We start from the raw sequence: 444,611 nt of genomic DNA on the forward strand, positions 1-444,611 counted from the left end.
CCGCGGCGGCGTAGTGGGCCAGGCCGAGGATACGCGCGTCGGCGACGGGGGCGGTCATGGTCATTGCTGGGGTCCCTTTCGGTTCTGTTCGTTTGGTACGGGTGGAACGAGATGTGTGTCGCGGGGGCAGCTCGTCAGAACTGACCTTGTGCACGGGCGCCGGGGCCACCGGGGGCAGTGCAGGGTGTCATCCGGCCCAGTTCGGTGCAGGCGGACTGCCTGCTGCCGATTCCTCTGCAACGTCAACACGTGCCGGCAGGAGTGCTGCGCATCAGCGACGGCCGGGTGGTCGGGTTCTGGTGTGGTTGATCCGTCGCCTGTCAGGCGGCGGTGGCAGGGGTGTAGTCAGGGAGGGGGACCGGTTCGGTGTGGGTGTTCTCGGGGGCGCTGGCCGCGAGCATGTCGAGGATCTCCTGGGTGGGGGCCGGCATGAAGAACCGTTCGGCGCCCTCGCGGCCCAGCGCCTGGTGTTCAGCGACGTAGGGGCGCATCTGCTGCTCGTAGGCGGCGAAGGCGGCCGTGTGGTCGCCTTCGCGGGCGGCCAGCTCCCCGGCGAGGAGGTAGGCGCCGATCAGTGCCTGCGAGGTGCCACGGCCGGAGGTGGGGCCGGCGCAGTAGCCCGCGTCGCCGAGGAGGACGACGCGGCCGGAGGACCAGGAGTCCATCTCGACCTGGGCGTTGGAGTCGAAGAAGAACTCCTGCGCGGCGTCCATCTCCTTCAGCAGACGCGGCACCTCCCAGCCCTCGCCCGCGAACCGCTCGGCGACGATCCGCTTGTGCGCGGCGGTGTCGCGCCGGTCGTATTCCAGGTGCTCGGCGGCGAAGTGGAAGGCCGCCCGGGCCTCGGTGTTGGCGCGGGCCGTGAAGATGTTCGCGGCCTTGCCGGGGGCGGCGTAGAGGTGGCCGGTGTTCTTCAGGCCGAGGTAGTTGTCCAGGTTGAAGATCGCGGTGTAGATGCCGAGGTGGCGGACGTACTGCTCTTCGGGGCCGAAGGCCAGGGCGCGGGTGCGGGAGTGCAGGCCGTCGGCTCCGACGACCAGGTCGAAGCGGCGGGGCGCGCCGCGTTCGAAAGTGACGTGGACGCCATTCTCGTCCTGGTCCAGGCTGGCGATGGAGTCGCCGAAGACGTACTCGACGTCCTTGCGGGTGGCCTCGTAGAGCATGCGGGTCAGGTCGCCCTTGAGGACCTCCAGGTCCCCGGCGAATATCGCGGCGGGGAGGGTGGCGTACTGGCGGCCCGCGGCGTTCACCATGGCGGCGTCGCCCATCTGCGTGTCCAGCGCCTCGATCTGCTGGAGGAGGCCCATGCGGTCCAGGACGTCGAGGGCCTCGCCGCGGAAGTCGACCGCGTAGCCGCCGTCGCGCAGGTAGGGGGCCCGCTCGACGATCGTGGGGATGAAGCCGTGGCGGTGCAGCCAGTACGCCAGAGCGGGGCCCGCGACGCTGCCGCCGGAGATCAGCACGGTCTGGTTCTGGGTCTTGTTCATTTCCCTGTCCTCTCTCGGGCTTGTGTGTACAACGTACAGACGGAAAAGAATCGGTAGAACAGGTGAGTTGAGGAAAGTAATCTAGTGCACTACGGTTCATCCGTACTAGTGCACTGGGAGGGTGGGATGACAGCGGTGCAGGCGCCGTACGCGCGGATCGCGGCCGAGCTGCGCGGGCGCATCGAACGCGGGGAACTGCTACCCGGGGACCGGGTGCCCTCCACGCGGGCCATCACCCAGCGGTGGGGGGTCGCCATGGCCACCGCGAGCAAGGTCCTGGCCCTGCTCGGACAGGAAGGCCTGGTGCGAGCGGTGCCAGGGGTCGGGACCGTGGTCGCGGCCCGGCCCAGCGCCGGCGGACCGGGCCGGCGCCCCGCCACCGAGGACGACACCGCGCAGCGCGCCCGCATCATCCGCGCGGCGGTCGCCCTCGCGGACGCCGAGGGGCTCACGGCCCTGACCATGCGCCGGCTCGGCGCCGAGCTCGGGGTCTCGGCGATGTCGCTGTACCGGCACGTCAGCAACAAGGAACAGCTGGTGGTGCTGATGGCCGACGCCGCCTTCGGGGAGGAGGCCTTGCCGGAGCGGCCGCCGCCGGGCTGGCGGGAGCGGCTGGAACTCTCGGCGGCCCTGCAATGGCGGCTCTACCGGGCCCACCCCTGGCTGGCCGGGGCCATGAACCTCAGCCGGCCCCTGCTGATCCCCAACGGCATCCGCCACATCGACTGGGCCCTCGCCGCCCTCGACGGACTCGGCCTGGACGCGGATACGCGGATGCATGCCGCCGTCACCCTCTTCGGGTACGTCCGCGGCCACGCCGTCGACCTCGAACCCGAGACCGACGCGACGCGCACCAGCGGCGTCACCGGGCAGGAATGGATGCACGCCCAGGAGACACGGCTCGCGGCACTCGTGGACAGCGGAGCCTTCCCCGCGTTCGCCGCCGCCAGAGCGGGCTCCGCCCTCTCCCCCGAATCCCTCCTCCACCACGGCCTCACCACCCTCCTCGACGGACTCGCCACCCGCATCACCACACCCCCGCACTGACCACCACGACGATCCGACCCCGCCAGCCCCGACAGCACACCCGTCAAAACGCCCTCCCGCCCAACAGGGCGCCGGTAACAGCACGGCTCGCCGCCCCGGTCACGGGCACACGCCGACCTGGGCAGCCTCTACCGCATCTCGGCGCCATGAGGCAGGAGGACCGGCATTCCGTCCGCCTGGCGCCTCGATACATGAGAGACCCGTCATGACGGCTGCCCGGCGGACGGAGGGTCAACAGTGATCGGGACGGAGCTCGAAAGGCTGCTGTACACGCGGCCGGTACCGGAAACCACCGAGCAGCAGCTGAGCGCGCTGCTCAGGTGGGCAAAGGGCTCCAAGCAGGCCGTGGCGCGGGAGTTGGGCGTGTCTCTGCGGACAATGCAGCGGTGGACGGCTCGCAGGGCAGCGGCACGGGCCAAGCCCTCAGCCCGGCACGCGGCAATGATCGACACACGGCTACGGGCCCGGTGGCAGCCACTGGTGCGTGCGCGGCGCAGGGCCGCCGCGGAGCGGCAGGGGCTGGTGGTGCACACCCGGGCGCGGTTCGGGTTCTCGGCAGGGGCCGGCGGTTCGGACGACCCGCGGCACCGGCTTCTGACGGCGCTGGTGCCCGGCGAGGTAGCCCGAGAACTGTTCTCCGCCTGGGAGGCAGGTGCCCCCGACCGGCAGTACCTGATGATCCTGGGCCGGGCGCTGGGACACGTCTGCTTCCGGGCAGCGGGCAGGCGGGCAGATACCCTCCAGGTGAGCCTCAGGGAGGTCGACTTCATCGAGTTCGGACTCGCGTAGTGGCTGTGCCGCAGCCGAGCGGCGAAGCAGAAGAGCGCAAAGGGTTCTAGCCCAGTGCCTCGCGCTGCTCCCGCCAGTCCCAGACGACCGGCCCCCGTCGCTCTTTCCTCCAGGCAGGAGGGGGCTGGGGCGGACGGACCTTGATGCTCTCGGTCAGGCCCAGCAGGGCAGGGCGGTCGGCCGGAGCAGCCAGGAGGCAGGCGGCATCGGTCAGATGGGCGAACTGGGCTGCGGCGTGGAGGAAGCCGCAGGCCCAGGCAGGCACGGGGTAGATCGCGCAGCCGTCGGTGTAGCGGGCGTGATCGTGCAGGATGAGGGTGTCGGCGGAGGGGTCGAAGCCATCCGGGCGGGCGTAGCCAGCTGCTGGAACGAGGCACCGGCAGCGACGGCTGCCGCGAGGGCGGCGGCCCGGGCTGGGTGCGACGTCGCCTTGTGCAAGCGGTCGGTGAGCTGGACGGCCTGGGCCTGGGTCGGGGGGATGGGTGCCGGGCGCTGCTGATAGACGACCGGCCGCGGAGTGCAGGCGGTCGTACAGGGCCGGGGACTGTCGTAGGAGACGAGGCGGTCCAGAGCATCAAGGGTGATCCAGCGCCAGGGCGCAGGCGCCGCGGAAGCCTGCGTGCCCGGTCGCGGGGCGTTGCTGCCGTAGAAGAGGGCTCGGGCTTCGGCCAGCGTGTCGACGGCCGTGTGGTCGGTAGCGGCGAGGGTACGGCCGGCAGCAGCGGTCAGGCGGGGCCGGTGAACGACGAGCGTGAGGTGGATGCCGGTCTGCCGCCACAGGCCGAGGAGGCGCTGCAGGCGGCGGTCGTCGAGAAGGTGCGCACGCAGGACGGTCAGGCGGGTGACGGCCCGCGCCGTCACCCATGCCGCAGCCGCTTCCCACAACGGCGGCCTGCCGTGCCGGAAGCGGCCCGGGACGTGAGGCTCCTTACCCAGCGCAAGGAGCAGGTCCGCGGCCAGCGCGGTCTCGCTGGTCGTTCCCGGAGTGGGGTGCAGGGTGACGCGGCCGTCCTGCGGAGCATGGGCAGCCAAGGCTGCATGGGTGAAGGCGGCGTCGTCCCCACAGTCCAGGACGACGGCCAGGCGGGGCGTGGCGGGTGGGGTCATGCGAGGCGGCTGAACGCCCAGCGCAGCAGGTCGCGGTCCGGGCGCAGGCGGCCGGTGCGCTCCAGGGCGGTACGCATGTGGGCGGTGAGCTGGGCCCAGGCGCGGAAGTTGCCGTGGGCGGCCTGTTCGTCGGCGAACGTGATGTCGGCCGGGTCGGCGTCCTCCCAGACGCGGTGGAAGAGCGGGACCACGTCGAGGACCTCTTCGGGGGTGAGACGGGTGAACTGCTGCCAGATGAAGATCCGGGAGGACAGCATCGGCTCGCGGCGCAGCACTGTATGGGCGCCGGCGCCGCCGACGAAGACGATCGTGATCTGAGTAGCCGGCTCGTCCCACAGGTAGCGGAAGTACTCGAACGCCTCCCCGTTGAGCCACTGCGCCTCATCCACGAGAAACGTGCGAGGCCGCTCGGACAGGGCGGTCTTCAACAGGCGGTCGAACTCACTGGGGTGGCGCGGAGGCTCACCGGGCAGGCAGAGCGTCTCGAACAACTCGTAACGGACCGCACGGGCGGTCGGACGGACACGGAAGGTGACCCTGCAGACCTCCTCGCCACTGGTCCGCTCCAGCTCACGCAGGCCCAGGGTCTTCCCGAAGCCGGCGTTGCCGTGGATACACATCATCACCCGCGCGCCAACCGTGTCGGCGGTGTTCAGTACGGTGATCAAGGAGCGGCCAGACGGCAGCCAGCCCGTTACCAAGCCGCGTGGACCACACACGTGGGGAACGTCAGGTCAGGCTCCACGACCACGTCCCGTCAGCGGTGACGAGACAGGCGAGGACCACCAGGTCCGCCACGCCCAGCGCGACGCCCAGGCAGGCCCGGCCCGGCCGGGCCGTGTGCCGCCGAAGGGCCAGTACCCCGAGGACGACGGCGGCCGGACCGAGGAGCAGGTTCATCACCAGCAGGCCCACGAGGCCCAGGACGAAGGCCGCGACGGCCATCGCGTCGCTGTCCCGGGCGCGGACCCGGGTCGCGGTGCGGGCCGGGGAGCCGGTTCGAGGGGTCATCGCCGGCCCCCTCGTGCGGAGTGCGGCCGTCCTGGCAGGCGGCGGTCCCAGAAGCGCTCGCGCGCGAGAAAAACGGCGAGCCAGAGGGCGATGGCCAGGCCGCCCACCACACTGACGGGAACGGGAACGTGAGCCACGGTGCCAAGGACGACCCCGAACACCAGCAACGCACCTACGAGGAAGAGCATGAGACGTCCTCCTATTGAGGTAACAGTTGTACACTGACTACCCAGTTCAGTTTGCCTCATGCTGGCGCCGCCCCGTGGGGCGCGGTTGACTTCGCGTCATGAGTGCGCACACCGGTGTACGCGAGACCCAGCGCCGCCGCACCCGGCGCGCCCTCCTCGACGCGGCCTTGTCGGAGCTGGAGGAACGCAGCCTCGGCAGCCTCGGCCTCAGGGAGATCGCGCGGGCAGCCGGGGTCACTCCCACCGCCTTCTACCGCCACTTCCGGGGCGTGGACGATCTGGGAGCCGCGCTGGTCGAGGAGGCGCTGGCGAGTCTGCACGAGACGGTGCGCGGCATCCTCGCCGCGACCGGGGACGCCGAGCAGCGCGGTGACGCCGCGGTGGGGCTCGTCGCCGAACTGGTGCGCAGCCGGCCCGCGCACGTCCGTTTCCTGCTGGGCGAGCGCCACGGCGGGGTACCGGCGGTACGCGAGGCCATCGCCGGGCAACTCGACGCCTTCGCCGCGGAGATCGGGGCCGCGCTCGGGGCCGATCCCCTGAGCGCGGACTGGGACGCCGACGACGTGACGATGCTCGCGCGGCTCCTGGTGGACCACATGTTCATGACGGCGTCGGCGTTCCTCGCCGCCTCGTTGCGGGGCGAGGACTGGGCGGCCGCCGTCGGCACGGCCCGCCGCCAGCTCCGCCTGATCCATCTGGGGCGGGTGCACTGGGCCGGCTGACGTGGCGTAAGGGGCCTGGAGACGCCCCTTACGCGGCCGGGTTCCGCGCCGTGTCCGGGGCCGGGAGCGGGGCCACGACCAGGAAGGCGTCCCGCTCCAGGTCCATCACCACGGTCGCCCGCTCGCCCCGCTCGCGGCACCGGGCCGCGTACTCCTCGGCGAACCAGCAGCCGTGCGGATGACCGGCGGGAAAGGAGTCCAGCACCTTCGCAGCGCGCACCGCCACCACCTCCAGAGCTCCAGAGCGACGAACCGTCCTGACGGGCCTGTGCCCCGAGCCCCGGCGCCCATGCACGTCGCCCGCCGCGCCGGCCGCGTTCCACAACGGGGGGGTTTACCGTCGCCGGCCGCGAGCAGGAGAGCGTTCACGACCGAGCCGGTACAACGACGAGGAGGTCCCCATGTCGGGTGAACAGAAGGCCAAGGCACACGCCGAGCAGGCCAAGGGCAAGGCCGAGGAAGCCGTCGGCCGGGCCGTCGGCAACGACCGTATGGTCTCCGAGGGCCGCGCCGACCAGGCCAAGGGCGACGCACGCCACGCCAAGGAGAAGACCAAGGACGTCTTCCGCCACTGATCCGGCGCGGTCCTTTCCACGACCGGCCCCCGCCCCCTCCCCCGGGACGGGGGCCTCGCCGCGCCCAAGGCCCCCGCGCGGCTGGTGCTGAGGGTGGCACGAAAACGTGACTCGCGAAGAGCTCACCGGCACGCTTCGCCGAACCAAGCCCGGAATGCGGACCTGCCCGCGAAGCCTTGGTTGCCGGGGGTACCTTCGCTGTCTTCGACAGTCTGGTCCCTGCCAACCGGCACGCGGGTGTCTTCGGGCTTCGAGTCCGCATGGCCACGCGGCGCGGGCACACCATCGAGGGCCTCGCCGCATCTGTCGACATCCTCCGTAAGTGCGGGGGAAAACCCTCCGCACCGGGTGCATGGACTCAGCGGACATGTCGTCCGCGTTCACGACCTCCCTGAACTCCTCCGCGACCGAAGTCCTGGCCGGCGCGCGCCCCCGGCCCACCCCCCTGCCGACTCCGGCCCACGCCTTCGAGTGACAACCTGCCTGCCGCGCCGACAAGCCATACAGACTTCACAAGCCAAGCACTGGCAGCCATGGGTGCCCCGACGGCCACGGCGAGAACGAGACTCGCGCCTGCGGGACCCGGCCGGCCAGGAACACGCAGCCGCCCGGGGAAACGGCGGTGGGGCCGGGCCCGGGCACAGGCCGCAGCAACGGCCCCACCTGCTCCCACACGCCGTCCGGAACAAAATCAGCGCGCGGACACCCCGCCCCTCGTGAGCGAGTAGCGGTGGCGCTCTCGAACCGAGTCGGCTGACGATCCCGGCCGGCACGCCGCCGCGCAGGCTGCTACCTTGCCCCGCATGAGAGCGCTGGTGTATGACAACGCCTTCCGCGAGCGCGCCCGGCGCAAGCAGGCCTGGGGTTTCTTTCTGTTGGTCGCCTCCGCCGGCATCTGGCTCTGGATCGCCGTCCAGCTGCTGCTCCCCTACCCCGTGACGGGACGCGACGACGAGTGCCAGTCCCGGGTGTTCTACACGAAGCAGACCGACCGGGGCCGCCCGTACGAGGGCTACGCCGAAGCCGAAGGCACCCGTTGCGCCGCCGAACGTGACTGGGCAGAGCTCCTCGCCCTGCTGCTGCTCTCACTCCCCACGGCCGTGGTGGGCACGGTCCTCTACACCTCGGGCAGTACCGGGCACCAACTCAGCGAACACACGGCAGAAGTCAACCGGCTGAAGGAGTTCTCTGGATAAGGCCGCAGGCATCACCAGCGCTGGCTCCAACAGCAGAAACAGCCGGGACACGACTGCTGCCCGAACAGCAGGCACGGCCGACCGCACTGGCCGTGAAACCCGAACAAGCACCCACTCCCGCCCCCGCCGACAGTCGCGGATCATCGAAACCGGCACCGACTCCTACCGCCTCGCCGGCACCAGAACCCGGGCCGAACAGCAGAGCCTCAGTTGACGAGGTCGTCGGCGCCGCCTTCGTCGGTGCGGTGGACGGTCGGTGGGGCAGCGCCAAGGGGCCTGGGGTCAGGCGGGACGGCAGACCTCGCACGCATGGTTGTCGATCGCGGCCATCAAGTCCTGAGCCGCTGCCTGCACGTCGGGATCTCCGTCACCGGCCAGCCTGTCTGCCAGGCCTCTGCCGTCGCACACGGCCTGGTGGGCCGCGTATTGAACGTCGAGCCGAGGAGGATTGGCCTGTTCGAGGATCGTCATGAGCAGCTGGATCACACCGGAGCGGCTGGCGACCGAGTCAGTCACCGCGAGATCCCACAGGAACGGAACCGCCTCGGCAGTTGCGTCGAAGACGGACAGCTCACCGAGCCAGAGCCCAAGATCACTCAACGCTGAAGCGCTGGTGAGCGCATCGCCCCACGCCACCCGTGACAGCCGGCCCGGGACCTCTTCCGCTGATCCATACGCGTGCGTCAGCTCATGCCACCGAACCCGGCTCATGCCCTTGAGCATCGTGCCGTTGCAATCTACGGGGCGCTGTCGCGCCGCCATTCCTCCGCCGCCTGGACCATGGCACGGCCGACGTGTTCGAAGAAGTCGCCGATGTCCTGCATGCGGGCGCCGGAGGGGGTGGACGTTCCGAGGGTGCGGGCGCTGTGGCGGGCGAAGTCGGCCAGCATGGTGTTCTGTCGGGCGCTGGCCATCCAGCCGCGGAACCAGGCGTCGGCGTCGATGACGTAGCGGTCGCGGCGTCGGCCCGGGTCGCGTTCGCGCCGGATGAGCTCCTGCTGTTCGAGTTCGCCGACGGCCTTGGAGACGGACGCCGGGCTGACCTGGAGGTGCCGGACGAGTTCGGTGGCGGTCAGGCTCCCGCCGTCGGTGAGGTAGAGGCAGGTGAGGACCCGGGCCGTCATCCGCGGCAGCCCGGTGCCGACCATCATCGCGGTGAACTGCTCTTCCACTTGGCGCACGGCCTCGGGGTCGCGCCCGTGCGCGTCCTGCGCGCCCTGGGCCGCCGGGGTCTGGTCGGGGGCCTGCGCGCGGCGCCTGGCGCGCCCGGTGGTCGCCCGGTGCGCCGCGTCGGCCCGGTAGGCGGCCGCGCCGCCGTTGCGGGCCACCTCCCGGGTGACGGTGGAGACGGGCCGGTCCAGCCGGGAGGCGATCTCGGAGTAGGTGCGGCCCGCCGCCAACCCCTGGGCGATCTCCTGCCGTTCCTCGTGCGTCAGCCGGCCGCCGGGCACGGGCCACCTCCGTCGTCGTGTCGGGTCGTGTCGGGTTCCAGTATTGCTTTCGGAGACAGCCCATTGCAAATCATCGGCCTTGTGTTTGCATTAGGTCTCAGGGTCATTGCAAAATTGTAGCTGCTTTGAGCTGTGAGAATGGGAGTTGGGTTGGATTTTTGATTGACGGATTAGTGAAAGCTAATTAGCTTTTAGTCATCCGCGAAACAAGGAGCCCGTGATGACGTCCTTCCTCACCCCATTGCGCACATGGCACCGCCCCCTGGTGGTCTGCGCCGCGCTCATGCTCGCTCTGGTCCTCGTCTCCGGCGTGGGGCTCGCGGTCGACGGGCGGACGCTGCTGGACGAGCCGGTGTGGGTCAAGCCGCTCAAGTTCGGCTTCGCCTTCGCCCTCTACGCCGGCACGCTGGCGTGGCTGTTGACGAAGCTCCACAGGGGCCGGCGGGTCGGGAAGTGGTTCGGCACCGTCTTCGCGGTGGCCGCGGCGGCGGAGGTCGGCGCCATCACCGTTCAGGCGGCGCGCGGCACCTTCAGCCACTTCAACGCCGACCAGAGCGACCCGGTCACCCGCGCCCTGGTCCCCGTGCTCACCTTCGGCGTGATGGTGATCGTCATCGCGCAACTGGTGCTGGGGGTCGTCGTACTCCTCCAGCGCGGCGGCGGTGCCGCGCTGAACCGGGCCGTGCGTGCCGGGCTGGCGCTGGCCACCTTCGGGATGCTCGTGCCGGTCTTCTGGATGACCACCGAGATCCACGCCCGTACGGTGACGGACGCGGGCGGGCGCTCCGTACCGATGTACCAGGGCCACGGCATCGGCGACCCCGACGGCCACGGGATGCCGCTGACCGGCTGGAGCACGACCGGCGGCGACTTCCGGGTCCCGCACTTCTTCGCCCTGCACGGCATCCAGGTGCTCCTGGTGGTCGCCGCCGTGCTGGCCGCGCTGACCGCGAAGCACGTCTGGCTCCGGGACGAGAAGGTGCGCGCCCGCCTGGTCGGCGCTGCCGCCCTCGGCTACGGCGGGCTGGTCGCGGTGGTGACCTGGCAGGCCTGGCGCGGCCAGTCCCCGGCCCACCCGGACGCGGCCACCCTCCTCGCCCTCGCCGCGGTACTGCTGCTCTCGGCCGCGGCCGGCACGGCGGTGGCCGTCAACGCCAGGCGCCGTACGCAGCCCGCCGTCCCGGCCGCCGCCCTCGCCGCCTGACGCTCCGTTCGCAGTCCCTCGCCCGTCTCCCCGGAAGGAAACCCGACATGACCTCCGTGCCCTCCCCCGCGACGACCACCCCGCAGGACGCCCTCGACCAGGCCGTGGCCCGCTTCGGTGCGCCCGGTATCGCCGCCGAGGTCCGTGACGGCCGCGGTACCTGGTTCGGCTCGGCCGGCTTCTCCGACACCGCGGCCGGACTGCGGCGGCAGCCGTCCGAACGGTTCCGGATCGGCAGCACCACCAAGGCGTTCACCGCAGCCGTGGTCCTCCTGCTGGCGGCCGAGGGCGGCTGGGCCTCGACGACACGGTCGAGCGGTGGCTCCCCGGCCTGGTGGCGGGCAACGGCCACGACGGCCGTACGGTCACCCTCCGACAGCTGCTCAACCACACCAGCGGCATCTTCAACTACGGCAACGACCCCGCGTTCTTCGCGAAGGGCGTCGGCGAGGCCTGGTTCCGGCACCGCCTCGATTCCCACGCCCCCGAAGAACTGGTCCGGATCGGGCTGGCCACCCCGCCGCTCTTCGCCCCGGGCGAGGCCTTCCTCTACTCCAACACCAACTACGTCCTGGCCGCGCTGATCGCCGAGAGGGCCACGGGCAGGACGTTCGCCCAGGAACTCGACCGGCTCGTCGTCCGCCCCCTGGGGCTGGCCGGCACCTGCCTGCCCGGTGCGCGGACGCACATCGAGGGGCCGCATCCGCTGCACTACTCCACCCTCTTCTCCGGCGACCCCGCGGCCGCGGTGCACGACGCGACCGTGATGGACCAGTCGTTCGCCTGGGCGGCCGGCGGGATCGTCTCCACCCTCGGCGACCTCCAGTGCTTCTTCCGGACCCTGCTCGGGGCGGACCTGCTGCCCGCCGCCGAACAGCGCGAAATGTTCACCACCGTCGAAACCGCCGGCCCCGTCCCGTGGATCCCGGCCACCCGCTACGGCCTGGGGTGCTCTCGCAGGACCTGCCCTGCGGGACCACGGTCTGGGGCAACGCGGGTGCGACGTACGGCTCCTGGACGTACGCCGTGGGTTCGCGCGACGGCGCCCGGCTGCTCACCGCGCAGGTCAACGGCGACTGGAGCGGGCTGGGCGTCTTCGACGGGATACTCGACGCGGTGTTCCGCCGGGCCGACTGACCCGGCCTAGTCGGCCGCTGTCGGGCCGGCAGCGGGGTGGAGTCCGTGGCAGAGCCGGCCGAAGCCCTGGACCACGGCCTGCACCACGGCGTCGCGGGCCGCCTCAGGGCGTTCGCCGGCCAAGATGCGCCGCCGGAGGTCGCGCAGGGCCGCGCGGTGGGTGCCCGCGACGGCACCGGCGAGGAGCGCGGCGTGGCCGGGGGTGTCCGCGGGGTGCGGCGGAGGTCCCGTGAGGGCGGCCGCCAGGGCGGCCTCGGCGCGTTCGCCGATCTCGCGCTCGCGGGCGAGCAGGGCCGGGCTGTCCAGGACCACCTGCCAGAACGCCGTCGCTCCGGGCTGCAGCCCGAGCATCGGATGGTTCTCGCGGAGGCCGGACAGCAGGTCGTCGCGGACGGCCTCGACCGGGCAGGTGCCGGGCGCCCGGTCGCGCACCACGGCGGCCAGGTGTTCCTCGGCCTGCGCCCCCCGGTCGAAGAACAGGTCCTCCTTGGCCGGGAAGTAGTTGAAGACGGTGTTCGTGGACACGCCCGCGTGCCGTGCCACCTCGGCGACCGTCACCCGGTCGAAGCCGTACTCCAGGAACAGGGGCAGAGCGGCGTCGGCGATGGCCGTACGGGTCTGCTGCTTCTTGATCTCTCTGAGTCCCACCCCACCAATGATAGAGTCACCACAAATTTGGAGTGACTATAAGTATTGGTCCGCCGACCTGGAGGCGCACATGGCCATGACCCGGCGGCGGATACGCACCGTCTGCCAGCCCGGCGACACCGTAGAAGACGATCCGCTCGAACTCCGACCACTCCCCCGGCGGCCCGGACCCGCTCCCGCCGGCCCCACCGATCGCCTTCAGCAGCCGCACCGACCGCTCGCGGTCCGCCCGCTCCCGCGCCTAACGCCCACGCCCACCACCGCGCGCGCCCGCGGGCCCCGGCCGAGGCGGCTGCGGCCGGGGCAAAGCGCCCGCGCGCCACGCCCCGGCCCACACCACGGCCCCGGCCCACACCCCGAGCACCACGCCCGCGGCCTCGTACCCGGACCGGCCGACCCACCAGCCGCACCCCGCGAACACCGCCCCCGCCAGCACGCCGCGGCCGACCCGACGCTGCCTGCCCGTCATCACCACCGCCCTGCCCCCCTCTTCCTCCGGTCAGGCCCCGGGCCCCGCGCCCGCCTCGCGGGCGGCATGGCGCTGGACCTCTTCCGAGGGCGCGACCAGCGGTCCGGCCGACGGCACAGCGGGCTGCGGCCGGTACACCGCGCCCCGGTACAGGGTGACCACGGCCGCCATCCCGCCCAGGAACGTCAAGACGAAGTCCGCCCGCCCCAGGCCAAGGTGGCCCGCCCGCCAGCCCGCCGCGAGCAGCGCGCCGGCGAGCATCAGGCCCCGGGCGGCGATCCGGTCCCGGCCGGACAGCCGCCCACAGGCCGCCCGCCCCCACACCGCCCACGCACCCAAACCCCGCCGCCCCGGAGCTGTGGCCGTCACCGGCCCCGTCCCGAGGTTGGGGCGGGGGCCGCCTGCTGCCGGTGCGCGGGCACCGCAGGCTCTGCCGGTGCCGACTGGCCGGGGGCTGCGCCGGTGGGGGTGGTGGTCGAGCGGGAGCGGGCAGCGGCAGCGGAGACGCGGGGACCGTCAGGAACCGGGGCGCCGGGCGAGGCGGTCAGGGCGCGCGCAGGGTCGCGCCGACCATGCGGCCCGCGAGCTCGCCGGGCGGGCCCTGCTCCCAGGCGCCGTTGTCCATCAACCCCGCCTTCAACCGGCCGCACAGCCCATGCTCCCCTTCCGGGCCACGGGCGACGCCGGCCATGCGCGCCGCGAGCAGGGGCCAGGCCCGGGAACCGGACAGGGTGGCGGTACGCCGCCGTGGGCGCTCGGCGCTGCTCCGCCACCTTCTCCGGGCGCTCCACCCGGGCATTGGCTTGCGTGCCGTTTGGCGGCTGGTTCTCGGACGGCGCGCATGGCGGTCGGTGACTCGCCCTCACATCCCTCGACCGAGACAGCCCGCCCGCTGCGGCGTGCCTGCCTGCCTGCCTGCCTGCCTGCCGGGAGCGGGTCATGCACGGGATAGGGGTCGCCTTGCGCAGCCAAGTGGACTGTGCGAACGCTGTCAGGATCCGGTCTTGTCGACCCTGCTGACGATGCAGTGCCCGGCGAGTGTCCGCATGTCGTTGTCCCGTGTGGCGGCCAATTCGGTGATTGTGCCGGTCTCGGTCTTTCCAGGCGCCAGGTGGGGGATGGAAACCGACGTGATGCTGAGCACCTGCTTGTCGGAGGTCCGCAGGAACGCAAGCCGGATGGCATACGCTGCTGACGCTTCCGTGTTGCCGTTAGTCACGCGATACGCGAAGCGGACCCTGCCCAGCACGTCGGATTCGGCGGTGAGCTGGCACTCGCCGACCTCGACGTCGTTCTCCCCATACGTGATGGTGCTGCGCGGTGACGGGGAAGGCGAACTCGGACCACTACCGGGGTCCGCGCCACCGCTGTCCGTCGTCGCATGTCCACCGCCCGCCGTGTCCGACCCGGACCCCGAGCTGCGGTGACCATCGCAGCCGCCGCCCCCAGAGCGGCGCCCGCCAGTCAGTGCGACAAGGACGACCAAGAACACGGCTATGGAACGAACGCGATGACGTTTCATCAGAAATCCCCGCCAAGCGTAGATGGCGCCAAACAGGCCGAGTTGAAAACCGCTTCACCGTAACAGCGGCGCCATATCCCCGTCCCGCCCGTATCACGCCGCCGCCGGCGCAGCGCGGGCCCGACCGTCTCTATGCGGCGGGCCGCACCCACTTCACCCAGGCCCACCCGGGGGCGCCCCTGGACGCCATCGAGATGGAGCCCGGCTGGCCCAGGGGAGGGTGGGACGGCAGTGCGGCCCCGCACGAGTGGATGAACCGGGTGTTCCTCTCCTGGTGGTGACCCCGAAGCTCAGCCGCGAACGGGCTCCTTTCCTCCCCGGGCAGCATGGATCGCCCACGAAGGTCCGCTGCCGATCATCGGGGGCACCGTGATCCCGTTGACGGTCGCGAAACTCCCAAGCGGCGGGGTGAACAAGCCCGTCTGGCTCTGGGGGTCGCGCGCCGACGCCCGCCCCGGGGATATCGACAGGTGCTGGCAGGCGTTCCTGCGCGGGTTCGACGTCGAACACACCTTCCGCCTGCTCAAGCAGACGCTGGGCTGGACCCGGCCCAAGCTCCAGGACTCAGGAGCAGCAGACCGGTGGACCTGCCTCGTCCTGGCCGCACACGCTCAGCTTCTCCTCGCCTTCCGCCAGTTCGGCCTCCTCGCTCTGGCGCAGCTTCTGGGCGGCGCGGCGGACGGCGTCGGAGGTGGTCAGCACCAGCCGGAAGGCCGCCGCGGCGGTCTGCACCGCTTCGACCATGGCTTCGGCGAACGGGCCGACGCTGGCGGGGTCGGGTACGGGAGTGGACACAAACGGCTCCTCGGGGCGGTCCGCGGGACTTCCCCGTGCCCGGCTTCGGCGGGCCCGGTAGGCGGGGCGGCGCACCGGTAACAGCGCCGGGCGCGGCCGGCCACGGCCCGCCGCTGGTGACGTCCTCGCAGCACGGGCCGGACCCGGGGACAGAGCCGTGACACCGTCGCGCTCCGGCCACTAAGTCGCGCCGGTGTGCCACGGGTTCTGGATGGGGCGGGTGCCGCGTACGGTCGGGTGGCGGGCTGTGGCTTGCCGTCCGGGACGGGTGGCCCGCCCCGTTGGAGACCGGTCTTGTCCTTCGATGCCACCGGAACAGGAGAGCCCTGATGCGCCTTTACGCCCAGACCAGAGCCCGTCGCTTTCGGCAGATCCTCGCCGATCTCATCGCTGTGGTCCTGTTGGCGGCCGCGGTGCGGCTCGCGATGGCCGTCCACGATGGGATCACGCGGCTGGCCGAGCCGGGGCGGCAGGTGGAGGACGCGGGCGGCAGGCTGGCTTCCGGCCTCGGCAACGCAGGGGATGCGGCCTCGAACGTTCCACTGGTCGGGGGCCTCCTCAGAAAGCCGCTCCAGTCCGCAGCCGAGGCCAGCAACGGGCTCTCCGATGCCGGGCAGTCCATTCAGGACGCCGTAGGATGGATCGCCAACCTCACCGCACTCGCCCTGATCGTCACCTCGGTCCTGTTCGTGCTGGTGACCTGGCTGCCACCACGGGTGCGGTGGATCCGGCGCTGCGCCCACCTCCAGGACCTGCTCGACACTCCCGGCGGTGCCGACCTGCTCGCCCTCCGTGCTCTGACCGGGCCGGTGAAGGCCCTCACCGCGGTCCCCCTCCCGCCGGGGGGTCTCGCCGATGCCTGGCGCCGGGGGGACGAGCAGGTCATCGACGACCTGTCCCAGGTGGCGCTCAAACAGGCCGGACTGCGCCCCTGAGCACCGGCTCCCCACCACGCCGCGTCCGTACCCACCACCGCTGTCGAAGTCCTCCATCGACGCCGAGTTCTACGAGCTGGAGGCCGGCCGCAACGTCCTGCCGGACCGGGTCTGGTCGGCATGGCTGTGCGGCGACCACCTCGTCACCGAGCGCCGCGAGGTCCTGCGGCAGTTCGCCAACGGCATCGACGCACACAAACGGCGCGTACACCGGGCCTTCCTCGCCTCCGTACGCGTCCTCGGCGAAGGCGTCGACATCACCGGCGAGCGCGGGGTGGAAGGCATCTGCTTCGCCGACACCCGCCGCTCCCAGGTCGGGATCGTCCAGAACGTCGGCCGCGCGCTCCGCCTCAACAAGGACGGCTCCACGAAGATCGCCAGGATCATCGTGCCGGTCTTCCTGGAGCCCGGCCAGGACCCGACCGACATGGTCGCCTCCGCCAGCTACAGGCCGCTCGTAGTTGTCCTTCAGGGCTTGCGCTCGCACGATGAGCGCCTGGTCGAGCAGCTCGCCTCCCGCGCCCTCACCAGCGGCAAGCGCAAGACCCACGTCCGGCGTGAGGAGGACGGGCGGATCGTCGGCACCGGTGGCGAGGGCGAGGACCAGGAGGACGGCACCGACGCCGCGGCCGCGTCGTCCTGTCCCTGCTGGGCGCACCCTTGGCCGGCACCGGGCGAGTCCAGCTCCCGGACGCCTCCCCGAGACTTGCGCCCCGATCCTCCTCGACCCGTCGCAGGCCGCCGGACCGGACCGTCCGCCCGAACGCCGGGCTCTTCACGAGGAAGCAGCAGCACCATGTACGACCAGCCTCGACCGGACCAGGCCCGTCCCGCCCTGACGTTCGAGCAGTTGCTGGAACGCGTCCGCTACGAAGGCGCCATCCGCGAACGCGCCGAGGAAGCCGTACGCACCGTCCTCGCCGCCCTCGGACGGCAGCTCGTCGGAGACGAACGCGTCGATCCCACCAACGGCCTCCCCGTCGAGGCCGCCCTCGTCTTCACCGCTCAGGCCGTCAGCAGCGGCGCCGGGGATGGCGTGTCGGCCGCCCGGCGGACGTCAGGCGGTCGTGACGGTGCAGGTGTAGCCGGCGGGGCCTGAGCCCGCGTAGGCGACGACTTCGAGGTAGTAGGTGCCGGTGGTCGTGGCGGCATGGGTGAGGGCCTCGTCGGTGCCTGCGCCGTCGTTGACGGACCGTACGAGGCTGCCGCCGGCCGCGGCGAGCAGGTAGACGTCGGCGTCGTAGTCGTCGGGTACGTCGCACTGGACGTCTGCGCGCCGGCCCGTTGTGAGGTGGATCGCGAAGTAGTCGCGGTCGCCGCTGGTGGCCAGGCTGCCGGTGAGCGCGGCGGGTGTGGTCAGGGTGGTTGCGTCGTCGGCTCCGTCGCGGGTGTCGTTGGGTTCGGTCTCGGCGAGGGCGTGGGAGGCCGTGCAGTTGGTCTGCGGGGTTCCGTCGTAGAGGTTGGGGTCGGGGGCTCCGGCGATGACGCTGCGCAGGTAGTAGCCGCAGGTCGGGCGGTGGGCGAAGTCGAAGGTGGTGCCGGGGGCGAGCTTCCAGATCTTGTAGTCGGTGTAGGTCAGGGGCTTGCGGGCTGCTACCTGTTCGCCCTGGTGGTCGCCGAGGACGACGTAGCTGTTCTTGCCGTAGGCGGTGGCGAGCCCGTTCTTGTCGATGTGGAGTGAACCCCCGCCCTCCTCGACGCCGACACCCCAGGCGGAGCCCGCTGAGGTCAGGCCGTCCTTGATGGAGCGGGCGACGAAGGCCATGAGGCGGCCCATCCTGCCGCGGGCGACGAAGTGGGAGTCGTTGACGACGTTGTCGTAGTGGTTCCAGGTGAACAGGCCGGTGGTGAAGCCGATGGAACGGTCATACGGGTCGGCGAGGGCTTCGGTGCTGGTGACGCTGCCGTTGCAGGCGTCGTAGACGATCGGACTGTTGACGTGGTGGCCGGCGCTGCCGCCGCCCGATCCTCCTCCTTTGGCCACGACCGATTCGACCGACGCTTCGAGGGGGGTTCCCTTCCAGGCGGTGTAGCGGCATTGGTCGCCCCCGGCGAAGTACACGAACTCGGCGTTGCGTACGTCTGCGTTGACCTGGGCGTTGCTCGCGTCCGAGGTGGCGGTCAGCGTCCAGGTGGTGCAGGAGTTGACGCCGGGCAGGGTCATGACGGTGTCGCATTCGGGCGTCTTGCTGCCGCTGGTGGGGGCCGATCCGGCCAGGACGACCACGTCCAGGGTGCCGGTGGCCCCGCGGATGTCGTCGATCGCGCGGCTCATGGATCCGGGCACGATCGCGCCGGCGCCGTTCATGGTGTAGGCGGGGCCTTGCCAGGAAGGGCGGGAGACGTCTGTCGCGCTGCCCAGGCGGACGCGGGACGCGGCGGCGTGTGCGGGTGCGGCGGCGATGAGGAGGCCGGGCAGCACCAGCAGGGCTGCCGCGGCCGCGGCGAGTCGGGGTCGGGGTCGGCGGGTGGTTCGTTGCATGGCGGTGCCCTCGATCGGTGGATGGGATGGAGACGCGCGTTGCAACGCGTCTGAGGTAGTAGCGGAAGATACAAGTCAGCCTGGGCCGTGAACAGATGTAACGCCAAGATCGGTTACTGACAAGCGCATGAGGCCATAAATCGTGCTGTCTCGGGATCGAGTGGTCGATCCCGCGCCTGAAGTCAGACCTTTGCCCAGGCGTAATGGGCGATACATCTAGCCATTTCTCGGGTTCATCTGTAACTTCCGGTGTGGCTTGCCGACGGCAGCCGCCCCCGGTGTCCTCCCTCCCCTTGTGAACGAGGTCTGAGAGTCATGCACGCACGTACACCCGTCGTCCGCTCCCTGACTGCGGCGCTCACCGCGCTCGCCGCGACCGCTGCCCTGTCGGCGTGCGGCAACAGCGAACCCGAAACCGCAGCGCCCGCCCCCTCCGGCGCCGACGTGGCCGGGGTGCGGGTCCAGCCCGACCAGGACCTGCACGACGCGCTGCCCGAGGCGATCAAGAAGTCCGGCACCGTACGGGTGGCGACCGACGTCCCCTACGCGCCGTTCGAGATGTTCGTCAAAGAGGGGCAGAGCGAGCTGACCGGCCTGGACTACGACCTCGGCCAGGCGCTGGGCGCCAAGCTCGGGGTGAAGTTCGCCTTCACGCCCCAGAAGTTCGACGGCATCATCCCGGCGCTCCAGGCCGGCAAGTACGACGTGGCGATCTCCGCCATCACCGACACCAAGGAACGCCAGCAGGTCGTCGACTTCGTCGACTACTCCCAGTCCGGCTCGGGCCTGCTGGTCGCCGACGGCAATCCGGCCGGGATCACCACCCTGGACGACCTGTGCGGGCACCCCGCCGGTGTCCAGGCCGCCACCAACCAGGCCGACCTCCTCAAGGCCCACCAGTCCCGCTGCGCCGAGCTGGGCAGGCAGCCGATCGACATCCAGACCTTCCCCAAGGACTCCGACGCCCAGCTCGCCCTGCGCGCGGGCAAGGTCGTCGCCGATGTCCTGACCAAGCCGGCCGCCGGGTGGACCGCCAAGACCGCCGAGAACGGCGGCGCCTTCGACTCCGTGGAGGACCCCGCCGCCCAGGGCGGGTACAAGGCCTCTCCCAACGGCGTCGCGGTGTCCAAGAAGCAGCCGCAGCTGACCGAGGCGATCCACAAGGCACTGCGGCAACTCGTCGCCGACGGCACCCTGACAAAGATCTGCGACAAGTACGGCGTCGCGTCGATCGCGGTCAAGGAAGCCACGAAGAACGCGGGCGCCCAGTGACCGACACCACCACGGCAACCGGCACATCCCACACGATGACCGCCGCATTCCAGGACGAGGCGCTCGACGTGGTGCCGGTCCGCCACTACGGGCGCTGGGTCGCGGCGGTCGCGGCCGTGGCCGCGCTGGTCGGCCTCGCCGGGTCGCTCGCCAAGAACGACAACCTCCACTGGGACGTCGTCGGCGACTACCTCTGGGCCGGTCTGATCTTCGACGGGATGGCCACCACCTTGTGGCTGACCGCCGCCGCCATGGCCCTGGGCCTGAGCCTGGGCACGGTCGTCGCGGTCATGCGCCTGTCCTCCAGCCCCGTGCTGTACGGCCTGTCGTCCCTGTTCGTATGGGCCTTCCGCGGCACACCGCTGCTCGTGCAGATCATCTTCTGGGGGTACGCCGCAGCCCTGTACTCCCAGATCAAGATCGGCATCCCGTTCACGAGTATCACGTTCGTCTCCTGGGACACCAACACCGTCCTGACTCCCGCGGTCGCCGCCCTCCTGGCGCTCGGCCTGAACGAGGCCGCCTACGCCTCCGAGATCGTCCGCGCGGGCATCCAGTCCGTCGACCCCGGGCAGGCCGAGGCAGCGCACTCGCTGGGCATGCGCCCGGCCCTGACCATGCGGCGGATCGTCCTGCCGCAGGCCATGAGGGTCATCATCCCGCCCATGGGCAACGAGACCATCAACATGCTCAAGATGACCGCTCTGGTCTCGGTGATCGCCGCCCACGACCTGATGTCGAACATCCAGGAGGTGTATGCCCAGAACTACCAGGTCATCCCCCTGCTGGTCGTCGCCAGCTGCTGGTACCTGGCGCTCGTCTCCCTGCTGAGCATCCCGCAGGCCTGGCTGGAGCGCCGCTACGGACGCGGCGCGGCCCGCGGCCACAGCACCCCGACGTTGCGGCGGCTGCTCGGCGGCGCAGACACCCTCGGGGCCCGCCGTACGAGGAAGGAGGCCGGGCGATGAGCGAGCCCATGGTCCGGGCGCGTGGCGTCCACAAGAACTACGGCAGCCTCCAGGTGTTGCGGGGCATCGACCTGACGGTCGGGCGCGGTCAGGTCTGCTGCCTGCTGGGGCCCTCGGGCTCGGGCAAGTCGACCTTCCTGCGGTGCATCAACCACCTCGAGACCGTGGACGGCGGCACGCTGACCGTCGACGGCGACCTCGTGGGCTACCGCCGCCACGGTGGCAAGCTGCACGAACTGCGCGAGCGGGAGGTCGCCGAACGCCGCCGCGACATCGGCATGGTCTTCCAGCGTTTCAACCTCTTCCCCCACATGACCGCTCTGGAGAACATCTGCGAGGCGCCCGTGAAAGTCGCGGGCGTCTCGAAGCCCGACGCCGAGGCCGAGGCGCACCGGCTCCTGGAGCAGGTCGGGCTCGCGGACCGGGCCGGCCACTACCCCGCCCAGCTGTCCGGCGGGCAGCAGCAGCGCGTGGCCATCGCCCGCGCGCTGGCGATGAAGCCGAAGCTGATGCTCTTCGACGAGCCGACCTCGGCCCTCGACCCGGAGCTGGTGGGTGACGTGTTGGACGTGATGCGGCGCCTCGCCGCCGACGGGATGACCATGGTCGTGGTCACCCACGAGATCGGCTTCGCCCGGGAAGTCGCCGACACGGCCGTCTTCATGGACGAAGGCGTCGTCGTCGAAGCGGGGGACCCGCGCGAGGTCCTGACCGACCCGGCGCAGGAGCGGACCCGCGCGTTCCTGTCCAAGGTCCTGTGACCGCCCCGGTCAGCCCGCGGCCGTCCACCCGGACACTGCGGGCCCGCGCCGCCGCCCGGCACGGCGAGTACCTGGCCGACCTCGCCGCCCTGGTGGCCATCGACTCCGGCTCCTACAGCCCCGACGGGATCAACCGCGTCGCCGCCTGGTTCGCGGACCGGCTGGAGCGCTACGGCGCCACCACCCACACCGTGCCCGCCGGACGCCACCGTGGGCGGGCCCTGGGCAGCGCGCTCGTCGCCCGGAAGAAGGGTGCCAGGAGGGCAGCGGACGGAGGGCGGCGCATTCTCCTCGCCGGCCACATGGACACCGTCTTCGACGACGGCACCGCGGCCGACCGCCCCTTCTCCCTGACCGGGTCCCTGGCCCACGGGCCGGGTGTCAGCGACGACAAGGGCGGTCTCCTGGCCGGACTGAGCGCGCTGGAGATCCTCGCCGAGGAGGGATTCGACGACTACGACGAGATCGTCTTCCTCGCCACGCCCGACGAGGAGATCGGCTCCCCCGGCAGCGCCCCCCTCACACGGACCCTCGCCGCCGAGGCCGACTTCGCGCTGGCCCTGGAATGCGCCCGCGAGAACGGCGATGTGGTCATCGCCCGAAAGGGAGTGGCCGAGTACCTCGTCACCGTCACGGGCAAGGCGGCGCACGCGGGCATAGAGCCCGAGCGCGGCGCCCACGCCGCCCTCGCGGCGGCCCACCTGACCATCGCCCTGCAGTCCCTCAACGAGCAGGAGGACGACGCGACGATCAACGTCGGGGTCGTCCGCTCCGGCAGCCGGCCCAACATCGTCCCCGAGCGGGCCGAACTCCACGTCGAGGTGCGGGCGACCACCACCGCCTGCCTGGACCGCATCGACCGCGCCATCGAGGCGGCCGCGGCGCGCCTGCCCGTACTCGGCACGACCGCCGCGGTGCGGCAGCTGGACCTGTGCCCGCCGATGGAGGCGACAGCCGGCAACCGCCGCATGCTGGCCGTCGCCCACAGCGCCGGCCGCGAACTGGGACTCGTGTTCGGGGCGGCGAGCACCGGAGGCGTCGGCGACGCCAACACCATCGCCGCCACCGGCACACCGGTCCTGGACGGCCTCGGCCCGGTCGGCGGCGCCGACCACACCCCCCAGGAATGGCTCGACACCACCACCATCACCGACCGCATCACCCTCCTGACCCTGCTGATCGCCCGCCTGTGCCACACCACCGCCACCTGAACGGAGCCCACATGCCCGGCACCCGCTCACGACGCAGCCTCCTGGCCGCCACCGCAACCATGCTGCTGGCCGCCCTCACCGTCCCCGCCGCCCACGCCTCCCCCGCGCACAGCCCGACCCGCGGCGGCTCGCTGGTCCTGGTCGGCGGCGGCCTCAAGGAGGACAACAAGGCCGTCTACCGCGAGATCATCAACCGCGCCGGCGGCCCCACCGCCCGCATGGGCGTCCTGACCGCCGCCTCCATCCCCGCCAGCCAGGACCCGAACGCCGACGACCCCGCGCGGTGCGGCAACTCGGCCTGCAACGGCGCCTACTACGCCTCCCTGTTCAAGCAGCACGGAGCCGCCGACGCACAGTGGATACCCGTCGACCTCGACCACATCGCCAACGCGGACTCCGACGCGGTCGTCGCCCAGGTCAACTCCATGACCGGCTTCTTCTTCGGCGGCGGCGACCAGTACCGCTACATCACCACCCTCCTCCACGGCGACGCGCACACCGACAGCAAGGTCCTGGCCGCGATCCGCGCCAAGCTCGCCGCCGGCGCCGTCGTCGCCGGCTCCTCCGCAGGCGCGCAGATCATGGCCGGGGCCGACATGGTCACCGGAGGCGACTCCTACCAGGCGCTGCGCGACGGCGGCAGCCCCGGCTACTTCGACGACCCGACCCGCCTGGGCTACCTGCCGGCAGGCGGTTTCGGGTTCCTCCGCTCCGGCCTCCTCGACACCCACACCGGCGCCGCCGGCCGCGAAGGACGCGCGCTGCGCCTGGCCGCCGACACCGGCCGCACACGCGTCTACGGCCTCGACGAGAACACCGCCCTCGTCATCGACAACCCCGGCACACCCGCCGAGACCGCGACCGTCAAGGGCACCCGCGGCGTGACCGTCCTCGACCTGCGCCAGGCCCGCGCCCGCACCACGACCGCCGGCTGGTCGTTGGACGGAGCCCGCTACACCTACCTCACCGACGGTGACCGCTACCTGCCCCGGACCTGGCAGGCCCTTCCCGCACCCGGCAAGCACCCCCTCGCCCCGACGGGCGACACCCCGGTTCCCGCCAACACCGACGCCTTCCACTCCCCGGCCAACACCAGCGGGCGGCCCTACTCCCTCCTGGGCACCGCTCGTTCCCTCGCGGCCAGCCGCACCCAGCGCACCGCGACGGCTTCCACCTTCGAGACCAGTCCGCGCTACACCGTGACGCTCACCCGCACACACCCCGCCACCGCATGGGCCGCCGACTCCTCGGACCCGACGACACTGACCTCGCTCGCCCTCACCATCACCCCGAACTGACCCCGGCACAACGGCAAGCCCGCACATCCGTGTTCGCCGCGCCGGCACTAGGCTCGGCGAACACGGCACGACCTCCCCGGAAGGAAACCACCCGACGATGACCGGCACCATCGCCGACAGCATTCGCGCCAACCTCGGCGCGCTCAGCCCCGCTGAACGCAAGGTCGCCCGAACACTGCTGGCCGGATACCCGTCCGCGGTCTTCGAAACCGTCGCCGTCATCGCCGAACGAGCCTCGGTCTCCACCCCCACCGTCCTGCGCTTCGCCGCGCGGATGGGCTACCACGGCTTCCCCGACCTCCAGGCGGCGGTCCGCAGCGAACTCGACGTCCGCAACGCCTCCCCCGTCGCCCTCTACGAGGCCGCGGGCCTGGGGCACTCCGAGGAGACCACCAGCACTGCGGGGCTCCTCGAACACGGCAACGCCACCTTCGCCCCCGCGCTCGCCCAGACGCTCGCCGAAATCCCCCCGCACGACTTCCAACGGGCGGTCGAACTCCTCGCCGACCGCAAGCGCCACATCATCCTCGCCGGAGGCCGCTTCACCCACCTCCTGGCCCAGTACCTCGGCCTCCACCTGATGCAGCTGCGCGAAGACGTCCGCTTCCTGCCCGACCGGCCCGTCGAACGCACCGCGGCGCTGGCCCAGCTCACCCGCCGGGACGTCGTCGTGCTCTTCGACTACCGGCGCTACGAGGACGACAAGACCGCCATCGCCCAGCTCACCCGCGAGGCCACCGGCAAGACCATCGTGTTCACCGACCCCTGGCTCTCCCCCGCCACCGCCCACGCGGACGTGGTCCTGCCCAGCCAGGTGGGTACCACCGCCCCCTACGACAGCCTCGTTCCCACCCTGGCCGTCATCGAGGTCCTCATCGCCGGCGTCATCAACACCCTCGGCCCCCAAGCACACCAGCAGCTGCGCCACAACGAGGAAGTCGCCCACCGCATAGGGATGGTCTAGATGTATTGATCACGAGCGTTGTTGACACTCGGCAGGTCTTGAACATGGAGAAGACCTCCGGTGTGGTGGGAGCTGTCTAGGAACTCACCGCACGGAGGTCTTCGTGTCCCACCGTAATGCCCGCCTGACCGTCTTCGGTAGGCGGTTGCTGGTCGCACGCGTCGTATCGGGTCGTCCGGTGGCTCACGTGGCTGCCGAGATGGGCGTCTCACGGGCCACGGCCCACAAGTGGGTCCGGCGGTGGCGGCCCGAGGGCGAGGCCGGTCTGGCCGACCCGTCCAGCCGCGCGCACTCGGTGCCGCATCGCACCGCTGCCGAGATCGAGGCCCGGGTGTGTGAACTGCGACGGACACGCAAGCTTGGCCCTGCCCGTATCGGTCCGATCACGGGCCTGCCCGCCTCGACCGTGCACCGCATCCTGCCCCGGCACGGCCTGGGCCGCCTGGCCTGGATGGACCGGCCGACCGGCACCGTGATCCGCCGCTACGAACGCGACCGGCCAGGCGAGCTGATCCACGTCGACGTGAAGAGGTCGGCTCCGGATCCCGGTCGGCGGCCTGGCGGACCCGGTCCCGCAGCCGGTCGTGGAACTCGGCGACCAGGCCGGTGTCGCGCCACCGTCGGAAGAAGGCGTAGACACGATCCCACTCGGGGAAGTCCGCCGGCATCGCCCGCCAGGTGATACCGCCCGCGACCAAGTAGCGCACTGCGTCGACCATCTGACGGTGGCAGTAGCCCTCCGGCCGCCCGCCCCGGCCTTCCAGCCAGGCGGGAACGGGCATCGCGTCGCGCACGACGGCCCACTCCGCATCGCTCATGTCGGACGGATACCTCGGTCGCCTGTGCGGTCGGTCGGCGGCATTCCCGAACTGATGAGCGAGGCAAACACACTCGGTTGAAGCCGAGTTGGCGCCAGCCGGTGCGAGGCCACAGGACAGCGACAACAGGGCCTCCTGATGTGCTCAAGGTCTCGACAGCCCCGAGCTGCATCAGAGGCCCTGTTTTCATGCACGGACAGACCGAAGATCGCCCGACCGAGCCGCCGCACTCGAACCCATGTTCACCGAGATCGTTACGGCAACTGCTTCTAAACGGCCGCACATCCTTGGGCCGGTGGGCCGTTCGCCTATCAATCAGAAGGGAGGTTCGAGATCGCCGCGGCCATCGCTGTGTGGCCCGCAGTCCCAGGGCTCCTCCTGAAAAGGTTCGATTTCAGAGACGTCGTGGCCCCATGCTTCGAGGGCCTTCCAGGCGATTCGCCGGTTAGGGGCGTCGCTGCTGGTGTCCAGGATGCGGCGCGCGTGCACGGCGAGGTGATCGCGGTGCTGGGCCAGCGCGGGGTGCTCGGCGAGGATGAGCGCGGCGAGGCAGGCGGCTTCGAGCACGTCCTCGTGACTGTCTTGCAGGAAGGGCGCGACGGCTCGGTATAGCATCGGGCGCAGGTCCCGGAAGCCGGCCACGAGGGTGCCGGGGGTGAGGAATCCAGGGAAGTACTGCCCAACGCGGTCTACGAAGTCGTCGGAGGCGTCGTAAGCCGTGGAAGCCAACCAGTTCAACAATGTCGCGCGGATGGGGACGCTGCGATACGGCCGGAGGGTCATGGCCGCCGGGTGGGTGAGGATGCCAGCGACATACATGGCAACGGGGGCGGTGGCTTCGTAGATGGTGTTCTGGTGGCCGACCAACTCACTCAGTTCCGACAAAGCGGTGACCTGCACCTTGGGATCAGGCTCCAGCAGCCGTGCCAGGACTCTGGGCAGGCACTCACCGTTCCCAAAAGCTGTCTGGAGCGAACGCCAATCAGTCTCCGCTAGGACTACCTGGTAGGGCGGCAAGTCAGGCTCGCGGGGCGCTCCGACCGTGAGGCTGCTGTGATTCACAGGCCAAAGCTAGACCAGACTTCTGACACGATTCACGTCCGGGCCAGTTGGAAGCCGCTGCCCTTCCGAGAGTGACGGGTGCGTTTGCGCTGGTCAGGCATGGGGACGACGCTTCGGTGGCGAGACGAGGTGTTGTGTCGTCTCGGCAGTGGAGGTGCCGGGATGCCGTCGGTAGGGCCTCCCGGTGTGCTCAAGGTCTCGACAACCCCGAGCTGCATCAGAGGCCCTGTTTTCATGCACGGACAGACCGAAGATCGCCCGACCGAGCCGCCGCACTCGAACCCATGCTCACCAAAATCGGTACGACAACGGCTTCTTACGGTGTGAAGTGGCCCCAGACATTCGGTCTGGGCTGGCCCCACGTCTGTGGTTGAAACGACGCGTGCTCCGGCCGGAAGTGGCTCCGGGTTCCGGTCTGAGCAGGGCCAGCCATGGTAGTCGTGGGGCTTTTGAGGTGGGCGGATGGGTCATGAGCGAGAATGCTGCGCATGACGACTTGAAGAGCACCGGCAAGGCGGTGGCACTGGGTCAAGGTGGCGACCTGGGACACGGTCGGGGACGGCGATCGCCGAATCTGTGCTGCCTGCGGGACAACGGTCCGCTCTTACTGGTTCCGTCTCTACCCGCCTGAGTCCTCCATGTTTGAGCGGTGCGTCGGCTTGGCATGGTGCTCCGGGTGCCGGATTTACTCCAGTGCGCTGGGCCACGTTTCCCGAACACGTGTCCTCGTCGACGCACTGGGGTCCCTGCCTGAGGACGAGTCTGTTCGATTGCGCCGCAGCGAAGCGAAGCTGGTCGACTGTCTCGATCGCCAAGGTCGCCGACAGCCGTGATTCACACCCAGAGAGTGAGCCGTCATCTGTGAGGGCTACTTCTTCGCCTGCTGCTTGGCCTTGGTCTGGGCAAGTGCGGCCCCCGCGTCTTCACCCGTAGGAGCCAACGTGGCAGCGGCGGCGGGGCATCCCGTATCCCGGCCGTGTGGGCGCCCACTGGGTCGGGAGCGAGGCCGTCAGCGCCATGGCCCTGATCGAAAGCCTGCCCGGCGGCGAGCAGCACCGCTGCGGCTTCTCACCGGGCTGGAGTGTCCGGGCGTACGCGGACACTCTCGACCTGGTGCTGTTCGAGGCGGCCTTCTGCTTCAGCTGCCATGAGGTCCGCATGCATGGAACCGCCGTACCCCCCGCACTGGCCACGCAGTTCTTCGACGCGGGCGCCCCGCAGGCGCGCGCCCTCCTGGCGCTCCTACGCGAGGCCGCCCGGTAACCGGCCGATCCGCGGACTGGGCGCTCCAGCCGGCTGGAGTAGCTGACCGGAGCGGTGGGACACTCGCTTCTCCGCAAGACGGTCCTGCTCCAGTAACCGTGCGGTTCCGCGCCTTCGCCCCTGCTCCTGGTCCTGACCGGCGCGGGAGCCCGCGCATCCGGACGACAGCAGGTCGCGGACAGCCCTTGGGCCGCGGGGTCCGGGAGGGGGCCGGACCCCGCGGGGGTGGGGCTACCAGGCGGCCTTGCAGTTGAGGAGCCTGGTGGTGTTGACGGCGCGGTCGCAGGCGTACGCCTTCACGTCGGCCTTCTTGGAGAACGTCCAGGTCCGGGTCCCGTTGACGACCGCGACGACGTTGGTCTTGTGGCTCCAGACGCCGTTCTTGTACTCGTCGTACGCCAGTGCCAGCACCGACTCGACTCCGTCGCCGCCGACTCGGTCCGTGGCCGACGCGTTCGTGAACTTGCCGTCGTAGAGGTTCTTGCCGCCGCCCCGCGGGTTGTCCGTGTCGGCCTGGCCCGCGTACTTGTACTCGTAGTTCCCGCCTATCTCGCTCTTGCCGGACGTGGAGACCGCGTGGAAGCCGACGGCCGCGCTCGCCGTGCCGGCGATCCCGATGACGAGGGCAGAGGACAGGGCAGCAGCGCCGAGGGCGATCCGCTTGCCGGAAACCCGCATGTCAGACTCCTTGAGGTCGTTGGCCTGGCTTGACGGGAGCAGCCTCGCAGGGGCGGGTCCGTACGGATTGATCTGCCGTGCACAGGCCTTGACGGTCAGTGCACGACCGGGTCCGGCAGGGCGTGGCGGCGGTAGTCGCTGGGGGTGACGCCGTAGGCGGAGCGGAAGGCGCGGCTGAAGTGGGCCGGTTCCGGGAATCCCCAGCGGGCGGCTATCGCGCTGACGCAGCGTGCGCCGAGTCGGGGGTCACTCAGATCGCGGCGGATGCGTTCCAGGCGGGTGTGCCGGATCAGGGCGGAGACGGTCATGTGGTCGTCCTGGTAGAGCTTGTGGAGGTAGCGCACGGAGATCCGGTGGGCGGCGGCGATCGACGCGGGCGTGAGGTCGGGCTCGGCAAGCCGCTGCTGGATGAAGTGACCGATGCGCGCCCGCAGGGCCGTGTGCCGCGCTTCGAGGGTGAGGCAGCGCCCGTCGCGGGCCGTCCGGGCCAGCAGGAGCGTGAGCAGGTCGAGGGTGGCCGAACCCAGTCTCGGGGCGTCGGCCTTGCCGTAGGACGGGGCGTGGGCCATGAGGTCGGTCAGGTAGGTGCGTAAGAGCGTTCCGATCGCGGTGTTCCCAGGGATGCGGGTGATGGTCAGGGCGTCCAGGGTGTTGGGATGGAGGGGCAGCAGGGCGCGGGGCACCTGCACGATGACTCCGGCGATGTCCCGGCCGTCGGGGGCCTCGGCGAAGCCGCGGCACGGCCGCGAGGAGTCGTAGAGGACGAAGTCGCCTTCGCCGGCCATGACGTCGCGGCCGGACTGGCTGAGGCCGAGCAGGCCCCGGCGGGTCAGCCAGAGGTGGACGACCTCGGGGTCGGCCTGCCGGATGAGGGCGGGGGGCCGGTTGGCTTCCAGGGGCGGCAGGCTCTGGGCGAACGTCTGGATGTTCCCGAGGTCCAGTGCGCTGGATCTGGCGAGGAAGTCGTGCAGGTGGGGACCGGTGAACCGGGAGCGGAACAGGGACTGGGAGGCCATCGACTCCCAGCTCTCGTATCGCTGTGCCCCCTGGAGATGGGCGGTCGTGAACTGGGTCCACACCACGGGCTGGTTCCCCCTCTTCGCTGGTCGCTGACCCGGGGTTCGCGCCCGTCCCGTCCGTCGCTCCCGTCCCGCCGACAGATACGGAGCGTGAGGTTCAGGGGACCGGGAGCCCCCGGCTACGGGGACCGCACCGCTGTCCCGGCGCCGGAACGCCGTGCGGCCGCGAGGCCGTGCCGAACGCACTCGTACAGGTGGAGCGGTCCGCCGGTGATCCTAGGAGGGCGTTCGGAGCGCCCGCCAGAGGTACAAGCGCGGCCCTTGGGAAGGGGGCGGCCATCTCCACAGAAAACAACGGTGAGTGAGGGAAGCCGTTCCGCATCGAGGACCGCCGTGCGGGGCAGGGCTCCTACTCCCCCGGGACGTCCACGCCGGTACCGTCGGGGTTTCGGCCGAAGGCCGCGTTCAGGACGGCGGGGAGGTCCGCTCCGGGGAGTGCGGCGGAAGTGCACGGTCGGCTCCCGCGCGGGGTCCCCGTCGGGGACGATCGCGGTCGCCAGGTGCTCCTGCCCGGTGGCGCGCTGCGGTTCCAGGTACCAGGCGTCGTCGGCTACGGAGTACATCGCGGAGACCGCGCGCGTAGTCACCGTCGGGGTGCAGGGGGTGGCATGGCCTCATGCTGTCATGTCCGTGACCGCCACCCGTGGTCGGTGCGGGTGGCGGCCGCCCCGTCGGACGCGGCACGTCGGCGGCGCTCGCGTCCAAGCTGATCGTCTGGCGCCCGAGTGGTGCCTTCGACGGCGTCATGGCCGCTCACCCACGGCACCGCGGGCGGCTGCTTCTCCACGCCGGGTCATGATGGTTGACCGCAGGGGCGCGTGGGGCCGTTGCCCTCCCGGAGGAAGGCTGCCGGGTCCGCAGGCAGTAGATGGCCGAGGGCGGTAGCGCAGTGGGCCAGCGACTGTTCCGATGCAGGGGGCTGGATGGGCGCCGTTCCGGGCAGGGCCGCCACGAGGCCGTTTCCTATAGATCACCTCGCGGCCCAGATGTGGATGGCCGCGAGGTGAAGGGCCGCCAGGTAGACCGTTGCCGTCTTGTCGTAGCGGGTGGCCGGGCCGCGCCACTGCTTGAGCTTGTTGATGCAGCGTTCGACGGTGTTCGCTGCTTGTAGACGGTCTTGTCGAAGGCCGGCGGCCGACCGCCTTGCTGCCCAACCGTCCGCGGTTGGCGATCTGATCGGCCGGCTGCGGGATCACGGCCCGGATCCTGTGTCTGCACGGGTGCCCGCGGATCGCCCGGGACGCATACGCCTGGTCGGCCAGCACGACGGCGGGCCGGGTTCGCGGCCTGCCTTCGGCCTCGCGACCCGGATCGCGGTCATGACCTCGGTGAACGCCGGTGCGCCACCGGCCTGACCCGGCGTGAGGACGAACGCCGGGGGTCGGCAGCGGCAGTCGGCAGCAAGGTGGATCTTCGTGGTCAGCTCTCCCCGGGACCGCACGAGGCATGGTCGGCCGGCTCACCGGCCGGAGCCCCTTTTGGCGGGCCCCGGCGGCGTGCTTGTGGGCGCGGACGAGCGTGAAGTCGACGGCGACGACCCGGTCGAGGTCCTTCTCGGCGTCGGCCTGGGCGAGCAGGGCGGCGAAGACGCGTTCCCAGGTGCCGTCGGCTGAAGGCGGCGGCGAAGATGTGGACACCGGGTGGGGGTGGCCGGCGTGGACGAGCTGACCACGTGTGCCCGTCGAGGGCGATGCGCGGGAGCCGGCCGGCGGGGGCGTGGTCCTGGTGGAACCGGCGGGCCTGTTCGGTGAGGGTCTCGTCGGCGCGGCGGCCGCCGCGGGAGGCGTTGCCCAGCGGGGTAGCCATCGGGGCGGCGGCACGGCGTGGCCCACAGCGCCCGCCCGCCCCGGAGTCCGGGGGTCAGCGACTGCACCGTGTGACCGGTGCGGGGTGGACTCGCAAAAGTAGTCCGCTCCGAGTTCTGCGGGTGGAACTGCATGGCCTGCGCGCGCTGCCGCCTGTTGGCTGCCGGTACACGCACAGCACGGCTCCGGCAGCCGCCGGGCGAGAGAGAGTCCCCTCATGAGAATCCGAAGCGGCATCGCGGCGGCCCTGACCGCGATATGCGCGATCCTCGCCCCGGCGCCTTCGGCTCAGGCCACCGAGCCCGACCTCGGCCCGGCGGACTCCGTCGTGAACGAGGCGACCCGGCTCTGCCCCGGCTCGGACACCGACGGCAACGTCCACACGGTGGAATGCCGCTGGAACAGCCCATACCGGCAAGGAGTGTCGGAGGCGGTGACCGCAGGGGGCACGATCGGGCTGGGCAACGTCCCGACGGATGGGTGCCGGCTCAAGGGCCTCGCGACGTCGGTTCGCACCACCCGCTACCCCCCGACGCACCGGCTTCGGCCGGAAAGCCGTGTCCGACACGGGCACGCCCCCTCGACTCCGCCGGCACGGGCAGGGCGTATCCGCGGCTGGCCACGGCACACGACCGACGGACGTCCCGGCACGACACCGCAGGTGCACGGGCTACCGGTCAAAACCACCCTGGGCAGCGAGGTCTTCCTGGCAAGCCTGCCGGGCCTGCCGGTCTGCACCTTCGCGGCTCATCGCGTCGGAGCGGGCGCCTTCGACCGCCCCCGGTGGGGACCCGCGCGACAGTTCTCGTCGTCGGGGCCGTAGGCGACCCCTGGGCGGGTGTGAGAGCGGCCGCCCTCGGGACGCTGTACGCGCGCGGCCGTGCGCGTGGGCACACCGTCAAGGACCTTCCGCGAGCCAACCCTGGAACGCGACATTTCAAAGAGAGAGAACGATGAAGACAACAATCGCCACGGCCGCCGTCGCAGTTGCCGTGCTCGCCGCCGGTTCTGGCGCCGTGATCACCGTCGCCACCGCCTCCGCTTCGGAGACCGGCGACGTCGCCGTCTCCGCCCAGGCCGCGACGGTCGCCGCGAAGCCGGAGGCCACGGTTGCGGCCCAGCCGAACGCCACGGTCGTGGCGGAGCCGGCCGGCTCGACCCTCGCTCCGCCGGCCGGCGGTACGACGGCGCAGCAGCCGAGCAAGACGCCCGCTCCGTCAGGCAGCCCGCAGCCCGACACGACCACCGCACCGCCCCCGAAGCCGAGCAAGACGGCGACGGCCTCTCCGCAGCCGGACCAGCCGGGTGAGACCTACAAGGGCTCCGCGACCCACTACTCCCCCGGCCTGGGCGCGTGCGGGAAGATGATCAAGGAAAGCGACCTCGCCGTCGCGCTCGACCCCACCATGTTCGGGGCCGCGTATCCGTCGAGCACGTGCGGACGCAAGGTCGTCATCACCTACAAGGGGAAGTCCATCACGGCGACGGTCCTCGACAAGGCTCCAGGCGCGGGACGGCACGGTCTCGACCTCACCCCGGGGGCCTTCAAGGCACTCGCCTCGCTCGACAAGCGCAAGCTGGACGTCACCTGGCGCTTCGCGAAGTAGCGGGTCGGGCGGGGAGGGTGGGGCCCAGCACCAGGACTGGCCGGGCCCGACGTGACCTGACCTCGAGCGCTGCGCCGGGAACCGGGACTGCCGCGTGGCCGCTGGACTGGCAACGGCAGTACCGCGTCCCGGCGGACCCGGTCGACGCCGACGGCGTCCTGACCCACACCACGCCGGGCATCGTCTTCGACGGCGACGACGTCAGCAAGTGGTTCCAGCAGTGGAAACAGCCGGCCAGGGCGCGGCTCTGCCCACGTAGCAGGCACGGCTGACCGCCCTGGGGCGTACAGCGGCTGGTGTGGTGGTTCCGGTCGGAGGCCGGGGCCCGCCCGCAGGGGCCCGGCTCCGTCGGTCAGGCGGCGGGTGAACCGGACCAGCGGCACCGGTGGGTACGGCGACGCGCCCACGGGGCGGCCGCGCAAGACGCCGCGGCCGCTCCCACCGGACCCGCGCACCCCGACCGTCGCGCTGCGTCGTCCGGCCGTCTCGAAGTGCCCGGCGTACGGCCAGGGCGCAGGCTGGAGGCATGCCTGACCAGACGGAGATCGTGGTCCATCCCGTGTCGCCGAGGGGCGGGCGGAAGGTGACCGTGCACGCGCTGGGTGTGGACGCCGACCTCGGCCGCGCGTACACGCCCGGCGACGTGTCCGAGCTCCTGCGTCATGCCGGGCTGGAGGACGTGGACCTCTCCGAGGACGGGCCCATCCGCTGGGAAGGCGGCGGCCCGGAAGTGTGGAACGCCGGCATCTGATCCGCGCCGGCCCAAGACCGGGGGCGGGAGCGGGCACGCGCTCGGGGCCGCTCCCGGCTCACGCGGTAGGGGTGGAGGCGGGTGCCGAGGCCCTGGCCGCCCGGGCCGGCGGGCCGCTCGCGAGGTGCGGGGCGGCCCGGGATGTCAGAAGGCGTAGCGGATCCGGAGCCACGGTGCGTGCCGGGCGATCAGGGTGCCCATTCTGTCGACGGCGTCGTACTTCACCGCGCGCTGGTAGCGGACGTTGATGCCGCCGTTCTCCGAGCGTTTGGGCTCCTGGAGGTCCGGCCGCCAGAGGGCGTCCTCCGCGCGCGGGTGCCAGCCCAGGTTGAGGTCGTGCAGTTCCTCGTTGTGCGTCAGCATGATCACTTCGGCAGCCGCCTGGTTCTTGACCCGCGTCGGCAGGACATCGTCCATGTGCCGCAGGAGGTCGGCCCAGGCCGTTTCCCAGCCCGGCCGCAAAACGACGGGCGAGAGATTGAAGTGGATCTCGTATCCCGCTTCCAGGAATTCTCCGGCGGCGGCGATACGGCTCTCGACCGGGCTGGTGCGGATGTCCAGCAGCCTGGAGTCGGCCTGCGGCATCACCGAGAAACGGATTCGGGTGCGTCCCTTCGGTTCGAGCAGGAGGAGGTCGGGATTGACGAACTTGGTCGCGAAGGAGGCCTTGGCGGAGGGCCATCGGGCGAAGGACCGGATGATGTCGCCGACGTTGTCGCTGATCAGGGCGTCCACGGAACAGTCACTGTTCTCGCCGATGTCGTATACCCACGCGGCCGGGTCGCACTGGTTGCCCTCGGGCTTGGGACCGAGACGCGCGATGTGCCGGGAAAGGTGGTCGATGATGCGTTCGATATTGGTGAAGACCGTGATCGGGTTGGCGTACCCCTTCCGGCGGGGCACGTAGCAGTAGGCACAGGCCATCGCACAACCGTTGGCGGAGCTCGGGGCGATCCAATCCGCCGAGCGCCCGTTGGGCCGGGTGGTCAGCGTCTTCTTCTCCCCGAGGACGAGGACCTCCCTCTTGATCCGGACCCAGCGGTCGACGTTGCCGGCGTTGCCGTGAAGATCCGGGATGGCCCAGTGGGACGCCACGGGCAGGATCCTGGCGTCCGGGAAACGGGCGAGGATCTGCCTGCCCCGCCGGGAGGCCGCGGCGGCGGCCTCGGCCCGGATCTCCGTAACCGCCAGCAGCCGGCGGGCGGCCGGGGTATCGCGGAACAGCGGGCCGGTGTCCGCCCGCGGAAGCCGTTCCTGACCCGGGTCGAGGTCCTCGAGAGCGAACAGGGCGTCCGCGTGGCCGTCGTCCGGTCGGCTCCGACGGGGCTGGGCGCCCATGGGTGGCTCCTGGGTGATGTCGACCCGAAAAGGTCAGGTGGGAGGGTGACGTCCGCTGCAGAGTGGACGTCCACTCTAGGCGGTCGGCGGTCGGCGGTCGGCGGTCGGCGGGGTACGGCCGCGCGCCCGGTGCCGGACGGCAGGGCTGACCACGCGGCAACCGCTGCACAGCGCTGCATGATGCCGCACTCAGAGTGGGCCTGACGTGTGGGCCCTCACCGGACGCCTTCGGGAGGACCGCCCGCGATGGGCCTTCGGGACGAATGGCCGGTCGGCCCTGAATGACGTCTGCCGGGCGGCACCGCCTTGCGGGGCGTGATCCTCCCGGCGTGCGGCTGTCTCGGTTCGCCGATCAGCTCTCCTTCTGCAGTACGCAGGGCACGCGGGAAGCCGTGGTGACCAGCGCTTCCCGACCCGGTCTGATGTCTCACGCGGTGGGCCTGGACGCGTCCGGTGCCTCGCAGCGGACACCGGTGGGTGCACCTGCGTGTCGAGGAGGTGTGGCACGGACCTTGGCAGGTCCTCGGGCGCGCGGCTGCGACAGGGGCGGGGCGGCTCCTGCGGCGCTGTCGTCGGCGGCTTCCGGCTGGGAGGATCGACGGGGCCGGTCAGGTCAGGTCCTCCCCTGGCGCCTTGGTGGGCCGCGCACCCCGTGAACGCCCTTCGCGATCAGTTGCACGCCGGGCCACGATTCGGAGCCGACGGGCGGGGTAGGCGACGGCCACTTGATCGTTCGCCGACGGAAGGAACCCACCATGCTGATGGCGCACCCGGCCGTGCTCACCGGTCTCGTCGATCGGTACTGGGCTCTGGCCGTACTCGACGCAGCCGCCGACGACGGTTCACCCGTGCGGAGGGAGCTCGAGGACGCCGAGCGCGCGCTGTGCGTGGTGACCGGCACCGCCGACGTGCACGCGGCGTTGTTCTCGGCGCGCCACCGGCTTCCGGGAGCTCGCGTCCTTGACGATTCCGCCCTTGCCTCCCCCTGAGCAGGCAGGCCTCCTCTCCCGTAGGAAGCCACGTAGGACCCGCGCGCGGAGCCGTCGAGTGAGCCAGGCCCTCCAGCACGAGAGCGGAAGGGACGGGGGATCCGTCGGCTCATGCGAAAGGGTCGGCCGTCAACGACGGCCGGCCCTTCGAGCGAGCCGCCCGTCAACACCGTTTGCGCCTTGCCGGGCTGGGCCGACCCGTGGATTCGGCTCGGGTGGCATCGGGGACGAGGCGTGGGGCGGCGTTCTCAGAAGCGTTGGACGAGCTCGCAGGTGTTGGGCAGGACGAGGGAGCCGTGGGGAGCCCGGCCGTCGGCCAGGACGTCGAAGCCGGGTCCGCAGCGAGACGGCCTTCGCGCTGGCGGCCTCCAGGCGGCGGTCGCCGTACTTCTTCCGCAGGCCCAGCGCCACTGGGCGGCTCGGATCCGGTAGAGCGCGTTGACCTCAAGCAGTTGGTCGATCACCTCCCGGCAGGCGTCACCGACCTCGGATGCCTGGCTGCGGCACCACATCGGCGTCCTCGGCCGGCGGCCGTGCCGTGGTCGGGGCACCACGGCCGGCGGGTGACGCCCCACAGGCGTGCCGTACGCACCCGCACTCCGCGCCGCCGGAGTGCGCCACCGCGTGGTGCCCGGTCCCACGCGGCACCAGCACCCGCGCCGGCAGGCCGGCGGGCACGGTCAGCTTCGCGAGGGTGCGCAGCCACGCCACCACCGCCCCCGGTCCAACCCCGCGCCCGCACCGGAGCCTTGTGCCGGGGACGGGAAACCGGGCAGGGTCCTGCGCCAGCCCGCCAGCGTCGCCCGGCTCGAAGGGCGGGCCCTGCTGCCGGGCGGTGCTGTCCCTCAGGTCGGCCTTCAGCCTCTGGCGCAGGCCCTGCTCTCCTTCCGTGCCGCGGGAGACGGGCCGCAAGGAGGGGCCAGGCCCGGGTACTGGCCAGCAGGGCCGTCTCCCGCTCGGAGCGCACGGGGTTCGTCGCAATGGTCACCAGCCGGCTGTTCGCCGCCGCCGAGACGCCTAGCTGTTCCCAGGTCGTTCGGGACGGTGAGGCCTTCGGTCGGCGGACCCCACATCTCGCGGGCGTCCGCGCTGGCCGCCGCTGTCACCGGCACCCGCTCCGAGGCTGGGGCCGGCATTGTGGCGGGCGCGGCGTACGGGCTCGGTGCTGGCGCTCTGGGCGACCCGGCCGCGCTGGGGCAGGAAGGTGTGCAGGTCGACGCCGGGCCTCTGCCGCAGGACCATCTGCCCCGCCATCGCCAGCCAGTCCTCACCCGACATCAGGTCGGGCGGCACACCGGGGTCGAGCAGCGGGCGCAGCGCGTCGGCGGCCCGGTCCGGGGCGGGCTTCTCCCCCCTTGGCGAGCTCGGCCTCCTCGCTCGGCGCGGCGCAGCGGACGGCGTCGGCCGCGGCGGTCTGCGCGGCTGCGCCCGCCCCGGCTGCGCAGGGCCTGGCGGATCGCCCGGGACAAGTACGCCTCGTCCGCCCTGTCGCTGCTTCGTGAAAACTGACCCCCTGGCAGTCTCCGAATCTTGACCCCCTCCGGACTCTTGGAGGGTGCTGAACGTGGAGGACTGGGCAGAGATACGCCGGCTGCATCGAGCGGAAGGTGTGCCCATCAAGGAGATCTCGCGGCGACTGGGGGTGGCCCGCAACACGGTGCGGGCCGCGTTGTCCTCGGAGCGACCGCCGAAATACGAACGGACACCTCGGGGATCGGTCGTCGACCCGTTCGAGCCGCAGATCCGCGTCCTGCTGAACGAGTGGCCGCGGATGCCGGCACCGGTCATCGCCGAGCGAATCGGCTGGCCGCACTCGATGCCGCCGCTACGGAAGCGGCTGGCGGTGATCCGACCGGAGTACGTCGGCATCGACCCGGTCGACCGCGTGACCTACGAGCCCAGCGAGATCGCCCAGTGCGATCTGTGGTTCCCCGAGACGAAGGTGCAAGTCGCTGCCGGGCAGGAACGGGTTCTGCCGGTGCTGGTGATGTCGCTCGGGTTCTCCCGCTTCATGACCGCGACGATGATCCCGACCCGCCAGGCCGGCGACATCCTATCGGGCATGTGGTCACTGATCAGTGGCATCGGCAGGGTCACCAAGACGCTGGTCTGGGACCGTGAGTCCGCGATTGGCGGGACCGGGCGGGTGACCGCTCCCGCGGCGGCGTTCGCTGGAACGCTTGCCACCAAGATCAAGCTGGCGCCGCCCCGCGACCCGGAATACAAGGGAATCGTTGAACGCAACAACCAGTACTTGGAGACCTCGTTCCTCCCCGGCCGGCAGTTCACTTCCCCGGCCGACTTCAACCACCAGCTCGGCGACTGGCTGATCAGGGCCAACGCGCGGACGGTCCGCTCGATCCAGGGCCGGCCGGTCGACCTGCTGGAGACCGACTACCTGTCGATGCTCCCGCTGCCGCCGATCACCCCGCCCATCGGGCTGAACCACCGCATCCGGCTGAGCCGGGACTACTACGTCCGCGTCGACACCGTCGATTACTCGGTCGACCCGCAGGTCATCGGCCGTTTCGTCGACATCACCGCATCCCCGCAGGAGGTCAGGGTCCTCTGCGAGGGCCAGCTCGTCGCCCGACATGCCAGGTCCTGGGCCAAGCAGGCGGTGGTCACCGACCCGGTCCACGTCGCAACCGCCGCCCGACTGCGTCAGGCCTTGGCGTTCGACCGCGAAAGACGTGCGGCAGCCACCCGCCAACACGCCGACGGCCACAGCGTCGCGCTGCGGGCCCTGCCGGACTACGACGCCCTGTTCGGCGTCGACTTCAACCCGTCGTCCACGAAAGCGAAGTGACCCATGACCACGGCCATCACGCCCGACCAGTCCACCGCGGTGACCGGTCCGAAGGACGGTATGCCGTCCATGCTCGCTTACCTGACCCGGGTGCTGAAGATGCCCACGATCGGTGCGACCTGGGAAGAGCTCGCCGATCAGGCACGCGACCAGAACTGGTCCCACGAGGAGTATCTGGCCGCCCTGCTGCAGCGGCAGGTCGCCGACCGCGAGTCCAAGGGCACCATGATGCGGATCCGCACTGCCCACTTCCCCCAGGTCAAGACGCTGGAGGACTTCAACCTCGACCACCTGCCATCGCTGCGGCGCGACGTCCTTGCCCACCTTGCGACCGGCACTTTCGTCGCGAAGGCCGAAAACGTGATCCTGCTGGGGCCGCCCGGCATCGGGAAAACCCACCTGGCCATCGGCCTCGGGGTCAAGGCCACCCAGGCCGGCTACTCGGTCCTGTTCGACACCGCCAGCAACTGGATCGCCCGCCTCGCGACAGCCCACCAGGCTGGCCGCCTGGAGGCCGAGCTCAAGAAGATCCGCCGCTACAAGTTGATCATTATCGACGAGGTGGGCTACATCCCGTTCGACCAGGACGCGGCGAACCTGTTCTTCCAGCTCATCGCGTCGCGCTACGAGCAGGGCTCTGTGATGGTCACTTCGAATCTCCCCTTCGGGCGGTGGGGAGAGACCTTCTCGGATGACGTCGTGGCAGCCGCGATGATCGACCGCCTGGTCCACCGTGCCGAGGTTCTTACCCTGACCGGCGACTCCTACCGCACCCGCCAGCGACGCGAACTGCTGAACAAGGAGAACGGCGCCGAACGCCGGTAATTCACAGCGCCCACCAGCAATACAACCGCTGACCGGAGGTCCGAGCGCGCTGAGCCAGTCCAGCCAGGCCCTTCAGAACGTCCGCCGCGACTTCGGCGCCGATCCGAATCTGCTGGAGTTCGTCGGTCTTCGACCATGGCTCAGCAAAGCGAACGAGGTCGTCCTGCGGCGCCGTGACGAGGGCATCGAACAGGGTGTCCGACAAGCTGACCACAAAGGGCGGGCCGTCCTCCTCCGACGACAGTAGTTCTCCGGACCGCGGGCGTTCGCTGGCCTCCTCATAGCTGCAGCCCGTCATGATGGCCTCAAGTTGGGCGATCGCGACGACCGGGTCGATGTTCTTGAGGAGGAACACGTCGAGCTCCGCTCGACCCGGTCCTCCCGGAGTCTGGAGGACCGCGACGGCGGCTTGGTCGTCAGCGGCGGAGAAGTAGTCACACAGCGTCATGCCGCCGATTCTGGCATCCACGGCTGACAACCCTGCCGACACGACCAGGGCACTCGGCGGCCAACAACATTGGGGGTCAGTTTTCAGAGACTCGCCGGGGGTCAGATTTCAGAGAGCGTTGACACGCCCTCCCCCTGTGCGCGCCCTCCGTACCCCGCTCCGCAAGACCATCACGTGTCCGCCTCTTGGCCTCGTGGCACCGCGGCGCTCGTGGCGCCGGTATCCGCCTATCGCGGAGCCCGGCCTGGTGGTACTGGACGTCACCGGGGCCACGCTTGACGATCTCTGGGCGATCTGCGGGTAGCAGCTCGGGGCGCAGGATCCCGGCGAGCCCGGGATCCGGGCCCAGGTCTACGCCGGTCTCCTGCGCCCTGGGCGCCGGCGGCCGTGGCAGCGGGGGCAAGCCGTTTTTCTGTGGGCGGCTTGCCCGTGTCCCGCAAGGCTTGTCCGGGGGCCGGCAGTCCTGCCGCTACTTCAGAAGGGTGCGGAACTCTTCGAAGTTGAGGACCCCGTCGTGGTTCGCGTCGGCCTTCATGGCCTTCTTGACCTCTTCAGCGAGGTGCCCCTGGGCACCCTCAGCCTTGAACCCCTCAGCCAGTTCGACAATGCTGATCCGCCCGTCGCCGTCCGTGTCGATCTCGGCGAACAGCGCCCTGAGCTCGGCCTCGTTCATGACATACCTCTCTCGCGTTCACAGGCCCGGGGGCCCACATGGTCCACCACCCTGTCACACCGTCAACTCACGCTGACGGCCAGGTAACGGGCCTGCCGCCACGCGGCCCACGCACGATGAAGGGCCACCACCCAAGGAGGCGCAGCCGCCATTCAACAGATCCGGTCACGAAGCGGGGGTGAACCCCACTCCGTGCCGCCGCAGCCGGCCGCGATGCCCCACGGTCGCTGCCGCTCGGCCTCGTGAAGGCGGTCGGAGTGGGCGAGGTCTTCGCCGCCCACCCCGCACCGTCCGCAGCCGGAAGGGGCGCGAAGCCGGTCGAGTAGCAGGCATCCGCGAGGTCCCACCGCCCCTCACCAGAACCCCGCGCTGGTCGAACCCCACCGGAGGTGGCTCTGCGACCCGCTCGGCCGGAGCCTCGCACCATGGACCCCCGGCCGGCGGCCATGGAGGTGCGGAGCGCGGATAGGGGCATGGAATGAACGACGAAGCGCCTTCGCGGCCGCAGGCCGAAGAGCTGCTGTCCGGGCTCGGCGTGGATGGCCGCCGCCCCGAGCAGCCGGTCCTGCTGGACTCCCCGGAGCCCCCCTGCGGACCTGGCGGGAGAACTACCCCTACGACCGCAAGGTCCGGCGGAAAAGTACGAGCGGACCAAACGGATCAGGCAGGTCGAGTTGCTGAAAACGCAGCACTGGCTGAAGGAAGTCGGCGGACGCCTGGTCGTGATCTGCGAGGGCAGGGACGCGGCCGGCAAAGGCGGCACGATCCAGCGCTTCACCGAACGGCTCAACCCCCGCGGGTCGAGAAGCGTGGCCCTCGACGAACCGAGTGGACGGGAAGCCGGGCAGTGGTACTTCCAGCGCCACACCGCCCGCCTGCTCGCGCGCCCGGGGAGATCGTCTTCTTCGACCGGTCCTGGTACAACCGCGCCGGCGCAGGGCCGATCCGGCGGACCTGCGGGTCCGTCCGGCCACGCCTGCCGGGGCACGCCGGGCCGCGCGCCGAGGATGCTGCCGATGCCCGGCCCGCCCGAGCTCGCACGAGGCACCGGCGCGGGCGACGGTGTTGATCACCGGCCGGGCCCCGAGCTGCCTCCGGCCCGCTCACGGCCCGCAGAACGCCACCAGCGGGTCGGCGGAGTGCCGGTGAGGCGTCCATGCCCTATCGACGAAACGGAAGTGAGACGCGGTGCCGCTCTATCTTTCAAGGTTCAGCTACACGCCGGAGACCTGGGCCAGACTGACCGCCCGCCCCGAGGACCGCGCGCAGGCCGCCCGGTCGTACATCGAGTCCGTAGGCGGACAGCTCCACGGCTTCTGGTACGCCTTCGGCACACACGACGGCTACAACCTCTGGGAAGCTCCGGACAACGTGTCCATGGCCTCCGTCGCGCTGGCGATCAGCGGCGGCGGCGCGCTCAGCTCGTTCGAGACCACCGTTCTCCTCAGCGTCGATGAAACGCTCGACGCCCTGCGCAGGGCCGGGCAGATCCAGTACCGGGCTCCGGGCGCCTAACGGGCCGGCAACCGCCCGCCCGCCCGCACAAGCACCAGGATGGTCGTCGACGGCACCCGCAGCACCTCCGCCGACCTTCCGCCGTGCCGGCCCCCGGGGCACCGCGGACGTGCGGCTGCCCTGGATCGCGGGGCCGCTTGGTCGGCGCGCGGGGCGGGCTGGGGCCGAAGCCGAAGCCGAAGCCGCGCCAGGGTGGCTGGCTGGCTCCCGGACGAGGCGGTCCATCACCAGTAGGTCGGTTGCCGGTGCCAGGCCGCCCTTCTGGGGAGAAGGACGGCCTGGCGTCCGGGTGTGAAGGCAGCCAGGGTGGGCGGCCTGCTCGTTGGCGGGGTGTTACTTGGGGCAGGTCTCCTGAGTCACCTTGCCGCCCGCCGTGGCGGCGGTGGCCGGGTCCATCGACAGGCACTTGCCGGTCCAGTTGTTGATGAACGTGTAGGCCGGCCGGGATCCGGTCGCGGTGGCGAGCTTGGTCGGGATGATGTTCCACATCTGGCTGCCCGAGAACCAGCGGGTCTCGCAGTCCCACCAGAACAGCTGGGTGCCCGAGCCGGGCGGGGTCCCGTCGTTGTAAGGGACGGTCAGGCACTTGCCGTTGGCGGCCTTGATGAAGAAGTGTCCCTTGCCGTCGAAGGTCGACGGCTTCTCGGCTCCCCACTGGTGGCTGCTGGGCGGACTCGCCTGGCACGGGCGCTGCGTGACCAGGCCGCCGGTCTTCGAGCTGTCGAACTCCGGCCCGCGCACCATGCACCGGCCCTGGTACAGGCTGTTGGCGTAGGTCTTGTCGGCGTTGACCAGCCAGGTCATCCGGTTGCCGCCCTTGACCATGTTGTCGTCGTTGTGGTCGATGATCGCGTTGACCAGGCCCCAGCCGGGGAAGTCCGTCATGATGATGCCGACGCGGCCGGCACTGTTGTTGAGGTGCCTCATGAGCTGGTAGTTGACGCCGAGTATCGCGGCACCGTCGTCGAGCTGGTGCCCGCCGGCGAACTGGTACGGATCGATGAGGGGGCTCGTGGAAGCGGACGAGTACGTCAGGTACACATCATCGGCGGAGCCTGTGATCGCCTTGTTGACGTTGGCCTTGACGTAGTTCCACTTTTCCTGGATCTGGGACGGCGCCCAGTGGTCCTCCTTGTGGGCGTCGAAACCCTTGAGCCCGTAGCTGTCGTCCGCGCCGACGCTGTCGAAGCCGCCCAGGACCACCTTGCGGCGGACGTCGTTGAGCGTGGGGACATCGGCACGGCCGGTGCCCCGCACCGAAGGCTCGTAGAAGTAGTCGGCGTACTTCTGCACGTATCCGGCGAAGATCGAACGAGCCTTCTCCTGGGTCACCGACTTCGGGTCGTTCGAGCAGTCGAAGGCGCCGCCGTTCGAGAAGGGGCACTCGGCCCGCAGCCGCATCACGATCGACTCGGTCGGATGCTTGTCCAGGAAGGCTTTCGCCTTGGTCATGACGTCGTCGAAATTGGCTTCCTGGTAGTACTTGGCGTGGTGCACGGTGAAGTACCGGTCCTCGGTGACGCGGACCCGGATGTCGATGGCGCGAATACCCCGGTCCAGCTGCGCCGTCAGCGTGTCGGCGCTGTCGCCGTAGTCCTCCTGCGTCTGCACCATGACCCCGCCGTGGATCGCGAGCGTGTCGTGGGTGCCGGGGATGGACATGTTCGAGAGCCGGGTGTCGCCCGCGATGCCCCACATCCACTCGGCACGGTCCGCCTGGCCCAGGTTCCGGTAGGCGTCCGTGTTGGTCGACCCGGCCGCCACGGCAGGGGCCGGGGCGAACAGTGTGGCGCCCAGGGCGAGACACGCGGCCGCCATCAGTGCGGCCGGGCGACGGAAGCCTCGGGGCGATCCGGCGCCGTCGGCGTGTGGGGTGCGGCGAGACATGGAACTCCTGTACGAGGACGGATGCTGGTGCGGGTCGCAAGCCAACCCGGTCCAGAAACGTCGGAACAGGAACTTCCACCCGCAACATCGTCTGCCGCGCAGTTTTGCGGGGGCGGGGGCGGTTGCGGGCGCCCGCCCGGGGCTGGGGCCGTCCTCCTCACGTGGTGAAGCGGCGAGCCCGCATACGGCTGTCGACTTCCAGCAGGAGGCCCCCAGCGTGGTCCCGATTCCGTTTCCGGCTTCCTTGCCCACGGGGCGCTCATGCAGAGCGAGGACCGACGGGCGGCCCCCGGAAGTGTCTCCAGGCTTACGCTCGGGGGATTCGCGGATGTTCCGGCCACGCCCTTGTCGCGTTGATGCATTCGCGCCTCCACCACGCCGGGTCCTGACAGGGGCGAGAGATGCCCGCGCCCTGTGCACCGAAACGGAAGCCCCGCCGCCTGCATGGCCGACGCCGCGCGCCGTCGAACACGGTCCGGCAAAAGAATGCCGGGCGTGTTCTTGCAGGTGGAACTGCATGGAGCGTCCCCGTCCGCCGTGATCGACTGTGCCTGCCGCAGGGGCGCTGACCTGGGATGGCGGATGACCCCACCGCAGACCCACGGCGCCCTGGCCGGGCCCACGGTGGTCCGGGAACGAACGACGGCGGCGGGCCGGAGAGCCCGTCGTCAGCACCGCGCCTCTGAACTGGAGGCCGGTCGCACGAAGGAGAACGTCATGTTGGTTCGAAAGTTCAACGCCGCCGTGATCGCGGCCGTTGCCGTCGCGAGTGTCGCGGTGGTGGCCACCCCCGCCGAGGCGGGCGGCTGCTCGCGCGGGGGCCGCGCCTACATCTGCGAGTACGAGCCGACCACCCACCCGCTCCCCGACGGCACGAAGCAGGACTTCATCGTCGGCACCGACCGTGCGGTGTGGACCCGCTGGACCGACTCCGACGGGGACTGGTCGAAGTGGATCTCCATGGGCGGCAGGGCGTCGAGCAAGGCGTACGCCTACGACTACGACACCAGCGACCCCTGGAGCTTCAGGGTGTTCTACTACGACGAGAAGGCGGAGTACTGGGGCCGCAACCGTGACCACGACGGCAACTGGTCTTCGTGGACCCGCTACGACCTCCCCCTCAACGGCTGATCCCCGAGCCCGGCCGCGCGCCTCCCCCAAGGCCCCGGTCGGGCCCCCTCCAGCTCATTCGACGGCCCTCGCGAGCGGTAGCGCTCGCGGGGGCCGTCCTCGCGTTTTACCCGCAAAAGTGGGGTCGGGCATACTTTTGCGGGTGGTACGGCGTTCCGGCCGGCCGCACTGACCAGGGGACATCCAGGCATGGACACCGGTACACCGGCCACCGGCGGCTTCGGCGCGCTTCTGTACGGGTTGCGGACGGGGGCCGGGCTGAGCCAGGAGGAGCTGGCGCATGACGCGGGGGTGAGCGTGCGGGCCCTGTCGTACATGGAAGGCGGCCACACCCGGGGGCCCCAGCGCCGGACCGTGCAGGCGTTGGCCGCCGCCCTGGGACTGGACGCTGCCGGTGCTCTGGAGCTGGAGCGCGCGGCGAGCCTGGGCCGTCCCCGTCCGGCCCGGACGGCGGGCGCGGCCGGCGCGGCTGGCGCGGTGGGCGCCGTTGACGCGGTTGGCGCCGTTGGGGGGACGGCGTCCGCCGCTGTGGCGGATGCCGGTGGGCCCGATCTGCTGCCGCGAGCGCCGCGCGGGTTTCACGGGCGGGCGGCGGAGCTCAGCGCCCTGTCCCGGGCCGCCGCGGGCGAGGCTCCCGTCTGTCTGGTCGTCGGGCCCGCCGGGGTCGGGAAGACGGCGCTCGTGCTGCACTGGGCCCACCACGGCCGTGCCGGGTTTCCCGACGGGCGGCTCTACGCCGATCTGCGCGGCTTCGGCGACACGGGTGAGCCCGCCCTGATGGAGGTGCTGCGCGAGTTCCTGCCGGCGCTCGGTGTGCCGCACGGCGGGATCCCGGAGTCGGTGAACGGCGCGGCCGCACTGTTCCGTTCGCTCGCCGCCGATCGCCGTCTCCTCGTGGTACTCGACAACGCGCGTGACTCCGAGCAGGTCAGGCCGCTCCTGCCGGGCGGTCGCCGCTGCGTCACCGTCGTCACCAGCAGGCACCGGCTGCCGGGACTGATCGTCACCGACAGCGCGCGGCCCGTTGCCGTGGACGTACTCGGGCCGGAGGACGGCACGATGCTCCTCGCCGGGGTGCTCGGCACGGAACGGGTGCTCGCGGAGCCGGTGGCCGCGCGGCGGCTGGCCGAGCTGTGCGGCGGCCTGCCCCTCGCGCTGCGCGTGGCAGCCGCCCGACTGGCCCAGCGGCCCGGCTGGTCGCTGGACGCGATGGCCGCCGACCTGTCCGACGAGACCCGCCGGCTGGTTCTGCTGGATGTGGAGGACACCGGCGTACAGGCGGCGCTGCGCCTGACGCTGCATCAGCTCCCGTCGCGGGTCTCCCGCCTGTTCGCCCATCTCGGCCGCCACCCCGGTACACACGTCGACCGGTATGCGGCTGCGGCCCTGGCGGACACGGACCCGGCGGCCGCCGAGGCCTGCCTGGAGCGGCTGGTCGTGGCGCACCTGGTCACGGAGACGGCGCCGGGCCGATGGGCGATGCACGATCTCGTGCGGCTCTACGCCCGGAGTCTGGACGCGGGTCCCGATGCGCTGGGGCGCGTGCTCGACCACTACATCGCCACGGGCCTCGCGGCCGTTGCGGCTGCCGAACCGGGCAACGAGGAGTGCTTCCCGCTGTCGGCGGACCACCTGCCGCCCGCGGCCGTACGGGAGTTCGCCGACCGGTCCGCCGCCGTGGCCTGGTACGCGGCCGAGCGGGACGACCTCACGCTGGCGGTGGCCGCGTCGCAGGCCGCAGGGCTGCACGGCAGGACGTGGCGGATCGTCATGACGCTGTGGCCGCTGATGGTGTGGCGTGTACGGGACGGCTGGGTCCCGCTGCTGGAGACCGCGCTGGAGGCGGCACGGGCCGACGGCGACCGGCACGGCGAGTCACGGGTGCTGAACGTGCTCGGCTGGGTGCTGACCGAGGAAGGTCGCATCCCGGAGGCGCTGACTCATCTGACGGCCGCTTCCGCGCTCGCCGCCCGCGCCCGTGACGCGGTGGCCGAGGCGAACGCCCTGGTCGTCCTGGGCGTGGCGCGGGCGGCGCTCGGCGGCCTGGACGAGGCCGCGGAGGGGTGTGAGCGGGCGGTGGAGCTGGCGCGCGAGGCCGGCGACCGGACCGTCGAGAGACTGGCCATGCAGCACCTCGCCCGGCACTGGGCCGACGCCGGGAAGTGGCGGCAAGCCCTCGACACGGCGACCGAGGCCCTGGCCTTCGACGACCGACCGGGCACGACCGACGTGCCCCGGATCCTGCTGCTCATGGTGAGGGGGGAGGCGCTGCTGGGGCTGGGGGACGAGGACGGGGGCATCGGGCAACTCGAGCTCGCGGCCCGGGAGGCGGAGGCGTCCGGCTACGAGGACGGTGCGGTACGGGCACTCGGCGTGCTGCTGAGGGTATCGGCGGACCCGGGGCTCCGGGCACGTTACGACGCGGCGGTCGCGCGGCTCAGGACGCGGGCGTGAAGGCCGAATGACACCGCCCTGCCCGGTGCGGGGTCCGGGCGTGCGTGCCCTGCCGAGAGGTCGGTGAACTCCTGGGCGCGGCAGGGCGGTTGAAAGCCGGTGTGCCCTGTGGGGTTCTATGGCGAGATGAGGATCCACGCCGTGGTGGGGAGGGAGGCGTGGAAGACCGCCCTCCCGGCCCGGGCGAGCCGACCTTCCACCCCGCTCTTCCTCGTCAGGGACCATGCCCCGAGGACGAGGACGTGGGCCGCCTGTCCCCGCTGAAGAACGCCCGGCTTCGCCGCGCCCCGCCAGGGCACCGGTCGCCAGGGCGGTGATCGCTGTCTTGCCCACGCCGGTCTGGCTGGACGCGATGAGCGCGATCGGCTGCCGTTGCGTCGTACCGACGAGCGTCTGCGGCACGACGCGCGCGCGGACGATCCGCTCGTTCTCCTCCTCGGGCAGAACCTGGCGGGTGCGGTCTACCTCCACCTACCTCCATTACCGCGCACCCCGCAGCCGCTTCAGCACCTGGCTGGACTTCACGGTGACCGCGTCCACCTGGGCGCGACGCGCGGGGCTAAGGCCCTGGCGCCGGGCGGCCCACGTAGCCTGTGCCTCCGTCAGTTCGCGTACGCGGTCGGCGTCGCCCGCCTGCTCTGCCGCAGCAACGAGGGAGGAATACGCCCCCACCACGTGGTTGATCCCCTCCAAAGGCACCTCGTACGCCGTGCCGTCCTGCGCTGACCAGGTAGCCGCCCCCATGGCCCGAAGGACCGGTTCCGACTCCGTCATGCTGCTCTCCCCTTGTGATGCCGGACATGCGGCGGCCGCCGATGTGGGGTCACCGCGACCTCGTCAGAACCGCCCCAGACCGGCAGGGACGCTTCTGGCAATGGTTACAGACTTCGCCCCGGGCGGCGGGTGGTGCCCCGGCCTCCTCCGCCTCCCCCCGGCCACCGAGCCCGAGGTCCTGGCCCGCCTCCTCACCACGGCCGCCCGCACCGTCCCGGACGGCTTCCTCCCTTCGGTCGAAGGCGAGAAGGGCGCGGCCTTCGAACCGATGCTCCGTCTGCCGGCCGAGTAGGACAGCCCCGCCGCGCGCCGCCTTCAGGACCGAACGCATCCCTTCCCCAGCCCGACCCCGCCGTGCCCACGACGGCTGGCGTGGCGCGTGCCGGTTCCAGTTCACGGGCTCGGACGGTTCGGCGTAGCTTGGCACCGTGCCCGCATACGCGGGTACCCGGGTCAGTGTCCCGGTCGCGGACGGTATCCCCGCTCTCGGTCGTCGGGGGCACCGAGCAGCAGAAGGGGGCTCGCGGGGTGCTGGACACACCCGACGAGCCCGTACCGAGCAAGGGCCGGCGGGGCTCAAATGATCTGAGCCCCGCCGGTCACCCCTTGCCGACCACCAGATGAGCCGGGGTGGTCAGGACGACGAGCAGTGGCAGGAGTTGTCCGGTGGCAATGGCTGTGGTGGCCGTGCTCGAGGAGGGCCTGGTGGGTCTGGCGGGCCTGTTCGGTGAGGTCGGCGCCGACGCGGCGTTCTTATGCGACCCAGCAGTACACGTTCTGGTTCTGACGTTGGGCGGTAGTGACAAGGGCAGCCAGATCGCCCACGATCCTGTCGGCGATTTCGGTGTCGATGACCTCGCCGTCCTCCGCACGCAGCTGAACCCACGAGGCAGCGACGTCGCGCAACCTGGTGTGCCCTGCGTCCGCGAGTGCAGTGGTCAGACGAGGCGAGATGGCGAAGACGACGCACCCGTCATTGTCTTGGCCGGCGACGAGGCGAGGCTCACCGGCTTCGACGAGCTCCTCAAAGCTGCCGCCGGCCAGGAGGCACTCCCACTCGACCACAGCTGCCTCGGGGCCGAAGTTACCGAAAGACAGCGACTCGAATGCCCATCCCGGCCCAGTCGCGAGGGCCATGCCCGCTGACATATCATCCGCCGCCACGAAGAACTTCACCATGATGCTCGCCCGGGCATCATGCCCGACCGCCTTCGTGCGGAAGATGCCCTATGCCCGGCGGCCCTTGGGACGGCCGACCCGGGTCTCCAGCAGCACGCCCATCAGCTCCGCCTCGCCCGCCCCGGTGAGCAGCCGCTTGGGCACGATCAGCAGGCCGGACATCCAGCCGAGGCGGCCAGTCACGACGTACACCCGCTCCGTCTCGTAGGAGCGGTACATGCTGCGCCACGGCACGCGCATGAGTTCGTCACCGCCGCGGACGATGACGAAGCCGGCGGCGTCGATGGTGGCCTGCTTCTCGCCCTTGGCCTGGTCGGCACGGAACGCGCGGCCGGCGAGCAGCGGGGGCAGGAACAGGCCGAGCACCCCGTAGACCACGGCGAGGGCCAGCAGGCCGCCGTTGACCGGGCCGCTACCGGAAAAGGGCCCCAGGCTCAAGGCCGCCATCAGCACGGCAGCCACCACGATGAGCCACCGCAGGCGCCGGAACGTCCCGGTGGCCGCGACCGCCTCGTCGAACTCCTCCCGCGTCAGGGTCCCGCTGAAGATGATCGTTGCCTGCCGTATGTCGTCCACGAGCGCGGATCCCACCGCCGCGCATGGAGTGGAAAGCCGGCGGCTACTACCACCCCAGCGGCCAGCCTGACTCGGTTTCTGGCGATGGGGTACGCACGGACCTCGGCTGACACCACCTCACCCACCGATAACGGACCCCAGCCGGGCAGGAAGCCTGGGTTCAGAAAATTGAACTCACTCAGCAGCGTCGACGCAGATGGCGATCGCTGTCACGGTGACAGGCTGCGCGCCTTCGTTGACACCGTAGACGCTCCAGTTGTTCGGCGGCTCCGTCGTCGCCTGAAGGAACTGCTCATTCTCAGGACGGAAACCGCCGGGGAAGCTGTCGTATCCCCCGCCGGTGGCTACCTTCCCCGCCGGACAGAACGCAGTGACTCGTCCGTACTGGCCCGGGGCAATTTCTCCCCCGGTACCGCGAACCTGCTCTGCACCCGTCACGCCCCCTCCAGCGTTCGCTGCAGACGCCTGGTGACACGTGCCGGTCTGAGAAACCTGATTGCTGTCACCGTTGACGTTGTTCTGAAGACCGCACACCAGCGGAGACAACAGATCCCCCAGCAGTCCGTCGGCCTGCGCTCCACCCGCCCCGGCCATGGTCAGTACCGCCGCGCTCGCCATCGCCGCCGCGATACCAGAGATCCACTTCACGCGCGCTCCCTCATCCGAGTCGACCTTTCGAGTCTGAACCCGAACATAGAGAAGCAACCTCGGAGACAGCCGGACCGACACCGTCACTCACTCATATGTCTCTGCCGCGGCCCAGTGAGGTTGTTCCGGTTTGGCGGGCATCCGGAGATCTGGGCGTGTGCCCGGGAACGGATGTCCATGATGGAGAGCATGGCGAACAGGAAGCCGCGGAGGCCCCGGCGGCAGTTCACGCCGGAGTTCAAGGCGGAGATCGTGGAGTTGTGCCGGCGTGGGGACAGGTCGGTGCCCGAGGTCGTAAAGGACTTCGATCTCACCGAGACGGCCGTCCGGTTGTGGGTGGCCCAGGCCCAAGGACAGGGCCAGGATCCACGGGCGGCCGACCGCCCTGACACGTCGTTGCGGACCTTCGACTTCGACGCCGACCCCAGCATCTACGCGGCCGCCATCCACACCCTCGCCGGCTGCGAACCGAACGCGAGGAGAAGAACAGCGTCGCCATCGCCTTTAACGAGTCCTTCTCGAAAGCGCACATGTTCCGGCGAACCTGTGCCAGGCGGCGGCTGAACAGCACGGGTTCAAAACGGCAGGGCAAGCCACCGGTCCGGAACCCCGAGACTGCGCGTCAACTCGTGCTGATGCTGTGGCGATGTCATCCGACGCACCAGGCCATCATGGGCGTCGGGCTTGCAGAGGCCCGTGCCGGACGTGGCCCGACCGTCTTTGACCGGCTGGTCGAGATCATCGAAGAAGAACTCCCGGGCGGGCTGCGTCTTCGCTAGCCCGGCCACTCGGTCACCGAGTCGCCAGGCGCCCTTCGTCGACATGGTCGGCGAGATAGATCAGCGTGGATTGCGGGTCCATGGTGTTCACCAGGTCGACGAGGCGGGTGCTGCGGATCACCCGGGGCGGGAATCCGCAGTCGTCGGTGACGTGGGAGAGATGGCCCGACCGCATTCCTTGACGCTTCTACGTACTCGGCGATGCCGAGTACGGACGCCTGATCGAAAATCATGACGAGAATCCCGATCACATTCCAGGACAGGGCGGCACCCCGGCGGAATCGAACTCTTTACCGGGCGCCGGTGGACGGGGAATGTTTCCAGGCGTGAGAGGGGCGCTGATGGCGACCCTCGCGCACCACGCCCCCTTCGTTCCGAGCCGTAAAGCGCCACGGACCGGAATGGCCTCCATTCCCCCGGAGCCCCTTCAGGGAACAGTGCCGAACGACCGGCGGTATGACACCACCGCGCACGCTATCCACGCACTTCCTTCCTGCGCCGGTTGACACCATCAGGCCTCGGAACGACACCGTGCGCTCGGTCCGGGCAAGTGACCCGGGCCGGCGTCTGGTTGTACGTTTTTTCTTACCGAAGGCATATTCCGACCCGCGGTCCTCGCCGTTGAGAGGGACGGGCATGACGAGCCACGCTACTGAAGTCGACCTCGAAGAACTCCTCCGACAGGCCCTGGACTCCACGGGAGAGCGCGCCCGCTGGGCCACCGACACGGACGAGATGTGGTGCCGCCTCACGCTCCCGGCCGCAACACCGCGCGAGCAGGGCTGGAAGCTCCACGTCTCGGCGACCACCGCCTCCGCACCCGACGTCCTCGTCCGGGCGCTCGGCGTGCTGCTGCGGGACGCCTCGGCCTTCAAGTTCGCCCGGTCCCTCGACCAGGTGAGTGCGCTCAACTCCCGTGGCACGCCCCGGGGGAGCTCCGGGAAGTTCATCACCGTCTACCCGCGCTCCGACGCCGACGCGGCCCGGATCGCGGGGGAACTGCACGCGGCGACGCAGGGGCTGGCCGGCCCCCGGATCCTCTCGGACCAGCCCTACGCCGTGAACAGCCTGGTCCACTACCGCTACGGTGCCTTCGTCGGCCGGCGCAGGCTCTCCGACGACGGCCTGCTCGTCTGGTACATCGAGGACCCCGACGGCAACCCCGTCGAGGACGTACGCACCGGCCAGTACGCGCCCCCGCCCTGGGCGGTCAGCCCCTTCCCCGCATCGGTGCCGGCCCCGCCGAGAGCGCGGGAGGCTCCGAAGGCCCCTGTCCTGCTCGGCGGGCGCTTCTCGGTCCGGGAGGCGATCCGGCACACCAACAAGGGAGGCGTCTACCGGGGCACTGACGTCACCACGGGCGCGCCGGTGGTCATCAAGGAGGCCCGCCCGCACGTGGAGACCGACGCGTCGGGCCGCGACGTCCGCGACTGGCTGCGCGCCGAGGCCCGCGTCCTGGAGGAGCTCCGCGGCACCGGCCTGGCCCCCGAGCCCCTCGCGGTGTTCGATCACGCCGGCCACCTTTTCCTCGCCCAAGAGGAGATACCGGGCCTGCCCCTGCGCAACTGGGTCGCCGAGCACTTCCGCGACGCCGGCGCCGAACGCTACCGCGCCGACGCCCTCACCCAGGCAGGCCGCCTGGTCGACCTCGTCGCCGCGGCGCACGCGCACGGCTGCGTCCTGCGGGACTTCACCCCCGGCAACATCATGGTGCGCCCCGACGGCGAACTGCGCCTCATCGATCTCGAACTCGCCGTCCTGCAGGGCGACACCGCCCTCCCCACGACGGTGGGCACTCCCGGGTTCAGCGCGCCCGAACGCCTGGCGGGCGCCGCCGTCGCCCCGACCGCCGACTACTACAGCCTCGGCGCCACCCTGTGCTTCGTCCTGATGGGAAAGGTGCCCCAGCTGCTGTCCGAGGAGCCTGCCGACCGGTCCGCGGACCAGCGGCTCGCCGCGTGGCTGGCCGCCGCCGGGGCCGCGTTCCCCCTGCCGGACGGCCTGCCCGGGACGATCCTCGCCCTGATGAAGGAGGCCCCGGCCGAACGCTGGGACCCGGCCACCGCCCGCGCGGCCCTGCACGGAACGCGGCGGACGGGCACCCGGAGCCCCGCGGCCCCGCCGCCGCCCGACGCGACGTGGGCCGCGGTGGAGGGCATCGTCAACCACCTCGTCGATTCGATGACGCCGAAGGACGCGCGGCGGCTGTGGCCCGTGTCCACCAAGGCCGGAGAAACGGACCCCTGTACGGTCCAGCAGGGCGCGGCCGGCGTCCTCGCCGTCCTGACCCGGTACTTCCACCTCACCGGCGACCCGCGCCTGCCGGAGGTGATCTCCACCGCCGGCCGCTGGATCGCGGAGCGGACCGACACCCGCTCCGCCCGCCCCGGTCTGCATTTCGGCGGCCGGGGGACCGCCTGGGCACTGTACGCGGCCGCACGCACCGTCGACGACCAAGCCCTCGCGGACCACGCGACGGCCCTCGCCCTGGCCCCGCAGGAACCGACGCCCAGCCACGACATCACCCACGGCCAAGCCGGCAGCGGACTGGCGGCCGTCCACCTGTGGCACCGCACCGGCGACCCCCGCTTCGCCGGACTCGTCACCGACGCGGCCGACCGGCTCGCCGCCGCCGCGCGCCCCGCCCCGTACGGCGTGAGCTGGCCCATCCCGGCGGAATCCGGCGTCGGCGCGGAAGCCGGCAAGCGCTATCTCGGCTTCGCCCACGGAACGTCCGGCATCGGATACTTCCTCCTCGAAGCCGCGGCCGTCACCGGCCGCGGCGACTACCTCGACCTGGCCCTGGAGGCCGGCGAGGAACTGGTGGCCGCCGCCGTGCGGGTCGGCGGGGCGGCCCAGTGGCCGACGCAGGCTGGTGACGTGCCCACGGCCCCGTACTGGTGCCACGGCTCGGCGGGCATCGGCACCTTCCTGCTCCGGCTCTGGCAGACCACCGGGGACGACCGCTTCGGCGAACTCGCCCGCGCCGCCGCACGCGCCGTCGTGGAACGCGCCCCCCGCGCGCCCCTCGCCCAGTGTCACGGCCTGGCGGGCAACGGGGACTTCCTCCTCGACCTGGCCGCGGCCACCGAAGACCCCGCCCACCACGCGGCGGCCGAGTACCTGGCTCGTCTCGTCGTCGCCGAAGGGGCCCACCGTGACGGCCACGTCGTCTTCCCCACCGAGTACGGCGACGTCTCGACGGGCTGGAGCGACGGCAGTGCGGGCATCCTCGCGTTCCTCCTGAGGACCCGCCACAACGACTCCCGGCACTGGACCATCCAGCAGCCGGGCTGAGCGGCAGGGGAACCTGCCGCACCCTCACAGAGAAGGAGAAAGCCATGGAGACCCGCGACCTCGAACTGCTGGCCCACCTGCACGCCCTTCCCGAGACCGACCCGGTCGGCGCCGACGGCGCCCCCTTCGCCGACACCTGCGCCTGCGTCGGCCTCCTGACCCTCCTCAACACCGTGTGTGTGGGCATCAGCTGCGCCTGACCCGACACGAGGCCCCGACGTCGGCCCCCTCGGGCACAACCCCGTAGCACCCGCCCGCGCGGGACTGAGACGCCGAGGTCCTGACGGCCTCCGGCCGGCGGTCGCCCACAGCGGCGCCGTCGGCCGGAGCACCCATCCGCTCCAGGCGGGGAGCCGGGCCCGGGCCCGGCTCCCCGCCACCCCACCCAGGCCGTCCCCTCCGGATCCTGCCCGGCCCGCGCAGCCCGGCAGGATCCGCAGGAGACGACCTGGTCCGCCGCGCACGCACCGCAGACGAGGACCGCCCATGCAGCCACACGTCCGTGACGACGCCCCGCCCCGGGCCGTCCTCCCGGCCGCCGCGCCCGGAGAACCCGACGCGGCGCGTCCCGGGCCCGGGACGGCGTACGCCATCAGCACGCGCGGACTGGTCAAGAGCTACCCGGGCCCGGACGGCACCACCACGCACGCCGTGCGCGGCCTCGACCTCGACGTACGCCAGGGCGAGGCGTTCGCCTTCCTCGGCCCCAACGGCGCGGGGAAGTCCACCACCATCGCCCTGCTCTGCGCCCTGGCCAGACCCACCGCCGGCACCGCCACCGTGGCCGGCGCCGACGTACTCACCCAGCCTGACCGGGTACGGCGGAACGTCGGCATGCTCTTCCAGCACAGCGCCCTGGACATGGACCTGACGGCCGAACAGAACCTCCACATCCACGCCCGGCTCTACGGAATGACCCGCCGCCGCGCCCGCCGCCGCGCCACCGAGACCCTGGAGGCCGTCGGTCTGGCCGACCGGCGCCGTTCCTCCGTCCGCACCCTGTCCGGCGGCATGCGACGACGCCTCGAACTCGCCCGCGGCCTGCTGCACGAGCCGCGGATCCTGTTCCTCGACGAGCCGACCACGGGACTCGACCCGCACGCCCGGGCCCAGGTCTGGGAACACCTGCACGCCCTGTGCGACCGTGAGGGCACCACGCTCTTCGTCACCACCCACTACCTGGGCGAGGCGGAGGACTGCGACCGCCTCGCCGTCATCGACGGCGGCCGGCTCGTGGCCCAGGGGACACCCTCCGCCCTGAAGGCCGCGATCGGCGACGACCGGGTGGTGCTGCGCACCGGTGACGACCCGGCGGCGCGCGCGGTCGTACGCGAGGCCGTGCCGCCCGACACCGCCACGACCCTCGGCCCCGAGGGGATCGCCCTGCGCCTGCCCGACGGCGGCTCCTGGATCCCGCGCCTGTGCGCCGCCCTGGCGGCCCACGGCCTCCCCGTCCACGCCGCCTCCGCGACCCCGCCGACGCTCGACGACGTCTTCTTCCACCACACCGGCCGCAGCATCCACGGCGCACGCCCCGGAACGGACGCCGCCACGGGGGCCGGCTCCACGGCGGCCGGCACCGCGGCGGCCGGCAAGGAGGCCCGATGACCGCGTCCGCCGCACGGGCTCCGCGAGCCCCCGCCGATGCTCCGGAGCCCCTACCACTCGAAAGCCTGCGCCGCGAACTGCGGGCCGTCCACGCCCTCGTCCGCCGCGATCTGCTGCGTCTGGCCTCCCAGCGCGTCCACACCGCGCTGATGCTGATCCAGCCGGTGCTCTACCTCTTCATCCTCGGGGGCGGCATGGCCGCACTGATCCCCGAGGCGGCCCTCGGCGTCGGCTACCAGACCTACCTGTTCCCCGGCATGCTCATGATGACGGTGCAGGGCCCGGCAATGATTGTCGGCGTCCGGCTGATCACCGACCGGCAGAGCGGCTACCTGCGCGAACTGCTGATGGCACCCGTACACCGCTCCACCCTCCTGTTCGGCCTGTGCGCCGGCGGCACGGCCGTCGCCACGGCCCAGGGCGCCGTACTGCTCGCCCTCGCCGGGGCAGTGGGCCTCCCCTACGATCCGCTCCTGCTGGCGCTGCTGCTGGCCGGCATGGTGCTGGCCTCCTTCACCATCACCGCCCTGTCCCTGGCCCTGGCCGTGAGCCTGGCCCGGCCCGAGATGTTCCACATGCTGCTCGGCCTGGTGATGATGCCGCTGCTGTTCCTCTCCGGCGGCTTCTTCCCGCTGCAGAACCTGCCCGGCTGGGCCCAGGCACTGGCCGCGGCCAACCCGCTCGCCTACGGCGTCGACCTGCTGCGCCGCGCCATCGCGATCCGCGAACCGCACCGGGCGGCCGCGACGGGCATCGAATGGTTCGGCCACCATCCCCCGCTCGCCCTCGAATCGGCGGGCCTCCTGGCGATCGGCGTCCTCGCGCTCCTCTGGGCCGCCCACCGCTTCGCCCGCCCCGAATGACCCCCCGACGCCGAGACCGCGAATCCGGCCGGGTGCGGGACCGCGGCCGTGCCGTAGGGGTCCTCGGCATCGGTACCGACCACACCGGTCGGCGCCGGCCCGAGCGGCGCACGCCGCGAACCATGAGGAGAAGGCCCGGCTTGATGCTCAAGCCGGGCCGGCCGTGCGTCGCCGCGCGGGATCAGTCGTCAGGTGAGTTCCAGGAGCGCGATGCGGATCGTCCGGCGTCGCCGCACATGCCCTCGACCCACTTGTCCTCGGCGGCCGGCAGGCGTCGTGGCCCACGCTGGAGTCGCAGAGGTTGACATAGCGGTCGCCGAAGAACTCCGCGCCTGCACCTCGACGTCCTGGTCGACGACATCGACCAGGGCATCGCCCGGGTCGTCGCCCTCGGCAGCCGGTTCACCGGCGAACGCCACGGCTGCGACGAGGGCGTGGTCGTCGTGATGGCCGACAACCGGTCGATCACCCGTACCTCCCCCATCACCGCCAACGGGCCCGTACCGGGCGCGGCCGGCCGGCGTACCGACGCCCCCGAAGGTCCGGCCGTCGGCTCGGACATCGCGTGGTGCTCCTCATCCCGGCCCGGTGACAGCCGGCTCAGCGATCGACTACCCAGTGCGCGTCCTTCGGCCAGGACCGCGTGCCAGCGATCTGCCGTACGAGTCTGAGCCGACATCGCGAACGAGGCCGAGCGATGTGGCCGGTCAAGAGTATTGAAAAGGGCATGTCACATGTGCCATTTTACAGCGCAGCCCGTCGAGTACGGGACTCAACTCCCGTCCCCAGGAGTGAACTGTGCGCGCCATGGCCGTCATCACCGCCCTGTTCACAGCCGCCATCGCGGCCTCCCCCGCCCAGGCCTCCCAGGCCGGCCCCACGCCGGACCACCCGTTCTCGGACCCTGGCCAGCGGCCGGCCCACGGCATCGCGGAAGGTGCCTACGGTGCGACCGGAACGACCGGCGGCAAACTGGAATCGCGCATCCTGCCGATCGTCCACAACTGCAGCCCCTCACTGCGCATACGCGCCCAGGAGATGACCGCCGCCCAGCTGACGGCGACCTGCGCCAGCCTGGCGAACCAGGACGCCTACTTCCACAGCGTGGTGAAGGACTCCGGGCCGGTCGCCGACGACCACAACACCACCCTGGAAGTCGACGTGTTCAACTCGAGCGCCGACTACAAGGCCTACGCGGGGCGGATCTACGGCATCGACACCGACAACGGCGGCATGTACCTCGAGGGGGACCCCTCGCGGACGGGCAACCAGCCGCGGTTCATCTGCTACGAGCGCACGGACGTGACCCCCGGCTGGCAGATCTGGAACCTCAACCACGAGTACACCCACTACCTCGACGGCCGCTTCGACCTGCACGGGGACTTCGACGCCAGCCAGTCCACCCCCACCGTGTGGTGGGGCGAGGGCATCGCGGAGTACGTCTCCTACTCCTACCGGGACGTCACCTACTCCAACGCCCTGGCCGAGGCCGGCAAGCACACGTACTCCCTGCGCACGCTGTTCGACACCACCTACGCCAACAGCGACGTCAACCGCACCTACAACTGGGGCTACCTCGCCGCCCGCTACATGGTCGAGAAGCACCCCGCCGACGTCGCGACCGTACTCGGCCACTACCGCAACGGGAACTGGACCGCCGCCCGTTCCTTCCTCACCTCGCTGGACCACGAAAGCGACTGGAACGCCTGGCTGACGTCCGTGGCGACGGCCGCCTGACCCATCATGCACGGCGAGGGCGCTCCCCAGAGGACGGATGCCGCTTTCGCCAGGCGTACGAGGGGGGCGTGATGATCGACCTGGGCCAACCCGCGGTTCCCTCGGGTGCCTCCCGGCCCCGGAGGTGCCCACTTTCGCACTGCGCAACGGCCTAGTGCAGGTCGGGGACGACGCCCAGCTGTTGGAGGAACCCCAGGACATCCTTGTCCGACCACTTCTCCGCGAGCCTGCCGTTCTCGATGCGGTGGATCACGGTGCCGGTCATGGTCAGCGGCGCGCCGGTGGCGGGGATGCCCGGGAGGTCGCCCCGGTGCACCCCGTGGGCCGTCAGCCGGGTCACGACCTTGTCGCCCTCCGCGATCTGGTCCTCGATGTCGTGCGTTCCGGGGGTGGCCTCCCAGAAGAGCCGGAACGCCTGCTTCAGGCCCTCGCGCCCCTGTGCGAGCCCGGGGAACGGCGGAGGCGAGTGGTCGAGGTAGTCCTCGGCCACCAGGTCGTCCATGGCGTCGAGGTTCCCCGCGTCGATCTCGCGGTAGAACCGGCGGACCAGCTTCTTGTTCTCCTCAGGTGACACGGGGGGCCTCTCTGCGTGTGCCGGGCGCACCGCCCGCGGGGTTGCGCGCATCGTCACCCACCCCTCCCCCGGCCGGGCTCCCGGCGCGCCGGAACGGGGCGGACGTCGCCCGGGCAGAGCACGCGGCGGCGTCCGGTGCCCGGTGCGGCGGGGACGGCTCGCGGATGGCCGAAACACCCTCGCCCAGGACCCACTTGGCGCCTGCGGCGGTTTGGCGGACGCCTCACCGAGTAGGCGTACGCCTGTGCGTCCGCCGTATCCGTCGCGGTCGGGATGCCCCCTGGCCCGTAGGAGGTGACACCGCGTACGGATCGTCCGCCGACGACGCCGTCGCACCACACGGCGTCTTCCTCGACCCGGGAGAACCATGACCCCGATCCTCTTCGTCCATGCCAAGGGCGGCCCTCCCCTGGAGTACGCGGTCCCGCGCATGGCCGCCCACGCCGAGGTGCATGTCCTGGCCCTCGCGCCGTTACCCCGGACCACCGAGTCGGCGTGGCTGCCGGGGTGCGCGTCGGTCACCACCGTCCCGCCGGGCGAGGGGGTGGAACTGGTCGATCTGATCTGTTCCCACGCCCGCCGCGTCGGCGCCGGGGCGGTGCTGACCCTGTCGGAGTACGCGGTGGTGGCCGTCGCCCACGCGAGCCTGCGGCTCGGTCTGCGCGGCGCCGGCGAACGGGTGGCGGGGGCGCGGGACAAGCGCCTGATGCGCCGGATCTGGCGGGATGCCGGAGTCCCCGTGCCGGGGTTCACGGAGGTCCACTCCCCGGATGACATCACGGCCGCCTTCGAGACCCTGCGGCCGCCGCTCCTGCTGAAGGCGGCGTGGAGCGCGGGTTCCACCGGCCACCTCACCGTGTGGAACGAGCAGGAGGCCGAGGCCGCCTGGAAGACCGGGCGTTCCGTCATGGAGGCCTCCTCCGCGCGGGGATACGCCGAACTGCACGCGGCGGACGCGGGCGTCAGCGACTTCCTGCTGGAGGAGATCGTGACGGGCAGGGCCCGCGACTGGTTCGACGGGGACGGGTGGGGCGACTACGTCAGCGTGGAGGGGATCGTCGCCGGCGGCCGCTACCACCCACTGTGCATCACCGGGCGGATGCCGACCGTCGCCCCCTTCACCGAGCGGGCGAGCCTGGCTCCGGCCGCCCTCCCGCAGGCGTTGCAGCGCCGCGTCGAGGAGGTGTCGCGCGCCGCCGTCGACGCGCTCGGGCTCGACACCTGCGCCACCCACACCGAAGTCAAACTGGGCGCGGACGGGGCCATGTGGCTGATCGAGACCGCCGCCCGCTTCGGCGGGGTGATGACCACCCGGCAGGTGGAGGCGGTCTTCGGGCTCGACATGATCGGCATGCTGGTACGCGAGCTGCTCGGCCGGGACGTCGACTACCCGGACCGGATGCTGACCGAGGGCGAGGGCGCCGCCGGGTCCCTCGTCGTCCTCGCCGTCGACGCCGGAGGCCGGCCCTGGACCACCCTGCCGGCCTGGGGCTTCGAGGCGGTCGACTGGCCCGCCCTCATCGCACCGGGCTCCCGCGTGGAGCTGGTGCGCGAGCACAGCCTCGCGCCGGGCAGCCCGGTCCCGCCGTACGAGGAGGCCGGCGGCGCCAACTCCATGGCCGCGCTGTGCTTCATCACCGCCGAGTCCGCGCCGCGGCTGCTGGCCGACTGCGGCCGCATCGTGGCAGCCCTGCCCGACGCCCTCACCACCCGGCCTCCCTCCCCCTCCGCCGGCCGTTCGACGCCCGGGAGCCCCGCATGACCGACGCCGCAGCCGCCACCGACGCGCCGGCCCCGCGGGGCGCCGCCGTGGACGCCCTGCTCACGCTCCCGCTGTTCGAGCAGCTGGCCGGGGTACTGGGCGGGCACCCGTACGTGAAGGTCGTCGTGGACCGCGAGCAGGAGCGCTGGCACGTCCTCGACAGCGCCGTGCACTCCTTCCACGTCAACTACACAGCCACCGAGATCCTGGGGCTGACCCTCGACCAGCTCGACGCCGACCTCGACCGCTTCAACCACGAGGTCTACCAGGACCCCCGGCGGCGCTTCCTGCTCGGCGTCCTGTCGCTGCACTCCCGGGGCGGCCCGGAGCGGGACGAGCCCTTCATGGTCCTGGAGACCACCGAGGCCGACACGATGGGCGCGGAGCTGCTGGTCGAGTTCCACGCCTTCGTACGGGCCCACCTCGATCCCGCGCTGGAGCTGCTGGTGAAGCCGGCCAACCACGGGCAGGAGAACGCCCTGGCGGCGGTGCCGGAGACCGTGGTGCCCCGGGCCCGCGGCCACGCGCTCCTGGCGACCGCGCCCTTCGTGCCCTTGACGCTCGCCTCGGCCACCGGCCGGCTCCGGGCCTTCGCCTCCGGCGAGGAGTACCTGGCGTCCCGCGCGGACCTGACCTGGTACGACATCGTCGCCATGCCGGTGGTCCCCGACGACATCCCCCGGGTCGCCGGCCTGGTCAACGCCCGGCCCACCACTCCGCTGTCGCACACCAACATGCTGGCGGCCGGCTGGGGCATCCCCAACGCCATCGTCCGCGGGGTGCTCGACACGATCGCCGACGAGAAGCTGGACGGTGCCTGGGTCCGCTACGAGGTCACCGCCGACGCCTTCACCATCGAGCGCGTCGACGAGCCCCCGGACCTCGCCGAACCGACCTGGCACACCCAGCGGGTCCGCCTGGACACCCCGCAGGTCACGGACGTACCGCTGGTGCCGCTGTCCGCGCTGCGGGCCGGCGACCGCAACCGCTACGGCACCAAGGCGGCCAACCTCGGGGAACTGCACCACGTGCTGCGCCACGGATCGGCCCGGCTCACCGGCTACTACTCCGTGCCCCGGCCGCCCCGGGCCGACCTCCTCGGCCACCTGGCCGCCCGGCTGGGAAGGCCCGGGGAGGCCGACGGCGATCTCGCCGAGCACGCGGGCGAGTTCCTCACCCGGCACGTCCAGGCCCCCGCGGGCATCGCCGTGCCCTTCTCCGTGCAGCAGCGCTTCCTGGACTCCTCACCGGCCGTGCAGCAGAGCATCGGCAAGCTGAAGATGGCCCTGGAGCTGGACGCCCTGGACGTCGCGGACTCGGTCTGCCTGCAACTGCAGCACCTGGTGCGCACCCTCCCGGTGCCCGAGGACCTGGTGCGCGCCCTGGACACGCAGCTGGTCGAGCACCTGGCGGGTACGGGCCGCTTCGCCGTGCGGTCCTCCTCCAACGCCGAGGACCTGCCGGGCTTCTCCGCGGCCGGGGTCTACGAGTCCCACACCAAGGTCACCGACCTGCCGGGGCTGCTGGACGCCGTCCGCGGGGTGTGGGCCTCGCTGCTCTCGCCGCGCAGCGTGCGGCTGCGCCACCAGGCCGGCCTCTCGCTGGACGACACGTACATGGGGGTGATCGTCCAGCGCTACGAGCCGTCCCCGATCGGAGGCGTCATGGTCACCTGCAACCCGACCAACCGGGCCGACTTCCGCAACGTGTACCTCAACTGCGCGCACGGCTCCACGGCCGATGTCGTCGACGGCCGGACGCTGCCCCTGCAGTACCTGTACAACACGGTCGAGGGCGGCGGCCGCACGGTCTCGCTGGGCACGGCCACCGAGGACCTGCCGCAGGAGACCCGCGAGCACCTGGGCCGGCTGGCGCTGGCCGGCCGGCTGCTCCAGTCCCACTTCGCCACGGACTACACCTTCGCAGGGCCGCTCGACATCGAATGGCTGCTCGCACCGGACGGCTCCCTGCACATCCTCCAGCTGCGCCCGTACAGCGCCTGACCCCGTCCCTACGTATCCGCGTACCGGCCCACCCCAAGGTAAGCCGAAGGTCATCCATGCCCCTCGCCCTGCGCACGCGCGGGATGCGCCGCGTCCGTCCGCCCGCCGCGGTGCTCCGCGTCATCCGGCTGAACAACGGTTTCCAGCTGTTGTTCAACCTGCTGTGGTGGATGCCCGTCTTCTACCAGTACCAGAGGCAGGCAGGCCTCACGGACAGCCAGATCTTCGGCATCCAGAGCGTCTACTACGTGGCGTTCTGCCTGCTGGAGATACCCACCGGCTTCATCGCCGACCGCATCGGACAGCGCCGCTGCATGCAGCTCGGGGCGGCCGTGATGACGGCCGCGAACCTCCTGCCGGTCGCCTCGCCGTCCTTCGCGGGCTTCATGGCGCACTTCCTGGCCATCGCCGCCGCCCGCTCCCTGGTGTCCGGGGCCTCCAGCGCCTACCTGTACGAGTACCTGCACGAGCACGGCGCGGACGAGCACTACGTACAGGCCGAGGGCACGGCCCGGGCCCTCGGCCTCTGGGCGAAGATCGCCTGCTGGCCGCTGGTCGGCGTCCTGATGCACGTCCGGCACGAGGCCCCGTACGTGCTGACCGCCCTGTGCGCGCTCGGTTCGCTGGTGTGCGCCGCGGCCCTCCCGGCGATCGGTGCGCCCGGCCGGGGCGCCCACCCGCCGGCGGAGCGCGCCGGGCTCCTCGGTTCGGCCCGCCAGGCGGCGAGGGTGCTCGCCACGTCGCGGTCCCTCGGGCCGTTGATGGTGCAGGGGGTGGCCGTGTTCACGCTCGCCCGCATCTGCCAGGTCAACCTCTTCCAGCCGCTGCTCCTCGAGAAGGACCTCCCCGTCGCCGACCACGGTGCGGTCCTGTCGGCGATGACGGTCGCGGAGGCCGTCGGATCGGCGCGGACCGGCTGGCTGCGCAACAGGCTCTCCGACACCACGGCTGTAACCGTCCTCAGTGTGGTCATGGCCCTCACGCTCGCGGCCACCACGCTGGCCGGGGGCCCGGGCACGGTCCTGTGGCTGTGCGTGTTCGCCGCCGCGGCGGGCCTCGCGTACCCGGTACAGCGCAACCTGATCAACGGGGCCATCCCGCCGACCCCCTACCGGGCGACGCTGCTGTCGGTGGAGTCCATCGTCGACCGCGGCGTGTGCGCGCTGGTGGCGCTGGCCGTCGGCGCCTACCTGGCGGCGGACCGCCTCGACGCGCTCCTCGTGCACGCGGCGGCGGGCACGTGTCTGCTGCTGCTCGTCGTGGGCGTCGTCCTGCGGCGGCTGCGTCGGGGCCGGGGGGCCGTTCCGGTGACCGGGAGCCGCTGACCGGTTGCCGTGGTGGCCGTCGCCGCGTGGCTGTCGCCGGCTGTGGGGCGGGGCCCGGTGCGTGGTCGTACCGGACGGTGATAACGCGCCCTGTCCCGGGCGGACGGAGGGGCCACCGGCAGGTGAGGGCCTCGCTCCCGGCGGTGGTGGTCAGGGTGAAGTCGTCCTCGGGCGGGGTGCGCCAGGCGCCGGTGGGCGCCGCCCCGCCGGTGCGGGCGGGGCGGGAGATCCGGGAGATGCTTGCCTCCAACGTGAGCGCGTCCAGGGGGACGCCGGGGTCGAGGGGTTCTGGTCAACCGCGCCGTGGGAGCACAGCGGCCCGTCCTGCGGGCGCGGTGGTGCGGGCGGGGCGGAAGGCGGGTGACCGGCCGCGGCCCATGACCGAGGCCGCCCGGCGGCGCCGCTTCGGGAACATCGCGCCGGGACGGTGTCTGAGCTGCGCCTACGCGGGAAGGGGAGGACCACTGACCCTTCCGCCCAGGGAGTGCGAGGGCCCGCGCGGCCCGCGTACCCGTCGCCCGAGGAGATCTCCTGCCATGAGCACCGCCGCGGCCCTGGCCGCCCCTCGCCGGTCCGCGCGTACGGCCGCCCGCAAGTCCGCCGCCGTCCCGCACTCGGCGCTCGACGCGATGCTGGACGCCGTCTACGAGACGCACCGCCGCTTCCGGCAGGGCGCGTTCGGCGAGGCGTGCCCGACCTGCCACGTCGCGGCGGGCGAGCTGTGCCTGGCGCGGCGCAGCGTGCACGCCGCACGTCGTAAGGCGCACCGCGACCGGCTCGCGCAGACCCACCCAGCCCCCCTCACGAGGCCCGTCGGCGCCCGGCGGACCGTGTCAGCGGCGTCACTGCCGACCGGCCCGGGAGGCATGCTGTGACGGTCTGTCGGCCGTCAACTCCTCGCGTACGTAAGCCGACAGAGGGCACACGGGGTACATGACCGTACCCAAGACGACCGTGCTCGTCCTCGACAGCGCCGAGCCCGAGTTGCTCGCACACTTCTACGCCGACCTGCTCGGCGCCACGGTAGGCCCGGCTCCGGGGGACGGGGACCTCATCCTCGTCACCGGCTCCGAGGGCGTCGTCCTCGGCGTGCGCCGCGATCCCCACCACGCGCCGCCCAGCTGGCCGCTCCCGGAAGGCTCGCACCAGGCGCACCTGAGCATCCTGGTCGCCCCGGAGGCCCTCGACGAGGCCGAACGCGAGGCCGTGTCCCTCGGCGCCCGCCCGGTGGCCGCGGAGGACGACGGCGCCGCGTCCGGCAGCCGGACCACCCTGCGCCGCTACGCCGACCCGGCCGGCCACGGGTTCGTCCTCGAAGCGGTGGCTCGCCAGGGATGACGCCGCTTGAGCGACGTGCGGCGTCGGACCGGGTGGAATGCGGTCCCCTTCCGGCGATGAGTCAGCGCCCGTGTTCCCCGTTGTTGGTGCCTAGCGGTCCGGTGGCGCGCATCTTCGGCGAGGCCAAGCTCCGCTTCGAGCGCGACCATCGCCGGGGGTCTGTGCCCCGAGGACCCGACTCCGAAAGGCGTGGCAGCAGGCCTACGCCGAACTCGCCCAAGCCCCGCCGCGGCCGGCACGACCGTACTGCGGCGCCAGCTTCTCGATCAGTCGGCGCGCGCCTGTGCACCCACCGATGAGCTGCCCCATCGACCCCGCAATCCGCAAGGCCCACGCCCGTCTCTACCGGGCCGTTCGTCCGGTGCCGCCGGGCCACCACGCGCTACTGAGCCGGCGCGAGCCCCTGTGCGCGGCATCCCAGCGAGCTCGGGCGGAGTCACTTCCGCGCAGCTGCGCCCCAACCCGGCGTCGCCCTGGACCAGGTGCCCAGCCACCGCAAGCCCACCGGCATGGCGGCGGCCCCGGCAACGCCGTGGGTGTGGGTGCTGGACGGTCGTACCAGCGCCCGGGAAGCCGCCGTGGACGCGCCGAGGGGTGCGTCCCGCCGACGGACGAAGCGCACCCGGGTCTGGATCGGAGCCCAGGCCGGCCGACGGCCCACGCCGCCCCGGAGCGGCTGCTCGGGTACGGGATGGGCACCGGCTGGCCCTCAGGGGGTGGACGGCGGGGTCAGGGCGTACCGGGCGATGACGTCGGGCAGCCAGTCGGGTTGCCCGAACTGGAGCCCGTACTTGGCGGCGAGCGCGGGTATCGCGTTCTCGGTCGGCGGAGGGCCGTCGGCGAGCATCTCGGCCAGCTCGCGGAAGAAGTGCTCGAAGCCGGCCGGACTGATGATCTCGATCATCCGGGCCGGGACAGGACCGGCGTTCCACATCGCGTGCAGTTCCCCGCGCGGCTTGGTGATGTAACCGCCGGCGCCCAGGACGACCTCGCGGTCTCCGGACCGGAAGCCGATCTCGCCCTCGGTGACGATCGAGTACTCGTCCTCCCGGGTGTGCAGGTGCGGCGGCACCAACGCCCCGATGGGGAAGGGGTGCTCGACGACGGAGACCGAGCCGTTGGTGTCGGCTCCCCAGAGCTTGAAAGCGACCCCGATCGGGCCGAGATCGGCCTCGTTTCCCTCGCCGGGGTGGACGATGGTCAGTGGCGGGCCCAGCGGCTCTGTCATGGTGATCACTCCTCCACCCGATGTGGAGATGTGCCGGCATTCTCCTCAAAAGTCTCCTCCTCGGACCGCAGGGCGGCCACCGGGCCCGCCGGCCGGGCTGTACGGGCTGTACGGGCTGTACGGGCTGTAGGAGCTTCCGCGCAGGTCACTGCGGTGCTGACGGCCGCCACGATCATCGCTGTGACCGGTCCGGTGCGGTGGGGGTCACCGGACGAACTCGCAGCGTTACCGCTCAGGCTCCTGATCGTGCGCCGGGCCCAGGAGCGCCGAACCGCGACGGTTTCGGCAGCCGTGCTGCGGGCAGCCGCCTCAGGGGGTGAGATCGTCTCCGGCCGTGAGCCGGCCGCGACATGGTCGTCCGGCACGCCGACGGAGCAGGACATCGACGCCGTGGTGTCACGGCTGGATCGCCGTACCCACCGGCCGCGTCCTGGCAGCAAGGGAAAGGAGCGCTGATGAGTGAGAAGCAGATGGCGGACGACGCCTACCAGCCCACGGGCACCAACGAGGAACAAGAGGACGCGGCGCCCCTGGACCTCCAGAACGCGGTGGACGAGCGCACCTACGACGACATGCTGGACGAGGGTTACTCCCCTCCGGAGAAGCCGTTGGGCGTCGACAAGTACGGCACGACAGCCGAGGAGCAGCAGGCCGGAGAATCCCTGGACCAAAGGCTGTCCCAGGAGGTACCGGACGTGGCCGAGCTCGGTGGCGACGGCCTGGGGGACCTGCCGGGTGGAGAGGGGGAGCTGATCGATGACGAGGTGGGTGGCGAACGCGCCGGGCGTCTCAGCGCGCCGGACGAGGGCGTCCGTAGCGACACCACCAAGGAGCTGATCGCCCGGGACGAGGGCATCGACGGAGGCGCGGCGAGCGCCGAGGAAGCGGCCATGCACGTCATCGAGGGCGAGGGCCCGGCTGCGGCCACCTGACTCCTTACGCCGGATGGTTCCTGCCCGCCGCTGGTCTGGGGGCGGGCAGGAACCGTGGGGCAGGCGTGTCAGGAAGAGACGGCGGTGATCTGCCAGGCGACCATTCCCGTGGCTCCGGCTGCCGCCGTGATGTCGACCGGCAGGACGTCCGGGGGATCCTGGACGGGCAGGCTCGCCCTCACTCCGTCACACGGGACGGAGTGAGGTGGGGCTTTGTCCCCGAGCGTCAGCTCGACCGTTCCGGTTCCAACGCAGGCCACGGAGACCTTGTAGGTCCTGCCCTTGGCGAGTGCGGAGCGGGCGTGCACCCCGTCGGCTACCCTCTCCAGGCCGGATTCCACGAAGTCCGGGGCATCGGGAGCGACCGTCTCCAGCAGGCCCTGGGCTCGGACGCCCTGGGCCTCCTCGCTTGCCGATCCCGACGGGGTCGGGCCGGCACAGCCGCCTGCGAGGAAGGACCAGCAGGCGAGGGCCACGACCGCGGTCAGTGGCCCGCGCCCGGCTCTCAAGAGCTCGTCTCCCAGTAGTTCCAGCCGACCTCGGAGGTGGGCAGCTTCGCGGTGCCGCTCTTGAGGAGCTTCTTGCCGCACCCGTCGGCGCTGGTCTCGTACTTGGCCCACTTCACGGAGTAGCCCCAGGAGCCGTACTGCAGGTGGCCGTACTTGCCGCTGGTCACGTTCCTGCGGAACTCGTGCCCGACGGTGACCCCGGCCTCCGTGCCGATCTTCGCGTTGATCGAGACCTTGGCCTTCGCGACGATGCCGCTGACCTCGACCTCTCCGCCCACGCTGACTTCACGCAGGACCTTCCCCGACCTCTCCACCCTGACCACCATGGTGCCGCCCGGGCCGTCCTTGAAGGACGTCCCGCCGAACTTGGCGGGCATGTGGATCCCGGTCTTCGAAGGGATCTCGAACCAGGTGCGGCGCGGGTTGTCGCACCGCTGCGCGCCCGACTCCGAGTTGGTGGACGTCTCCGGCAACTGCGCCAGCGAATCGTCTTCCGGGGCGGCGGCCTCCACGGCCTCCACCGCCGGCGGCTGCGACGTCGGGTCGTCCTCGGCCGCCTGGGCCGGGGCCGCCAGGCCGCCGAGGAGGGCCAGGGCAAAGACGGGACCGACGGTCCCGCGCACGGTAAATCGCATAACTCCCCCATAGCAAAAGGTTTATGAGCCGCCATCAGGTCAACGAGGCGGCCCGCTGCGAGGTAGAACCTAACCGCGCCGGCGGCCGAACGGGGGAATCGGAACCTTGTTCTGAGCAAGAATTGAGGAACATCAACTGCGGGCGGGCGGGTGGTGACTGCCGGTTCGAGGCAGGTGCGATGTCCGGCTCGGCCGTCGTACGTCGCGCCGTGCCGACGCCGGTGCCAACGCGGTCTACTCGAGCAGGCGCGCCGCCTGGATCTGCTGGAGGTGGATGATGACGTCGTGCGTCTGCGCCAGCCGGATCTGCGGGGCGTCGGCGAGCCCTGGGTAGGTGGCGCCGATGTTCTTGACGGTGCGGGGTTCGGCGAGCCAGGTGCGGGCCGGTGACGGGGTGTTGCGCAGGTCGACCATGAAATCGCGGTAGCGGACCCGGTCGAGGGTGTGCTCGGCGGTGCCGGGTGCGGCCGGACCGGTGGTGTAGCGGTGGACGTCGCCGTCGTGGCCGAGGGCGTTGAACGCGCCCTGGCCGAAGGTGAGGCCGACGCTGAGGTAGGCGGCGCCCAGCTGCCGGCGGAGGAAGCCGCCTTGGACCGTCGGGTACCTGTCGGGGACGTAGGTCGTGAGGGCGACGTGGCCGTTGTGGGCGGCGAGCAGGATCTTGTCGCCGGTCCGCTGCTGCCACCAGGTGACGTTGTCGGCCATGATCCGGTCCCGGTGGAGCATGGCGTTGGCGATGTCCCGGGGGTCGTCCCAGTCGAAGGCGTAGAGCGTGGTCATCTGGTGGATCGCGGTGGCGTGCTGGAGGGCCCAGGCGTGCGCGTCGGCGTCGGCGTCCGTGCTCGGCCGCTGCCCCAGCAGTTCCACGGCCCGGCCGGTCCGCTTCGCGAGTTCCCTGCGTTCTGCGAGCGGCTTGGCCAGGTAGTCGTTGACGTACGTGTCGGCGGCGGTGGCGGGACGCAGGCCCCGGTACAGCTCGGCGAGCTGGGAGGCGAGTTCGGGGCGGGCCGCGGCCGCGTAGGCGTTCACATTGTCGTACAGCTCGGCGCCGGCGAACCCGCCGTCGTCGCCGACGAAGCGGACCGGGTCCTTCGGGTGCTTGAGGTTGTAGGCGCGCATCCACTGGAGCAGGTCGCGGTACTCGGCGTTGTTCCAGAACCGGTAGGTGCCCTGGAACTCCTCGTCCATGATCTGCTTCAGGTCGCCCTCGCCGCGCAGGAGGTAGGCGTCGAGCCGCAGTCCGGTGCTCCACGGGGCTTCGAGCGCGAAGGCCCTGAAGCCCTTCTCCTCCACCAGGTAGCGGAAGACGCGGTGCTTGACGGTGAGGAACTCGTGCGAGCTGTGGGTGGCCTCGCCCACGCCCACCACCCGGGCGTCGCCGACCATCCGGCCGAACGGGCGGAGGTCGGACAGGCCGCTTCGGGGATCGGTGCCGTGCAGTGGGTGGGCCACCCGGCCGAGGGCTGCCTCGGGTGAGCGGAAGGCGGGGGCGGTGGCCTGCTGCGGGCCGGCAGACGAGGCCGTGCCGACGGGAGCCGAAGCGGTGGCCGGGGTGGGCAGGGGCGCGGCGGAGGCAGCCGGGGCGGCGGCCAGGGTGGCAACGAGCGGGACGAGCAGAATGGCGAGCGATGCCTTGTGCGTGTTCATGGGGCCCACTCTCGCCGCGCGGGTCTGCCGCAGACCATCCGTCCCGCCCCCCATCGGCCCGGGGGCTGGCCTCACCGCCGCTCGGAGGAGGTATGGGACTCCAGTCCCGGTCCTGAAGGCGACGGACCGCCGGGGGCAGCGGGCGCAGCAGAGCGGACGCCGACCCGCGGTGGGCCCGGGAAGTCGGGGGACTGCTTCCCGGGCCGGCGTCGCCGTACCGCGGGGGGGGGAGCGGTAAGCCGACCGTCCCGTCCCGCCATGCTCCGGAGCTGACGGCGTCTTCCTCCGGCAGTTCGGGCGCGGATCGTGGCAGCGACGGTTGCGCCCAACGGGTCAGCGGTCGCGGCGCGCTCCCGTGGCCAGCCGCTCGGGAGCCTGGCTGTCGGCCTCCTGGGTGTGGGCGGGGGCGCCGGTGACGGTGAACGCGATGTCCAGACTGCGGCACATCCGCTGCGTACGAGCCATGGCGCTGAGCGTGGCCGGCCCCGGTTCACCGGCGGGCAGTTCGAGGACGACCTGCTCCGGGTGGTGGGTGGTGACGAGCGCTTCGATCTGGAAGGCCACCGCTGCCCGGTTGGTGATGTCCAGGCCGTGGAGGACCTTCACCGTGAGGGTGCCGCGGTCGAGCGCATGGGTGATCAACATCCACAAGCCTCCAAAGAGCCCGGGCGGGACACGTAAGCCCACCACACCTGCCTCCAGCATGCAGGCGCGCGGCCCGCGCCGCACGTACCACGCAGGCGGCACGCCCAAGGCGGTCCGGGGATCGAGCCGGGCCGCCTCGATGTCGGGCCGAACGGCTGCGTCGCTGATCACGGCCGTGCTCAGCAGGTCAGGAGCCGATGGATGGGGGTCCAGTCCATGTGCTCCTCCTCCGTACCCGGGGGGACGAGGGTGTAGGTGGCCTGCAGCCACGCGATCAGCTGTGCGCGGTCGAGACCGAGCAGGGCGTGATCAGGGTGGGGTCCCAGGCGCAACCACAGCCGGCGGTCGTCGACCGGGTCGGGCCAGCCGATGACGTCGCTGCTGCCGATGAGTGAACGGGTGGCGGCCGCGAGCATGTCGCGTCCCAGGATCCAGGTGATGTCCTGCCGGCAGTGGAAGACGGCTTTCACGCACAACGGGTCGTTCGACCGGTAGGTGAAGGTCACCGGCACCGTGAGCGGCTGGGACAGATGGGGGAGGTACTGGCGGACGAACGTGGACCAGCGGGCGTCGCGGCGGGCCGCGCCGGGGCAAGGGGTGATCTCCACGGGATCCAATCCTGGGGAGGAGCATGGTGGGCGATGCTTCCCGCCTGCCCCGTGCACGCGCTCTGACGCGTGGCTGCCGTGAGCCGATCGGGTGGAACCCCGCCGTTGGCAGCCGCCTGCGGAATGATCAGAGTACGAGATCGGCACCTGCTCGCGGATGTGCCGGTCCACCGGGATCGCCCGCAGGGTCCGCCCCGAGGGCCGTGGGACGCGAGGCGCCCGGCCACCGCGGGAAGGCGCGGCGCGGCCGGGCCGGGTCGGGTCGCGACGATCGAGATGCGCGCGGTCGGCCGGCGCCCGAAGGGTGGCACGTCGTCCGCCTTCACGTCCGGGAGCGGATGCGGGCTCCCGGCCTAGGCACTGTCCGGCGGATCAAGCTTCGGGGTCGAGGGTCCGGAGGTCGTAGAGGTAGGAGCGGTCGTCTTTGAAGCTGCGCCAGACGGTGGCCGGGGGTTCGGGTTCGTCAGCGTGGCTATTGAGGGGATGGGCGGTGACGAGGCCGTCAGCGATCTCGCAGTGCCAGCCGTCGGTCGGCGACCAGACACACCACACGTTCCCGTCCGTTCGGCGGTAGGCAGGGCGGCCGTTGTGCTCGCCGTCGCGTCCGAAGTGGTAGCGGAGCCCGTCTATGTGGCGCACGAAGGTGAAGGATGCAAGTGCCGTCATACCTTCGGCACTGTGGGGGACGACGCTGCTGGCGGCTAAGCAGTTCTGGGCGTAACCAGATGCAGGGCGCATCTCACGGGCGGAGCCAGAGCCGGATTGCGGTGACCGTGACGGTGCCGTGGAAGACGTAGGCCCTCTGGTCGTAGCGGGTGACGACGGCCCGGGAGTTCTTGAGCCGGTTGATCGTGCGCTCGACCTCGTTGCGGCGTTTGTAGATCTCGCTGTCGAAGCCGGTGGGCCGGCCGCCCTTGCTGCCGCGTCGTTCGCGGTTGGCCCGCTGGTCCTTCGGTTCCGGGATGGTGTACTTGATCTGGCGTCTTCGCAGGTAGCAGCGGTTGCGGCGCGAACTGTATGCCTTGTCGCCGCCCAGGTGGTCCGGCCGGGTGCGCGGATGGCCGTCCTGCGGCCGGGGCACCCGGATCCGTTGGAGCACCTCGATCATCTGCGGGGCGTCGCCCCACTGGCCGGACGTGAGCAGGAAGGCCATCGGCCTGCATCCACCTTCGCCCGCGAGGTGGATCTTGCAGGTCAGACCGCCCCGGGACCGGCCGAGTCCTTCGTCGGGGCGGTGGTGCCGGGGCGTTGTCCTTTTTTGGGACACATGGCTTCTACTTCCGGGCGCCGGCCGCGTGCTGATGCGCCCGGCAGGACGTCGAGTCGACGCTGACCATGCTCCAGTCGAGCCGACCAGCGAGGTCGGCGTCCGCCTGGACGGCACACAGGATCCGGTCCCACGTGCCATCCGCCGACCAGCGCCGGTGCCGTTCATAGACGGTCTTCCAGCTGCCGAAACGCTCGGGAAGGTCCCGCCACGGTACGCCCGTCCGGACCCTGAACAAGATCCCGTTGATCACCCTGCGGTGATCGTTCCACCGACCGCCACGCCGTCCCGGCACCGGCAGGTGCGGCTCCAGCCGGACCCACTCCGCATTCGTCAGATCACCCCGCCCCATGCCAACAACAACGAGCCGGCAATCCGACAGTCACATGATCCGCCGGACAGTGCCTAATCGTCTCCGGTGGTGCCCCGGTTCAGGTTCCGGCGCCGGTTCTTCTCGGAGCGACGCACCAGGTCGCCCGCAGCAAGCGTCACCCGTGCCACGACGCGGGCCCACCGGGGCCCGCCGCGCTCCGCCCACACCACACACGCGCACCCGCCGACGGCGAGCGCCACGATACCGAGCAGCACCAGACCAACCATATTCCCCACCTCATGTTTCTTCGTTCGATCACGTTGATCGTCTCAGAGGGCGGCTTGTGCGGTGATGGGGTCTGCGGCATTCGCCCGGGATACTCCCCCCCTGTCCGGAAGCCGGGCGCGTCCTGGCGACGGGGCACCCTCGGTACCGGTCTGTTCGCGGGTCCGCGGATGCCTTGGACGGTTTGATCGTCTTCTCGATCACCGGCTGACCCATCGAGCGAGCGGCCGGGCGAACGGCTGCCCCTTCTTGAGCGGATGGGCGGCCCGGCGGAAGGCCGGAGCATGAGGCCCCGTGTCAGTACCGTGGCGCAGGATGGGGGCATGATCCAGACGCTCCCCCTGGCACTGCCGACCACACTGGTCGACCACCACGCCATCGACCTGACCGCGCTGTACTCGAAGGGCTGGGGTCTGACCTTCGTCGATGCCGCCGGCTCGTCGAACGGTGAGGTGTACACCCTGGCCACCCTCTACCGCCACATGTACCGGGCCGCCGACGACGAACCGGGCCCGAAGAGCGCGGACTTCGGCTACCGGATCATCACGCGGTATTCCGCGGAGGGCGAAGTCCTTGCCAGCGCCCTCTTCCGTACGGGCGGAGCAGAGAAGGGAGACTCGGCCGTGGCGGACGGCGGGGACCTGGGCCTGTGCGTCCTGCCGGACGGGGTTCTGGCCATCACCGCGACCCCGGACAGGACCACCCTCGTCGCACCGGATCTGAGCCTGGTCCTGGCTGTCTACGACTCGAAAGACGGGCGGCCCTACCGGGAGTTCGCGCCCGGGGAGGGTGACCCCTTCGCCGGATCGATCAGCGTCACGCCCTCGGGCCGGCTGTTGTGCACGCTCGCCGAGTACGGCGTGTGGAGGTACGGCAACCTCCTCACCAACCTCGTCGGCATCGCCGACGGCCCCCTGACCGCCGACTCCAAGCCGCCGATCCGCGCCCTCGCGTCCCTCGACCCCGAACCGGCCCACCAGAGCCCCGTCGATCTCCGCCCGCATGCCACGTACCAAGGCTCACCGATCGGGATGACCAATCGGCCCCGGCCCGCACTGACCGAGCTCGCAGCCGGTGAGGACCGCCTGTCCAGGTGGGAGCGCTCGTCTCTCGGCCGCCCGGCGGCTCTCTCCGACAGCCTCTTCGTCGTCCCCTTCTTCGCGGAGACGTTCCGGGGCGGCAGCCGTGGCCAGCCCTTCGTCTTCGCCCTCGTCAACGACCAGGGCGAGATGACCGGGCGCCTCCACGGCCTCCACGAGTGGCGCGACTCGCCTTTCACCGGCTTCAACTTCAGCCTCGTCGCAGACCCGCACCGCAGCCGCGCCTTCCACCTCAATCGCTATGGCCTCTACGCCTGGAACAAGGCCGGAGTCCTCCGCGCCAAGCTGGACACCGAGACCAAGCCGTTCAAGCCGCTGACCCACTTCACCCTCGGCGCCTGCGCCCCCAACGGTGACCTGCTGCTCGTCCACACCAAACAGCACCTCGTCCTGCGCGTCCCCGCGCCCGACGACCTCAGCGCCCTTGGCGACACCGTCGAGGAAGCCCTGCGCACCTACGCCCGGCAGCGAACTGCCCTGAAGAAGCAGTGGGGCCCGGTGAACTGGCACTGGACGCACTCCACACCACTCCACCGGATCTGACCGTCCTCGCAGGGCGTACCCACGCCGTCATCTCACAGGGCCGGCGCGGCCGCCCTCCACGAGTGGATGCAGCACGCCTGTGACGCGGATGCTCCGCCGTGACCGTGAGCGAGTACACCAAGCCGCTGGTGGCGTGCGCCAGTGGCATTGCTGCAACAGTCGGGGCCCCGGCTGCCTGCCGCGGGCAGCCAGCGCCAGCTTCCGGCCCCTTTGTTGCTGTCCTGCAGGGCTCCGCAGTCATGCTGACCGCCTTGTTGAACAGCTCGCTTCCCGCGCCCTCACGAGCGGGAAACACCGGCTGCACGTCCGGCGCGACGAGGAGGGGCGGATAGCCGCTCAGCACTCCCACCGCCAGTGAACACCCCTGTCGCCAGGCAGCACACGCGCCTTCCGGAATTCCGCGCGTTCCATCATTTCCATTTCCCCAGATGCGCATTCTTCATCAAAGGAGTCACCAGCCCTGGGCACCGGCCCTCGCCCCGCAACTCCCCCAATACCGCCACGGTCGGCGCCGGCTCGGCACCGGCCCGATCCTGCTCGACGGCACACATGCCTTTTTTGTTTATTGTTTGGCGGCGCTCCGACAGGGCAGCGGAGGTGCAGGAGCCGTTGATCATGACGGCTCGCGCGGGCATTTGGATTGCGCACTTTAGGTATCGACTAAGGAGTACTGAATGAACAACGAAATGTGGAGCTACGTTCCGACTGCCGGTCACGGCCCGGACGATGATCTCACGGGGTACAGGGTCGAAGCCGCCGACGGGCACATCGGCAAGGTCGGCAAGCATTCCGACGAGGTCGCCGACCAGTACATCGTTGTCGACACCGGCGTATGGATCTTCGGCAAGGACGTCCTGCTGCCCGCCAGCACCGTGACGGCCATCGACAACGAGGAGCGCCGGATCCTGGTCTCGCTCACCAAGGAGCAGATCAAGAACGCGCCGGAGTTCGACAAGGAAAAGCACCTGGGCGACCCCGCCTACCGCGACCAGCTCGGCGGGTACTACGGCGGTTCGGGCCACTGAGCCCGCTCAGAGCCGCACCACCTCGGCAGGATGTGGCCAAGGACGGTGTCCAGTCGCACCCGTTGCGTCGCTGACTCGGTGGTGCCACCGCTGCGGGCGATGTCGATGAAGTGCGGGACCTGGGTGCCTGGCCCGGGAGCGGTGACGGTCAGCGCCGCCGGAACCGGGTGCGCAGCCGCCGCCACAGGCCGCGCGGGCCGCGGTGGCGGGCGGCTTCGCGGAGGGCGACCTCGGCTGACTCCAGGGCGAGCGCCGCCCAGTCCTCTTGCCCGGCCTGCCGGAACAGTCCGGCGGCCTCGAAGTGGGCTGCCGCAGAGCGGGCGAAGTCAGCCGTCCCGGTGTACGCCGTGCCGAGCGCGAACAGCGCGTCGGACGACCACGCGGGGTCGCCGGCGTACCGGCTTTGCCGGAGTGCCTCGTTGAGCACGCTCACGGCACCGGCCGCGTCCGAAAGCGCGAGCCCCGGCGAGCCCGGCCTCCACCACGGCCCGCGCCCCGCTGCCGGGCGCCAGCACGGCCAGCAGCTCCCCGAGCTCCCGCTCCCTGCCGACCAGCGCCACTGGGGCGTCGTCCTGCGCTCGGCCCCGCTGCCCCCACGTCATGTCTCCCACGATGGCACCGGCGGGCCGCCGCGACCATGGAGTGCACGCCGCATCCGCCCGCCTGTCCGCCCCGGTCAGTACCTCAACCCGGTGCACCGGGCGCAGAACCGCTTCGGCCGCCTACGGCGCCTCAGAGCGGCCGCGGTCCGAGTGCTGTCGTAGTCTGCGGCGGTGGATGCCGAAGATCTTGACCGTCAGGCGGGCACGTGGGGTGGTATTTCGCCGCGGCTGGTCGACATGCTCCTGGAGCGGGGCCACCTGGATGTCGTGGTCCAGGCCGCGCTGGAGCGCGGGAAGTGGTTCTGTGCTCGTGCCGCGGTGCGTGAGTTGTGCCGACTGGCGGAGTACGAGCGGGCGCGTGCCGTGATCGAGCCCTTCGCCCGGACGGGTTGGGGGCCGGCGCGGGCGGAGGCCGCCGATGTGTTCCTGGCGACGGGGCAGGTGGAACCGGCCCTGGATCTGGTGCGCCCGGACGAGGCAGAGCCCGTGGAGGCCCGGTGGAGGGAATACGCCCGGATCCTGGCGAGCGCCGGGCGGGTGGACGAGGCCGTTGACGTACTTGCGCCGCGTCTGGACAGCGGGTTGCTGCGGCAGGCCCTGGTCGACGTCACGGCGGGCGCGGGCCGTGACGATCGCGTGCTGGGGCTGCTGACCCCGCTGGTCGAAGCGGCGAGACGGGCCAGGAAGTCCGGGGCGAGGGCTCATCCCGCCGACCGGGCCGTCGAGAGCCTGGCCCAGGTGCTGGAGAGGAGCGGCCGGGCCGAGGAGGCGATCGCCGTCCTGTCCGCGGATATCGCAGCGGGGCACTTCTACGTCCTGAACACCGTGGAGTTCCACGCGCGGCTCCTCGCACGTCACGACCGGGTTGAGGCCCTGCGCGAGCTGGCCGTCGGCGGGCACGGGCGGTCCGCGCTGGAGCCGTACGTCATGGCCCTGGAGCGGCTCGGGCGGGCCGAGGAGGCCGGTGCCTTCCTCGAAGCCGGTGGCCACAGGGCAGCGTTGATGTCCCACCTGGGCAGGCAGGGCCGCCTGGACGATGCGGTGGAGGTGGCGCGGCCGGCTTTCGAGTACCTCGGCGACGGCAACCTTCTGGAGTCGGCCGTTCACCTGCTCGTCGACGCGGGTCGGCCGGATGAGGCGCTGAGGCTGATGGACGAGCGCAGCCCCGCCTTCGCCGAGGAGTACGACTGGTGGTTGCTCACGAACCGGGTGTGGGTGCTGGCGGAAGCAGGCCTGTACGACGAGGCCCTCGCGCACGCCGCCGCCCTGCCGCCGGAGGTCGAGAGCGAGCCGCAGACGACGATCGGCTGGGTGCTGGGCGAGGCCGGCCGCGTACAGGAGGCGGTCGACCTGCTCGGTGCTTCCACGGAGCCGGGGGCGGCGCGCGTGCTCGCGGAGATCCTGATCAGGCACGGTCGTCCCGTCGAAGCCGTCGCCGCGCTCGCTTAGGGCGTCAGGGCGCCGGTGTCGGACCGGTGTCCGGGGACGGGCCCACCGCGGACCACCACGCGAGCAGCCGGTCGGCCATCGCGTCGGTCCGGCGGGCGACGGGGTCCAGCCCGAAGTGGTCCTCCAGCTCATACCAGAGGAACTCACCGATCTCCGCCCGTGTGGTGCCGCGGTGGAGGCGCTGGAACAACGGGACGAGCATGCAGTCGTACTCGTCCGGCGAGAGGTCGGCGACCCCGATCGGATCCCACTCGTTGAGCAGGTACCGCAGGTTGTCGAACAGTACGGCCGACGGAGTCCAGGGAGGCATCGGTCCAGCCTGCCATCCGGGGGCGGCCACCGCCGCCGAATATCGCCGGTCGGGGCCGGTCCCGCGGCCTCGCAGCACCGTCCGTAGCCGGCGCGCCGGCCACTGTCCGGCGTGGCCGTCCATGATCACGGCAGCCCGCGCGTCTGGGGGCGGAAACGGCGGGAGTGCCTCAGGTGAGCCGCGACAGGAGGAAGAGGAGGAGCACCACGCACGCCACTGCGACCGCCACACCGCCGGCACCCGTCTTCCCGGTGGAGGGATGCTTGACGTCCTGTATGCAGATGAGGCCGTGCTTGCCGCTTCCGGCGACTCCGGCCAGGTCGATGCCCTGCTGGGCGGCGAACTCCCGGGCGGCGGGGGTGGCGTAGGCGCCGTGTCTGGCCTTGACGGCGGCGATGACGTCCTGCACCAGGACACGGCCGCCGGCGCCCGTGCCCTTGACGGAGTTCACGTCCACGTCGTGCTCGGCCGCGAGCCGGCGGACCGAAGCGTCGTGGGCCCCGTGTCGCCGCTCGTCGGTCGTCGGCGGGGCCGTTGGTGCCCCCGACCGCCTGCCCTCCGTGGGGCGCGCGGCGGTCCTTCTGGCGCGGCCGAGCATGGCCAGCGCCTGGGGGACGGTGGGGCGATCGGCCGGGTCCCTCGCCAGCAGGCCGATGAGCAGGGGCGTCAGCGGACCGGCGCGTTGCGGGGCACGGGGCGTCTGCGTCAGAGCGGCGGTGAGGTTGTCCGAGGGGAACGGGGGCACGCCTTCCACTGCCTCGTACAGCGTCACGCCCAGCGAGAAGAGGTCGGACCTGCCGTCGTTCGGCGCGCCCTGCCAGCGCTCGGGTGCCATGTAGGCGGGCGACCCGATGACCATGGTGGTGCGGGTGAGCCGGGGATCGGTGTGGGCCACGGCGATGCCGAAGTCCGTGAGCAGGACGTCACCGTTCCCGCCGAGCATCACGTTGGCCGGCTTGACGTCCCGGTGCATGATCCCCGCCTCGTGGGCCGCGCCCAGCGCACTCAGGAGTGCCCCGGCGACGTCGAGGGTCCGCCGCAGCGTCAGCGGGCCGTTGGCCCTCAGCTCGTCCGCGAGCGACCCGCCGTCCACCAGCTGCATAACGATCCATGGAGCGTCGTCGACCTCGACCACGTCGTGGACGGTGATGATGTGCGGGTGGTCCCGTAAGCGCGCCGCGTTGCGGGACTCGCGGGCCGCCCGGGCCAGGAGTTCCGCGCGCGCCTCGTCGGGGACCGAGCGGAGGCGCACCATCTTGATCGCCACGTCCACATCCAGCACCGGGTCGTGGGCCTCCCAGACCTCACCGAAACCCCCGGCTCCCAGCGGGCGGATCAGCCGGTAACGCCCGCCGATCACCGTCCCCGGATGTGCCCCCCATGCCATCGCTCCCCCGTTCGGACACGCGTCGCATGCCCCTTGGCGTTCCTGCCCGGAGTTCGGGCAGGAACAGGATAGGAATGCGGACGTCGTAGCGGTAGGTACCCGGCGGTGGCCGCGCCGCACGCCTACAGGTCGCGGCTGCCCGCCCGGGGGCAGGCGGGGGCGGCTTCGGTCGCGGGGCCGTGGGTGGTGGTGCGGGCGAGGACGGTGTCCAGCCGGCGGACGGCGTTCTCCGCGTCGGTGAACTCCTCCAGCGTGGGGACGATGGTGCCCAGCGCGTGCTCCTGGTCGGCCGTCAGGGCGCGCCAGTGCAGGACCGGCGACAGGGCGGCAGCGGCGCGTCCGAGGAACCAGGCGAGCTGTCCGTGGGTGTGGGCGGTGCCGACGGCCAGGACCGCGAGGGCCTCGCGCAGGTACTCGAGGCGTTCGATGCCGGGCAGTGCCTCCTGGACTGCTGCGGCGCCCACGAACGTCCCGAGGCGCGTGGCGGTGGCGCGGGCCAGGGCCGTGTCGTCTTCGGACAGCTCCCACTGGCCGGCGTTGGTCTGCCGCTCGATCTGCGCGGTGAGTGCGGCTACCTGCGCTCCTATGCCCACGTCTGCCGGTACGGCATCGGGCGCGGGAGCTGGTCCGCCCGCCCGCCGCGGGTTCCGTCCTGCGGGCACTGCCCGTCCCGGCGTGCGGGGCTTGGTGGGAGGCATGGGCGGGACCGCGGGCAGAACGTCGAAGACGGCACGGGTACCGGTGAGGTCGAGGAGGCGGGTGGCCTGGGGGCTGAGGGCCGCGAGGGCGAAGGAGACGCCGGCCTCGGCAGCAGCGCGTCGGACCCTCAGAAGCTGGTGGAGGCCGGCGCACCCGCAGAACCACAGGCCGGAGCAGTCGACCGTGAGGGCCTGCGGAACGGGCGGTTCGCGGAGGGCGGCGTTCAAGGCTCGGGCGAGGGCAGGCTCGGTGTCGATGTCGGCCTCGCCCACCACGGCCAGGATCCGTGTCCCCGCAGGACCTGCCAGCCGGTGGGTACTCAGCCCCGGCATCACCGCATCGGGCGCGAGGGTCTCCGCTTCGTGCGCAGGGTTCACGGAAGGGCTGGGTTCCATGGTGCGCGTCCTGTCGGTCGGAGCCCTCCGCCACCCCAGGGGTGGAAGTGCGCAGCCGGGCGGCCGCACGTCGAGGAGGTCCGTACCGGAAGCGCCCTCTCCGAAGAGGACGCGGCAGCGCGGGAGTCGTCAACGGCTCCCTCTCAACCTACCCCCGAAAGGAACACCTGACCCCCAGCGACGGCGTGTGCGATCGTGGGTTGGGGTCTGCTTCATAATCCAGCGGTGGACATATCCGACGAGGGACAGCCGCTCGATCCCGTCTGGCTCGAGATCGACAACAACGTGTGTGGTGGCCTGGCGGGGGCCTCGAGTGCATCGCTGGTCGCCGAGTTGTTCATCGGGGCCGGCTGGCGGTCCACATCAGGCTCCTCGTGGGAGTCGTACGAGCTCGAGACCAGCTGGTGCCGCATCGAGGTCGACCCGGCCGACGGGGACACGCTCCTGAACGGAGTCGTCGACCCTCTGCGGTTCGAGGATCTGGCGGTGCTGCTGAACCGGTTCGGTCTGCGGTTCAGTCTTGAGCTCTATGGCGATGACGGGGAACTGCTGCGCGAGATCGAAGGTGGAACTCCGTCGGCACCTCATGACGCAGCTCCGCGGCCTTTCAGCCGGTTGCTCGGTCCGCTCGCGCTCTGGTCGCGGCGAGGCGGGTGACGCCGTGAAGTCGCGCGTGGGGCGAGGCCCACCGGGGGGGGGACGCTGGCGGAATCCACGCTTCGGGTGCAGGCTGAGTGCCCCGGGGAGGAGGGTGCGTGCTCGTCGTCAACGCCGTCTCGGCGGCCGGGGCGTGGCTGCTGTTGCTGATCGCCGCCGTGCTGCGCCTTCGCCCGGGCCGCGGGCAGCTGGACCGGCGGCTCTCCCCCGTCGAGGTCGGCCTGCTGCGCGGCGGTGCGCGGGGGGCGGCCCAGTGCGGGCTGGTCGAGCTGTACCTGGCCGGTTCCGTCGAGGCCGGATGGCGGCGGACCGTGGAGCCCGGCAAGGCCCGGCTTCCGCACGGCTGCTCCCAGGTGGCCCGCGCCCAGTTCAGCGTGCTGTACAAACCGCTCCACCCGCGCCGCCTCCAGGACACGGAACGGGTGCGGCGGGCCGTCCGCGGGGTGTCGCAAGAGCTGGAGCGGGCGGGGCTGGTGGTGTCCCGCAGGCGGGCGCGGGCCGTACGGAGCCTCCTGCTGCCGGTCTTCGCGGCCGCGCCGCTGGCCGCCGCGGCGGGCGGGCAGGACGCGGCGGTGTGGGTGGGGCTCGGGCTCCTCGCCGACGTGGGGGCGGTGGCGTTGTGGGTACGGCCCCGCCGCACCCTGGCCGGTGCGGCACTGCTCGCCCGGCTGCGCCTCGACCACGCGGGAGTCCGCACGGCGACCCGGAGCCGGCCGGACGAACTCCTGCTGAGCGTCGCCCTGTTCGGCGCCCCGGCCCTCCGCGCCCAGCTCCCCCGGTTCACGCAGGAGAGCGGCCTGCTGACCCGCCCGCCGGGAACGCCGATGGACCGGGGCGGTGGGGGCTCGGGCGAGGCGTTCGCCAGCTGCGGGGGTTAGGAGCGTCGGTCAGTGTTCGTCGTCCGGTCGGTCCAGGCGGTCTCGAAGTACCTGACGCGTTCGTCTTGCCCGGCGGCCCGCATGCCGGCTGCCGTCATGACGTGCTGGGACGCGAGGTTGTCGTGGTCGGCGTCTCCCTTCACGCAGGTGATGCCGCCTGCCCGCGCGAACAGCAGCAGGCCGCGGAGGGCTTCGGAGGCGTATCCCCTGCCTCGCGCCGACGGGATGAGGCCGTAACCTATCGTGAGGCTGCCGTTCTCGTCCGCAGGCCCGTGGAAGCCCAGGCCGCCGATCGCCAGGCCGTCCTCGCGGCGACGGATCTCATAGTTGCCGAACGGCTGGGGATCACCGGTGTTCGCGCAAGTGCCCAGGAAGCGCCTGGCGGCGAACACGTCGCCGTCGGTGGGGTATCCGGGCGCCCATCGGGCACTGCCGTCCGACTCGCCCGCCACCACCCGCTCTGCCTCGCTGACGGTCATCGGGTGGAGCACGAGCCGCGCTGTCACGAGATCGCCCATGGCGGGAAGGAGTATCACGCGGGGCGACCAGACCACCAGACTCGCCCGACACGGCGCACGAGGGCCGCAGTAGTACGCGCGGCTGTGACGGACACCCCCGCCGGGGCGCGGGCGGGGGTCAGCCTTCCGGGTGTCCGTCGTAGACGCGGATCTTGTACTCGGTGGTCTCCAGCGCCAGGCCGAGCTCACGGATCTGCCGCGTGATCCGCTCCCGCTGCTCGAGCATGATGCGGCGGCGTTCCGGAATGGTGCTCGGGCCCTGCTCGACGAGCTGGATGTAGCGCTTGAGGTCGGACATGGTCATACCGGACAGGCGCATCCGCGTGAGGAAGACGAGGCGGCGCAGGTCGAACGCGGAGTACTCGCGGTACCCGGAGGCGTTGCGCGCGGGCCGCACGAGTCCCTCCTGCTCGTAGTACCGCAGGGTGTGCGTCGACAGGCCGACGAGCCGGGCGGCCTCGGCAACGCTTGTGGGCATCGCCGAGGCCTCGGGCGTGGCGTCGTCGAGCAGCTCGTGCAGCGCGTCGATCGCCGACGAGGAGGACGCGTCGCTGGCAGCGAGAATGCGTTCGATCAGGGCTTCAGTGGCCATGGCCCACAGCGTACGGCGATCAGAACGCGCGTACGGCGGGCGGCATGCCCGGGAAGTCCGCCGACTCGCTCACCGCCGCCCACTTCTCGACGTCCTCGAGCGCACCACGGTAGACGCGGGTGAGGTTGCGAACCGCCTCGGCACCGAGCGGGAGCCGGAGCGGCGCGTCAGGGGTGCCCAGCACGTCGCGGATCACCTGGGCGGCGCGTACCGGGTCGCCCTCCTGGATGCCGTGGGCCTCGGCCATGTTCGCGCGCACGGCACCGGTGGCCTCGTCGTAGACTGCGCTCTGCTGGGCCGTGTTGAGGACGTCGGCGGCGTTGAACGCGGTGCGGAAGCGACTGGGCTCGACGATCAGGACGCGGATGCCGAACGGTGCGACCTCGCCCGCGAGCGCCTCCGACCAGCCCTCGAGCGCGAACTTGCCGGCCGAGTAGCTGCCGACGGCGGGGAACGACATCCGCCCGCCCTGGCTGCTCATCTGCACGATCGCGCCCGAGCGACGCTCCCGCAGGTGGGGCAGCACGGCACGCACGTAGGCGGCCGGGCCGAACAGGTGCTGCTCGAGCATGGCGCGCAGCTCGGCGTCCGTGATCTCCTCGGCGGCGCCGACCTGCCCGGTGCCGGCGTTGTTGACGAGCACGTCGACGCGCCCGAACACCTCCAGCCCCCGTTGCACGACCGCGGCCGCTCCCGCCGTGTCGCGCACATCGTGCTCGACGGCGAGGAACCGGGCCCCGTACCGCGCCTTGAGCCCGTCGAACCGGTCGGCCCGTCGTGCGGTCCCGACCACGTGCTCGCCGGCCTCGAGTGCCGCCTCGGCAAGGGCCAGGCCGAGGCCGGAACTCGCGCCCGTGATGATCCATGTCTTGGTGTCGTTCGTCGTGGTCATGCCCCGACGCTAAAGCTTCGAGCGCGCTCGAAGGCAAGCGCATGGCCGTGGCCATCGTGGTCGCGCCGACGCCGCTCCCCGTCGCCGTCGACCATTGCGCACGCAGCGAGGCCGAGCCGGACATTCGGCTGCAGGCGTTCCTTCAGGCCACCGCCGGCCGGGGACCGGATCGGCGGGGCGTCAGCGGCTTGATCGGGCGCTCTAGGGGCGGGCGTCCATGCGGTGGATGAGTCTGCCGTCGGGGCCGAAGACGTCGATGAAGTAGCCCTTCTTGAAGGACAGCCCCTCCTTCGTCGTCAGGTGGGTGGTGACCGAGGTGTTCTGCCGACGGAAGATCGCGTCCGCATCATCCGCGTTGCGGGTCCGGATGACCAGCCGGGGTATGCCTTCCGGTCCGTCCTCGACCTGGATCCCGTACACGTCCGGGTCTCCGCCGGCCGCCCGGTAGCGATCGGCCAGGGCCGCGGCGTCCTGGGGAGCGGCCGCCGCCGTGGACGTCGGTCCGGGCATGACCGGCTTCCGTGGTTCCTCCGTGCAGCCCACCAGCAGCGCGGCTGCCGCCACCGCCGTCAGTGCCGCGCGGGTACCCCGTCGTAGTGTGTGCCCCATTGCCAACTCCCCTGATCGGTAAGGATTCGGCGACCCTACGCGAGTCCCGCCGCGCCGCGGCGGCCGGCCTGTCAGCCCCGGCTACGGGGCGGGGCGGTGATGCGTCCGGACGGCCGGGACGTTGGCGAGGCGGCTGGGCCACCAGCTGCGGGGGCCGATGTCGATCACCAGGGCGGGCACCAGCAGCGACCTCACGACGAGGGTGTCGAGGAGTACGCCGAAGGCGACGATGAAGGCGATCTGCACCAGGAAGGCGAGCGGGATGACCATGAGGGCGGCGAAGGTGGCCGCGAGGACGACGCCGGCCGAGGTGATGACCCCACCGGTGGTGGTCAGGCCGCGCAGGACGCCCTGGCGCACTCCGTGGGTGATCGTCTCCTCCCGGACCCGGGACATGAGGAAGATGTTGTAGTCGACGCCGAGGGCGACGAGGAACACGAACCCGTACAGGGGTACCGAGGCGTCGGTGCCGCTGAACCCCAGCAGGTGCTGGAAGACGAGTGCGGAGACCCCGAGGGTGGCGAGGAAGTTCAGGGCGACGGTGGCCACCAGGAGCACCGGGATGAGCAGGGAGCGCAGGAGCAGGACGAGGATGAGCAAGATGATGGCCAGGACGACGGGGACGATGACGGTGCGGTCGCGGGCCGCGGTCCGTTCGGTGTCGTACTTCTGGGCCGTGTAGCCGCCGACGAGGGCGTCGGCGCCGGGCACGGCGTGCACCCGGGTCCGGAGTTCGCGCACGGCGGTCTTGGCCGCGTCGCTGTCGGCTGCCGCCTCGAGGGTGGCGTCGATGCGGACGCGGCCGTCCACGGCCAGGGGCTCGCCGCCGGGACGGCCCTGAGCGTTCACCGGCTGGGCCGAGGCGATGCCCGGGGTCTGCTCGGCGGCGGCCCGGACCGCGGGTGCGGCGGCGGCGTTCGTGATGATCACGGCGGGCTGGCCGGAGCCGCCGGGGAAGTGGCGGCCGAGCGTCTGCTGGGCGGTTACCGAGGGAGCGTCCTTGACGAAGATCTCGGCGAGCGGTACCCCCTGGGAGGACAGCATCGGGGAGAACGCGGCCAGGACCAGCATCAGCAGGGCCGTTGACACCCACGCGCGTCGGGGGCCGCGGTCGATGACGCCTGCGATCCGGCGCCAGACGCGGTGTCCCTCGGCCGTCGCGTCGGCCGGTCCGGGGGTGGCGGGCCAGTAGGCGGCGCGGCCCAGCAGGAGGAGTGCGGCGGGCAGGAAGGTCAGGGTGCTGAGGACGGCGCAGACGATGCCGACGGCGCCGACCGGCCCCAGGGCCCTGTTGTTGGTGAGGTCGCTCGCCAGGAGGGCGAGGAGCCCGAGGGCGACGGTCGCGGCGCTGGCGGTGATCGCTCCGGCCGAGCGGCGTACGGAGGCGGCCGCCGCGGCCATCCGGTCCCCGCGGGCGGCGAGTTCCTCCCGGAAGCGGGCGGCGAGGAGCAGTGCGTAGTCGGTGGCGGCGCCGATGACCAGGATGGAGAGGATGCCCTGGACCTGGCCGTCGACGCGCACGATGCCGTGGTCGGCCAGGGCGTAGACCACCGCGCAGGCCAGGCCGAGGGCGAAGACCGCACTGATGATGATCACCAGTGGCAGGAGCAGGCTGCGGTAGACGAGGAGCAGGATGATCAGTACGGCTCCCAGGGCGACGCCGAGCAGGAGCCCGTCGATCCCGCCGAAGGCGTCCGCGAGGTCGGCCTGCGTGGCGGCCGGGCCGGCGATCTCCGCGGTCAGCCCCGGCACCGACCCGGCGGCCGCGCGCACCTCGTCCAGGACGGCCGGGAGTTGGTCACCGAGGTCGGGGGCCAGGGGGACGACGGCCTGCAGTGCCTGCCCGTCGGCCGAGCGCAGCGCGGGGGACGGCGGGCCGGGGATGCCGCGCTGCCCGGCCAGGGCCGCCACGGCCGTGGTGGCCGCCTGCTGCTGCGCGTCGCTGGTCCGACTGCCCTCGGGGGCCTGCCAGATGACGATCGCGGGGACCGCTTCGCTCGTCTCGAAGGCCTTGCGGGCCTCGATGACCCGGGTGGACTCGGCGCTCCGCGGGAGGAACGCCGCCTGGTCGTTGGTGGCCACCTCGCCGAGCTTTCCGGCGTAGGGACCCAGGGCCCCGCCGATGCCGAGCCAGACCACGAGCAGGACGACGGGCAGCAGCCACCGGGCCCAGCGCGGGGTGCTCGTCTTGAAGTTCATCACGCCTCCGGTCACTCAATGATGAAGTATCTCAATGAGTGAGAGATCATATGCTGGGGAGATGCGCAGCGCCGACACCCCTCCCCCCGTACTTCCGTGCGACGACCCGATCGGGTTGCAGTCCTTCGCGGTCCTGCTGAGGAGGATGAACGCGGAGTTCAACCGCATCGTCCAGGAGTTCGCGCACGCCCAGGGCCTGCATCCCACCGACGTGCAGGCCCTGATCGCGGTCCTGGACGCCGAGCACGACGAGGAGGGCGGCGGGCCCATGACGCCCGGACGGCTGGGCTCCCAGATGAACCTGACCTCCGGGGCGGTCACGGCCTGCCTGGACCGGCTGGAGAAGGCGGGCCATGTCCGCCGGGTCAGGGCCGCCGACGACCGGCGCGTGGTCCACGTCCACTACGCCCAGGCCGGTCGCGAGGCGGCTCGGGAGTACTTCCGCCCCCTGGCCGGCGCCACCGAAGCCGCGCGGAAGCAGTTCGGCTCCGACGAGCTGCACACGGTGGTGCGCTTCCTGAGCGAGATGAACCGTCAGCTCATCCAGGTCCGCCGCTGACCCCCACCCCGGAGGGGGGCGGGGGCGGCGTCACCCATCGGATGGCCGCCGTCACGGCGCGGCCGCCCTGCCTCGCCACGGGCATCAGCAGCCGTGTCGTGATCGGCAGGCCGAGTTGGGCCCGGGCCCACCGGGGCAGCAGATCCGACGCCGCGGCCGCCAGGAGCGCGTAGGGGATGCGCAGGGGCCACGGCAGCGGCGGACGCGACAGCAGGTAGCGGGCGGTCGCGCGCGACTCGGCGGTCGGCCTGAGTTCCGTACGGAACGCCTCGAGGCGGGCGGCCAACGCCGCGCGGTCCTCCGGGGGGTCCTCGACCCCCAGGCGCCGGCCGACGCGGGCCATGTCCGCCACGTAGGCGTCCTGGCCCGCGCGGTCCAGGGGCCGGCGGCCGTAGCGCTGGTGGGCGCGCAGGAAGCAAGCCGTCTCGGCGATGTGGACCCAGGCCAGCAGGTGCGGATCACTGGCCCGGTACGCCGTGCCGTCGGTGGTGGTTCCGGCGATCCGCTCGTGCACCCCCCGCACCCGGAGCACCGCCCGCGCGGCGTCCTCTTCCGTCCCGAAGGTGGTGACCGCCAGGAAGGTGCTGGTGCGCTGGAGGCGGCCCCAGGGGTCCCCCCTGAACCCGGAGTGGGCCCAGACGGCCGTCATCGCGACGGGGTGCAGCGACTGCAAGAGCAGTGCGGCGAGGCCGCCGACGTACATGGAGGCGTCCGCGTGCACGGTGTGGATCGGGCGGCCGGGGCGGAACCAGCGCGGTCCGGGAGTCGCGTGGATGCGGGTACGGCGCTGGTGCGCTTCCGGGCCGGCGGTCCTGAGCAGCAGCTGCTCCCCGGCCCGGGACCGGAGTCTGCGGATGGCGACCGGTGGCCACGGCATGGGACCGGCGACTCTCCCTTCGGGCTCTCCTGCGGGCGGCGGGGCGAACACCCGCCGCCCGTACGGGAGGGGCCGGGCGGCGGGCGGTGGGCTACCAGCCGGCGAGGCGGACGACGAAGAAGGCGGCGACCATCACGGCGCCGAGGACGATGAGGGCGAGGATGGCCCTGGGGTGCTCCCACGGTCCTCCGTCGGGGCGCTCCTGATGGGCGGACGCCGTCGATCCCTCTGCTTCCGGGGTCTCTTCCGGGGGCACTTGGGGTACGGACATGGTTCCTCCTGTGGTGCGTGTGCTCGGCTCCCGGCGGCGGCGTTCTCAGCGCTCGGCGAGCTGGTCGGGTGCCGCCTCCAGGGCAACACCCCGGAGCGGGGAGGCCGTTGTCTCGCGTGCCGCCTGCTCGGGGTGGCGCCGGCGCCAGTAGGGGTTGTCGTGGGCCAGCCCGCCGCTGACACGGCCGTACATTCCGAACGTCATGACCAGCAGGCCCATGAGGAAGCTGAAGACGACGTTGGACATCCCGAAGTCGAGGATGTTGGCCTCTTTTCCGATGAGGAAGAGGTGGACGAAGCCGCTGACCACGAAGAGCACGCCGACGGCGATGTTGACCGTCGAGGCCAGATTGCCCCCCACCACCGCGGCGCCGACCAGCAGCAGCCCGAAGAGGACCGAGATCAGGCTGAGCAGCCCGTTCGTGGACAGGCCCGCGATGCGCGTTCCGTCGGTGCCGAACGCGGTCAGGCTCCCGGCGAAGCCGAGGCAGCCGAAGAGCAGGAGCAGCAGGCCGCACAGGGCCGCGCCGACGCCGTAGACGCGGCTCAGGCGGTGGTCCAGGGGCAATTCGTCTCGCAGGCGCATGTCTCCTCCTGGGGGATCGGGGCGGTCGGTCCCGAGGGAACCAGCGTGACCCCCAGGCGCCCCTCCCGAAACTCGCAGTGCTTCTGCGTCGAAAATCGCCGCGGCCGGGTCCCTCACCGGCCGGTGCGGACCAGGAAGACCTCGTCGGCGTAGCACCAGGCCCAGTCCTCGTCGGGGGCCAGCGAGAGGACCACCGGGTGTCCGGTCCGGGCGTGGTGGTCGTGGGCGTGACGCCCCCGGGAGCTGTCGCAGCATCCGACGTTCCCGCACGTGGTGCACCACCTCAGCCGGCTCCAGGTCCAGCCGCGGGCCCGGCACGGGGCGCACACGGGGAGGAGGGCTTCCGGGGCCGCGGGCAGGGCCGCCAGGTGCGCGCAGGTACGCCCGTCGGGGCGCCCGCCGTCCGGGGCGACCGTCCAGGGGGCGCCGTCGGGGGTCACCGCAGGCCCGCTCCGCCGCCGTGGGGTGTTGCGGACGTTTCGGCGGGCTCGGGGCCGGCCCCGGGCTCGGGCTCGGGTCGGTCGGCCAGGCGTTCGGCGGCGCGGGTGATGTTCCGGGCCATGCCGCCGAAGACCACGGCGTGGAAGGGGGACACGGTCCACCAGTAGAGGTGCCCCAGGAGCCCGTGCGGGTGGAACAGGGCCCGCTGGCGGTAGCAGGATCCGCCGGAGCGGGGGCGGGGGTCCGCGTACATCTCGAGCCAGGCCAGGCCCGGCAGGCGCATCTCGGCGCGCAGTCGCAGCAGGCGGCCGGGTTCGATCTCCTCGACGCGCCAGAAGTCGAGCGAGTCCCCCACCCGCAGCCGGGCGGCGTCACGGCGGCCGCGACGGATGCCGGCGCCGCCGGCCAGGCGGTCGAGCCAGCCCCGTACGGCCCAGGCGAGCGGGGCGGAGTACCAGCCGTTCTCGCCGCCGATGCCCTCGATGATCCGCCACAGCTCGGACGGGGCGGCGGCGGTGTCCCGCGAGCGGTGGTCGGTGTAGAGGCTGCCGCCCGCCCAGGCGGGGTCGGTGGGCAGCGGGTCGCTGGGCGCTCCGGGCAGGGAGGCGTTGGACCAGCGGGTGGCCACGTTGGCTTCGCGGACCCTCTGGAGGGCCAGTTCGAGGGACTCGTCGAAGCCCAGGGGGTGTCCCGGACCGTCGGGCACGTGGCGGGCGATGTCGTGCTCCTGGCAGACCACCTCGTGGCGCAGGGACTCCGCCAGGGGCCGGGCCAGGGCCCGCGGGACGGGTGTGACCAGGCCGATCCACAGGCTGGACAGCCTCGGGGTGAGCATCGGCACCCGCAGGATCAGCCGGGGCGGCAGCTCGGCGATTTCCGCGTAGCGGCGCATCATCTCCTCGTACGTGAGGATGTCCGGGCCGCCGATGTCGAAGGACCGGTTGGTCTCCGCGGGCATGCGGGCGCTGGCGACGAGGTAGCCCAGCACGTCCCGGACGGAGATCGGCTGGACCCGGGTGCCGACCCAGCTCGGGGTGACCATGACCGGGAGCCGTTCGGTGAGGTAGCGCAGCATCTCGAAGGAGGCGGATCCGGAGCCGATGACGACGGCGGCGCGCAGGACGGTGGAGGGGACGGGTGACCGCAGGAAGATCTCGCCGACCTCCGCGCGGGAACGCAGGTGGGGCGAGAGTTCACCGGTGGGCTTGTCGGCCGGTACGAGTCCGCCGAGGTAGACGATGCGGCCCACGCCGGCGGCTTCGGCCGCTCGCGCGAAGGTGCGGGCCGCCCGCCGGTCGCTCTCCTCGAAGTGCCGGCCGCCGCTGAGGGAGTGGACGAGGTAGTAGGCGACGTCGATGCCCCGCAGGGCGGCCGTGGTGGCGGCCTCGTCCGTGACGTCGCCGCGGACGGTCTCGACGCGGTCGGCCCACGGTTGGTCACGGAGCCGTTCGGGTGAGCGGGCCAGACAGCGGACCTGGTGGCCGGCGGCCAGCAGGTCGGGCACCAGGCGGCCGCCGATGTATCCGGTGGCGCCGGTGACCAGGCAGGCCAGGGGCGCTCGCCCTGCTCCCGGGGTCTTGTCCACGGCAGCCTCCATTCGGGGGTGGTTGCGGCGGGAAACGGGGTGGGGCCTCGCCCCTCCCCCAGGATCACGCACATCGGGGCCGGCTTCCGTTCGGAGGCCGGTACGTGTCGTCCGGGGCCGTCACGGCGGCGTCCGGGTCTGACGGCGGTGGGTGCGCAGGACGTCCTGCACGTCGTCGAGCCGCTCCAGCCCTTGTGCGGCGCGGGCGGTGCGCGGATTGGCGGCCAGCCGGGCGCGGTGGCGGTGGACGAAGGACCAGTAGCCGGTCGTATAGGGGCAGGCGCGGTCTCCGGTGCGGTCCGCGGGCCGGTAGGCGCAGCCTCCGCACAGGTCGCTCATGCGGTGGATGTAGGCCCCGGCGCTGGTGTACGGCTTGGTGGTCATGAGGCCGCCGTCGGCGTACTGGGACATGCCGATGACGTTGGGGAGCATGACCCAGTCGTAGCCGTCGACGAAGCTCCGGTGGAACCAGTCCGTGACGGCGCGCGGGTCCCAGCCCTGCTGGAGGGCGTAGCTGCCCAGGAGCATCAGCCGGGGGATGTGGTGCGTCCATCCCGTGTCGCGGACCTGGCGGAGCACGGTGGACAGGCAGCGGGCGGTGACGGCGTCGGCGTCGAGCTCGAGGAACCAGTCGGGCAGCGGGGTGCGGTGGCCGAGGGTGTTGCGGTGGCGGTAGTCCTCGCCGAAGTACCAGTACAGGTGCCACACGAACTCGCGCCAGCCGGCGACCTGCCGTACGAACCCTTCCGCGCTCTGTACGGGTACCCGTCCGTCGCGCCAGGCGGTCTCGGCGGCGCTCACGACTTCCACGGGGTCGAGCAGGCCCAGGTTCAGGGAGGAGGACAGGAGGCTGTGGCTCATCACCGGGTCATGGGCGAGGACGGAGTCCTCGTGCGGGCCGAAGCCCGCCAGGCGGTGCTCGATGAACCGGTGCAGTGCGGTCAGGGCCTCGCGGCGCGAGGCGGGGAACAGGCGCGGCCCGTCCCGCCCGACGAAGACGATGCCGTCCTCTCGCTCCCAGCGGTCCAGGTCGGCGCGTACTTCCTCGTCGATGTCGTTCTCGCGGGGCCGGTAGGGGGCGGGCGCGCCGAGGGTCCTCGCACCCTTGGGCGGTGGTTCCCGGTTGGCCTGGTCGTGGTTCCACCGGCCGCCGGCGGGCTCGCCGCCGTCCATGAGCAGGTCGAGTTCGCGGCGGGCCCACCGGTAGAAGTCCTCGTGCCGCAGCCTTTCCCGTCCGGCTGCCCAGGAGCGGAAGGCCGCGCCCGGCAGCAGGAAGCCGCGGGCCGGGAGGACCCGCACGGTTTCCATGGTGCTGACGAAGTCGTGTGCGGCGCGTGACGTCGGGTGGTGCACGGTCAGGGGGGCGTCGCCGACGGTTTCCCGCAGGGCGGCCGTGTAGGTCTCCGCCCGCACGTAGCGGACGCGGTCACCGAGTTCGGCCGCGCGGTGGCGCATCGCGGAGAGCAGCAGGTGGGCCTTGGCACGGTGGAACCGGCGCCGGCGGAACACCGAGCGGGATTCGATCATGAGAACGGGCGCGTCCGGGGCGGGTCCGTCGGCGCGCGGCGTCAGGAAGTGCGGGCCGAGCTGGTCCCCGAACAGCCAGTGCCGAGCGGACACGGATACCTCCGGCGGGGGTTCAGCGGGCCGTGACACGGGGCACCGCGGCGGCGACGTCGTCGGCGAGCCGGTCGACTTCTCCGCGCAGGAACGGGGCCGCGAGACGGGCGACGCCCTTGAAGGCGAAGGTCGCGTCGTAGGTCAGCCGTGTGGACTCGGGGGACGCGGGCGTGAAACGGAGGTCGTCCGTGACGTGCACCGTTCCGTTGCGGCCGGTGAACACGAGATGGTCGGCCTGTCGGACATCGAGGCGGTACTCCAGTTCGCTGGTGCGTCCGCGGAAGCGGGAGAGGTTGCGCCAGCGCGCGCCCGGCTCGAGGGGTCCCCGGTCCAGGCGGACGCAGGAGACGGTCGCGGGGTCCCACTCCTGTGTGTGGGCGAAGTCCGCGAAGTAGGCCACCGCGTCCTCCGTAGGGCGGGGCACGAGCATCGTGCGCGTCACGTGGATCATGTCGTCTCCCGGGCAGGAGGGCCGTCTGCTTCACAGACTGTTCCGCCGTCGGCGGGCTTTCGGATGCGGCAGCGGTGATCCGACTCGCATCGATCGTGCGTCGTAGCATGGAGGCATGTCCGAAACAGGTCTCGGTGTCACGACGGGCGCGGTGGCACGGCGTCTGGGGGTCTCGCCCACGACGGTGCGTTCCTGGGAGCAGCGGTACGGCATCGGACCGGAGGTCCGGGAGGGCGGCAGGCACCGGCGCTGGACGCCCGGCGACATCGCGATGCTGGAGGAGATGTGCCGGCTCACCTCTTCCGGTATCCCGCCGGCCGAGGCCGCCCGGGCGGCGCTGGCCGTGCGCGGCCGGCTCGCTGCGGATGGCCGCGCGGGTTCCTCGCCGCCGCCCGTGCCGGAGGAGGGCGTCGGGCCGCCGCCGGACGGACCCGGGCGGAGCCGTCAGGGCGGTCCCGGTGGTCCCGGCGGTGGGCTGCCGCTGGGTGAGGTGCGTCAGGAGTGCCGCGGGCTGGCGCGTGCCGCGGTCCGGCTCGACGGTCCGGCCATGGAGGCCCTGCTGCGGCAGACGATGGAGGCCCACGGTCTGGTGGTCGCGTGGGAGGAGGTGATGGTGCCGACCCTGCACGCGGTGGGCCGCAAGTGGGAGTCCACGGATGACCGGTACGTCGAGGTGGAGCACCTGCTGTCGTGGTACGTGTCGACCGTGCTGCGGCGGGCGGCCGTCGGTGATTTCGGGATGGCGGCCCACGCGGCGCCGGTGGTGCTGGCCTGTCTTCCCGGTGAGCAGCACACGCTGCCCCTGGAGGCGCTGGCCGCGGGTCTGGCCGAGCGGGGGGTGCCGACGCGGATGTTCGGTGCGGCCGTGCCGGCGGAGGCCCTGCGGGCGGCCGTCGCCCGGTCGGGGCCGAGGGCCGTGGTGCTGTGGTCGCAGTCCCGTTCCACGGCGGACGGCGTGCTGGCCCGGCAGGTGGCGTCGACGGCGTTCGGCCTCAAAGGGGCGAGGACCACTCCCCTGGTCCTCCTGGCCGGTCCGGGCTGGTCCGTACGGGCCGCCGTCGGCGGTATGCGGCGTCCGCGCGGGCTGCGGGAGGCCCTGGACGCGATCGCCGCCCTCTACCCGGACGCGCGCGCCGAGGTGGTCGCCTCAGCGCGCTGAGAGCAGGTGCTTCACGATCTCGGTGGTGTGCCGGTGCCAGGAGCGGCTGCCGCGCAGCATGGTGTGGCCGCCCGCCTCCATGCGGACGGCCACGGCTGAGGCGCCGGCGGCTCGTGCCCGGCGTACGAAGTCCCAGGACTGCCGGGCGGAGGTGACCCGGTCCGCCTCGTCGTGCAGCACGTACACCTCGCGGCCCGCGAGATGGCCGACGGGGTCCTCCGGCGGGCACCAGGGGGCCAGGGCGATCACTCCGCGTACGCAGGGGTGGCCGGCGGCCCGCAGGGCCGCGCGGCCGCCCATGGAGTGCCCGATGAGGACGACGGGGATGTCGCCGTGGCGTTCGTGGAGCCGGTCGAGTGCGGCGACGGCGTCCCGGGCGGCGTCCGCGCGGGGGCCGTTCCATCCCCGGCGGCGGTAGCGGACGGTGGTGATGAGGACCGTACGCCCGCTCAGAGCCCGCGCGAGAGCGGCGGAGAGGAGGCGCATGCGCCAGGCGGGCAGGTTCAGCAGCGGTGGGGGCCGCAGGTCCTCGGCGCGTCCGCCGTGCAGGAGGACGACGGCGGCGGAGGGGGCCCGGGGTGAAGTGCGGGGAGCCGGGCCCTGAGACCGGGTGGCCCAGAGGAGCGTCGCGATCTTCATCGTGGCCGGTCCCCGGAGCGTGGCGGCCGGGGGAAGAAGCCGCTGGTGCGGGCCAGGTAGGCGGCGTAGCCGGGGCGGCCGGCCATGTGGGCCTCCAGCAGGCGCTTGCCGCTGCCTTTGATCAGCAGGGCGCTCATCAGGAGCGGGGAGACGACGGTGGCCAGGGCGGTCTGCCAGGTGGCGCAGGCCGTCAGGTACAGGCCCCACCAGACGAGGAAGTCGCCGAAGTAGTTGGGGTGCCGGGTCCAGGACCACAGGCCGCGGTCCATGATGCGGCCCTTGTTGGCCGGGTCGGCCTTGAACCGGGCGAGCTGGTGGTCCCCGACGGCCTCGAAGAACAGTCCGACGGCCCACAGGGCGAGCCCCAGCGCGGCCGCGGCGTCTGGCGACCGGGGCAGCAGCACGGCCACCTGGACGGGGAGGGAGACGAGCCAGACCAGGGATCCCTGGAGGAGGTAGATGACCCGCAGGGCGTAGAGGGCGGTGCTGCCGGGTGCCCGGGCGAGCATGCGCGCGTACCGGGGGTCTTCTCCGTGGCCGCGTCCGCGCCGGGCGATGTGCACCGCGAGGCGCAGCCCCCACACGACGGTGGCGAGGGCGACCAGGGTCCTTCGGGCGGGGTCGCCGTGGCCGGCCGAGAGGAACCAGGCGACGACGGCGACGGCGGCGAAGGCCAGCCCCCAGGCGCTGTCGACGATCCTGTGTACCCCCTTGACCAGGGCCACGGCGAAGGTGAGCAGCATGACGGCGAGCGCCGTACCCGCCGATGCGGCGAGAACGGTGGCGAGCGCTCCGGTGTCGACGGCGCTCACGTTCCCGGCCGGTCCGCGTCGTGCGCCCCGCCCTGGGCGGTGAGGACGAGCTGGCGTACGTCGAGGTAGCGGGAGCGGAAGCCGGCCTCGGAGTAGGCGAGGTAGAGCTCCCACATCCGCAGGAAGGCGCGGTCGAAGCCGAGGGCGGTCACGGCGGCGGACTCGTGGAGGAACCGCTCGCGCCACAGCCGCAGGGTTTCCGCGTAGTGGTCGCCGTAGCCGGTGTCGTGGACGACGGCCAGCCCGGCGGCGGCGCCCTGTCGGGCGATGGCCTCCCTGGAGGGGATGAGTCCGCCGGGGAAGACGTACTTGCTGATCCAGGTGTGGGTGCGTGCCGTGTGCAGCATGCGGTCATGGGGCATGGTGATGGCCTGGAGCACGGCACGGCCGCCGGGGGCCAGCAGCCGGTGCAGGGCGCCGAAGTAGGCGGGCCAGTAGGCGGCTCCCACGGCTTCGATCATCTCGACGCTGACGACGGCGTCGTACGTGCCTTCGACGCGGCGGTAGTCGCACAGTTCGACGGTGACCCGGTCGGCGACGTCGGCATCGGCGATCCGGCTGAGGGCGAGGTCGCGTTGTTCCCGGGACAGGGTGATGGTGCGTACGCGGGCGCCGCGCCGGGCGGCCCGGACGGCGAGTTCGCCCCAGCCCGTGCCGATCTCCAGGAGGCTGGTGCCCGGTCCGGTCCCGGCGAGGTCGAGGAGCCGGTCGATCTTGCGGTGCTGTGCCGCGGGCAGGTCCTCGGCGGCGGCCGGGAGCGAGGTGAAGACGGCCGAGGAGTAGGTGAGGGTGGGGTCGAGGAAGGTGGCGAAGAGGTCGTTGGAGAGGTCGTAGTGCCGGTGGATGTTGCGGCGGGCCCCGTCGACGGTGTTCAGGTCGGAGAGGGGCCTGCGGCGGACCCAGAGGCTGCGCAGTCGGCGCAGGGCCTGCGGTGCGAGGTCGTCCACGTGCCGGGCCAGGACGGTCAGGAGCTCGACCAGGTCGTCGCTGTCCCATTCGCCGGCCATGTAGGACTCGCCGAAGCCGATCAGGCCGTCGGCGCCGATCCGCCGGTAGAAGGCTTCGGGATCGAGCAGGGTCAGGGTCGGCGGGCCGTCCTGCGTTCCGTCGGGCTGGCGGGGGATCCGCGTCCCGGCGTCGGCGATGCGCACCCGCAAGGGCAGGCGCCCGAAGGCACGTCGCACGATCCGGCGGGCGAGCGCGGTGCGCAGGGGCGAGGCGTGCGGCAGGCGGGCCACGTCGGGCCACAGGCCGGCGTCGACCAGGTGGCGGCCGGTGCGGGTGCCGCCCTGGGGGGCAGGGGGGAGGGTGAGGGTCACAGCGCGTCTTCCTGGACGGGGCGGGCCGGGCGGGTGGGCCGCGGCTGGACGGGCAGGCCTTTGAGGTAGAGGCGGATGCCGTGCCGGCGGATGCCGAACGACACTCCGGCGGTCGGCCACGGGTTGCGCAGCAGGGCCGCGAGCAGGGTGCGGGTCCCGGCGGGGCGGCGCGTTCCGCGGACGGTGGCGGTCAGGGGGCGGGAGCCGTCCGGGTGGCGGAGCTGGACGGTCAGGTCGAGGCGGTCGCCGGGCAGGGGCAGCCTCATCCGGTAGCCGCCCTCGACGCCGAAGAACGGGGAGACGTGGAAGTCCTTGGCCACCTCGGCACGGCCGCGTCCGTCGGGGCGCAGGAGGTAGCAGTGCCGCCCGCCGTAGGTGTTGTGGACCTCCGCGACGACGCAGACGAGACCGCCGGAGCGGTCGTGGCACCAGTACAGGGTCAGGGGGTTGAAGACGTGTCCCAGTACGCGCGCGTGCGCCAGCATGATGACCCTGCCGTCGGCGCCGTGGACGCCGTGGGCGGCGAGGTGGGCGTCGAGGCCGGCGCGCAGCGTGGGGGCACGGCCCGAGAAGTGGTCGCGGGCGTCGAAGCGGGCGAACGGGCGCAGGACGCGGGGCAGGACCGGAAGGTCGTCGACGTCGACCAGCCACATGTACGTCCGGTGCGCCAGGGCGTAGCGGACGGGCTGGGAGCGGGCGTGCCGCACCTCGGTCGCGTAGAGGGCCGGCACGTGCGGAGCGGGGGCGCCGGTCACCAGGTCACCCCGAGGGATGCGGCGGCCCGGGCGCCGGAGCGGCAGCCGTCCTCGTGGAAACCCCATCCGTGGTAGGCGCCCGCGTAGGCGGTGACACCGTCGTTGAGGGTGGGCAGCAGGCTTTGTGCCGCGACCGACTCGGCCGTGTAGACGGGGTGTTCGTACGTCATGCGGGCCAGGACGGTGCTCTCGTCGATCCGGTCGCCGGGGTTGAGCGTGACGATGTGCGGCCCGTGGCCGGCGGGGAGCCGGTGGAGGCGGTTCATGTCGTAGCTGACCTGCACTGTTCCCGGGCGGGCGGAGCAGGAGGGCAGCCAGTAGTTCCACGACGCCCGGGCGTGGGCGCCCCGGGGCAGGAGCGAGGTGTCACGGTGCAGCACGGTCGGATTGCGGGAGTAGGTGAAGGCGCCAAGGACGCGTCGTTCCTGCTCGGTGGGGTCGGCGAGGAGTCCCAGTGCCTGGTCGGGGTGGACGGCGATGACGACGGCGGCGTGTTCGGCCGTCTCGCCGTCGTCCGTGACGAGGCGTACGCGGCCGGCTCCGCGCACGACCTTGCGGACCGGTGTGGAGGTCAGGACGCGGGCCGGGCCCTTGGCGGCCCGCTCGACGTAGGCCTTGGATCCTCCGGTGATGGTCTTCCACCGGGGGGATCCGGTGACCGAGAGCAGTCCGTGGTGGTCGAGGAAGCGGAAGAGGTAGGCGGCCGGGTAGCGCAGTGCGGTGGCCGGTGCGCAGGACCATACGGCGGCGACCAGGGGGATGGCGAAGTGGCTGACGAAGTAGGGCGGGAAACGGTTCTCGCCCAGGAAGTCGCCCAGGGTGGAGGCCGTGTCGCCGTCGGCGAGCAGCCGGCGTGCGGCGCGGTGGAAGCGGGGGACGTCGGCGAGCATCCGCAGGTGGCGGCCGCGCAGCAGGTTCCCGCCGCCCAGGAGTCCGTACGGGCCGCGGGCGCCCGCGTATTCGAGGCGGCAGCCGTCGCACCGGACCGACATGCTCATCTCGGAGTCCTGCGTGGCCACGCCCAGTTCGCGCAGGAGCCGCAGGAGGTGGGGGTAGGTCCGTTCGTTGTGGACGATGAATCCGGTGTCGACGGCGACCGTTCCCCCGCCGGCTGCCGGGACCTCGTGGGTGTGCGCGTGGCCTCCGAGGCGTCCGTCCGCCTCGTAGAGGACCACGTCGTGCGTGCGGGACAGGATGTGGGCGGCGGTGAGGCCGGCCACCCCCGACCCGACCACCGCGATGCTCTTGCGGTCCATGAGTCCACCCCTGATCTCTGGGGGCCCGGGGGAAGTTGTCTCCGCCCCCGTGGCCCCGGTTCTCGTCTGTCGATTCGGTGCGGCGGCCCTGCCGGATGGGCGGGTTTTCAGCCGGCGGTCTCCACGGCGCCCGAGGCCACGCGCAGGCGGAGGCTGTGCAGGCCCCGCCGGGTGTGGCTCTTGACGGTGCCCAGCGGCATCCCGGTGCGGTCGGCGATCTGCGCCTGGCTGAGGTCGGCGAAGTAGGCGAGGGCCAGGACGTCGCGCTGGAGCGGTGGGAGCAGGGCGAGTTCCCTGGTGACCACGATCCGGTCGAGCACCTGCTCGACGCCTCCGGCGCTCTCCCCGTCGCCGCCGTGCCGGCCGGCGGCGGCCACGAGGTCCAGGCGCCTGGTCCGCGCGCCGAGGGCGTCCGCGGTCTTGTGCCGGGCGATGCCCATCAGCCACGCCGGCAGTGTGCCGCGGCCCGGCCGGAACCCGTGACGGCCCTGCCACGCCGCGACGAAGACGTGCTGGGTGACGTCCTCCGCCTCCCGCGGGTCGCCCAGGACCCGGGCGGCGTGGGCGTGTACGAGGCGGCTCCAGCGGTGGTGCGCCAGCGCGAGCCACCGCTCGTCGCCCTGGAGGAGCAGGCCGATGATCTCGGCGTCCGGATCCGGGTCCTCCGGGCGGGTTCCGTCGCCGCAGGATGCCGGTCCGGCGGCGGTCGCGCCGCCTGCGGGTGATGCAGTCATGCCGCCTCCTCGGCTCGCCCCGGGCGCGTCCGCCGGTGCGAGGGGGGCCGCCCCGGGGGAAGGGAGCCTCCGGAATCCGGGGGACGCGATGAGGCCAAGCGTCACCGGGCCCTCACCGGGCGATCAACTTGCATCGTTTCCGCGTCGAATGACTGCCGAGTACGTCAGGGCGCGGGTGCGTCGGGGGGTGATCAGCGGATCGGGGTCGTCAGATGCGCGGCGGGTGTGCGGTCACGGCTGGTGCCCCGGTCCGTCGAGCGCGGCCAGCCCGTCCGTCCAGCGGGCACGCCGTTCGTCGGCACTCTGCTCCCACCACGGCACGCCGCGTTCCCCGAGGGCCGTCTTCGCCGTGTGCACCCGGTCCCGGGCCGCACGCTCGGCCCGCGGGTCCTCGGCACGGCGGGCAGCCGCGACGGCCCGGCGTGCCGCCATCAGATGCGCCCGCAGCCGGGCACCGGCGTCATCGGGAACGGCCGGATCGGTGGCGCGCCAGCGACGGCCGCCGATCAGCACGTGGTGGCCGTCGGGCGTGGGAACCGGCCCGGGCTTCGCGGTCACCCTCGGCGTCTGCCCCCGTCCGGCCGGAAATAGTCCTTGCAGGCCGTACTCGGCCGCAGGCACCCCCTCCTCCTCCGGGCCGGCGCCGGGGTTGGTGCAGTACGACGGCCCGGCTGCCGTGTCGGTGCGCTGGGCTATCCTTCCGGCACCGCTCGCCGAATGTTGGGATTATCAGAGTTGACCGGCCTGTCTGCCTTTCCGTTGCCCTTTGAAGCGTCGCGTTCCATAGCCTTCGCGAAAGCCCGGACGCTACGGGAGCTGGAGATGATGGAGTGCAGCGCGCACATCCGGGCGAAGCCCGGGTGGTTCGACAAGATGCACGATGCCGGCATCGTGGCGCGGTGGCGGCAGGAGGCGCTCGCCCAGGGGCTCACCGAGGCTCAGGTCCGGTACGTGCTCGCCGAGCTCGGGCACTACGCCGGGCTGCGGGACGGCCAGACGGGCATCGAGGTGTCCGCCGTCGACGGGGTGTGGCAGTCCGACACGCTGGTCGACGAACGGCTCCGGTCCCGGCTGCGCGAGGCGGTCCGGCCCCTGGAGGAGGTCCCCGAAGCGGAACGGGACTGGCATCCGGGTTCGGACGGGCAGGTGCTGGATCTGGTGCACCCCTCGCTGTTCTGCCTGGTACGGGGGGTGAGCGGGGGCCCGGAGGAGGCTTGGCACAACCCTACGAACCAGTACTCGAAGCACGAGTTCTCGGAGAAGTTCCAGTGGCTGCCCACGGATGTCGAGGTCAGCGACGAGGAGCGTGTCGCCTTCCGTTCGTACGTCAACAACGTCCACCCCGAGGCCCATCAGGAGCTCGCGGCCGTCCTGCCGGAGCTCTTCGCGCGCATGCGGCCGCTGTGGGAGAACGTGCTCACCGATCTGCGCCACCCCCGGCCGCCGCGGATCGAGGCCGATCCCTACGGGTGGTACGAATCGGAGCCGGAGTATCCGGTCAGGTCGTCTTTCGCTGACGACGCCGCCTACGCGGACGCCCGCAGCGCCTGGGAGGAGGCCCACGACGTCTGGTGGGAGACCCGCCGCCCGGTCGTCCCGGACGCGCCGGAGTTCACTGCGCCGACGCTGCCCGACGAGGCCGCGCGGGTCGACCTGCGCGGGCGCCGCCTCCAGGTCATCGTCAAGCTCGCCAGCATTCATCTCACCCCGGAGAAGCCCGAGTACGCGGGCGGTTCCTGGCACGTCGAGGGAATGCTGAACGAGCGGATCGTCTCGACCGGCATCTACTACTGGGACAGCGAGAACATCACCGGGAGCAGCCTGAGCTTCCGCACCGCGCTCGACGACCCGGACTACGAACAGAACGACGACGAGGGCGTGCGCGAGGTCTACGGCCTGGAGAACGAGGAAGCGCTCAACCAGGTGCTGGGATCGGCGGCGACGCCGGCGGGGCGCTGCCTGGCGTTCCCGAACATCCTGCAGCACCGCGTCGGCTCGTTCCGCCTCGCGGACCCCAGCCGCCCGGGGCACCGCAAGATCCTCGCGTTCTTCCTCGTGGACCCCTCGACGACGATCGTCTCGACGTCCGACGTCCCGCCGCAGCAGCCGTGGGCCGCCACTTCCACGATGACGCTCGAGCAGGCCGTGGAGTACCGCGAACAGCTGATGCAGGAACGGAAGTTCTTCGTGGCCGAACACAACGAGCAGCTCTACGAGCGGGAGTTCTCCCTCTGCGAGCACTGATCCCCGTGAGGGCCGGCTCAAGGGCCGGCCCTCAGCCCGGGGGCGGTGTCAGCGCCTCGTCTCGTACCTGGTCAGGATCACCCCGCAGGGAAGCGTCCGCGTCTCCACCAGCTTCAGGTTCACCCAGCTGTCCAGCGCGGTGAAGAACGGCGTGCCGCCGCCCACCAGGACCGGCGCGGTGGCCAGCACGTACTCGTCGATCAGCCCGGCGCGCATGGCCGCCCCGGCGAGTGTCGCGCCGGCGATGTCCATCGGGCCGCCTTCCCCGGCCTTGAGCCGGGTGATCTCGGCGACCGCGTCGCCGCTGAACAGTCGGGTGTTCCAGTCGACGTCGTCGATCGTCGAGGAGAACACCACCTTCGACATGTCCTGCCAGCGGCGCGCGAACTCGATCTCCGCCGGGGTGGCGTGAGGCTGCCGGTCGGCGCTCGGCCAGTACGAGCTCATCGTCTGCCACAGCTTGCGGCCGTACAGCGACAGTTCGGTCGCCTGCAACTGGTCGGACCAGAACCGGAACAGCTCGTCGCTCGGCACGCTCCAGCCGATGTCGTCGCCGGGCGCGGCGATGTAGCCGTCCAGGGTCACGTTCATGCCGTAGATCAGTTTGCGCATGGAGCCAGCCTTTCGTGTGCCGGGCTCACGGGTACGGACCGACGCGGCGTGGAACACCCGTTCGACGCGCTGCGCGGACCGGGTCGCCGGGCTACCGGGCGGTGATGGTGCAGAGGCGCTTGGTGGCGCGGGTCAGGGCCACGTACAGGTCCCTCTCTCCGCCCGGGCGGGCGGCGGTGATCTCCTCCGGGTCCATGACGACGACCCCGTCGAACTCCAGGCCGCGCGCTTCGGACGCCGGCACGATGCGTGCGAGGTCGCCGATGCCCCGGGCCGTCAGCTCCCCCACCCTGGTGTCGGCGCAGACCACTGCGAGGAGTTCTCCCGGGTGGGCGCTGGTCTGGGCGCGGATTTCCCGGAGGACGGTGGTGACCAGCCTGTCGGGAGCGGTGGCCGTCGTGCGGGGGGTCTCGCCGGTGCGCAGCGACCGTGTGGGCTGCTGGTCCGGTGCGATCCGGGTGAGCAGGTCCCGTACGCTCTCCAGGATCTGCTGCGTGGTGCGGTAGCTGACGGTCAGGTGGTGCAGTCGGAACCGCGGTCCGACGTGGGGACCCAGGGCTTCCTTCCAGTCGCGTGCCGTCGCGACCGGGCCGGCCTGGGCGAAGTCGCCCACCAGCGTCATCGCCCGCGCTGGGCAGCGGCGGACGACCATCCGCCATTGCATGGCGGTGAGTTCCTGTGCCTCGTCGACGACCACGTGCCCGTACGTCCGCTCGGGTGGGCCGTCGACCAGGCCGGCCGCTTCGTCCAGCAGCGGCAGGTCGGCGTCGGTCCACTGGTCGTCCGGGCGGCGCAGCAGGAGGGACCGCTCGTGGGCGGTGAGCCGTGGCAGGTGCTCGGCGAGGGCGTCCGGGTCCGTCAGGAGGGCCTTCACGAGGTCGCCGGGTACCAGTCGCGGCCACAGCGCCTCGACCGCCCGGTCGACGCCGGGGTCGTCGAGGAGGTCGGCTCGGACGGCGTCCAGGTCCAGTTCGTGGGCCGGACCCGGGTCGGCGGCGCCTTCGGCGCGGCGCCGGTCGGCTCCCGTGAAGCGGTCGAGGTCCATGCCCGTCATCAGGGCGGCTTCGGCGTCGATGCGCTCCAGGAGGTCGCCCATGTCCCGCCGCATCGCGTCGGCGACGGCGTCGACCAGGAACTCCGTGAACACCTCGCGGGCGGGGTTGTGCCCCGGTACGGCCGCCAGGGCGGCGTCGCGTGCCGCGGCGACCTCCTCGCCGGTCAGGCGGACCAGTTGCCGTCCGGCCCGCACGGTGAAGCCGCCGGCCGGGGCCTGGTGGACGCGCAGCAGGCCGGCCAGGGCGTCGGCGAGGTCGGAGCCGCCCTTGAGGCGCGCCGTCTCGACGGTCTCCGCCACCGTGTCCGCGGGTACTGCGGCGAGTTCCCGGCAGGTCGTCAGGACGACGTCGTTCTCGCCGAGGGAGGGGAGGACCTGGGAGATGTAGTCGAGGAACCGGGAGTTCGGGCCGACCACCAGGACCCCCTCCTCGGCGGCACGCGGGAACGCGTACAGGACGTACGCCGCCCGGTGCAGGGCGACCACCGTCTTGCCGGTGCCGGGACCGCCCTGCACCACGGTCACCCCGCGGTGGGCGGAGCGGACGATCTCGTCCTGCTCGGCCTGCAGGGTCGCGACGGCGGCGTGCATCCTGCCCGTACGCCGTGCCGACAGGGCCTCGGTCAACGGGCCGTCCCCCACCACGTCCTCGACGGTCGGGACGGTCCCGTCGAGCAGTTCGTCGCTCACCGAGACGACCGTGCGCTCCTCGAGGCGCAGGTGCCGGCGCCGGCGCAGGGCCATCGGGTGGACGGGGGTCGCCTCGTAGAAGGGCCGCGCGGCGTTCGCGCGCCAGTCGACGAGCAGCGGCAGGTCGTCCTCCTCCGTGTGGAGTCCGATCCGCCCGATGCGCAGGGCCGTGCCGTCGGTCCGGTCGATCCGCCCGAATACCAGTCCCTTTTCTGCGCCTTCCAGCCGGCCGATTTCCTTGGCCAGACGCTCGGCGGCGTTTTCCCGTTCGTATGCCTCCCCGGCGCTGTCCGCCGGGGCCTTCAGGACACTCGCCCAGGTGGCGCGTGCCTCGGAAAGGCGCTCGGCGAGCAGCTCGTACAAGGAGGACACATATTCCCGCTCCGATGCAACTTCCCGTGCGGCGTGGGCATTTGTCTTCGACAACAGGTGGGCTCCTTCGGTTCGGGCCACACCCTACGGTGAACCTTCCATGAAGGTAAGTCTTGACTTACCTGGCGAGGACATGTCCTCGGCGCTGATTTCCGGGCCAGGAGGCGAGGACGTCGAAGATTGAATTGAGTCCGTGTCGGCGACAGCCGGAGCGGCTTCCTCATTGCCCTTCCAGGGGGAGGACGGATGGGCCATGGCCGTCACCAGTGGGGAACCCTCTCACGACCAGACAAGTCGCCCTTCGGCAACGGAACAGACCGGAATGTCCCCCGCGCCAATCCTCTTCAGCATCTCGGCCACGGAGTCGAAGTAGTGAGCCAGTGACGCGTACTCGCCGGTGACCGTGGGCTCACCCACGAACCATCTGCCGATACGTCCGTCCCTCGCGTCGATGAACTTTCCCGTCCAGCCGTCCTGGTCCGACAGGAACGGGATCCACTCGTTACGCCAGAACGGGTGGTCCGGCTGGTCCGGCGGGTCGAATCCGCAGGACGTGGAACGGTTCGCGTAGAGCCTCTCCATCGCCCGGATGCCCAGAAAGGAACTCCCCTCGTCGGGGAACCCGTCGAAACCGCACCATTGCACTTCGTCGTCGAAATCTCCCTCCGGCAGATCCAGATTGTTCTGCAACAGCCACGTCCGCAGGTCCCCATGCAGGGAGATCCCCATCCGTTCCTCGGCTGCCGCGAGCATCTGCTCCGTAGCGGGCCCGGGCAGATCCGCGTGATCGGCCGGCGCGTGCTCCCGAAGCAGACTCATCACACGCGACCAACTCTCAGCCACACTCATCGCCCTCTGTCCTCCACAGGGATGCCTCCGTCCGACTACGCCACTGCGGAAATCGGGAAGTACCGGCCGAAGGACCTTGCGGGGATGATACTTCGAGCGTGCGTTCCATATGGCGGAGTACGGCTTCTGTGGGATTGCGTCCGTGGCGGACGAGCCGAGACCACGCCGTTTCCGGTCAGTGGGGCAGGCTTGGGCGCGTCGACGTCCTGCCGGTCCGAAAGGCCTCCATGAACGCGTCCGCCGGCCCCGCGCCGCTGTCCCCGGCCCGTGCTCTGTTCGACGTCCCGGAGGGCATCGCCTACTTCAACACGGCCAGTCTGGCGCCGACCCTGCGCTCCGGCCTGGCGGCCGGCAGTGCCGCCTTGGGGTGGCGGGCGCAGCCCTGGCGGATCCAGGCCGCCGACTGGTTCACCGGGGCGGAACGGCGCAGGGAGTTGTTCGCGGGGCTGATCGGGGCCACGGCGGACGATGTCGCGCTGGTGCCCGCCACCAGCTACGGCATGGCGGTCGCGGCGGCGAACCTGACCGCTGCCCCCGGGAGCCGCGTCCTGGTCCTCGCCGACGAGTACCCGTCCGGGATCTACACGTGGTGGCGGTTCGCCGAGGCCACGGGGGCTCGTATGCTCACCGTCCGGCGTGAGCGGGGCCAGAGCTGGACGGAGGCCGTCCTGGCCGCGGTGGACGAGCGGGTGGCCGTGGTGTCGGTGCCCCAGGTGCACTGGACCGACGGTGCGCTGCTGGACCTGGACGCGGTCGCCGCGGCCGCACGGGCGGCGGGTGCGGCCCTGGTGGTCGACGCGAGCCAGTCCGCGGGGGCGATGCCGCTCGACGTGGGTGCCCTGCGGCCCGACTTCCTGGTGACGGTCGGCTACAAGTGGCTGCTCGGCCCCTTCGGCCTCGGCTACCTGTACGTGGCTCCGCGGTGGCAGGAGGGGCGGCCGCTGGAGGAGAACTGGATCCTGCGCGAGGACTCCGAGGACTTCGCCCGGCTCATCGACTACCGCGGCACGTACGCTCCCGGGGCGCGCCGCTTCGACGTGGGGCAGCGCACGGCGTTCGAGCTCACTCCCATGGCCGTGGCCGCCCTCGAACAGCTGACGCGGTGGACGGTCCCGCGGGTCGCGGCCACCCTCGGGACGATCACCGACCGCATCGCCGCCGCTGCCCGCACGCGGGGGCTGCCCGTCAGTGATCCGCGCGGGCCGCACATGCTCGGCGTCACCGTCCCCGGCGGCCTTCAGAAGCGGCTGGTGAACGCCCTGGAGCAGGCGGACGTGTTCACCGGCCCGCGCGGCACGGCGATCCGTATCAGCCCTCACCTGCACACCACCGAAGAGGACATCGCGCAGCTGCTGGCCGCCCTGGACGCCTTCCTCGACGGACCTTAGGCAGTGGCCGCCATCCGGGAGGCTCCCAGTCGCGCCTCCAGCTCCGGGCCGGACACGGGACCACCGCCCGGCGGTAGCGCTCGGGTGTCGTGGAGACCGTCTCAAGGTGCGTCAAGCCCGGGTCTCGGCCGGCCGGCTGTCGGGGCGACCGCCGGACGTTAGCGGCGTGTTAGCGGCATTCGTGATCCTGGGCCGGCTGTGACCGCCGGCCGATTCCGGTGGTCGGCGAGGGCGTTGTCCGTATGCGGCCGTCCGCGTTGGCGCACCGTCGCGGCTTTGCCGCGGGCTCGCCCCTGAACGCGATATCCAGAGATAGAGAGAGCGATGAAAGCAAGAATCGCCACGGCTGCCGTCGCGGTTGCCGTGCTCGCCGTCGGCTCCGGCGCCGCCATCACCGTCGCCACCGCCTCCGCTTCGGAGACCGCCGAGGCCACCGTCTCCGCCCAGGGCGCCACGGTCGCCGCCAAGCCGGGCGCCACCATGGCGGCCGAGCCGGGCGCCACCGTCGCCGCCAAGCCGGGCGCCACCGTGGCGGCCGAGCCGGCCGCCACCGTCCTCGCTCCGCAAGCGGGCGGGACGACGGCACCGCCCCCGAAGCCCGGCAGGACGACCTCTCCGTCGGGCACCCCGCAGCCGGGCGGGACCACCATTCCCCCGAAGCCGGGCAAGACCCCGACGGCGTCCGCGCAGCCGGGCGAGCCGAGTGTGACGTACAAGGGCAGGGCGACCTTCTACTCGCCGGGTCTGGGAGCGTGCGGCAAGGTGATCAACGAGAGTGACCTCGCCGTCGCGCTCGATTCCGGCACGTTCGGCGGCGGGTACCCGTCGAGCCAGTGCGGGCGGAAGGTCGTCATCACGTACAAGGGGAAGTCCATCACGGCGACGGTCCTGGACGAGGCGCCGGGCGCGGGCAGGCACGGCCTCGACCTCACGCCCGGGGCGTTCAAGGCCCTCGCCCCGCTCGACAAGGGCAGGATCGACGTCACCTGGCGCTTCGTCAAGTAGCGCACGGGGCGGGGGCGGTCCGGGCAGACCCGGCGACGGATCCGCCCCCGCCCGCCGCCGTTCCGGGCGGGCGCGGTGTCAGAGGGCTTCGACGACCACCAGGCAGGTGTCGTCCTCCAGCCGGTCGCCGGCGTACCGGGCGACCACCGCGTCGAGGGTCTGGCGGGCGTCGCCGCCGGCGCAGTCCGCGACGTGTTCGCGCAGGGAGTCGATGCCGGTCTCGATGTCCTCGCCGCGCCGCTCGACCAGGCCGTCCGTGTACAGCAGCAGGAGGTCGCCCGGCTCCAGCGGTACGTCGGCCGTCGCGTACGCCTCGCCCGGCAGCAGCCCCAGGAGCGGCCCCCGGTGCCCGGTGTCCAGTGCGGTGGCCGCGCCGTCGTGCAGGAGGAGCGGCGCCGGGTGTCCGGCGCAGGCCCACACCAGTCGGCGGTCGGCGGCGAGGTGTCCGATGACGGTGGTGGCCGTCTCGGCCGAGGCGTCGGCGCACACGAGTTCGTTGAGCCAGGTGGTCAGCTGGCCGGCGTCGCTGCCCGGCGTGTGGGCCAGGCCGGCCAGGGCGTGCCGCTGCTGCGCCATGCGCGCGACGGCTCCGAGCCCGTGACCGCAGGCGTCCCCGATGGCCAGGAGGATGCGTCCGTCGGGCAGCGCGCGGCACTTGTACCAGTCACCGCCGACCGCGGCGTCCTCCTCGACCGGCAGGTACGCGGCCGCCACGGCGAATCCGAGCCGGGCGATCTCCGAGGAGTGCGTCGGGAGCAGCGCCTCGCGCAGCGCGGCGGCGACACGGTGTTCGGCGGCGGCCTCCTCGCGGAGCCGCTCGCTCTGCCGACGGGTGGCCGCGAGCCGTTGCCTGCCGCGGATGACGGGCGTGAGGTCGCGTGCGATGAGGTGCAGGGCCCATGCCAGGCCGTCCGTGGAGATGACGGGCCGGCCGATGACGTGGAGCGTACGGACGTCGCCGTACACGCTGAACCGGATGTCGGAGCCCGGAGGCTCCTCCCCGTCCAGCAGGGCGCGCAGCAGCCGGCCCCAGCGCGGTACGTCCTCCAGGAACACCGCGTCGCACAGGTCCAGCAGGCCCATGGGGCGGCCGGGAGCGGTCCTGAAGATCGTGCTCAAGCCCTCGGACCAGGTGGTTTCGCCGGAGAGGAGGTCGAAGTGGGCCCAGCCCATGGAAGCGATGTACTGGGCCTCCAGCGACATCAGTTCGGCCGGGTTGTGGGCGGGGCGCCAGGTCGCGATCACCTGGCCGGAGCAGGACGCGGCGTCGTAGAGGAGTTTGGTGCGGTGCAGGCCGTCCGGACGGCGCTCGGTGTAGTCCACCGGGAAGTTCCGCAGCGCACGGCCGGTGTGCAGGACCTCCTTGAGGGAGTCCAGCAGCCCGCTGCCGTCCACACCCGGCCGCACCTCGCGGAGCCGTTTGCCGACCTGCCGGTCGGGGGCGTCGAGCCATTCGACGGAGCGGATGTGGTTGCCGGCCCGGATGACGAAGTCCTCGGTCATCCCGTCGTCGTCGGTGACCGGTGCCAGCAGTGCCGCCGAGACGGGGATGGCCGGGAGGGTCGCGCAGACGCAGGCCCACGGGTCGTGGTCCCCGTTACCCTCCGCGCAGGAGTGGCTGTGCTGGGCGACGGCACCGCAGGAGCAGGCGAGGAGGGACGCGGACTCCGCGATCTCGGCCGGGGTGGCGGGACGCGGCCGTGCGCCCGCCGAGCGGCCGGCGGCGGCACGCAGGAGGGTCACTTCGCGGGTGATGAGTTGCTTGAGGGTCTCGGGGTCCCGGGGAACGGCCGGGCTCATGGTCATCTCCCTCCGCCGTGGGGGCGGCACGCGTGATCGGCGCCTGCCCCCGGCACGCCGGTTCACTCATGACCGTGCGGAGTGGACCTGTCGCCTTGTGTGCGCTCTCCGGTGGTGGTCGCCGTGTACGGCAGGCTCGCGAGGGTTCCGGCGCGGCCTGGCGGGAGGCGGCGCGTCCTGTGTCGGAGCACCGGCGCGCCGACGCCGGGGCCCGGCCTCCCGTGCGTAGCCTGGCCGCAATCGCTGTGCCCGTTCCGCGGGCAGGGAGTTGGGGGCATCCATGGCCGAGGGACCGGGCTTCCGTCACGACGTGGTGGTCGTCGGTGCGGGAGCGGCGGGACTGGCCTGCGCCGCGGATCTCGGCGCGGCCGGGCTGGACGTCCGCCTGCTGGAGGCCGAGGAATCGGTGGGCGGCCGCGTCCGCACCGACCGGGTCAACGGCTTCATCACCGACCGCGGCTTCCAGGTGTTCAACACCGGCTACCCGCAGGTCAGGCGCCGCCTGGACCTGCCCGCCCTCTTCCTGCGCCCGTTCACCCCCGGGGTGCTGGTGCACACCGACGCCGGCCGGCTGCGGTTGACCGATCCCACGCGGCGGCCGCGCGACGGGATCGGCCTCCTCACCGGCCGACGGGTGAAGCCGCGCGACCTGCTGGCCTTCGGTGCGCTCTCGGCCCGCGCCATGCTCTCCCCCGCTTCCCGGCTGCGGGCCCGGCCCGACGTCACCACCCGTACCGCCCTGGCCGAGGCGGGCTTCTCCGAGGACTTCGTCGAGACGTTCTTCCGGCCCTTCCTGTCGGGGGTCTTCCTGGAGGACTCCCTGGAGACTTCCGCCCGCTTCTTCCACCTGGTCTGGCGCAGCATGCTGCGCGGCACGCTGTGCCTGCCCCGCGACGGCATCGGCGCGGTGCCGGCGCAGCTCGCCGCGGGCCTGCCCCCGGGGGTGCTGCTCACCTCGTCGCCGGTCACGGAGCTGGGGCCGCGGGGAGTGGTCCTCGGGAGCGGGGAACTGCGTGCGCGAGCCGTCGTCGTGGCCACCGGAGCGGGTGCGGCGGCGCGCCTGCTGCCCGGCCTGGCCCCGCCTCGGGAACGGATCGTCACGACGCTCTACCACGCGGTCGAGCGGTCCCCGCTGCCGGAACCGACCCTGATGGTCGACTCCCGCCGCAGGTTCCTGAACTCGTGCGTCCTGACGGAGGTCCAGCCCGGCTACTCCAGTGACCGCAGGAGCCTGGTGTCGACCTCCGTGCTCGGCACGCCGGGCCCGGTGGAAGAGGCCGCCGTACTCAAGGCCCTCGCGGAGGCGTACGGCACGGACACCGGGACCTGGGAGCCGGTGCACCGCGTGACCGTACGAGGTGCCCTGCCCGCCATGGCGCCGCCGCTGTTGCTCAGCCGCACGAGCCGGTTCGCCCCCGGCAGGTACGTCTGCGGTGACCACCGCGCGACGGGATCGCTCCAGGGAGCGCTCGCTTCGGGCTCCCGGGCGGCCCGCGAGGTCATCGCCGACCTGGGGACGGGGGGCGTCCGGTGAACCGCTGGAGCAACCCACCTGCGCGTTCCGGGGGTCGGCGGCGCGGGCCCGGGGCTGGGTGAACCGAGACCGAAACGAGTCCGGTGCTTTGCCGCAGCGTTCGCATGTCGTGACCCTGAGCAGGGATGATGACGCTTCGTGCTCACGAACCTCATCACCGCCGTCGGTCTGGCCGTCCTCGTCTGGGCGATCTTCAACACCACCCGTCTCGCCGTTCGCAACAGGAAAGCCCGGAACTTCGACGCCGCCGCCTACGGTCTCGTCCCCCGCGAGCGGCTGGACTGCCGGCGCTCCGGCCCGCCCGCTGACGAGCCCGCGCTGCGCGCGGCGGTCGAGGCCGCCCTGCACGGCGCGTGGGAGCCCGCGGCCGGACTGCTCGCGGACACCGCGGAACGCCAGGACTGGGCGGAGCGCTGGCGGGTCGTCGAGGTGTTCGCGGACCTGGCCGTCGAGGACGAGCACTGGCTGCGGGTCTGGCGCGCCAAGCGGCCGCAGGACGCGGACCCGGTCGTCGTCCACGCCCACGCCCTGCTGCTCCGCGCCTGGGCGGCGCGCGGCGAGAAGACCGTCGACCAGACCTCCCCCGAGCAGATGGCGCTGTTCGGGGAGCTGCTGCCGACCGCCATGTACGCGGCCCAGGAGGCGGCCAGGCTGGCGCCGCGGGATCCGTCCCCGTGGGTCACGATGGTCGCCGCCGCGCGCGGACTCGGGCTGTCCCACGACGAGTTCCGCGGCCTGTGGAACGAGGTCACGCGCCGTGCGCCGCTGCACTACGACGCGCACTGGCACGCGCTCCAGTACTGGTGCGCGAAGTGGCACGGCTCCCACCGGCTGATGTTCGACTTCGCCCAGCAGGCGGCGGCGTCCGCTCCGGCCGGGAGCCTGCTCTCCGCCGTCTACCTGCACGCCGTGTACGAGGCCACCCTCCAGGACGGCGACGCGGCCTACCGCACCTGGGTCACGAAGGCCGCGCTCGCCCGCGTCGGGGCCGACCTGGCGCAGGCTCGTGAGGATGACCGCCGGCTTCCCGCGATACGGCACCTGTACGCCGCCGTACTCGTGAAGACGGGGCGGTACGCGGAGGCCCTGGCGCAGTTCCGGCTCATCGGCGGCTGGTGCGGGGCCGCTCCCTGGACCGACGCGCGGGATGCCGCGGCGGCGTTCGACCACGCCCGGGGCCTGGCGGCCCTCCACTCGGGCCGTCCCTGACGCTCCGCGCACCGCTGTCACTTGGGGGACCCGGAGAGCCGCGGAGCGGCGAAGTCCGGGCAGCAGGACGGGCGCGCTGGCGGGGGGGGCGTCACGCCGGGGCGTCGGGCCGTCCCATCCACCAGTTGCCCGGGGCGGCGGGATCGCTGCTGGACCAGTACTCGACCACCGCGGACTCGAACTCGGCCGGGTCGAGGGAGCCGTCGCCGTCGCGGTCCAGGTGGGCGAACGCCGCGTCCAGGTCTGCCTGCCTGATCGCCGGGAAGTGGCTGCGCTGGAAGGCGTCGAACTCCGTCCTGCTGACCCGGCCGTCGGCATCGGCGTCGGCGATGGCGAAGAACGCCCGGGCGAGCGCGCCCACGGTGGTCGCGGCGGCCTCGGGGTCGCCGGCCAGGGTGAGGGTGGCGGTGACGAACTCCCGCTTGCCCAGGCGGCCGTCGGGGCCGACGTGCGGGGCGTGCAGGTCGCGCCAGACGCCGACGTAGGCGTGGACCATGCGGGTGTGCTCCGCGGAGCCGCGGGCGTACCCGAGCTGGTCGGCGGCCCGGTCTCCCATGATGACGTGGTCCGCTTCGGTCAGGGCCCCGTCGCCGTCGGCGTCCAGCAGGTCGAAGCCGCGGCTGATCTTCTCGCGCAGGATGTCCATGGCGGTGAACGTAGCGCAGGGCCCGCGGGCCCGGGTGCCGGACGGCTGGGTGACCCGCCATCGGGTGACACCGGGACGGCGTCGGTCCAGGTGTCGCCCGGTGCCACGCGGGCGTTGTCCACGTACACGTCGTGCCCCGACGGGCAGCGGGGCAGGTCCGACCGTTCGAAGCCCGGGCCCGCCTTCGAGGGCTCGAGGGTCCACGGGTCCGTCCGCCGGGGGCGGACCGGCCGGGCGGCTGTCTCAGGTGTGCCTGGTGGGGGTGACGGCCTCTATGTAATGTCACATCGCATGATGTTCTTACGTCGTGCGGCGTCGGCCGCCGCCCTCCTCGTCACCGTCCTCCCCGTCACCCCCGCCTCGCCCGCGCACGCGGACGGCTCCGCCCCCGCCTGCCGCGCCCCGGCGTCCGTACCGCTCGACGCCGAACAGGCACGCCTCACGGACCCCCGCACCACCGCCCTGGTCGAGCGGGCCGGGTTCGGCGACTTCGTACGACGCCTCCCCGCCGCCCTGTGCACCGCCCACACCCCCGCCGAGGCCGAACGGCTCCTCGACTCCTGGGGCGAGGCCCTGTGGCAGGCGTCCGTACGGCGCGCCCAGGGGCAGCGGCCCGGCGGCGACCTCGCCCCCGGCGACGACCGCCCCCTGTACTGGGCGCGGCTCTCCATGACCTCCGCGCTCGCCCGCTGGCAGCCCGCCTTCGCCGTGGACCGGGCCGCGCTCCGCGCCCGCTTCGAGGACGCCTCGCGCGGCCTCACCGACAACTCCTTCCGGGCCACGCCCGGCGTGCGGCGCGTCTTCATCAGCGGCTTCGACCCCTTCGGGCTCGACGCGGAGATCCGCCGCGCCAACCCCTCCGGGTCGGCCGCCCTCCAGCTCAACGGACGGCACGTGACCCTCGCCGACGGCAGCCGGGCCGAGATCCGCGCCGTCGTCCTGCCCGTGCGGTACGCCGACTTCGACGCCGGCATCGTGGAGCGGGCGTTCGCCCCCCGCCTGGCCGCCGGACCCGGCGCGGCCGACGTCATCACCACCGTCAGCCAGGGCTACCCCGGCATCTTCACCCTGGAGGACTGGGCGGGGCGGGCACGGTCCGCCGACCCGTACCCCGACAACGTGCGCGCCCTGTCCGGCGGCACCCGCGAGCACCCGGTGACGGCCCCCGGCCTGGGCCCGGGACCGGAGTTCATCCGCACCACGCTGCCCGCCGACGCCGTGACGACCGCCGTGCAGGCCCCGTACCCGGTGCTCCTCAACTCCGACGTGACCGAGATACCCGCGGGCGGGACCGCTCCCGTCGACCGGACCGACGGCCCGACGCCCGGCTCGCGCGCCGTCGCCGGCGGCGGTGGCGGCTACCTCTCCAACGAGGTCGCCTACCGCTCCAACCGGCTGCGCGCCGAGCTCGCCCCGCAACTGCCCGGCGGCCACCTCCACACCCCCGTGCTCACCGGCCTGCCCGCCGACTCCCAGCTGCTGACGGGCCCCGAGTTCGAACGCAACGAGAGCGCGATCACCGCCGAGGTCCGCAGCGTCCTCGAACACGCCGCCGTACGCCGCTAGGCGCGCGGGCATGTGACCAAATGATGATTCCTTCGTTGTCCGCAGCGTGGGACGACGTCAACGCTCCGCGTCCGGGCTGAGCCAGGCCGAGGCGGTCATCAACGAGCGCTACCCCCAACTGCTGCGTCTGGCCTACCTGGTGCTGCCGCCGGAGCTCGACCGGCACGCGCGGCTGCTGCGCGCCCACCGCGGCGTCCAGCGCTCCCTGCGGGCCGCGGGGCGCCGGGCGCGGCGGGGCGGGGACGTGCTGGCCGCCGTACGGGCCGAGGTGGTGCGGTACTCGGCCGGTCGGGGGCCGCGCGGGCCGCTCCTGCCGTGGGTGTGGGGGCTGCGGATGTGGCCCAGCGCCGAGGAGCTCGACGAGGCGGCCCGCGCACTGGCGGGGCTGTCCCCGTACGCCCGCGCCGCGCACGTGCTGTGCCGGTTCGACGGGCTGGAGGAGGACGCGGCGGCCGAGGTGCTCGCGCGGGCCGGAGCCGGTGATCCGGCGGGCGAGGTACGGGCCGCCCTCGCGGCCGGGGGGGCCGGGGCCGGGGAGGGCCGTCACGAGCGGACGGGCGCCGCAGACGGGCCGGGGCCCCGCGGAGAAACGGTCTCGCACCCGGCGGACGTCCACACCCGGCCCACCGACCTGCTGCTGCGCCGCACGCGCGTCCGGGCCGCCTGGGCCGTCGCCGCCGTCCTGCTGCTGGCCGCCGCGCTGACCCGGGCCACCGTCACCGGGCCCGGCCCCGGGCTCCCCGTCGGCTACGCGGGGGCGCCCGCCGCCCGCGCCGCCCTCGACCCCGCGCGCCTGGTCCGGGTGCCCGCGCGGGCCTGGTCGGACACCGGCCGGGTGGACTTCACGGCGTGGCCGGCCCGCGGGCCGCGCACCGGGGACCGGGCCCTGCTGGCGAGGGCCCTGGGCACCTGGGCCGCACCGCCTGCCGGTACGGCCGTCACCGTCGCGCCTACGGCCTCGGCGGAGCCGCCGGGACATCCGCCGCAGCTGCTGTTCGCCGGCGATCCCCGACCGGGGACGGCCGTGGTGGTGTTCCTCGACGCCGACCGGGTCGTCCGCTACACCGAGCGCGGCGGCCGCCGGAGCCTGGACGTCGCCCGCACCGACGACGCCAACGTCACGACGGCTGCCGCCTTCACCCTGACCCGGGACGGGAACACGGCCCGCCGGCTGCTCGCCCCGTGGATCGCCACCGCCGGAACCCGGGACCTCACCGCCCCCGCCCAGCCCGTCCGGCCCCTGCCGATCGGCCCCGACGGAACCGTCACCACCGCCTTCCCGGGCGGGGACGCTCCGAAGGGGGCGGGCTGCGGTCCCCAGCCGGTGCTGGAGGTCGCGTCCTCACCGCGCATCGTGGAGAAGCACGCCTTCCTCCTCGCCGACCGCGGCGGGCTCCTGACCGTCCACCTCACCTACACCCCGCCCGCGGAGGGCGCCGACGCCCCGCCGGCCCGCCAGCCCCGCGAGGCCACCGGCCCCGCCGCCCTCGCCCGCTGGGCCCAGGAGGCCTGCACCCTGGAGGCGGTGGACGGGCGCGCGGTCAGGGCGGTCAACCTCTGGGACTTCGCGCTCACGGAGCTTCCCGAGGGCGCCGGGCGGGCCGTCTGGTCCTGCACCCGCGCCACCCACTGGACCGGGCAGGGGGACGTACGGATCCGGCTCCGTCCGCCCACGGGGGCCTCCCTCGCCGTGACCGAGGCCCGCTCCACGGCCGCCTGCGGACGGTTCGGGCAGCACCTCCTCGCCACGACGGTCTGGCGGGCCCGCTCCGGGCAGGACTACCAACTCGCCGCGGGCAGCCGGGAGGTCACCGGGATCACCGCCACGGGATCACTGCGCACCCGCACGCCCGGACGCAGCCTCGCCGTCCCGGCACCACCCGCCCCCGCTCCCCCGGCCACGCTGACGGCGACCCTGCGCAGCGGCGCGGTCATCACGGCGTTGGACGCCCGGGACGGCGGCCGGGACTGAACGGCCAAGCGTCAGCCGAGGACCGCGGTCACCTCGCGGCGGGCCGGCTCCGACAGGAGGGGCGCCCAGCGTGTGAACAGCTCCAGCAGGGCAGCCCCGTTGCGCTCGCGGAAGGAATCGTTCACCTTGGCCAGGTCCAGTTCGTTGGCCACGGTGAGCTCGGCGAAGTCGCGACGCCGCTGCGGGGACGGCGTGAACTCCGCGCCGGTGAACCGGTCCCGGAAGGTCACCGCCGCACCGTCAGGCGCGGCGAGGGTGGGGTAGGAGGCCTTGCGGTCGCAGCTGGCGTAGAAGTACACGAGCTCCTCCGCCTCCGTACCGATCGCCCCGGCGAGGCGGTCGCGCTCGGACAACTCCAGGAGCACCAGCGGCAGCCCGTCGGTGCCGTAGAAGGCGTGGCACAGTGCCGCGGTCCGCAGTACGGGCCGGGCGCCCCACGAGGCGAGCAGCCCCTCGACGCGCAGCAGGTGGGTCAGGAGGGTGCCGCCGGAGTGCTTGGTCGTCTCCGCCCCCACCTCCTTGAGCAGGGCCATCGCAGGCGAGTCGGTGTGCTGGGCGTCGCTTCGCGTCATGGGGCCCATCATGACGAGGTCGCCGCGGCGGCGTACACCGGGACCGGCATGCGGACACCGGGCCGGGCGGGCGCCGGACTGCCCGGGGTGGGGCTCCCCGGACGGTGGCGCCGCGGCAGGGGTGCGTGACACCCTGAGGTCCGTGATCATACGGGTGAGCGAGGCACGCGTACGTCCTGACCGGTTCGAGGCGTTCCACGACATGATCGTCTCCGCGGTGCGCGGGTTTCCGGGCCGCTACCCGGGGCTGGTGGACCACGAGGTGCTGCTCGCGCCGCCCGACGCGCTGCTGTACGTCAGCCGCTGGCACAGCGAGCGGGACCTGGTCGGATTCGCCGGCGAGCACTGGCGCGACCGGCCCGTGGTGCTGCCCGGCGAGGACGAGTACCTCGTGGCCCCGCTCCGGGTACGGCACTTCACCGTCGCGTCCCTGTAGTCCGGCGTCGCAGCGCCCTTCGCCGCGCTCGACGCCTCCCCTCGGCGCCTCCCCTCGGCGCCATCGGCCGGATCCGTCAGCGTCTGCGGCGGCGGGCGAGGCGGGTGCGGTGGCCCGACGGGGGCGGGGCGGCCAGGGCGAAGGTCACCGCGATGCGCGCCCCGCCGAGCGGTCCGCGCGTGACGGCCACCGTGCCGCCGGTCGCGGTCGCGGCCCGGCGCGCGATGTCCAGGCCCAGTCCCGTGGAGCCCGTGCTGCTGCCGCGGGACAGGGCCCGGTCCGGTTCCGGGATGCCCGGGCCGCCGTCCTCGACGACCAGCTCCACGGCCTGGGCCGTGCGCCGGACGCCGACGGCGAACGCGGTGCCCTCCGGGGTGTGGCGGAAGACGTTGCCGATGAGGGCGTCCACCACGGCGGCGACGTCGTCGTCGGGGAGGCCGACGGCCGTGGGCTCCTGGGTGACGTCCAGATAGCAGGAACGGTCCTGCTGCTCGGCCAGGACCGCCCAGAAGGCCGTCCGGCGGCGGACGACCTCCGCCACCTCGCTGCTCGGGCCCCCGCCTGCCGCCGCGGCGGCCCCGCCACCCGGGGGCCGTTCCGCACCGAGCAGGCCCTGGCCCATCGGGCCCACGGCCAGCGGGGTGCGCGCCGCGGCGATGATGGCCTGCAGCTCGGTCTCCAGCTCGCAGACGGCCGCCTCCACCCTGGCCGACTCCGGTGTGCCCGCCATCCGTTCCGAGGCCAGGTGGAGTGCGGTCAGCGGGGTGCGCAACCGGTGCGAGAGGTCGGCGACGAGTTCGCGTTCGACGGCGAGGAGTTCGTTCATGCGCTCGGCCATCGCGTTGAAGGCGACGCCCGCGTCACGCAGTTCCCGGGGCCCCATGGGTTCCACCCGGGCGTCCAGGTCCCCCAGTCCGAGCGCCCGCGAGGCCTGTGCGAGCCGCTTCGAGGAGCGGACCACCTTGGCGCCGAGCCGGTCGGCGACCAGCACCGAGCCGGCGATCAGTCCCACCGCGAGGAAGCACATCACGGCCCATGACTGCGCCACCCCCCGGGTGAGTTCCGCCTCGGGCACGAAGTTCTCGATGACGGCGACCTCGTCGCCCGGCAGCACCACGGGCTGGAGGCAGACCCACCCGCCGGGGACCTCCTGCGAAATCGACTCCCGCCCGCGCTGCGCCCGTTCGAGGAGCGCGCCGGGAGCCTTGGAACGGGCCGGGGCTCCCGCCCCCGGCAGGTGCACGGTCAGCCGGTCCGCGGCGTCCAGGCCGGCCGCGGCCTCGCGCAGCGCGTCCGGGTCCGTGGTGAGGGCGAGCACCGGCGCCAGGGCGGCGCCGCGCTGCTGGGCGGCCGACACGCCCTGCTCCTTGACCAGCGACATCACCAGGGCGGCCAGCGGTATGAGGAAGGACAGGGCGACCATGGAGGTCACGGCGAGGGCCACACCGGCCAGGGAGCGTCTCAACGCGGTGCCACCAGCTTGATGCCGACCCCGCGCACCGTCAGCAGGTAGCGCGGGGCGGCCGCCCGTTCGCCGAGTTTGCGGCGCAGGGAGGACAGGTGCACGTCGACGGTCTGGTCGTCCACGTACGGCTCGCGCCACACCTCGGTCAGCAGGCGGCGCTTCGAGACGACCCGTCCGGTGTGGTGCGCGAGGAAGGCCAGCAGGTCGAACTCGCGGCGGGTCAGGCGCAGCTCCCGTCCCGCCAGGTGTGCGGTGCGCGCGCCCGGGTCCACCGCCAGTTCGCCGACGACGGTGGGCCGCAGCGGATCCCCGGTCTGCGCGGGCGCGGGCCCCGCCGTACCGCCGGCGGCGGCGGGGGCCGTGCCGGCGGTGCGCCGCAGGACGGCGGCGAGGCGGGCGAGGAGCTGGCCCCCGGAGAAGGGCTTGACCAGGTAGTCGTCGGCGCCCGCGTTCAGGATGCTGATGATCTCGGACTCGTCGTCGCGGGCGGTGGCCACCAGCACCGGTACGGAGGAGATGCCGCGGATCATGCGCAGGGCGTCCCCGCCGTCCAGGTCGGGCAGTCCGAGGTCGAGGACCACCGCGTCCACGGGCGCCTGCGTGACCTCGCGCAGCGCGCCGAAGCCGTCGGCGGCGCTGCGCACGGCGTACCCCTGCTCGGCCAGGACCTCGATCAGTGACTGGCGGATGCTGGGGTCGTCTTCCACGACCAGGACGCTCGGCATGCGGACACCTTAGAGGTTCGGTGTGGTGGGGAAGGCGGTCAGGGCGTGACGAAGGCCGGCCCCTCGTCGGTGACGCGCATCCGGACGGGGTGGCCGGACACCGGGATGGTGCAGCCGTCCCGCGTGCTGCAACTCGCGTAGCCGATCAGCAGGGTCGCGCCGCCGCTGCCCGACGCGCGGACGGGGAGGGTGGTGGTGACCGGGCCGTCGGGGTAGACCGGGACGGGGGTGTCGACCCCCGGCAGCCGGACGGTCCGCTCGGTCTGTGCCGCCGTCAGCGGGCCGTCCGCCGCGAGGGTTCCGGTGACGGCCACGGCGGTCGGGCGGCCCACGCCCTCGACGCCGGCGGCCGGCAGGGCGGTGCTGTAGAGGTGGAACCCGGCGGCTTCGGGGGTGAAGACGGCGGTGAGGGTGCCGGTCCCCTTCGCGGGCTGCCAGCCGGAGACCGAGAGGGTGACGGTGACGCCGTTCTCGGAGAAGCGCGCCGTGGCCGGGGGGCCGTCGGCCGCGGGGGCGGAGGGATCGGCGCCGCCGCAGGCCACGAGCGCGGCCAGGGGGAGCAGGACGCCCGCGGTGCGCAGGGCGCGCCGGAGGCGGGTGTCCGTCATCCTTCCGCCACCAGACGGGCGACCAGGGGCCGCAGCTGCTCGGCGCTGACGGCGCCCCCGATGGCCACGGCGACCCGGCCCCGGCGGTCCAGGACGAGGGTCGAGGGGACCGTCCGCGGACTGAGCACCGCCGGCGGGAAACGCCGCAGGAGCGCGCCGGTGGGGTCGTGGAGGCTGGGGAAGCCGAGGCCGTGGGCCCGTACGAAGGACCGTGCCGCATCCCGGTCGCGGTCCCGGGTGTTGATCCCGAGGAAGCGGACCTCCTCGCCCCGGAGCTGTCCGCTGAGCAGCGCCAGGTCGTCGGCCTCCGCGCGGCAGGGTCCGCACCCGGAACCCCAGACGCTGAGGACGACCACCTCCCCGCGGAGCGCGGGGAGCGAGACCGGCCTCCCGTCCAGGTCACTGCCGGTCAGCGCGGGGGCGGAGGGGCGGGCCCGCGGGGCCGCGACCGCGGCCGCGGCCGCGGGCACGGCGGCGACGGTGCGGGTGCCGGTGGCCGCCGCGGCCCCGTCGCCCGTGCCGTCCGTGGCGATCCCGGTCAGCAGCAGGGCGGCGGCCACCGAGAGGCCGACGCCGACCGGGACGCCGAGCGGGACGGCCGTGCGTACGCGCCGTCTCACGGGGCCCACTTGCGCAGGAAGGTGTTGATGCCGTCGGCCGTCAGCGGCGGGTTGCCCGTGGCATGGGTGTCGACCCGCGTGGTGCCGGACGGGGTGACGACCACGAGCACGGGCATCGTGTAGGTCCCGCCCGAGGGGCTGTACTCGCGCAGCAGGGCGGAGTTGGCGGAGTTGTCGCCGCCTATGTCCACCTTGACGAGGTGGTAGTCGTCCGCGAGGAGCGCCGTGGTGGCCGGCTGGGCGAACACCTTGTCGGCGGCCTTGCAGTTGCCGCACCAGTTGGCGCCGAAGTCGAGCAGGACCATCCGGCCGTCGGACTTCGCCGCGCGCAGGGCCGCGTCGAGCAGTGCCCGCGCGTCGGCCGAACCGTCGTAGCCGGGGCCGGGGACCCTGGCGGGCGCGGGCGTTGGGGTGGCGGGCGCCGGCTTGGTGCCGCCGGAACCCGGACCGGAACCGGAACCGGACACGGCTCCCGAGCCCGTTGCGCCGCCGCTGCGGGCGGTGCCCTGGGACGAGCCGGCGGCGGACGCGGACGCCGGGGCGGAGGCGGAAGCGGAGCCGGAGGCCGGGCCGGACGGCAGGGCCGAGGGGGTGGCGGACACCTCGGGGGACGCTCCCGGCGCCGTCCCGTCCGCCGGCCGCTCCGGAGCCGGCGTCCCGGTGCCCGCCTGGACGGCGGAGCCGGCGGGCGCCGGGGAGGGCCCGCACGCGGTGGCCAGCCCGGCCACGACCACGGCGGCGGCGACCAGCGGGAGGCGCCGCGCGAGGGGCGAGGGAGAGGACGTCGTGCGGCGTCCGGAGCGGACGGATCGGAGCGTGCGAGAGCTCATGGCGAAGACCCCAGGGCAGGTTCGGACGACGGGACGGCCGGACGCGTCCGGCTCGGTGAAGCCGGGTCCGGCGCCGCACCGGGCTCGTGCCCCGGCGCCGACGGCCGCTCGGCTGACGCGAGCATAGGGCCGCCGGGGCGCCGTGGAACCGGCTCGAGGTGATCTTCAGGTTGCCCTAAGGAACCGCTCACCTCCCGCTTCACCGCGACCGGCCGACGGGGGCGCGTGGGCCGTCAGAAGGAGCTCTCGCGGACGCTCGCCCTGGCGGACGGGGTGATGGTCGCCGTGATCTCCGACCGGTGGCCATCGTTGCTGAAGGTGACGGTGAGGGTGTCGTCGGAGGCCTGTGAGGTGGTCGTCCTGAAACCCAGGCCGGGGACCGCCGAGATCAGGCACACGCCCCTGCTCCCGTACCGGACCGTGACCTTCCCGCCCTGCGAGGGAACGGTGTGCAGGCCCGCTCCGCCCCGTTCGCAGTCGACTCCGGGCCGGGGCGCGCCGGTCGGCGGGGTCTGCGTGGCGGCCTTGGCGGGGACGGGACTGGGCGAGGGGGGTGCCGAAGAGGGCTGTTGCGTCACGGACGGCGAGGGGCTGGTGGAGGCGCTCGCGGTCGGGGAGGCCTGCGTCGGGCCGGGGCTGCCCGCCTGCCAGGCGGGGGGCGTGTCGATGACGACCGGGGCCGAACGCGCGGCCGGGGGCTTGTGGCTGGTCGACCCGACCACGAACTGGACCGTCGCGAGGACGGCGGTCACGCTGGCGGCGGTGCACGACAGCCATATGAGCAGGTAGCGCGGAGTTCGGGGCACGGGCCCCATAGTGGCCGACGCCCGGCGCGGCGCGTAACCGGCGCCCCCGTTCCGGCGTCGGTGCGGCGAACGGTCGCGCGGCGGGGCGGTGCCCGGTGAACGCCGACGTCCCCCTGACCGCCGGGGCAGGGGGACGTGGACGTCCACGGACCCGCGGCGCGGGCGCGTGGAGGCCTCCGGGAGCGGGAGGACGGGAGGCGGGTGGGGAGCGCGCGGGACGGGCTACCTCGCGGTGCCGAAGTCCTGGGTCCACCAGGGGCCGCCGTCGCCCTTGTGGACGCCGATCCCGATCTCCTTGAAGGAGCAGTTGAGGATGTTGGCGCGGTGGCCGGAGCTGTTCATCCAGGCCGACATGACCGCGTCGGCGTCGCCCTGTCCGCGGGCTATGTTCTCGCCGAGGCCGGACCACTTGTAACCGGCCGCCTCCACCCGGCTCGTCATGGTGGAGCCGTCGGGGCCCGTGTGCGACATGACGCCGCTGCGGGCCATCGTGTCACTGTACGCCCGGGCCGCCGAGCTGAGCTTCGCGTTGACCGTCAGGGGACCGCATCCGGCGGCGGCCCGCTCCTTGTTGACGAGGGCGAGCACTGCCGACTCGGCGTCCGGGTTGGCGGTCCCGGAGCCGGAGCCCGAGCCGGAGCCCGAGCCGCCGGAAGAGCCGCCGGAGCCGCTGCCCTTGGTGGGGGCGGAGCCCTGCGCCGGCTTGGCGGGCCGCTCGGCCCCCGAGGCGTCGGGCGCGCTCTCGGGCCGCGTGCCGTCGCCGGGGGCGGCCGGCCCGGAGGAGCCGGGGCTCGCACTCGTACTCGCGCTCGCGCTGGGGCTCGTACGGGGGCTCGCGCTCGCCGAGGCGGAGGCCGAGGCCGAGGCGCTGCCGGCGGGGGCCGGATCGGCGGTGTCCGTCTTCGGCTGCGACGGTCCCGCGGCGGACGCGGCTCCGGAAGCCCGCTGGTCCTTGCGGTCGTCACCGCCCGAGTCGGCCACCGCGACCCCGACCGCCACCACGGCGGCGGCCGCAGTGACGGACAGGACGACGCGGGTACGCGTCGCCTTCTTCCGGCGGGCCTCTGCGCGGGACGGGGTCGCGGGGGTACGGCTGCGGCTCATGCCGGTAACACCTCACTGGAGAGGGGACGGGAAGTACGCCGAGCCTAGGCCGGTGACCAGGGCACATCGCGCCGCGGAGGGGGTTCTTCAGGTTCCCCTAAGGAAGCCCGCAGGATCGAGACAGGGATGATCGGGGCAATGCGCCCAACTCCGGCGGGAGGGACCGGACTACGGCGGAGCCGGCTCAGCGGTCGTGCCAGCCGTCCGGCCGGGTCCCGTCGATGTCGGTGAACCCGTAGGCCCGGGCGAGTTCGGCCGAGGTGACCGATCTCTGGTTCCAGCGGGCGCGTTCGGGGTCGGCGGCCAGGGCCGCCGCCGCGCGGCCCACGTACCGCGGCGACTCGGACCGCGCGAAGCCCTCGGGCGCGGTGGGCAGACCGCCGGGCCGGTCGGGTGCCAGGGCCTCGCGCCACGTGGCCTCGGTGACGCCGAAGTTGTCGAGCATCATCTCCGACCGCAGCCAGCCGGGCGTGATGGCGACGGCGGTGGCCCCGTACGGGGCCAGCTCGTGCCCCAGGGAGAACGCGAGCCGGTTCACCGCCGCCTTGGCCAGGTCGTAGAACGCGGAGATCCGGTACCAGGACGCGTTGGTGCCGGTCGTTCCGTCGGTCACCTCGACCAGCAGGCCTCCGGGTCGGACGACGAGCAGCGGCAGGAGGTGGTGGGCGGTGATCAGGTGCGTGTCGACCGCGAGCCGCAGGATGCGCAGGCCGTCGTCGAGGTCGTGCTCCCACACCGGTGTGTTCCACCGCTCGGGACCGCCCTTGAGGAGTTCGGCCCCCCAGATGTCGTTGACCAGGACGTCGATGTGTCCGTACTCGTCGCGCAGGCCTCGCGCCAGGCGGCGCACCTGCTCGGGGTCGAGGTGGTCGGCCCGGACCGCGATGCCGGTGCCGCCGAGGCGCGAGACCAGGTCCGCGGTCTCCTCGATGGTTTCCGGCCGGTCGTAGTCGGAGCCGTCCCGCCCGCTGACGCTGCTGCGGCCCGTGCAGATCACCGTCGCGCCCGCTTCGCCCAGTGCGGCCGCGAAGCCCCGGCCGGCGCCGCGGGTGGCGCCCGCCACGACGGCGACGCGTCCGCGCAGGGCGTCGGGATCGGGCGACCACGTCATGGGGCCACTGTCGCACGGTGGGGGCGGGTTCACGAGCGGCGGCAGGGCCGGCCGGCGGCGCTCAGTGACGGTAGGCGGCCGCCGCCGTCTCGATGAAGGAACGGATCAGCGGGTTGGTGTCGCCCGCGTTGCACACCGCCACCACCCGGCTCGGCGCCATCCCGGTCAGCGGGACCACGGCCAGCTCCGGGGGCAGGTCGTGGCCGAGGGGGGCCAGTCCGACCGTGCCGTTCCACAGCACGGCGTGCAGGCATTCCTGGACCGCGCGCACCACCGGACCCTCGCGCGGTGTGCCGCCGTTCCAGTACGACTGCCAGAGCGGATCGGTGCCCGGCGGGAACCGGAACCAGCGGCGGTCGCCGAGCTCGGCCGTCCGCAGCAGCGCGCGACGGGCCAGCGGGTCGTCGGCGCGCAGGACCACGCCGACCGGATCGGTGCGCAGCGTACGGACCGTCAGGGCGGTCTCGTCGAACGGCGCGCGGGTCAGCGCGACGTCGACCAGTCCGGCGCGCAGACCGCAGGTGGGGTCGGTGAGGTCGGTGTCGCGGACGCGGACGTCGATGCCGGGGTGGGTCCGGCGGTAGGCGGCTGCCAGCCTGGACAGCCCGGGATCGGTGCCGTCGCCCAGGATCCCGACCGTCAGGGTCGCGGCGCCGGCCGCGGCGCTCACGCGGGCGCGGAGGCGGTCGGCGTGGTCGAGCAGGGCCCGCGCCTCGTCGAGGAGCACCGCGCCGACCGGGGTGAGCGTGACGCCGGCGGGTGAGCGGGCGAAGAGCAGGGCTCCGGCGTCGGCCTCCAGGCGCTTGATCGCGCGGCTCAGGGGCGGCTGGCTGATGTGCAGCCGGGTGGCGGCCCGGCCGAAGTGGAGTTCCTCGGCGACGGCGACGAAGTAGCGCAGGGTCCTCAGCTCCACGCTGCGACGATACCCATGGGGTATCGGCCGCGCAGGACGGGTCTTGGACACGGGCGGACCCGCGGCGGTGCACTGGTGGGCATGACCGAAGAAGAGCAGGCACACGCGCCGCGGACCGGCCCCGCCGTGTCGGTGGTGGGTCCCGGTGACGGCGAGACCATCGTTCTGGGCGGTACGCGCATGCGGATCCTGGAGGACGGGAGCCATACCGGGCACCGGCTCGCGATCGCCGAGTCCGTCCTCGCCCCGCACACCCAGGGACCGCCGCAGCACCGCCACGCGGGGCACGACGAGGGCTTCTACGTCCTGTCCGGGACAGTACGGTTCACGGTCGGGGACGAGGACCACGACGCCGCCGCGGGCACGCTCGTGGTGGTTCCGCCCGGTGCCCCGCACACCTTCGCCAACCTGACCGGCCAACCCGCCGTCATGCTCAGCACGTTCACCCCCGACCTGTACGTGCAGTACTTCCGGGACCTCCAGGAGGAACTCGCCGCCGGGCGGCCCCTGACCCCCCGGGCCAACGTCGAGGCGATGAGCCGCTACGCGACCGAGCCGGCCGGCGGCGCCGGCTGAGGCGGGGGGCGGGACGGGGGCGCCGGCGGCTCAGTGCCGGGACCCGCGCCGGGCGGTGCGGCGCTGGGCGTCGGTGTTCGGCGTGAGGGCGTCCCCGGCCTCGCCGTCCGCGCTGCCGGGGACGACCGCGTCCTCGGCCTCCTCGCGCGCCTCGCGGTCTCCGCTCTCGCCCTCGGCCTTCGAGGGCCGAGTGGTCTCGTGGTGCCTCTTCTCGTGCTCGCGCATGTCGTGCTCCTCGTTCCGGGTGCTCGTGGACTTGGGCCGTGGCCGTCCTGCGTACTCCTGCGACTGCCCGGTCCGGCGGACCTCACACGCCCGGGGCCTGGCGGCGCGCGGATCAGGCCGCCGGCCCGCGGGGGCCGGTGTCCGCGGGGGCGGCGGCCCCGCGCCTGCGGCGCTCCTCCCGGGCCCAGGCGTCCGAGTCGATGCGCTTGCGGTAGACCTGTTCCGGTTCCGCCGCGCCGAGGTGCACCGTCCATACCCACATGACGGCCGACACCACGAAGAAGAAGCACGCCACCGCCAGGTACGAACCGATCTCCTCGGACTCGCTGACGCCCTGCTCGTGCATGAAGCCTGGTACGCCGGCGACGAGTGCGTTCACCCACCAGGCGAGTGCCGCGTTGAACAGGGCCAGGGAGATCCAGTACACGACCCGCATGGTCTTCGCGGGGCCGCTCAGCTCTCCCAGCAGGAGCAGGCGGCGCAGGGACACCGGTCCCGTCCGGTGGCGGGCCCCCGTGTCGGTCTTGGCCTGCTGCACCGAGGCGTAGCAGTCGTCCAGCCAGCCGGCCGGGTCCGGGCCCCGGTCCGGGTCTCGGTCCGGATCCCGGTCCGGGTTCGGGACGGTGGTGCCCACCTGGTCCCTGGCCTGCATCCAGCCGGTGATGAACTGGATCTCCAGCTGCGCCTTCTCCAGCTGCCGGCGGTAATGGTGGTCGGCGCTCCGTGCCTCGCGCCGGTCCCGGATGAGGAGGCTGGCCCCGCCCACCAGGCCGCTGATCACGGGCACGAAGAACGGGGCGAACAGCACCAGGGAGTCCATGACAGCCACCGCACGCGCCTCCTCACCCCCCAGCGTCCCATCGCCCGCGCCCGCGGCCCCGTCCTGGGGGGCCGATCGGGTGTCCGCCCCGGCCGGGGCCGGCCGGCTCCGGCGCACTCGAAAGCGGGAGGCACCCGGGGGCGCGGGACGCGGGGGTGCGCCGGGGTGGGAGAATCGCGCGGGTGACGACGAGAACGACTGATATCGCCGCGGCGGCCGGTGTGCTGCGCGCCGGCGGCCTGGTGGCACTGCCGACCGAGACCGTCTACGGTCTCGGCGCCGACGCCGAGAACGCCGATGCCGTCAACCGGATCTTCGCGGTCAAGGGACGCCCGTCCTCCCACCCGCTGATCGTCCACATCGGCGGGGCGGAGCAGCTGGACGACTGGGTCGAGGAGGTCTCGCCGACCGCGCGCCTGCTGGCCGAGCGCTTCTGGCCGGGGCCGCTCACGCTGGTGATGCGGCGCGGCCGCCGGGTGCCCCTGGAGGCGACGGGCGGGCTGGAGACGGTCGCCGTGCGCGTGCCCGGCCATCCCGTGGCCCTGGAGCTGCTGGCGGCCTTCGGCGGCGGGGTGACGGCCCCCTCGGCCAACCTCTTCGGGTCGGTCAGCCCCACCACGGCGGACCACGTCAGCGCGGAACTCGGCGATGCCGTGGACTGCGTGCTGGACGGCGGCCCCTGCCAGGTCGGCGTCGAGTCGACCATCGTGGACGTCACCGGGGACGTTCCCGCCATCCTGCGGCCCGGCGGGGTGACGCGCGAGGACCTCGAAGCGGTCCTGGGCTTCCCGCTCGCGGTCCCCTCGACGAGCCAGGTGCGCGTGCCCGGCCAGCATCCGTCGCACTACGCGCCCCGCGCGCGGGTGGTCCTGGTGGAGCCGGGGACGGTCGTCGCCGAGGCGGAACGCGCCCGGGACCAGGGGCACCGGGTGGGCCTCCTGCTGCCGCGGCCCTTCGACGCCGCCGACGTGAAGGCCCACGCGGTGGTGGAGGTGCCCGGTTCGCCGGACGCCTACGCCCGCGGGCTGTACGGGTTCCTGCGCGAGCTGGACGAGCGGGGGTGCGACCTCATCGTGGCCTCCCTGCCGGCGGAGGAGGGGCTGGGTCTGGCCATCGCCAACCGGCTCCGCCGGGCGGCGGGACCCCGGCCTTCCTGAGCCCCGTATAGGCGATGACCACCGACGCGTAGGCGCGGGCCGGGCCGTGATGGTGGGGTCATGGACACCTTCGAGGACCCCATGGAGATCATCTTGTGGACACGGCACGCGGACGGCCGGTGGTCGGCCAGGACGCTCTGGATGGTGCGGGTCGACGAGCGGGCCTACGTCCGGTCCGCGTTCGGGCGGCGCAGTGCCTGGTACCGCCGGGTCCTGGGCCGCGCGGACGCCCGGATCGAAGCCGCCTCGGGACGGCTGCCCGTCGTCCTGCGGCCGGTGAGCGACGCCGGGCTCGTCCAGCGGGTCTCGGACGCCTACCGGGCGAAGTACGGACTCTGCTGGCCGGGCCCCGTGGCGTCGGTCAACGGACCGGAGGCTGCGGCGACCACCCTGTGGCTAACGGATGCCGGGCAGGTCGCGCAGTTGCCTGCGTGAAGTGAGCTGGAGCTTGCGGAAGATGTTGCGCAGGTGCGCGTCGACCGTCCGCGGGCTGAGGAACAGCTTCGCGGCGACCTCCTTGGAGGTGGCGCCGTCGGCGACCAGGCGCGCGATGTGCACCTCCTGCATCGTCAGCTGGTCCGAGGCCTCGGAGGTACGGCTGCGGGCCTGCTCGCCCGTGGCGCGCAGCTCGCCGGCGGCCCGCTCGGCGAAGGCCTCCATGCCGAGGGCGGAGAGCGACCCGTGCGCCTGCCGCAGCGTGGCACGGGCCTCCCGGCGCCGGCCCTGGCGGCGCAGCCATTCCCCGTAGAGCAGGTGCGCGCGGGCGCGGTAGACGACCAGCCGGTCGTCGCCGAGCAGGGCGAGGGCTTCCTGGTAGGCGGACTCGTCCTCGGTCACCAGGGCCCGCGCGTAGGCCTCGACGCCGAGACCCCACGCGTGCCGGCCGGTGCGCGTGCGCTCCTGGAGGGCGGCGAGGGCCTCGGCGGCGGCTTCGGGCTCGCCGCACCGGACGGCCGCTTCGACCAGTTCGGGCAGGGCGAGTCCCGCCGTGCCGACCGCGCCGTGGTCGACGGCGCGCTCGGCCGCCCGCAGTGCGGTCGCGTAGTCGGCCAGGCCGTTGTGGAGCACGGCCGTCGCCCACTGCACGCTGAGGCTCATCCGGTGCCCGACCGAGGCGAAGAGTTCGAGGGCCTCCGCGCGGCGCCCGCGCAGTGCGGCCAGGTGGAGGCGCGGGTAGACGAGCGGTGCCGCCCCGGTGGCGTCGGCGATGGCCTCCTCTTCGGAGATCAGCTCCGTCGCGGAGCCGAAGTCGCCGGTGTGCGCCTTCGCCGTGGCCCGCATGGCCAGTGCGATGGGCAGGGCGTGGAAGGAGCCCGACTCGCGGCCGGCCGCGACGGCGCGGGCGGCGACGCCCTGAAGGGTGTCGAAGTTCCACAGTTCGGTCGCCAGCATGAAGCCCAGTGAGGGCCGTCGGGCCCACACCTCGTCGTCGGTGTCGGCGACCAGCGGTCCGAGGATCTCCCCCGTGGCCCGGTGTCCGTCGGCGACCAGGCTGGTCAGACCCGTGAGGACCGCCGCCGCGGTGGTCGGCGCGCCGTCCTTGGGCGGGGCCTTCGCGACGGCGGCCGCCACGTCGCCGAGGCCGCCGAGGAGGAGGCCCATCTCGAAGGCGTCCAGGTAGCACTCGCGCGACCGGTCGGGGTCGGTGACGGCCAGGCGTGCGGCGGCGCGCAGGAGGTGCGCGGTGGGGCCTTCGTCGCCGCGGCGGCGGACGAAGGACAGCCTGCCGCGGAGCAGGTCGGCCGTGGCCTCCTGGCCGGGATCGCCGGTGCGGACGGTGGTGAGCAGGCCGGCGGCCGTGTCGAAGTCGCCCACCGAGAGGGTGGCCTCGGCGGCGGCGAGGATCCGCTGGGCACGTCGGGCGGGGTCGGCGGTGAGCTCGGCCGCCCGTTCGAGGAAGGCCGCGGCCGCGGCGATGCCGCCGCGTTCCCGGGCGCGGGTGGCGGAGGCCTCCAGCTCGGCGGCGACCTGCTCGTCCGGGCCGGCACTGGCCTGGGCCCGGTGCCAGGCCTTGCGGTCGGGGTCGGTCCGCGGGTCGGTCACCGTGGCCAGCGCCTGGTGCGCCCGGCGCCGGTCGTCCGGTGCGGCAGCGTGGTAGGCCGCCGAGCGTGCGAGGGGGTGGCTGAAGCGGATGCGGGTGCCGAAGTCGACCAGCGGTACGGACTGCGCGACGGCGGTCGCGTCGATGCCCAGGAGCTCGGCGGCGCGCCAGAGCAGGCCGGGGTCGCCGATCGGTTCGGCGGCTGCGAGGGTGACCAGCAGCCGCGCCGGCGGCGGCAGGAGTTCCAGCCGGGAGCGGAAGCTCTGCTCGATCACTCCGGGCACCGTGCCGGGCTGGGCGAATCCGCCGGCCATGCCGGCGAGTCCGGCGGTCCTGGGCAGCTCCACGAGCGCGAGGGGGGTTGCCGCGCGCCTCGCCCAGGATGCGGTCGCGCACCCGCTCGTCGAGGGGGGCGCGGACCGCGACGGCCAGCAGCGCCCGCGCGTCCGCCTCGCCGAGGCTGCGGAGCGCATGGCCGGGCAGCTGCTCCAGTTCGGGGCGCAGGCCCGGTTCGCGGGCGGCGAAGACGAGGGCGACCGGCTCGGCCGAGACGCGTCGGGCCAGGAACGCCAGCGCCCTGACCGAGGAGTGGTCCAGCCACTGCGCGTCGTCGACGGCGCAGAGGACCGGGCGTTCCTGCGCGGCTTCCACCACGAGGCCCAGTGCCGCCATGCCGACCAGGAACGGATCGGGGGCGCCGGTGTCGAGGCCGAAGGCGATCTCCAGTGCCTTGCGGTGCGGCGCGGGCAGCGCCGTCAGCCCGCCCATCACGGGCGTGAGCAGCTGGTGCAGTGCGGCGAACGGCAGCTCCCTCTCGAATTCCGTGCCGGACGCCCGTACGACGTGGAATCCGGCCGCGGACCGGTCCAGGTGCCGCAGCAGCGCGCTCTTGCCGATCCCCGGCTCGCCGCGCAGGACGAGGGCGCCGCCCCGGCCCTCCCGTGCCGCCTGGAGCAGGGCGTCGAGGCGGCCCGTCTCGTCCTGACGGCCGATCAGCACATCCGTGTAAGTCGTGGGCATGCCCGAAAACCTATGCGGTCGCGCTCCGTTGGGGAATCCGGGGTGATCACGGTCCTGCCGCGCGGACGGGTTCGCCTACGGTCGCGCGCGCGGGGCCGTGTAGGTGATGACCACCGACGCGAGCGGTGGCCGCCCGTTGCGAAGGTCTACCCATGACCCGCACCGCACTGCGACGAACCGCCACCACCGGGTGGCTACCGCTGGGAGTCCTGGCCACCGCCCAGTTCCTGGTCGTACTGAGCACGTCGATCGTGAACGTCGCCCTGCCGCAGATCCGTGCCGGGCTGGACCTGTCGGACACGGGCCAGGCGTGGACCGTCAACGCCTACGTCCTGGTCTTCGGCGCGCTGCTGCTGCCGGGCGGCCGGGCCGGCGACGTGTACGGGCTGCGCCGCGTGTTCCTGCTCGGCACCGGCCTGTTCGCCCTCTCCGCCCTCGGCGCGGCCCTGGCACCCACGGCGGCGGCGCTGATCGCCTTCCGGGCGGCGATGGGAACCGGCGCCGCCCTGCTGGCACCCACCGCACTGGCCCTCGTCCTGTCCCTCTACCCGGGCCCGGACCGGCGCGGCACCGCGCTCGGAGTGTGGGGCGCGGTCTCCGGTGCCGGCGGTGCGGCGGGCGTGCTGCTGGGCGGCCTGCTCACCGGACTGTACGGCTGGCGCGCGGTGTTCCTCGTGATGGTGCCCCTCGCCTCGGCCGTACTGGTGGCCACCTGGCTGCTCGTCGGCGCCGACCGGCCGCGCGGCGGAACCCTGGACGTGCCGGGCACGGTGACGGTGACGGCGGGGCTCGTCGCCCTGACCTACGGCCTGTCGGGTCCCTGGCCGGCGGCCGTGGCCGGTGCGGCGCTGCTCGGGCTGTTCGCGGTGCTCCAGCGGCGGTCCGCCGCCCCGCTGCTGCCGGCGCGGATGCGCGTGGTCGCGGCGCCCAACGTACTGATGGCGCTGCTGGGCGCGGTCTGGCTCGGGCTGTTCTACTTCCTGCCCCTCTACCAGCAACGCTCCCTCGGCTACTCGCCCTTGGAGGCCGGGCTGACCCAGCTGCCGCTCGCCCTCGTGATCACCCTCTCCTCCTGGTTCACCGGCAGGGTCTCCTCCCGCCGCGTGCTCCCCCTCGGTCTGCTGGCCCTCGCGGCCGGACTGGCCTGGCTCGCGCGGACCCCGCCCGACGGCACCTTCCTCGCCGACCTCCTCGGCCCCACGCTCCTCGTCGGCGCCGGCCTCGGAACCGCCTTCGTACGGCTCACCGCGGCGGCCTCCACGGGCGTGCCAGCCGCCGACAACGGTCTGGCAGGCGGGCTGGTCAACGCCGGCCGGCAGGTCGGCGGAGCCGTCGGCCTGTCCTTCCTGACCCTGCTCCCCTCCTCCGGCGCGGCCTTCCTGGCCTGCGCCGCCCTGACCCTCCTCATCTCGGCTCTCTCCACCCGAAAGGCCTGACCATGTCCCTCGCCAAGCCCTACATCAGCGACCACTTCGCCCCCGTCACCGACGAGATCACCGGCCGGGACCTGAAGGTGCGCGGCACCCTCCCGCCCGAGCTGAACGGCCGCTTCTTCCGCAACGGCCACAACCCGAAGCCCGGCGTCACGCCCACCCACTGGTTCCGCGGCGAGGGCATGCTCCACGGGGTGCGCCTGCGGGACGGGCGGGCCGAGTGGTACCGCAACCGCTGGGTGCGGACCCCCTTCCTCGACGGCGTCCCCTTCACCGGGACCGAACTCGACGTCAGCGCCGCCGCCACCAACATCATCTTCCACGGGGGCCGCTACCTGGCCCTGCAGGAGGCCAACCTCCCCTGGGAGGTCAGCGCCGACCTCGAGACGATCGGCGTCCACGACTTCGGCGGCAAGCTCACCACCTCGATGACCGCCCACCCGAAGGAGGACCCGCGGACCGGCGAACTGCACTTCTTCAGCTACAGCCCCTTCGCTCCGTTCCTGACGTACTACGTGGCCGACGCCTCCGGCGCGATCGTCCGCTCCGAGGTCGTCGACGGCTCCGGACCGTCCCTGATGCACGACTTCGCGATCACCCGCGAGCACGTCGTCTTCATCAACTCGCCGGTGGTCTTCGACCACGCCGAGCACTCCGGCATCCCCTACCGCTGGCACGACGACGTCCCGCTGCGCATCGGCGTGATGCCGCGCGCCGGGGGCAGGACCGTCTGGTACGAGGCGCCCGAGCAGGCCGCGCTGCTGCACGTCGCCAACGCGTACACCGATCCGCGGGGCCGGATCGTGCTCGAAGCACCGCGCTTCGACCGGTCCGCGTGGGAGAGCTCGTGGAAGTGGTGGGTCGGCGCCCCCGGTCACGGCACCAGCCCCGACGCCGGTTCGACCTTCCACCGGTGGGTCATCGACCCGGGCACGGGCAAGGTCACCGCGGAGTCCCTGGGCGAACTGGTCACGGAGTTCCCGTCGATCAACGAGGCCCGCACCGGCTCGGACCACCGCTACAGCTACGCCATCGCGTTCCCGGGCGCGGGCCTGTCGGGCTACCACACCGTCAAGCTGGACTCGCGGACCGGGCGGGAGACGCTGCTCGCGCACGGTGAGGGCCGGATGCCCGGAGAGGCGGTCTTCGTACCCGCCGAGGGCGGCAGGGCGGAGGACGACGGCTACCTGCTCACCGTCGTCAGCGACGTCGCGGCCGACGCGTCGGAGCTGCTCGTCCTGGACGCGGGCGACCTGAGCACCGTCGCCGCCGTCGAACTGCCCCGCCGGGTACCCGCCGGCATCCACGGTGACTGGATCCCCGACACCGGCCTGCCCGCCTGACCTGCCTGACCGCGCACCGCCCGGTACCCCCCAGCCGCCCGGACCGCCGCCTTCTCCCCCTCGGCGGCGGCCCGGGCTCCCGAAAGCGAGGAATCACCCCGTGACGTACCCCACGACCATCGACGAGAACGCCCCCGTCATCGCCGACCACACCATCCGGATCGGCGCCCCGGCCGAACGGATCTGGCAGCTGCACACCGACATCGGCGGCTGGCCCGCATGGCTGTCCGCCGTCACCGAGGCCCGCCTCGACGGCCCGGTCGCCCCGGGCACGACCTTCCACTGGATGACCGCGGGGATGTCCATCGACTCCACCGTCTACGCGGTCGACACCGCGCACCGCATCCTCTGGGGCGGTCCCGCGCACGGCATCACCGGCATCCACGAGTGGACCTTCACCGAGGACGGCGACGGCGTCGTGGTCCGCACCCGGGAGTCCTGGGCGGGCGAACCCGTCGACGCCGACCGGGACAACCTCGCCGCCGCGCTCGACGCCTCGCTCGTCACCTGGCTCGACGCCCTCAAGGAGGCCGCGGAGCAGGAGGACCACCGGCCCTGACGGGACGACGGCGGGCAGCGGACGGCGGAGGGCAGAAGGCCGTGAATGGTCTGTACCAGCTGGGGAGCCGGCCGGAGACTGCGGGGATGGACGCGCTTCGGAACACCCCCCTGCCCGATCTCCCGCTGCACCGCCTCGAGGTCCCCCTCCCCCACCTGCTGCCCTTCGCGATCGGGACCTTCGACACCATCGGCCCGCTGTCACGCGCCGCCTTCCCCCACCGGCACACGTTCTACGAGATCGTCTACGTGACCGGCGGGAGCGGCGCGCACGTGCTGGACCTGGTCCGCCGGCCGGTGGAGCCCCCGCAGCTGTGCGTGATCACCCCCGGCCAGGTCCACCACTGGGACGGGGCGGACGGGCTCACCGGCCACGTGGTGCTCTTCAACGAGGACTTCCTCCTGCCCCACGCGGACGACGCGGCCGCCCTGCGGGCGCTGGCCGCCCGGCCCGGGCACCCGGCCGGCGACCAGGCCGCGCCGATCGCCGCGCTCCTGGCCGACATGGGCGGCGAGTACCGGCAGCTGCGGCCCGGGTACCGGAACGTGCTGCGGGCCTGCCTGCACATCCTGATCGCCCGGGCCTCACGTATCCCCGGCGGTACCGGCGCCGCGCCGGACGCGCCGGCTCCGGCGCGGGACCGGGCCGCGGAACTGGCCGCGGCCTTCGGCCGGCTGCTCTGCGAGGCCGGCGGGACGGGGCGGTCGGTGGGCTGGTACGCGCGGGAACTCGGCGTGTCCGCCGGGCACTTCCAGACGCTGGTGCGGCGGGCCACGGGGCGCTCCCCCGGCAGCCTGATCCGCCAGCAGCAGACGCTGGAGGCGAAACGGCTCCTCTCCGGCACGAACCTGGCGGTGCGCCAGGTGTCGCACCTGACCGGCTTCTCGGATCCGGCGTACTTCTGCCGGTTCTTCCGGAGGGAGACCGGGATGTCGCCGGGCGAGTTCCGCAACTGGGCCGGTCGAAATCACCACGATCCCCGGATCGAGTCCATCGCCGCGCACCCCGACGGCCCGTAGGTTGACTGCTGGCCGCGATCGGGACCCCGAGGCCCGCCGGGGACGGGCGGGCCCCCGCCAGGGTCCGTCCTTCCCCCCTCGCGCGCCCCCACCCCCACCCTTCCAGCCGAGGAGGCCTCGATGCCCGTTCCGGAGGAGCCCACCGCAACACCCGGACCCGCGGCAAGCGGACGCCGCGTCAGCCGCAAGACCGTCCTGCGCGCCGCCGCCGCGCTCGGCGCCGCCCCGCTGCTGATCGGCGGGCGGGTCGCACTCGCCCGCGACCAGGCCGCGTCGGGGGGAGCCGCCCTCGCCCCGACCCCGGACTGCCACGACGGCGACGAGCCGACGGTGGAACAGATGGAGGGCCCGTACTTCAAGCCCAACTCCCCGCTGCGGGACTCGCTGGTCACGAGCGGTACGCCCGGCACCCGGCTCACCGTCACCGGATACGTCTTCGGGCGGGCCTGCCGGCCGATCCCGGGCGTGCTGCTCGACTTCTGGCAGGCGGACCACAACGGGGCGTACGACAACAGCGGCTACCGCTTCCGCGGGCACCAGTTCAGCACCGCACAGGGCTCTTTCAGCCTGACCACCGTCGTTCCCGGGCTCTACCCCGGGCGCACCCGCCACCTGCACGTCAAACTCCAGGCGCCCGGGCACCGGGTGGTCACCACCCAGCTGTACTTCCCCGGCGAGCCCCGCAACAGCACGGACACCCTCTTCGACAGCCGCCTGCTGATGAACGTGCGCCAGGCCGGACCCGGTCAGGAGGGCAGCTTCGACTTCGTCCTGGACGTGCCCCAGGACCCGACGACCCCGCCCACCACTCCCCCGCCGACGACACCGCCGCCCACGGGCACCTGGACCCCGGGCCGGGCGTACCGGGCCGGCGACGGGGCCACGTACGCGGGGCTCGCGTACCGCTGCCTGCAGGCGCACACCGCGGTCGTCGGCTGGGAGCCGCCGAACGTCCCGGCGCTCTGGCAGCGTCTGTAGAGGACCGGGAGCCGCGGGCCGGGCGGAACGTTTCGTCAGGCGGTGGCGAGGAACGACCACAGCGGTCCGACGAGCCGGTGGCCGCTGTGGGGGGCGAACCTCCGGCGGTACTGGCGGACCAGACCCGGCGGCAGGACGCCGGTGAGGGTGACGGCCTGCTGGAGTCCGTGTGCCGCGGCGTCCAGGTCGTTCAGGGCCAGTTGGGCGTCGATGGGCTGGAGCAGCCGGAAGGCGGTCTGCGGGGACATGTGCGCCCGCGCGCCAACCAGGGCGGTCAGCGGAGCGAATCCGGTGAGCGCCCGTCGGGGGTCTCCCAGTTCCGTGGGCGCTGGGCCGGGTCGGCGGGGCAAAATGCCGGGACACCGAGGGGTCCGGGGCCGGCTGACGGCCATCGGGGGTGCTCCGGGCGCTGACGGCATCGGGGGTGCTCCGGGCGCGAGGCCCGGGGCACCCCTTCCTCATGCCGTTCCGCCGGCCGCCCGACGCCCGGTGCCTCCCGCGGGGCCCGTCGGCCCGGTCCGGTTCCGGAGGGCGGAGCTGCCCCGTTCCCACGCGGAGCGGATGTGCGCGGCGAGGCGGTCCTCCAGGAGGAGGGTCGCCGCGCAGCCGAAGGCCACGTCGGCCTCCAGGCCGGGTTCGTCGGCGAGGAGTCCCCCGATGACCTCGTACCGGACGACCTGCTCGTGCACGGCGTCGGCCTCCACGTGCTCGGCGTAGAAGTGCTCGGCCGCCGGGCCGGCCCCGCAGCGGCGCATGGCCTTGGCGAGGCGGCGGGACCCGGGGGACGAGGTCACCTCCACGCACGCGAAGTGCCCGACCAGTGCGCCGCGCAGGGCCCGGTGGAGGCCGAGGAGCGACATCAGGTTGACCGTGGCGAGGACGGGCGCCGGAGCCTGCTCGAGGTAGTGGCCGTACGCGGTGTCCAGGCCGAGGTCGTCCATGAGGTCGGCGAACAGGCGGGCGTGGATGCGCTCGGGGCGGCCGGCGCCGAACTCGTCGTACTCGATGGCGACCATGGCGGCCTTCGCGCGGCCGACGAGCCGGGGGATCACCCAGGCGTGGGGGTCGGCCTCCTTGAGGTGGTACAGGGAGCGCAGGGCCGCGTACTCGCGCAGCTGCCACAGCTCGCCCTCGGTCGCCAGGTAGTGGCTGAGGCTGCCGCTGAGGTCCACGGGTTCGACGAGGAGCGGGGCGAAGGCCTCCCGCGCCGTGGCGGGCGCACCGGCCGTGTCCGCGCGGAGGGCGCCCAGGAACCGCTCCTCCAGGGCCCGGCGCAGGCGCAGCAGGTCGGGGTCCCATTCGCGGGCGTCGTCGACACCCGCGAAGCCCCGGTAGTGCAGCTCGTACAGCAGGTAGAGGGCGAGCTGGAGGTCTTCGCCGAAGGGGTCGGCCCGCTGGGGCTCCGCGCTGTCGTGGTGCGGGGCCCGGCCGCCGCGCAGTGCGTCCAGCACGGCGGCGGACAGCGGTCCTCGCCCCTCGTCCGGCAGGGGGCCGGCCCCGGAGGTCCTGGTGGGGGTTGCGGCGGGTGCGGTCATCGACGGCTCCTGTCGTTCGGGTGGGGTCGTCCCGTCGTCCGGCGGGTGTCCGCCGGGCGGGCGGCCGGTCAGGTGGCCCGCGCGCGGACGACCACGAGTTCCTCCTGTTCGGCGCCGTCTTCGGCGAGGCCCTGGCCCTGGAGCCATGCCCGGCGCGAACGCAGGACCGGTCCCCACGGCACCCAGGTCCGCTCCGTGACCTGCGCGGTCAGTCCGTGCCGGGCCAGCAGCGCCAGGGTCTCCTGCGCCCCGCACATCCCGGAGTGGACCATGAGCAGTACTCCGCCGGGCCGGAGCAGGCCCGGGGCGGCCGCGCAGATCCGGTCGATGACGGCCCGGCCGTCCCGGCCGGCGTCCCACGCCCGGCGGCTGCCGCTCGTGGGCACGGCGGCGTCGGGGCAGGGGACGTAGGGCGGGTTGGCCAGGACCAGGTCGAAACGGCGGCCGCGGGTCCGGGCGGCGAAGTCGCCGTGCAGGACGCGCAGCCGCAGGCTCTGGCGCCAGCTGTTCAGCCGGGCGGCGAGTACGGCGGGCCAGGCCACGTCGACCGCGGTGACGTCGGCGCCCCTGGCCGCGGCGCGCAGTGCGAGGGCACCGGTGCCCGTGCCGATCTCCACGACCTCCGCACCGGGGCGCAGGGGCTCGCGGGCGAGGGCGTCGAGGAGCATGCGGGTGTCGGCCTGGGGCCGGTAGACGCCCGGCAGGGTGATCAGGCGGGGCAAGGGGTCGGTGTACGTCAGGGCGGTGCTCGGCACGAGTGCCTCCCGGGTCGGCAGCGGGCGTCCGGCGGCGCGGAGTCGCGGCCTGGTCACGGCCGCGGTCCCGTTGGCGCGGGGAACGGGGACGGTTGGCACGGGGCCGCAGGGGCAGCTGGGACGATCATGGGCCGCGTCTACCCGGGATACCGCGCTTTGCACCTGTCGGGATGAGCACCCGTCGGCCCGGCCTGTCGCACGGCCGTCGGCGCGGCCGCCTGCCGCGGTGCGCGGGCGCGGAGGCGGGAGGCGCGGCGGCGGTGCGGCGCAGGGGGCCCTAATGGGCGGCGAGGCGTTCCAGCAGGGCGGCGCTCCGCGCGAGCAGGGCGCGTTCCTCGTCCGTCAGCTCGGCCTCGATGGCCTGCGCGAGCCAGCCGGCCCTGCGGCCGCGCTCGGCTTCGAGGGCGGTCCGGCCGGTGTCCGACAGCTCGACCAGCGACTTGCGGCCGTCCGTGGGGTGCGGCCGGCGCGTGACCAGGTCCTGTTCCATGAGCAGTCCGACCGCCCGCGCCATGGACTGGGGGCGTACGCGCTGGTCGGCGGCGAGGTCGCTGGTGGTCATGGGGCCGTTGCGGTCGAGGGAGCCCAGTACGGCGGCCTGGCCCAGCGGGATGCGGTCCTCGTGCTTGACGCGCCGCGTGAGTTTGCCCATCGCGGTACGCAGTTCGGCGGCGATGGCGGCGGCTTCCGAGGTGTGCATAGGGCACTTTACCCCGGTGGCACAGCAGGTGTGCACCCGACCTGTACAGCCATGCTGTACAGCCAAACTGCACAGCAGAACTAAACAGCTTTGCTGTAAAGTCTCTTCGTGCCGGGCCCAGCGCCAGCGCTGTCGCAGCCGGGGCCACGGCATTGACCACGGGGAGGAAACACCATGTCCGCACAGGCAGCAGTGACCGTCGACGCCACCGTCGAGACCGTCACGGCCCGTCGCGTCATCGACAGCCGGGGCAACCCCACCGTCGAGGTCGACGTCGTCCTGACGGACGGCTCCCTGGGCCGCGCCGCCGTCCCCTCCGGCGCGTCCACCGGCGCCCGCGAGGCCGTGGAACTGCGCGACGGGGACGCGGCCCGCTGGCACGGCAAGGGCGTCGACCGCGCGGTAGCACACGTCAACGGGGAGATCGCGGCCGCCGTGCGCGGCCGGGACGCCGCTGACCAGGCCGGCCTCGACGCCCTGCTGGTCGACCTGGACGGCACGCCCACCAAGTCCCGGCTCGGCGCCAACGCGGTACTCGGCGTCTCCCTCGCCGCGGCCAAGGCGGCCGCGGCGGCCCACCGCCAGCCCCTCTACCGCTACCTCGGCGGCGCCGACGCCCACCTGCTGCCGCTGCCGATGATGAACATCGTCAACGGCGGTGCGCACGCCGACAACCCGCTGGACTTCCAGGAGTTCATGATCGCGCCCGTCGGCGCGGAGACCTTCGCCGAGGCCGTCCGCATGGGCAGCGAGGTCTTCCACACCCTGCGCCGCGACCTGCTGGCCGCCGGGCACTCCACGGGCGTCGGCGACGAGGGCGGATTCGCGCCCTCGCTGCGCACCGCCGAGGAGGCGCTCGACTTCGTGGTGACCGCCGTCGAACGCAGCGGCTACCGCCCCGGCACGGACATCGCCCTGATCATGGACCCGGCGTCGTCGGAGTTCTTCCGCGACGGGGTGTACGACTACCAGGGCGAGGGGGTGCGCCGCACCCCTTCCGAGAACGCCGACTACCTGGCCAAGCTGATCGACGCCTACCCGGTCGTCTCCATCGAGGACCCGATGGCGGAGAACGACTGGGAAGGGTGGCGCGAGCTGACCGCCCGCGTCGGCGACCGCTGCCAGCTCACCGGCGACGACCTGTTCTGCACCAACGAGGCGCTGCTGCGCGAGGGCATCCGGACCGGGGCCGGCAACTCGGTCCTGATCAAGGTCAACCAGATCGGCACCCTGACCGAGGCGCTGGCCACGGTGGCCACGGCCCACGCGGCGGGGTGGACGGCCGTCATGTCGCACCGCTCGGGCGAGACGGAGGACACCACGATCGCGGACCTGGCGGTGGCGACCGGCTGCGGTCAGATCAAGACCGGCTCGCTCTCCCGCTCCGACCGCACCGCGAAGTACAACCAGCTGATCCGCATCGAGGAGGAGCTGGGCGACGCGGCCCGGTACGCGGGCCGCGCCGCACTCCGCCGGTCGTGACGACCTGACGGGCCGTGATGTGTCAAGGGGGGTGGCCTCCCTGCCGTTCCGGGGGCCAGGCTCAATGATCTTGCGCCGGCGGGCGGGCAGAGTCGTCATCAAGCGACTGACGCCCGCAAGGGCCCACGACCCGGGGGAAGCACATGTACCGCAAGCCCATCGCCACCGTAGTCCTGCTCGCCGCGGCGGTCCTCGGGGCGACCGTCCCCGAGGCGGCGGCCCGGCCGGCCGACCCGGTACAGGGACAGCTGGACCTGCTCGTCAACAGCGACGGGGTCCCCGGCGCGCTGGCGTACGACGGCAGGACCACGCGTACCGCCGGTGTCGCGGACCGGGAGTCCGGCCGGCCCATGGTCGACGAGCGGGGGCGGATCCGGCTGGCCAGCAACACCAAGGCGTTCACCGCGGCAGCGGTGATGCGCCTGGTGGCGGACGGGCGGGTACGGCTCGACGACCGCGCCGGCCGGTACGTGCCGCAGCTCGCCGATCGCCCGATCACCGTACGGCAGTTGCTCAAGCAGACCAGCGGGCTGCCGGAGTACGCCGTGCTGGTCGACTGGACCCGGCCGCCCGGCACGTCCGAGGACTACCTGGCCCTCGCCCTCAAGGAGAAGCCGGTCTTCGAGCCCGGGACCGACTGGGGTTACTCCAACACCAACTACCTGGCACTCGGCATGGTGATCGACAAGGCGTCGGGTGTCGGATTCCGGACGTACGTCGAACGCACGATCCTGCGCCCGCTGCACCTGGACGACACCTACTGGCCCGCGCGCGGCGAGCTGTCGCTGCGCGGGCCGCACGCCCGCAACTACGGCGTCCACCCCGCCGCGCCGGAGGCCGGCCGGGTGGACGTGACCGACCTGCCCGGTTACGAGTTCGGCGCCTCGGGCGGCCTCGTCTCCACTCCCAAGGACCTCAACGCCTTCTGGGACGGGCTGTTCGGCGGCCGCCTCCTGCCCGCCTGGGCGCTGCGCCAGATGACCCAGGACACCACCGACATCGGCGGGCGCGACGTCTACCCGGCGGGCAGCCGCTACGGCTACGGCATCGCCTCGATCCCGCTCAGCTGCGGCGGCGTCTACTGGGGCCACGGCGGGGACCTGCCCGGCAACTCGGTGGGCGGGGGCCGCGCGACGGCCGACCGCGGGACCGTGACCGTGTACACCACGACCTGGGCGGCCGAGGGCGAGAGCCTGCGCCACCTGCAGGGCGCGGTGGACGCGGCCCTGTGCGCCCGGCGTCGCTGACGACGGGACGGGGGTCGGGACAGCCGACGGGACGGCCGACGGGACGGGACGTCTGCCCCGTGCTCAGACCGGCCGGTGCGTGAGGCCCGCCGGGCCCCGGCTGAAGGCCCTCAGCAGGTTCTCGGTGACGGCCCTGGTGAAGGCCCCCGCCCGCCCGTCCATCCCGTGGTTGGCCTTGCCCCCGCTGCCGGTCGCGTCCAGGGCTTCCACCCACCTCATGGTGCCGGCCGTGAAGACCCCCGCGCCCGAGGGCAGGGTCAGGTAGGCGGACTCGGCCGTCGTGCGCCGGCCCTTGCAGATCACGGGCGAGCGGGCGATGACCTCGATCGGACCGGGTGCCGGGAAGTCGGGGTGCACCCGGTCGTACTCGACGCCGACCAAGTGCGCGAACGCGTCCCCGTAGCGTGCTCCGGTGCCGGCGAGCAGCCAGTGCGAGGGGGCGGCCACCACGTACGGGGCGTCCACCGGGTAGCCGTCGTACATCATCCCGTGCAGCTCGCTCTCCGGCTGCGGGAGCGGGGCGCGGCGGAAGTCGTTGGTGGGCGGCAGGCCCGCGCGGTAGCCGGGGTCGGCCTCGTAGTCCTCCTTGAAGCAGACCACCGTCCGGTCCGGGCCCACCGACGAGGGCTCGAACCGGACGCGGCGGTAGCAGCAGTTCGCGCCCAGGACCGCCAGGTTGGAACCCCGGTCGCGGGCCCGCATCACGTGCCGGCGCTGCCGCGGGCTCCAGTACTCGTCGTGGCCCAGGGAGACGATGGCCGTGGCGCCGAGCAGGAGGCCGGGTTCGCGGGCGACGTCGATACCGGTCACGTAGGCGATCGGCAGTCCCGTCCGTTCGGCGAGGGCGATGAGCGGGGCCTCGAAGAAGGAGAACTGTCCGGCACCGTGGCGTGCCGCGTAGGGGCGGTCGAAGGAGACGGCCAGGGAACGCGAGTCCTTCTTCCCGGTCCCGCCCCGGTACAGGTCGGCGCCGCCCCAGCGGTTGTACGCCTGCCAGGTGGCGACGGAGTTCACCACGACCAGGCGGCCCGCCGTCGTGCGGGAGCGGACGGTGAGCGGCACGAGGCTCTGGGCCCGGCCGTCGGCGGTGTCCAGCCGCAGCAGATAGCAGCCCTCCGGCCAGCCCGTCGTGTCCACGGCCATCGACGGCCGCCAGTCGGCGCGCACCGTGCGGGTGGGGCCGTCGACCACCGGGGCCTTCTGACGGGTGCCGGGCGCGGGGGCCGAGCGCCACACCAGCCGGGCCCGCGCGCCCGCGTACCAGCCCATCCGGTAGGCCGAGACCGTGTAGGAGCCGGAGCGCGTGGAGACGTACAGGTCGAACGGCTCGCCGGGCGCCACGCTGGTCCGGCTCGCGTACCCCTCGACCGCGTGCGGGGCGCCGGGCCGCACGACGCGCCAACCGGGGTCACCGGGCAGGGAGTTCTCCGCCGGCACGTCCAGCGCGCCTGCGCCGGGGGTGGTGCGCGCGGCCGTCCGCCCGCCGCGGGCCTGCGCCCCGGCGGGCCCGGTCCCCGCCGGCCAGGCGCCCGCCAGACCGGCGGCCACGCCCAGCACACGCCTGCGGTCCGGCCCCCGCGACCGTGCCCCGGGACCGCCCGGCTCCCGCTCGTCCCGCGAACCCACCGCTCTTCCCGTCCCGCCGTCCATCCCCCTTTCCTAGCCCACCGCGGGCCCGCCGACGGGCCGGCCACGCCCGGTGGAACCGCGTGTCGCGGGGCGGCCCGTGGGGACGCCGGGAGCCGGAGATCTCCGGGTACTCGCGCACGTACGGCGGCCCGCGCCGGCCCGTACCGCGCTGGGCCGGGGCCTTCCGGCGCCGCCACCTGGCCCTCGGATCCGTCCCCCGGGCGGGTGGCCTCGGCAGGCCGCCAAAGCGCCTGCCGCGCGGGAGGCGGGCGCGGGTCGAGGATGCGGCGTTGCCGTCTTCACCCGTGGAGGTCTCGATGCTCGAACGCAAGCAGCTCAAGGGCCGCACCAAGGTCACTTTCGTCCTGCCCGACGACGTCCCGGACGGGCCGGTCAGCGTGGTCGGCGACTTCAACCACTGGAATCCCGCCGCCCACCCCCTCACCCCGCGCGGCGACGGAACCCGTGCGGCCACCGTCGCCCTCCCCGCGCACAGCGCCCACTCCTTCCGCTACCTCGCGGCCGGCGACTACTGGTTCGACGACGAGGCCGCCGACAGCCACGACGGCACCAACAGCCGTCTGCACACCTGACGGCCCCCACGTCCCGGCGGCGGAGGGGTGGCCACCACCGGCCGGGCCGCCCCTTGTGCCGCTCGGACGTGAGCGGCCCAGCGGCGCCGTGGGGCGGGGCGGTTGCCCGTCGGTTCGCGGGGTAGAGGCGTCCACGGGAAAACGGAAGGTGGCGGCATGTCAGACGAAACCGAGACCGTCGTCGAGACGGAACTCCAGCCGCACGAGCCCTCGCCGGGCGAGGTCGAGGCCCGCAACCGCGTACGGGTCCAGGCGGAGGGCATGACACACCATCAGGCGGCCGCCGCGCGCGACCGCGTCCTGGAGGCCGTCGGGGACGCGGCCGAGGCCGACGCGCCCGCCCGGGCGGCGCTGGCGGAGTGGTACCGCATCACCGAGCTCCTGGCCGGCCACGGCGGGCCGTACACCACCGAGGCCGACCCCTACGTGCAGGGCCAGTTGGCGGCACGCGACCACTGATCCTCGCCGCGGCCATGACCGGCGCGGTGTCCGTCGTCTGCTCGGACAGCCCGGGCGGCGCGGAGGGTGGCGAGCAGGCGGCGGGCTGGGTGAACCCCACCGTGGTGAGCGGCTGCGCCGTGGGCGTGGCGGCCCTGGTCGCGGCTCCCCCGTCCCCCGGCTCCGGCGCTGCCGGGGCGCATGATCGGGCGTATGCCGGTCATACGCGGGTGCAGAGCGCGGCCACGACGGCCGCCCCTGCCGGAAGGACGCCCAGCCCGTGAGCGACATCTCCCGAACGGACGAACTCCTGCCGCCGCGAAACTCCGGGCCGCGCAACGCCGGGCCGCTCGACGGGCCGTGCCGTACGGCCGCGCGGGACGTCTTCACCCGGCGTGCCCACGAGCAGGCCGCAGCCGCCCGGGAGCGCGAGGAAGCGGCCAAGGCGGTCTGCCGGGACTGCCCGGTCCGCGTCCCGTGCCGCCGGCACGCCCTGGCCGGACGGGTGCCGCACGGTGTCCGGGGCGGCCTCACGCCCGCCGAGCGCCGTTCCCTGCTGATGGACGCCGGGTCCGGGTGACCCGCTGACGCCGGGACGGCGTCCTGCGGTCACGCCGCGGGGCGGACGGACAGCAGGGCCGGCTCCCCCGCCTCCCGGCCCCGGGAACACGGCCGCCGCGCCGCGCCCCGGGGCCGGCCTGCTGCCCGGGCTCCGCGGCCTCGGCGGCGCGGCTCGGGCTGCCGTACGGTCCGCCCTCCCACGCCGGCGAGGGCGCAGACGCCCGGCGGCCCGGCAGGCGGGCCTGGACGCCCTACCCCGCCGCCCCCGGGCCGGACGCGCGCAGGGCCGCCGTGCGGGCCCTCACCTGATCCGCGGACAGATAGGCGTCCGTGTGCTCGAACTGCCGCAGGGTCGGCGGCGTGGGCGGCTGGATCCCGGTCCTGACGAAGTCGTCGCCCGCCGTCGCGTTCAGCAGCCAGTTGGTCAGCACGCGGGCTTTGGCGACGTTCGTGCGCAGCGCCGACCAGTGGTAGCCGCGGGCGACGGCCTGGGCGGGGAGCCCGCGCAGGGGGATGCCGAGCGGTTTGGACACCGCGTCGGTGCCGCCCAGGTCGACGACGAGCCCCAGGTCCTTGTGCACGTACGGACGCAGCGGCTGCCGGCGCAGCGTCGCGATCAGGTTGTCCGCGAGCGTGCGCCCCTGTCGCAGGGCGTGCTGGGCCGTGGGCGGGCAGATGGCGCCCTCCTCGCCCGCCGCGAGGTCGGGCACGGCCGCGGCGTCTCCCAGTGCGAACACCCCGTCCGCGCCCGGCACGGTCATTTCCGGGGTCACCAGCAGCCGTCCCCGCACGGTCTCCGCGTCGAGCGTGCCGATCAGCGGGCTCGCGGCGACCCCGGCCGTCCAGATCAGCGTCCTGCTCGGCAGGACCCGGCCGTCGGTCAGCGCGATCTCGGTGGCGCTCGCCTTGGCGACGCTGACGCCGAGGGAGACCTGGATGCCGCGACGGCGCAGGACGTCCAGGGCCGTCCGCCCCAGGGAGTCGCCGAGTTCGGGCATCAGCTTCGGCGCGAGGTCGAGGAGGTGCCAGGTGATCTCGCGGGGGTCCAGACGGGGGTAGCGCTTCACGGCGTGGTGGGTGAGCCGCTGGAGGCAGGCGGCCGTCTCCGTGCCGGCGTACCCGCCGCCGACCACGACGAAGCACAGCCGCGCGGCCCGCTCCGCCTCGTCCTCGCTGGCGTCGGCCAGGTCGAGCTGGGAGATGACGTGGTCGCGCAGGTACGTGGCCTCGGCGAGGGTCTTCATGCCCCGTGCGTGTTCGGCCAGGCCGGGGATGTCGAAGGTGCGGGTGATGCTGCCGGGCGCCAGGACCAGCTGGTCGTAGGCGTGTTCCTCGAACTCGCCGGTGATCTTGCGTACGACGCAGGCCTTGGCCCGGGTGTCGACGCCGACGACGCCGCCGGGGATGATCCGGGTCCGGTAGCGGCTGCTGCGGCGCAGCGAGACGGCGACGGACTGCGGGGTCAGCACGCCGGAGGCCACCTGGGGCAGCAGCGGCAGGTACAGCTGGTAGGAGTTCGGGGTGACCAGGGCGATGTCCGCCTCCGCGGGCGCGAGCCTGCGCTCCAGCCGCCGGATGCACTCGACGCCGGCGAATCCGGCTCCCACCACGAGAATCCTCGGTCGTGCCACGGTGTCCGTCCTTTCTCGGGCCTGCCAGGTCCCCACGCATCTGCCCGCGCGGCGCCGGTATGCACCTGATCGGGGCGCGGGTTCGGGGGTTTCGTCCGGGGCGCGGCGGAAACACGCGCAGACGCCGGCGCCTCGCCACGCCGGTACACCGGACCGGCCGCGGACGTGCCGGCCACGAGGAAGGGAACCGCCGTGGGAATCATGATCCTGCTGATCGCACCGATGCTGACGGCCCTGCTGCTGGTCACCCGCGGCGAGGGGCACCGTCCTCGCCACCGGGCCGGCCGCGGCTGAGGACGACGCCGTGGCTGTTCGAGCGGTGGGCTGGGCCCGGTCGTTCCCCGTCCACCGGGGTGTCCGCGAGGCCCGCCGGTGGTGTCTGGGTCACCTGGAGACCCTGCCGTGGACCGCGACTGCTCCCGACACGGTCCACTCCGTCCTGCTCACCGTGTCCGAGTTGGTCACCAACGCCCACGTCCACGCGCACAGCAGTGCGCACCTGGTCCTCACCTGGGACGGCAGCTGTCTGCACGTGAGCGTGGCGGACGACGACCCGCAGGTGCCCTCCCCCAGGGCGGCTTCCACCGGGGCGACCTCGGGCCGCGGCCTCGCGATCGTCGACGCCCTCGCAGACCGGTGGGACGCCCACGTCTTCCACGGCGGCAAGGCGATCACGGCCTGCTTCCATTCGCCGGAGCACCCGTCCCCGCACGGGCCCGCCAACGGCGACGACGCGGGAGACCCGCCCGCGTAGCGGGCGGCCGGGGGACGGCGGGGTCCGTCACCTCACCGGCACCGACCGCCCCTTCCCCCTCCAGGGCTGAATCCGCGGCGGACGCGGCGCGGCGGCGGGCGTGGCGCCGGGATTTGCGCGGGCCCTCGGGTGATGATGCGGCGGTGCGACTTGATCATGTGTCCTATGCGGTGGCCCGCGACAGCTTCGTCTCGACCGTCCAGTGGATCGGATCGGCACTCGGCGCCGGGTTCGTCGACGGTGGCGTGCACCCGCGGTTCGGCACCCGCAACTTCATCCTCCCGCTGAGCGGCGGCACCTACGTCGAGGTCGTCACCACACTCGACCACCCCGCCGCCGACCGCGCACCCTTCGGCCAGGCGGTCGCCCGCCGCGCCGCCGAGGGCGGTGGCTGGCTCGGCTGGGTGGTCTCCGTCGACGACATCACCCCGGTCGAGGCACGGCTCGGCCGCACCTCGGCCGAGGGTCACCGCGTCCGCCCCGACGGGTTCGACCTGAGGTGGAAGCAGATCGGCCTGCTGGAACTGATGGAGGACCCGCAACTGCCCTACTTCCTCCAGTGGCTGGTTCCCACCGAGGAACGCCCCAGCGCGGGCCCGCGCACCTCGACCACCATCCACGGGGTCTCCATCGCCGGGGACGCCGCCTCCATCGCCGAGTTCCTCGGCGAACCGGCCGACCACCCCCTCGACCAGATCGACGTCACCTGGGTCGAGGACGAGGAACCGGGCCTGGTCTCGGTCGAGTTCGCCACCGCCAAGGGCCCGGTCACGATCTGACCCGGGCCGGGTCCAGGTCGGTGTGCAGCAGGTGGTGGTCCGAGTACGGGCTGGGGTGGACGCGGTGCGTACGCGGGCTGATGCCGCGCAGGAACACGTAGTCGAACTTGCTGTTCCAGTCGGTGGTGGCCGCGCAGGCTCCGGTACCGGCTGCCGAGGGGCGACAGCCGGGGTCCGTGTCCGTGGCCAGGGCCCACAGCGGGCCGAGTTCGGGCGCGTACGGCACGGCGTTGAAGTCACCGAGGACGATCGCCCGGTCGTGGCGGGCGACTTCCACGGCGAGCACGCCCACCTGGCCCGCCCTTACCCCTTCCTGGCGGCGCTGGGCGAGATGGGTGTTGAAGACGCGTACGGGCCGGCCGCCCACCAGCGTGGTGACGGCCAGGTAGCCGCGGTCCTCCGAACCGCCGTCGGGGTATTCGACACTCACCCGGTCCGTCATCGGCGCCGCCGACAGGATCGCCTGGCCGAAGCCGCCCGGCCGCCACGGCAGGCCCCCGCAGCGGTTCCAGTTCCGCAGGACCGGCCCGTACGCGACCCGGTAGACCAGCCCGTAGACCTCCTCCAGGTACCCGCGGATCTCCTCGACGTCACGCACGCACGCCTCCTGCAGCCCGATGACCTGGGGGGCGTACGTGGCGATCTCCGTCGCCCGGCCGAAGTTGAGCCCGCTGCCGCACGGATTGCAGAGGTTCCACGTGCCGACGCGGTCCGGTACGACCTCCTCGGCGGCGCCGGGCGGCAGCGGCCTGGCCGGGGGAAGGCCACGGCCCGGCGCGCCGGGGCCCAGGAGCAGCACCGCGCAGACCGCGGTCAGCGCGGCCGCGGCCCACCGCGCGCCCCTGCTCGGCACCAGCGCCTCCTCGAAGTGGACGCACATCGTCACACGCCGCCCTCGACGGACGCTGGAGGGGGCCCCGGTCCGGGGCGGGGCGGACCCGCCGGACCGGTTCGCCCTCCGCCCGCGCTGACCGGGGGCGTACTACATGGGGTCCATCGTGGCGCTTTCCGGGCCGTGGCGGTCTTCCAGGTCCTTGCGGATGCGCAGGGCCTCGTCCATCAGGCCCTCCCGTTCGGCTTCGTCGGCGGACTTGCCGGCCGCCAGTTCGAGCGCCTCCGCCTGTTCACGCATGCGCCGGGCCTGTTCGTCGGTCCGGTGGTTCTCGGTGGCCATGGGATCTCCTCCGGGTGGGTACGGGACTGGGCCTCCACTCAAGCACTCCGCGCGGCGCGGCCGCCGGAGCTACGCCGTGGCGGCCCGTCCGAGGGTCATCTGCGCGCACTCCGCGACGACGGCGGCGAGGGGGCGCCCCTCGGCGTGGAGGCGGCGCTGGACGCGGGCGCCGTTCCCCCGTTCGTGGAGGTGGGCGATGGCCTCCCGGACCCGTTCGTCGTCGCCGTGGTCCAGCAGCGCCTCGCGCACGTACCGGTACAGGGCGTCCACCACCTGCTCGGGGGGTGTCTCGCGCATGGTCTCGGGGTGCAGCAGGGGCCCGTCCAGCCCGGAGCGGCCGGCCCGCCACGAGGCCAGGCGCAGGAGGCTGGTCCCGATGCGGGCGGGCGGCTGTCCCTGCTGCCAGGCGCGGGCGGCGGTTTCGACCAGGCCGCGGACGAGGGCGGCGAGGAGGACCGTGGTCTCGGGGTCGAGGCAGACGTCCGCGACGCGTACCTCGACGGTGGGGTAGCTCGCGGACAGGCGGGCGTCGAAGTAGATCATGCCTTCGTCGCGGAGCACACCGGTGTCGATCATCGCGCGGACCTGCTCCCGGTAGCGGTCCGCGGATCCGAAGAGGTCGACCGGTCCGGCGGAGGGCCATCTGTTCCAGACCCGGCTGCGGTAGCTCCCGTAGCCGCTGTCCTCGCCCTGCCAGAACGGCGAGTTCGCGCTGATCGCGGTCAGGACGGCCAGCCAGGGCCTGATGCGGTCCAGGACGGCGACGCCCTCCTCGTCCGAGGCGACGGACACGTGGACGTGGCAGCCGCACGTCAGCTGCTCCTGGGCCGTCAGTCCGAACCGCTCGCCCAGCCAGCGGTAGCGGGGTCCGGCGTTCAGCGACGGCCGCACGGGCAGCGGTGAGGTCGCCACGGCCAGCACCCGGGCGTCGGCGGTGGCCGCGTGGCGGGCCGCCTCGCCCCGGATGCGGGTGATCTCCTCCCGCAGTTCGCCCATCTCGGTGAGCGGTTTGGTGGCGAACTCCACCTGTTCCTTGTGGAGTTCCTTCTCGAACTCGTGGTCCTCCCGGCCGTGGCCGCCGTGGCGCCCGGCGGAGCGTTCCGCGGCCGCCAGCACGGCGCCCGAGACCGCGAGCGGCGAGCCGCTCGACGCGTCCACGAGCAGGAGTTCCTCTTCCACACCTACGCTTCGCACACCGCCGCCTATCGGTCGAACTTCCGGATGGCCCGCGTCTGCCCAGCCCTCCCCCGCGCATGCGCTCCGGGCCGCGGTGAGGTGGAGCGCTTCGCTCACCCGCCCGGATCCGCGGGCCGGAGACCGGCAGGACGGGCGGGTCCGGGTCCCCGCGCACATACTGGAACGAGGGGTGGAAGGGGGACGTCCACGCGCGCAAGGGTGTGACCGAGGAGGGCGGCTTCCCGGCCGGCGGCTCGGTCGGAAGGGAACCCTGACATGATCAGTCCTCTGGACTTCGCCCCCGCCACCGCCGTGGTCACCGGCGCCGACTCCGGTATCGGCCGCGCGGTGGCCGCCAGGCTGGCGGCGACCGGGCTGGACGTCGGCATCACCTGGCACCAGGACGAGGCGGGTGCCCGTCGAACGGCCGAGGAGGTCCGGGCACACGGGCGGCGTGCCGCGCTCGCCCGGCTCGACCTGACGGACCTGCCCGGCGCGGCGGACGCCGTCGACCGGCTGGCCGACGAGCTCGGCCGCCTCGACGTCCTCGTCAACAACGCGGGCACGGGGACCGCCACGCCCTTCCTGGAGCTGGACCTGGCCACCGTGCGCCAGGTGCTCGACGTGGACCTCGTGGGTCCCCTGCTGTGCGGCCAGCGGGCCGCGCCGCACATGATCCGCCAGGGAACGGGCGGCAGGATCGTCAACGTCACCTCGGTCCACGAACACCAGCCAAGGGTCGGCGCGGGCCCCTACTGCGCCGCGAAGGGCGGGCTGGGGCTCCTCACCCAGGTGATGGCCCTCGAACTCGCCGAACACGGCATCACCGTCAACTCCGTGGCACCCGGGGAGATCGCCACCCCCATGACGGGGCAGGAGGACGTGGACGTGCGGACCCGGGACCGGCCCGGCATCCCGGCCGGACGGCCCGGCGACGCCCGGGAGGTCGCCGCCGTCATCGCGTTCCTCGCCGGACCCGAGGCCTCCTACGTCACCGGCGCCTCCTGGGCGGTGGACGGCGGCATGCTGCGCATGGGCCCCATGGCCGGGTCCCACATGGACCACGGCCGGTGGCGCCGGCCGGTGTGACATGCTGCGGTGACTCCGGCGGGCCGGCCGCCGGCGGCGGAGAGGACTTCCATGACCCGCAGCGCGCTCCTGGCCGGAGCCACGGGACTGGTCGGCGGACAACTGCTGGTACGGCTGCTGCGCGACCCGCGCTACGACCGCGTCACCGTCCTAGCCCGCCGCCCGCTCGGCCTCGAACACCCGCGGCTGGACGCCCGGGTGGTGGACTTCGCCAAGCTCCGGGCCGACGACCTGCCGCCCGGGCCGGCCGGGGGCGACGTGTACTGCGCGCTGGGCACCACCATCGCGCAGGCCGGCTCGCAGGAGGCCTTCCGCGAGGTGGACCAGCACCACACCGTGCGGGTGGCCGGGCTGGCCCGGGACGCCGGCGCCGACCGGATCGCCGTCGTCTCCTCGGTCGGCGCCGGGTCGGGCAGCCGCGCCTTCTACCTCCGGGTGAAGGGGGACATGGAGGCGGAGGTGACGGCGCTGGGCTACCCGCAGACCGAGTTCTTCCGGCCCTCCTTCATCCTCGGCCGCCGTGCCGCCCACCGCCGGGGCGAGGGGCTCGGCGGCTCGCCGCGACCGTACTGGCCCCCCTGCTGGCCGGGCCCGCCCGCCCCTACCGGCCGGTGCCGGCGGGCCGCCTGGCCGCGGCCATGATCGCCGCGCTGGCCGAGGACCGGCCCGGGGTCCGGGTCCGCACCCACGACGACTTCCTGGCCCTCGCCCCGGACCCGGGCGCCGTCGCGGAGTCCGGCGGCCGGGGCTGACGGACCGTCCGGTTCCGGTGGGCGGGGGCGCCCGTCCCCCGTCAGCGTCCCGGGTCGGCGAACGCCTTCGCCAGGACCCTGGCCGCCCCGGACACCAGCGCGTCGTCCGCTTTCGCGTCCTGCGCCGGTTTGGTCGTCAGGACCGCCAGGACCAGCGGAGCCCCGTGCGGCCGCCACACGATGCCGACGTCGTTGTTCGTGCCGTAGGAGCCGCCGCCGGTCTTGTCGCCCAGCCGCCACTCGGCGGGCAGCCCCTCCCGGAAGCGCGCGCCGCTCGTCGTGTTCGCGCACAGCCATCCGGTCAGCAGACCGCGGTCCGCCCGGCCCAGCGCGTCGCCCAGGACCAGCCGGGCGTACGTGCGGGCGATGGCCCGGGGGGTGGTGACGTCGGTGACGCGGTCCGGTTCGGCGCTGTTCAGCTCGGGCTCCCACCGGTCCAGGCGCGTCACCGGGTCGCCGAGGGAGCGGGCGAAGCGGGTGACGGCATCGGGGCCGCCGAGTTCGCGCAGCAGCAGGTTGGCGGCGGTGTTGTCGCTGTAGGTGATGCTCACCTCGCACAGCTCGGCGATCGTCAGGCCGTTCGCGAGGTGCGCCGCCCGCTTGGTCCACTCCGAGTAGCCGGACCTGTCGATGTCCGCCTGGGTGTAGTGGACGCGGCGGGCGAGGACCGAGCCGTCGTGGTCGAGGTCGCGCAGGACCGCCGCGGCGGCGAGGGTCTTGAACACCGAGCACATGGGGAAGAGTTCGTCCGCCCGGTGGGTGACGGTGCGTCCGGTGTCCGTCTCCAGGGCGTACACCCCGAGCCGCGCGCCGTGCTCGCGTTCGAGTGCGGCCAGGGCCCGGGCGACCCGCGGGCCGACCCCCGCGGCGGGTACGGGCGAGGCAGCGGCGGCGGGGGCGGGGCCGGCGGTGAGTACGGTGCCGGCGCCGAGGGCGGCGGCCAGCACGCTACGGCGGGCCGGGGGCATGGGCATGGGGACCTCGTCTTCTTCCGGGAACCTTGATGATCATGACGCAGGGAGTGGATACGACGGTTCCACCCCGGTTTGCGCCGGTCCCCGGAGCCCGCTCGTGGCCCCCATGACCCATGCGCTCACGGCCCGTACCAACCAGGCCGGGCGGACGCCCCGTTCAGAGACGGCCGCCCGTGAGCCGGGACAGCGGGCCGCGCCGTCGCAGGCCGGAACGCCGTCCGAGGGTGTAGGCGGTCGTCACGACGGCCGCCGTGGCCGTGGCGGCACCGGCCGCCGCGGCCTTGCGGGCCCTGACGGCGGTCCAGACCCAGCCGGCCCGGCCCAGGGAACCCCGGACGGCCTTCGCGGCGGCGACCGTCTTCTCCCCCAGCGGCGCCGGCAGGGAGGCGAGGGCGCCCGCGGTGTCCTCGGACGCGGCTGCGGCCCGGTCCCGGGTCCTGGTGGCGGTCCCGTTGGAGGAACCTCGCGACGTGGAACGGCTGCTGGTGTTCTTCTCCGATTCGGTCATGTCCCGCGTGTGACCCGAACCCCGGGCGGCAAACCCCCCTCACAGGAGCTTTCCCAGGGGGCCCAGGTCGATGTTCAGGTCCTCGGGGCGCAGGCCGAACCGGCGCCGCAGGAGGTCCATGCGGTCCTCCAGGAGCATCAGGGTCAGGCCGAGGCGTTCTTCCTGCTCCTCGGTGAGGGTGCCGCTCTCGAACCGGCGCAGCGCCTGGCGTTCCATGAGCTGGCGCAGGAGTTCCACGACGGTCAGGACCAGGCGTGCGAGGTCGCGTTCGACGGTGTCGGCGTCGAGGTCGAGCTGCTGCGGTCGGCTCATCTCTCATTCCTCCCAGGGTGCGGGCACGGTGTCGCCGACGGAGCTGACGAGCGCCTTCAGGTCGATGCGGACGAGGTCGACGTCGGCGATGCGCAGCGTGATGTCGCCGACGAGCACGACCCCGCCCGCCAGGAGGCGGTCGAGGAGGTCGACGAGGGCGACGTCGGCGGTTTCGGCGACGTCCCGGGTCCCGCTCACGGGGCTTCCGCGGCATCCGCGGGACCGTGGGCGAAGGAGTACGGGACCCAGGGGCCGGTGACCTCGATCCGCAGGCCCGCCGGCAGCGAGTCCGCGTCCGGGACGCCGTCCAGGAACGCCCGCCGGTCCGCGGTGGGGACCAGGTAGGCGGCGTTGAGCACGTTCCGGCCCGGGGCCGACGACAGCGCGCCGTGCTGCGGCGGGTGCGTGACGGCGCCCGACGCCCTGGCGCGGAGGTCGTCGTGGAGCGTGCGGGCGGTCTGCCGGGCCCGGTCGTCGCGGTCGTCGCGCGCCCGTCGTGCCGCGACGCGGGTGCGCAGGTAGTCGCGGCCGGAGCCGCCCGCCGCCGAGGGGGCCGGCGAGGCGGCCGGGCCGTCGGCAGCGGCGGGTTCGGTGTAGAGCTTGACGCCCCACTCCTCCGTGCCCGCGAGCCGGCGCAGGGCCCGGGTGAGCGGTACGCGGCCTTCGGCCAGCATCCGCCGGACCCCTTCCGGGCCGCGGCACACGGTCGCCAGCCGCAGCGGGACGGTGGTGGCCAGCCGTCCCACGCGGGCCACCACCCCGTGGTGGGCGCGAGCCACTCCGGCGAGCCAGTCCAGGTCCTCCAGGCGGGCGCGCAGCGGTCCCTCGTCGAAGTCGGCGGCGGACACGGGCTCGGCGACGGCGGTGAGGCCGTCATGGCCGACGAGCCGCAGGCCCGCGCCGAGGACGGGGCCGGTGTCGGCTTCGACGAGGGACCGCGGGAGCTGCGGGCCGGTCCGCAGCACGGCGTACACGTAGAGGAGTTCCTCGCTCACGGGTGTTCCTCCCGGCGTGCTTCGAGCGCCGCGATGCGCCGGCGCAGATCCGCGTTCTCACGGCCCAGCTCGCCGTCACGCGCCTTGGAGGACAGGGCGGGGTCCCGTTCCCACCAGTCGATGCCCATTTCCTTCGCGCGTTCCACCGAGGCGACGACCAGGCGGAGCTTGATGGTGAGCAGTTCGATGTCGAGCAGGTTGATCCGGATGTCGCCGGCGATGACCACGCCCTTGTCGAGTACGCGTTCGAGGATGTCGGCGAGGTTGGCTCCGCCACCGTCGTCGCCGAGCCGGGGCAGGCCCGAGGGTGTGGTCATGAGGGGCGTCGGCTTCCGTGACGGCCGCGGGGGCGGGCGGGACCGGGCTCGTCCTCGGCTTCGAGGAGGAGCGTGGCGCGCCCCAGGGCCCGGCCGATGCCCGCCAGGAGGCATGCGGCCCGGACCGCGAGGTAGTGCTCCAGTTCGTCCTTGACCCGGTCCGCCGCGGGGCTGTTCCCGAGTCGCGCCAGCAGGGTGGTCTCAGGCATCGCCGCCGTCTCCCCGGCTGCCGCTCGCGCCACCCTTCACGGCGCCCTTCGCCTCGCCGGAGCCGCTGCGGCGGGAACGGCCGGCCGACGGCGCCTGTTTGCGGGCCGCGCGCTTGCGCGGCGGGCGGCGGTCGCCGCCCTGTGGCTCGTCGGCGTCGGCGTTCCGGGGCCCGTCGGCGTCGGCGACCGCTTCCGCGTCGGCGTCCGGGTCCGGGTCGGCGTCCGGGTCCGGGTCGGCGTCCGGGTCCGGGTCGGCGTCCGGGTCCGGGTCGGCGTCCGGGTCCGGGTCCGCGGCCTGCCGACCGGTGTCGTCGTCCCGGCCCGTCAGGTCCGCGAGACGGTCCTGGAGGTCGAGGGTGCGGTCGTGCAGGCGGTCGGCGAGGGCGTCGAGCCGTCGGTCCACGAGCGCGCCGACGGCGGCCGGTGCCACGCCGCGGAGGTCCGTGCGCAGCTGGTCGCGCAGCTCCTTCACCCGGGGGCGGTCCCGCAGGCCGCCGACCAGGGGAAGGGCCGGCCCGGAAGCGACCCTGCGGCCGAGCACCAGGGTGGTGAGGCCGAGGGCGAGCCTGGCCTTCTTCGTGCGGCCCAGGAGGTAGCCGGCGCCGACGGCCAGGCCCAGGGCGGTGCGGTTCGTCATGTCGGTCGCGACCTGCTCTCCAGTCGGGCCAGGAGTTCGTCCTCCCGGCGGTCGAATTCGGACTCGTCCATCTCTCCCGCCTCGAAGGCCGCGACGAGCCGTGCGAGCTCGCGCTGGACGACGGCGGGGTCGTGGTACTGCCGCTCGGCCTCGGCGAGGACCTGGCGCATGACCCAGGCGGTCCCCCGTACGGGTGCGGCCGGGAGCAGCAGGACTTCCTTCAGCAGGCCCATGGCCTCAGCCCGCCTCGGCGAAGCTGTAGGGCGGCAGCGGGCCGGTCGCCTGCACCCGCAGGTGGTGATGCTGTTCGTGCAGGGCGCGGACCGCGGCGAGGAAGTCCTCGCGGCGGTCGCGGTCGACGAGGAAGGAGCAGTTGGCGAGCCAGCCGGCGCTGTCGGGTCCCCGGCGCACGTCCTCGGCGTGGGGGGTCAGGGCCTCCTCGATGAGGGCGGCGTCCGCCCGCTCGCGCGCTGACACCGCGCGCGCGACGAGTTCACCGAAGAGCAGCTTCTCCTCGTGGGTGCCACCGCCCGCCGCGCGCATCGCCTGGTGGCGGGCGATCAGCTGGGGATCCGCGGCCAGGACCGAGTGGAGGACCGCGTCCTCCTCGTGGCTGGCCTTGACGTTGTACTCGTCGCGGTTCACCAGGGCCTCCAGACGTTCGAGGTAGGACTCCTCGTGTTCCGAGAGGATCGCGCCGACCGTGTCGTCGTCGGGTGAGACGCCGCCGAAGCGCATCGGCAGGACGGGGCCGCCGGCCTGGGCCTGGATGACCACCCTCTGGTGGGCGAGCAGGTCCCGCCGCTTCGGCTTCAGCTCGGCGGGGGCGTCGCTGACCAGTGCGGCGAGCCGGCCGGCCCGGACGGACCGGACGGGGAGGGGCGGCTCGCCTATCCCCTCGATGGCGCCCGGGAGCTTCTGCGAGGCGCGGGTGATGCCGTAGACGTAGGTGCTCATTCCTTCTCCTCCCGGCGGGCCGTGGCGCGCCGGCGCGGCCGGCTCTCGCTCTTCTCCTCCGTGCCCTCCTCGCGGGCCTGGCTGAAGGCGTCGGAGAGGGTCTGGGCCGCCCCGCTGAGGACGCCCTTGGTCTTGCCCCGGGCGCCGGACTCGGTCAGCTCGCCCATGAGGTCGGGCAGGCCCGGGTTCTTGCGCGGTCCGGCTTCCAGGTCGAGGCGGTTGCACGCCTCCGCGAACCGCAGGTAGGTGTCGACGCTGGCCACGACGACCCGTATGTCGATCTTGAGTATTTCGATGCCGACCAGCGAGACGCGTACGAACGCGTCGATGACCAGGCCTCGGTCGAGGATCAGTTCCAGGACGTCGTACAGACCGCTGGAGCCGCCGCCGGACGCGGCGGGTGCGGGCTGGGCAGGAACGACGGTCATTGTTCCGCTTCCCTTTCTTCGGGGGCAGGGACGGGCGTCCGCCTTCAGCGACGGTCCGCGCGGCCCCTCTCGTAGCGGCGGACCCGCCGGTAGCCGATGAGTTCTCCGTCGGCGTCGGCCTCCACCTCGTAGGAGGCCAGCAGCGTCATCGTGTCGGGGACGCGTGGCAGTTCGACGATTTCGACCGAGAGCTTCCAGGTGCCGTCTTCGGCCCGCTCGCACGAGCTGACGGCTTCGGCCGGAAGGCCGAGCAGCTGGGACAGCTGCCGCATCGCCGAAAGGATCACCGTGGCGGGGCGCGGGGGCTTCCCCTGGTCCGCCTTCGTCTGTGTGTCGTCGTCAGGTGTGTTGGTCATGTCTTCCTCCTGCCGCGTATGGCCGCCTTCCGGGACCTCAAACCCCGCGACGGCGGGCACGAGTTGAGGAGGCCGGGCAGGAGCGGTCCCTACGGCGCCGTCGCGGCAGGCGGGAGCGGGTACGGGCCGCGCGGCGTGCTGTCGGGGCGTCAGGGGGTGCGGCGGGTGCGGCGGATGCGGATCGGACCCCGGGCCCGGTCCGGATCGACGGGACGGCCGTGCTGGGTGATCTCCACCTCGCCCGCCGCGGCCAGCCGGCGGGCCGCGCGGCGGACCGGCTCCATCAGGGCGCGCCAGCCGTCGTCGTCCGCCGCGTACACCGCCCGCGCGGCGTCCGAGGGGCAGATCGTCGTGCCCGGCCCGCGGCGCTCCAGCAGGTCGAGGATGGTCCGTTCCAGCCGCCGTTGCGTGCGGCGCTCGTCGTCCGCCACTCCCCCAGTGTCACCCGGGCGGTCGCCGGTCACCGGGTCCGGCGCGGGCAGGAGGCATGCTCGCGGCGGGACGGGACATGCGCCGACCATGAAGGCCAACGGGACAGCTGACGACAGGGACGGCCGCCCGCCGTCGGACACGGGATCCGGGGAACCGGCGCACGGGCCGCCCGACCGGCCGTCGCTGCTCCCCGGCCGGTCCTGGAAGGCGGTGGTGCGCGGCACGGTGAGGGAGTTCACGGACGACGAGCTGGCGGACCGGGCGGCGGCCCTGACCTACTACGGGGTGCTGGCGCTGTTCCCCGGCCTGCTGGTGCTGGTGTCGCTCCTGGGCGTCGCGGGCGACGTGGCGACCCGGCAGGTGCTGGACGAGCTGCGGGCGCTCACCCCCGGCGCGGCACGGGACGTGATCACCGACGCGGTCGAGCGGTTGCGGGACCACGCCGGTGCCGGCTCCTTCCTGGCGGTCGTGGGGCTGGTGGTGGCGGTCTGGTCGGCCTCCGGCTACGTCGGCGCGTTCATCCGCGCCTCGAACGCCGTCTACGACATGCCCGAGGGGCGGCCCGTGTGGCGGGTGCTGCCCCTGCGGCTCGGTCTGACCGTGACGCTCATGGGGCTGGCCGTCGCCAGTGCGCTGATCGTGGTGTTCACCGGTGGCCTGGCCCGGCGTGCGGGCGCGGCGCTGGGGGTGGGCGACACCGCGCTGGCGGTGTGGTCGACCCTGAAGTGGCCGGTCCTGCTGGTGCTGGTCACCGCCATGATCGCGCTGCTGTACTGGGCCGCCCCGAACGCCAGGGGCCGCGGCTTCCGGTGGGTCAGCCCGGGCAGTGTCCTGGCGCTGGTGATCTGGATGACCGCCTCGGGCGGCTTCGCGTTCTACGTGGCGCACTTCGGCTCGTACAACAGGACGTACGGCACTCTGGCGGGCGTCGTCATCTTCCTGGTGTGGTTGTGGATCACCAACCTCGCCGTGCTCCTGGGCCTGGAGTTCGACGCCGAACTGTCCCGCCAGCGCGCGGTGGCGGGCGGGTGTCCGGCGGACGAGGAGCTGTACGTCGAGCCCCGGGACACGCGGGCCTGGACCGACGAGGACCGCCGCCGGCTGGAATGAACGGAGCCGGCGGCGGAGGCAGGGCCGCGGCACGCGCGGCCGCGCGTCACCGGTCGTCGTCGTGGGCCGGGCCCGCGTCGGGCTCCTGCCAGGAGTTCCGCCGGGCCACGGCCTGCGGGTTCTGGTCGACCGCCCGGGCGCCCGGGTCCCTGCGGCGCGCCGCGCGGCGGCTGCCGTACCAGAACGCGGCGACGAGCAGGGCGGCCACGAGGACGCCGACGGCCATCAGCAGGAGGGCGGGCGTACCCTCGGCCGCGAGAACGGGAGTCGCGAGGTGAGGAGTGGAAGCAATCATGAGCGCCGTCTACCCCTTCCCGGGCCTCCCTCACGGGTCCGTGCCGGTCCTTCCGAGGGGGCGTACGGTGGAAGGGCCCCACCGGGTCCCGGAGGCCTCGCCGACGGGCGCGCGGGACCTGCAGGGCGGCTTTCGCCGCCGTGCACACCGTGTGCGCAGGACCGGGGCAGGAGGCGGCCATGAGCACCGACGCGGCGAACCTGCCCCTGCCCGCGCCCGACCTGAAGACGGACACCGTACGGGTCGGCAGCGCCGTGGTGTGCGTCCTGTCCGGCGACGTCCACCTGGGCACCCGGGCCATCGGCGACGACGCGCTGAGCCGGGCACTGGAGCTGCGTCCGGCGCTGCTCGCGGTCGACCTCGACGCCGTGGAGCTGTTCACCGCCGACGGGCTCAACCTGCTGCTGGCCGTGCGCGAGGCCGCCGACGAGCAGGGTGTGACCCTGGTCCTGCTCTCCCCGGGCGATGCCGTACGAGAGGTGCTGGACGCCACCGGCGCGGCCGGGATGTTCGAGATCCACCCGACCCTCGCCGAGGCGACCGCCCGCCACCGCCGGTAACCCGTGGGCCGCACGTGGTGTGGCCCGGTGGGCGGTGGGCAGGTGACGGAACCAAGAGAACTTCGGCCTTTCGGGACCCGTGATGGGACTGCCGCCTTCTGCTGTGAGCCATGGAATCGACCTCGACGACGCGAACGGCGCCGCGGGGTGCGGTGCGGGCGTGGCGTGGGTCCGCCGGACCCTCACCGACATGGGCCTCCTGGCCCACGGTGGCGATGTCGTCCTGGTGGCGGCCGAGTTGCTCTCCAACGCCGTCAAACACGCCGGGGGCGTCCGCCACCTCGCCCTCGACCGGCACGACCGCTTCCTGCGGATCTCCGTCAGCGACCACGATCCCCGCCCGCCGCACATGGGCGAGCACCGTCCGGACTCCATCGGCGGGCACGGGCTGTTCCTCATCGACCAGCTCGCCCTGCGCTGGGGCACCCTGCCCACGCCCGGGGGAAAGGCCGTCTGGGCGGACCTTCCCCTCCCGGCCCCGTGAGCGGGCGGGAGGCGGGGGCGGGCCGGCGGGGAGGCCGCGAGCGGGTGCGGGAGGTGCGGCGCGGCTACGCTGGAAGAGCGGCCGGCCAGGTGAGCGGCCTTCCGGCCGCCGGGCCCGGTCGTGAGCGTCTCCTCCCCCTCAGCAGGCGCCCGCGCCGGGCTTCGGGGTGTGTTGCGGGGCCGGACGCCACCCCCGGGCCGGGCGTCGTCCCGCCGACCGGCCCGGGGGCCGCTGTGTGGTCAGCGGGCGCCGGGGGCTTGGCCGGGGCGCGTACGCGGGGAGGCGTCGACGCGGCCGGGCGGCCGTGCCTGCGGCGGGACGACACAGTGGTGCCGCGGCGACGGCCCGCGGGCGGGTGCCCTGAGGAAGGGGTGCCGCCCGCGGTCACCAGCCGCGGTGGTCGCCGGTCTGGCGAGACGTGCCGCCGTCACCGGCGCGTGTGTCCCCGATCCGCTCCTCCAAACCCCCTCGCGGGACGACGGCGTCCCTGAGCGGTCCGGGCGGCGGTTTGGCGGGTCCGGCCGCGGGCAGCAGCGCGTGCATGACTGAACTCGGGGATCGCTGCGCAAGCCCGGATGCGGGGACGGTCACGACGAAGGTCCCCGCGAGACTGGACCGGCTGCCGTGGTCCCGGTGGCACTGGATGATCGTGGTCGGGCTGGGCACCGTGTGGATCCTCGACGGCCTCGAGGTGACCGTCGTCGGCAACATCGCCGGGCGCCTCTCCGAGGACGGCAGCGGCCTGGCCGTCACCGACGCCCAGGTCACCGGGGTCGCCGCCGCCCTCTACGTGGCCGGCGCGTGTGCGGGGGCGCTCGTCTTCGGACGGCTGACCGACCTGTTCGGGCGCAAGAAGCTGTTCCTGGTCACCCTCGGCGTCTACCTCGCGGCGACCGCATTGACCGCCGTGTCCTTCTCGGCCTGGTGGTTCTTCGTCTTCCGGTTCCTGACCGGCTTCGGCATCGGCGGCGAGTACGCGGCCATCAACTCCGCCATCGACGAGCTCATCCCGAGCAGGTACCGGGGGCGCGTCGACCTGATCATCAACGGCAGTTTCTGGCTCGGTGCCGTCGCCGGTGCCCTGCTGTCGGTGTTCGCACTGGACACCGGCGTCTTCCCGGCCTGGCTGGGCTGGCGGCTCACCTTCGCCCTCGGCGTGGTCCTCGGCCTGGTCATCCTCCTCGTGCGCAGGCACGTGCCCGAAAGCCCCCGCTGGATGTTCGTCCACGGCAGGGAGCGGGAGGCCGAAGAGCTGGTCACCGGGGTCGAACGGCAGGTGGAGCGGGAGAAGGGCGTGCGGCTGCCCGAGCCCGGGGAGGCGATCACCGTGACCCGCCACCGCGCCATCGGCTTCGGCCTGATCGCCCGCACCGTCTTCCGGACGTACCCGCGGCGCGCCGTCCTCGGCCTGTCGCTCTTCGTCGGCCAGGCGTTCCTCTACAACGCGATCACGTTCGGTTTCGGGACGATCCTGATCCGGTTCTTCGGGGTGTCCAGTGGCGGCACCGGCTACTTCTTCGCCGTCGTCGCCTTCGGGAACTTCCTCGGGCCGCTGCTGCTGGGGCGGTTCTTCGACACCGTCGGCCGCCGCCCGATGATCGCGGGTACGTACGTGCTGTCGGGGCTGCTGCTGTTCGGCACGGCCTGGCTGTTCGGGACGGACAGGCTCACCGCGCTGACCATGACGGCCTGCTGGTGCGCGGTGCTGTTCTTCGCGTCGGCGGGGGCGAGTTCGGCGTACCTGACGGTGAGCGAGATCTTTCCGATGGAGACCCGGGCGATGGCGATCGCCTTCTTCTACGCGGTCGGCACGGCCGCCGGCGGGATCTCCGGGCCGCTGGTCTTCGCCGAGCTCACCTCCAGCGGCGTCCGCTCGGACACCGTGCTGGCGTTCTGCGTCGGGGCGGCGCTGATGGTGGCCGCGGGAGTGGTCGCCGTCTTCTTCGCGGTCGCCGCCGAGGGGCGCTCCCTGGAGGAGGTCGCCGCCCCGCTGTCCGCGCGGACGGACAGCGCCTGAGCCGACCCCGGCCGGCGGCGGCCGGCCGGGGTCAGTCGAGCTGTACGCCGATGAGGCACGTGTCGTCGTCGGTGTCGGACCAGCTCTGCGTCAGGAGTGCGTCGAGCCTGCTGTCGAGGTCCCCGGCTCCCGCCCCTGCGGTGCGCAGGAGGTCGGCCAGGGAGTCCTGCACGGAGGCGTCCCGGCGCTCGACCAGTCCGTCCGTGAACATCAGCAGGGTGTCCTGCGGTTCGAGGAGGATCTCCCCCTCGGCGTACGTGACGTCGGGCAGCGCGCCGAGGAGCAGGCCGTCGATGAGGGGGAAGGCCCGGGCCCCGTCCTTCCTGACGAGTACGGGCGGCAGGTGTCCGGCGCGTGCCCAGCGCATGACGCGGGTGCGGGGGTCGTAGAGGCCGCACACGGCGGTGGCGGTGACCTGCTTGGTCAGGTGGTGGGTGACGGTGTTCAGCCAGGACATCAGCTGGGCGGGGCCGGCGCCGGTGACGGCGAGGCCGCGCAGGGCGTTGCGCAGGACGACCATTCCGGTGGCGGCTTCGATGCCGTGTCCGGCGACGTCGCCGACGGAGAGCAGGATGAGGCCCGAGGGCAGCACCAGCGTGTCGTACCAGTCGCCGCCGACGAGGGACTCCGTCTCCGCGGGCCGGTAGCGGACGGCGACGCGCAGTCCGGGTGCCTCGATGTGGTGGTGCGGGGGCATGATGGCGTGCTGGAGCTGGAGGGCGAGCCGGTTGCGTTCGGCTGATTCGGCCTCGGTGAGGGCGAGTTGGTCCCGGGTCGCGGCGAGGGCCACCTCGGTCCAGTGCTGGGCGGAGATGTCCTGGTACGCGCCGCGCACGGCGTGCAGCCGTTGTGCCGAGTCGAGTACGGGCTCGGCAACGACGCGGATGTGGCGCAGGATGCCGTCGGAGCGTCGCAGGCGCAGGTTGACGGAGGCGGGGCGCCGGTAGCGCAGCACGGCCCGCAGGAAGCGGCCCAGGGCCGCGGAGTCGTCCGGGTGGGCGTGGTCGGGCAGGTCGCGCAGCGGTACGGGGGGCGCGGTGGGCGGGAGTCCGTGGAGGGCGTAGAGCTCGGAGTTCCAGGTGATCTCGCCGGTGGTGAGGTCCTCCTCGAAGCCGCCGATGCGGCCCAGCCGCTGGGCGTGCTGGAGCAGGTTGGCCAGCCGGGCGGTCTCGTCCTCGATCCGCCAGATGAGCAGGACGGCGGCGCCGTGCCGGCTCACGCTGATGTCGGCGACCGAGGTGAGCGGGATCTGGCCGACCAGGGCGGTGAGGCTGACGCGTTGGGCTCGGAAGGGTTCGCCCGTGGCGTGGACCCGTTCGATGGTGTCGAAGAGGCCGCTGTCGCCGCCGGCCATCGGGTAGGCCTCCAGCAGCAGGGCTCCGTTGACGTCCGCGCGCGGACGTCCGGCGGGATCGGCGAACCGGCTGTTCGCGTGGCGGATGCGGAAGTCGGCCAGCCGGCCCTCGGCGTCCAGGACGGGGGTCAGGATGACGGTGGGGTCGTGCAGTCCCTCGGCGAGGTCGATGAGTTCCGACACGTCGGGCAGGAGTCCCTCCGGCGCCCCCGCGTCGGGCGGCGGCGCCGTGTCGAGGGTGTGGGCGCACAGCTCGGCCAGTGCTTCCACCTGGCGCTTGATCTGCGGGGGCTGCGGCGGCAGGGGCTGCGGCCAGCAGACCTCGAGTACGCCGTGCACGCGTCCGCCGGTCCCGGCGGGTACGGCCATGCGGCCGCCCGCGGGCCATTGGAGGTGTCCGATCGAGGGGATCCCCTCCTGCCCGAGGTCGGCGATGGTCACCGCGGTGCGTTCGCGCAGGGCGAGGCGGGGGACGGTGACGACGCCGGGGGGCACGTGCCGCCAGCGGGAGGCTTCCTCCGCGGGGAATCCGGCGTGGGCGGCGAGGGCCAGGGAGCCGTCGGGGGCGGCGGCCCACACCGCGACGGCGACGGCGCCGAGCGGGGTCAGGGCGTTGGCGAGCAGGGATTCGGCCACGGCCTGGGTGTCCGCGGCGGCGGCGAGGATCCCGCTCTCGGCGGTGCGCAGGCGTACCGAGAGCGTCGAGGGCCGCACGGTCGGCGCGGTGGCGGCCGCGGTGCGTTCGACGAACTCGGCGGTGACTTCGCTGACGTGGTCGCGGGCGGCCTGGTTGACGATGTCGGCGGCGAGTTCGAGGGGGGAGAGCCCGGCGTCGCGGCACAGATCGTCGAGCTGGCGGGCCGCGGCGGCCGGGGTGCAGTTCAGCCGCCCCATGAGGATGCCCTTGGCCAGTTCGACCAGGGCCCGGCCGTCGGCCGCCGCGTGGGCCTCCCGTACCTCGCGGCGCAGCCGCTCGACCGTGGCGACGAGCCGTCCGAGCGGGGTCGGCGCCTGCTTGGGGAGGATGGGCGGCGGTGCTTCGCCGGCCGGTGCGCCGGGGGCGGGGGCGGTGTCGGGGCGGGTCACCGGGCGGCCCGCCCCTCGTCGCCACGACGGGACGGGGTGAGCCAGTGGCGGACGCGGGCGATGAGGTCGTCCGCGTCGACGGGCTTGGTGACGTAGTCGCTGGCGCCGGCGGCCAGGCTCTTCTCCCGGTCGCCGGGCATCGCCTTGGCGGTGACGGCGATGATGGGCAGGCCGGCGTGGGCGGGCATGCGGCGGATCTCCTCGGTCGCGGCGTAGCCGTCCAGCTCGGGCATCATCACGTCCATCAGGATGAGGTCGATGCCGGAGTTGCGGGTGAGCGTCTCGATGCCCTTGCGGCCGTTCTCGGCATGGAGCACGTGCATGCCGTGGAGTTCGAGGATGCCGCTGAGGGCGAAGAGGTTGCGGGCGTCGTCGTCGACGACGAGGACGGTGCGTCCTGCCAGCTCCCCGTCGGGGGCGGCGGTGTTCCCCTCGTCTGCCGCCGACGCCTTCACGCCGGGCCGCGGCTCGCCGGGCCGTTCGGCGGACGGGTCGGCGGACAGGTGCAGGACGATGCGTTCGCGGAGTTCGTCGAGGCTGCCGATCAGTTCGACGCGGTGGGACCCGCTCCGCTCGGGCAGGGTGTCTTCCCGGCCGTTCCTCAGGCGGGGGTTGCTGTGCGCGAGGACCGGCAGCGCGCTGAGCGCCGGGTCCCCGTCGAGGGCGTCGAGGAACCGCAGGGCCTCGCCGCCGGGCATGTCGAGTTCGAGGACGACGCAGTGGAACGGCTCGGAGGCCAGGGCGGCGGCGGCTTCGCGCGAGCTGGTGGCGCCGACGACCTGGACACCGCCGTACTCGCCGTCGGGGGCGGGCGAGGGGACGAGTTCGCGTTCGGCGCTGGCGGCGACGAGGGAGAGCAGACCGCCCTGGCGTTCCTCGATGACGAGGAGGCGGCGGGCCTGGCGCTGCCGGCCGGCCGGCGCCCCGCGCTCGCCCTCGTGCCGCGGGCCGGGCAGACCGTACGCGGCGGGGGTGGCGGCGGGCGCGGGGGCGGTGGTCTGGGGGGCGGGTCCGTCCTCGAACTCGGCGTGGCTGACCGGGAGGTAGAGGGTGAAGGTGCTGCCCTGGCCGGGGGTGCTCTCCGCGGCCACGGCACCGCCGAGCAGCTGGGCGATCTCACGGGTGATGGAGAGGCCGAGCCCGGTGCCGCCGTACTTGCGGCTGGTGGTCCCGTCGGCCTGCTGGAAGGCGCCGAACACCGATTCCAGCTGCTGTTCGGGGATGCCGATGCCGGTGTCGCGGACGCGGAAGGCCATCACGCTCCCGCGGCGGAGCAGCCGGGCGGGGACTTCGGCGTCGGTGGCCCGTTCGATGCGCAGCTCGACACCGCCGCGCTCGGTGAACTTGACGGCGTTGGACAGCAGGTTGCGCAGGATCTGGCGCAGCCGGGAGTCGTCGGTCAGCAGGTCGGCGGGGGCGTCGGGGGCGGTGGTGACGGTGAAGTCGAGGCTCTTCTGGGTGGTCATGGGCCGGAAGGTGGCCTCGACGTAGTCCAGCAGCTGTTGCAGGTGGACGCGCTCGGGGTGGATGTCCATCTTGCCGGCCTCGACCTTGGAGAGGTCGAGGATGTCGTTGATCAGCTGGAGGAGGTCGGATCCGGCCGAGTGGATGATGCCGGCGTACTCGACCTGCTTCGAGGTGAGGTTGCGGGTCGGGTTCTGGGCCAGCAGCTGCGCGAGGATCAGCAGGCTGTTGAGCGGGGTGCGCAGTTCGTGGCTCATGTTCGCCAGGAACTCCGACTTGTACTTGGAGGCCAGCGACAGCTGCTGCGCGCGGTCCTCCAGTTCCTGCCGGGCGTGCTCGATCTGCAGGTTCTTCGCCTCGATGTCGCGGTTCTGGCTGGCCAGCAGGGCGGCCTTCTCCTCCAGTTCCGCGTTGGAGCGCTGCAGCTCCTCCTGCTGGTCCTGGAGTTCGGCGGAGCGTGCCTGGAGTTCGGCGGTCAGGCGCTGCGACTCGCCGAGGAGTTCGTCGGTACGGGCGTTGGCGACGATGGTGTTGACGTTGACGCCGATGGTCTCCAGCAGCTGGCTGAGGAAGTCGCGGTGGACGGGGGTGAAGGAGGAGAACGAGGCCAGCTCGATCACGCCGAGGACCTGGTCGTCCACCACGATCGGCAGGATCGTCAGGCTTCCGGGCGTGGTGTGGCCGAGCCCGGAGGAGATGACGTAGCCGGCGGGGACCTGGTCGGTGGTGATGGTGCGGTGGCTTCGTGCCGCCTGCCCGACGAGGGACTCGCCGAGGGCGAAGCGTACGCCGACCCCGTCGGCGGCGGAGCGGCCGTAGGAGCCGACGAGCGTCAGCACCGTGCCCTCGGGGGTGTCCTCCGCCAGGTAGAAGGCCCCGTACTGGGCGGCGACCAGGGGGGTCAGCTCGTCCATGACGAGTTCGGCGACGACGGCGAGGTCGCGGTGGCCCTGCATCAGGCCGGAGATGCGGGCGAGGTTGGACTTGAGCCAGTCCTGCTCCTGGTTGGCGCGCGTGGTCTCGCGCAGGGAGCCGACCATGGAGTTGATGTTGTCCTTGAGGTCGCCGACCTCGCCGGGGGCTTCCACGGTGATGGAGCGGGTGAGGTCGCCCTCGGCGACGGCGCTGGTGACGGCGGCGATGGCGCGGACCTGCCGGGTGAGGTTGCCGGCGAGTTCGTTGACGTTCTCGGTGAGGCTCTTCCAGGTGCCCGCCACGTTGGGCACGCGCGCCTGGCCGCCGAGGCGGCCCTCGGTACCGACCTCGCGGGCCACGCGCGTCACCTCGTCGGCGAACGCGGACAGCGTGTCCACCATCGTGTTGATGACTCCGGCGAGGACGGCGACCTCGCCCTTCGCCTCCACGGTGATCTTCTGCGACAGGTCGCCGCGGGCGACGGCGGTGGCGACCTGGGCGATGGAGCGGACCTGGCCCGTCAGGTTGGACGCCATCACGTTGACGTTGTCGGTGAGGTCCTTCCAGGTCCCCGACACCCCGCGTACGGTGGCCTGGCCGCCGAGGTTGCCCTCGGTGCCGACCTCGCGGGCCACGCGCGTCACCTCGTCGGCGAACGCGGAGAGCTGGTCGACCATCGTGTTGATGGTCGTCTTCAGCTCCAGGATCTCGCCGCGGGCGGTGACGGTGATCTTCTGGGAGAGGTCTCCCTGGGCGACGGCGGTGGCGACCTGGGCGATGGAGCGCACCTGCGCGGTGAGGTTCCCGGCCATGAAGTTGACCGAATCGGTGAGGTCGCGCCAGGTTCCGGAGACGTCCTTGACGTCGGCCTGGCCGCCGAGCAGTCCTTCGGTGCCGACTTCGCGGGCCACGCGGGTGACCTCGCCGGCGAAGGAGGACAGCTGGTCGACCATCGTGTTGATGGTGTTCTTCAGCTCCAGGATCTCGCCCCGGGCGTCCACGGTGATCTTCTGGGAGAGGTCTCCCTGCGCGACCGCGGTGGTCACCTGAGCGATGTTGCGCACCTGGTCAGTGAGGTTTCCGGCCATGAAATTGACCGAATCCGTGAGGTCCAGCCAGGCTCCGCCGACGCCGGGGACGTCCGCCTGGCCGCCCAGCGTGCCCTCCGTGCCCACCTCGCGCGCCACCCGCGTCACCTCGGAGGTGAACAGCGACAGCTGGTTGACCATCCCGTTGAACACGGTGGCGATCTCCCCGAGGAGACCTTCCGCCGCGTCGGGCAGCCGCGTACGGAAATCCCCGTCGCGTACGGCCGTCAGCCCCTCCAGCAGCAGGCGCAGCTCCGACTCGGTGATGCCGCCCTCGCCGGCTTCCACCGGCGCTCCGCCCGGTGCAACCACCCCGGTCCGCTCAGCCATCGCCAACCCCATTTCCGCCGTACCTGACGGGTGAAGGCTAACCCTCCCTCCGGGGCCCCCCGGGCACGTCACCGGCCGAGGGCGTCCTCGACGCTGGGGTGCAGCGACAGGACCGCGTCCGCTCCGGTGAGGGTGAACAGGCGTTGCAGCTGCTCACCCGGGGCGGCGACGCGGAGCACCGTCAGGCGGTGCAGCCGCAGCAGCAGGTTGAGGAAGGAGGAGTCGCCGAATGTGACCGAACTCGCGTCCAGTACGACCACCCCGTGCCGGTCCGCGGCGGCCGTCAGGGCTTCCTCCAGCGCGGGCAGGGTGTCCTGGTCCAGCTCGCCGCGCGCCGCGACGACCCAGCCGGGCCCCGCCCGGTAGCTGTCCCCGACCACGCCGTCGCCCACCGCGTCCCCTGCTCCGGTCATGTCCGCCTCCCCGGATCTCACCTGTACGGGTTCCGGAATGGAGTATGCACGGTGGATCACCCGGAGACGACGTCCCCCCGCTGAGTGGTCCGGCCGGGCGGTCTCCGCGTTCCGGTACGCGTAGGACGCCGATCACGGGGCATGAGCGCGGCGGCAGCCATCGACAACAGGGAGGGACCCGCCACCATGCCTCGTCCGGCAGCAGTCGTAAGCCCTGAACGTGCGACGCACCACACGGTGCCGAGTCCCGCCCGGCCCGTGGGAGGGGAACCGCCCTCCGCGTCACCGCTGCCCCGGGTGGAGCACGCCCGGGAGGTCGCCCCCGCGGACGCCCGGGAACTGTCGCGGCTGTTCTTCGCGAGGCTGCGCTCCCTGGAGGAGGGCACGCGGGAGTACCAGTACGCCCGCAACACGCTGATCGAGATGAACCTCTCGCTGGTGCACTTCGCCGCACGCCGGTTCCGCGCCCGGGTCTCCGGGGGCGGGCTCGACATGGACGACGTCATCCAGGTCGGCACCATAGGCCTGATCAAGGCCATCGACCGCTTCGACCTCGACCGCGAGGTCGAGTTCTCGACGCTGGCGCTCCCCTACATCACCGGTGAGATCAAGCGGCACTTCCGCGACACCACGTGGGCCGTGCACGTCCCGCGCCGCCTCCAGGAGCTGCGTTCCGAACTCGCCAAGGCGCAGGAGTCCCTCACGGAGACCCTGCGCCGGGCCCCCACCGTCAAGGAGGTCGCCCAGCACCTCGGCCTGTCCGAGGAGGTGGTGATAGACGGCCTGGTCGCCGCGAACGGCTACACCAGCGGCTCGCTGGACACCGCCGACGACGCCGAGGAGGCCCGGGGCACCGGCCGTCCGGCCCGCGCGCTGGCCGAGAAGATCGGCGAGAGCGATCCCGCCATGGAGCTGTTCGAGGACTTCCACACCCTCGCCCCGCTGCTGCGGGAGCTCCAGCCGCGGGAACGGCTGATCCTGAGCATGCGGTTCGGGCAGGAGATGACGCAGGCCGAGATCGGGGCGGAGCTCCACATCTCGCAGATGCAGGTGTCCCGGCTGCTCTCGCGCACCCTGGCCCGCCTGCGCGCGGGAATGCTCACCTCCTAGGAGTCGTGGTGCTTCCCGGACGTACGTGCCCCGCCGGAGGCCTCGGCACGACGACAGTTCCCGCGGCCGACGGCCCGGCGGGCTTGGTCCATACCGCGCTCCTCTGCCGGAGTCCCGAGGAATACCTGACCGGGGTGGGAGGCTTCGTGCGGGCCGCGCTCGCCGCGGACGAGCCGGTCCTGGTCGCGGTGCCCGGGCCCCGGCTCGGGCCGCTGCGGGACGTCCTCGGCAGCGGCGGGGTGGGCGTCGGGTTCGTGGACATGGCCCGCCTGGGCCGCAATCCCGGCCGGATCCTCGCCGCGCTGCGGGAGTTCGCCGAACGGCACGAGGGCCGGCCCGCCCGGATCGTCGCCGAGCCGGTCTGGCCGGGCCGTACGCCGGCCGAGGTGCGGGAGGCCACGCGCCACGAGGCCCTCCTCAACACGGCCTTCGCGGGACGCGAGGCCACGGTCCTGTGCCCGTACGAGGTGACCGCCCTCTCCCCCGCCGTGCTCGCCGACGCCCGCCGCACGCACCCCACGCTGATCGAGGGCGGACGCGTACGGCCGAGCCCGGGCTACACGGACCCCTCGGTGGTCGGCGGCGACTGCGACACCCCGCTGCCCGAGCCCGGCCCGGGAGCGGTCGGTCTCGCCTACGCGGGCGGGGACCTCGCCCGCGTACGCGAGTTCGCGGGGGCGTGGGCCGGCGCTGCCTCCCTCGGGGCGGGACGCCGGGGCGACCTGCTGCTCGCCATCGGCGAGGCCACGGCCAACTCCCTGGCGCACGGCGGCGGCCGCGGCACGCTGCGGCTGTGGCGCGCCCCGGGAGGCGGGGGCGTGGTGGCCGAGATCCGCGACGGCGGTCGGCTGGCCGATCCGCTCGCGGGCCGCCGCCGCCCCGCGCTCTCCTCCACCGACGGCGGACGGGGCCTGTGGATGATCCACGAGCTGTGCGACCTCGTCGAGGTCCGCTCCTCGCCCCGCGGCGTCACCCTGAGACTGCACATGGCCGACGTCTGACAGCCCGGCCGCCGTACACTGTCCCGGCACTCGACGTCCCCGGCCGGCCCGGGGCATGCCTTCCATCGGCACACCGGCGGAGCCGGCCGGGGCCAGCCGGGACCCGAGCGGGTCGCCACGAGAAGAGAGCCGTGTCAGCGGCGGGGGTGAGACCACAGTGAAGAGCAGCGGACCTCAGACCGGCCGTCCACCGCGGCCCGGGGCGGCGCGGCAGCGCCGGCTCCTGGCGCTGGCGGGCGTCCGGGGCCAGGTCGCGAAGGGCCGCGACTTCGCGCGGCAGGCGCTGCGGGACTGGGAGTGGGACGGGACCGAGACGTCCGAGGACACCCTGCTCGTCGTCTCCGAGCTGGTGACCAACGCCGGTCTGCACGCGGACGGCTGCCTCCAGTTGGTCCTCACCGGCGGTGACGTCCTGCGCATCGAGGTGTTCGACGGTTCCACGGCGCTGCCGCACCGCCAGTCCTCGCCCCGGCGGGGTGCGCCGGGCGGCCACGGGCTCACCATCATCGACCGCCTCTGCGACCGCTGGGGCGCCGAGGCCCACGACGGGGGCAAGGTGGTGTGGGCCGAGATCGAGGCCGCCCGGCTGGTCTCCGGCCGGCCCGCGGGGGGCTGAGCCCGCCGCGGGGCGTTTCGTTTCGCGGACGGGCCGCCCGGATCCGTTCGCTCAGCGGCTTTCGCCCGGCGCCCGGGGCGGCTGGAGTGGGGGCATGCCTTCCACTCCTCCCCCAGCGACCCCCGAGCCCGCCGAGGAAGGGGACGGGGACGACGACTGCGAGCGCGTCCGCCGGGTCCTGGCGCTGGCCGGCTTCGGCACGTCCTCACGGGCGGGGGACGGACTGCGCGTGTGGCCGGCTCCGGAGGGGGTCATGGTGGGGTGGGTCGCCCGGGAGGTGCTGCGGCCGACCGTCCGGGTCCACGCCCACGAGGACGATCTGTCGCGGTTCACCTCGCTGACGGGCCTGCACAAGGCGCTGCGGACGGCGCTGGCCGTGATCCTGCGCGACGCGGGGCTCGACGTGGCCGCCCACGGGGAACACCTGCTCGCCGTCCGGCCCCCGGGGCCGCCCCGGGCCGGTGGGGAGCCGCCGGGTCAGGAGCCCGCGAGGGTACGGCCCGGCGGGCCGCCGTAGGCGGCGCGGTAGGCGGCGGAGAAACGTCCCTGGTGGTGGAAGCCCCAGCGGTTCGCGATGGCCGTGACCGTGTCCCGGGCGGGGTCCGCGGCGACGAGGTCGGCGTGGGCCAGTGCGAGGCGTACGCGGCGCAGGTACGCCGTCGGGGTGGTGCCGAGGTGGCGGCGGAAGGCGTACTGGAGGGCCCGCGGGGTCACCGAGGCGGCGGCGGCGATCTCGGCGAGGCCCATCGGCGCGTCCGGCTGCGACTCGATGAAGGCGACGGCCCGGCGGACGGTCTCCGGCGTCGCGTCCCGCGTGTCGGCGAGGACGGGATCGGGGCGGGCGTTGGTGGCGAAGGCGGCCACGACGGTCGCGGCCAGCATCCTCGCGGCGGCGTCGGCCAGCAGCGGCTCGCCGCCCGCCGGCAGGCGGGTGAGGCTCTCCTCGACGTAGTCGACCGTCCTCTTCCACTGGTCGGCCATCGCCTCGGAGACGGGCGTGAAGCGGGTGAAGCGCAGCGGGCGGTCGGGGCGGTCGGCCGGCCGGCCGGCGACTTCCCCGACCAGGGCGAGCGGGACCGTCACGGCCCGGAGTTCGGCCGAGTACACCCGTCCCGCGTAGGGGAGGTGGGGCTGTGAGATCGCGAGGACGTCGCCCGGCCCGGCCTGCGCGGTGTCGTCGGCACACTCCCTGGCCATCCGGCCGCCGACCACGTGGGTGATGGCCACGGCGCCGAGGGGGCCGGTGGCGTAGGCGTACTCGGCCGGCAGCGAGATGGTGCTCAGTGATGCCGGGCCGACGTCGTCGCGCGTGTACGTGAAGGGGCTCGCGGGCGCGGGCGCCTTCATGCGCAGGCTCGTCCCGTACGCCGACCTGAGCCAGTCGCGTGCCACGTCCACGTCGGAGGTCCGGAAGGTGTGCCCGGTCCGTGGTCCGGCCGCGTGCTGCTGTCGTCGCATGGTGGAGGCGTCCTCTTCCGCGGGGGCGCGGCGGGGAGGAGCTGCGCGGGTTCAGCGTACGTGGGCGGGGGGCCGCGCGGGGCGCGTTCGTGAGCCGCGGACCGGACGGCCCGGGGTGCGGGGGTGACGCCGGTGCCTGCCCCGCGCCCGGGTCACCTGCGGTTGGCGTCCGCCGGACGGGCCGGCCGGTCCCAGCACGCGTTCCTCGTAGCGGCCGAGCCCGAGGACGGCGCACATCAGCAGGGGCGGTACGAGGAGCGCCAGGAACAGCATGGGAGGGCTACCTGTGCCGGGCCAGGGTGGCCACCAGGACGACCAGGGCGAAGGCCATCACCAGCAGGTGCAGCCAGACGGGTCCGGATCCGGCGGCCTGGGCGAGTGTCGCGCTCGTATTCGGTGTCATGTGGCGCGCTTGCCCCCGCTCGGGCGGCTGACACGGCCGGGCCCGAACCCGTCGCCGGTTCCGGCGGGGCGTCAGCGGGGCGGTTCGCGGCGGGCGGGGAGGCTGCCGTCCGTGGTGCGGCCGGCCCTGACCGCCACGTCGAGGAGCAGGGTGTCGGCGCCGTGACGGGCGACCAGTTGGAGCCCGACGGGTTCGCCCGCCGGGGTGGTTCCGGCGGGCAGCGTGAGCGCCGGATGGCCGGAGATGTTGAACGCCCAGGTGAGGGCCACGCTCATGCGGGTTCCGGGGCCGTCGTGGCCGTGCGGGGGGTGGGGGGTGGTGGGCGTGGCGATGAGGTCGAACTCGTCGAAGACCGCCCGCAGGTGCTCGTCGTTCGCCGCGACCAGGCGTTCGGTGTCCGGGCCCGGTGCGCCGGCGCGCAGGGCGGTCCACGCGGGGGCGGGGTCGTGGAGCGCGACCGGGTGGCCGACGACGCCGAGGGGGGCGGTGCGGGAGAGCCGGCGCAGGGCGCGGCGGGCGGTGTCGGCGACGTCCGGGTCGGTCGCGGCGAACCCCAGGGTGGGGGTCCAGGCCACCCGCGGTGTACGCGGAAGCGGGGGTGTGGCGGTGGGGCCGGCGACGGCGCGGAGGTAGGCGGCGGCGTCGTGCGGGGTGTGGGCCAGCACGCCGGGGGTGTTCAGCGCGGAGCGGTCCCGGGAGGGCAGGAGCCCGTTGGTCGGCTTGAGGCCGATGACGCCGCACCAGGCGGCGGGGATGCGGACCGATCCGGCACCGTCGGAGCCGGTGGCGAGCGGTACGAGGCCCGCGGCGACGGCGGCGGCGGAACCGGCTGACGATCCGCCCGGGGACCAGGCGGGGCCGAGGGGGTTGAGGGTGGGTCCGCGGTCGGTGGAGCCGTAGGTCTGCCAGCGGGTGCCGGCGCGGGGGACGGAGGTCGCCCCGATCGGGACGCACCCGGCGGCGGCCAGCCGCCGGTTCTGGAACGAGTCCGGGCCTTCGCTCGCCTTGACCCCGATCGGTACGCCGGCCAGCGGCGGGCGGGCTCCGCGGGCCACCGCCGCGTCGACCTCGGCCGCCGCGGCGCGGGCGGCGTCCGCCCACAGGGCGGTGAAGGCGCGCAGGGCGCCGTCGCGTTCGGCGGTGAGCGCCAGGGCGGTGTCGACGACCTCGCGGGCGGTCACCCGGCCGCCGTTGACCAGCTCGGCGATCTCCACGGCGGACAGCGAGGCGTACGGGCGTTCTCCGAGCATGCGGTTCCCTCCGTGGGCGGGCGGTGCCGGGCGTACGGGCCCGGCGTCGGTACGAGTCCGGCGTCAGTACGAGTGGTCGACCGTGACGTCGGCCGACAGGCGCAGCGCGGCTCGGGCCGGGTCCCCGCGCAGCTCCAGCAGGGTGAGGGCGAGGGCGTCGATCACGGTGAGGTGGGCCAGGCGGCTGGCGACGGTTTCGAGGCCGAACACCAGGTCCTGGCCGCCCGCGACCAGGGTGCGGTCGGCGGTCTCGCCGAGCGGCGAGCGGGCGTAGCTGGTGAGGGCGACGACCCGGGCCCCCGCCTGTCGTGCCCGCCGGGCGGCGTCCACCGTGCTGCGCGTGGCGCCCGTGTGGCTGACGGCCAGGCAGACTCCGGCGGCGGTCAGCTGTGAGGCGGCCAGTTGCGCGGTCAGCGGGTCGGCGGGGGCGTCGACCGCGCAGCCCAGTGCGCGCAGCCGGTAGGCGGTGTCCAGGGCGACCGCGCCGGACAGTCCCGCCCCGACGACGAGGATCCGGGGGGCCGCGTCGACCAGTTCGGCCGCCGCCCGCAACGCGTGCGGGGTCACCGTCGCCGCGACCGCGTCCAGGGCCTCCCGGCCGGCGCGGATGGTGTCGGCCAGGGCCCGCGCCGCGGGGTCGCGGTCCCGGGAGGGTTCCGGGGCGGGTGCCTGCCGGGCGGCGGCGATCTTGAGCTCCTGGTAGCCGCGGAAGCCCAGCCGCTGGCAGGCCCGTACGACGGAGGACGGGGCGGTGCCGGCCAGCGCCGCGACGTCGCTGACGCTGAGCCGCACCAGGTCGGGACCCTGCTCGAGGACGACCCGCGCCACCCGTGCCTCGGTGTCGCGCAGCTCGGACAGGTGGGCCCGGATGTGGGCGGCGAGCCCGCCCGAGGCGGCGGAAGCGGATTCCATGGGTTTACGCTAGCAGGGAATGCCATTCCACAGTCCGTCGTGGGGAGCGCCCCGTGCCCGTCAGCCTGCCGTCCGTGACCGGCGCCGCCGCCGTGCCCGCCGTCGTCCTCGCCTCGGCGGTGCTGCACGCCGTCTGGAACGGCCTCACCCACGGCCTGCGGGACAAACTCGCCGGCTTCACCCTGATCAGCCTCGCCTCCGCGGGCTGCGGAGCGGTCCTCGTCTGCCTCGCGCCGCTGCCCGCGCCGGCCGCCTGGCCGTACATCGCCGCCTCGGCCGCGCTGCAGGCCACGTACCAGCTCCTGCTGCTGCGCGCCTACCAGCTCGGGGACTTCGGCCAGATGTACCCCACCGCGCGGGGCACCTCTCCCGTGGTGGTGGCCGTGGTGTCCACGGCCCTCCTCGGCCACACCCTGGCCACCGGGCAGGCCCTCGGCATCGCCGTGATCGCCTGCGGACTGGCAGGCCTGGCCCTGGCCGACGGGATCCCCGGCCGCGCGCAGCTGCCGGCGCTGGCCGCGGCGGTCGGCACCGGGGTGATGATCGCCTCGTACACCCTGGTCGACGGCAGTGGCGTGCGGGTCTCCGGCAGCGTCCTCGGGTACATCGCCTGGCTGTTCCTGTGCCAGGGGCTGGTCCTGCCGCTGATCGCCGGGGTCCGGCGGGGCCGTGCCCTGTTCACCGCACTGCGCCCGTTGTGGGGCCGGGGCCTGGCGGGCGGCCTGCTCTCGCTCCTGGCGTACGGGCTCGTCGTGTGGGCGCAGTCCCGGGGTGACCTCTCCACCATCGCCGCGCTGCGGGAGACGAGCATCGTGTTCGGGGCCCTGATCGGCGCGGTCGTCTTCCGCGAACGCCTCGGCCGTCGCCGGATCGCCGCCAGCGCCACCGTCCTGGTGGGGATCGCGGTACTCCAGCTGGCGGGGGGCTCCTGAGCGGGCCCGCCGCCGGGGGCCGGGGGCGGCGGGCTCAGTGGAGGCAGAGGCAGAAGGGGTGGCCGGCCGGGTCCGCGTAGACGCGCCAGTTGGCGTCCGGGCGGAGCTGGTCGGTCCGCTCCAGTACGGTCGCCCCCAGGGCCAGCGCCCGCTCCTCCTCGCCTTCGAGGTCGTCCACGTCGAAGTCCAGGTGGAGCTGCTGCGGGTGTCGCCGGCCGGGCCACTGGGGCGGCTGGTGGCCGTCCACCCGCTGGCAGGCCAGCGGGGTCCCCTCGAAGCCGTGCACCTCGACCCAGTCGGGGTCCTCGGGATCCGCGACGACGCGGCCGCCGAGCAGGGCGGCGTAGAACTCCGCCAGCCGTACCGGATCGGCACAGTCCAGTGCGACCGCCTGCAGCTTCCGGATCACTTCCGACTCCCTTTCAGCCCTGCCGCTTCCGCGACGCCTGCGTACCGGAGGGGTCGTACCCGGCGCCGGGGCGGGCATGCCCGCCGGTGCGCGGGTCCTCGTCCGCCGGGGCGGCCGCGGTCCGCGGCCGGTAGCGGGAGACGGCCACTCCGGCCAGGCACAGCAGGCCGCCGAGGAGGGTGAGCCAGGCCGGCACCTCGCCGAGGAGGATCCAGCTCAGCAGGACGACGATGGCCGGCACCGCGTAGGTGGTCGCGCCGAGCTTCCCGGCCGGCATCCGCGCGAGGGCGAACGTCCAGGTGGTGAAGGCGAGGGCGGTCGGGACCACGCCCAGGTAGAGCATGTTCAAGGTCGCGGAGAGCGGGGCCTTGGGGACCTCGGCCGCCAGCTGTCCGGCGAACGGCAGGCAGGCCACGGTTCCGGTGAGGCAGCTGTACGTGGTGATCTGCAGCGGCGTCCCGTACGAGAGGGCGGGCTTCTGCGCGACGACGCCCGTCGCGTACGCCACCGCCGCGAGCAGGCACAGCACCACCCCGAGCACCGAGGTCGTGCCGTCGCCGCCGGACGACATCGACAGGCCGACGACCACGGCTCCGACGAAGGAGACCGCCATGCCGGCCATGAGCCGGGGCGGCAGGGCCTCGCCGAGCAGGCGCGCGGCCAGGAGCGCCATCAGGATCGGCCCGGTGTTCACGAGGAGGGACGCCGTGCCGGCGTCGACGAGGCGCTCGCCCCAGTTCAGCGCGACCGTGTAGCCCGCGAACCAGACGAGGCCGGACACCAGGATGCCGCGCCGGGCGCCGCGCGGGGGCAGGCCCTCGCGGCGCAGGAGGAGGAGCGCCACCAGCACCAGCGAGGCGGCGAGGAGCCTGCCCAGGGCGAGCGCCCCCGGCGAGTAGGCGGCTCCCGCGCTGCGGATGGAGACGAAGGCGGACGCCCAGGCGAACACCGTGAAGCAGACGGCGCCGAGGGTGGGGAGGTGGGGCGACAGGACGCGCGAGCGGGCAGGCGGCTGGGTCTTCATGTCCCCGACCCTACACCGAATACTTCGGTGAGTGCCGAAGTATTTTTCGCTGCGGCCTCCGGGCGCCTAACTCCACGCCTCCGGGGTGAGGCCCAGCAGCCCGCCGAGGGCCTCCTCCCCCGCCGGCGTCACCAGCAGCCCCCGGCCGCCGCCCTCGGGGCGGACCACCCAGGCCTCCTCCAGGGCCCGCGCGCACAGTCGGGCGCCGACCAGTCCGCCGAGGTGGCGGCGGCGCTCGGTCCAGTCCAGGCAGGAGCTGACCAGCGGCCTGCGCCCCGCGGCCGCCACGTCGACGCCCGCCTCCCGGCACCAGTCCAGGCCCGCCCCGGTCAGCGCGAACACCGCGTCGGTGCGCAACAGCCCCCGGTGTTCCATCGCGTCCGTGACCGCCATGCCGAGGCGGCCCGCGAAGTGGTCGTAGCAGGTGCGGGCCCGGGCCAGCGGGTCGGGGGCGGCGACCACCGGGACGGTGTGCGCCGCGTCCCGGCCCGGGACGGCGTAGGAGGCCAGCGCGTCCACCAGGCGGGCCGTGGCGGCGTCGGCGATGCGGACGTAGCTGTGCCGCCCCTGGCGCTCCGTCACGCAGATCCCCGCTTCGAGGAGCCGGTTCAGGTGGCCGCTGACGGTGGACGGGGCGACCCCGGTGGTCCGGGCCAGCTCGCCCGCGGTCCAGGCCCGCCCCTCCAGCAGCGTCATGCAGATGGCGGCCCGGGTCTCGTCGGCCAGGGCGGCGGCGAGGCCGGCCAGCCGTGCGGCGGGCGCCGGCGAGTCCACCGGACCGGGGGCGGGTGCGTCGTCGTGATTCATGGGTCCAGGGTGCCCCATCGCTTCGGCTTATGGCGAATGATTGGTGCCGGGGCCGGGGTCCGTCGGCGAAGGGGCGCCGGGTTCAGGCGGCGAGGTGGGCGGCGATGAGTTCCGCCCAGGAGTCGACGAAGGCCGGGAAGCCGGCGGCGAACTCGTCGAGCGCCCCGGCCGCGGCCGGGGTGAGCGGCGTCATGTCGTAGGTGACCCGCACGGCACTGCCGCTCTCCGTGGCGGCGAGGTCGACGGTGACCGTCCCGGCCCGCACGCCCGGGGTGATCCGCGCGTAGGAGACCGAGTGCGGGAAGTCGCGGGCGGCCACCAGCCAGGTCGTCTCCTCCTCGTCCGACGAGGTGAGCCAGACGGTTCCCGGCTCGGTGTCGTCCGGCGTCTCGACCGGGAAGACCGGCTCCCAGCCCGGCACCCAGTCCCGCTCGCCCCGGGCGGTGAAGAGCCGGAAGGCCGCTTCGGGCGGCAGCGGGACGGTCAGTGCGGCGCTCAGGACGCGGCGGTTCATTTCTCCTCCAGGGGCGGGCGGGCCGAAGGCGGTCAGCCCCGGCCCCTGGACGGTATCCGCCATTCCGGGGCGCTGCGCTGGACAGAACGGGGAGCCGGGGCATACCTGGCCCGGGAGCGGGCCAGTACACGGGGGGACCGGACCATCCGCAGCGGAACCCGCTCAGGTTGCAGGGAGACTCGATGACCATGTCGACGGTGGCGCGCATCGCGGTGACGGTGGGTGTGACGACGCTACTCACCGCGGCCTCGACCCTCAGTGCCGCCGCCCGGACGCCGGAGCCCAGGGCTCCCGGGGAGTTCGTGGCGCTGAGCGCCGTCGACCCCACGATCCTCCAGGAGATGCGGTACGTGTCGGCCCACAACTTCATCGGCGAGCGGATCGACGGGTACCGGCAGCCGGTCTGCATCCTGACCCGGCCGGCGGCCCAGGCCCTGCACCGGGCCCAGAGGCGCCTGGTACGCCAGGGGTACTCGCTCAAGGTGTACGACTGCTACCGGCCCCAGCGCGCCGTCGACCACTTCGTACGGTGGGCCAAGGACCTGTCCGACGAGCGGCGGAAGGCCGAGTTCTATCCGCGGGTCGACAAGTCGCGCCTGTTCGAGGACGGCTACATCGCCGAGAAGTCCGGGCACAGCCGGGGCAGCACCATGGACCTGACGATCGTCCCCCTCCCGGCGGTTCCCGCGCCCCCGCCGGTGCCGGGGCAGGATTCCGTCCCCTGCTACGCGCCGCGAGCGGAGCGGTACCCGGACAACTCCGTGGACATGGGCACCGGCTTCGACTGCTTCGACACGCTGTCGCACACCGACGACCCCCGCGTCCAGGGGGAGCAGCGCGCGCACCGCCGGCTGCTGAAGACGGCGCTGGCGGCGGAGGGCTTCGTCAACCTGCCCGAGGAGTGGTGGCACTTCACGCACAAGCCCGAGCTGTTTCCGGACACCTACTTCGACTTCCCCGTGGCGCGCCGGTCGGTGGCCGGGCACCGCCCCTGAGGAACGGTGCCCGCGTCAGCCGGGCGGGGGGCGGGGTCGCCCCTTCGTGTGGCACCCGCGCGTCACCGTGGTAACGGTCCGTCACTTTCCGTAACGTCGAGCGGGGCTCGGGTTTCGCCCCCACGGACTCGACGACCAAGGAACGGCCATGCCCAAAGGACTGTCCATCCACATCGGCATCAACGAGATCGACGAGTCCCGCTACGGGACCAAGGGCGAGCTGAAGAACCCCGAGAACGACGCCCTGACCATGCGGGACCTCGCCCGGGCCAACGGGTTCGACACCCTCGCGACGCTGCTCACCAAGGACGCCACCAGCGACAAGGTCGCCTCCGCCCTGAAGGCGGCCGCCGCCCGGCTCACCGCCGGCGACCTCCTGCTGCTCACCTATGCCGGGCACGGATCCCAGGTCCCGGACAAGAACGGCGACGAACCCGACCGCCGCGACGAGACGTGGGTGCTCTACGACCGGCAGTTCATCGACGACGAGCTGTACGCCGCCTTCGCCTCCTTCGCCGAGGACGTACGCGTCCTCCTGCTCTCCGACAGCTGCCACAGCGGTACCGTCTCGCGCGACGTCTCGCACTTCCTCGACGACGCGGAGCTGGTGCGCGCCTTCGACACCAGTGAGCCGTCCGAGGTCCGCGCCCGCATCCGCGCCCTGCCGCAGGACGCCCAGTTCCGCAACTACCAGCGGGACCAGGAGCTGTACGACGAGATCCAGCGCTCCGTGCCCGCCCTGGACCTGCAGGACATCCGGGCCGATGTCCTGCTGATCTCCGGCTGCCAGGACAACCAGACCTCCAGCGACGGCGTGGGGCCCAACGGCCTGTTCACCGAGGTCCTGCTCAAGACGTGGAAGAACGGGGCGTTCCGGGGGAGCTACTCGACCCTCCACCGCCAGGTCGTCGAGAGCATGCCCTTCTACCAGACGCCCAACATGCTGCAGACGGGCAAGCGCAGCCAGGAGTTCGCCTCCCAGGCGCCGTTCTCCATCTGACCCTGCTCCGGCCCCCGCAACTACCCAGTGGTAGTCATGTCTTGACCGACCCGTGCGCCCGAGAGGGGTGCACGGGTCTCGACGAGGGGGACCCATCATGACGATGACGTACCGTCGGAGCAGGCCAGTGCTCTCGACGCTCTCCGCCGGGATCGCGGCCACCGCGCTCCTCCTGGGGCTCGCCGGGCCGGCCGGCGCCGCTCCGCTTCCGGACACGGGGAAGGGCGGCCCGGCCGCCAAGGCGGTCAAGCCCGTCCGCGAGGTACCGCCGATCCAGAACTTCGGCACCATCGACGGCTTCGGGCAGAACTCCGAGCACGAACGGATCACCCGCGCGGCCCTCGCCTGCGCACCCGGCACCGCTCCCGGCGCGGCCGGTGCGTGCTTCCAGCCGGCCTCGATCCGCCAGCTGGCGGGGGCGAACGCAACGATGGGGGCCATCGGTGCGCCGGACATGGACCAGGCGCTCACCGAGGCCGCGCACTGCGACGGCGCCGACTACCTGAACGCGGCCGGCTACCCGCGGACCAGGGCGCAGGCCACCTCGGTGCTGCTGTCCTGCATCGCGCACCTCAAGGGTGAGTTCGACCGGGGGGTGGAGAAGGCGGACGTGCTCGTGAACGCCGCGGGCGCCGTCAGCGTCCCTGACACCGACCTCTCCTCCGACTGCACCTTCGTGCTGGGCGTGCCCGGCCGCGGCAAGTGCAACGCCGTCGAGGGCTTCGGCCGGGCGCTGCACGGAACCGAGGACTTCTACTCGCACAGCAACTGGGCGGACCAGGCGGACGCCAGGTCGGCCATCGGCATCGCCAACCCGCCAGGCCTGGCCCGTACCGGTCCTGCGCCCTTCCTCCGGCTGGCCGCCGCGGCGCCCTCGGCCTCCGACATCCCCGGGGACCTCACGACGGGCTGCTTCAGCCTCAACCCGTGGGGCTGTGGCAAGCGGATCACCCACGGCGTCCTGAACAAGGACAACGGGACCATCGACCCGGCCACGGGGAGGGCCACCTCCCCCACGACCGCGCGGGGGCAGGTCGCCGGAAACTTCAACGCCGCCGTCCAGGCGGCCATCGCGGACACCCGCGCCCAGTGGGACGGCTTCCGCGGCTCGCTCATCGCCCGCTACGGGACGGTGCGCGGACAGCGCATGGCGTGCGCGATGACGCATGACGATCCGGCCCGCGACTGCCGCTGACGATCGCGTCGCGGAAGGGGCACGGTCCCCTTCCGCGACGGCCGGGCGGACCGGCCCCTTGTCAGCCCCTGGCCCGGGCCGCGGCCACGGCTTCCCTGACCGTCCGCGCCACGCGGGCCGCGTCGTCGGGGTTGTTCACCACGTCCGTGCGGCTCATGTCGACCACGAGCACCTCGCTGGCCGAGTAGTGCTCGTACACCCAGTCGTCGTAGCCGGACCACAGCGTGCGGTAGTACTCGACGAGGCTTTCGTCCTGCTCGAAGTCGCGGCCCCGCAGCCCGATCCGGTGGAGCACCGTCTCGAAGTCCGCCTTGAGGTAGACCATGAGGTCGGGTGCCTTGCGGTAGGGCAGGCCGTCGATCTCGCGCATCATCTCGTCGAGCAGCCCCTCGTACACCCGCATCTCGAGGGAGCTGATCCGGCCCAGGTCGTGGTTGACCTTGGCGAAGTACCAGTCCTCGTAGATGGACCGGTCGAGGACGTTGTCGCCCTGCTTGTAGGCCGCCTTGATGGCGGCGAACCGCGTCTGCAGGAAGTAGAGCTGGAGGAGGAAGGGGTAGCGCTTGGCCTGGATCTCCTCCGGGCTCGCCGTGTAGAAGAGCGGCAGGATCGGGTTGTCCTCGACGCTCTCGTAGAAGACCTCGCTGCCCAGCTCCTTGGCGATCAGTTCGGCCACACTCGTCTTGCCGATTCCGATCATGCCTCCGACGCAGATCACCGACATACCTCACTTCTCCCTGGGGGTCTTCTTGTTCGCGGGTGGGAGGAGCGGCCGTCACCCGATGCCCCCAGACCTTCATGATCAGCGCCACAGGGCTGTGTGCCCGGGCCGAGAACACGACGCGGGCCGTCCACTCGGCCGGTCGAACGGACCGCCTCGTGGTTGCCGCGTACGACGAGCCACCGCCCCGCGGCCGCCTTGAAGCATAAATGACGTTTCACGCCGCGCCGGACGCTCGCCACCCGGCCGTCCGACCGCCCCTATGCGCCGCCCCGGCATCCGGTTAGGCTTGCCTTGCCTGACGCGCCGGCGTGCAGGTGGCAACCGGTGGAACGGAACGGCAGGGGCAGGGTGCAGGTGGGTGGATAAGGTCATCGTCACGGCCGGGGCCCTGTACGCCATCGTCCTGCTGCGTGCCGGAGGGACGTTCGCCCTGGGGTGGCTCACCGGCGCCGGTGCCCGCCGCAGCAGGTTCGCCGGGCGGATCTCCTCGGCGAAGTTCCGGCGCGCCGAACTGGCGATCCAGCGGTGGGGCGCGCCCGTGGTGGCCGTCTCCTTCCTGACCGTCGGCTTCCAGACCGCGGCCAACTTCCTCGCGGGCAGCATGCGCATGCCGCTGCCGCGCTACCTCGTCGCCCTGTTCGTGGGCGGAGCGGCCTGGGCGCTGCTCTACGCGACCGCGGGGCTCGGCGTCCTCGAAGTGCTGGGGAGGCTCTTCGCCGAGCGGACGGCCCTCGGGGTCGGCGCCGTCGCCCTCCTCGTGGCCGCGGGGTGCGCGGTGGTGGTGTACCGCCGGAGGCGGGCGGCCCTGTCCCCCGGTGACGCCGCGGCCGGGGAGTCGTGAGCGCGTCCTCGCGAGGCAGGGCCGGCGTATACGCGGAACCGTAGGACGCTCACCCGGACGTCCCCTCCCCCGGGCGGGCGGCCGGGCCGAACCAGCGGGTGAGCGTCTCGGCGAGGCCCGCGCCGCCGGCCCAGCAGACGTATCCGTCCGGGCGGACGAGCACGGCCTCGGCGTCGGGCGTGCCGGATATCGCCCGGGCCCGCACCTGCGTGATCCGGTCCTTCCAGGGGGCCGCGGCGGTGAGCGGGGCGTCGGCGAGGTCGAGGAGGACGCCCCGTCCGGTCCGTGTCAGATCGCTGAACCGGACCGGCTCGCCGTCGCCGAGGTCCAGGTCGGCGTCGGGCATCCGCAGGCCCAGGAGCGGATGGGGAGCGGCGTCGGGGGACGGGAGGAGGAGGTCGAGCCCGGCCATCACCCCGGCCATGTACCGGTTGGCCTCGGGCAGGCGGAGCAGGTCGGTGAGGACGTCGCGCAGCTCGGGCAGCCCGGCGTCACGCTGCGGCCCCATGACCACCCCCTGGGCCCGGGTGAGGGCGAGCACCCGGGCGGCGACGGGGTGCCGCTCGGCCTGATAGGTATCCAGCAGTTCCTCGCCCACCTCGCCGCGCAGGACGACGCCGAGCTTCCAGCCGAGGTTGAACGCGTCCTGGACGCCCAGGTTGAGCCCCTGGCCCCCGGCCGGGGAGTGGATGTGGGCGGAGTCCCCGGCGAAGAGGACGCGGCCGTGCCGGTAGTCCTCCAGCTGCCGGCTGGCGTTGCTGAACCGGGAGGCGTAGCGGATCTCGGCCACGTCGACCCTCCCGCCGTGGGTGGCCTGGAGGACTTCGCGCACCTCCTCCGGCGTGACGGGGGCGTCGCGTGCGGCCGACATGGTCCGCGGGCCGCTGAGGATGAGCTTGTGGAGCCCGTTCGCCAGGGGCGTGATCATGGCGAAGTGGCCCTGGGGCGAGGTGTGGATCCGTGAGCTGATGTGCCCGGCGGTGCTGTCGTCGACGTCACCGGTGAGCACGAGATCGGCGGTGGCCATGCGGGCGGTGGCCGCCTCGCCGGGGAACGCGGCTCCGATGATCTTGCGCACGCTGCTGTGCGCGCCGTCGCAGGCGACGAGGTAGCGGCCCCGCAGCGTCCGGTCGCCGTCCGGAGCGGTCACGGTGACGGTGACGCCGTCGGCGTCCTGATGGAGGGCGGTGAGCCGGTGTTCCCTCAGCACCTGGCCGCCCAGCTGGACGAGGCGGTCTTCGAGCACCGCCTCCAGCTGGTCCTGCGGGAGCAGGACGGGGTGGGGATAGCGCGTGTCCCACGCCGCGTAGTCCAGCGGGACGGGCAGGCCCGCGAAGTGGCCGCCGACCAGCCGGTAGTCGATCGACCGGTCGAGGGTGTCGTCCAGCAGGCCGCGCAGGGCGAGCATCTCGGCCGTCCTGGGCTGGATCGCCCCGGCCCGGGACTGGAGGTTGCGTCCGGGCAGCCGGTCCAGCACGACCGCCGGGACGCCGGCGAGTGCGAGTTCGGTGGCGAGCGTGAGCCCGGCGCCGCCGGCCCCCACGACGATGACGCCGGTGACCTGCGCGTTCATGGAGCCTCCTCGGAAGATTCCTTCACTTGGTCGATAACTATACCAGGTGCAAGTTTCCTCTCGGTACCCCTTTGTTATCGTGGGCGCATGGCTGAGGAACTGGGACTCCGGGAACGCAAGAAGCAGCGCACCCGGCAGACGATCTTCGAAGAGGCGTTGCGGCTGTTCCTGAGCCGCGGCTTCGACGAGGTCTCGATCGCGGAGATCGCCGAGGCGGCCGAGGTCTCCAAGCGCACGCTGTTCGCCTACTTCCCGACCAAGGAGGACCTGGTCCTGCACGTGTTCGCGGACCACGCGGACGAATCGGCCCGCGTGGTCCGCGCCCGCCCCGCCGGGACGAGCCCGCTGGCCGCCCTGCGCGCGCACGAGCTGGACGCCCTGGCCCGGCGGGACCCGAACACCGGGCTCACCTCCGACCCCGACGCCGTGGCCTTCGCCCGGCTGCTCAGCACGACGGCGAGCCTGAGCGAGCGGCTGCTGCGGTACGCGGGGCACAGCATCGCGGCCCTCGCCGAGGCCCTGGAGGAGGCCGGCGCGGACGAGCTCACGGCCCGGCTCGCCGCGGTGCAGATCGTCACCGTCCTGCGCACCCTCGCCGCCCGCAACAGCGAACAGGTGCAGGCGGGCCGCCCGGCCGACGAGGTATACCCCGAGGCCGTGGCCGCCGCCGACCGGGCCTTCCGGCTCCTGGGCACGGGGCTGGCCGACGCCCTCCCCCGCTGAGCCCCTACCGGGCGTCCGCCCCCGCACCCCGTGCCCGCTCCCGTTCCACGACGGCGCGGAAGCCCGTCGCGGGGCGGCCCGTGAAGCGCGGGACGGAGTCGGTGACGCGGTCCTCGGCGCCCGCCGCGACGGCCCGGTCCATGTCGGCGAGCATCGTCGCGAACTCGGCGGGCATCAGCCCGGCGAGCCGCTCCCGCATCTCCGCGTGGGACAGGGACCGGTGGATCACGGGGGCTCCGGTGACCTCCGTGAGGATCGCGGCGACGTCGTCGTAGCCGAGGGCTTCGGGTCCCGTGAGGACGAGGTCGATGTCGGGGGCGCGCACGGCGGTCAGGGCGCGGGCCGCCACGGCCGCGATGTCGTCGGCGTCGACGAAGCCGACCCGGCCGGTCCCGGTGGCGGTGCGGATGACGCCCTCGGTGCGGATGCTCCGCGCGTGGAGATGGCCGCCGGTGAAGTTCTGCATGAACCAGGACGGCCGCAGCACCGCCCACTCGTCGAAGATCCCCGGCAGCGCCGCGTGCACCCGGCCGACCGCCGGGCCGCCCTCCGCCACGGAGGAGGCGCTCAGCAGCACCGCGCGCCGGACGCCGGCGGCCCGGGCCCGGCGCAGGAAGGGCAGGACGACGGCGGCCGGGTCGGGATCGCCCACGGGCGGGACCACGTAGACCCGGTCCGTCCCGGCGAGGGCGGCGCCGTGGGTGGCGGGCTCGTACCAGTCGAAGGCGACGGCCTCGGCGCCCGGCACCGGGGTGGCCTTGCGGCCGGCCGCCCTGACGGTGTGGCCGGCGGCGGTCAGCCGCGCGCAGGTTCGGCTCCCGGTGGTACCGGTGGCGCCGATGACGAGGGTGGTGCCGATCGCGGGTGCGGCGTCCGTGGTGGTCATCGGGCGCTCCCGGCGGAGTCGGCGCAGGCGTCGAGGACGGCGAGGGGGTTCCAGTAGTCGCGGTAGGAGGTGAACCTGCCGTCCTCGACGGTGACGACGGCTATGTACGTCATGTCGAAGGGGCGGCCGTCCTCCACCCACCTCCCGACGCCCCGCATCTCGGCCACGACGGTCCGCGGATCGGTGGTGCCGTGGATCCGCAGATCGGCTTCGGGGAAGTCGTGCAGGTCGATCCGCTCGGGATAGGGGCGCATGTACCCGGCGATCGCCTCCCGGCCGTCCAGCCGTCGGGGCAGGCCCGGGGGTGCGAACGGGAACTCCATCACTCCCCCTTCGGCCCACAGGCCGACCCAGCCGTCGATGTCCTTGTCGAGCAGGAGCCTGAGGCCGTGGCGGTACAGGGCGGCCGGTGCGTGCGGTGGGGCCAGGGGCATGGGTATCCTCCAGTCAGAAAATACGGACCATCGGTCCGCTTCAACGATACGGACCCCGGGTCCGTTTTTCAATCGGAGGTATCCGGTGACCCCGCCGCCCGAGCCCGAACGCCGGACCCGCAAGGACGCAGCCCGCAACCAGCAGGCCGTACTGGAGGCCGCCGACGCCCTCTTCGCCCGCTCCGAGAGCCCCGAGGACCTCACGATGGCCGACATCGCGGCGGCCGCCGGCGTCGGCAAGGGCACCCTCTTCCGGGCCTTCGGCGACCGGGCCGGACTGCTGCGCGCGCTCTACGAGGCGCGCCTTGAGCCGGTCCGCGAGGCGGTTGCGGCCGGCCCGCCGCCCCTCGGGCCGGCCGCTCCCCCGCGGGAACGCGTGCCCGCCCTGCTCGACGCCCTCCTGTGCTTCAAGCTCGACAACCGCCGCCTCGCGCTCGCCCTGGAGGAGACCGGGGGCAGCGGCCCGTACCAGGCCGGGCACTACGAGGGCTGGCACGACCTGCTCCGGTCCGTGCTGGAGCAGGTCCCCGGCCTGGCCGACCCCGGCTTCACCGCGCACGCCCTGCTCGCCGCCACCCGTGCCGACCTCGTCGAGCGGCTGGCCGGCCGTGACGGCGTACCGCGCGAGCGGCTGCGGGCCCAGCTGGCGGCGTACGCGGGCAGGGTCGTGGGCGCGGGCTAGGAGGCCCCCATCAGGGGCGGGGCGCGGTCTTGCGGGCGTGCAGGACGTGCGCGTCCAGGGGCAGCGGGGTGTGGTCCTGGAGGTCGAGGCCGGCGTCCGCCAGCAGGCGGCCGTAGTGGGCGGCGGTGCGTTCACGGCCGCCCACGTTGCAGAGCATGTGCAGGTCCCAGGCGGTGGCCAGCGAGGGGGAACCGTCCGCGGGCAGGACGCGCTCGACGATGAGCAGGTCGGCGTGGTCGGGCATCGCGCGGGCGCAGTGGCGCAGGATCTCCCGGCAGCGGTCGTCGTCCCAGTCGTGCAGGACGCGTGAGAGGAGGTAGACGTCCCCGCCGGCCGGCACGTCGGCGAAGTCGCCCGCACGGTAGGCGCAGCGCGCGCCGCAGCCCGCGGCGTCGAGAAGGCGGCGGGCCGCCTCGACGGCGTGCGGGCGTTCGAGGAGGACGCCGCGCAGGCCCGGGTGGGCGGTGAGGATCTGGCCGAGGAGCTCTCCGTTGCCGCCCGCGACGTCGACGACGGTGGCGGTGGCGGACGCCCGGGCCGCGGCGGTGACGGCCGGGTGCGCGGGGAGCGGCCGGAACATGCGCGCGCTCGCCGCCATGGACCGGTCGAAGAGGTCGGCGAGTTCGGGATCGCGGGCGAAGTGGTCGAAGTGGTTCTCGCCGAAGAGGTGGTCGAAGGCCGGCAGTCCGGTCCGTACGGCGTGGTCGAGGGCGCCGAAGGAGCGGTAGAACGGGCCCCCGTACATCAGGGCCAGGGGGTGCATCGACGCGGGCTCGTCGGTGCGGAGCAGGGCTCCGAGCTCGGTGAGGCGGAATCCTTCCTCCGGGCCCGGACCCGTGTCGTGGGTGACGGCGCCCAGCATCGCGAGGTACCGCAGGAGGGAGCCGAGGGCGCGGGGATGGGTGGCCGTCAGGCGGGCCAGGTCCTCCGTACGGCGCGCGGTGCGCGTGTCCATGGCGTCGGGCAGGCGCAGCCGGGCGAAGGAGGCGAGGGCCTGGGTGGCCCACGCCCCGGTGAGCAGGTGGAGGAGCGTTTCGGCGGGCTGCCGTTCGTCCTGGTGGCGGAGGTGGTCGGCGAGGACGCCGCGGTGGTCGCCGTGGGCGTAGAGCTCCAGTCGCCGGTAGCCGCAGGACGAGTCGGCGGGGGTGGTGAAGTACAGGACCGTCCCGTTCTCGTGCGGGTTGTGGCCGCCGCCGTCGGGGCGGGCTCCGTGGCGCGCGAGGGTCGCGCACAGGCCGCGCAGGACCAGCGGGTCCGGGCGTTCGATCTCGAAGGCCAGGTGCGCCTCGTGCCGGCGGGTCCGTTCGTGGGCGGCGACGGGCTCCAGGGTGGAGTGCGGGGGCACGATCAGGGCGAAGACCTCGACCGCGCGGCGTTCTCCGGCGGCGCTCAGCACCGGGGGGCGCAGGATCCGGACGTCGAGTTCGGCCGGGTCGCGCCGGTGGCGCCGGGCCAGGCGGTCGCGGACGACCACGCTGGGGTGGGAGGGGGTGTCCGCCGCCAGCCCGCACGCCTCGAGCTGGGCCCGCAGGCTCCGCGCGTCGGGCGGGAAGAGGAGCATCCCCGCGTGGGCGAAGCGGCAGCGCTCGGCCAGGGTCCGCAGGTCCGCGCCGTCGATGCCGGGCAGGAGGAGCGGCAGCAGGGTGGTGCTGTCGTGCTCGCGGACGAAGGCGGCCGCCGCGCGCAGGCGGGCCGTGTCGTCCGGGAGCATCGTTTCGTCGGGGACCATCGTTTCGCCGGGCAGCATCGTTTCGCCGGCGAGCGTCGTCGTCATCGTGGGAATGTCCTCGGGCCGGTGCGGGTCGGGGCGGGGCGGGGCACGTCAGGGTGGGGCGGGTGAGGGCGGAGCCGGGCAGGCGGGAAGCACGGGGAGGCGGGAAGCACGGGGAGGCGGAGCCGGGACGCGGCGGTCCGGGACGCGTGGGAATCAGACGCCGACGTAGTTCTCGGCGAACCAGTCCTGGTGGATGCGCGAGGTGCGCAGCGATGCGATCCGGGAGCGTCGCCGGGCGGCCTGGAAGAACGATCCGGCGTCCGCGTCGCCCTCGGGTGGCGCGTGCAGGAGCCGGGTCATCCAGCCGGTGAACTCCTGCGCCCTCCAGATGTACGCCAGGCACCGGTCCGAGTAGGCGTCGAGTCCCCGGGTGTCAGCGCGGGTGAGGGCGTCGACGAGCGCCTCGGCGAGGATCTCGGCCTCCAGGACGGCCAGGTTGGCGCCTTTGGCGGCGGCCGGGGCCGGCACGCTCGCCGCGTCGCCGGCCAGGAACAGCGCGCCGTGGCGGAGCGGTTCGACCACGTCGCAGGCCAGGTCGAAGAGGCCGCGCTCCAGGAGGGTGCCGCGGATCAGCGGGCCGTACTCGGGGGCGTGCATCCGGATGTCGAGCTCGTCCCAGATGCGTTGCGCGGGCCAGGCGTCGGCGGCGTCGCCGCGCTGCCACTGGAGGTAGTAGCGGGTCACCTCCGGGGTGCGGGCCATGTGTCCGGCGAAGCCGCGGTCGTGGAGGGCGTAGCCGACGGCGTCGAGGCTCGCGGGGGCCTGGGCGAGCAGGCCGAGCCAGGTGACGCCGTGGTCGTGGTGGTGGACGGTGGCCGTCGGCAGGGAGCGGCGGGCCGCACCGTGGCGGCCGTCGCACCCCGCGACGTAGCGGGCCGTCCACCGGACGGTCCGGCCTTCGGGGTCGCGTGCGGTGAGGCCGGGGCGGGCGGTGCCGGTGTCGTGGACGGCGAGCGCCTCGGTGCTGAAGTGGATGCGCCCGCCGCGGGCGAGGTAGTGCCGCAGGAGGTCCGTGACGAGGTGCTGCTGCGGGTAGACGTGGTGCCGCTCGCCCCGGCCGAGGGCCCCGTAGTCGAGGCGGAACCGCCCTTCGGGGGTGCGGAACTCGCAGGTGCCGTGCGGGCGGCCGTACTGGTGGAGGCCGTCGGCGAGGCCGTGGCCGTCCAGGATCCGCACCGTGTTCGGGGCGAGGAACCCGGCGCGGGCGCGGGTCCGGACGCGGGAGGAGGGGGCGCGTTCCAGGATGACGCAGTCGATCCCGGCGGCGAGCAGGAGGTTTCCGAGGACGAGCCCGGCGGGACCCGCACCGAGGACGACCACGTCGGCTGAGGCGCGTAACGCGCGGTGTGTCTGGCTGTCCGTCATAGCGGGTGAAGCATAAGCACGCGAACTTCAACCAACCTACGCCAGCCATCCCTTAGCGGGAATAGAGTGACAATCACCCTTAAGCGGTGCGGCCCTTGCTGACGCGCCCGAAGCGGTCTCCGGAGGGCCTGCCGGTGGTATGCGCCGGGCGTGCGGCGGCGGACGCACGCGCTCGCGTACGCCCCGGCGGGAACGCGCGGGGGAAGTCGGTGGAGCGCTCGCCGCCCGCTCTGTTACCGTCCTGCTTGCCGGCCGCGGGACTCCGGTGCGACTTCCGGAACCTGCCTCTGAAGCAATGATTCGCAGCTCGTGCCCCCATTCCCCGGCCGGCGTCCACCTCGGGGGGAGAGCGGAAATGGATTCGTACGCAGACCTCGTCGCGGCAGAAGACGTACTGCTCTTCGTCAACGCGGCGATCACCTCCACGGGCCAGCGGGAGTTCCGCGACGACGCGGACGAGCAGCGCATGTCCCTCGACTTCCTCCACGCGTACATGCTGGGCAACTACCGCGACCTGTACGCCGGGGTCCTCGCCCTCGACATCAACGACCACAACGCGGTGCTCATCGTCCGGCGGCTCCTGGAGACCGCCGGGGAGGCCGGCGCCGACCAGCGCCGCCGCGAGGGCCGGCTGATCGCGGCGCGGCTGGCGGCGCTGCCGCCGCAGCGCGTGTACGGGCTCTTCGACGCCCTGCGCCGGGCCGGGGTGAACAACCGGCGCACCCGGGCGATCGTGCGCGACTGGCTGGTCTGCCGCAAAGATCTGGCGTTCGACGCCGTGAAGTACCGCAGCGGCCTCAAGCGCGTCCTGCGCCACGCGCACCTCACCCCCGCCAACGCCCCGGAAGAACTCGGCACGTTCCTGTTCGCGCCGCACTCCCGGCCGCGCTACTCGGCACCCCTGCTGGAGACGTGGCGCCGGGCGCACTACGAGAAGGGGGCGCTGTACGAGCTGCCGTACACGGCCGCTGAGGGGTTCGCCGCCCGGCACGGCATACCCCGGGAGGTCTTCCTGGAGCGCATGGCCCCGCGGCTGACCCGCCTGGAGACCCTGCGGCTGCAGGAGTCCGCCCGGGCCCGTGGGGCCACGGCGGTGCGGAGTGACCTGGCCGGGATGCCGCTGACCCGCCTGGCGGCCTACGTGCTGTCGCTGCCGCTGGAGGACCGGCTGCGCCGGCGAGCCGAGCTGACCCGCGCCCTGGAGACCGCCGCCGGCCGGGTGGCCGGCGCCCACCGGGGAACCTGGGGGAAGGTGACCGCCGTCCTGGACGACAGCTTCTCCTCCTTCGGTTCGGCCCACAAGCGCCGGCGGCCGCTGGCCGTGGCACTGGCCTGCCACCACCTGCTCGCGGCCCTCGCCGGCGACTACACCGCGCTGTGGACGTCCGGGCGGACCGACGCGCTGCTGGCGTACCCGTACGGGCCGACGCCGCTGGGGCGGCGGATCCTCGACGCGCTGGAGACCGGCCCGGCCAGGCTGGTGATCGTCTCCGACGGATGGGACAACGCGCCTCCGGGCCTGGCGGGCGAAGTGCTGCGCATCTGGCGCACCCGGCTCGACCCCGGGCGCCGCACCGGCGTCGTGCACCTCAACCCCGTCTACGACGCGGCCGGTTTCGACGTGCGCCGGCTCTCCGCCACCGTGCCCACCGCGGGCATCCGGGACGCCGAGGACCTTCCGGCCCTGGTGGAACTCGCCCAGTTCGCGGAAGGCCGCACCGGCCTGGCCGAACTCACCGCGTACATGGACAGCCGTGCGGCCCTCATGACGGCCGGACACGACCGGGAAGGGGCACGATGAGCACCCCACTGGACCTGACCGGTCTCGCCGCCCGCCCCGCCCAGGTCTGGGGTGCCGTACGCCTGGTCCCGCTCGTCCGCGACGAGCCCATCGGCGACCTCCGGCTGCACGCCGAGCTCTACGGCGACGACACGGCCGGCCTCGTCGAGGTCGGCCCGCGCCGCGCCTGCCTGTCGTACGTCCCGCACGGGTTCGTCGCCTCGTGGACCCGTGACGGCACGCCGGCGGCCGCCTACGGCACACAGCTGTGCGCCGACCGCGACCAGGTGCCCGCCGCCACGATGGGCCTGCGCTTCCACCGCCGCACGGCCCGCCGCCAGGCCAAGGACCGGCTGCGGTTCCTCCCCCTGCACCTGTCGCTGGAGGGCTACCTGGCGCTGCACTCCGGCGGTCCCACGATCGCCTGGGAGGAGTGGTCGCACCGGGCGGTCAGCCAGGGCCTCTCGCCGCGGGCCGAGGAGGCCTACGCGGGGAACGAGGTGCGGGGACTCGCCGACGCGCTGCGCGTCTTCGAGATCCACCCCGGGCAGTGCGGTGTGATGGTGTACGTCGCCGACGCGCTCGCGGCCGCGTTCGCGGTCCCGCATCCCGACGACTACCGCGCACTGCACGCGACGCTCCTGCAGGACCTGTACGGCGAACTGATCCACCACTACGCCACGCTGGTGCTCCCGTTCCCGGACTTCCGCGCCCGCATCGCCGACTCGCGCATCGGCTCCCTGGACGACCTGCGCGGGGCGGCCGGCGAGCAGGAGGAGGCGTGGGCGCGGTTCCACGACACGACGACGGCCGCCGGACTGCTGGGGCACGCGTACACCTGGCAGAACGTCTACCGGATGGGACGCTTCACGCTCGCGCGCTTCCGGCCGCCGTTCCGTCCCAAGGAGGAGAACCACATCGGGGAGGCCATCACCGACGACAGCGGCCGGATCGCCTACCTCAAGTCGTTCCGGCTGTCGGAGGGCCAGGTCCGCCGCGGCCACCTGCTCGACCGGCTCGCCGCCCACGACTGGCACCTCCCCGCCACGGCGGCCGACCTCGGAATCGAGACCGCCCAGTTGGGGCTGCGGCTGGAAGCGGCCGGCTTCGCCTTCCTGCTCCGCCAGGACGTCCTGGACGGATACCGCAAGCGGGCCCGCACCGGGACCGGATGAGCGGCGGCCCGTCGCCCTCCAGGGGCGCGGCCCCCGGAACGTTCGCGCCGGGGGCCCGGGGCCCTCAGTCGTCGGCGAGCTGCAGCGCCAGGGCGTAGTGCTCGCCGTCCGTCCCCGCGAGCAGGCTGTCGAACACCGGGGTCAGGCCGTTCACGGCGCCGCACGCGGCGTCGTGGTTGGTCCACCAGCTGCCCTCCGCTCCGAGCAGGGACACCACCCGGTCCGCCGCGCGCCCGGCGGTGTCCGCGGGCAGGTGCCGGTGGGACGGCCACACGAGGTCCTCGGCGGCGAGCCGGGCCAGGAAGCCGGCGGCCTCGTGCGGCTCCAGCGGCTCCAGGGCGGCGCAGAGCCGCGGGACGGAAGGGGGGACGTACCCGGGCAGGTGGCGCCGCCACGCATCGTCGGCCGCCGCCGCTGCCAGCAGGGCGCGGATCCGGTCCGCCAGTTCGGGCAGGTCGGGCTCCGGCTCGGTGAACCGCCCGGCCGCCGCGTACACCCGCCCCGGCGTGCGGAGTTCGGCCATCCGCGCTTCCAGCTCCGGGAGGATCCCGGGGGGCTTCACGGGGAGCTCCTGGCGGACGGCGGGGCCGGTTCCACGAGCCCGGGACGGTCGTCGAAGTCCACCGAGGCGGCGCCGCGGTCCCGTTGGCGGCGGTCGAGCAGGACCACGGAGCCGATGCCCTGTCCCGCGGGCAGGCCGTCCCGCGCGATGCGCGCCAGGAGCCTCGCGAGCCCCCGCCGGTGGATGGTGAAGACGCGCGGTGAGGCGAGCCGCCGCCGGGCGTGCTGCCCGGCCAGGGCTTCTTGGGGGCCGACGTCGAGCACGACCATGTGCAGGGGGCGGCGGCCGCGGTGGGCGGTGTACGCGAGCCAGCGGCGCATCCACGGCCTCGTGCCGCAGTCGTGTATGAGCAGGGGGTGTCCCAGGCGCATCTGGGAGCCCATCCACCGCATGTGGCTCAGCCGTGCCCACGGCCGGTACACGGCGTAGGGGAGCCAGGCGGGCATCCGCGACTCGAAGGCCGTGCGGGTGGCGCGGGGGTCCACGACCGCGGCGGCGGGGGACCACGCGCGCAGCAGGGTGCTCTTGCCGCTGCCGGGGAGTCCGGCGACGACGACGGCCGCGTTGGGCGGGTAGGAGAGCCTGACGTCACCGTCGGCCCCGCCCCGGAGGTCGACGATCCCCCGGGGGCGTATGCGGCGGCCGGGACACGTGCCGCCCGGCCGCCGCACGGACTTCCCGGACCCCTGCGCCCGCGGCGTGGGGTCCTCGGTGCTGGTGGGTGTGCTCACAGGTGACGTGCCGTTCGGAGGGGAGGCCGGGGAATTACCCGAGGCTACCCGAGTCCTCGTCCAGGCCGCGTCTTTCGGATCTCGCCGGTTAAGCCACCGGGCGGCGCGGGTCAGGCGAGATCCGCAAGACACGGCCTAGGGTGCCCTCATGGATCACGAGAGTGCCGCCGGTCCGGCGGGGGACCCGCGGTTCGTCGCCGCCCGCCTCAAGGAGCGCATCTACGCGACGATCACGATCATCTCCGTGGTCATCGGGCTGCGGTCCTCCGGGCACGTGGACGCGGCCGGTGCGGCCGCCACGCTGCTCACCGCCGCCGTCGGGCTGTGGCTGGCGGCGGTCGTGGCCGACCAGCAGGCCCACCGCGTGGTGCACGGCCGGCTCGCCACCGGCCACGAGCTGCGCGGGATCCTGTCCGTCAGCAGCCCGTTGCTGCTCTCCGCCGTGGGACCGCTGGTGCTCGTGGCCGCCGCCGCGCTGGGCAGGATGAGCGTCGACACGGCGCTGCTCGCGGCGGCGGCGGTCAGCGTCACCGGCCTGTTCGTCTGGGGCTTCTACGGCGGGGTGCGCATGGGCGGCGGCACCCTCGCCGCCCTCCTGGCCGGGGCCGTGGACGCCGGGATCGGCTTGGCCGTCGCCCTGGTGAAGGCCTTCGGCGGCCACTGAACGCCGACGGAGGGCCGGGGCCGTCGCGGCCGCCGTCACGGCCGGGGCCGCCGTTGCGGCAGAGTGGGCGCGCACGTCCCCCGTCCGGGGCCGCACGAGGAGAAGATGACCTTCCATGAGCACCAGGTCCACCCCCTTCGACGAACTCGACCGGCAGATCGTCGCGACCCTGATGGACAACGCCCGGGCGAGTTTCGCCGAGATCGGGGCGGCCGTCGGCCTGTCGGCGACCGCCGTCAAGCGGCGCGTGGACCGGCTGCGCAGGGCCGATGTGATCACCGGGTTCCGGGCCACGGTCCGGCCGGCCGCGCTGGGCTGGCGCACCGAGGCGTACATCGAGGTGTACTGCGACAGCGCGGCGCCGCCCCGGCGCCTCGCGGAAGTCGCGCGCAAGTACCCGGAGATCGCGGCGGCGATGACGGTCACGGGCGCGGCCGACGCGCTGCTGCACGTCAGGGCGACCGACGTGGAGCACTTCGAGGAGGTGCTGGAGCGGATCCGCAGCGAGCCGTTCATCCGCAAGACGATCAGCTACATGGTGCTGTCGCACCTGCTGCCGGAGAGCCCGGAGGCCGGGGCCAGTGCCTCCGCACCGGCCGAGGCCGCCGCTCGGGCGGCCGACGGCGCAGCAATCCTGCTCTGAGGGGGACATAGGCGCAGGATTCCTGCTCCGATGCGCAGCGCTTCGTTCTTGTCGCGCTGACCTGTCGCTTCCTACGGTGGGGCCACTCCCCCGTCGTCACCGCAGGAAGCGGAGGAACCTCTGTGCCCGCAGGACTCTCAGGACCCGTAGCAACCGGAGAACCCGTAGGCCCGGCAGCGCCCTCAGGGCGCTCCCGGCGCTATGTGATGTGTGAGCCCCGCTATTTCGACGTCCGGTACGCCATCAACCCGTGGATGGACGTCCGCACCCCGGTCGACGTACCCCTGGCCCGTGAGCAGTGGCGGGCCCTGGTCGAGGCGTACCGCGCCCACGGGCACACGGTCGAGACGGTCGCCCCCGTGCCGGGCCTGCCCGACATGGTGTTCGCGGCGAACGCGGCCCTCGTCTCGGGGGGCCGGGTCTTCGGATCCTCCTTCCACGCGGCCGAGCGCCGGCCAGAGTCCGCCGCGTACGAGGCCTGGTTCAAGGCCGCCGGGTACGAGGTCCACCGCTCGGCCGCGGTCTGCGAGGGCGAGGGCGACCTCGTTCCGGCGGGCCGGTTCGTGCTGGCCGGCACGGGCTTCCGTACCGAGCGGGCCGCGCACCGCGAGGTGCAGGAGTTCCTCGGCCGGCCGGTGATCGGGCTCGAACTGACCGACCCCCGCTTCTACCACCTGGACACCGCGCTGTTCTTCCTCGGTGAGGAGGACCCCGCGGGCGGTGGGGGCGGCGAGGGGAACGTCGCGTACTATCCGGCGGCCTTCTCCCCCGGCAGCCGCGAAGTCCTGCGGTGGCTCTATCCGCGCGCGGTGATCGCCACCGAGGAGGACGCCCTGGCCTTCGGCCTCAACTCCGTGTCGGACGGCCGCAACGTCTTCGTCGCCCCGCAGGCCCGCGGCCTCGTCGACCGGCTCGCCGACCGCGGATACGTTCCCGTCCCTGTCGACCTGTCGGAGTTCCGCAAGGCCGGCGGGGGAATCAAGTGCTGCACCCTGGAGATCCGCTCATGACCACCACCGCCCCCGCCACTGCCGCCTCCACCGCCGCGACGCGCTCGTCGGCACAACTGATCCGCGCCGAGGAACCCGTCCTCGCGCACAACTACCACCCGCTGCCCGTGGTCGTGGCGCGTGCCGAGGGCAGCTGGGTGGAGGACGTCGAGGGCCGCCGCTACCTCGACATGCTGGCCGGCTACTCCGCCCTGAACTTCGGGCACCGCCACCCCGCCCTCGTCGACGCCGCGCACCGCCAGCTCGACCGGGTCACGCTCACCTCGCGCGCCTTCCACAGCGACCGGCTGGCCGACTTCGCCGAGCGCCTCGCCGAGCTCACCGGACTCGACATGGTGCTGCCGATGAACACGGGCGCCGAGGCCGTGGAGAGCGCCGTCAAGGTGGCCCGCAAGTGGGCGTACGAGGTCAAGGGCGTCGCCCCGGACAGGGCGACGATCGTGGTGGCGGACGGCAACTTCCACGGCCGTACGACGACCATCGTGAGCTTCTCGACGGACGGGACGGCCCGAGCCGGCTTCGGCCCCTTCACCCCCGGCTTCCGTGTCGTGCCCTACGACGACCTGGCCGCGCTGGAGGCGGCCGTCGACGAGACGACGGCCGCCGTGCTGATCGAGCCGATCCAGGGCGAGGCCGGCGTCCTCATCCCACGCGACGGCTACCTCACCGGGGTGCGGGAACTGACCCGGCGCAAGGGGTGCCTCCTCATCGCCGACGAGATCCAGTCGGGCCTGGGGCGCACGGGCCGCACCCTGGCCGTCGACCACGAGTCGGTCGTGCCGGACGTCCTGCTCCTGGGCAAGGCCCTGGGCGGCGGCATCGTCCCGGTCTCCGCCGTCGTGGCCCGGCGCGAGGTGCTCGGCGTCCTGCGGCCCGGCGAGCACGGGTCGACCTTCGGCGGCAACCCCCTGGCGGCGGCCGTCGGTTCGGCCGTCCTGGACCTGCTGGAGACCGGTGAGTACCAGCGGCGCGCCGCCGCGCTGGGAGCCGTGCTCGGCCAGGGCCTCGCCGAGATCGGCCGCGCGGGCGGTGCCGTCACGGCCTACCGGGCGCGGGGCCTGTGGGCGGGCGTGGACGTCGACCCGGCGCTCGGTACGGGACGGCAGATCAGCGAACGGCTGCTCGCCGAGGGCGTCCTGGTCAAGGACACGCACGGCTCCACGATCCGGCTGGCGCCGCCGCTGAGCATCACGGAGGAGGAACTCGGCACCGCGCTCGCCGCCCTGCGGAAGGTCCTGGCCTAAACCGGAGGCCCCCCACCCGATCCGGCGCGCTGTCGGAGCCGTTGTCTACGCTGTCGGCAGGGACTCGGGTGTGGGGAGCGGTGCGGTGCGGATCGAGCGTCATCAGGTGGACGGGGCGGCCGTCGCCGCGGCGCGCGAGGACTTCGTGGACCGGATCGGCGGGCGGGTCCGGTCCATGTCGAGGGCCGGGCGGATGGCCACGAACGAGTGGCGGGCGATCTCCGGCGAGTTCCTCGACTACCTGGGCGCGCTGTCCGTGGAGAGCCCGGACCTGCGGACGCCGGAGGCCGAGGCTGTCGTCCGGGCCGCCGCCGAGGCCGCGGCCGGTGCCGTCGCCTTCGCGGGCTGCCACCCGCACCGCCCCTTCTCCGTGTTCCTCGACTACGTCGGCTTCGGCATGAGTTACGACCCCTGCGACGAGGACGCCTCCGACGGCCCCGAGGAGAGCGTCGGCGCCGCCGCGTGGACCGACGCCCTGTGCCTCGCGGTTCTCGCCGACCGGGCCGGCCGGCACGGTGAGGCCTTCCGCTCCGCCCGGCGTCAGTTCGCGGGGCGGGCCGTGGCGGATGCGGCGGGCGAGTTCGCCACGGGCCTGATGGCGGTGGTCTTCGGTGACACCGGGGACGACGGGGGCCGGCCGGCGGGCGCCCCGGCGGAACTCGCCGCCGTCGACGCCGCGCCGGCCCGGCCGCGCGCGCGGGCGGAGGAGAGCTGCGGGGGCCTGCTCGACCGGCCGCACGGTGTGGCCCTGCGCACCCTGCGGGCGCTGGCGGCCGAGGACCGGGAGGCGTTCGACTCCGGCATGGCCGCCCTGCTGGCCGCGCACCGCGAGCTGTCCGGCCCGGGGAGTGCACCGAGCAGCCTGCTGCCGCTCGTGCCGCTCGGGCTGGCCGCCCTCGCGTACCGGAACCTGGGCTGGGCGCCCGCTCTCGACACCGGCTACCTCCCCGGGGCCCTGGTCGACGGCTTCGCAACGGCGGGCCCGCGGGTCGGGGGGTTCGGCCGGGACCGCCGGCCGGACGCGGTGGCGGCGCTGGCGGCGGGGCCCCTGGCCGTCGGGCGTCCGGTGCAGGAGTGGCCCATGACCGCGCAGACCCGGGCCCGGGCCGAGCGCCGCACCCGGGAGGCGCTGGATCCGGCGGACGGCGCGGCGCCGTCGGCCTGGCGGCTCGGGGACGTCCTGCGCGACCAGGACATGCTGTTCAAGGGGCGGGCGGCGCTGGCCGACGACGTGACGGACGCCCAGTGGGAGAACCTGCGGCTGGCCTCCCGGGCCGGCGCGGCACTGTTCCGCGTGGCCCTGGCCGAGCCGGGCACCGTGACGGAGGTGGCCATCGCCGGGCGGACCCTGCGTTACCCGGCCGAGCGGAGCCGGGAGGCGGGCGCCGGCGCCTGGGCGAAGGCCGTCGCGCTCGCGCTGATCACCGGCGAACGCGAGGACCTCGCCCCGCTGGTCCTGGCCGGCCCGGCCGCCGTCAGGCCGGACACCGGCCGGTTCGCCGCGTACCGGGAGGCCCTCCACGCCCACCTGCGGGGTGCGGACGCGGGGCCGGCGACCGAGCGGGCCCTGCGGGAGGCAGGGAAGGACGGGGGTTCGGCCGTCCCGGCGCCCCCGGCCGTCCTGCTGTCGCAGCTCGTCGGCGGAGACGAGGAGAGCTTCAACCTGGCCCTCGCCGATGCCCTCGAAGCCCACCGCGACCACTTCCAGGTCGCCGACCGGGCCGACGGGCCCGACGCCGCGGTCAGCCTGGACGTCCTGGCGCTGGCCTGTCACGCCCGCCGGCGCGGCTGGGACGTCCGGGTCAGGTCCCCCTACCTGCCCGGCCGGCTCCTGGAGGCCGCCGCCGTACGTTCCTAAGCCGCCTCGGCGGATCCGGCGGAGCCGTGGGCCAGGGCGGGGAGGACCGTCGTGCGGTAGGCGTCGAAGAACGCGGACTGGTCGGGGCCGATCTGGCCCACGTACACCTCGTCGAAGCCCGCGTCCACGTAGCGTTCGATCGCCGCGATGTGCTCGGCCGGATCGTCCCCGCAGGGGGTGGACTCCGCCACCTGGGCGCGGGTGACGAGTTCGGCGGCCTGCTCGAAGTGGGCCGGGGTGGGGAGGATCTGCGCGAGTTCGCCGGGCAGCTGCTCGCTCGGCCACAGGCGGTGGACGGTGTCCACGGCCTCGTCACGGTCCTCGTGCCAGCACACCTTCAGCCCGCCGATGACGGGCTTGCCCGTCCCGCCGGCCTCGCGGAAGGCGTCGACCAGTTCGCGGTCGGGTCCCATCAGGACGTAGCCGTCGCCGATCTCCGCCGCCATCGCCGCCGCCTTCGGCCCGAACCCGGACACGTACACGGGGGGCGGGGACTCGGGGCAGGTGTACAGGCGGGCGTTCTCGACCGTGTAGTGCCTGCCGCGGTGGGTGACCCGGTCTCCGCCGAACAGCTCGCGCATGACCTCCACGGCTTCCCGGAGCATGTCAGCGCGTTCGTCGAAGGGCGGCCACGGGTCGCCGTTGACGTGTTCGTTGAGTGCTTCTCCCGTGCCGACGCCGAAGCGGAACCGGCCGCCGGTCAGCACGCTCGACGTGGCCGCGGCCTGGGCGGTGATGCACGGGTGCATGCGTACGGTCGGGCAGGTCACCAGGGTGGTGACGGGCAGGTCGACGGTCTGCGACAGGGCTCCGATGACCGACCAGACGAACGGGCTGTTGCCCTGGGCGTCGTTCCAGGGGTGGAAGTGGTCGGAGATGGCCAGCGAGGTGAATCCGGCGGCTTCGGCCTGACGGGCCTGGTCGAGCAGTTCGGCCGGGGTGAACTCCTCGCTGGCCAGGAAGTATCCGTAGGACGTCATGGGGGCGCTCCTGTTCTCGTCTCGCTCGTCCGGGCTCGGTTCCCCCTGCGTCTGCCCCGTGCCCCGGGGGCCACGCCCCGCCCGGACGGTCACGGGCCGGCGACGCGATCCGGGCCCCGTCCGTTTTTCCGCCTCCTGCCGGGGAAGGCGCGGGTCCTCGGGAACCGTTCGACGGGAGCTGGTGACATGATCCGGATCCGCCTTCGCCGGGCCGGGTGGGCGTCATGAGGGTCGTCGTGACGGGCGCCACCGGCAACGCCGGCACGAGCGTCGTCCGCGCCCTGGCGTCCGACCCGGCGGTCACGTACGTGCTGGGCGTCGCCCGCCGTCGGCCCGGCCTGGAGATACGCGGTGTGCACTGGGCGGAGGCGGACGTCGACCCGGGCGGGGCCGACCTCGCCGCCCTGTTCGCCGGCGCGGACGCCGTCGTGCACCTCGCGTGGAAGTTCCAGCCCACGCACGACCCCGTGGAGACCTGGCGCACCAACGTGCTGGGCTCCGTCAGGGTCTTCGAATCCTGTGCCCGGGCCGGGGTCCCCGCCCTGGTGTACGCCTCCTCGGTCGGCGCGTACTCCCCCGGACCCGCCGACGGGCGGCCGGTCGACGAGTCCTGGCCGACGCACGGCTGGCCCGGAGCCGCCTACACGCGGGAGAAGGCGTACCTGGAGCGCTACCTCGACGGCTACCAGCTGTCCCACCCCGGCATGCGGGTGGTCCGGATGCGGCCGGCCTTCCTCTTCAAGGCGACGTCCGCGTCCGAGCAGCGGCGCATCTTCGCCGGCCCGCTGCTGCCCTGGCGGCTGATCCGCCCCGGCTTCGTTCCCGCCCTGCCCGCCGTCACGGGGCTCCGTTTCCAGGCCCTGCACACCGACGACGCCGCTCAGGCGTACCGGGCCGCCGTGGTGCGCCCGGTGCGCGGGCCGTTCAACCTCGTCGCCGATCCGGTCCTGGACACGGCGGCCGTGGCGGGGCTGCTGCGGACCCGTACGGTGCCGCTGCCCGCCGCCGCGGCGCGTGCGGCCCTGGCGGCGGCCTGGAGGATGCACCTCGCCCCGGCCGCTCCCGGGCTGCTGGACGCCGTCCTGCGGCTGCCGCTCCTCGACGCGGGCCGGGCGCGGGACGAACTCGGCTGGGTGCCGGCCCGTACGTCCACGGAGGCCGTGGGGGCGTTCCTCCAGGGCCTCCGGGACGGCGCCGGACTGGACACGCCGCCCCTCAGGGGAGCGGCGTCCGGAGCCCGCGGGCGCTAGGGTCTGCCGTCAAACTCCCGTCTGATCCCTCTCGGCGGCTACGGCAGCGGCGGACAGCAGGGTGGCGCCGGCGAGGGTGCCCCACAGGGCGGCCGGGCCGTGGGGGGCGAGGGCGGTGAGGGCGGCCGGGGACACGGCGAGGCCGAAGCCGGTGGAGAGTTCGAAGCGGGCCAGGGTGCGGCCGAGGACGCGGGGCGGGGCGAGGGCCGTCACGAGGGCGGTGGCGCTGCCGGCGTAGACGATCTCGCCGAGGGTGCAGACGACGGAGACGGCGGCGACGGCGGGGGCGGCCCATCCGCCGCCCGCCCCGCCGCCCAGGGACGTCACCGCGAGGAAGCCCGCGTAGGACGCGGCGAGGACGGCGCCGGCGACGGCCAGCGCCGTGCGCCGGGCGTAGCGGGACATCAGGACGGTGACCGGGACCTGGAGCGTGACCACCAGCACCGTGTTGGCCACGAAGATCGCCGCCGACCACACCGGTGAGGCGTGCAGCTGGGTCAGCAGGACCAGCGGGAGGGCGATCTCGGGGACGTTGAGGCAGAAGACGTAGACCACGTTGGCGGCCAGCAGGGCGCGCATGCGGGGCGGGGCGTCCTCGTGCCCCGCCGGTGCGTCCGGCCGGGCCGGCTCGCGTTCCGCGCGTACCCGCACCGACCACGCCAGAGCGGCTGCCGCCAGGTACGCCAGTCCCGTGACGGCCGCCAGTGCCCGCAGGGCGGAGGTCCCGCCCGCCAGGCAGGCCATGGCGAGGAGCGCCCCGATCCCGAGTCCCGCGTTGCGCAGGGCACGGCCGGCCGCGAGGGCGGTGTCGCGTTCGCGGCCGTGGGAGAGGGTGGCGACGAGCGCCGCGTGGGCGGCCGGCCAGGCCTGGTTGCCGATGCCGAGGAGGAGGGCGGCCGCGGCGAACGGCCAGACGCGGCCCTCGGGGGTCGCCACCAGCACGGCCACGCCCACCACGCGCACCAGCATCGACGCGGCGACGACGGTGCTGCGCGCGCCGCGGTCCAGCCATCGCCCGACGGCGGGCGTGGACAGCAGGCCGATGACGATGCCGGCCGTCATGGCCAGGCCGGTCGCCGACGCCGAGAGGCCGAGCACCGTCACCCCGTACAGGAGGAGGAAGGGTCTCAGCAGGCCCGTGCCGAGGGCGTCCACGGCCAGGGCGACGGCGTAGCGGGGGCCGCCGCAGGCGCGCAGGACTGCGCGGGGCCGCGGCTTGCGGGTGGTGGCGGGGGCGGGGGCGCTCGTGGCTGTCATGGGCTGAACGGTGGGTTCACCGGCCCGGCCGGGCACGTCGGTTGACGGAGATCGTCAACAGTCGCCGGGGCTGTCCGGCGGGGCGGGGATGATGTGCGGATGACGTTGAGGATCGACATCGGCGCAATGCCGTCCGAGGGGCTGCGGTTCGCCGCGTCCCCGCTGGCCGAGCTGACCGCGATGCTGCACGTGCTCGCCGAACCGGGACACCATCCCGAGTTCGCCGCGTGGGCCTCCGACGTGTGGGCCGGGCTGCGGCCGGGGCTGGCCGAGCGGTTGCGGGAGGCGGAGTTCCTGTGGCGCACGTCCCAGGCCGACTTCATGCTGCCGGCCCGGCCCCGGGCGACGCTCGGCGAGGAACTGGACGACGTCGACCGGATCGACGACGAGCGGTACGTGTCCGCCGCGCTGGTCACCACGTGCGGGAACCGGATCCACCTCACCTCCCCGTCCCCCCTCACCGACGGCGCCGCGCGCGACCTGGCCCTGGAGCTGGCCCAGGCACGGGGCGTACGCCAGGAGGCTTTCGCGGAGCGGCTGCTCTCGGACCCGACGGCGGTACGGGCGCGCGTCCGCGACACCCTGGAGGCCTGTGCCGAGGCCTTCTTCGACGCGGCCTGGGCCGACGCCGCCGTCAGGCTCGCCACGGACCTGCGGCTGAAGAACGACCTGTTGAGGCGCCAGGGCCTCGGGGCGGCCCTCGCCTCGGTCTCCGGCGCGGTCACCCTGGCCGCGGACGGCGGCGCCATCCTCGTGGACAAGCTGCTGGACAAGGCCACGACCGCCCACGGCAGCGGCGTCACCTTCATTCCGAGCGTCTTCGGCCGGCCGCACCTGGCGATGGTCCACGCGCCCGGCTGGCAGCCGGTGGTCCAGTACCCGGTGGAGGCGCCCGGTCCGTCGGACCCGGTCTCCCTGGAGACGGTCACCCTGCGGCTGGAGGCCCTCGCCCACCCGGCCCGGCTGCGTCTGCTGCGCACCCTGGCCCGCGGCCCGCACACCAACGGGGAACTGGCCCACGCCTGGGACCTGACGCCCCCGGAGGTGTCCCGGCACGTGGCCCTCCTGCGGCGGGCGGGGCTGCTGACGGCCCGCCGGGAGGGGCGGTACGTGCGGTACAGCCTCAACCTGTCGGACCTGTCGGCGCTGGGGGCCGACCTGCTGGCGGCCGTGCTGCGGTGAGGGCGGGCGCCGGGGAGCGGCGGGCAGGGATGGCGGTCAGGGGGTGCGGGGGCCGCTCGTCACCGTCGTCCACGTGCCGCCCGTGACCGTGTACACCGCCAGTCGGCGGTTGCGCGTGTCCCCGTACTCGTCGAAGGCCACGCGGCCGGTGACGCCGTCGAACCCGAGCCCGGACACCGCCCGCGCCATCCTCGCCCGGGCGTCCGCCGGAAGGGTGCCGCCGTTGGCCGCGACCACGGCCTTCACCGCTTCGACCAGGGCCCAGGCGGCGTCGTACGCGCAGGGGCCGTAGGCGCCCGCCGCTTCCGGGTAGCCGGCCGCGCGGTAGTCGGCGAGGAATGCCTCCCCGCGGGCGAGCCGCTCCACCGGTTCGCCGATGTTGGTGGCGAGGTCGCCCTCGGCCTTCGGGTTGGCCGCGAGGAACTGCTGGTCGAAGATGCCGTCACCGCCCATCAGGGGTACGGTCACCCCCGCTTCCTTCAGCTGCCGGGAGAGCGGTGCGGCGGTGGTGTGGTAGCCGCCGAAGTACACGGCCTCGGCGCCGGAGGCGCGGACCTTGGAGGCGAGGGCGGAGAAGTCGTTCTGCGCGGGATCGACGTGGTCCGCGCCGACGACGCTCCCGCCGAGCTTCCTGAACTCGGCCGTGAGCCCGGAGACGAGGCCGGAGCCGTACTCGCTGGAGTCGTCGACGACGTAGAGCCTGGTCTTCCCGGCCTCGTCGTGCAGGTGGCGGGCGGCGAACGGCCCCTGGTCGACGTCCGTGGCGACGGTGCGGAAGTAGGTGCCGTACGGGCGGGAGGCGGTGCCCTTGGCCCACTGGGGGCCCAGGGTGAGGGCGGGGTCGGTGTTCGACGGTGACACGTTGACCAGGTTCGCCCGCGCGAGGGGTTGCACGAAGGTCCGGGCGACGGCCGAGGTGAACGGGCCGACCACGCCCAGCACCTTCTCGTCGGCGACGAACCGGGCGGCGTTCGGGGCGCCCTTCGCGGGCGCGGCCTCGTCGTCCAGGGCCTTGATCTCGAACTTCACCCCGGGCACGTGCCGCGTCCGGTTGGCGGTACGGGCCGCGAGGTCGGCGGAGTTCCTGATTCCGGCGCCGAAGGAGGAGAGGTCGCCGCTGAGCGGCGCGTCCACTCCGATCACCACCGTGACGGAGGAGGCGGCGGAACCGCCCCCGGCGGCTCCCGCTCCCCCGCCGTTGCCGCTGCCGGAGGAGTGGTCGCGGTTGAGCGTCCAGGTCAGGGCGGAACCGGCCGCGAGGGTGGCCAGCACCACGCCCCAGACGGCGAAGCGCCTGCCGAGGGCGCGCGGGCGGGCCGGCGCCCGTTCGCCGGGACGGTCGGGCTCCGTCGGGCCGAGCGTGACGAGGTCCCCGGCCCGGGGTACGGCGGTGGCCGGGACGGTCGGACGGTCCGGCACGGGCGGGCCGAAGCTGCCGTCCCCCTCGGGGCGGATCCCGCCGGGGGACGATGCGTCCGGGGTCGCCTGCCCGGGGGCCGTCTCATCGGGGCGACCCGCGTCCGGGACTGCCACGTCCGGGACTGCCGGGTCGGAGGACGTCTCGTCGGGGCGCGCCTCGCTGGGGGCTACCGCGTCCGGGGCCGACTCGTCGGGGCGCGCCTCGTCCGCGGTCGCCTCGTCCCGGGTCGTCCCGTCCGGTTCGGTGCCTGGGGCGGTCGGGCCAGGCCGTGGCCGGGTGCCCCGCCGTACCGACGCCAGCAGCTCGGACGCCTCGGCGAGGCCGATGCGCCGTTCCGGGTCCTTGGTCAGGAGGGCGTCCAGTACGGGGGCCAGCGGGCCCGCGTGGACCGGTGGCCGGTGGGGGCGGGTGAAGACGGCGACGGCCAGGGCGTGCAGGCCCTCGGCTTCGAACGGGGGCCGCCCCTCGACCGCGTGGTAGAGGGTGGTCCCGAGGGCCCACAGGTCGTTGGCGGGGGTCGGACGCCTGCCCTCCAGCTGCTCGGGGGCCATGTACTGCGGCGTGCCGATGACGATCCCGCTGTGGCTGAGGCGGGTGGTGGCGTCCGCGAGATGGGCGATGCCGAAGTCGGTGAGGACCACGCGGTCCTTGGTCAGCAGCACGTTGTCCGGCTTGATGTCCCGGTGGACGATCCGTGCCCCGTGCGCCTCGGCGAGTGCGTCGAGCAGGGCGGAGCCGATCTCCGCCACCCGCTCCGCCGGCAGCCGTCCCCGGCCGCGGATGGCCGCGGCGAGGGACTCGCCCCGGATGTACTCCATGACGATGACGGGGGCGCCGTGGTGCTCGACGACGTCATGGACCGTGATGATCCCGGGATGGCTGATCGTGACCGCCGCGCGGGCCTCCGCGGTGAAGCGGCCGAGCAGGCCGGCCCGGTCGCCCTCCTCCAGCCCGGGCGGGAAGAGGATCTCCTTGATGGCGACCTCGCGCCCGAAGAGCTGCTGGTCGGCGCCGCGCCAGACGCGGCCCATGCCGCCCTGGCCGATGCGTTCGAGCAGCTGGTAGCGCCCGGCGATGAGTTCGGAGTTCTGCTCGGTCACGCGCACACTCTAGGACCTCGCCGGCCGGCCGGGTGGGGGGTCCCGGGAGGTCCGCGAGGGGCACCGGCCCGCCCCCGGTCCCGTACCGTACCCTCCGCTGTCATGGACATGAATCAAGCCGGGCTGGCCGGAACCGATGCCCCGGTCCGCGCCGCACGGTTCGACTACACCCCCGCCGCGGCGGACTACGACACGGCCCTGTGGCGGTACACCCTCGCCACCTGGCCGGGGCTCACCAGGTACCTGCCGTTCCTCGGCGCTGCCGCGGCCGTCGCGTTCGCCGTCCGGGCGTGGAAGTGGCACTTCGACGAAACGCAGATCGTCATCGCGGGCACCCTCTGCGCGATCGCCGTGGTCGTCGTACGCCAGTGGGGCCGCCGGCACCGCACGCGCGACCAGTTCGCCGCCCACGCGGAGCACGGCGCGTGCGTCACCACGGTCGACGAGGACGGGCTGACCACCACCGGCGCGTCCGGCCGGACCGTCACCGAGGGCTGGAACACCCACCCCTGGTGGTTCGAGACGCCCGAACTGTTCGTCCTGACCGGCAGCATGGAGTTCTTCTTCGTACTGCCCAAGCGCGGTGCGGCCTCCCCCGAGGACCTCGACCGGGCCCGCGCGCTGTTCACCCGGCACCTGCGGCGCCTCTGACCGCGCCGGGCACGCCGGAACGCCCGGCCGAGGGTCTCGGCCGGGCGTTGCCGGGGGGTTGCGTCACCGGTGGTCTAGTACCAGTGGTTGGCCTGCCAGAAGTTCCAGGCCGCGACGGGGCTGCCGTAGCGCTCGTTCATGTAGTCCAGGCCCCACTTGATCTGGGTGGCCGGGTTGGTCTTCCAGTCCGAGCCCGCGGAGGACATCTTCGACGCGGGCAGTGCCTGGACCAGGCCGTAGGCGCCGGAGGAGGAGTTCGTGGCGGTGTAGTCCCAGCCGCTCTCATGCGTGACGATCTTGTCGAAGGCGGCGAACTGGGCCGGGTCCTTGATCATCTGCTGGGCGATCGCCTTGGCGCCCGTCGGAGCCGCCTGCGCCGGAACGGCGGCGAGCACGGAACCCGCGACACCCAGGGCGAGCACGGAACCGGCCAGAGCCTTCTTCGAAGCGGCGATGCGGCGGATGACAGCGTTGGACACGGAGGAACCTTCCGACGGGAACAAGGACGGCCGCCGCATGCCGAAGACATGCGTGAACCACTCACACAGGTGGGAGGGGCTCTGCCGGCGGGGGGCTCGCGCCCCGGCCGCCTCGGCGACATCACCCAGTTAGCCAGGCCCCCGACGCCGTGGCAAAGCCCCCGCCTACTAGCCGCCCTCGCACACCGGGACCCGCGCCCCGGCCCCAAACGCGGGCGGGAGCGGGCCGGACGGGCTACTAACCCGGGCCGGATGTGACCTGGGTCCTGTGGGCCGCCTCACCGGCACACCGCCCCGATGTCACCCCACGTAACCGGTCAGACCCTGTGCGGTGGGTGTCCCCCGTCACTTCCAGCCCTCCCCCGCCGGTTAATGGGCGGCGGACGTGCACCACCGCGGCCTACGATCGCGCGCATGTCGCATCGTCGTGTACTGCATCTGTTAATGGTCCTCGTCGTGGCACTGACCGGATGGGTCGGGGGTGCCACGGGAATCGCGTCCGCTCAGGAGGAAGCCCCGCCGGCAGGACGCCAGCTGCTGTTCTACAACCACGCCTACGGGGTGCTCGACCGGGAAACCGCCGATGCCATCGAGCACTCCGCCTACCTGCGGGACTTCGCCAACTTCCAGGTCCGCACCACGACCGGATCGGGCGGCGAGACCTGGACCGGCCGGTACCTGATGGGCCGGGAGACCTACCTCGAACTGTTCGGCGTCGGTGACGTGCCCGGCCAGGACGGGACGCTCGGCGCCGGCGGGCTGGGGCTGTCCGCCGAACGGGCGGGGGACCTGGCCACGGTCACGGCCCGCCTGCGCGACCAGGGCGTACCGAACCCGATCGCCTTCCGGCAGACCCGCGACTTCGGCGACGGGGTGCCGGTGCCGTGGTTCGACGCCGTCTTCACGAACGGCACGTACGACGCCTTCGGCGCCTGGGGCATGGAGTACCTGCCGGAGTACTTCGCCGACCCGCGCGGCAACACCGAGCCGGCCTCCTACCCCGGTGACGTCGGCCGCGAGCGGTACCTGTCCGACGGCTACCGCGAGCACCTGATGAAGGACGTGACCTCGATCCGCCTCGGGATCACCCCCGGCGACCTGGCCAACACGGTGCCGCTGCTCCGGGCGGGCGGCTTCACCGTGCGGGAGCTCCCCGGCGGCAGCGTCCTGGCGCTGGGCGGCGGTACGACCGTCCGCCTGGACCCGGTGGCACGTGAGCAGGCGGGGCTGCGCCAGGTCGAGATGTCCCTCAACCGCCCGGTGTTCACCCGCCACGAGGAGCGGATCGGCCGTTCGACCCTCGTGGTCGGGCCGGGCGACCGTGCCGTGTGGACGTTCGGGGCCGCGGGGTAGAAGGGCCCCGGCGGGCGGATCCGATGAGGAGGGGGCGCCCCGTGGGCGCCCCCTTTTCCGTGGGCCGGTCAATCCGTGGCGGTTGGCCGGCGGGGCGGGGCGAGGACCGCGGCCGCCAGGTGTTCGCGGAACCAGCGGTGCCCCGGGTCGGCCGAGTTGCGGGGGTGCCAGGCCATGCCGAGGTCGAGGGGTTCCAGGTCGAGGGGGACGGGGAACGTGCGCAGTCCCAGGGCCTCGATGGTGTCGGGGATCCAGTCCGCGAGGCTGAGTGCGACGAGGTCGGTGTCCCGGGCGAGCATCATCGCGCTGGTGTGGCTGGGCACCACGACCGCGGTGCGGCGGCGCAGGCCGAGTTCCGCGAGCGCGCTGTCGATGGGCCCGAGGCGTTTGCCGAGGCGGGAGATGCCGATGTGGTCGGCCGCGGCGAAGCGGCGGGCGTCGATCCGCCCGCCGAAGAGGGGGTGGCCGCTGCGGGCGACGCCGACCAGCGGCATCCGGGTGAGCTGCCGGGTGCGGATCTCCGGGTCCAGGTGGCCCAGGACGCCGAGTTCGACGTCCACCAGGCCCTGCCGCAGCCCGGGTCCGCCCTCCCCCGCCTCCGGCAGGAAGACCACGTCCACCCGCGGGGCCTCCGCGTGGATCCGCTCGGTCAGGCTCCCGGCCAGCCCCACCAGCAGCAGGTCGGTGGCCTGCACGGTGAAGGTGCGCTGGAGGTGTACGGCGTCGAAGCCGGCGCCGGGCCGCAGGACGTTGTCGCAGCCGCGCAGCAACGCGCCGACCTCCTCGCGGAGTTCCACGGCGCGCGGGGTGGGGACCAGCCCCTGGCCGGCCCGGACGAGGAGCGGGTCGCCGACGGTGCGGCGGAGCCGGGCCAGTGTGCGGCTGACGGCGGCGGGCGAGGTGCCGAGGCGCTCCGCGGCGCGGGTCACGCTGTTGTCCTGGAGCAGGGCGTCCAGGACGCGCAGCAGGTTGAGGTCCTTCACCTCTGGCCATCCCTCTTCCGAACTGGGCTTTTTCGCCTGGGGCAATGATTGGGTGCCCATCTTTGCATTGTTGTCGGACCCCTGCGGCGCGGAGGGTGGGGGTGCCCGCGACAACGCGTGGCGTTCCCGCTTCACCCCGTTCAAGGAGCCGCTGTGCTGCTGTCCCCCCGTACCGGTCGAGAAGGCGATGTGCTGGCCGTCGTCAGCCAGAGCGGACCGACGGTCTCGTTCTTCGACGCCGCCTGCGACCGGCACCTCGGCGACGTGCACGTCCCCGCCGAACCGCACGAGTTGTGCTTCGACGCCGGGCAGCGCCTGCTGTGGTGCACGCTGACGTACCACTCGGGCTACTACCACGCGAACGGCGGGCGGCGCACCGAGCTGGCCGTCATCGACCCCGACACCCGTCGCGTCGTCGAGCTCGTCGACCTCGCCCCCGAACACGGCCCGCACGGGCTGGCGCTGGACGCGGAGCGCGGGCGGCTGTACGTCAGCGTGGAGGGCGGCGACGACCGCCCGGGCGGTGTCGTGGTGGTCGACACCGCCACCCGCCGGCCGCTGGGCAGGATCGACACGGACGCGCCGGGCCCGCACTGGTTCTGCGTCGACCCGGCCGGGCGGACGGGGTACGCCACCAACAAGGAGGCGCCGTTCGTGTCGGTCGTCGACCTGGAGCGGGGCGTCCTGACCGCGAAGGTCGAGGTGCCGGGCAGTGAGGGGCTGGCCGTGTCCGCCGACGGGGCGTACGTGTACGTCGCCGCGCCGTACGGGAACTTCTCGGGCGGGGGCGGGGGCGGGGAGAGGCCGGCCAACGGTCTGCGGGTCATCGACGCCCGGACGGCGTCCGTCGTCGACATCCTGCCCACGGAGAACGTCGTCCTGCCGGTGCACCTCACGTCCACGGGCCGGCTGCTGGCGGGTGAGCTGCGCATGGCGGCCGACCCGGCGTCGCGGCTGGGCCGGCACGCGCCGGGGCTCCTCACGGTGTTCGACGCGGGCACCCGCGCGCGGGTGGGCGAGGTGGAGGTCGGGCTGTTCCCGCTGACCATCACCTCCTCCCCCGACGGCCGGCTCGCCTACGTGTCCTGCGTCATCTCCTCCACCGTCGAGATCGTCGACCTGGAGACGCTGGAGCGCCTGGGCCGGCTGGACGTCGCCCGACTCGGCGAACCCGGCGCCCACGGCCTGGCGTACGTCCCCCGCCCGGCCTGACCGCCGGCCGCCGGGGCGTAGGGTCGCAGGCGTCGGGGTGTGCGGCGGCGCCGGAGGGAGAGCGGGGAGCATGGTTCACGTACTGGGCAGCAGGGTTCTGCTGCACCCCACCGATCCGGAGCGTTCGCGCGCCTTCTACGAGGAGACCCTGGGGCTGGCCGTGTACCGCGAGTTCGGCACGGGCCCGGAGCGCGGCACGGTGTACTTCCTCGGCGGCGGGTTCCTGGAGCTGTCGGGGCGTGCCGAGGCGCCGCCGGCGCCCGGGCTGTGCCTGTGGCTCCAGGTCGCGGACGTTCGGGCCGCGTACGAGGAGCTGCGCGGCCGGGGCGCCGACGTGCTGCGGCCTCCGCTGCGCGAGCCCTGGGGGCTGGTCGAGATGTGGCTCGCCGACCCCGACGGCGTCCGCATCGCCGTCGTGGAGGTCCCGGCGGATCACCCCCTGCGCTTCCGCGCCTGACCCCGCCCTCCGGCCTCCGGCCCCGTTTCGGGGTCACCGGGCCGGGTCGTCCTGCTCGGGCGTTGGCGATCGTACCGCCACAGCACGTGGATGACGCGGAGCACCGCGAGCGTTCCGGCGATCACGGCGCCGGCGGTGAGGGGGATCCGCTCGGTCGCGGGCGGAAGGTGCCAGACTGCGGCCGGCCACACGAGCGCCGCGAAGACGACCGCCCCGAGGAGGCACGCGGTCAGCAGCGCGTAGCCGATCTCCACCGTCATCGCGTCCCGTTCGGCCTGGGTCCGTCGCCTCGTCGTCATGTGCGAAGGGTCGCACCGGGGCTCGGCCGCGGTCCACGGCTTCGCCGGTTCCGGGGCGGGGAGGCGGAGGGAACCGGTCCGGTGGGGGTGGCATCTGGTGGGGCATGGGTGCTGCGATCTTGTTCTTCAGCCTGGCCTTCCTGTGCTGCTGGGCCATGGCCCTCGTCGGGCTGGGCTACGCCGTCTCGGTGCTGTGGCGGGGCCGGGGGCAGCGGTGGGCGCGGGCGGACGGGAGCCCGGTCGCCCGGCTGGTGCTCCCGGCCCCCGCGTTCCTCCGCTTCGACAGGGCGCTCGCCGTGGGGGCGTTGCTGGGCGACCTGTGGCTGGTGTCGGCCGTCGTGGTCCTCGGCGCGGACGGCATCTTCACCGAGGAGTGGATGGGGTACCCGGGGATGATGGATCCCGCCGGCCAGGGCTACCAGGCGCAGATGGTGGGCCTGTTGCGCTCGGCGGCCTGGTGGAGCGGCGCCGCCGCGCTGCTCGGGCGGTGCTGGACCACCGCGGTCGTCCAGCTGTCCGTACTGCCCCTGTCGGCGCTCTGGGTCGCCTCGTTCGACACGTACTACGGGCAGTAGCGGGCAGCCGGGTGGCCGCCGCCGCCCCCGTCGGACTCGGCTCCGGCCTCTCCTACGGCAGGCTCCGCCCCACCCTGACCGCCCTGGTACGGGGCCTGCCGCAAGGGCTCGGGCGGGCCCGGGTGTTCGCCGAGCGGCTGCGGTAAGGGGGAAAACCCCCGGGGCGGGGCGGGGGGCTGCCGGATGGGGTGACGGGACGGCGGTGCGGGAGGCTGGGCGAGTACGGGATCGGCGAGTTGAGCGGGAGCGATGCGTGGGGGCACGGGTGCGGGCCGCGGTGCTGTGGGCGGCCGTCTGCGTGGTGGTGGCGGCGACGGGTGTGGTTCCGGCGGCCGCCGCGGGGGACGCGGAGCGGGCGGGCCTCCGGGAGGCGCTCGCGCAGACGGTGGCGGACGGCTTCCCCGGGGTGGTCGCGTACGCCCGGCACGGCGAGCGGGAGACGCGGACGGCGGCCGGGGTCGCGGACACGGCGAGCGGCGAACGGGCGCGGCCGGAGCAGCGGTTCCGGATCGCCAGCAACACCAAGGCGTTCGTGTCGACGGTGCTCCTGCAACTGGAGGGCGAGGGACGGCTCTCGCTCGACGACAGCGTGGACACGTGGCTGCCGGGCATGGTCCAGGGGAACGGGAACGACGGCCGGGCGATCACCGTCCGGCAGCTCCTCAACCACACCTCGGGCGTATACGACCCCACCAGGGAGCCGGAGTTCTTCGCCCCCTACCTGGAGCGCCACGACTGGGGCCACGTCTACACGCCCCGGGAGGTGATCGCCCGGGCGGTGCGGCACGAGCCGGACTTCAGGCCGGGTGAGAAGAAGTGGAGGTACTCCAACACCAACTACCTCCTCGCCGGCCTGGTCATCGAGGCGGTCACCCGGCACAGCGCACCCTCCGAGATCCATCGGCGCGTCCTCGCACCGCTCGGGCTGAAGGACACGTCCTTCCCGCTGACCGATCCGGCCGTCCGCGGGCCCCATCTGCACGGATACGACCTCGCGGGACGTGACGTCACCCGGTTCAGCCCCTCCTACGACTGGACCGCGGGCGCCATGATCTCCACCGTCGACGACCTGGCCCGTTTTCACCGGGCGCTGTTCACCGGCAGGCTGCTGCGTCCGGCACAGCAGCGTGAACTCCTGACGACGGTGGAGTACGAGGGCGCGCCGGCCTACGGACTCGGCGTGCAGCGCGGGGAGGTGGTCTGCGGGCCGGGTCCCGACGCCGGGCGGGTCGAGGTCTGGTCGACGGACGGCGCCGGGCCGGGCTTCCTCAGCATGGCGCTCACCACCGCCGACAACGAGCGGCAGCTGGTTCTCGCCGCCAACGTCTACGACCTCGGCGCCGACCTGAACAAGGAGCGGGTCCCCTTCCCCCTGGGCGCGGGGCTCCCGGCACTCCAGCGGGCGGCGCTCTGCGGCTGAGGGGCCGCCGGCCGGCGCGTGGCCCGGGTCACCCGTGGCGGCCCCGGACCCGTCGTGCGGCGAGTTCGGCGGCCGCGTCCGCGGGCGTGCACCGCTGGGTCCGGGCGGCGCGGAAGACCTCCCGGAGGGTGGTGCCGATGCCCTGGAGGCGCCCGGTCAGGCGTTCCTCGGTTTCCCGGCGCAGTTCGACGCCCGTCGCGTGGATGACTCCGCCCGCGCTGACGACCACGTCCGGCGCCCACAGGATGCCGCGTGCGGCGAGGAGTGCCGCGGTGGCCGGTTCGTCGAGCTGGTTGTTGGCCGGGCCGGCGACCGCGGCGCACCGCAGCAGCGGCACCGTGCGGGCCGTCAGCACGCCGCCGAGCGCGGCCGGGACGAGGATGTCGGCCTCCGTCGCGAGGGCGTCGTCCGGATCGGCCCAGGCCGCGCCCAGTTCCCCGGCCAGCGCCCGGGCGGCCGGATCGATGTCGGTGACCACGAGCCGCGCGCCGGCCCGGTGCAGGAGCCGGGCCACATGGGCGCCGACCGCGCCGAGGCCGATCACCGCGACGGTCCGCCCGGCGAGGTCCGGCGAGCCGAAGACCTCCTCGGCCACCGCGCCCAGCGCCGCGAGGGTGCCGCGCGCGGTGTGGAGGGAGGAGTCGCCGCTGCCGCCGTCCTCGGCCGGCCGGCAGCACACGCGCGTGGTGCGCTCGCCGATCACGGACATGTCGGCCGGGCCGCTCCCCACGTCCGGGCCCGTGAGGTAGCGCCCGCCGAGGGACTCGATCACGTCGCCGATGTCGTGGAGCAGGGCCGTGCGCTCCGCGCCGTCCGGCCGGGCGGCGGTGGGCAGGGCGACGACGGTCTTGCCGCCGCCGTGTTCCAGGCCGGCCAGGGCGTTCTTCGCGGTCATCGCCGCCGCCAGCCGCAGGGCGTCCGCGACCGCGGCGGCCGGGCCGGGGTAGTGGGCGATCCGGCACCCGCCGGCGGCCGGGCCGAGGGCGGTCGAATGGACGGCGACGGTGATCGGAAGGCCGCTGCGGCGGCCGCGCACGATCTGCACCAACTCGTGCGAGGGGAAGGGCGAGTTGAGGGAGAGGGCTGCTTCGAGTACGGCTGTCATGCGGTGAAGCTAGCCACTGCGGCCCTGGTTGTGGGCGTTCGCCGAACGAAATTCGGCCCGGCGGCCATAATCGCCGTATGGACGAACTTGATTCGGCGATCGTCCGGCATCTGCAGCGCGATGCGCGGCAGACCAACCGCGACCTCGCCCGCACCCTCGGGATCGCCCCGTCGACCTGCCTCGAACGGATCCGCGCGCTACGGGCCCGCGGCGTCATCACCGGGTACCACGCCGCGGTCGACCCGGCCGCCCTGAACCGCCACGTCCAGGCGCTGGTCCACTTCCAGATCCGCCCGCTCAGCCGGGCCGTCATCGAGGCGTTCAAGACGTACGCGGCCGGCCTGCCCGAGGTCAGCACGGTCTACGTCGTGACGGGGGGCGACGACATGATCGTGCACGTGTCCGTGCCCGGCGTGGACTACCTGCACGGCTTCCTGATGGACAAGTTCACCGAGCGCCGCGAGGTCGTCGGGTTCCGCACGTCCGTGATCTACCAGCACGCCCACAACCAGGTGCTCGAACCCCTGGAACCCTAGGCCGTCACGAAGAGCCGGCCCAGGCGGCGGCACGGCCGCGGAGCAGCTTCTTGTCCGGCTTGCCCACGTCGGTCAGGGGCAGTGCGTCGGCGAAGGCGATGCGGGCGGGCTCGTACATGGCGCCCTTCCTGTCCCGCACCAGGGCGCGCAGCTCCGCCTCGCCGACGTCGCCGCCCGGGGTGCGGACGACGACCGCGTGGACCCGTTCCGTGCGGTTGGCGTCGGGGACCCCGAGGACCGCGCTCTGCAGCACCTGCGGATGGGAGTTGAGCACGTCCTCCAGCTCCACCGTGTACACGTGGCCCCCCACCACCACGATCATGTCCTTCAGGCGGTCGACGATCGTGATGTAGCCGTCCGCGTCGACGAACCCGATGTCGCCGGTGTGCAGCCAGCCGTCCCGCAGGACTTCGGCGGTGAGTTCGGGCTGCTTCCAGTAGCCCTGCATCACGTGCGGGGAGCGTACGCAGATCTCGCCGTGCTCCCCGGCGGGCAGGTGCCGGCCGTCGGGGGCGCGTACGGCGACCTCGACGCCGTCCATGATCTTCCCGGCGGTCCGCAGGAGTTCGGGGCGGGCCGGGTCGTGGTCCTCGGGGGAGAGCACGCTGATCCCGCCCGCCTCGTTCTGGCCGTAGAACTGGTTGAGGACGGGGCCGAAGCGCCGCACCGCCGCCGCGAGGCGGGCCGGGGAGGAGGCGCAGCCGCCGTAGGTGAGCAGGCGCAGGCTGGAGGTGTCGGTGCGGTCGACGTCGGGGTGGTCCAGCAGCTGGTAGAGCAGCGGCGGCAGCAGGAACGTGTGGGTGATGCGCTCGCGCTCGACGGCGGCGAGCACGGATCCCGCGTCGAAGCCGTCCAGCAGGACGACGGTGCCGCCGGCGTGCAGCGTGCCGTCCGCCATGAGGCCCGCCGCGTGCGCGAGGGTGGTGCACACCAGGGTCCTGACGCGCTCCTCGCCGGACCAGACCGGCCCGGCCGACGCCCACTGCCGGAAGGTCGTGCAGATGGCCTTGGGGTGGCCGGTGGTGCCGCCGGTGTGGCGGATGGTGCAGATGTCGTCGGGGCGCGCCGCACCGGGCAGGGCCGCCGGGGACTCCGCGGCGGCGAGCTCCACCAGGTCGGGCCCCGGGTCCGGGTCCGTGCCGCGGCCGGCGCCGAGGAGGAGTACGCGTTCCAGCGGGACCCGCCGGGCCAGGTCGGCGGCGCGGTCGCGGTGGGCGGGGTCCGCGATCAGGGTCCGGGTTTCGAGGTCGCGGAGGATGTCGGCGTGCACATCGGCCGAAAGGCCCGCGTAGAGGTGGTTGACGGCGCAGCCGAGCAGGCCGGCGGCGTAGCGGGCCGCGATCGTCTCGGGGAGGTTGCCGGAGAGCAGGGTGAGCGTCTCACCGCGCCGCACTCCCCGCGAGCGCAGCGCCCGGGCCATGCGGTGCACGAGGTCCCGCACGTCACCCGCGCTCAGGCGCCGCTCCCCGTGGACTAATGCCTCCCGGCCCGGTTCCTTGCCGAGGGCGTCGAGTATCTCTTCCACGTGGCTGCGGAAGTGTCCGGTGATGTCGTCCATATCCCTTTCCATTGGTTGACTTGAGCAACTAGCGGGAGGGTATCGGCCGATGATCCACTGGCCCAAGTCCGGGCGCCGACATCCGGCCACCACCGACAGCCGCACCCGCACTTCGGTTCCGCCGACGGGAAATCCCGTCGGAGGCCTTCCGAAGTGGCCTGACGTGTGCAATTTTACATGTCACATGTCAAGCGCCGGTGTCTCCAGCACCCGGCCCAACGGCCCCGGAGGCCCCCACAGATGCACCCCTTCCGGATATCGAAGGCAGGCGCGCGCAGACTTCCCGCGCTCGGCGCGGCCGCCTTCATCGCGCTCGGTCTGCTCACCCCGCAGAGCCACGCCGCGTCCGCCGGCGCCGCGGCCCCGGCCGGCGCGTACGCCCGCCCCGCCGCCGCCCCGGCGCCCCGCTCGATCCCGGTGCCCAAGTCGCCGGACGCGATGGGCAACGGCTCCCGCCTGCGGATCTCCTCGCAGGACGGCACCGAGGAGTCCGGCCCGGCCCCCGCACCCGCCGCCAAGCCCGCGAAGGGCGACAGGCAGTCCTCCTCCGCCGCCGCCGGGACCGAGTGCGGCGACCTCTCCGCGGTGATCAACGCCACGGGCGACGCGCTGGTCCGGCAGCTCAAGGCGCTCCCCCAGATCACCTGCACCTACCCGCTGTTCGGCCTCACCGGGGAGAACGCGCGCAAGGCCTTCAACGAGGCCCAGATGGTGACGGTGGCGGGCGCGCTGCGCGACGCCTCCGCCGGCTACTCGGGCGACAACCGCGCCGCCATCGGTCAGTTGGTGCTGTTCCTGCGCGCCGGCTACTACGTGCAGGACAACAACACTGACGTCGTCGGCCCGTACGGCACGGCGCTGGACGGCGCGGCGCGCGGGGCACTGGACGCCTTCTTCGCCTCCCCGCGCAGCAGGGACGTCACCGACGCCAACGGCGAGATCCTCAACGAGGTCGTCACGCTGATCGACAGCACCCACACGGCCGGCCGGTACGCGGGCGTCGTCAAGTGGATGCTCGGCGGCTACGACAGCACCTGGCCCGGCCAGATGGACCTCGCCATGCAGCACGTCGAGTGGGTCGTCGAGAACGGGTTCAAGGCCAAGAACGACGGCCGCGGCTGGCGGGCCGCCCTCAAGGCCGACCCCGCGATCCTCGACACGTGGGCCGGCTTCATCACCCGCAACGGTGCGCAGCTCAACCGCCTGGACGTCGTCAGCAACGTCGGCCGCCACCTCGGCAACGCCCTCGACGTGCCCGAGCTCAAGGACCGCCTCCGGCCCCTGCTGAAGGACCTCGTCAACCGCTACCCCAACGTCGGCCCCACGGCGCCGATCACCATGAACCTCGGCTGGTACACGCGCCAGTACGACCGGGGCAACTGCGCGGCCTACGCCATCTGCGACCTCGGTGAGCGGGTGCTCCCGGCGATCCTGCCGACCCAGCACACCTGCACCCCGGGCCTGAAGATCCGCGCCCAGGACATGTCCCCCGGCCAGCTGTCCGGCACCTGTACCAGCCTGGTCAACCAGGACGCCTACTTCCACCGGATCATCGGCGACAAGGGTGCGGTCCCCGGCGACCTGAACACCAACCTGGAGGTGGTGGTCTTCGACGACTACACCAACTACTCGCTGTACGCCTGGGCCATCTACAACATCGACGTCGACAACGGCGGCATGTACGAGGAGGGCGACCCGGCCGCCGCCGGCAACCAGGCCCGCTTCATCGCCCACGAGGCCCAGTGGCTGCGTCCGGCCTTCCAGATCTGGAACCTCAACCACGAGTACACCCACTACCTCGACGGCCGCTACAACATGGCCGGGGACTTCGAGGCGGGCATGACCACGCCGACCATCTGGTGGGTCGAGGGCATCGCCGAGAACATCTCCTTCGGCTACCGGGGCGAGCGCAACGCCGAGGCCATCGCCGAGGCCGGGAAGAAGACGTACAAGCTCAGCGAGCTGTTCGACACCGTCTACGGCCAGGACGAGGACCCCCGGGTCACCTCGGACCGGGTCTACCGCTGGGGCTTCCTCGCGGTCCGCTACATGCTCCAGGCACACCCCGCCGACGTCCAGACCGTCCTCGGCAAGTACCGCGCCGGTGACTGGAACGGCGCCCGCGCCTTCCTGAAGCAGACCATCGGCACCGGGTACGACGCCGGGTTCGCCACCTGGCTGACGACGGCCTGCGCGACCGACGGCTGCGGTCCGCTGCCCGACGCGGCCCCGGCCACCCCGCTCTGCACCAGTGGCGACCCCCGCCAGTTCGACGGGAACTGCCGCCGGGACGGCCTCGCGGCCGCCGCGGGCAACTACAGCTACCACTTCGTGTACCTGCCGGCCGGCGTCAAGCAGCTGACCATCACCAGCAGCGGCGGCACCGGCAACGCCGACCTCTACTACAACGGCGGCAACTGGGCCACCACGAGCAGCTACCAGGCGAAGTCCGCCCACGCCGGCAACGGCGAGACGCTGACGATCGACAACCCGCCGTCCGGATGGGTCTACTTCAGCCTCGCCGGCGCACAGGACTTCGGCGGGGTGAGCCTCTCCACGCAGTCCAGGTGAGCTACTGAGCGCGGGAGCCCGGGTCGTCCTCCCGCGCCGGCAGTCCGGCGATGATCTCGGTGCCGAGTGCGTACGCGGGGACGCCGGCGGTGATGAGCGCGGTCTCGGCGACGCCGACGAGCTCGGCCATGGCGGCGCCGGCGTGCAGGGCGCCCCGCGCGTGGATGCGGGCGGGGTCAGCCCGGCCGAGGGCCAGCAGCTGCCCGAAGTGGACGAGCTGCTGCACCCGCGCTCCCAGCGGGCTGTCCGTCAGCACGATGTGCCGCAGGGCGGCGAGGGCCTCCTCGGTGGGCAGCCGGCCGAACTCCTGGGCCAGGCGGAGCCGGTCCTGCACCCCGCCGGGTACGGCGCCGAGGGTGGAGCGGTAGCGGTCGCGTACGGCTTCCGCCCGGGAGGCCCCCGGGTCCGGCGTCACGACGCGGCCCGGGCGAGCGCGGCGCGGACGGCTTCCCGGGCGCCCGGGGGGAAGTCGGCGGCCCCTCCGAGCGCCGCGGCGGCGATCTCGGCCTCGGCGCTCTCCTCGATGGCCACGACGAGGTGGGCGGTGGCCGCCGCGTCCGGCCCGAACACCAGCAGGCCGTGATTGGCCAGCAGGACCGCGGCCGTCGTCGGGCGGCGTTCCAGCACCTCGGCGATGCCGCGGACGGACACGTCCGATCCGCGCGGTCCCCAGGGGACCACGGGGACGTCCTCGGCCTGTCCGAAGCGCAGCATCGGCTCGGTGCGGCAGGGCAGCGGCCGGTGGGCGACGGCGAAGGCGGTCGCGGAGGGCGAGTGGGTGTGGATGACGGCGCCGACCCCGGGGCGGGCCCGGTACACCACGCTGTGCATGGCGATGATCTCGGCGCTGACGGACTGCAGCTCGCCTTCGAGGACCTCTCCGTCGAAGCCGACGGTGGCGAGCTGTTCGGGGCGCAGGCCGCGGACGAAGCCGGGCGTGAGCAGGAGGCGTTCGCCCTCGAGGCGGGCGCTGAGGTTGGCGTGTCCGGAGTGGGACATCACCCCGGCGGCGAAGAGCTCCTCCGCGGCTCGTGCCAGCTGTTCGGCCCGCTCCTGGCGCATGTGCGTGTCGGTCATGGCGTACTCCAAGTGTCTGTCAGCGAGCGCTCGTTCGCCGCTGACCAGGTGCCGCCCACTCTTCAACTTGAACTAGGGTTCAAGTCAAACGCCGGGACGGCGGCCGGGGTGGACGGCCCCGGGAGGAGGAGCGGAACGTGCGCATGACCATCGGCCGGCTGGCGGAGATCACCGGGGTGCCGGCTTCGGCCATCCGGTACTGGGAGCGCCACGGGCTGCTGCCGCAGCCGGAGCGGGTGAGCGGGCAGCGGCGCTATCCGCCGGAGGCCGCCGAGCGGATCACGGTCCTGCGCAAGTGCCAGCAGGCCGGTCTGACGCTGGTGGAGATCGCGGAGTTCCAGCGGGAGCAGCCGCAGCGGGAGGCGATGATCCGGGCCAAGATCGGGGAGATCGAGCAGCGCATGGTCGATCTCGAACACGCCCGGCAGCTGCTGACGCACGCCCTGCGTTGCGGGGAGCAGGACATCGTCAGGTGCCCGAAGTTCCGCGAGCAGATGGCGGCGTGGGGGACGGCGGATCCGGCGCCGTAGCCGGCCGGTGGCCGTCCGGTGGGCGTCCGGACGCCGGCGCGGCCCGGCACACGCGGTGCCGGGCCGGGCCGCCAGGGGTCAGCGTGCCGTCAGCACTTGAGTCCGGTGGCGGCGGCGGTCGAGGCCTGGTCCAGCTTCTGGATCTGCGGCTGGAGCTTGGTGAGGGCCTCCTGGCCGGTGGTGTCGCCCGGCAGGTCCTCGTAGCCCTTCTTCAGGTCCTCGGCCGCCTGCTTGATCGCGTCCCGCTCGGCCTGCTTCAGCTCCTTGGTGTTCTCCTTGACGTTGTCCCAGTCCTTCTGGACCGCGTCGTAGGCTTCCTTGATCTGGTCCTTGGTCGCGGAGGCGGGGTTCATGGCCTTGAGCTTGGCGTTGTCCGACTTGAGGGCGTTCAGGTCCGTGCAGAGGTCCGCCGCGGCCTGGGTGGCCTGCTCGGCGGCCGAGTTGTCGTCGCTGTCGGAGCAGGCGGCGAGTCCGAGCGCCGCGCTGACGCAGAGCACGCCGATCACGGGGAGTCGCTTCATGGGAGACCTTCCTGGCAGGGGCAGAACGTACGTACGAGATATTTCGTGACGCAATGCAAAACTAAGCAGGGCGGGGGTACCGCGCATCCGCACGTCGCCCGTTCGATACCTTGACGGGGTCATGCCCGAGAACACGACCGTGCGCGAGCTGTGGGACAGGACCCACCTGGCGATGCTGCCCTGGACCCGCGACCCCGCGGCCGCACTGAACGCCCGCTGCCTGGAGGCGGTGACCGCGACGGTCACCCTGCTGTGGGGCGACTGCGACGACGAGCTCCTCGACGCCCCCGCCACCGACGCGCAGGTCCATGCGATCGTCGCCGCTCGGACGGCGTACGGTCTCGGCTGGCGCGACGCGGTGCTCGGCGACGTCGCGGCGGACGCGCGGGCCTCGGGACGGGGGCCCGGACCGGGCGGCCTGTGGGCACCGGCCGGGCAGTGGCACCTCGGACGGGGGCGGGCCTTCCGGCCGACCCTCCGCCAGAACCTGGAGTTCGTCGCGCGGCACCCCTGGGCCGCGGAGCTGGAGCACCTGCGGGCCGTCCGGTGCGCCGCCGGGGCCTCCCCGGCCGATCCGCGCGCCGTCCTCACGTCGCTCTACCGCACGGCCTGGACCGAGCGGGCCACCGAGCGCCTGGGATGGGACGACGCCGCCTGGTGGCAGTACCTGGACGTCGCGGAGCTGACGGCCTGGGCGGTGGTCGTGCTGGGACTGCCAGCGGAACACCCGGCGGACGTGGGAACGAGGGTCGAGGACGCCGCCGAGGCGGTGAGCCCGTACGGCTGGACCTGGACGGGGACGGGCCTGCCGGAGGGCTTCCTCGACGCGGCCTTCGAGGCGCTCGGGGTGTGAACAGCGCTGCCCGCGCGCCGCGTCGTGCGGCGACCGGACTACCGCCGGGTGGTGACCGTCGCGGTGAAGCCGTTCTGCTCGAACTTGCGGATGCGGTCTCCCGTGATCTTGGTGATCTTCACATGGTCCAGCTCCACGGTGGTGTTGACCACCGTGGCGATGGCCGCGACCCCTCCCCCGCCGCCCCGGACGGTGTCCTTGACCGTGGTGAACCTGCCGTCCTGGAAGGCCATCGCGAAGTACTCGTTGTCGACGAAGGTGTTGCGGCTGGTGCTCACGACACCGAAGGCGTAGAGGCCCAGCTGGTTGCGGACGAGACGGTTCCCGGCGACCGTCACGCCCGTGTTGGCGAGGATGCCCGCGTGCTGGACCTCGGTGAAGAAGTCGGGGCCGCAGCCCGGATCCGGCTCGCGGCAGGCGTTGTCGCTGACGGTGTTCCGCTCGGCCCGGCCGGTCGCCTCGACGAACTCGATGCCGTCGGTGGAGATGGTCTTCTGCCCCGTGACGACGTTGTCCAGCACGGTGGCCTTGGAGTCCGCGCCGAGCACGACGATTCCGGACCCCTGGTAGTCGGTGATCTTGGAGTCCCGGATGTCCGCCGAGCCCACGCCGCTGGGGAAGTCTCCGATGAGGACGGCGCTGGCGCTGCGGAAGCAGGGTGCCAGCGGCGTGTCCTTGATGTGGCTCACCGCCGCGCGGCTCAGGTCGAGGTGCGCCCCGTCCTGGACCCGGATGCCGGCGCCGAGCGCGCCCTCCTCGCAGGTGCCGGAGCCCGGTCCGCTGACCGTGAGGCGGGAGATCCTCACGGACGCCGAGCTGTCGAGGGAGACGATCGCGTTGCGGCCGTCGGGGCCGGCCACCATGTTCGCGGGGGCGAGGATGGTGGTCCTGCCGGCTCCCGCGCCGGTGAGGGTGAGGTTCTTGTGGATCGTCACCTGCTCGCGGTAGACGCCGGGGCGCACCGCGATCCGGTCGCCGGCCCGCGCGGCGTCGACCGCCGACTGGACGGTCGGGTAGGCGGCCGAGGGGACCACGAGTTCGCGCGGCTGCGAGGCGGCGGACGAGGGGGCGAGGGAGCCGAGGGCCACCGAGGCGAGCAGTGTGCCGAGGGCCGCCGCGCAGCGTGAGCGGAGGGGGTTCATCGCGTTCTCCTGCCGATGGGAGGACCGCCGGTGGCCGCCCGGCGCCGTGGGACACGTGGCGGAGCGGCGGGGACGGCCGGTTCGCACAGGGCCACCCGAGCACAGGGCGGGCCGGATCGGCGGAGGCCGTGCCGCGCGGGTGGGCCGTCCGGAGCAGCGGGACCACTCGGCGAGACGGGAGGCGCCCGGTGCACGGGGCGCGGGGCGCCTCCCGGCGGCCCTACTCGGCCCCGGGCGCGGGGCGGTGGCGGTCCGGCCGGAACCCGACGGCCAGGAGGACCGCTCCGGCGAGCGCGAATCCCGCCGTCCAGAGCGCACCGACGTGCATGGCGTGGAAGAACGCGGTGTCGGCCGCCCGGGCGAGCCCCGCGTCGTGCGTGGCGGCCGCCGCGTGCCGGGCGAGCTCCGCCGAGACGCGGGCCTGGAGCCGTACCTCGTCCGGGAGGCCGGTGAGGGAGCCGTCGATCGCGCGCCGGTAGACGATCGAGGTGATGGTGCCGCCGGCCGCGATGCCCAGGACGCTGCCGGTCTGGCGCAGGGTGCTGTTGACCGCGCTGCCCGCGCCGGAGCGTTCCAGCGGCAGGGAGCCCAGTACGGCGGCCGTGACGGGTGCGATGACCATGCCGATCGCGGTGCCCTGGACCAGCATGACCGCCGCGTACCCGGCGATCGGCGTGGTCGCACCGAAGAGGGCCGGGGCCGCCATCGCCAGGGCCGCGACGGCGAGCGAGACGGACGAGACGAGCCGTACGGACGTGCGGCGGGCCAGCCGGACGGCGATCGGTGAGCCGACGACCACGCCGAGCGCGGCCGGGAGTCCGAGCAGCGCGGCCTCGAACGCCGAGTAGTGGCGGGCGCCCTGAAGGTAGAAGGCCAGGTAGAACGAGCCGGACGTCAGGGACAGGAAGACCAGCATCAGGGTGAGGTTCCCGGCGGCGAACCGGCGCTGCGCCAGCAGCCGGGGGTCGAAGCTCGGGTGGGCGATCCGCAGCTCGGTGATGACGAACGCCCCGATCAGGGCGACGCCCGCCGCGGTGCTGCCCCAGACGCCCGGGTGGGCGAAGGAGGCGTCCTGGCCGGCCCGGATCAGGCCGTACGCGAGGAGGCCGAGGCCGCCGGTGGACAGGAGCAGGCCGGCCGGATCGAGGGGCCGCACCCGCGGGCTGCGGAAGTTGGGCACGTACCGGGCGACGAAACCGAGGCCGAGGAGGACCACCGGTACGTTGACCAGGAACACCGACCCCCACCAGAACGCCGCGAGCAGCGCTCCCGCCAGGATCGGGCCGGCGGCGAGGCCGACGCCGGCGAAGGAGGACAGCATGCCGAAGGCGGCCGGGCGTTCCGCGGGCTCGAAGGTCCAGCTGACCACCGCCATGGTGGCGGGGACGATCAGCGCGGCGCCGGCTCCCATCACGGCGCGGGCGGCGATGAGCTCGGCGGGGCCGGCGGCGTAGGCGGCGAGGACGGAGGCGGCGCCGAACAGGGCCATGCCCGCCAGCAGCGTGTTGCGGTGGCCGAAGCGGTCGCCGAGGGCGCCGCCGGTGAACATCAGGCCGGCGAAGGCCAGCGTGTAGGCGCCCGTGGCCCACTGGAGCTGGCCGGGGGTGGCACCCAGTCCCCGGACGGGGTCGGACAGCGTCTCGAAGGCCGTGGACAGGATGTTTCCGTCGAGCCAGATGAGGAGCTGGGAGAAGACGAGGACGCCGAGGACGAGGCGGCGGCGGGCCGGCGGGAGGGGGGACCGGGCCCCCGCGGGAGCGGAACGGGCTGTCGGCGGGGACGTGGTGGGCGGTGTCGCGGGTGGTGTCGGGGGTGGCTGGGTGGCGGAGGACATGCGTGACTGCCTTCGGATCAGGGTGGGTTCGGGTCACTGCCGCGGCGTATCATCGTCAGGTACCTGACGGCCCACTCATCGTGACAAGTCGTCAAGTACCTGTCAATCATGAATTCGGAGGTCGCCCATGGGCGAGCAGACGCAGGGCCGGGTGCTGAGCTTCCTGGTCCGCCAGACCTGGCTCGGCATGCGGGCCGCGATCGGGGCGGAACTGACGGAATTCGGTCTCACCGTGCCGCAGTTCGCCACCCTGATGATGGTCAGGGCGTCCCCGGGGATGTCCGTGGCGCAGCTGGCCCGCTCGGTGGGCAGCACCCGCCAGGCCGCCAACGAGATGCTGACGGCCCTGCAGCGCGACGGGCTGATCACACGCTCCCCGCACCCCACCGACCGCAGGACGCACCAGCTGCACGTGACCGAGCTCGGGGCCGCGCGTTACGAGGAGGCCTTCCCTGCCGTCGTGCGCCGGGAGGCGGAGCTGGAGGAGGGGCTGGCCCCGGGCCAACGGGAGGCCGCCCTCGCCTGGATGGCGGCCGTCACGTCCGCCTGCCAGGAGCCGGTGGACGGCTGCGACCAGTGAGCCGGGGGGCGGCGGGCGAGGGCGCCCGGCCCGTCGCCGCCGCTCGGCCGGGCGTCGCTCCCCTGCCGCGCACCCGGTGTCCTACATGCGGACGGGGGCCGGGTCGGAGTCGTTCAGCTCGGCGATCAGGGCGTTGCGGCCGGCCAGCATCTCCGTGAGGATCCGGCGGGCGGCGCGCAGGAGTTCGGCGACGTCGCCGCCGGCGAGGGCGTAGGTGACGGTCGAGCCCTCACGGGTGGAGACGACGATGCCCGACCGGCGCAGGACGGCCAGCTGCTGCGACAGGTTGGACGCCTCGACGTCGATCTCGGCGAGCAGGTCCCGTACGGGCATGGGGCCGTCCTGGAGGAGCTCCAGCACGCGGATGCGTACGGGGTGACCGAGCATCCGGAAGAACTCGGCCTTGGCCTGGTACAGCGGGACCTGCATTCCCACGACGCTCCTGTTCCTCTGCGAACGGACTCCGGCTCGGGCGGGGATCACCGCCCCCGCCCATCGTCGCGTCCTGTCGGCCCACGCGGAACCGATGATGACCGGTTTTACATGTTCCGAGTTGAAGAGTTCTTCAACTCATGGGCATGCGTGGGCCCGACGGACGCCGCGTCAGACCTCCAGTTCGGCCTCGATGCGGCTGAGCTGGTGGCGTGCCATCGCCAGGTTCGACCTCCCCCGGTCCAGGACCAGGTAGAGGAACAGACCGCCGCCGGAGCGGCTGCGCCGGATCCGGATCAGGTGGTACTGGCCGCCGAGCGTGATCAGCACGTCCTCGATGTCGTCCTGCATGCCGAGCATCTCCATGGTGCGCAGCTTGGCCCGGATGACGTCGGTGTTCCCGGCGGCCGCCACCGTCAGGTCCAGGTCCTTGCCCCCGCCGAGCGTGCCCAGGGCCATCCCGCTGGCGTAGTCGACCAGCGCCACCCCCAGGGCCCCTTCGATCGAGGTCATCGCTTCCTTCAGTGACACTTCCACGTTCGCCATGGCTGTCCTCCGCTGGTGTCATGTGCCGGACGCGGCACGGATCTCACGTACCGGGACGCTACCGATCGCGCGGCTCCGGCTGGCGGGATCAAAGGAATTGGCCGGATTCCGCCGCCGTCAGGCGGCGGACGCGGCGGGCTCGCGCAGCCGCGCCGCCGCCGTGCGCCAGGCGTCGGTGACGGCGGCGTGCGCCTGGACGGTACGGGCGGCGGTGTCGCCGCTCAGCTCCAGCGGGCGTCCGACGTGGACGTGCATCCGGGGCCGGCGCAGCGGGGCCGTGACGAGGCCGGCGACCTGCTTGGCGGCGCCTCCGGAGGTGATGCGGCGGGCCCCCGCGTGGCCCACGGGGACGACGGGCGCCCCGGTGCGCGTGACCAGCCGGGCGAGGCCGCTGCGGAAGGCCAGGGGTGCCGCTTCGGCGGCGTCGCGGCGGGAGGGGATGCCGCCCTCGGCGTACATGAGCACCGAGCGGCCGTCCGCGAGGGCGGACGCGGCGTGGTCGAGGGCCTCGGCGGCCCGCCGGTCCCCCCGGTGGACGGGGATGTGCCCCTCGCGGACGAGCAGGCGGCCCAGGACCGGGGCGCGCCACAGGCCCGCGGCGGCCATGACGACGGGTTCGACACCGCAGCGCCGCAGGGCCGCGAGGACCACGGCGGGGTCGGCGAGGGAGGTGTGGTTGGCGACGATGACGCTGCCGGGCGGCACGCGGACACCGGGCTCCGTGGTGACGCGGACGTGGCCGAAGGCGGGGACGAGGAGCTGGGCGAGGCGGCTGAGCATGGCGTTCATTCCCGTTCGTGACGGCGTCTACGACGACTGCGGCAACTGCTCCCAGAGTCGTCAACGCGCGCCCCGGCCGCCTGAGTCGTCGTACTCAGACGGGGCGCGTCGCCCTACCCAGAAGACGCCCGGCGCCCGCCGCGGAACTCCTCGGGGCCGGCGAACCCGGTCTCGTCGCGGCCGGCGGTGAGGAACGCGTCGACCTGCGGGGCGGAGGCCAGCCGGGCCTGCCAGGCGCCGAGCACCTCGTACGGCCCGGCCAGGGAGAACGTACGGCGGGATTCGTCGAGCGCCCGCGCCCACTCCGCCTCGAAGGCCGGCACCCATCGCTCGGCCCGCCGGTCGGCCCGCAACGCCGCGAGCAGTTCGGCCGGAGCCCCGGGCGCCGGCGCCGGCGCGCGTGGCGGGGCGGGTACGTGCTCGGGCTGCGCGCTCACGGGCTCCTCCAGGCGGGTCGTACCCCCACCGTAGCGCCCGGGGCCCGGCCGACGGCCGCGTCGCGCGGGCGGCGGTGCGGCCGCGTGGCCCTGCGGCCGGGCGGAGAAGTCCCGGTGCCGGTTTAATGGTTGGCCGCTCATCTGATCTTGCTGGTAGACAGTCCGGGTGCAGAACACTCTTGAGTTCACCGACCTCCTGCGGCTGATCGACGAGCGGTCCTCCGCCTTCCGCGCCGTGGTGGCCTCCGCGCCCGACCTTGACGTGCAGGTCCCCAGCTGCCCCGAGTGGACGCTGGCCGACCTCGTCCAGCACCTCGGCGGCGGCGACCGCTTCTGGGCCGCCATCGTCGGTGCGGGTCCCGCCGACGGGCCGCCGGCCGAGGCCGCCGCCGCGCGCGCCGCGCTGGTCGTGCCGCGGGAGCGCGAAGCCCTGGTGGCGTGGCTGGACGAGTCGACGCGGCAGCTGCTGGACGCCCTGCGGAAGGCCGGTCCGGACGGCGGCTGCTGGGCGTGGTGGGAGGAGCTGCAGTCCCCGCTCACCGCCGGAACCGTGGCCCGGCACCGGGTCCAGGAGAGCGCGGTCCACACCCACGACGCCCAACTCGCCCTGGGCGAGCCGAAGCCGCTGCCCGACGTGGTGGCGCTCGACGGTGTCGAGGAGTTCCTGACCACCTGCGTCGCCACCGTCAGCCCCTGGCCCCACAAGCCCGCCGCCCTCGACTTCCGCACCACCGAGGGCCCCGTCTGGCGTCTCACCCTCGACGGCTCCGGCGCGCGGGCCGCCCGGCTGCCGCTCCCCGCCGGCACGGCGGCGGAGGCCGGCGTCCTGGGCACGGCCAGTGAGCTGATCCTCTTCCTCTACAACCGCATCACGGCGGACTCCCTGCGGGTCGACGGTGACGCGGTCCTGTTCGACCAGCTCCGCGACTGGGACCCGCAGGCCTAGGGTCCGCCCCTGGGGCACCGGCCGGCCGCCTAGGCAGGGGTGTCCGGGTCCTGTACGGGGACGTGCAGGCGGGCGGCCACGGTGGTGAGGGCCGGGCCCAGGGGGAGGGCGACCCGGGTCGCGGCGTGCCGGTCGCCGCGGGTGGGGTCCTGGTTGACGATCAGCACCGGCTTGCCGGCGCGGGCCGCCTCGCGGACGAAGCGGAGCCCGGACATCACGGTCAGCGAGGACCCCAGGACCAGCAGTGAGGCCGCCGCGTCGACCAGTGCCCGGCAGTGTTCGACCCGCTGCGGCGGCACGGATTCGCCGAAGAACACCACGTCGGGCTTGAGGACGCCGCCGCAGCGCGCGCAGGGCACCACCCGGAAGTCCGCGACCTGCTCGTCCGTGAGGTCGGCGTCACCGTCCGGGTTCATCGCGGCCGCCACCGGCGCGAATCCGGGGTTGGCCTCCTCCAGCCGGCGGGCGAGTTCGCCGCGCGGCCCGGCGGCGCCGCAGGAGAGGCAGACGACCCGGGCGAGGCTGCCGTGGAGTTCCACCACCGGGTCGCTGCCGGCGGCCTGGTGCAGGCCGTCGACGTTCTGGGTGATGACCCCGGCGAGCAGGCCGTGCCGCCCGAACGCCGCCACCGCCCGGTGCCCGGCGTTGGGCCGGGCCCGGCCGAAGGTGCGCCAGCCGAGGTGGCTGCGCGCCCAGTACCGGCGGCGGGCCTGGGCCCCGGCGGTGAAGTCCTGGTAGGTCATCGGGGTGTGCCGGGTCAGGCTCCCGCCCTCGCCGCGGTACGCGGGGATCCCCGACTCGGTGGAGATGCCGGCCCCGGTGAGGACCAGCACCCCGCCGGCGGCGAGCGCGTCTGCGACGGGGCCGAGGTCCGTGGTGCCGGGCGGCAGGTCCTCGGTCGGGGTCCAGCTCAGGGTGGGACGCGTGCGCATGCCGCCAGCGTACGGAGGACACGGGCCGTCCGTCTCCTGCGGAGCGGCGCGGGCCCGGCCGGTCCCGGTCCCGGTCAGGGCAACGAGCGGGTGAGCCAGACCACCTCACCGCTGTCCTCCGTGGACACCTGGTCCCGCTCGAACCCGAGCTTCTCCAGGACCCGGAAGGACGGCGTGTTCCACGCGCCGACGGTGGCCCAGATCCGCTCGCGGCCCGTCGCGGCGGCGGCGTCGAGCACCGCGCGGGCCGCCTCGGTGGCGTAGCCGCGCCCGTGCGCGCGCTGGAGCAGCTCGTAGGCGATTTCGGGCTCCTCCACGCTGGAGCGGCCGATGATCAGCCCGCAGTAGCCGATGAAGTCCCCCTCGTCGCGGCGCTGGATGGGCAGCAGGGCGATCCCGGTGGTCTCGGTCGCGGTGAGCAGCTCCCCGATGGCCGTCCGGATGCGGTCGACGGTGGGCGTCTCCTTGCCGCGTTCGGAGAGCAGTGCGCAGAACTCGGCGGCGTCCGACTCCGCCCAGGGCCTCAGTATCAGCCGCTCGGTCCGGAGGTGGAAGGGCATCGTCTCGTAGGGGGGCATGCCCCCACTCTGCCCCACCGGTGATCACGCACCCCGGCGGGAAGGGTGGGTGCCCCCTTCCCGGGGTACGGGTGCAGGCCCGCCCGTCCGTCCGCTCCGCCACCAGGAGGTACCCGTGCCGCTGCCCAGCCTGCTCGGCGTGTTCGCCCACCCCGACGACGAGGCCCTCGTCGCCGGCGGAGTCCTCGCGCAGCACGCCGCGTCGGGTGCGCGGACCGCCGTCGTCACCGCCACCTGGGCGCCCGGCACCTCCCGGGCCGCCGAACTGGCCGACTCCCTCGCGGCGCTCGGCGCCGGGGAACCCCGGATGCTGGGGTACGCCGACCACCGCGTCCCGGATTCCGCCCCCGGCCGGCCCCGGCTCTGCGACGCCCCGCTCGACGAGGCCGTCGGGCGGCTCGTCGGCCACCTCAGGCGGTTCCGGCCCCGGATCGTCGTCACCCATGACGCGTACGGCCAGCTCACCGGGCACCCCGACCACCGCCACACCCACCGCGTCACGGCGCTCGCGGTGGCCGCCTCCGGCCTGGAGCACCTCTACCCGGAGGCGGGTGCCCCCTGGCAGCCCCACGCCCTGTACGGGGCCACCCACCCGCACTCCGCCCTCGCCGACCTCGCGCCGCTGCTGGCCGGCGTCGGCAAGTCGGCCCTGAGCGTGCCGGACCACCTGGTCAGCGCCACGGTCGACGTGCGCCCGTGGCTCGGCGCCAAGTGGGCCGCCGTCCTCGCGCACCGCAGCGAGGTCGCCCGGGAGCGGGCGCTGCCCGGGATCCTGTCCCGCCTGCCCGCCGGGACGCGGAACCGTGTGATCGGCACCGAGTACTTCATCCGGCTGCACACCCACCCGGCCGCGCGCGGGCTGACCCGGCTGACGGTGTGACGGGCCGGCCGGGCATTTTCCGCTTGTGCTCGGCGGCCCCGGTCGGCAGGGTGTCCGGAGTGCCTGCTGATCTTGCTTCGAGATTGTTCGAGGGGTTTGGGGGAACCGATGCTGACCGGGATCGTGATCGACGCGCTGGACGTCGTACGGATGGAGCGCTTCTGGCGGGAGGCGACGCGGGGCCGGACGGACGGTCTGCGGCTGCGGTTCGTGCCGACGGCGACGCCGAAGGCGGGCAAGAACCGGCTCCACCTCGACCTGGCCGGGGGCCCTGACTGGGAGGTGGAGGTGGCGCGGCTGCTCTCGCTCGGGGCTACCCGGGCCGACATCGGCCAGGGGGACGTCCCCTGGGACGTGCTGGCCGACCCGGAGGGCAACGAGTTCTGCGTGCTGCGCCCCGGCCACCCGGGCGTCCTCGCCGATTCCGGACTGGTAGCGGTCTGTCTCGACATCGCCGAGGAGCACCGCCGCGCTCAGGAAGCGTCCTGGCCGTCGCGGACCGGCTGGGACACGGTGGAGTCCGAGGCCTGGGGCTTCCGGCTCCGCCGGACTCCCGCCAGCCCGGTCTCGCTGGTGATGGGGCCGCCCGCGGCGCCGAAGGCGGGGCGGAACAGGCTACGGCTGGAGACCGCCCGTCCGGGCGGTGAGCCGGGCGAGTTCCTCGACGCCGGCGGGAACGAGTTCCACGTCACCGGCGCCCGCCCCGCTCCGGCCCCGGCCCACGACGGAGGTGCGGGCGATGAGGACGCGTGAACTGAGGTTCGGCCTGTACGCGGACGAACAGGGACTGGCCTGGGTGAGGGGACTCGTCGGGGAGGCGGTGGCCCGTCGCGGGGCCCGGATCACCGGGGAGACCCTGTCGACGGACGACCGCCCCGACGGCGGGCCGGCGGCGGCCGAGCTGTACGACTTCCTGGCGGAGCAGTGGGCCGTGGAACATCCCGGCGAGAGCAGCGGCGCACGGCGGCCGGTCGAGCTGCGCGTCCGGCTGGCGTGCTCCCTGCGCACGTGGCGGACGGTCCGCAAGGCGGTGATCGGCGCGATGTGCCCGGCGGGAGCGGCCCCTCACGTCTGCCGGGTTCCGTGGATGGTGGGCTGACGGCGGCCTGCCGACGACCTGATGCCGGAGGATGACGGGCATGACGGGCATGACGACAGGGCGTGAGGCGGCGTCAGGGGCTGGCCGGCCGGTCGCGCTGGTGACGGGCGTCGGCCGCACCGCCGGGATCGGCGCCGGTATCGCCCGCGAGCTGGCCGGGGCCGGCTGGGACATCGCCTTCACCTACTGGACTCCGTACGACGCGCGCATGAGCTGGGGCGTCGAGGCCGGCGCGGCGGACACCGTCGCCGCCACGCTGGCGGAGCGGGGCGCCAGGACGGTGGCGGTGGAGGCGGACCTCGCCGATCCCGGTGCCCCCGAGCGCGTCTTCGACGAGGCGGAGGGCGCGCTCGGCGGCGTCACCGCGCTGGTGATGTCGCACTGCGAGTCGGTCGACTCCGGCCTGCTCGACACCACCCTCGAAAGCTTCGACCGCCACTTCGCGGTGAACGCCCGGGCGACCTGGCTGCTGATCCGTGAGTACGGGCGCCGGTTCCGCGGGAGCCCCGGGACCGGCCGGGTGATCGGCCTGACCAGCGACCACACCGTGGGCAACCTGCCCTACGGGGCGAGCAAGGGCGCGCTGGACCGCATCGTGCTGGCCGCCTCGCACGAACTCGCGCACCTCGGGATCACCGCCAACGTGCTCAACCCGGGGCCGGTGGACACCGGGTGGATGTCCGACGGGATCCGGGAGCACGTGCTCGGCCGCACGCCGCTGGGCCGCCTGGGCACTCCGCGGGACGCCGCCCACCTGGTCGCGTTCCTCTGCTCGCCGCAGGGCCAGTGGATCAACGGGCAGCTGCTCAAGAGCGACGGCGGTTTCGCCGGCTGACCGCGGAAGCCGTCGGGCGGATCGGCGTTGCACACCACGGTGACCGCGGTGTTCCGGTCCGGGCTCACCTTGAAGGTGCTGTGGAACTGCTCCCAGTCACCCCGGTGCACGAGGCTCCCGTCGGGCAGCACGAGCACGCCGGCCCCGTACCGGCCCTCCTCGATGACGTCCCGGGTCCAGGCGGGCGGGTGGTCGAGGAAGGCGGACAGGGGGTCGTTCAGCGCGAGGCGGTGCCGTCCGGCGAGCAGGAGGACGGCGTCGGCGGTGAACTGCTTGGAGTGGGAGGCCATGTCGAAGACCGTCCGCGGGGTGATGGCGCGCCCGGTCGCCAGGTCGGCCTTGCCCCGGCCGTGCACCGCGATGCCGTCCGGTTCACGCGGACCAGCTTCCTCCCTTCTTCGAGCCTCCCCCGGCGGCCGCGGCGCGGCCAGTCGACCGGCAACGGCCGGAACGCCGCCGGGCCGTGGAAAACGAGTGTCCGCCCCGCCCCGGGGTGCAGCACAATCACCGCATGGCTGACATGGGACTGTTCCGGAACGCGGTCGCCGACTGGGCGGCGGGCGGCGACGACGGGCCGGCCGGGGAGCGGGCCGGGGAACTGGCCGCGGAACGGGGTGTCGCGTCGGTGGTGCTGGTCGAGGGGCCCAGCGACCTCGCCGCCGTCGAGACCCTGGCGGCGCGCCTGGACCGGGACCTGCCCGCCGAGGGCGTCTGCGTCGTCTCCATGGGAGGGGCGATGAACGTCGGCCGGTACGCCCGGCTCCTGGGCCCGCCGGGACTGGGACTGCGCCTCGCCGGGCTGTGCGACGTGCGGGAGCAGCCCTACTTCGACCGCGGCTTCCAGCGGGCCGGGGCTCCCCGCCACGAGGTCTTCGTCTGCGTGGAGGACCTGGAGGAGGAGCTGATCCGCGCGCTGGGCGTGCCGCGGGTGGAAGGGGTCATCGAGGCCGAGGGCGACCTCGCCCCCTGGCAGACCTTCGTCCGCCAGCCCGCGCAACGCGGCCGCGACCCGCACCACCGGATGCGGCGCTTCCTCGGCACCAAGAAGGGCCGCAAGATCCGCTACGGGCACCTCCTCGCCCAGGCCCTCGACCTCGCTCTCCTGCCCGCGCCCCTCGACGCGCTGCTCACCGCCCTGGACCCGGCCCGCGCCGGACGCTGAGCGGCGGGACGCCGGCGCGCCCGGGCCGTCACCGGCCGGGGGCCGGTCACCGACCGGGGCGGGCCAGGCCGGTCAGGAGTACGTCCAGGGCCAGGTCGGTCGCCTCCGGCAGCGGGGTGTCCTCGAGGAGGGAGCCGAGGGCCAGCGTCGCCAGCCCGTGGACGGTGGAGAAGGCGACCTGGGCGAGGCGGACCGGGTCGCCCTCGCGGACGAACCCCTCCGCCTGGGCCCGCACGATGAGTTCGGCGGTGGTGTCGAGGCTGTGGTGCCCGAGCTCCCTGAGTTCGGCACTGGAGTCGTCGGCGCGCTTGGCGCTGAACATCAGGTTCAGCAGGGGCGCGTGGGTGACGGCGAAGTCGACGTACGCCCGCCCCAGGGCGGCCAGGCGGTCCGGCACCGGGCCGGGTGCTTCGGCCGCGGCGCTCAGGCGGGCGTTCAGCCGGGTGAAGCCGCTGACGGCGAGGGCGTCCAGCAGGGCCTGCCGGTCGCGGAAGTGGCGGGAGGGCGCGGCGTGGCTCACGCCGAGGTCGCGTGCCAGGGCCCGGAGGGACAGGCCCTCCACGCCCGATTCGGTGAGGACGGTCTCCGCGCGCTCCAGCAGGGCGGTCCGGAGGTTGCCGTGGTGGTAGGGCCCCTCGCTCAAGGCGGGCTCCCCTCTCTTGATGTTGTCATTGACTACAATGATGTCGCCGCCTACATTCATGTGTGTCCAACACGTGAAACGGAGCAGCCTACGATGCCTATGACATACCAGGGGACCGTCACCCTGATCACCGGGGCGAGCGCCGGGCTCGGCGTCGAGTTCGCCCGCCAGTGGGCCGCACGCGGAGCCGACCTCGTCCTCGTCGCCCGCCGCCTCGACCGGCTCGAGGAACTGGCGGCGGAACTGGAGAAGCGCCACGGCGTCACCGCCCACGTGATCGCCGCGGACCTCGCCCGGCCGGGAGCCGCGGCCGCGCTGCGCGCGGAGCTCGACGCGCGCGGGATCACGGTGCACTCCCTCGTCAACAACGCCGGCTTCGGCAGCCACGGCCCGTTCGCCGGCCAGGACGTGGCGCAGATCAACGAGATGATCCAGCTGAACGTGACGGCCGTCGCCGAGCTCACCCGGGCCTTCCTGCCCGACCTCGTGTCCGACGGCCGGGGTGCGCTGGTGAACGTGGCGAGCTCCGCGGCCTACCAGCCGACCCCCGCGATGGCGGTCTACGGAGCGAGCAAGGCCTTCGTTCTGAACTTCACCGAGGCCGTCGGCTACGAGACGCGGAACTCGCCGCTGCGGGTGCTCGCCGTGTCGCCGGGTCCGGTCAGCACGGAGTTCTTCGACGTCGTCGGCAGCCGGGACGCGGCCGTCGGCCGCATGGCCACGCCCGAGCAGGTGGTGACCGCGACCCGGCGCGCCCTGGAGCGCGCCAAGACCCCGCCCAGCATCGTCGCGGGCCTCGCCAACCGCGTCTCCGCGGCGGCCGCCGCACTGACGCCCCGGCGCCTCACGCTGGCGGTGTCGGGACGGGTCCTGAAGGCCTGACGCCTCGTGCCGCCGCCTGCGTACGCACATCCGCGTACGCAGGTACGGCAACGCCCGGCCGAGGGTCTCGGCCGGGCGTTGCCGGGGGGTTGCGTCACCGGTGGTCTAGTACCAGTGGTTGGCCTGCCAGAAGTTCCAGGCCGCGACGGGGCTGCCGTAGCGCTCGTTCATGTAGTCCAGGCCCCACTTGATCTGGGTGGCCGGGTTGGTCTTCCAGTCCGAGCCCGCGGAGGACATCTTCGACGCGGGCAGCGCCTGGACCAGGCCGTAGGCGCCGGAGGAGGAGTTCGTGGCGGTGTAGTCCCAGCCGCTCTCGTGCGTGACGATCTTGTCGAAGGCGGCGAACTGGGCCGGGTCCTTGATCATCTGCTGGGCGATCGCCTTGGCGCCCGTCGGAGCCGCCTGCGCCGGAACGGCGGCGAGCACGGAACCCGCGACACCCAGGGCGAGCACGGAACCGGCCAGAGCCTTCTTCGAAGCGGCGATGCGGCGGATGACAGCGTTGGACACGGAGAAACCTTCCGACGGGAACAAGGACGGCCGCCGCATGCCGAAGACATGCGTGAACCACTCACACAGGTGGGAGGGGCTCTGCCGGCGGGGGGCTCGCGCCCCGGCCGCCTCGGCGACATCACCCAGTTAGCCAGGCCCCCGACGCCCTGGCAAAGCCCCCGCCTACTAGCCGCCCTCGCACACCGGGACCCGCGCCCCGGCCCCAAACGCGGGCGGGAGCGGGCCGGGCGGGCTACTAACCCGGGCCGGATGTGACCTGGGTCCTGTGGGCCGCCTCACCGGCACACCGCCCCGATGTCACCCCACGTAACCGGTCAGACCCTGTGCGCTGGGTGTCCCCCGTCACTTCCAGCCCCCGAATCGAAGGCGATGCGCCTCCGCCGTGCCTAAGACGAGAGGCGTGGCCGGCCGCTGGTCACGCGGCTCCACAGGGAACGCGTGGCACCGAAGCCGCTCTCGTGCGTCCAGACGTGGGTGCAGCCGGGGCACTGGAGGTGCAGCAGGCTGCCCTTGTTCGAGAGCAGGTAGCGCCAGTGGCGGGAGCAGGCGCGCCGCTCCGTGCACGGCTCGCAGCCCCGGGTGTCCTCGCAGGCCGGGCACGGCACCCAGGCCCGGCGGCCGATCTCGGCCTGCGGGTCAAGCGGCAGCACGGCCGCCCCCGCGCACGGGCAGCACGCCGGCCGCCACCAGGGCGTCGTACGTGCGCTGCTGTTCGGCGTCGAGGCCCGAGTAGAGCAGGTCGTACGCCTCCTCCTCGCCCCTCAGCACGTCGACCGGATCCCAGTCGGGGCCGAGCGCGGCCATCACCTGGGCGCGCTGGAGCATCTCCTGGGAGGTCAGGTCGACGGTGAAGCCGACCAGGCCGGCGGGGCCGTCGGGGCCGGCGGGGGGCGGGGAGTGGTGCGTGGACATGGGGCAGAACTTAGGTATGCCTTCCCTCCCGGGTCAAGGGAGGGTGGGGGGAGTCACATCCCACCCTCCACGGAATGATCCGCACATATCCCCTCGGCCGTCAGGGGCCGCCGCGGGGCGGGCCGCCCGGTGCGGTCAGCCGCGCCGGAAGACCACCTCGGGGTCGGCCGCCGTCGGCCCGTCCAGGCGGGGTGCGGGCAGGCCCTTGAGGTGCCGGTCGAAGAAGTCACCGGTGTAGGCGCGGGTGATCCGCTGCGAGCGGTCTCCCGAGAGGGGGGTCTCCGGGTGCGGGGCGCCCGCGGCGTCGGCGAGGACGGGCCAGTCGGTGAATCCGGGGTGGCCCATGCCGGTGACGGTCAGCCAGCGCTTCCAGCCGTCCATCCGCGGCCAGGCGTCGGCCCAGCTGGTGTCCTCGATCTCCGGCGGGGTCAGGGCCGGGTCGCCGCCGAGCAGCAGGAACGGACGGCCGCCGAGGCCGGTCTCGGGGAGCGGGGCGAAGAAGGTGCCGTCCATGTTCACGCCGGCGGCCACGCGCGGGTCCGCGGCCATGGCCGTGGCGGCGGAGGCGCCGCCGATCGAGTGGCCGGCCATGCCGATGTGCCGGGCATCGATCAGCCGGGAGTGGCGCCAGGCGGGGCGGTCGCCGGTGAGCCGGTCCAGCAGGAACGTCACGTCGCGGGCCCGGGCTTCGGACACGCGGTGCAGCGACCGGTCGGGGAAGACCTGCTCGCAGGCCTTGCAGTCGAGCATCCTGCCGCCGGGGAAGACGGTGCCGTCGGACTCGTAGGCGTGGTCGAGGGCGGCGACCACGTAGCCGCGCGAGGTCAGGTCCTCCGCCAGCACGGTGAGGGAGGAGCAGGGCAGGGTGAATCCGGGTGAGAGGACGACCAGCGGGTACCGGCCGCCACCGACGCGCGGCAGCGCTCCCTCGCGGGCGTGGGTGCGGACGGCGGCGACCTGTTCGGGCGTGGCGTGGCGGCCGAGTTCGCCGCGGTCCGTGAGCAGGGCGCGCGCCTCGGCCACGGTCGTGTACGGGGCCGGGTGTCCGGTGCCGCGCACGGCGGGGTAGTAGAGGGACACGAGCAGTTCGCGGTCGGCGGCCGGGACCCAGGGGTCCTTGCGCGCGGTGTCGACGAGGTGGAGGGTGTCGCGGCCGACGGCGAAGGCGCCGGTGGGGCGCGGCAGTTCGAATCGCGCGGCACCAGCGGGGGTTTCCGCCCGGCCGCCCGCCACGGCGGGCGTCGGCGCGGTGGTGGTGGCGGCGGTCGCGGTCACCTGGCCGCCGGCCAGCAGGAGTCCGGCCGCGGCGGTCGCCGCGAGCGCACGGATGATCTTGGTCATGCCCACACCATAGAGAAGTTAGGGCAGCCTCACCTAACCAAATTCTCATCCGGGCGCGGAATGGCCGGAATCCGCCGCCGCGGACCGGCCACCCGTCCGCGCCGCCCGCCGGCCGACCGGACGCCCGGAGGATATCCGTGCCGCCCGCGCGGACGCACGGCGCGCACGCGGTGCGGACGCCACACTGGCGGGCATGAGGATCGCCGTCATGACAGCGGGGTCGCGCGGGGACGTCGCGCCGTACACGGGGCTGGGGCCGGCCTGGCCCGGGCCGGCCAAGAGGTCACCCTGGTGACCCACGAGGTGTTCGCACCACTGGTGGCCGGGTCGGGGGTGCGCTTCGCCACCCTCCCGGGGGATCCCCGGGCCGAGTTGCACTCGTCGCGCGGGCGTGGGCTGCACCGGAGCCGGCACGGGGCGGCGAAGCTGCTGCGGGCCGTCGCGCTGGCGCGGCGCATCGCGCCCGAGATGACGCACCCGCTGGTCAGTGCCGCGCGCGACGCGGACGTCGTACTGGCCGGCGGGACGGTCGCGCCGCTGGCGTACGCCATCGCCGAGGGCCTGTCCCGGCCCAGCATGGGCCTCTTCCTGCAACCGCTGCACGGCACCCGGGAGTTCCCTCCGCCGATGCTCGGCACCCGCTCCGCGGGCCCGCTGGGCAACCGGCTCGGCGGGCGGGCCGTCGTCACGGCCGTCGACCACGTCTTCACCCGGGCCGCGCGGGCCCTTGCCGCCGAACACGGCCTGCCCGCCGGCCCGCTGTCCGCCGGCCGCCGCGCCCGCGAGCGGTGGGGCTGGCCCGTGTGGCACGGCTTCAGCGAGCTGGTGGTCCCCCGCCCCCGCGACTGGCGCCCGGGGCTGGAGGTCTGCGGGTACTGGTGGCCCCACGACGGCGCCGACAGCCGGCTCCCGCCGGAGCTGGAGGACTTCCTCGCGGCCGGCCCCGCCCCGGTGTACGTGGGCCTCGGCAGCGCCACCACACCCGACCCCGGGCGGGTCAGCGCCGACGTCGTGGCCGCACTGCGCGCGGCCGGGCTGCGGGGCGTGGTCCAGCAGGGGTGGGCCGGGCTGTCCGCCGCCCAGGACGACGTGATCACCATCGGCGAGGTGCCGCACTCCCTGCTGTTCCCCCGCGTGGCCGCCGTCGTCCACCACGCCGGGGCGGGCACCACCGGCGCGGCCCTGCGCGCGGGCGTCCCCTCCGTACCCGTGCCCGTGCAGTTCGACGCCCACTTCTGGGCGGCCCGCCTGGTGGAGCTGGGCACCGCCCCCGGTGTGCTGCCCCTGCGCCGCCTCGGCCCGGCCGCCCTCGGCGCGGCCGTGCGGGAGGCCGTGGGCAACCCCTCCTACCGGGAGCGGGCCCGGTACCTCGCCGGACGGCTGGCCGCGGAGGACGGGGTCGCTCCGGTCGCCGCCGCGCTCGAACGGCCGGCGCGGGCCTGAGGGGTGCCCCTCAGCCGCGCGGCTGCTGCTGCCAGGGCTGCTGGTACTGGCCCGGATGCTGGTACGGGCCGGGCTGCTGCTGGTACTGGCCCGGATGCTGCTGGTACGGCGCCGGCTGCTGGTACTGACCGGGATGCGGGTACTGCCCCGGCTGCTGCTGCGCGGCCTGGGCCGGCCGGGCGCCGCGCAGCAGGGCGTCGAAGCGCGCGTACAGGTCGTGGGCGGCGTCCGGGGCCGGTGCGTACGCGGTCACGGATCCGTCGGTGAGCCGCACCGTGATCACGCTGCCGCCGCCGGGGCCGGGCTGGTGCCAGACACCGGAGAGGGCCGTGGCGGGGACCCAGGACCCCTCGGTCTCGGGGCCGCCGCTCCCCCAACGGCGGCGCAGGGCCCGCCGGTAGCCGGGGATCAGCAGCAGGGGGAAGCTCACCACGACGAACAGGAAGAGGAAGACGCTCGCGAGCACCCCACTGGTCCAGTGCAGCAGCGCGATGATCGCCCCGTAGCAGACGGAGGCGATGGCCACCATCAGGCAGGCGGTGACGGCGGCCTCCGGTGCCCCGTTCTTCTTGAGCAGGCTGTAGAGGCCTATCGACGCGAGCATCACCAGCAGGGTGACGCACCCGGCCCCCTCGCCGAAGAGCTTCTCGGCGAGGGAGTCCTCGCCGCCTTCCTTCTTGGCGGCGTAGCCGTGGTCGTGGAACTGGACGGAGACGCGCCCGCCCGGCGTGGCGGTCACGCCATTGATCGTGTACATGGTGATCACGCTAGCGCCGTCGTCCGGTAGGCCGGGGACCGCCCCCGGTCCGGGGCCCTCCCGGCAGCCCGTCCGGCCCCGTCCGCGTCGGTGTCAGACGCCGGCGGGTGCTCCGGCCCGGGCGATGACCACGTCGAGCAGGGCCAGAAGGGCGCCGCGGGCGTCCGTACGGGAGCGGGCGTCCAGCAGGAGGACGGGGGTGGACGGGTCGCGCAGGTGCAGCGCGGCGGCGATCTCCTCGGCGGTGTAGGCCTGTTCGCCGTGGAAGCAGTTCGCGCCGACGACGAACGGCAGGCCCCGGCTCTCGAAGAAGTCGATCGCGGGGAAGCCGCGGTCCAGGCGCCGCGTGTCGACGAGCACGAGCGCGCCCAGGGCCCCGTTCAGCAGGTCGTCCCACATGAACCAGAACCGCTCCTGGCCGGGCGTGCCGAACAGGTAGAGGACGACCCCGGCGTCGGAGAGGGTGATCCGGCCGAAGTCCATCGCGACGGTGGTCAGCGTCTTGGACTCGATGCCGTCGAGGTCGTCGACGCCGACGCCGGCGCTGGTGAGGCGTTCCTCCGTGCGCAGCGGCTCTATCTCGGAGACGGCCTCGACCAGGGTCGTCTTGCCGACTCCGAACCCCCCGGCGACGAGGATCTTCACGGGGGACGCCGCCCGGGCGGTGGAGTCGTCGGAAGGGTCATATCCGGGCAAGGTTGTCCCTGATTTTCATGAGCAGGTGGACGTTGGTGGTCTCGGCGCCCTCCAGGGGCGGCCGGTGGTGGATGAGTCCGCGGTCGGCGAGTTCGCCCAGCAGGAGCGTCATCGGGGTGAGGCGCATGTGCATGCGGGCGGCGATCTCGGCGACCGCCAGGCCGCCCGGCCGGGCGCACAGGGCGAGGACGGTCCGCCATTCGGTGGCCAGACCGGTGTGGGCGCCGTCGGCGACGGCCGCCGCCTCGATGGTGGTGTCCATGGTGAGGACGGTCTGCGGGGCGGCGGCCGTACGGCCGTCGGTCAGCGCGTACAGCCGTGTCCGGCGGGGGCTTCGGCGCGGCGGCTGGTCGGGCATTACGGCGTCGGCGGGGTGGTGCGCTCGGGGGTCCCCAGCCATTCGCCGAGTGCCTGGGCGGTGCGTACGGCTTCGCCGCCCAGTTCTCCGAGGCGCGCCTTGCGGGAGGTGACGACGATGAGCGTGCTGCCTTCCCCGCAGCCCACGACGCAGAGGTAGCGGTCGTCCATCTCCACGAGCTGGCGGATGACCCGGCCGCCGTCGATCTCCCGGGATATCGCCTTCACGGTGGCGGCGATGCCGGAGGACGCGGCGGCGATGCGTTCGGCCTGGTCCCGCTCCAGCAGGTAGGCGCTGAGCATGATCCCGTCGTTGGACAGGAGCACGGCTCCCTGGATGCCGGCGATCCTGCTCAGGTTGTTGTCCAGGATGCCGTAGATCGTGTCGCTGGCTGTCGTTGTCATGGCTGGTCCGCTCCGAGCTCTGCTTCCACTTTCTTGGTCCCCTCTTCGTAGTCGGCCCAGGCGTCGGCCACCTCTTCGGGTGTCTCCGGGTCCCGGCCGGCCGCCGGTTCCGGGGCGCGCGGGCCCCGGAGCTGCCGGGTGAGGTGGGTCTGCGGGACGCGCTCGGGCAGGGCCGGCCGCGCGCCGGGTCCGGGCGCGGGGGTGGCCGCGGCGGCCGCGGGGCGCTGCGGCGGGGCGGGCGCGAGGGCCACCGGGGCGTCGGCGGCGGGTACGGGCGCGGCCTCGGGTACGGGCTCCGGTACGGGTGTGGGTACGGGGCCGCGTACGACGGCGGGGCGCGGGGTCCGTTCGGGCAGCGGCCTCGGCTCGGCCGGTCGCGGCGCCGGGGCCTTCGCCTGGGCCGGGAGCAGCAGGCCGCCCGGCAGGATGACCACGGCGGCCGTGCCCCCGTACACCGAGCGGCGCAGCGTGACACGGGCCTCGAGCTGGTCGGCCAGGTGGCCCACGACGAAGAGGCCGAGCCGGTGGGCGTTCTCGGCGAGGACGGAGAACGGCGGCGCCGAGTGCAGGCGTTCGTTCATGGCCTCGTAGCCGGCGGCCGATACGCGCGGTCCGCGGTCCTCGATCTCGACCGAGAGGCCGTCGGCGACGAGTTCGGCGCGGACGACGACCTTCGACCGGGGAGGCGAGAACCGGGTGGCGTTGTCCAGCAGTTCCGCCAGCAGGTGGCTGATCTGGCTGATCACGTGCGGCCGTACGCTGGCCTCGTCCAGCGCCTGCCGTTCGATCCGCCGGAAGTCCTCGACCTCCGCGGCGGCCTCGCGCAGCAGGTCGGCGACGCGCATGGGTTCGGTGTGCGGGTCCGGGATCTCGCCGCCGGCGAGGATGAGCAGGTTCTCGATCTGCCGCCGCATCCCCACCGTCAGCTGGTCGGACCGCATCAACTGGGCCAGGAGCGCCTCGTCGTGGCCGAAGGTGTCCTGGAGCTCCTCGGTCAGGCCGAGCTGGCGGCTGACGAGGTTCCCGGTGCGCGAGGCGATGCCGGAGGCGAAGAGGCCGAAGCCGTGCCGCTCGGCCGCGAGTTGCCGGTGCCCGTCGACGGACACGGCGACGACGCGGGCGAAGGCGTCGGCGATCTGGCCGACCTCGTCCTCGCGTCCGTGTACGGCGGGCAGTGCCCCGGTGTCGACGGGCTCGCCGCGCTGGAGCCGGGCCACCACCTCGGGCAGGGTCTCCTCGGCGATGGCGACCGTGCGGGTGTGCAGGCGGCTGAGGCGGCGCAGCACCGACCGCGTGGTGAGGACGACGACAGCGGTGACCAGCAGCAGGGTGCCGCCGCTGGCCCCGACCAGCCAGTAGACCTCGGTCTGGAGCCCGGCGGCCTTCGCGTCGGCGTGCGCGAGCACGCTCTGGGCCCGGGCCGTGGTGAGTGCGGCCAGCCGGGGGGCGAAGCCGTGGTGCGCGGCGGGCCACTCGTCGACGTCCGCGGGCAGTTTCACGCCGGTCGCGGTGTCCTTGTGGTTGGCGATGACGGCGTTCTCGACGCGGAGCTTGGTCTGCCAGGCTTCCGAGCCGGTGAGCCTGTCGTACGCGGTCAGTTCGGCGGGCGGCAGGTACGGCACGATCCAGGTGTCGTACAAGTAGCGGTGGGTGCCGACGGCGTCGAGGAACTGGGAGAAGCTGGTGGACGCCAGTTCGCGGGAGGGGCCCGCTAGCGTGAGGGCCGTGTCCTCGCGGGCGACCATCTCGGCGGCGGAGAAGAGGGCCACGGCGGGCCTGCTCTCCTGCGCGATCTCGGCGTCCTCGGCGTGGCTGAATTCGTCCTGGTAGGCGCGGATGATGTCGTCGATCACGCCGGTGTAGTAGCCGACGGCCTGTTCCGCGCTGCCGCTGTGCGCGTCCACGCGCTTGCGGTAGGAGGCGAGCAGGTCGAGCCGCCCGCTCACGGCGGCCAGGCGCCCCTCTCCCTGACCGGAACTCCCCGGGGCGCCCACGCCGCTGCCGACGGTCTTGCGGAACTCCGCCGCGGCGCGGTCCGTCGCGGCCCGCCGCTCGCGCAGCGCTTCGTCGGCCACGGAGGATCCCGCCCACCGTGCGGCCGTCACCGCCCGCTCGGCCTGCAGCTCCGTCATCAGCCCGACCAGCGGTACGCCGATCCGTTCGCCGGCCTCCACGTCGGCGCGCAGGTGCTCCGACTGGGCGAGCAACCGCTGGGCGGTCACGGTGACCTGGGCCCCCATCGCCACGGTCGGGACGACGGCCAGGCAGACCAGCATCGTGCGCAGGCGCACGGTGCGGCGGCGCCGGGCCGGGGGCGGCGGGGTTGGCGGTCCTTCGGGGGCCATCGCAGACATCGGTCCTCGGGGGCGGCGGAGACGGGGGCCTGGACGAGGGCATGGGGGAACTGCCGACACGACCCTGCGGGGTGGGGATGCCGATCATATCCAGCCAGTCCGAATATGCGGAGACCTTACTTCCATGCCCCTGCGTGGTAAAAGCGCCCGGCTGCCGTCCGGCGGTATCGGGAGACGGCGGCGGGGGAAGGCTGGTCGCGATCGGTACGGGCCGTCGTCAAAGGAGTGGGACGGGATGCGCACGCTGACTTTCGTCGTGGGGACGGGCCGCAGCGGGTCGACCGCGCTGTCGGGGATCGTCAACGCGCATCCGGACGTGCTCAGTCTGAACGAGCTGGTGTCCTCGGTGCAGAGCCGGGGGTTTCCCGAAGGCCTCCTGGCGGGTGAGGCGTTCTGGCGGCTGCTGGCCGACCCGAATCCGCTGTTCGAGCGGATGATCCGCAGTGGGGCGCCGATGCCGGAATTCGTCTACACCCGCCGTCCGGGGCGCTTCTCGACCGCTACGACCGGCATCCCGGCGCTGTCCCTGATGGTGCTCCCGCACCTGAGCGACGACCCCGACGGCCTCTTCGACGAGCTGGGGAAGGAGGTGCGCGGGTGGCCGGCCCGCACCGCCGCCGGCCACTACGAGGCACTGTTCGGCTTGCTGTGCGCGCGGTTCGGGTCCTCGGCGGTGGTGGAGCGGTCGGGCTACTCGTCGGACCGGGTGCCGCTGCTGCGCCGGGTGTTCCCGCGGGCACGCTTCGTCCACCTGTTCCGGGACGGGCCGGACTGCGCGCTGTCCATGAGCAGGCACGCGGGATACCGGCTGATCTTCCTGATGCGGGAGATCCTGGCCCGGACGGGGGCCGAGCGCGTGGAGGAGCTGACCGGGGAACAGGTCCGGTCCCTGCCGCCCGAGCTGTCCGCGCTGCTGGCGGACCGCTTCGATCCGGCGCTGGTGCTGGAGCGGGAGCTGCCGGTGGCGGGTTTCGCGGCGCTGTGGTCGGAGATCGTCGTCCGGGGCGTGGCGCACCTCGACGGGGTTCCGGCGCCGATGCGCACCACGCTGGCCTACGAGGACCTGCTCGACCGGCCCCGCGAGGAGCTCGCGAGGCTGGCCGGCTTCATCGGCGTCGAGCCCCTCCCCCGGTGGCTCGACGCGGGTGCCGCGCGGCTGGACGCCGGCCGGCGGGGCGCGTCGCTGCGGCTGCCGCCGGCCGGACTGGCGGCGCTGCGGGAGGGGTGCGCCGCCGGCGAGCGGGCCCTGGCGGGGGGGCCGGGGGTAGGGGCGGCGCTCAGCAGGTGACGGTGACCTCGTGGACGACGGGCCGGGCGGCCCAGGGGAACGAGGCCACGCCGAAGGCGGCGCGTACGGTCGCCCCGCAGGGGACGGAAGCGGCCGGGCCGCGCACCTCGAGGCCGGCCGCGGTGAAGACGACCGGCTTCGCCTGGGTGACGGGCGCGCCTGCGCCGACGACCTCGGCGGACAGGGTCGTGAGCAGCTCCCTCGGTTCGGGCGCCGGGCTGCCCGGGGAGGGCGGGCCGGCCAGGCCGACCTTGCCGTGGACCACGACGGTGGTCCCGCTTACCTCGACGCACACCCGGGTGTTCAGGCCGGCCTGGAGCCCCGGGCTGCCGCAGGAGGTGACGGTCTCGGTGGCGGCCGCGGGGGTGGCGGCGATGGCGGGGGCGCCGGTGAGGGCGGTCAGGCCGACGGCGGCGGCCGTCAGAAGGGCCAGGCGGTTCACTGGGGTTCTCCTCGTCGTCATGGCGCGGTGCCCGCTCGCGCGGGCCCGTTCGTATGTCATGTGATATTTCACATGACATACGAACGGATCATGACCAACAGCTGAACCGTTCCCTCCCACGGTGCGTCAGGAGGGCTCCGACGGGGTCCAGTACGGGGCGCGACCGCTCAGCCCGACCGTCCGGTCCAGCAGCGGGGCGCCGTCCGGCACGGGCACGACGGGCCCGAAGACGCCCCCGCCGCGGTCGTCCTCCTCGGCGGCCGCGAGCAGGAAGTCGTACGACACCCCCAGCGCGACCCGGTCGGGTGCGTAGTCCTGGCCGGTGGCCCGGGCGAGGTCCCAGCCGTGGACGACCAGTTCGTCGGCGGCCACCGCGGCGGCGACGGCACCGGGCAGGTCGACGCCGCCCGCGCGGGTCATGCCGCTCCAGGCGGCCGGGTCCCGCCAGGCCTCGGCCAGCTCGCCGAGCAGCCTCGGCAGCCGCTCGCGCCAGTCGGCGGGCAGCCGGGGCGCGGCCGTGCCCGGGGGCGTGTCGGTCGTGGGGCCCAGGTCCTTGCGGGCCGCGTCGCGGAAGGCTTCGGCCAAACCCGCCAGGTGGCCCAGCAGTTCGCCCACCGGGTAGTCGGGGCACGGGGTCGGGCCGCCGAGCCGGGCGTCGGGGACGCCGGCGACCAGTGCGGCGACGACGGCCGCCTGCGGTCCGAGGTCGAACCCCGTCGTGCTGTTCATCAGCCTCTCCCTCCGCGGCGTACCGGGGTGAAGGCTAGGCCCGGGCCACGGCGGGAGCCGGCCGGACATGCCGGAGATGCCCGGCCGCGAATAAATCGGATGAGACGCCCAGCCGCCCGTTGCTAGGGTGCGGAACGCCGTGACAGGACCGGAGGAGGTGACACCCATGAAGGCTGTATCGAGGTGGGTGCTCCCCGACTTCCGTCACGGTGTACGACCGACCTAGGTGTCGTCGTCGGGAGCGCCCGCGCAACCAGGCACTCCCGAAAGGCGACAAACCATGGACACCGTGATCATCAACCGGGTGGACGAGACCCGGTGGCAGGCACTGGACGAGGGCCGGGTCGTCGGCCACGGCGATGTCTCGCGACGGCCCGACGGCCGGCTCTTCGTCAGCATCGACGCGTGGCGGGACGAGGCCTTCGACCGGCTCGCCGCAGCCCTCCTGGCGGACCTTCCGGCCCCTCTCCACACCCTGGTGGGCGAGGCCGACACCGGCCTGAAGTCCCGCTGGGAGCGGGCCGGTTTCACGGCCGGACGCCGTGAGCGCGAGTACGTCCTGCCCACCGACCCGCGCGAGAGCGGACTCGACCCGTCGCGGACACCCGCCGGTGTGCGGATCCTGCCCGGCACGCAGGCGGACGCGGACCTGCTGCGCGCCCTGCACCGGGCGGTCCGCGAGGAGGCCGAGGCCGGTCCCGGCTGGCGGACCATGCCGGCCGAGGTCCTGCCCCGCCCGAACGGGCCGTCGCCGCTGGACCCTTCGAGGTTCACGGTGGCGGTCCGCGACGGCGCGTACGTGGGGCTGGTGCGGGTGGCGCCGGTCCCCCGCCGGGCGCGGATCGGGCTGGTGGCCGTACGCGCCGGCGAGCACCGCCGGGGCATCGGGCGGGCGCTCCTGGCACACGCGCTGGGCTCGCTGCACCACGGCGGGACCGACTCGGCCTGGGCCGAGGTGGACGAGTCCAACACGGCCGCGATCACGCTGTTCGAGGGCATCGGCGCACGCCGGACGGGCGGCAACGTGGAGCTCGTGCGCCACTGACACCGCCCCGCCGGACCCGCCTTCCCCCATCCGCACCCGCACCCCGATCCGAGAGACGAGGGACATTGGCAAGAACATCGAAGGGCCTGGAGATCGAGGGCACCGTCGTCGAGTGCCTGCGCAACGCCACCTTCACGGTGGAACTCCAGAACGGGCACCACGTGCTCGCGCACATCAGCGGCAAGATCCGCAAACACCGCATCAGGATCCTGCCGTTCGACCGGGTGCTCGTGGAAGTCAGCACCTATGACCTGACCCGCGGCCGCATCATGTACCGCTACCGGACCTGATCGGCGGCGGACGTGCGCCCGGGACTCCCCGGGCGCACGCTCCGGCCGAGGCCCAAGAGGGGGCGTCGTGCCCCTTGTCGTGCCACCCGGGTTCGCGAATGATGCTTGCGGCGCGCCCGCCGCACCGGCCGGGCTCCGCGCCGGACGCCGAACCCGACCAGCCGGAGGCCGCTTTGCGGACGAGTCGTCACATCCGTCACACCCGCAGGGCATCGGTCGCCGTCGGCGCCGCCCTGACCCTGGTCCTCGCCGTGCCGCAGGTGGCCTTCGCGGCTCCGCCCCCGGCCCTGCCCGTGAACGCCGACGCCGTCGAGCTGGCCTTCCAGCCCGCGTACGACTACGACACGGACGGCTGCTACCCGACGCCCGCCATCGGCCCGACCGGCGTCCTGAACGGCGGCCTCAACCCGACCGGCGCGCTGAACGGGAACTGCCGCGACGCCTCGGACCTCGCCAACACCAACGGCTATTCCCGGGCCGCCTGCAACAACGGCTGGTGTGCCGTGGCGTACGCGCTCTACTTTGAGAAGGACCAGGCCATCCCGGGCATCAGCCTCGGCGGGCACCGCCACGACTGGGAGCACGTGGTGGTGTGGATCCAGGGCGGCGAGGCGAAGTACGTCTCCACCTCCGCCCACGGCGACTTCAACACCTACCCCCGCGACCAGATCCGCTGGGACGGCACCCACCCCAAGATCGTCTACCACAAGGACGGCGTCGGCACGCACTGCTTCCGCCCGGCCAACGGAAACGACGAACCGCCCGAGAACCACCGGGGCACCTGGCAGTTCCCGGCGCTCGTCGGCTGGTCGGGCTATCCCGCGACGCTCCGGGACAAGCTGAGCCAGGCGGACTTCGGCAGCGCGCACTTCGGCCTCAAGGACGGCTCCTTCGCCTCCCACCTGGCGAAGGCCAAGCCGGCGGGCATCCCCTTCGACCCGAACCAGTAGCGGTCAGCGGGACGCGAAGTCCTCCCGGTCCAGGGCGAAGACGGTGCAGGGGCGGTCCAGGACGGTGTCCTCGCGCAGCCGCGCGAAGCCGAGGCGCGAGGCCACCGCGGTGGAGGCGGTGTTGCCGTGATGGATCATGGCGGTGATCCGCTGGAGCCGCAGCGTCCCGAAGCCCCACGCGAGCACCGCCTCGGCCGCTTCGGTGGCGTAGCCGCGCCCCCAGTGGGCGCGGGCGAAGGTCCAGCCGATCTCTGTCTCGTCGAACTGCTCCCACCAGTTGAGGCCGCTGCGCCCGATCAACTCGCCGGTGCCGCGCAGTTCGACGGCGCACAGTCCGTGGCCGCGCCGCTCCCACTGGTCCTGGATCGCGCGCAGGCGGGCCGCGGCCTGTTCCGGTGTGTAGCCGCCGACGAAGCGGTTGACCTCCTCGTCGGCGTGGAGGCCGACCCACCAGTCGGCGTCGGCTTCGGTGAGGGGGCGCAGTCGGAGGCGTTCCGTGGTGATCACTCGCGTACGGTCCTTCATCTCAAGGAGGATGTAACAGAAATGGTTACGACAACGGCCGAAGGAGAGGCCGGCCCCGGCGGGGCCGGCCGTCGCGGAACACGGGGCGCTCAGCTTCCGGGAACCGTCGCCCTCGCCACGTCGGCGACGGTGACGGCCGCCAGTTCGGCCTTCATCGCCTCCTCCGCGCGGTCGTAGACCCCGCGGAGGACGGCGGGGATGCCCCGCGCGACGGGGCAGTCCCGGTTGGGCGGCGAGGCGTGCAGGGGGATCAGCGGGTCGGGCTCGACCGCGAGGTGGACGTCCCTCAGCGTGATCGATTCGGGGGCGCGGGCCAGCCGCCAGCCCGCGCCCCGTCCCCGCTGCGACTCCACCAGCCCGGCGTCCCGCAGGCTCCCGAGGGTGCGGCGGATGACGACGGGGTTGGTGGCGACGCTGGCGGCGATCTGCTCGGAGGTCACGATGCCGCCGGGCCGCTGGGGGCAGACCCGCGCCATCCAGGTCAGCGTGTGCGTGGCCACGGTCATCCGGCTGCTCGCGCTCATGGGACCTCCCGCCGTCCGGAGGCACGTACGCGCACGCACCCACCCCTGTGTCGTAACCAATCTTGTTACGACACAGGGGTGGGTGTCCAGCCGCGGTGTCAGCGCATGCTCTGGTGCTCCACGATGTCGCAGTCGGTGTAGGCGGCGGGCCTCGTCATCAGCGCCGAGAGCGCCTGGGCCAGCTCGCTGGTCTCGGGCGCGTCGCTGTTCGCCATCGCCGCCTCGTGGGACTCGAACTGCACCACCGCGAGGTACCGGTTGGGGTTGGCGCGGTCCTTGAGCAGGGTGCGGGCGACGGGGGCACCGTCGCGCCCCTGCGAGCGGGCCTGCTCCTCGTACGCGCGCAGCAGCTCGCGCGCCTCGTCGATGCGTTCCGTCTCGAAGTCGATGATCTGCGCGAACTTCATGTTCCCGGCTCCTCCGTCGTACGGGGCCGCGCCCCCGTGGGCCGGCCTGCGCACAGCAAACACCCTCGCGCTCGGCGCACCCGGGCCACACGCTCGACGGCGCGGCGAATCCACGAGATCGGGCCCGGGGCCCCGTCGGGCTCCCCGTTCTTACACGTCTTTGCCGTCGCTCTGCCGTGGCCCTGAAAGGCGCCCGGCACAGTCGTGTGCACGGCGGGGCGCGACGCCCGGCCGACGCACGACAGACGACGGACGACGGACGACGGACGACCCCGGGAGTGGACATGGGCATGAAGGGCACGGGTGTGCTGCGACGGGCGGGACTGGTGGCGGGGGCGGCGGCGCTGCTCTTCTCCACGCTGCCGGCGGTGACGGCCGCGGCGGCGGGCGGCACGGCCCGCCCGACGTGGTGTCCGACCGTCGAGGGGCACCGGGTGGACTGCGGCTCGGCGACCCGCCCCCTGGTGAGCGGCGACCCCGCACTGGGCACGGTCGACGTGGCCTACGCGGTCGTCCGCCACCGCTCCCCCGGTCCCGCCAAGGGGACGGTCGCCGTCAACCCCGGCGGCCCCGGCGAGGTGGCCATCGACCGGGCGCCGGTCTTCGGCGAGGTGCTGAGGGACCTGCTCGGCGACCACGACCTGCTGCTCGTCGACCCCCGGGGCACCGGAAGGTCCCAGCGGATGCCCTGCGGGGTGACCGACGCCGAGTACCGCCTGGGCACCCGTGAGCAGCAGCGCGACGCCGTCACCCGCTGCGCCGCGAACCTGGGGCCGCGCGCCCGGGGCTACACCACGGCCGCCACCGCCGACGACCTCGACGCGATCCGTGCGCGGCTCGGCGTGGACGGACTCACCCTGTACGGACTGTCGTACGGCACCTACCTGATGCCGGTCTACGCCTCGCGCCACCCCGGGCACGTCCGGAACGTCGTCCTGTCCGGGGCGTACCCGCTCGCCTTCGACCCGCTGAACCGGCCCGGGGCGCAGGCCGTCTCGCTGTCGCTGCGCCGGATCTGCGAGCGCAGCGCCGCCCGTCCCGAGGCCGGGGGCAGGCCCGCCTGCGACGGCGACAAGGCCGTACGGGACCTGGCGGCCACCGCGGCCGCCCTGCGCGAGCGGCCCGTCGACGTGGACGTCCCGTTGGAGGGGGCGGCGCCGTTCCGGATGCGCCTGACGGAGGGCAAGCTCGCCGGCCTCGTCTACGAGGGGGCGAGCCGGGAGGTCGGCGCGGATCCGGGCGGCCCGTCCCTGCTCGGCGGTCTGCCGCACGCCCTGGACCGCTTCACCGCCGGGGACCGCGGGCCGCTGCTGGACCTGGTGCGCGCGGAGGGCTCCACCGGTTCCGCCGAGGACCAGGCCCCGTACATCGCCGTGGTCTGCAACGACTACCGCAAGCCGTGGAAGGCCGCGGCTCCGCTGCCCGAGCGGTGGCGCCAGTACCGCGAGGCGCTCGCCGCGGCCCGTCCCGGCGCGTTCGGCGCGTTCAGCCCGGCCGGCTATCTGGAGGGCCCCACCGACGGCGGTGACGTCTGCATCGGCTGGCCGCGGGGGAACACCGCCGGGCCCCAGCCGATCCACCCCCGGATGCCCGACGTACCCGTCCTGGTGCTCTCCGGCGACCTCGACGCCAACACCCCCGACGCCAACGGACGGCAGGCCGCCCGGCAGTTCCGCGACAGCCGCTTCGTCTCGGTCCGCAACACCGGGCACGTGCCGGAGATGGAGCGCAGCGGCTGCGTCGTGGACCTCTCCACCCGGTTCATCCGTACCGGCCGCACGGGCGACACCGGCTGCGCGAAGGCCGTCGAGCCGATCTCCGTGACCCCGGTCCGGCGCTGACGGGCCGCCGTGGTGACCACTCCCGCCACCGGCGATGATGATCACATGACTGACGCGATCACGGCGCACCGCCGCACGGTGCTGGTCGTCGAGGACGATCCGGGCGTACGCAGCACCCTGGACCAGCTGCTGCGCTTCGAGGGGTACCGGGTGGTGCAGGCGGCCGACGGGCTCCAGGGCCTGGCGGCGGTGGACCGGGAGGAGCCGGACCTGGCCCTGGTGGACGTGGTCATGCCCGGACTGGACGGGCTGTCGCTGTGCCGGACCCTGCGTCGGCGCGGCGACCGGCTGCCGGTCCTGGTGCTGACCGCCCGCGACCAGGTCGGCGACCGGGTGGCCGGCCTGGACGCGGGCGCGGACGACTACCTCGCCAAACCCTTCGCCACGGACGAACTCCTCGCCCGGATCAGGGCGTTGCTGCGGCGCACCGAGCCGGGGCCGGCCGCCCCCGGGGTGCTCGCCGCCGGGGACCTGGTCCTGGACCCGGGCGCGCGCAGCGCCGTCCGGGGAAGCCTGGTCCTGGACCTGACGAAGACGGAGTTCGACGTCCTGGAGCTGCTCCTGACGCACCAGGGCGCCGTGTTGACGCGCGGTCAGATCTACGAGCGCATCTGGGGCTTCGACTTCGACACCAGCTCGCGCTCCCTCGACGTCTACATCGGCTACCTGCGCCGCAAGACCGAGGAGGGCGGGGCGCCGCGGATCGTGCACACCGTGCGCAACGTCGGGTACACGGTGCGGCCGGCCTGATGCTCCGTACGAAGATCACGCTGGTGGTCGTCGCGGCCGCGGGCCTGGCGATGCTGTTCGCCGCCTTCACCTCCTACCGGGGCATCGGTCTCCTCGTCGGGGACGAACTCGAACGCGGTCTGGAGGACCGGGCCGGGGCCGTGGTCGCCCTGCTCGACGCCGGCCGCACCCCGCCCGCCCGGCCGGGCACGACCGAGCAGGTCCTGCTCGCCGACGGGAGCGTCCGCCCCGGCCCCGCCTCCCGCCTGCCGGTGTCCGAGGCGGCCGCGCGGGTGGCCCGTACGGGCGCGGGCAGCAGCCGGGAGGACGTGGTCGTGGAGGGCACGGAGTACGGGATCCTCACCCTGCCGCTCCCGGCCGGCGGGGCGGTCATGGTGGCGCAGAGCTACAGCGGTGCCGCAGCCCTCGACCGGGGGTTCATGTGGCGGATCACCTGGACCACGGCCGCCGCCACCGCGGTGGCCGCGCTCCTGAGCTGGTGGGTCCTGGGCCGGATCCTGCGGCCCGTGAACCGCCTGGTCGGCGCCGCGCACCGGATCAGCACCACCCAGGACCTGGAGGCCGACCTGCCGCCCGCCGGGCGGGACGAGATCGGCCGGCTCACCCGCAGCTTCGAGGCCATGCTGGACGCGCTGCGCCGCTCCCGCGCCCAGCAGCGCCAGCTGGTCGAGGACGCCGGGCACGAGCTGCGCACCCCGCTGACCTCGGTGCGCGGCAGCGCCGAACTGCTCCAGCGGGCCCGGGGGCGGCTCGCCCCCGGGGACGAGGAGCAGATCCTCGCGACCCTGGTCCGCGAGACGGTGGCCCTGGACGACCTGGTCCGGGAGGTCGTCGAGCTGGCCACCGACCGCCACACCGGGGAGCGGCCCGAGGCGGTCGACCTCGCGGAGGCGGCCGAGGACGCCGCCCACCGCTGCCGCCGGCGCACGGGACGCCCCGTCACGGTCGAGGCGGCGCGGGGCGGGACCGTGTACGCCCGGCCGCGCGCGGTGCAGCGGTGCCTGGACAACCTGCTGAGCAACGCCGTGAAGTTCAGCCCGCCCGGCAGCCCGGTCCTGGTCCGGGTGGACGGGCCGCGGGTCCAGGTCCACGACCGGGGGCCGGGGATCCCGGCGGGCCAGGAACGGGCCGTCTTCGACCGCTTCCACCGGGGGCCCGGCACCCAGGGCACGCCGGGGTCCGGACTGGGCCTGGCCATCGTCCACGAGCTGGTCTCGGCCGACGGGGGCACCGTGTTCGCCCGCACGGCCGACGGCGGCGGAGCGGTCGTGGGCCTGCGCCTGCCGGCCCGGGCTCCCGGGGCCTGAGCCGGCGCGGACTCCGCCGGGCCGGGCCCGGAGGCGCCGGCGCGCGCCGACACGCCCCGGCCGGATGCGGCGGTCGGGCGGCCCGGTGGACGAGGATCACACCGCGGTCACCGCCCCTCCCCTCCCGCCGGAGTCGCCATGGCCCCCACCTGGGACCCACGCAGCCCCCGCCGTTCCGGAACGTCACTCCTGCCGGTGCTGCTCCCCATCGCCGTCCTGATCGTGGTGGCGGTGGGGGTGGGGTCGTGGCTGCAGTTCTCCGAGCGGCAGGCGCTCGACCGGGTGCACACGGCCGGCTCCGCGGCCGCCGACCGGGTGGACGTGCGGGCCACCGTGCAGCGCGTCGACGCCGCGTCCAGGGAGCTGGTCCTGCGGGTCCGGGTCACCCCGCGCGGGACCCTCGGGGAGGAGGACGGGAGCGCCCCGGTGGCCGACCTCGGCCTGCAGACCTCCGCGGCGACCCTCGGCGACCTCGCGTTCAAGGCGCACGAGCGGATCACGACCCGGGACGTGCAGGTCGCGCTCACGGCCGGGTCGATCAGCGACTACCCCTTCGACTCCTACGAGACCGACATCGAGTTCTGGGCCGTGCTCGACGGCAGGCAGGTGCCGGTGCGGATGCTGTTCTCCAACAACGACAGCCTCTTCGCGGTCGACGCGGCCCCCGCCGGCTCACCGCGGGAGGCCGCCCTGGCGGTGGGGCTGGAGCGGTCGGGCAGCCTGCTCGTCTTCGCGGTCTTCATGATGGCCGTCATGTGGGCGCTGGCGGCGTCCGTGCTCATCGGGGCCTGGTACCTGACGACCCGCGGCGAGGGCCTGGTCTGGCCCGCCCTCGCCTGGATGGCCGCCACGCTGTTCGCCCTCGCCGCGTTCCGCAACACCGCGCCCGGCACTCCCCCCATCGGCTGCGTGCTGGACTGGTTCGCCTTCCTGTGGGCCGAGACCGTCATCGCCCTCTGCCTGCTCGCCGTGGTCGTCACGGGCGTCCGCGCCGCCCTCCGCCCCGACGAGGACGCGGCGTGACGCCGCGCTCGCCTTCGGGCGGGGCGAGGAGACCGGGCGGGCCCGCCCCGGCCGGCTAGCCGGCCCGGAGCGCGGCCAGCCGCTGCTCGAACGGCACCACCGTGAAGCCGTCCGCCGGGTCCACCGACGTGATCGCCCCCGTGAGCGAGCGGGGCGCGATGGCCGCGGCGGTGCCGAGGTCCGGGGCGGCGGCCTCGGCGGCGGGCGCCGCGAAGCGCGCCAGCTCCGCCCCCGCCCGGGCGATCCGCCGCTCCAGCCCCTCCCCGCCCCAGTCCTCCGAGGCCGCGTACACGGCGGTCGGCAGGACGAGGGCGCGCAGGTGGGTGAAGAGCGGGCGCATGGCGTGCTCGGTGACCAGGGAGTGCCGGGCGGTGCCGCCGGTCGCCCCGAGGAGCACCGGCTTGCCGGTCAGGGCGTCCTTGTCGATGAGGTCGAAGAACGACTTGAACAGGCCGCTGTAGGAGGCCGCGAACACGGGTGTCACGGCGATCAGGCCGTCCGCGGCGGCCACCGCGTCGAGTGCGGCGGCCAGCCGGGCGGGCGGGAACCCGGTGACGAGGTGCTGGGCGATCTCCGTCGCCAGCTCCCGCAGCTCGATCACCTCCGTCCGGGCGTCCACGTGGCTCCGCGTCGCGGCCGCGAGGCGGTCGGCGAGCAGCCGGGTGGACGAGGGCGCGCTCAGACCGGCCGATACGACGACGAGCTTCATGCCCGCTCCTCCTCCTGGGCCGGGGCGGCCGCTGCCGCGGCGACGCGGGCCCGGTGGGTCGGTGCGTCCGGCACTCCGGCCGGACGCAGGTTCGCGAACTCCTTGCGCAGTACCGGCACGACCTCCTCGCCCAGCAGGTCGAGCTGCTCCAGGACGGTCTTCAGGGGCAGGCCGGCGTGGTCCAGCAGGAACAGCTGGCGCTGGTAGTCCCCGGCGTAGTCCCTGAAGGAGAGGGTCCGCTCGATGACCTGCTGCGGGGAGCCCACGGTCAGGGGCGTCTGGGAGGTGAACTCCTCCAGCGACGGGCCGTGGCCGTACACCGGCGCGTTGTCGAAGTACGGGCGGAACTCGCGCACCGCGTCCTGCGAGTTCCTGCGCATGAACACCTGGCCGCCGAGGCCGACGATGGCCTGTTCCGGGGTGCCGTGCCCGTAGTGGGCGTAGCGCTCGCGGTAGAGGTTCACCATCTGCCGGGTGTGGGAGGCCGGCCAGAAGATGTTGTTGTGGAAGAAGCCGTCGCCGTAGTAGGCGGCCTGCTCGGCGATCTCGGGCGAGCGGATGGAGCCGTGCCACACGAAGGGCGCGACGCCGTCGAGCGGGCGCGGGGTCGAGGTGAAGGACTGGAGCGGCGTACGGAACTTGCCCTTCCAGGTGACGACGTCCTCGTCCCAGAGGCGGCGCAGCAGCGCGTAGTTCTCGATGGCGAGGTCGATGCCGTCGCGGATGTCCTTGCCGAACCAGGGGTAGACCGGGCCGGTGTTGCCGCGGCCCGTCATGAGGTCGACGCGGCCGTCGGCGACGTGCTGGAGCATCGCGAAGTCCTCGGCGATCTTCACCGGGTCGTTCGTGGTGATCAGGGTCGTCGAGGTCGACAGGATCAGGTTCTCGGTGCGCGCGGCGACGTAGCCGAGCATCGTCGTCGGCGAGGAGGGGACGAACGGCGGGTTGTGGTGCTCGCCGGTGGCGAAGACGTCGAGGCCGACCTCCTCGGCCTTCTGCGCGATCGTGAGCATCGCCTTGATGCGCTCGTGCTCGCCGGGCGCGCGTCCGGTCGTCGGATCGGGCGTGACGTCCCCGACGGTGAAGATCCCGAACTGCATGGCTCCCCTTCCCAAGATTGTTTATGTTTCAACTATACCCGGGAACGAAGAATGGTGCCGCCCTATTCCCCGCCGCCCGCGGCCGGTGCCGGCGGGAACCGGCCGAACCCGTCCGCGTGCGGGCGCATCGCCGGGCGGAGCGCTACCCTCCGGCCATGATTGACATGGACACGCCTTATCGGGCCCGGCGGGGCGGCCGCGGCGCCGGGCGACCGCGAAGAACCGGCCTCCGCCTCCTCCTGTGCCTCCTCCTGGCGGCCCTCCTGTGCGCACCGGCCGCCGCGGCCGCCCCCGCGCCGCCCACCGCCGCCGTCGGCACCCCGTCGGCGGCGGCCGCCGCACGCTGGGGCGACCGCCGTCTCGACGAGACCGCCTTCCTGACCACCCACAACTCCTTCACCAACTACGAGGATTCCCGGTGGAGTTCGGTGAACCAGTCCGAGTCGGTGCGCGCCCAGCTGGACAACGGGGTGCGCGGCCTGAGCCTGGACACGCACTGGTACGAGCACAGCACCTGGCTGTGCGTCGTCAGCTTCGGCAGCGACTGCTACCCCAGTGACGTGTACCTGTGCCACGGCGACTGCAAGACCTTCGCCGGGGCCACGTACGCACTGCCCCGGCAGTCCTTGCACGGCACGATGCAGACCGTGGTGGACTTCCTCGTCACCCACCCCCAGGAGTTCGTGACCGTCTTCCTGGAGGACTACGTCAGCGCCGAACAGCTGCGGCAGTCCCTGGGCCGGGTCCGCGGGCTCGACCAGCTGCTGTTCCGGCCCGACGCGTGGGGCGTCCGGCAGAACGGGTGGCCGAAGGTGGCCGACCTCGTCACCGCGGGCAAGCGCCTGCTGGTCTTCTCCGACCGCTCCGACCGGGAGGGCCTGGGCGTCATGTACGACCGGTCGTGGACGGTCGCCAACTACTGGAGCCTCGGTGACATGGGCGAGGACCTCGCGTGCGTCACCCGCTGGCCCGACGTTCCCCTGGACCGCCGGGAGCCGGGATTCCGGAGGCTGTTCACGATGAGCCACCACCGCAACGTGCCGACCGTCCTCACCGCCGCCCTGGACAACGGCGCCAAGCTCAGGAACCGCGTCGCCGGCCAGTGCCGGACCGCGGCCGGAGGGCGCACGCCGAACTTCGTCTCCGTCGACTTCCACCGGCTGTCCGACGGCAGCGGCCCCACCCCCGCCTCGGTCGTCGCGGAGCTGAACGCCGGCCCCTGACGGCCGCCCTCAGGCCCCTGCCGCCCGGGCGGCAGGGGCCTGAGCCGGTCAGAAGCCGCAGGCCGCCCGCGCGTCCCGGAAGCGGTCGGGGTGCCGCCGCCGGTACTCGACCAGCGACTGCGCGGCCGCGGCGCCCTCGCCCACGGCGGCCCCGACCCGCTTGACGGACCCGGACCGGACGTCGCCCACGGCGAACACGCCGGGCACGCTGGTCTCCATCGGCAGCGCCTGCGGGCCCGCCCCGCCGCTGCCGGTCAGGACGTACCCGCGCTCGTCGAGCTTCAGCGCGCCGCCGAGCCACTCGGTCGACGGGCGGCCGCCGATCAGGACGTACAGGCAGTGGGCGCCGACGGTCCGCTCTCCGCCGTCGCGCTCGCGCAGCCTGAGCCCGGTGAGGGTGTCCCCGCCGAGGCATTCGGCGACCTCCGTGCCCAGCAGGACCCGCAGGCCCGGGGTCCGCTCGATGCGCTGGACCAGGTAGCTCGACATGGACGCGCCGAGGTCGGTGCCGCGCACCAGCAGGGTGACGGAGCGGGCGTAGCGGGCGAAGTAGAGGGCGGCCTGGCCGGCGGAGTTGCCGGCGCCGACCATGTACACGTCCTCACCGGCGGTCGAGGGGGCGTCGGAGAGGCAGGACCCGTAGTACACGCCGGAGTTGAGGAGCCGGTCGACGCCGGGGGCCGTCAGGCGGTTCCAGTCCACTCCGGTGGCGACCACCACGGCCGCCGCGGTCACCGAGGCCGCCTCCTCGGTGCCCGCCTTGACGAACTCGACGCTGTGGTCGCCCGTCTCCGTGGGCGCCACCCGGCTCGCCACCCGGGTGGGCTGCCACTCGACTCGGGCCCGGCGGGCCTGCTGGAGGGCGCGCTGGGCGAGGTCGCCGCCGGTCAGGCCCACGGGGAAGCCGAGGTAGTTCTCGATCCGCGAGGTCGAGCCCGCCTGTCCGCCGGGGGCGTCGTCCTCGATCACGACCACGCTCATGCCCTCGGCGGCCGCGTACACCGCCGCGGACAGGCCTCCGGGGCCGCCGCCGATCACGGCGACGTCGTAGTGGTCCTGGGCGGCCGGGCGGATGAGGCCGAGCCGTTCGGCCAGTTCGCTGATCGAGGGGTCCGTCAGCTCGGTGCCGTCGCCGAGCCGGACGGTGACCGGGGCGTCCCTCGTGTCCTCCGCGGGCAGCCAGCGGAAGATCACGCCGCTGCGGCCGAGGAAGTCCCGTACGGCGTAGGCGGCGGGCGAGAACCGGCTGCCGCGCACCTCGGCGGTCGGCAGGTCGCCCCGGCAGTCGGCGTTCCAGGTGCACAGGGAGTCGTCGAGCGCGACCCGGAGGTGCTCGGCGGGGTGTTCACCGGGGTGGGCGGACGCGTCGTCGGGGGCGGGCGCGTCGTCGGAGCGCCGGGCCAGGGGCAGCCAGCGTACGCCGGGGTGCGCGGTCGCGGGCTCGGGGGCCTCGTCGGCGAGCACGGCGGCGACGGGCACCTTCCGGTCGGCCAGCGCGTTCAGCGCCCGGGCCGCCTCGGCGGGTCCGCCGACCTGGAGCACCCGGAACGAGGTCCGGTACCAGCTCTGCACCAGCTCGGCCGTCTCGTGCCGGCGGATCGGATCGGGGTCGGACAGAACGATCACCGGCAGTGCGGCATCGGCCATCGGGGGTCCTCCAGAGAACATCGAAAGATCGGCTTGCTCTCCGGTCAACGAGCGGGGAGGCGATACGAACCGGCTGCGGAGGAGCCCCCGCGGGCGCGGGCCGGCAGCGGGCGGGGCGGGGGCCGGCAGCGGGCGGGGCGGGGGCCGGCAGCGGGCGCGGGGCGCCCGCCGCGGGCCCGGCGGTCAGAGGCGGCCGAAGAACTGGTTGCCGCGGGCCGCGTGGTTCTCGCTCGTGTAGTACTCCTTCATCGCCGAGCTGATCTCCTCGCGGCTCAGCTGCCCGTCGCCGTCGACGTCCAGCCGGTCGAAGGCCTCGTCGAACGTCTGCCGGGGCAGCCGGAACATGCCGTGCAGCAGGGAGGTGTACTCGTCCCTGCTCAGCATGCCGTCGCCGTCGCGGTCGCCGAGCTCGGTCCAGGCGTTGCTCATGTTCCGGATCCGCTCCCAGATCCGGTTCTGGTCGGTGACGATCCGCGCCCGGAACGCCGCCCGGAACTCCTGCCGGTCCACTCCCCCGTCGTCGTTGCGGTCCATCCGCTGGAAGACGGTGTCCCAGAGCTGCCCGAGCGAGTCCCGGAGCCCGGCCACGTCGTCCGGGGTGAGGCCGAGCGACTCGGCGAGCCGGTCCGAGAGGCCGATGACGTCCGACTTGTCGAGCCGCCCGTCGCGGTCCGAGTCGAAGACGTCGAACGACCGGTCCAGCTTGATGTCCAGAACGCTCACGACAACATTCCCCTTCACTCCTAGTAGCCGCTCCGCCACAGCGCGGAGCGGGGCCCAGGAAACCACACGGCCGTGCCCGCGCGCAGCGAACGCCCGGTACCGCTGGGCGTTCCGGGTGACGGGGCGGCCGGGCGTCCGATACGGGTCAGCGCGCGCGGGCTCCCGCACCGGGACCGCGCTGGTGGCGCAGCCAGGCCGTCAGGGCCGCCTGGAGCTCGGCCACTTCGCGGTGGGTGAGGTCCGCGCCGCCGGGACCGGCGTGCAGGCGCACCCCGGCCCCGGTGACGCTCCAGCCGGTGCCGCGCCCGGGGCGGGAGGCGAGGGTGCGGCCCTCCGCGAGCGCGCCCAGGGCCCTGCGGACCGCCGGGGGGACGCCGCCCGGGCCGGGCGGCGGGGTGGCGGCGGGCGCCGGCGGGGTGAGGCCGATCGCGGTGTAGAAGGCGGTCAGGGCGTCGTCGAGCGTGCCGGGGCCACAGGGGGCGGCTCCGGTGAATTCGGCGATCAGCTCGGGATGGGCCCGGGGCGCGTGCTCGCCCCGGGGGTGGAGGGGGCGTTCGTCGGTGTCGAGGCGGACGCAGACCGGCGGGATCAGCTCGCGGCCGTAGCCCTGGTGGACCAGGCCCGCGTACACCCGGCGCAAGGTGGCGGCCTGACGGGGCACCGGATGCGGATCCGCGGCTGCCGGGGCCTGCGGTCTGGCGGGGCGCTGTGGCATGCCGAGGAGGCCGCTGCCGTGGTGCAGGATGCCCGCCTGGGTGAGCACCACCGTGGCCTGCCGGCCCTTCCTGTCCCAGCCGAGCCGGAACCCCACGACCGTGGTCCCCATCCGCCTGCTCCTCCCCCGGCCGCCGCCACCGGGGCACGGCCGTCCCGGGCACGGTAGCCGGGGGCGGGCGGGCCGGGGGCGGGCTTGGCCGAGGTCCGCCCCCGGCCGGGCCGAGTGTGCTAGGAGGTGTCTCACGGATCGTCACACCAGGCCGGAAGGCCTCGACTTGTGGTGGGCTGGCCTGCGACGATGCCGTCATGACGCAGATCATCAAGGGGGGCAATCTGCCCATGTCCGGCGAGCCCATGCGGGTCGCCGTGGTCCGCCGGGCGGCCGGGCCGGGTGTGCCCGAGATCGACCCGGCGGCACTGCTGCTGGACGACGGCGGAAAGGTGAGGGGCCGCAGCGACCTCGTCTTCTACAACCAGCGCGCGCACGCCACGAGTGCCGTGGAGCTGCTGGGCAACGCCCGCAGCGAGGACGGCCGGACGGCGGACTGGCTGGAGATCGACCCCGGCCGGGTCGAGCCGGAGGTGGAGCGCATCGTCATCGCGGCCTCCTGCGAGGGCGCGACGTTCGGGGAGATACCGGGGCTGTACCTGGAGGCGGTCAGCACGGCCACGGGCGAGAGGATGGTGGTGTACTCGGTCGACGACGACGACGCGACGACCGAGACCGCCTACGTGCTGGGCGAGTTCTACCGCCGCGACGGGGGCTGGAAGTTCCGCGCGGTCGGGCAGGGCTACGACTCCGGGCTCCCGGGGCTGGCCGGGGACTACGGGTTCGCGGTCGAGGAGGAGGCGGATTCCGGGGCGCGGGAGGCGGATGCCGGTCCGCCGCCCGCCCCCGCACTGCCCGAGGCCCCGCCGCCCGCCCCGCCGCTGCCGGCCGGAACGCTCACGGCGGGACCGGCCCTGGCGGGAGCGGTCACGGCTGCGGGGGCGGCACCGGCTCCGGGGGCGGCCGTCCCGTCGGAGGCCGGGGCCGGAGCGTCCGCCGCGGCAGCCGGCGTACCCGCCGGCGTCCCCGTCTCCAAGTCGGGCGCCCCGCTGCTGGGCACCATCACCCGGCGGATCAACAGCCTCCCCACCGACTTCGGTCCGGACTTCCCCGTCTTCACCCAGGAGGGCCGCGGGGAGGACATCGTGCGCGTGGAGCCGGCCACGGCGGCCGGCTTCGCCGTCGTCGACCTGGTCCGCCTCGGTGACGGCCACGTCGAGGTCAGCCGGCTGAACCACCGCAACCGCGAGCAGAGCCCCTCGGCGCTGCGCGGCTGGGCCGAGGACTTCACCGGGCGCGGGATCGTGGACCACGACGGGAACGGGCCGCTGCGGCTGCGCGTGAAGGCGCGGGGCGAGTGGAAGATCACCGTCAGTCCGGTGTCGGTGCTGCGGGACGCCTCCGAGCGCGTCGAGGGCGTCGGCCCCGACGTCCTGGCGTACGCGGGGCCCGCCATCGACCTCGCCGTCCGGTACCGCAACAGCAAGGACGACGCCTGGTTCCAGCTGGAGTCCCTGCGGCGCAGCGCCTCGCGCCGCACCCTGCACAGCGGTGACCGGTGGCCGGGTCGGAGCACGGTGGCGCTGACCCGCGGGGCACGGCTGCTGATCGTCAGCTACGACAGCGCCTGGTCCCTGACCCCCCGCGAGGTCACCCCGCATCCCAACCGGCGGGAGGGCGAGGTCCCGCCGTTCTGGCGGCGCCTGCGCTGAGCGGTGCGCGCGGCGGGACGTTCAGCGCGCACCCGCCGCCGTGACGAGCTCCTGCGGCAGGCCCAGCAGGCGCAGTACCTCCGGGGCGGAGGGGCCCAGGGCGGCCACCGCCGCCGCCACGCCGTCGTAGTGGGCGCGGGCGGCGGCGCGGTCGCCGCGGGCCTCGGCCGTGCGGCCGAGGCCGCCGAGGCAGCGGAGCCGGTTGCCGAGGCTCTTGACCCAGTGGGGGTCGATCCGGTCGAGTGCGTCCGCGTAGAGCCGTTCCGCCTCCTGCGGCCGTCCCTCCAGCAGGGCGATGTCGCCGAGGCCGCGCAGGGCGGCGGCGAGGGCCGCGGGGCTGCCGCTGCCGCGGGCCAGGGCGGCGGCCCGGGAGTAGTCCTCGCGGGCCGCGGCGGGGTCCTGGGGCAGCTGGTGGTCGCCGCGGTTGACCAGGAGGTCGGCGGAGTCATCGACGGCGCCGAGTTCCCCGGTGAGGGCGAGGGCGCGGTCGGTCAGCTCGATGGCCCGTTCCCGGTCGGCGCCCGCGGTGGCCGCGAGGCCGGCGAGGGCGTCCAGGGCCAGCGCGGTGCCCCAGCGGTCGCCCAGGCCGCGGAACCCGTCGGCGGCGGCGTCGAAGGCCCGCTCGGCGCCGTCGGCGTCGCCCTCGCCGAGGGTGGCGTACCCGGACACGTACCGGGCGGCCGCCCGCGCCCAGGGGTCGGGGCAGTCGTGCTGGGAAGAGAGGAGTGCGAACGCGTCCCGGACGTGCCGGGTGTCCTGCCGGTCGGTCTCGCCGGCGGTGCGCATCATCCAGAGGAAGGGGACCACCGGGTAGCGGCCCGGGCGGTCTCCCGGCCAGGCGGCGGCCAGGGCTTCCAGGGCGGCGGTGCGGTGGCGCTGCCAGAGCGGCCGGCCGGCCGTGGTGGAGGCGGCGAGCAGGACGCAGGCGGCGTACTCCTCGCCGAGGTCCTCCCCGGCGAGACGGCCGGGCGGGGCGTCGTCGGCGGTGAGCAGGGTGAGCGCGTACGGGGCCGCGGCGGCGGCCGCGCCGCGGATCCACAGCGACGTCGAGGCGGCGGCGAGGAGTTCCAGGGCGGTGCGCCTCTCGTGGGCGCCGACCGCCCAGCGCAGCGCGGCCAGCAGGTTGTCGTGCTCGGCCGCGAGGCGGGGCAGCCACCGCAGCTGGCCGGCCCGCAGCAGGTGCGGTGCGGCGCGGCGGTGCAGTTCCAGCAGGTGCCGGGCGTGGCCGCGGCGGGTGGCCTCGCCCTCGCCCGCCTCTTCCAGGCGTTCGGTGCCGTACGCGCGGATCGTCTCCAGCATCCGGAGGCGGCCCGTGCCCGCGGTCTCCAGCAGGGACTTGTCGGCCAGCGACTCCAGGGTGTCGGCGTCCGTTCCGCAGACCTCCCGTGCGCCCTCGTGGCCGGCTCCGCCCGCGAAGACGGTGAAGCGGCGGGCGGCGCGTTGTTCGGCGTCCGTCAGCAGGTCCCAGCTCCACGCCACCACGGCGCGCATCGTGCGGTGCCGTTCGTCGGAGGTGCGGCTGCCGCGGCCGGTGAGGCCGAGGAGGTCGTCCAGCCGTCCGGCGAGGTCCTGCGGTTCCAGGGTGCGCAGGCGGGCCGCCGCGAGTTCGATGGCCAGCGGCCGGCCGTCGAGGGCGGCGCAGATCCGGCGCAGGAGTGCGGGTTCGCCCGCGGGGCCCCTGCGTACGGCGCGGGCCCGGTCGGTGAACAGGCGTACGGCGGCCGCCTCGTCCAGGGGCCGGACCTGGAGGACGTGTTCGCCGATGACCCCGAGGGGCTCGCGGCTGGTGGCCAGCACCCGCAGCCGGGGGCAGGCGGCGAGCAGCCGGGCCGTCAGCGCGGCCGCCTCTTCGACGACGTGCTCGCAGTTGTCCAGGACAGCCCGGCCGGCCGCTCACGCAACGGGTGCCGGTCGGTGAGCTCGCGCAACTCGGGTACGGCCGATCGGTGTTCGCCGAGCAGCAGCTCCGCTTCGATCCGGTCCTCCAGGGCGGCGAGGCGTGCTTCCTCCAGCCGTGCCGCCGCGGCCCGGGCGGACTCGCTCCGGTCGGCGAGCCCGGCGAGGGCGGGGCCGCGCCACAACTCCAGGGCGCGGCGCAGCTCGGCGGCGGCCCGGGCGGGGTCGCCCGCGGTGAGGGCGGCGCGCCCTTCCGCGGCCAGTGCCTCGAACCGGGCCGCGTCCACCGCCTCTTGCGGTACCGCGATGCGGTAGCCGGCGCCGACCCGTTCGATGGGGGCCGCCGGGCCCAGGGCGGTGCGCAGCCGGGAGACCTGGGACTGGAGGGCGTGCGCGGAGACGGCTCCGGCCGGTTCGATCTCCTCGGCCAGCTGCTCGGCCGGGACGACACCGCCCGGGCCGATCAGCAGCAGCGCGAGCAGGGCGCGCCGGGCGGGGCCGCCGAGGGGGACCTCGGTCCCGTCGTCGTGCCGCGCCCAGGTCTCTCCGAGGATGCCGAACCACATGGGGGCGATTATCCCCCGGGCGCGGAAGGGGAGTTCAGCCGGTGTGCACGAGCGGGCCGAGCCAGGTCCCGCCCGACACGTCGATGGTCTGGCCGGTGATCCAGCGGCCCTGGGGGCCGGCGAGGAAGCCGACCACGTCGGCGACGTCCTCCGGCTCGCCGATCCGCCCGAGCGCGGTGATCGCCTCCAGGCCCGCGACCACTTCCGGTATCGCGGTGTGGCCGGCGGTCAGGTCGGTGCGTACGGCGCCGGGCGCGACCGTGTTGACGGTGATGCCGCGGGGGCCGAGTTCGTTGGCGAGGGAGGGGGCCATGGCTTCCAGGGCCGCCTTGCTGATGGTGTAGCCGATCTGGGTGGAGACCGCGAAGCGGCTGGCGGTCGAGCCCATGCCGATGATGCGGCCGCCGTCGTTCAGCAGTGGCAGGGCCCGCTGGACGACGAAGAACGGTGTGCTGACGTTGACGGCCATCAGGGTGGCGAACTCCTCCTCGGTGACCTGCCCGATGGAGTTCCCGGAGCTGATGCCCGCGTTGTTGACGAGGATGTCCAGGCCCTTCGCGCCGTACCGCGCCAGTCCGCGTTCCAGCCCTTCGAAGAGCCGGTCCAGGGCTCCGTCCTCGCCGAACCGGGCGCGGACGGCGAAGGCGCGCCCGCCGGCCTCCTCGATCCGTGCCAAGGTCTCCTCGGCGGCGGCCCCGTTCGCGCCGTAGTGCACCGCCACCAGCGCTCCCTCGGCGGCCAGCCGCAGCGCGACGGCCCGTCCGATGCCGCGCGACCCGCCGGTCACCAGTGCGGTCTTGCCGGTCAGCTGCTCGCCCATGTTCTTCGCTCCCCTGTCGTGTGTCCGCCCGGTGCCCCTCGGCGGGGCCCGGTGACATCACTCTCGGGGGGAGCGCTCACCGGCGGCTCACCGCTCGCTCACCGGCCGGTCCGTACTCCCCGCCATCTTGGAGTGGCGGTAGGAGTAGCCGAAGTAGATGACCAGGCCGATGAGGAACCAGAGGACGAAGCGGAGCCAGGTCTCCACGCGGAGGTAGGTGATGAGCCAGATCGACGCGATGACCCCGACGGCGGGGGTGAAGGGCATCAGCGGGGTGCGGAAGGTGCGGGGCAGGTCGGGGCGCTTGTAGCGGAGCACGATGACCGAGGTGCACACGACGGCGAAGGCGAGCAGGATGCCGATGTTGGTGAGTTCCGCGGCCTCGCCGATCGGTACGAAGCCGGCGATGGCCGCCGAGGCGACCCCGACGATCCAGGTGACCCGGGTCGGGACGTGGCGGGTGGGGTGGGTCTTGGCGAACCAGCCGGGCAGGAGTCCGTCACGGCTCATGGAGAACCACACGCGGGTCACGCCGAGCATGAAGGTGAACATGACGGTGAGGATGCCGATGATCGCCCCGACCGCGATGATGTCGGCGACGACCGGCAGCCCGGCCGCCTTGAAGGCGCTGGAGAATCCGCTCTCCGGGTCGATGTCGGTGTACTTCTGCATGCCCGTCAGGACCAGGCAGGCCAGGACGTACAGCACCATGGCGATGGCGAGGGAGTAGAGGATCGCCTTGGGCATGTGCCGCTGGGCGTCCTTGGACTCCTCCGCCGCCGTGCTCATGGCGTCGTAGCCGAAGACCGCGAAGAAGACGGTGGCGGCTCCGGTGAAGGCGCCGCCGACGCCGAACGGGAAGAACGGCGTGTAGTTGTCGGTCGTGATGTGGAAGAAGCCGACGACGATCACGAGCAGGACGACCAGCACCTTGAGGACGACCACGACCGTCTCGAAACGGGCGGCGTTCTTGATGCCGAGGGTGAGCAGGTAGGCCGTGAACAGGCACAGGACCGCCGCGATGAGGTCGAAGCGGTGTCCTTCGCCGGTGCCGGGGGCGCCGAGCATCCACGTGGGGAGGGCGGCGCCGGTCTCCTCCAGGAGGAAGTTGAAGTAGCCGGAGATGCCGATGGCGACGACCGCGACGATGGCCGTGTACTCCAGCAGCAGGTCCCAGCCGATGAACCAGCCGGCCAGCTCGCCGAGGACGGCGTATCCGTAGGTGTAGGCGGAGCCGGCCTTCGGGATCAGGCCGGCGAACTCGGCGTAGGAGAAGGCGGCCGCGGCGCTGGCGACGCCGGCGATGAGGAAGGAGAGCAGCACCGCCGGGCCCGCGACGCTGTGGGCGACGGTCCCGGCGAGGGTGAAGATGCCGGCGCCGATGATGCCGCCGACGCCGATGGCGGTGAGCTGCCAGAGGCCGAGGGTGCGGGTGAGCTGCTGGCTGGGCGCGCCTTCGGGCTCCTCGATGTGCTCGATCGGTTTGCGGCGCAGTACGCCTTGCCCTGACCACAGGCTGGCCATGCTCCGATCCTTTCGGCCGGGGTGACGGGCGCACATCATCTCGGAAGCGCCAACTTTGCGGAACTAGGCGCTCCGGCAGTGGCGCCCGTCAGTTCCAGGTCCGGAGCTTCTCCGGGTTGCGCACCGCCCAGATGCGGGTGATCCGGTCGCCCTCGAGGGCGAAGGCGGCCACGGTGACGGTGGTGGTGCCGAAGCGGGCCACCAGGCCCGGGTGGCCGTTGACGGACCGTTCCAGGAGGGTCATGCCGGGTGTGGACCGGCCGCCGGTGTCGGTGAGGTAGCGGGCGATGCGGTCCGCACCCACGACCGGGTGCGCCACGGCGCCGACCAGGCCGCCGCCGTCGGCGACCATCGTGGCGCCGGGGTCGAGGAGGCCGACGAGGGCCGCGACGTCCTTGGCCTCCCAGGCCCGTTTGAAGTCCCTGATGACGCGGGCCCGCCCGGCGGCCGGGCCCGGGTGGGGGCGGGCCGGGCCGACCCGGCGGCGGGCCGATGCCGCCAGCTGGCGGCAGGCCGCCGGGGTGCGGCCGAGGATGCCGGCCACGTCGGCGAAGGGGTAGCGGAACACGTCGTGGAGGATGAACGCGACCCTTTCGGCCGGGGTCATCGCTTCCAGTACGACGAGGAAGGCCATGTCGACCGACTCGTCGAGGGTGATCCGGTCGGCCGGGTCGGCGCCGGGGCCGCCGTGCGCGTCCGTCCATTCCGCGCGGTCGGGCAGCGGCTCGGGAACCCACTGCCCGACGTAGCTCTCGCGCCGGGCGCGGGCGGAGCCGAGCACGTCGAGGCAGACGCGGCTCGCCACCGTCGTCAGCCAGGCTCCGGGCGACTCCACGGCCTCCCGCTTCTCCCGGGGCATGGCGTACCAGCGGGTGTAGGCCTCCTGGACGGCGTCCTCGGCCTCGGACAGGGAGCCGAGGAAGCGGTAGGCGAGGTTGGTCAGCCGGGTGTGCTCCGCCGTGATCGCGCTCGGGGCCGGATCTGTGGTCATGGGGCCATCCTCGGCGAAAGGGCCTGGTGGAGGGCGAGTTGGTGGGTCACCTCACATCCTCGGGGGCTGCGTCGTCGTCATGACGAGACGGCGGGGCGTTCCCGGTACACCGTCGGCGCGCAGGAGGAGAGGGGCTCACCATGCCCGAGCAGACGGCGACGGGGACGTTCATGCGGATCGCGGCGGCCTTGCAGACCGCGGGGGTCTTCTTCCAGGCGGTGACCGCGGGGTTGCTGCTGTCGACGGAGTACGGGGAGGCGCTGCACGGGGCCGGGGCGCGGGGGATGTACGCCGCGTCGATGCTGTACGTGCTGGCGGCGGTCCTGGGGTGGCGTCCGGGCGGCGGGCCGGTCAGACCGGTCCTGTACGCGGCCGGCATGCTGGTGCTCGCCTCGGCGCAGGTCGTCCTGGGCATCGCGCGCGTGGCGTCCGTGCACGTCCCGCTGGGCGTGCTGATGTTCGGCCTGAGCGTCCTCCTGCTGGGGCACTCGGTGGTGGCCGGCCGCCTCCGCGGCCGGACGGCGCCGGCCGCCTGACCGCGGGGCGGGGGCCCTGGCTAGGGGGTGCCGTGCCTGCCGGTGTTCGTGCCGTCGCACATCGCTACGCCGTAGAGCTCGGTCAGGGCTGCGTCGATGGGGTGCGGCGGCCGGCCGCCGGTGGGGTCCGGGGCGCTCCACCGCTGGAGGTTGACGGCCACGGACATCTGGCGCCTGCCGTCGGCGCGGGTCAGGGACATCGTTCCGGCTCCCCAGACCGAGCCGTCGTGGCCCCAGAAGGTGCCGCAGCCCGGGACGGTGACCTTGTGGAGGCCCAGGCCGTACTGGATGGTCGTGGTCGTGCCGTCCAGGGTGCGGACGACGGGGACGGTGCGCTGCATCTGCTCCAGGGAGGCGCGGCTGACGATCCTGCCGTCGAGGAGCTGGGCGTAGAACCGGTTGAGGTCCGCCATGGTCGACACCAGGGCGGCGCCCGTCCCGGCCCAGGACATGTCGTAGACGCTGTAGTCGCGCGGCGGGTCGAGGAGGCCGAACGCGGCTTCGTACATGAGGGAGTGGGGTCCTTCGATGTCCGGGCCGGACGGGAATCCGGTGTGCCGCAGGCCGGCGCGCCGGATCACGTCACGGGTGATGTACTCCTGTGCCGGGGTGCCGGTGACCCGTTCCAGGAGCTCGCCGAGCAGCAGGTAGTTGGTGTTGGAGTACGCGCCCGTCGGGCCGCCGGGCTCGCCCGCGGGCGGTGCCGCGAGGCCCAGTTCGATCAGTTCGGCGGGGCGGAAGCGCCGGAAGCGGTTGTCGTCGAGGCTGGCGGGCGAGCCGGACTGGAGGGACGGGAAGGCGTAGGGGATGTAGTCGGGGAGGCCGCTGGTGTGGTTGAGGAGCATCCGTACGGTGATCTTCCTGCCGCGCTCCCCCGGCACCAGGTCGGGGAGTTGGTCGCCGATCGGCGCGTCGAGCCGGATCCGGCCCCGCTCGACCTGCTGCATGACGGCGACGGCGGTGAAGGTCTTGGTGACGCTGCCGACGCGGTGGCGCAGGTCCGCGGTGACGGGGCGGCCGCTCGTGACGTCGGCGGCCCCGGACGCGCCGCGCCAGGTCCGGCCGGCGACGCGTACCTCGCCGTACACCCCGGGCACGCCCGCCCGGTGGACGGCGTCCATGGCGGCCCGCAGCTCCGCGGGGGTCACGGTCGTGGTGGTTCCGTGCGGGGCGGGGGCCGCCACGGCGGGTGCGGCGGTGGTGAGTACGGCCGCGCCCGCGCACAGGGCGAGGCGGAGCTTCTTCGGTCGGGTCGGCATGGTGGTGCTCCTTTCGGGGGTGGTGGACGGTTCAGCCGACGAGGGCGCGGCGCAGGACGGCGCCGAGTTCGGCGTTCTGGCGCTGGGACACCTCGGCGGACAGGAGGGCCTGCGAACCGTGGAAGGTGCCGGGCCACTGGTGGATCTCGACCGGTACGCCCGCCCGGAGCAGGCGCAGCCCGTAGTCGAGGCCCTCGTCGCGGTTCGGGTCGAACTCCGCGGTGGAGATGTAGGCCGGGGGCAGGCCGGACAGGTCGGTCGCCCGGGCCGGCGCGGCGTACGGGGTCGCGGGTCCGGGGCCGGGGCCCAGGTAGTGCCGCCAGCCGGCGGTGGCCTTGTCGCGGTAGAACCAGGGCGTGTCGGTGAAGTTCCGGGCCGACCAGCTTTCCTGGCGGTCGTCGAGGCCCGGCTGGTTGAGCAGCTGGAAGCGGATCGCCGGCCCGTGGTGGTCGCGGGCCCGCAGGGCGACCGCGGCCGCGAGGTTGGCGCCGGCGCTGTGGCCGCCGACCGCGATGCGGGCCGGGTCGATGCCGAGGCCGGCGGCGTTCTCGACGGTCCAGGCGAGGACGGCGTACGCGTCGTCCAGGGCGGCGGGGAAGGGGTGTTCGGGGGCGAGGCGGTAGTCCACCGAGATCACCACGGCTCCGGAGCCGGCGGCGATGCGGCTGGCCCAGGGGTGCTCGGTGTCGAGGTCGCCCATGGTGAATCCGCCGCCGCGCATCCACACGACGGCGCCCTCGGCGCCGTGCGGGCGGTAGACGCGTACGGCCACGTCGGGGTCGGCGGCGACGGTGCGGTCCTCGACCTCCATGTCCGCGGCATCGGGTGCCGGTATGGCGGAGGCCAGTTCGGCGAAGCTCTTGCGGGCGGCGACCGGGTCGCCGAGGTCGGTCTTGGGGAAGAAGGGTACGAATGCTTCGAGTTCGGGGTCCATGACGGACATCCTCACGGGGCGGGCGGTGCCGGGTCGCCCGCCGTCCGTCGGGCATCCGGGCCCGATCGCGCGCCGATCGGCGCCCCCTGCCGGCCGGGCGGGCCTTCTATGCTTGCGCCATGGAGGCACTCGCCGTACGGCTGTCGGGACTCGATCCGTACGTGGACGGGGCGCTCCGCATCGTCGCGTTCTACGACACGCTGATGCGCCGGCGGGTGGACCTGCCCGCGCTCGCCCGGGCCTCGGCGGGGCTGGCCGAGTGCGCCGCCGGGATCCGGCTGTACGGGACGGGCCGGACGATCCGTGTCTCGCCGGACGGCGGCGAGGCTCCGCGGGGGGCGTCGCCCGCGCCGGTGTCCGGGTCGGTGCCGGTCGTCCTCGACGAGGAGGAGATCGGCTCGGTGTGGCTGGAACGGCCGGGGCCGGCCGGGCCGCTCGACGAGGTGCTGCTGGAGCGGCTGGCCATCGCCGTCGCGGCCGCCGTCGAACGGTACGGGCCGGCCCGGACCACGATGGCGGATCCGGCCCTGGTCGAGCTGGTGATCGGTGCCGGTACCGATGACGCGGCCCGGGCCCGGGCGCTGCGGCTGCTGGGCTTCGCCGCCGGTACGCCGGTGCGGGTGGCCGCCGTGCGGCCGGGGCGGATGCCGCTGGACCGGGTGGGCGCGCTGGTCTGTCCGGGGCGGCCGGTGAAGGGGGCGGTGGTCGCCGGGGTGGGCGTCGTCCTGGCCGCGGCCGTGGAGCCGGACCGGTTCCCGGAGGGCGTTTTCGCGGGCATCGGCGCGGCCGGTCGGCCGGACGTGGCGTGGCGGGAGGCCCGTACCGCCCTGCGGTTCGCCACCGCGCGCGAACCCGTCGTCCGCTACGCGGCGTTGGGCGCGCTGGCGCTCCTGGCGGAGGTGCCGCGGGAGGTCCTGCGCGGCAACCCCGACGTGGCGGCGCTGGCCCGGCTGGCCGGCAGCCCGGAGGACCTGGAGACGCTGAACGCGTACTGCGCCACGGGGTCGCTGCGCCGGGCGGCCGACCTGCTCCACCTGCACCACAGCAGCGTGGCGCGCAGGATCGAGCAGATCGGCCGGGTCCTGGAGCTCGACCTGAGCGGGGCGCCCGGGCTGTGCCGGGCCGGGCTGGCGCTGGCCGCGTGGCGGCTGCTCGCGGAGTGAGGGCGCGCGGTGCCGTTCCCGGGAGCGGCACCCCGTCGGCGTCACGCCGTTGTCGGTGTTGGTGCCCGGTCCGTCGTCGAGGTCGTCGTCGCCGACGTCGCCGAAGAGGAAGCGCGTTGCGGGTGGAGGGCATGGGCGGGCACCTTTCACCCGGGTTCCACCCGCGCGGACGCGTACCCGCTGCCGCCGGGCCGGGCGTCCGCCCGGTTCCTATGCTCGAAGGAGGAAGGCCATCGGCACCGTACGGACGAGGGAGGCGGATGGCATGACGGAGACGGCGGACGCGCGCGAGGCCGACCGCGCGCTCAAGGCGAAGCACCGGGCGATGTGGGCCCTCGGCGACTACCCGGCGGTCGCCACCCAGGTCGTGGCGGGGCTCGGGCCCGCTCTGGTCGAGGCCTGCGGGGTGAAGGACGGGGACCGGGTGCTGGACGTCGCCGCGGGGTCGGGCAACGCCTCGATCCCGGCCGCGCTGGCCGGCGGCGACGTGGTGGCCTGTGACCTCACGCCCGAGCTGCTGGCCGTGGGACGCAAGGAGGCCGAGGCACGCGGTGTCGTGCTGAGCTGGCAGGAGGCGGACGCGGAGGCGCTGCCCTTCGGGGACGGGGCCTTCGACACGGTGATGTCCTGCGTCGGGGTCATGTTCGCCCCGCACCACCAGACCACCGCCGACGAGCTGGTACGGGTCTGCCGGCCCGGCGGGACGATCGGGCTGCTCAGCTGGACCCCGGAGGGCTTCATCGGGCAGATGTTCGCCACCATGAAGCCGTACGCCCCGCCGCCCCCGCCGGGGGCGCAGCCACCCCCGCTGTGGGGGAACGAGGCGCACGTGCGGGAGCTGCTCGGCGACCGCGTCACCGGTGTCGAGGCGCGCCGGCGGGCCCTGCGCGTGGACACCTTCGGGGGGCCGGAGGAGTTCCGGGAGTTCTTCAAGGCCGCGTACGGGCCGACGATCGCCGTCTACCGGTACCTCGCCGACGATCCCGAGCGGACCGCGGCCCTGGACGACGCCCTCGCCGCCCTGGCGGCCGGCGCCCTGCGGGACGGGTCCATGGAGTGGGAGTACCTGCTGCTCACCGCGCGGCGCGCCCCCGCCTGAGCGAGGGGGCGCCGGGGGCGGTGCCGGGGCGCGCCGCCGACCGGCCCAATGCCGGTGTCCCGGCGGCCCGCGGGCGATCCTTCAGCCGGGCGGTACGGGGCCGTCCGGCGGAAGGAGTCGCGGTGGCAGCAGCATCCCCCGAGGAGCGCCCGGCGCACCCGGGACGCGCGGGCCGGTACGGTGAGGCGCTGTTCCGGCCCGAGGCGCCCGGTGAGGGCGAGCGCATCGACCACGCCGCCCTCGTCTACGACCCGCTCACCCGGCGGCGGCTGCGCGCGCTCGGCGTCGGCCCCGGCTGGCGGTGCCTCGAGGTCGGTGCCGGTACGGGCACGGTCGCCCGGTGGCTGGCCGAGGAGGCCGGGGTCGAGGAGGTCGTCGCCCTGGACCGCGACACCACCATGCTGGCACCGCTCGCGGGGCCCCGGCTCCGGGTGCTCACCGAGGACCTGGACCGGCTGGACGACGAGACGGAGCTCGGTTCCTTCGACCTGGTCCACGCCCGTTTCGTGCTGATGCACCTCCCCGGGCGCCGGGCCCTCGTCGACCGCCTCGCCAAACGCCTGCGGCCCGGCGGGTACCTCGTCCTCAGCGACGCGGCGGACGTACCCGGTCCCGCCGACGCGCACTCCGCGTACCGGCGCACCCTGGACGCCATGTGGCGCACCCTCGCGGAGACCATCGGCACGGACGTCGCGGCCGTGCTCGACTACCCGCACACCCTGCGCGCGGCCGGTCTGGCCGAGGTCGCCGCCGAGCTGGTGTGCCCGCCCCTGAGGCCGGGCACTCCGCTCGCCGCCTTCTGGCGCGAGACCTGGCAGCGGATGCGGACGGACCTGCTCGCCCCGGGCCGGCTCGAACCGGTCGTCTTCGACGAGGCCCTCGCTTACCTGGACTCCCCCGGCCTGGCCGAACTCGGCCCCGGCATGCTCACGGCCTGGGGCCGCCGCTAGGCCGTGTCTTCGGGCCGTCGTCGAACTCCCTCCGGGCCCCGCGCCGACGCTTTCCGGCCGTTCCCCGCCGTCCGGGGGGAACGGGCCGGCATCGCGGGCACCCGCGTCCAGGGCGGCGGTGCGCCGCCTCCCGCGCGGATCCCGCGCCGGCCCACAGGAACCGGAGGAACGGTCATGCTGATCACGGTCACCCGCACCGGCGGCTTCACCGGAGCCGAGAAGCTCCGCGCGCTCGACACCGCGGGACGGCAGGACGCGTCGCGGCTGGAGGAGCTCGCCCACCGGGCCCTGTCGTCCGTGGCGGACGGATACCACTACCGGATCACCGTCGACGGCGAGGTCCTCGACGTCCAGGACCCCTGCCTCTCCGACGACCAGCGGGCGCTCATCCGTACCGTCCTCGGCGAAGGGGCCTGACCGCCGCCCGGCCGGCCGTCCGTCCGCGCGGACGGACGGCCGGCTCAGGGACGCGGTCCGTCAGTGCGGGGACCAGGTGAACTTGCCGCCCCCGACCCAGCGGACCTCGTCCAGGTCGTCGAGGTCGTGGATGGTGATCCCCGCTTCCGAGGCGACCAGCAGCACGTCCGTCATCGACTCGGCCCGGCCGACGACCTCCCCGTCGAGCTCGATGATCCGGAACGGCGGATTTCCGGGTTGGACGCCCAGGACGGTGATGCGCGCCGGGGAGAGGTGAGGTGTCAGGCCTTCGGTCATGGGGAGACGGTTGCACGCCGTGACCGGTGACGGGCGCGGCGACACGGCCCGGGGAGCCGATCGGCGGCGTACGGGCGACCGCGGGCCGTGGGGCGGGGCCGCGGCGGCGGGCACCACGGCGGGTGTCAGACCCGCTGCCAGGCGGCCGCGGCCCACGAGAACAGGCCGAACAGGACCAGGCCCGCCGCCACCGCCACCAGCAGCCACGGTCCGGCCGGGGTGCCGGCGAAGGCGCGCAGAGTGTCGTCGACGCCCTTGGCCTTGTCGGGGTCGTAGTCCACGGCGGCGTAGAACGCGCAGCCGCCCGCCGCCGCGAACAGGGCGCCCCGGGCCAGGCCGCCCCCGATCCCGAGGACGTCGACGACCCCCCTCACCCATCCCGGCCAGGAGGGCAGCGCCAGGTCGTCGCGGAACTTCCGCCGCAGCGCCGACACCGCGATCACGACTCCGCCCACCGCCACGCCCAGTCCCGCCAGGGCCACGAGCCAGCGGCCGCCGGGCCATTCCAGGACGCTCGCGGTGGCGTCCCGCGACTGCTCGTCGCCGGACCCGCCGCCGCCCTGCCCGGCCGCGAAGGCGAAGACGGACACGGCAGCCACGGCGTAGAACACCGCCCGGAAGGCCCCCGCCAGCCGTTTGCCGGCCTTCTTCCCGTCGGGCCCGGCACCGCCGAAGACCGCCTCCGAGAGCCGCCACAGGGTCATCGCGACCAGGCCGATGCCGACGGCCCAGATCATCACCCGTCCCAGGGGGGCGCTGGCCAGCCCGGCGAGCGCCCCCTGGCGGTCCGCCTGCCGTCCGGTGTCCTCCCCGAAGGCGATGCGCAGCGCGATCGCGCCGACCAGGACGTACAGGACCCCGCGGGTGGCCAGTCCCACGCGGGCCGCGACAACGATCCCGGTGCGCGGCGCGCCGTCCTGGACCGGGGTCCCTCCAGAAGTCGACTGCATGGCCACCTCTCCGGTCCCGGAGCGCCGGTGCGCTCCCTTCCGGACGTCTGCCCCGTACGGAGCGGTTGTCCCGGGTGGCCGCGGGGGTGACGCTGCGTGGCGGGTCGCTCGACGCCCGGTCGGGTCAGCGGCCCAGCGCGCCGCGCAGGGTGATCCCGTGGCGGCGGCGCAGGCGCCACACCTCCCAGGCGGAGAGCGCGGTCACCGAGAGGGGGCCGCCGAGCAGGAAGGTGTACAGCACCTCGGGGGGCGCGGCGACGTCGGGGCCGTTGAAGAGCTGGAAGGCGAACAGCGACCACACCAGCAGCGGCGAGAGCAGTGCCGGGAGCAGCTGGTGGACGTCCGAGGCCCGGAAGCAGGAGGCCACGCAGACGTAGGCGGCGAGGATCGTGTACGGGATCGAGGCGATCAGCAGCGCGAGGGCGAGCAGCCAGCCGACGGCCGCGACGAGGAAGCTGACCAGGGAGCACAGGATGCCGCGGCCGAAGATCCCGGAGAAGAAGTCCACCACGTCGGTCTCGCTCGCGAGGTCCCCCCTGACGGTGGTGAGGGAGAGCCAGACCAGTGCCGGGCCCAGGGCGAGCGCGAGCATGTAGGCGACCGGTCCCCACAGGCGGCGGGCGAAGGCGCGGCGCCGGTCCGGGGTGCCGGCGACGAGGAATGCGCTGATGCCGAGGATGCTTCCCGCCAGCAGGATCCCGCAGGCGAGTCCGAGTTCGACGAGCTTGCCGATGACGAAGTCCTGCCGGCCCGAACTCAGCGGGTAGGCCAGGACGATCCACACGGCGGCGATCATCCCGAGGAGGGTCCGGATGACCTGCAGGGTGCCTATGAGCCGGTCGTCGGGCCGCTCGTCCGGTCCGGGGGCGTGGTCGCCCATGACGGTGCGGAAGAACTCGTTCACCGGGCTGAGGAGTCCTTCGGACCCCGCGCGCGCCGGCTGCGGCCTGGTGGTGCTCACTTCTCGTCCCCCGGATGCTGCGTGTGCCTCCCGCGGCGGGAGCAGCCCGGCGCGGACGTCGAACACCCTAACGGATCTTGAACGGTCGGCCGGTCCGGCCGGGGCGGCTCAACGGGACGCCGCGCAGGGCTCCGCCGGGGTCTCGGTCCTGGCCAGGACCAGGACCCCGGCGCAGATCAGGGCCAGGCCCAGGAGCTGCGGGACCAGCCACCAGCCGGCCCGCAGGTGCTCCTCGTACAGCAGGACCCCCAGGGCGATGCCGACGCCGGCGTCACCGAGGGTCAGCGCGGGCTGCGAGGCGACCAGCGGTCCGCCCTGCATGGCGTGTTCGAGGAGCAGCAGGGCGCAGACGCCGCTCGCGCCGAAGGCGTACGTCTCCCAGGCCGTCAGGAAGGCGACGGTGCCGCCGTCCTGGAGCACGTGTACGGCGGACTTCATCAGTGCGGCCGTCAGCGCGTAGCAGACGGCGGTGGCCGCGCCGAGGCATCCGGCCCGCGCCCGGCCGGGTGGCCGCCGCAGTCCGGTGACGGCCAGTACGGCCACCGCCGCCGCGCAGGCCGGCAGGGCCAGGGCCCAGCGGTCGAAGGGGACGTGGGTCCGGTTCCCGGTGGGTGCGGCGGCCAGGAGCACGACCCCGAGCCCGGCGACCACCCCCGCGACCGCCAGCCAGAGGGCGCCCGGCAGCGAGCTGCGGGCCAGGAGCGAGGCGATGAGCAGGGCGAGCGGCAGCTCCAGCACGAACAGGGGTTGTACGAGGGCCAGCGCGCCCGTCGCCAGCGCGAGGGCCTGGCCGACCCCGGCCGCGATCACCGCCAGGATCCCGGCGATCCACAGCGGCCGCCGCAGCAGGTCGAGGACGAGCCCGAACCGGAAGCCGTCGCTCTGCGGCACGGTGAGCGAGGCCCGCCGCTGGAGGACCGTGGCGAGGGCGTTGCTGAACGCGGCGAACAGCGCGAAGAGGACCGGAAGGAGGAAGCCCATGCCCCGATCCTCACCGGACGGGACCCGCTCGGCGCCGCCCGTTCCCCCGTACGGGTCCACCGCCCCGCCTCCAGCGCCGGGGGCGGGGCCCGCGCCCGGATGCGGGACACGGCATCATGCTGGGCAGCCGAAGCCGAACCGGAAGCCGTGGGATGAGCAGCACGCCGCACCAGCCGTCGAAGAGCCCCGTCCGAAGGGCCGAACGCGTGATCATGCTCGGCCCGCTGCTGGTGTCCGAACGCGGGGACCGCGCGGCGGCCGCGGCGGCCCTGGCGCAGTGGGAGGAGGCCCTGGACAGGGTCGAGCGCGCCCGGCCCGGCCGGATCGCACGAGGGGCCGAACCCGTCTGGGAGCAAGCCGTCCCCCTCCTGGGCTTCCAGGCCGCGTCCTGGTTCCTGATCACCGTCGCCGTGGTCGTCGGCGGCGTGTTCCTGCCCCGGAACCAGGTCACCGGCTGGCTCGTCGTGACCCTGGCTGCCTTCCCCTCCGCGCTCTGCGCGGTGCGCGAGGCCGCGCACGGGACCGCGAGGCGGGCGCTGCGCCGGGGGCGGCTGACCGAGCGGGCCGGACGCCGGCTGGAGCGGTGCCGGCGGGACGTGCTCGCCGCGCTGGTGTCCGTACCGATGTGGGGAGTGTGGGCCCTGGCCATCCAGCCCTGGGCGGTTGCATGACGGTACGTCAGTAACGCGGCGTGGCGGACGAGGTGACGGGGTGTGGGGAATCGGAGGGGTCGGGGCCGGTCGCCCGGCGGCGGGGGCGTCGGCGATGCTGTAGCCGCATCACGCCGATCTTCACCACCGACGTCCGAGGAGATCCATGGCCGACACCGTCAACTCACTGGCCGCCCGTGTTCACGAGCTGTTGGTGGCACACCTGGCCGACAGCGCGGCCGCCGCGGCGCCGCCGCCGCAGGACTTCCTCTCCTCGCTCGCGAGCGGCCTCTTCGGCGTCCCGCTGCGCGTCGACGTCGCCGCGGGGCTCCAGGACGTCGTCGCGCGTGCCACGGCCCTGGGGCCCGCCGCCGCCTGGCTGGCGGCCGCGGCCCACGCGGGCCTCGCCGGGCTCGCCCTCACGCGCGGACAGGCGGAGCCGGTGCTCCACCACCTCGACGCCGCGGTGGCGGCCGGGTACAACGACTGCGTGGCCCTGCACGCCGGCCCCGTCCTGCCGCTGCACCACGATCCCCGCTTCCGCGCCCTGTACCAGCGGATACGCCTCACCGAGGCCGACCTCGACGAGTTCTTCTGGCTGCACCGGGAGATGCGGGCCGCGGTGCGGGACGCCCAGGACGCGACGGTCGACAACATCGACCGCCTCGACACCGGGGTGTCGCCGCTGGCCCAGGTCCCCATGCCGACCCGGCAACCGGACACGCCGGGCGTCCTGATCACCCGCATCGACCTCGCCGCCACCCAGACCGCCCTCCAGGAGGCGGCCGTGAAGGCCGAGTTCGGGCGCAGCTCGGGCAACACCGCCCTCGGCCTCATCGACGACACGTGGGACTACTCCCACGCGCGGCGCGACGCCCGGCACGCCGACGACCGGGACGAGCGGCGCCGGCGGGCCGCCGAGGCCCGGGCCTTCACCGAACGCCCCGGCGCCGGGCGGGTGATCCTCGCCGCCCCGCCGCTGGGCTCCTTCACCTACCCGGCCTGAGTTCGGGCGGCGGTGCGAGGAGGACGCGGGGCAGGGCCTCCGGGTGCTTCTCCGAGAGCCACGCCACGAGTTGCTCCCGCACCGCGCAGCGGACCGTCCACAGGTCGTCGGCGTCCTTGGCCGTGACGATCGCGCGCACCACCATGGCCGAGGGCGTCGTCTCGGTGACGGCGACGTCCCAGCCGCGCCCGTCCCACTCCGGGCACCCGTCCAGGATCTCGCGGACCTTGCCGCGGATGAGGTCCACGGGCGCGCTGTGGTCGCAGTGGACGAAGACGGTTCCGGTCATCTGGACGCCGCCCCGGGACCAGTTCTCGAAGGGGCGGGTGGTGAAGTACGAGACGGGCATGGTGATCCGCCGCTCGTCCCAGGTCCGGACGGCGAGGAACGTCAGGGTGATGTCCTCCACCACGCCCCATTCGCCCGCGACCACGACGGTGTCCCCGATGCGCACCATGTCCCCGAAGGCGATCTGGAACCCGGCGAAGATGTTGCCCAGCGTGGACTGGGCGGCGACGCCCGCGACGATGCCGATGATCCCTGCGGAGGCGAGCACGGAGGTGCCCAGCGCCCGGAAGCTGGGGAAGGTCAGGAGCATCGCCGCGACGGCCACGACGACCACGACGGCGGTCACGACCCGCATGATCAGGGACACCTGGGTGCGGACGCGGCGCACCCGGGCCGGGTCGCGGGTGCCGGTCGCGTAGCGGGCGTACCCGGATTCGACGACGGCCGAGGTCACGCCGACGATCAGCCAGGCGCCGGCCCCGATCAGCGCGAGCGAGAGGATCCGGCCGACGGCGGCCTCGTGCTCCTGGAGCGGGCGCCACGCGGTCTGCCGGTGGGCGCCTCTGAGCAGCGCGGCCAGCAGCACGATCTGGAGGGCGGGCCGGCAGCGGCGCAGCGCGTGCCACAGGGGTGTCTCGGGGTGCCGCGCGTCGGCCCGGCGCAGCAGCAGGTCGACGGCCCAGCCTGCGGCGGCTGTCAGGAGTATCGCGGCTCCCAGGACGGTCAGCGGGCGGACGGCGGCGTTCAATGCGGCTCCTCTGCGGGTGTGGACGGTCGGACGGCGACAACGCCCCGGACCTCCACCCCCCTGCCCCGGCGGGGACGGCCGACACCCTCGCGTCTTGGGCTCCGGGGGCGGCGCATGCGCACCGCGAAGGGGGGTAGCGGGGCCGTGAACGTCCGGAAGCGGTGATCGGCACCGAGGGTGCGGGGCTGCCCGGCACACGAAAGGGGTCACATGTCGCACGTCGAGGAGTACGTCGAGGTCAACGTTCCGCTGCGTACGGCCTACAACCAGTGGACGCAGTTCGAGGACTTCCCCGCCTTCATGGAGGGGGTGGAACGTGTGGAGCAGCGGTCGGACACCCTCACGCACTGGGTGACGAACGTCAACGGTGTGCAGCGCGAGTTCGACGCGCGGATCACCGAGCAGCTCCCGGACCAGCGCGTCGCGTGGATGACGGTGGACGGGGAGGCCCGCCAGGCGGGGCTGGTCACGTTCCAGCCGATCGACGCGAGCACCACCAAGGTCGTCCTGCACATGAACTGGGCGCCCGATGGGCTGGCCGAGGCGGCGGCCGACAAGCTCGGCTTCGTCAAGCGCCAGGTCGCCGGCGACCTGAAGCGGTTCAAGCTGTTCATCGAGGCGCGCGGCGTCGAGACGGGTGCCTGGCGGGGAGAGGTCTGAACCGCGGCCGGGGAGCGGCGCGCGCCGGCCGGGGCAGCAGGAAGGCCCCGGTCTCCGTGAGGAGGCCGGGGCCTTCGTCCGAGCGCTGGGCAGGCCTTGCACCTGCATTCCCCCACGGGAAGTGGGGTGTCTTTCCTTGGACCACCAACGCATCGTCCCGTGCGCCGTGTTCCGCGGCGGCGGGCTCGAGATCAACTATACGACACGCGGCCGGGCCCCACGAACGGCCCCGCACGATCCGAAAGACACGGCCTAGCCGGCGCGTACCCGGTCAAGGACCTTGATGCCAAGCTCCAGCGCCTCCTCCGGTTCCCGCACGCACTGCTGGAAGTCGACGAAGCAGCTGTCGGCGCCCGTCTCCCGGATCCCGGCGAGGACCGCCGCGGCCTCCTCGTACGAGGTGCCCGGCTTGGCGTTGAAGCGGATGTTGCGGCGCAGCGCGTCGGGGTCGCGGCCGGCTTCCTCGGCGGCCCGCCGGGCGACGGCCCAGAGTCCGGCGAGTGCCGCGGCCGGCAGGACGGCGCCGACCCAGCCGTCCGCGCGGCGGCCGACCCGGCGCATCGCGGCGGGTGAGAAGCCGCCCAAGTACACGGGCGGGTGCGGCCGCTGGACCGGGCGCAGGCCGACGTGGGCGCGCGGAATGCGCCAGTGGGCGCCCTCGTGCCCGAACTCCTCCTCGGCCCAGATGCCCTGGAGGACGTCGAGGATCTCCTCGAGCCGTTCGCCGCGCCGGCCGAAGTCGGCGTTGACGGCCGTGTATTCGTCGCGCAGCCAGCCGATCCCGAAGCCGGCGTCCAGCCTGCCGCCGCTCACCTGGTCCAGCGAGGTGAGGGTGCGCGCGAGCAACAGGGGCGGATACCACGGCGCGTTGAGGGTGCTCGTGCCGAGACGGGCGCGGTGGGTCGCGGTGGCGGCGACGGTCAGGACGGTGAGCGGGTCGAGGAAGGTCCGGTACTCCGGCGGGTACGGGTTCTCGGGCGTGTGGCCCGGGTAGATGTCGCTGGGCTCGACCGGGGTCAGCGACCGGTCCCCCACCCAGAGCGAGTCGAACCCGGCGTGCTCCGCGTCGCGCGCGAAGCCGGCGATGCGGGCGGCCTGCGCGTGAGTGCCGTACTGGGGCAGTGCGATGCCTATCTCCATGGCCCCATCGTGGCCGCCGCGCGGACCCGGGGCCCAAAGGCGCCACACGTGACACGTGACACAACGCCTCTGGCCCGAGGCGTCCCTCCCCCGCCTCCTCGCCACCCGTTCGGGCGGCGCCGGTCGCTGCCGGCGCCGTAACACGCCGTTGGTCAGGTGAATGCCGGGCGGGAGGCCCCCGGAGGCGGTGTGATCCTGCTTCGACGTCTCGACGTCTCGACGTACCGTCATCGACTCTGGAGTGACATGCGTATTCGAACTGCGATCGCCGCCACCGTCCTGGCCGCGGCCGGAATCCTCGGCGCCGGCGGCACCGCCGTCGCCGACGCCCACGCCGAGGGCGTAGCCGTCGGCTCCCCGGGCGTGCTGTCCGGCAACGTCGTCCAGGTGCCGGTGCACATCCCGATCAACGTGTGCGGCAACTCGATCAACATCATCGGCGTGCTCAACCCGGCGGCCGGCAACACCTGCATCAACACCTGATCCCCGGACCCCTCGCACCCCGCCCCGGGGTGCGAGGGGCTACCGTGTTCCTCCAGCTCACAAGGGGGGAACAGGGATGTCGCACAACGCGGGACGGGGACAACACCCGCAGCAGTACGGGCCGCAGTGGGGAGGCGGCTGGATCCAGCCGCCCCCGCAGCCGGGGGTCATACCCCTGCGGCCGCTCGGCCCCGGCGAGATGGTCGGCGGCGCGTTCAAGGCCTTCCGCCAGTACTGGAAGCCGCTGGTCGGCGTCATGCTCGCGGTACAGGGCGTCGGGTTCCTGCTGGTCATCGCGGCGCTCGTGATCGGTGTCACGGCGGCGAGCGACAGCTTCGCCGAGGTCTTCGCCGTCGACTCGGACGCGCACGCGGACAGCTCCGACGTGGCCGCCGTGTTGCTGGCCCTGCTGCCGGCCGGCGTCATCCTGGTGCTCGTGATGCTGCTGGGCACCGCGGCGGTCGGCGCGCTGTGCCCCGCGGTGGTGCAGGAGGCCGCGCTCGGCCGCACCGCGACCTTCCGTGACATGTGGCGCCGCACCTGGTCCCGGCTGCCCTCGGTACTCGGCGCCGTTTCCCTGACCGGGCTGATCGCGGGCGGGCCGGCCGTCCTGGTCTACGCGGTCGGCATCCCGCTGACGATCATGGCCTGGGACGGGTCCGCGACGCCGGCCGGCGTGTTCCTTCTGGTCCTGGCGGGCCTGTGCTGGATACCCGTGGCGGTATGGCTCGGCGTCCGGTTCAGCCTCGCACCGGCCGCGGCGGTGTTCGAGGACCTCCGCCCCGTGGCCGCGCTGCGGCGGTCGGCCGCCCTGGTGAAGGGCAGCTGGTGGCGCGTCTTCGGCGTCATCCTGCTCGCGCACGCCGTGGGAATGGCCGGCGGTTACGCCATCCAGATGCCGTTCGGCCTCGTCGGCGTCCTCGCGCTCTTCCCCGCCATGCTGGACTCGGGCGCCGGTGACGGGATATCCGCCACGATGGTCATCGGGTTCGTCGTGTACCTCGTCTGCCTGCTGCTCGGCACCGTGGTCAGCGCGCTGTTCCAGCTGGGGTACCCGCAGCTGGTGGTCTCCCTGCTGTACGTGGACCAGCGGATGCGGAACGAGAACCTCGCGCCGGCCCTGATCACGGCCGCCCAGGGCGGCCGCACGCCGGGCCAGGACCCCGCGTACTGACGGGTGCCCCGGGCCGACGGCGTGTGAGCGACGGCGTGCGCGCGGGTCAGCGCGTCGCGCCGAAGTCCTGCGTCCAGTACTGACCGGGCTGGGCGAGGCCGATGCCGATCTCCTTGTACGAGCAGTCGAGGATGTTCCGCCGGTGGCCGGGGCTGTTCATCCAGCCCTCCATGACCTGCTCGGGGCTGCTGTACCCGTAGGCGACGTTCTCGCCGTAGGTCCGCCACTGGTACCCCGCACGGGTGATGCGCTGGCCGGCGTCCGAACCGTCGGACCCGGTGTGGGACATGTTGCGGTGCGCGGCCATGTCGGCGCTGTGGTCCTGCGCGGCCTTGGTGAGCTTCTCGTTGACGGTGAGCGCGGGGCAGCCTGCCGCGGCGCGCGCCTGGTTGACGAGTTCGAGGACCTTGGCCTGCGCTTCGGGGAGCGCGCCGGCGGCCTGCGGCGCGGCGGGAGCGGCGGGCGCCGCGGAGGCTTCCACGGGCTCCGGCCGGGGCTGCCGCGGGCGGACGGGCGGCGCGGCCTCGACGACCGGGTCGGCGGGCCGTGCGGCCGGCTCCTCGGCGGCGGGCGCCGCGGGGGCCGGAGCCTCGGCGACGGGCTGCGCGGGCGCGGCGGCCGGAACCGGGGCCTGCTCCGGGAGCGGGGCTGCGGCCGGGTCGGAGGGGATTTCCAGCCGCGCCGCGGCGGGCCGGGCGCGGCCGGCGTCCTGGGTGTCCAGGCACGCCATGGCGGCGGTGGGGACGGCCACGGCGGCGAGCGCCCCGACGGCGACGGCTATTTTCCTGTGGTGCGTCTTCTTGCGGTGCTTCTTCATGCGGGACCTCACTCGGTGATCGCGAAGCTCCCGGCGCCGGACCGCTGGGGCGCCGGAGGAGTCGCCATTCTTAGAAGGGCCGCAGGGGCATGGCAAGCCGGCGTGGGCCGGACGCGCGAGTGCCCCGGGCTCCGGCTTGAAAGGGCGGGAAGATCGTGCATGACCCCCTCGGGGGGCCTCTCCGGCACAGCTGACGCGCCGCTAGAACCACCTCCCGTCAGGAACGTTGGGAGGGGCGAAACAGGAGTCTGCAATTCCGTTCCAGGCGGAGTGCGGCATGTCCACGCGAAACATGGACAAATAACGAAATGTGCCCCCGTGAATCGCGCCGTGCGACCCCGCCGGACCGGCGCGGGCCGTGTGTCGCATGTCACGAAACCGCGGAGCCCCGCACACCGTCGGCCGACGGTGTGCGGGGCTCCGCGGTGAACGCCCGCGTCCCGCGTCAGAAGGAGCTCTTCGACGCGCTGACGACGACGCACTCCTTGTACTCGGTGCCGTTGGTCTTGCCGAAGTAGGGAGTGGTGGCCTCGGCCGGCTGGGACGCGCCCGCCTTGACCTTCAGGCTGCTCACCATGGCCGTGGCGGGGACCGCGGTGGAGGTGGCGTCGCCACGGAACTTCATCGTGATGTTGTAGGTGTAGTCCAGCGAACCGCTGTTGGTGACGGTGAGCTTGGCGACCAGGTTCTTGCCGCTGCTGTCCAGCTTGCACCCGTCGATCCGGATGTCGCGCTCGGCCTTGTCCCGGGAACCCCCCGTGACGGAACCCGTGGTGGTGCTGGAGCTGGTGCCGCTGCTCGTGCCGGTGCTGGTGCTGCCGGTCGTGCTGCTGCTGTCGGTGCCGCCACCACTGGTGCTGCTGCTCGAACCCGAGTGGGAGCTGGAGCTGGAGCTGTGACTGCTGCCGCCGCAGCTCGCACCGTGCGAGCCGCGGGCTCCGGTCAGTGCGACGACGGCGATTCCGAATACTGCGACCGCGCGGACATGGCGAAGCTTCACGTTCGAACCCCGTTGGAATATCAGTGTGCAGGAGGGCCCGCCTTGACGGGCGCACGTCACCCTACAGCGGCCAAGAGGGTGATCCGGCCACCCTTCGACGGCGTGGCGCGCCTGCGTTCGGTGCCGCCGCGCAAGTCGGAGCGGGGGTACCCGCCTTGGCGGGCACGCAACGCACACGCCACCTGCGGCGCATCCACACCGGAGGAACACATCACCCCCACGGCACGCTCCCCGTCCGACGGGGAGCGGCCGGCGGCGATGCGTGTCAGGGTGAACAGGAGGAATCCGCAGCCCCGGCACCGAGGAGTCACCCGTCATGGGCGGTACGAAGGACAAGCGCCAGGAGCCCGGCGAACCCCGCGAGGAACGCGGGCGCCCGCAGCCGCCCAGCCAGGACCCCGTCCATCCCGAGCCGATCACCCCCGCCCGCAGCAGGCGCGCCGAAGAGAAGGGGCGGCGGCGCGACGAGCGGCGCCACCGGGACGACGACGGCTCCTGAGCACGGCCGGGCGGCCGGCCCGCCTCAGGGCGCCGGCAGCCGGATGCCGCCCGCGAGCTCCGCGCTGCCGCCCAGCCGCACCAGGGGGCCCGAGGGGCCCGGCCGGACGGTGGCGGTGACGGTGGAGGGGCTGCCGAGAAAGTCGCCCATCTCCACGGCGAGTTCGGTGGGGCCCGGGCCGGCCAGGTGGGCGGCCAGGCAGGCCGTGCTGTTGGCGTTGGCGATGTCCTCGTCGACGCCGATCGAGGGGGCGAACATCCGGGCGGCGGCGCGGCCTTCGGGCGTCGGCACCGAGTAGACGTAGCAGCCCAGCAGGCCCAGGCGGTCGCAGGCGGCCCGGAGCCCGGCGAAGTCCGGGGAGAGGGCCCGCAGGGCGGAGCGCGTGCGGACGGGGACCAGCAGCCGGGGCCGTCCCACCGACGCCACGCGGAGACCGGGAGCCGTCGCGTCGCGGGGGATGCCGAGTGCGGGCAGGACGAGGTCGCGCTCGGCCGCGCCGGGCGTGCGCAGCTCCACGGGGCCCGGGTCGAAGGACGCGTACGCACGGCCCTGGCGGCGCGCCGTCCAGCCCGTGAACACCCGGCCCCCGGCGTGGAGGGTGACCCGGTACGAGTGCCGGCGGCCGGCCCTCTCCGCGAGGTGGGCGAGGGCCGCCACCGTCCCGTGCCCGCAGGCGGGCAGTTCCCCCTCGGCGGTGAAGAAGCGCAGGGAGAAGGCGGGGCCGCCCTCCGGGTCGTCGTGGGCCGAGACGAAGACGGCGTGGGACGTACCGGCGAGGGCCGGCACACCGCGGCGCCGGTCGTCGTCGCCCGGCGCCGCCCCGCCCGCGAACCCGGCTTCGTCCACGACGGCGGTGGGACTGCCGCCCCCGCCGTCGCGCAGGCAGGCGCGGACGATCGCCACCGGCGGCCCCTGGGGGTCCGCGCGTCGCCGCGCACGCATCACGGACGTACCGTACCCGCGCCGGGCCCTCCCTCAACCGGCGGCCGGCCTGATCGGCCTCCGGTCCTGCGGCGGGTCGTCGGCGGGCCACAGGCCGATCATGTCCAGCAGGGCCGCCAGGTCCTCCGCCCCGACGGCCCGCGCGGCGACCGCGCGGCGGGCCGCGGCCCGGTCCACGGCGCCCGCCCGGGCCGGCAGCGCCGGCTCGTCACATCCGAAGGGATCCTTCATGGGTCCGATGCCACCACGGCCCGGGCGGATCCGCAGCTCCCACTGCTCCATCAGCCGCCGGGCCGGAGCCCTTAGGGTGGCCCGGACATCCGACCGGTCGCGGCCCGTGCCCGCGGCCGCCTTCCCCCGAGGAGCCCCTGTGGCGCGTTCGCTCGACGGCCTCGTCTTCGTCCCCGTGGCCGACCAGGCGCCGGGCCAGGTCGGCCGGCAGACCCGATTCGAGTACCACGAGCAGGACGGCCGGGTCTGGGCCGAGTACCGTGGCGGGGACGTGGCCGGGGGACACCTGGTCGGCACGCGGAGGGACGACACCGTCGACTTCCGCTACGTCCAGCTGCGCCACGACGGCTCGACCGCCTCCGGGCACTGCGTCTCCCTCGTCACGGAACTCCCCGACGGGCGGCTCCGGATGGAGGAGACGTGGACGTGGGAGTCCCAGGAGGGCAGCGGCACCAGCGTCGTCGAGCAGCAGCCCGACTCGAGGGAGAGCACCCGATGAGGATCCATCTGTCCAGCGTCTTCGTCGACGACCAGGACAAGGCCCTGCGGTTCTACACGGACGTACTGGGCTTCGTGAAGAAGCACGAGGTGCCGCTGGGCGCGGACAAGTGGCTGACCGTGGTCTCCCCGGAGGACCCCGGCGGGACCGAGCTGCTGCTGGAGCCCGACGGCCACCCCGCGGTGCGGCCGTACAAGGAGGCGCTGGTCAGGGACGGCATTCCGGCCGCCTCCTTCGCCGTGGACGACGTGCGGGCGGAGTTCGCCCGGCTGCGCGGGCTCGGGGTGCGCTTCACGCAGGAGCCGACGGATAGCGGCCCGGTCACGACCGCGGTCCTCGACGACACCTGCGGCAACCTGATCCAGATCATCCACGGCGGGTAGGCTGCCCGGCAGGGCGGGGCCGTAGCGCAGGGGTCGACGCGCGCGGTCTCCAAAACCGCGAGGACGCCGGTTCGAATCCGGTCGGCCCCGCCCGTCGGGCTGGCTAGGGTGGCCCGATGAACGAGATCGGGATCGTCGCCGAACAGGGCGCGTGGCGGGGCGGGTTCGAAGAGCGGGTGCTGGCCGGGTACCAGGCGGCGGGATGTACGGAGCCGCTGGCCCGGGCCCTGCTGGAGCGGGCCGTGGAGGGGATCGACGGCTGGACGGTGGCCACGGACGGCACCGGGTGGATAGCCGTGGGGGTGACGGAGGACAACGGTGCGGTGGTGGGCCGGATCCACGACCTCACGCTCGCGCGGGGGCGCGAGTGGGCCGAGCGGTGGTGCGCCGAGCACGGCGCCGAACGGGTGGAGGTCCGCCTCACCGGCGGGCGCGGGCCCGGAGCGTTCGCCGACTACGCGGTGCGGGGGCAGAACCGCATGCGGGCCGTGGCCGCACGGCCGGAGCTGCCGCCGGGGCTGACGGTCCGCCGGCTGACGGAGGAGGAGTACCCGGCCTGGTACGCCGCCGAGGAGGCCGGGTACATCGCCGACATCGTCCGGGCCGGGGCCCTCACTCCGGAGCAGGCCAAGGAGAAGTCCGACCGGGACTTCGCCCAGTACCTCCCGCAGGGGTACCTGACCCCGGGGCACGCCTTCTACGCGATGGAGGCCGAGGGCGAGGTGATCGGCACCGGCTGGGTGAACCACGGGTTCCTGCCGGGGGTCACCTTCGGTTTCTCCCTGGAGGTGCACGAGGAGCACCGCGGCAAGGGCTACGGCCGGGCGGCGATGGCCGTCGGCGAGTGGGCCACCCGGCAGGGCGGCGACGAGGCGATGATGTTCAACGTCTTCGGCGGGAACGAGGTCGCGATGGGCCTGTACGACAGCACGGGCTTCGCGGTCCTGGACGAGTACCGCTTCCGCGACCTGCGCTGATCCGCCGGGCGGGGGTCAGCCGTTCAGCGACGCCATGAGTTCGGGCGCGTACCGGTCCCCCGAGACCACGCCGTGCGGTGCGACGGCGTCGATGGAGGCGAGGTCGGCGTCGGTGAGCGTGACGGCCGTCGCGGCGACGTTCTCCTCCAGGTAGCGGCGGCGCTTGGTGCCGGGGATCGGGACGGCTCCCCTGTGCAGGGTCCAGGCGAGCGCGAGCTGCGAGGGGGTGACCCCCTTCTCGGCGGCCAGGGCCCGGACGCGGTCGACGACGGCGAGGTTGCGGTCGAAGTTCTCGCCCTGGAAGCGGGGGTCCGTACGCCGGAAGTCGTCGGCCGCGAAGTCGTCCGGGCTGGTCACGGCTCCGGAGAGGAAGCCGCGGCCGAGCGGGGAGTAGGCGACGAGGCCGATGCCGAGCTCTCGGAGGGTCTCGCGTACGCCGTCGTGCTCGATGCCGCGCTCGAAGAGGCTGTACTCGGTCTGTACGGCGGCCAGCGGGTGCACGGCGTGGGCGCGGGCGATGGTGCCCGCGGCGGCCTCGCAGATCCCGATGTGGCCGACCTTGCCCGCGGTGACCAGCTCGGACATGGCGCCGACGCTCTCCTCGACGGGCACGGCCGGGTCGACGCGGTGCAGGTAGTACAGGTCGATGTGGTCGGTGCCCAGGTGGCGCAGGGAGCGGTCGGCGGAGCGGCGGATGTACTCGGGCGTGCCGTTGTGGCCCCGGAAGGCCCCGTCGTCGGTGAACTCGACGCCGGTCTTCGTGGCGATGAAGGCGGCGTCGCGGCGGCCGCGCAGGGCCTTGCCGAGGAGTTGCTCGTTGACGAAGGGCCCGTAGCCCTCGGCGGTGTCGAGCAGGGTCACGCCCAGAGCGAGGGCGCGGTCGATGGTGGCGAGGGACTCGGTCTCGTCGGTGGCTCCGTAGTGGGCGCTCATGCCCATGAGGCCGAGGCCTTCGGCGCCGACTTCCAGGCCCTGGCCGCCGAGTGCGCGGATCTCCATGGTGTCCTCCGGGGGTGGGGGGCGAACTAAGTAACTAACTGGATAGTTCGAGTCTGCACACGGGGTGCGCGGGATGTCAATAACCGGATAGTTACTTGCTAGGCTGCCCGGCATGGCACGGGATTCCAGCGCAACCAAGGCGCGCCTGCTCGACGCGGCGTTCTCCGAGTTCGCGGCGTACGGCATCGCCGGCGCCCGGATCGACCGCATCGCGGTGAACGCCCAGGCGAACAAGCGGCTCATCTACGTCTACTACGGCAACAAGGAACAGCTGTTCGATGCCGTGCTCCAGCGGGCCCTGGAGACGGGCTCGGAATCCGTGCCGTTCGACGCGGAGGATCTGCCCGGGTACGCGGGGGCGGTCTTCGACCACTTCGTGGCGTACCCCGACCTGATGCGCCTGGTGCAGTGGAAGCAGCTGGAACGGCCCGAGACCACCGACCTGGTGGCGGAGTCCTACCGGGGCAAGATCGCGGCGGTGGAGCGGGCGCAGGATGCCGGGCTGGTCGACCCGGGTCTCGACCCGGCGGACGTGCTGACCCTGGTCATGGGGCTGGCGCAGGCGTGGACCGGCGCGGTGGGCGGACCCGCGACCGGCGGTCCGGGCGAGCCCTGGGCAAAGGCGCGGCTGGCCCGGCACCGCGAAGCGGTGGTGGAGTCCGTCCGCCGCCTGGTCCGGCCGCCGCGGCCGCAGGGCTGAGCGGACCGGCGGCCACGGGAGCGGGTGGACCGGCGGCCCCGCGGGCGGGGTGGCCGGATCCGGGTCAGGCCCGGGAGGGGATGGTGGCCTGGGCGAGGAGTCTGAGGGCCGTGTGGTCCTCGGAGCCGGCCGGAGCGGTGGCCACCAGGAGCGTCTGGTCGTCGCTGACGCGCAAGGCCTGCTGGGTGACGGTCAGGGTCCCCACCAGCGGATGCCACATCCGCTGCTCGGCGACGGTGCAGGGACGGGCCCGGTGGTCGGCCCACATGGTGGCGAACTCGTCGCTCTTCATGCTGAGTTCGCCGACGAGGGCACCGAGGAGCGCGTCGTCCGGGTGGCGGCCGGCCGCGTACCGCAGGTTGGCGACGGCGGCCCTCGCCTTCGACTCCCAGGTGCCGTAGAGCTCGCGCAGGTACGGGTCGAGGAAGAGCAGCACGGCCATGTTGGGCCGGTCGGCGGGACGGTCGGGCGCGGTGGGGTCGAGGTGGCCGGCGAACAGGGCGTGCCCCAGCGGGTTCCACGCCAGGACGTCGGCCCGGCGGCCGGTCAGGACGGCCGGGACCTCGGGCATGGACTCCAGCAGCCGACGGGTCGCCCCGTCGACCCGTTCCACGGGCGGGCGCCGGGCGGCGGGGCGGCGGGCGGCGAGGCCCGCGAGGTCGTGTACGTGCCGGCGCTCGGCCTCGTCCAGGTTCAGCGCGCGGGCGAGCGCGTCCAGCACCTCCGGCGAGGCGTTGTGCGAATGCCCCTGCTCCAGCCGCGCGTAGTACGAGGCGCTGACCCCCGCGAGGAGGGCGAGTTCCTCCCGGCGCAGGCCCGGGACGCGGCGCCGCTCGCCGTACGTGTCGAGGCCGATGTCCGCCGGCGTCAGCCGGGACCGGCGGGCCTGCAGGAACGCGCCGAGGCTGCTCTGTCCTTCCATGCCGCCCAGTATCGCGGGCCGCGCGCGGGCCAGCCTCACCCTGCCGGGGATAGGCAGGGAAAGGTGTGGCTGCCGCGCCGGGCCCGCCGCAGGGTGGGGGCCATGGACAACACCACCACCGACACCATCGAGCTGGGCGGCGTCAGCGTCACCCGGGTCCGCGAGTACTACGGCCCGCTCGGGCTCACCCCGCACGAGTTCATCCCCGGCAGCAGCCCGGACGTCTGGTCGGAGCACGCCGGCTGGCTGCGGCCCGACTTCGTGGACGGCGAGCCGCCCGTGTCCCGGGTCGCGCTGCAGACGTGGGTGCTGCGCAGCGAGGGCCGGGTCATCCTCGTCGACACCGGCGGCGGCAACCACAAGGCACGGCCCGGCACCCCCTGGGACCGCCAGGAGACGCCCTTCCTGGACGAACTGGCCCGGGCCGGGGTCGAGCCCGAGGACGTGGACCTCGTCGTCAACACCCACCTGCACGGGGACCACGTCGGGTGGAACACCCGGCTGGACGGGGACACCTGGGTCCCGGCCTTCCCGAACGCCCGCTATCTGATCAACCGGAACGAGTTCGACTTCTGGAACCCCGCGAACGGGCACCCGTCCGTCCTCGGCGACGGCAACGCCGGAGTGTTCGAGGACAGCGTGGCGCCGGTCCACGAGGCCGGCCAGGTCGTCCTGTGGGAGGACGGCCACCGGATCGACGCGAACCTGCGGCTGGACCTCGCCGCCGGGCACACCCCCGGCTCCAGCGTGCTGACGCTCGCCTCCGGGGGTGACCGGGCGGTGTTCGTGGGCGATCTGCTGCACAGCCCGGTGCAGATCATGGAGCCGGACGCGAACAGCTGCTTCTGCGAGGACGCCGCGCAGTCCCGGGCCAGCCGGCGCCGGCTGCTCGGCTGGGCCGCCGACCACAACGCGCTGCTGGTCCCGGCGCACTTCGGCTCCCACGGCGCCCTGGAGGTCACCCGGGACGCGGGGGCCTTCGCGGTGAAGGGCTGGGCGCCGTTCGCCCCTTGCGCCCCGGGCGGGGAGGGCTGACGCCGGACAGGTGGGCGGGCATGCGGGCAGGGCGGGCCCGGCGGGCCGCGGCCGGGCCGCCCGGCGGGTAAGGTCCGTCCCATAACGGGACCAAGCACCCCCTCCGGAACGGAACGGATCCGATCCCATGTACGCACCCGAGCGCCAGCACCGGATCGTGCAGCTGACCCAGGAGCGCGGACGCGTCGAAGTCCCCGCCCTGGCGGAGGAGTTCGGAGTCACGCAGGAGACCGTCAGGCGGGACCTGACGGCCCTGGAACGGGCCGGTCTGCTGCGCCGGGTGCACGGCGGCGCGCTCCCCGCCGGGGGGCTCCGCCTGGAGCCGGGGCTCGCCGAGCGCGACTCCACGGCCGCGGCCGCGAAGGAGCGGATCGCCCGGGCCGCCCTCGCCCTGCTCCCGGAGGAGGGCACCCTGCTGCTGGACGCGGGCACCACCGTGTCCCGGCTGGCCGCCCTGCTCCCCCACGACTCCACCCTCACGGTGGTCACCAACGCGCTCCCGGTCGCCGCCCGGCTCGCCGAGCATCCGGGGCTGCGCCTGCACATCGTCGGCGGCCGGCTGCGGCACCGTACGCAGGCGGCGGTGGACGCGTGGGCGCTGCGCGACCTCGCCGAACTGCAGCCGGACGTGGCGGTGGTCGCGACCAACGGCTTCTCGGCGGAGGCCGGGCTGACCACGCCCGACCTGGCGGAGGCGGCGGTCAAGCGGGCCATGGTGGCGGGGGCGCGCCGGGTGGTGCTGGTCGCGGACTCCTCCAAGTACGGCGCCCGGCACTTCGCCAGGTTCGCCTCCCTGGAGCAGGTGGACGTGCTGGTCACGGACACCGGGCTGACCGATGCGCGGGCCGAGGAGATCGCCGGCCTCGGCCCGGAGGTCATCCGGGCGTGAGGGTCATCGCGGGAGGCGGAAGCCGTTGAACAGGTCGTCCATGCCGCGCAGTGCCAGGCGGGCGGGGACGGCGCGGACCGCGAGGTCGCGGGCCGCCACGGCGAGGGGGTTGCGCAGGGCGCCGAGGCGGCCGACGCGGCGGGCGCGGACGCGGACCGCGTCGGTGCGGGCGCGGCGGACGGCGGTGTAGGCGGCGAGGGCGGCCGGGACGGGGTCCCGGCCGCCCTCGGCGTACCCGGAGTCGCCCGCGGGGAGCAGGCGCGCGAGGACCACGGCGTCCTCGATGGCCTGGCAGCCGCCCTGGCCGAGGTTGGGGGCCATGGCGTGGGCCGCGTCGCCGAGCCAGACGATCCGGCCGTGGTGCAGGCGCGGGAGCGGGGCGGCCAGGTCGTACAGGTCGTTCTGGAGGACGTCGGCGGGCGCGAGGCGGGCCACGCGGTCCAGCAGGGCCGGGACCGGTTCGTGCCAGGTGCCGAAGCGGCGGCGGAGCTCGGCGCGGGGGTCGGGCGAGCGGGTGCCGGCCGGGACGCGGGCGGTGGCGTAGAGGTAGTACCGGCCGTCGGCCAGCGGCGTTATCCCGAACCTCTCCCCCCGCCCCCAGGTCTCGCTCATGGCCGGGATCCGCAGGTCAGGGGCGTCGACGAGGGCCCGCCAGGCGGTCTCTCCGAGGTAGCGCGGGCCGGGGTGGGCGGGGAAGTGCGCGCGGCGCAGCGGGCTGTGGATCCCGTCGGCGGCGACGAGCAGGTCGGCGGTCAGGTCGGGTCCGCCCGCCGTACGGACGGTCGCGCGGCTCCCGGTCCCGTCGGCGCCGGTCACGGTGGTGCCGTAGCGGAGTGCTTCCGGGGGCAGGGCGGCGGCGAGCGCCGCGGTGAGGAGCGGGCGCGCAACGGCGATCGGGGGGATGCCGTAGCGGGCCGTCATGTCGGCGGTCGCGGCCCGGGTCAGCCAGCGGCCGTCGGGGCGGCGTACGCCCATCGCGCCGGGCACGGCGCCGCCCGCCGCCCGGGCCGCGTCGACGCCGATCGCCTCGAGTGCGCGCAGGGCGTTGGGGGCGAGGCCGATGCCGGCGCCGGTGGCGGGCGGTTCGGGGGCGCGTTCGCAGACGGTGACGCGCCAGCCCCGACGGTGCAGTGCGAGGGCTGCCGCGAGCCCGCCGATCCCGGCCCCGGCCACCACGGCATGCCGCTCCGCCATCCCCACTCCCGTCCACTCGCGCCTCACCCCGACGACGCCCCCGACGACGCCCCCGACCCTACCGGGGCCCGCCCGCCCCGCGCGCGCCGCTCGGCCGCGACCGTCCGGCTTCCCGGCACCGCCCGCTTACGGCTGACGCGTCATCAGTGGGCCAGCCACGTCGGGGGTTCGGGCGTCGCCGCCGGGACGTACGGTTCCGCGAGGAGGTCGTCGACCAGGCTGAGCCGTGTCTCCGGCAACCGCTCCTCGATCGCTTCCGCCATCATCGCCACGCCCTCCGGGTCGGGCACCGCGCAGCGCGCGCGGGACTCCTCGTCGGGCCAGCGGGCGTACGCGACCCAGGTGCCGTCGTCCGCGCGGTGGAGCCGCGAGCCGTAGCTGCCGCAGTCCCGCAGGATCGCCTCGGTCACCCGGTGCCAGCCCTCGCGGAACCGTTCTTCCTTGCCCGGTCGCAGCCGCCACCGGTAGATCACCGCGAACACGTTTCCCCCGTCGCTCCCGTCGGCCGCCGTCGGTCGTGCGGCGTTCCGGGGTACACCGTACGGGGCCGGGTGTCCCCGACGGCCTCGGGGTCAGCTCCCGTCGAGCGGGCGCCCGTTGCGGCGCCGCCGGCGGATGCTCACCGCGGTGGCGGTGGCGAGGAGGAACGCGAGCGCGAGGGGCCCCGTGCAGGCGTCCCGGGTCCAGAGCGGCGTGCCGAGGACGAAGAGGGGGAGCGCCGCGAGGAGGACGGCCGGCGCCGTACGCAGCCGGGCGAACGCCGGCCGCCCGGCCAGGGCCAGTCCGGCCGCAGCCGGTACGGCGAAGCGCAGGGCGCCGAACGACCCGTCGGGCAGCGGGCCCAAGGTGAGCACGCCGGCCAGGAGCGCCGCCCACAGCACGACGGCGGCCAGCCCTGCCGCCGTGCGGACCCGCGGCCGCGGGCGCAGGTCCGCGGGGCAGAGCAGGACGGCCAGTGCGGCGAGCAGCAGCGGCGTCCTCAGGAGGAGCACGAGTTCGACGCCCCCGCCCAGTCGCGTCGCCTCGGTCACCGCGGTCGCCGAGCAGCCCGCCAGCGCGGTCCAGCCGCCCGCGGACCAGCGCCCGCTCAGGGCGATCGCGGCGCCCAGGACCGTGACGAAGTGGGTCGCCACCAGCAGCAGGTACGCGGTGGTCATCCCCGCGGGCAGCCCGGAGGCCGTGGCACCCGGGAGCATCAGCCCGGCCCACCAGAGCGCACTGGCTCCGACGGCCGTGACGGCGAACGGCGCCACCGCCGCCACGAGCCGGCCGCGGCGGCCCGCCGAGCCGAGTCCGAGCCGCATCCGCAGCGCGTGCCCGGTGACGTCCAGCGCCTCCCGCGTCCGGGCCGCCCGGCCCGCGTCCCGGGTGGCCTCGTGGTACGCCAGGGCGAGCTCGTCGCCGAACTCACGCCGGTAGCCGACCGGGTAGAGCCTCAGCAGGGCGGTCATGCCGTCACCGCCCCGCCGGAGGGGCCGAGCAGGCCGGGGGCTGCCGGCGCGCCGAGGCCGAGCCGGCGAGTGGCCTCCTGGGCGGTGCGGGCGATCCGGGCCGCCTCGGCGGCGAGGACCTCGCGGCCGTGGGGGGCGAGCGCGTAGCTGCGCCGAGATCTTCTCGACCTCCTGGGCGATGGCGTAGCCGTGCCGCGGGGCGTCGGCGATGGCGGTGAGGATGAGCAGGGTCGGTTCGCGCAGAGCTTGATCGTTCACGTGTCCGGCGATAGCTCGGTCGCCGACATATGTCGATGGCCGAGCTATGCGCGAGCCGCGGCGGCCTCCACGGGGGCAGGGAAGGAGGTGAAGGTGAACGCGTCCGGCGACGGCCCGTTGGCCCTGATGTCCGCCAGCCGCTCCAGGGCCTCCTCGACGCTCGGGACGTGTCCGGCGGGGACCCACCAGAGGACCATGTGCGCCTCGGCGTGCCGTTCGAACCAGTCGCGGCGTCCGCGCATCACCTCCAGGTGCCCGCTGCGGTAGGTGAAGTCCCACAGCGCCTCCCGGGTCTCCCACACGGACATGTTGACGATGACGCGCTCCCCCAGCGGGCGCATGGCGGTGGCGTCGTTCTCCCCTTCCTCCTTGAGCCGCCACACGAATCCGGGCGCGGCGTCGGCCGCGGCGTTGACCGGGTCGAGCGCCTCGACGAACGGGGCGACGCGGGGGTCGTCGAGGGGGTAGCGGAACGTCGCGACGTTGAGCTGGGCCAGGTGGACGGCGGCGGGGCCGTGCGGGGATGCGGTCATGGCCCCATCCCAGCACGGCGCTCTTTTCTATGTCAATCGATATTGTTTTTAGAACTCTCGACCACCACGCAACACTCCCCCGGCCGGGCGTCCATCCGGGCGCGGACGGGCCCGTCCGCGCCGAGGAGCCCTTCCAGCAGGGCGAGGTTCATGCCGCAGACGAGCGGCGGGAAGCGCTCCGCGACCGCGTGGAAGGGGCAGTTGCGCATCCGGACGACGGGCAGGCTGCCACCCCCCTCCCCCTCGGCCCCCTCCAGGTGCGGTTCGTAACCGCGGGCGGCCAGTACGTCCATCGCCTCGTCGAGCCCGCCGCAGGGCGCCGCCCCCGGACCCCGCAGGGCCTCCCCCCGCCGGCGCGCCGCGGCGCAGAGCCCGGCGTCCAGCCCCGCCCCCTCGGCGGCCTCGGCCAGCAGCTCGGCGGCCGTGAGGTAGTCGCGGGCGGGCAGCGACACCGCCCACTCGGCCCGGGCCCGCGTGTACACCTTCGCGGGACGGCCCGCCCCCGGCCCGGAGCGGCCGGTCAGCCGGCGGCTGCCGCTCTCCAGCAGGCCGGCCCCGGTCAGCTTGTCCAGATGGTGCGCGGCGAGGGTGCGCGCCACTCCGGCCGCCTCGGCGGCCTCGTTCCGGCCGACCTCGCGGCCCTGCGCCACCACGTACTCGTACAGCCGGCGCCGCACGGGGTCCTGCAGCAGCGCGATCGCATCGATGTCCTCCATTCCCCCATTCTAGGAACAACCGGAATTGGAGATAGAAGGCCGCACGGGGCTCCGGGCCGACCTGACGGGCCGGAAGGTGACCGGGAGGCCGGGAGGCGGTACGAAGGCGTACGTGAAGGAACACACCCAGGCCGCGACCGTCCGCGTCTTCATCGCCCTCGCCCCGCCCGACGACGCGAAGCGGGAGCTGGAGCGGGCGCTCGCCCCCGCGTACGCCGCGCACCCGCGCATGCGCTGGAACCGCATCGAGGACTGGCACGTCACCCTGGCGTTCCTCGGCGAACTGCCGGTCGCGGCCGTTCCGCCGCTGCGGCCCCGGCTCGCGGAGCTGGCGGCGGCCCGGCGGCCCGTACGGCTGTCCCTGCGCGGCGGCGGGCACTTCGACGAGCGGGTCCTGTGGAGCGGGATAGCCGGCGAGCTGGAGGAGCTGCACGTCCTGGCCTCCGAGGTGCGGGCGACGGTGAAGGAGTGCGGCATCGGCTTCGCGGACCGGCCGCTGCGCCCCCACCTCACGCTGGCCCGGGCCCGGCGCGGCGACCCGTCCGCCGCACCGCGGGCCGCCGCCGGGCTCACGGCCTTCAGCGGCCGGGAGTGGGAGGCGGAGCGCCTCCACCTGGTCGGCAGCAACATCGGCCGGGGCCCGGGGCCGATCCACTACCGGGACATCGAGTCCTGGGCGTTCGGCGGCGGGAAGTGACGCGCGAAGGGGGCCGCCGGTCCGGGATGCGATCCGGAATTGCATGACCATGCGGCGGCATGCATAATCTTCCTATGTCTAAGGTCCTCACCTCCCTTCCCGCCGGCGAGCGCGTCGGCATCGCCTTCTCGGGCGGTCTCGACACCTCCGTCGCGGTCGCCTGGATGCGCGACAAGGGTGCCGTCCCGTGCACCTACACCGCCGACATCGGTCAGTACGACGAGCCCGACATCGCCTCGGTGCCCGGCCGCGCGCAGACCTACGGCGCCGAGATCGCGCGCCTGGTCGACTGCCGGGCGGCGCTGGTCGAGGAGGGGCTGGCCGCGCTCACCTGCGGCGCGTTCCACATCCGCTCGGGCGGGCGGGCCTACTTCAACACCACCCCGCTCGGCCGCGCCGTGACCGGCACCCTGCTGGTCCGGGCCATGCTGGAGGACAACGTCCAGATCTGGGGCGACGGCTCCACCTTCAAGGGCAACGACATCGAGCGGTTCTACCGCTACGGCCTGCTCGCCAACCCGCACCTGCGGATCTACAAGCCGTGGCTGGACGCGGACTTCGTGACCGAGCTGGGCGGCCGCAAGGAGATGTCGGAGTGGCTGCTGGCCCACGACCTCCCCTACCGCGACAGCACCGAGAAGGCGTACTCCACCGACGCCAACATCTGGGGCGCCACCCACGAGGCGAAGACCCTGGAGCACCTGGACACCGGCGTGGAGACCGTCGACCCGATCATGGGCGTGCGGTTCTGGGACCCGTCCGTCGAGATCGCCACCGAGGACGTGACGATCGGCTTCAACCAGGGCCGCCCCGTCACGATCAACGGCAAGGAGTTCGCCTCCGCCGTCGACCTGGTGATGGAGGCCAACGCCATCGGCGGCCGCCACGGCATGGGCATGTCGGACCAGATCGAGAACCGGATCATCGAGGCCAAGAGCCGCGGCATCTACGAGGCGCCGGGCATGGCCCTGCTGCACGCCGCGTACGAGCGCCTGGTCAACGCCATCCACAACGAGGACACCCTCGCCCAGTACCACAACGAGGGCCGCCGCCTCGGCCGGCTCATGTACGAGGGCCGCTGGCTGGACCCGCAGGCCCTGATGGTCCGGGAGTCCCTCCAGCGCTGGGTCGGCGCGGCCGTCACCGGCGAGGTGACCCTGCGGCTGCGGCGCGGTGAGGACTACTCGATCCTCGACACCCGGGGCCCGGCGTTCAGCTACCACCCGGACAAGCTCTCCATGGAGCGCACCGAGGACTCGGCCTTCGGCCCGGTGGACCGGATCGGCCAGCTCACCATGCGCAACCTGGACATCGCCGACTCCCGCGCCAAGCTGGAGCAGTACGCCGTCCTCGGCCTGATCGGCACCGGCAGCCCCGCCGTCGGCGCCGCGCAGGCGGCCGCGACCGGGCTGATCGGCAGCATGCCGGAGATGCCGGAGGGCGGCGCCGAGGCCATCGCCTCGCGCGGCGCGGTCTCCGCCGACGAGGAGATGCTGGACCGCGCCGCGATGGAGTTCGGCACGGACTGACCCCGGCGGGCGGTACGACGCGACGGGCCGGCCCGGCGCCTTCGGGCGCCGGGCCGGCCCTTCCCACGTCCGGGGCTCAGTACACGAGCTTGTACGTCACGTCCTTGGGGACCGGGTGGGGTGCCGTGCCGGTGTAGAGCAGCCGGATCGTGGTGAAGCGCCGGACGTCGTGGTGCCCGGGCCAGGACCGCGGCTCGCTCAGGGTCACCGTCACCGGGTAGGCGCGGAAGTGCCCGGCCGCGCAGTACGGGCGGCAGTCGTTGACCATGTCGGTGCCGGTGGCGGTCGCGGTGCCCGGCCCCCAGCTCTTCCAGTGCAGGTCGACGAGCCGGTTGTTGCCGTCGCCGCAGGCCAGCAGGTACTCCTCGGGGCGGACCTGGGGCTTGTCGAAGCAGTCGACCACGACGAGCGGGTCCGGGGCCGCGGGGGTGCGGGCGGCGGAGGCCGGGACGGCGGCGGCCGCGAGGGCCGCGAGCGCGCACAACAGGGCCGCCCTGCGCACCCCGTGCCGGCGCACCCGTACGGGCCGGGTCCCTCGCGAAGCTTCCATGGCGTCCATCCGCCCCTCCTCGCCGGTCGCTCCCGCCGCCGGTGCCGCGGCACTCCCAGCTTTCCTCATCCGGCCGCGCCCCGCACCCGCAGCGGGCGCCGGCGGAGGTGTCAGGCGGTGCGGGGTGCTCGGCGCATGGCCCAGAGGGTGGGGCCGCCGCCGGGGAGCTCGACCTCGCCCAGGACCTCGAAGCCGAAGTGCTCGTAGACGGGCAGGTTGGACGGCTTGGAGGACTCCAGGTAGACGGGCAGGCCCGCCGCGTCGGCCTTGGCCAGGCCGGAGCGCAGCAGCGCCGACCCGTGGCCCCGGCCCTGGCCGGCCGGGTCCGCGCCGATCAGCGCCAGGTACCAGTGCGGCTCCTGCGGGGCGTGCCGGGCGGCCAGCTCGACGGCGTCGCGGAACAGGTGGGCCCGGTCGCCGAGGATCTCCGTGAGCTCCCGGATGGTGTCCGCGTCGGGGACGGACTTCTCGTGGCCCTCCGGCGACACCCAGAAGGCGGCGGCGGCCCCGGTGCGCTCGCACACGCCGTGCCGGACGTACTGGCGCGTGTAAATGGTGCTGAAGTACCGCGTCAGGTTCTCCTCGCGCGTGCCCTCGGCGGGGAAGAACCAGTTCATCATCGGGTCGTCGTGGAAGGCGCGGGCCAGGGCACGGCTGATCGAAGGGGCATCGTCAACGGTGGCCGTCTTGGGCAGGTTCGTCATCGACATACGGGTCATTCTGCACGCGGATGATCTTGTGCCGGACCCCGGGGTCCTGCTGGCCACAACCCCTACGTCCCGGTAACTTGGTGGCCGCCCAAGAGGATTCGACCGGAGGGAACGGGGGACCGTGGCAGATCACGACCTGACCGGCTTCACCAGGGGCACGTTCACGCACGAAGGCACCACCCGGCGGCTGCTGCGCCGGGGCTCGGGCCCGGCGGTGATCGTCATCGCGGAGATCCCGGGCATCACGCCGAAGGTGCTGGCGTTCGCCGAGCGGGTGGCGGAGGCGGGCTGCACCGCCGTGCTGCCGGTGCTCTTCGGCGAACCCGGCCGGGACGCGGATCCCAGGACCGCGGGCCGGACGAAGACCGCCGGCTACGTCGCCTCCAGCATGCTGCGGGTCTGCGTGAGCCGGGAGTTCACGCTGCTGGCCACCGGGCGCACGTCGACGGTGGTGTCGTGGCTCCGGGCGCTCGCCGCGGCCGAGCACGAGCGTTGCGGCGGTCCCGGGGTCGGCGCCGTCGGGATGTGCCTGACCGGCGGGTTCGCGCTGGCCATGGCCACCGACCCGCGCCTGCTCGCCCCGGTGCTGTCCCAGCCGTCGCTGCCGCTGGCCCTCACCCCCGGCCGGGCCGGCCGCATCGACATCTCCCCCGAGGACCTGGCGGTCGTGCGCGGGCGCTGCGAGCGCGAGGGGCTGCAGGTGCTCGGCCTGCGCTTCCGCGGCGACCGGCTGGTGCCCGGAGACCGGTTCGCGCACCTGCGCCGCGAGCTGGGCGACGCGTTCGTCGCCGTGGAGCTGGACGACGCCGCGGCGAACCCCGACGCCGTGCTGCCCCCGCACTCCGTCCTGACGGAGCACCTGGTGGACGAGCCGGGCCAGCCCACGCGGCAGGCCCTGGACACCGTCCTCGACCTGTTCCGCACCCGGCTGCTGGCGGCCGGGCCAAGCTGACCCCGACGCTCAGGCGTGCCGCCGGGCCGTCTCCCCCGTGCCGAGGGCGATCGTGGCACGGGGGCGCATCGGCCCCTCTCCCCGGCGGGAGAGCAGCACCACCTCGTCGACCCGGGCGGACATCCCGGCCAGGCGGGCATCGCACTCCGGGACCAGCCGGCGCGGGTCGCGGGTGCGGCCGAGCGACAGGTGCGGGGTGAAGTGCGGGAACCGCCCCCGGCACTGGGGGAACGGCTCCGCCAGGGACTCCCGCAGCGCCGTCCAGGGACGCTCGCCGGCCGCCGCGGGGTCGAGCCACACGGTGGCGTAGGCGCGGTGGCGGAAGGCGCGCACCCCGCTGAGGCGGACGGCGAAGGGCGCGCAGCGGGCCGCGGCCTCCGCCAGCAACGGTAGGGCCACCGGGAAGTCCTCCTCCGGTACGAAGCCGAAGAGCAGGTTCACGTGCGGCGGCCAGCGGCGGATCTGGGGGTCGTGCTCCGCCCGGAGCTCCTGGATGGGCTGCCACAGCCCGGGCGGTGGGAGCCACACGAGAGCCGTCCGGGGCGTGGGGGCGACGTCCAGGATCCCGGGGCCCCCGGCGGCCGGTCCACCGACGGCCGGGTGGTGCGGTCTCACCCCGCCATCATGCCCCGGCCGGTTCCCCTGGGTGGCGCAGGTGCGGGACAGGCCCCGGCTCGTCCGGGCGGCTCGCACGCCGGGTGCGCTCGCGGGCGCCCGGCCCGGCGGGCGGGTCAGGGGCGGTCGTGGCCCGTGGTCCCGCGCGCCGGGGCCGGTGCGGGCACCCGGCGTGGAAGACTCCGCGCGCAACCCCCCGCCCGCGTTCCGTCCCCCACGGGAGGTCCCCCGTGCCGCACCGCCCCGTCCCCAAGTACGCCCGGACCGCCGCCCTCGCCGCCGGCTCGCTGGTCCTCGTCCTGGCCGCCGGGGCCTCCCCCGCGGCGCCCGCACCCCCGCCGACGCCGCCCGCCGCACCGCGGGCGACCGCCGTCGCGGGCGCGCCAGGCACCGCGACGGCCCTGGCCGGGTACGCGATCCAGTCGACGGCGAAGGTCGCGGACACCGCCGCCGCCGTGTCCAGCCCCGGCTACGCGGCCACGGGCTGGTACCCCGCCGGGCCCCGGTCCACCGTGCTCGCGGCACTGCTCGCGGCCGGGGTCCACCCCGACCCCTTCTACTCCACCCGGCAAAAGAGGATCCCGGCCGGGGACTTCACCGTGCCGTGGTGGTACCGGGCGGACTTCCTCGTCGCCGACACGACCGCCCGTACGTACCTGGACTTCAGCGGGGTGATCTCGGCCGCCGACGTCTACGTCAACGGCCGCCGGATCGCCGACGCGACCACCGTCACCGGCGCCTACACCCGGCACGAGACCGACGTCACCGACCTGGTCAGGGCGGGCACCAACACGGTCGCGTTCCGGATCCGGCCCAACGACCCGCGCGAGCACCTCACGATGGGCTGGCTCGACTGGCTGCAGCCGCCGCCCGACGGGAACATGGGGATCGTCCGCGACGTCACCGTGCGCCGGGGCGGCCCCGTCGCCCTGCGCGACGCACACGTGGTGACCTCCCTGGCACTGCCCTCGATGGCCTCGGCCGAGCTGACCGTCAAGGCCCGGGTGCGCAACGACTCGGCGGCCGCCGTCACCGCCACGGTCGCGGGCACCGTCGGCCCGGCCCCCGTCAGCCGCAGCGTCACCCTCGCCCCGCACGAGACCCGCACCGTGGTCTTCTCCCCGGCCGACCACCCGGCGCTGCGGCTGCAGGCGCCCCGCGTGTGGTGGCCCGCCGCGATGGGCGGGCAGCCCCTGTACTCCCTCGACCTGACCGCGACGGTGAACGGCCTGCCCTCCGACGCCGCGCACGAATCCTTCGGCATCCGCGACGTGCGGGCACCGCTGAACGCCGACGGAGCACGCCAGTACGTGGTGAACGGACGCCCGCTGCTGATCCGGGGCGGCGGCTGGTCCCCCGACGAGTTCCTGCGCTGGGACCCCCGGTACGTGGAGGACCGCCTGAAGTACGCCCTCGACCTGGGGCTGAACGCGCTGCGCCTGGAGGGGCACATCGAGCCGGACGAGTTCTTCGACCTGGCCGACCGGTACGGGATCCTCACCCTGCCCGGATGGGAGTGCTGCGGCAAGTGGGAGGGCGAGGTCAACGGCTCGGAGGCCGGACAGCGGTGGGAGAGCGCCGACTACCCGGTCGCCAGGGCGTCCATGGCCGCCGAGGCCGCACGGCTGCGCCGCCACCCCAGCGTGGCCTCCTTCCTGATCGGCAGCGACTTCGCCCCGGACCGGACGATCGAGCAGGGCTACCTCGACGCGCTGGAGGCCGCCGACTGGACGGCCCCGGTGGTCCCCTCCGCCTCCGGCCGGTCCTCACCGATCACCGGGCGCTCCGGGATGAAGATGACCGGGCCCTACGACTGGGTCCCGCCGGGCTACTGGTACGCCAAGCGGGAGGGCGGGGCCACCGGCTTCAACTCCGAGACCAGCGCCGGGCCGGACGTGCCGACCCTGGACACCCTGCGCCGGATGATGTCACCGGCGGAGCTGGAGAGCCTGTGGAAGGACCCCTCGGCGGCCCAGTACCACCGCTCGCCCTCGTCCACGTTCTCGACGCTCAGGCTGTACGACGCGGCCCTGGCGGGCCGTTACGGCGCGCCCACGGGCCTGGAGGACTACGTGCGCAAGGCGCAGCTCGCCCAGTACGAGGCCGTGCGGGCGCAGTTCGAGGCGTACGCCCGCAACGCGAAGGACGCCTCCGCGCCCTCGACGGGGGTGGTGTACTGGATGTTCAACAGCGGCTGGACGTCGCTGCACTGGCAGCTGGTGGACCGCTACCTCGACCAGGGCGGCGCCTACTTCGGGGCGAAGAAGGCGAACGAGCCGCTGCACATCCAGTACGGGTACGACGACCGGGCCGTCTCGGTCGTCAACAGCCGTGCGTCCGCGGCCTCGGGCCTGACGGCGCGGGTGACCCTCTTCGACCCCGACGGCACGCGGCGCTACGAGCGGACGGTGACGGGGCTGGACGTGGCGGGCGGCGGAGCGAGCACGACCGCGCTGACGCTGCCCGCGTCGGTGCCGGGCCTCGCCACCACCCACCTGGCACGGCTGCTGCTCACCGACGCCGACGGGCGGGAGGTGAGCCGCAACGTCTACTGGCTCTCCACCCGGGCCGACGTGCTCGACTACTCCAGGAGCACCTGGTACCACACGCCGACCACCGCGTACGCCGACCTGACGGGGCTGAACGCGATGCCGCGGTCGGCCGTAACGGCGACGGCCTCCACGACGGCCGACGGCCAGGGGGTCTCGACGACGACGGTGACCGTGCGCCACACCGGAACGGGAAGCACCCCGGCCCTGCTCACGGACGTGCACCTGCTTGGCGCGGCGGGCGCACCGCTGCTGCCCGTCCGCTGGAGCGACAACCAGGTCACCCTGTGGCCGGGCGAATCGGCGACGCTCACGGCGACCTACCGCACGGCCGACCTCCACGGCACGCCCCCGGCCCTGCGGCTCTCCGGCTGGAACACCCCGACGACGACGGCCCCGGCCGGCTGAGCCGGGGCGCGGGTTCCTTAGCGGAACGTTAGATCTCGGTGGCGGGCCTTGTCCGGGTCCGGCACCGGATCCATGCTCTGGGCACCCCCTCGTCCGGGGCGTTCCCCCCTCCCGTCAGGGACTTCCGTCTGGAGCCGCCATGTCCTCGCCCGCCGTCACGCCCGAGTCGCCGCACCGGGAGGAGCGCGCCAGGCGGCGCCTCGCCCTGATCGGCGGATCGCTGGGCAACCTCGTGGAGTGGTACGACTGGTTCGTCTACGCGAGCTTCGCGATCTACTTCGCCGACTCCTTCTTCCCCGGCGACAACCCGACCACCCAGCTGCTGAACACCGCGGGCATCTTCGCGGTGGGCTTCCTGATGCGCCCGGTCGGGGGGTGGATCCTGGGCCGGGCCGCGGACCGGCACGGGCGCAAGAGCGCGCTCACCCTCACCGTCACCATGATGTCGGTGGCGGCCCTGATGATCGCCGTCGCGCCGACCTACGGCCAGGCCGGGTACGCCGGCGCCCTGGTGCTGCTGCTGGCGCGCCTGCTCCAGGGGCTGAGCATCGGCGGCGAGTACGCGGCCAGCGCCACGTACCTCACCGAGGCCTCGGCCCGCGACCGGCGCGGGCTGGGCTCGTCCTTCCAGTACGTCTCGATGACCTGCGGGCAGCTGCTGGGCCTCGGCATCCTGATCACGATGCAGCACACACTGACCGCGGCCCAGCTGTCGAGCTGGGGGTGGCGGATCCCGTTCGTCCTCGGGGCCCTGTTCGCGGTGGTGGTGTTCTGGCTGCGGCGGCGGCTCCAGGAGACCGACGCGTTCACGGAGGAGTCCTCCGAGGAGGGTGCCCACGACGCCAGTGCGCGCGGCTCGCTCAAGGCGCTGTGGCAGCACCGGCGGCAGGCCGGCCTGGTGATGGCGCTGACCCTCGGCGGGACCGTCGCGTACTACACGTACACCACGTACCTCACCAAGTACCTGGTCGGCAGCGCCGGCCTGCCCAAGACGACGGCCACGCTGGTGAGTTTCACCGCCCTCGCCCTCTTCGCCGTGCTCCAGCCCTTCGCCGGGATGCTGTCCGACCGGATCGGCCGCCGCCCGCTGCTGATCACCTTCGCGGTGGGCTGCACGCTCGGCACGTACCCGATCATGACGGCCCTCGGTTCGGCGGACTCGTACGGGTCGGCGCTGGGCCTGTCCCTGCTCGCCCTGGTGATCGTCACCGGCTACACCTCGATCAACGCGGCGGTGAAGGCCGAGCTGTTCCCGACCCGGGTGCGCGCCCTGGGCGTGGCCCTGCCGTACGCCATCGCCAACGCGCTGTTCGGCGGCACGGCCGAGTACGTGGCCCTGTGGTTCAAGAGCGGCGGCCACGAGAAGATGTTCTTCTGGTACGTGTCCGGCTGCGCGCTGGTCTCGCTGGTGACCTACGTGCTGATGCCGGACACCCGTGACGCGGCGCTGAGCCGGGCCGAGGCGGCCGGGGCGGGCACGCCCGCCGGTGGCTCCGCGTCCGCGAAGGCCGGTGCCGGGGCCGCCCGTTGACACCGTGAACCGTGAACCCGCGAACCCGGCCGGAGGGCCCGATGCACGCACTGCTCGTCGAGGACGACGACCGCATGGCCCGGGCCCTCGGCACGGCCCTCGCCCAGCGCGGGCACACGGTACGCCGGGCGGCACGGGCGGCGGACGCCCTGCGGCACGTCCGCGAGGCCGAGTTCGTCCTGCTCGACCTGGGGCTGCCCGATCTCGACGGCCTGGAGCTGCTGCGCCGCCTGCGCACGATCTGCGACGCCCCGCTGATCGTGGTGACGGCGCGCTGCGAGGAGCGTGACGTCGTGCAGGGGCTGCGGGCGGGCGCCGACGACTACGTGGTCAAGCCGTTCCGGATGGCGGAGCTGATGGCGCGGATCGACAGCGTGCGGCGCCGGTCGGGCGGGCGCACGGCGGCCGAGCCCGCGCGGTACGCCGGCGGGCCGGTGCGCAGCGGGGACGTCGAGGTGGACCCGGCGGGCCGCACCGTCACGGTGGCCGGCGCCGAGGTCCGTTTGACGCGGCGGGAGTTCGACGTCCTGGCCTTCCTGGCGGCGCGGCCCGGCGAGGTGCACTCCCGGGAGGAGATCCTGGACCGGATCTGGGGCGACGCCTTCCTGGCCGCGTCCCGTTCGCTGGACGTGCACGTCGCGGGGATCCGGGCGAAGACGGGACGGGCCGGGCTGGTGCGCACGGTGCGCGGGTTCGGCTACCAGCTGGGCTCCGCCGCCGGGTGTCCGGACGGGGAGTCCGGCGCGTGAGGCGCAGGCTCCTCGCGGTGCTGATGGTGCTCATGGGGGCGGCCGCGCTGCTGCTGTGCGTGCCCCTGGCCGAGGCGTACGCGCGCGGGCGGACCGAGCACCTGCTGCTGCAACGGCGCTCGGAGGCCGTGCGCTTCGCGGACCTCGCCGACCGGACCGGTACGGCCGCCGACCGGGCGGAGCTGTCGGCGGAGATCGGCCGGTACGCCGAGCTGTACGGGGCCGCGGTGGTGGTCGTGGACCCGTCGGGGGCGACGGTGGCGCGGGCCGGTTCGGGGCCGGCGCGGGCCTCGCTCACGGGTCCGGGGGCCTCCGCGGCGGCCGAGGCCCGGGACCGGGCGCTGACCGGGCGTTCCACCGACCGGCTGCCGACGGTGCGGCCCTGGGGTCCGGCGCGGGTGGTGCTCGCGGAGCCGGTGGGGCGGGACGAGCGGGTGAGCGGTGCGGTGCTGCTGGCGGTGCCGGCGGACGCCGCCCGCCGGGACGTGACGGCCCGCTGGGCGCTCATCGCGGCCGGGGCGGCGGCCGCCTTCACCGCGGCGGCGCTGGTCGCGGCGGGGATCACGCGCTGGCTGATGCGGCCGCTGCTCGACCTGGACCGGGCGGTGGAGGGGCTGGCCGCCGGGAGCCTGCACGCGCGGGCGGTCTCGGACGCCGGGCCGCCGGAACTGCGGCGGCTGCGGCGGCACTTCAACGCGATGGCGCAGGCGCTGGCCGAGTCCCTCTCCCGTCAGCGGGACTTCGTCGCCGACGCCTCGCACCAGCTGCGCAATCCGCTGGCGACGCTGGTGCTCCAGCTGGAGAACGTCGAGCCGCACGTCGCCCCCGGTCCCGGCCGGGCCGAGCACGGTCGCGCGCTGGAGGAGACGGAGCGGCTGGAGGAGCTGCTCGACGGGCTGCTGGCGCTGGCCCGGGTGGAGTCGGCGGCGCCGGAGCTGCGCGAGCAGGACGTGGCCGCGGCGGTGCGGGAGCGGGTACGCGCCTGGCTGCCGGTGTTCCGGGCGGCCGGTCTGGAGCTGGCGGTCCGGGGCCCGGCCGGGGAGTTGGCGGCCCGTGCCCTGCCGGACGCGGCGGGCCGGGTCCTGGACGCGGCCCTGGACAACGCGGTGAAGTTCGTGCCGAGCGGCGGCCGGGTCGAGGTGTGCGCCCGGCGGGCCGCGGACGGCTCGGCGGTGGTACGGGTGGCCGATGACGGGCCGGGCGTCCCGAAGGAGCAGCTGGAGCTGCTGCCGAGGCGTTTCGCCCGTGCGCCGGAGCACCAGAACGTGCGCGGCAGCGGGCTGGGGCTGGCCATCGCGGACGAGATCGCGCGGATCAGCGGCGGCCGGCTGGGCATCGGCGGGAACGTGCCGCGCGGGCTGGTGGTGGAGCTGCGGCTGCCGCCGCCGTGACGGCTCAGCCGTACACGGAGCGGTAGTGGGCGGCGGCGCCCGGGTGGAGGGGGACCCTGCCGGTGGAGATGGCGAAGCGGGGCTCCAGCCGTACGCCCGCGGTCACGTCGCGCAGCAGGTCGCGCCACCGGTCGGACACCACCCGCAGCAGGGCGCTCGCGGCGTCAGCGGGCACCGTGTCCCGGGCGAGGAGGTAGTTGCCGACGCCGAGGGTGGCGACCGGTGCGGTCAGTCCGTACGCCCCGGCCGGCAGGGTGACGGCCGTGTAGACGGGGCCGTGGAGTTCGCGCAGCGGGCCCACGTGGCCGTCCAGGGCGAGGAAGCGCAGCGGCAGTGCGCGGGCCAGCTCCGTCAGGGCCGGGGTGGGGACGCCGCCGGACCAGAAGAAGGCGGCGACGTCGCCGGTGCGCAGGGCGGCCGCCGACTCGGCGAGGCCCAGCAGGCGCACGTCCGCCGGGGCCGGGCCGGTACCGGTCCCGGTGAGCCCGGCGGCGCGCAGGACGCGTCCGGCGACCACCTGGACCCCCGACCCGGCGGCACCCGCCGCGACGGGGCGTCCGGCGAGGTCGGCTACGGCGTGCACCGGTCCGGCGGCGGGGACCACCAGGTGCGTGTAGTTGACGTAGACCCGGGCCAGTGCCGTCACCGCGGCCGGCCGGGGGAACGGCTCCCGCCCGAGCACCGCGTCCTCGGCGACGTCGGCCGTGGCCAGGGCGAGGTCCACGGAGCCCCCGTCCAGTCTGCTCAGGTTGTCCACGCTCGCGGCGGTGTCCACCGGCACGATCTCGAGGCCGCTGCCGACGTCGGCGGCGGCCCGCGCCAGGGCCAGGCCGAAGGCGTTGTACGGGCCTCCGCGCGGCCCGGTCGCGAGCCGCAGCCGGCGCACCGGCCCGGAGTCCGCCGAGCAGCCGGCGAGCGCCGCCGCGGCCGCGCCGAGTCCGGCCCGTAGCAGCCGGCGGCGGCCGGAGTGCGTGTCCGTCACGGCGGCAGCGTAGCCACTGACGCCCCCACGTGGCGTCAGTGGCCCGGGGCGAGGGTGCCCGCCACGCCGAGGAGCGTCGACACCCACGCAGCGGACGCCCACGTCACCGGTCCCCGAGGGGGCCTCCTCGGCGGCACACCGGAACACGGCGGTCCGCGTCCGCCGGGGCTCGCCCGGGACGGCGTACCGTACGGGGCAGTCCCCGCCCCCGTCCCGCCCGTCCGCCCGCCGCCGCCCCGGACCGGCGTTCCCGCACCCCGCCGGCGCGGGCTCCCCGCGTCCGGCGGCGGGGGGAACGTCATGGTCGTGTGACAGGACTGCCACAACGGCGCAGCGCGGGAACTCGGCCGGGGCGCGGTGCCGTGTCCCTGCACGTGCCGGTGCGGGGCCGGCCGGGAGACATCGAGGAGCATCCCATGCAGTACACAGCAGGCCCGCGCCGCTCGGCGGCGGTGCTCGTGGCGGCCGCCGCGGCCGCCGTCCTGATGACGGGCTGCGGCCCGGCCGACGACGGGGCGGCCGGGACGCCGCCGGCGCCGCCCACCGCCTCGGTGCCGGCCAAGCCGACGCCGACGGGCGGCTCCTCGGGCGGCTCCTCGACCGGCTCCTCGGGCGGTTCGGCCACCGGCGGCTCGGGCGGCACCGCGCCGAGCCCGACGGCTTCCGCCCCGGGCAGCGGCGGGGCGAAGCCCTGCACGACCGGCGAGGTCAAGGTCTCGGACGCCGAGCAGGCCGCGGTCCGGCCGCCCGGCACGGGGACGGGAGCGGCCATCGTGTCGGTCACCAACACCTCGAAGCACGCCTGCACCCTCAACGGGTTCCCGACGGTCGCCGGGGCGGGCAACGGCTCGCCGGGCAAGAACGTGCCCCTGGCGATCACCCAGAGCGGCAAGGCGTCGACGGTCGCACTGGCGCCGGGCGCCCGCGCGTGGACGAAGCTCACCTTCGTCAACGTCCAGGGCGAGGCGGACGGGTACTGCGTGTCCGGCGCGACCCCCGCCTCCTTCCCGACCATGGTGATCGGCGTCCCCGGCGCGGGCTCGCACCAGATCGCCATGACCGACGGCGTCTTCGCGGAGTGCGACGACAAGGCGACCGTCACCGCCTTCTCCGCCGTCAAGCCCACCTGAGTCGGGGTGCGGGGTGGTGCGCCCCGCGGGCCCGCGCCGATACTTCACGGGCAGCCCGGTCTGACCACGGAGGGGAAGCGATGAGGCTCGACAGGATGCTCCGCACCGTCTTACGGGGACCCCGCGCGGGTTTCGTGGCCGCGGCCGTACTGGCCGCGGCCACGGCCGCCCCGGCGGGGCCCGCGCAGGCCGCGGCGCGGTGCGCGCCCGGTGCGCCGGCGGCGGCTCCGGTGCGGGTGGCCCAACTCCCGGACTGGGTCGAGTCGATCGCGGTCGACGGGCGGGGCCGGATGTTCGCCACCGCCTACTTCAGCGGCCGGGTCTACCGGATCGACGCGCCGGGCAGCGCCCCGGTGGCCCTGACCGGGGACGTCGGCGCCAACGGCGGGATCGTCGTCCGCGAGGACGGGCAGCTGCTCGTCGGCACGGGCAACGACCTCGCGCACTCGCTGACCGGTGACCTGTTCCCCACCTCGCGGCTGCTGCGGGTGGACCCGGATTCCGGGGCGGTCCGTACGTACGCCTCCGGGCTCGGCGGGATCGACGGGGTCGCCCTGGCGCCCGACGGGACCGTCTACACCACGACCCTGGGCGGCCGGAACATCGGGCGGGTCACCCCGGACGGCCGGGTCGATCCGGCCTGGGCCCGCGTCCCGCAGCCCAACGGGATAGCGGTCTCGCCGGACGGGGGCGAGGTCTACGTCGTGCAGACCACGGTGGCCCCCGGGCTGTACCGGATCCCCGTGGGCGATCCGGCGCACCCGCGGCTGTGGGTGTCGGCCGGGCTCTTCGACGCGCTCGCCCTGCCGGACGGGCTGACCCTCGACGGCCGGGGCCGCCCGCTGGTCGCCACGCACGCGGCGGGTGAGATCTGGCGGGTCGAGGACGGGCGGCCGTGCTCCGTGGAGTCGGGGCTCCCCCTCTCGACGCAGATCGCGTACGGGCACGGCGACCGGGGGTTCTCGGCGGGCCGGCTCTACCGGGCGGGCGTGGACGGGACGGTCTACGAGGTGCCGGGCGGCGCCGAACCCGGCCGCTGACCCCGCCCCACCCCGGCCCGGCCCTGGAACCGGGCTGCGTCAGGTCAGGTCCAGGGGAGCGTGCGCCAGGGGCTGGCGGGGTCCGTGGCCAGCACGCGGTGGGTGGCGAGGGCGGTCTCGTACCACTCCCCGAACTCCTCCTCGTCGAAGTGGAGGCAGCGGCCGAGCACGTAGGCGGCCGAGAAGTCCTCCCACGAGCGGTAGTTGACCTGGACCAGGCGTCCCGCGCGGACCACCGCGGCCTCCGCCTCGGGCAGGGAGCACAGGCGGGCGGCGAGGCCCCACCGGGCCATCGCGGAGGCCCGGCCGTAGTCCCAGGCCTCGACGGAGCGGACGAACCCGCCCTCGGGGAGCAGGCCGTCCGCGCGGAAGCGCGCCTCGTAGCGGGCGATGCGGCCGATCAGCCGCTGCACGCCCGCGACCTGGCCCTCGGTCTCCGCCTCGGTGACGGTGCGGCCCCGGCTCACCCCGTCGGGCGTCAGCCGGGGTTCGGCGGCCGCCTCGGCGCGCCGGCGCACGACGCTGCCCGCGGCCTGGCGCCAGTGGTCGGCGTCGACGGGCCCCGCGAAGTCCAGGGCCATGGAGCGGCGCAGTTGCAGGACGAACTCCCAGACGCCGCTGACCATGTCGGCGCGCAGCAGCCGCTCCTGGGTGTCCAGCCAGTCCTCCCGGGTGGTGACGCCCCACCAGCGCTCCAGGGAGCGCTTCTCGTCGAGGTAGCCGCAGCCGTGGTAGGCCATCGCGTTCCAGTAGCGGCCGTTGTGCACGTTGATGTGCGCGCCGGCGCCAAGCCCGAAGGCGACCTGGCCGCTGCGGGGGCCGCCGATCTCCAGGGTGTGGATGGCGTCCGGGGCGAGTCCGGGCCGGTCCACGGGGGCGGCGTGCCGCTGCCACAGGGCGCGGCCCTCCGGTCCGGCCGGCAGTACGCCCTCGCAGGGGCTGCCGGGGTTGACGACGAGGTAGGGCGGGTCGTCGTGGTTCCAGACCTTCGCGAACCAGCCCAGGTCGTAGCAGTTGTAGACGGGGTCCACGGCGGGCGGCGGCAGCATGCCGCCCGTGTAGACGGCCAGGCACATGGTCCCGGTCCGCGGGTTCCAGTACGGGTGGAAGCGGGTGTTGCCCGGGTTCGCGTCGACGTCCGCCCGCGACTGCATCATGTACAGGTCGGCGCGGGCGACGAGGTCGTAGTACGCGGGCCAGTCGCCGCGCGTCCTCGCCTCGTACAGCCCCCGTTCGACCGCGCTCGGTGCCTGCCAGCCCTGCGCCGGCGCCGTCGGACCGGGCGGGGCTCCCTGTTCGTGACCTGCTGTCAAACCCATGGGCAAACCCTAAGGGGTGGATCTTCCGGGGTGCCGCGCCGGTGTCAGGCCACCGGGCGCGGGTCGAGCGGGGTGAGGACGCCGAGCCGGTCCTCCACGGCCTGGGCCGCGTCCAGGCACAGGTCCTCGCGGAAGGCCCGTCCGACGATCTGCACCCCGCCGGGCAGCCCGTCGTACAGCCCGGTGGGGACGGCCACGGCGGGCAGGCCCGTGAAGCTGGTGGCCGTGCACAGCCGCATGCCCGAGGCGACCCGGTCCCGGCCGGCGCGGTCGCGGGACTCCAGTCCCGGTTCGACGGGCGGTTCGGTGAAGGAGGGGCCGAGCAGCAGCGGGTACCCGTCGAGGAACTCGGACCACGAGCGGCGGATGCCCAGCCAGGTGCCCATGAGCCGGACGAGCTCTTCGGCGGTGGCGGGCGGGGTCTTCTCCATCGCCATCTGGACGTAGCGGTCGCCGCCCTCGCCCAGGAGGGTGCGCACCACCGGCCAGCTCGGGGCGAATTCGGTCATGGTGATGCGGTCGTACGTGTCGAGGGCCTCGTCCAGCCGGGGTACGTCCGCCACCTCGCGCACGTCGTAGCCGGCGTCGCGCAGGGCCCCGGCCGCGTCGGCGACGGCCGCGCGGACCGCGGGGTGGACGCCGTGCCCGCCGGGGTCGGCCACCACCGCCACCTTGACGGGGCCGGGGAGCGGGGGCCCGTACAGGGGGACGGGCACGGAGCGGGGGTCGCGCGGATCGGCGCCCGCCAGCGCCTCGTAGGCGAGCCGGAGGTCGCCCACGCGGCGGGCGAGGGGGCCGTCGGTCACCAGCGCCTGGGAGGCCGGTCCGGGGTCGTCGGGGCCGAGGACCCGGTGGTCGGCGGGGAAGCGCCCGGTGGTGGGCTTGAGTCCGGCCACGCCGCAGAACTGGGCGGGGACGCGGATGGAGCCCCCGGAGTCGTTGCCGAGGCCGAGCGCCGCCATGCCGGTGGCGACGGCGGCCGCGTCGCCCCCGCTGCTGCCGCCGGGGGTGCGGGCGGGGTCCCACGGGTTGGCGGTGTCGCCGAAGAGTTCGCTGCGCGTGTGCATCCCGGCGAGGACCAGGGTGGGCATGTTGGAGTGCCCGATCGGTACGGCGCCCGCGGCGCGCAGCCGGGCCACGGGCGGCGCGTCGGCGGCCGCGGTGAGGTGGCGGAAGCGTTCTACGCCGAAGGTGGTCGGCACGCCCTCGACGGGGGTGGTCTCCTTGACCGTGAACGGCACGCCCGCCAGGGGGCCGAGCGCCTCCCCCGCGGCCCGGCGGCGGTCCGTCGCGGCGGCGGCTTCGAGTGCCCGGTCCGCCATCAGCTGGGTCACCGCGTTCACCGCCGGGTTGACCTCGGCGATCCGCTCCAGGTGGCTCTGGACGAGCTCCACCGCCGACACCTCTCCGCCGCGCACGGCGCGCGCCTGCTCGGCCGCCGGCCGCCGCCAGAGGGCTTCCCCTGTCTCCCGTGTCTTCGGTGTCTTCGGTGTCTCTTGTGTCTCCGGCATGTTCCCCGTGCTCCCTGCTCTGTGCCCGGCCGTCGTTCCGATGCGCTTGCATCGGAACCATAACCGAGGATCCGATGCACCCGCATCGAATAAGCTGGGCGCCCTACGGGACGGAACGGGAAGGCGGGTGCCCATGCCCAGGCAGGTGGACCACGAGGGACGGCGCCGCCTCATCGCCGAGGCCGTCTGCCGCCTCGCCGACGAACGCGGGCTGGAAGGCGTCACGCTGCGCGACGTCGCGGCCCGCGCCGAGGTCTCGATGGGCGCGGTGCAGCGGTGCTTCGGCACCAAGGAGGAGATGCTGCTCTTCGCCCTCGGGTACGTCGGCGAGGCCATCGGCGAACGCGTACGGGCCCGGGTGGTCCGCAGCCCCGCCCAGTCGGCCGCGTCCGCCCTGGGCCACGCGGCCACCGAGGTCGCGCTGCTGCGGGAGGAGCACCGGGCCGAGGCCCGGGTCTGGCTCGCCTTCGTCGCGCAGGCCGTCGTCAGCCCGCCGCTGGCCGAGACGCTGAGGGCGAACTACGCGGCCCTGCACGCGACGTTCGCCCGGCTCATCACGGAGGCCTGTGAGGACGCGGACGGGCCGCCGGCGCGCGTCGACCCGCAGCGGGAGGCCCGTGCCGTCCTGGCCCTGGCGGACGGCCTCACCACGCACGTCCTGATCGGGCACCTCCGCCCCCGGGAGGCCGAGGAGGTGCTCCACGCGCACCTGCGCGGCCTGTGGGAGGGGCCGGCAGCAGGCCGGTGAGACCCCCGCCGCGAGCCTGTGAAAGAGTTCCGGAGGAGCGCGTACGACAGGACGGAAGGACTCCCCCACCATGCACACGGCCGACCGGATCGACCACGGGGCGGCGGTGGCGGCGGAGGCCGCCCGCTTCGCGGCCCTGCTCGCGGACGCCGACCTGAAGGTCCCCGTACCCACCTGCCCCGGCTGGACGCTGGCCGACCTGGTCCGGCACGCCGGCGGCGTGCACCGCTGGTTCTCGGTGCTGCTGCGGCAGCGGATCCAGCAGCCCCCGGCCCGCCGCGAGGTGGACCTGCGGCTGCCCGAGCGCGAGGACGGTTACGCCGAATGGCTGAGGGCCGGCGCCGCCGAGGCCGTCGAGGTCTTCGCCGACACCGACCCGGACGCCCCGATGTGGGTCTGGGGCGCGGACGGGCACGCCCGGTTCTGGATCCGCCGGATGCTGTTCGAGACGCTGGTGCACCGGGTCGACGCCGAACGGGCGCTCGGCCTCCCCTCGGTCGTCGACCCCGCGCTCGCGCGGGACGGAGTGGACGAGTTCCTCGTCAACCTGCCCTTCGCGGCGCTGTTCGCGCCGAAGGTGGCGCACCTGCGCGGGTCCGGCGAGGCCGTCCGGTTCCGGTGCACCGACGGCGCGGGCGGGAGTTGGCTGGTCCGCCTGCGGCCCGACGGATTCGGCCTCGACGCGGACCTCGGCGCGGACGGCCGTGCGGTCCCCGCCGACGCGGAGGTCCGGGCGGGGGCCGCGGACCTGCTGCTCCTGCTCTACGGCCGGCTGGACCGCACCGCCCCGGGCGTGGAGACCACGGGCGACGGCTCCCTGCTCGACCTCTGGTTCGCCAACTCCGCGTTCTGACGGGCGGCGGCCGCGCGGGACGGGACGTGCGGAACCCCGGGGGCTGTGTCAGCGTGAGAGGGCACATGCCCCGCCGAAGGGATCCTCACGTGGCGTCTCCTGGTGACCCGCCGTCCGCCGCCGCACTCGCGGCGCAGGCCCCTCCCCTCGCGGAACGGCCGCTCGGGCAGGCGCCCACCGAGCTGTGGGCGCTGGGCCTGGTGATGGCCGCCACCCCGTGTTCGGCCCGCGAGGCGAAGCAGATCCTGCTGACGGCGGCCGAGCGGGCCCGGATCACCGCCGCGCAGGCCGCGGAGGCGATGGTGGCCGGGTCGCTGGGCCTGCCGGTGCCCGGGCGGGTGCAACGGGCCCTGCACCGGGCGGTGCAGGCGGCCCGCACCCCGCTGCCGCGCGGTGCCTTCCAGGGCGTGGGGATCCTGCCGAGCCGCCTGCGGACCGAGGAGGTCCTGACCCGCCTGCGGGGCTGCCAGGCCCGCCTCGCGGCCGCCCCCACGGACCCGGGCACGCTGCGAGCCATGGACGACGTGGCCTACACCCTGTGCGTCCTGATGGGCCGCCCCACCACCCACGAGGCCGTCCTGGCGGCCGAACGGCACCTGCTGACCCAGGAGTAGGGCGCGCCGGTCACCAGCGGACGGGGAGTTCCCGAACGCCCCGGATCAGCATGCCCGGCACCCAGGAGAGCTCGGCGACGTCGGCGTCGCCCTCGAGGCCGGGGAAGCGCTCCAGCAGGGAGCGGAGCGCGATGCGGCCCTCCATCCGGGCCAGTGGCGCGCCGAGACAGTAGTGGAGGCCGTGGCCGAAGGCGATGTGGCCGCGCGCGTCGCGGCGGATGTCGAAGCGGTCCGGGTCCTCGAAGCGCGCCGGGTCGCGGTCCGCGTCGGCCATGGCGATCAGGACGGCGGACCCCTTGGGGATCACCGTCCCGCCCATCTCCACGTCCTCCAGGGCGAGTCGCTCGGTGCAGGTCTCCACCGGACCGTCGTAGCGCAGCATCTCCTCGATGGCTCCGTCCAGCAGGCCGAGGTCGGCGCGCAGGTCGGCGAGCTGGCCGGGGTGGGCGAACAGTGCGCGCATCCCGTTGCCGATCATGTTGACGGTGGTCTCGTGCCCGGCGATGAGCAGCAGGACGCACATGCCTGTCAGCTCGGCGGGCGAGAGCCGGTCGCCGCCCTCGTCGACGGCGTGGATCATCGCGCTGAGCAGGTCGTCGCCCGGTTCGGCGCGTTTGGCGTCGATGAGGCCGCTCAGGTAGCGGGGCATCTCCTCGTACGCGCGGGCCTCGGCCTCCGCGCTGGTCCGGGCGACCATCTCGTTGGACCAGCCGCGGAACGCCTCGCGGTCCAGGGCCGGGACGCCGAGGAGTTCGCAGATGACGGTCATCGGCAGGGGGAAGGCGAAGGCCTCCACCAGGTCGACGCGGCGGTCGCCGTTGGCCTCCATGGCGTCGAGCAGTTCGTCGGTGATCTGCTGGATGCGCGGTGCCAGGGCCTCGATGCGCCGCGGGGTGAACTCGCGGGCCACCAGGCGGCGCAGGCGGGTGTGGTCCGGCGGGTCGGACATCAGCATGTGCGCCAGCGCCGGGTGGTCCTGTTCGGCGTTGATGATCTGGCCGACGTCCCCGGAGCGGCGCCAGTCGCGGCTCAGCCGCGGGTCGGTGAAGGCCGTGCGGCAGGCCTCGTGGCCGACGACGAGCCACATGTGCTCGCCGTCGGGCGTCAGGACGTGGTGCACGGGGCCCCGCTCCCGCAGGGCGGCGTAGACCGGGTACGGGTCCCTCACGAAGTCCGGGCTGAGCTCCAGCAGATCGACGACGGCAGGCCGACGTGCCATTCCATTCCCCCTGAGTCGAATGCGTCGCGGCGGTGTGGCGCCGCGCGTTCACCCCAGAGTAGTCGCGGTGTCACCGCGCGGTTCCGCGGGCGGCCCGGTTCCGGTTCGGCCGCATGTGGATGCATCGCGGCGCGGTATGTGGGAAGACGCCCACCGGAGATGGGAGAAAGACATGATCATTCTGGGTGTCATCCTGCTTATCGTCGGCTGGGTCGCCGGCATATCCATCCTCTGGACCATCGGCCTCATCCTGGTCCTCATCGGCCTCGTCCTGTGGGTCCTGGGAGCCGTCGGACACGCCGTCGGAGGACGACGGCACTACTGGTAGGCCGGGCCGGAGCCCGGCACCGCACCACAGCGCTCAGGCGCCGGACGGCCGTACGGGCCGGAGGGCCATCCCCCCGGCCCGTACGCCGGCGCCCGGTTCAGGCTCCCGTGCCATGGTCCTCGGGGAGGCCGGTGCCGCCCATGCGCGTGAGCAGGGCGCTGAGGGTCCCGACCTCGGCCGGGGACCACTCGGGCGCCGCGAACACCTCGGCGGCGACCTGGCCCGCGGCCTTGAGGCAGTCGGCCAGCCGTTCGCGGCCGGCGTCCGTCAGCGCCGCGTAGGCGACGCGGGCGTCGCGGGCGTCCGCCTCTCGGACGACGAGGCCGATCCGCTCCAGCGGGCCGAGCCCCCGGGTCACGCCGGAAGCCGTCAGCCCCAGGGCCCCGGCGAGGTCGACGCGCCGCATCCGGCCGCCCTCCGCCCGCCCGAGGTGGAGCAGGACCATGAAGTCGGCCAGGCTGACCCCGTACAGGGACCCCAGCCGGGAGTCGAACCGTCGCACCAGGGCCGTCTGGGCCTTCACCAGGCGCAGGGACACATCCAGCGCATCACTCATTGCTACCTCCTTGACCGCTCAAGCATCAGGGAAAAAGCTTGAGCAGTCAAGGAGCCGTCGAGCATTTCGTACCCGGGTCCCGCCGGTGGCGTATCGTCCTCCCGTTCCCGAAACCGGAGGCACCGACGATGGGGCTCGCAGGGCTGCTCCTGCTCAACGGCTTCGCCCTGGCCGCGTTCGCCTTCGGCCGCCTGGCCGTGCGGCTGGTGCGGCGCGCGCCCCTGTGGGCCTACGCGGCCGCCCCGCCGCTGGCGGTCGTCGCCACCGGCTGGGCGCTGGGATGGCTGATGTGGCCCTCGTACGCGGCGGCCCCGGCGGTGCTGCTGTGGTGGCTGGGCGGTCTGACCGGCGCCGTCACCTGGTGGACCTGCCAGGCCCGCACCCACCGCCGCCGCCACTGACCCCGCTCCCCCGGCCCGGCCTGATCCGAAAGACACGGCCTAGGCTTTGCCCCGTGACGGAGAACGCGGAGACGGGCAGGGGCGGCGGGCGGCTGCTGTACGGGTGCATGGGGCTGGGCGGGAGCTGGGAGCCCGGCCCGTACGGCCCCCGGGACGTCGACGCCGCCGAGGAGGCCGTGCACGCGGCCCTCGACATCGGGATCACCGTCTTCGACCACGCCGACATCTACCGGCACGGCAAGGCCGAGGCCGTCTTCGGCGAGGTACTGGCCCGGACGCCCGGGCTCCGGGAGCGCATCACCCTCCAGACCAAGTGCGGCATCCGCCTGCCCGGCGGCGACGGCGGCCCCGGCCTGTACGACCTGCGCGGCCCCGCCATCGTCCGGCGCGTCGAGGAGAGCCTCGAACGGCTGCGGACCGACGTCCTCGACGTGCTCCTGCTGCACCGCCCCGACCCCCTGGCCGACCCGGACGAGGTCGCGGCCGCCCTGATGTCCCTGCACGGCAGGGGACTGGTCCGCGCCTTCGGGGTCTCCAACACGGGCGCCCCGCAGATCGCCCGCCTCCAGGCGCGCCTGGACGTGCCGCTGGTCGCCAACCAGCTGGAGATGAGCCTGCACAGCCGCGCCTGGGTGGAGTCCGGCGTGCTGCTCAACACCCCCGAGGGCGCCGGCCACGGCTTCGCCCCCGGGACGCTGGAGCACTGCCTCGACCACGGCATCCGGCTCCAGGCCTGGGGCGCCCTCGCCCAGGGCCGGTTCACGGGCCGCCAGCGGACGCCGGCGGAACGGGCCACCGCCGCACTGCTCGGGGAGCTGGCGCGGAAGAAGGGCACCACCCCGGAGTCGGTGCTGCTGTGGTGGCTGACGCGGCACCCGGCGGGCATCGCGCCGGTGATCGGCACGGCCCGCCCCGACCGGATCCGTGCCTGCCGCGACGCGGCCCTGAACCCGCCCGACCTCACGCACGAGGAGTGGTACGAGCTGTGGACCACGGCCCGGGGCGTACCGCTGCCCTGATCACTCGTCCCGCCGGCCGGGGGCGAGGTGGGCCACCACCTCGGCCAGGTCCTCGCACACCTCCTCGATCTTCAGGCGGATGTTGTTCTGCTCGGTGACCATGGCCGACAGCAGCAGGCCCGTGAGGGCGGCCGCCCCGTTGAGCGCCTGGAGGTTGACCATGATCTCCAGCAGGCTGTGGTGGGCGAAGGGCCCCGCCTGGTCGATCGCCGCCCCCACGGCCACCACCGACACCAGCAGGGCGCAGGGTGCGCTGCCGGCCAGCTGGAAGCGCACGGCGGCCCAGATGAGCAGCGGGAAGACCAGGAAGAGCAGCGACATGCCGCTGTGCGCCGCGAGGGCCGTGACCGCCCCCGCCGCCGTCATCAGCGCGAGCGCCTCGGCCACCCGGTAGGGGTCCCGCGGCGGCCTGGCCCGGCGCAGGACCAGCAGCAGCGGGGTCACGAGCAGCACGCCCATGGTGTCCCCGGCCCACCAGGCCGACCACACCCCCCAGAACTTCTCCGGCGGCAGGTTGCCGGTGAGCAGCAGCGTCCCGGCGCCGCCCGTGGCGCTGACCAGCATCGGCAGCAGGCCGCCGGCGAAGACCAGCGCGAGCCCGTCCCGCAGCCGGTCGATCTCGGGCCGGAAGCCTACGCGACGCAGCAGGGCGTACGCGCACACCGGGGCCAGGGTGTTCCCGAGGACGATGAGCAGGTCGACGGGGCGGAAGGCGGAGATCCCCTCGATGGTGAGGTACGTGCCGAGGGCGATGCCCGGCCAGACCCGCGGGCCGAACCAGAGCAGGGCCGCGAGGGCGATGCCGGTGGGCGGCCACAGGGGTGTGACGACCGAGCCCTCGACGACCACCTGGCACAGCAGGCCGAGCCGGCCGCTCAGGTAGTAGGCGGCGGCGACCCCGAGGATCCGCAGGAGCGCCTCGGACGGACCTCGCCATTGCACGGTGCGCACCACAGCATCAGACAACAGCCCGGCCGCCGGGGCGGGCCGTGACACGCCCGGCGGGGATCAGGCGTCGGCCGCGCCGTGGCTGAGGACGAGCACCGCGGCGTCGTCGGCGTGGCCGGTGGAGTCGGCCACCTTCATCACCTCGGCCGCCAGCTCGTCCGGGTCGCCGCCGGCCGCCTCCCGGACGATCCGCAGCACCCGCTCCAGGCCCACCTCGATCGGGAACGCGGGGCCCTCGACGACACCGTCGGTGAGCAGGACGATCGAGCCCGGCTCGGTCAGCCGGCGCCGGGTGACCGAGTACCCGGCGCCCGGTACGGTGCCCAGGGGCGGGCCCCCCTCGTCCTCGGCGAGGCCGTAGCGGCCGGCGGCGGTGGCCCAGACGGTCGGCACGTGGCCGGCCCGGGCGCTGGCGAGGTCGCCGGTGGCCGGGTCGTAGCGGAGCAGGCTACAGGTGGCGAACAGTTCGCTGTCGAGGGAGAGCAGGACGTCGTTGGCCCGGCCGAGCACCTCGCCGGGGTCGGCGACGACGGCCCCCACGGCGCGCAGGCAGACCCTGACCTGGCCCATGAAGGCGGCGGCGGCAACGTCGTGCCCCTGTACGTCGCCGATGGAGAAGGCCAGGGCGTCCTCGGCGACCCGGAACCCGTCGTACCAGTCGCCGCCGATCTCCAGGCCGTGCTGGGCGGGCGCGTAACGGGCTGCCGTGCGCAGCCCCGGCAGGACGGGCAGGGAGGAGGGCAGCATCTCGCGCTGGAGGGCCTCGGCCAGCTCCACCCGGGCGTGCTGGAAGCGCGCCCCTTCCCGCGCCTGGGCGCTGAGCCGGCCCAGCATGCTCAGCAGGTCGGCGCTGTCGGGCCGGTGCGGTTGGCGCCGAGGGGTCACGGCCCCCTCCGGGGTATGTGCATGGGCTCCCTGCTCCCGCGACGCGAAGATCCAGGGCCATCATATTTCGGCCGGCCGGATTCCGCCGGGCGCCTGGGACCGGCCCCGTCGCGGCGTACGGCTTGCTAGCGGAGCCGGAGGGCGCCGGGGGCCTGGTCTTCGATGATCTCCACCAGCCAGTCGAAGACGGTCGGGCCGCGGCCCTCGCGGGCGGCCGCCAGGTCCTGGGCGACCCGTTCGCGGTTGGCGGGGTGGCAGCGGCGCAGCCGTTCCTCCAGCACCCGGGCGGTCTCCGGGTGGCCCAGGGACTGCCGGGAGCTGCGGTGGTCGTGCCACTCCAGCGTGAAGGACTCCGGGGTGCCGTACCCGCCGCGCAGGCAGTCGTTGAAGGCGTCGAGGTTCTTGCCGAAGTAGCCGCCGGGCCCGTTGACGGCCTCGCCCACCACCCGCCAGAAGTCGTCCAGGGTGCGGATCAGCCCGCCGTCGAGCACAAAGGTCGTCGTCACGGGTCGATCCTACGGAACGTCAACGGGCGCTCGCGTCACGGATGGTGACGTGGCCTCGGCCGGGAACCGCGATGACCTGCTTTGCGTGATCTTGCGTAAGCTCTTGATCGACTCGGAGCGCCGGCCGCCCCTTGGACCCCTTCGGCAGCCGGCGTCCGGGTCCCGGGAACCGCACCGACCGAGTAAGAGGAACAACGTGCCCCTGCCCCTGAACCGCCGTCTGGCCGTCAGCGCCGCCCTGCTGGCCACGGTCGCCGCCGTGGTGCCCGCCACCGCCGCGCAGGCCGCGCCCGCCGCCTTCCCGCAGGCCGCCGGAGCCGGCGCCGCCACCCTGCCGGACCCCGATCTGGAGGCCGTGGCCCAGGCGTTGCGCAACACCACCGCCGCCGGGGCGCCCGGCGCGCTGGCCCGCATCGGCGACGGGAAGAAGGCCCTGGTCGAGAAGGTCGGGGTGCGCGACAAGGTCACGGGCCAGGCCATGGACCCGCAGGCCCGCTTCCGGATCGGCAGCGTCACCAAGACGTTCTCGACGGTCGTGCTGCTCCAGCTCGTGGACGAGAAGAAGATCGAGCTGGACCAGCCGGTCAACCGCTACCTGCCCGGACTGCTGCCCGACGACCGGATCACCGTGCGGCACCTGCTGACCCACCGCAGCGGGCTGGCGGACTACACGAACGCCATGTTCGACAAGACGGTTCCCGGCTTCGAGGCCGTACGCAACAAGGTGTTCGGCTACGACGAGCTGGTGAAGCTCTCCCTGGCCGAGCCGCGCACGACGGAGCCGGGTGTCGCGTACAAGTACTCGAACACGAACTTCGTGGTCGTCGGCATGCTCATCGAGAAGGCCACGGGCCGCCCGGTGGCCAAGGAGTACGAGCGCCGCATCATCAAGCCGCTGAAGCTGCGCGACACCTCGTACGTGCACCCGGACGCGAAGATCAAGGGGCTGCACACGCACGGCTACCTCACCCCGGACGAGGCCGGCGCCCCGCTCGTCGACTCCACCGAGCAGACGGTGTCGTGGGCCCAGTCGGCCGGTGCGATGATCTCCAACCCGGCGGACCTCGGCACCTTCATGTCGGCGCTGGTGAGCGGGAAGCTGGTGAAGCCCGCCCTGCTCGACCAGATGCTGACGATGACGCCCACCGACGCGACCAACACCCGCTTCTACGGCCTGGGCCTGCGCCGCTACGACCTGTCGTGCGGTACGTCGGTGTACGGGCACACGGGCACGGTGCAGGGCTTCTACACCTACGCCTTCTCCACCCGCGACGGCTCCCGCACGCTCAGCGCCATGGCGAACACCTCGAACCAGGGCGCGGCGAACACCGCCCTGGGCGGCACCCTCGAAGGGGCCTTCTGCGGCAAGAAGCCGGTGAAGGCGAACGCCCGCGGCTTCGCGGCGACCCCGGCCCCGGCCCCGGCCGACGTGGACCTGCCGGAGCGCAACGCCCGATGAGGGCGGGCCGCCGCGGGTTCCGGCCCGCGGCGGCCGTCCGGCGCCGGCTGCCAGGGCCCGCTAGGCTCGGGCGGCGAACGGCCGTCACGTCCAGGGGGTTTCCACCGATATGACCATCAACCGTCCCGGCCTGCCCGGGGACCTGCCGCCCGCCGAGGAGCTGTGGGCGCGCTGGGCCCTGGTCGCGGTGCTGGAGGCCGACACCGAGGCGGAGGGGCAGGGCGTCCACCGCAGCGGGCACTGGATCGACGCGGAGGGCCTCCACCTCGACGACTGCGGCTGCACCTGGTGGACCTTCGCCCCGATGGGCGGGGGCCGGTACGTCCTCTACGGCGAGGACGAGTCGAGCGCCGTCAAGTGGCACGAGCCGGGCGTGGACATGCTGGCCCAGGGCCCGGACTGGCTGCCGTACGAGACCCTGCGCGACCTGCTCGGCAGCTGGGAACTCGGCTGCGTCTACTGGTCCGAGGACGGGGCCTGGGCCCGGGCGCCCTACCCGCAGGACCTGGCCGACGACGGGCTGGACTGCGGGATGAGCCGGTTCGCGGAGCGCCCGGAGTGCCTGCACCTGCTGCTCTACGGGACCTGGGACGGCTGCCGCTGCACCCCGTTCGAGGAGCGCCAGGAGACCGCGGCGGCGCTGCTGGACGCCGCCGTGCGCCGTGAGCTCACGCCCGGGGCGCTGGAGGAACTGGCCGCCGGCTGCTCCTGCGGCCACTGGGACCTGCCCGCCATGCTGCGCGCGCTGGAGCTGTCGGGCCTGGCGCAGGGATCGCCGGCCCCTCCCGCCTCCCCCGCCGCTGCCGCCTCTCCCCTCAGAGGGTGATCCAGTAGCGGCGCTTGGGGCCGACCAGGGTCTCCCGTACGTCCTCCAGGACGCCGCCGCCCCGCTCGATGGTGCGGGCGGAGGCGCCGTTGCCGGGGTCGCAGGTGAGCAGGACCCGGTCCATGCCGAGCAGCCGCGCCTCGTGCAGGACCTCGGCGAGGGCCCAGCCGGCCAGACCGCGTCCGCGTGCCGAGGGGCGGACGGCGTAGCCGATGTGGCCGCCCGCGTCGAGCAGGAAGGCGTTCAGGTAGTGCCGCAGGTCGATGGAGCCGAGGTAGGTGTCGCCCTCGGTGATCCACCAGTGGGTGGCGTGGACCAGGCCCTGCTCGACGGGAGCCGTGCGGTCGGCCCGGGCGCGCAGCCTGGCCGTCCAGTCGGCGAAGCCCCGCTCGGTCGTGACGTCGTCGTCGGAGCCGAGCCCGCCCCCGTCCAGGTGGGCGTCGGGCCCCCACTCCTCCTGTGCGCAGAGCCAGGAGGAGTACAGGCGGGGGGTGGGGGCGACCAGTTGCGGCATGCCCGGACCGTAACAGTCCGATGATCCGACCCCGCAATCGCGATCGGGCGCGGGTCAGGCCCACCGGGTGATGCCGAAGCCCTCGCCCTCCCGGTGGATCTCGACGGCTCCCCCGCCGCCGAAGTGGGCGGGCACCACCAGTTCCCGCAGCTCCGCGGCCCGCCCGAGGACCTTCCGGCGCGTGGCCGCGGCCTGCCGCGGGTCCGCGCAGAAGCAGCTGTTGCAGGACGGGGCGAGGATCTGGACCGGGCTGTGGACGAGGTCGCCGACGAAGACGGCCCGGTCGGTGCCCGACGCCAGCCGCAGCACGCTGGAGCCGGGGGTGTGGCCGGGGGCGGCCTCCAGGGTGAGGTGCTCGTCGATGCGGTGGGCGCCTTCCCAGAGCACGGCCTGCCCGGCCCGGTGCACGGGCGCGATGCTGTCCTCGTAGATCAGCCGGTCGTCCTCCCGCGCCCCCTTGGCGTAGCCGCCGCGCGGGCCGAAGTGGTGGTCGTCGGCGGCCGGGATCAGGTAGCGGGCGTTGGGGAAGGCGGGCACCCACTCCCCGGCGTCCTCGACGGTGTTCCAGCCGACGTGGTCGGCGTGGACGTGCGTGTTGACGACGTAGTCGACGTCCCGGGGGTCGACGCCCGCGCGGGCCATGGCCCCCAGGAAGTCCCCTTCCCGCCGGTGGAAGAGCGGGGCGCCGGGGCGTTCGCGCCCGTTGCCGACCCCGGTGTCGACGACGACGGTGGTGCCGCCGCTGCGCAGGACCCAGGTCTGCAGGGCCATCACCGCGCGGCCGTCCTCGGCCCGCAGGTGGTCGGGGGCGAGCCAGTGCCCGTTGTCCTTCCACATCCGCTCCCCCGCCTCGGGGACCAGGTCCGTCACGGGGCCGAAGGGCCCCTGCCACTCGATCACCCGGATGACCTCGACGTCGCCGAGCACCATGCCGTTCCCGTTCGCGTTATCCATGATCATCACTGTACGGAGGCTGCGGTGAGCGGCTCAATGCTCCGGACGCTCTGCGGAATACGAGAGCGGCTCATCCGTGGAGCCCCGGATAGGCTGGCGCGGTGGATGTGGTGAGCGACGCGATCACGGCCGTACGGGTCGGCAGGCCCTCGTCCGACCGGATGCGGGTGGACGGCAGCTGGTGCGTGCGGTTCGCCCCGTACGACGGCGCCGGCTTCCACGTCGTCCTGGAGGGCGGCTGCTGGCTGCTGCCGGACGGCGGACCGCCCGTGTCGCTGGTCGCGGGTGACGCCGTGCTGCTCCCGCACGGTACGGGGCACGTGATCGCGGACTCGCCCGCCGACGCGCGGGCCGTGGCGCGGGCGCTGCCCTTCGAGTCGGTCCGGGGGGCGTGGCGGCGCACCGGTCCGCGGGACGACGGCACCGCCGCGGGCGCCGGCACCGGCGACGGCACCGGCGGCACGGTGGAGATGCTGTGCGGCAAGTACCGGCTCGACCGCAGCCGGGCGCACCCGCTGATGGCGGAGCTGCCGCCTGTGGTGCACCTGCCGAACCGGGTGGGCAGCCACCCCGAGCTGCGCTCCGCGATCGATCTGCTGGGCCGCGAGCTGGGCGGGCAGCGGCCGGGGGGCGGTGTCGCGGTGCCCAGCCTGCTCGACCTGCTCCTCGTCTACATGATCCGCTCCTGGCTGACCGCCGAGGGCACGGCGGGCAGCTGGCCGGCCGTGCTGGGCGACCCGGTGGCGGCCGCCGCGCTGCGGGCGCTGCACGCGGATCCGGCCGCCCCCTGGACCAACGAGCGGCTGGCCGCCGAGGCGGGGGTCTCCCGCCCCACGCTGGCGCGGCGGTTCACGGCCCTGGTGGGGCGGCCGCCGATGGCGTACCTCACCTGGTGGCGGCTGAACCTCGCCGCCGGCCTGCTGCGCGGCACCGAGGACCCGCTGGCCGCGGTGGCGCGCCGGGTCGGCTACGGAACCCCGTACGCCCTCTCGCACGCCTTCAGCCGCGAGTTCGGCACGACGCCGGGCCGCTACCGGGCCGGGGAGCCGGCCGGGGAGCCGCACGCGGAGGGCCGGGCCGCCCGTACCGCGGGCGGCGCCCGCGGCCCCGGCTCGCCCCGCACCGCGGGCGCCGCCCCCGTCGGCTAGGGGGTGTCTTCCGGATCTTCCCGGCCCCGGGAACCGCTGGCCGGAATCCGCCCCTACACTTTGTCCTTCGTTTACCCATGCCCTCCGAACCGCGCAGGAGCCCACGCATGCCCCACCTCATACGCCGCCCCGTCCGGGCGGCGGTCCTGGCCGCCGCCTCCTTGCTGGCGGTCCCCGCCCTGGCGGCCTGCGGCGGCGACGCGAAGGCTCCGGCGCAGGCGAAGCCCTCGGGACCGGCGGGCGCCGCGGCACCCGCCCCGCTCCCCGCCCTGCCCGCGGCCCTGACCGGGCAGAAGCCCGAGTGGCGGACCTGCCCGGCGCCGTCGGCCGCCCAGGGCGGCGGCAAGGCCCCGGGCGCGGCCTGGGAGTGCGCGAGCATGAAGGCGCCGCTCGACTACGCCAAGCCGGCCGGCGAGACCATCGACGTGGCCCTGATCCGCAAGAAGGCCACCGACCCCGGCAAGCGGATCGGCTCCCTCGTCTACAACTTCGGCGGCCCCGGCGGCTCCGGCGTCCACACGCTCCCGCAGGCGGCGGACGAGTACAAGAAGCTGGGCGCGGTCTACGACCTGGTCAGCTTCGACCCGCGCGGCGTGGGCAACAGCGCGCCGGTCCTGTGCCTGGACGACAAGACGCTCGACGAGGACCCGGGCTCCGGCAACACCCTCGACGACATCAAGCGGTTCACCGACGCCTGCAAGCAGAAGTCCGCGAAGCTGCTCCCCCACGTCGGCACGGCCGACACGGCCCGCGACATGGACCTGATGCGCCAGGTCCTCGGCGACCGGAAGCTGAACTACTTCGGCATCTCCTACGGCACCCGGCTGGGCGGCGTCTACGCCCACCTGTTCCCGAAGAACGTCGGACGCACCGTGTTCGACGCCGTCGTCGACCCCACGGCCGACGAGGCCCAGGCCGGTCTCGGCCAGGCCAAGGGCTTCCAGCAGGCGCTGGAGCACGCGATGGAGTACTGCCGGGGCAAGTACACCGCCAACTGCCCGACCGGCGCGAGCGACGCCGAGGGCAACAAGCGGATCAACGAGCTGCTGGAGAAGCTGAAGGCGAAGCCCGCCGCCACGGAGAGCGGCCGCAAGCTGACCTCCGACCTCGCGCTCACCGGCATCGCCGCCAGCCTCTACGACAAGGAGACCTGGGAGTACCTCGTCCAGGGCCTCGGCGAGCTCCGCCAGCTGGGCACGGGGAACAACCTGCTCCAGCTCGCGGACCTCTACAACGGACGCGGCGAGGACGGGCACTACGACAACTCGAACGCCTCGCAGACGGCGATCAACTGCGCCGACACCAGCCGCCGCTACACCGTCGAGGAGACGAAGGCGCAGGAAGCCGCCTACCGGGCGGCCTCCCCGGTGTTCGGGCCGGAGATGGTGGAGGGCCTGCTCGGCTGCTCGCAGTGGCCGGTGCGCGGAACCGCCGACAAGCCGCAGGTCTCCGCCGAGGGCGCGGCCCCGATCGTGGTGATCGGCAACACGGGCGACCCGGCGACCCCCGTCGAGGGCGCCAAGCGCATGGCGGAGTCGCTCGGCCGGGGCGTCGGCCTCAACCTCACCGTGAAGGGCGAGGGGCACGGCACCTACGGGAAGAACTCCTGCGCCACCAAGGCCGTCGACGCGTTCCTCGTCGACGGCACCGCTCCGGCGGACGGGACCCAGTGCCCGTGAGTACCCGTCCGCGCCCGTACCGACCTCTGTTCGGCTGCCGCCAGGCCGCCGCCTACACTTGTGCCGCCCGGCCCGCGGTGCCGGCTTCAGGGGAGTGAATCCTAAGTGAGCAGCACCAGCAGTGACGCGCCGATCTACGCCCAGCTCGTACGCGAGCGCGGCGACGTACCCGGTCAGGTCCGGCGGGAGGCCGAGGAGATCCTGCGCCACCTGGCCCAGGTGATGGCCTGGCGCCCCTCGTCGGCCGGCCTGCCGAACTGGCGCCCCCACCAGTAGGACGCCGGCAGGACACCGGCAGGAGGCGCGCGGGCCGGGGTGCGCGCACGCACCGCGGCCCGTGCCGTCCTGCGGTGGTGCCCGCCGCCACAGCGCGGCCGCCGAGTGTGGCGGCGGCGCACATCGGCACGCGGTGGCACACGTCCCTAACGTTCGGGGCATGACCAGCGAGATCAGCACCTCATCCGGTGGAACGGCCTCCGCCCTGGCGGGACGTGTGGCCCTGGTGACCGGCGGCGGCAGCGGCATCGGGCGGGCCTGCGCGGTGGCGCTCGCCGGCGCGGGCGCCTTCGTCCACGTCGTGGACGTGGACGCGGAGGCCGCCGGGGCGGTCGCGGAACTCGTCGGCGGGCGGGCTCATGCCGCCGACCTCGCCGACCCGGAGGCGATCGGCCGACTGCCCGCCGAGGCCGACGTCCTCGTCAACAACGCCGGGCTCCAGCACGTGGCGGCCATCGAGGACTTCCCGCCCGAGCGGTTCGAGCTGATCCAGAGGGTGATGGTCACCGCCCCGTTCCTGCTGCTGCGGCGGACCCTGCCGTACATGTACGGGCGCGGCTGGGGGCGGGTCGTCAACATCTCCAGCGTCCACGGGCTGCGCGCCAGCGCCTTCAAGTCCGGTTACGTGAGCGCCAAGCACGCGCTGGAGGGGCTCAGCAAGGTCGCCGCATTGGAGGGCGCCGCGCACGGGGTGACGAGCAACTGCGTGAACCCCGGCTACGTGCGCACCCCGCTGGTGGAGCGGCAGATCGCCGCCCAGGCCGAAGCGCACGGCATCCCCGCCTCCCGGGTGGTCTCCGAGGTGCTGCTGCGGGGCTCCGCGATCAAGCGGCTGATCGAGCCGGAGGAGGTGGCGGCCGTCGCGCTGTGGCTCTGCGGCCCGCACACGGGCCACGTCACCGGCACCTCGGTGCCCATGGACGGCGGCTGGACCGCCGCCTGACCCGCGTGCCCGGACCCCCGGTACCCCCCTGAATGGGCGGGTACCGGGGGTTCGGCGGATCTCGCTACGTTCTCCGCGTCAAGGACGTTCTCACGACAGGAGAGAGCAAGTGGTGCGAAAGTTGGGCAGGCTCGGCGGGCACGGCGTGGTGGCCGCTCTGATGGGCCTGCTGGTCCTGCTGCTGCCGACGTCGACGGCGCGGGCGGCCGAGAACCCGGGCATCCGGTACACGACGAGTTTCCGCGACGCGGCCACCTACGAGCTGCGGGCCGCCGTCAGCTGGAAGTGCCTCGACATCCGCGGGGGCGGGCGCCCCGAGGAGGGGACGATCATCCAGACCTTCGACTGCAAGGAGGCGCTGCACCAGCGCTTCCACTTCCAGAACGTGGGCAACGGCAACTTCACCATCGGCGCGTTCGGCGTCTACTGCCTCGGCACGCAGGGCGGCGGCACCGCGCCCGGCACGGCGATGGTCCTGGCCAACGGCTGGGGCTGCTCCACCTTCACCTGGAGGTACCGGGGCACGGACGCCTACCCGAACCGCTGGGAGATCGTGGAGGCGAGCACCGGGCAGTGCATCCGGGACACCGGCCGCCGCTCCCCCGTGGTCCTGGGCGCCTGCGGCAGCACCAGCACCCCCTGGCCGGAGGTGTGGGCCCCGCAGTACAAGGGCCAGTACAACTACGACCAGCTCCCCTGACGAAGGTCACCGCGGGCGGCACGGGCGCGGCACGGCGGAACATCCGCCGTGCCGCGTTCCGCGTGCGCCGCTCCCACCGGGCGGGCGGGCACCTTTCCTGAGGCCGTCCTTTCCGCCGCCTTAAGCGGAACCTAAGGTTCGTCGCCGGCACCCCGAAGCGAACGAATGTCCGTTTGCAGAGGGCTAGCGTGCTGCCCCGTACCAACTCCCGGTCATACGAAGGCAGGCACTCCATGGGCAGCAGCACGGGCGGACACCGGCGCAGGGCGAGCGGCAGGGCGAAGGCCGCGGGAGCGGTGGTGGTGGCGGCGGTGCTGGGGGGCGCGGCCTTCGCGTTCACCGGCACGGCCCAGGCCACTTCCGTCGGGGCCGTGTACACCAAGTCCAGTTCCTGGAGCGGCGGCTACACCGCCCAGTACGTGATCACCAACGGCACCGGCCGGGAACTGGCCGGCTGGACGCTCCAGTTCGACCTGCCGGCCGGGGTGCGGATCGGCTCGCTGTGGAACGGGACCCACACGGTCGACGGGCAGCGCGTCACCGTCAAGCCCGCCGCCTGGAACGGGGTGCTGGCGCCGGGGGCGTCCGTCACCGTCGGGTTCGTGGCGAGCGGCTCGGGCCCGGGGACGCCGGGCGACCCCACCCGCTGCCTGATCAACGCCGTCAAGTGCTCGGTGGACCAGGGCGCCACGCCGCAGCCGAGCGGCCGGCCGACGACGGCGCCGACCGCGACGCCCACCGCCGCGCCGACGGCCACGGCCACGGCGACCGCCACCGCCACCGCCGGCCCGGTGGTCCCGCCCTCCCCCACGGCGACGCCCGCACCGACCGGCGCCCCCGCCGGCGGCGCGCGGTTCGCCCCGTACGTGGACACCTCTCTGTACCCCGCGTACGACCTGCTCGACACCGCGGCCCGGACCGGGGTCAAGGAGTTCCACCTCGCCTTCGTCACCGCCGGCGGCGGCTGCTCGCCACTGTGGGGCGGGGTCACAGCGCTCGCGGACGACAAGGTGGCGGGCCAGATCGGCGCGCTGCGCAAGGCCGGCGGCGACGTGCGGGTGTCGTTCGGCGGCGCCGCCGGGCGCGAGCTGGCCCTGAACTGCGCCACCGTCGACGAACTGGCCGCCGCGTACGGGAAGGTGGTCGACGCCTACCGGCTCACCAAGGTCGACTTCGACATCGAGGGCGCCGCCCTGCCCGACACCGCCGCCAACACCCGCCGCGCGCAGGCGATAGCCCGGCTGCAGAAGTCCCACCCCGGCCTCGACGTGGCCTTCACGCTGCCGGTGATGCCGGAGGGGCTGACCCAGCCGGGCGTGGCCCTGCTGGCGGACGCCGCGAGGAACGGCGTACGCATCGGCGCCGTGAACATCATGGCCATGGACTACGGGCCGGCGTACTCCGGGGACATGGGCCAGTACGCGGTCCAGGCGGCGACCGCGACGCAGGCCCAGCTCAAGGGCGTGCTCGGGCTCTCCGACGCGGGGGCCTGGAAGGCGCTGGCGGTCACCCCGATGATCGGCGTCAACGACGTGGCGAGCGAGGTCTTCGGCGTGGCGGACGCGGCGGAACTCGTGCGCTTCGCCCAGGCGAAGGGGATCGGGCGGCTGGCGATGTGGTCGTCGGCGCGCGACCGCCAGTGCGCGGCGGGCGCCCTCGGGCACGCCGACGCCACCTGCAGCTCGGTCCTCCAGGAACCGCTGGCCTTCACGAAGGCGTTCGCCGCGTACCGCTAGGACTGCGGCGGTGCTCCGCCGGAGGACCGGTGGAGCACCGGTGGAGCGCCGGGGCCGGCCGGGCGGGACGTCAGGCGGCGCAGTTCGGGCACAGCCCCCGGTAGGTGATCTCGGCCCCGGACACCGAGAAGCCGAAGCGCTCGCCCGCCGGGAGGTCGGACAGCGGGTTCCCGGCGGGGTGGACGTCCCGGATGAGGCCGCAGCCGGAGCAGACGAGGTGGTGGTGCGGGTGGTGCGCGTTCGGGTCGTAACGCTTGGCCCGGCCGTCGGTGGAGACCTCCGCCACCTCCCCGAGGGCGACCAGCTCCCCCAGGGCGTTGTATACGGTGGCGCGGGAGATCTCGGGGAGCCGGTCCACGGCCCGGGCGTGCACCTCGTCGGCGGTGAGGTGCACGTGCTCGCCGTCCAGGACCTCCGCGACGACGCGCCTCTGGGACGTCATCCGCCAGCCGCGCCTGCGCAGCCGTTCCAGCAGGTCGCTCATCGTCGGCTCACCCTCCTCAGGTCCGGGCTTGGTCTACGTCTTGACTTGGACTGTGTCCATCGTAGGATCTGACGCGTTGATAGCCAAGGGTTGAGAACGACCGTTCCTGAACAGCGTGATCCGCCTGGTCCGGAAGGATTTGCATGTCTGAGAACCATGACGCAGTCGTCGCAGACGCGAAAGCAGAGGGTGCGGGCGGCTGCCCGGTCGCGCACGAGCGCGCCGCACACCCGACCCAGGGCGGCGGAAACCGCCAGTGGTGGCCCGAGCGCCTCAATCTGAAGATCCTCGCCAAGAACCCCGCCGTGGCCAACCCGCTCGGCGAGGGGTTCGACTACGCCGAGGCGTTCCAGACCCTCGACCTCGCCGCCGTGAAGCGGGACATCGAGGAGGTCCTGACCACGTCGCAGGACTGGTGGCCGGCCGACTTCGGCCACTACGGCCCGTTCATGATCCGCATGGCGTGGCACAGCGCCGGCACCTACCGGATCAGCGACGGCCGCGGCGGTGCCGGCGCCGGCCAGCAGCGCTTCGCCCCCCTCAACAGCTGGCCGGACAACGCCAACCTGGACAAGGCCCGCCGGCTGCTGTGGCCCGTCAAGAAGAAGTACGGGCAGAGCCTGTCCTGGGCCGACCTCCTCATCCTGACGGGCAACGTCGCCCTGGAGTCGATGGGCTTCGAGACCTTCGGCTTCGCCGGCGGCCGCGCCGACGTGTGGGAGCCCGACGAGGACGTCTACTGGGGTCCCGAGACCACCTGGCTCGACGACCAGCGCTACACGGGCGACCGCGAGCTCGAGAGCCCGCTCGGCGCCGTCCAGATGGGCCTGATCTACGTCAACCCCGAGGGCCCGAACGGGAACCCGGACCCGCTGGCCGCGGCCCGCGACATCCGCGAGACGTTCCGCCGGATGGCGATGAACGACGAGGAGACGGTCGCGCTGATAGCCGGCGGCCACACCTTCGGCAAGGCGCACGGCGCCGGCCCCGCCGACCACGTGGGCGTCGACCCCGAGGCGGCCCCGCTGGAGGCCCAGGGCTTCGGCTGGCAGAACACGTACGGCTCCGGCAAGGGCGCCGACACCATCACCAGCGGTCTCGAGGTCACCTGGACCACGACGCCGACGCGGTGGAGCAACAACTTCTTCGAGAACCTGTTCGGCTTCGAGTACGAGCTGACCACGAGCCCGGCCGGCGCTCAGCAGTGGGTCGCCAAGGACGGCGCGGGCGCCGGCACCATCCCGGACGCCCACGACCCGTCCAAGAGCCACGCTCCGACGATGCTGACGACGGACCTCGCGCTGCGCTTCGACCCCGCCTACGAGCAGATCTCGCGCCGCTTCCTGGAGAACCCCGACCAGTTCGCGGACGCCTTCGCCCGCGCCTGGTTCAAGCTGACCCACCGCGACCTCGGTCCCGTCGTGCGCTACCTCGGCCCCGAGGTCCCGTCGGAGACCCTGCTGTGGCAGGACCCGCTGCCGGCCCTCGACCACGAGGTGATCGACGCCGCGGACATCGCCTCCCTCAAGGAGCGGATCCTCGGCACCGACCTGACGGTGTCCCAGCTGGTCTCCGTGGCCTGGGCGTCCGCCTCGTCCTTCCGCGGCAGCGACAAGCGCGGCGGCGCCAACGGTGCCCGTATCCGCCTCCAGCCGCAGGCCGGCTGGGAGGTCAACGAGCCCGACCAGCTCGCCGCGGTGCTGCGCGTCCTGGAGGGCGTCCAGGAGTCCTTCAACTCCGCCCAGACCGGCGGCAAGCGGGTCTCCCTGGCCGACCTGATCGTGCTGGCCGGCACCGCCGCCGTCGAGCAGGCCGCCAAGGACGCCGGCCACCAGGTCGAGGTGGCCTTCACCCCGGGCCGCGTGGACGCCACCCAGGAGCAGACCGACGTCGAGTCCTTCGCGGCGCTGGAGCCCGCCGCCGACGGCTTCCGCAACTACCTCGGCAAGGGCAACCGCCTGCCGGCCGAGTACCTGCTGGTGGACCGGGCGAACCTGCTGAACCTGTCCGCGCCCGAGCTGACCGTCCTCGTCGGCGGCCTGCGCGTGCTGGGCGCGAACCACCAGCAGTCCAAGCTGGGCGTGTTCACCGACACCCCCGGCACGCTGACCAACGACTTCTTCGTCAACCTGCTCGACCTGGGGACGACGTGGAAGCCGACCTCGGCGGACCAGAACACCTTCGAGGGCCGCGACGCCTCGACGGGCGCCCTCAAGTGGACGGGCACCCGCGCCGACCTCGTCTTCGGCTCGAACTCCGAGCTGCGGGCGGTGGCCGAGGTGTACGCGAGCGACGACGCGAAGCGCAAGTTCGTGGAGGACTTCGCCGCCGCGTGGAGCAAGGTCATGGACCTGGACCGGTTCGACCTGGTCTGAACGCTCCGAACGGCATGACGACGAAAGCCCCGGGCCGGCGGGCCCGGGGCTTTCGCCCTGCTCAGCGTCCGCGGCCGGCCTCGCCCCGCACGGCCGGGCCGAGGCCGGGCGGGGCGTGGGCCAGGACGAGGGCCAGCGCTTCCCCGGGGCCGTCGCACTCGCCGAGCACCCGGCCGTGCCGGACGCGGAAGCGCCCGTCGGCCAGCGGCTCGACCGACGGGAGCCGCACCTCGTAGGGGATCGTGGTGGTGGAGCTGAACTTCAGGATCATGTGGCTGGTGTACGGGTACAGCCGCCGCAGCTCCGGAACGGCCCGGGCCGCCGCGACGAGCTCGACGATGCGCGGGTAGACCCTGCTCGGGCTCCGGAGCACGGCGTACTCGGCGTACCACCTCCAGGAGCGGGCCATCTGCTCCCACTTGGCCTCGACGGCGGCGGCCGGCCCGAGCAGGTGGGCCGCGTTCAGGTCGACGCGCTCGGGCAGCGGCGGGAAGTCCGGGTGGTCGCGCCCGATGGGCCGGAAGTCGTCGGGGATCATCGTCGAAGTATGCCGTCGCCGTGCCGAACGGGTCAGTCCCCGACCGGCATGCACTCGGCGAGCAGGGCGACGATGTCGCGCCAGGCCCGCTGTGCGTGCCGTGGGTGGTGACCGACGCCGGGCGGCGCGGCGTGGCCGACCGGCGGGTGGTGGAAGGCGTGAAGGGCTCCCCCGTAGACCACGAGGCGCCAGTCGACCCCCGCGGACTGCATCTCCGCGGTGAACGCCTCCCGTTGTGCGGGCGGCATGATCGGGTCTTCCGACCCGACCCCGGCCCATACCGGGCAGCGGATGCGTGCCGCCTCACCCGGCCGGCCCGTGGTCACCGCGTTGACCGTCCCGATCGCGCGCAGGCCGACGCCGTCGCGACCGAGTTCCAGGGCGACCGCGCCCCCGGTGCCGTAGCCGATGGCGGCGGTCCGGTCGGGGTCGGCCCGCGGTTCGGCGCGCAGCACGTCGAGCGCGGCGTGACCGATGCCCCGCATGCGGTCGGGATCGGCGAGCAGCGGCAGGCAACGGGCCAGCATGTCCTGCGGGTCCTCCAGGTAGCGTCCGCCGTGGAGGTCGAAGGCCAGCGCCACGTAGCCGAGTTCGGCCAGAGCCTCGGCCCGGCGGCGCTCGACATCGCTGAGCCCCATCCCCTCGGGTCCGATCAGGACCGCGGGCCGGGGACCGGCACCGGCCGGGAGCGCGAGGTGCCCGACCATCGTCAGGTCGTCGGCCGGGTATGCGACCGTACGGGTGGTGACCGTCGTCATGCGGCCGACGGTAACGAACGTTTCGCCCGCTCGGGGTGGTGTTCACCGATGGCAGACAGCGGTGCGTCCCCGTCGTCGGACGACTCCGGGAGCAGTCGCGCCAGGTCGGCTCAACGCGCCCTCGTACGGCGGCGCGCGGCCGCGTACAGTCCGTGCTGCCCGACTTCTGCCGGACAGGAGAACAGCCTTGGCCACACACGCCGTTACCGGCCGGTCCGCCCCGCCGGTGCCCGAGCTCGACTCCGCCGAGGTGGAGCGGTGGCGGGCCGGAGGGGGCGAGCTGATCGAGCTGCTGGGGCTGGCGCGGGAGCGGCTCGGAGGCCTCGCCGCCGTGCGGATCGGGCCGGAGCCCACCGTGCTGGTGACCGGGCCGGAGGCCGTGCAGCACGTACTGGCCCGCAATCCCGACGGGTACGTCAAGCGCTCGCACCGGGCCCGCCTGCTGATCGGTGACGGGCTGCTGGCCGCGACGGGGGACGCCTGGCAGCGGCAGCGCAGGCTCCTCCAGTCGCAGTTCACCGGTACGGGCATGCGCCGCTACGAGCGGCGGATCGCCGCGGCGGCCCGCACCACGGCGCAGCGGTGGGCCGGGTACGCACGGAGCGGGGAGGTCTTCGACGTCGGCGAGGAGATGCGCCGCTTCGCCCTGGACACCATCTGGCGCGCGCTCACCGGCCACCCCCTGGACGAGGCCACCGCGCGGGAACTGACCGCCGTGGCGGCCGTGGTGGCGGTGCTGCCGAGCCTGCCCGCCGACGAGGCCCGGGCGCGGGGTTCGGTGGCCGCCGACCTGGCCCGGATCGACGCGGTCGCCCGGCGGGCCGTGGCCGCCGCCCGGGACGGGGAGGCGGGCCCGGAGGGGCCGGGGCTGCTGCGGGTGCTGGTGGACGCGTCCGGCACGTACCCGCAGTACACGGACCGGCTGCTGCGGGACGAGCTGGTGACGCTGCTGGTCGCCGGGCACGAGACCACCGCCACCACCCTGACCTGGCTGTACCTGCTCCTGGACCGCCACCCCGGGGCCCGCGAGGAGGCGCTGGCGGCCGGGCCGGAGGGCTCGCCGGAGCGCCGGGAGGCGGTGCGGGCACTGGTCAGCGAGACGCTGCGGCTCTACCCGTCGGCCTGGATCCTGCCCCGGCACGCGGCCGTCGCCGACACCGTCGCCGGCCACGCCGTCCCGGCGGGGACGGACCTTCTGGTCTGCCCGTACCTGACGCACCGCGATCCGCAGCTGTGGCCGGAGCCCGAGCGCTTCGACCCGCGGCGGTTCACCGCTCCGGGCGGCCGGCCCGCCCGGCAGGGCGCGTACCTGCCCTTCGGCATGGGGCCCCGGGCCTGCCTGGGCACCCAGTTCGCCCTGCGCGAGTCGGTGGCCCTGCTGGAGCTGCTGCTGCCCCGCCACGTGCCGGTGTTCGACTCCGCTCCCACCGGGGCCGCGTACGGCCTCACGGTCCGGCCGTACGGTCCCGCCCCGGCGCGCCTGGCGCCCGCGTCCCACGGGGGTCGCGTGTGACCCCGCCCGAGCCGCCGCCGGGACACGTCTGGCGCGACGAGCTGTACCGCGACCCGTACCCGCTGTACGCCCGGGCCCGCCGTGCCGCGGGGCTGACGTACCTGCCGGCGTTCGACGCCTGGCTGGTGGCGCGCGACCCGGACGTGCGGGAGGTGCTGCTGCGCGCGGAGGACTTCTCCTCCGTGAACGCCCTGACTCCCGACGTGGCCCTGCCGGACGCCGTCCTCGCGGTCCTGGCGGGCGGTTTCGGGCCGCGGCCCACGGTCGTCTCCTCGGACGGCGCCGCCCACCGCCGGCACCGGGCCCCGCTGAACCGGGGGCTGTCCTCGGCCCGGGTGGCGGCCCTGCTCCCGCACGCCCGGGCCTGCGCGCGGGAGCTGGTGGACAGCCTGCCCGCGTACGGGCCGGTCGAGCTGGTGGGGGCCTACGCGCGGCAGCTGCCGGGGCAGGTGGTCGGGCGGCTGATCGGGCTGGACCCGGCGGACGTGCCGGCCGCCGTGCACGGGGGCTTCCGGGCGGAGGAGCTGCTGTTCCGGCCGCTGTCGCCGCGGGAGCAGGTGGCGGCCGCCGAGGACGTGGTGGCGCTGCAACGGCTGCTGGACGGGTACGTGCGCGCGCGGCGCGAGCGGCCCCGGGACGACCTCTGTTCGGCCATGGTCGCGGCGCTGGCCCCGGGGGCCGGGGAGCTGACCGTGGAGCAGCGCCACGAGCTGGTGGCGAGCCTGCAGAACCTGCTGATCGCCGGCTTCCTCACCACCAGTGCGCTCATCGCCACCACCCTGATGCACCTGCTCTCCGACCGGCGGCAGTGGCGGATGCTCCGCGACGACCCGTCCCTGGTGCCGGCGGCGGTGGAGGAGGCCGCGCGCCACGACGCGGCCGTGCAGGCCTTCCGGCGCAGGACCACCCGCCCGGTGACGCTGGGCGGGACCCGGCTGCCGGCCGGGGCGACCGTGCTGGTGGCGTACGGGTCGGCCAACCGCGACGAACGGCGCCACGAGCGCGCCGACGAGTTCGACGTGGGCCGCGGGGCCGCCGCCCGGCCCCACCTGGCCTTCGGGTACGGGCCCCACGGGTGCCCCGGCTCCCGGCTGGCCCGTGAGCAACTGCGCCTGACCCTGGAGCTGTTCGTCCGCCGGCTGCCGGGGCTGCGGCTGGAGGGGCAGCGCCCGCCGCGCATGCGGCCCACGCTGATCCACCGGTCGCCGCAGGAGCTGTACGTGTCCTGGTGAGATCCTGGGAGCAGGAGGCTCCGGGAGGTCAGGAGGCGCGCCATGTCACATGCCGAGGAATGGAGGGTCGGCGTCTACCTCATCGAGGAGGACGGTACGACCAAGGCCCGGGCGGTGCTGGAGACCGGGAAGGACACGCTGGTCGGGCGGGGCCGGGCCCGCTGCAATCCGCAGGACGTGGAGGTCCCCGCGATCGGCGACGAGCTGGCGGCGAGCCGCGCGATGCGGGACCTGGCCGGCCAGCTGAGCCGGGCCGCGGACAAGGACCTGGCCGCGCTGGGCGCCGTCCCCCCGGCGCCGCGGACCGGCTACGGCTGGCCGGACGACTCGGCGGCGGGCCGGTAACCGGCCACGAAGAAGCCGCGCGGCCCGAAGGGCGCCGGGCCCGAAGGGCGCGGCTGGGAGGCGTGCGGTCGGAAGGTGTGCCCGTCGGGTAGGTGTGGGGTGGGGCGGGGCGGGCAGGGGTTCGGCATGGTCTTCCGGCATCCGGCGGAGAAGAGCGAGGACGGCGGGCGGGCCGGCCGCTTCGCGCGGCTGGCCGAGCTCGCCTCCAACTTCACCAGCTCCGCCGTCTTCTCCGCCCTGTGCGCGGCCCTGGTGGGCTGCCTGGTCGTCGTTCACGTGCTGGGGCTGCCCGTGGAGTGGCAGCACCTGGCGGGCGACGCGATCGGCGCGGTGTCCCTGCTGCTGCTGGCCCTGCTGAAGAACTCCGAGCGGCGCGCCGAGCACGCCGTCCAGCGCAAGCTGGACGCGATCGCCGCGGCGCTGCTGGAGGAGCGGGAGGGCAAGGACGGCAGGGCCCACGAGGACCTGGAGTCGGCGATCCGGATGGAGGAGCGGCTCTAGGCCCGGCGCCCGCGCGCCCCGGTCCCACGGGTGGGCGAGGTGCATCCGGCGGGCGAGGCCGCTCCTTCCCGGAAGCCGCCGCCGGGGGTGAGCTGCCCGTGTGCCCCCGCGTACCGCCGGTGACGAGGGCGACGGACAGCAGGACGGTGACGCAGAGGGTCGGCTGTTCACGGAGGGTGTCCAGGGTGCGGAGATCGTGTCGGCGGTGGGGTGGGCGAGGGCGGCGGTGACGGCGCGGCGGCCCGGGGCGGCGCGATACGCCGCATGGCCGGACCGTGCCCGGCCTCCACGGCCACAGGGGCGCTCCTCCCTTCCCAGGTTCGCCGGTGTGGCGGCCGGCGCGGGCGGTGCCACCCGCCCGGCGCAACGGCAGGCGGGGCGGCGGCGCGGGGCGTTAGGCTCGGACGGAGTGGCGCACGAGAGGGATGGTGCACATGTGTCGATGGCTCGCCTACTCCGGCTCGCCCATGCTCCTCGACGCCGTCCTGTACCAGCCGGAACACTCGCTGATCGACCAGAGCCTGCACGCGCGGATGGGCGTGGAGTCCACCAACGGGGACGGGTTCGGCATCGGCTGGTACAGCACCGACGGTGACGGCACCCCGGCGGTGTTCCGTGACATCGGCCCGGCCTGGAACAACCGGAACCTGCGGGAGCTGGCCTCGCACGTGCGGTCGCCGCTGTTCTTCGCGCACGTCCGCGCCTCCACGGGTTCGGCGATCCAGCAGACCAACTGCCATCCCTTCCGGCACGGCCGCTGGCTGTGGATGCACAACGGTGCGATCACCGACTTCCACCGGCTCCAGCGCGACCTGTGCATGGCCGTGGACCCGGCGCTGTTCCCCTGCATCGAGGGCTCGACGGACTCCGAGGTGATGTTCTACCTGGCCGTGACCTTCGGCCTCGACCAGGACCCGCCGGGGGCGGTCGCCCGGATGGCGGGCCTGGTGGAACGGCTCGGCAAGGAGCACGGGGTGGCGGACCCGCTCCAGATGACGGTGGCGGTCAGCGAGGGCGAGCGGGTGTGGGCCTTCCGCTACTCCAGCCAGGGCAGGTCGCGTTCGCTGTACTACAGCAGCCGGGCCGATACGGTGCGCCAGCTGTACCCGGAGCTGCCGTACCTGCGCGAGGTGTCCGACGAGACGCGGCTGGTGGTCTCCGAGCCGCTCGGAGACCTCCCCGGCGTGTGGAACGAGCTGCCCGAGGCGAGCTACGCGGTGGTGCCGTGGGACGGCCCGGAGGACTATCTGCCGTTCATCCCCGAGCTGCCCTGACCCCGGCGCACCCGCCCCGGGGGGCCGGGGCGGGCCGGCGTCAGCAGATCCTCGGCAGCTGCTCACCGATCGGCAGGTCGACCACGCGCGTGCCGCCGAGGCCGGTGCGGGCCACGACCATGCCGGGGTGCTCCTCGACCGCCTCGCCGATCACGGCCGCCCGCCGGCCCAGCGGGTGGGCCCGCATGGCGTCGAGGACGGCGTCGGCGTGCTCGCGGGGGACGAACGCGACGAGCTTGCCCTCGTTGGCCACGTAGAAGGGGTCGAGGCCGAGGATCGCGCAGGCGTTGCGCACGGCGTCGGGGACCGGCACCCGGCCCTCCTGGACGACGACGCCGGTGCCGGAGGCGGCCGCGATCTCGTTGAGGGCGGCGGCGAGTCCCCCTCGGGTGGGGTCGCGCAGCACGTGCAGGTCGGGGGTGACGGCGAGCATCGACTGCACGAGGCCGCCGAGGGCCGCGCAGTCGCTGACGATGTCCGCCTCGAAGCCGAGGCCCTCGCGGACGCTCATGATGGCCACCCCGTGCAGCCCGATGTCGCCGCTGACGATGACCACGTCGCCGGGTACGACCCGCTGCGGCCGCAGGTCCACGCCGTCGGGGACGAGGCCGATGCCGGAGGTGTTGACGTACACGCCGTCGCCGTGGCCCACTTCGACGACCTTGGTGTCCCCCGTGGCCACTTCCACGCCCGCCGCGCGCGCGGCCGCGCCGAGGGCTTCGGCGACCCGGGCGACCGTGGCGGTCTCGACGCCCTCCTCCAGGATGAACCCGCAGGACAGGTAGGCGGCCACGGCTCCGCTCATCGCGAGGTCGTTGACGGTGCCGTTGACGGCGAGGTCGCCGATGCTGCCGCCGGGGAAGAACAGCGGGCGCACCACGTACGAGTCGGTGGAGAAGGCCAGCCGGGCCCCGCCCAGGGTCAGGGTCGCGGAGTCGCCGAGCTGGGCGAGGACGTCGCCGCCGAAGGCGGGGGCGAAGACGTGCCGGACGAGTTCGGCGGAGAGCGCGCCGCCGCCGCCGTGGCCCATCACCACGCGGGGGTGGTCGCGCAGGGGGGCCGGACAGGTCCAGCCCGGGACGTCCAGTGCGGTGTCAGACAACGGGGGTCGCCTCCAGCGGTGCCGTCTTGGCGGTCGGGATCTCCAGGCGCCGGTAGAGGTAGTACGCGGCGCACGCGCCCTCGCTGGAGACCATGGTGGCGCCGAGCGGGGTGCGCGGGGTGCAGGCCTTGCCGAAGGCCTCGCACTCGTGCGGCTTGATCAGGCCCTGGAGGACCTCGCCGCTGCGGCATGCGGCCGGCTCGCGGGTGTCGATCCCGGTCACCGAGAAGCGGTGTTCGGCGTCGAAGTCCCGGTAGCGGGGCGACAGCCGCCAGCCGCTGGCCGGGATGGTGCCGATGCCGCGCCAGGCCCGGTCGGTGACCTCGAAGACGTCCTCCAGCATGGCGAGGGCGGCCGGGTTGCCCTCGGGGCGGACGGCGCGCGCGTAGGCGTTGTCGACGGTGTGCTCGCCGCGCTCCAGCTGCCGCACGGCGCGGCGTACGCCCTCCAGGATGTCGAGCGGCTCGAAGCCGGTGACCACGATGGGGACGCGGTACCGGGCGGCCAGTTCGGGGTACTCGGTGGTGCCCATGACGCTGCACACGTGCCCGGCGGCGAGGAAGGCCTGGACCCGGCAGCTCGGCGAGTTCATGATCGCCTCGATGGCCGGGGGGACCCGGACGTGGGAGACGAGCAGGCTGAAGTTGGTGATGCCGTGCTTCTTGGCCTGGTACACCGTCATGGCGTTGGGCGGGGCGGTGGTCTCGAAGCCGATGCCGAAGAAGACCACCTGGCGGTCCGGGTTGCGGCGGGCGACCTCCAGGGCGTCGAGCGGCGAGTAGACGACGCGGACGTCGCCGCCTTCGCCGCGCACCTGGAAGAGGTCGCGGCCCGTCCCGGGCACGCGGAGCATGTCGCCGAAGGAGCAGAAGATCACGCCCGGTCGGGAGGCGATCTCCAGGGCCTTGTCGATGACTTCGAGCGGGGTCACGCACACCGGGCAGCCGGGGCCGTGGATCAGCTCGACCTGGTCGGGGAGGAGCTGGTCGATGCCGTGCCGGATGATGGTGTGGGTCTGGCCGCCGCAGACCTCCATCAGCGCCCAGGGGCGGGTGACGGTGGCGTGGATGTCGTCGAGCAGCCGTCGGGCGAGGCCGGGGTCCTGGAACTCGTCGATGTACTTCACTGCTGCGCCGCCTCCCGCGGGACGTCTTCGGGGTGGGTGGGGTCCGGCTCCGGGACGCCGCCGAACTGTTCGGCCTGCTCCCAGGGGTCGCCGAACTCCTCCTGGAGCATGCCGAGTTCGGCGAAGAGTTCCAGGGTCTTGAGCGCGGACTCCTCGTCCAGGCGCTGGAGGGCGAAGCCGACGTGGACGATGGCGTACTCGCCGACCCTCAGGTCCGGCAGGTACTCCAGGCACACGTCCTTGACGACGCCGCCGAAGTCGACGGTGGCCATGCGGGTGCCGTCCCGCTCCCCGATGTCAATCACCCTGCCGGGTACCGCCAGGCACATGGGCCCCTCCTTGCTGTGGTTGTTCCGTGGCGCGGCCGGCCGTGGCCGCCGCCACCATGAGCTGGCCGAGGGCCAGTCCCCCGTCGTTCGGGGGGACCCGGTGCTGGCGCAGTACGGTGAAGCCGTGCTCCCGCAGCAGCCGTGAACAGGCCGCGGAGAGCAGGGTGTTGGCCATGACCCCGCCGGTCAGGGCGACGGTGTCGAGGCCGTGCGCCGCGCGGGCGGCGAGGCAGGCGTCCGCGACGAGGGCGGCGACCGCGGCGTGGAAGCGGGCCGCGACCGTCCCCGGCGGGGTGCCCGCCCGTACGTCGGCGGCGACGGCCGCCAGGACGGGCGCCGGGGCGGCCGTGTACGGGCCCCGGGTGCCGGGCGGCGGGGGGTGCAGGGCGAAGCGGTAGCCGGGGTGCGGGTCCCCGGCGGGGGCGGCGAGGGCGGCCGCCTCCAGTTCGACGGCGGCCTGCGCCTCGTAGCCGGCGAGGTGGCAGACGCCGGCCAGGGAAGAGACGGCGTCGAAGAGGCGCCCCATGCTGGAGGTGGGCGCGCAGTTCAGGCCACGCTCCAGCTGGCGTTCCAGGACCGGCAGTTCGGCGGGCGGGCAGGCCGCCACCGCGGGCAGGTCCGGGGTCCGGGCGAGGCCGGCGGCCCACAGGTGGGCCACGGCCATCCGGTAGGGGCGCCGCACCGCGGCGTCGCCGCCGGGCAGCGGGACGTACGCGAGGTGCGCGAAGCGGGTGGCACCGGTGTAGTCGGCGAGCAGCACCTCGCCGCCCCAGACCGCGCCGTCGTCGCCGTAGCCGGTGCCGTCGAAGGCGATCCCGATGACGCGCCGGGTGCCGTCCAGGCCGTGTTCGGCCATGGCGGAGGCGACGTGGGCGTGGTGGTGCTGGACGCGGACCAGGGGGCGGGTGCCGGCGTGGCGGGCCGCCCAGGCCGTGGAGCGGTAGCCGGGGTGGCGGTCGGCGGCGAACAGGGCGGGCGTCACCCCGGTGATGGACTCCAGCTGCCGCTCGGCCCGTTCGAAGGCGGTCTGGGTGGCCAGGTCGTCCATGTCGCCGATGTGCGCCGACAGCCAGGCCTTGCGGCCCTCGCCGAGGCAGAAGGCGTTCTTCAGGTCGCCCCCGGCGGCGAGGGTGGGCGGCACCGGCAGCGGCAGCGCGACCGGCAGCGGGGCGTGGCCGCGGGAACGGCGCACGGTCAGCGGTTCGCCGTCGCAGACGCGCACCACGGAGTCGTCGCAGGGCACGTGGATGGGGCGGTCGTGGGTGAGCCAGGCGTCCGCGAGGTGGGCCAGGCGCTCCAGGGCCTCGGCGTCGTCGGTGACGATGGGCTCCCCCGAGAGGTTGCCGCTGGTCATCACGAGCAGCCGCGGCCCGGGCGGGTCGCCGGGCAGGCCCAGCAGCAGGTGGTGCACGGGCGTGTAGGGGAGCATCACGCCCAGGTCGGGGCTGCCCGGGGCGACGTCGGCGGTGAGGGCGGCGGCCGACGCGGGGCGGCGGCGCAGCAGCACGATGGGCCGCTCCGGGCCGGTGAGCAGGGCCCGTTCGGCGGGGCCGATGACGGCGAGGTGTTCGACGTCGGGGAGGGAGCGGGCCATCAGGGCGAACGGCTTGTCCCCGCGGTCCTTGCGGCGGCGCAGCTCGGCGACGGCCGCGGGGCGGGTGGCGTCACAGGCGAGGTGGTAGCCGCCGAGGCCCTTGACGGCGAGGACCGCCCCCTCGGCGAGGAGCCGGCGGGCCCCGGCGACGGGGTCGGCGGCGGGGTCCTCGCGGGGCGGCGCCCCGGTGAGCAGGCGCAGCCGGGGCCCGCAGGCCGGGCAGGCCACGGGCTGGGCGTGGAAGCGGCGGTCGGCGGGGTCGGCGTACTCGCGGGCGCAGTCGGGGCACATCGGGAAGCGGGCCATGGTGGTGTGGGCCCGGTCGTACGGGAGTCCGGTGACGATGGTGAAGCGGGGCCCGCAGTGGGTGCAGGTGATGAACGGGTGGCGGTGCCGGCGGTCGGCCGGATCGGCGAGTTCGGCGAGGCAGTCGGCGCAGGTGGCGACGTCCGGGGGGACGAGGGTGCGGGCGGGGCCGGCGGTGGTGCGGGAGGGGATGATCGCGAAGCCGGCTCCCCCTGCCGGGGGCAGGGTGTGGTGGTCGACGGTGTCGACGACCGCGAGCGGCGGGGCCTCGGCGGCGAGGCGTGCGCAGAACGCGGCGACGGCGGCGGGGGTGCCCTCGATCTCGGCGACGACGCCGTCGGGGGTGTTGGTGACGTGGCCGGCGAGGCCGAGTCCGGTGGCGCGGGTGTAGACGTAGGGGCGGAAGCCGACGCCCTGTACGACGCCGCGGACGGTGACGCGGCGGCGTTCCGCGGGGGCGTCCATCAGCGGGGTTCCGGGGTGGGGTGCGGGTCGGCCGGGGCCGGGTGCGGCGCGGCCGGGGGCCCTGCGGGGCTGTCCCCTACCCGCCCTTCCACCGTTCCCCGGGGCTCCGCCCCGGACCCCACGGGGTCGTGCACGTAGCCCGCGCCGGGGCCGTGTACGTGCCCGGGGCCGTGGGTGTGCGCGGGGGCGCGGCCGGGGCCGGGGTGGGTGTGGCTCGGCCCGTGGGCCGCGCCCGGGCCGTGGTCGTGCCCCGGGCCGTGGGGGTGGCTCGGGCTGTGGGTGTGGGTAGGGGCGTGGGGGTGGCTCGGGCTGTGGGTGTGGGTCGGGGCGTGGGGGTGGCTCGGGCTGTGGGTGTGGGTCGGGGCGTGGGGGTGGGTCGGGGCGTGGGTGTGGGGCTGGGGGGACATCACCGGGGTGTGGGGTGGGGTGCCTTCGGCGGTGCGGAGGGCGTGGGTGAGGAGGAGGCCCGTGCCCTCGGCCGAGCGGGACGAGGTGCGGATCACCTCCACCCCGGGGTTGACCCGCTGGACGTTGGCCCGGAAGGCGGCCTCGTCGAACTCGGCCGCCTCCGCGATGTCGGTCTTGGTGATCACCACCAGCTGCGCCAGGCCGAAGGCGGTCGGGTACTTCAGCGGCTTGTCCTCGCCCTCCGTCACCGAGGCGAGCACCACGCGCAGGGACTCCCCGAGGTCGTACGAGGCGGGGCAGACCAGGTTGCCGACGTTCTCGACGAAGAGCAGCCGGGTGTCCTCGGGGAGCCAGCCGTCGAGGTGGCGGCCCAGCATGTGGGCCTCCAGGTGGCACAGGCCGTCGGTGAGGACCTGCTTGACCGGGGCGCCCGAACGGGCCAGCCGCAGCGCGTCGTTCTCGGTCGCCAGGTCGGCGGTCAGCGCGGCCACGGGCACGCCCCGCTCCCGGGCCAGGGTCAGTTCGCGTTCCAGCAGGGCCGTCTTCCCGCTGCCCGGGCTGGAGAGCAGGTTGACCACCACCGTTCCGCGGGCGGTGAGTTCCTCACGCAGGGCCTGCGCGGCCCCGTCGTTCTTGGCGAGCACCGCCTGTCGCAGGTCGACCACTCGGCACACGGCTCAGGCCTCCTCGGGGATCGGTTCGGGGTCGTCTTCCCAGACCACGCGGCGGATCCGCAGTTCGCGCCCCGCGAGGAGCTCCACGGCGTCGGCCTTCCCGCAGTCGGGGCAGCGCAGTTCGGGGGGCATGCCGACGGCCCACTCCCCCGTGCAGGACGCACAGCGGGCGCGGGCCGTCACGGCGTGGGTGACGAGCTCGGCGCCTTCGAGGGGCGTCGCGGTGCAGGCGAGCTGGAAGGAGAAGGCCAGCGCGTCGGGCACGACGCCGGCCAGTTCCCCGACCTCAAGTTCCACGCGGCTCACGGAGCGCGCCGCTCCGGCCTGGGCCGCTTCCGCCACCTGGTCCACGACGGCCATGGCGATCGACATCTCGTGCATCGGACTCCGTCCTGCCGCGCCTCATTAGACCGGCGGGGCGGGTGCCCGGCGGACGGGCGCGCCGACGCACCGGGGACCCGTACGCCGTTCGGGCGGCGGGGAGCCGGAGGTCACATGCGCCTGATGCGCAGGTAGCGCTTGAGGTCGGGGAGCATGGTCACCAGTACGGCGCCGAGCGCGGCGGCCACGGTGAACGCGATGGCCTTCTTCATGGGGTTCTCCTCGGGAGCAGTTCCTGGACCATGCGGACGGCGTGGGGTACGGCGGCGGCCACGGGCGGGCTCAGGCCGATGCCCTCCTCGACGGTGGCGGGTTCGCAGCCGACGACGAGGGTGCGCCGGGGCGGGGTGGCCCCGGTGCCCGCGCAGAGGGTGTCGAGGAGGGCGAGGACCGTGTCGGGGGACATGTCGTGTCCGTCGAGCACCGCGCCCTGCGGGTCGAGGGGGCCGGTTCCGTCGGCCTCGATGAGGTGGAGGGTGCCCGGCGCGGAGCCGCGGGCGGTCGCGTCGACGAGGACGAGGGTGTCGTAGCCGTCGAGGAGCTGGTAGGCGAGGTGGACTCCGCGCACGCCGAAGTCGACGGCCTCCACTCCGTCGGGCAGGGGCTGGGCGGCGAGGGCGCGGACCGTCTCGACTCCGAAGCCGTCGTCGCCGAGGAAGACGTTGCCGATGCCGGCGACCAGGGTCCGGCCGTTCACTCGTCCTCCAGGGGGGTGACCTCGTCGGGCTGGAAGTACAGGAAGCGGCCCTGTTCGCGGCGGATGTCGGCGCCGGGGTCCCCGTCGACGGTGACGGCGAGGTGCACTCCGCCGTCGACGTCGTGGAGGACGGCTTCGACGCGTGCGGCGCGGCCCCGCAGGAACAGGTCCTGGGCGTCGGTGCGGCGCAGGCCCGGCCGCAGCAGGACGCGGCTGCCGGGGCCGACGGGGCGGCCGTCGACGGTGATCCGCTGCGGGGCGGGTTCGGCGGCGGCGCCGTGGGCCGGGTCCCACCAGGGGGTGTCGGGGGTGAACACGTCCTCGGGGACCCCGGTGCGGTCCGGGTCGGTGATCTCGCGCAGGGCGCGGACGGCGCCGTGCAGGCGTTCCAGTACCTCGGGGGGCATGGAGTCCGCGAGGTCGACGACGGCGGCGGCGCGCGGGTCGGTGCCGCGGGCCTCGCGTTTCTCCTGGTCGGTGAGGGCGGCGGTGCGCAGGGCGAGGATCTCGTCGATCTCCAGGGCGTCGTACATGGCGCCGGCGCTCTCGGGGGCGATGGCGGCGTGGTCCTCCAGGATGATCGGGGAGGACAGGACCACGTCGGCGCGGCCCTCCTCGCCGGCCAGGACGGGCCAGGTGTGGCGGTTGTCGCAGCCGCGGACGGCGGGCCGGGCCCATTCGGGCGGGTCGGTCATGGAGAGGAAGGAGCCTGCGCTGAGGCCCAGCAGGAGGTGGGCGGCGACGAGGGAGCGGGGCAGGGCGCTGTCGCGGCCGGCGCCCGGCTCCGGGGTCCAGGCGGTGGTGTTCTCGACGACGGCGGTGAGTCTCAGCGCCCGGTAGGGCACGTCGAGTTCCTCGGCGCGGAGCCGGACCTCGGCGTCGATGCGCTCGGCGGCGCGGACCAGCCGGCCGCGTTCGCGGCCGTCGGCGTCGAGGACGGGTTCGCTCTCCTGGAGGGCGGGGCGGACCAGGGGCAGGATCACCTCGCCGGCGGCCAGTTCGGCGACGGGCACGGTCAGCTCGGCCTGTTCCTCGGTGCCCTCGTCCCAGGGGACGAGGACCCGGTCGGGCAGGTGCAGTTCGGGCACGGGCGTGAACGAGCCGTCGCCGAGGGCCTGTTCGACGGTGCGCCGCCATGCCCTCAGGAAGCGGAGTTCGAGGTGGAGGACGGCCTCGCCCTTCGGTTCCATGACCAGCTCGGTCCGCTGGAAGGAGTGTTCGCCGTGCGCGGGCCCCCAGGCGGGCGGCACGAGGACGCCGAACTGCCAGCGCATCCGGTTCTTGGCGGCGGAGGCCCGGTAGGGGTACAGCACGTACCCCTCGAAGAGGACGGCGTCGGCGAGCTGCCGGGCGGCCGCGAAGCGGGTGTCCGGCGGGGAGGTGGTGGTCACGGGGCGGTCCTCCCGGCCAGCCGGTCCAGGAGTGCGGCGGCCCGGAGGGGTTCCGGGACGGCGTCGGGGGTCGCCGGGGTCGCGGCGGCGTCCAGGAGGGCGCGTACGGTCGACTCCCAGGAGGCGAGGGCGTGCCGCGAGCGGAAGGCGAGGAGCTCGTCCATGGTGTCGCGGGGCAGCCGCAGCCATCCGCAGCCGGGGAAGTGCTGTTCGATCATCTCCCGCCACACGGACACGGGCATCCGGTACGAGGCCTCCCGGTCCCAGGGGACGGGTTCGACGCGGAAGCCGCCGGAGCCGGTGAAGGCCGTGCCGGAGAACAGCATCAGCAGCGGTACGTCGCCGTCCTCCAGGGCGGCGAAGTAGCGGGTGGCGGCGATGTCCATGTCGTAGGTGCAGGGCACGGGCACCTCGGTCTCGGTCTCGCCGGTGAAGCTCGGGACCATGACCGCGACCTGCGCGAACTGGACGGGCTGGAGGGTGGTGCCCCAGCGGGAGCGCTCGCCGAACAGGTCCTGGAGCGCCGTGGCCTCACCGGGGCCGTAACCGCGGCGGCCCGGTTCGATGCGCAGCTGGCAGCGCAGGGCGAGGGCGTGGACGCGGGTGGCCGAGGGGGCGCAGACGCGCAGCCGCAGCAGGAGGGTGGGGCCGGCCGCGTAGGGGTCGGCGCGCACCCCGGTGCAGGTGAAGGTGAGGTCGGTCATGGCCGCGGTTCCCCTGCCGGTGCCGTGGCGGGGCGCCTGCCGGCGGGTACGGCGCGCCGTTCGACCTCGGTGAAGAAGGTGTCGAGGGCGGCGCGGGCTTCGGCGCCGCCGTCGAAGCCCTGCCACAGCAGTCTCATGCGGCCCACCAGTTCGTAGCAGATGTCGATGGGGACGAGGTAGCAGGCGGTGCGGCCGTGGGTGCGGCGCAGCAGCAGTGCCTCGACGTCGGGCTGGAGGAGGGCGGCGAGCGGTCCGGCGTCGAGGACGCGCTGCCAGGTGTCGGGGTCGAGTTCGCTCTCGGTGGCGCCGGCCGGGCTGGGGTAGAGGGCGACGAGCCGGTCGAGGGCGGCGTTGCGGAAGAAGAAGGCGACGCCGACGGGGATCTGGAGGAGGTCCCAGGCTTCGTCGTCCCAGCGGTGGCCGGGGTCGCTGAGGTAGCGGTCGGGGACGGTGCGGAAGCGGCCCGTGCCGGCGCCGGGGCGGTCGAAGAGGAGGGCGCAGGGGGCGCAGGCGCAGACCAGGGCGCGTTCGTCGGTCCGCACGAGGTGGCGGTGGCCGTCCCGGGCCACGGGCGTACCGCACAGTTCGCAGGTCTCGGGGCGGGGGGTGCGGGGCCGGGTGAAGCGCCGGAGTCCCGGTGCGGGGGCGGACGGCCGCCGGTCGGGGCTCACGGGACGCGCGCCGGGGCGGGCGGCCGGGTGGTGATCTGGAGCAGCGGGGGCGCCGGTGCGGCGGGTGCCAGTTCCACGGAGGTGACCTCGGGGGCGAAGGCGGCGACGACGTCCTCGATGCGGCGCCGGGTGTCCTCGGCGCTGTTGCCGCAGCCGCAGCCCCCGTCGGGGGCGGTGCGCAGCCGCAGGGTGCCGTCGTCCTCGTCGTATCCGTCGAGTTCGGCTTCGGGGAGGGAGTCCAGGGCGCGGGCGATGCGGGTGTGCACGTCCTCGGGGTGGAGGTCGTGGAGGGTCAGCAGGCCCGCGGTGAGCTCGTCCTCCAGGAGCGCGGCCAGGGGGGCGGCGCCGGGTGGGAGGGCGGTGAGCCGCTCGACGATCCGGGCGAGGCCGGCTCCGTAGAACTCCATGAGGACGCGGACCAGTTCCTCGGCGGCCTCGTGGGTCTGCCGGTCGCCGGTGGCGGCGAGCCGGTCGAGGACCTCTTCGACGCGGCGGCCCGCCTGGAGGCCGTCGGTGGTCGCGGCGCTCATCCGCCCAGTCCGCTCAGGCCGGTGGGGACGTGCATGGACTTCACGGTCTTGCCGCCGCCGACGTACATGTGGACGCCGCAGGGCAGGCAGGGGTCGAAGCTGCGGACGGCGCGCATGATGTCGATGCCCTTGAAGTTCTCCGGAGGGTTCTCCTCGAAGATGGGGGTGTTCTGGACGGCGTCCTCGTACGGTCCGGGGGTGCCGTAGCTGTCGCGGACGCTGGCGTTCCAGGGGGTCGGCGGGTAGGGGTGGTAGTTGGCGATCTTCCCGTCGCGGATGACCATGTGGTGGGAGAGGACGCCGCGGACGGCCTCGGTGAAGCCGCAGCCGATGGACTCGTCCGGTACCTCGAACTTCTCCCAGGTCTGGCTGCGTCCGGCGCGGACCTCGGCGAGCCCCTTCTCGGCGCAGTGCAGGGCGATGCCGGCGGCGTAGGCCTGGAAGTAGGTGCGGGCGCGGTTGCGTTCGAGGGCGTTGCTCCACTTGGGGATGCGCCACTCGAAGGTGGTCTCCGGCTTGGTCATGGTGCGGGGCAGGTTGATGACCACGCTGTGTCCGGTGGCCTTGACGTAGCCGACGTCGACCAGTCCGGACAGGGCGGTGGACCAGAGGCGGGCGATGGGGCCGCCGCCGGTGTCGAGGGCGAGGTGGTCCTTGCCGTCGAACCAGCGGGGGGACATCACCCAGCTGTACTTGTCGTCGAAGGCGCGCTTCTGCGGGGCGGGGATGGTGTGCTGGTTCCAGGGGTGGCGGGGGTCGACGGGGTTGCCGAGGGGGTCGTGGGTGACGAACTGCTCCTGGCCCTCCCAGTCGTCGTAGTAGGAGCTGCCGAGGAGGATGCGGATGCCGAGGTTGATCTGCGTGAGGTCGTTGGTGACCAGTTTGCCGTCGACGACCACGCCCGGGGTGACGAACATCTTCCGTCCCCAGTCGGTCATGTTGGCGTAGGTGAAGTCGCAGTACTCGGGGTCGTTGAGGGCGCCCCAGCAGCCGAGGAGGACGCGGCGGCGGCCGACCTCCTCGTAGCCGGGCAGGGCCTCGTAGAAGAAGTCGAAGAGGTCGTCGTGGAGGGGGACGACCCGCTTCATGAACTCGACGTACCGCATGAGGCGGCTCATGTAGTCGGTGAAGAGCTGGACGGAGGCGATGGTGCCGACGCCGCCCGGGTAGAGGGTGGAGGGGTGCACGTGGCGGCCCTCCATCAGGCAGAACATCTCGCGGGTGTAGCGGCTGACCTGGAGGGCCTCGCGGTAGAACTCGCCCTCGATGGGGTTGAGGGAGCGCATGATGTCGGCGATGGTGCGGTAGCCGTGCTCGGCGGCGTGCGGGGCCTCGGTGCGTTCGGCGAGTTCGAGGACGCCGGGGTTGGTCTCGCGGACCATCTTCTCGCAGTAGTCGACCCCGACCAGGTTCTCCTGGAAGATGTTGTGGTCGAACATGTACTCGGCGGATTCGCCGAGGTTGATGATCCACTCGCCGAGGTGCGGCGGCTTCACGCCGTAGGCCATGTTCTGCGCGTACACCGAACAGGTGGCGTGGTTGTCGCCGCAGATGCCGCAGATGCGGCTGGTGATGAAGTGCGCGTCGCGGGGGTCCTTGCCGCGCATGAAGACGCTGTAGCCGCGGAAGACCGACGAGGTGCTGTAGCACTCCGCGACCCGCTTCTGCTTGAAGTCGATCTTCGTGTGGATGCCGAGGCTGCCCACGATCCGGGTGATCGGGTCCCAGGCCATCTCGACCAGCCCGCTGCCGTCGCCGGCCGCCTTCGTCTTCGGTGTCATCGTGTCTGCCGTGGCCCTTCTGGTGAACGGGAGCGGGGTGTGCTGTGCGGCGGAGGGGAGCGGGCGCGAGGGTCCCGTCACCAGGGCGGGCGGTAGCCGGTGGTCAGCTGCCGGCCCTTCTGGCGCCACTTGGGCTCCTTGTCCACCGTGTGGGTGGTGATCGCGCGGAGCTTGCGGATGACGGCTCCGTAGGCGCCGCTGGCCTTGGTGGACAGGGTCGCGCCGGGCGGCTGGTCCATGAACGGCATGAACTTGTCGGGGAAGCCGGGCATGGTGCAGGCGATGCAGATGCCGCCGACGTTCGGGCAGCCGCCGATGCCGTTCATCCAGCCGCGCTTGGGGACGTTGCACTTGACGACCGGACCCCAGCAGCCGAGTTTGACCAGGCACTTGGGCGAGTCGTAGGTGTGGGCGAAGTCGCCCTGCTCGTAGTAGCCGGCCCGGTCGCAGCCCTCGTGGACGGTGGCGCCGAACAGCCAGGTCGGGCGCAGCTTGTCGTCCAGCGGGATCATCGGGGCGGATCCGGCCGCCTGGTAGAGCAGGTAGGTCAGGGTCTCGGAGAAGTTGTCCGGCTGGATGGGGCAGCCCGGGACGCACACGATCGGGATGCCGGCCTTGGACTTCCAGTCCCAGCCCAGGTAGTCCGGGACGCCCATGGCTCCGGTGGGGTTGCCCTCCATCGCGTGGATGCCGCCGTACGTGGCGCAGGTGCCGATGGCGACGACGGCGAGGGCCTTGGGCGCGAGGCGGTCGATCCACTCGCTGGTGGTGATGGGCTGGCCGGTGGCGGGGTCGTCGCCGAACCCGCACCAGTAGCCCTCGGGCTTGATCTTCTCGTTGGGGATCGAACCCTCGACGACCAGGACGAAGGGGTCGATCTCCCCGCGCTCGCCCTTGAAGAACCACTCGATGAAGGTGTCGGCGCCGCCGACCGGTCCGCACTCGAAGTCGATCAGCGGCCAGTGCACGGCGATCTTCGGCAGGCCGGGGAGCACTCCCGTGACGATCTCCTCGATGCTGGGCTGCATCGCCGCGGTCAGGGACACGGAGTCGCCGTCGCAGCTGAGTCCGGCGTTGATCCAGAGGATGTGGATCGGGGGGTCCTCTACCGCGCTGGGCGTTGCTGCATCCATAGGTGCTCCTTGGGGAGGGATGCGGGAGGGACGGGCCGGGGCCTGGGGTTGTGCCCCACCCTTCTTGCTAGCAGGGTCGCGGGCCCGCCGCCCTGTCGGAGGGGGCCGGTCCAGTGACGGGGAGCCGGCGCGAGGGCAGCGGCGCGGTGTGCCGGCCGGGTACGGGGCGTGCCAGGTGCGGCGGGGTCCGGTCGGCGGGCTCCTTGCGCACGAAGGCCCTGCGCAGCGCGTGGTAGGGGGCCGCCGGGTCGTGGAAGGTCTCCCGCATCCGGGCCAGTTCCGCCTCCCGGTAGGCGGCGAGCGGGGTGGCGGCCTCGTCGCGGTCGCGGCGGGCCTTCTTGCGGGCGATGGCGGAGTGGATCGCGGGCGAGGCCGCGAGGCGGACCGCGAGGCGGGCGCTTTCGCCGGCGAAGTCCTGCGGGCCGCAGTCGAGGGTCCGGTCGGTGAGGCCGAGGCGGCGGGCGGCGGCGGCGCTGAGCGGCAGGGCGTCGGCCATCAGCCGTTCGGCCACGCCGGTGCCGGTCCGGCGGGGCAGGGTGTAGGTCCAGTACTCGGACCCGTACAGCCCCATGAGCCGGTAGTGCGGGTTCAGGACGGCGCCGGACCTGCACCAGACCTCGTCGGCGGCCAGGGCGAGCATGGCCCCGCCGGCGGCCGCGTTCCCGCCGACGGCGGCGACGACGAGCCGGTCGGTGGTGGTCAGGACCGCCTCGACCAGGTCGTCCATGGCGGTGATGTTGGCCCAGGACTCGGCGGCGGGGTCGGCGGCCGCCTCGATGACGCCGAGGTGGATGCCGTTGGAGAAGAAGTCGCGGGTGCCGCCGAGGACGAGGACGGAGGTGGGGCGGGAGCAGGCCTCGCGGTAGGCGGCGAGCAGGCGGCGGCAGTGGCCGGTGCTCATGGCGCCGCCGGGGAAGGAGAAGGTCAGGAAGCCTGCTCCGCCCTGTTCCCGGTAGCGGATGTCGGTCCAGGTGCGGGCGCCCGCCGGAGGTACGTGGAGGGGGGCGGGGATCTCGGGGAGGGCGGGCAGCCGGTCCCCGAGGGCGAGGACGGCGGGGAGCTTGACGGGGGCCGCTTCGCCGGGGGCGCGCTTGGCGCGCAGTTCGGGGATCCAGACGGCGCCGTCGCGGGTGGCCCGGCAGATCCCTCCGGCGCGGGTGGCGAGCAGCCGGCCGGGGCGGCCGCGGAGGGTGTCCTCGGGGTGGCCGCCGTGCAGGAACCACTGGCCGCCGAGGAGGTCGTCCAGCACGCCGGGCCGGGAGTCGGCGGCCCGCAGGGCGCGTACGACGGTGTCGGTGCCGTCGTGCTCCCAGTCGATCCGGCGGTGCGGCTGGCGCAGGTAGGGGCGGGCGGTTGCGGGGCCCTGCGGGGCCGGGGTGTGGCTGCCGGAGGCGAAGCGCTCGACGGCGAGCAGGACGGCGGCGAGGGCGGCGTCGGAGACCTCGCCCCGGTAGGCGTCGCTCTTGCCGACGGGCGGCAGCGTGCAGTCCGCGGTCGCCCAGACGTCGCCGGCGTCCATCTCCTCGTCGGCCTGCAGGACGGTGACGCCCCAGCGGGTCCGGTCCTCGGTGACGGCCCAGTCCAGGGAGGAGGGGCCGCGGTCGCCGAGGGGTCCGGGGTGGACGATCAGGCAGGTGTACGCGGACCAGACCTCGCGCGGGACGGCGGTCTTGAGCATCGGCGCGAGGACCAGGTCCGGGTGGTGGCGGCGGACGGTCGCGGCGAGGTCCGTGCCGGGCAGGGCCAGTTCGAGCGCCACGCTGTGTCCGTGGTCGCGCAGTTCGGCGTGGACCCGTTGAGTGAGGCTGTTGAAGGCGCTCGCGACGAGCAGGACGTGCACGTGATCTCCCAGGCGTCCGGAACCCCGCGATCGGCGGGCGGTGCGGGTACGGCCGCTGGCGATCGTGGGCCCGCGCCCCGCGTGGCGTGCCGCAGCCCGGCAGGGGTGTCACCCGGAAGGGGGGCCCGGGGTCCGCCACCTGGTGGATCGGCGGTCCCGGTCAGCGGTCGTCGCTCTCGCTCTCGCTCTCGGGGCGGGGGCCGTACGCGGGCCGCTGGGGCCGGGCCTGTTCCTCGCGGCCGATGCCGGGGCGCTGCTGCGTGGCGGTGTGGCCGCCGGCCTCGTCGTCGGGGGTGGCGTCCCCGGCCCGCCGGGTCCCGCCCTCCGCGCAGTCGTGCCGCCGGCGCTCGCTCATGTCGTACTCCTCGTCTTCCGGGCCTCCTCCGGCTGCGTCTTCCGGGCCTCCTCCGGCTGCGGGTCCTCCTCGGAGGTGTAGCGGATCCGGGCCCACAGGGGCAGCGCGTACCAGCACAGCAGGTACCAGGCGACCACGGCGGAAACCAGCCAGGGCACGAGGGCGTCCGGTGCCGCGACCCGCAGCACGAGGAGGAGCGCGGAGGTGCAGGTGGCCAGCAGCAGGAGGATGCCGGCGAAGGTGAGGCGCGAGGCCCAGAGCACGGCCTCCGGCTTGATGCGGCGCCCCGAGACGATCCGGTGGAAGGAGACGGGGCCGATGAGCGCGCCGGTGGCCAGGGCGCCGAGGACGACGGTGGCGGTGTAGATCGCCTTGTCGGTTTCGGCCAGTCCCTGGAAGTGCGCGGTGAAGGGGACCGTGAGCAGGAATCCGAAGAGGATCTGCACGCCGGTCTGCGCGACGCGGATCTCCTGGATCAGTTCCTGCCACTGCCGGTCCGCCCGCTCCTCCGGGCTCTCGTCGCGTCCCTGGGCCCTCTCTCGCGGCATACACGCCTCCCTCGTCCACCCCGGCGCCTGCCCGGCGGGCGCGCCGATCAACCCTCCCGGGGACGGGACTCCCCGGAATCAGACCTTCCGCCCCTATGCCCTACCGGCCGGTAAGTGCGCAACGTCGACCGTTCCTGCACATTCTTTTTCTTCGCCCTTTACCGGCCCTAGGGGTTTCAATCGTGTGATCGGCGTCACAGGACCATTTCCTGGACAGCCCGGCGTAGATCAAGTTTCGATATGGCCTGCGCGGCCGACGATCTCGGTCCGCAGCCACGGGGAATTTCCCGAATCCTGTCGTCGGCAACGGCGCTTGACGAGGAGTGGGGGGCGTGTCAGTGATCCTGGCGTGCGTCAGAGGAAGAATCACGGCGTCCGTTCTCGGCGGCGCGGACCGCGTTGCGGCAGGCCGATGCTGAGCCGACTACTCCCGCCCGCCGGTCCGGCGCGCGTCCTCACCGGCATCACCCTGGTGCACACCCTCGGGCAGGGCCTGTGGATGGCGCTCAACGCCATCTTCGCGACGGCCGTGCTCGGGCTGACCCCCGGCCGCTTCGCCCTCGGCGTCGGCGTCGCCGCCGGCATCGCCCTCCTGGTCAGCACCCCGACCGGACACCTGGCCGACCGCATCGGCCCGCGCTCCGTGCAGATCTGGTCCTTCATCGCCCTCGGGCCGCTCACGGCGGCCCTGCTGGCGGTGCACGACTTCACCTCGTACCTGCTGGTGGTGAGCGCGCAGGCGGTCGCCTACAGCGCCAGCCGCAGCGCCCGCATGGCCATGGTCGCCGGACTGGTGCCGCCGCAGGACCGGGTCACCGTCCGCGCCTACCTGCGGGCCACGAGCAACGCGAGCGTCTCGGTGGGCGCCGCCCTGGCCGGCCTGCTGCTCGCCGCCGACTCGGTCTGGGCGTACAAGGCGGCCGTGGTCTTCAACGCCTCCACCTACCTGGCGACGGGACTGCTCACCCTGCTGCTGCCCGCGGTGGCCGCGCAGCCGGCCCGCCCCGGGCCCGCCCTGACCGTCCTGCGCGACCGCCCCTACCTGGCGTTCGTGGTGCTGGACGGCCTGCTGTCCATGCACAACCTGCTGCTCGACGTCGTGCTGCCGCTGTGGGTGCTGCACCGTACGAACGCGCCCCGGTGGATGATCGCCGCGATCCTCCTGACCAACACGGTCGCCGTGGTCCTGCTCCAGGTGAGGGCCGCGCGCGGGACGGACGAGCCGGGCGCGGCCGCCCGGGCCTCGCGGTCCGGGGCGCTGTGCCTCGCGGTCGCCTGCGTGTTCTTCTCCTTCAGCGGCGGGGTCTCCGCCACGCTCGCCGGAGCGCTGCTGCTCCTGGGCGCCCTGGCCCACGTCCTGGGCGAGATCCGGCAGTCGGCGGGAAGCTGGGGGATGTCGTTCGCGCTGGCGCCCGAGCACGCCCAGGGCCAGTACCAGGGCACGTACGCGATGGGCGCGGACCTGGGCAAGATGATCGCCCCGGCCCTGCTGACCTGGCTCGCCGTCGACCACGGCGGCCCGGGCTGGCTGGCCATGGCCCTCGGGTTCGCGCTGGCCGGAGCCGCCATGCCGCGCATCGCCGAGCGGGCCCGGCGGGGCCGGGAGGCCGCCCCGGACGCCGTCACGGCGTAACGGGGCACCGGGGGCCCGCATTCCGTCCGAATTCTCCGCCATTCAATTCCCTGTTCCGGTTCCGGAGTTTTTCCGCGCCGTCGCACCGTTTCCGCATTCCGGGCGGGTGACGTAGCGCCGAGTGTGAATGCCCTGTCGCGGCGCAATTCGACCGCGCGGGGTCCGTAAATGTGCGCCGTGGGTGTATTCGGCATGTCCGCCGCACGGCAGGTGAACGAAATGCAGACGAGGGGACCATCACTGTGGGCGACATTTCCGCCGACTCACCGCAGGCCCTGCAACTGCCCGTGCGGGACGCCGGACACGGCGCCCCGGACGGCGGGGGCAGCGCAGCGCACTCCTGGTCCGGCGCGGTGCCGCCGGGCGGCCGGGCCGCCGGAGCCGCGGCCGCCGACCTGTGGCACGCCGCGTTCGCCGTGCTCGTGCACCGCTACAGCGGTCAGGACGACATCGTGCTGGCCCGGGCCGGCGGCGCGCACGGCGCGCCGGTAGCCGTCCGGTCCGTCCTCGCACCGGACCAGACCCTTGCCGCCCTCGCGCTGGGACTCGCCGCCGCCCACCGGCAGACGGTACGGGACCGGGTGCCCGGCGCGGCGGCCGACCTGGGCGGCGGGCTGCGGGCGGGCTTCCTGGAGTCGGACGGCACGGCCCCGGTCCCGGAGGACCTCGCGCTCCTGCTGGAAGCCCGGCCCGCGCCGGACGGCCGCCCGCTGTTCACCCTGCACTACGACCGGACCCTGTTCCCCGCCGCGCTGATCGAGCGGATGGCCGCGAACCTGGACACGCTGCTGGCGGACGCGGCCGCCCGCCCCGGCGCCCCCGCGGCCGAACTGGCCCTGCTGTCCCCGCGGGAGCAGCGCCTGCTGCGCGCCTTCAACGACACGGCCCGCCCCTACGACCGCGACACCCCGCTGCACGCCCTCGTGGAGGCCCAGGCCGCCCGCACCCCCGACGCCCCCGCCGTCGAATGGCGCGGCGGCGTGCTCACGTACCGCGCCCTCGACGCCCGCGCCAACCGGCTGGCACGGGCCCTGGCCTCCCACGGCATCGCCCCGGGCTCCCGCGTCGGCCTCTGTCTGGGCCGCACGCACCACGCCGTCGCCCTGCTGCTCGCCGTGCACAAGGCGGGCTGCGCGTACGTACCGCTGGACCCCGCCTACCCCGCGGACCGGCTGGCCGCCATCGCCGGCACCGCCGACCTGGCCGCCGTCGTCCACGACGGCGACGGGGCCCCGGCATGGCTCGACGGCGGGCCCGTACGGGCGCTGCCCTGGCGGGAGCTGTCGGAGAAGGCGGAGACCGAGGACGACCGCTCCCCGGCCGTCACCGTCGGACCGCAGGACACCACCCACCTGATCTACACCTCCGGCTCCACCGGCCTGCCCAAGGGCGTGGTGATCAGCCACCGCAACGTGGCCGCCCTCCTCGCCTGGGCCGAGGAGACGTACGGGGACGAGGACCTGCGGCGGGTGCTGTTCTCCACCTCGCTCAACTTCGACCTGTCGGTGTACGAGCTGTGGGCCCCGCTCACCCGGGGCGGCTGCGTCGTCGTCGTGGACAACGTCCTCGCGCTCACCGAGGACGAGGGGCTGCGCCCCACCCTCGTCAACACCGTGCCCAGCGCCCTGAACGTACTGCTCCAGCGCGGCGCGGTGCCCGCCTCCACCCGCGTGCTGAACGTGGCCGGCGAACCGCTGTCCCGGGAACTGGTGAACGAGGCCTTCGCCTCCACCGGCGTCGAGCGGCTCTACAACCTGTACGGGCCCTCCGAGGACACCACCTACTCCACCTGGAAGTGCTTCACCGGCCCCACCGGCGGCGCGCCCACCATCGGCGTGCCCGTCCACAACACCACCGCCCACCTCCTGGACCCGCTCGGCCGGCCCGTGCCGCTCGGCGCCACCGGCGAGCTCCACCTGGGCGGCGACGGCCTGGCCGCCGGCTACATCAACGACCCCGAACGCACCGCGGCCTCGTTCGTCGACGCCCCCGCGCACCTCGGCGAGGTGCCGGGCGGGCGGCTGTACCGGACCGGCGACCTGGCCCGGTGGACGGAGGACGGCGAGCTCCGCTTCCTGGGCCGCCGGGACAACCAGGTCAAGGTGCGCGGCTTCCGGATCGAACTCGGCGAGCTGGAGGCGGCGCTGCGCGGGGTCGTGGGCCTGAAGGACGTCGCGGCCCTGGCCGTGCGCACCGACGGCGACACCCGGCTGGTCTGCTACGTCGGCCTGGAGGACGACACCGTCACCGTCGAGGCCATGGCCGCCCATCTGCGGGCCAAGCTGCCGCACTACATGCAGCCCGCGCGGATCGTCGTCGAGGAGCGGCTGCCCCGGCTGCCCAACGGCAAGGTCGACCGGGGGACCCTGGCCGCCCGGGACGTCGACTGGGGGCGGCCGCCCGGTGACGGCACGGACGGCGACGCCTTCGACGACCCTGACGAGGCCGAGGTGGCGGGGATCTGGTCCGAGCTGCTCGGCCTGTCCCGGGTCTCCCCCGGCGTGGACTTCTTCTCCGTGGGCGGCCACTCGCTGCTCGCCACCCTGCTGGCGGCGCGCCTGTCCGACGCGGCCGGCCGGCCCGTCCGGGTGGCGGAGACCTACCGCCACCGCACCCTCGCGGAGCAGGCCGCCCTGCTGCGCCGCACCCGCGGGGAGGCGGCCGCCGCCGGGGCGTCGGCGGGGCCGGCGGAGCGGCGGCGCGCCGTCGCCGACACGCTGCGCGAGTCCGCGCGCGGCCACGGCGTACCGGGAGCCGGCGCGGCCGTGTTCCTGGACGGGGAACTGGAGCTGACCTACCACGGCGTCACCGACACCGTCTCCGGCGCCGCGTACGGGCCCGCCACCCGCCAGCGCGTCACCTGCGTCACCAAGCCGATGCTGGCCTTCGTCGCGCTGCGCCTGGTGGACCGGGGCCTGCTGGGGCTGGACCAGCCGCTGGACGAGCTGCTGCCGCAGGCGTTCCGGCGCCGCGACGGGGGCACCGTGAAGGTGACGCTGCGCCACCTCCTGTCGCACACCAGCGGGGTCGACGACTCGTACGAGGTGTGGCACGACACCGGCCTGCCCGACCTCGGCTCCTACATCGCCACGCTGCCCGCCTACGGCCAGCTGTTCGAGCCGGGCGAGGTGTTCGCGTACTCGGCGGTCGGCACCTCGATCGTCGCCGCGCTGATCGAGAAGCTGCTGGGCGTGCCGTGGCGGCGCGCGGTGAACGAGCTGCTGCTCGCCCCGCTCGGCATCCGGGAGGTTCCCGAGGCCCTCACCGAGGGCGGCCACTACGGGGGCACGGTCTCGGCCGGCTACGTGTGGACCGAACGGGTCGAGGGGTACGTGCGCCACGACCCGCCGCCGCAGACCATCGCCGACGACGCGGCCGGCTCCTTCTCGGTCTGCCTCACCCTGGAGGAGCTGGCGAGGATCGCGATGCTGGCCGTCGACGACGGGGTCGCCCCGGGCGGCGAGCGGCTGCTCTCGGCCGAGCTGGCGCGCCAGATGCGCACGCCCCAGATCCCCGTCCCCGGCCACCACTTCATGCACGCGTGGGGCCTGGGCTGGCTGATGTTCGGGCCGTCCGCCTTCGGCTTCAACTCCAACGGCAGCGGCCACCACAACTTCATCCAGATCTTCCCCGAGCAGCGCTCGTTCCTGCTGCTGCTCGCCAACGCGTACCCGGCCTTCGGGCTCTACGAGGACCTGCTGCGGTCCCTCACCGGCGAGGGGCTCATCCGCACCGGCCGCCCGTTCGAGATGGAACTCGGCGACTGCGCCGGCCTGTACGCCTCCGACGGCTACCGGCTGGAGGTGCTGCGCGGCACAGAGCACCTGCGCTACGCGTACTCCGAGCGGCAGCCGGACGGCACGTGGCTGTGCCTGGACGAGGGCGACCTGGTGCTGTCCGGCGCCGGCGGCTTCAGCTCGATGTCCGAGAAGAACATCCTCGCCGGTTCGATCTCCTTCATCCCCACCCCCGGTACCGCCGTCCCGGGATTCGTCCGCATCGGCCAGCGCTTCGCGAGGAAGACACGATGACCGACCCACTGCACCCCCCGCACCCCTCCTCATCCGAGGCCCGGCACGTGGTCTTCGTGACCTGGAAGGCGGGCAACGCCCCCGCGTTCGAGGCCGCCAAGCGGCTCGGGCACCACGTCACGCTCATCCGCTCGCTGCTCATGGAGCAGGCGCAGAACATCGACTTCGACGCCTCCCCGTACGCGCGTTTCGTCGACCGGGTCCACGTCCTGAAGGACGCCACCGACGCCGGTGCGCTGCGCGCGTGCGTGCTGGAGGTCCACCGGGAGCGGCCGGTCGACGGCTTCGTCGCCACCGTCGACGCGCTGGTGGTCCCCGTCGCGCGGATCGCCGAGGAGATCGGGGTGCCGTTCACCGACGCCGCCGCGGCCGAGACGGCCAAGCAGAAGGACCGCTGCCGTCAGGTGCTGGCGGCGGCCGGGGTGGACACCACCCGGTACGCGGTCGTCGGCGGGTTCGAGGAGGCCTCGGCCTTCGCGGCGGCCGGCGGGTACCCCGTCGTCGTCAAGCCGGCCCGGGGCTCCGGGAGCGAGGGCGCCCACGTCGTCGCCGACGAGGAGCAACTGGCCGCTGTCCTCGCCGGGGCCCCGGACGGCGCGTACGCGGCGGGCATCCTCGTCGAGGAGTACCTCAGCGGGCGGTTCGTCTCCGCGGAGATCGGCCTGGTGCGCGGGCGGTTCCTGCGGCTGGCGGTCAGCGAGCGCTCGACCTGGCACCGGCACGAGGCCCTGGAGACCGGTACGACGATCCCGGCGGGCATCTCCGCCGAGGAGCACGACCGGGTGATGCGGTTCGCGCAGGACGTCGTCGCCGCGGTCGGCCTGCGGCTCGGCGTCTTCCACGTGGAGGTGATGCTGGGCGCGGACGGCACGCCCCGGCTGATCGAGCTCAACCCCCGCATCATGGGCTCCTGCCTGCCGAACCTGTTCCGTCTCGCGGGCGGCGGGGACATCTTCGAGCTGCTCGTCCGGATCCACCTGAACGAGGCGGTCGAGCGCGGCCCGACGTCCTTCGACGGCTACGCCACCGTCCGCTGGTTCGGTGCCGCCGACGCGGTGGCCACCCCGGAACGGGTACCGGACCTGGACTGGGCCGCCGAGCGGTACGGCGACAGCCTGCACTCGTTCACGGTCCGCTTCCCCGAGGGCGCCACCCTGCTGCCCTGCCGGGGCAACCTCGGGAACTTCGGCGAGGTCCAGGTCGTGCACCCCGACCGGGCGACCTCGATACGCATCGCGCAGGACATCGTCGCCGGCACCGCCGAGCGGCTCGGTTTCGAGGTGACGAGGTGAGGACGACGACCACGACCGCCTTCTTCGACCAGACCCGCCGGCAGCTCGCCCGGCTGGGCCTGCCGGACGGGGACCCGCAGCTCACGCCCGACTCGGAAGCCGTCTTCGCCGACGGCGGGCACTTCCGCATCGAGGTGCCGACGGTGAACTCGGTGGGGGCCGCCGAGCGGCTGCTGAACGAGAGCCGGCGCCGGGGCTTCACCGTCAACCGCATCACCGAGACCCGCGGCATGTACCGGCACACGGCCCGCGAGATCGGCGAGTACGTGGCGCTCGGCGAGGAGTTCGGCGCCGAGGTCCTGATGTCGGTCGGCCCGCGCGCCACCAACGACATCGGGGCCGGGGCGCAGACCCCCGAGGGGGCCCGGATCGGCTACCGGCTGCGCGGGCAGGAGCAGATCGTGCGCGCCGTCGAGGACGTCAAGCGCGGGATCGGCCTGGGCGTGCGCGGGTTCGTCGTCTACGACGAGGGCCTGCTGTGGGTGCTGGGGCGGCTGCGGACCGCCGGCGAGCTGCCCTCCGGGATCCACCTGAAGGTGTCCGCGCACTGCGGGCAGGGCAATCCCGCGTCGGCGCAGATGCTGGAGATGCTGGGCGCGGACAGCTTCAACCCGGTGCGCGACCTGACGCTGCCGATGATCGCGGCGCTGCGCCAGGCGGTGACGGTCCCGCTGGACCTGCACGTGGACAACCCGCGGAGCTCGGGCGGGTTCATCCGCACCTACGAGGCCCCCGACATCGTGCGGGTGGCGGCGCCGGTCTACCTGAAGACGGGCAACAGTGCCCTGGACGGGCACGGGGTCAGCCCGTCGCCCGCCCAGCTGGACGACATCCTGCGCCAGGTCGAGCTGGTCACCGAGTTCGTCGGCCGGCACCACCCCGGGGCCCGGCAGAGCCGTGCCGGCCGCGCCGCCCGTTCCCTCGAAGCCGCCGGGAGCGCCCCCGCCCCCGGCCGCCGCACGGAGGTGTGAGCCATGTGCCGCATCCACGGCTGCTTCGGCGGGGAGCCCGCCGGGCGGGAGGTGCTCGACGCCGTCGCGGCGGCGATGTTCGAGGGCGGGCCGGACGCGCAGACCGTCCGCCGCGGTGACGGCTGGGCGCTGGGCAACAACCGGCTCGCCATCCAGGGCATCGCCTCCGGCGACCAGCCCTTCGTGCGCGGCGCGCTGTGCTGCGTGTTCAACGGCGAGATCTACAACCACCGGCAGCTGCGCGCCGAGCTGGCCGCGCACGGCTACTCCTTCGAGGGCGACTGCGACGGCGACGTGCTGCTGCCGCTGTACGAGCTGTACGGAGACGCCTTCACCAGCCGGCTGGAGGGCATGTTCGCCATCGCGGTGGTCGACGAGCGGGAGGAGCCGTGCCTGAAGCTCTTCACCGACCACGCGGGCATGAAGTCGCTGTACTACTACGTGTCCGCCGACGGCCGCCGGCTGTGCTTCGCCTCCGAGCTGCGGGCGCTGTCCCGCTTCCCGGACTTCCCCGACGAGCTGGACCCGCTCGCGGTCGACCGCTACCTGGGCGGGAAGGCGGTCTGGGGCCCGGGCACCGTGTACACCCGGGTCCGCACCCTGGAGCCCGGCTCGGTGCTCCGCTTCGCGGCCGGCCGGGAGAGCCTCACCCGCACGGCCCTGGAGCCGGCCGAGGTCGACTGGCCCGGCGGCGAGCCGACCGTGGAGGTGGCGGCGGAGCTGCTGGACGGGCTGCTGCGCACCGAGATGGGCCGCATGCTCGACGCGGACGTCCCGGTCTGCGTGATCACCAGCGGCGGGCTCGACTCCAGCTACACCACCGCCCTCGCCGCCCACCTGGTGCCGGACGTGGCCTCGTTCAACATCGCCTACCGGGGCGACTGGCCGGCCGACGAGCGCCACTGGGCGGCCGAGGTGGCCCGCCACTGCGGCACCGAGCACCACCAGGTGCTCCTGGACCCGGCGGGGTTCCCGGAGCTGGTGGAGCGGTTCACCCGCCACCTCGACCAGCCGAACAACGCCCCGCACAGCCTGAGCACCTTCGCCCTGTTCGAGGCGGTGCACGAGGCCGGGTTCAAGGTGGCCCTGACGGGCGACGGGGCGGACGAGCTGTTCGCCGGGTACGCGCGGTTCACCAAGGCGGACCGGGACGGCGACGTGGCCTGGCACCGGGCCTACCAGGACACGATGGCCGTCGCCGGCCCGGCGGCGCTCGGCCGGCTGTACACGCCCGCCCACCTGGACCGCGTACGGGCGGCCGGCGGCCACTTCGGGGACCTCAGCGGCGACGAGCTGGCGCGCCGGGTGCGCTCCGGCCCGCACGGGAAGCTGGAGACGCTGCTGCGCTACGACCAGGCGGAGCGGTTCCCCTACTACATCCTGCGCCGCGTGGACCACCTGAGCATGGCCCACTCGGTGGAGGCGCGGATCCCGTTCCTCCAGCCGTCGGTGATGCGCCTGGCGCACGCGCTGCCCGCCGCCGTGAAGGTGGCCGGCAGCACCGTGAAGGCGCCGGTGGCGCGGGCCGCCCGGCGCTGGGTGCCGCGGAGCGTCGTCGAGCGGCCCAAGCAGCCGTTCACCCTGCCGGTGGCGGCGATGATCCGGCCGGGCGAGGCCCTGTACGACATGGTCGGCGACGTCCTCCTCGGCCCCGGCGCCCGCTGCCTGGACTACGTCCGCCGGGACGCGGTCCGCGAACTCTTCCGCTCCCAGACCGAGAGCCCGGGGGCACACGCCGCCGAACTGCTCTGGTCGCTCCTGGTCCTGGAGACCTGGCTCTCCGCCCGCGGCCTGACCCCCGCGCCCCTCACCCCCACCTCCTGAGAAACGAGACAGGACATGACCGACACGCCCGAGTCCCGCCCCGCGATCACCTCGCTCCTGGCCGGCGTCACCAAGGCGGACATCCGCCGCGACCCGTTCCCGCACGTGGTGATCAGCGACGCCCTGCCCCAGGACCTGTACGACGCCCTGGCGAAGTCGATGCCGACCGCGGAGTACATCGGCGAGCGGATCGGGAAGCCGATCACCTCGAACGAGCGCTACAACTACATGTCCGAGATGATCCTCGCCGACGACACGATGGCGCAGGTCTGGAAGGACTTCGTGACCTACCACGCCTCCCCGGCCTTCTACGAGGAGTTCCTCGACCTCTTCCAGGAGGACCTGCTCGCCAACCTGCCGGAGGCCGAGGAACTGGTGGGCCCGCTGCGCGAGCTGCGCGTGGGCCGGCGCAACCGGGACGCCTTCGAGACGCACGACATCCTGCTGGACTGCACGGCCGTCATCAACTCGGCGGTCACCGGCCGCCCCTCGGCCTACCGCGGACCGCACGTGGACAAGCCGCACAAGCTCTTCGGCGGCCTGTTCTACATGCGCCTGCCCGAGGACGACGCGACCGGCGGCGACCTCGTCCTCTACAAGTACCGGCCGGGCGCGCACAAGTTCCACACCAGTGCCTCCGAGTACGGTGACAACCGCTTCGACATCGACCCGCAGTACGTCGAGGAGGTCACGACCGTCCCGTACCGGAGCAACACCCTGGTGCTGTACCCGATCAACCCGCTGGCCCTGCACGGGGTGTCGGTGCGCGCCCTGACCCAGCACCAGCGGCGCTTCGTCGCCCTCGTCGGGGACCTGCCGCGGCAGCTCTTCGACCTCGCGCTCTGAGGAGGAGACCGCTGTGATCCCCTTCGACCAGCGCACCGGCAAGATCTGGTACGACGGCTCCCTCGTGGACTGGGCCGACGCCCGGCTCCACGTGCTGAGCCACGGACTGCACTACGCCTCCAGCATCTTCGAGGGCGTCCGCGTCTACGGCGGCGAGGCGTTCATGCTCAGGGAGCACATCGCGCGGCTCGGCGCGTCGGCCCGGATCCTGGACTTCGAGCTGGAGCACACCGAGGAGGTGCTGTACGAGGCCACCCGCGCGGTGGTCGCCGAGGCCGGCATCACCGAGGGCTACGTCCGCATGAACGCCTGGCGGGGCTCGGAGATCATCCAGACCGCGGCGCTGAAGACCTCCGTGCACACCTCGGTGGCCGCGTGGGAACTCCCGGCGGGCTACTACGCGGCGGAGGACGCCGTGGACCAGGGGATCTCGCTGGTCACGGGCCGCTACCGCCGGCCTTCGCCGGAGTACGCGCCGGTCAAGAGCAAGGCCGCCGGCAACTACATGATCGGCACGGTCAGCAAGAACGAGGCGCTGCGGGCGGGCTTCGACGACGCCCTGCTCCTCGACGACCGCGGGAACTTCGTCGAGGCGACCGGTGCGCACCTGTTCTTCACCAAGGGCGGGGCGCTGTACACACCGACGACCCGCTGCACCATCGACGGGATCACCCGGGCGTGCGTGCTGGCCATCGCCAGACGGGAGGGGATCGAGTGCGTGGTCACCGACCTGCCCCCGGCGTTCGCGGGCGAGGCCGACGGCGCGTTCCTGTGCGGGACCGCGTGTGAGATCCTCCCCGTCGGCCGCCTCGATGATCATCACTACGACGTCGGCGGCAACGCGGTGACACGCACGATCGTCACGGCTTACCGGAAGCTCGTCCGGGCCCGGTAGGAGCCGTCGCGACAGGGAAACAGGCCCCCTCCAGGGGGCCGCGGGAGCAAGGGCACGTGCATGGGAGCGGTAGAGGCTCTGGAAAAACTCGCACCGGTGGTGCTGGCCTTCGGTTGCGGGGTCGTCCTGGCACGGCGGAAGGTGGTGCCGGCCGAGAGTTCCAAGGTGTTCGCGGACTACGCGTTCCTCTTCGCCGTGCCCTGCTTCCTCTTCGGGAACATCTACCGCAGTGACCTGGGGGCCCTGTTCAACTGGCGGGCCATCAGCGGGTACGCGGCCGCCGCGTGCGCCGCGGCCGCGCTGATCGGCGTACTGGCCTGGGTCCTGGGCGTACGCGATCCGCGCGGCGTGGCGCTGCGCATCATGGCGGCCGTCCAGGTGAACACGGCCTACTTCGCCGTGCCGGTGTTCATCATGCTGTTCGGGAACGCGGCACCGATCTTCCCGGTGCTGCTGTTCCAGGTGTGCGTGCTGTCCCTGATCATCATCTCGATCATGGAACTGGGGCGGCCGGACCGGGTCGGGAGTCCGGCCCGGCGGCTCGGGTCGGCCGTCGCCGCCTCGCTGATGACCCCCGTCGTGATCGCCTGCAACGCGGGCATCCTGCTCAACCTGCTGCCCGTCACGGTCCCCGGGGTCGTGCTCGACAGCTTCACCTTCGTCGGCGACAGCGCCTCGCCCGTCGCGCTGTTCGCCCTGGGCCTGCACCTGGGCGGCAGCGGGATCAAGATCCGCGGCACCACCCTGGAGGAGGTCTGGATCACCGGTTTCAAGTGCGTGGCGCTGCCGCTGATCACCTACGCCGTGTGCCGCTTCGTCTTCGGGGTGGAGGGCGAGTGGCTGAGCTACCTCGTCCTGATCGCGGCGATGCCCGCGCCCCAGAACCTGTTCATCTTCGCCCAGCGCTACGACGTCGGGGTCGACATGTCGGCCTCGCTCGTCATCAAGAGCTCGGTCGTCGCCCTGCTGCTGCTCCCCCTCTGGACGCAGCTGGTGGCCCATCCCGGCTGAGCCACACCCGATCTTCCAGAAAGGCACAACCGTGACGCAGACCGCGCAGCCCACCAGGATCTCCGTCGAGCAGGTGGCCGGCCGCATCGGCGCCGAGATCTCCGGGGTCGACCTGGGGCAGGAGCTCGACGAGGCCGTGGTGGAGCAGATCCGCCGGGCCGTCCTCGCCCACCGGGTCGTCTTCTTCCGCGGCCAGGACATCACCCACGCCCAGCACATAGCCTTCGGCCGCCGCTTCGGCGCGCTGACCCGCCGCGAGGGCAAGAAGCACGGCGTGCACCCCGAGGGGTACCCGGAGATCCTCACCGTGGACCCGAAGGCCGACACCGAGCGCTACGGGGCCGACTTCGAGGAGCACTACCGACGCAAGTGGACCTCCCCGCTGGCCGGCTGGCACAGCGACCTCACCCAGGCCGTCAACCCGCCCAGCCTCTCGATCCTTCGGGCCGAGCGGACCCCCGCCTTCGGCGGCGACACCCAGTGGACCAACACGGTCGCCGCGTACGAGGGCCTGTCGGCGCCGCTGCGCGAGTTCGTGGACGGGCTCACCGCCGAGCACGCGTTCTTCACGGCCGTGCACCTGCGCCACTCCGACGAGCGGGACCGCGAGATCCTGGGGCTCTACTGCGGGGACCCGCAGGTGGCCGTCCACCCGGTGGTGCGGGTCCACCCCGAGACCGGCGAGAAGGCCCTGTTCGTCAGCCCCGGCTCGACCACCCGGATCACCGGGTTCACCGAGCTGGAGAGCCGCCACCTGCTGGAGCTGCTGTTCCAGCACCTGACCAGCGCCGAGTACACGGTCCGCTTCCGCTGGGAGCCGGGCAGCATCGCCCTGTGGGACAACCGCAGCACCTGCCACTTCGCCCCCACCGACTTCGCCCACCTCGACGTCGACCGGGTGATGCACCGCGTCACGGTCCTGGGGGAACCGGCGCGGGGACCGCACGGCTTCGTCTCGCAGCTCGTGGAGGGGGAGCCGATGCGGGCCTGGTAGACGGCCCGCCCCGGCGGGCATAGAGGTCGGGCCACGGACGTACCGACCCCGGAGTGCCCCATGAGCCCCAGCTCCGCCCCTGCCCCCGTCCCCCCGCCGGAGGGTCCCCCCGACGGGGGAGCGGCCGTCTCCCGCCGCGAGTTCGACGCCCTGTTCGAGGCGGTCCGCACCTGGGGCCGGTGGGAGGCCGGGGCTGCGGGACGCGGCGCGTGGAACGGGGTGACGCCGGACCACGTGCGCGGGGCCGCCGCGCTGGTCCGCTCGGGGACGGTCGTGCCGCTCGGGCGCCCCTGGGACACGGCCCCCGGCCCGGACAACGCGCGGCCGGCCCTGCACCACATGACCGACCTCGGCGACGTGGAGGACCCGGAGCCGTCCGCGTACAAGGACTTCCTCGGCGCGGACTACCACGGCAAGTCGGTCAGCCACCTCGACGCGTTGTCCCACATCGGCTACCGGGGGCGACTCTACGACGGCCGCGCGGCGGACGAGGAGGCCGGCGCGGGCGGCGTCCGGTTCGGCTCGGTGGCGGCCCTCGGCCCGCTGGTGGCCCGGGGTGTGCTGCTGGACCTGCCCGCGGTGCTGGGGGTGCCCTGGCTGGAGCCGGGGCACGCGGTGCGGGCGCGGGACCTCCTGGCCGCGGAGGAGGCGCTCGGCGTGCGGATCGGGGAGGGCGACGCGGTCCTGCTGCGCTCCGGCCGGTTCCGCCGCCGGGCGGAGCTGGGCCCCTGGGACCCGGCAACGGGCAGCGCCGGCTGGCACGTGGACGCCGTACCGCTGCTGGCGGAGCGGGGCGTGGCCCTGCTCGGCGCGGACGGGGACAGCGACGTGCGGCCCTCGCCGGTGGAGGGCCTGCACTCCCCCGTCCACGCCCTCGCCCTCACGGCGATGGGGGTGCCCCTCCTGGACAACCTCGACCTGGAGGCGCTGTCCGCCGCCTGCGCCGGGGCGGGCCGCCACGCGTTCATGCTCGTCGTGTCCCCGCTGAACGTGCCGGGCGGGACGGGTTCACCGGTCAACCCGGTCGCCGTGCTCTGACCGCCCCCGTACCGGCCGCCCCGGCAAAACGTGAGGAATATACTCAAAATCCGGCTATCGAGGTGCTCCGACGAGGGATGTGGTGCACATGGGGGTCGTGGACGACCGCACCGGCCCCGTGCGGTCCCGTGACCGGTTCCTGCACGGCGGGTCCGCGGAGTCGGTCGTACGGAGCGTGCGCAGCCCGATCCTGAGTTCGTGGCAGCGCAGCCTGCTGCTGGGACTGTCGCCGGACCAGACCGAGCTGCCGTTCACCGAGGACTTCGACGCGGAAGGCCCCGTCGTCCGCGCCGCCGCACCCGTGCTCGACCGGCTGGCGGCGCTCTTCGCGGGCAGCCGGATGAACATCTGCCTCGCCGACGGCCACGGCACCGTGCTCGAACGCCGCTTCGGAGACAGGTCCCTGCCGGCCCGGCTGCCGGCCATCCAGACCGAGCCCGGCTTCGTGTTCGCCGAGCGGGTCGCGGGGACGAACGGGATCGGCCTCACCCTCGCTGAGCGGCAGCTCGTCCAGGTCAACGGCGCCGAGCACTTCGCCGAACGCTCCCAGTCCAGCGCCTGCACCGCGGCTCCCATCCGCGACCAGCTCAGCGGGCACATCGAGGGCGTCCTGTGCCTGGGCTACCCGTACACCGACGCGGACCCGGCGCTGGCCGCGGTCGTCCGCCGGGCCGCCGAGGCCATCGAACGGCGGCTGATGGAGCAGAGCACGGCGCGCGAGCGCGGGCTGCTCCAGGCCTATCTGGAGGCCGCGAACCTGGTCCGGGCCCACGGGGACGCCCTGGACGGGCATCCGGTGACCCTGGCGGAGCTGCTGCTGAGCGAGCTGGAGGAGAGCGACCACACGACCCTCAAGGAGAAGGCCACCGAGCTGCTGTCCGGCGCGCGCCGCGCCGCCGCGGAGGTCTCCCTGTCCCACGGCCGCCGGGTCACGCTCGTCAGCCGGCCCGTGACCAGCCCGGCCGGGGTGGAGGGGATCGTCGTCGAGGCGCTGCTGCCCGACGAGGAGGAGCACCACGCGCCCGCCCCCGCGCCCGCGCCCGCCCCCGCGCCCCTGCACGCCCACGCCGCCGCGCCCGCGTCCGGGAGCGCGCCCCCGGCCCCCGGCGCGGTGCGCGGGCTCGTGCTGGTCGGCGAGCCGGAGGTGGGCAAGTACGCCGTCGCGGCACGCCGGCGGCTGGAGCTGCTGGCCGAGGCCAGCACCCGGATCGGGACCACCCTCGACGTCGGCCGCACCGCCCGGGAGCTGGCCGAGACCGCGGTCCCGAGGCTGGCGGACTTCGTCACCGTCGACGTGCCCGCATCCGTGCTGCGCGGCGAGGAGTCCGGCGACCCGACCGGGGAACTGCACCGCACGGTGGTGCACGGCATCCGCGACGACTGCCCCTTCTACCCGGTCGGCGAGCGGCTGGTGCTCCGCCCGACCACGCCCCACATGCGCTCCCTGGCCACCGGGCAGCCGGTGCTGGAGCCCGAACTGAAGGCGGCCTTCGGCTGGATCGCCCAGGACCCGGTCCACGCCGAGCTGCTCCTCGCCCACAACATCCACTCGCTGATCACCGTGCCGCTGCTCGCGCGGGGCGTCGTCCTCGGCGTGGCCTGCTTCTACCGCTCCCGCAACCCCGCCCCGTACGGGGACGACGACCGCTCCCTCGCCCAGGAACTCGCGGCCCGCGCCTCCCTGTGCATCGACAACGCGCGCCGCTACACCCGCGAGCACACCCTGGCCCTGAGCCTCCAGCGCAGCCTGCTCCCCCACGGGCTGCCCGAGCAGAGCGCCGTCGAGGTGGCCCACCGCTACCTGCCCGCCGAGTCCGGGGTGGGCGGCGACTGGTTCGACGTCATCCCGCTGTCCGGTACCCGCGTCGCCCTCCTCGTCGGCGACGTCGTCGGGCACGGACTGCACGCCGCGGCGACGATGGGCAGGCTGCGCACCGCCGCCCGCAACTTCGCCGAACTGGAGCTGGCCCCCGACGAGCTCCTCACCCACCTGGACAACCTCATGGTCCGCCTGGACCGCGAGGAGGGCGGGGACGACCCGTCCGCCGGCAGCACCGCGATCGTCGGCGCCACCTGCCTGTACGCGGTCTACGACCCGACCACCCAGCGGTGCACGATGGCCCGCGCCGGCCACCCGCCGCCCGCCCTGCTGCTGCCCGACGGCAGCGTGACCTTCCCCGACCTGCCCGCCGGGCCGCCGCTGGGCCTGGGCGGCCTGCCCTTCGAGTCCGCCGAGGTCCACCTCCCCGAGAACAGCCGGCTGGTCCTCTACACGGACGGGCTGATCGAGGACCGCCACCGCGACATCGACCTCACCCTGGAGGAGCTGCACCGCACCCTCGCCGCCGACCCCGGCCGCTCCCCCGAGGACACCTGCCGGGCCATCCTGGACGCCCTGGCCCCCGAGCACCCGGCCGACGACATCGCGCTCCTGGTCGCCCGCACCCGCGCCACTCCCCCGGACCGGATCGCCGCCTGGGAGCTGCCGGCCGACCCGGCCCGCGTCTGCGACGTCCGCGCCGCGGCCGTGGAGCAGCTCGGCCGGTGGGGACTGGAGGAGTCCGCCTTCGCCACGGAACTGCTGCTCAGCGAGCTGGTCACCAACGGGATCCGGTACGGCGGCGGCGGGCCCGTACGGGTGCGCCTGATCCACGACCGCACCCTGATCTGCGAGGTGTACGACGCCAGCAACACCGCCCCGCGGATGCGCCAGGCCGCCAACACCGACGAGGGCGGCCGGGGCCTGTTCCTGGTGGCCCAGCTCGCCCAGGCGTGGGGCACCCGCTACACACCCGACGGAAAGGTCATCTGGGCGGAGTTCGCCCTGGACGCGGCGTGACCCGGTCCGGGCGGGGAGGTCATCTAGAGTCGAGGAATGAGCCCACCTCCGCGTCCCGGTGGAGAACCCCTCGTCCGCGTGCGCGGTCTGCGCAAGCACTTCGGCGGCACCCTCGCGCTGGACTCGGTCGACCTCGACCTGTACCGCGGCAGCGTGCTGGCGCTGCTCGGCCCCAACGGCGCCGGGAAGTCCACCCTCATCAAGGTGCTCGCCGGGGTCCACCACGCCGACGCGGGCGAGGTGACCGTCGCGGGCCGGCCGCTGGGCTCGCACGGGGCCGGCCGGCACCTGTCCTTCATCCACCAGGACCCCGGGCTGGTCGAGTGGATGACGGTGGCCGAGAACGTCGCCCTGGGCACGGGCTACCCGCGCCGGGCCGGCCTGATCTCCTGGCGGCGGACCCGGGAGCGCTGCGAGGAGGCCCTCGACCTCGTCGCCGGGCACCTGGACGCCGGTGCCCCGATCGCCGGCCTGGCCCCGGCGGAGCGTTCGCTGGTCGCCATCGCCCGCGCCCTGGCCGCCCGGGCGCAGGCCATCGTCCTCGACGAACCGACCGCCACCCTGCCCGCCGCCGACTGCGACCGGCTGTTCGGCGTCCTGCACGCCCTGCGCGACCGGGGGCACGGCATCCTCTACGTCAGCCACCGGCTGGACGAGGTGTACCGGGTCGCCGACGCGTTCGCCGTCCTGCGCGACGGCCGCGTGGTGGAGCACGGCCCGCTCGCCGGGTACGACCCGGGCCGGCTGGTGCGGGCCGTCGCCGGGCACGAGCCGGCCGTCCGCCGCCCGGCCGGGCCCGCGGCGCCCGCGGCCGGCCCGCCCCTGCTGCGCCTGGACGGCGTACGGGCCGGGCACGCCGGGCCGGTCGGACTGGAGCTGCGCGCCGGCGAGATCCTCGGCATGGTCGGCCTGACCGGCGCCGGGCACCGGGAGCTCGGCCGTGCGGTGGCGGGGGTCCTGCCGGTGCGCGCGGGGCGGCTGCTGCTGGAGGGCCGTCCGTACCGGCCGCGTACGGTCAGGGAGGCCGTCGGCGCCGGTGTCGGCTTCGTGGCCGGCGACCGCCAGGCGGAGGGCTGCGCCCCGGAGCTGACGGTACGGGAGAACTTCCTGGCGAACCCGCGCGCCGCCGGCGTGCCCGCCTGGCGCTGGACCTCCCCGCGGCGCGAGCGCGCCGAGGCGGCCGCGCTGATCGACCGGTTCTCCGTCCTGCCCCGGGACGGCGAGGTGCCCATCGCCACGCTGTCGGGCGGCAACCAGCAGAAGGTGATGGTCGGCCGGTGGCTGCGGGGCGGGCTGCGGCTGCTGGTCCTGGAGGAGCCCACGGCCAGTGTGGACGTGGGGGCCAAGGCGGTGGTCCACCGCCTCCTCGACGAGGCGGCCGCGTCGGGCGTGGGGGTGCTGCTCGTCTCCGCCGACTTCGAGGAGGTCGCGGACCTCTGCCACCGCGCGCTGGTCCTCGTCCGCGGGGCGGTGGGCGCCGAACTCGCGGGCCGGGAGCTGACCGTGGCCGGGCTCACCCGGGCCGCCTCGGCCATCCCGGCCGTCACCGGAACCGCGACGGGCCCATGAACCCTTCCCCACCACGGCGGTCCCCGCTGGAGCGGCTGCGCGGGCACCACGTCGGCAGCTACGGCCTGCCGGTCCTGGCCGCGCTGCTCTTCCTGGTCTTCTCGCTGCTCCTGCCGCAGACCTTCCCCACCCGCGACAACGTCTCCGCGATCCTGTCGAACCAGGCGGTCCCGGCCGTCCTCGCGCTGGGGGCGACGATCCCGGTCGCCACCGGCAGGTTCGACCTGTCCATCGGCTACGGGCTGGGCCTCGCGCACGTGCTGGTGATGCGGCTGGTCGTCACGGAGGGCTGGCCCTGGCCCGCGGCCTGTCTGGTGGTGGTGTGCGGGGGCGCGGTGGCGGGGGCGCTGACCGGTGTGATCGTCGAGTTCGGGCGGATCGACTCCTTCATCGCCACCCTGGGGACCGGCTCCGTGATGTACGCGCTCACCGGGTGGATCACCGGCGGCGCCCGGATCGTGCCCGGTCCGCAGGGCCTGCCGGCGGGCTTCACCGCCCTGTACGACGCGCGGCTGCTGGGCCTGCCGCTGCCGGCCTTCTACGTGCTGGGGGTGGCGGCCGTGCTGTGGGTGGTGCTGGAGCGGCTGCCGGCCGGCCGGTACCTGTACGTCATCGGCTCGAACCCGCGGGCCGCCGCCGCGATCGGCATCCCCACCCGCGCCTACTGCGTGGCCGCGTTCGCCGGCTCGGGCCTGGTCACCGGCTTCGCCGGGGTGCTGCTCGCCGCCCAGCAGCGGACCGGCAACCCGAGCACGGGGCTGGACTACCTGCTGCCGGCGTTCGTGGGCGCCCTGCTCGGCTCCACGACGATCAGGCCCGGCCGCGCCAACGCGGTCGGCACGCTCGTGGCCGTCGCCGTGCTCGCCGTCGGGCTCGCCGGGATCGGCCAGCTCGGGGCCCCGTTCTGGGCCACCGCGCTGTTCAACGGCGCGACCCTGCTCATCGCCGTGGGGCTGGCCGGCTGGACGGCGCGCCGCCGGCTGGACGCCGGTGCCGCGGCCTCCCGCGGGCCGCACGCACAGGAGCCTCCCGCCCCGGTCCAGGCCGGCCCGTCGTAGTACCCGTACGCGCACCCACGCCAGGAGCACCGTGTTCCCCAAGCACCCGAACCCCACCACGCCCGTCACCGCCGCGGCCCTGCTCGGGGCGGCCGCGGTCCTCCTGGCCGGCTGCGGCGGCGGGCCGCCGTCCGCAACCGGGCCGTCGAAGGCCGGCTGTCCCGGGGTCCTGCCCCGGGCCGAGGCGGCCGTCCGGCGGGCCGAGGCCGCCGACGCCTCCTGGAACGGGCCGGACTCGGGCCCGGCGGCGGCGCCCGGCAAGAGCCTCGTGTACGTCGCGCAGACGATGACCAACCCGGGCGTCGCGGGAGTCGCCGAGGGCGTCGAGGAGGCGGCGAGGGCGATCGGGTGGACGGTCCGGGTGATCGACGGGGGCGGCACCCCGGCCGGCATCCAGGCGGCGCTGAGCCAGGCGGTCACCCTCGAACCGTCCGGCATCGTCATCGGCGGCTTCGATCCCCGTCCGGCGTCGCGGCAGATGGCGGCGGCCCGTGCCGCGGGCATCCCGGTGATCGGCTGGCACGCGGTGGACTCCCCCGGGCCCAGCCGGGACCCCGCGCTGTTCACCAACGTCACCACGAAGGTGGAGGACGTGGCGCGGATCAGCGCCGACTGGATCATCGCCCGGTCCGGGGGCGACGCCGGGGTCGTCCTGTTCACCGACGACTCGATCCCCTTCGCCCGCAACAAGGCCGACCTGATCGAGCGGGAGCTGGGCACCTGTTCCGGCGTGCGGCTCCTGGCGTACGAGAACATCCCGATCCCGGACGCGAGCAGCCGCACCCCGCAGGCGGTCTCCTCGCTGCTCGCCCGCTTCGGGAAGGACTGGACCCACTCGGTCGCCATCAACGACCTGTACTTCGCCGACGCCGCCCCGGCGCTGCGGGCGGCCGGGCGTCCGGGGGCGGGGCCGCCGCTGAACATCGGCGCGGGCGACGGGGACCCCTCCGCCTTCCAGCGCGTCAACAGCGGGGAGTTCCAGGCGGCCACGGTCCCCGAGCCGCTGTCCCAGCAGGGGTGGCAGATCGTGGACGAGTTCAACCGCGCCTTCGCCGGGCAGCCGGCGAGCGGCTACGTGGCGCCCGTCCACATCGCCACGGCCGGCAACAGCCGGGGCGCCGGCTCCTGGGACCCTCCCGGCTACCGCGAGGCGTACCGCCGGATCTGGCAGGCCGGGGAACCTCATGAATGAAGCTTCAACCACCTTTCTCCGCAGGAGAGTTGACCCTCGGGCGATGTGACCGGCGCCGGGGACCCGTGGCATGATCAACCTTCACGTTACCTACCAGTAACGGCACTTCCCCCCAATTCGAAGGTCACACCCACGTGCGTACGCTCGCCAGACGCCTCCTGCTGCCCGGCCTGACCGCCCTCGCGCTCACCACCGCCGGCTGCTCCTCCCCGGCCCCCGTGAACGCCGCCGGACCGGGCAGCCCGGCGGCCCTCCCCTCCGCCTCCGACGGCACCCGGCGGCTGGACGTGGACGCCGCCCCGCAGGGCGCGGCCGCACCCTCCCCCATCGCCCGCACGCGCGCCGGCCAGGGCCCGGAGAAGGCCCCGCTGAAGGTCGCCTCCTACGACAAGGCCAGCGGACGCGCCGTCATATCCACGGCCCCGCAGGGCGGCGGGGCCTCGCCCCACCGCTCCGCCGCACCCTCGAAGGGCCCGTCGGCCGGCTCCTCGGACCCGGCCGCCAAGCCCGTCGCGGTGGGCGACGTCATCGCCAGCGCCCCGGCACCCGGCGCGCCCGACGGCCTCCTCGCGAAGGTCACCGAGGTCGTCGGCAAGACCGACCGCGGCACCGAGGTCAAGACCGCCCCCACCACCCTGGCCGCCGCACTCGGCGACGACAAGGCCGACGGCAAGGTCCCCGTCGACCCGGCCTCGGTGGTCGTCGAACCCCTGATGAAGGGCGTCACCTTCTCCTGGGCCAAGGGATCCGGCGTCACGTTCGGCCCCCAGGGCGCCAAGCTGCCCCTGGGCAACCTCCGGCTCGACGTGGACGCCGCCGTCGACACCGCCAAGGACGCCCCCGCGTCGGCGGGCGCCTCGGTGGCCGGCTTCGTCCAGCTCGCCCCGCAGGTCGAGTTCTCCTACGACGGCGGCAAGGGCGCCGGCCACGGCCCCGACGCGGCGTTCCTCGGCATGAGCGGCGACTGGTCCTCCCAGTGGACCCTCAAGGGCCGCGCCGCCGCGAGCACGGGCGCACCCCGGCGCATCCCCTTCGCCAAGCTGCACAGCAACCCGGTCCTCCAGGTCGGCCCGGTGCCCGTCGTCGTCAACCTCGAACTGACCTGCTACGTACAGGTGGAGGCCGACGGCAAGGTCACCCTCGACGTCCGGCAGGACGTCAAGGGCGACTTCCGCGTCGGCGGCAGCTACGCCACCGGCAAGGGCTGGACCCCGGTCAGTTCCTCGGCCGTGCACAGCACCCCGGTGAAGGCGACCGTCACCGCCGGCGGCCGGGTCAGGAGCGCCCTCGGCGCCGAGGCCTCCGTGGGCCTGTACGGGGCCGTCGGCGTCACCGCCGACTTCGCCCCGTACCTGCGCGGTGAGGCCGACGCCTCCGCGAGCGCCGCCACCGACGGGAAGACCTCCGCGAACGGCTCCTGGGCGCTGTACGGCGGCTTCGACCTGAGCGGGCAGCTCCAGCTCCAGCTGTCCGTCTTCGGTACGCCGGTCGTCGAGCGGCGCGTCCCGCTGGGCGCCCTGCACCGCGAGTGGCCCCTGGTGAGCGGCCGCGCCGGCCAGTGACCCACCGCCGCCCGGCCGGGCGCCGCGGCGCCGTGCCCGGTCAGGCGGCCGGATCCGCGCCGGGCGGCGGCGGCAGCGGCGGCAGGGCCGGGCCGTGCAGCCAGGCCTCGAACAGGCCGTCCAGCGGCCCGGCGGCGTAGCCCGCCGCATGGGCGGTGAAGGCGGCCGTGGTCACCACGCCGTGCCGGTACAGGGCCGCCCAGTCGCGGAGCATCCGGAAGAACGCCCCGTCGCCCAGGGCGCAGCGGACGGCGTGCACGGTCAGCCCGCCGCGCTGGTAGAGCCGGTCGTCGAACATCAGCCGGCGGCCCGGGTCGGCCAGCCGCAGGTCCTGCGGCAGCGTGGCCAGCAGCCGGTGCGCGGCCGTCGCGTGCTCGTGCGCGCCGCGGCCCCCGGAACGCTCCGACCAGAGCCATTCGGCGTACTTGGCGAAGCCCTCGTTGAGCCAGATGTGGCGCCAGTCGGCGATGCCCACGCTGTTGCCGAACCACTGGTGGGCCAGTTCGTGGGCGACGAGCCGCTCCCAGCCGCGCGCGCCGTCCACGTGGTTCGTGCCGAACAGGGACAGCCCCTGCGCCTCCACGGGGACGTCCAGCTCCTCGTCGGCGACGACCACCGCGTACTCGCCGAAGGGGTAGGGGCCGAAGAGCTCCTCGAAGAGCCGCATCATGGCGGGCTGCCGGGCGAAGTCCCGGGAGAACCGCGGCAGCGCGTGCGCCGGCACGTGGGCGGTCTGCGGCACCCCGCCGAGGCCGGGGTCGCCGAGCAGCACCGTCTGGTACTGGCCGATGGCCAGACCGACCAGGTAGCTGGGGGTGGGCGCGGACTGCTCGTACACCCAGGTGGTGGTGCTGGCCCTGGTGGTCCGGGTGAGCAGCCGGCCGACGGCGGCCACCGTGTAGGCGGACGGGGTGTTCAGGGAGATGTGGTACGCCGCCTTGTCGGCGGGCCGGTCGTTGCACGGGTACCAGGACGGGGCGCCGACGGGCTGGCTGGCCACGAGCGCCCCGTCCGTCAGCTCCTCCCAGCCGAGGCCGCCCCAGGGGCTGCGCACCGGCTTCGGGTTGCCCGCCCAGTGGACCTCGACCGTGAAGGCGGCCCCGGCGCGCAGGGCCTTGGCCGGCCGGACGCGGAGCCGGCCGGCCCGGTGGGTGTAGTGCGGGGCGCGGCCGTCCACCAGGACCCGGCCGATCCGGAAGGCGGCCAGGTTCAGGTGGAACTCGGCCAGCGGGGCCGGCCCGGCGATGGCGCTGAGCCGGGCGGTGCCGGCCAGCCGGTTGGGGCCGGGCCGGTACTCCAGGGCGAGCTCGTAACGGTGCACCCGGTAGCGGGGGTCGCCGTTGTCCGGGAAGTACGGGTCCACCGCCGTGCTCTGGCCGCTCATCGCCGGTTCCGCTCCCCGCTCCGTGCCACGGTCCCCGGGCTAGGACCGCCACGCCTCGATCGGATTGCCCAGCCAGCGGGTGTCGGCGGGGACGGACTCCCCGGCCATCACGAGGGAGGCGGGACCCAGGGTGCTGCGCGCCCCGACCGTGCTCCCGGGCAGGACGATTCCGCCCGGGCCCAGGGTGGCGCCCTCGCGGAGGACCACAGTATCCGTCCGCAAGATCCGGTCGTGGAAGAGGTGCGTCTGCAACACGCAGCCCCGGTTGACGCTGACCGCGTCGCCGAGGGTCACCAGGTCCGTCTCGGGCAGCCAGTAGCTCTCGCACCACACGCCCCGGCCGATGCGCGCCCCGAGCCCGCGCAGCCACAGGACCAGCAGCGGGGTCCCGGGGACGGCTCCGGCGAGCCAGGGCACGGCCAGCACCTCCACGAAGGTGTCGGCCAGTTCGTTCCGCCACACGAAGCCGCTCCACAGCGGGTGTTCCGACCGCCGGTGCCGGCCGACCAGCAGCCACTTGGCCGCGACGGTGACCGCGCAGGCGGCCGCGCCCGCGGTGAGCAGGACCGCCCCGGACAGCAGGGCGGCGCCCGGCACCCCCAGCGCGGGCGTCGCGGCCAGCGCGCACAGCGCCGCCAGGGTGAGGACGGCGAGGCCGGCCGAGCAGAAGACGGGCACGAGCCGGCAGGCCTCGACCAGGCCCCGCGCCCACAGCAGCCGGGCGGGCGGGTCGTACGTGCGGCTGCGGTCGGCGGCCGCGGCCGAACGGGGCAGCCGCACCGGGGGCAGGCCCAGGTACGAGCTGCCCTTCTTGGCCTTCTTCGGGGTGGCGGACAGGACGCCGACCAGCCCGCCGTCGGGCACGCTGCGGCCGGGCGCGGTCATCCCGGAGTTGCCGAGGAAGGCCCGGCGGCCGATCTCGGAGCGGCCGATCCGCATCCAGCCGCCGCCGTGTTCGCAAGGGGCGGTCAGGGTGTCGTCGGCGAGGAACGCGCCGTCGCCCACGGTGGTGAGGCTGGGCAGGGCGAGCACGGTGGACACCTCGGCGCCCCGGCCGACGCGCATGCCGAGCAGTCGCAGCCACACGGGGGTGACCAGCCCGGCGTACAGCGGGAAGAGGGTGCCCCGGGCCAGGTCCATCAGCTGGAGGACCGCCCAGGCCTGCCAGCCCACGCGACTGTGGGTGGGGTGGTTCCCGGTGCGCAGCCCGAGGCTGAGCAGGCGTACGGCGGCCAGGACGAGCACCGCGTACGCCAGGGCGAAGGCGAGCGCGCCGGGCACGACGGCGAGCAGCGCCCCGCGCAGGGCCTGGGCGGGTCCGGCTCCGGCGGGCACGAACCGGCCGGCGACGAGCAGCGCGGGGAGCGCGGCGGCCAGCGGCAGGGCGGTGAGGCAGAAGCCGGTGGCCCCGTACATGGCCCGCCAGCGCGGGGCGCGCGGCGGGCGTTCCCCGGGCCAGTCGTGCTTGGCCCGGCCGAGTCTGACGGCGGGGGCGCCGCCCCAGCGCTGGCCGGCCGGGACCTGCCCGGCGACGGCGGAGCCCGGTGCCACTTCGGCCCGCTTGCCGACGCGGGCGCCGGGGAACAGCGTGCTGCGGGTGCCGACGACGGCCCCCGCGCCGATCCGGACGGGGCCGATCTCCAGGCGGTCGCCGTCCAGCCAGTGGCCGCTGAGGTCCACCTCCGATTCCACGGCGCAGCCGCGGCCGAGCCGGAGCATGCCGGTGACCGGGGGCAGGGAGTGCAGGTCCACGTCGGGGCCCAGGCGGGCGCCGAGGGCGCGGGCGTAGCGCTGGAGCCAGGGGCCGGTGAGGGAGGTGGCGCCGGAGTACTCGGCGAGCCGTTCGGCCGTCCACAGCCGCAGGTGCACGCTGCCGCCGCGCGGGTGGCGGCCGGCCCGTACCCCGCGCAGCAGCAGGCGGGCGCCGCCGGCGGCGATGGCGAGGCGGCCGGGCGGGCTGAACAGGAGGGCCGCCGCGGCGGCCACGTACCACCAGGAGGCGGTGGGCGCCCAGGGGTACGGTCCGAGGCGGTGGAGCAGGTTGGCGAGGGCCAGGAGGGCGACGGTCCAGCGCAGGCCGACGAGGGTGAACAGCGGCAGCAGCAGGAGGCACTGGGCGGCCTGGGCGCGGGCCGGGACCGGTGCGACGGTGCGGGTGGCGCCGTCCTCGCGTACGGACCGCTCCAGCCGCCGGGCCAGTTTGCGCAGCGTCGGGTTCTGGTACACGTCCAGGACCGCCACCCCGGGGTAGCGGCTGCGCAGCCGGGTGGTGAGCTGCGCGGCGGCGAGGCTGTTGCCGCCGGTGGCGAAGAAGTCGTCGCCCGCGCTCGTCACGGGCACGCCCAGGGTCTCGGTCCACTGTTCGGCGAGCCAGGCCTCGGTGCCGTGGAGCGGCTCGGCGGGGCCGGCGGTCTCGGTGCCGGGCAGGGGCCAGGGCAGTGCGGCGCGGTCGACCTTGCCGGAGGTGCGGGTGGGCAGGGCGTCGACCTGGGCGAGCAGCGGCACGAGGGCGGCGGGCAGGGCGGCGCGCAGCCGTTCGACGGCGGCGGTGCGGTCCCAGCCGTCCTGGGTGACGAGGTAGCCGACGAGGAGCTGGGTGCCGCCGCGGGCGGTGCGTACGGCGGCGGCCGCGCCGGCGACGCCGGGCAGGGCCTGGAGCGCGGCGTCGACCTCGCCGAGTTCGATCCGCCGGCCTCCGAGTTTGACCTGCTCGTCGGCGCGGCCGAGGAAGACCAGGCCTTCCGGTTCGGCGCGGACCAGGTCGCCGCTGCGGTAGGCGCGCGGCCAGCCGAGGCTCTCCAGCGGGGCGTACTTCTCGGCGTCCTTGGCGGGGTCGAGGTAGCGGGCGAGGCCCACGCCGCCGATCACGAGTTCGCCGCTGCCCCCCATGGGGACGGGCTCCCCGCAGGCGTCGACCACGGCCAGTTCCCAGCCGGCGAGGGGGAGGCCGATCCTGATCGGCTCCGCGCCGTTCAGGGGGCAGGCGCAGGCGACGACGGTGGCCTCGGTGGGGCCGTAGGTGTTCCAGACCTCGCGGCCCTCGGTGACCAGGCGGGCGGCCAGTTCGGGCGGGCAGGCCTCGCCGCCGAAGATCAGCAGCCGGACCTCGTCGAGGGCGGCGGGATCCCAGAGGGCGGCGAGGGTGGGCACGGTGGAGACCACGGTGATCTCCTGTTCGACCAGCCAGGGGGCGAGGTCGGCGCCGCTGCGGACGCGGTGGCGGGGTACGGGGACGAGGCAGGCGCCGTGGCGCCAGGCCAGCCACATCTCCTCGCAGGAGGCGTCGAAGGCGACGGAGAGTCCGGCCATGACGCGGTCCCCGGGGCCGATCGGCTCGTCGGCGAGGAACAGGGCGGCCTCGGCGTCGACGAAAGCGGCGGCGCTGCGGTGGCTGACGGCGACGCCCTTGGGCCGGCCGGTGGAGCCGGAGGTGAAGATGATCCACGCGTCGTCCCGGGGACCCGGCCGGACGGCGGGCGCGGGAGCGGCCGGGGGGTGGCCGGAGGGGTCGGTGCGGTCGATGCGCCGGCCGGGGCCCAGCACCGCCCGTACGCCGGCTTCGCCGAAGACCAGCCGGGCCCGCTCGTCGGGGTCCTCGGCGTCGACCGGCACGTAGGCGGCGCCCGCGGCGAGGACGGCGAGGACGGCCACGTACAGCTCGTTGGTGCCGGAGGGGACGCGTACGCCGACCCGGTCGCCGTGTCCCACTCCTGCCGCCGCGAGGGCGCGCCGGCGGCGTTCGACCCGGGCGGCCAGGGCCCGGTAGGTGAGCCGGGAGGTGCCGTCGTCGAGGGCCGGCTCGTCGGGGTGGGCCCGTACGGTGGCCTCGAAGACGTCGAGGAGGGTGCGGGCGGGGGCGGCGGGTCCGGCGGAGAACCGGGCGGACTTGCCGGGTTCTCCGGGTGGCTCCCCTTCGTCGGGCACCGGCTCGCCGGGCAGGGCCCCGTCGGCCGTCAGGGTGAGTTCACCGCGTTCGGGTGTGGCTGCCATAGGCCCTCGCGTCTCGCTCCCGGACCCGTCCGGGGTGCCGGTGGAGCCCGGGTCTGCCCGGGTTGTTCCGGTCCGGCGGAGAACAACCCACCAGCCTAGTTCGCCACCGTGGATTTGCCCGTGGAAGCCGCGGGCGTGGCCGGAAGCTGTTACTCCGACCGGGGGCGGCTCTCTAGCGGGTGTCCTCCTGGGACGGTCGCACGGTGCGGGGGCCGGCGCAGTGGGCTCCGTACGCCTTCACCCGTTCGCGCAGGGCGCGGTCGGCGGTGACGACCACGCAGGGGCGGCCGGCGTGGGCGGCGGCGAGTTCCACGATGCGGTCGTCGCCGCTGCCGGGCGCGGATTCGACCCGGACGCCGGGGACGGACGCGATGCCGCGGGCCGCACCCTCGACGACGAGGATGACCTCCTCGCCGCCCCGCCCACCAGGACCGGTCCGCTCCGCGAGCCGGTCGCGCAGCCGCTCGGCGGCGCCCCTGCGGTCGCGCCACCAGCCGTCGGGTACGGAGCCGACGACGTTGGCCGCGTCGACGATGAGGACGGAGGTGAGGGATTCGGTCACGTTCCGTCATTCTGCCACGGTCGTCTCCGGGGGCGCGACGACGAAGACGTCGGACAGCGGCGAGGCGTCGGCCCCGGCGCTGATCAGCAGGTCGTAGGTGTCGGGGGGCAGCAGGCCGAGGTCGAACCGCTGCCGTGCGCGCGGGACGTCGACGTCGCGGTCGAGGACCGGCAGGCCGGTGGTCCGGCTGGTCACCGTGATCCGGGCCGGGACCTCGGGCATTTCGCCCTCGCTCAGTGAACTGCCGGCCCCGATCTCGCAGACCACCGGTTCCCCGTCGAGGTAGAGGTCGTCGCCGAGGTAGGTGAACCAGCAGGTGACGAAGGACCGCAGGTCCGCGATGTGCACGTCGTACAGCGACTGGAGGATGCCCTTGACGTGGTCGAGCATGGCCGCGTGGTTCTGCAGGCTGCCGTGCTTCTGCGGGACGAAGGTGCGGGCGTCCTCCCTGTCGGAGAGGGCGGCGGAGAGCTGGGGCACCGTGCCGTCGCCGCCTTCGTCGTCGTCCCCGCGGAGCAACAGCGTCTCGACCTTGTCCCCGATGATCCTGGCCGACTGCCGAGTGGGCTGGTCGATGCCGACGATCGGGTGGTAGACGACCCCGCCTGCCTCCCACCCGCTGTCCTTCCGGTTGGCCTCGGCCGCCTCCTCCATCTCCTGGTGGAAGTCGGTGAGGCGGCTGCTCCACTGCGGCTGCCAGCCGGGGAGCCCGGCGTCCGCCGGGAGGGCGGCCGTCCCGTCAGGCCCGTACACGCAGCGGTAGACGGGGACGAGCTGGTGCAGGCCGGTGAAGGAGCGCAGCAGCCGGGTGAGGTCGTGTTCGAAGGGGCCGATGCGCTTGTGGAAGCCGTTGCAGAGGAACTCGACGGCGTTGAGGGAGCCGTAGTAGGGAGTGCCGAAGGTGACCACGGCCCGGGTGTCCTTCCAGCCTTCGAGCACCTCGACGTAGTAGCGGGACACCAGGCCGCCCATCGAGTGCCCGATCAGGACGAGCTGGGCGGCGGGGTTGCCGCTCTTCTCGCGCCAGGCGCGCAGCCATCCCCGGCTCCGCTCGGCCAGCTGCCGGGCAGCGGCCCTGTTGTCGCGCCGCCAGTCGTAGGGGAAGGGGAAGTAGTTCTCGCCGCGCCTGAGCTCGAACCGGTCCAGCAGGAACTCCTCGATGGCCGTGTAGCCGTCGATCTTCCACAGGCCGGGCAGGGTGTGGAGGTCGGGCACCAGCCGGGTGGCGACGACGCCGTCACCGAGGTCGTCCTCCCTCCAGTCGTCCTGGCCGTCCGGCAGTTCCAGTTCCGCCACGGAGCGGCCGAGGCTCGTCAGGGCTCCGATCACCGCCGAGGCCGAGGGGGCCCACACGTCCTTTCCGTCGCGCGTCAGTACGCTGCCGGTGATCCCGGGGAGCAGTACGACGACGTCGGGCATCGGGTTCTTGCCCATGAGCCGGCCTCCTAGCCCTTCTTCTGCGCGTCGGACGGGTCCGCGGGCGGGACGAACGGATCGGACGCGTCCCCGTAGTGCTGGTAGGCGGCCCAGGCGCTCCACCGCTGGGGTTCCTGCCCGCCGTCCGGCCAGTCGTCCTCGGCCCGCTTCTCGTAGAGCGCCTTGCGCGCGGACCGGACGGCGGCCCCCACCGTGCGGGGGTCCTCGGAAGGTCCGCTCCTGAACAGGTGCCGGTAGAACTCCTGCGCGAAGGAGATCCCCTGGTCGTCGGGGATCCGCCAGGCCGACCCGATGTAGTGACCGACTCCGATGCACAGGAACTCGTCGGCGAGGCTGGGTACCAGCGCCGCCTGGGCGTTCCCCCACGGGCTGTGGTCGGCCACGAGGGAGGCTCCGTCCGGCGGCCCGGCGGGTTCGGCGGCCCCCGTACGGGCCGTGTAGCAGGCGTTCGCCACGACGATCAGCGGCGGCGGCCGGTCCAGGCGGCCCAGTTCCTGGGCGGTCAGCAGGCCGTCGGCGAAGACCCAGCCCGAGCGCCGTCCGGTGCCGGAGCGGTCGAAGGCGCTGTGGCCGCAGTAGTGGACGATGTCGTTGCCCCCGCACAGCAGGGCCCTCAGGACGTCGAGGCGCCGCGCGGGCTTCTCGTCGGGCTTGCGGACGGAGTTCGCCGCACCGACGAACAGGTTGACGGTCACCCCCAGGTTCCTGAGCTGGTCGGCGACCTGGCGGGCCTCCTCGCGGGCACCGGGCAGGTCCAGCCCCTGCTGTGGGTCTCCCGGATCCCCGATGACCAGGGCGCACAGTTCGCCGGTGGCCGGAGCCTCGGTCAGCACGCGCGCGTAGGTGGTGCGCAGTTGGCGGGAGAGCTGGGTGCGGATCGCCAGGGGTTCGGGCTTCTTGCCGCCGACCTGCTGCGCATCCCGCAGGAACTCCCAGGGCACGGAGGCCGTGTCGCGGTCCAGTTCCAGCAGCACGGTGGCGTCGTCGGTGAGCAGCCGCTGGAATTCCGTGGGCACGACGAAGCGGGACAGCATCTCGGGAAGTGCCTGCGCGTCCTCGACGGTGGGTTCCGTCAGCCGGTCCACGAGCTCGCGCAGCAGGTCCGTGTCCACCAGGGCGACCCGTTCCGGTACGGTCGCGCCGCCGGTCAGGGCGGCCCAGCGCAGGGCGCCGGGGCCGGTCTGGACGGACATCCGTACGGGTGCGGAGTCGTCCTGGGCCTGGATGGGCCCCCGGACCGTCAGGGTCAGGTCGGTGTGCCGCACCGCGGCGAGCTGGGCCAGCTGCTCGCGGACCTGTTCGCGGATACCGGGTTCGAATCCGGCGAGGACGGTGCGCAGGGCTTCCTCGGCGGACGGACCGGCACGGTCCGGCGGCCCGGCGCCCTCCCGCGGGACCGGGCCGCCCGCCGCCGGGCGGACGAGTCCGGACAGCGCCGCCAGGGCGTACACGGCGGCCGAGGGGACGAACAGCCTGCCGCCGCTCTCCTCGCGCAGGCCCGGGGTGACGGACAGCCGCTTCTGGTCCTTGGCGGCGCCAGTCAGGGCGAGCAGGAGCTGCTCGGCGCGCAGCCGGTCGACCTCCACGACGAGCACCTCGGTGAGCCTGGGTGTGGGGGCCAGCGGGTTCGCCGAGGCCAGCGCGGCGGCGAAGCCCCGGACGAGGGCCCGGGCCGCCCCGCCGACGGAGAGGTTGCCCGCGCCGGCGCCGATGAGGACCGTCGCCATCGTGGCGACGTGGCCCAGGGCGGTGGCCTCGCCCAGCAGGGAGGCGTACATCTGGACGGCACGGCGTTCGGTGAGGGTGCCCATGGGGCCCATGCCGACGACGGCGGCCGCCCGTACCGGGCCCTCCCTGCACGGGAAGTAGGTGACCTCCCCGAGCTGGGCGTCGATCCAGCCGAGCCGGTTGTGCTCCGTGATCAGTGGGCGTGGGCCGGCGGATATGGCGCGGTCCAGTGCGAGTTCCGCCGCGTCGGGGACGACCGACTGGTAGTGCCCGGTGACGTGTAGATCGGCGGCGACCTCCACGAGGTCGCCCCAGACCACCGTGATGTTGACGGTTGGACCATCAGGGGGCGGCGGAACGCCGTCCGGAACGTCCTCGGCGCGAGCCGCGGGGGTGCTCACCACGACGCTCCTCCTTCGAGTAGCCCGGGATCCGCGTACCGTGGACCGCGGTACGCCGCACCTGTCCCCCCGTGTCCGATTATCCCACCGATTCGGCGCGGAGCCCTGCCCGGGTCCGGTTCAGCGGTAGCGGGCGGAAGCGGCGGCGAAGGGCGTGGCGTGCTGGGGCGCCGTGGCGAGCAGCGCGACCCAGGAGCCGTCGGTGAACTCGATGTCCATCCGGCCCTTCTGCAGCACGCCGGTCGGGTTGGCCCGTACGGCGGCCACCGCCGAACGGGGCACCTCCCAGTAGTGCTTCATCACCGGCGCCGACTGCCACAGCGGCGAGACGTCACCGAGTCCGAACCAGCGCCGGTCGGTGAGGACGAGGACGCAGGCGTGGGAACGGCGCAGGTTGGCACGGCTGATGACGAGGTGTCCGGCGGCGCTCTGCCAGCCGCCTTCCATGTTCTTGCCGTGCATCAGGCGCGTGCCGAGCTGGTCCAGCGCGTCGGGCACCCGGTCGACCGCGTCCGCCACGGCGGCCGGCCGGGACCGACGCGGGTCGAGCACGCGGGACTTGGCGATCTGGCGCAGCCGGCCGGGCAGCCGGGCCTCGATCCGCCGCTGGAGGTCGGAGGGGTCCGGGGGCGCGAGCATCGACTCGGGCGGGGTGGGCACGCCCGGCCCGAGTTCGTGGGCGCAGGCCGCTATCAGGTGCTCTCCCGGCTGGAGGAACTGCCGGGCCTGTTGGCGCCTCTCCTCGTTCAACGGGCGTGCTCCTGTCCTTCTTCGGTGGTCATGTCCGGTGGACGCGATTCTCCCCCATCACCCGGATTTCATGATCACCGGGGGGTCGCCCCCGGCTCCGTCCCGGACCGGCCGCGCCGGGACGCCGCCCCTCAGGCGTCGTCCGGCAGGTGGATGTCGAGAACGCAGATGTCGTCGCGGTTCCCCGGCCGCAGCGCGGCCAGGGAACGGGCGAGGCTGCCACCCCGTCCTTCCCGCAGCAGCCGTACGGCGGACTCGGCCAGCCTGTCGAGCCCCGCCTCGATGTCCTCGCCCGGATCCTCCACCAGACCGTCCGTGTACATCAGCAGGTGGTCCCCGGGAAGCAGCTCGAACGTGTCCTGCCCGTACGAGGAGTCGAAGTCGGCACCCAGCAGGGTGCCGACCGGCTGTGGCAGGAAGCTCGCGACACCGCCCCGGACCAGCAGCGGCGGCAGGTGTCCGGCCCGGACCCAGTTCAGCCGGCGGTCCCCCGGCTGGTAGCAGCCCATGACCATCGTCGCGGTGGCCCCCTGCTGCTCCCCGGCCGTGTGCAGCAGGAGGGTGTTGAGCAGGCGCAGCACGTCCGGCAGGGGAGATCCGGTGATGGTCATCCCCTTGGTGGTGAACCGCAGCTGGGCCATGGTCCCGACCGCGGGCAGACCGTGGCCGGCGACGTCCCCGACGACGAACAGTGCGCTCCGGTCGGGGAGTTCGATTGCCGAGTACCAGTCACCCCCCACGTTGACGCCCCGGTCGGCGGGGACGTAGGCGACGTCGACGCGCAGGCCCGCGAGCTCCAGCGACTGCTGCGCGACGGGGAGCAGCGTGTCCTGGAGCCGGGCGGCGAGGGCCCGTTCGGCCTTCAGCATGCCGCGCTGGACGAGGTTGGCCCGCTCGCTCTCGCGCAGGGCCAGCTCCGCGTCGCGCAGCGCGCTGAGGTCCTGGAAGAAGCCGTGCACCTCGACCGGACTGCCGTCCGCGTCCGTCTGGGCCTCCGCCACGATCCGCAGGTGCCGCACCCCGTGGTCGGTGCCGATCCGGAACGGATGGTCGATCGCCCCGCCGTCGGCCAGCAGCCGCTGCACCGCCGCCGCCAGCCTCGGCAGGTCCTCCGCCAGCAGGTGCAGGGGCAACTCCTCCAGCCTCATCGGGCCCAGCGACGGATCGCGGTCGAAGATCGCGTAGACCTGGTCGGACCACGTGATGGTGTCCGTCACCAGGTTCCAGCTCGCCCAGCCCAGGTTCCCCAGCCGCTGCAGTTCGGCCAGCCGGCGGGTCTCCCGCTCGCTCGTGTCGTGGCGGATCCACGACACCACCAGCCGCTCCCCCAGCCGGGCGGCCCGGACGGAGTACACGGACTGCTGCGGCACCCCGGCGGTGACCTCCTCGTAGACGAACGGTTCGCCCTCGTACACCGCCCCGGTGGTCAGGGTGTCCAGGTACCCCTCCCAGAGGGCGCTGCCCGCGACGGTCGGGTACGTCTCCAGGATCCGCCGCCCGATCAGCTCCTTGCCGCTGCGTCCCGCCACGTCCAGCGACTCGGGCGCGGCGGCATCGATCCGGTAGTCCTCGACCTCCCCCGACGGGGAGCGCAGCGGGGTCAGCAGCACCGCCGGTCCGGAGACGGCGTCCAGGACCGCCTGGACGGAGGCCACGTCCTCGTGCGGCAGGTAGGTCCCGTGCGGACCCCGGTCCTCGCGCAGCGGCACCCCGCAGAGCCGCACGGCCCTGCGCAACAGGGTCCGGGTACGGGCGTCGAAGGCTCCCGGGCGGGTGCGGAAGAACCCGACGACCGTCGTCACCGGCCCGATGGCGGGCACGGGCAGCCAGGCGCGGGAGGGCCACCGCTCGGGCGGGTCCCCGATCAGCAGGTACTGCTCGGCGTCCTGCTCCGGGTCCTCCAGCCACACGGCCTCCCCGGCCGCGATGGCCTCCAGCGCGGCGACGCCGCTGAGCGGGGGGATGTGCCTCCACTGCTCGGCCGTCGCCTCTCCGGCACCCGCCTGGCCCACCAGCTCCAGGCTGCCGGCCAAGGCCACGGTGTAGATCATCACCGCGTCCACGTCCTCCGGTCCGCCGAGTTCCGCGCGCAGCAGCTCCGCGACCTCGTCCGGGGTCCGGACCTCGGCCAGGCCCCGGGCCAGGTGGGCGAGGAGCTGCCGGCTGCCGGCCGGCCGCCCCGCCTCGACGAGGTACCCGCCCGAACGGAACGCCGAGACGTCGGTCTCCGGCGGCGCCGGGGCCGGTTCCGCCGCCCCGTCCCGCCCCCACGGGTGCGGGGAGGCGGGGCCGCGGCCCGCGCGGCCCAGCGTGATCCAGCATTCCTCCAGGAGGCTGCGCCGGTGCTCGGCGGCGCGGTCGGCCAGCAGCTGGTAGGCGGCGTCCGCCGAGACGTCGGCCCGGGCCATCACCACGCCCTTGGCCCGTTCGAGGACGGCCGTCATCGAGACGACGCCCTCGAGGTCCACCACCTCCGCGCGCAGCCTGGCGACGACCTTGGCCAGGGCCAGCACTTCGGGGGCCGCGGCGTCACCGGCGGCAGGAAGCACGGACTCGCCCTCCATAGATCGAGCATGCCACGCGGGCGGTGCCCTGGCCGCGAGCGACGGCCCGCGTCAGCGCGGAGCGCGCCGGCCGGTCCCGGGGGGCGGCCCGGTCCGGCACGAGTTTGTCCCGCACGAGGGTGGGCAGCCGCGCCCATACAGGCGAAAGGCCCCAGGACGGAGGCCCAGGATGTCCACAAGCACACTCATCGCAGTCATCGCCGCCGGGGTGGTCGTGGTGATCGCCCTCGCCGCGATCATGTGGCTGCTGGCCCGGCGGCGGCACCTGCGCGACCGCTTCGGGCCGGAATACGAGCGCACGGTCGAGGAGAAGGGCGGCGCCCTGGCCGCCGAGCGCGAGCTGCGGGCCCGGGAGGCCCGGCACGACCGGCTCGACATCAAGGAACTCCCTCCGGACCGCCGGCGCCAGTACACGGAGCAGTGGACCGGCGTCCAGGAGCACTTCGTGGACCGCCCGGCGGGCGCCGTCGGCGAGGCGGACGACCTGGTCTCCCGGCTGATGCGGGAGCGCGGGTACCCCACCGAGGGCTATCAGGGAGCGGTGCGCGACCTGTCGGTCGAGCACGGCCGCACGCTGGAGCACTACCGGGCGGCGCACGAGGTCAAGACGCGGAGCGTGGACGGCCGGGCGACGACGGAGGAGCTGCGCGGCGCGATGGTGCACTACCGCGCCCTGTTCGACGAACTGCTCACGGATCAGAGGAGCCGATGACATGCGGACGCACGACGCGAACACGAGCGCCGGACACACCCCCCTGAGCACGGAGGACCTCGCGGGCACGGGCGGGGCGGACGGCCGCGGTGCGCCGGTCTACCCCGGCGAGGCGTCCCCGGACACCGGGACGGACGCCGGAACGGACGCCGGGGCCGAGCGCGACGGAGGCCTGGCCGGTACGGGCCTGGCCGGCCGGGACGACGAGGGCCTGGCCGCCCAGGACGAGGAGCCCCTGGGGCGGGAGCCCGTGGAACCGGACGCCGGGGACGGGCAGCCGCTGCTCGCCGCCGAGGAAGCCGAGCGCTACCGCACGCAATGGGCCGAGATCCAGGGCCGCTTCGTCGACGACCCCAAGGACGCCGTCACGTCCGCGGACACCCTGGTGGCCGAGGTCATGCAGAACCTCGCCGGGACCTTCGCCGCGCACAAGCAGGACCTGGAGGGCCAGTGGCAGAGCGGGGACCGCGTACCCACCGAGGAGCTGCGGATGGCGCTCCAGCACTACCGGTCGTTCTTCAACCGGCTGCTGAAGACCTGAGGACCTGAGGACCGCCCCGGGGGCGGCCCGCCGGGCGCAGAACGGCGGGGAGCGCGGAAGCTTCGGCTTCCGCGCTCCCCGCCGTTCTGGCGCGGGTGGCGTGGGGGGCTACTCCGAGGCGCAGCCGATGCATTCGACGTCGATCTGATCGGCGAGCTCGGTCAGGACGTCGGCGAGTTCGGAAACCGTCTCCTCGTCGGCCGGCATCTCGCCCGTCTCGGTGGCGTGCAGCCAGTCCTCGGCCAGCTGCCGCAGCAGCGCGGTGACGTGGTCCGCGGGGATCAGCAGACCGCCGTCGTCCGCGGGAAACAGCGGTATCGAGACCTGGATCATGGGACTCCTCCCGGACGGCTCCTTACCGTCGGCTACCCGCGCTGGGCGAGGACAACCGTCAGCGGCCGCTCGGCCGTGGCCGGGCTCAGCCGCCGTCCGGGCCTTCGCCGGCCGCCAGGGCGGCCAGGACCCGGTCGGGGGTGAGGGGCAGTTCGCGGATGCGGCGGCCGGTCGCCCGGGCGAAGGCGTTGCCGATGGCGGCGGCCGCTCCCACCGTGCCGATCTCGCCGATCCCCTTGCTGCCCATCGGGTCGAGGTGCTTGTCGTGCTCGTCGACCCAGTGCGCCTCGATGTCGGGCACGTCCGCGTGCACCGGCACGTGGTACGAGGCCAGGTCCCGCGCGGTGAAGTCCCCGTGCACCGGGTCCAGCGGGGAGTGCTCGGTCAGCGCCATCCCCAGGCCCATCACCATGCCGCCGACGAACTGGGAGCGAGCCGTCAGCGGGTTGAGGATGCGGCCGGCCGCGAAGACGCCCAGCATGCGCAGCACCCGTACCTCGCCGGAGACCGGGTCGACCGACACCTCGGCGAACTGGGCGCCGAAGGCGTGCCGGGCGTACGGCGAGCGCTGTTTGACGGCCGCCGTGGTGTCGGCGGACGCGCACAGGCCGCCCTCGGGTACCTTCCCGTCGCGCCGCGCGAGTTTCAGCGCGAGGGCGCGGCAGGCCTCGTGCACCGCCCACCCCCAGGACCCGGTGCCGGACGAGCCGCCCGCCACCGACGCCGGGGGCAGGTCCGAGTGTCCGACCACGCTCGCCACCCGGTCGGCGGGCACGCCCAGCGCGTCCGCCGCCACCATGGCCAGGACGGTCCGCGCGCCGGTCCCGATGTCGGTGGCGGCCACCTCCACCCGGTAGCTGCCGTCCGGCAGGGCGTGCGCCAGGGCCTGGCAGGGGGCCAGGTACACCGGGTACGTGGACGCGGCCACGCCCGCACCGGTCAGCAGGCCGTCCCGGGTGCGCGGGCCGCGGGTGTCCGGCCAGCCGAAGCGCCGTGCTCCCTCGCGCAGGCAGGCGACCAGGCCGCGGCTGCTGTACGGGCGCCCGCTGTCCGGTTCGGCGTTGGGCTCGTTGCGCACGCGCAGCTCGACGGGGTCCACGCCCACGGCGTCGGCCAGTTCGTCCATCGCCGATTCCAGCGCGTACATGCCGGGCGTCTCCCCCGGTGCCCGCATCCACGAGGGGGTGGGCACGTCGAGCGGGACGACGCGGTGCGCGGTGAGCAGGCCGGGGGCCGCGTACATGACCCGGGAGGGTACGGCCGCCTGTTCGACGAACTCGCGGATGCGCGAGGTGTGGGTGGTGATCTCGTGCGCGAGGGCCGTGAGGGTGCCGTCGGGCCGCGCCCCCAGGCGCAGCCGGTGCAGGGTGGGGGCGCGGTGGCCCACGACGGCGGGCAGGTGGGCGCGGGGCAGCGCGAGCTTGACGGGCCGGCCGGTGTGCCGGGCCGCCATCACGGCGAGCACGACGTGCGGGCGGGGCGTGCCCTTGCAGCCGAAGCCGCCGCCCACGTGCTCCGAGTGCACGGTGACGCGCTCCTCGGCCAGGCCGAACAGTGAGGCGAGGACGGTGCGCACGAGCCCGGCCCCCTGGCTGGAGTCGTACACGGTCAGCCGTTCCCCGTCGGCGTCCCAGACGGCGGTGGCGGCGTGCGGCTCCATGGGGTGGTTGTGCAGCGGGGGCACCGCGTAGCGGAGGTCGAGGCGGACCGGGGCGGCCTCGTACGCGGCGAGCGCGTCGCCCCGCTCGCGGCGTGCCGGGTAGCCGCCGTTGACCTGCTCGGGCTCGTAGGCGCCGGGGTGGCCTTCGTGCAGACGGACGTCGGGGGCCGCGCCGGCGGTGTCGTACGTGACGGACACGGCCTCGGCGGCGGCGCGGGCGCGCTCGGGGGTGTCGGCGACGGCGAGGGCGACGTACCAGCCGTGGTGGGGTACCCGGTCGTCCTGGAGCAGCCGCAGCTCGCCGTCCTCGGTGGGTCCGAGCCGGGGCGCGTCGGCGGCGGTGAGGACGGCCGCGACCCCGGGCAGCGCCGCGGCGGCGGCCGTGTCCACGCGGACCGTCCGGCCGGCGGCCACGGTGGCCGGCACCGGCCAGGCGTACAGGCAGCCGGGCGGGGTGTGGTCGGCGGCGTAGCGGGCGGCGCCGGTGACCTTCAGCGCGGCTTCCCGCCGAGGGGCGGGCGAGCCGAGCGCGGGGGTGCCTTCCATGGTCCGTCTCCTCTTTCCTGTCGCTCCCCGCCCGGCCGGCGGGGCTCAGTCCCGCGCGGGCCCGGCGAGCCCGGCCAGTACGTGGCGGGCGAGGTTGCCGGCGAGGAGCACCTTGAAGGCGTTGTCGCGCAGCGGGCGGGCCGCCGCGAGTTCGGCGTCCACGGCCGCGCGGACGGCCTCGGCCGTGGGCCGCTCGCCCAGCAGGCGTTCCTCGGCCGCCCGGGCCCGCCAGGGCCGGTGCGCCAGCCCGCCGAAGGCGAGCGCGATCCGTGACACCAGGCCGTCCCGGGTCTCCAGGACCGCGGCCACCGAGGCGAGCGCGAAGGCGTACGAGGCCCGGTCGCGGGCCTTGCGGTACGCGCTGGGCGCGCCGAAGGCTCCGGGCGGCAGCAGGACCGCGGTGACGAGTTCGCCGTGCCGCAGGGTGGTGTCCTGGTCGGGCCGCTCTCCGGGCAGTCGCAGGAAGCCGTCGAGCGGCACCGTGCGGATGCCGTCGGCGCCGGTGACCTCCACCTCGGCGTCCAGTGCGCTCAGCGCCACCGCGAGGTCGGAGGGGTGGGTGGCGACGCAGAGCGGGGAGTGGCCGAGCACGGCGTGTTCGCGGTTGACGCCGTCGAGGGCCGCGCAGCCGCTGCCGGGGTCGCGTTTGTTGCAGGGCTTGGACACGTCCTGGAAGTAGCCGCACCGGGTGCGCTGGAGCAGGTTGCCGCCGGTGGTCGCGGCGTTGCGCAGCTGTCCCGAGGCGCCCGACAGCAGGGCCTGGGCGAGGACCGGGCAGCGGGCCCCGGCGAGGGGGTGTGCGGCGAGGTCGGTGCCGCGGACTCCGGCGCCGACGCGTACGCCGCCCGGGGCGGTGGCCTCGACCCCGGCGGGGAGCAGCCGGGCGACGTCCACGAGGGTGTCGGGGCGGGCGACGCCGAGCTTCATGAGGTCGACGAGGTTGGTGCCGCCGGCCAGGTAGGCGGAGCCGGGCCGGCCGCCGTGGGCCTCGGCCGCCTCGGCGAGGCTCGCGGGGCGGACGTAGCGGAAGGGCTTCACGTGATCACGTCCCGTACGGCGTCGACGATGCGCGGGTAGGCGCCGCAGCGGCACAGGTTGCCGCTGAGGCGCTCGGCGACGGCCTCGCGGGTCGCCTCCGCGCCGTCCGCCGCCAGTTCGGCGAGCATCCCGACGGCCGAGCAGAGCTGGCCGGGCGTGCAGAAGCCGCACTGGAGGGCGTCGCGGGCGACGAACGCCTCCTGGAGGGGGTGCGGGCGCCCGTCCTCGTCGGCGAGGCCCTCGACGGTGGTGACCTGTGCGCCGTCGTGGGCGACGGCGAGCAGCAGGCAGCTGTTGAGGCGCCGGCCGTCGACGAGGACGGTGCACGCCCCGCACTGGCCGTGGTCGCAGCCCTTCTTCGCGCCGGTGAGGTCCAGCCGCTCGCGGAGCGCGTCGAGCAGGGTCGTGCGGTGGTCCAGGTCGAGTGCGTGGCGTTCGCCGTTGACGTGGAGCGTGACCTGCGAGTGCGTGGCCTCCTGGCCGTCCATGACGAAGCGCCTGCCTCTCCTCGCGGTTCCCCCGTCCCCTGGCGTCTAACCGGCTGGGGGTGCGCCGCAACGCTTCGGCGTCCGGTTCCACCCGATCGGGTTCGGACGGCGGAACCTGGGCAGGCGCGGGACGAGGCTGTTGAAAGGAGTCCGCCATGGCTGAGAAGGCCAAGGGCAAGATGGAGCAGGCGAAGGGCAAGGCGAAGGAAACCCTCGGCAAGGTGTCCGGCAACGACCGGATGAAGGCCGAGGGCAAGGTCGACCAGGCCAAGGGCAAGGCCCAGGAAGCCGCGGGCAAGGCCGACCAGAGCGTGCGCGGAGTCGGCGACTCGCTGCGCGGCCGCCGCCACGGCACCTGACCCCTCACGCCCCGTACTCACGTGCCCCCCGGCCGGTCCCGGCCGGGGGGCACGCGCCACATCAGGAGGTGTCCCAGGTGTCGGCCATGGAGCTGGATCCGGGGGCCCGGACCGCGGCGGTGTCCCGTGATCGCCCGGGCGTCGAACGTGGGGCAGCGCCGGGAGACGTGTGACGAGCGCGCCGACCGGCTGTGGCTGGAGCCGATGCACGAGGTACGCGTCGTGCTGACCGCCGTCCAGCTGCTGCTGGCGTTCCTGCTCGCGGTGGCGTTCACCCCCGCGTTCGGGCACCTGGGCGGGACGGACCGGCTGCTCTACGTGGTGTGCGGGCTGTGCGGTGTCGGCGCCATGGCGGCGCTGACGGGGCTGGTGGCCCTGCACCGCCTGGTGACGGGGCTGAGGCTGAAGCCGGAGACGGTCGCCTGGGCGTCCCGGCTCGTCACGGCGGGCATGGCCCTGCTGCCGGCGATGACCTCCCTGGGCATCCTGGTGCTGCTGCGCCAGGTCACGGCCCGGGGCACGGCCCTGCTCCTCGACGCGGGGCTGGCTCTGTGGTGCGGGGTGTGCTGGCTGGTCCCGGCCGCCCTGCTGCGGCGCCGTCCCCGCCCGGACACCCGTCCGGCGGCGGTGCCCGAGGCCCGCCGCCGGACGGGTGTCCGGTGAGTCAGCCCCCGAGGGAGCCCCGGGCGACGTGTACGTGGATCGTCTTGCCCGCGGGCGGTCCGTGGTGGTGGCGGATCTCCACGTCGGTGGAGATCCGGTTGACCAGGTGCCAGCCCCAGCCGCCCTCGCCCTGCTGATCGGGCCGGCGGGCCAGCGGCTCCTCGCGGCTGCCGTCCGTGACCTCGATGTCGATCCCGTCGGAGCGCAGCCGCATGTCCAGCGTGCAGCGGCCGCCGGCGTGGCGGACGGCGTTGGTGACGAGTTCGCTGACCACCAGCAGGGCGGCGTCGAGGACCGGTGCCGGGAACGGGTGGCCGCCGCCGGCGGGCGGGTCGAGGAAGGCGCGGGCCGCATGACGGGCGTCGGCGGCGGCGCTCTCCCCGTGCAGGGGCAGGTGGAGCGTCGCCGGGTTCGGGTGGGCCGGATGCGGAGGCATGGAAATCGTCTCCCCGACGTGCCTCGTGTCGTGGTGCGTCGGCGCGTCAGTGGCCGAGGGCGCGTTTCAGCTCGGACTTGTCCATCTTCGAGCGGCCCTCGATGTTCCTCTGCTTGGCCTCGTTGTAGAGCTGCTCCTTGGTGGGGCCCTGCGAACCGCTGTGCGAGCGCTGCCCGCCCCGCTTGGAGGAGGAGGTGTCCTGGGTGGAGGAGCGGCTGGCGGTCTTCGACTCGCCGGAGCGGGCCCGTTCCTTGTTGACCGTCCGCGCCGCGATCTCCTTGGCGCGGTCCGTGCTCTCGCCGCGCTGTTCGGCGCTCTCCTTGATGTGCTCGTACTGGCGTTCTCGCTTGGGGCTGGATCCGCGGGGCATGGCCCCCTCCTCTTCGTGTCGGTATGCGTGGGCGGACCCGGCGGATCCGGGTCCACGCCGTTCGCCTGCCCGGGTGCGGACGGCTCATTCAGCCGCGCTCAGGCCCCCGGCCGTCCCAGCGCGACGGCCGCCACGGACAGGTCCGCGACCAGGCCCGCGAAGGCCGCCGCGCGGTCCCGGGACCGCAGCACCGCCGACGGGTGGACCGTGGCCAGCAGCCGCCCCGGCGCCGCGCCCTCCCCCGGGCCGGCCGGCGGGGGCATCGGCACGAGCTGGCCGCGGCTCTCGCCCACCCGGAACGAGGAGCCCAGCAGGGCCTTGCCGGCGGTGCCTCCCAGCAGCACCAGCACCTCGGGGGCGACCAGCCGCAGTTCCTCCAGGAGCCACGGCCGCTTGAAGTGCTTGACCACATTGGTCAGGTACGCGCCCTCGTCCCCGAGCCCGGCCTCGTCGAGGGCCTCGCGCAGCAGGCGGCCCGCCGGACCCACGAAGGGTTCACCCCGCAGGTCCTCCTGGTCGCCGGGCTGCTCGCCGACGAGCATCAGCCGCGCGCGGGCGGGGCCCGTGCCGAAGACGGTCTGGGTGGCGTCCCGGAAGAGGGGGCACCCCCGGCAGCCGGCGGCGGCCCGCTTCGGGTTCCGCAGGCCTCCCCCCTCGGGGAGGCAGGGGCGGGCGTCGTACTCCTGTCCGGCGGCCCGGCTCCGGCGGCGGCCCTCACCCGTTCGGCCCCCTCGGGGCCCGCGGCCAGGATGCCCGTGTTCCTGCCCCGGCGAGGTGCCCTGCGTGTTCTGTCCGCCGCACGGGTCACAGTGCGCGACCATACGGACGCCGAGAGCAAGCAGCCCGCAGGTGGAGACACCGAGACAGGAAGAAGGACGGACGTGTCCGGCAGCGAAAGCGAGAACCCCGCAATCCCCTCCCCGGCCGCGACGCCGACCCGCCGCCCCATGACGAACCGGGACTGGTGGCCGAACCAGCTGGACCTGCAGGTTCTCCACCAGCACTCCCCCCGGGCGAACCCGATGGGCGAGGACTTCGACTACGCGAGGGAATTCACGGGCCTGGACGTCGAGGCCCTGAAGCGGGACGTCATCGAGGTCATGACGGCCTCGCAGGACTGGTGGCCCGCCGACTACGGCCACTACGGGCCGCTCTTCATCCGGATGAGCTGGCACGCGGCGGGCACGTACCGGATCGCCGACGGCCGCGGCGGCGGCGGTTCCGGCGCGCAGCGCTTCGCCCCCCTCAACAGCTGGCCGGACAACGCGAGCCTCGACAAGGCGCGCCGCCTGCTGTGGCCGGTCAAGCAGAAGTACGGCCGGAAGGTCTCCTGGGCGGACCTCCTCGTCTTCGCCGGGAACTGCGCCATGGAGTCCATGGGGTTCAGGACGTTCGGCTTCGGGTTCGGCCGGGAGGACATCTGGGAGCCGGAGGAGATCTTCTGGGGCTCCGAGGACACCTGGCTCGGCGACGAGCGCTACAGCGGCGACAGGGAGCTGACCGGCCCGTTCGGTGCCGTGCAGATGGGGCTGATCTACGTCAATCCGGAGGGGCCGAACGGAAACCCGGACCCCGTCGCCGCCGCCAGGGACATCCGGGAGACGTTCGGGCGCATGGCGATGAACGACGAGGAGACCGTCGCCCTGATCGTGGGCGGGCACACGTTCGGCAAGTGCCACGGCGCGGTCGATCCCGAATACGTCGGCCCCGAGCCCGAGGCCGCGCCCATCGAGCAGCAGGGGCTCGGCTGGACGAACTCGTCCGGTACCGGCGTGGGCGTCGACACGATCACCAGCGGCCTGGAGGGCGCCTGGACGACCGAGCCGACGAAGTGGGACAACGGCTACCTGGACAACCTGTTCCGCTACGACTGGGAGCTGACCCGCAGCCCGGCCGGCGCGCAGCAGTGGACGCCGACGGATCCCGCGGCCCGGGACACGGTGCCGGACGCGCACGACCCGGCGCGCCGGCACGCCCCGATGATGCTGACGACGGACCTCGCGCTGAAGGTGGACCCGGTCTACGGCCCGATCGCGAGGAGCTTCCACGAGGACCCGGCCAAGCTCGCGGACGCCTTCGCCCGTGCCTGGTACAAGCTGCTGCACCGCGACATGGGTCCCGTCTCGCGCTACCTCGGCCCGTGGATCCCCGAGCCGCAGCTGTGGCAGGACCCGGTCCCCGCCGTCGACCACGCGCTGGTCGGGGACGCCGAGATCGCCGACCTCAAGGCCCGGGTGCTCGGCTCGGGTCTGTCCGTCTCCCAGCTGGCCGCCACGGCCTGGGCCGCGGCCGCGTCCTTCCGCGGCACCGACATGCGGGGCGGCGCCAACGGCGGCCGGATCCGGCTCGCGCCGCAGAAGGACTGGGAGGCCAATGCCGGGGCCGAGGTGTCGGGGACGGTGGCGGCCCTCGACCGGATCCGGCAGGACTTCAACGCCGCGCAGAGCGGCGGGAAGAAGGTGTCCCTCGCCGACCTGATCGTCCTGGGCGGCTGCGCGGCCGTCGAGAAGGCGGCCAAGGACGCCGGGCACCCGGTGACGGTGCCGTTCGCGCCGGGGCGTACCGACGCCTCCCAGGAGCAGACCGACGTGGAGTCGTTCGCCGTGCTCGAACCCAGGGCGGACGGGTTCCGCAACTACCTCCGGGCGGGAGAGAAGCTGTCGCCGGAGACGCTCCTGCTGGACCGGGCCAACATGCTGACGCTGACCGCACCGGAGATGACGGTGCTGACGGGCGGCATGCGGGCGCTGGACGCCGGCTTCCGGGGCGCCCGGCACGGCGTCCTCACCGACCGGCCGCAGGCGCTGACCACCGACTTCTTCGTGAACCTGCTGGACATGGCGACGGAGTGGACGGCCTCGGCCACGGACGAGAACGTGTTCGAGGGGCGGGACCGCGCCACGGGCGAGGTCAGGTGGACGGCGACGGCGGTCGACCTCGTCTTCGGCTCGCACTCCCAGCTGCGGGCCCTGTGCGAGGTGTACGCGTCACAGGACGCGGGCGAGAAGTTCGTGCGCGACTTCGTGGCGGCGTGGGACAAGGTGATGACCCTGGACCGCTTCGACCTCGCGTGACCCGGCCCGGCCGGCCCCCCGCGGGCCGGCCGGTGGGCACGCCCCCGGCGGGCGGCGCATCCTGGGAGGAGGACCCCGCGTGCCTTACCGAACCCCTTGGGGGACGTCATGGAACTGGGTTTCCTCAAACCGCTCTTCTCCCGCCCCGGCCCCTGGGCCTCCGTGTACGTGGAAGGCAGCCGCGCGACGGAGGACGCGCAGCGGATCCGGGCCCTGCGCGAGCGGGCCGTCGCCGCACAGCTGATCGACGCGGGCGCCGACGCCTACACCGTCCGGGCCGTGGTGAACCGGCTCCTCGGGGAGCCGGTCAGCGGGGCGCCGCCCGGCCGGGCGCTGTTCGCCTCGGGCGCCGAGGTCCTGCTGGACGTGCCGCTGGCCAAGGCGCCGGCGGCCACCGAGGCGACCTGGACCGTGCTGCCGCACATCGCCCCGTTGGCCGGGCTGCGCGGGGAGGAGCCGGCCTGCCTGGTGGCGTACCTCGACCGCGCGGGCGCCGATCTGGAACTGCGCGAGGGCACTCGCCGTACGGCCCTGGGCCGGGTGCGGGGCAGCGGGGAGCAGGACCGGGGGCACCGGGGCGTGCCGACGGACCGGTACGAGTGGCACTACCGGAACCGGGCCGAGAACGCCTGGCACGAGACGGCCGGGGCCGTCGCCGCCGAGCTGTCCCGGCAGTGGCACGGGAGCGGCGCCGGGCTGCTGGTGCTGGCCGGCGACGCCCGGGAGCGGCGGGCCGTCCACGGCCGGCTGCCGGAACCGATGCGGGCGGTGGCCGTCGAGGCAGATGGCGGCGGGCGCTCGCCGGGCGCCTCCCGCGAGGTCCTCGAACGGGAGATCGCGCGGGTGCGCGAGGGCTTCGCGCGCGAGCGGCTGGAAGCCGCCCTGGAACGGTTCCGCGCGGGCCGGGGCCGGCCCGGCGAGCACCGGGAGTCCACCGTGGACACCGGACCGGGCCAGGCCGCCGAGGGCATGCCGGCGGTGGTGGACGCGGTCCGCAGCCACCAGGTGGCGACGCTGCTGCTCGGGCCGGAGGGCTCCGACGCGGGGCGGGAGGTGTGGATCGGGCCCGGCGTGGACGAGGTCGCGGTGCAGCGCGGCCAGGCCCGGGCGATGGGCGTCGGCAAGCCGGTACGGGCCCGCGCGGACGACGCGCTGCTGCGCTCCGCGGCGGCGGCCGGCTGCGAGGTCCTCGTCGTCCCGGCGGGCATGCCGGGACCGGCGGGCGGGGTGGGGGCGGTGCTGCGCTGGACGGTGTGACGACCACGGGGGCCACCCGCCGCCGGCCGGCAGCGGGTGGCCCTGTGGTGTGTGGTCGGCTCGGGTCGGGGGCTAGGGGGCCATCTCGTAGGCCCCGGACAGCGCCTCGACGCGCTGCCAGATCCGCGCCGCGCGGGCCTCGTCGACGACCGGACGGCGTACGGCGCCCAGCGCCCAGGCCTGCTGCGCTTCGGTGGCGGAGTCCTTGCCGTGCAGTTCGACGGCGTGGCCGGAGAAGTCGCGGACGAGGACGGAGAACAGCTCGTCGAGGACGTCCGGGTCCAGGTCCGTCAGGCGGGCCTGTTCCAGGATCAGCTGGGCGTGCACGACCAGGGCGAAGAGCTGGCCGACGGAGAGGAGGAAGTCGAGGTCGCGGCTCTGCTCCTCGTCGGGGGCGGTGGTGGCGACGAACTCGCACAGGGCGTCGGCCTGTTCGCGGAACCGGGCCACGTTCGCCACGTCGGCGTATGCGTCGAAGGCGGGCCGCCAGTCGTGGAAGCGTACGGAGCCCAGGCCGCGGGCCGGGCCCTGCCGGAAGAGGAAGTCGTCGTCGGCCGCGTCGAGGCGGGTGGGCACGGCCGGGTAGTCGACCGGCTCCAGCAGGTGGTTGCGCATGAACTTGAGGATCAGCGCGAGGTTGACGTGGACGGTGCCCTCGAGCTTGGGCAGGCTGCGGATCTCGACCGCCGCCTCGGCGAAGTAGGTGTCCTTCTCGAAGCCCTTGGCCGCGATGACGTCCCACATGAGGTCGATGACCTTCTCGCCCTCGGTGGTCACCTTCATCTTCGTCATCGGGTTGAAGAGGAGGTAGCGGCGGTCGTCGGGGCCGGCGGAGCGGAAGTAGTCGACGGCGCGGTCACTGAACAGCTTCATGCCGACGAGGCGGACGTAGGCGTCGGCCAGTTCGCGCCGCACGTGCGGGAAGGCGGTGACGGGGCGGCCGTAGAGGATGCGGTTCTGGGCGTGGGTGACGGCCTCGTACATCGCGTGCTCGCAGATGCCGATGGAGGCGGTGCAGAGGTTGAACTTGCCGACGTTGACGGTGTTGAGGGCGGCGTCGAAGGCGGCGCGTCCGGTGTGCAGGACGTCGGCGGCGGCCACCGGGTAGTCCTCCAGGCGGAACTCGCTGACGTACTTGGAGGAGTCGACGACGTTGCGCACCAGGTGGTAGGCCGGGTGGCGGCTGTCGGCGGCGAAGAAGACGTACCCGTCCGGGCCCTCGACGTCGGTGCGGCGGCCGAAGACGGAGACCAGGCCGGCGGCGTTGCCGTTGCCGATGTAGTACTTGGAGCCGCTCGCGCGGAAGCCGCCGTCGGCGGACGGCTCCAGCAGCATGTCGGTGGAGTAGATGTCGGCGCCGTGGGTCCGCTCGGACAGGCCGAACGCGAACACCTCTCCCTGGGTGAGGAGTTCGGCGGCGCGGGCGCGGGCGTCGGCGTTCTGGCTCTGCCAGACCGGGCCGAGGCCGAGGATGGTGACCTGCCAGGCGTACCAGTAGTCCAGGCCGTAGAAGCCGAGGATCTCGTTGAGGGCGGCGATCCGGGCGGTGTCCCAGCGCTGGTCCTCCCGTCCGGCGGCGGATGCCGGGGTCAGGAAGGTGGCGAACAGGCCCTCCTTGGCGGCGAAGGCGAGGAACTCCCCGAGCCAGGCGCGGGAGCGGTAGTCCTCGATCAGCTTGCGCTTGCCGCGCTCCTCGAACCAGTCGACGGTGGCGCGCAGCAGGCGGCGGGTCTCGGGGTCGAAGTGCGCGGGGTCGTAGGTGCGCGGGTTGAAGAGCAGGGAGTCGGCCATGAGGGGTCGCCTTCCGTGGTGTGGATGGTGGGTGCCGCGTGTGTCAGGCGCCGAGGCGGCGGAGGGTGGCGAGGACGTCGTCGAGCCAGGCGATCGTCATCCGCTCGTAGGCGATGCCGCCGCGCAGTACGGCGTGCTGGAGCTCCTGCCCGGCGTCGAGCGGGGCGGGGGCCTCGGGGCCGGTGAAGTCGCGCAGCTCCCCGGCGAGGTAGTGCGCGAGCCGTTCACCGTGCACCCGGTGGTGCCGTTCGACCTCGCGGATCAGCGCGGCCGGGTCGTCGAAGGCGGCCCCGCGGATCTTGACGGCGAGGTCGTGGCGCATGCTCTCGGGCTCGATCGGCTCGTGCAGCCAGCGCGAGAGCGCCGCCCGGCCGGGCCCGGCGACGGAGTACTCCTTCTTGTCCGGCCGCCCCTGCTGCGCCACCGCGCGGGCGGTGAGCAGCCCGTCGCGCTCCATACGGCCCAGGACGCGGTAGATCTGCTGGTGGGTGGCGGTCCAGAAGTAGCCGATGGACCGGTCGAACCGGCGGGCCAGTTCGTATCCGGAGCCGGGCATCTCCAGCAGGGAGACGAGGATCGCGTGGTCGAGCGCCATGCCCCCGATCCTCTTATGCAACTCGTTGCATAGACAAGTCCCGGGCCCCGGGTGAGACGCGGCTCACCCGCCGGCGCGAGGGCCTGGACCCCGAGCGGCTCGCCCGGCGGGCGGTCCCGCCGCGGTCCGGGAGCTGATGGTGCACCGGATCGAGGAGTACGCCCGCCACTGCGGGCACGCCGACCTGCTGCGCGAGTGCGTGGACGGCCGGGTCGGCCAGTAGTCAGCGGGCCCGCGCGGCCAGGGAGTTCAGCAGGGCCGCGCCCCGCTCCGCGTCCCCGACGCTGACGGCGAAGTCGGCGCCCCTGCGGGGGTGGACGACCAGGCACTCGCCCGCCCGGAGCATCACCGTCGTCCCCTTGCCGCCGAGCCGGTACCCCCAGCCGCCCACCTGGGCGGGGGTCCGGTGCTCCGCGTACGCCGACTCGATGTCCTCGGCCCGCCAGCGGCGGACCGGCAGGCCCAACGGGCCGAAGGCCACTTCGAGGCCCCGGTCGCTGACGCGCACCCGTACGGAGGAGCAGGCCAGGACGGCGAGCGACGCGAACGCCAGGGGGGCCATGAGCGCCCACGGCGGGGCGACCAGGCCCGCGACGGCCGCCAGGGCGGCGGCGAGCGCGCCCGCCCCGGTCAGGGCCGCGAGGGCCAGCAGCCAGGGGTTCGCCGTGCGGGAGAGCCATACGAGGGTCTCGCCGGCCGGTATCTCCATGCCCGGCGCACCACCCGCCGGCCGGGCCGCCGGGGTGGAACCGTTCCGGGTCGCCGCCCGGGCGGCAAGGCCCGCGACCGCGGCCGCCACCGTGGCCGTCACGGCCACCGCGAGGTTCACCGAGCCCGCCCGGTGCCAGTCCGTGCGGTCCAGGTTCGCCCGGACCACCCCGGCCTGCGCGCCGACGAGGAAGACGGCCCCCGCCGCCAGCGTGGCGTGCGCCGCCGCGCTCCCGCGCGGGCGGACGAGGCCGAGGGCGAGGAGGGCGAGGGCCACCCAGACGAGGGCCGGCAGGACCGCCGCGGCCCACAGCGGCATCGAGCCGTCCGGGCCGCCCGAGTCCCCGCTCCAGTGGGTCGCGAGCCGGTCCGGCAGCCGGCCGCTCGCCACCCAGGGCAGGGCGACGAGCACAGCGGACGGCCCCGCCACCCACATCGCGCCGGTCCCCCACCGGCCCCTCCCGTTCACACCCTTCACGGCAACCCCCTGATCATTTCGATGAGATCGCTCCTGCTGTACCCGGAGTGCGCGGCCTCCGCGACGAGTTCGCGCACCCGGTCGAGCAGCGCCGACCGCAGGTCCGCCCCGGCGGCCACGCTCACGCCCCGCCCGCGCCGGAACTCCAGCACGCCCTCGTCGCGCAGGGCCCGCAGGCCGCGCAGGACCGTGTTGGTGTTGACCCCCAACGCCAGGGACAGGTCCCGTGCGGAGGGCAGGCGGTCCCCCGGGCCGCACTCGCCGTCGGCGATGGCGCGCCGGACCGCGCCGGCCACCTGCTCGTGCAGCGGCCGGCCGTCCGCGGTGTTCAGTCTCAGCAGCATGGTGCCATTGACAGTAGCACCATTGGCTTCAAACGCTCTGGCCGCCGGGTCCCCGGCCGCGTCAGAATGCCGGCATGACGAAACCCCCCGCCGCCCCCTGCGCCCCCTCGGGCCCCTCCGTCCGCGTCGAACGCGACGGGCCCGTGACGACCGTGGTGCTGTCGCGGCCCGGCGCCCGCAACGCCGTGGACGGGCCGACCGCCACCCTGCTGGCCGACGCGTTCCGGGCGTTCGAGGCCGACGAGGGTGCCTCGGTCGCGGTGCTGTGGGGCGAGGGCGGGACGTTCTGCGCGGGCGCCGACCTCAAGGCCGTCGGCACCGGCCGCGGGAACCGGGTGGCGCCCGACGGCGACGGCCCGATGGGACCGACGCGGCTGCGGCTGACCAAGCCGGTCATCGCGGCCGTCGCCGGACACGCCGTCGCCGGAGGCCTGGAACTCGCCCTGTGGTGCGACCTGCGCGTGGCGGAGGAGGACGCGGTCTTCGGGGTGTTCTGCCGGCGCTGGGGGGTGCCGCTGATCGACGGGGGCACGGTCCGGCTGCCGCGGCTGATCGGCGAGAGCCGGGCGATGGACCTCATCCTGACGGGCCGCCCGGTGCCCGCGGCCGAGGCCTACGCGATGGGGCTCGCCAACCGCCTCGTACCATCGGGGCGGTCCCGGGAGGCGGCGCAGGAACTGGCCCGGGAGATCGCCGCGTTCCCCCAGCTGTGCCTGCGCCACGACCGGCTGTCCGTACGGGAGCAGCACGGCCTGCCCGAGCCCGAGGCGCTGGCGGCCGAACTGCGGCACGGCATGGTCCCGCTGGAGGCGGGCGAGACCGGCGCGGGGGCGGCGCGCTTCGCGTCCGGGGCGGGCCGGCACGGCTCCTTCACCGGCTGACCCCGGACCCCAGGCGCACGGCGGTCTCCGCCAGGAGGGCGTGGACGAAGGCCCGCGGGCCGGCGGAGGTCACTCCCTGCCTCCCCCGCCGCTGCCGGGCAGGAACTCCTGGACCTTGGCCTTCAGTCCCTGGCGCAGGACGGCGCCACGGTCGCTGTCGCCGTGCAGGACGGCGCCGGCGGTGGCCTTGATCTGGTCCCAGGTGGCGTGCGGCGGGATGGGCGGCACGGCGGGGTCGGTGCGGAAGTCGATGACGTACGGCCGGTCCGCGGCCAGCGCCCGCCGCCAGGCCGGCACCACGTCCTCGGGCTTCTCCACCCGCTCCCCGCCGAGGCCGAAGTGGGCGGCGACGGCGGCGTAGGGGACGTCCGGGAGCGACTGCGAGGCTTCGAACTGCGGGGCGCCCTGCATGGCCCGCATCTCCCAGGTGACCTGGTTGAGGTCCCGGTTGTTGAGGACCGCGACGACGAGGCGGGGGTCGCTCCACTCCCGGTGGTACTTGGCGGCGGTGATGAGTTCCGCGAGCCCGTTCATCTGCATCGCGCCGTCGCCGACGAGGGCGATGGCCGGGCGGCCGGGGTGGGCGAACTTCGCGCCGATCGCGTACGGCACCCCGGGGCCCATCGTGGCGAGGGTGCCGGACAGCGAGCCGCGCATGCCGTCGCGGAACCGCAGGTGGCGCGCGTACCAGTTGGCGGCGGAACCGGAGTCCGCGGTGAGTATCGCGTCGCCGGGCAGCAGTCCGTCCAGCGCGTGGACCACGTACTCGGGGTTGACCGGGTCCGCGGGGACCCGTGCGCGCCGCTCCATGACCTCCCACCAGCGTTCGGCGCCCTGCCGGATCGACTCGCGCCAGGCTCCGTCGGTGCGCCGCTCCAGCAGCGGGACGAGCCGGCGCAGGGTCTCGGCGGCGTCGCCGACGAGGTTGAGCTCGAAGGGGTAGCGCAGGCCCACCAGGGCGGGTTCGATGTCGATCTGCACGGCGCGGGCCTGGCCGAACTCCGGCAGGAACTGCGTGTAGGGGAAGCTGGAGCCGATCACGAGCAGGGTGTCGCAGTCGCGCATCATCTCGTACGAGGGCCGGGTGCCGAGCAGTCCGATGGAGCCGGTGACGTACGGCAGGGTGTCGGGCAGCGCGTCCTTGCCGAGCAGCGCCTTGGCCACGCCGGCGCCCAGCCGGCCGGCGACCTCCTCGACCTCGGCGCGGGCGTTGCGCGCGCCCTGTCCGATGAGGATCGCGGGCCTCTCCCCGGCGTTGAGGATCTCGGCCGCCCGGGCTACGGCCTCGTCGGAGGGAACGGGGGCGTAGGTGCCGGTGCCCAGGCTGGAGGGCACCTGCTTGAACTCGTGGGCGGGGGGCGTGTATTCGAGTTCCTGCACGTCGGCGGGGATGATCAGCGCGGTGGGCGCCCGCCGGGCGGCGGCGATGCGCATGGCCCGGTCCAGGACGTTGGGCAGCTGTTCGGGGACGGTGACCATCTCGCAGAAGTCGGAGGCCACGTCCTTGTAGAGGGACAGCAGGTCGACTTCCTGCTGGTAGGCGCCGCCCATGGCGCTGCGGTCCGTCTGCCCGACGATCGCCACTACCGGCACGTGGTCGAGCTTCGCGTCGTACAGGCCGTTCAGGAGGTGGATGGCGCCGGGGCCGGAGGTGGCCGCGCAGACCCCGGTGCGGCCGGAGAACTTGGCGTAGCCGACGGCCTGGAAGGCGGACATCTCCTCGTGGCGGGCCTGGATGAAGCGCGGCCGGTCCCCGGCCCTCCCCCAGGCGGCGAGGATGCCGTTGATGCCGTCCCCGGGGTAGGCGAAGACGTGCTCGACACCCCATTCCCGCAAGCGCCGCAACAAGTGGTCGGCGACCTTCATCGTGCTGCTCCCTCCACGTCGGGTTCGCCCCCCCGTCGACCGGCGCCTGCCCGCGACAACCTGGCCCATTCGTGCCGTGGACGGCCCGGGCCGGGCCTTTGCCGGCCTTTGCGCCGCCTTACGGCCATACGGGCGGGCCCGGCGTGTGACGCCCGCCGCTCCGGCCCGCCACCCGTAGGTTTCGCAGCACGGACGCCCCCGCGGGGGCGCGGAACGTGTGCGGGAGTGGGTGACCGGCGATGACCGGGAAGCGGACGATCACGGTGTTCGGCGCGACCGGGCAGCAGGGGGGTGCCCTGGCCCGGTCCGTCCTGGAGGACCGGGACGGCGACTTCGCCGTACGCGCCGTGACGCGCCACCCGGACTCGGACCGGGCGCGGGAGCTGGAGCGGCTCGGGGCGGAGGTGGTGGCGGCCGACCTGGACGACGAGGCGAGCCTGGGGCCCGCGCTCGAAGGGGCGTACGGGGCGTACCTGGTGACCAACTTCTGGGAGGACATGGACGCCGCGCACGAGAAGCGGCAGGCGGCGGCCCTGGCCCGGGCGGCCGGCCACGCGGGCGTGCAGCACGCGATCTGGTCCACCCTGGAGGACACCCGCCACTGCATCCCGGTCGACGACGCCCGGATGCCGACGCTCCAGGGGCAGTACAAGGTGCCGCACTTCGACGGCAAGGCGGAGGCGGACCAGTACTTCCTCGACGCGGGCGTGCCCGTCACCTTCCTGCGGACCACGTTCTACTGGGAGAACCTGCTGGGCGCCTTCGCGCCGCAGCGGGCGCAGGACGGCAGCCTGGAGCTGGTCTTCCCGATGGGCGAGAAGCGGCTCTCCGGCATCGCCGTCGACGACATCGGCAAGACCGCGCACGCCGTCTTCAAGGGCGGCGCGGACTTCGTCGCCGCCACCATCAGCATCGCGGGCGAACACCTGCGGCTCGCGGACATGGCCGCGGCCATGACCGAGTCCCTGGGCCGGCCGGTCCACTACCGGCCCCTGACCCCGGACGCCTTCCGGGCGCTCGGCTTCCCCGGTGCCGAAGAGGCCGGCAACATGTTCCAGTTCTACGCGGACTGCGAGGCCTCCTTCACCGGCGCCCGGGACCTGGACGCCGTCCGCCGCATCAACCCGGCCCTCCAGGACTTCGCCACCTGGCTGGCCGCCCACCACGACCGGTTCTGACCGTGCCGCCCGCCCTGCCGGGGGGTTTGCGGCCCTCGCGGCGGGACAGGCGCGGGGCATGGCACCACACCCCCGGCACACCCCCCGTACCGTGGTCGTCACCGGCGCCAGCGCCGGCATCGGGCGGGCCTGCGCCCTCGCGTTCGCCGCGCGCGGCGACCGGCTCGCCCTGATCGCCCGGGGCCGCGCCGGGCTGCGGGCGGCCGGGCGGGAGGCCGAGCCGGCCGGAGCGGCCAAGGTGATCACCCTGGAGGCCGACGTAGCGGACCCGGACGCCGTCGAGACGGCGGCCGGACGGGCGGAGGCGGAACTGGGGCCCGTCGACGTCTGGGTCAACGACGCCTTCACCTCGGTGTTCGCGCCGTTCACGGAGATCACCCCGGAGGAGTTCCGGCGGGTGACCGAGGTGACCTACCTCGGCTACGTGTACGCCACGCGCGCGGCGCTCAAGCGGATGCTGCCCCGCGACCGGGGGACGGTCGTACAGGTCGGCTCCGCCATCGCCTACCGGGGGATCCCGCTGCAGAGCGCCTACAGCGGGGCCAAGCACGCGCTGCAGGGCTGGCACGAGGCGCTGCGCTGCGAGCTGCCGGCCTCCGGGACGCGGGTGCGCACGACGATGGTGCAGATGCCCGCGGTGAACACGCCGCAGTCCGACCGGGTCCGTTCGCGGCTGCCGATGCGCGCGCAGCCGGTACCGCCGGTCTACCAGCCGGAGGTCGCGGCCCGGGCGGTGCTCTTCGCGGCCGACCATCCGCGGCGGCGCGAGTACTGGGTGGGCGGCAGCACGGCCGCCACCCTGATCGCGAACGCGCTGGCGCCCGGTCTGCTGGACCGCTACCTGGCGCGGACCGGCCTGTCCGCGCAGCAGACCGGTGAACGCCGCCGGTCCGACTCCCCGCGACAACCTGTTCGTTCCGCTCGACGCGGAGCGCGACTTCGGCGCGCACGGGCGTTTCGACGGGAAGGCCCGTGCCCGCAGCGCGCAGCAGTGGGCCGCCCACCGGATGGGGGCCTGTCCTCGGGCGTGGCCCGGGCCTGGCGGCGCCGCGAGGTTTGTGCCCCGGCCACGGGGGGAACGCGCCGACCGAGCGGCAGCGCACTCCCCTCCCCCGGAGGTGCCGGGCCGGTGACGGCACCGGGCCCGGTGCGCGGGGCCGCAGCGGAAGGAAGGCGAGCACCATGGGCTGGGCTTCGTGGACGACCCGATCCGTCGTCGCGGGACGGGGCGGCGTACGGACGACGGGAGCGGGCGTGCTGACCGGCGTGCTGGAGGTCCGCACCGACTGGTCCGACGGCCTCGCGTACGTGGCCGTCCGCCCGCGCGGCGGTTCCGCCTGGCACACGGTGGCGGGAAGTCCGGTCCCGTGCCCGAACGGGTACGCCAGCAGGCGCCTGCACGACAGCTTCCTGGACTCGGTCTGCGGGCGGGGCGCCACCACCCTGGCGGACGTCCGGCCGCCCGTCGGAGCCGGCCGCGCCCGGGAGCGTGCCGCAGGCCGGCCCGTCCTGAGCGAAACCTGACAAAACGCGGCCCCGACGTCAGCGAGCCTCTTACCCGCTCCGCCCGGCTCCGCGCCAGGATGGGGCCCCGCGGGCCGTCGTCCGCGCGGGTGAGGGAAAGGGGAACGTATTGATCACCATGGACGTCGAGTACCGCGGCACCACCGTCCTGGTCAGCGCCGGAGGAGAGCTCGACGAGGAGTCGGGCCGGGTCCTGCGGCAGGCGCTGGAGCACGTCACTCCCGGCGAGCGGGTCCTCATGGTCGATCTGCACGGGGTCCCGGTCATGACCGCGGGCGGTCTGCTGCACCTCCTGGACCTGCACCGGCGCGCGGAGGACCGGGGCCTGAGGGTCCTGGTCGTCGGCTGGCAGCCACGTCCCCGGGAGCTGATGGCGCGGATCGCGGGCCTGCCCGGCCCCGCGTCGGCCACCGCCGACCGGTACGCGATGCCGGGCTTTCGCCGGCTGCTCGCGGAACGCGCGCAGCCCGCGCGCGCGTTCACGGATTCCGGCCCGGGCCGGGTGCCGGCCGGCGGGTGAACCGTCCCCGGCCGGCCCGCGCGGCCGCCGGGTGAGGGGCGGCCGGCGGCCGTTCGCATCGTGGCCGCCCTGCGTTCCACATACTGGGCGCCGTAGTGGCGGATCTTGCCGCCCTTCCGTGGAAACAGCAGGTCAGAGCCGTACGCATGCGGTGTCAGGTGGCGCAATACTGCGGCAACACCACCCGGGGGGCTCTCCCGGTACGTTCCTTGCCATGCCAGCCGAACCCGCCCCCGCCGCCCGCCCGGTCGCCGCCGCGCGCCGCCGACGGCTGCGTGCGGACCAGGCCCGGCAGCTCGCCGACCTGCTGCGCCACCAGATCCTGGCGGGCGGCTTCCCGGGCGGGGTGCTGCCCCTGGAGGACGTCATCGCCGCCGACTACCGGGCCAGCCGCAACACCGTCCGCCAAGCCCTGGACCTGCTGCGCGGCGAGCAGCTGGTCGCCCGGCAGCCCGGGGTGGGCACGGTGGTGGTGTGCGAGAAGTACCCGCACGGACTGGACCGCCTCCAGGGCCTGGCCGAGACCCTGCACGAGCACGGCCGGGTCACCAACGAGGTCCGTACCGTCGGGCCCGTGACCGCCCCCGGCCCGGTCGCCCACCGGCTGGGCCTGCCCGAACACACCGACGTGCTCTGTATCGAGCGGCTGCGCCGGCTGAACGGACTGCCGCTGTCCCTGGACCTGTCCTACCTGCCCATGGACGTGGGCGGTGAGCTGCTCGGCTGCGACCTGGAGAACACGGACGTGTTCCGGCTCCTGGAGGCGCTGACCGGCGGCCCGCTGGGCCACGCGGAGATCACGCTGGAGGCCGTCAACGCCGACGCGCACTCCGCCGCCGTGCTCCAGGCTCCGCGCGGGACCGCCGTGCTGATGCTGGAGCGGCTGACGTGCCTGCCCGACGGGCGGCCGGTGGACCTGGAGTTCATCCGCTTCCGCGGTGACCGCATCACCATGAGCGGCGTGCTGCGCCGCTCCCTCTGAGCACCTCCCCCTTCCGCCCCTCCCCCGTTCCCCGCCTGCGCGCGGGCCCTTGGAGAAGCCATGCCCCTCGTCCCCCAGCGCGGCGACGTGCCCGTGACCATCGACGAGTCCAAGTGCATCGACGGCTGCACGCTCTGCGTCGACATGTGTCCGCTCGACTCGCTCGCGATCCGCGAGGACAACGGCAAGGCGTACATGCACGTCGACGAGTGCTGGTATTGCGGCCCGTGCGCGGCACGCTGTCCCACCGGCGCGGTCACCGTCAACATGCCCTACCTGCTCCGATGAAAGGCCCGGCCCCGATGAGCCGCAGATCCCTCCGCAGATCCCTGCGCACCGCCGTCCCGCTCTCCCTGCTCCTCCCCCTGGCCGCCGCCTGCGGCGGCGCCGACGGGGGCGGTGGCGGCGCGGCGGGCGGCAGCCCGTCGAAGACGGTCACCGTGACCGTCGGCTACCAGTCCAAGACCATCAACACGGTCACCGCCGGCACCCTGCTGCGCTCCCTCGGCTACTTCGAGGAGGAGCTGGCGGCCCGCGGGAAGAAGGAGGGGGTGGCGTACAGGGTCGACTGGCAGGACTACGCGACGGGCGCCCCCATCACCGCGCAGATGACGGCCGGCAAGATCGACATCGGTTCGATGGGCGACTTCCCGCTGCTCCTCAACGCCGTCCGGGGCAAGGAGCTGAAGCAGCCGACCTCGCTGGTCTCCGTCACCGGCTACAACCTGCGCGGCGGCCTCAACACCGTGGTGACCGCCCCGGACTCGAAGCTGGAGTCGCTGGCCGACCTGCGTGGCAAGAAGGTGTCCACGAGCGTGGGATCGGCCGCCGACGGGACCCTCGTACGGGCCCTCCAGCGCGCCGGGATCGACCCCGACAAGGGCGTCCAGAAGCTCAACCAGCAGCCCAGCGTGGGCGCTTCGGCCCTCCAGGCCGGCAGCGCGGACGCCCTCTCCCAGTTCGTGGCCTGGCCGGGCCAGCTGGCCTTCGAGGGCCGGGCGAAAGCCCTGTACGACGGGGCCGAGCTGAACCTGCCCACCTTTCACGGGGTCACCGTCCGGCAGAGGTTCGCCGGTGAACGGCCGGGCGTCGTCGACGACTTCCTCAAAGCGCAGCGCCGCGCGACCGACTACCTGCGCGAGCGGCCGGTGGCGGCCGCCGAGACGGTCGCCAAGGAGACCGGGCTGCCGGCCGAGGTGGTCTACCTCTACAACGGTGCGAACGGCATCGCCACCTTCGACCCGGAGCTCCGCCCCGAGCTGATCGCCGCGTTGAAGGAGGACGCGCCGGTGCTCAAGGGCGCCGGGCTGGTGGGCGACGTCGACGTCGACGCCTTCGTCGACCCGGCGCCGCTGAAGCGGGCTGTTCAGGGGCCCGGGTACCCGAAGGCGGGCGCCGCGAGGTCCGAGCTGTGGCTCAGGGGCCAGGCCACCACCGCCTCCTTCGACAGCCCCAAGGAGCTGCTGAAGGCCGCCAAGGGGGCCGACGTACGGGCCGCGTACGTACCGGACGCGGTGACCGGCACCCTGTGGTTCGCTGACAAGGCGGTGTGGGTCGCGGACGGCGCCGAGCCGCGCGCCTTCGTCACCGCGGCCGGCGCCACGGCGTACGTCGGGCAGCACCCGGGCGCCCGCGTCATCGGCTACCAGGACGCCGTGGGCCTGGCCTCATGAGCCCGGGCCGCTGGCTGCTGCGGGGGGCCTCGCTGGCCGCGGCCCTCGGGCTGTGGCAGCTGCTGACCTCGCTGGACGTGAACCTGTGGCTGCGCTTCGAGCAGTTCCCGACGGTCGGCGAGGTGGCCTCCGCCTTCGCCGACCGGGTCGGCACCGGAGCGTACTGGCAGGACCTGGGGCACAGCCTGCGCCGGATCGGGGTGGGCTTCGTGCTGGCCGCCGTGCTCGGGGTGGCGGTCGGCACGGCCGTGGCCCGCTCCCGGTGGGCGGCCGACCTGCTGGGCCCGCTGGTGGAGGTGGTGCGCCCGGTACCCGCCATCGCCCTGGTGCCGGTCGCCATCCTGCTGCTGCCGACCAACGAGCAGGGCATCGTGTTCATCACCTTCGCCGCCGCCTTCTTCCCGGTGGCCGTCTCGACCCGGCATGCGGTCCGCGCCCTCACCCCCGTCTGGGAGGAGGCCGTGCTGACCATGGGCGGCGGACGGGCGCGGGTGCTGTTCTCGGTGGTGCTGCCCGGGGCCCTGCCCGGCATCTTCGGCGGCCTGTCGGTGGGCATCGGCGTCTCGTGGATCTGTGTGATCTCCGCCGAGATGATCTCGGGCGAGTACGGGGTCGGCTACCGCACCTGGCAGGACTACACGGTCGTCGACTACCCCGCGGTGTTCGTCGGCATGACCACCATCGGCGCCCTCGGCTGGCTCACCTCCACCGCGGTCGAGCTGCTCGGCCGCCGCGCCACCGCCTGGCTGCCCCGCCCGGCCGCACGCACCGGCGGCCGCGCGGCGGCGCCCCCCACCGCCGTTCCCCGGAAGGAGCCGGTCGCATGAGCACCACCGCCCCGCCCGTCGCCCCGCCCGCCCGGGCCGGCACCGAACTCGCCCTGGAGGACGTACGGCTCGGGCATCCGGGCGGCGCGGCCCTGCCGGGCACCGTCACCCTGCGGGTCGCCCCGGGCGAGCTGCTGGCCGTGGTCGGGCCCTCCGGCTGCGGGAAGTCCACCCTGCTGCGCACCCTCGCCGGGCTGCTGCCCGCGCTCGACGGGCGGGTCACGCAGGGCGGCGAACCCGTGACCCGGCCCGCCTCCGACCGGGCGCTCGTCTTCCAGCACGACGCGCTGCTGCCCTGGCGCAGCGTCCGCGCCAACGTGGAACTGCCCCTGGCCATCCGGCGGGTGCCCCGCGCCGAACGACGCCGGTCGGCGGCCGAGTGGCTGGAGCGGGTCGGGCTGGCCGAGCACGCCCACAAGCTGCCGCACCAGCTCTCCGGCGGGCAGCGCCAGCGCGTCCAGCTGGCCCGCGCGCTGGCCGGCCGGCCGCGGGCGGTCCTGATGGACGAGCCCTTCGGCGCGCTGGACGCCCGCACCCGCGCCGAGATGCAGGACCTGCTGGTGGACATCCTCGCGGGCACCGGAGCGACCGTCGTCTTCGTCACCCACGACGTGGACGAGGCGCTGCACCTCGGCGACCGGGTGGCCCTGCTCGGCTCCGGGCGGGTGCTGGACGTGCCGCACCCGCGCCGGCGCGACGCGCAGCACGCGCCCGGCACGGCCGAACTGCGGCGCAGCATCCTCGAATTCCTCTGAAAGGCACCCCCGTGGACACCCTGGCCATCCCCTCCCCCGCCGACGCGACCGAGCTGTCCTGCGACGTCCTCGTCATCGGCGGCGGCACCGCCGGCACGATGGCCGCGCTGACCGCCGCCGGGCGCGGAGCGGACGTACTGCTGCTGGAGAAGGCGCACGTACGGCACTCCGGCGCCCTCGCCATGGGCATGGACGGCGTCAACAACGCGGTCGTCCCCGGCAGGGCCGAGCCCGACGACTACGTCGCCGAGATCACCCGCGCCAACGACGGGATCGTCGACCAGTCCACGGTCCGCCAGACCGCCACCCGCGGCTTCGACATGGTCAAGCGGCTGGAGTCGTACGGGGTGAAGTTCGAGAAGGACGAGCACGGCGAGTACGCGGTCCGCCAGGTCCACCGCTCCGGCTCCTACGTCCTGCCGATGCCGGAGGGCAAGGACGTCAAGAAGGTCCTCTACCGGCAGCTGCGGCGCCGCGAGATGCGGGAGCGGATCCGGATCGAGAACCGGGTGATGCCGGTCCGGGTGCTCACCCACCCGGACGACGGCCGGGCCGTCGGCGCGGCCGGGTTCGACACCCGCACGGGCGCGTTCGTCACGGTACGGGCGGGCGCGGTGATCCTCGCCACCGGCGCCTGCGGCAGGCTCGGGCTGCCGGCCTCCGGCTACCTGTACGGGACGTACGAGAACCCCACGAACGCGGGTGACGGCTACGCCATGGCCTACCACGCGGGGGCGGCCCTGACCGGGATCGAGTGCTTCCAGATCAACCCGCTGATCAAGGACTACAACGGGCCGGCCTGCGCGTACGTGGCGAACCCGTTCGGGGGCTACCAGGTCAACCGGCACGGCGAGCGGTTCGTGGAGTCCGACTACTGGTCGGGGCAGATGATGTCCGAGTTCGCGGCCGAACTCGCCTCCGAACGGGGGCCGGTGTACCTCAAGCTCAGCCACCTGCCGGAGGAGACCGTCTCCGCCGTCGAGTCCATCCTGCACAGCACGGAACGGCCCACCCGCGGCACCTTCCACGAGGGCCGGGGCCACGACTACCGCACCCACGACATCGAGATGCACATCTCGGAGATCGGGCTGTGCGGCGGGCACTCCGCCTCCGGGGTACGGGTCGACGACCACGCCCGCACCACCGTGCCCAGGCTGTACGCGGCCGGCGACCTGGCCTGCGTACCGCACAACTACATGATCGGCGCGTTCGTGTACGGGGACCTGGCCGGCGAGGACGCGGCGCGGTACCGGGCGTACGAGGGCGAGCTGCCGCGGGACCAGGTCGCCGCCGCCCACGAGCTGGTCTACCGGCCGCTGCGCAACCCGGACGGGCCGCCGCAGCCGCAGGTGGAGTACAAGCTGCGGCGGTTCGTCAACGACTACGTGGCACCGCCGAAGTCGGGGGCGAAGCTGTCCCTGGCCGTGGAGGCGTTCACCCGGATGTCCGGGGAGATCGCCGGGATGGGGGCGCGCACCGCGCACGAGCTGATGCGGTGCGCCGAGGTGTCCTTCATCCGGGACTGCGCGGAGATGGCCGCCCGGGCCTCGCTGGCCCGCACCGAGTCCCGGTGGGGGCTCTACCACGAGCGGATGGACCATCCCGAGCAGGACGACGCCGGCTGGCTGCACCACCTCGACCTGCGCAGGTCGGCGTCCGGGGCCATGGAGTTCACGGCGCGGCCGGTCGAGCCGTACACGGTGCCGGTGCCGGAGTTCACGCCGGTGGCGGGCCCGGAGCGGTGGCTCGGCGAGGTCGAGCTGGTCCCGGTGGCGACGGCCGGGCCGAGGGACGCGGCTCCGGCGGCGCGGCCGGGGGCCGCCGCCGCGGGGACCGCGGCGGCTGCGGCCGCGGGGCATCCGGCCGCGGGGGCCGTCCCCGCGCCGAGCCCCGCCCTGCCGCGGCTGCTGGCGCTGGCCGAGGAGGCGCCCGACCTGGAGGCGCTGCGCCCGTTCCTGGGCGACGCGGACGCCGGGGTGCGGGCGGCCGCCGTGGCGGTGCTCGCCGAGACCGTGCCGGACGGGGCCGGGCCGGCCCTCGCCGGGTGCCTGCGGGACCCGGCGCCCGAGGTGCGGGCCGCGGCGGCGGGTGCGCTGCGCGAGCTGGTGGAGGTGCTGCCCGCGGAGCCGGAGCTGGGCGCGGGGCTGCGGGCGGCGCTGGCCTCGGAGGATCCGGCCGTGCGGGCCGCCGCGCTGGAGGTGCTGCGGGCGCTGCGGCTGGGCGACGCCGGGGTGTACGCGGCCGCGCTCGCCGATGGCGGGATCGAGGTGCGCATCGCCGCCGTCCGGGCGCTGGTCTCGGTGGACGCCGTGCCGGAGCTGGCGGCGGCCGCCGCGGACCCCGCCCGCGAGGTCCGGGTCGCGGTGGCGCGGGGCCTCGCGGCCGTCCACGACCCGGCCCCGGGTCCGCTGGACCCGCTGCTCGGCGACGCCGACCCGCTGGTCCGGGGCGCGGCCCTGGCGGCGCTGGCCGCCACCGGGTGCCCGCCCGGGTACGCCGCGCTGGCGGGATCCGCGCTCGGCGACCCGGCGTGGCAGGTGCGGGCGGGAGCCGCGACGGCCCTGCGGGCGGCCCCGCCGGCGCGGGCCGTCCCGGCGCTGGCGAAGGCCCTGGACGACGGCAACGCGGACGTCCGCAAGGCGGCCGTGCTGTCCCTGCTCCGCCACCGGGACGACGACCCCGGGGCCCGGACCGCGCTGGCCTCGGCGACGGCCGACCCGGACGCGGACGTGCGCGCGTACGCCGCCCGGGCGGGGGCCTGACGGCCGAGGGGCGGGGGCCGGGGTCCGGTGCCAGGCTGGGGACCCCGCGGACCCGTGAAAGGCCGGCACCATGATCACCACCGATTACGTCCCCGGCTCCCCCTGCTGGCTCGACCTCGGCACCCCGGACGTGCCGTCGGCCGCGGCCTTCTACGGCGCCGTGTTCGGGTGGGCGTACGCGTCCATGGGCGGTATGGAGGGCGGGGTGTTCCGCAGGGACGGCAAGACCGTCGCCGGGCTGGGCAGGCTCACCGAGCGGGGCGCGCGCTCGGCGTGGATGATCTACTTCGGCGTCCCCGACGCGGACGCCGCCACCCGGGCCGTGGAGGCCGCGGGCGGCACCGTCCGGGTGGCTCCGATGACGCTGGACGACGCGGGCCGCATGGCACAGTACAGCGACCCCCAGGGCGGCCAGTTCGCCGTCTGGGAGCCGGGCACGGACCGGGGCGCCGAGCTGGTGGACGAGCCGGGCTCGCTGTGCTGGACCGAGCTGTTCACGAGCGACGCCGCGGCCGCGCGGGAGTTCTACGGCGGCGTCCTCGGCTGGCGCTTCAGTGACATGGAGCTGCCGGGCGGGGCGGGCACGTACGCGCTCATCACCCCGGCCGGCCTCCCGGAGGAGCGGATGCACGGCGGCCTGACGCGCCTCGACGAGGAGCACCTGGCGCTCACGCGGGGACGCGCGTACTGGCACCCCGTCTTCGCCGTCGCCGACTGCGACGCGGCGGTGGCGGCGGTCACCGCGCACGGCGGCACCACGCGCACGGGCCCGCAGGACGTGGAGGGCATCGGCCGGCTCGCCGTCTGCCTCGACCCGTGGAACGCCGACTTCGTGGTCCTCGCCCCGTCGGGCGCCGACGGCTGAGCGGCCGGAAAACCCTGCGGGGCCGGGGCGCCGTCCTGCCTATGCTGCGGCCCATGGGACTGGACCTCACGCTGTTCACGGCGGACTGGGCACGGCTGCGCGCCTTCCCCGTCGGGGAGCAGGCAGACGCGCTCGGGGACGCCGTCCGGCCGCCGGCCGAGGACGGCCTCGGATGGCAGCGCCTCGTCGACGGCTGGAACTGGCCGCCGGGCCCAGAGTCGGCGTGGTGCGCGGAGTACTGCTTCTTCGGCACCACGGGCTCCGCACGCTTCCACTCCGACGCGGGCCGGGGGTGGGCCGACATGCGGCCGCTGGTCGACCCGTCCGTGCGCGAGGACCTGGACGTCTTCCTGGGCGGTCTGCTGTGGGGTGCGGACGAGGCGCGGGACCCCGCGCTGGGCGGCGGAGACGGGGTGTTCCCGCCGGTGCCCGGCGGGCGGTCGGGGGTCCTGCTCGTCAGCCCGCCGGGGGCGGTGGCGGAGCGGGCCGCCGCGTGGGGGCGGGTGGGCTCCCGGCTGGAGGCGCTGCGCGGGGCGTTCGCCGCCGAGTGCGTCGGCTGGGCCTGCCGTCCGCAGGTCTTCGAGGAGTTCACGGCGCTGCTGGGCGAGTGGGGCGACGTGACCGGGGAGGCGGCCCGTCGCGGCTGGGGGCTGGTGGGGCTGCCGTAGGGGGCGGGGATCCCGGCGCCGTTCGGGGCAGTGGCGGGCCGCGCCTGCCCGGGGCGGGGGGCCCGGCCGCGCATGCTGGGCGCGGGCCGTCGCGTACGGGGCCCTCGCCCAGCGACAAGGAGTACGGGATGTCATCGGACGTGGTGGAACGCTTCCTGGCCGCTCTCGACCCGGCCCATCGGGAGGCCGTGGGCGGCCTGCCGCGCGCGGAGCAGGAGCGGCTCGCCGCCGACTGGGAGCGGGAGCTGGAGCGGGACACCGACCTGGACACGCTGGACGAGCTGTCGCCGCCGGCCGCCGAGCACGAGGCCGCCCGCCGGGTCGTTGAGCGGGGGACGGCGGAAGAGCCCCCGCTGTAAAAATCAGGTGGTTTGCATGCATATATCCCGTCCAGGCCGGGTATGACGCCAGCCCGAACCCCGAGGTCCCGTAGCGGTACGGGACGGCTCCTGGAGGCCTGATGACCTGGGCATCATGGACCACCCGCGGTGTCTTCGCCGGTCGCGGCGGCGTGCGGACCGCCGAGTCGGTACTGCTGACCGGTGAGCTCGACGTCCACACCACCTGGACCGAGGACGACCGCCTCGCCCGCGTCGCCGTCCAGCACAGCGGCGCGACGGAGTGGCTCACCCTGGCGGGCAGCCCCGCCCCCTGCCCGAGCGAGGAGGCCAGCCGCGCCCTGCACGACGCCGTGCTGCTGGCCGTACGCACCGGGGGCGAGGCCACGCTCCCGCATCCCGGCATCACCGCCCCGGCGGGCTGAGCCGGCCGGCGGGAACGCCGGCGAGGCGGACGAAGGCGCGGGCGTCGGTGACGGCCGCGCCGCCGGGGTCGTTGTTGAAGTAGACGTGGACGTCGGCCTCCGGGGGCCAGGTGTCGGCGATGCGCGCGGCCCAGCTCCGCAGGGCGGTGCGCCCGTACCGGGGCCAGGGATCGGCGCGGCCCTCGTGGAAGCGGACGTAGCCCCAGTCGGCGGTGCGCCAGAGCGGTGTCACCGGACGTGAGCCCCGGTCCGCCCAGCACAGGGCGGCGCCCCGGCCGGTGAGCACGGAGCGCACGGCGGGCGTCCACCACGACTCGTGCCGGGGCTCGACGGCCACCCTGGTCCCGGCGGGGAAGCAGCCCAGGCACCGGTCCAGCGCCTCGGGGTCGCACCGCAGCGTCGGCGGCAGCTGGAGCAGGACCGGGCCCAGCCGGTCCCCCAGGCAGGCGGCGTGCGCCATCAGGCGGCCGACCGGTTCGGCCGGGTCGCGCAGGCGTTTGACGTGGGTGAGGAACCTGCTGGCCTTCACCGCCATCAGGAAGCCGGGCGGGGTGCGCTCGCGCCAGCGGGCGAAGGTCTCGGGCGAGGGCAGCCGGTAGAAGGCGTTGTTGCTCTCCACGGTGCGGAAGTGCTCCGCGTACTCCTCCAGCCACAGCCGCTGGGGCCGGTCGGGCGGGTAGAACACACCCTTCCAGTCCCGGTACTGCCACCCCGAGGTGCCGACGGTCACGGGCACGGCGCACCCCCGCCCGGGACGCGCCGGTCCGCCGCCGTCGACGGCAGCCCCAGCCAGAGGGCGGGGCACGCGGGGTCGTGGCCCGCCACGGCCTCCGGTGCGGTGAGCGCGAACACGTGCACCGTGACGGTCGGGCCGGCCTCACCGACCGGGCGCATGCGGTGGTAGAAGGTCTCGTCGAAGCAGAAGCCGTTGCCGGCGCCCACCTCGTCAGTGTGCGGGGCGTTGCCGAGCCGCGCCCGCTCGTGAGTGAGCGCGCCCCGGGCCACGAACACCGCTCCCCGCATCCGCTCGTGGTCGAGGTAGGCGGCGCCCGGCGGCAGGCAGTCCCAGCCGAGGGCCCAGACGCCGAGGGCGTCGGCCCGGTGGAGGGGGAGCCAGCAGCCCTCGCCTCCGGCCTCGGCCAGCCTGGGCCGCCAGCGGTGGTAGTCGCGGCCCACGTCGTAGGCGATCTCCAGGAGTTCCTCGGGTTCCGGGGTGCGTTCGCCGCGCAACGCGGCCGGCCGGATGTCCATGGGTACACACCGCCTCGCATACCGTGCCCGGGCGCCGCGGCCGCACCCGGGCGTTCTGCACCCGGCGCCTGCCCCGAAGCCGCAGTTCCATGCCGGGCTGCCTTCCGATGCCCCTCCCGGGGATTTCCGGCGGGGAATCCGGGTAGCCGCATCCTGCGGCCTCCGGCGGTATTCGTTCCGCCGTCCGCCGAACGGCCCGGCCGGACGGCGCGGGGGCGCCGGCATTTTCCGTTCCGCCATTCAGGAGAGACCCGTGAAGTTCACGCGGGGGCATCGGATGCGCCGATGGCGCCGACGCCGGGCGCTCGCCCGGTGGACGCCCCGGGCCGTCGCCCGCAGGGCCTGCGGCCGGCTGGCGGTCCTGGGGTTGCGCCTGATGGCACGGGGGGTCCGGTTCGCGCTGCGGCGCGCGCTGCGGGCCGCACTGTAGCGGCCCGGCCAGGTTTGAAATCCCGTTTACGGCGTAGAAGCGAGATTGACCACGACTTCACGCGACGAGAAGAAGAAGGCGCCATGGGCATTATCGCTTGGATCCTCATCGGGCTGCTCGCGGGCATCATCGCCAAAATGCTGATGCCGGGGAAGGATCCGGGCGGAATCATCGTCACCATACTCATCGGAATCGCGGGCGGACTGCTCGGAGGATGGCTGGGCAAGGTGATATTCGGCGTCGACTCCATCGACGGGTTCTTCGAGCTCTCCACGTGGATCGCCGCCATCGTCGGATCGCTCATCCTGCTCGCCCTCTTCCGGTTGTTCAGCCGCGCCACACGGTGACGGAGGGCGCCGCGCAGGAGGCGTCCCAGATCAAGGCCCCGCCCCCCGGGCGGGGCCTTCGTCGTCAGGGGTCGAGGAGGGGGCCGAGCGGGCCCAGGTCGAGGTTCAGGTCCTCCAGGGCGTACCCGTGCTCGGCGCACAGCTCGCTCATGCGCTCGTGCAGGGCGAGCAGGGTGGCGCCGAGTTCCTCCTCCTGCGCGTCGGTGAGGTCTCCGGCGTCGACCCGGCGCAGGGCCTGGCGTTCGATGAGCTGGCGCAGGAGTTCCACGAGGGTGAGGACGAGCTTGAGGAGATCCTCCCCCGCGCTCTCGGGGCCGGTACGGACGCGGCGGGCCGGTGTCCGGGGCCCGTCCGGGGCTTCGGGCGGTGCCCGCAGCAGGCGGAAGGCGTCGGCCAGCGTGTCGCCGACGGGCGTGAGGTCCGGGGGGCGGTGCGGCCGCGCGGGGCGTTCGGCGGTCACGGCTGCTCGCCGCCCCGGGCGGTGGGGCCGACGGAGGTGATCAGGGCGCGCAGGGAGATCCGTACGAGGTCGATGTCCGCGACGGACAGGACGACGTCCCCGACGATGACGACGCCGCCGGCCAGGAGCCGGTCAAGGAGGTCGACGAGGGCGACCTGCCGGCCCGGCAGGGTCTCGTCCCGTTCGGCGGGGTTCATGACGGACCGCCGTGCCGGGGTTGCGGCACGGCGAAGGAGTAGGGCGCCCAGGGGCCGGTGAGTTCGACGCGGACGCCCGGCAGGCCGTCGGCCGCGTGCCGGACCGCGGCGCGGAAGGCGTCGGCTTCGCCGTCGGGTACGAGATAGGCGTCGTTGAGGACGTTCTCGCCGCCCTCGCCGCCGCCGGCCAGCGGGCCCGTCTGGGGCGGGTGCCGCACGACGTGGGTGGCGTACCGGCCGGCGGTGTCGGCGATGCGCTCCGCGGCCCGTCCGGCCTGGCGGCCCCGGTCCTCGTGGGCGCGGTGCTGGGCCTTGCGGGCCCGCAGGTAGGCCTTGCCGGGGCTGACGGGATCCTCGCCGGCGGGCGGGGTTCCGCCGGGGTCCGGGGGGCCGGCGTCCGGGCGGATGTAGACCTTGACCCCGTACTCGGCGTGGCGGGCCAGGAGGGCGAGTCCCTCGGCGAAGGCGTCGTACTGCTCGCGCAGTGCGCCCAGGGCCCGTTGGTCGTCCTGGTAGAGGGTGGCCATGCGCAGGGGCAGGACCGTGGTGCGGCCCATGAGTTCCTCGATGACGTGGTGGTGGGCCCTGGCGGTCCCTTCCAGCCAGGACAGGTCCTCGAAGCGGGACCTGAGCGCCTCCTCGCCCCACTCGGCGCCCGGGACCCGGCTGACGACGAACGCCGGGGCTCCGTTCGTGGTGCCGTCGGGCGCGAGGAGGGCGACCGCGGCCCCGGCCACCCCGCGGAGCCCGGCCAGGAGCCCCTCGAGCCCGGGGGTGGCCCCGGCGACGGCGTAGACGTAGGTGAGGGCCGGTTCAGGCGTCACGGGACGGCCTCCTCGGGGCGTCGGCGTCCGTGCGCTCGCGGCGCAGCTCCTCCAGCTCGGCGCGCAGTCGCCGGTTCTCCTGTTCGAGCGGGTCCCGGGCGTGCCCGGAGGAGAGCGAGGGGTCGTGCTCCCACCAGTCGATGCCCATCTCCTTGGCCTTGTCCACGGAGGCGATGAGGATCCGGAGCTTGACCGTCAGCAGCTCGATGTCGAGCAGGTTGATGCGGATGTCGCCGGCGATGACGATGCCCTTGTCCAGGACGCGTTCGAGGATGTCGGCCAGGCTGCCCGAGGAGGCGGGCGGATAGGACGCCGGGCCGGCCCGCGACGGAAGGGGGCCCAGCCGGCTCGCGAGCGGGTCAGTCACGGTCCCCCACGGGCAGACCCTCGGGGGCCTCAAGGACAAGGTCACGGACCTGGGATCCGGCCTGCTCGGCGGCGGCAAGGGCAAGGGCCGGAGCCGCAAGGGCAGTACCAAGGCCATCAACATGGTCGAGTCGCTGGACGTGGGCGTACCGCTCCGTACCGCGTACGACCACTGGACCCGGTACGAGGACTTCAGCAGCTTCGCGAAGGGCGTGCGCAGCGTCTCGCAGGGCGACGACACGACCTCCGACTGGAGGGTCAAGGTCGGCCCGTCCACCCGCAACTGGAAGGCCACGGTCCAGGAACAGGTGCCCGACGAGAGGATCGTCTGGACCACCGACGGCCCCAAGGGGACCACGCGCGGCTGCGTGAGCTTCCACGAGCTCGCCCCGTCCCTGACCCGGATCCTCCTGGTAGTGGAGTACTACCCCTCCGGGCTCTTCGAGAGGACGGGCAACCTCTGGCGGGCACAGGGCCGCCGGCTGCGTCTGGACCTGAAGCACTTCGACCGCTACGTCACCCTGGCCACCGATGAGCCGGAGGGCTGGCGCGGGGAGATCCGGGACGGCGAGGTCGTGGTCACCCACGAGGAGGCCCTGGAGAACGAGGAGGCCTCGGAGGGCGAACCCGAGGACGAGGAGTACGAGGACGAGGAGTACGAGGACGACGGCGAGGACGCCGAGGACTACCCGGAGGAAGACGACGAGGACGAGGAGGAGGACGCGGAGGACCAGGAGCCGGCCGAGGACGAGTACGAGGAGGAGGACGCGGAGGACCAGGAGCCGGCCGAGGACGAGTACGAGGACGAGGAAGGCGAAGAGGAGGACGACGAGGGCGCGGAGGACGAGTACGAGGACGAGGCACCCCGTCCCCGGAGACGCCGGCGCTGAGGAACCGGCCTCGCGGAGGCCGGAGGGCGGCAGGGGCCCGGAGCGTTTGCCAGCCGCTACGGGCGGCAGGAGACTGGTGTTGTCAGCGTGGCCCCGCCGCGGGAATCAGGGCTGGTCGGCGCCAACGCTTCGATCTCCCCTGGCCAGTTGGAAGTCAAGGGCCCCCCTGCGTTCCGGTATCTCAAATCCTGCGGCGAAGACGATGAACCGTCAACCGTTGGTCCTCTCACTCAGGAGGTGCCCCATGAGTAGGACCCGACCGATCAACTGCATCATCCCGCCGTACATCCTCGACAAGCTCATGGAGAGCGAAGACAGTGAGGTGCGGCAGGCGGCGCTGGACACTCTGCTGACCACCGCCCGCCTGCGGGGCGAACGGGACATCCGCGCGGGACTCTCCGCGCTGTCCGCCGCCCCCGGCGACTCCCGGCGCACCGTCTTCGACTGCGAGCACAGCGAAGACCTCGCCGACGCGGTCGCGGCCCGGTCGGAGGACGGCCCGGAGTCCCCGGACGAGGCCGTGAACCGGGCGTTCGAGGCGCTGGGCCTGACCCGGGACTTCTACAAGGAGGTGTTCCAGCGCAATTCGATCGACGACCGGGGGATGCGCCTGAACGGGTTCGTCCACTTCGGTGTACGGATCAACAACGCGTTCTGGGACGGCGGTGAGATGCTCTTCGGCGACGGGGACGGGGTGGAGTTCAGCAACCTCACCGGGTCCCTCGACGTGGTCGGCCACGAGTTGACGCACGGTGTCACCGAGCACACCTCGAACTTCGAGTACCACAACCAGTCCGGGGCCCTGAACGAGTCGATGTCGGACGTCTTCGGCTCACTGGTCAAGCAGTGGTCCATGAAGCAGACCGCCGAGGAGGCCGACTGGCTGATCGGCGCCGACGTGTGGACGCCGGGCATCGAGGGAGACGCCCTGAGGTCCATGAAGGCGCCGGGCACGGCCTACAACAACCCGCTGGTCGGCAAGGACCCGCAGCCGGACCGGATGAGCAAGTTCGTCCACCTGCCCGACACGCCACGGGGGGACAACGGCGGGGTGCACTTCAACTCCGGCATTCCGAACAAGGCGTTCTACGCGACGGCGATCGGGATCGGCGGATTCCCGTGGGAGCTCAGCGGCCGGATCTGGTACGAGGCGCTCAGGACGTCGGGGCGCCGGGACACGTTCCAGGTCTTCGCGGACCACACCTTCCAGCAGGCCGGCAGGCTGTTCGGCGCCGGCAGCCCCGAACAGGCGGCCGTCGTGGCGGGCTGGCGGGAAGTGGAGATCCAGATCACCGGAGTCCCGCCGGGGCTCGCGGGTGCGCGGTCCTTCGCGGTCAACGGGCACGGAGGTGCGGGCCGGGACGCCGATCTGGCGGCCCTGACCCGGCAGATCGCCACGCTCAGCGACAAGGTGACGGGACTGGCCAAGGAAGTGGCCACCCTGAAGGGCTCCAGGTGACGATGAAGGTCACCCTGGAGCAGTACGGCGGGCTGGCGGCGGCCGCCAGCCTCCGCCGGCCACCCGATGTGCTGGACTCGGCCGCCCTGCCCCAGGGCGCCGCGGCCGAGCTGGAACGGCTGGTGGCCGCGGCCGCGGCGGCGCCCCCGCCGGAGGATCCCGGCCGCGCCAGGGATGCGAAGGGCTACGCGATCACGGTGGAGGACGGCGGCCGCTCGACGGTCCTCGAACAGTCGGACGCCGCCATGTCCCCCGCATTCGCGGCCCTGCTCGCCTGGCTCCGGGACCGCTTCGCGCGCGGGTGACTCAGCCGGCGTCCCGCTCGAAGGTCCGCAGCAGGTCCGCCGCGACCCCGACCGCGATGACCGCCGGCTCCTTGCCGGTGATCTCGGTCATCCCGATCGGGGTCTTGATCCGGTCGATGGCGGCCGCGTCATGGCCGCCCTCGGTCTCCAGGCGCCGGCGGAACCGGGCCCATTTGGCGGCCGAGCCGATGAGCCCGACCGAGCCGAGACCGGGGGTGCGCAGGGCGGCGTCGCACAGGGCGGCGTCCTCGGCGTGGTCGTGCGTCATGATCAGGACGTGCGTGCCGGGCGCCAGCTCCCCGAGCACCTCCTCGGGCAGCAGCGGCACCTGGTGCACGTGGACCTGTGCCACCGCGTCCGCGAGCACCGAGAGCCGCTCGTCCGAGAGCTGGTCGGGACGCGTGTCGATCAGGTGCAGGTCGAGATCGTGGCGGGCCAGGATCCGCGCCAGCTCCAGGCCGACGTGCCCGACCCCGAACACCGCCACGGCCGGGACCACCGGCAGCGGTTCGAGCAGGACGCTGACCGCACCCCCGCAGCACTGGACGCCGTGCGGGCCGGTGACCTTGTCGTTGAGGGCGAAGTCCATCAGCTCGGGCTCCGGATCCGGCGTGCCGATCACCTCGCGGGCGCGGTCGATCGCCACGGCCTCGATGTTGCCGCCGCCGATCGAGCCCCACGTCGCGGTCCGTCCCACGACGAGTTTGGCGCCGGCCCTGCGGGGTGCGTGGCCGCGCACGGCCGCGACGGTCACGAGCGCGCCGGGTTCCCGGCGGGCCCGCAACCGCGCGACCGCGGCCACCCAGGTCATGTCAGACATTGCTCAGGACGCTCGCGTCGGCGGGGACCCCGCCGGCGCCGCGCGCGCCGCCGCGACGGGCGGACTCGATCGCCCAGTACACCGCTTCCGGCGTCGCGGGCGAGGCGAGTTCCACACTGGCACCGGCGGGCCCGAACGCCGCCGCGGCCTGCCGCAGCGCCTCCCGTACCGAGAAGGCCAGCATCAGCGGGGGCTCGCCGACCGCCTTGGAGCCGTAGACCGCGCCCTCCTCGGTGGCGTTCTGCAGCAGGGTCACGTTGAACTCCTCGGGCATCTCCGAGAAGCTCGGCAGCTTGTAGGTGCTGGCCGCCTGGGTCAGTAGCCGGCCCCGGTTCGGCCCGTCGCCGGTGTCCCAGCGCATGTCCTCCAGGGTCAGCCAGCCCGCGCCCTGGACGAAGCCGCCCTCGACCTGGCCGATGTCGATCAGCGGGGACAGGCTGTCGCCGACGTCGTGCACGATGTCGACCCGCCGGATGCGGTACGCGCCGGTGAAGCCGTCCACCTCCACCTCGGCGGCGGCGGCGCCGTGGGAGAAGTACTTGAACGGCGAGCCCTGGAAGGACTTCGGGTCCCAGTGCAGCCCCTCGGTCCGGTAGAAGCCGGCCGCCGACAGCTGGACCCGCTGGAAGTACGCGGTGCGCACCAGGTCGTCCCAGGCCAGCTCCTTGTCGCCGCCGACGACGCGCGCGACGCCCTCGACGATGCGCACGTCCGAGGCATTCGCGCCGAGCTGGGTGGCGGCGACCTGGAGCAGCCGTCCGCGCAGCTGCTCGCAGGCGTTCTTCACGGCCGCGCCGTTGAGGTCGGCGCCGGCGCTGGCCGCGGTGGCGGAGCTGTTGGGCACCTTGTCGGTCCGGGTCGGCGCGAGGCGCACCTTGTGCAGCGGGATGCCGAGGGAGGTGGCGGCCACCTGGATCATCTTGGTGTGCAGGCCCTGGCCCATCTCGGTGCCGCCGTGGTTGATCAGGACCGAGCCGTCCTTGTAGATCAGTACCAGTGCGCCGCCCTGGTTGAAGGCGGTGAGGTTGAACGAGATGCCGAACTTGACGCCGGTGATCGCGAGGGCCCGCTTGGTGTGCGGGTGCGCGGCGTTGAAGGCGGCGATCTCGCGTTCGCGGTCCGCCAGGAGGCCGTTCTCCTTGACCTGCTCCCAGACGGCGGAGATCCGTTCGGGCTGCCTGACCTGCTGTCCGTAGGGGGTGGACTGGCCGGGCCGGTAGAAGTTCCGTTCGCGCAGTTCCCTGGGGCCGATGCCGAGGAGCGGGGCGCAGCGGCCCATGATGTCCTCGATCACGAGCATGCCCTGGGGTCCGCCGAAGCCGCGGAAGGCGGTGTTGGAGACCTTGTTGGTCTTCGCGATGCGGCCGCGGACGTGCGCGTTGGGGATCCAGTAGGTGTTGTCGATGTGGCAGAGGGCGCGGGCCACGACCGGTTCGGAGAGGTCCAGGCTCCAGCCGCCGTCGGCGGTCAGGGTGGCGTCCAGGGCCTGGATGCGGCCCTCGGCGTCGAAGCCGATCTTCCACGCGGCGTGGAAGCCGTGGCGCTTGCCCGACATGGTCAGGTCCTGGGTCCGGTTGAGGCGCAGCCGCACGGGCCTGCCGGTCAGCCGGGCGCCGAGTGCGGCGACGGCCGCGAACCCGTGGGGCTGCATCTCCTTGCCGCCGAAGCCGCCGCCCATCCGCAGGCACTGCACGGTGACCTCGTGGCTGTGCAGGCCGAGGACGTGGGCGACGATCTCCTGCGTCTCCGAGGGGTGCTGGGTGCTGCTCTGGACGAACACCTGCCCGGCCTCGTCGACATGGGCGAGTGCGGCGTGGGTCTCCAGGTAGAAGTGCTCCTGGTCGGAGAAGCGGAACTCGCCGGTGAAGACGTGGGCGGAGTCGGCGAAGCCCGCTTGGACGTCGCCGGTCACCATCTCGGGCCGGGCGCCGTGGAAGCTGCCGGCGGCGATGGCCTCCTCCAGGGTGACCACGGAGGGCTGTTCGTCGAGTTCCACTTCGACTGCCGCGGCGCCGAGCCGGGCCGCTTCCGGGGTCTCGCCGAGCACCCAGGCCACGGCGTGGCCGTGGAACTGGACCTCGTCGGGGAAGAGCGGTTCGTCGTGCTTCATGCCGGCGTCGTTGACGCCGGGCACGTCGGCGCCGGTGAGTACGCGGACCACGCCGGGGACGGCGAGGGCGGGCCCGGTGCGCAGGGCGGTGATCCGGCCGCGGGCCTTCATGACCTGGACCGGGTGGGCGTGCAGGACGTCCTTGGTGCGGTGGACCAGGTCGTCGGTGTAGAGCGCGGCGCCGGTGACGTGGAGGGCCGCGCTCTCGTGCGGCAGCGGGAGGCCGACCGCGGGCTTCTCGGGGCGTTCGGACAGGTGGCTCATGACGGCACCGCCTCGGTGGTCTGTGCGTACAGCTTCAGCAGGCTCTGGCCGAGCATCGCGGAGCGGTACTCGGCGCTGGCGCGGTGGTCGTCCATCGGGGTGCCCTGGGCCCGCAGGACCGCGGCGGCGGCCCGGGCGGTCTCCTCGGTCCAGGAGCGGCCCTCCAGGGCGGCCTCGGTGGCGAGGGCGCGGATGGGGGTGGCGGCCACGCCGCCCAGGCCGATGCGCGCCTTGCGGACGACGCCGTCCTCGATGTCGAGGGCGAAGGCGACGGCCACGCTGGAGATGTCGTCGAAGCGCCGCTTGGCGATCTTGTGGAAGGCGGTGACGGGTGACAGGGGCAGCGGGACGCGCACCGCGCGGATCAGCTCGCCGGGCCGGCGGACGCTCTGCCGGTAGCCGGTGAAGTAGTCGGCGAGGGGGACCTCGCGCTCGCCGTCGGCGTCGGCGAGGAGCACCGACGCCTCCAGCGCGAGCAGCACCGGCGGGCTGTCGCCGATGGGCGAGCCGGTGCCCAGGTTGCCGCCGAGGGTGGCGCTGTTGCGGATGAGGCGGGAGGCGAACTGCGGGAAGAGTTCCGCGAGCAGGGGAACGGTGTTGTCGAGGCGGCGTTCGATCTCGGTGAGGGTCTGGGCCGCGCCGATGACGAGGGAGTCGGGTTCGACGCGCAGTTCGCGGAGTTCGGGGAGCCGGTCGACGGCGACGACGCAGTCGGCGCGGCGGGCGCGGATGTTGACCTCGACGCCCCAGTCGGTGCTGCCGGCGACGACGACCGCGTCGGGCCGGTCGCGCAGCAGCCGCAGTGTCTCGTCGAGGGTGGCGGGGCGCAGGAACGCGCTGTCGTCCAGGGTGTATTCGGTGGTGGCCGGGGCGGGCGGGGACTGTTCGCGGCGCAGGGCCAGCGGGTCGTCCTCGGCGGGGGTTCCGACGGCGTAGGCGGCGTCGCGGATGGGCCGGTAGCCGGTACAGCGGCACAGGTTGCCGCTGAGCGCGTGCAGGTCGAAGCCGTTCGGTCCGTGCTCGGCGTCGGCGGCCGGTTCCGGGTGTGCGCAGCGTCCGGGCCGGTAGTACTCGGCGGCCATGCTGCAGACGAACCCCGGTGTGCAGTAGCCGCATTGGGAGCCGCCGCGGACCGCCATCTCCTCCTGGACGGGGTGCAGGGCGGGCGGGGTGCCGGGGGCGCCGGGGGTGGCGAGGCCTTCGGAGGTGACGACCTCCTGCCCGTCGAGCGCCGCGACCGGGACCAGGCAGGCGTTGACGGCCACCCAGTCGGTGGGCTTGTCGACGCCGGGCCGGGCCACGAGGACGGAGCAGGCGCCGCACTCGCCTTCGGCGCAGCCCTCCTTGGTGCCGGTGAGGCCGCGCTCGCGCAGGAAGTCGAGCACGGTGGTGTGGGGCGTCGCGGGCGCGATGGGGGTTTCTTTCCCGTTGACGGTGATCCGTGCCGCTACCACGGCCGGTCCTCGTCTCGGTGCGCGGTGGAGCTGATCGTCCTAGTCGCCATTTTTCAGGAGCCTTCTGTTTCGGAGGCGCGGCCGGAGAACCCGGAGAGCGCACATGGGCGCGCGACGGCGCGCCTCAGGCGGTGACAGAGAATCGAAAAAGGAGCCGGGGCCGCAATCGGGCACGCCGGTGGGGAGGGGCTGTTCAGCAGCCGTGTGCTACACGGCCCGGAGCCCAGGCGACCTGGTGGGCGAGGCGAAGCGCCGCGGAGGGGGTCGACATCCGACTTCGCCTCCTTACGTCCACTCACGAGCCGGTCCGGCAGAAGCTACGTTGCCGCAGGTCCATCGGTCAAGCCGCCGTGGACGGACCCGGTGGCGCCCTTCCGGGGGGCTCCGCCGCCGGGTTCAGTCGGCCAGTTGGGCGATCCAGCCGTACGGGAGTTCCTCGCCGTCGACGGTGACGGCCTCGACGGCCCGGCTCTCGGGGTCGATCTCGGCCTGGACCCCTTCGCCCTGGTAGCGGGGGTATCCGGAGACGCCGGTGGCTCCGGTGGCCTCCACGCGGGCGGTGCGCAGGACCGCGCCGTGCCCCTTGGCGTCCTGGGCGGTGCCCGGCGGGCCGGGGCGCAGGACGACGGTGTACCGGTCGGGTGCGGGGCGGGCGGCGGGAGTCATGGGGTCAGGCTAGTGACCGGGGCCGCCGCGGGCCCAGAGGCGCGGCCGGGGCCCGGGTCCCGGGCCCCGCGGGGACCGTGCGATGGAAAAAGTTTTCCACCGGCGCCTATCGAATGCCCGTGCGCTGGGAATGCTGCGGGTAATCTCCCGCCCCGGCCCGGC

Annotated in this window: 443 protein-coding genes, 1 tRNA gene and 18 pseudogenes; 218 read left to right on the forward strand and 244 right to left on the reverse strand. The window is 73.8% G+C overall.

The window, feature by feature from the left end; all coding sequences use genetic code 11:
* Positions 1–320: 320 nt before the first annotated feature.
* Positions 321–1,487, reverse strand: coding sequence for an FAD-dependent monooxygenase (locus D1J60_RS00005; RefSeq protein WP_125819589.1), 1,167 nt, complete (start codon positions 1,485–1,487; stop codon positions 321–323).
* Positions 1,488–1,613: 126 nt separating this feature from the next.
* On the opposite strand from D1J60_RS00005, the gene D1J60_RS00010 reads away from it, so the two are divergent.
* The gene (locus D1J60_RS00010; protein WP_125819590.1) at positions 1,614–2,534 is read left to right on the forward strand and encodes a GntR family transcriptional regulator; all 921 of its coding nucleotides are present in this window, start codon (positions 1,614–1,616) and stop codon (positions 2,532–2,534) included.
* 441 nt (positions 2,535–2,975) lie between these two features.
* On the forward strand, positions 2,976–3,323 hold the full coding sequence (locus tag D1J60_RS00015) for a hypothetical protein (RefSeq protein ID WP_125819591.1): 348 nt from the start codon (positions 2,976–2,978) through the stop codon (positions 3,321–3,323).
* Between the two features lie 210 nt (positions 3,324–3,533).
* Here D1J60_RS00015 and D1J60_RS00020 read toward each other — a convergent pair whose 3' ends face one another.
* The 4 genes from D1J60_RS00020 to D1J60_RS37790 form a co-directional block, all read right to left on the reverse strand.
* On the reverse strand, positions 3,534–4,430 hold the full coding sequence (locus D1J60_RS00020) for a hypothetical protein (protein ID WP_241253068.1): 897 nt from the start codon (positions 4,428–4,430) through the stop codon (positions 3,534–3,536).
* Complete coding sequence (locus D1J60_RS00025) at positions 4,427–5,098, reverse strand: ATP-binding protein (protein WP_241253069.1); 672 nt, start codon at positions 5,096–5,098, stop codon at positions 4,427–4,429. Before D1J60_RS00025 ends, D1J60_RS00020 begins: the two co-directional genes overlap by 4 nt.
* A 61-nt stretch (positions 5,099–5,159) precedes the next feature.
* A complete protein-coding gene (locus D1J60_RS00030) occupies positions 5,160–5,441 on the reverse strand; it encodes a DUF4190 domain-containing protein (protein WP_125819592.1) in 282 nt (93 codons plus the stop codon).
* Positions 5,438–5,629: a hypothetical protein gene (locus D1J60_RS37790; RefSeq protein WP_125819593.1), complete on the reverse strand. Its 192-nt coding sequence runs from the start codon at positions 5,627–5,629 to the stop codon at positions 5,438–5,440. The genes D1J60_RS00030 and D1J60_RS37790 overlap by 4 nt, the downstream gene beginning before the upstream one ends.
* A gap of 98 nt (positions 5,630–5,727) precedes the next feature.
* Between D1J60_RS37790 and D1J60_RS00040 the strand changes: the two genes are divergently transcribed.
* Positions 5,728–6,351 carry a TetR family transcriptional regulator gene (locus D1J60_RS00040; RefSeq protein WP_125819594.1) on the forward strand — a complete coding sequence of 208 codons (624 nt, stop codon included), beginning with the start codon at positions 5,728–5,730 and terminating at the stop codon, positions 6,349–6,351.
* Between the two features lie 28 nt (positions 6,352–6,379).
* On the opposite strand, the gene D1J60_RS00045 is transcribed toward D1J60_RS00040, so the two are convergent.
* Positions 6,380–6,586, reverse strand: coding sequence for a hypothetical protein (locus D1J60_RS00045; protein WP_125823763.1), 207 nt, complete (start codon positions 6,584–6,586; stop codon positions 6,380–6,382).
* A 166-nt stretch (positions 6,587–6,752) separates the two neighbouring features.
* On the opposite strand from D1J60_RS00045, the gene D1J60_RS00050 reads away from it, so the two are divergent.
* The 3 genes from D1J60_RS00050 (at position 6,753) to D1J60_RS00055 (ending at position 8,122) form a co-directional block, all read left to right on the forward strand.
* Positions 6,753–6,926: a CsbD family protein gene (locus tag D1J60_RS00050; protein WP_125598547.1), complete on the forward strand. Its 174-nt coding sequence runs from the start codon at positions 6,753–6,755 to the stop codon at positions 6,924–6,926.
* A gap of 352 nt (positions 6,927–7,278) precedes the next feature.
* A complete protein-coding gene (locus D1J60_RS38565; protein ID WP_277607488.1) occupies positions 7,279–7,401 on the forward strand; it encodes a hypothetical protein in 123 nt (40 codons plus the stop codon).
* A 328-nt stretch (positions 7,402–7,729) separates the two neighbouring features.
* The gene (locus D1J60_RS00055) at positions 7,730–8,122 is read left to right on the forward strand and encodes a hypothetical protein (protein ID WP_125819595.1); all 393 of its coding nucleotides are present in this window, start codon (positions 7,730–7,732) and stop codon (positions 8,120–8,122) included.
* A gap of 282 nt (positions 8,123–8,404) precedes the next feature.
* Here D1J60_RS00055 and D1J60_RS00060 read toward each other — a convergent pair whose 3' ends face one another.
* Both D1J60_RS00060 and D1J60_RS00065 read right to left on the reverse strand, forming a co-directional pair.
* Positions 8,405–8,845: a hypothetical protein gene (locus tag D1J60_RS00060; RefSeq protein WP_241253514.1), complete on the reverse strand. Its 441-nt coding sequence runs from the start codon at positions 8,843–8,845 to the stop codon at positions 8,405–8,407.
* A 14-nt stretch (positions 8,846–8,859) separates the two neighbouring features.
* Entirely contained in the window at positions 8,860–9,573 is a 714-nt protein-coding gene (locus tag D1J60_RS00065; protein ID WP_125819597.1) for a MarR family transcriptional regulator, read from the reverse strand.
* Between the two features lie 220 nt (positions 9,574–9,793).
* Between D1J60_RS00065 and D1J60_RS00070 the strand changes: the two genes are divergently transcribed.
* Positions 9,794–10,777: a hypothetical protein gene (locus tag D1J60_RS00070; RefSeq protein ID WP_125819598.1), complete on the forward strand. Its 984-nt coding sequence runs from the start codon at positions 9,794–9,796 to the stop codon at positions 10,775–10,777.
* Positions 10,778–10,824: 47 nt separating this feature from the next.
* A pseudogene (locus D1J60_RS37800) lies at positions 10,825–11,924 on the forward strand (serine hydrolase domain-containing protein).
* Here the strand turns inward: D1J60_RS37800 and D1J60_RS00080 are convergent.
* The 3 genes from D1J60_RS00080 to D1J60_RS00090 all read right to left on the reverse strand — a co-directional run bounded on the left by D1J60_RS00080 (position 11,921) and on the right by D1J60_RS00090 (position 14,553).
* On the reverse strand, positions 11,921–12,562 hold the full coding sequence (locus tag D1J60_RS00080) for a TetR/AcrR family transcriptional regulator (protein WP_125819599.1): 642 nt from the start codon (positions 12,560–12,562) through the stop codon (positions 11,921–11,923). The pseudogene D1J60_RS37800 and the gene D1J60_RS00080 sit on opposite strands and share 4 nt — an antisense overlap.
* 499 nt (positions 12,563–13,061) lie before the next feature.
* Entirely contained in the window at positions 13,062–13,400 is a 339-nt protein-coding gene (locus tag D1J60_RS00085; RefSeq protein ID WP_164720787.1) for a hypothetical protein, read from the reverse strand.
* Positions 13,401–14,022: 622 nt separating this feature from the next.
* Positions 14,023–14,553, reverse strand: a complete 531-nt coding sequence (locus D1J60_RS00090) for a hypothetical protein (protein ID WP_125819601.1) — start codon at positions 14,551–14,553, stop codon at positions 14,023–14,025.
* Positions 14,554–14,871: 318 nt separating this feature from the next.
* On the opposite strand from D1J60_RS00090, the pseudogene D1J60_RS38805 reads away from it, so the two are divergent.
* The 3 genes and pseudogenes from D1J60_RS38805 to D1J60_RS00110 all read left to right on the forward strand — a co-directional run.
* Positions 14,872–15,180 (forward strand): annotated as a pseudogene (locus tag D1J60_RS38805) (transposase); the annotation flags it as partial.
* A 497-nt stretch (positions 15,181–15,677) separates the two neighbouring features.
* Complete coding sequence (locus D1J60_RS00105) at positions 15,678–16,283, forward strand: hypothetical protein (RefSeq protein ID WP_125819603.1); 606 nt, start codon at positions 15,678–15,680, stop codon at positions 16,281–16,283.
* Between the two features lie 46 nt (positions 16,284–16,329).
* Positions 16,330–16,923 (forward strand): annotated as a pseudogene (locus tag D1J60_RS00110) (helicase); the annotation flags it as partial.
* Between the two features lie 417 nt (positions 16,924–17,340).
* On the opposite strand, the gene D1J60_RS00115 reads toward D1J60_RS00110, so the two are convergent.
* Positions 17,341–18,765 (reverse strand): hypothetical protein, encoded by a 1,425-nt coding sequence (locus D1J60_RS00115; RefSeq protein WP_241253070.1) that lies wholly within the window; start codon positions 18,763–18,765, stop codon positions 17,341–17,343.
* A 315-nt stretch (positions 18,766–19,080) separates the two neighbouring features.
* On the opposite strand from D1J60_RS00115, the gene D1J60_RS00120 reads away from it, so the two are divergent.
* The 7 genes and pseudogenes from D1J60_RS00120 to D1J60_RS00150 all read left to right on the forward strand — a co-directional run.
* Positions 19,081–20,037, forward strand: a complete 957-nt coding sequence (locus tag D1J60_RS00120; protein ID WP_125819604.1) for an ABC transporter substrate-binding protein — start codon at positions 19,081–19,083, stop codon at positions 20,035–20,037.
* Positions 20,038–20,072: 35 nt separating this feature from the next.
* Positions 20,073–21,005: an amino acid ABC transporter permease gene (locus D1J60_RS00125; RefSeq protein WP_125819605.1), complete on the forward strand. Its 933-nt coding sequence runs from the start codon at positions 20,073–20,075 to the stop codon at positions 21,003–21,005.
* Positions 21,006–21,013: 8 nt separating this feature from the next.
* A complete protein-coding gene (locus D1J60_RS00130; protein ID WP_125594882.1) occupies positions 21,014–21,766 on the forward strand; it encodes an amino acid ABC transporter ATP-binding protein in 753 nt (250 codons plus the stop codon).
* Positions 21,763–22,977, forward strand: a complete 1,215-nt coding sequence (locus tag D1J60_RS00135) for a M20/M25/M40 family metallo-hydrolase (protein WP_125819606.1) — start codon at positions 21,763–21,765, stop codon at positions 22,975–22,977. Before D1J60_RS00130 ends, D1J60_RS00135 begins: the two co-directional genes overlap by 4 nt.
* An 11-nt stretch (positions 22,978–22,988) precedes the next feature.
* Entirely contained in the window at positions 22,989–24,275 is a 1,287-nt protein-coding gene (locus D1J60_RS00140; RefSeq protein WP_125819607.1) for a cyanophycinase, read from the forward strand.
* A gap of 97 nt (positions 24,276–24,372) precedes the next feature.
* A complete protein-coding gene (locus D1J60_RS00145) occupies positions 24,373–25,239 on the forward strand; it encodes a MurR/RpiR family transcriptional regulator (RefSeq protein ID WP_125819608.1) in 867 nt (288 codons plus the stop codon).
* A gap of 103 nt (positions 25,240–25,342) precedes the next feature.
* A pseudogene (locus D1J60_RS00150) lies at positions 25,343–25,771 on the forward strand (leucine zipper domain-containing protein); the annotation flags it as partial.
* 112 nt (positions 25,772–25,883) lie between these two features.
* On the opposite strand, the pseudogene D1J60_RS37650 reads toward D1J60_RS00150, so the two are convergent.
* Both D1J60_RS37650 and D1J60_RS00160 read right to left on the reverse strand, forming a co-directional pair.
* Positions 25,884–26,057, reverse strand: a pseudogene (locus tag D1J60_RS37650) (transposase); the annotation flags it as partial.
* Positions 26,058–26,372: 315 nt separating this feature from the next.
* Positions 26,373–26,957, reverse strand: coding sequence for a hypothetical protein (locus tag D1J60_RS00160; protein WP_241253071.1), 585 nt, complete (start codon positions 26,955–26,957; stop codon positions 26,373–26,375).
* Between the two features lie 1,140 nt (positions 26,958–28,097).
* On the opposite strand from D1J60_RS00160, the gene D1J60_RS00170 reads away from it, so the two are divergent.
* Positions 28,098–28,382: a hypothetical protein gene (locus tag D1J60_RS00170; RefSeq protein WP_125819610.1), complete on the forward strand. Its 285-nt coding sequence runs from the start codon at positions 28,098–28,100 to the stop codon at positions 28,380–28,382.
* Between the two features lie 231 nt (positions 28,383–28,613).
* Here the strand turns inward: D1J60_RS00170 and D1J60_RS00175 are convergent, their stop codons facing one another.
* From D1J60_RS00175 to D1J60_RS37805, 3 genes and pseudogenes are all read right to left on the reverse strand, one after another.
* Positions 28,614–29,060, reverse strand: a complete 447-nt coding sequence (locus D1J60_RS00175) for a hypothetical protein (RefSeq protein WP_125819611.1) — start codon at positions 29,058–29,060, stop codon at positions 28,614–28,616.
* 95 nt (positions 29,061–29,155) lie between these two features.
* Complete coding sequence (locus D1J60_RS00180) at positions 29,156–30,142, reverse strand: helix-turn-helix domain-containing protein (protein WP_125819612.1); 987 nt, start codon at positions 30,140–30,142, stop codon at positions 29,156–29,158.
* Positions 30,143–31,109: 967 nt separating this feature from the next.
* Positions 31,110–31,583, reverse strand: a pseudogene (locus D1J60_RS37805) (IS5 family transposase); the annotation flags it as partial.
* A gap of 1,314 nt (positions 31,584–32,897) precedes the next feature.
* On the opposite strand from D1J60_RS37805, the gene D1J60_RS00200 reads away from it, so the two are divergent.
* Both D1J60_RS00200 and D1J60_RS00210 read left to right on the forward strand, forming a co-directional pair.
* Positions 32,898–33,551, forward strand: coding sequence for an RlpA-like double-psi beta-barrel domain-containing protein (locus tag D1J60_RS00200; protein WP_125819613.1), 654 nt, complete (start codon positions 32,898–32,900; stop codon positions 33,549–33,551).
* 526 nt (positions 33,552–34,077) lie between these two features.
* Positions 34,078–34,302 carry a hypothetical protein gene (locus D1J60_RS00210; protein ID WP_125819614.1) on the forward strand — a complete coding sequence of 75 codons (225 nt, stop codon included), beginning with the start codon at positions 34,078–34,080 and terminating at the stop codon, positions 34,300–34,302.
* Between the two features lie 144 nt (positions 34,303–34,446).
* Here the strand turns inward: D1J60_RS00210 and D1J60_RS00215 are convergent, their stop codons facing one another.
* Positions 34,447–35,640, reverse strand: coding sequence for a spore photoproduct lyase family protein (locus D1J60_RS00215; RefSeq protein ID WP_125819615.1), 1,194 nt, complete (start codon positions 35,638–35,640; stop codon positions 34,447–34,449).
* A gap of 755 nt (positions 35,641–36,395) precedes the next feature.
* Here D1J60_RS00215 and D1J60_RS00220 point away from each other — a divergent pair.
* Complete coding sequence (locus D1J60_RS00220) at positions 36,396–36,629, forward strand: DUF5133 domain-containing protein (protein WP_125819616.1); 234 nt, start codon at positions 36,396–36,398, stop codon at positions 36,627–36,629.
* 248 nt (positions 36,630–36,877) lie between these two features.
* Here the strand turns inward: D1J60_RS00220 and D1J60_RS00225 are convergent, their stop codons facing one another.
* Entirely contained in the window at positions 36,878–37,141 is a 264-nt protein-coding gene (locus D1J60_RS00225) for a hypothetical protein (RefSeq protein WP_241253072.1), read from the reverse strand.
* Between the two features lie 1,043 nt (positions 37,142–38,184).
* Here D1J60_RS00225 and istA point away from each other — a divergent pair.
* Positions 38,185–39,438: an IS21 family transposase gene (gene istA, locus D1J60_RS00230; protein WP_125819617.1), complete on the forward strand. Its 1,254-nt coding sequence runs from the start codon at positions 38,185–38,187 to the stop codon at positions 39,436–39,438.
* A 3-nt stretch (positions 39,439–39,441) separates the two neighbouring features.
* Positions 39,442–40,263: an IS21-like element helper ATPase IstB gene (istB, locus tag D1J60_RS00235; RefSeq protein ID WP_125819618.1), complete on the forward strand. Its 822-nt coding sequence runs from the start codon at positions 39,442–39,444 to the stop codon at positions 40,261–40,263.
* Position 40,264: 1 nt separating this feature from the next.
* On the opposite strand, the gene D1J60_RS00240 is transcribed toward istB, so the two are convergent.
* Together D1J60_RS00240 and D1J60_RS00245 are read right to left on the reverse strand one after the other, a co-directional pair.
* The gene (locus D1J60_RS00240; protein ID WP_125819619.1) at positions 40,265–40,732 is read right to left on the reverse strand and encodes a hypothetical protein; all 468 of its coding nucleotides are present in this window, start codon (positions 40,730–40,732) and stop codon (positions 40,265–40,267) included.
* Between the two features lie 448 nt (positions 40,733–41,180).
* Positions 41,181–41,384: an EF-hand domain-containing protein gene (locus tag D1J60_RS00245; protein ID WP_125819620.1), complete on the reverse strand. Its 204-nt coding sequence runs from the start codon at positions 41,382–41,384 to the stop codon at positions 41,181–41,183.
* 478 nt (positions 41,385–41,862) lie between these two features.
* Between D1J60_RS00245 and D1J60_RS00250 the strand changes: the two are divergent.
* Positions 41,863–42,318 (forward strand): annotated as a pseudogene (locus D1J60_RS00250) (polyphosphate kinase 2); the annotation flags it as partial.
* A gap of 254 nt (positions 42,319–42,572) precedes the next feature.
* Positions 42,573–42,899, forward strand: a complete 327-nt coding sequence (locus tag D1J60_RS00255) for a GYD domain-containing protein (protein WP_125819621.1) — start codon at positions 42,573–42,575, stop codon at positions 42,897–42,899.
* A 333-nt stretch (positions 42,900–43,232) separates the two neighbouring features.
* On the opposite strand, the gene D1J60_RS00260 is transcribed toward D1J60_RS00255, so the two are convergent.
* The gene (locus D1J60_RS00260; RefSeq protein ID WP_164720788.1) at positions 43,233–44,786 is read right to left on the reverse strand and encodes a phosphatidylinositol-specific phospholipase C domain-containing protein; all 1,554 of its coding nucleotides are present in this window, start codon (positions 44,784–44,786) and stop codon (positions 43,233–43,235) included.
* A gap of 717 nt (positions 44,787–45,503) precedes the next feature.
* On the opposite strand from D1J60_RS00260, the gene D1J60_RS00265 reads away from it, so the two are divergent.
* The 3 genes from D1J60_RS00265 to D1J60_RS00275 all read left to right on the forward strand — a co-directional run bounded on the left by D1J60_RS00265 (position 45,504) and on the right by D1J60_RS00275 (position 49,437).
* On the forward strand, positions 45,504–45,917 hold the full coding sequence (locus D1J60_RS00265) for a hypothetical protein (protein ID WP_125819623.1): 414 nt from the start codon (positions 45,504–45,506) through the stop codon (positions 45,915–45,917).
* A gap of 189 nt (positions 45,918–46,106) precedes the next feature.
* Positions 46,107–48,371 (forward strand): NB-ARC domain-containing protein, encoded by a 2,265-nt coding sequence (locus D1J60_RS00270; protein ID WP_125819624.1) that lies wholly within the window; start codon positions 46,107–46,109, stop codon positions 48,369–48,371.
* An 874-nt stretch (positions 48,372–49,245) separates the two neighbouring features.
* Complete coding sequence (locus D1J60_RS00275; protein ID WP_125819625.1) at positions 49,246–49,437, forward strand: hypothetical protein; 192 nt, start codon at positions 49,246–49,248, stop codon at positions 49,435–49,437.
* 461 nt (positions 49,438–49,898) lie between these two features.
* Here the strand turns inward: D1J60_RS00275 and D1J60_RS00280 are convergent, their stop codons facing one another.
* From D1J60_RS00280 to D1J60_RS37065, 3 genes are all read right to left on the reverse strand, one after another.
* Positions 49,899–50,324: a hypothetical protein gene (locus D1J60_RS00280; protein WP_125819626.1), complete on the reverse strand. Its 426-nt coding sequence runs from the start codon at positions 50,322–50,324 to the stop codon at positions 49,899–49,901.
* Positions 50,325–50,372: 48 nt separating this feature from the next.
* On the reverse strand, positions 50,373–50,900 hold the full coding sequence (locus D1J60_RS00285) for a YcxB family protein (protein WP_125819627.1): 528 nt from the start codon (positions 50,898–50,900) through the stop codon (positions 50,373–50,375).
* Positions 50,901–51,074: 174 nt separating this feature from the next.
* The gene (locus D1J60_RS37065) at positions 51,075–51,548 is read right to left on the reverse strand and encodes a hypothetical protein (protein WP_164720789.1); all 474 of its coding nucleotides are present in this window, start codon (positions 51,546–51,548) and stop codon (positions 51,075–51,077) included.
* Positions 51,549–51,737: 189 nt separating this feature from the next.
* On the opposite strand from D1J60_RS37065, the gene D1J60_RS38570 reads away from it, so the two are divergent.
* Positions 51,738–52,112, forward strand: a complete 375-nt coding sequence (locus D1J60_RS38570; RefSeq protein ID WP_164720790.1) for a transposase — start codon at positions 51,738–51,740, stop codon at positions 52,110–52,112.
* 11 nt (positions 52,113–52,123) lie between these two features.
* Here D1J60_RS38570 and D1J60_RS37075 read toward each other — a convergent pair whose 3' ends face one another.
* Positions 52,124–52,372 carry a hypothetical protein gene (locus D1J60_RS37075; RefSeq protein ID WP_164720791.1) on the reverse strand — a complete coding sequence of 83 codons (249 nt, stop codon included), beginning with the start codon at positions 52,370–52,372 and terminating at the stop codon, positions 52,124–52,126.
* 591 nt (positions 52,373–52,963) lie between these two features.
* Between D1J60_RS37075 and lanL the strand changes: the two genes are divergently transcribed.
* The 6 genes and pseudogenes from lanL to D1J60_RS00335 all read left to right on the forward strand — a co-directional run.
* The gene (lanL, locus tag D1J60_RS00310; RefSeq protein WP_125819628.1) at positions 52,964–55,624 is read left to right on the forward strand and encodes a class IV lanthionine synthetase LanL; all 2,661 of its coding nucleotides are present in this window, start codon (positions 52,964–52,966) and stop codon (positions 55,622–55,624) included.
* Between the two features lie 44 nt (positions 55,625–55,668).
* Positions 55,669–55,824: a VenA family class IV lanthipeptide gene (locus D1J60_RS37080; RefSeq protein ID WP_164720792.1), complete on the forward strand. Its 156-nt coding sequence runs from the start codon at positions 55,669–55,671 to the stop codon at positions 55,822–55,824.
* 286 nt (positions 55,825–56,110) lie between these two features.
* Positions 56,111–57,232, forward strand: coding sequence for an ATP-binding cassette domain-containing protein (locus tag D1J60_RS00315; protein ID WP_125819629.1), 1,122 nt, complete (start codon positions 56,111–56,113; stop codon positions 57,230–57,232).
* Complete coding sequence (locus tag D1J60_RS00320) at positions 57,229–58,095, forward strand: ABC transporter permease (protein WP_125819630.1); 867 nt, start codon at positions 57,229–57,231, stop codon at positions 58,093–58,095. The genes D1J60_RS00315 and D1J60_RS00320 overlap by 4 nt, the downstream gene beginning before the upstream one ends.
* A gap of 371 nt (positions 58,096–58,466) precedes the next feature.
* Positions 58,467–58,766 carry a hypothetical protein gene (locus D1J60_RS37815; protein ID WP_241253516.1) on the forward strand — a complete coding sequence of 100 codons (300 nt, stop codon included), beginning with the start codon at positions 58,467–58,469 and terminating at the stop codon, positions 58,764–58,766.
* 298 nt (positions 58,767–59,064) lie between these two features.
* A pseudogene (locus D1J60_RS00335) lies at positions 59,065–59,820 on the forward strand (collagenase); the annotation flags it as partial.
* A gap of 163 nt (positions 59,821–59,983) precedes the next feature.
* Here the strand turns inward: D1J60_RS00335 and D1J60_RS00340 are convergent.
* Complete coding sequence (locus D1J60_RS00340; protein ID WP_125819631.1) at positions 59,984–60,406, reverse strand: ester cyclase; 423 nt, start codon at positions 60,404–60,406, stop codon at positions 59,984–59,986.
* Positions 60,407–60,773: 367 nt separating this feature from the next.
* Between D1J60_RS00340 and D1J60_RS00345 the strand changes: the two genes are divergently transcribed.
* From D1J60_RS00345 to D1J60_RS00365, 5 genes are all read left to right on the forward strand, one after another.
* Complete coding sequence (locus D1J60_RS00345) at positions 60,774–62,168, forward strand: ATP-grasp domain-containing protein (protein WP_125819632.1); 1,395 nt, start codon at positions 60,774–60,776, stop codon at positions 62,166–62,168.
* Positions 62,165–64,171, forward strand: coding sequence for a PEP/pyruvate-binding domain-containing protein (locus D1J60_RS00350; protein ID WP_241253073.1), 2,007 nt, complete (start codon positions 62,165–62,167; stop codon positions 64,169–64,171). Before D1J60_RS00345 ends, D1J60_RS00350 begins: the two co-directional genes overlap by 4 nt.
* A gap of 56 nt (positions 64,172–64,227) precedes the next feature.
* Entirely contained in the window at positions 64,228–65,496 is a 1,269-nt protein-coding gene (locus D1J60_RS00355; protein ID WP_206436455.1) for an MFS transporter, read from the forward strand.
* A 536-nt stretch (positions 65,497–66,032) separates the two neighbouring features.
* On the forward strand, positions 66,033–66,371 hold the full coding sequence (locus tag D1J60_RS00360) for a hypothetical protein (RefSeq protein WP_125819633.1): 339 nt from the start codon (positions 66,033–66,035) through the stop codon (positions 66,369–66,371).
* 58 nt (positions 66,372–66,429) lie between these two features.
* Entirely contained in the window at positions 66,430–66,834 is a 405-nt protein-coding gene (locus tag D1J60_RS00365) for a VOC family protein (protein ID WP_125819634.1), read from the forward strand.
* Positions 66,835–67,543: 709 nt separating this feature from the next.
* On the opposite strand, the gene D1J60_RS00370 is transcribed toward D1J60_RS00365, so the two are convergent.
* On the reverse strand, positions 67,544–68,062 hold the full coding sequence (locus tag D1J60_RS00370) for a cupin domain-containing protein (RefSeq protein ID WP_206436456.1): 519 nt from the start codon (positions 68,060–68,062) through the stop codon (positions 67,544–67,546).
* A gap of 455 nt (positions 68,063–68,517) precedes the next feature.
* On the opposite strand from D1J60_RS00370, the gene D1J60_RS00375 reads away from it, so the two are divergent.
* Complete coding sequence (locus D1J60_RS00375) at positions 68,518–68,994, forward strand: DUF5709 domain-containing protein (protein ID WP_125819635.1); 477 nt, start codon at positions 68,518–68,520, stop codon at positions 68,992–68,994.
* A 68-nt stretch (positions 68,995–69,062) separates the two neighbouring features.
* Here D1J60_RS00375 and D1J60_RS00380 read toward each other — a convergent pair whose 3' ends face one another.
* The 8 genes and pseudogenes from D1J60_RS00380 to D1J60_RS00415 all read right to left on the reverse strand — a co-directional run bounded on the left by D1J60_RS00380 (position 69,063) and on the right by D1J60_RS00415 (position 74,905).
* Positions 69,063–69,503, reverse strand: a complete 441-nt coding sequence (locus D1J60_RS00380; protein WP_241253074.1) for a hypothetical protein — start codon at positions 69,501–69,503, stop codon at positions 69,063–69,065.
* The gene (locus D1J60_RS00385; RefSeq protein WP_241253075.1) at positions 69,500–70,126 is read right to left on the reverse strand and encodes a hypothetical protein; all 627 of its coding nucleotides are present in this window, start codon (positions 70,124–70,126) and stop codon (positions 69,500–69,502) included. Before D1J60_RS00385 ends, D1J60_RS00380 begins: the two co-directional genes overlap by 4 nt.
* Positions 70,127–70,372: 246 nt before the next feature.
* Positions 70,373–71,785, reverse strand: a complete 1,413-nt coding sequence (locus tag D1J60_RS00390; RefSeq protein ID WP_125819637.1) for an erythromycin esterase family protein — start codon at positions 71,783–71,785, stop codon at positions 70,373–70,375.
* A 333-nt stretch (positions 71,786–72,118) separates the two neighbouring features.
* Positions 72,119–72,430 (reverse strand): hypothetical protein, encoded by a 312-nt coding sequence (locus tag D1J60_RS00395; RefSeq protein WP_125819638.1) that lies wholly within the window; start codon positions 72,428–72,430, stop codon positions 72,119–72,121.
* Positions 72,431–72,609: 179 nt separating this feature from the next.
* Positions 72,610–73,038: an SsgA family sporulation/cell division regulator gene (locus D1J60_RS00400; RefSeq protein ID WP_164720793.1), complete on the reverse strand. Its 429-nt coding sequence runs from the start codon at positions 73,036–73,038 to the stop codon at positions 72,610–72,612.
* A 372-nt stretch (positions 73,039–73,410) separates the two neighbouring features.
* Positions 73,411–73,704, reverse strand: coding sequence for a hypothetical protein (locus D1J60_RS00405; protein WP_125819640.1), 294 nt, complete (start codon positions 73,702–73,704; stop codon positions 73,411–73,413).
* A 73-nt stretch (positions 73,705–73,777) separates the two neighbouring features.
* Positions 73,778–74,657 (reverse strand): annotated as a pseudogene (locus D1J60_RS00410) (IS5 family transposase).
* A 53-nt stretch (positions 74,658–74,710) separates the two neighbouring features.
* Positions 74,711–74,905 (reverse strand): hypothetical protein, encoded by a 195-nt coding sequence (locus D1J60_RS00415; RefSeq protein ID WP_125819641.1) that lies wholly within the window; start codon positions 74,903–74,905, stop codon positions 74,711–74,713.
* 321 nt (positions 74,906–75,226) lie between these two features.
* Here D1J60_RS00415 and D1J60_RS00420 point away from each other — a divergent pair, with 321 nt between their 5' ends.
* Together D1J60_RS00420 and D1J60_RS00430 are read left to right on the forward strand one after the other, a co-directional pair.
* Positions 75,227–76,546: a hypothetical protein gene (locus tag D1J60_RS00420; protein ID WP_125819642.1), complete on the forward strand. Its 1,320-nt coding sequence runs from the start codon at positions 75,227–75,229 to the stop codon at positions 76,544–76,546.
* A gap of 674 nt (positions 76,547–77,220) precedes the next feature.
* A complete protein-coding gene (locus D1J60_RS00430; RefSeq protein ID WP_125819644.1) occupies positions 77,221–77,571 on the forward strand; it encodes a PRC-barrel domain-containing protein in 351 nt (116 codons plus the stop codon).
* A 148-nt stretch (positions 77,572–77,719) separates the two neighbouring features.
* Here D1J60_RS00430 and D1J60_RS00440 read toward each other — a convergent pair whose 3' ends face one another.
* Positions 77,720–78,004 (reverse strand): hypothetical protein, encoded by a 285-nt coding sequence (locus D1J60_RS00440; RefSeq protein ID WP_164720794.1) that lies wholly within the window; start codon positions 78,002–78,004, stop codon positions 77,720–77,722.
* A 340-nt stretch (positions 78,005–78,344) separates the two neighbouring features.
* On the opposite strand from D1J60_RS00440, the gene D1J60_RS00445 reads away from it, so the two are divergent.
* Positions 78,345–79,622 carry a hypothetical protein gene (locus tag D1J60_RS00445; RefSeq protein ID WP_125819647.1) on the forward strand — a complete coding sequence of 426 codons (1,278 nt, stop codon included), beginning with the start codon at positions 78,345–78,347 and terminating at the stop codon, positions 79,620–79,622.
* Between the two features lie 4 nt (positions 79,623–79,626).
* Here the strand turns inward: D1J60_RS00445 and D1J60_RS00450 are convergent, their stop codons facing one another.
* From D1J60_RS00450 to D1J60_RS00460, 3 genes are all read right to left on the reverse strand, one after another.
* Entirely contained in the window at positions 79,627–79,932 is a 306-nt protein-coding gene (locus tag D1J60_RS00450) for a hypothetical protein (RefSeq protein WP_125819648.1), read from the reverse strand.
* Between the two features lie 169 nt (positions 79,933–80,101).
* Positions 80,102–81,319: a protein kinase gene (locus D1J60_RS00455; protein ID WP_125819649.1), complete on the reverse strand. Its 1,218-nt coding sequence runs from the start codon at positions 81,317–81,319 to the stop codon at positions 80,102–80,104.
* Positions 81,320–81,441: 122 nt separating this feature from the next.
* The gene (locus D1J60_RS00460; RefSeq protein ID WP_164720795.1) at positions 81,442–82,395 is read right to left on the reverse strand and encodes an STAS domain-containing protein; all 954 of its coding nucleotides are present in this window, start codon (positions 82,393–82,395) and stop codon (positions 81,442–81,444) included.
* A 243-nt stretch (positions 82,396–82,638) separates the two neighbouring features.
* On the opposite strand from D1J60_RS00460, the gene D1J60_RS00465 reads away from it, so the two are divergent.
* Together D1J60_RS00465 and D1J60_RS00470 are read left to right on the forward strand one after the other, a co-directional pair.
* Entirely contained in the window at positions 82,639–83,070 is a 432-nt protein-coding gene (locus tag D1J60_RS00465; RefSeq protein WP_125819651.1) for a hypothetical protein, read from the forward strand.
* 98 nt (positions 83,071–83,168) lie between these two features.
* The gene (locus D1J60_RS00470; RefSeq protein WP_164720796.1) at positions 83,169–83,948 is read left to right on the forward strand and encodes a TIGR04222 domain-containing membrane protein; all 780 of its coding nucleotides are present in this window, start codon (positions 83,169–83,171) and stop codon (positions 83,946–83,948) included.
* Here the strand turns inward: D1J60_RS00470 and D1J60_RS00475 are convergent.
* From D1J60_RS00475 to D1J60_RS00495, 5 genes are all read right to left on the reverse strand, one after another.
* Positions 83,945–84,466, reverse strand: a complete 522-nt coding sequence (locus D1J60_RS00475; protein WP_125819653.1) for a GNAT family N-acetyltransferase — start codon at positions 84,464–84,466, stop codon at positions 83,945–83,947. The two genes, D1J60_RS00470 and D1J60_RS00475, sit on opposite strands and share 4 nt — an antisense overlap.
* 118 nt (positions 84,467–84,584) lie before the next feature.
* The gene (locus D1J60_RS00480; RefSeq protein WP_125819654.1) at positions 84,585–85,058 is read right to left on the reverse strand and encodes a MerR family transcriptional regulator; all 474 of its coding nucleotides are present in this window, start codon (positions 85,056–85,058) and stop codon (positions 84,585–84,587) included.
* 19 nt (positions 85,059–85,077) lie between these two features.
* Positions 85,078–85,950, reverse strand: a complete 873-nt coding sequence (locus tag D1J60_RS00485) for an SDR family NAD(P)-dependent oxidoreductase (RefSeq protein ID WP_125819655.1) — start codon at positions 85,948–85,950, stop codon at positions 85,078–85,080.
* 201 nt (positions 85,951–86,151) lie between these two features.
* Positions 86,152–86,460, reverse strand: coding sequence for a hypothetical protein (locus D1J60_RS00490; RefSeq protein ID WP_125819656.1), 309 nt, complete (start codon positions 86,458–86,460; stop codon positions 86,152–86,154).
* Between the two features lie 180 nt (positions 86,461–86,640).
* Positions 86,641–88,758 (reverse strand): MMPL family transporter, encoded by a 2,118-nt coding sequence (locus D1J60_RS00495; RefSeq protein WP_125819657.1) that lies wholly within the window; start codon positions 88,756–88,758, stop codon positions 86,641–86,643.
* A 61-nt stretch (positions 88,759–88,819) separates the two neighbouring features.
* Here D1J60_RS00495 and D1J60_RS00500 point away from each other — a divergent pair, with 61 nt between their 5' ends.
* Complete coding sequence (locus D1J60_RS00500; protein ID WP_164720797.1) at positions 88,820–89,317, forward strand: MarR family winged helix-turn-helix transcriptional regulator; 498 nt, start codon at positions 88,820–88,822, stop codon at positions 89,315–89,317.
* On the opposite strand, the gene D1J60_RS00505 is transcribed toward D1J60_RS00500, so the two are convergent.
* From D1J60_RS00505 to D1J60_RS00535, 7 genes and pseudogenes are all read right to left on the reverse strand, one after another.
* Positions 89,298–90,194: an oxygenase MpaB family protein gene (locus D1J60_RS00505; RefSeq protein ID WP_125819658.1), complete on the reverse strand. Its 897-nt coding sequence runs from the start codon at positions 90,192–90,194 to the stop codon at positions 89,298–89,300. The two genes, D1J60_RS00500 and D1J60_RS00505, sit on opposite strands and share 20 nt — an antisense overlap.
* 91 nt (positions 90,195–90,285) lie before the next feature.
* Positions 90,286–90,486: pseudogene (locus D1J60_RS00510) on the reverse strand (DUF6480 family protein); the annotation flags it as partial.
* A gap of 24 nt (positions 90,487–90,510) precedes the next feature.
* Positions 90,511–91,050: a DUF4383 domain-containing protein gene (locus tag D1J60_RS00515; RefSeq protein WP_125819659.1), complete on the reverse strand. Its 540-nt coding sequence runs from the start codon at positions 91,048–91,050 to the stop codon at positions 90,511–90,513.
* A gap of 113 nt (positions 91,051–91,163) precedes the next feature.
* Positions 91,164–91,490 (reverse strand): UBP-type zinc finger domain-containing protein, encoded by a 327-nt coding sequence (locus tag D1J60_RS00520; RefSeq protein ID WP_241253076.1) that lies wholly within the window; start codon positions 91,488–91,490, stop codon positions 91,164–91,166.
* Positions 91,487–93,076 (reverse strand): SDR family oxidoreductase, encoded by a 1,590-nt coding sequence (locus D1J60_RS00525; RefSeq protein WP_241253077.1) that lies wholly within the window; start codon positions 93,074–93,076, stop codon positions 91,487–91,489. The genes D1J60_RS00520 and D1J60_RS00525 overlap by 4 nt, the downstream gene beginning before the upstream one ends.
* A gap of 120 nt (positions 93,077–93,196) precedes the next feature.
* Positions 93,197–94,696: a cryptochrome/photolyase family protein gene (locus D1J60_RS00530; RefSeq protein ID WP_125819661.1), complete on the reverse strand. Its 1,500-nt coding sequence runs from the start codon at positions 94,694–94,696 to the stop codon at positions 93,197–93,199.
* A gap of 19 nt (positions 94,697–94,715) precedes the next feature.
* Positions 94,716–95,147 carry an SRPBCC family protein gene (locus D1J60_RS00535; RefSeq protein ID WP_125819662.1) on the reverse strand — a complete coding sequence of 144 codons (432 nt, stop codon included), beginning with the start codon at positions 95,145–95,147 and terminating at the stop codon, positions 94,716–94,718.
* 115 nt (positions 95,148–95,262) lie between these two features.
* On the opposite strand from D1J60_RS00535, the gene D1J60_RS00540 reads away from it, so the two are divergent.
* The gene (locus D1J60_RS00540) at positions 95,263–96,306 is read left to right on the forward strand and encodes a MerR family transcriptional regulator (protein ID WP_125819663.1); all 1,044 of its coding nucleotides are present in this window, start codon (positions 95,263–95,265) and stop codon (positions 96,304–96,306) included.
* On the opposite strand, the gene D1J60_RS00545 is transcribed toward D1J60_RS00540, so the two are convergent.
* From D1J60_RS00545 to D1J60_RS00575, 7 genes are all read right to left on the reverse strand, one after another.
* Positions 96,295–96,945, reverse strand: a complete 651-nt coding sequence (locus D1J60_RS00545; protein WP_125819664.1) for an alpha/beta fold hydrolase — start codon at positions 96,943–96,945, stop codon at positions 96,295–96,297. The genes D1J60_RS00540 and D1J60_RS00545 overlap by 12 nt on opposite strands.
* Positions 96,942–97,757 (reverse strand): DUF1295 domain-containing protein, encoded by an 816-nt coding sequence (locus D1J60_RS00550; protein ID WP_241253078.1) that lies wholly within the window; start codon positions 97,755–97,757, stop codon positions 96,942–96,944. The genes D1J60_RS00545 and D1J60_RS00550 overlap by 4 nt, the downstream gene beginning before the upstream one ends.
* Entirely contained in the window at positions 97,754–99,022 is a 1,269-nt protein-coding gene (locus D1J60_RS00555; protein WP_241253517.1) for a cyclopropane-fatty-acyl-phospholipid synthase family protein, read from the reverse strand. The genes D1J60_RS00550 and D1J60_RS00555 overlap by 4 nt, the downstream gene beginning before the upstream one ends.
* 50 nt (positions 99,023–99,072) lie before the next feature.
* Positions 99,073–99,831 carry a DUF1365 domain-containing protein gene (locus tag D1J60_RS00560; RefSeq protein ID WP_241253079.1) on the reverse strand — a complete coding sequence of 253 codons (759 nt, stop codon included), beginning with the start codon at positions 99,829–99,831 and terminating at the stop codon, positions 99,073–99,075.
* Positions 99,828–101,087: an FAD-dependent oxidoreductase gene (locus D1J60_RS00565; protein WP_125819666.1), complete on the reverse strand. Its 1,260-nt coding sequence runs from the start codon at positions 101,085–101,087 to the stop codon at positions 99,828–99,830. The genes D1J60_RS00560 and D1J60_RS00565 overlap by 4 nt, the downstream gene beginning before the upstream one ends.
* Positions 101,088–101,194: 107 nt before the next feature.
* A complete protein-coding gene (locus D1J60_RS00570; RefSeq protein ID WP_125819667.1) occupies positions 101,195–101,821 on the reverse strand; it encodes a sigma-70 family RNA polymerase sigma factor in 627 nt (208 codons plus the stop codon).
* A 231-nt stretch (positions 101,822–102,052) separates the two neighbouring features.
* Positions 102,053–102,379, reverse strand: a complete 327-nt coding sequence (locus tag D1J60_RS00575; protein WP_125819668.1) for a hypothetical protein — start codon at positions 102,377–102,379, stop codon at positions 102,053–102,055.
* 177 nt (positions 102,380–102,556) lie between these two features.
* Here D1J60_RS00575 and D1J60_RS00580 point away from each other — a divergent pair, with 177 nt between their 5' ends.
* Positions 102,557–104,065, forward strand: a complete 1,509-nt coding sequence (locus tag D1J60_RS00580) for a DUF4246 domain-containing protein (RefSeq protein WP_125819669.1) — start codon at positions 102,557–102,559, stop codon at positions 104,063–104,065.
* Positions 104,066–104,113: 48 nt separating this feature from the next.
* Here the strand turns inward: D1J60_RS00580 and D1J60_RS00585 are convergent, their stop codons facing one another.
* The 3 genes from D1J60_RS00585 to D1J60_RS00595 form a co-directional block, all read right to left on the reverse strand.
* Complete coding sequence (locus D1J60_RS00585) at positions 104,114–104,677, reverse strand: dihydrofolate reductase family protein (protein ID WP_125819670.1); 564 nt, start codon at positions 104,675–104,677, stop codon at positions 104,114–104,116.
* Between the two features lie 91 nt (positions 104,678–104,768).
* On the reverse strand, positions 104,769–106,793 hold the full coding sequence (locus D1J60_RS00590; RefSeq protein ID WP_164720798.1) for an AAA family ATPase: 2,025 nt from the start codon (positions 106,791–106,793) through the stop codon (positions 104,769–104,771).
* Positions 106,794–107,072: 279 nt separating this feature from the next.
* A complete protein-coding gene (locus D1J60_RS00595; protein WP_125819671.1) occupies positions 107,073–107,642 on the reverse strand; it encodes an SMI1/KNR4 family protein in 570 nt (189 codons plus the stop codon).
* Positions 107,643–107,869: 227 nt separating this feature from the next.
* Here D1J60_RS00595 and D1J60_RS00600 point away from each other — a divergent pair, with 227 nt between their 5' ends.
* Positions 107,870–109,030: an aminotransferase class V-fold PLP-dependent enzyme gene (locus D1J60_RS00600; protein WP_125819672.1), complete on the forward strand. Its 1,161-nt coding sequence runs from the start codon at positions 107,870–107,872 to the stop codon at positions 109,028–109,030.
* A 324-nt stretch (positions 109,031–109,354) separates the two neighbouring features.
* On the forward strand, positions 109,355–110,035 hold the full coding sequence (locus D1J60_RS00605) for an RlpA-like double-psi beta-barrel domain-containing protein (protein WP_125819673.1): 681 nt from the start codon (positions 109,355–109,357) through the stop codon (positions 110,033–110,035).
* A gap of 78 nt (positions 110,036–110,113) precedes the next feature.
* Here D1J60_RS00605 and D1J60_RS00610 read toward each other — a convergent pair whose 3' ends face one another.
* A complete protein-coding gene (locus D1J60_RS00610) occupies positions 110,114–111,835 on the reverse strand; it encodes a PP2C family protein-serine/threonine phosphatase (RefSeq protein WP_241253080.1) in 1,722 nt (573 codons plus the stop codon).
* A gap of 280 nt (positions 111,836–112,115) precedes the next feature.
* Between D1J60_RS00610 and D1J60_RS00615 the strand changes: the two genes are divergently transcribed.
* Complete coding sequence (locus D1J60_RS00615; RefSeq protein ID WP_125819675.1) at positions 112,116–113,369, forward strand: FAD-dependent oxidoreductase; 1,254 nt, start codon at positions 112,116–112,118, stop codon at positions 113,367–113,369.
* A gap of 138 nt (positions 113,370–113,507) precedes the next feature.
* Positions 113,508–114,578, forward strand: a complete 1,071-nt coding sequence (locus D1J60_RS00620; RefSeq protein WP_125819676.1) for a hypothetical protein — start codon at positions 113,508–113,510, stop codon at positions 114,576–114,578.
* 91 nt (positions 114,579–114,669) lie between these two features.
* On the opposite strand, the gene D1J60_RS00625 is transcribed toward D1J60_RS00620, so the two are convergent.
* Positions 114,670–115,224: an EF-hand domain-containing protein gene (locus tag D1J60_RS00625; protein ID WP_125819677.1), complete on the reverse strand. Its 555-nt coding sequence runs from the start codon at positions 115,222–115,224 to the stop codon at positions 114,670–114,672.
* A 291-nt stretch (positions 115,225–115,515) separates the two neighbouring features.
* On the opposite strand from D1J60_RS00625, the gene D1J60_RS38575 reads away from it, so the two are divergent.
* Together D1J60_RS38575 and D1J60_RS00635 are read left to right on the forward strand one after the other, a co-directional pair.
* A complete protein-coding gene (locus tag D1J60_RS38575) occupies positions 115,516–116,790 on the forward strand; it encodes a pyroglutamyl peptidase (protein WP_125819678.1) in 1,275 nt (424 codons plus the stop codon).
* 46 nt (positions 116,791–116,836) lie between these two features.
* The gene (locus tag D1J60_RS00635) at positions 116,837–118,762 is read left to right on the forward strand and encodes a hypothetical protein (protein ID WP_125819679.1); all 1,926 of its coding nucleotides are present in this window, start codon (positions 116,837–116,839) and stop codon (positions 118,760–118,762) included.
* A gap of 11 nt (positions 118,763–118,773) precedes the next feature.
* Here the strand turns inward: D1J60_RS00635 and D1J60_RS00640 are convergent, their stop codons facing one another.
* Positions 118,774–119,334 (reverse strand): DUF6817 domain-containing protein, encoded by a 561-nt coding sequence (locus D1J60_RS00640; protein WP_241253081.1) that lies wholly within the window; start codon positions 119,332–119,334, stop codon positions 118,774–118,776.
* Positions 119,335–119,476: 142 nt separating this feature from the next.
* Here D1J60_RS00640 and D1J60_RS00645 point away from each other — a divergent pair, with 142 nt between their 5' ends.
* Entirely contained in the window at positions 119,477–119,770 is a 294-nt protein-coding gene (locus D1J60_RS00645) for an antibiotic biosynthesis monooxygenase (RefSeq protein ID WP_241253082.1), read from the forward strand.
* 76 nt (positions 119,771–119,846) lie between these two features.
* On the opposite strand, the gene D1J60_RS00650 is transcribed toward D1J60_RS00645, so the two are convergent.
* The 9 genes from D1J60_RS00650 to D1J60_RS00695 form a co-directional block, all read right to left on the reverse strand.
* Entirely contained in the window at positions 119,847–121,235 is a 1,389-nt protein-coding gene (locus D1J60_RS00650) for a HAMP domain-containing sensor histidine kinase (RefSeq protein WP_164720799.1), read from the reverse strand.
* Positions 121,232–121,960, reverse strand: a complete 729-nt coding sequence (locus tag D1J60_RS00655) for a response regulator transcription factor (protein ID WP_125819681.1) — start codon at positions 121,958–121,960, stop codon at positions 121,232–121,234. The genes D1J60_RS00650 and D1J60_RS00655 overlap by 4 nt, the downstream gene beginning before the upstream one ends.
* Before the next feature lie 38 nt (positions 121,961–121,998).
* Positions 121,999–122,568, reverse strand: coding sequence for a hypothetical protein (locus D1J60_RS00660; protein ID WP_125819682.1), 570 nt, complete (start codon positions 122,566–122,568; stop codon positions 121,999–122,001).
* Positions 122,565–123,188 (reverse strand): TlpA disulfide reductase family protein, encoded by a 624-nt coding sequence (locus tag D1J60_RS00665; RefSeq protein ID WP_164720800.1) that lies wholly within the window; start codon positions 123,186–123,188, stop codon positions 122,565–122,567. The genes D1J60_RS00660 and D1J60_RS00665 overlap by 4 nt, the downstream gene beginning before the upstream one ends.
* Positions 123,185–124,018: a thioredoxin family protein gene (locus tag D1J60_RS00670; protein ID WP_125819684.1), complete on the reverse strand. Its 834-nt coding sequence runs from the start codon at positions 124,016–124,018 to the stop codon at positions 123,185–123,187. The genes D1J60_RS00665 and D1J60_RS00670 overlap by 4 nt, the downstream gene beginning before the upstream one ends.
* Positions 124,019–124,251: 233 nt before the next feature.
* On the reverse strand, positions 124,252–124,824 hold the full coding sequence (locus D1J60_RS37825; protein WP_241253083.1) for a hypothetical protein: 573 nt from the start codon (positions 124,822–124,824) through the stop codon (positions 124,252–124,254).
* Positions 124,825–125,046: 222 nt separating this feature from the next.
* A complete protein-coding gene (locus tag D1J60_RS00685) occupies positions 125,047–125,928 on the reverse strand; it encodes a CAP domain-containing protein (RefSeq protein ID WP_125819685.1) in 882 nt (293 codons plus the stop codon).
* A 184-nt stretch (positions 125,929–126,112) separates the two neighbouring features.
* Entirely contained in the window at positions 126,113–127,039 is a 927-nt protein-coding gene (locus D1J60_RS00690; protein WP_125819686.1) for an SDR family oxidoreductase, read from the reverse strand.
* A gap of 61 nt (positions 127,040–127,100) precedes the next feature.
* Positions 127,101–127,952 (reverse strand): LysR substrate-binding domain-containing protein, encoded by an 852-nt coding sequence (locus D1J60_RS00695; protein WP_241253084.1) that lies wholly within the window; start codon positions 127,950–127,952, stop codon positions 127,101–127,103.
* 81 nt (positions 127,953–128,033) lie between these two features.
* On the opposite strand from D1J60_RS00695, the gene D1J60_RS00700 reads away from it, so the two are divergent.
* On the forward strand, positions 128,034–128,528 hold the full coding sequence (locus D1J60_RS00700) for a cupin domain-containing protein (protein ID WP_206436457.1): 495 nt from the start codon (positions 128,034–128,036) through the stop codon (positions 128,526–128,528).
* Between the two features lie 30 nt (positions 128,529–128,558).
* Here the strand turns inward: D1J60_RS00700 and D1J60_RS00705 are convergent, their stop codons facing one another.
* Both D1J60_RS00705 and D1J60_RS00710 read right to left on the reverse strand, forming a co-directional pair.
* Positions 128,559–128,753 carry a hypothetical protein gene (locus D1J60_RS00705; RefSeq protein WP_125819688.1) on the reverse strand — a complete coding sequence of 65 codons (195 nt, stop codon included), beginning with the start codon at positions 128,751–128,753 and terminating at the stop codon, positions 128,559–128,561.
* A gap of 112 nt (positions 128,754–128,865) precedes the next feature.
* Positions 128,866–129,582, reverse strand: coding sequence for a hypothetical protein (locus D1J60_RS00710; protein ID WP_164720801.1), 717 nt, complete (start codon positions 129,580–129,582; stop codon positions 128,866–128,868).
* 173 nt (positions 129,583–129,755) lie between these two features.
* Between D1J60_RS00710 and D1J60_RS00720 the strand changes: the two genes are divergently transcribed.
* Positions 129,756–130,730 (forward strand): L-threonylcarbamoyladenylate synthase, encoded by a 975-nt coding sequence (locus tag D1J60_RS00720; protein ID WP_125819691.1) that lies wholly within the window; start codon positions 129,756–129,758, stop codon positions 130,728–130,730.
* A gap of 60 nt (positions 130,731–130,790) precedes the next feature.
* Positions 130,791–131,165, forward strand: coding sequence for a DUF2255 family protein (locus D1J60_RS00725; protein ID WP_125594653.1), 375 nt, complete (start codon positions 130,791–130,793; stop codon positions 131,163–131,165).
* On the opposite strand, the pseudogene D1J60_RS00730 reads toward D1J60_RS00725, so the two are convergent.
* Positions 131,127–133,791 (reverse strand): annotated as a pseudogene (locus D1J60_RS00730) (LuxR family transcriptional regulator). The gene D1J60_RS00725 and the pseudogene D1J60_RS00730 sit on opposite strands and share 39 nt — an antisense overlap.
* 152 nt (positions 133,792–133,943) lie before the next feature.
* On the opposite strand from D1J60_RS00730, the gene D1J60_RS00735 reads away from it, so the two are divergent.
* The 5 genes from D1J60_RS00735 (at position 133,944) to D1J60_RS00755 (ending at position 139,123) form a co-directional block, all read left to right on the forward strand.
* On the forward strand, positions 133,944–135,227 hold the full coding sequence (locus D1J60_RS00735) for an MFS transporter (RefSeq protein WP_125819692.1): 1,284 nt from the start codon (positions 133,944–133,946) through the stop codon (positions 135,225–135,227).
* A 2-nt stretch (positions 135,228–135,229) separates the two neighbouring features.
* On the forward strand, positions 135,230–136,567 hold the full coding sequence (locus D1J60_RS00740; RefSeq protein ID WP_125819693.1) for a carotenoid oxygenase family protein: 1,338 nt from the start codon (positions 135,230–135,232) through the stop codon (positions 136,565–136,567).
* A gap of 100 nt (positions 136,568–136,667) precedes the next feature.
* Positions 136,668–137,126: an SRPBCC family protein gene (locus D1J60_RS00745; RefSeq protein WP_125819694.1), complete on the forward strand. Its 459-nt coding sequence runs from the start codon at positions 136,668–136,670 to the stop codon at positions 137,124–137,126.
* Between the two features lie 86 nt (positions 137,127–137,212).
* The gene (locus D1J60_RS00750) at positions 137,213–138,145 is read left to right on the forward strand and encodes an AraC family transcriptional regulator (protein ID WP_206436458.1); all 933 of its coding nucleotides are present in this window, start codon (positions 137,213–137,215) and stop codon (positions 138,143–138,145) included.
* Between the two features lie 120 nt (positions 138,146–138,265).
* The gene (locus tag D1J60_RS00755) at positions 138,266–139,123 is read left to right on the forward strand and encodes a carbohydrate-binding protein (RefSeq protein WP_125819695.1); all 858 of its coding nucleotides are present in this window, start codon (positions 138,266–138,268) and stop codon (positions 139,121–139,123) included.
* Between the two features lie 35 nt (positions 139,124–139,158).
* Here the strand turns inward: D1J60_RS00755 and D1J60_RS00760 are convergent, their stop codons facing one another.
* The 4 genes from D1J60_RS00760 to D1J60_RS00775 all read right to left on the reverse strand — a co-directional run bounded on the left by D1J60_RS00760 (position 139,159) and on the right by D1J60_RS00775 (position 142,113).
* Entirely contained in the window at positions 139,159–139,371 is a 213-nt protein-coding gene (locus tag D1J60_RS00760) for a hypothetical protein (protein WP_125819696.1), read from the reverse strand.
* Positions 139,372–139,581: 210 nt separating this feature from the next.
* Complete coding sequence (locus D1J60_RS00765) at positions 139,582–140,658, reverse strand: iron-containing redox enzyme family protein (protein ID WP_125819697.1); 1,077 nt, start codon at positions 140,656–140,658, stop codon at positions 139,582–139,584.
* Positions 140,659–140,726: 68 nt separating this feature from the next.
* Complete coding sequence (locus tag D1J60_RS00770; protein WP_260614281.1) at positions 140,727–141,413, reverse strand: HemK2/MTQ2 family protein methyltransferase; 687 nt, start codon at positions 141,411–141,413, stop codon at positions 140,727–140,729.
* 277 nt (positions 141,414–141,690) lie between these two features.
* The gene (locus tag D1J60_RS00775) at positions 141,691–142,113 is read right to left on the reverse strand and encodes a MarR family transcriptional regulator (RefSeq protein ID WP_125603960.1); all 423 of its coding nucleotides are present in this window, start codon (positions 142,111–142,113) and stop codon (positions 141,691–141,693) included.
* 174 nt (positions 142,114–142,287) lie between these two features.
* Here D1J60_RS00775 and eno point away from each other — a divergent pair, with 174 nt between their 5' ends.
* Both eno and D1J60_RS00785 read left to right on the forward strand, forming a co-directional pair.
* Positions 142,288–143,595, forward strand: a complete 1,308-nt coding sequence (gene eno, locus D1J60_RS00780; RefSeq protein ID WP_125819698.1) for a phosphopyruvate hydratase — start codon at positions 142,288–142,290, stop codon at positions 143,593–143,595.
* A gap of 143 nt (positions 143,596–143,738) precedes the next feature.
* Entirely contained in the window at positions 143,739–144,842 is a 1,104-nt protein-coding gene (locus D1J60_RS00785) for a serine hydrolase domain-containing protein (protein ID WP_125819699.1), read from the forward strand.
* Positions 144,843–144,905: 63 nt separating this feature from the next.
* Here D1J60_RS00785 and D1J60_RS00790 read toward each other — a convergent pair whose 3' ends face one another.
* On the reverse strand, positions 144,906–146,390 hold the full coding sequence (locus tag D1J60_RS00790) for a N,N-dimethylformamidase beta subunit family domain-containing protein (protein WP_241253086.1): 1,485 nt from the start codon (positions 146,388–146,390) through the stop codon (positions 144,906–144,908).
* A 398-nt stretch (positions 146,391–146,788) separates the two neighbouring features.
* Between D1J60_RS00790 and D1J60_RS00795 the strand changes: the two genes are divergently transcribed.
* From D1J60_RS00795 to D1J60_RS00805, 3 genes are all read left to right on the forward strand, one after another.
* A complete protein-coding gene (locus D1J60_RS00795) occupies positions 146,789–147,064 on the forward strand; it encodes an isoamylase early set domain-containing protein (protein WP_042802656.1) in 276 nt (91 codons plus the stop codon).
* A gap of 156 nt (positions 147,065–147,220) precedes the next feature.
* Complete coding sequence (locus tag D1J60_RS00800) at positions 147,221–147,523, forward strand: hypothetical protein (RefSeq protein ID WP_125597488.1); 303 nt, start codon at positions 147,221–147,223, stop codon at positions 147,521–147,523.
* 268 nt (positions 147,524–147,791) lie between these two features.
* Positions 147,792–148,082 (forward strand): WhiB family transcriptional regulator, encoded by a 291-nt coding sequence (locus D1J60_RS00805; protein WP_125823783.1) that lies wholly within the window; start codon positions 147,792–147,794, stop codon positions 148,080–148,082.
* A gap of 232 nt (positions 148,083–148,314) precedes the next feature.
* Here the strand turns inward: D1J60_RS00805 and D1J60_RS00810 are convergent, their stop codons facing one another.
* Positions 148,315–149,694, reverse strand: coding sequence for an NAD(P)/FAD-dependent oxidoreductase (locus D1J60_RS00810; RefSeq protein ID WP_125819700.1), 1,380 nt, complete (start codon positions 149,692–149,694; stop codon positions 148,315–148,317).
* A gap of 304 nt (positions 149,695–149,998) precedes the next feature.
* Between D1J60_RS00810 and D1J60_RS00815 the strand changes: the two genes are divergently transcribed.
* Together D1J60_RS00815 and D1J60_RS00820 are read left to right on the forward strand one after the other, a co-directional pair.
* Positions 149,999–150,448, forward strand: a complete 450-nt coding sequence (locus D1J60_RS00815) for an ATP-binding protein (protein ID WP_125819701.1) — start codon at positions 149,999–150,001, stop codon at positions 150,446–150,448.
* 143 nt (positions 150,449–150,591) lie between these two features.
* Complete coding sequence (locus tag D1J60_RS00820) at positions 150,592–151,227, forward strand: VOC family protein (protein ID WP_125597478.1); 636 nt, start codon at positions 150,592–150,594, stop codon at positions 151,225–151,227.
* Here the strand turns inward: D1J60_RS00820 and D1J60_RS00825 are convergent.
* The 3 genes from D1J60_RS00825 to D1J60_RS00835 form a co-directional block, all read right to left on the reverse strand.
* Positions 151,217–152,107, reverse strand: coding sequence for an endonuclease/exonuclease/phosphatase family protein (locus D1J60_RS00825; RefSeq protein WP_125823784.1), 891 nt, complete (start codon positions 152,105–152,107; stop codon positions 151,217–151,219). The two genes, D1J60_RS00820 and D1J60_RS00825, sit on opposite strands and share 11 nt — an antisense overlap.
* Positions 152,108–152,209: 102 nt before the next feature.
* Positions 152,210–152,401: a DUF6381 family protein gene (locus D1J60_RS00830; RefSeq protein ID WP_125597472.1), complete on the reverse strand. Its 192-nt coding sequence runs from the start codon at positions 152,399–152,401 to the stop codon at positions 152,210–152,212.
* 69 nt (positions 152,402–152,470) lie between these two features.
* On the reverse strand, positions 152,471–153,595 hold the full coding sequence (locus tag D1J60_RS00835; protein ID WP_125819702.1) for a glutamate--cysteine ligase: 1,125 nt from the start codon (positions 153,593–153,595) through the stop codon (positions 152,471–152,473).
* Positions 153,596–153,853: 258 nt separating this feature from the next.
* Here D1J60_RS00835 and D1J60_RS00840 point away from each other — a divergent pair, with 258 nt between their 5' ends.
* On the forward strand, positions 153,854–154,666 hold the full coding sequence (locus tag D1J60_RS00840; protein ID WP_125819703.1) for an SDR family oxidoreductase: 813 nt from the start codon (positions 153,854–153,856) through the stop codon (positions 154,664–154,666).
* A gap of 51 nt (positions 154,667–154,717) precedes the next feature.
* Entirely contained in the window at positions 154,718–155,308 is a 591-nt protein-coding gene (locus D1J60_RS00845; protein ID WP_125819704.1) for an NAD(P)H-binding protein, read from the forward strand.
* A 151-nt stretch (positions 155,309–155,459) separates the two neighbouring features.
* On the opposite strand, the gene bla is transcribed toward D1J60_RS00845, so the two are convergent.
* The 13 genes from bla to D1J60_RS00910 form a co-directional block, all read right to left on the reverse strand.
* The gene (gene bla, locus D1J60_RS00850) at positions 155,460–156,392 is read right to left on the reverse strand and encodes a class A beta-lactamase (protein WP_125819705.1); all 933 of its coding nucleotides are present in this window, start codon (positions 156,390–156,392) and stop codon (positions 155,460–155,462) included.
* 157 nt (positions 156,393–156,549) lie between these two features.
* The gene (locus tag D1J60_RS00855; protein ID WP_125597457.1) at positions 156,550–156,900 is read right to left on the reverse strand and encodes a hypothetical protein; all 351 of its coding nucleotides are present in this window, start codon (positions 156,898–156,900) and stop codon (positions 156,550–156,552) included.
* 39 nt (positions 156,901–156,939) lie between these two features.
* On the reverse strand, positions 156,940–157,212 hold the full coding sequence (locus D1J60_RS00860; RefSeq protein ID WP_125819706.1) for a gas vesicle protein K: 273 nt from the start codon (positions 157,210–157,212) through the stop codon (positions 156,940–156,942).
* Between the two features lie 3 nt (positions 157,213–157,215).
* Entirely contained in the window at positions 157,216–157,410 is a 195-nt protein-coding gene (locus D1J60_RS00865; RefSeq protein WP_125819707.1) for a gas vesicle protein, read from the reverse strand.
* Positions 157,407–158,207: a GvpL/GvpF family gas vesicle protein gene (locus D1J60_RS00870; RefSeq protein WP_125819708.1), complete on the reverse strand. Its 801-nt coding sequence runs from the start codon at positions 158,205–158,207 to the stop codon at positions 157,407–157,409. The genes D1J60_RS00865 and D1J60_RS00870 overlap by 4 nt, the downstream gene beginning before the upstream one ends.
* Entirely contained in the window at positions 158,204–158,524 is a 321-nt protein-coding gene (locus D1J60_RS00875) for a gas vesicle protein (protein WP_125597448.1), read from the reverse strand. Before D1J60_RS00875 ends, D1J60_RS00870 begins: the two co-directional genes overlap by 4 nt.
* Complete coding sequence (locus D1J60_RS00880; protein ID WP_125597445.1) at positions 158,521–158,733, reverse strand: hypothetical protein; 213 nt, start codon at positions 158,731–158,733, stop codon at positions 158,521–158,523. The genes D1J60_RS00875 and D1J60_RS00880 overlap by 4 nt, the downstream gene beginning before the upstream one ends.
* The gene (locus D1J60_RS00885; protein WP_125819709.1) at positions 158,726–159,370 is read right to left on the reverse strand and encodes a DNA primase; all 645 of its coding nucleotides are present in this window, start codon (positions 159,368–159,370) and stop codon (positions 158,726–158,728) included. The genes D1J60_RS00880 and D1J60_RS00885 overlap by 8 nt, the downstream gene beginning before the upstream one ends.
* A complete protein-coding gene (locus D1J60_RS00890) occupies positions 159,367–159,603 on the reverse strand; it encodes a gas vesicle protein GvpG (protein ID WP_125597440.1) in 237 nt (78 codons plus the stop codon). Before D1J60_RS00890 ends, D1J60_RS00885 begins: the two co-directional genes overlap by 4 nt.
* A gap of 4 nt (positions 159,604–159,607) precedes the next feature.
* Complete coding sequence (locus D1J60_RS00895) at positions 159,608–160,327, reverse strand: GvpL/GvpF family gas vesicle protein (protein WP_125819710.1); 720 nt, start codon at positions 160,325–160,327, stop codon at positions 159,608–159,610.
* Positions 160,324–160,755, reverse strand: a complete 432-nt coding sequence (locus D1J60_RS00900) for a gas vesicle structural protein GvpA (RefSeq protein WP_125819711.1) — start codon at positions 160,753–160,755, stop codon at positions 160,324–160,326. The genes D1J60_RS00895 and D1J60_RS00900 overlap by 4 nt, the downstream gene beginning before the upstream one ends.
* Before the next feature lie 44 nt (positions 160,756–160,799).
* Positions 160,800–161,111 carry a gas vesicle protein GvpO gene (gene gvpO, locus D1J60_RS00905; RefSeq protein ID WP_125819712.1) on the reverse strand — a complete coding sequence of 104 codons (312 nt, stop codon included), beginning with the start codon at positions 161,109–161,111 and terminating at the stop codon, positions 160,800–160,802.
* Positions 161,112–161,260: 149 nt separating this feature from the next.
* Positions 161,261–161,542, reverse strand: coding sequence for a DUF3253 domain-containing protein (locus D1J60_RS00910; RefSeq protein ID WP_125819713.1), 282 nt, complete (start codon positions 161,540–161,542; stop codon positions 161,261–161,263).
* A gap of 88 nt (positions 161,543–161,630) precedes the next feature.
* Here D1J60_RS00910 and D1J60_RS00915 point away from each other — a divergent pair, with 88 nt between their 5' ends.
* On the forward strand, positions 161,631–162,653 hold the full coding sequence (locus D1J60_RS00915) for a YihY/virulence factor BrkB family protein (protein WP_164720802.1): 1,023 nt from the start codon (positions 161,631–161,633) through the stop codon (positions 162,651–162,653).
* A gap of 46 nt (positions 162,654–162,699) precedes the next feature.
* On the opposite strand, the gene D1J60_RS00920 is transcribed toward D1J60_RS00915, so the two are convergent.
* The gene (locus tag D1J60_RS00920; protein ID WP_125819715.1) at positions 162,700–162,948 is read right to left on the reverse strand and encodes a DUF6479 family protein; all 249 of its coding nucleotides are present in this window, start codon (positions 162,946–162,948) and stop codon (positions 162,700–162,702) included.
* Positions 162,949–163,127: 179 nt separating this feature from the next.
* Here D1J60_RS00920 and D1J60_RS00925 point away from each other — a divergent pair, with 179 nt between their 5' ends.
* The 3 genes from D1J60_RS00925 (at position 163,128) to D1J60_RS00935 (ending at position 166,009) form a co-directional block, all read left to right on the forward strand.
* Positions 163,128–163,508, forward strand: a complete 381-nt coding sequence (locus D1J60_RS00925) for an STAS domain-containing protein (RefSeq protein ID WP_125819716.1) — start codon at positions 163,128–163,130, stop codon at positions 163,506–163,508.
* Between the two features lie 103 nt (positions 163,509–163,611).
* Entirely contained in the window at positions 163,612–163,992 is a 381-nt protein-coding gene (locus D1J60_RS00930) for an ATP-binding protein (RefSeq protein ID WP_125819717.1), read from the forward strand.
* Positions 163,993–164,533: 541 nt separating this feature from the next.
* Positions 164,534–166,009 (forward strand): MFS transporter, encoded by a 1,476-nt coding sequence (locus tag D1J60_RS00935; protein ID WP_125819718.1) that lies wholly within the window; start codon positions 164,534–164,536, stop codon positions 166,007–166,009.
* A 31-nt stretch (positions 166,010–166,040) separates the two neighbouring features.
* On the opposite strand, the gene D1J60_RS00940 is transcribed toward D1J60_RS00935, so the two are convergent.
* The 3 genes from D1J60_RS00940 to D1J60_RS00950 form a co-directional block, all read right to left on the reverse strand.
* Positions 166,041–168,389 carry a SpoIIE family protein phosphatase gene (locus D1J60_RS00940; protein ID WP_241253519.1) on the reverse strand — a complete coding sequence of 783 codons (2,349 nt, stop codon included), beginning with the start codon at positions 168,387–168,389 and terminating at the stop codon, positions 166,041–166,043.
* A gap of 56 nt (positions 168,390–168,445) precedes the next feature.
* Positions 168,446–172,246, reverse strand: a complete 3,801-nt coding sequence (locus tag D1J60_RS00945; protein ID WP_125819720.1) for a HAMP domain-containing protein — start codon at positions 172,244–172,246, stop codon at positions 168,446–168,448.
* A 68-nt stretch (positions 172,247–172,314) separates the two neighbouring features.
* Positions 172,315–172,659: an STAS domain-containing protein gene (locus D1J60_RS00950; protein ID WP_125603450.1), complete on the reverse strand. Its 345-nt coding sequence runs from the start codon at positions 172,657–172,659 to the stop codon at positions 172,315–172,317.
* A gap of 186 nt (positions 172,660–172,845) precedes the next feature.
* Between D1J60_RS00950 and D1J60_RS00955 the strand changes: the two genes are divergently transcribed.
* From D1J60_RS00955 to D1J60_RS00970, 4 genes are all read left to right on the forward strand, one after another.
* The gene (locus D1J60_RS00955) at positions 172,846–173,769 is read left to right on the forward strand and encodes a SigB/SigF/SigG family RNA polymerase sigma factor (protein ID WP_185899675.1); all 924 of its coding nucleotides are present in this window, start codon (positions 172,846–172,848) and stop codon (positions 173,767–173,769) included.
* Positions 173,770–173,777: 8 nt separating this feature from the next.
* Positions 173,778–174,770, forward strand: a complete 993-nt coding sequence (locus tag D1J60_RS00960) for a sensor histidine kinase (RefSeq protein WP_277607489.1) — start codon at positions 173,778–173,780, stop codon at positions 174,768–174,770.
* Between the two features lie 157 nt (positions 174,771–174,927).
* Positions 174,928–175,386, forward strand: a complete 459-nt coding sequence (locus D1J60_RS00965; RefSeq protein ID WP_125819722.1) for an ATP-binding protein — start codon at positions 174,928–174,930, stop codon at positions 175,384–175,386.
* A 94-nt stretch (positions 175,387–175,480) separates the two neighbouring features.
* The gene (locus D1J60_RS00970; protein WP_125819723.1) at positions 175,481–175,903 is read left to right on the forward strand and encodes a hypothetical protein; all 423 of its coding nucleotides are present in this window, start codon (positions 175,481–175,483) and stop codon (positions 175,901–175,903) included.
* On the opposite strand, the gene D1J60_RS00975 is transcribed toward D1J60_RS00970, so the two are convergent.
* The 4 genes from D1J60_RS00975 to D1J60_RS00985 form a co-directional block, all read right to left on the reverse strand.
* Positions 175,864–176,844, reverse strand: coding sequence for an AraC family transcriptional regulator (locus D1J60_RS00975; protein ID WP_125819724.1), 981 nt, complete (start codon positions 176,842–176,844; stop codon positions 175,864–175,866). The genes D1J60_RS00970 and D1J60_RS00975 overlap by 40 nt on opposite strands.
* Before the next feature lie 280 nt (positions 176,845–177,124).
* The gene (locus tag D1J60_RS38580; protein WP_260614085.1) at positions 177,125–177,247 is read right to left on the reverse strand and encodes a hypothetical protein; all 123 of its coding nucleotides are present in this window, start codon (positions 177,245–177,247) and stop codon (positions 177,125–177,127) included.
* 71 nt (positions 177,248–177,318) lie between these two features.
* Positions 177,319–178,497 carry an amidase gene (locus tag D1J60_RS00980; RefSeq protein WP_125819725.1) on the reverse strand — a complete coding sequence of 393 codons (1,179 nt, stop codon included), beginning with the start codon at positions 178,495–178,497 and terminating at the stop codon, positions 177,319–177,321.
* A 63-nt stretch (positions 178,498–178,560) separates the two neighbouring features.
* Positions 178,561–179,409, reverse strand: a complete 849-nt coding sequence (locus D1J60_RS00985; RefSeq protein ID WP_125819726.1) for a MurR/RpiR family transcriptional regulator — start codon at positions 179,407–179,409, stop codon at positions 178,561–178,563.
* A gap of 53 nt (positions 179,410–179,462) precedes the next feature.
* Here D1J60_RS00985 and D1J60_RS00990 point away from each other — a divergent pair, with 53 nt between their 5' ends.
* Positions 179,463–180,341, forward strand: a complete 879-nt coding sequence (locus D1J60_RS00990) for a DMT family transporter (RefSeq protein ID WP_125819727.1) — start codon at positions 179,463–179,465, stop codon at positions 180,339–180,341.
* Positions 180,342–180,375: 34 nt separating this feature from the next.
* Here D1J60_RS00990 and D1J60_RS00995 read toward each other — a convergent pair whose 3' ends face one another.
* The 4 genes from D1J60_RS00995 to D1J60_RS01010 all read right to left on the reverse strand — a co-directional run bounded on the left by D1J60_RS00995 (position 180,376) and on the right by D1J60_RS01010 (position 183,095).
* Positions 180,376–180,750 (reverse strand): VOC family protein, encoded by a 375-nt coding sequence (locus tag D1J60_RS00995; RefSeq protein WP_164720803.1) that lies wholly within the window; start codon positions 180,748–180,750, stop codon positions 180,376–180,378.
* Between the two features lie 13 nt (positions 180,751–180,763).
* Complete coding sequence (locus tag D1J60_RS01000) at positions 180,764–181,774, reverse strand: DMT family transporter (RefSeq protein WP_241253088.1); 1,011 nt, start codon at positions 181,772–181,774, stop codon at positions 180,764–180,766.
* 66 nt (positions 181,775–181,840) lie between these two features.
* Positions 181,841–182,581, reverse strand: a complete 741-nt coding sequence (locus D1J60_RS01005) for a helix-turn-helix domain-containing protein (protein ID WP_125819729.1) — start codon at positions 182,579–182,581, stop codon at positions 181,841–181,843.
* An 82-nt stretch (positions 182,582–182,663) separates the two neighbouring features.
* A complete protein-coding gene (locus tag D1J60_RS01010; RefSeq protein WP_125599551.1) occupies positions 182,664–183,095 on the reverse strand; it encodes an SRPBCC family protein in 432 nt (143 codons plus the stop codon).
* Positions 183,096–183,277: 182 nt separating this feature from the next.
* Here D1J60_RS01010 and D1J60_RS01015 point away from each other — a divergent pair, with 182 nt between their 5' ends.
* From D1J60_RS01015 to D1J60_RS01025, 3 genes are all read left to right on the forward strand, one after another.
* Entirely contained in the window at positions 183,278–184,090 is an 813-nt protein-coding gene (locus D1J60_RS01015; protein WP_125819730.1) for a M15 family metallopeptidase, read from the forward strand.
* 148 nt (positions 184,091–184,238) lie between these two features.
* Positions 184,239–185,090: a caspase family protein gene (locus tag D1J60_RS01020; protein ID WP_125819731.1), complete on the forward strand. Its 852-nt coding sequence runs from the start codon at positions 184,239–184,241 to the stop codon at positions 185,088–185,090.
* 97 nt (positions 185,091–185,187) lie between these two features.
* Entirely contained in the window at positions 185,188–186,285 is a 1,098-nt protein-coding gene (locus D1J60_RS01025; RefSeq protein WP_241253089.1) for a CinY protein, read from the forward strand.
* A gap of 61 nt (positions 186,286–186,346) precedes the next feature.
* Here the strand turns inward: D1J60_RS01025 and D1J60_RS01030 are convergent, their stop codons facing one another.
* Positions 186,347–187,009, reverse strand: a complete 663-nt coding sequence (locus D1J60_RS01030) for a deoxynucleoside kinase (RefSeq protein ID WP_125819733.1) — start codon at positions 187,007–187,009, stop codon at positions 186,347–186,349.
* 358 nt (positions 187,010–187,367) lie between these two features.
* On the opposite strand from D1J60_RS01030, the gene D1J60_RS01035 reads away from it, so the two are divergent.
* Positions 187,368–187,850: a VTT domain-containing protein gene (locus D1J60_RS01035; protein WP_125819734.1), complete on the forward strand. Its 483-nt coding sequence runs from the start codon at positions 187,368–187,370 to the stop codon at positions 187,848–187,850.
* Positions 187,851–187,899: 49 nt separating this feature from the next.
* On the opposite strand, the gene D1J60_RS01040 is transcribed toward D1J60_RS01035, so the two are convergent.
* On the reverse strand, positions 187,900–189,423 hold the full coding sequence (locus D1J60_RS01040) for an FAD-dependent monooxygenase (protein ID WP_125819735.1): 1,524 nt from the start codon (positions 189,421–189,423) through the stop codon (positions 187,900–187,902).
* 87 nt (positions 189,424–189,510) lie between these two features.
* On the opposite strand from D1J60_RS01040, the gene D1J60_RS01045 reads away from it, so the two are divergent.
* Positions 189,511–190,146 carry a TetR/AcrR family transcriptional regulator gene (locus D1J60_RS01045; RefSeq protein WP_125819736.1) on the forward strand — a complete coding sequence of 212 codons (636 nt, stop codon included), beginning with the start codon at positions 189,511–189,513 and terminating at the stop codon, positions 190,144–190,146.
* 4 nt (positions 190,147–190,150) lie between these two features.
* On the opposite strand, the gene D1J60_RS01050 is transcribed toward D1J60_RS01045, so the two are convergent.
* Positions 190,151–191,032, reverse strand: a complete 882-nt coding sequence (locus tag D1J60_RS01050) for an NAD(P)H-binding protein (RefSeq protein ID WP_125819737.1) — start codon at positions 191,030–191,032, stop codon at positions 190,151–190,153.
* Positions 191,029–191,460, reverse strand: coding sequence for a nuclear transport factor 2 family protein (locus D1J60_RS01055; protein ID WP_125823786.1), 432 nt, complete (start codon positions 191,458–191,460; stop codon positions 191,029–191,031). Before D1J60_RS01055 ends, D1J60_RS01050 begins: the two co-directional genes overlap by 4 nt.
* A gap of 91 nt (positions 191,461–191,551) precedes the next feature.
* Between D1J60_RS01055 and D1J60_RS01060 the strand changes: the two genes are divergently transcribed.
* The gene (locus D1J60_RS01060; protein ID WP_125819738.1) at positions 191,552–192,148 is read left to right on the forward strand and encodes a TetR/AcrR family transcriptional regulator; all 597 of its coding nucleotides are present in this window, start codon (positions 191,552–191,554) and stop codon (positions 192,146–192,148) included.
* Positions 192,149–192,158: 10 nt separating this feature from the next.
* Here the strand turns inward: D1J60_RS01060 and D1J60_RS01065 are convergent, their stop codons facing one another.
* Both D1J60_RS01065 and D1J60_RS01070 read right to left on the reverse strand, forming a co-directional pair.
* On the reverse strand, positions 192,159–193,877 hold the full coding sequence (locus tag D1J60_RS01065) for a methyltransferase (protein ID WP_125823787.1): 1,719 nt from the start codon (positions 193,875–193,877) through the stop codon (positions 192,159–192,161).
* A 198-nt stretch (positions 193,878–194,075) separates the two neighbouring features.
* Positions 194,076–195,287 (reverse strand): 4-hydroxybenzoate 3-monooxygenase, encoded by a 1,212-nt coding sequence (locus D1J60_RS01070; protein WP_206436460.1) that lies wholly within the window; start codon positions 195,285–195,287, stop codon positions 194,076–194,078.
* 355 nt (positions 195,288–195,642) lie between these two features.
* Here D1J60_RS01070 and D1J60_RS01075 point away from each other — a divergent pair, with 355 nt between their 5' ends.
* Positions 195,643–197,088: a hypothetical protein gene (locus tag D1J60_RS01075; protein WP_125819739.1), complete on the forward strand. Its 1,446-nt coding sequence runs from the start codon at positions 195,643–195,645 to the stop codon at positions 197,086–197,088.
* Entirely contained in the window at positions 197,085–198,242 is a 1,158-nt protein-coding gene (locus D1J60_RS01080) for a hypothetical protein (RefSeq protein WP_125819740.1), read from the forward strand. Before D1J60_RS01075 ends, D1J60_RS01080 begins: the two co-directional genes overlap by 4 nt.
* Before the next feature lie 64 nt (positions 198,243–198,306).
* Here D1J60_RS01080 and D1J60_RS01085 read toward each other — a convergent pair whose 3' ends face one another.
* A complete protein-coding gene (locus tag D1J60_RS01085; protein ID WP_125819741.1) occupies positions 198,307–198,804 on the reverse strand; it encodes a hypothetical protein in 498 nt (165 codons plus the stop codon).
* Positions 198,801–199,535, reverse strand: coding sequence for an AAA family ATPase (locus tag D1J60_RS01090; protein WP_125819742.1), 735 nt, complete (start codon positions 199,533–199,535; stop codon positions 198,801–198,803). The genes D1J60_RS01085 and D1J60_RS01090 overlap by 4 nt, the downstream gene beginning before the upstream one ends.
* 148 nt (positions 199,536–199,683) lie before the next feature.
* On the opposite strand from D1J60_RS01090, the gene D1J60_RS01095 reads away from it, so the two are divergent.
* The 5 genes from D1J60_RS01095 to D1J60_RS01115 all read left to right on the forward strand — a co-directional run bounded on the left by D1J60_RS01095 (position 199,684) and on the right by D1J60_RS01115 (position 204,954).
* Positions 199,684–200,199, forward strand: coding sequence for a hypothetical protein (locus tag D1J60_RS01095; RefSeq protein WP_125819743.1), 516 nt, complete (start codon positions 199,684–199,686; stop codon positions 200,197–200,199).
* Between the two features lie 115 nt (positions 200,200–200,314).
* The gene (locus tag D1J60_RS01100) at positions 200,315–200,842 is read left to right on the forward strand and encodes an Lrp/AsnC family transcriptional regulator (RefSeq protein WP_125819744.1); all 528 of its coding nucleotides are present in this window, start codon (positions 200,315–200,317) and stop codon (positions 200,840–200,842) included.
* Between the two features lie 122 nt (positions 200,843–200,964).
* Positions 200,965–201,852, forward strand: coding sequence for a dimethylargininase (gene ddaH, locus D1J60_RS01105; protein WP_347147181.1), 888 nt, complete (start codon positions 200,965–200,967; stop codon positions 201,850–201,852).
* Positions 201,849–203,096, forward strand: a complete 1,248-nt coding sequence (rocD, locus tag D1J60_RS01110; protein ID WP_125819746.1) for an ornithine--oxo-acid transaminase — start codon at positions 201,849–201,851, stop codon at positions 203,094–203,096. The genes ddaH and rocD overlap by 4 nt, the downstream gene beginning before the upstream one ends.
* Before the next feature lie 85 nt (positions 203,097–203,181).
* Entirely contained in the window at positions 203,182–204,954 is a 1,773-nt protein-coding gene (locus D1J60_RS01115) for an immunity 49 family protein (protein WP_241253090.1), read from the forward strand.
* Here D1J60_RS01115 and D1J60_RS01120 read toward each other — a convergent pair.
* On the reverse strand, positions 204,951–205,934 hold the full coding sequence (locus D1J60_RS01120; protein ID WP_125819747.1) for a TIGR03557 family F420-dependent LLM class oxidoreductase: 984 nt from the start codon (positions 205,932–205,934) through the stop codon (positions 204,951–204,953). The genes D1J60_RS01115 and D1J60_RS01120 overlap by 4 nt on opposite strands.
* Positions 205,935–206,158: 224 nt before the next feature.
* Between D1J60_RS01120 and D1J60_RS01125 the strand changes: the two genes are divergently transcribed.
* A complete protein-coding gene (locus D1J60_RS01125) occupies positions 206,159–207,184 on the forward strand; it encodes an NAD-dependent epimerase/dehydratase family protein (RefSeq protein WP_125819748.1) in 1,026 nt (341 codons plus the stop codon).
* 9 nt (positions 207,185–207,193) lie between these two features.
* On the opposite strand, the gene D1J60_RS01130 is transcribed toward D1J60_RS01125, so the two are convergent.
* Entirely contained in the window at positions 207,194–208,441 is a 1,248-nt protein-coding gene (locus D1J60_RS01130; RefSeq protein WP_125819749.1) for an MFS transporter, read from the reverse strand.
* Between the two features lie 99 nt (positions 208,442–208,540).
* Here D1J60_RS01130 and D1J60_RS01135 point away from each other — a divergent pair, with 99 nt between their 5' ends.
* On the forward strand, positions 208,541–209,623 hold the full coding sequence (locus D1J60_RS01135; protein ID WP_125819750.1) for a helix-turn-helix domain-containing protein: 1,083 nt from the start codon (positions 208,541–208,543) through the stop codon (positions 209,621–209,623).
* Between the two features lie 36 nt (positions 209,624–209,659).
* Here the strand turns inward: D1J60_RS01135 and D1J60_RS38810 are convergent, their stop codons facing one another.
* A complete protein-coding gene (locus D1J60_RS38810) occupies positions 209,660–212,143 on the reverse strand; it encodes a bifunctional serine/threonine-protein kinase/ABC transporter substrate-binding protein (protein WP_125819751.1) in 2,484 nt (827 codons plus the stop codon).
* A gap of 102 nt (positions 212,144–212,245) precedes the next feature.
* Here D1J60_RS38810 and D1J60_RS01145 point away from each other — a divergent pair, with 102 nt between their 5' ends.
* A complete protein-coding gene (locus tag D1J60_RS01145; protein ID WP_125819752.1) occupies positions 212,246–212,794 on the forward strand; it encodes a YcxB family protein in 549 nt (182 codons plus the stop codon).
* 74 nt (positions 212,795–212,868) lie between these two features.
* Here the strand turns inward: D1J60_RS01145 and D1J60_RS01150 are convergent, their stop codons facing one another.
* Positions 212,869–213,312, reverse strand: coding sequence for a transglycosylase SLT domain-containing protein (locus D1J60_RS01150; protein ID WP_125819753.1), 444 nt, complete (start codon positions 213,310–213,312; stop codon positions 212,869–212,871).
* A gap of 399 nt (positions 213,313–213,711) precedes the next feature.
* Here D1J60_RS01150 and D1J60_RS01155 point away from each other — a divergent pair, with 399 nt between their 5' ends.
* Entirely contained in the window at positions 213,712–214,626 is a 915-nt protein-coding gene (locus tag D1J60_RS01155) for a DUF5829 family protein (protein WP_125823790.1), read from the forward strand.
* Between the two features lie 68 nt (positions 214,627–214,694).
* Here D1J60_RS01155 and D1J60_RS01160 read toward each other — a convergent pair whose 3' ends face one another.
* Positions 214,695–215,609 carry a LysR family transcriptional regulator gene (locus tag D1J60_RS01160; RefSeq protein ID WP_125819754.1) on the reverse strand — a complete coding sequence of 305 codons (915 nt, stop codon included), beginning with the start codon at positions 215,607–215,609 and terminating at the stop codon, positions 214,695–214,697.
* Positions 215,610–215,762: 153 nt separating this feature from the next.
* Here D1J60_RS01160 and D1J60_RS01165 point away from each other — a divergent pair, with 153 nt between their 5' ends.
* Complete coding sequence (locus D1J60_RS01165; protein WP_206436461.1) at positions 215,763–216,821, forward strand: YncE family protein; 1,059 nt, start codon at positions 215,763–215,765, stop codon at positions 216,819–216,821.
* Positions 216,822–216,891: 70 nt separating this feature from the next.
* On the forward strand, positions 216,892–217,278 hold the full coding sequence (locus tag D1J60_RS01170; protein ID WP_125819755.1) for a VOC family protein: 387 nt from the start codon (positions 216,892–216,894) through the stop codon (positions 217,276–217,278).
* Here D1J60_RS01170 and D1J60_RS01175 read toward each other — a convergent pair.
* Positions 217,254–217,577, reverse strand: coding sequence for a DUF6332 family protein (locus D1J60_RS01175; RefSeq protein WP_125819756.1), 324 nt, complete (start codon positions 217,575–217,577; stop codon positions 217,254–217,256). The genes D1J60_RS01170 and D1J60_RS01175 overlap by 25 nt on opposite strands.
* 104 nt (positions 217,578–217,681) lie before the next feature.
* Between D1J60_RS01175 and D1J60_RS01180 the strand changes: the two genes are divergently transcribed.
* The 3 genes from D1J60_RS01180 (at position 217,682) to D1J60_RS01185 (ending at position 219,572) form a co-directional block, all read left to right on the forward strand.
* A complete protein-coding gene (locus D1J60_RS01180; protein WP_241253091.1) occupies positions 217,682–218,152 on the forward strand; it encodes a hypothetical protein in 471 nt (156 codons plus the stop codon).
* Positions 218,153–218,163: 11 nt separating this feature from the next.
* Entirely contained in the window at positions 218,164–218,298 is a 135-nt protein-coding gene (locus D1J60_RS38585) for a hypothetical protein (protein WP_277607490.1), read from the forward strand.
* 107 nt (positions 218,299–218,405) lie between these two features.
* Positions 218,406–219,572, forward strand: coding sequence for a beta-lactamase family protein (locus tag D1J60_RS01185; protein ID WP_241253092.1), 1,167 nt, complete (start codon positions 218,406–218,408; stop codon positions 219,570–219,572).
* Positions 219,573–219,600: 28 nt separating this feature from the next.
* On the opposite strand, the gene D1J60_RS01190 is transcribed toward D1J60_RS01185, so the two are convergent.
* Complete coding sequence (locus D1J60_RS01190) at positions 219,601–220,677, reverse strand: Glu/Leu/Phe/Val dehydrogenase dimerization domain-containing protein (protein WP_125819757.1); 1,077 nt, start codon at positions 220,675–220,677, stop codon at positions 219,601–219,603.
* A 77-nt stretch (positions 220,678–220,754) separates the two neighbouring features.
* Between D1J60_RS01190 and D1J60_RS01195 the strand changes: the two genes are divergently transcribed.
* Positions 220,755–221,213: an Lrp/AsnC family transcriptional regulator gene (locus D1J60_RS01195; RefSeq protein ID WP_125819758.1), complete on the forward strand. Its 459-nt coding sequence runs from the start codon at positions 220,755–220,757 to the stop codon at positions 221,211–221,213.
* 4 nt (positions 221,214–221,217) lie between these two features.
* On the opposite strand, the gene D1J60_RS01200 is transcribed toward D1J60_RS01195, so the two are convergent.
* Complete coding sequence (locus D1J60_RS01200) at positions 221,218–222,771, reverse strand: AMP-binding protein (RefSeq protein WP_125819759.1); 1,554 nt, start codon at positions 222,769–222,771, stop codon at positions 221,218–221,220.
* Between the two features lie 240 nt (positions 222,772–223,011).
* Between D1J60_RS01200 and D1J60_RS01205 the strand changes: the two genes are divergently transcribed.
* Complete coding sequence (locus D1J60_RS01205) at positions 223,012–225,342, forward strand: M9 family metallopeptidase (RefSeq protein ID WP_125819760.1); 2,331 nt, start codon at positions 223,012–223,014, stop codon at positions 225,340–225,342.
* Between the two features lies 1 nt (position 225,343).
* Here D1J60_RS01205 and D1J60_RS01210 read toward each other — a convergent pair whose 3' ends face one another.
* Both D1J60_RS01210 and D1J60_RS01215 read right to left on the reverse strand, forming a co-directional pair.
* Positions 225,344–225,757, reverse strand: coding sequence for a carboxymuconolactone decarboxylase family protein (locus D1J60_RS01210; RefSeq protein ID WP_125819761.1), 414 nt, complete (start codon positions 225,755–225,757; stop codon positions 225,344–225,346).
* Entirely contained in the window at positions 225,754–226,419 is a 666-nt protein-coding gene (locus tag D1J60_RS01215) for a class II aldolase/adducin family protein (protein WP_125819762.1), read from the reverse strand. Before D1J60_RS01215 ends, D1J60_RS01210 begins: the two co-directional genes overlap by 4 nt.
* 143 nt (positions 226,420–226,562) lie before the next feature.
* On the opposite strand from D1J60_RS01215, the gene D1J60_RS01220 reads away from it, so the two are divergent.
* Positions 226,563–226,949: a MerR family transcriptional regulator gene (locus tag D1J60_RS01220; protein WP_125595415.1), complete on the forward strand. Its 387-nt coding sequence runs from the start codon at positions 226,563–226,565 to the stop codon at positions 226,947–226,949.
* 89 nt (positions 226,950–227,038) lie between these two features.
* Here D1J60_RS01220 and D1J60_RS01225 read toward each other — a convergent pair whose 3' ends face one another.
* Positions 227,039–227,470: a type IV pili methyl-accepting chemotaxis transducer N-terminal domain-containing protein gene (locus D1J60_RS01225; RefSeq protein WP_241253093.1), complete on the reverse strand. Its 432-nt coding sequence runs from the start codon at positions 227,468–227,470 to the stop codon at positions 227,039–227,041.
* A 121-nt stretch (positions 227,471–227,591) separates the two neighbouring features.
* On the opposite strand from D1J60_RS01225, the gene D1J60_RS01230 reads away from it, so the two are divergent.
* Entirely contained in the window at positions 227,592–228,323 is a 732-nt protein-coding gene (locus tag D1J60_RS01230; protein WP_125819763.1) for a hypothetical protein, read from the forward strand.
* A gap of 38 nt (positions 228,324–228,361) precedes the next feature.
* Here D1J60_RS01230 and D1J60_RS01235 read toward each other — a convergent pair whose 3' ends face one another.
* A complete protein-coding gene (locus D1J60_RS01235) occupies positions 228,362–229,465 on the reverse strand; it encodes a right-handed parallel beta-helix repeat-containing protein (protein ID WP_125819764.1) in 1,104 nt (367 codons plus the stop codon).
* Between the two features lie 220 nt (positions 229,466–229,685).
* On the reverse strand, positions 229,686–231,299 hold the full coding sequence (locus D1J60_RS01240) for an MFS transporter (RefSeq protein ID WP_125819765.1): 1,614 nt from the start codon (positions 231,297–231,299) through the stop codon (positions 229,686–229,688).
* A 127-nt stretch (positions 231,300–231,426) separates the two neighbouring features.
* Between D1J60_RS01240 and D1J60_RS01245 the strand changes: the two genes are divergently transcribed.
* A complete protein-coding gene (locus D1J60_RS01245; RefSeq protein WP_125595400.1) occupies positions 231,427–231,879 on the forward strand; it encodes a MarR family transcriptional regulator in 453 nt (150 codons plus the stop codon).
* 81 nt (positions 231,880–231,960) lie between these two features.
* Here the strand turns inward: D1J60_RS01245 and D1J60_RS01250 are convergent, their stop codons facing one another.
* The 4 genes from D1J60_RS01250 to D1J60_RS01265 form a co-directional block, all read right to left on the reverse strand.
* Positions 231,961–232,308, reverse strand: coding sequence for a metalloregulator ArsR/SmtB family transcription factor (locus D1J60_RS01250; RefSeq protein ID WP_125595417.1), 348 nt, complete (start codon positions 232,306–232,308; stop codon positions 231,961–231,963).
* Between the two features lie 174 nt (positions 232,309–232,482).
* On the reverse strand, positions 232,483–232,857 hold the full coding sequence (locus tag D1J60_RS01255; protein WP_007261943.1) for a hypothetical protein: 375 nt from the start codon (positions 232,855–232,857) through the stop codon (positions 232,483–232,485).
* Positions 232,858–232,974: 117 nt separating this feature from the next.
* On the reverse strand, positions 232,975–233,637 hold the full coding sequence (locus tag D1J60_RS01260) for a lysophospholipid acyltransferase family protein (protein ID WP_125823795.1): 663 nt from the start codon (positions 233,635–233,637) through the stop codon (positions 232,975–232,977).
* Positions 233,638–233,750: 113 nt separating this feature from the next.
* The gene (locus D1J60_RS01265) at positions 233,751–234,074 is read right to left on the reverse strand and encodes a DUF6247 family protein (protein WP_125819766.1); all 324 of its coding nucleotides are present in this window, start codon (positions 234,072–234,074) and stop codon (positions 233,751–233,753) included.
* A gap of 166 nt (positions 234,075–234,240) precedes the next feature.
* Between D1J60_RS01265 and D1J60_RS01270 the strand changes: the two genes are divergently transcribed.
* Positions 234,241–235,020 (forward strand): maleylpyruvate isomerase family mycothiol-dependent enzyme, encoded by a 780-nt coding sequence (locus tag D1J60_RS01270; RefSeq protein ID WP_125819767.1) that lies wholly within the window; start codon positions 234,241–234,243, stop codon positions 235,018–235,020.
* Positions 235,021–235,049: 29 nt separating this feature from the next.
* Here the strand turns inward: D1J60_RS01270 and D1J60_RS01275 are convergent, their stop codons facing one another.
* Together D1J60_RS01275 and D1J60_RS01280 are read right to left on the reverse strand one after the other, a co-directional pair.
* Entirely contained in the window at positions 235,050–235,952 is a 903-nt protein-coding gene (locus tag D1J60_RS01275) for an NAD-dependent protein deacetylase (protein WP_125819768.1), read from the reverse strand.
* A gap of 74 nt (positions 235,953–236,026) precedes the next feature.
* Entirely contained in the window at positions 236,027–236,530 is a 504-nt protein-coding gene (locus tag D1J60_RS01280; RefSeq protein WP_125819769.1) for a GNAT family N-acetyltransferase, read from the reverse strand.
* A 115-nt stretch (positions 236,531–236,645) separates the two neighbouring features.
* On the opposite strand from D1J60_RS01280, the gene D1J60_RS01285 reads away from it, so the two are divergent.
* The 5 genes from D1J60_RS01285 to D1J60_RS01310 all read left to right on the forward strand — a co-directional run bounded on the left by D1J60_RS01285 (position 236,646) and on the right by D1J60_RS01310 (position 240,506).
* Positions 236,646–237,410, forward strand: coding sequence for a PIG-L family deacetylase (locus D1J60_RS01285; protein WP_206436462.1), 765 nt, complete (start codon positions 236,646–236,648; stop codon positions 237,408–237,410).
* Between the two features lie 108 nt (positions 237,411–237,518).
* The gene (locus D1J60_RS01290; protein ID WP_125819770.1) at positions 237,519–238,163 is read left to right on the forward strand and encodes a VOC family protein; all 645 of its coding nucleotides are present in this window, start codon (positions 237,519–237,521) and stop codon (positions 238,161–238,163) included.
* Positions 238,150–238,509 (forward strand): hypothetical protein, encoded by a 360-nt coding sequence (locus tag D1J60_RS01295; protein ID WP_125819771.1) that lies wholly within the window; start codon positions 238,150–238,152, stop codon positions 238,507–238,509. The genes D1J60_RS01290 and D1J60_RS01295 overlap by 14 nt, the downstream gene beginning before the upstream one ends.
* Before the next feature lie 49 nt (positions 238,510–238,558).
* Positions 238,559–239,344, forward strand: coding sequence for an SDR family oxidoreductase (locus tag D1J60_RS01300; RefSeq protein ID WP_125823797.1), 786 nt, complete (start codon positions 238,559–238,561; stop codon positions 239,342–239,344).
* A gap of 511 nt (positions 239,345–239,855) precedes the next feature.
* A complete protein-coding gene (locus D1J60_RS01310) occupies positions 239,856–240,506 on the forward strand; it encodes a TOPRIM nucleotidyl transferase/hydrolase domain-containing protein (RefSeq protein WP_125819772.1) in 651 nt (216 codons plus the stop codon).
* 46 nt (positions 240,507–240,552) lie between these two features.
* Here D1J60_RS01310 and D1J60_RS01315 read toward each other — a convergent pair whose 3' ends face one another.
* The gene (locus D1J60_RS01315; RefSeq protein ID WP_125819773.1) at positions 240,553–241,149 is read right to left on the reverse strand and encodes a TetR/AcrR family transcriptional regulator; all 597 of its coding nucleotides are present in this window, start codon (positions 241,147–241,149) and stop codon (positions 240,553–240,555) included.
* A 93-nt stretch (positions 241,150–241,242) separates the two neighbouring features.
* On the opposite strand from D1J60_RS01315, the gene D1J60_RS01320 reads away from it, so the two are divergent.
* A complete protein-coding gene (locus D1J60_RS01320; protein ID WP_125819774.1) occupies positions 241,243–242,031 on the forward strand; it encodes an SDR family oxidoreductase in 789 nt (262 codons plus the stop codon).
* Positions 242,032–242,136: 105 nt separating this feature from the next.
* Here the strand turns inward: D1J60_RS01320 and D1J60_RS01325 are convergent, their stop codons facing one another.
* From D1J60_RS01325 to D1J60_RS01340, 4 genes are all read right to left on the reverse strand, one after another.
* A complete protein-coding gene (locus D1J60_RS01325) occupies positions 242,137–242,580 on the reverse strand; it encodes a transglycosylase SLT domain-containing protein (RefSeq protein ID WP_125819775.1) in 444 nt (147 codons plus the stop codon).
* Positions 242,581–242,930: 350 nt separating this feature from the next.
* Positions 242,931–243,194, reverse strand: coding sequence for a hypothetical protein (locus tag D1J60_RS01330; protein WP_125819776.1), 264 nt, complete (start codon positions 243,192–243,194; stop codon positions 242,931–242,933).
* Entirely contained in the window at positions 243,181–243,456 is a 276-nt protein-coding gene (locus D1J60_RS01335; RefSeq protein ID WP_125819777.1) for a DUF6400 family protein, read from the reverse strand. Before D1J60_RS01335 ends, D1J60_RS01330 begins: the two co-directional genes overlap by 14 nt.
* A gap of 135 nt (positions 243,457–243,591) precedes the next feature.
* On the reverse strand, positions 243,592–244,797 hold the full coding sequence (locus tag D1J60_RS01340) for an alpha/beta hydrolase (RefSeq protein WP_125819778.1): 1,206 nt from the start codon (positions 244,795–244,797) through the stop codon (positions 243,592–243,594).
* Positions 244,798–245,005: 208 nt separating this feature from the next.
* Here D1J60_RS01340 and D1J60_RS01345 point away from each other — a divergent pair.
* Positions 245,006–246,240, forward strand: a pseudogene (locus D1J60_RS01345) (glycosyltransferase).
* 10 nt (positions 246,241–246,250) lie between these two features.
* Here the strand turns inward: D1J60_RS01345 and D1J60_RS01350 are convergent.
* The 5 genes from D1J60_RS01350 to D1J60_RS01370 all read right to left on the reverse strand — a co-directional run bounded on the left by D1J60_RS01350 (position 246,251) and on the right by D1J60_RS01370 (position 250,800).
* Positions 246,251–246,997 carry a hypothetical protein gene (locus D1J60_RS01350; RefSeq protein WP_125819779.1) on the reverse strand — a complete coding sequence of 249 codons (747 nt, stop codon included), beginning with the start codon at positions 246,995–246,997 and terminating at the stop codon, positions 246,251–246,253.
* Between the two features lie 93 nt (positions 246,998–247,090).
* Positions 247,091–247,693, reverse strand: a complete 603-nt coding sequence (locus D1J60_RS01355; RefSeq protein ID WP_125604210.1) for an ATP/GTP-binding protein — start codon at positions 247,691–247,693, stop codon at positions 247,091–247,093.
* Positions 247,680–248,051: a DUF742 domain-containing protein gene (locus tag D1J60_RS01360; protein WP_042800368.1), complete on the reverse strand. Its 372-nt coding sequence runs from the start codon at positions 248,049–248,051 to the stop codon at positions 247,680–247,682. Before D1J60_RS01360 ends, D1J60_RS01355 begins: the two co-directional genes overlap by 14 nt.
* Entirely contained in the window at positions 248,051–248,455 is a 405-nt protein-coding gene (locus D1J60_RS01365) for a roadblock/LC7 domain-containing protein (protein WP_125604211.1), read from the reverse strand. The genes D1J60_RS01360 and D1J60_RS01365 overlap by 1 nt, the downstream gene beginning before the upstream one ends.
* A complete protein-coding gene (locus tag D1J60_RS01370; RefSeq protein ID WP_241253094.1) occupies positions 248,452–250,800 on the reverse strand; it encodes a sensor histidine kinase in 2,349 nt (782 codons plus the stop codon). The genes D1J60_RS01365 and D1J60_RS01370 overlap by 4 nt, the downstream gene beginning before the upstream one ends.
* 244 nt (positions 250,801–251,044) lie before the next feature.
* Here D1J60_RS01370 and D1J60_RS01375 point away from each other — a divergent pair, with 244 nt between their 5' ends.
* Entirely contained in the window at positions 251,045–252,097 is a 1,053-nt protein-coding gene (locus tag D1J60_RS01375; RefSeq protein ID WP_125819781.1) for a sulfotransferase, read from the forward strand.
* Here D1J60_RS01375 and D1J60_RS37090 read toward each other — a convergent pair.
* Together D1J60_RS37090 and D1J60_RS01380 are read right to left on the reverse strand one after the other, a co-directional pair.
* The gene (locus D1J60_RS37090) at positions 252,087–252,539 is read right to left on the reverse strand and encodes a hypothetical protein (protein WP_164720806.1); all 453 of its coding nucleotides are present in this window, start codon (positions 252,537–252,539) and stop codon (positions 252,087–252,089) included. The two genes, D1J60_RS01375 and D1J60_RS37090, sit on opposite strands and share 11 nt — an antisense overlap.
* 126 nt (positions 252,540–252,665) lie before the next feature.
* Positions 252,666–253,268: a TIGR03086 family metal-binding protein gene (locus D1J60_RS01380; protein WP_125819782.1), complete on the reverse strand. Its 603-nt coding sequence runs from the start codon at positions 253,266–253,268 to the stop codon at positions 252,666–252,668.
* Between the two features lie 280 nt (positions 253,269–253,548).
* Here D1J60_RS01380 and D1J60_RS01385 point away from each other — a divergent pair, with 280 nt between their 5' ends.
* The 3 genes from D1J60_RS01385 to D1J60_RS01395 all read left to right on the forward strand — a co-directional run bounded on the left by D1J60_RS01385 (position 253,549) and on the right by D1J60_RS01395 (position 255,553).
* A complete protein-coding gene (locus D1J60_RS01385; protein ID WP_125819783.1) occupies positions 253,549–254,313 on the forward strand; it encodes a GNAT family N-acetyltransferase in 765 nt (254 codons plus the stop codon).
* 65 nt (positions 254,314–254,378) lie between these two features.
* Positions 254,379–254,603 carry a translation initiation factor IF-1 gene (gene infA / locus D1J60_RS01390; RefSeq protein WP_125603054.1) on the forward strand — a complete coding sequence of 75 codons (225 nt, stop codon included), beginning with the start codon at positions 254,379–254,381 and terminating at the stop codon, positions 254,601–254,603.
* Between the two features lie 173 nt (positions 254,604–254,776).
* Positions 254,777–255,553 carry an NPP1 family protein gene (locus D1J60_RS01395; protein ID WP_125819784.1) on the forward strand — a complete coding sequence of 259 codons (777 nt, stop codon included), beginning with the start codon at positions 254,777–254,779 and terminating at the stop codon, positions 255,551–255,553.
* 3 nt (positions 255,554–255,556) lie between these two features.
* On the opposite strand, the gene D1J60_RS01400 is transcribed toward D1J60_RS01395, so the two are convergent.
* The 3 genes from D1J60_RS01400 to D1J60_RS01410 all read right to left on the reverse strand — a co-directional run bounded on the left by D1J60_RS01400 (position 255,557) and on the right by D1J60_RS01410 (position 257,009).
* A complete protein-coding gene (locus D1J60_RS01400) occupies positions 255,557–256,078 on the reverse strand; it encodes a GNAT family N-acetyltransferase (protein ID WP_125819785.1) in 522 nt (173 codons plus the stop codon).
* An 89-nt stretch (positions 256,079–256,167) separates the two neighbouring features.
* Positions 256,168–256,602 (reverse strand): Rrf2 family transcriptional regulator, encoded by a 435-nt coding sequence (locus D1J60_RS01405; RefSeq protein WP_125819786.1) that lies wholly within the window; start codon positions 256,600–256,602, stop codon positions 256,168–256,170.
* Between the two features lie 98 nt (positions 256,603–256,700).
* Entirely contained in the window at positions 256,701–257,009 is a 309-nt protein-coding gene (locus D1J60_RS01410) for a hypothetical protein (protein WP_125819787.1), read from the reverse strand.
* 290 nt (positions 257,010–257,299) lie between these two features.
* On the opposite strand from D1J60_RS01410, the gene D1J60_RS01415 reads away from it, so the two are divergent.
* The 4 genes from D1J60_RS01415 to D1J60_RS01430 all read left to right on the forward strand — a co-directional run bounded on the left by D1J60_RS01415 (position 257,300) and on the right by D1J60_RS01430 (position 261,930).
* Positions 257,300–258,850, forward strand: coding sequence for an alpha/beta fold hydrolase (locus D1J60_RS01415; protein WP_164720807.1), 1,551 nt, complete (start codon positions 257,300–257,302; stop codon positions 258,848–258,850).
* Positions 258,851–258,895: 45 nt separating this feature from the next.
* Positions 258,896–259,600, forward strand: a complete 705-nt coding sequence (locus tag D1J60_RS01420; protein WP_125819789.1) for a response regulator transcription factor — start codon at positions 258,896–258,898, stop codon at positions 259,598–259,600.
* Positions 259,600–260,907 (forward strand): HAMP domain-containing sensor histidine kinase, encoded by a 1,308-nt coding sequence (locus D1J60_RS01425; RefSeq protein ID WP_125819790.1) that lies wholly within the window; start codon positions 259,600–259,602, stop codon positions 260,905–260,907. The genes D1J60_RS01420 and D1J60_RS01425 overlap by 1 nt, the downstream gene beginning before the upstream one ends.
* Positions 260,908–261,045: 138 nt before the next feature.
* Positions 261,046–261,930: a DUF4436 family protein gene (locus D1J60_RS01430; RefSeq protein WP_125819791.1), complete on the forward strand. Its 885-nt coding sequence runs from the start codon at positions 261,046–261,048 to the stop codon at positions 261,928–261,930.
* Between the two features lie 55 nt (positions 261,931–261,985).
* Here the strand turns inward: D1J60_RS01430 and D1J60_RS01435 are convergent, their stop codons facing one another.
* Both D1J60_RS01435 and D1J60_RS01440 read right to left on the reverse strand, forming a co-directional pair.
* Positions 261,986–262,639 (reverse strand): CE1759 family FMN reductase, encoded by a 654-nt coding sequence (locus tag D1J60_RS01435; protein WP_125819792.1) that lies wholly within the window; start codon positions 262,637–262,639, stop codon positions 261,986–261,988.
* Complete coding sequence (locus D1J60_RS01440; RefSeq protein WP_125819793.1) at positions 262,636–263,739, reverse strand: LLM class flavin-dependent oxidoreductase; 1,104 nt, start codon at positions 263,737–263,739, stop codon at positions 262,636–262,638. Before D1J60_RS01440 ends, D1J60_RS01435 begins: the two co-directional genes overlap by 4 nt.
* Before the next feature lie 155 nt (positions 263,740–263,894).
* Here D1J60_RS01440 and D1J60_RS01445 point away from each other — a divergent pair, with 155 nt between their 5' ends.
* On the forward strand, positions 263,895–264,962 hold the full coding sequence (locus D1J60_RS01445) for a PI-PLC domain-containing protein (protein WP_125819794.1): 1,068 nt from the start codon (positions 263,895–263,897) through the stop codon (positions 264,960–264,962).
* A gap of 48 nt (positions 264,963–265,010) precedes the next feature.
* Here D1J60_RS01445 and D1J60_RS01450 read toward each other — a convergent pair whose 3' ends face one another.
* The 3 genes from D1J60_RS01450 to D1J60_RS01460 all read right to left on the reverse strand — a co-directional run bounded on the left by D1J60_RS01450 (position 265,011) and on the right by D1J60_RS01460 (position 268,158).
* Positions 265,011–266,609 (reverse strand): NAD(P)/FAD-dependent oxidoreductase, encoded by a 1,599-nt coding sequence (locus D1J60_RS01450; protein ID WP_164720808.1) that lies wholly within the window; start codon positions 266,607–266,609, stop codon positions 265,011–265,013.
* 183 nt (positions 266,610–266,792) lie between these two features.
* Positions 266,793–267,332 (reverse strand): EF-hand domain-containing protein, encoded by a 540-nt coding sequence (locus D1J60_RS01455; protein WP_164720809.1) that lies wholly within the window; start codon positions 267,330–267,332, stop codon positions 266,793–266,795.
* Between the two features lie 145 nt (positions 267,333–267,477).
* Positions 267,478–268,158, reverse strand: a complete 681-nt coding sequence (locus tag D1J60_RS01460; RefSeq protein WP_125819797.1) for a hypothetical protein — start codon at positions 268,156–268,158, stop codon at positions 267,478–267,480.
* Between the two features lie 197 nt (positions 268,159–268,355).
* Between D1J60_RS01460 and D1J60_RS01465 the strand changes: the two genes are divergently transcribed.
* Positions 268,356–269,810 (forward strand): TerD family protein, encoded by a 1,455-nt coding sequence (locus D1J60_RS01465; protein WP_125819798.1) that lies wholly within the window; start codon positions 268,356–268,358, stop codon positions 269,808–269,810.
* Between the two features lie 21 nt (positions 269,811–269,831).
* Here D1J60_RS01465 and D1J60_RS01470 read toward each other — a convergent pair whose 3' ends face one another.
* From D1J60_RS01470 to sigJ, 5 genes are all read right to left on the reverse strand, one after another.
* Entirely contained in the window at positions 269,832–271,607 is a 1,776-nt protein-coding gene (locus D1J60_RS01470; protein WP_241253095.1) for a hypothetical protein, read from the reverse strand.
* A gap of 35 nt (positions 271,608–271,642) precedes the next feature.
* Complete coding sequence (locus tag D1J60_RS37845) at positions 271,643–272,272, reverse strand: BTAD domain-containing putative transcriptional regulator (RefSeq protein WP_241253096.1); 630 nt, start codon at positions 272,270–272,272, stop codon at positions 271,643–271,645.
* A gap of 34 nt (positions 272,273–272,306) precedes the next feature.
* Positions 272,307–273,092 carry an SDR family oxidoreductase gene (locus D1J60_RS01475; RefSeq protein ID WP_125819799.1) on the reverse strand — a complete coding sequence of 262 codons (786 nt, stop codon included), beginning with the start codon at positions 273,090–273,092 and terminating at the stop codon, positions 272,307–272,309.
* Positions 273,093–273,179: 87 nt separating this feature from the next.
* Positions 273,180–274,616: an amino acid permease gene (locus D1J60_RS01480; protein ID WP_125819800.1), complete on the reverse strand. Its 1,437-nt coding sequence runs from the start codon at positions 274,614–274,616 to the stop codon at positions 273,180–273,182.
* An 88-nt stretch (positions 274,617–274,704) separates the two neighbouring features.
* Positions 274,705–275,607 (reverse strand): RNA polymerase sigma factor SigJ, encoded by a 903-nt coding sequence (sigJ, locus tag D1J60_RS01485; protein ID WP_125819801.1) that lies wholly within the window; start codon positions 275,605–275,607, stop codon positions 274,705–274,707.
* 140 nt (positions 275,608–275,747) lie between these two features.
* Here sigJ and D1J60_RS01490 point away from each other — a divergent pair, with 140 nt between their 5' ends.
* On the forward strand, positions 275,748–276,143 hold the full coding sequence (locus D1J60_RS01490) for a hypothetical protein (RefSeq protein WP_125819802.1): 396 nt from the start codon (positions 275,748–275,750) through the stop codon (positions 276,141–276,143).
* Positions 276,144–276,163: 20 nt separating this feature from the next.
* On the opposite strand, the gene D1J60_RS01495 is transcribed toward D1J60_RS01490, so the two are convergent.
* Positions 276,164–277,264: a serine hydrolase domain-containing protein gene (locus tag D1J60_RS01495; protein ID WP_347147203.1), complete on the reverse strand. Its 1,101-nt coding sequence runs from the start codon at positions 277,262–277,264 to the stop codon at positions 276,164–276,166.
* A 169-nt stretch (positions 277,265–277,433) separates the two neighbouring features.
* Positions 277,434–278,336, reverse strand: coding sequence for an alpha/beta hydrolase (locus tag D1J60_RS01500; RefSeq protein WP_125819803.1), 903 nt, complete (start codon positions 278,334–278,336; stop codon positions 277,434–277,436).
* 119 nt (positions 278,337–278,455) lie between these two features.
* Between D1J60_RS01500 and D1J60_RS01505 the strand changes: the two genes are divergently transcribed.
* From D1J60_RS01505 to D1J60_RS01520, 4 genes are all read left to right on the forward strand, one after another.
* Positions 278,456–279,499, forward strand: a complete 1,044-nt coding sequence (locus D1J60_RS01505; RefSeq protein ID WP_125819804.1) for a helix-turn-helix domain-containing protein — start codon at positions 278,456–278,458, stop codon at positions 279,497–279,499.
* A gap of 265 nt (positions 279,500–279,764) precedes the next feature.
* Positions 279,765–280,598 carry a class I SAM-dependent methyltransferase gene (locus D1J60_RS01510; protein ID WP_125819805.1) on the forward strand — a complete coding sequence of 278 codons (834 nt, stop codon included), beginning with the start codon at positions 279,765–279,767 and terminating at the stop codon, positions 280,596–280,598.
* 122 nt (positions 280,599–280,720) lie between these two features.
* Positions 280,721–281,548: a class I SAM-dependent methyltransferase gene (locus D1J60_RS01515; protein WP_125819806.1), complete on the forward strand. Its 828-nt coding sequence runs from the start codon at positions 280,721–280,723 to the stop codon at positions 281,546–281,548.
* A 174-nt stretch (positions 281,549–281,722) separates the two neighbouring features.
* Positions 281,723–281,965 carry a protealysin inhibitor emfourin gene (locus D1J60_RS01520; RefSeq protein WP_125594744.1) on the forward strand — a complete coding sequence of 81 codons (243 nt, stop codon included), beginning with the start codon at positions 281,723–281,725 and terminating at the stop codon, positions 281,963–281,965.
* A gap of 60 nt (positions 281,966–282,025) precedes the next feature.
* Here D1J60_RS01520 and D1J60_RS01525 read toward each other — a convergent pair whose 3' ends face one another.
* The 4 genes from D1J60_RS01525 to D1J60_RS01540 form a co-directional block, all read right to left on the reverse strand.
* Positions 282,026–282,262: a hypothetical protein gene (locus tag D1J60_RS01525; RefSeq protein ID WP_125594743.1), complete on the reverse strand. Its 237-nt coding sequence runs from the start codon at positions 282,260–282,262 to the stop codon at positions 282,026–282,028.
* A gap of 125 nt (positions 282,263–282,387) precedes the next feature.
* Positions 282,388–283,212, reverse strand: coding sequence for a DUF1206 domain-containing protein (locus tag D1J60_RS01530; RefSeq protein ID WP_125819807.1), 825 nt, complete (start codon positions 283,210–283,212; stop codon positions 282,388–282,390).
* A 124-nt stretch (positions 283,213–283,336) separates the two neighbouring features.
* Entirely contained in the window at positions 283,337–284,173 is an 837-nt protein-coding gene (locus D1J60_RS01535) for a hypothetical protein (protein WP_125819808.1), read from the reverse strand.
* Positions 284,174–284,281: 108 nt separating this feature from the next.
* Entirely contained in the window at positions 284,282–285,154 is an 873-nt protein-coding gene (locus D1J60_RS01540; RefSeq protein ID WP_125819809.1) for a DMT family transporter, read from the reverse strand.
* 152 nt (positions 285,155–285,306) lie between these two features.
* On the opposite strand from D1J60_RS01540, the gene D1J60_RS01545 reads away from it, so the two are divergent.
* Both D1J60_RS01545 and D1J60_RS01550 read left to right on the forward strand, forming a co-directional pair.
* The gene (locus tag D1J60_RS01545; protein WP_125819810.1) at positions 285,307–285,825 is read left to right on the forward strand and encodes a hypothetical protein; all 519 of its coding nucleotides are present in this window, start codon (positions 285,307–285,309) and stop codon (positions 285,823–285,825) included.
* A 145-nt stretch (positions 285,826–285,970) separates the two neighbouring features.
* Positions 285,971–286,810 carry a hypothetical protein gene (locus tag D1J60_RS01550; protein ID WP_125819811.1) on the forward strand — a complete coding sequence of 280 codons (840 nt, stop codon included), beginning with the start codon at positions 285,971–285,973 and terminating at the stop codon, positions 286,808–286,810.
* Here the strand turns inward: D1J60_RS01550 and D1J60_RS01555 are convergent.
* Entirely contained in the window at positions 286,794–287,846 is a 1,053-nt protein-coding gene (locus D1J60_RS01555) for a mechanosensitive ion channel domain-containing protein (protein WP_125819812.1), read from the reverse strand. The two genes, D1J60_RS01550 and D1J60_RS01555, sit on opposite strands and share 17 nt — an antisense overlap.
* 210 nt (positions 287,847–288,056) lie before the next feature.
* Here D1J60_RS01555 and D1J60_RS01560 point away from each other — a divergent pair, with 210 nt between their 5' ends.
* The gene (locus D1J60_RS01560; RefSeq protein WP_125594737.1) at positions 288,057–288,506 is read left to right on the forward strand and encodes an SRPBCC family protein; all 450 of its coding nucleotides are present in this window, start codon (positions 288,057–288,059) and stop codon (positions 288,504–288,506) included.
* Positions 288,507–288,758: 252 nt separating this feature from the next.
* Here D1J60_RS01560 and D1J60_RS01565 read toward each other — a convergent pair whose 3' ends face one another.
* On the reverse strand, positions 288,759–289,646 hold the full coding sequence (locus D1J60_RS01565) for a TIGR03619 family F420-dependent LLM class oxidoreductase (protein WP_125819813.1): 888 nt from the start codon (positions 289,644–289,646) through the stop codon (positions 288,759–288,761).
* 246 nt (positions 289,647–289,892) lie between these two features.
* Here D1J60_RS01565 and D1J60_RS01570 point away from each other — a divergent pair, with 246 nt between their 5' ends.
* The gene (locus D1J60_RS01570) at positions 289,893–290,129 is read left to right on the forward strand and encodes a chaplin (RefSeq protein WP_125594735.1); all 237 of its coding nucleotides are present in this window, start codon (positions 289,893–289,895) and stop codon (positions 290,127–290,129) included.
* Positions 290,130–290,205: 76 nt separating this feature from the next.
* A complete protein-coding gene (locus D1J60_RS01575; RefSeq protein WP_125819814.1) occupies positions 290,206–291,303 on the forward strand; it encodes a hypothetical protein in 1,098 nt (365 codons plus the stop codon).
* A gap of 46 nt (positions 291,304–291,349) precedes the next feature.
* Here D1J60_RS01575 and D1J60_RS01580 read toward each other — a convergent pair whose 3' ends face one another.
* Together D1J60_RS01580 and D1J60_RS37850 are read right to left on the reverse strand one after the other, a co-directional pair.
* The gene (locus D1J60_RS01580; protein ID WP_125819815.1) at positions 291,350–292,120 is read right to left on the reverse strand and encodes a CAP domain-containing protein; all 771 of its coding nucleotides are present in this window, start codon (positions 292,118–292,120) and stop codon (positions 291,350–291,352) included.
* A 445-nt stretch (positions 292,121–292,565) separates the two neighbouring features.
* Complete coding sequence (locus D1J60_RS37850; protein WP_125594732.1) at positions 292,566–292,745, reverse strand: hypothetical protein; 180 nt, start codon at positions 292,743–292,745, stop codon at positions 292,566–292,568.
* Between the two features lie 133 nt (positions 292,746–292,878).
* Between D1J60_RS37850 and D1J60_RS37855 the strand changes: the two genes are divergently transcribed.
* Positions 292,879–293,019 carry a hypothetical protein gene (locus tag D1J60_RS37855; protein ID WP_164720810.1) on the forward strand — a complete coding sequence of 47 codons (141 nt, stop codon included), beginning with the start codon at positions 292,879–292,881 and terminating at the stop codon, positions 293,017–293,019.
* A 417-nt stretch (positions 293,020–293,436) separates the two neighbouring features.
* Positions 293,437–293,619, forward strand: a complete 183-nt coding sequence (locus tag D1J60_RS01595) for a hypothetical protein (RefSeq protein WP_125815733.1) — start codon at positions 293,437–293,439, stop codon at positions 293,617–293,619.
* A 24-nt stretch (positions 293,620–293,643) separates the two neighbouring features.
* Here the strand turns inward: D1J60_RS01595 and D1J60_RS01600 are convergent, their stop codons facing one another.
* Both D1J60_RS01600 and D1J60_RS01605 read right to left on the reverse strand, forming a co-directional pair.
* Entirely contained in the window at positions 293,644–294,522 is an 879-nt protein-coding gene (locus D1J60_RS01600; protein ID WP_241253098.1) for a PhzF family phenazine biosynthesis isomerase, read from the reverse strand.
* Positions 294,523–294,594: 72 nt separating this feature from the next.
* Positions 294,595–294,792, reverse strand: a complete 198-nt coding sequence (locus D1J60_RS01605; protein ID WP_125819818.1) for a hypothetical protein — start codon at positions 294,790–294,792, stop codon at positions 294,595–294,597.
* A 139-nt stretch (positions 294,793–294,931) separates the two neighbouring features.
* Here D1J60_RS01605 and D1J60_RS01610 point away from each other — a divergent pair, with 139 nt between their 5' ends.
* The 4 genes from D1J60_RS01610 (at position 294,932) to D1J60_RS01625 (ending at position 296,651) form a co-directional block, all read left to right on the forward strand.
* Positions 294,932–295,291, forward strand: a complete 360-nt coding sequence (locus D1J60_RS01610) for a hypothetical protein (RefSeq protein ID WP_125819819.1) — start codon at positions 294,932–294,934, stop codon at positions 295,289–295,291.
* Positions 295,288–295,674, forward strand: a complete 387-nt coding sequence (locus tag D1J60_RS01615; RefSeq protein ID WP_125819820.1) for a VOC family protein — start codon at positions 295,288–295,290, stop codon at positions 295,672–295,674. The genes D1J60_RS01610 and D1J60_RS01615 overlap by 4 nt, the downstream gene beginning before the upstream one ends.
* Positions 295,675–295,689: 15 nt before the next feature.
* Positions 295,690–295,764, forward strand: a tRNA-Trp gene (locus D1J60_RS01620).
* Between the two features lie 26 nt (positions 295,765–295,790).
* Positions 295,791–296,651, forward strand: coding sequence for a GNAT family N-acetyltransferase (locus D1J60_RS01625; protein WP_125819821.1), 861 nt, complete (start codon positions 295,791–295,793; stop codon positions 296,649–296,651).
* Between the two features lie 15 nt (positions 296,652–296,666).
* On the opposite strand, the gene D1J60_RS01630 is transcribed toward D1J60_RS01625, so the two are convergent.
* Positions 296,667–297,650 carry an aldo/keto reductase gene (locus D1J60_RS01630; RefSeq protein WP_125819822.1) on the reverse strand — a complete coding sequence of 328 codons (984 nt, stop codon included), beginning with the start codon at positions 297,648–297,650 and terminating at the stop codon, positions 296,667–296,669.
* Between the two features lie 112 nt (positions 297,651–297,762).
* On the opposite strand from D1J60_RS01630, the gene D1J60_RS01635 reads away from it, so the two are divergent.
* Positions 297,763–298,350, forward strand: coding sequence for a TetR family transcriptional regulator (locus tag D1J60_RS01635; RefSeq protein ID WP_125819823.1), 588 nt, complete (start codon positions 297,763–297,765; stop codon positions 298,348–298,350).
* A gap of 64 nt (positions 298,351–298,414) precedes the next feature.
* Here D1J60_RS01635 and D1J60_RS01640 read toward each other — a convergent pair whose 3' ends face one another.
* Positions 298,415–299,272: a helix-turn-helix transcriptional regulator gene (locus D1J60_RS01640; protein ID WP_125819824.1), complete on the reverse strand. Its 858-nt coding sequence runs from the start codon at positions 299,270–299,272 to the stop codon at positions 298,415–298,417.
* 102 nt (positions 299,273–299,374) lie between these two features.
* Between D1J60_RS01640 and D1J60_RS01645 the strand changes: the two genes are divergently transcribed.
* Together D1J60_RS01645 and D1J60_RS01650 are read left to right on the forward strand one after the other, a co-directional pair.
* The gene (locus D1J60_RS01645) at positions 299,375–300,307 is read left to right on the forward strand and encodes an MBL fold metallo-hydrolase (RefSeq protein WP_125819825.1); all 933 of its coding nucleotides are present in this window, start codon (positions 299,375–299,377) and stop codon (positions 300,305–300,307) included.
* Between the two features lie 127 nt (positions 300,308–300,434).
* Positions 300,435–301,196, forward strand: coding sequence for a DeoR/GlpR family DNA-binding transcription regulator (locus D1J60_RS01650; protein WP_125819826.1), 762 nt, complete (start codon positions 300,435–300,437; stop codon positions 301,194–301,196).
* A gap of 3 nt (positions 301,197–301,199) precedes the next feature.
* Here D1J60_RS01650 and D1J60_RS01655 read toward each other — a convergent pair whose 3' ends face one another.
* The 6 genes and pseudogenes from D1J60_RS01655 to D1J60_RS01680 form a co-directional block, all read right to left on the reverse strand.
* Positions 301,200–302,390 (reverse strand): FAD-dependent oxidoreductase, encoded by a 1,191-nt coding sequence (locus tag D1J60_RS01655; protein ID WP_125819827.1) that lies wholly within the window; start codon positions 302,388–302,390, stop codon positions 301,200–301,202.
* Positions 302,391–302,533: 143 nt separating this feature from the next.
* A complete protein-coding gene (locus D1J60_RS01660; protein WP_241253099.1) occupies positions 302,534–302,872 on the reverse strand; it encodes an antibiotic biosynthesis monooxygenase in 339 nt (112 codons plus the stop codon).
* Between the two features lie 90 nt (positions 302,873–302,962).
* Positions 302,963–303,841 carry a hypothetical protein gene (locus D1J60_RS01665; protein WP_125819828.1) on the reverse strand — a complete coding sequence of 293 codons (879 nt, stop codon included), beginning with the start codon at positions 303,839–303,841 and terminating at the stop codon, positions 302,963–302,965.
* A pseudogene (locus D1J60_RS37860) lies at positions 303,838–304,099 on the reverse strand (hypothetical protein). Before D1J60_RS37860 ends, D1J60_RS01665 begins: the two are co-directional and overlap by 4 nt.
* A gap of 44 nt (positions 304,100–304,143) precedes the next feature.
* Positions 304,144–304,632, reverse strand: a complete 489-nt coding sequence (locus D1J60_RS01675) for a DUF3291 domain-containing protein (RefSeq protein ID WP_125819829.1) — start codon at positions 304,630–304,632, stop codon at positions 304,144–304,146.
* Positions 304,633–304,664: 32 nt separating this feature from the next.
* Positions 304,665–305,348, reverse strand: a complete 684-nt coding sequence (locus tag D1J60_RS01680) for a helix-turn-helix domain-containing protein (RefSeq protein ID WP_125819830.1) — start codon at positions 305,346–305,348, stop codon at positions 304,665–304,667.
* A gap of 112 nt (positions 305,349–305,460) precedes the next feature.
* Here D1J60_RS01680 and thpR point away from each other — a divergent pair, with 112 nt between their 5' ends.
* Both thpR and argG read left to right on the forward strand, forming a co-directional pair.
* Positions 305,461–306,045, forward strand: coding sequence for an RNA 2',3'-cyclic phosphodiesterase (gene thpR, locus D1J60_RS01685; protein WP_125819831.1), 585 nt, complete (start codon positions 305,461–305,463; stop codon positions 306,043–306,045).
* 74 nt (positions 306,046–306,119) lie between these two features.
* The gene (gene argG, locus D1J60_RS01690) at positions 306,120–307,574 is read left to right on the forward strand and encodes an argininosuccinate synthase (RefSeq protein WP_125819832.1); all 1,455 of its coding nucleotides are present in this window, start codon (positions 306,120–306,122) and stop codon (positions 307,572–307,574) included.
* A 76-nt stretch (positions 307,575–307,650) separates the two neighbouring features.
* Here the strand turns inward: argG and D1J60_RS01695 are convergent, their stop codons facing one another.
* Together D1J60_RS01695 and D1J60_RS01700 are read right to left on the reverse strand one after the other, a co-directional pair.
* Positions 307,651–308,133, reverse strand: a complete 483-nt coding sequence (locus D1J60_RS01695) for a hypothetical protein (RefSeq protein ID WP_241253100.1) — start codon at positions 308,131–308,133, stop codon at positions 307,651–307,653.
* A gap of 101 nt (positions 308,134–308,234) precedes the next feature.
* On the reverse strand, positions 308,235–308,843 hold the full coding sequence (locus tag D1J60_RS01700) for a GNAT family N-acetyltransferase (RefSeq protein WP_125819833.1): 609 nt from the start codon (positions 308,841–308,843) through the stop codon (positions 308,235–308,237).
* Between the two features lie 112 nt (positions 308,844–308,955).
* Here D1J60_RS01700 and D1J60_RS01705 point away from each other — a divergent pair, with 112 nt between their 5' ends.
* The gene (locus D1J60_RS01705) at positions 308,956–309,786 is read left to right on the forward strand and encodes a dienelactone hydrolase family protein (RefSeq protein WP_125819834.1); all 831 of its coding nucleotides are present in this window, start codon (positions 308,956–308,958) and stop codon (positions 309,784–309,786) included.
* A gap of 9 nt (positions 309,787–309,795) precedes the next feature.
* Here the strand turns inward: D1J60_RS01705 and D1J60_RS01710 are convergent, their stop codons facing one another.
* Complete coding sequence (locus D1J60_RS01710) at positions 309,796–310,401, reverse strand: 2'-5' RNA ligase family protein (RefSeq protein WP_206436464.1); 606 nt, start codon at positions 310,399–310,401, stop codon at positions 309,796–309,798.
* Positions 310,402–310,631: 230 nt separating this feature from the next.
* On the opposite strand from D1J60_RS01710, the gene D1J60_RS01715 reads away from it, so the two are divergent.
* The 4 genes from D1J60_RS01715 to D1J60_RS01730 all read left to right on the forward strand — a co-directional run bounded on the left by D1J60_RS01715 (position 310,632) and on the right by D1J60_RS01730 (position 317,029).
* The gene (locus D1J60_RS01715) at positions 310,632–313,358 is read left to right on the forward strand and encodes an exo-beta-D-glucosaminidase (RefSeq protein WP_164720811.1); all 2,727 of its coding nucleotides are present in this window, start codon (positions 310,632–310,634) and stop codon (positions 313,356–313,358) included.
* A gap of 139 nt (positions 313,359–313,497) precedes the next feature.
* Complete coding sequence (locus D1J60_RS01720) at positions 313,498–314,889, forward strand: MFS transporter (RefSeq protein WP_206436465.1); 1,392 nt, start codon at positions 313,498–313,500, stop codon at positions 314,887–314,889.
* Positions 314,890–314,930: 41 nt separating this feature from the next.
* On the forward strand, positions 314,931–315,638 hold the full coding sequence (locus tag D1J60_RS01725; protein ID WP_125819835.1) for a response regulator transcription factor: 708 nt from the start codon (positions 314,931–314,933) through the stop codon (positions 315,636–315,638).
* The gene (locus tag D1J60_RS01730; RefSeq protein WP_241253101.1) at positions 315,635–317,029 is read left to right on the forward strand and encodes a HAMP domain-containing sensor histidine kinase; all 1,395 of its coding nucleotides are present in this window, start codon (positions 315,635–315,637) and stop codon (positions 317,027–317,029) included. The genes D1J60_RS01725 and D1J60_RS01730 overlap by 4 nt, the downstream gene beginning before the upstream one ends.
* A gap of 4 nt (positions 317,030–317,033) precedes the next feature.
* Here the strand turns inward: D1J60_RS01730 and D1J60_RS01735 are convergent, their stop codons facing one another.
* On the reverse strand, positions 317,034–318,011 hold the full coding sequence (locus D1J60_RS01735; protein ID WP_241253102.1) for a TAXI family TRAP transporter solute-binding subunit: 978 nt from the start codon (positions 318,009–318,011) through the stop codon (positions 317,034–317,036).
* Between the two features lie 416 nt (positions 318,012–318,427).
* Between D1J60_RS01735 and D1J60_RS01740 the strand changes: the two genes are divergently transcribed.
* Both D1J60_RS01740 and D1J60_RS01745 read left to right on the forward strand, forming a co-directional pair.
* Positions 318,428–319,141, forward strand: a complete 714-nt coding sequence (locus D1J60_RS01740; RefSeq protein WP_125819836.1) for a DUF4232 domain-containing protein — start codon at positions 318,428–318,430, stop codon at positions 319,139–319,141.
* Between the two features lie 80 nt (positions 319,142–319,221).
* On the forward strand, positions 319,222–320,181 hold the full coding sequence (locus tag D1J60_RS01745; protein WP_125819837.1) for an SMP-30/gluconolactonase/LRE family protein: 960 nt from the start codon (positions 319,222–319,224) through the stop codon (positions 320,179–320,181).
* Positions 320,182–320,225: 44 nt separating this feature from the next.
* Here the strand turns inward: D1J60_RS01745 and D1J60_RS01750 are convergent, their stop codons facing one another.
* Together D1J60_RS01750 and D1J60_RS01755 are read right to left on the reverse strand one after the other, a co-directional pair.
* On the reverse strand, positions 320,226–321,500 hold the full coding sequence (locus tag D1J60_RS01750; protein ID WP_125819838.1) for a DUF1266 domain-containing protein: 1,275 nt from the start codon (positions 321,498–321,500) through the stop codon (positions 320,226–320,228).
* 44 nt (positions 321,501–321,544) lie between these two features.
* Entirely contained in the window at positions 321,545–323,011 is a 1,467-nt protein-coding gene (locus tag D1J60_RS01755) for an amidase (RefSeq protein WP_125819839.1), read from the reverse strand.
* Between the two features lie 133 nt (positions 323,012–323,144).
* Between D1J60_RS01755 and D1J60_RS01760 the strand changes: the two genes are divergently transcribed.
* The 3 genes from D1J60_RS01760 (at position 323,145) to D1J60_RS01770 (ending at position 325,226) form a co-directional block, all read left to right on the forward strand.
* Positions 323,145–323,759 (forward strand): TetR/AcrR family transcriptional regulator, encoded by a 615-nt coding sequence (locus tag D1J60_RS01760; protein ID WP_125819840.1) that lies wholly within the window; start codon positions 323,145–323,147, stop codon positions 323,757–323,759.
* Positions 323,760–323,829: 70 nt separating this feature from the next.
* Complete coding sequence (locus tag D1J60_RS01765) at positions 323,830–324,612, forward strand: maleylpyruvate isomerase family mycothiol-dependent enzyme (RefSeq protein ID WP_125819841.1); 783 nt, start codon at positions 323,830–323,832, stop codon at positions 324,610–324,612.
* 89 nt (positions 324,613–324,701) lie between these two features.
* Entirely contained in the window at positions 324,702–325,226 is a 525-nt protein-coding gene (locus D1J60_RS01770) for a DUF5133 domain-containing protein (RefSeq protein WP_164720812.1), read from the forward strand.
* 10 nt (positions 325,227–325,236) lie between these two features.
* Here the strand turns inward: D1J60_RS01770 and D1J60_RS01775 are convergent, their stop codons facing one another.
* A complete protein-coding gene (locus tag D1J60_RS01775; RefSeq protein WP_125819843.1) occupies positions 325,237–326,445 on the reverse strand; it encodes a cytochrome P450 in 1,209 nt (402 codons plus the stop codon).
* A gap of 172 nt (positions 326,446–326,617) precedes the next feature.
* Between D1J60_RS01775 and D1J60_RS37100 the strand changes: the two genes are divergently transcribed.
* Positions 326,618–326,773, forward strand: a complete 156-nt coding sequence (locus tag D1J60_RS37100; RefSeq protein WP_164720813.1) for a DUF6131 family protein — start codon at positions 326,618–326,620, stop codon at positions 326,771–326,773.
* 97 nt (positions 326,774–326,870) lie between these two features.
* Here the strand turns inward: D1J60_RS37100 and D1J60_RS01780 are convergent, their stop codons facing one another.
* A complete protein-coding gene (locus D1J60_RS01780; protein ID WP_125596939.1) occupies positions 326,871–327,329 on the reverse strand; it encodes a MarR family winged helix-turn-helix transcriptional regulator in 459 nt (152 codons plus the stop codon).
* Between the two features lie 128 nt (positions 327,330–327,457).
* On the opposite strand from D1J60_RS01780, the gene D1J60_RS01785 reads away from it, so the two are divergent.
* Together D1J60_RS01785 and D1J60_RS01790 are read left to right on the forward strand one after the other, a co-directional pair.
* Positions 327,458–327,730 carry a hypothetical protein gene (locus tag D1J60_RS01785; protein WP_125819844.1) on the forward strand — a complete coding sequence of 91 codons (273 nt, stop codon included), beginning with the start codon at positions 327,458–327,460 and terminating at the stop codon, positions 327,728–327,730.
* Between the two features lie 53 nt (positions 327,731–327,783).
* Positions 327,784–328,749 carry an aldo/keto reductase gene (locus D1J60_RS01790; RefSeq protein WP_241253103.1) on the forward strand — a complete coding sequence of 322 codons (966 nt, stop codon included), beginning with the start codon at positions 327,784–327,786 and terminating at the stop codon, positions 328,747–328,749.
* On the opposite strand, the gene D1J60_RS01795 is transcribed toward D1J60_RS01790, so the two are convergent.
* From D1J60_RS01795 to D1J60_RS01805, 3 genes are all read right to left on the reverse strand, one after another.
* Entirely contained in the window at positions 328,750–329,703 is a 954-nt protein-coding gene (locus D1J60_RS01795) for an MASE1 domain-containing protein (RefSeq protein WP_125596945.1), read from the reverse strand.
* A gap of 54 nt (positions 329,704–329,757) precedes the next feature.
* The gene (locus tag D1J60_RS01800) at positions 329,758–330,531 is read right to left on the reverse strand and encodes a PP2C family protein-serine/threonine phosphatase (protein WP_125823807.1); all 774 of its coding nucleotides are present in this window, start codon (positions 330,529–330,531) and stop codon (positions 329,758–329,760) included.
* A gap of 176 nt (positions 330,532–330,707) precedes the next feature.
* On the reverse strand, positions 330,708–331,088 hold the full coding sequence (locus D1J60_RS01805) for a barstar family protein (RefSeq protein ID WP_125819845.1): 381 nt from the start codon (positions 331,086–331,088) through the stop codon (positions 330,708–330,710).
* A 196-nt stretch (positions 331,089–331,284) separates the two neighbouring features.
* Between D1J60_RS01805 and D1J60_RS01810 the strand changes: the two genes are divergently transcribed.
* Together D1J60_RS01810 and D1J60_RS01815 are read left to right on the forward strand one after the other, a co-directional pair.
* A complete protein-coding gene (locus D1J60_RS01810) occupies positions 331,285–332,547 on the forward strand; it encodes a serine hydrolase domain-containing protein (protein ID WP_164720814.1) in 1,263 nt (420 codons plus the stop codon).
* A gap of 109 nt (positions 332,548–332,656) precedes the next feature.
* Positions 332,657–333,373, forward strand: a complete 717-nt coding sequence (locus tag D1J60_RS01815) for a hypothetical protein (protein WP_125819846.1) — start codon at positions 332,657–332,659, stop codon at positions 333,371–333,373.
* On the opposite strand, the gene D1J60_RS01820 is transcribed toward D1J60_RS01815, so the two are convergent.
* Both D1J60_RS01820 and D1J60_RS01825 read right to left on the reverse strand, forming a co-directional pair.
* Positions 333,363–333,887 carry a GNAT family N-acetyltransferase gene (locus D1J60_RS01820; RefSeq protein WP_125819847.1) on the reverse strand — a complete coding sequence of 175 codons (525 nt, stop codon included), beginning with the start codon at positions 333,885–333,887 and terminating at the stop codon, positions 333,363–333,365. The genes D1J60_RS01815 and D1J60_RS01820 overlap by 11 nt on opposite strands.
* A gap of 54 nt (positions 333,888–333,941) precedes the next feature.
* A complete protein-coding gene (locus D1J60_RS01825) occupies positions 333,942–334,847 on the reverse strand; it encodes an MBL fold metallo-hydrolase (RefSeq protein ID WP_125823809.1) in 906 nt (301 codons plus the stop codon).
* Between the two features lie 95 nt (positions 334,848–334,942).
* On the opposite strand from D1J60_RS01825, the gene D1J60_RS01830 reads away from it, so the two are divergent.
* From D1J60_RS01830 to D1J60_RS01850, 6 genes are all read left to right on the forward strand, one after another.
* Positions 334,943–335,989: an AraC family transcriptional regulator gene (locus tag D1J60_RS01830; RefSeq protein ID WP_125819848.1), complete on the forward strand. Its 1,047-nt coding sequence runs from the start codon at positions 334,943–334,945 to the stop codon at positions 335,987–335,989.
* 107 nt (positions 335,990–336,096) lie between these two features.
* Entirely contained in the window at positions 336,097–337,668 is a 1,572-nt protein-coding gene (locus D1J60_RS01835) for an alpha/beta hydrolase (RefSeq protein ID WP_125819849.1), read from the forward strand.
* A gap of 105 nt (positions 337,669–337,773) precedes the next feature.
* Positions 337,774–337,944, forward strand: coding sequence for a hypothetical protein (locus D1J60_RS37105; RefSeq protein ID WP_007262051.1), 171 nt, complete (start codon positions 337,774–337,776; stop codon positions 337,942–337,944).
* Positions 337,945–338,104: 160 nt separating this feature from the next.
* Positions 338,105–338,887 (forward strand): 3-hydroxybutyrate dehydrogenase, encoded by a 783-nt coding sequence (locus D1J60_RS01840; protein ID WP_125819850.1) that lies wholly within the window; start codon positions 338,105–338,107, stop codon positions 338,885–338,887.
* A 109-nt stretch (positions 338,888–338,996) separates the two neighbouring features.
* Positions 338,997–339,587, forward strand: coding sequence for an RICIN domain-containing protein (locus D1J60_RS01845; protein ID WP_125819851.1), 591 nt, complete (start codon positions 338,997–338,999; stop codon positions 339,585–339,587).
* 233 nt (positions 339,588–339,820) lie between these two features.
* The gene (locus tag D1J60_RS01850; protein WP_125819852.1) at positions 339,821–341,323 is read left to right on the forward strand and encodes a cellulose binding domain-containing protein; all 1,503 of its coding nucleotides are present in this window, start codon (positions 339,821–339,823) and stop codon (positions 341,321–341,323) included.
* Between the two features lie 70 nt (positions 341,324–341,393).
* On the opposite strand, the gene D1J60_RS01855 is transcribed toward D1J60_RS01850, so the two are convergent.
* Positions 341,394–341,807 carry a Fur family transcriptional regulator gene (locus tag D1J60_RS01855; RefSeq protein ID WP_125603716.1) on the reverse strand — a complete coding sequence of 138 codons (414 nt, stop codon included), beginning with the start codon at positions 341,805–341,807 and terminating at the stop codon, positions 341,394–341,396.
* 143 nt (positions 341,808–341,950) lie between these two features.
* On the opposite strand from D1J60_RS01855, the gene katG (D1J60_RS01860) reads away from it, so the two are divergent.
* Positions 341,951–344,182: a catalase/peroxidase HPI gene (gene katG / locus D1J60_RS01860; RefSeq protein ID WP_125819853.1), complete on the forward strand. Its 2,232-nt coding sequence runs from the start codon at positions 341,951–341,953 to the stop codon at positions 344,180–344,182.
* A gap of 61 nt (positions 344,183–344,243) precedes the next feature.
* On the opposite strand, the gene D1J60_RS01865 is transcribed toward katG (D1J60_RS01860), so the two are convergent.
* On the reverse strand, positions 344,244–344,720 hold the full coding sequence (locus D1J60_RS01865) for a DUF6193 family natural product biosynthesis protein (RefSeq protein ID WP_125819854.1): 477 nt from the start codon (positions 344,718–344,720) through the stop codon (positions 344,244–344,246).
* 32 nt (positions 344,721–344,752) lie between these two features.
* Entirely contained in the window at positions 344,753–345,478 is a 726-nt protein-coding gene (locus D1J60_RS01870; protein WP_125819855.1) for a dienelactone hydrolase family protein, read from the reverse strand.
* 187 nt (positions 345,479–345,665) lie between these two features.
* Here D1J60_RS01870 and D1J60_RS01875 point away from each other — a divergent pair, with 187 nt between their 5' ends.
* The 5 genes from D1J60_RS01875 to D1J60_RS01895 all read left to right on the forward strand — a co-directional run bounded on the left by D1J60_RS01875 (position 345,666) and on the right by D1J60_RS01895 (position 350,343).
* The gene (locus D1J60_RS01875) at positions 345,666–346,991 is read left to right on the forward strand and encodes a cytochrome P450 (RefSeq protein WP_241253104.1); all 1,326 of its coding nucleotides are present in this window, start codon (positions 345,666–345,668) and stop codon (positions 346,989–346,991) included.
* Positions 346,988–348,223 (forward strand): cytochrome P450, encoded by a 1,236-nt coding sequence (locus D1J60_RS01880; protein WP_125819857.1) that lies wholly within the window; start codon positions 346,988–346,990, stop codon positions 348,221–348,223. The genes D1J60_RS01875 and D1J60_RS01880 overlap by 4 nt, the downstream gene beginning before the upstream one ends.
* Before the next feature lie 42 nt (positions 348,224–348,265).
* Complete coding sequence (locus D1J60_RS01885; RefSeq protein WP_125819858.1) at positions 348,266–348,568, forward strand: DUF1876 domain-containing protein; 303 nt, start codon at positions 348,266–348,268, stop codon at positions 348,566–348,568.
* A gap of 126 nt (positions 348,569–348,694) precedes the next feature.
* Complete coding sequence (locus D1J60_RS01890; RefSeq protein WP_125819859.1) at positions 348,695–349,069, forward strand: hypothetical protein; 375 nt, start codon at positions 348,695–348,697, stop codon at positions 349,067–349,069.
* Between the two features lie 434 nt (positions 349,070–349,503).
* Positions 349,504–350,343, forward strand: a complete 840-nt coding sequence (locus tag D1J60_RS01895) for a class II glutamine amidotransferase (protein WP_125603792.1) — start codon at positions 349,504–349,506, stop codon at positions 350,341–350,343.
* A 40-nt stretch (positions 350,344–350,383) separates the two neighbouring features.
* Here the strand turns inward: D1J60_RS01895 and hypE are convergent, their stop codons facing one another.
* The 16 genes and pseudogenes from hypE to D1J60_RS01975 form a co-directional block, all read right to left on the reverse strand.
* Positions 350,384–351,445, reverse strand: coding sequence for a hydrogenase expression/formation protein HypE (gene hypE, locus D1J60_RS01900; protein ID WP_125819860.1), 1,062 nt, complete (start codon positions 351,443–351,445; stop codon positions 350,384–350,386).
* Positions 351,438–352,571 (reverse strand): hydrogenase formation protein HypD, encoded by a 1,134-nt coding sequence (hypD, locus tag D1J60_RS01905; RefSeq protein WP_125819861.1) that lies wholly within the window; start codon positions 352,569–352,571, stop codon positions 351,438–351,440. Before hypD ends, hypE begins: the two co-directional genes overlap by 8 nt.
* On the reverse strand, positions 352,568–352,900 hold the full coding sequence (locus D1J60_RS01910) for a HypC/HybG/HupF family hydrogenase formation chaperone (protein WP_125603789.1): 333 nt from the start codon (positions 352,898–352,900) through the stop codon (positions 352,568–352,570). The genes hypD and D1J60_RS01910 overlap by 4 nt, the downstream gene beginning before the upstream one ends.
* On the reverse strand, positions 352,869–355,265 hold the full coding sequence (gene hypF, locus D1J60_RS01915; protein WP_125819862.1) for a carbamoyltransferase HypF: 2,397 nt from the start codon (positions 355,263–355,265) through the stop codon (positions 352,869–352,871). Before hypF ends, D1J60_RS01910 begins: the two co-directional genes overlap by 32 nt.
* A gap of 389 nt (positions 355,266–355,654) precedes the next feature.
* Positions 355,655–356,347, reverse strand: a pseudogene (hypB, locus tag D1J60_RS37865) (hydrogenase nickel incorporation protein HypB); the annotation flags it as partial.
* 3 nt (positions 356,348–356,350) lie between these two features.
* The gene (locus D1J60_RS01925) at positions 356,351–356,728 is read right to left on the reverse strand and encodes a hydrogenase maturation nickel metallochaperone HypA (RefSeq protein WP_125819864.1); all 378 of its coding nucleotides are present in this window, start codon (positions 356,726–356,728) and stop codon (positions 356,351–356,353) included.
* Positions 356,729–356,936: 208 nt separating this feature from the next.
* Positions 356,937–357,425 carry a hydrogenase maturation protease gene (locus tag D1J60_RS01930; RefSeq protein WP_125604726.1) on the reverse strand — a complete coding sequence of 163 codons (489 nt, stop codon included), beginning with the start codon at positions 357,423–357,425 and terminating at the stop codon, positions 356,937–356,939.
* Positions 357,422–358,816: a hypothetical protein gene (locus D1J60_RS01935; protein ID WP_125819865.1), complete on the reverse strand. Its 1,395-nt coding sequence runs from the start codon at positions 358,814–358,816 to the stop codon at positions 357,422–357,424. The genes D1J60_RS01930 and D1J60_RS01935 overlap by 4 nt, the downstream gene beginning before the upstream one ends.
* On the reverse strand, positions 358,813–359,520 hold the full coding sequence (locus D1J60_RS01940; protein ID WP_125819866.1) for a DUF6084 family protein: 708 nt from the start codon (positions 359,518–359,520) through the stop codon (positions 358,813–358,815). Before D1J60_RS01940 ends, D1J60_RS01935 begins: the two co-directional genes overlap by 4 nt.
* On the reverse strand, positions 359,517–360,191 hold the full coding sequence (locus tag D1J60_RS01945; protein ID WP_125819867.1) for a DUF5947 family protein: 675 nt from the start codon (positions 360,189–360,191) through the stop codon (positions 359,517–359,519). Before D1J60_RS01945 ends, D1J60_RS01940 begins: the two co-directional genes overlap by 4 nt.
* Positions 360,188–360,721, reverse strand: coding sequence for a hypothetical protein (locus D1J60_RS01950; RefSeq protein ID WP_125819868.1), 534 nt, complete (start codon positions 360,719–360,721; stop codon positions 360,188–360,190). Before D1J60_RS01950 ends, D1J60_RS01945 begins: the two co-directional genes overlap by 4 nt.
* The gene (locus tag D1J60_RS01955) at positions 360,718–362,502 is read right to left on the reverse strand and encodes a nickel-dependent hydrogenase large subunit (protein WP_125605473.1); all 1,785 of its coding nucleotides are present in this window, start codon (positions 362,500–362,502) and stop codon (positions 360,718–360,720) included. The genes D1J60_RS01950 and D1J60_RS01955 overlap by 4 nt, the downstream gene beginning before the upstream one ends.
* A gap of 77 nt (positions 362,503–362,579) precedes the next feature.
* Complete coding sequence (locus D1J60_RS01960; RefSeq protein ID WP_125819869.1) at positions 362,580–363,635, reverse strand: hydrogenase expression protein HypE; 1,056 nt, start codon at positions 363,633–363,635, stop codon at positions 362,580–362,582.
* Positions 363,636–363,702: 67 nt separating this feature from the next.
* Positions 363,703–365,475: a hydrogenase maturation protein gene (locus D1J60_RS01965; protein ID WP_125819870.1), complete on the reverse strand. Its 1,773-nt coding sequence runs from the start codon at positions 365,473–365,475 to the stop codon at positions 363,703–363,705.
* A 160-nt stretch (positions 365,476–365,635) separates the two neighbouring features.
* The gene (locus D1J60_RS01970) at positions 365,636–365,830 is read right to left on the reverse strand and encodes a hypothetical protein (protein WP_125819871.1); all 195 of its coding nucleotides are present in this window, start codon (positions 365,828–365,830) and stop codon (positions 365,636–365,638) included.
* Complete coding sequence (locus D1J60_RS01975; RefSeq protein WP_125819872.1) at positions 365,827–366,378, reverse strand: DUF6328 family protein; 552 nt, start codon at positions 366,376–366,378, stop codon at positions 365,827–365,829. Before D1J60_RS01975 ends, D1J60_RS01970 begins: the two co-directional genes overlap by 4 nt.
* A 412-nt stretch (positions 366,379–366,790) precedes the next feature.
* Between D1J60_RS01975 and D1J60_RS01980 the strand changes: the two genes are divergently transcribed.
* The 15 genes and pseudogenes from D1J60_RS01980 (at position 366,791) to D1J60_RS02050 (ending at position 389,133) form a co-directional block, all read left to right on the forward strand.
* Positions 366,791–368,011: an MFS transporter gene (locus tag D1J60_RS01980; protein ID WP_125819873.1), complete on the forward strand. Its 1,221-nt coding sequence runs from the start codon at positions 366,791–366,793 to the stop codon at positions 368,009–368,011.
* A 242-nt stretch (positions 368,012–368,253) separates the two neighbouring features.
* Positions 368,254–372,042 (forward strand): amino acid adenylation domain-containing protein, encoded by a 3,789-nt coding sequence (locus tag D1J60_RS01985; RefSeq protein ID WP_241253105.1) that lies wholly within the window; start codon positions 368,254–368,256, stop codon positions 372,040–372,042.
* Positions 372,039–373,334: an ATP-grasp domain-containing protein gene (locus D1J60_RS01990; RefSeq protein WP_125819874.1), complete on the forward strand. Its 1,296-nt coding sequence runs from the start codon at positions 372,039–372,041 to the stop codon at positions 373,332–373,334. The genes D1J60_RS01985 and D1J60_RS01990 overlap by 4 nt, the downstream gene beginning before the upstream one ends.
* The gene (locus D1J60_RS01995) at positions 373,331–374,305 is read left to right on the forward strand and encodes a U32 family peptidase (protein WP_241253106.1); all 975 of its coding nucleotides are present in this window, start codon (positions 373,331–373,333) and stop codon (positions 374,303–374,305) included. Before D1J60_RS01990 ends, D1J60_RS01995 begins: the two co-directional genes overlap by 4 nt.
* A 3-nt stretch (positions 374,306–374,308) precedes the next feature.
* Positions 374,309–376,129, forward strand: coding sequence for an asparagine synthase (glutamine-hydrolyzing) (gene asnB / locus D1J60_RS02000; RefSeq protein ID WP_125819875.1), 1,821 nt, complete (start codon positions 374,309–374,311; stop codon positions 376,127–376,129).
* 15 nt (positions 376,130–376,144) lie between these two features.
* Positions 376,145–376,975, forward strand: coding sequence for a hypothetical protein (locus tag D1J60_RS02005; RefSeq protein WP_125599502.1), 831 nt, complete (start codon positions 376,145–376,147; stop codon positions 376,973–376,975).
* Between the two features lie 13 nt (positions 376,976–376,988).
* A complete protein-coding gene (locus D1J60_RS02010) occupies positions 376,989–377,870 on the forward strand; it encodes an aminotransferase class IV (protein ID WP_125819876.1) in 882 nt (293 codons plus the stop codon).
* A 60-nt stretch (positions 377,871–377,930) separates the two neighbouring features.
* Positions 377,931–378,881 (forward strand): AEC family transporter, encoded by a 951-nt coding sequence (locus D1J60_RS02015; protein WP_125599495.1) that lies wholly within the window; start codon positions 377,931–377,933, stop codon positions 378,879–378,881.
* 31 nt (positions 378,882–378,912) lie between these two features.
* Positions 378,913–379,875, forward strand: a complete 963-nt coding sequence (locus D1J60_RS02020) for a TauD/TfdA family dioxygenase (RefSeq protein WP_125819877.1) — start codon at positions 378,913–378,915, stop codon at positions 379,873–379,875.
* A 60-nt stretch (positions 379,876–379,935) separates the two neighbouring features.
* Complete coding sequence (locus D1J60_RS02025; RefSeq protein WP_125819878.1) at positions 379,936–380,913, forward strand: cyclase family protein; 978 nt, start codon at positions 379,936–379,938, stop codon at positions 380,911–380,913.
* A gap of 88 nt (positions 380,914–381,001) precedes the next feature.
* Complete coding sequence (locus D1J60_RS02030; RefSeq protein ID WP_125819879.1) at positions 381,002–383,752, forward strand: SpoIIE family protein phosphatase; 2,751 nt, start codon at positions 381,002–381,004, stop codon at positions 383,750–383,752.
* Positions 383,753–383,788: 36 nt separating this feature from the next.
* A complete protein-coding gene (locus D1J60_RS02035; RefSeq protein ID WP_125819880.1) occupies positions 383,789–385,321 on the forward strand; it encodes a sugar ABC transporter ATP-binding protein in 1,533 nt (510 codons plus the stop codon).
* Positions 385,318–386,379: pseudogene (locus tag D1J60_RS02040) on the forward strand (ABC transporter permease); the annotation flags it as partial. The gene D1J60_RS02035 and the pseudogene D1J60_RS02040, both read left to right, overlap by 4 nt.
* A 103-nt stretch (positions 386,380–386,482) precedes the next feature.
* Positions 386,483–387,571: a substrate-binding domain-containing protein gene (locus D1J60_RS02045; RefSeq protein WP_241253521.1), complete on the forward strand. Its 1,089-nt coding sequence runs from the start codon at positions 386,483–386,485 to the stop codon at positions 387,569–387,571.
* Positions 387,572–387,705: 134 nt separating this feature from the next.
* Entirely contained in the window at positions 387,706–389,133 is a 1,428-nt protein-coding gene (locus tag D1J60_RS02050) for a hypothetical protein (protein WP_125819883.1), read from the forward strand.
* Between the two features lie 40 nt (positions 389,134–389,173).
* Here the strand turns inward: D1J60_RS02050 and D1J60_RS02055 are convergent, their stop codons facing one another.
* The 7 genes from D1J60_RS02055 to D1J60_RS02085 form a co-directional block, all read right to left on the reverse strand.
* Entirely contained in the window at positions 389,174–390,517 is a 1,344-nt protein-coding gene (locus D1J60_RS02055; RefSeq protein WP_125819884.1) for a M1 family metallopeptidase, read from the reverse strand.
* A 39-nt stretch (positions 390,518–390,556) separates the two neighbouring features.
* Complete coding sequence (locus D1J60_RS02060) at positions 390,557–394,507, reverse strand: Pls/PosA family non-ribosomal peptide synthetase (RefSeq protein WP_125819885.1); 3,951 nt, start codon at positions 394,505–394,507, stop codon at positions 390,557–390,559.
* A 172-nt stretch (positions 394,508–394,679) separates the two neighbouring features.
* Positions 394,680–395,069: an NTP pyrophosphohydrolase gene (locus tag D1J60_RS02065; RefSeq protein ID WP_125819886.1), complete on the reverse strand. Its 390-nt coding sequence runs from the start codon at positions 395,067–395,069 to the stop codon at positions 394,680–394,682.
* A gap of 6 nt (positions 395,070–395,075) precedes the next feature.
* Entirely contained in the window at positions 395,076–396,503 is a 1,428-nt protein-coding gene (locus tag D1J60_RS02070; protein ID WP_241253107.1) for a hypothetical protein, read from the reverse strand.
* Positions 396,504–396,514: 11 nt separating this feature from the next.
* Positions 396,515–398,638, reverse strand: a complete 2,124-nt coding sequence (locus tag D1J60_RS02075) for a CHAT domain-containing protein (protein ID WP_125819887.1) — start codon at positions 398,636–398,638, stop codon at positions 396,515–396,517.
* A gap of 117 nt (positions 398,639–398,755) precedes the next feature.
* Positions 398,756–399,385 (reverse strand): hypothetical protein, encoded by a 630-nt coding sequence (locus tag D1J60_RS02080; RefSeq protein ID WP_125819888.1) that lies wholly within the window; start codon positions 399,383–399,385, stop codon positions 398,756–398,758.
* Between the two features lie 131 nt (positions 399,386–399,516).
* Positions 399,517–401,934: a SpoIIE family protein phosphatase gene (locus D1J60_RS02085; RefSeq protein ID WP_347147182.1), complete on the reverse strand. Its 2,418-nt coding sequence runs from the start codon at positions 401,932–401,934 to the stop codon at positions 399,517–399,519.
* A gap of 184 nt (positions 401,935–402,118) precedes the next feature.
* Here D1J60_RS02085 and D1J60_RS02090 point away from each other — a divergent pair, with 184 nt between their 5' ends.
* Positions 402,119–402,661 (forward strand): hypothetical protein, encoded by a 543-nt coding sequence (locus D1J60_RS02090; RefSeq protein ID WP_125819890.1) that lies wholly within the window; start codon positions 402,119–402,121, stop codon positions 402,659–402,661.
* A 1-nt stretch (position 402,662) separates the two neighbouring features.
* Positions 402,663–403,202 carry a hypothetical protein gene (locus tag D1J60_RS02095; RefSeq protein WP_125819891.1) on the forward strand — a complete coding sequence of 180 codons (540 nt, stop codon included), beginning with the start codon at positions 402,663–402,665 and terminating at the stop codon, positions 403,200–403,202.
* 108 nt (positions 403,203–403,310) lie between these two features.
* Here D1J60_RS02095 and D1J60_RS02100 read toward each other — a convergent pair whose 3' ends face one another.
* From D1J60_RS02100 to D1J60_RS02115, 4 genes are all read right to left on the reverse strand, one after another.
* On the reverse strand, positions 403,311–403,535 hold the full coding sequence (locus tag D1J60_RS02100) for a DUF6213 family protein (RefSeq protein ID WP_007262097.1): 225 nt from the start codon (positions 403,533–403,535) through the stop codon (positions 403,311–403,313).
* Positions 403,536–403,620: 85 nt separating this feature from the next.
* Positions 403,621–405,741 carry a xanthine dehydrogenase family protein molybdopterin-binding subunit gene (locus tag D1J60_RS02105; RefSeq protein ID WP_125819892.1) on the reverse strand — a complete coding sequence of 707 codons (2,121 nt, stop codon included), beginning with the start codon at positions 405,739–405,741 and terminating at the stop codon, positions 403,621–403,623.
* A 45-nt stretch (positions 405,742–405,786) separates the two neighbouring features.
* A complete protein-coding gene (locus D1J60_RS02110) occupies positions 405,787–406,779 on the reverse strand; it encodes a xanthine dehydrogenase family protein subunit M (RefSeq protein WP_125819893.1) in 993 nt (330 codons plus the stop codon).
* Positions 406,776–407,267 carry a (2Fe-2S)-binding protein gene (locus D1J60_RS02115; protein ID WP_125819894.1) on the reverse strand — a complete coding sequence of 164 codons (492 nt, stop codon included), beginning with the start codon at positions 407,265–407,267 and terminating at the stop codon, positions 406,776–406,778. Before D1J60_RS02115 ends, D1J60_RS02110 begins: the two co-directional genes overlap by 4 nt.
* A 155-nt stretch (positions 407,268–407,422) precedes the next feature.
* Between D1J60_RS02115 and D1J60_RS02120 the strand changes: the two genes are divergently transcribed.
* Complete coding sequence (locus D1J60_RS02120; RefSeq protein WP_125819895.1) at positions 407,423–407,626, forward strand: CsbD family protein; 204 nt, start codon at positions 407,423–407,425, stop codon at positions 407,624–407,626.
* A gap of 126 nt (positions 407,627–407,752) precedes the next feature.
* Positions 407,753–408,289, forward strand: a complete 537-nt coding sequence (locus D1J60_RS02125) for a DUF6328 family protein (protein WP_206436466.1) — start codon at positions 407,753–407,755, stop codon at positions 408,287–408,289.
* 1 nt (position 408,290) lies between these two features.
* On the opposite strand, the gene D1J60_RS02130 is transcribed toward D1J60_RS02125, so the two are convergent.
* From D1J60_RS02130 to D1J60_RS02140, 3 genes are all read right to left on the reverse strand, one after another.
* Positions 408,291–408,725 carry an ATP-binding protein gene (locus tag D1J60_RS02130; protein WP_125819896.1) on the reverse strand — a complete coding sequence of 145 codons (435 nt, stop codon included), beginning with the start codon at positions 408,723–408,725 and terminating at the stop codon, positions 408,291–408,293.
* 46 nt (positions 408,726–408,771) lie between these two features.
* A complete protein-coding gene (locus tag D1J60_RS02135; protein WP_125819897.1) occupies positions 408,772–409,095 on the reverse strand; it encodes a plasmid stabilization protein in 324 nt (107 codons plus the stop codon).
* A gap of 98 nt (positions 409,096–409,193) precedes the next feature.
* Positions 409,194–409,916 (reverse strand): uracil-DNA glycosylase family protein, encoded by a 723-nt coding sequence (locus tag D1J60_RS02140; protein ID WP_125819898.1) that lies wholly within the window; start codon positions 409,914–409,916, stop codon positions 409,194–409,196.
* Between the two features lie 60 nt (positions 409,917–409,976).
* Here D1J60_RS02140 and katG (D1J60_RS02145) point away from each other — a divergent pair, with 60 nt between their 5' ends.
* Positions 409,977–412,169 carry a catalase/peroxidase HPI gene (gene katG / locus D1J60_RS02145; protein ID WP_125819899.1) on the forward strand — a complete coding sequence of 731 codons (2,193 nt, stop codon included), beginning with the start codon at positions 409,977–409,979 and terminating at the stop codon, positions 412,167–412,169.
* Positions 412,170–412,277: 108 nt separating this feature from the next.
* Positions 412,278–413,426, forward strand: coding sequence for a hypothetical protein (locus D1J60_RS02150; RefSeq protein ID WP_125819900.1), 1,149 nt, complete (start codon positions 412,278–412,280; stop codon positions 413,424–413,426).
* A 72-nt stretch (positions 413,427–413,498) separates the two neighbouring features.
* Here D1J60_RS02150 and D1J60_RS02155 read toward each other — a convergent pair whose 3' ends face one another.
* The gene (locus D1J60_RS02155; RefSeq protein ID WP_125819901.1) at positions 413,499–415,217 is read right to left on the reverse strand and encodes an acyl-CoA dehydrogenase family protein; all 1,719 of its coding nucleotides are present in this window, start codon (positions 415,215–415,217) and stop codon (positions 413,499–413,501) included.
* A 43-nt stretch (positions 415,218–415,260) separates the two neighbouring features.
* On the reverse strand, positions 415,261–415,812 hold the full coding sequence (locus tag D1J60_RS02160) for a PadR family transcriptional regulator (protein ID WP_125819902.1): 552 nt from the start codon (positions 415,810–415,812) through the stop codon (positions 415,261–415,263).
* A gap of 91 nt (positions 415,813–415,903) precedes the next feature.
* Here D1J60_RS02160 and D1J60_RS02165 point away from each other — a divergent pair.
* Positions 415,904–416,035: pseudogene (locus D1J60_RS02165) on the forward strand (DUF664 domain-containing protein); the annotation flags it as partial.
* Here the strand turns inward: D1J60_RS02165 and D1J60_RS02170 are convergent.
* Both D1J60_RS02170 and D1J60_RS02175 read right to left on the reverse strand, forming a co-directional pair.
* Positions 416,036–416,956: a DUF1648 domain-containing protein gene (locus tag D1J60_RS02170; protein WP_125823812.1), complete on the reverse strand. Its 921-nt coding sequence runs from the start codon at positions 416,954–416,956 to the stop codon at positions 416,036–416,038.
* Between the two features lie 38 nt (positions 416,957–416,994).
* Positions 416,995–417,342, reverse strand: a complete 348-nt coding sequence (locus tag D1J60_RS02175; protein WP_125819903.1) for a GntR family transcriptional regulator — start codon at positions 417,340–417,342, stop codon at positions 416,995–416,997.
* A 74-nt stretch (positions 417,343–417,416) separates the two neighbouring features.
* Here D1J60_RS02175 and D1J60_RS02180 point away from each other — a divergent pair, with 74 nt between their 5' ends.
* A complete protein-coding gene (locus D1J60_RS02180) occupies positions 417,417–418,223 on the forward strand; it encodes a crotonase/enoyl-CoA hydratase family protein (protein ID WP_125819904.1) in 807 nt (268 codons plus the stop codon).
* Between the two features lie 69 nt (positions 418,224–418,292).
* Here the strand turns inward: D1J60_RS02180 and D1J60_RS02185 are convergent, their stop codons facing one another.
* A complete protein-coding gene (locus D1J60_RS02185; protein ID WP_125819905.1) occupies positions 418,293–420,089 on the reverse strand; it encodes a thiamine pyrophosphate-requiring protein in 1,797 nt (598 codons plus the stop codon).
* 239 nt (positions 420,090–420,328) lie between these two features.
* On the opposite strand from D1J60_RS02185, the gene D1J60_RS02190 reads away from it, so the two are divergent.
* The 14 genes and pseudogenes from D1J60_RS02190 (at position 420,329) to D1J60_RS02255 (ending at position 432,606) form a co-directional block, all read left to right on the forward strand.
* Entirely contained in the window at positions 420,329–421,267 is a 939-nt protein-coding gene (locus tag D1J60_RS02190; protein WP_125819906.1) for an NmrA/HSCARG family protein, read from the forward strand.
* Positions 421,268–421,325: 58 nt separating this feature from the next.
* A pseudogene (locus tag D1J60_RS02195) lies at positions 421,326–422,238 on the forward strand (SDR family oxidoreductase); the annotation flags it as partial.
* A gap of 211 nt (positions 422,239–422,449) precedes the next feature.
* On the forward strand, positions 422,450–422,791 hold the full coding sequence (locus tag D1J60_RS02200) for a hypothetical protein (RefSeq protein ID WP_125819907.1): 342 nt from the start codon (positions 422,450–422,452) through the stop codon (positions 422,789–422,791).
* Between the two features lie 118 nt (positions 422,792–422,909).
* A complete protein-coding gene (locus D1J60_RS02205; RefSeq protein WP_241253522.1) occupies positions 422,910–423,311 on the forward strand; it encodes an STAS domain-containing protein in 402 nt (133 codons plus the stop codon).
* A 214-nt stretch (positions 423,312–423,525) separates the two neighbouring features.
* Entirely contained in the window at positions 423,526–424,293 is a 768-nt protein-coding gene (locus tag D1J60_RS02210; RefSeq protein WP_125819909.1) for a GntR family transcriptional regulator, read from the forward strand.
* A gap of 60 nt (positions 424,294–424,353) precedes the next feature.
* On the forward strand, positions 424,354–424,581 hold the full coding sequence (locus tag D1J60_RS02215) for a ferredoxin family protein (protein WP_125594968.1): 228 nt from the start codon (positions 424,354–424,356) through the stop codon (positions 424,579–424,581).
* A 14-nt stretch (positions 424,582–424,595) separates the two neighbouring features.
* On the forward strand, positions 424,596–425,966 hold the full coding sequence (locus D1J60_RS02220) for an ABC transporter substrate-binding protein (RefSeq protein ID WP_164720815.1): 1,371 nt from the start codon (positions 424,596–424,598) through the stop codon (positions 425,964–425,966).
* Positions 425,963–426,793, forward strand: a complete 831-nt coding sequence (locus tag D1J60_RS02225) for an ABC transporter permease (RefSeq protein WP_125819911.1) — start codon at positions 425,963–425,965, stop codon at positions 426,791–426,793. The genes D1J60_RS02220 and D1J60_RS02225 overlap by 4 nt, the downstream gene beginning before the upstream one ends.
* Positions 426,790–427,548, forward strand: a complete 759-nt coding sequence (locus D1J60_RS02230; RefSeq protein ID WP_125819912.1) for an ABC transporter ATP-binding protein — start codon at positions 426,790–426,792, stop codon at positions 427,546–427,548. The genes D1J60_RS02225 and D1J60_RS02230 overlap by 4 nt, the downstream gene beginning before the upstream one ends.
* Positions 427,549–427,568: 20 nt before the next feature.
* Positions 427,569–430,310 carry a fumarate reductase/succinate dehydrogenase flavoprotein subunit gene (locus D1J60_RS02235; RefSeq protein ID WP_125823813.1) on the forward strand — a complete coding sequence of 914 codons (2,742 nt, stop codon included), beginning with the start codon at positions 427,569–427,571 and terminating at the stop codon, positions 430,308–430,310.
* A 70-nt stretch (positions 430,311–430,380) separates the two neighbouring features.
* Positions 430,381–431,175: a VOC family protein gene (locus tag D1J60_RS02240; protein ID WP_125819913.1), complete on the forward strand. Its 795-nt coding sequence runs from the start codon at positions 430,381–430,383 to the stop codon at positions 431,173–431,175.
* 53 nt (positions 431,176–431,228) lie between these two features.
* Positions 431,229–431,843, forward strand: a complete 615-nt coding sequence (locus tag D1J60_RS02245; RefSeq protein ID WP_125819914.1) for a hypothetical protein — start codon at positions 431,229–431,231, stop codon at positions 431,841–431,843.
* A 128-nt stretch (positions 431,844–431,971) separates the two neighbouring features.
* Positions 431,972–432,202 carry a hypothetical protein gene (locus tag D1J60_RS02250; RefSeq protein ID WP_125594963.1) on the forward strand — a complete coding sequence of 77 codons (231 nt, stop codon included), beginning with the start codon at positions 431,972–431,974 and terminating at the stop codon, positions 432,200–432,202.
* 101 nt (positions 432,203–432,303) lie between these two features.
* A complete protein-coding gene (locus D1J60_RS02255) occupies positions 432,304–432,606 on the forward strand; it encodes a hypothetical protein (RefSeq protein ID WP_125594962.1) in 303 nt (100 codons plus the stop codon).
* Here D1J60_RS02255 and D1J60_RS02260 read toward each other — a convergent pair.
* On the reverse strand, positions 432,587–433,342 hold the full coding sequence (locus D1J60_RS02260) for a DUF72 domain-containing protein (protein ID WP_125819915.1): 756 nt from the start codon (positions 433,340–433,342) through the stop codon (positions 432,587–432,589). The two genes, D1J60_RS02255 and D1J60_RS02260, sit on opposite strands and share 20 nt — an antisense overlap.
* A complete protein-coding gene (locus D1J60_RS02265; RefSeq protein ID WP_125819916.1) occupies positions 433,333–433,857 on the reverse strand; it encodes a hypothetical protein in 525 nt (174 codons plus the stop codon). The genes D1J60_RS02260 and D1J60_RS02265 overlap by 10 nt, the downstream gene beginning before the upstream one ends.
* 253 nt (positions 433,858–434,110) lie before the next feature.
* On the opposite strand from D1J60_RS02265, the gene D1J60_RS37110 reads away from it, so the two are divergent.
* Both D1J60_RS37110 and D1J60_RS02270 read left to right on the forward strand, forming a co-directional pair.
* A complete protein-coding gene (locus D1J60_RS37110) occupies positions 434,111–434,287 on the forward strand; it encodes a hypothetical protein (RefSeq protein WP_164720816.1) in 177 nt (58 codons plus the stop codon).
* An 83-nt stretch (positions 434,288–434,370) separates the two neighbouring features.
* Positions 434,371–434,634 (forward strand): GlsB/YeaQ/YmgE family stress response membrane protein, encoded by a 264-nt coding sequence (locus D1J60_RS02270; protein WP_125594959.1) that lies wholly within the window; start codon positions 434,371–434,373, stop codon positions 434,632–434,634.
* A 64-nt stretch (positions 434,635–434,698) separates the two neighbouring features.
* On the opposite strand, the gene D1J60_RS02275 is transcribed toward D1J60_RS02270, so the two are convergent.
* The 4 genes from D1J60_RS02275 to D1J60_RS02290 are packed head-to-tail and all read right to left on the reverse strand — an operon-like array spanning position 434,699 to position 436,482.
* Positions 434,699–435,094, reverse strand: a complete 396-nt coding sequence (locus D1J60_RS02275; protein ID WP_125819917.1) for a gas vesicle protein K — start codon at positions 435,092–435,094, stop codon at positions 434,699–434,701.
* The gene (gene gvpJ, locus D1J60_RS02280; protein WP_125819918.1) at positions 435,091–435,291 is read right to left on the reverse strand and encodes a gas vesicle protein GvpJ; all 201 of its coding nucleotides are present in this window, start codon (positions 435,289–435,291) and stop codon (positions 435,091–435,093) included. The genes D1J60_RS02275 and gvpJ overlap by 4 nt, the downstream gene beginning before the upstream one ends.
* On the reverse strand, positions 435,288–436,115 hold the full coding sequence (locus D1J60_RS02285; protein ID WP_125819919.1) for a GvpL/GvpF family gas vesicle protein: 828 nt from the start codon (positions 436,113–436,115) through the stop codon (positions 435,288–435,290). Before D1J60_RS02285 ends, gvpJ begins: the two co-directional genes overlap by 4 nt.
* A complete protein-coding gene (locus D1J60_RS02290) occupies positions 436,105–436,482 on the reverse strand; it encodes a gas vesicle protein (RefSeq protein WP_125819920.1) in 378 nt (125 codons plus the stop codon). Before D1J60_RS02290 ends, D1J60_RS02285 begins: the two co-directional genes overlap by 11 nt.
* Positions 436,483–436,549: 67 nt before the next feature.
* On the opposite strand from D1J60_RS02290, the pseudogene D1J60_RS02295 reads away from it, so the two are divergent.
* The 3 genes and pseudogenes from D1J60_RS02295 to D1J60_RS02305 form a co-directional block, all read left to right on the forward strand.
* Positions 436,550–437,371 (forward strand): annotated as a pseudogene (locus tag D1J60_RS02295) (SRPBCC family protein); the annotation flags it as partial.
* Positions 437,372–437,615: 244 nt separating this feature from the next.
* Entirely contained in the window at positions 437,616–438,830 is a 1,215-nt protein-coding gene (locus tag D1J60_RS02300) for a M4 family metallopeptidase (RefSeq protein WP_125594949.1), read from the forward strand.
* Positions 438,831–438,832: 2 nt separating this feature from the next.
* Positions 438,833–439,135, forward strand: coding sequence for a protealysin inhibitor emfourin (locus D1J60_RS02305; protein ID WP_164721038.1), 303 nt, complete (start codon positions 438,833–438,835; stop codon positions 439,133–439,135).
* Between the two features lies 1 nt (position 439,136).
* On the opposite strand, the gene xdhC is transcribed toward D1J60_RS02305, so the two are convergent.
* The 4 genes from xdhC to D1J60_RS02325 all read right to left on the reverse strand — a co-directional run bounded on the left by xdhC (position 439,137) and on the right by D1J60_RS02325 (position 444,449).
* Complete coding sequence (xdhC, locus tag D1J60_RS02310; RefSeq protein ID WP_125823814.1) at positions 439,137–439,946, reverse strand: xanthine dehydrogenase accessory protein XdhC; 810 nt, start codon at positions 439,944–439,946, stop codon at positions 439,137–439,139.
* Position 439,947: 1 nt separating this feature from the next.
* Complete coding sequence (xdhB, locus tag D1J60_RS02315) at positions 439,948–442,329, reverse strand: xanthine dehydrogenase molybdopterin binding subunit (protein WP_125819923.1); 2,382 nt, start codon at positions 442,327–442,329, stop codon at positions 439,948–439,950.
* On the reverse strand, positions 442,326–443,783 hold the full coding sequence (locus D1J60_RS02320; protein ID WP_125819924.1) for an FAD binding domain-containing protein: 1,458 nt from the start codon (positions 443,781–443,783) through the stop codon (positions 442,326–442,328). Before D1J60_RS02320 ends, xdhB begins: the two co-directional genes overlap by 4 nt.
* Positions 443,784–444,179: 396 nt before the next feature.
* Positions 444,180–444,449, reverse strand: coding sequence for a hypothetical protein (locus D1J60_RS02325; protein WP_185899303.1), 270 nt, complete (start codon positions 444,447–444,449; stop codon positions 444,180–444,182).
* Positions 444,450–444,611: the final 162 nt, after the last annotated feature.

The organism is Streptomyces sp. W1SF4, from assembly GCF_003950035.1.
GTDB lineage: Bacteria > Actinomycetota > Actinomycetes > Streptomycetales > Streptomycetaceae > Streptomyces > Streptomyces racemochromogenes.

Coding starts and splice junctions, on each gene's coding strand:
- D1J60_RS02070 (WP_241253107.1), bottom strand. CDS start 396,503: ATGGGCAAGAACCCGATGCCCGACGTCGTCGTACTGCTCCCCGGGATC.
- D1J60_RS02130 (WP_125819896.1), bottom strand. CDS start 408,725: ATGCCTCCGCATCCGGCCCACCCGAACCCGGCGACGCTCCACCTGCCC.
- D1J60_RS01505 (WP_125819804.1), top strand. CDS start 278,456: ATGGAGGCACTCGCCGTACGGCTGTCGGGACTCGATCCGTACGTGGAC.
- D1J60_RS01990 (WP_125819874.1), top strand. CDS start 372,039: ATGACCGACCCACTGCACCCCCCGCACCCCTCCTCATCCGAGGCCCGG.
- D1J60_RS00130 (WP_125594882.1), top strand. CDS start 21,014: ATGGTCCGGGCGCGTGGCGTCCACAAGAACTACGGCAGCCTCCAGGTG.
- D1J60_RS00455 (WP_125819649.1), bottom strand. CDS start 81,319: ATGGCATGGGGGGCACATCCGGGGACGGTGATCGGCGGGCGTTACCGG.
- D1J60_RS37075 (WP_164720791.1), bottom strand. CDS start 52,372: ATGTCGACGAAGGGCGCCTGGCGACTCGGTGACCGAGTGGCCGGGCTA.
- D1J60_RS02180 (WP_125819904.1), top strand. CDS start 417,417: ATGACGAAACCCCCCGCCGCCCCCTGCGCCCCCTCGGGCCCCTCCGTC.
- D1J60_RS01725 (WP_125819835.1), top strand. CDS start 314,931: ATGCACGCACTGCTCGTCGAGGACGACGACCGCATGGCCCGGGCCCTC.
- D1J60_RS00050 (WP_125598547.1), top strand. CDS start 6,753: ATGTCGGGTGAACAGAAGGCCAAGGCACACGCCGAGCAGGCCAAGGGC.
- D1J60_RS00595 (WP_125819671.1), bottom strand. CDS start 107,642: ATGAGTGTGGCTGAGAGTTGGTCGCGTGTGATGAGTCTGCTTCGGGAG.
- D1J60_RS01215 (WP_125819762.1), bottom strand. CDS start 226,419: ATGACCGACACGCACATGCGCCAGGAGCGGGCCGAACAGCTGGCACGA.
- D1J60_RS01625 (WP_125819821.1), top strand. CDS start 295,791: ATGAACGAGATCGGGATCGTCGCCGAACAGGGCGCGTGGCGGGGCGGG.
- D1J60_RS01550 (WP_125819811.1), top strand. CDS start 285,971: ATGGCCGACACCGTCAACTCACTGGCCGCCCGTGTTCACGAGCTGTTG.
- D1J60_RS00735 (WP_125819692.1), top strand. CDS start 133,944: ATGACCCGCACCGCACTGCGACGAACCGCCACCACCGGGTGGCTACCG.
- D1J60_RS00825 (WP_125823784.1), bottom strand. CDS start 152,107: ATGTGCGTCCACTTCGAGGAGGCGCTGGTGCCGAGCAGGGGCGCGCGG.
- istB (WP_125819618.1), top strand. CDS start 39,442: ATGACCACGGCCATCACGCCCGACCAGTCCACCGCGGTGACCGGTCCG.
- D1J60_RS00920 (WP_125819715.1), bottom strand. CDS start 162,948: ATGATTGCTTCCACTCCTCACCTCGCGACTCCCGTTCTCGCGGCCGAG.
- D1J60_RS00485 (WP_125819655.1), bottom strand. CDS start 85,950: ATGACCACGACGAACGACACCAAGACATGGATCATCACGGGCGCGAGT.
- D1J60_RS00985 (WP_125819726.1), bottom strand. CDS start 179,409: ATGGAATCCGCTTCCGCCGCCTCGGGCGGGCTCGCCGCCCACATCCGG.
- D1J60_RS01275 (WP_125819768.1), bottom strand. CDS start 235,952: ATGCGCACGCGTCCCACCCTGAGCTGGACCCCGACCGAGGACCTGCCG.
- D1J60_RS00345 (WP_125819632.1), top strand. CDS start 60,774: ATGACCCCGATCCTCTTCGTCCATGCCAAGGGCGGCCCTCCCCTGGAG.
- D1J60_RS02225 (WP_125819911.1), top strand. CDS start 425,963: ATGAGCCCGGGCCGCTGGCTGCTGCGGGGGGCCTCGCTGGCCGCGGCC.
- D1J60_RS00915 (WP_164720802.1), top strand. CDS start 161,631: ATGAAGGCCAACGGGACAGCTGACGACAGGGACGGCCGCCCGCCGTCG.
- D1J60_RS02245 (WP_125819914.1), top strand. CDS start 431,229: ATGGGACTGGACCTCACGCTGTTCACGGCGGACTGGGCACGGCTGCGC.
- D1J60_RS01530 (WP_125819807.1), bottom strand. CDS start 283,212: ATGCAGTCGACTTCTGGAGGGACCCCGGTCCAGGACGGCGCGCCGCGC.
- D1J60_RS01445 (WP_125819794.1), top strand. CDS start 263,895: ATGATTGACATGGACACGCCTTATCGGGCCCGGCGGGGCGGCCGCGGC.
- D1J60_RS00800 (WP_125597488.1), top strand. CDS start 147,221: ATGTCAGACGAAACCGAGACCGTCGTCGAGACGGAACTCCAGCCGCAC.
- D1J60_RS01010 (WP_125599551.1), bottom strand. CDS start 183,095: ATGAACCGCCGCGTCCTGAGCGCCGCACTGACCGTCCCGCTGCCGCCC.
- D1J60_RS01180 (WP_241253091.1), top strand. CDS start 217,682: ATGGGTGCTGCGATCTTGTTCTTCAGCCTGGCCTTCCTGTGCTGCTGG.
- D1J60_RS02300 (WP_125594949.1), top strand. CDS start 437,616: ATGAGTAGGACCCGACCGATCAACTGCATCATCCCGCCGTACATCCTC.
- D1J60_RS01870 (WP_125819855.1), bottom strand. CDS start 345,478: ATGACGACGGTCACCACCCGTACGGTCGCATACCCGGCCGACGACCTG.
- D1J60_RS02265 (WP_125819916.1), bottom strand. CDS start 433,857: ATGGACATCCGGCCGGCCGCGTTGCGCGGCGAACGCACCCCGGAACCC.
- D1J60_RS02035 (WP_125819880.1), top strand. CDS start 383,789: ATGAGCCCACCTCCGCGTCCCGGTGGAGAACCCCTCGTCCGCGTGCGC.
- D1J60_RS37790 (WP_125819593.1), bottom strand. CDS start 5,629: ATGCTCTTCCTCGTAGGTGCGTTGCTGGTGTTCGGGGTCGTCCTTGGC.
- D1J60_RS01775 (WP_125819843.1), bottom strand. CDS start 326,445: ATGGCACGTCGGCCTGCCGTCGTCGATCTGCTGGAGCTCAGCCCGGAC.
- D1J60_RS02250 (WP_125594963.1), top strand. CDS start 431,972: ATGTCATCGGACGTGGTGGAACGCTTCCTGGCCGCTCTCGACCCGGCC.
- D1J60_RS00655 (WP_125819681.1), bottom strand. CDS start 121,960: ATGCCGAGCGTCCTGGTCGTGGAAGACGACCCCAGCATCCGCCAGTCA.
- D1J60_RS02060 (WP_125819885.1), bottom strand. CDS start 394,507: ATGGCAGCCACACCCGAACGCGGTGAACTCACCCTGACGGCCGACGGG.
- D1J60_RS01525 (WP_125594743.1), bottom strand. CDS start 282,262: ATGACCGAAGGCCTGACACCTCACCTCTCCCCGGCGCGCATCACCGTC.
- D1J60_RS02030 (WP_125819879.1), top strand. CDS start 381,002: ATGGGGGTCGTGGACGACCGCACCGGCCCCGTGCGGTCCCGTGACCGG.
- D1J60_RS01410 (WP_125819787.1), bottom strand. CDS start 257,009: ATGAAGTTCGCGCAGATCATCGACTTCGAGACGGAACGCATCGACGAG.
- D1J60_RS01435 (WP_125819792.1), bottom strand. CDS start 262,639: ATGAAGCTCGTCGTCGTATCGGCCGGTCTGAGCGCGCCCTCGTCCACC.
- D1J60_RS01750 (WP_125819838.1), bottom strand. CDS start 321,500: ATGGGTTTGACAGCAGGTCACGAACAGGGAGCCCCGCCCGGTCCGACG.
- D1J60_RS00350 (WP_241253073.1), top strand. CDS start 62,165: ATGACCGACGCCGCAGCCGCCACCGACGCGCCGGCCCCGCGGGGCGCC.
- D1J60_RS01465 (WP_125819798.1), top strand. CDS start 268,356: ATGACGCAGATCATCAAGGGGGGCAATCTGCCCATGTCCGGCGAGCCC.
- D1J60_RS02230 (WP_125819912.1), top strand. CDS start 426,790: ATGAGCACCACCGCCCCGCCCGTCGCCCCGCCCGCCCGGGCCGGCACC.
- D1J60_RS01605 (WP_125819818.1), bottom strand. CDS start 294,792: ATGAAGGATCCCTTCGGATGTGACGAGCCGGCGCTGCCGGCCCGGGCG.
- D1J60_RS01645 (WP_125819825.1), top strand. CDS start 299,375: ATGGACAACACCACCACCGACACCATCGAGCTGGGCGGCGTCAGCGTC.
- D1J60_RS01020 (WP_125819731.1), top strand. CDS start 184,239: ATGCCCAAAGGACTGTCCATCCACATCGGCATCAACGAGATCGACGAG.
- D1J60_RS00760 (WP_125819696.1), bottom strand. CDS start 139,371: ATGTCCCCGCAGACCGCCTTCCGGCTGCTCCAGCCCATCGACGCCCAA.
- D1J60_RS00890 (WP_125597440.1), bottom strand. CDS start 159,603: ATGGGCCTGCTGAAGGAAGTCCTGCTGCTCCCGGCCGCACCCGTACGG.
- D1J60_RS00090 (WP_125819601.1), bottom strand. CDS start 14,553: ATGAAACGTCATCGCGTTCGTTCCATAGCCGTGTTCTTGGTCGTCCTT.
- D1J60_RS01820 (WP_125819847.1), bottom strand. CDS start 333,887: ATGCCGCAACTGGTCGCCCCCACCCCCCGCCTGTACTCCTCCTGGCTC.
- D1J60_RS00015 (WP_125819591.1), top strand. CDS start 2,976: ATGATCGACACACGGCTACGGGCCCGGTGGCAGCCACTGGTGCGTGCG.
- D1J60_RS00970 (WP_125819723.1), top strand. CDS start 175,481: ATGCCTTCCACTCCTCCCCCAGCGACCCCCGAGCCCGCCGAGGAAGGG.
- D1J60_RS01640 (WP_125819824.1), bottom strand. CDS start 299,272: ATGGAAGGACAGAGCAGCCTCGGCGCGTTCCTGCAGGCCCGCCGGTCC.
- D1J60_RS02155 (WP_125819901.1), bottom strand. CDS start 415,217: ATGGCCGACTCCCTGCTCTTCAACCCGCGCACCTACGACCCCGCGCAC.
- D1J60_RS01050 (WP_125819737.1), bottom strand. CDS start 191,032: ATGACCACCACGGACGCCGCACCCGCGATCGGCACCACCCTCGTCATC.
- D1J60_RS01135 (WP_125819750.1), top strand. CDS start 208,541: ATGACGTTGAGGATCGACATCGGCGCAATGCCGTCCGAGGGGCTGCGG.
- D1J60_RS02175 (WP_125819903.1), bottom strand. CDS start 417,342: ATGCTGCTGAGACTGAACACCGCGGACGGCCGGCCGCTGCACGAGCAG.
- D1J60_RS00660 (WP_125819682.1), bottom strand. CDS start 122,568: ATGACGGACACCCGCCTCCGGCGCGCCCTGCGCACCGCGGGCGTCCTG.
- D1J60_RS00245 (WP_125819620.1), bottom strand. CDS start 41,384: ATGAACGAGGCCGAGCTCAGGGCGCTGTTCGCCGAGATCGACACGGAC.
- D1J60_RS01200 (WP_125819759.1), bottom strand. CDS start 222,771: ATGGACGACATCACCGGACACTTCCGCAGCCACGTGGAAGAGATACTC.
- sigJ (WP_125819801.1), bottom strand. CDS start 275,607: ATGACCACAGATCCGGCCCCGAGCGCGATCACGGCGGAGCACACCCGG.
- D1J60_RS38565 (WP_277607488.1), top strand. CDS start 7,279: ATGGACTCAGCGGACATGTCGTCCGCGTTCACGACCTCCCTGAACTCC.
- D1J60_RS01885 (WP_125819858.1), top strand. CDS start 348,266: ATGTCACATGCCGAGGAATGGAGGGTCGGCGTCTACCTCATCGAGGAG.
- D1J60_RS01175 (WP_125819756.1), bottom strand. CDS start 217,577: ATGACGACGAGGCGACGGACCCAGGCCGAACGGGACGCGATGACGGTG.
- D1J60_RS00860 (WP_125819706.1), bottom strand. CDS start 157,212: ATGAGCCGACCGCAGCAGCTCGACCTCGACGCCGACACCGTCGAACGC.
- D1J60_RS02325 (WP_185899303.1), bottom strand. CDS start 444,449: ATGACTCCCGCCGCCCGCCCCGCACCCGACCGGTACACCGTCGTCCTG.
- D1J60_RS01195 (WP_125819758.1), top strand. CDS start 220,755: ATGGACGAACTTGATTCGGCGATCGTCCGGCATCTGCAGCGCGATGCG.
- D1J60_RS00115 (WP_241253070.1), bottom strand. CDS start 18,765: ATGCAACGAACCACCCGCCGACCCCGACCCCGACTCGCCGCGGCCGCG.
- D1J60_RS00500 (WP_164720797.1), top strand. CDS start 88,820: ATGCGCAGCGCCGACACCCCTCCCCCCGTACTTCCGTGCGACGACCCG.
- D1J60_RS01075 (WP_125819739.1), top strand. CDS start 195,643: ATGGATTCGTACGCAGACCTCGTCGCGGCAGAAGACGTACTGCTCTTC.
- D1J60_RS00220 (WP_125819616.1), top strand. CDS start 36,396: ATGCTGATGGCGCACCCGGCCGTGCTCACCGGTCTCGTCGATCGGTAC.
- D1J60_RS00785 (WP_125819699.1), top strand. CDS start 143,739: ATGTACCGCAAGCCCATCGCCACCGTAGTCCTGCTCGCCGCGGCGGTC.
- D1J60_RS01230 (WP_125819763.1), top strand. CDS start 227,592: ATGCCCGAGAACACGACCGTGCGCGAGCTGTGGGACAGGACCCACCTG.
- D1J60_RS02185 (WP_125819905.1), bottom strand. CDS start 420,089: ATGAAGGTCGCCGACCACTTGTTGCGGCGCTTGCGGGAATGGGGTGTC.
- D1J60_RS01255 (WP_007261943.1), bottom strand. CDS start 232,857: ATGGCGAACGTGGAAGTGTCACTGAAGGAAGCGATGACCTCGATCGAA.
- D1J60_RS01475 (WP_125819799.1), bottom strand. CDS start 273,092: ATGGGCGAGCAGCTGACCGGCAAGACCGCACTGGTGACCGGCGGGTCG.
- D1J60_RS00145 (WP_125819608.1), top strand. CDS start 24,373: ATGACCGGCACCATCGCCGACAGCATTCGCGCCAACCTCGGCGCGCTC.
- D1J60_RS01420 (WP_125819789.1), top strand. CDS start 258,896: ATGACTGACGCGATCACGGCGCACCGCCGCACGGTGCTGGTCGTCGAG.
- D1J60_RS01720 (WP_206436465.1), top strand. CDS start 313,498: ATGTCCTCGCCCGCCGTCACGCCCGAGTCGCCGCACCGGGAGGAGCGC.
- D1J60_RS00845 (WP_125819704.1), top strand. CDS start 154,718: ATGACCCGCAGCGCGCTCCTGGCCGGAGCCACGGGACTGGTCGGCGGA.
- D1J60_RS00415 (WP_125819641.1), bottom strand. CDS start 74,905: ATGGTTGGTCTGGTGCTGCTCGGTATCGTGGCGCTCGCCGTCGGCGGG.
- D1J60_RS01635 (WP_125819823.1), top strand. CDS start 297,763: ATGGCACGGGATTCCAGCGCAACCAAGGCGCGCCTGCTCGACGCGGCG.
- D1J60_RS02100 (WP_007262097.1), bottom strand. CDS start 403,535: ATGATCCAGGTCTCGATACCGCTGTTTCCCGCGGACGACGGCGGTCTG.
- D1J60_RS01975 (WP_125819872.1), bottom strand. CDS start 366,378: ATGCCGCGAGAGAGGGCCCAGGGACGCGACGAGAGCCCGGAGGAGCGG.
- D1J60_RS02305 (WP_164721038.1), top strand. CDS start 438,833: ATGAAGGTCACCCTGGAGCAGTACGGCGGGCTGGCGGCGGCCGCCAGC.
- D1J60_RS01815 (WP_125819846.1), top strand. CDS start 332,657: ATGACCATCAACCGTCCCGGCCTGCCCGGGGACCTGCCGCCCGCCGAG.
- D1J60_RS01895 (WP_125603792.1), top strand. CDS start 349,504: ATGTGTCGATGGCTCGCCTACTCCGGCTCGCCCATGCTCCTCGACGCC.
- D1J60_RS00585 (WP_125819670.1), bottom strand. CDS start 104,677: ATGCGCAAACTGATCTACGGCATGAACGTGACCCTGGACGGCTACATC.
- D1J60_RS01680 (WP_125819830.1), bottom strand. CDS start 305,348: ATGGAGGACATCGATGCGATCGCGCTGCTGCAGGACCCCGTGCGGCGC.
- D1J60_RS01490 (WP_125819802.1), top strand. CDS start 275,748: ATGCCCGAGCAGACGGCGACGGGGACGTTCATGCGGATCGCGGCGGCC.
- D1J60_RS00505 (WP_125819658.1), bottom strand. CDS start 90,194: ATGCCGTGGCCACCGGTCGCCATCCGCAGACTCCGGTCCCGGGCCGGG.
- D1J60_RS00260 (WP_164720788.1), bottom strand. CDS start 44,786: ATGTCTCGCCGCACCCCACACGCCGACGGCGCCGGATCGCCCCGAGGC.
- D1J60_RS00515 (WP_125819659.1), bottom strand. CDS start 91,050: ATGCGCCTGCGAGACGAATTGCCCCTGGACCACCGCCTGAGCCGCGTC.
- D1J60_RS01070 (WP_206436460.1), bottom strand. CDS start 195,287: ATGACGGACAGCCAGACACACCGCGCGTTACGCGCCTCAGCCGACGTG.
- D1J60_RS00925 (WP_125819716.1), top strand. CDS start 163,128: ATGAGCACCGACGCGGCGAACCTGCCCCTGCCCGCGCCCGACCTGAAG.
- D1J60_RS01030 (WP_125819733.1), bottom strand. CDS start 187,009: ATGTCGGTGATCTGCGTCGGAGGCATGATCGGAATCGGCAAGACGAGT.
- D1J60_RS01370 (WP_241253094.1), bottom strand. CDS start 250,800: ATGGCCCCCGAAGGACCGCCAACCCCGCCGCCCCCGGCCCGGCGCCGC.
- D1J60_RS00740 (WP_125819693.1), top strand. CDS start 135,230: ATGTCCCTCGCCAAGCCCTACATCAGCGACCACTTCGCCCCCGTCACC.
- D1J60_RS00605 (WP_125819673.1), top strand. CDS start 109,355: ATGAAAGCAAGAATCGCCACGGCTGCCGTCGCGGTTGCCGTGCTCGCC.
- D1J60_RS01235 (WP_125819764.1), bottom strand. CDS start 229,465: ATGAACCCCCTCCGCTCACGCTGCGCGGCGGCCCTCGGCACACTGCTC.
- D1J60_RS01120 (WP_125819747.1), bottom strand. CDS start 205,934: ATGACGTCCTACGGATACTTCCTGGCCAGCGAGGAGTTCACCCCGGCC.
- D1J60_RS01560 (WP_125594737.1), top strand. CDS start 288,057: ATGTCGCACGTCGAGGAGTACGTCGAGGTCAACGTTCCGCTGCGTACG.
- D1J60_RS01695 (WP_241253100.1), bottom strand. CDS start 308,133: ATGGACGCCATGGAAGCTTCGCGAGGGACCCGGCCCGTACGGGTGCGC.
- D1J60_RS01250 (WP_125595417.1), bottom strand. CDS start 232,308: ATGCAGGTCCCGCTGTACCAGGCCAAGGCCGAGTTCTTCCGGATGCTC.
- D1J60_RS01260 (WP_125823795.1), bottom strand. CDS start 233,637: ATGCTCAGCCGCCTCGCCCAGCTCCTCGTCCCCGCCTTCGGCCACGTC.
- xdhC (WP_125823814.1), bottom strand. CDS start 439,946: ATGACCTGGGTGGCCGCGGTCGCGCGGTTGCGGGCCCGCCGGGAACCC.
- D1J60_RS01850 (WP_125819852.1), top strand. CDS start 339,821: ATGGGCAGCAGCACGGGCGGACACCGGCGCAGGGCGAGCGGCAGGGCG.
- D1J60_RS00765 (WP_125819697.1), bottom strand. CDS start 140,658: ATGACCGCACCCGCCGCAACCCCCACCAGGACCTCCGGGGCCGGCCCC.
- D1J60_RS00725 (WP_125594653.1), top strand. CDS start 130,791: ATGGACACCTTCGAGGACCCCATGGAGATCATCTTGTGGACACGGCAC.
- D1J60_RS02200 (WP_125819907.1), top strand. CDS start 422,450: ATGGGCTGGGCTTCGTGGACGACCCGATCCGTCGTCGCGGGACGGGGC.
- D1J60_RS01415 (WP_164720807.1), top strand. CDS start 257,300: ATGAAGGGCACGGGTGTGCTGCGACGGGCGGGACTGGTGGCGGGGGCG.
- D1J60_RS01835 (WP_125819849.1), top strand. CDS start 336,097: ATGCCCCACCTCATACGCCGCCCCGTCCGGGCGGCGGTCCTGGCCGCC.
- D1J60_RS00040 (WP_125819594.1), top strand. CDS start 5,728: ATGAGTGCGCACACCGGTGTACGCGAGACCCAGCGCCGCCGCACCCGG.
- xdhB (WP_125819923.1), bottom strand. CDS start 442,329: ATGAGCCACCTGTCCGAACGCCCCGAGAAGCCCGCGGTCGGCCTCCCG.
- D1J60_RS00670 (WP_125819684.1), bottom strand. CDS start 124,018: ATGAGCTCTCGCACGCTCCGATCCGTCCGCTCCGGACGCCGCACGACG.
- D1J60_RS02160 (WP_125819902.1), bottom strand. CDS start 415,812: ATGGCGCTCGACCACGCGATCCTCGTCTCCCTGCTGGAGATGCCCGGC.
- D1J60_RS00140 (WP_125819607.1), top strand. CDS start 22,989: ATGCCCGGCACCCGCTCACGACGCAGCCTCCTGGCCGCCACCGCAACC.
- D1J60_RS01615 (WP_125819820.1), top strand. CDS start 295,288: ATGAGGATCCATCTGTCCAGCGTCTTCGTCGACGACCAGGACAAGGCC.
- D1J60_RS01365 (WP_125604211.1), bottom strand. CDS start 248,455: ATGACAACGACAGCCAGCGACACGATCTACGGCATCCTGGACAACAAC.
- D1J60_RS01040 (WP_125819735.1), bottom strand. CDS start 189,423: ATGAACGCGCAGGTCACCGGCGTCATCGTCGTGGGGGCCGGCGGCGCC.
- D1J60_RS02140 (WP_125819898.1), bottom strand. CDS start 409,916: ATGGTCGCGCACTGTGACCCGTGCGGCGGACAGAACACGCAGGGCACC.
- D1J60_RS01595 (WP_125815733.1), top strand. CDS start 293,437: ATGGGCGGTACGAAGGACAAGCGCCAGGAGCCCGGCGAACCCCGCGAG.
- D1J60_RS02190 (WP_125819906.1), top strand. CDS start 420,329: ATGACCGGGAAGCGGACGATCACGGTGTTCGGCGCGACCGGGCAGCAG.
- asnB (WP_125819875.1), top strand. CDS start 374,309: ATGTGCCGCATCCACGGCTGCTTCGGCGGGGAGCCCGCCGGGCGGGAG.
- D1J60_RS00705 (WP_125819688.1), bottom strand. CDS start 128,753: ATGCGCGAGCACGAGAAGAGGCACCACGAGACCACTCGGCCCTCGAAG.
- D1J60_RS37845 (WP_241253096.1), bottom strand. CDS start 272,272: ATGTGGTTCGGCATCCTCGGAGAGACCTGGGCGCGGCACGACGACGGG.
- gvpJ (WP_125819918.1), bottom strand. CDS start 435,291: ATGAACCCCGCCGAACGGGACGAGACCCTGCCGGGCCGGCAGGTCGCC.
- D1J60_RS01450 (WP_164720808.1), bottom strand. CDS start 266,609: ATGGCCGATGCCGCACTGCCGGTGATCGTTCTGTCCGACCCCGATCCG.
- D1J60_RS01910 (WP_125603789.1), bottom strand. CDS start 352,900: ATGTGCCTGGCGGTACCCGGCAGGGTGATTGACATCGGGGAGCGGGAC.
- D1J60_RS00105 (WP_125819603.1), top strand. CDS start 15,678: ATGCGCCTTTACGCCCAGACCAGAGCCCGTCGCTTTCGGCAGATCCTC.
- lanL (WP_125819628.1), top strand. CDS start 52,964: ATGACGAGCCACGCTACTGAAGTCGACCTCGAAGAACTCCTCCGACAG.
- D1J60_RS01295 (WP_125819771.1), top strand. CDS start 238,150: ATGAGGACGCGTGAACTGAGGTTCGGCCTGTACGCGGACGAACAGGGA.
- D1J60_RS01080 (WP_125819740.1), top strand. CDS start 197,085: ATGAGCACCCCACTGGACCTGACCGGTCTCGCCGCCCGCCCCGCCCAG.
- D1J60_RS01340 (WP_125819778.1), bottom strand. CDS start 244,797: ATGACCAAGATCATCCGTGCGCTCGCGGCGACCGCCGCGGCCGGACTC.
- D1J60_RS01100 (WP_125819744.1), top strand. CDS start 200,315: ATGAGCACCAGGTCCACCCCCTTCGACGAACTCGACCGGCAGATCGTC.
- D1J60_RS02240 (WP_125819913.1), top strand. CDS start 430,381: ATGATCACCACCGATTACGTCCCCGGCTCCCCCTGCTGGCTCGACCTC.
- D1J60_RS01065 (WP_125823787.1), bottom strand. CDS start 193,877: ATGGTCCCCGACGAAACGATGCTCCCGGACGACACGGCCCGCCTGCGC.
- D1J60_RS01400 (WP_125819785.1), bottom strand. CDS start 256,078: ATGAAGGACCGTACGCGAGTGATCACCACGGAACGCCTCCGACTGCGC.
- D1J60_RS01290 (WP_125819770.1), top strand. CDS start 237,519: ATGCTGACCGGGATCGTGATCGACGCGCTGGACGTCGTACGGATGGAG.
- D1J60_RS00700 (WP_206436457.1), top strand. CDS start 128,034: ATGACCGAAGAAGAGCAGGCACACGCGCCGCGGACCGGCCCCGCCGTG.
- D1J60_RS01325 (WP_125819775.1), bottom strand. CDS start 242,580: ATGCGGCGGCCGTCCTTGTTCCCGTCGGAAGGTTTCTCCGTGTCCAAC.
- D1J60_RS01575 (WP_125819814.1), top strand. CDS start 290,206: ATGTCGCACAACGCGGGACGGGGACAACACCCGCAGCAGTACGGGCCG.
- D1J60_RS38575 (WP_125819678.1), top strand. CDS start 115,516: ATGATGTTCTTACGTCGTGCGGCGTCGGCCGCCGCCCTCCTCGTCACC.
- D1J60_RS02205 (WP_241253522.1), top strand. CDS start 422,910: ATGGACGTCGAGTACCGCGGCACCACCGTCCTGGTCAGCGCCGGAGGA.
- D1J60_RS01785 (WP_125819844.1), top strand. CDS start 327,458: ATGGGGCTCGCAGGGCTGCTCCTGCTCAACGGCTTCGCCCTGGCCGCG.
- D1J60_RS01570 (WP_125594735.1), top strand. CDS start 289,893: ATGCGTATTCGAACTGCGATCGCCGCCACCGTCCTGGCCGCGGCCGGA.
- D1J60_RS01170 (WP_125819755.1), top strand. CDS start 216,892: ATGGTTCACGTACTGGGCAGCAGGGTTCTGCTGCACCCCACCGATCCG.
- D1J60_RS02005 (WP_125599502.1), top strand. CDS start 376,145: ATGACCGACACGCCCGAGTCCCGCCCCGCGATCACCTCGCTCCTGGCC.
- D1J60_RS00755 (WP_125819695.1), top strand. CDS start 138,266: ATGCCCGTTCCGGAGGAGCCCACCGCAACACCCGGACCCGCGGCAAGC.
- D1J60_RS01520 (WP_125594744.1), top strand. CDS start 281,723: ATGCTGATCACGGTCACCCGCACCGGCGGCTTCACCGGAGCCGAGAAG.
- D1J60_RS00450 (WP_125819648.1), bottom strand. CDS start 79,932: ATGCCTCCCTGGACTCCGTCGGCCGTACTGTTCGACAACCTGCGGTAC.
- D1J60_RS02270 (WP_125594959.1), top strand. CDS start 434,371: ATGGGCATTATCGCTTGGATCCTCATCGGGCTGCTCGCGGGCATCATC.
- katG (WP_125819853.1), top strand. CDS start 341,951: ATGTCTGAGAACCATGACGCAGTCGTCGCAGACGCGAAAGCAGAGGGT.
- D1J60_RS00315 (WP_125819629.1), top strand. CDS start 56,111: ATGCAGCCACACGTCCGTGACGACGCCCCGCCCCGGGCCGTCCTCCCG.
- D1J60_RS01765 (WP_125819841.1), top strand. CDS start 323,830: ATGCACACGGCCGACCGGATCGACCACGGGGCGGCGGTGGCGGCGGAG.
- D1J60_RS00270 (WP_125819624.1), top strand. CDS start 46,107: ATGGACACCGGTACACCGGCCACCGGCGGCTTCGGCGCGCTTCTGTAC.
- D1J60_RS00055 (WP_125819595.1), top strand. CDS start 7,730: ATGAGAGCGCTGGTGTATGACAACGCCTTCCGCGAGCGCGCCCGGCGC.
- D1J60_RS00390 (WP_125819637.1), bottom strand. CDS start 71,785: ATGAACACGCACAAGGCATCGCTCGCCATTCTGCTCGTCCCGCTCGTT.
- D1J60_RS00885 (WP_125819709.1), bottom strand. CDS start 159,370: ATGACGAACCGCACCGCCCTGGGCCTGGCCGTCGGCGCCGGCTACCTC.
- D1J60_RS00975 (WP_125819724.1), bottom strand. CDS start 176,844: ATGCGACGACAGCAGCACGCGGCCGGACCACGGACCGGGCACACCTTC.
- D1J60_RS01190 (WP_125819757.1), bottom strand. CDS start 220,677: ATGACAGCCGTACTCGAAGCAGCCCTCTCCCTCAACTCGCCCTTCCCC.
- D1J60_RS01000 (WP_241253088.1), bottom strand. CDS start 181,774: ATGAAGACCCAGCCGCCTGCCCGCTCGCGCGTCCTGTCGCCCCACCTC.
- D1J60_RS00420 (WP_125819642.1), top strand. CDS start 75,227: ATGATCCAGACGCTCCCCCTGGCACTGCCGACCACACTGGTCGACCAC.
- D1J60_RS01500 (WP_125819803.1), bottom strand. CDS start 278,336: ATGGACCCCGAACTCGAAGCATTCGTACCCTTCTTCCCCAAGACCGAC.
- D1J60_RS00265 (WP_125819623.1), top strand. CDS start 45,504: ATGTTGGTTCGAAAGTTCAACGCCGCCGTGATCGCGGCCGTTGCCGTC.
- D1J60_RS01950 (WP_125819868.1), bottom strand. CDS start 360,721: ATGAGCGCCGCGACCACCGACGGCCTCCAGGCGGGCCGCCGCGTCGAA.
- D1J60_RS01150 (WP_125819753.1), bottom strand. CDS start 213,312: ATGCGGCGGCCGTCCTTGTTCCCGTCGGAAGGTTCCTCCGTGTCCAAC.
- D1J60_RS01840 (WP_125819850.1), top strand. CDS start 338,105: ATGACCAGCGAGATCAGCACCTCATCCGGTGGAACGGCCTCCGCCCTG.
- D1J60_RS37080 (WP_164720792.1), top strand. CDS start 55,669: ATGGAGACCCGCGACCTCGAACTGCTGGCCCACCTGCACGCCCTTCCC.
- D1J60_RS01890 (WP_125819859.1), top strand. CDS start 348,695: ATGGTCTTCCGGCATCCGGCGGAGAAGAGCGAGGACGGCGGGCGGGCC.
- D1J60_RS01380 (WP_125819782.1), bottom strand. CDS start 253,268: ATGAACAGCACGACGGGGTTCGACCTCGGACCGCAGGCGGCCGTCGTC.
- D1J60_RS01580 (WP_125819815.1), bottom strand. CDS start 292,120: ATGAAGAAGCACCGCAAGAAGACGCACCACAGGAAAATAGCCGTCGCC.
- D1J60_RS01755 (WP_125819839.1), bottom strand. CDS start 323,011: ATGCCGGAGACACAAGAGACACCGAAGACACCGAAGACACGGGAGACA.
- D1J60_RS01425 (WP_125819790.1), top strand. CDS start 259,600: ATGCTCCGTACGAAGATCACGCTGGTGGTCGTCGCGGCCGCGGGCCTG.
- D1J60_RS01855 (WP_125603716.1), bottom strand. CDS start 341,807: ATGAGCGACCTGCTGGAACGGCTGCGCAGGCGCGGCTGGCGGATGACG.
- D1J60_RS02015 (WP_125599495.1), top strand. CDS start 377,931: ATGGGAGCGGTAGAGGCTCTGGAAAAACTCGCACCGGTGGTGCTGGCC.
- D1J60_RS01540 (WP_125819809.1), bottom strand. CDS start 285,154: ATGGGCTTCCTCCTTCCGGTCCTCTTCGCGCTGTTCGCCGCGTTCAGC.
- D1J60_RS00125 (WP_125819605.1), top strand. CDS start 20,073: ATGACCGCCGCATTCCAGGACGAGGCGCTCGACGTGGTGCCGGTCCGC.
- D1J60_RS00405 (WP_125819640.1), bottom strand. CDS start 73,704: ATGACGGCACTTGCATCCTTCACCTTCGTGCGCCACATAGACGGGCTC.
- D1J60_RS00395 (WP_125819638.1), bottom strand. CDS start 72,430: ATGTTGATCACCCATGCGCTCGACCGCGGCACCCTCACGGTGAAGGTC.
- D1J60_RS00640 (WP_241253081.1), bottom strand. CDS start 119,334: ATGACGCGAAGCGACGCCCAGCACACCGACTCGCCTGCGATGGCCCTG.
- D1J60_RS00625 (WP_125819677.1), bottom strand. CDS start 115,224: ATGGACATCCTGCGCGAGAAGATCAGCCGCGGCTTCGACCTGCTGGAC.
- D1J60_RS02055 (WP_125819884.1), bottom strand. CDS start 390,517: ATGAGCGGCCAGAGCACGGCGGTGGACCCGTACTTCCCGGACAACGGC.
- D1J60_RS00610 (WP_241253080.1), bottom strand. CDS start 111,835: ATGAGCCCGGCCGTTCCCCGGGACCCCGAGACCCTCAAGCAACTCATC.
- D1J60_RS00020 (WP_241253068.1), bottom strand. CDS start 4,430: ATGACCCCACCCGCCACGCCCCGCCTGGCCGTCGTCCTGGACTGTGGG.
- D1J60_RS02255 (WP_125594962.1), top strand. CDS start 432,304: ATGACCTGGGCATCATGGACCACCCGCGGTGTCTTCGCCGGTCGCGGC.
- D1J60_RS01675 (WP_125819829.1), bottom strand. CDS start 304,632: ATGACCGCATCCCCGCACGGCCCCGCCGCCGTCCACCTGGCCCAGCTC.
- bla (WP_125819705.1), bottom strand. CDS start 156,392: ATGCCCATGCCCCCGGCCCGCCGTAGCGTGCTGGCCGCCGCCCTCGGC.
- D1J60_RS01760 (WP_125819840.1), top strand. CDS start 323,145: ATGCCCAGGCAGGTGGACCACGAGGGACGGCGCCGCCTCATCGCCGAG.
- D1J60_RS01955 (WP_125605473.1), bottom strand. CDS start 362,502: ATGACACCGAAGACGAAGGCGGCCGGCGACGGCAGCGGGCTGGTCGAG.
- D1J60_RS02105 (WP_125819892.1), bottom strand. CDS start 405,741: ATGGAAGGCACCCCCGCGCTCGGCTCGCCCGCCCCTCGGCGGGAAGCC.
- D1J60_RS00005 (WP_125819589.1), bottom strand. CDS start 1,487: ATGAACAAGACCCAGAACCAGACCGTGCTGATCTCCGGCGGCAGCGTC.
- D1J60_RS00200 (WP_125819613.1), top strand. CDS start 32,898: ATGAAGACAACAATCGCCACGGCCGCCGTCGCAGTTGCCGTGCTCGCC.
- D1J60_RS00370 (WP_206436456.1), bottom strand. CDS start 68,062: ATGACAGAGCCGCTGGGCCCGCCACTGACCATCGTCCACCCCGGCGAG.
- D1J60_RS01045 (WP_125819736.1), top strand. CDS start 189,511: ATGGCTGAGGAACTGGGACTCCGGGAACGCAAGAAGCAGCGCACCCGG.
- D1J60_RS01145 (WP_125819752.1), top strand. CDS start 212,246: ATGGACATGAATCAAGCCGGGCTGGCCGGAACCGATGCCCCGGTCCGC.
- gvpO (WP_125819712.1), bottom strand. CDS start 161,111: ATGACCAACACACCTGACGACGACACACAGACGAAGGCGGACCAGGGG.
- D1J60_RS01655 (WP_125819827.1), bottom strand. CDS start 302,390: ATGGCGGAGCGGCATGCCGTGGTGGCCGGGGCCGGGATCGGCGGGCTC.
- D1J60_RS00010 (WP_125819590.1), top strand. CDS start 1,614: ATGACAGCGGTGCAGGCGCCGTACGCGCGGATCGCGGCCGAGCTGCGC.
- D1J60_RS00060 (WP_241253514.1), bottom strand. CDS start 8,845: ATGCTCAAGGGCATGAGCCGGGTTCGGTGGCATGAGCTGACGCACGCG.
- D1J60_RS01565 (WP_125819813.1), bottom strand. CDS start 289,646: ATGGAGATAGGCATCGCACTGCCCCAGTACGGCACTCACGCGCAGGCC.
- D1J60_RS01130 (WP_125819749.1), bottom strand. CDS start 208,441: ATGACAGCCACGAGCGCCCCCGCCCCCGCCACCACCCGCAAGCCGCGG.
- D1J60_RS00275 (WP_125819625.1), top strand. CDS start 49,246: ATGGTTACAGACTTCGCCCCGGGCGGCGGGTGGTGCCCCGGCCTCCTC.
- D1J60_RS02215 (WP_125594968.1), top strand. CDS start 424,354: ATGCCCCTCGTCCCCCAGCGCGGCGACGTGCCCGTGACCATCGACGAG.
- D1J60_RS00900 (WP_125819711.1), bottom strand. CDS start 160,755: ATGACCGTCGTTCCTGCCCAGCCCGCACCCGCCGCGTCCGGCGGCGGC.
- D1J60_RS00690 (WP_125819686.1), bottom strand. CDS start 127,039: ATGACGTGGTCGCCCGATCCCGACGCCCTGCGCGGACGCGTCGCCGTC.
- D1J60_RS00120 (WP_125819604.1), top strand. CDS start 19,081: ATGCACGCACGTACACCCGTCGTCCGCTCCCTGACTGCGGCGCTCACC.
- D1J60_RS01960 (WP_125819869.1), bottom strand. CDS start 363,635: ATGGATGCAGCAACGCCCAGCGCGGTAGAGGACCCCCCGATCCACATC.
- D1J60_RS01240 (WP_125819765.1), bottom strand. CDS start 231,299: ATGTCCTCCGCCACCCAGCCACCCCCGACACCACCCGCGACACCGCCC.
- D1J60_RS01630 (WP_125819822.1), bottom strand. CDS start 297,650: ATGGAGATCCGCGCACTCGGCGGCCAGGGCCTGGAAGTCGGCGCCGAA.
- D1J60_RS00365 (WP_125819634.1), top strand. CDS start 66,430: ATGACCGTACCCAAGACGACCGTGCTCGTCCTCGACAGCGCCGAGCCC.
- D1J60_RS00955 (WP_185899675.1), top strand. CDS start 172,846: ATGCCTCGTCCGGCAGCAGTCGTAAGCCCTGAACGTGCGACGCACCAC.
- D1J60_RS01405 (WP_125819786.1), bottom strand. CDS start 256,602: ATGAGCGCGAGCAGCCGGATGACCGTGGCCACGCACACGCTGACCTGG.
- D1J60_RS00830 (WP_125597472.1), bottom strand. CDS start 152,401: ATGGCCACCGAGAACCACCGGACCGACGAACAGGCCCGGCGCATGCGT.
- D1J60_RS01940 (WP_125819866.1), bottom strand. CDS start 359,520: ATGACCGACCTCACCTTCACCTGCACCGGGGTGCGCGCCGACCCCTAC.
- D1J60_RS01545 (WP_125819810.1), top strand. CDS start 285,307: ATGAGCAGCACGCCGCACCAGCCGTCGAAGAGCCCCGTCCGAAGGGCC.
- D1J60_RS01980 (WP_125819873.1), top strand. CDS start 366,791: ATGCTGAGCCGACTACTCCCGCCCGCCGGTCCGGCGCGCGTCCTCACC.
- D1J60_RS02095 (WP_125819891.1), top strand. CDS start 402,663: ATGCGGACGCACGACGCGAACACGAGCGCCGGACACACCCCCCTGAGC.
- D1J60_RS01220 (WP_125595415.1), top strand. CDS start 226,563: ATGACCATCGGCCGGCTGGCGGAGATCACCGGGGTGCCGGCTTCGGCC.
- hypF (WP_125819862.1), bottom strand. CDS start 355,265: ATGGACGCCCCCGCGGAACGCCGCCGCGTCACCGTCCGCGGCGTCGTA.
- D1J60_RS02115 (WP_125819894.1), bottom strand. CDS start 407,267: ATGGACGGCCAGGAGGCCACGCACTCGCAGGTCACGCTCCACGTCAAC.
- D1J60_RS01095 (WP_125819743.1), top strand. CDS start 199,684: ATGGATCACGAGAGTGCCGCCGGTCCGGCGGGGGACCCGCGGTTCGTC.
- D1J60_RS01440 (WP_125819793.1), bottom strand. CDS start 263,739: ATGCAGTTCGGGATCTTCACCGTCGGGGACGTCACGCCCGATCCGACG.
- D1J60_RS00480 (WP_125819654.1), bottom strand. CDS start 85,058: ATGGCCACTGAAGCCCTGATCGAACGCATTCTCGCTGCCAGCGACGCG.
- D1J60_RS00750 (WP_206436458.1), top strand. CDS start 137,213: ATGGACGCGCTTCGGAACACCCCCCTGCCCGATCTCCCGCTGCACCGC.
- eno (WP_125819698.1), top strand. CDS start 142,288: ATGTCCGCACAGGCAGCAGTGACCGTCGACGCCACCGTCGAGACCGTC.
- D1J60_RS00320 (WP_125819630.1), top strand. CDS start 57,229: ATGACCGCGTCCGCCGCACGGGCTCCGCGAGCCCCCGCCGATGCTCCG.
- D1J60_RS38580 (WP_260614085.1), bottom strand. CDS start 177,247: ATGACACCGAATACGAGCGCGACACTCGCCCAGGCCGCCGGATCCGGA.
- D1J60_RS00840 (WP_125819703.1), top strand. CDS start 153,854: ATGATCAGTCCTCTGGACTTCGCCCCCGCCACCGCCGTGGTCACCGGC.
- D1J60_RS00880 (WP_125597445.1), bottom strand. CDS start 158,733: ATGCCTGAGACCACCCTGCTGGCGCGACTCGGGAACAGCCCCGCGGCG.
- D1J60_RS01005 (WP_125819729.1), bottom strand. CDS start 182,581: ATGAATCACGACGACGCACCCGCCCCCGGTCCGGTGGACTCGCCGGCG.
- D1J60_RS00945 (WP_125819720.1), bottom strand. CDS start 172,246: ATGGCTGAGCGGACCGGGGTGGTTGCACCGGGCGGAGCGCCGGTGGAA.
- D1J60_RS00545 (WP_125819664.1), bottom strand. CDS start 96,945: ATGAAGATCGCGACGCTCCTCTGGGCCACCCGGTCTCAGGGCCCGGCT.
- D1J60_RS00070 (WP_125819598.1), top strand. CDS start 9,794: ATGACGTCCTTCCTCACCCCATTGCGCACATGGCACCGCCCCCTGGTG.
- D1J60_RS02090 (WP_125819890.1), top strand. CDS start 402,119: ATGTCCACAAGCACACTCATCGCAGTCATCGCCGCCGGGGTGGTCGTG.
- D1J60_RS01970 (WP_125819871.1), bottom strand. CDS start 365,830: ATGAGCGAGCGCCGGCGGCACGACTGCGCGGAGGGCGGGACCCGGCGG.
- D1J60_RS00875 (WP_125597448.1), bottom strand. CDS start 158,524: ATGACCACACCCTCGGGCCTGCCCCGGCTCGGCGACGACGGTGGCGGA.
- D1J60_RS01225 (WP_241253093.1), bottom strand. CDS start 227,470: ATGAAGCGACTCCCCGTGATCGGCGTGCTCTGCGTCAGCGCGGCGCTC.
- D1J60_RS01320 (WP_125819774.1), top strand. CDS start 241,243: ATGCCTATGACATACCAGGGGACCGTCACCCTGATCACCGGGGCGAGC.
- D1J60_RS01865 (WP_125819854.1), bottom strand. CDS start 344,720: ATGATCCCCGACGACTTCCGGCCCATCGGGCGCGACCACCCGGACTTC.
- D1J60_RS00775 (WP_125603960.1), bottom strand. CDS start 142,113: ATGCACACCTCGGAAGCCGCCGCCATCGCCGCCGAACTGCGTACCGCG.
- D1J60_RS00490 (WP_125819656.1), bottom strand. CDS start 86,460: ATGCCCGGACCGACGTCCACGGCGGCGGCCGCTCCCCAGGACGCCGCG.
- D1J60_RS01280 (WP_125819769.1), bottom strand. CDS start 236,530: ATGCCCCCCTACGAGACGATGCCCTTCCACCTCCGGACCGAGCGGCTG.
- D1J60_RS00360 (WP_125819633.1), top strand. CDS start 66,033: ATGAGCACCGCCGCGGCCCTGGCCGCCCCTCGCCGGTCCGCGCGTACG.
- D1J60_RS00030 (WP_125819592.1), bottom strand. CDS start 5,441: ATGACCCCTCGAACCGGCTCCCCGGCCCGCACCGCGACCCGGGTCCGC.
- D1J60_RS00430 (WP_125819644.1), top strand. CDS start 77,221: ATGAACAACGAAATGTGGAGCTACGTTCCGACTGCCGGTCACGGCCCG.
- D1J60_RS01480 (WP_125819800.1), bottom strand. CDS start 274,616: ATGGCCAGCCTGTGGTCAGGGCAAGGCGTACTGCGCCGCAAACCGATC.
- D1J60_RS01025 (WP_241253089.1), top strand. CDS start 185,188: ATGACGATGACGTACCGTCGGAGCAGGCCAGTGCTCTCGACGCTCTCC.
- D1J60_RS00935 (WP_125819718.1), top strand. CDS start 164,534: ATGACTGAACTCGGGGATCGCTGCGCAAGCCCGGATGCGGGGACGGTC.
- D1J60_RS00615 (WP_125819675.1), top strand. CDS start 112,116: ATGGCCGAGGGACCGGGCTTCCGTCACGACGTGGTGGTCGTCGGTGCG.
- D1J60_RS01385 (WP_125819783.1), top strand. CDS start 253,549: ATGGACACCGTGATCATCAACCGGGTGGACGAGACCCGGTGGCAGGCA.
- D1J60_RS01310 (WP_125819772.1), top strand. CDS start 239,856: ATGGCTGACATGGGACTGTTCCGGAACGCGGTCGCCGACTGGGCGGCG.
- D1J60_RS00215 (WP_125819615.1), bottom strand. CDS start 35,640: ATGGGCGCCCAGCCCCGTCGGAGCCGACCGGACGACGGCCACGCGGAC.
- D1J60_RS01350 (WP_125819779.1), bottom strand. CDS start 246,997: ATGTACACGATCAATGGCGTGACCGCCACGCCGGGCGGGCGCGTCTCC.
- D1J60_RS01510 (WP_125819805.1), top strand. CDS start 279,765: ATGACGGAGACGGCGGACGCGCGCGAGGCCGACCGCGCGCTCAAGGCG.
- D1J60_RS00685 (WP_125819685.1), bottom strand. CDS start 125,928: ATGAGCCGCAGCCGTACCCCCGCGACCCCGTCCCGCGCAGAGGCCCGC.
- D1J60_RS38570 (WP_164720790.1), top strand. CDS start 51,738: ATGGCGAACAGGAAGCCGCGGAGGCCCCGGCGGCAGTTCACGCCGGAG.
- D1J60_RS01800 (WP_125823807.1), bottom strand. CDS start 330,531: ATGCTGGGCCGGCTCAGCGCCCAGGCGCGGGAAGGGGCGCGCTTCCAG.
- D1J60_RS01430 (WP_125819791.1), top strand. CDS start 261,046: ATGGCCCCCACCTGGGACCCACGCAGCCCCCGCCGTTCCGGAACGTCA.
- D1J60_RS00475 (WP_125819653.1), bottom strand. CDS start 84,466: ATGGGCGATCTCGTGACAGCGCGGCTCGTGCTCCACCCGATGACCGTC.
- D1J60_RS01460 (WP_125819797.1), bottom strand. CDS start 268,158: ATGGGGACCACGGTCGTGGGGTTCCGGCTCGGCTGGGACAGGAAGGGC.
- D1J60_RS01825 (WP_125823809.1), bottom strand. CDS start 334,847: ATGATCATGGATAACGCGAACGGGAACGGCATGGTGCTCGGCGACGTC.
- D1J60_RS00565 (WP_125819666.1), bottom strand. CDS start 101,087: ATGGACCGCAAGAGCATCGCGGTGGTCGGGTCGGGGGTGGCCGGCCTC.
- D1J60_RS37850 (WP_125594732.1), bottom strand. CDS start 292,745: ATGAAGTTCCGTGGCGACGCCACCTCCACCGCGGTCCCCGCCACGGCC.
- D1J60_RS00895 (WP_125819710.1), bottom strand. CDS start 160,327: ATGAGCACCTACGTCTACGGCATCACCCGCGCCTCGCAGAAGCTCCCG.
- D1J60_RS02150 (WP_125819900.1), top strand. CDS start 412,278: ATGGAACTGGGTTTCCTCAAACCGCTCTTCTCCCGCCCCGGCCCCTGG.
- D1J60_RS02220 (WP_164720815.1), top strand. CDS start 424,596: ATGAGCCGCAGATCCCTCCGCAGATCCCTGCGCACCGCCGTCCCGCTC.
- D1J60_RS00540 (WP_125819663.1), top strand. CDS start 95,263: ATGTCCGAAACAGGTCTCGGTGTCACGACGGGCGCGGTGGCACGGCGT.
- D1J60_RS02135 (WP_125819897.1), bottom strand. CDS start 409,095: ATGCCCCGCGGATCCAGCCCCAAGCGAGAACGCCAGTACGAGCACATC.
- D1J60_RS01300 (WP_125823797.1), top strand. CDS start 238,559: ATGACGACAGGGCGTGAGGCGGCGTCAGGGGCTGGCCGGCCGGTCGCG.
- D1J60_RS01780 (WP_125596939.1), bottom strand. CDS start 327,329: ATGAGTGATGCGCTGGATGTGTCCCTGCGCCTGGTGAAGGCCCAGACG.
- D1J60_RS01125 (WP_125819748.1), top strand. CDS start 206,159: ATGAGGGTCGTCGTGACGGGCGCCACCGGCAACGCCGGCACGAGCGTC.
- D1J60_RS02120 (WP_125819895.1), top strand. CDS start 407,423: ATGGCTGAGAAGGCCAAGGGCAAGATGGAGCAGGCGAAGGGCAAGGCG.
- D1J60_RS37100 (WP_164720813.1), top strand. CDS start 326,618: ATGATCATTCTGGGTGTCATCCTGCTTATCGTCGGCTGGGTCGCCGGC.
- D1J60_RS00355 (WP_206436455.1), top strand. CDS start 64,228: ATGCCCCTCGCCCTGCGCACGCGCGGGATGCGCCGCGTCCGTCCGCCC.
- D1J60_RS00375 (WP_125819635.1), top strand. CDS start 68,518: ATGAGTGAGAAGCAGATGGCGGACGACGCCTACCAGCCCACGGGCACC.
- rocD (WP_125819746.1), top strand. CDS start 201,849: ATGACCACCACCGCCCCCGCCACTGCCGCCTCCACCGCCGCGACGCGC.
- D1J60_RS02025 (WP_125819878.1), top strand. CDS start 379,936: ATGAGCCCCAGCTCCGCCCCTGCCCCCGTCCCCCCGCCGGAGGGTCCC.
- D1J60_RS01700 (WP_125819833.1), bottom strand. CDS start 308,843: ATGACCCGTATGTCGATGACGAACCTGCCCAAGACGGCCACCGTTGAC.
- D1J60_RS00980 (WP_125819725.1), bottom strand. CDS start 178,497: ATGCTCGGAGAACGCCCGTACGCCTCGCTGTCCGCCGTGGAGATCGCC.
- D1J60_RS00175 (WP_125819611.1), bottom strand. CDS start 29,060: ATGCGGGTTTCCGGCAAGCGGATCGCCCTCGGCGCTGCTGCCCTGTCC.
- D1J60_RS00225 (WP_241253072.1), bottom strand. CDS start 37,141: ATGTGGTGCCGCAGCCAGGCATCCGAGGTCGGTGACGCCTGCCGGGAG.
- D1J60_RS00210 (WP_125819614.1), top strand. CDS start 34,078: ATGCCTGACCAGACGGAGATCGTGGTCCATCCCGTGTCGCCGAGGGGC.
- D1J60_RS00280 (WP_125819626.1), bottom strand. CDS start 50,324: ATGGTGAAGTTCTTCGTGGCGGCGGATGATATGTCAGCGGGCATGGCC.
- D1J60_RS01495 (WP_347147203.1), bottom strand. CDS start 277,264: ATGGACGCCGTCCACCGGGCGGGCGTGCCCGGGGTGTACGGCGAGGTA.
- D1J60_RS00570 (WP_125819667.1), bottom strand. CDS start 101,821: ATGACTGCATCACCCGCAGGCGGCGCGACCGCCGCCGGACCGGCATCC.
- D1J60_RS01375 (WP_125819781.1), top strand. CDS start 251,045: ATGCGCACGCTGACTTTCGTCGTGGGGACGGGCCGCAGCGGGTCGACC.
- D1J60_RS01205 (WP_125819760.1), top strand. CDS start 223,012: ATGCACCCCTTCCGGATATCGAAGGCAGGCGCGCGCAGACTTCCCGCG.
- D1J60_RS01745 (WP_125819837.1), top strand. CDS start 319,222: ATGAGGCTCGACAGGATGCTCCGCACCGTCTTACGGGGACCCCGCGCG.
- D1J60_RS01925 (WP_125819864.1), bottom strand. CDS start 356,728: ATGCACGAGATGTCGATCGCCATGGCCGTCGTGGACCAGGTGGCGGAA.
- D1J60_RS01360 (WP_042800368.1), bottom strand. CDS start 248,051: ATGCCCGACCAGCCGCCGCGCCGAAGCCCCCGCCGGACACGGCTGTAC.
- D1J60_RS00535 (WP_125819662.1), bottom strand. CDS start 95,147: ATGATCCACGTGACGCGCACGATGCTCGTGCCCCGCCCTACGGAGGAC.
- D1J60_RS01335 (WP_125819777.1), bottom strand. CDS start 243,456: ATGTCCACGCACCACTCCCCGCCCCCCGCCGGCCCCGACGGCCCCGCC.
- D1J60_RS02210 (WP_125819909.1), top strand. CDS start 423,526: ATGCCAGCCGAACCCGCCCCCGCCGCCCGCCCGGTCGCCGCCGCGCGC.
- D1J60_RS01245 (WP_125595400.1), top strand. CDS start 231,427: ATGGGCGAGCAGACGCAGGGCCGGGTGCTGAGCTTCCTGGTCCGCCAG.
- D1J60_RS01015 (WP_125819730.1), top strand. CDS start 183,278: ATGACCATGTCGACGGTGGCGCGCATCGCGGTGACGGTGGGTGTGACG.
- D1J60_RS00600 (WP_125819672.1), top strand. CDS start 107,870: ATGAACGCGTCCGCCGGCCCCGCGCCGCTGTCCCCGGCCCGTGCTCTG.
- D1J60_RS01650 (WP_125819826.1), top strand. CDS start 300,435: ATGTACGCACCCGAGCGCCAGCACCGGATCGTGCAGCTGACCCAGGAG.
- D1J60_RS00795 (WP_042802656.1), top strand. CDS start 146,789: ATGCTCGAACGCAAGCAGCTCAAGGGCCGCACCAAGGTCACTTTCGTC.
- D1J60_RS00495 (WP_125819657.1), bottom strand. CDS start 88,758: ATGAACTTCAAGACGAGCACCCCGCGCTGGGCCCGGTGGCTGCTGCCC.
- argG (WP_125819832.1), top strand. CDS start 306,120: ATGTCTAAGGTCCTCACCTCCCTTCCCGCCGGCGAGCGCGTCGGCATC.
- D1J60_RS01665 (WP_125819828.1), bottom strand. CDS start 303,841: ATGACCGCCCTGCTGAGGCTCTACCCGGTCGGCTACCGGCGTGAGTTC.
- D1J60_RS00950 (WP_125603450.1), bottom strand. CDS start 172,659: ATGACCGGAGCAGGGGACGCGGTGGGCGACGGCGTGGTCGGGGACAGC.
- D1J60_RS00855 (WP_125597457.1), bottom strand. CDS start 156,900: ATGACCGAATCGGAGAAGAACACCAGCAGCCGTTCCACGTCGCGAGGT.
- D1J60_RS01740 (WP_125819836.1), top strand. CDS start 318,428: ATGCAGTACACAGCAGGCCCGCGCCGCTCGGCGGCGGTGCTCGTGGCG.
- D1J60_RS02170 (WP_125823812.1), bottom strand. CDS start 416,956: ATGTGGGTGGCGGGGCCGTCCGCTGTGCTCGTCGCCCTGCCCTGGGTG.